The sequence below is a fragment of the Lampropedia puyangensis genome, from assembly GCF_004833285.1.
Taxonomy (GTDB): domain Bacteria; phylum Pseudomonadota; class Gammaproteobacteria; order Burkholderiales; family Burkholderiaceae_C; genus Lampropedia; species Lampropedia puyangensis.
In genome coordinates, this window is record NZ_STFG01000001.1 from 1 (window position 1) to 461,373 (window position 461,373).

Annotated in this window: 381 protein-coding genes, 3 tRNA genes, 3 pseudogenes and 1 riboswitch (1 of these 388 only partly in view); of the genes and pseudogenes, 184 read left to right on the forward strand and 203 right to left on the reverse strand. The window is 54.8% G+C overall.

Annotated features, from left to right (window positions below):
* Positions 1–189 precede the first annotated feature (189 nt).
* From E9531_RS00005 to E9531_RS00015, 3 genes are all read right to left on the reverse strand, one after another.
* A complete protein-coding gene (locus tag E9531_RS00005) occupies positions 190–1,521 on the reverse strand; it encodes an amidase (RefSeq protein WP_136571693.1) in 1,332 nt (443 codons plus the stop codon).
* Positions 1,522–1,662: 141 nt separating this feature from the next.
* The gene (locus E9531_RS00010; RefSeq protein WP_136571694.1) at positions 1,663–2,730 is read right to left on the reverse strand and encodes an extracellular solute-binding protein; all 1,068 of its coding nucleotides are present in this window, start codon (positions 2,728–2,730) and stop codon (positions 1,663–1,665) included.
* 27 nt (positions 2,731–2,757) lie between these two features.
* Entirely contained in the window at positions 2,758–3,750 is a 993-nt protein-coding gene (locus E9531_RS00015) for a polysaccharide deacetylase family protein (protein ID WP_136571695.1), read from the reverse strand.
* A 363-nt stretch (positions 3,751–4,113) separates the two neighbouring features.
* Between E9531_RS00015 and E9531_RS00020 the strand changes: the two genes are divergently transcribed.
* From E9531_RS00020 to E9531_RS00055, 8 genes are all read left to right on the forward strand, one after another.
* The gene (locus tag E9531_RS00020) at positions 4,114–5,199 is read left to right on the forward strand and encodes an ABC transporter ATP-binding protein (RefSeq protein ID WP_158291682.1); all 1,086 of its coding nucleotides are present in this window, start codon (positions 4,114–4,116) and stop codon (positions 5,197–5,199) included.
* Positions 5,200–5,214: 15 nt separating this feature from the next.
* The gene (locus tag E9531_RS00025) at positions 5,215–6,066 is read left to right on the forward strand and encodes an ABC transporter permease (RefSeq protein ID WP_136571697.1); all 852 of its coding nucleotides are present in this window, start codon (positions 5,215–5,217) and stop codon (positions 6,064–6,066) included.
* The gene (locus E9531_RS00030; RefSeq protein ID WP_158291683.1) at positions 6,059–6,904 is read left to right on the forward strand and encodes an ABC transporter permease; all 846 of its coding nucleotides are present in this window, start codon (positions 6,059–6,061) and stop codon (positions 6,902–6,904) included. Before E9531_RS00025 ends, E9531_RS00030 begins: the two co-directional genes overlap by 8 nt.
* On the forward strand, positions 6,894–8,204 hold the full coding sequence (locus E9531_RS00035; protein ID WP_136571699.1) for a Zn-dependent hydrolase: 1,311 nt from the start codon (positions 6,894–6,896) through the stop codon (positions 8,202–8,204). The genes E9531_RS00030 and E9531_RS00035 overlap by 11 nt, the downstream gene beginning before the upstream one ends.
* Entirely contained in the window at positions 8,191–8,979 is a 789-nt protein-coding gene (locus E9531_RS00040) for a GntR family transcriptional regulator (RefSeq protein WP_136571700.1), read from the forward strand. The genes E9531_RS00035 and E9531_RS00040 overlap by 14 nt, the downstream gene beginning before the upstream one ends.
* Positions 8,980–9,062: 83 nt before the next feature.
* The gene (locus tag E9531_RS00045; protein WP_136572218.1) at positions 9,063–9,530 is read left to right on the forward strand and encodes a RidA family protein; all 468 of its coding nucleotides are present in this window, start codon (positions 9,063–9,065) and stop codon (positions 9,528–9,530) included.
* 231 nt (positions 9,531–9,761) lie between these two features.
* Complete coding sequence (hpxZ, locus tag E9531_RS00050; RefSeq protein ID WP_136571701.1) at positions 9,762–10,136, forward strand: oxalurate catabolism protein HpxZ; 375 nt, start codon at positions 9,762–9,764, stop codon at positions 10,134–10,136.
* 172 nt (positions 10,137–10,308) lie between these two features.
* Entirely contained in the window at positions 10,309–11,286 is a 978-nt protein-coding gene (locus E9531_RS00055) for a bile acid:sodium symporter family protein (protein WP_136571702.1), read from the forward strand.
* A gap of 238 nt (positions 11,287–11,524) precedes the next feature.
* Here E9531_RS00055 and E9531_RS00060 read toward each other — a convergent pair.
* Together E9531_RS00060 and E9531_RS00065 are read right to left on the reverse strand one after the other, a co-directional pair.
* Positions 11,525–11,860 (reverse strand): annotated as a pseudogene (locus E9531_RS00060) (transposase); the annotation flags it as partial.
* Positions 11,861–12,276: 416 nt separating this feature from the next.
* On the reverse strand, positions 12,277–13,506 hold the full coding sequence (locus E9531_RS00065; protein ID WP_136571703.1) for a DUF445 domain-containing protein: 1,230 nt from the start codon (positions 13,504–13,506) through the stop codon (positions 12,277–12,279).
* A gap of 178 nt (positions 13,507–13,684) precedes the next feature.
* On the opposite strand from E9531_RS00065, the gene E9531_RS00070 reads away from it, so the two are divergent.
* From E9531_RS00070 to E9531_RS00090, 5 genes are all read left to right on the forward strand, one after another.
* On the forward strand, positions 13,685–14,890 hold the full coding sequence (locus E9531_RS00070; RefSeq protein WP_136571704.1) for a M20 aminoacylase family protein: 1,206 nt from the start codon (positions 13,685–13,687) through the stop codon (positions 14,888–14,890).
* Positions 14,891–15,049: 159 nt separating this feature from the next.
* A complete protein-coding gene (locus E9531_RS00075) occupies positions 15,050–16,966 on the forward strand; it encodes an autotransporter assembly complex protein TamA (RefSeq protein ID WP_136571705.1) in 1,917 nt (638 codons plus the stop codon).
* A 187-nt stretch (positions 16,967–17,153) separates the two neighbouring features.
* Complete coding sequence (locus tag E9531_RS00080) at positions 17,154–17,447, forward strand: hypothetical protein (protein WP_136571706.1); 294 nt, start codon at positions 17,154–17,156, stop codon at positions 17,445–17,447.
* Entirely contained in the window at positions 17,368–21,648 is a 4,281-nt protein-coding gene (locus tag E9531_RS00085) for a translocation/assembly module TamB domain-containing protein (protein ID WP_136571707.1), read from the forward strand. Before E9531_RS00080 ends, E9531_RS00085 begins: the two co-directional genes overlap by 80 nt.
* Before the next feature lie 224 nt (positions 21,649–21,872).
* On the forward strand, positions 21,873–23,681 hold the full coding sequence (locus E9531_RS00090; protein WP_136571708.1) for a cation:proton antiporter: 1,809 nt from the start codon (positions 21,873–21,875) through the stop codon (positions 23,679–23,681).
* Between the two features lie 58 nt (positions 23,682–23,739).
* On the opposite strand, the gene E9531_RS00095 is transcribed toward E9531_RS00090, so the two are convergent.
* From E9531_RS00095 to polA, 3 genes are all read right to left on the reverse strand, one after another.
* On the reverse strand, positions 23,740–24,399 hold the full coding sequence (locus E9531_RS00095) for a nitroreductase (protein WP_136571709.1): 660 nt from the start codon (positions 24,397–24,399) through the stop codon (positions 23,740–23,742).
* A 66-nt stretch (positions 24,400–24,465) separates the two neighbouring features.
* Positions 24,466–25,176 (reverse strand): HAD family hydrolase, encoded by a 711-nt coding sequence (locus E9531_RS00100; RefSeq protein ID WP_136571710.1) that lies wholly within the window; start codon positions 25,174–25,176, stop codon positions 24,466–24,468.
* A gap of 207 nt (positions 25,177–25,383) precedes the next feature.
* The gene (gene polA / locus E9531_RS00105) at positions 25,384–28,215 is read right to left on the reverse strand and encodes a DNA polymerase I (RefSeq protein ID WP_136571711.1); all 2,832 of its coding nucleotides are present in this window, start codon (positions 28,213–28,215) and stop codon (positions 25,384–25,386) included.
* Between the two features lie 147 nt (positions 28,216–28,362).
* Here polA and E9531_RS00110 point away from each other — a divergent pair, with 147 nt between their 5' ends.
* From E9531_RS00110 to E9531_RS00135, 6 genes are all read left to right on the forward strand, one after another.
* Positions 28,363–28,827: a hypothetical protein gene (locus E9531_RS00110; RefSeq protein ID WP_136571712.1), complete on the forward strand. Its 465-nt coding sequence runs from the start codon at positions 28,363–28,365 to the stop codon at positions 28,825–28,827.
* Between the two features lie 233 nt (positions 28,828–29,060).
* Positions 29,061–30,029 (forward strand): tripartite tricarboxylate transporter substrate binding protein, encoded by a 969-nt coding sequence (locus E9531_RS00115; RefSeq protein WP_136571713.1) that lies wholly within the window; start codon positions 29,061–29,063, stop codon positions 30,027–30,029.
* Between the two features lie 71 nt (positions 30,030–30,100).
* Positions 30,101–31,276 carry a Gfo/Idh/MocA family protein gene (locus tag E9531_RS00120; RefSeq protein ID WP_136571714.1) on the forward strand — a complete coding sequence of 392 codons (1,176 nt, stop codon included), beginning with the start codon at positions 30,101–30,103 and terminating at the stop codon, positions 31,274–31,276.
* A 9-nt stretch (positions 31,277–31,285) separates the two neighbouring features.
* Positions 31,286–32,476: a dihydrodipicolinate synthase family protein gene (locus tag E9531_RS00125; protein ID WP_136571715.1), complete on the forward strand. Its 1,191-nt coding sequence runs from the start codon at positions 31,286–31,288 to the stop codon at positions 32,474–32,476.
* A gap of 13 nt (positions 32,477–32,489) precedes the next feature.
* Positions 32,490–33,368 carry a sugar phosphate isomerase/epimerase family protein gene (locus E9531_RS00130; protein ID WP_136571716.1) on the forward strand — a complete coding sequence of 293 codons (879 nt, stop codon included), beginning with the start codon at positions 32,490–32,492 and terminating at the stop codon, positions 33,366–33,368.
* A gap of 62 nt (positions 33,369–33,430) precedes the next feature.
* On the forward strand, positions 33,431–34,078 hold the full coding sequence (locus E9531_RS00135; protein WP_136571717.1) for a TetR/AcrR family transcriptional regulator: 648 nt from the start codon (positions 33,431–33,433) through the stop codon (positions 34,076–34,078).
* A gap of 34 nt (positions 34,079–34,112) precedes the next feature.
* On the opposite strand, the gene E9531_RS00140 is transcribed toward E9531_RS00135, so the two are convergent.
* Positions 34,113–35,948 (reverse strand): ABC transporter ATP-binding protein, encoded by a 1,836-nt coding sequence (locus E9531_RS00140; protein WP_136571718.1) that lies wholly within the window; start codon positions 35,946–35,948, stop codon positions 34,113–34,115.
* 308 nt (positions 35,949–36,256) lie between these two features.
* On the opposite strand from E9531_RS00140, the pseudogene E9531_RS00145 reads away from it, so the two are divergent.
* Positions 36,257–36,702, forward strand: a pseudogene (locus tag E9531_RS00145) (transposase family protein); the annotation flags it as partial.
* A 132-nt stretch (positions 36,703–36,834) separates the two neighbouring features.
* On the opposite strand, the gene E9531_RS00150 reads toward E9531_RS00145, so the two are convergent.
* The 5 genes from E9531_RS00150 to E9531_RS00170 form a co-directional block, all read right to left on the reverse strand.
* Positions 36,835–37,797, reverse strand: a complete 963-nt coding sequence (locus E9531_RS00150; RefSeq protein WP_136571719.1) for a DNA/RNA non-specific endonuclease — start codon at positions 37,795–37,797, stop codon at positions 36,835–36,837.
* Between the two features lie 435 nt (positions 37,798–38,232).
* Complete coding sequence (locus tag E9531_RS00155; protein WP_342210837.1) at positions 38,233–39,042, reverse strand: energy transducer TonB; 810 nt, start codon at positions 39,040–39,042, stop codon at positions 38,233–38,235.
* Positions 39,043–39,103: 61 nt separating this feature from the next.
* Complete coding sequence (locus tag E9531_RS00160; RefSeq protein WP_136571721.1) at positions 39,104–41,191, reverse strand: ribonuclease catalytic domain-containing protein; 2,088 nt, start codon at positions 41,189–41,191, stop codon at positions 39,104–39,106.
* A 123-nt stretch (positions 41,192–41,314) separates the two neighbouring features.
* Complete coding sequence (locus E9531_RS00165; protein WP_136571722.1) at positions 41,315–41,656, reverse strand: BON domain-containing protein; 342 nt, start codon at positions 41,654–41,656, stop codon at positions 41,315–41,317.
* Positions 41,657–41,806: 150 nt separating this feature from the next.
* Entirely contained in the window at positions 41,807–42,277 is a 471-nt protein-coding gene (locus tag E9531_RS00170; protein ID WP_244609913.1) for a hypothetical protein, read from the reverse strand.
* 394 nt (positions 42,278–42,671) lie between these two features.
* On the opposite strand from E9531_RS00170, the gene E9531_RS00175 reads away from it, so the two are divergent.
* Complete coding sequence (locus E9531_RS00175) at positions 42,672–42,992, forward strand: hypothetical protein (RefSeq protein ID WP_244609914.1); 321 nt, start codon at positions 42,672–42,674, stop codon at positions 42,990–42,992.
* Between the two features lie 92 nt (positions 42,993–43,084).
* Positions 43,085–43,588, forward strand: a complete 504-nt coding sequence (locus E9531_RS00180; protein ID WP_136571723.1) for a YqaA family protein — start codon at positions 43,085–43,087, stop codon at positions 43,586–43,588.
* 142 nt (positions 43,589–43,730) lie between these two features.
* Here the strand turns inward: E9531_RS00180 and E9531_RS00185 are convergent, their stop codons facing one another.
* The 3 genes from E9531_RS00185 to E9531_RS00195 all read right to left on the reverse strand — a co-directional run bounded on the left by E9531_RS00185 (position 43,731) and on the right by E9531_RS00195 (position 49,329).
* Complete coding sequence (locus tag E9531_RS00185) at positions 43,731–44,360, reverse strand: superoxide dismutase (RefSeq protein WP_136571724.1); 630 nt, start codon at positions 44,358–44,360, stop codon at positions 43,731–43,733.
* Between the two features lie 226 nt (positions 44,361–44,586).
* Positions 44,587–46,074: an efflux transporter outer membrane subunit gene (locus tag E9531_RS00190; protein ID WP_136571725.1), complete on the reverse strand. Its 1,488-nt coding sequence runs from the start codon at positions 46,072–46,074 to the stop codon at positions 44,587–44,589.
* A 24-nt stretch (positions 46,075–46,098) separates the two neighbouring features.
* On the reverse strand, positions 46,099–49,329 hold the full coding sequence (locus E9531_RS00195) for an efflux RND transporter permease subunit (protein ID WP_136571726.1): 3,231 nt from the start codon (positions 49,327–49,329) through the stop codon (positions 46,099–46,101).
* Between the two features lie 137 nt (positions 49,330–49,466).
* On the opposite strand from E9531_RS00195, the gene E9531_RS00200 reads away from it, so the two are divergent.
* Complete coding sequence (locus tag E9531_RS00200) at positions 49,467–50,360, forward strand: M90 family metallopeptidase (protein ID WP_136571727.1); 894 nt, start codon at positions 49,467–49,469, stop codon at positions 50,358–50,360.
* Positions 50,361–50,371: 11 nt separating this feature from the next.
* Here E9531_RS00200 and E9531_RS00205 read toward each other — a convergent pair whose 3' ends face one another.
* Positions 50,372–52,525, reverse strand: a complete 2,154-nt coding sequence (locus E9531_RS00205) for a putative bifunctional diguanylate cyclase/phosphodiesterase (RefSeq protein ID WP_158291684.1) — start codon at positions 52,523–52,525, stop codon at positions 50,372–50,374.
* 769 nt (positions 52,526–53,294) lie between these two features.
* Positions 53,295–56,162 (reverse strand): isoleucine--tRNA ligase, encoded by a 2,868-nt coding sequence (gene ileS / locus E9531_RS00210; protein WP_136571729.1) that lies wholly within the window; start codon positions 56,160–56,162, stop codon positions 53,295–53,297.
* A 208-nt stretch (positions 56,163–56,370) separates the two neighbouring features.
* Between ileS and E9531_RS00215 the strand changes: the two genes are divergently transcribed.
* From E9531_RS00215 to miaA, 4 genes are all read left to right on the forward strand, one after another.
* A complete protein-coding gene (locus E9531_RS00215; protein WP_136571730.1) occupies positions 56,371–56,556 on the forward strand; it encodes a hypothetical protein in 186 nt (61 codons plus the stop codon).
* Between the two features lie 336 nt (positions 56,557–56,892).
* Positions 56,893–57,447, forward strand: a complete 555-nt coding sequence (efp, locus tag E9531_RS00220) for an elongation factor P (protein WP_136571731.1) — start codon at positions 56,893–56,895, stop codon at positions 57,445–57,447.
* A gap of 242 nt (positions 57,448–57,689) precedes the next feature.
* Complete coding sequence (gene gdhA, locus E9531_RS00225) at positions 57,690–59,033, forward strand: NADP-specific glutamate dehydrogenase (RefSeq protein WP_136571732.1); 1,344 nt, start codon at positions 57,690–57,692, stop codon at positions 59,031–59,033.
* A gap of 23 nt (positions 59,034–59,056) precedes the next feature.
* Positions 59,057–60,061, forward strand: coding sequence for a tRNA (adenosine(37)-N6)-dimethylallyltransferase MiaA (miaA, locus tag E9531_RS00230; RefSeq protein ID WP_136571733.1), 1,005 nt, complete (start codon positions 59,057–59,059; stop codon positions 60,059–60,061).
* A 17-nt stretch (positions 60,062–60,078) separates the two neighbouring features.
* On the opposite strand, the gene E9531_RS00235 is transcribed toward miaA, so the two are convergent.
* Both E9531_RS00235 and E9531_RS00240 read right to left on the reverse strand, forming a co-directional pair.
* Entirely contained in the window at positions 60,079–61,716 is a 1,638-nt protein-coding gene (locus E9531_RS00235; protein ID WP_136571734.1) for a glycerol-3-phosphate dehydrogenase/oxidase, read from the reverse strand.
* Positions 61,717–61,914: 198 nt separating this feature from the next.
* Positions 61,915–62,397, reverse strand: a complete 483-nt coding sequence (locus tag E9531_RS00240; RefSeq protein ID WP_136572221.1) for an acyl-CoA thioesterase — start codon at positions 62,395–62,397, stop codon at positions 61,915–61,917.
* A 91-nt stretch (positions 62,398–62,488) separates the two neighbouring features.
* Here E9531_RS00240 and E9531_RS00245 point away from each other — a divergent pair, with 91 nt between their 5' ends.
* Positions 62,489–64,357: a S9 family peptidase gene (locus tag E9531_RS00245; protein WP_244609915.1), complete on the forward strand. Its 1,869-nt coding sequence runs from the start codon at positions 62,489–62,491 to the stop codon at positions 64,355–64,357.
* Between the two features lie 133 nt (positions 64,358–64,490).
* On the forward strand, positions 64,491–65,810 hold the full coding sequence (locus E9531_RS00250) for a TIGR03862 family flavoprotein (RefSeq protein WP_136571735.1): 1,320 nt from the start codon (positions 64,491–64,493) through the stop codon (positions 65,808–65,810).
* Positions 65,811–65,851: 41 nt separating this feature from the next.
* Here the strand turns inward: E9531_RS00250 and E9531_RS00255 are convergent, their stop codons facing one another.
* Entirely contained in the window at positions 65,852–66,634 is a 783-nt protein-coding gene (locus E9531_RS00255) for an IclR family transcriptional regulator (RefSeq protein ID WP_136571736.1), read from the reverse strand.
* Positions 66,635–66,841: 207 nt separating this feature from the next.
* Here E9531_RS00255 and E9531_RS00260 point away from each other — a divergent pair, with 207 nt between their 5' ends.
* The 4 genes from E9531_RS00260 (at position 66,842) to E9531_RS00275 (ending at position 70,311) form a co-directional block, all read left to right on the forward strand.
* A complete protein-coding gene (locus E9531_RS00260) occupies positions 66,842–67,846 on the forward strand; it encodes a TRAP transporter substrate-binding protein (RefSeq protein ID WP_136571737.1) in 1,005 nt (334 codons plus the stop codon).
* Between the two features lie 20 nt (positions 67,847–67,866).
* Complete coding sequence (locus tag E9531_RS00265; RefSeq protein ID WP_136571738.1) at positions 67,867–68,304, forward strand: type II 3-dehydroquinate dehydratase; 438 nt, start codon at positions 67,867–67,869, stop codon at positions 68,302–68,304.
* A 148-nt stretch (positions 68,305–68,452) separates the two neighbouring features.
* Complete coding sequence (locus E9531_RS00270) at positions 68,453–69,034, forward strand: TRAP transporter small permease (protein ID WP_136571739.1); 582 nt, start codon at positions 68,453–68,455, stop codon at positions 69,032–69,034.
* Positions 69,031–70,311: a TRAP transporter large permease gene (locus E9531_RS00275; RefSeq protein WP_136571740.1), complete on the forward strand. Its 1,281-nt coding sequence runs from the start codon at positions 69,031–69,033 to the stop codon at positions 70,309–70,311. The genes E9531_RS00270 and E9531_RS00275 overlap by 4 nt, the downstream gene beginning before the upstream one ends.
* 131 nt (positions 70,312–70,442) lie before the next feature.
* On the opposite strand, the gene E9531_RS00280 is transcribed toward E9531_RS00275, so the two are convergent.
* On the reverse strand, positions 70,443–71,945 hold the full coding sequence (locus E9531_RS00280; protein ID WP_136571741.1) for a CoA-acylating methylmalonate-semialdehyde dehydrogenase: 1,503 nt from the start codon (positions 71,943–71,945) through the stop codon (positions 70,443–70,445).
* Positions 71,946–72,142: 197 nt separating this feature from the next.
* Between E9531_RS00280 and E9531_RS00285 the strand changes: the two genes are divergently transcribed.
* Entirely contained in the window at positions 72,143–73,087 is a 945-nt protein-coding gene (locus E9531_RS00285; RefSeq protein WP_136571742.1) for a LysR family transcriptional regulator, read from the forward strand.
* Between the two features lie 142 nt (positions 73,088–73,229).
* Here the strand turns inward: E9531_RS00285 and E9531_RS00290 are convergent, their stop codons facing one another.
* From E9531_RS00290 to E9531_RS00310, 5 genes are all read right to left on the reverse strand, one after another.
* Positions 73,230–74,477: an ABC transporter substrate-binding protein gene (locus E9531_RS00290; RefSeq protein ID WP_136571743.1), complete on the reverse strand. Its 1,248-nt coding sequence runs from the start codon at positions 74,475–74,477 to the stop codon at positions 73,230–73,232.
* 542 nt (positions 74,478–75,019) lie between these two features.
* A complete protein-coding gene (argA, locus tag E9531_RS00295) occupies positions 75,020–76,366 on the reverse strand; it encodes an amino-acid N-acetyltransferase (protein ID WP_136571744.1) in 1,347 nt (448 codons plus the stop codon).
* Positions 76,367–76,549: 183 nt separating this feature from the next.
* On the reverse strand, positions 76,550–77,647 hold the full coding sequence (zapE, locus tag E9531_RS00300) for a cell division protein ZapE (protein WP_136571745.1): 1,098 nt from the start codon (positions 77,645–77,647) through the stop codon (positions 76,550–76,552).
* A gap of 100 nt (positions 77,648–77,747) precedes the next feature.
* Positions 77,748–78,164 carry a hypothetical protein gene (locus E9531_RS00305; RefSeq protein WP_136571746.1) on the reverse strand — a complete coding sequence of 139 codons (417 nt, stop codon included), beginning with the start codon at positions 78,162–78,164 and terminating at the stop codon, positions 77,748–77,750.
* 146 nt (positions 78,165–78,310) lie between these two features.
* Positions 78,311–79,219, reverse strand: coding sequence for a LysR family transcriptional regulator (locus E9531_RS00310; protein ID WP_136571747.1), 909 nt, complete (start codon positions 79,217–79,219; stop codon positions 78,311–78,313).
* Positions 79,220–79,393: 174 nt separating this feature from the next.
* Here E9531_RS00310 and E9531_RS00315 point away from each other — a divergent pair, with 174 nt between their 5' ends.
* The 6 genes from E9531_RS00315 (at position 79,394) to E9531_RS00340 (ending at position 86,389) form a co-directional block, all read left to right on the forward strand.
* On the forward strand, positions 79,394–81,097 hold the full coding sequence (locus E9531_RS00315; RefSeq protein WP_136571748.1) for an acyl-CoA dehydrogenase family protein: 1,704 nt from the start codon (positions 79,394–79,396) through the stop codon (positions 81,095–81,097).
* Positions 81,098–81,210: 113 nt separating this feature from the next.
* Positions 81,211–82,227 carry a Bug family tripartite tricarboxylate transporter substrate binding protein gene (locus E9531_RS00320; RefSeq protein ID WP_136571749.1) on the forward strand — a complete coding sequence of 339 codons (1,017 nt, stop codon included), beginning with the start codon at positions 81,211–81,213 and terminating at the stop codon, positions 82,225–82,227.
* A gap of 220 nt (positions 82,228–82,447) precedes the next feature.
* Positions 82,448–83,437, forward strand: coding sequence for a tripartite tricarboxylate transporter substrate binding protein (locus E9531_RS00325; protein WP_136571750.1), 990 nt, complete (start codon positions 82,448–82,450; stop codon positions 83,435–83,437).
* On the forward strand, positions 83,437–84,744 hold the full coding sequence (locus E9531_RS00330; RefSeq protein WP_136571751.1) for a CaiB/BaiF CoA transferase family protein: 1,308 nt from the start codon (positions 83,437–83,439) through the stop codon (positions 84,742–84,744). The genes E9531_RS00325 and E9531_RS00330 overlap by 1 nt, the downstream gene beginning before the upstream one ends.
* A 12-nt stretch (positions 84,745–84,756) precedes the next feature.
* On the forward strand, positions 84,757–85,185 hold the full coding sequence (locus E9531_RS00335) for a PaaI family thioesterase (RefSeq protein ID WP_136571752.1): 429 nt from the start codon (positions 84,757–84,759) through the stop codon (positions 85,183–85,185).
* Positions 85,186–85,234: 49 nt separating this feature from the next.
* Entirely contained in the window at positions 85,235–86,389 is a 1,155-nt protein-coding gene (locus tag E9531_RS00340) for a CaiB/BaiF CoA transferase family protein (RefSeq protein WP_136571753.1), read from the forward strand.
* A 54-nt stretch (positions 86,390–86,443) separates the two neighbouring features.
* Here E9531_RS00340 and E9531_RS00345 read toward each other — a convergent pair whose 3' ends face one another.
* The 6 genes from E9531_RS00345 to E9531_RS00370 all read right to left on the reverse strand — a co-directional run bounded on the left by E9531_RS00345 (position 86,444) and on the right by E9531_RS00370 (position 91,925).
* Positions 86,444–87,892, reverse strand: coding sequence for an aldehyde dehydrogenase family protein (locus E9531_RS00345; RefSeq protein ID WP_136571754.1), 1,449 nt, complete (start codon positions 87,890–87,892; stop codon positions 86,444–86,446).
* Between the two features lie 177 nt (positions 87,893–88,069).
* Entirely contained in the window at positions 88,070–88,885 is an 816-nt protein-coding gene (locus E9531_RS00350; RefSeq protein ID WP_136571755.1) for an aldolase/citrate lyase family protein, read from the reverse strand.
* A gap of 8 nt (positions 88,886–88,893) precedes the next feature.
* Positions 88,894–89,724 carry a 2-oxo-hept-4-ene-1,7-dioate hydratase gene (hpaH, locus tag E9531_RS00355; protein ID WP_136571756.1) on the reverse strand — a complete coding sequence of 277 codons (831 nt, stop codon included), beginning with the start codon at positions 89,722–89,724 and terminating at the stop codon, positions 88,894–88,896.
* Positions 89,721–90,602: a fumarylacetoacetate hydrolase family protein gene (locus E9531_RS00360; RefSeq protein WP_136571757.1), complete on the reverse strand. Its 882-nt coding sequence runs from the start codon at positions 90,600–90,602 to the stop codon at positions 89,721–89,723. The genes hpaH and E9531_RS00360 overlap by 4 nt, the downstream gene beginning before the upstream one ends.
* Positions 90,599–91,498, reverse strand: a complete 900-nt coding sequence (locus E9531_RS00365; protein WP_136571758.1) for an amidohydrolase family protein — start codon at positions 91,496–91,498, stop codon at positions 90,599–90,601. Before E9531_RS00365 ends, E9531_RS00360 begins: the two co-directional genes overlap by 4 nt.
* 58 nt (positions 91,499–91,556) lie before the next feature.
* Positions 91,557–91,925 (reverse strand): RidA family protein, encoded by a 369-nt coding sequence (locus E9531_RS00370; RefSeq protein ID WP_425293550.1) that lies wholly within the window; start codon positions 91,923–91,925, stop codon positions 91,557–91,559.
* Between E9531_RS00370 and E9531_RS17950 the strand changes: the two genes are divergently transcribed.
* Complete coding sequence (locus E9531_RS17950; RefSeq protein ID WP_425293551.1) at positions 91,902–91,961, forward strand: hypothetical protein; 60 nt, start codon at positions 91,902–91,904, stop codon at positions 91,959–91,961. The two genes, E9531_RS00370 and E9531_RS17950, sit on opposite strands and share 24 nt — an antisense overlap.
* A gap of 75 nt (positions 91,962–92,036) precedes the next feature.
* Here the strand turns inward: E9531_RS17950 and E9531_RS00375 are convergent, their stop codons facing one another.
* On the reverse strand, positions 92,037–93,008 hold the full coding sequence (locus E9531_RS00375) for a Bug family tripartite tricarboxylate transporter substrate binding protein (protein ID WP_136571760.1): 972 nt from the start codon (positions 93,006–93,008) through the stop codon (positions 92,037–92,039).
* 157 nt (positions 93,009–93,165) lie between these two features.
* On the opposite strand from E9531_RS00375, the gene E9531_RS00380 reads away from it, so the two are divergent.
* Both E9531_RS00380 and E9531_RS00385 read left to right on the forward strand, forming a co-directional pair.
* Positions 93,166–93,801, forward strand: coding sequence for a flavin reductase family protein (locus tag E9531_RS00380; protein ID WP_136571761.1), 636 nt, complete (start codon positions 93,166–93,168; stop codon positions 93,799–93,801).
* The gene (locus E9531_RS00385; RefSeq protein ID WP_136571762.1) at positions 93,785–94,582 is read left to right on the forward strand and encodes an IclR family transcriptional regulator; all 798 of its coding nucleotides are present in this window, start codon (positions 93,785–93,787) and stop codon (positions 94,580–94,582) included. The genes E9531_RS00380 and E9531_RS00385 overlap by 17 nt, the downstream gene beginning before the upstream one ends.
* Before the next feature lie 53 nt (positions 94,583–94,635).
* Here the strand turns inward: E9531_RS00385 and E9531_RS00390 are convergent, their stop codons facing one another.
* The gene (locus E9531_RS00390; RefSeq protein ID WP_136571763.1) at positions 94,636–96,738 is read right to left on the reverse strand and encodes a peptidase U32 family protein; all 2,103 of its coding nucleotides are present in this window, start codon (positions 96,736–96,738) and stop codon (positions 94,636–94,638) included.
* 155 nt (positions 96,739–96,893) lie between these two features.
* Positions 96,894–97,796, reverse strand: coding sequence for a LysR family transcriptional regulator (locus E9531_RS00395; RefSeq protein WP_136571764.1), 903 nt, complete (start codon positions 97,794–97,796; stop codon positions 96,894–96,896).
* A 148-nt stretch (positions 97,797–97,944) separates the two neighbouring features.
* Between E9531_RS00395 and E9531_RS00400 the strand changes: the two genes are divergently transcribed.
* Positions 97,945–98,643 (forward strand): fumarylacetoacetate hydrolase family protein, encoded by a 699-nt coding sequence (locus E9531_RS00400; RefSeq protein WP_136571765.1) that lies wholly within the window; start codon positions 97,945–97,947, stop codon positions 98,641–98,643.
* A 29-nt stretch (positions 98,644–98,672) separates the two neighbouring features.
* Here E9531_RS00400 and E9531_RS00405 read toward each other — a convergent pair whose 3' ends face one another.
* Positions 98,673–99,560, reverse strand: coding sequence for a LysR family transcriptional regulator (locus E9531_RS00405; RefSeq protein WP_158291685.1), 888 nt, complete (start codon positions 99,558–99,560; stop codon positions 98,673–98,675).
* A gap of 266 nt (positions 99,561–99,826) precedes the next feature.
* Between E9531_RS00405 and E9531_RS00410 the strand changes: the two genes are divergently transcribed.
* The 5 genes from E9531_RS00410 (at position 99,827) to E9531_RS00430 (ending at position 108,600) form a co-directional block, all read left to right on the forward strand.
* Entirely contained in the window at positions 99,827–100,825 is a 999-nt protein-coding gene (locus E9531_RS00410) for a Bug family tripartite tricarboxylate transporter substrate binding protein (protein ID WP_244609916.1), read from the forward strand.
* A 63-nt stretch (positions 100,826–100,888) separates the two neighbouring features.
* On the forward strand, positions 100,889–102,121 hold the full coding sequence (locus tag E9531_RS00415) for an alpha-hydroxy acid oxidase (RefSeq protein WP_136571767.1): 1,233 nt from the start codon (positions 100,889–100,891) through the stop codon (positions 102,119–102,121).
* Between the two features lie 14 nt (positions 102,122–102,135).
* Complete coding sequence (locus tag E9531_RS00420; protein ID WP_136571768.1) at positions 102,136–103,056, forward strand: dihydrodipicolinate synthase family protein; 921 nt, start codon at positions 102,136–102,138, stop codon at positions 103,054–103,056.
* 391 nt (positions 103,057–103,447) lie between these two features.
* Positions 103,448–107,473 carry a beta strand repeat-containing protein gene (locus tag E9531_RS00425; protein ID WP_136571769.1) on the forward strand — a complete coding sequence of 1,342 codons (4,026 nt, stop codon included), beginning with the start codon at positions 103,448–103,450 and terminating at the stop codon, positions 107,471–107,473.
* 113 nt (positions 107,474–107,586) lie between these two features.
* A complete protein-coding gene (locus tag E9531_RS00430; RefSeq protein ID WP_136571770.1) occupies positions 107,587–108,600 on the forward strand; it encodes an LLM class flavin-dependent oxidoreductase in 1,014 nt (337 codons plus the stop codon).
* A 156-nt stretch (positions 108,601–108,756) separates the two neighbouring features.
* On the opposite strand, the gene E9531_RS00435 is transcribed toward E9531_RS00430, so the two are convergent.
* Complete coding sequence (locus tag E9531_RS00435; protein WP_244609917.1) at positions 108,757–109,548, reverse strand: LysR family transcriptional regulator; 792 nt, start codon at positions 109,546–109,548, stop codon at positions 108,757–108,759.
* 97 nt (positions 109,549–109,645) lie between these two features.
* Here E9531_RS00435 and E9531_RS00440 point away from each other — a divergent pair, with 97 nt between their 5' ends.
* Together E9531_RS00440 and E9531_RS00445 are read left to right on the forward strand one after the other, a co-directional pair.
* Positions 109,646–110,629, forward strand: a complete 984-nt coding sequence (locus tag E9531_RS00440) for an aldo/keto reductase (RefSeq protein WP_136571771.1) — start codon at positions 109,646–109,648, stop codon at positions 110,627–110,629.
* The gene (locus E9531_RS00445) at positions 110,626–111,027 is read left to right on the forward strand and encodes a carboxymuconolactone decarboxylase family protein (RefSeq protein ID WP_136571772.1); all 402 of its coding nucleotides are present in this window, start codon (positions 110,626–110,628) and stop codon (positions 111,025–111,027) included. Before E9531_RS00440 ends, E9531_RS00445 begins: the two co-directional genes overlap by 4 nt.
* Positions 111,028–111,057: 30 nt before the next feature.
* Here the strand turns inward: E9531_RS00445 and E9531_RS00450 are convergent, their stop codons facing one another.
* Positions 111,058–111,867, reverse strand: coding sequence for a PaaX family transcriptional regulator (locus E9531_RS00450; RefSeq protein WP_211343338.1), 810 nt, complete (start codon positions 111,865–111,867; stop codon positions 111,058–111,060).
* A 69-nt stretch (positions 111,868–111,936) separates the two neighbouring features.
* Between E9531_RS00450 and E9531_RS00455 the strand changes: the two genes are divergently transcribed.
* Together E9531_RS00455 and E9531_RS00460 are read left to right on the forward strand one after the other, a co-directional pair.
* On the forward strand, positions 111,937–112,722 hold the full coding sequence (locus tag E9531_RS00455; RefSeq protein WP_136571774.1) for a crotonase/enoyl-CoA hydratase family protein: 786 nt from the start codon (positions 111,937–111,939) through the stop codon (positions 112,720–112,722).
* A 94-nt stretch (positions 112,723–112,816) separates the two neighbouring features.
* Positions 112,817–114,370, forward strand: a complete 1,554-nt coding sequence (locus tag E9531_RS00460; RefSeq protein WP_136571775.1) for a class I adenylate-forming enzyme family protein — start codon at positions 112,817–112,819, stop codon at positions 114,368–114,370.
* A 79-nt stretch (positions 114,371–114,449) separates the two neighbouring features.
* Here E9531_RS00460 and E9531_RS00465 read toward each other — a convergent pair whose 3' ends face one another.
* The 17 genes from E9531_RS00465 to E9531_RS00545 all read right to left on the reverse strand — a co-directional run bounded on the left by E9531_RS00465 (position 114,450) and on the right by E9531_RS00545 (position 138,319).
* A complete protein-coding gene (locus E9531_RS00465) occupies positions 114,450–116,801 on the reverse strand; it encodes a heavy metal translocating P-type ATPase (protein ID WP_136571776.1) in 2,352 nt (783 codons plus the stop codon).
* A 132-nt stretch (positions 116,802–116,933) separates the two neighbouring features.
* A complete protein-coding gene (locus tag E9531_RS00470) occupies positions 116,934–118,421 on the reverse strand; it encodes a multicopper oxidase family protein (protein WP_136571777.1) in 1,488 nt (495 codons plus the stop codon).
* Between the two features lie 150 nt (positions 118,422–118,571).
* The gene (locus E9531_RS00475; RefSeq protein WP_158291686.1) at positions 118,572–118,991 is read right to left on the reverse strand and encodes a hypothetical protein; all 420 of its coding nucleotides are present in this window, start codon (positions 118,989–118,991) and stop codon (positions 118,572–118,574) included.
* Between the two features lie 79 nt (positions 118,992–119,070).
* On the reverse strand, positions 119,071–119,532 hold the full coding sequence (locus E9531_RS00480) for a Fur family transcriptional regulator (RefSeq protein ID WP_136571779.1): 462 nt from the start codon (positions 119,530–119,532) through the stop codon (positions 119,071–119,073).
* A 127-nt stretch (positions 119,533–119,659) separates the two neighbouring features.
* Complete coding sequence (locus tag E9531_RS00485; protein WP_136571780.1) at positions 119,660–121,687, reverse strand: ABC transporter permease; 2,028 nt, start codon at positions 121,685–121,687, stop codon at positions 119,660–119,662.
* Between the two features lie 11 nt (positions 121,688–121,698).
* The gene (locus E9531_RS00490; protein WP_136572224.1) at positions 121,699–122,874 is read right to left on the reverse strand and encodes an efflux RND transporter periplasmic adaptor subunit; all 1,176 of its coding nucleotides are present in this window, start codon (positions 122,872–122,874) and stop codon (positions 121,699–121,701) included.
* A 53-nt stretch (positions 122,875–122,927) separates the two neighbouring features.
* Positions 122,928–123,563, reverse strand: a complete 636-nt coding sequence (locus E9531_RS00495) for a DUF4198 domain-containing protein (protein WP_244609919.1) — start codon at positions 123,561–123,563, stop codon at positions 122,928–122,930.
* A 302-nt stretch (positions 123,564–123,865) separates the two neighbouring features.
* Positions 123,866–125,050, reverse strand: a complete 1,185-nt coding sequence (locus tag E9531_RS00500) for a YncE family protein (protein WP_136571781.1) — start codon at positions 125,048–125,050, stop codon at positions 123,866–123,868.
* Positions 125,051–125,475: 425 nt separating this feature from the next.
* Positions 125,476–127,953: a TonB-dependent siderophore receptor gene (locus E9531_RS00505; protein ID WP_136571782.1), complete on the reverse strand. Its 2,478-nt coding sequence runs from the start codon at positions 127,951–127,953 to the stop codon at positions 125,476–125,478.
* A gap of 161 nt (positions 127,954–128,114) precedes the next feature.
* On the reverse strand, positions 128,115–128,933 hold the full coding sequence (locus E9531_RS00510) for an ABC transporter ATP-binding protein (protein ID WP_136571783.1): 819 nt from the start codon (positions 128,931–128,933) through the stop codon (positions 128,115–128,117).
* On the reverse strand, positions 128,927–130,012 hold the full coding sequence (locus E9531_RS00515; protein ID WP_244609920.1) for a FecCD family ABC transporter permease: 1,086 nt from the start codon (positions 130,010–130,012) through the stop codon (positions 128,927–128,929). The genes E9531_RS00510 and E9531_RS00515 overlap by 7 nt, the downstream gene beginning before the upstream one ends.
* Positions 130,009–131,220, reverse strand: coding sequence for an ABC transporter substrate-binding protein (locus E9531_RS00520; protein ID WP_211343339.1), 1,212 nt, complete (start codon positions 131,218–131,220; stop codon positions 130,009–130,011). Before E9531_RS00520 ends, E9531_RS00515 begins: the two co-directional genes overlap by 4 nt.
* A 39-nt stretch (positions 131,221–131,259) precedes the next feature.
* A complete protein-coding gene (locus tag E9531_RS00525; protein WP_136571784.1) occupies positions 131,260–132,465 on the reverse strand; it encodes an MFS transporter in 1,206 nt (401 codons plus the stop codon).
* A 36-nt stretch (positions 132,466–132,501) separates the two neighbouring features.
* Entirely contained in the window at positions 132,502–134,904 is a 2,403-nt protein-coding gene (locus tag E9531_RS00530; protein ID WP_136571785.1) for a TonB-dependent receptor, read from the reverse strand.
* Positions 134,905–135,319: 415 nt separating this feature from the next.
* The gene (locus tag E9531_RS00535; protein ID WP_136571786.1) at positions 135,320–136,654 is read right to left on the reverse strand and encodes a sigma-70 family RNA polymerase sigma factor; all 1,335 of its coding nucleotides are present in this window, start codon (positions 136,652–136,654) and stop codon (positions 135,320–135,322) included.
* Between the two features lie 127 nt (positions 136,655–136,781).
* Positions 136,782–137,810, reverse strand: a complete 1,029-nt coding sequence (locus E9531_RS00540; protein WP_136571787.1) for a FecR domain-containing protein — start codon at positions 137,808–137,810, stop codon at positions 136,782–136,784.
* Positions 137,807–138,319, reverse strand: coding sequence for a sigma-70 family RNA polymerase sigma factor (locus E9531_RS00545; RefSeq protein WP_136571788.1), 513 nt, complete (start codon positions 138,317–138,319; stop codon positions 137,807–137,809). Before E9531_RS00545 ends, E9531_RS00540 begins: the two co-directional genes overlap by 4 nt.
* A 197-nt stretch (positions 138,320–138,516) precedes the next feature.
* Between E9531_RS00545 and E9531_RS00550 the strand changes: the two genes are divergently transcribed.
* Entirely contained in the window at positions 138,517–141,687 is a 3,171-nt protein-coding gene (locus E9531_RS00550) for a glycerophosphodiester phosphodiesterase family protein (protein WP_136571789.1), read from the forward strand.
* A gap of 131 nt (positions 141,688–141,818) precedes the next feature.
* On the opposite strand, the gene E9531_RS00555 is transcribed toward E9531_RS00550, so the two are convergent.
* The 8 genes from E9531_RS00555 to E9531_RS00590 form a co-directional block, all read right to left on the reverse strand.
* Positions 141,819–144,431, reverse strand: a complete 2,613-nt coding sequence (locus tag E9531_RS00555) for a TonB-dependent siderophore receptor (RefSeq protein ID WP_136571790.1) — start codon at positions 144,429–144,431, stop codon at positions 141,819–141,821.
* A 229-nt stretch (positions 144,432–144,660) separates the two neighbouring features.
* Positions 144,661–145,755: a FecR family protein gene (locus E9531_RS00560; RefSeq protein WP_136571791.1), complete on the reverse strand. Its 1,095-nt coding sequence runs from the start codon at positions 145,753–145,755 to the stop codon at positions 144,661–144,663.
* A complete protein-coding gene (locus E9531_RS00565; protein WP_244609921.1) occupies positions 145,756–146,328 on the reverse strand; it encodes a sigma-70 family RNA polymerase sigma factor in 573 nt (190 codons plus the stop codon).
* Between the two features lie 124 nt (positions 146,329–146,452).
* Positions 146,453–147,484, reverse strand: coding sequence for a FecR domain-containing protein (locus E9531_RS00570; protein ID WP_158291687.1), 1,032 nt, complete (start codon positions 147,482–147,484; stop codon positions 146,453–146,455).
* Positions 147,485–147,653: 169 nt separating this feature from the next.
* Positions 147,654–148,154: a sigma-70 family RNA polymerase sigma factor gene (locus E9531_RS00575; RefSeq protein WP_136571794.1), complete on the reverse strand. Its 501-nt coding sequence runs from the start codon at positions 148,152–148,154 to the stop codon at positions 147,654–147,656.
* 94 nt (positions 148,155–148,248) lie between these two features.
* Positions 148,249–150,732, reverse strand: a complete 2,484-nt coding sequence (locus tag E9531_RS00580) for a TonB-dependent siderophore receptor (RefSeq protein WP_244609922.1) — start codon at positions 150,730–150,732, stop codon at positions 148,249–148,251.
* A gap of 543 nt (positions 150,733–151,275) precedes the next feature.
* On the reverse strand, positions 151,276–152,259 hold the full coding sequence (locus E9531_RS00585) for a FecR family protein (RefSeq protein WP_136571795.1): 984 nt from the start codon (positions 152,257–152,259) through the stop codon (positions 151,276–151,278).
* Positions 152,260–152,318: 59 nt separating this feature from the next.
* A complete protein-coding gene (locus tag E9531_RS00590) occupies positions 152,319–152,891 on the reverse strand; it encodes an RNA polymerase sigma factor (RefSeq protein WP_136571796.1) in 573 nt (190 codons plus the stop codon).
* Positions 152,892–153,027: 136 nt separating this feature from the next.
* On the opposite strand from E9531_RS00590, the gene E9531_RS00595 reads away from it, so the two are divergent.
* The 3 genes from E9531_RS00595 (at position 153,028) to E9531_RS00605 (ending at position 157,476) form a co-directional block, all read left to right on the forward strand.
* Positions 153,028–153,525 carry a sigma-70 family RNA polymerase sigma factor gene (locus tag E9531_RS00595; RefSeq protein ID WP_342210838.1) on the forward strand — a complete coding sequence of 166 codons (498 nt, stop codon included), beginning with the start codon at positions 153,028–153,030 and terminating at the stop codon, positions 153,523–153,525.
* Positions 153,525–154,649, forward strand: coding sequence for a FecR domain-containing protein (locus E9531_RS00600; RefSeq protein ID WP_136571798.1), 1,125 nt, complete (start codon positions 153,525–153,527; stop codon positions 154,647–154,649). Before E9531_RS00595 ends, E9531_RS00600 begins: the two co-directional genes overlap by 1 nt.
* Positions 154,650–154,863: 214 nt before the next feature.
* The gene (locus E9531_RS00605) at positions 154,864–157,476 is read left to right on the forward strand and encodes a TonB-dependent siderophore receptor (RefSeq protein ID WP_136571799.1); all 2,613 of its coding nucleotides are present in this window, start codon (positions 154,864–154,866) and stop codon (positions 157,474–157,476) included.
* A gap of 108 nt (positions 157,477–157,584) precedes the next feature.
* Here the strand turns inward: E9531_RS00605 and E9531_RS00610 are convergent, their stop codons facing one another.
* From E9531_RS00610 to E9531_RS00625, 5 genes are all read right to left on the reverse strand, one after another.
* Positions 157,585–160,101 carry a TonB-dependent siderophore receptor gene (locus E9531_RS00610; protein WP_136571800.1) on the reverse strand — a complete coding sequence of 839 codons (2,517 nt, stop codon included), beginning with the start codon at positions 160,099–160,101 and terminating at the stop codon, positions 157,585–157,587.
* 209 nt (positions 160,102–160,310) lie between these two features.
* On the reverse strand, positions 160,311–161,396 hold the full coding sequence (locus E9531_RS00615; protein WP_136571801.1) for a FecR domain-containing protein: 1,086 nt from the start codon (positions 161,394–161,396) through the stop codon (positions 160,311–160,313).
* The gene (locus E9531_RS00620; protein WP_136571802.1) at positions 161,396–161,908 is read right to left on the reverse strand and encodes a sigma-70 family RNA polymerase sigma factor; all 513 of its coding nucleotides are present in this window, start codon (positions 161,906–161,908) and stop codon (positions 161,396–161,398) included. Before E9531_RS00620 ends, E9531_RS00615 begins: the two co-directional genes overlap by 1 nt.
* A gap of 113 nt (positions 161,909–162,021) precedes the next feature.
* Complete coding sequence (locus tag E9531_RS17885) at positions 162,022–162,156, reverse strand: hypothetical protein (RefSeq protein ID WP_280177163.1); 135 nt, start codon at positions 162,154–162,156, stop codon at positions 162,022–162,024.
* 406 nt (positions 162,157–162,562) lie between these two features.
* Positions 162,563–163,723, reverse strand: a complete 1,161-nt coding sequence (locus E9531_RS00625; RefSeq protein ID WP_136571803.1) for a YncE family protein — start codon at positions 163,721–163,723, stop codon at positions 162,563–162,565.
* Between E9531_RS00625 and E9531_RS17425 the strand changes: the two genes are divergently transcribed.
* Positions 163,722–163,877: a hypothetical protein gene (locus tag E9531_RS17425; protein ID WP_158291688.1), complete on the forward strand. Its 156-nt coding sequence runs from the start codon at positions 163,722–163,724 to the stop codon at positions 163,875–163,877. The genes E9531_RS00625 and E9531_RS17425 overlap by 2 nt on opposite strands.
* A 158-nt stretch (positions 163,878–164,035) precedes the next feature.
* Here the strand turns inward: E9531_RS17425 and E9531_RS00630 are convergent, their stop codons facing one another.
* Both E9531_RS00630 and hmpA read right to left on the reverse strand, forming a co-directional pair.
* On the reverse strand, positions 164,036–166,669 hold the full coding sequence (locus E9531_RS00630) for a TonB-dependent siderophore receptor (RefSeq protein WP_136571804.1): 2,634 nt from the start codon (positions 166,667–166,669) through the stop codon (positions 164,036–164,038).
* 370 nt (positions 166,670–167,039) lie between these two features.
* Positions 167,040–168,227: an NO-inducible flavohemoprotein gene (gene hmpA / locus E9531_RS00635; RefSeq protein WP_136571805.1), complete on the reverse strand. Its 1,188-nt coding sequence runs from the start codon at positions 168,225–168,227 to the stop codon at positions 167,040–167,042.
* 151 nt (positions 168,228–168,378) lie between these two features.
* On the opposite strand from hmpA, the gene norR reads away from it, so the two are divergent.
* Complete coding sequence (gene norR / locus E9531_RS00640; protein WP_136571806.1) at positions 168,379–170,028, forward strand: nitric oxide reductase transcriptional regulator NorR; 1,650 nt, start codon at positions 168,379–168,381, stop codon at positions 170,026–170,028.
* Between the two features lie 48 nt (positions 170,029–170,076).
* Here the strand turns inward: norR and E9531_RS00645 are convergent, their stop codons facing one another.
* The 3 genes from E9531_RS00645 to E9531_RS00655 all read right to left on the reverse strand — a co-directional run bounded on the left by E9531_RS00645 (position 170,077) and on the right by E9531_RS00655 (position 172,863).
* Positions 170,077–171,159: a serine hydrolase domain-containing protein gene (locus E9531_RS00645; protein WP_136571807.1), complete on the reverse strand. Its 1,083-nt coding sequence runs from the start codon at positions 171,157–171,159 to the stop codon at positions 170,077–170,079.
* Positions 171,160–171,235: 76 nt separating this feature from the next.
* Positions 171,236–172,390: a winged helix-turn-helix domain-containing protein gene (locus E9531_RS00650; RefSeq protein ID WP_136571808.1), complete on the reverse strand. Its 1,155-nt coding sequence runs from the start codon at positions 172,388–172,390 to the stop codon at positions 171,236–171,238.
* 92 nt (positions 172,391–172,482) lie between these two features.
* Positions 172,483–172,863 (reverse strand): DUF1360 domain-containing protein, encoded by a 381-nt coding sequence (locus E9531_RS00655; RefSeq protein WP_211343340.1) that lies wholly within the window; start codon positions 172,861–172,863, stop codon positions 172,483–172,485.
* 71 nt (positions 172,864–172,934) lie between these two features.
* Between E9531_RS00655 and E9531_RS00660 the strand changes: the two genes are divergently transcribed.
* Entirely contained in the window at positions 172,935–173,678 is a 744-nt protein-coding gene (locus tag E9531_RS00660) for an ArsR/SmtB family transcription factor (RefSeq protein ID WP_136571809.1), read from the forward strand.
* Positions 173,679–173,695: 17 nt separating this feature from the next.
* On the opposite strand, the gene E9531_RS00665 is transcribed toward E9531_RS00660, so the two are convergent.
* On the reverse strand, positions 173,696–174,577 hold the full coding sequence (locus E9531_RS00665; RefSeq protein WP_136571810.1) for a LysR substrate-binding domain-containing protein: 882 nt from the start codon (positions 174,575–174,577) through the stop codon (positions 173,696–173,698).
* A gap of 116 nt (positions 174,578–174,693) precedes the next feature.
* Between E9531_RS00665 and E9531_RS00670 the strand changes: the two genes are divergently transcribed.
* The 4 genes from E9531_RS00670 (at position 174,694) to proX (ending at position 178,392) form a co-directional block, all read left to right on the forward strand.
* The gene (locus E9531_RS00670) at positions 174,694–175,317 is read left to right on the forward strand and encodes a glutathione S-transferase family protein (RefSeq protein WP_136571811.1); all 624 of its coding nucleotides are present in this window, start codon (positions 174,694–174,696) and stop codon (positions 175,315–175,317) included.
* A 123-nt stretch (positions 175,318–175,440) separates the two neighbouring features.
* Positions 175,441–176,400 (forward strand): LLM class oxidoreductase, encoded by a 960-nt coding sequence (locus E9531_RS00675; protein ID WP_136572230.1) that lies wholly within the window; start codon positions 175,441–175,443, stop codon positions 176,398–176,400.
* Positions 176,401–176,444: 44 nt separating this feature from the next.
* Positions 176,445–176,921 carry a GNAT family N-acetyltransferase gene (locus tag E9531_RS00680; RefSeq protein WP_136571812.1) on the forward strand — a complete coding sequence of 159 codons (477 nt, stop codon included), beginning with the start codon at positions 176,445–176,447 and terminating at the stop codon, positions 176,919–176,921.
* Positions 176,922–177,378: 457 nt separating this feature from the next.
* Positions 177,379–178,392 (forward strand): glycine betaine/L-proline ABC transporter substrate-binding protein ProX, encoded by a 1,014-nt coding sequence (gene proX, locus E9531_RS00685; RefSeq protein WP_136571813.1) that lies wholly within the window; start codon positions 177,379–177,381, stop codon positions 178,390–178,392.
* Positions 178,393–178,739: 347 nt separating this feature from the next.
* On the opposite strand, the gene E9531_RS00690 is transcribed toward proX, so the two are convergent.
* Together E9531_RS00690 and E9531_RS00695 are read right to left on the reverse strand one after the other, a co-directional pair.
* Positions 178,740–179,705, reverse strand: coding sequence for an alpha/beta hydrolase (locus tag E9531_RS00690; RefSeq protein ID WP_158291689.1), 966 nt, complete (start codon positions 179,703–179,705; stop codon positions 178,740–178,742).
* Positions 179,706–179,805: 100 nt separating this feature from the next.
* Positions 179,806–182,037 (reverse strand): TonB-dependent siderophore receptor, encoded by a 2,232-nt coding sequence (locus E9531_RS00695; protein ID WP_136571815.1) that lies wholly within the window; start codon positions 182,035–182,037, stop codon positions 179,806–179,808.
* 88 nt (positions 182,038–182,125) lie between these two features.
* Here E9531_RS00695 and E9531_RS00700 point away from each other — a divergent pair, with 88 nt between their 5' ends.
* A complete protein-coding gene (locus E9531_RS00700; protein ID WP_136571816.1) occupies positions 182,126–183,112 on the forward strand; it encodes a helix-turn-helix transcriptional regulator in 987 nt (328 codons plus the stop codon).
* Between the two features lie 504 nt (positions 183,113–183,616).
* Here E9531_RS00700 and E9531_RS00705 read toward each other — a convergent pair.
* The 19 genes from E9531_RS00705 to E9531_RS00795 all read right to left on the reverse strand — a co-directional run bounded on the left by E9531_RS00705 (position 183,617) and on the right by E9531_RS00795 (position 205,352).
* Positions 183,617–184,147 carry a sigma-70 family RNA polymerase sigma factor gene (locus E9531_RS00705; protein ID WP_136571817.1) on the reverse strand — a complete coding sequence of 177 codons (531 nt, stop codon included), beginning with the start codon at positions 184,145–184,147 and terminating at the stop codon, positions 183,617–183,619.
* A 31-nt stretch (positions 184,148–184,178) separates the two neighbouring features.
* The gene (locus E9531_RS00710) at positions 184,179–185,285 is read right to left on the reverse strand and encodes a YncE family protein (protein WP_136571818.1); all 1,107 of its coding nucleotides are present in this window, start codon (positions 185,283–185,285) and stop codon (positions 184,179–184,181) included.
* A gap of 405 nt (positions 185,286–185,690) precedes the next feature.
* Positions 185,691–188,150, reverse strand: a complete 2,460-nt coding sequence (locus E9531_RS00715; RefSeq protein ID WP_244609923.1) for a TonB-dependent siderophore receptor — start codon at positions 188,148–188,150, stop codon at positions 185,691–185,693.
* A gap of 374 nt (positions 188,151–188,524) precedes the next feature.
* A complete protein-coding gene (locus E9531_RS00720; RefSeq protein ID WP_136571819.1) occupies positions 188,525–189,577 on the reverse strand; it encodes a FecR family protein in 1,053 nt (350 codons plus the stop codon).
* Positions 189,574–190,200 (reverse strand): RNA polymerase sigma factor, encoded by a 627-nt coding sequence (locus tag E9531_RS00725; protein WP_136571820.1) that lies wholly within the window; start codon positions 190,198–190,200, stop codon positions 189,574–189,576. Before E9531_RS00725 ends, E9531_RS00720 begins: the two co-directional genes overlap by 4 nt.
* Positions 190,201–190,586: 386 nt before the next feature.
* Positions 190,587–190,910, reverse strand: coding sequence for a helix-turn-helix domain-containing protein (locus E9531_RS00730; RefSeq protein ID WP_136571821.1), 324 nt, complete (start codon positions 190,908–190,910; stop codon positions 190,587–190,589).
* Complete coding sequence (locus E9531_RS00735) at positions 190,900–191,127, reverse strand: type II toxin-antitoxin system RelE/ParE family toxin (protein WP_136571822.1); 228 nt, start codon at positions 191,125–191,127, stop codon at positions 190,900–190,902. The genes E9531_RS00730 and E9531_RS00735 overlap by 11 nt, the downstream gene beginning before the upstream one ends.
* A gap of 87 nt (positions 191,128–191,214) precedes the next feature.
* Positions 191,215–192,228, reverse strand: coding sequence for a FecR domain-containing protein (locus E9531_RS00740; protein WP_136571823.1), 1,014 nt, complete (start codon positions 192,226–192,228; stop codon positions 191,215–191,217).
* On the reverse strand, positions 192,225–192,848 hold the full coding sequence (locus E9531_RS00745; protein WP_136571824.1) for a sigma-70 family RNA polymerase sigma factor: 624 nt from the start codon (positions 192,846–192,848) through the stop codon (positions 192,225–192,227). Before E9531_RS00745 ends, E9531_RS00740 begins: the two co-directional genes overlap by 4 nt.
* A 115-nt stretch (positions 192,849–192,963) precedes the next feature.
* Entirely contained in the window at positions 192,964–193,254 is a 291-nt protein-coding gene (locus E9531_RS00750) for a DUF3325 domain-containing protein (protein WP_136571825.1), read from the reverse strand.
* A complete protein-coding gene (locus tag E9531_RS00755) occupies positions 193,251–194,999 on the reverse strand; it encodes a PepSY-associated TM helix domain-containing protein (protein WP_136571826.1) in 1,749 nt (582 codons plus the stop codon). The genes E9531_RS00750 and E9531_RS00755 overlap by 4 nt, the downstream gene beginning before the upstream one ends.
* A gap of 26 nt (positions 195,000–195,025) precedes the next feature.
* Positions 195,026–195,367 (reverse strand): DUF3649 domain-containing protein, encoded by a 342-nt coding sequence (locus E9531_RS00760; RefSeq protein WP_136571827.1) that lies wholly within the window; start codon positions 195,365–195,367, stop codon positions 195,026–195,028.
* Between the two features lie 27 nt (positions 195,368–195,394).
* Positions 195,395–196,816, reverse strand: coding sequence for a sensor histidine kinase (locus E9531_RS00765; protein WP_136571828.1), 1,422 nt, complete (start codon positions 196,814–196,816; stop codon positions 195,395–195,397).
* A complete protein-coding gene (locus E9531_RS00770) occupies positions 196,813–197,523 on the reverse strand; it encodes a response regulator transcription factor (RefSeq protein ID WP_136571829.1) in 711 nt (236 codons plus the stop codon). Before E9531_RS00770 ends, E9531_RS00765 begins: the two co-directional genes overlap by 4 nt.
* A gap of 19 nt (positions 197,524–197,542) precedes the next feature.
* Positions 197,543–199,540 (reverse strand): TonB-dependent receptor domain-containing protein, encoded by a 1,998-nt coding sequence (locus E9531_RS00775; protein ID WP_136571830.1) that lies wholly within the window; start codon positions 199,538–199,540, stop codon positions 197,543–197,545.
* 269 nt (positions 199,541–199,809) lie between these two features.
* Positions 199,810–202,083: a TonB-dependent receptor gene (locus E9531_RS00780; RefSeq protein ID WP_136571831.1), complete on the reverse strand. Its 2,274-nt coding sequence runs from the start codon at positions 202,081–202,083 to the stop codon at positions 199,810–199,812.
* Positions 202,084–202,264: 181 nt separating this feature from the next.
* Positions 202,265–203,305 (reverse strand): siderophore ABC transporter substrate-binding protein, encoded by a 1,041-nt coding sequence (locus tag E9531_RS00785; RefSeq protein ID WP_136571832.1) that lies wholly within the window; start codon positions 203,303–203,305, stop codon positions 202,265–202,267.
* Between the two features lie 158 nt (positions 203,306–203,463).
* A complete protein-coding gene (locus tag E9531_RS00790; RefSeq protein WP_136571833.1) occupies positions 203,464–204,414 on the reverse strand; it encodes an iron chelate uptake ABC transporter family permease subunit in 951 nt (316 codons plus the stop codon).
* The gene (locus E9531_RS00795; protein ID WP_136571834.1) at positions 204,411–205,352 is read right to left on the reverse strand and encodes an ABC transporter permease; all 942 of its coding nucleotides are present in this window, start codon (positions 205,350–205,352) and stop codon (positions 204,411–204,413) included. The genes E9531_RS00790 and E9531_RS00795 overlap by 4 nt, the downstream gene beginning before the upstream one ends.
* A 407-nt stretch (positions 205,353–205,759) precedes the next feature.
* On the opposite strand from E9531_RS00795, the gene E9531_RS00800 reads away from it, so the two are divergent.
* Positions 205,760–206,404, forward strand: coding sequence for a TetR/AcrR family transcriptional regulator (locus E9531_RS00800; RefSeq protein WP_136571835.1), 645 nt, complete (start codon positions 205,760–205,762; stop codon positions 206,402–206,404).
* On the opposite strand, the gene E9531_RS00805 is transcribed toward E9531_RS00800, so the two are convergent.
* Entirely contained in the window at positions 206,405–207,475 is a 1,071-nt protein-coding gene (locus tag E9531_RS00805; protein WP_136571836.1) for a helix-turn-helix domain-containing protein, read from the reverse strand.
* Between the two features lie 174 nt (positions 207,476–207,649).
* Here E9531_RS00805 and eat point away from each other — a divergent pair, with 174 nt between their 5' ends.
* The 4 genes from eat to E9531_RS00825 all read left to right on the forward strand — a co-directional run bounded on the left by eat (position 207,650) and on the right by E9531_RS00825 (position 212,825).
* Positions 207,650–209,056, forward strand: a complete 1,407-nt coding sequence (gene eat, locus E9531_RS00810; RefSeq protein ID WP_136571837.1) for an ethanolamine permease — start codon at positions 207,650–207,652, stop codon at positions 209,054–209,056.
* A gap of 109 nt (positions 209,057–209,165) precedes the next feature.
* The gene (locus E9531_RS00815) at positions 209,166–210,554 is read left to right on the forward strand and encodes an ethanolamine ammonia-lyase subunit EutB (protein WP_136571838.1); all 1,389 of its coding nucleotides are present in this window, start codon (positions 209,166–209,168) and stop codon (positions 210,552–210,554) included.
* A 47-nt stretch (positions 210,555–210,601) separates the two neighbouring features.
* The gene (gene eutC / locus E9531_RS00820) at positions 210,602–211,462 is read left to right on the forward strand and encodes an ethanolamine ammonia-lyase subunit EutC (RefSeq protein ID WP_136571839.1); all 861 of its coding nucleotides are present in this window, start codon (positions 210,602–210,604) and stop codon (positions 211,460–211,462) included.
* Positions 211,463–211,553: 91 nt separating this feature from the next.
* Entirely contained in the window at positions 211,554–212,825 is a 1,272-nt protein-coding gene (locus E9531_RS00825; RefSeq protein ID WP_136571840.1) for an HAD family hydrolase, read from the forward strand.
* Positions 212,826–212,839: 14 nt separating this feature from the next.
* On the opposite strand, the gene E9531_RS00830 is transcribed toward E9531_RS00825, so the two are convergent.
* Positions 212,840–213,871, reverse strand: a complete 1,032-nt coding sequence (locus E9531_RS00830) for an SDR family oxidoreductase (RefSeq protein WP_136571841.1) — start codon at positions 213,869–213,871, stop codon at positions 212,840–212,842.
* 92 nt (positions 213,872–213,963) lie between these two features.
* Between E9531_RS00830 and E9531_RS00835 the strand changes: the two genes are divergently transcribed.
* The 4 genes from E9531_RS00835 (at position 213,964) to E9531_RS00850 (ending at position 217,126) form a co-directional block, all read left to right on the forward strand.
* The gene (locus tag E9531_RS00835) at positions 213,964–214,629 is read left to right on the forward strand and encodes a TetR/AcrR family transcriptional regulator (RefSeq protein ID WP_136571842.1); all 666 of its coding nucleotides are present in this window, start codon (positions 213,964–213,966) and stop codon (positions 214,627–214,629) included.
* 171 nt (positions 214,630–214,800) lie between these two features.
* Positions 214,801–215,403 carry a YqhA family protein gene (locus E9531_RS00840; RefSeq protein ID WP_136571843.1) on the forward strand — a complete coding sequence of 201 codons (603 nt, stop codon included), beginning with the start codon at positions 214,801–214,803 and terminating at the stop codon, positions 215,401–215,403.
* A gap of 158 nt (positions 215,404–215,561) precedes the next feature.
* Positions 215,562–216,269, forward strand: coding sequence for a glutathione S-transferase N-terminal domain-containing protein (locus E9531_RS00845; RefSeq protein WP_136571844.1), 708 nt, complete (start codon positions 215,562–215,564; stop codon positions 216,267–216,269).
* 167 nt (positions 216,270–216,436) lie between these two features.
* Positions 216,437–217,126 carry a P-loop NTPase family protein gene (locus E9531_RS00850; protein WP_136571845.1) on the forward strand — a complete coding sequence of 230 codons (690 nt, stop codon included), beginning with the start codon at positions 216,437–216,439 and terminating at the stop codon, positions 217,124–217,126.
* 81 nt (positions 217,127–217,207) lie between these two features.
* Here the strand turns inward: E9531_RS00850 and E9531_RS00855 are convergent, their stop codons facing one another.
* Genes E9531_RS00855 through E9531_RS00870 form a run of 4 tightly spaced genes read right to left on the reverse strand, consistent with a single transcriptional unit; the run spans position 217,208 to position 224,158 of the window.
* Complete coding sequence (locus tag E9531_RS00855; RefSeq protein WP_136571846.1) at positions 217,208–218,368, reverse strand: Wadjet anti-phage system protein JetD domain-containing protein; 1,161 nt, start codon at positions 218,366–218,368, stop codon at positions 217,208–217,210.
* Positions 218,365–221,799 carry an ATP-binding protein gene (locus E9531_RS00860; protein ID WP_136571847.1) on the reverse strand — a complete coding sequence of 1,145 codons (3,435 nt, stop codon included), beginning with the start codon at positions 221,797–221,799 and terminating at the stop codon, positions 218,365–218,367. The genes E9531_RS00855 and E9531_RS00860 overlap by 4 nt, the downstream gene beginning before the upstream one ends.
* Positions 221,800–221,810: 11 nt before the next feature.
* Positions 221,811–222,623, reverse strand: coding sequence for a DUF4194 domain-containing protein (locus E9531_RS00865; protein WP_136571848.1), 813 nt, complete (start codon positions 222,621–222,623; stop codon positions 221,811–221,813).
* The gene (locus E9531_RS00870; RefSeq protein ID WP_136571849.1) at positions 222,623–224,158 is read right to left on the reverse strand and encodes a DUF3375 family protein; all 1,536 of its coding nucleotides are present in this window, start codon (positions 224,156–224,158) and stop codon (positions 222,623–222,625) included. The genes E9531_RS00865 and E9531_RS00870 overlap by 1 nt, the downstream gene beginning before the upstream one ends.
* Before the next feature lie 226 nt (positions 224,159–224,384).
* On the opposite strand from E9531_RS00870, the gene E9531_RS00875 reads away from it, so the two are divergent.
* From E9531_RS00875 to E9531_RS00890, 4 genes are all read left to right on the forward strand, one after another.
* The gene (locus E9531_RS00875; RefSeq protein WP_136571850.1) at positions 224,385–227,165 is read left to right on the forward strand and encodes a type I restriction endonuclease subunit R; all 2,781 of its coding nucleotides are present in this window, start codon (positions 224,385–224,387) and stop codon (positions 227,163–227,165) included.
* Entirely contained in the window at positions 227,165–228,751 is a 1,587-nt protein-coding gene (locus E9531_RS00880) for a restriction endonuclease subunit S (RefSeq protein ID WP_136571851.1), read from the forward strand. The genes E9531_RS00875 and E9531_RS00880 overlap by 1 nt, the downstream gene beginning before the upstream one ends.
* Entirely contained in the window at positions 228,748–230,745 is a 1,998-nt protein-coding gene (locus E9531_RS00885; RefSeq protein ID WP_136571852.1) for an RNA-binding domain-containing protein, read from the forward strand. The genes E9531_RS00880 and E9531_RS00885 overlap by 4 nt, the downstream gene beginning before the upstream one ends.
* 110 nt (positions 230,746–230,855) lie before the next feature.
* Positions 230,856–232,340, forward strand: coding sequence for a type I restriction-modification system subunit M (locus tag E9531_RS00890; RefSeq protein ID WP_136571853.1), 1,485 nt, complete (start codon positions 230,856–230,858; stop codon positions 232,338–232,340).
* Between the two features lie 118 nt (positions 232,341–232,458).
* Here E9531_RS00890 and guaA read toward each other — a convergent pair whose 3' ends face one another.
* From guaA to guaB, 3 genes are all read right to left on the reverse strand, one after another.
* Positions 232,459–234,075 (reverse strand): glutamine-hydrolyzing GMP synthase, encoded by a 1,617-nt coding sequence (gene guaA / locus E9531_RS00895; protein WP_136571854.1) that lies wholly within the window; start codon positions 234,073–234,075, stop codon positions 232,459–232,461.
* A gap of 105 nt (positions 234,076–234,180) precedes the next feature.
* Positions 234,181–234,450, reverse strand: coding sequence for a hypothetical protein (locus tag E9531_RS00900; protein ID WP_136571855.1), 270 nt, complete (start codon positions 234,448–234,450; stop codon positions 234,181–234,183).
* Between the two features lie 39 nt (positions 234,451–234,489).
* Positions 234,490–235,959 (reverse strand): IMP dehydrogenase, encoded by a 1,470-nt coding sequence (gene guaB, locus E9531_RS00905; RefSeq protein WP_136571856.1) that lies wholly within the window; start codon positions 235,957–235,959, stop codon positions 234,490–234,492.
* A 202-nt stretch (positions 235,960–236,161) separates the two neighbouring features.
* On the opposite strand from guaB, the gene E9531_RS00910 reads away from it, so the two are divergent.
* The 7 genes from E9531_RS00910 to minE all read left to right on the forward strand — a co-directional run bounded on the left by E9531_RS00910 (position 236,162) and on the right by minE (position 246,315).
* The gene (locus tag E9531_RS00910; protein ID WP_158291690.1) at positions 236,162–236,719 is read left to right on the forward strand and encodes a DUF4124 domain-containing protein; all 558 of its coding nucleotides are present in this window, start codon (positions 236,162–236,164) and stop codon (positions 236,717–236,719) included.
* 236 nt (positions 236,720–236,955) lie between these two features.
* Positions 236,956–241,050: an exodeoxyribonuclease V subunit beta gene (recB, locus tag E9531_RS00915; protein ID WP_136571858.1), complete on the forward strand. Its 4,095-nt coding sequence runs from the start codon at positions 236,956–236,958 to the stop codon at positions 241,048–241,050.
* 11 nt (positions 241,051–241,061) lie between these two features.
* Positions 241,062–243,257: an exodeoxyribonuclease V subunit alpha gene (gene recD / locus E9531_RS00920; protein ID WP_158291691.1), complete on the forward strand. Its 2,196-nt coding sequence runs from the start codon at positions 241,062–241,064 to the stop codon at positions 243,255–243,257.
* A 72-nt stretch (positions 243,258–243,329) separates the two neighbouring features.
* Positions 243,330–244,157 carry an orotidine-5'-phosphate decarboxylase gene (pyrF, locus tag E9531_RS00925; protein WP_136571860.1) on the forward strand — a complete coding sequence of 276 codons (828 nt, stop codon included), beginning with the start codon at positions 243,330–243,332 and terminating at the stop codon, positions 244,155–244,157.
* Positions 244,158–244,210: 53 nt separating this feature from the next.
* Positions 244,211–244,978 (forward strand): septum site-determining protein MinC, encoded by a 768-nt coding sequence (gene minC / locus E9531_RS00930; RefSeq protein WP_136571861.1) that lies wholly within the window; start codon positions 244,211–244,213, stop codon positions 244,976–244,978.
* Positions 244,979–245,217: 239 nt separating this feature from the next.
* The gene (gene minD, locus E9531_RS00935) at positions 245,218–246,033 is read left to right on the forward strand and encodes a septum site-determining protein MinD (RefSeq protein ID WP_136571862.1); all 816 of its coding nucleotides are present in this window, start codon (positions 245,218–245,220) and stop codon (positions 246,031–246,033) included.
* Between the two features lie 6 nt (positions 246,034–246,039).
* Complete coding sequence (gene minE / locus E9531_RS00940) at positions 246,040–246,315, forward strand: cell division topological specificity factor MinE (protein ID WP_136571863.1); 276 nt, start codon at positions 246,040–246,042, stop codon at positions 246,313–246,315.
* Between the two features lie 169 nt (positions 246,316–246,484).
* On the opposite strand, the gene trxA is transcribed toward minE, so the two are convergent.
* A complete protein-coding gene (gene trxA, locus E9531_RS00945) occupies positions 246,485–247,396 on the reverse strand; it encodes a thioredoxin (RefSeq protein WP_136571864.1) in 912 nt (303 codons plus the stop codon).
* 286 nt (positions 247,397–247,682) lie between these two features.
* On the opposite strand from trxA, the gene purE reads away from it, so the two are divergent.
* From purE to E9531_RS00965, 4 genes are all read left to right on the forward strand, one after another.
* Entirely contained in the window at positions 247,683–248,177 is a 495-nt protein-coding gene (purE, locus tag E9531_RS00950) for a 5-(carboxyamino)imidazole ribonucleotide mutase (RefSeq protein ID WP_136571865.1), read from the forward strand.
* A 75-nt stretch (positions 248,178–248,252) separates the two neighbouring features.
* Entirely contained in the window at positions 248,253–249,464 is a 1,212-nt protein-coding gene (locus E9531_RS00955) for a 5-(carboxyamino)imidazole ribonucleotide synthase (protein ID WP_136571866.1), read from the forward strand.
* A 67-nt stretch (positions 249,465–249,531) separates the two neighbouring features.
* Complete coding sequence (locus E9531_RS00960) at positions 249,532–250,542, forward strand: L-threonylcarbamoyladenylate synthase (protein ID WP_136571867.1); 1,011 nt, start codon at positions 249,532–249,534, stop codon at positions 250,540–250,542.
* A gap of 88 nt (positions 250,543–250,630) precedes the next feature.
* Positions 250,631–251,590 (forward strand): SGNH/GDSL hydrolase family protein, encoded by a 960-nt coding sequence (locus E9531_RS00965; RefSeq protein ID WP_136571868.1) that lies wholly within the window; start codon positions 250,631–250,633, stop codon positions 251,588–251,590.
* Between the two features lie 104 nt (positions 251,591–251,694).
* Here the strand turns inward: E9531_RS00965 and E9531_RS00970 are convergent, their stop codons facing one another.
* Positions 251,695–253,743 (reverse strand): ABC transporter permease subunit, encoded by a 2,049-nt coding sequence (locus E9531_RS00970; RefSeq protein WP_136571869.1) that lies wholly within the window; start codon positions 253,741–253,743, stop codon positions 251,695–251,697.
* Positions 253,744–253,852: 109 nt separating this feature from the next.
* A complete protein-coding gene (locus E9531_RS00975) occupies positions 253,853–254,890 on the reverse strand; it encodes an amino acid ABC transporter substrate-binding protein (protein WP_136571870.1) in 1,038 nt (345 codons plus the stop codon).
* Between the two features lie 175 nt (positions 254,891–255,065).
* On the opposite strand from E9531_RS00975, the gene E9531_RS00980 reads away from it, so the two are divergent.
* The 3 genes from E9531_RS00980 to E9531_RS00990 all read left to right on the forward strand — a co-directional run bounded on the left by E9531_RS00980 (position 255,066) and on the right by E9531_RS00990 (position 258,518).
* Positions 255,066–256,274, forward strand: a complete 1,209-nt coding sequence (locus E9531_RS00980) for an aminotransferase class V-fold PLP-dependent enzyme (RefSeq protein ID WP_136571871.1) — start codon at positions 255,066–255,068, stop codon at positions 256,272–256,274.
* On the forward strand, positions 256,271–257,116 hold the full coding sequence (locus E9531_RS00985) for an aspartate dehydrogenase (RefSeq protein ID WP_136571872.1): 846 nt from the start codon (positions 256,271–256,273) through the stop codon (positions 257,114–257,116). Before E9531_RS00980 ends, E9531_RS00985 begins: the two co-directional genes overlap by 4 nt.
* Before the next feature lie 124 nt (positions 257,117–257,240).
* The gene (locus E9531_RS00990) at positions 257,241–258,518 is read left to right on the forward strand and encodes an O-acetylhomoserine aminocarboxypropyltransferase/cysteine synthase family protein (RefSeq protein ID WP_136571873.1); all 1,278 of its coding nucleotides are present in this window, start codon (positions 257,241–257,243) and stop codon (positions 258,516–258,518) included.
* Positions 258,519–258,644: 126 nt separating this feature from the next.
* Here the strand turns inward: E9531_RS00990 and E9531_RS00995 are convergent, their stop codons facing one another.
* The 8 genes from E9531_RS00995 to E9531_RS01030 form a co-directional block, all read right to left on the reverse strand.
* Positions 258,645–258,983, reverse strand: a complete 339-nt coding sequence (locus tag E9531_RS00995; protein ID WP_136571874.1) for a hypothetical protein — start codon at positions 258,981–258,983, stop codon at positions 258,645–258,647.
* Complete coding sequence (locus E9531_RS01000) at positions 258,973–259,524, reverse strand: DUF2867 domain-containing protein (protein WP_136571875.1); 552 nt, start codon at positions 259,522–259,524, stop codon at positions 258,973–258,975. Before E9531_RS01000 ends, E9531_RS00995 begins: the two co-directional genes overlap by 11 nt.
* 6 nt (positions 259,525–259,530) lie before the next feature.
* Complete coding sequence (locus E9531_RS01005) at positions 259,531–260,076, reverse strand: ClbS/DfsB family four-helix bundle protein (RefSeq protein WP_136571876.1); 546 nt, start codon at positions 260,074–260,076, stop codon at positions 259,531–259,533.
* Between the two features lie 127 nt (positions 260,077–260,203).
* Positions 260,204–260,653, reverse strand: a complete 450-nt coding sequence (locus E9531_RS17955) for a DUF2834 domain-containing protein (protein WP_425293543.1) — start codon at positions 260,651–260,653, stop codon at positions 260,204–260,206.
* A 26-nt stretch (positions 260,654–260,679) separates the two neighbouring features.
* Positions 260,680–260,931: a hypothetical protein gene (locus E9531_RS01015; RefSeq protein WP_136571878.1), complete on the reverse strand. Its 252-nt coding sequence runs from the start codon at positions 260,929–260,931 to the stop codon at positions 260,680–260,682.
* A gap of 83 nt (positions 260,932–261,014) precedes the next feature.
* On the reverse strand, positions 261,015–261,278 hold the full coding sequence (locus tag E9531_RS01020) for a hypothetical protein (RefSeq protein ID WP_136571879.1): 264 nt from the start codon (positions 261,276–261,278) through the stop codon (positions 261,015–261,017).
* A gap of 71 nt (positions 261,279–261,349) precedes the next feature.
* Positions 261,350–262,213 (reverse strand): hypothetical protein, encoded by an 864-nt coding sequence (locus E9531_RS01025; protein ID WP_136571880.1) that lies wholly within the window; start codon positions 262,211–262,213, stop codon positions 261,350–261,352.
* 819 nt (positions 262,214–263,032) lie between these two features.
* A complete protein-coding gene (locus E9531_RS01030; protein WP_136571881.1) occupies positions 263,033–263,227 on the reverse strand; it encodes a hypothetical protein in 195 nt (64 codons plus the stop codon).
* 1,257 nt (positions 263,228–264,484) lie between these two features.
* Between E9531_RS01030 and E9531_RS01035 the strand changes: the two genes are divergently transcribed.
* A complete protein-coding gene (locus tag E9531_RS01035) occupies positions 264,485–265,477 on the forward strand; it encodes an integron integrase (protein ID WP_136571882.1) in 993 nt (330 codons plus the stop codon).
* 568 nt (positions 265,478–266,045) lie between these two features.
* Here E9531_RS01035 and fdhE read toward each other — a convergent pair.
* From fdhE to E9531_RS01060, 5 genes are all read right to left on the reverse strand, one after another.
* Positions 266,046–267,011 carry a formate dehydrogenase accessory protein FdhE gene (gene fdhE / locus E9531_RS01040; protein WP_136571883.1) on the reverse strand — a complete coding sequence of 322 codons (966 nt, stop codon included), beginning with the start codon at positions 267,009–267,011 and terminating at the stop codon, positions 266,046–266,048.
* Complete coding sequence (locus E9531_RS01045) at positions 267,008–267,724, reverse strand: formate dehydrogenase subunit gamma (protein WP_136571884.1); 717 nt, start codon at positions 267,722–267,724, stop codon at positions 267,008–267,010. The genes fdhE and E9531_RS01045 overlap by 4 nt, the downstream gene beginning before the upstream one ends.
* Positions 267,721–268,644, reverse strand: a complete 924-nt coding sequence (fdxH, locus tag E9531_RS01050; protein ID WP_136571885.1) for a formate dehydrogenase subunit beta — start codon at positions 268,642–268,644, stop codon at positions 267,721–267,723. Before fdxH ends, E9531_RS01045 begins: the two co-directional genes overlap by 4 nt.
* 11 nt (positions 268,645–268,655) lie before the next feature.
* Positions 268,656–271,706 (reverse strand): formate dehydrogenase-N subunit alpha, encoded by a 3,051-nt coding sequence (gene fdnG / locus E9531_RS01055; protein ID WP_136572232.1) that lies wholly within the window; start codon positions 271,704–271,706, stop codon positions 268,656–268,658.
* A gap of 645 nt (positions 271,707–272,351) precedes the next feature.
* Positions 272,352–272,882 carry a nucleoside 2-deoxyribosyltransferase gene (locus E9531_RS01060; protein ID WP_136571886.1) on the reverse strand — a complete coding sequence of 177 codons (531 nt, stop codon included), beginning with the start codon at positions 272,880–272,882 and terminating at the stop codon, positions 272,352–272,354.
* A gap of 156 nt (positions 272,883–273,038) precedes the next feature.
* On the opposite strand from E9531_RS01060, the gene tal reads away from it, so the two are divergent.
* The 6 genes from tal to E9531_RS01090 all read left to right on the forward strand — a co-directional run bounded on the left by tal (position 273,039) and on the right by E9531_RS01090 (position 279,029).
* On the forward strand, positions 273,039–273,989 hold the full coding sequence (gene tal / locus E9531_RS01065) for a transaldolase (protein WP_136571887.1): 951 nt from the start codon (positions 273,039–273,041) through the stop codon (positions 273,987–273,989).
* A gap of 43 nt (positions 273,990–274,032) precedes the next feature.
* Positions 274,033–275,679 carry a glucose-6-phosphate isomerase gene (pgi, locus tag E9531_RS01070; RefSeq protein WP_244609924.1) on the forward strand — a complete coding sequence of 549 codons (1,647 nt, stop codon included), beginning with the start codon at positions 274,033–274,035 and terminating at the stop codon, positions 275,677–275,679.
* Between the two features lie 185 nt (positions 275,680–275,864).
* On the forward strand, positions 275,865–276,842 hold the full coding sequence (locus tag E9531_RS01075; protein ID WP_136572234.1) for a KpsF/GutQ family sugar-phosphate isomerase: 978 nt from the start codon (positions 275,865–275,867) through the stop codon (positions 276,840–276,842).
* A 40-nt stretch (positions 276,843–276,882) separates the two neighbouring features.
* Positions 276,883–277,494 (forward strand): KdsC family phosphatase, encoded by a 612-nt coding sequence (locus E9531_RS01080; protein ID WP_136571888.1) that lies wholly within the window; start codon positions 276,883–276,885, stop codon positions 277,492–277,494.
* Entirely contained in the window at positions 277,491–278,117 is a 627-nt protein-coding gene (gene lptC, locus E9531_RS01085; RefSeq protein ID WP_136571889.1) for an LPS export ABC transporter periplasmic protein LptC, read from the forward strand. The genes E9531_RS01080 and lptC overlap by 4 nt, the downstream gene beginning before the upstream one ends.
* A 75-nt stretch (positions 278,118–278,192) precedes the next feature.
* Positions 278,193–279,029, forward strand: coding sequence for an SDR family oxidoreductase (locus E9531_RS01090; protein WP_136571890.1), 837 nt, complete (start codon positions 278,193–278,195; stop codon positions 279,027–279,029).
* 54 nt (positions 279,030–279,083) lie between these two features.
* On the opposite strand, the gene E9531_RS01095 is transcribed toward E9531_RS01090, so the two are convergent.
* A complete protein-coding gene (locus E9531_RS01095; protein ID WP_136571891.1) occupies positions 279,084–280,091 on the reverse strand; it encodes a zinc-dependent alcohol dehydrogenase family protein in 1,008 nt (335 codons plus the stop codon).
* A gap of 158 nt (positions 280,092–280,249) precedes the next feature.
* On the opposite strand from E9531_RS01095, the gene E9531_RS01100 reads away from it, so the two are divergent.
* Entirely contained in the window at positions 280,250–280,651 is a 402-nt protein-coding gene (locus E9531_RS01100; protein ID WP_280177168.1) for a winged helix-turn-helix transcriptional regulator, read from the forward strand.
* 177 nt (positions 280,652–280,828) lie between these two features.
* Here E9531_RS01100 and E9531_RS01105 read toward each other — a convergent pair whose 3' ends face one another.
* The 3 genes from E9531_RS01105 to E9531_RS01115 are packed head-to-tail and all read right to left on the reverse strand — an operon-like array spanning position 280,829 to position 283,459.
* Positions 280,829–282,115 (reverse strand): multifunctional CCA addition/repair protein, encoded by a 1,287-nt coding sequence (locus E9531_RS01105; protein WP_136571893.1) that lies wholly within the window; start codon positions 282,113–282,115, stop codon positions 280,829–280,831.
* Positions 282,116–282,136: 21 nt separating this feature from the next.
* Positions 282,137–282,844 carry a glutathione S-transferase family protein gene (locus E9531_RS01110; protein ID WP_136571894.1) on the reverse strand — a complete coding sequence of 236 codons (708 nt, stop codon included), beginning with the start codon at positions 282,842–282,844 and terminating at the stop codon, positions 282,137–282,139.
* Between the two features lie 42 nt (positions 282,845–282,886).
* Positions 282,887–283,459 carry a 5-formyltetrahydrofolate cyclo-ligase gene (locus tag E9531_RS01115; RefSeq protein WP_136571895.1) on the reverse strand — a complete coding sequence of 191 codons (573 nt, stop codon included), beginning with the start codon at positions 283,457–283,459 and terminating at the stop codon, positions 282,887–282,889.
* 15 nt (positions 283,460–283,474) lie between these two features.
* On the opposite strand from E9531_RS01115, the gene E9531_RS01120 reads away from it, so the two are divergent.
* Both E9531_RS01120 and E9531_RS01125 read left to right on the forward strand, forming a co-directional pair.
* A complete protein-coding gene (locus E9531_RS01120; protein WP_136571896.1) occupies positions 283,475–285,469 on the forward strand; it encodes a lytic transglycosylase domain-containing protein in 1,995 nt (664 codons plus the stop codon).
* Positions 285,470–285,525: 56 nt separating this feature from the next.
* Positions 285,526–285,762, forward strand: coding sequence for a hypothetical protein (locus tag E9531_RS01125; protein WP_136571897.1), 237 nt, complete (start codon positions 285,526–285,528; stop codon positions 285,760–285,762).
* Positions 285,763–285,803: 41 nt separating this feature from the next.
* Here E9531_RS01125 and E9531_RS01130 read toward each other — a convergent pair whose 3' ends face one another.
* The 7 genes from E9531_RS01130 to hmgA form a co-directional block, all read right to left on the reverse strand.
* Positions 285,804–286,232 (reverse strand): VOC family protein, encoded by a 429-nt coding sequence (locus E9531_RS01130; protein ID WP_136571898.1) that lies wholly within the window; start codon positions 286,230–286,232, stop codon positions 285,804–285,806.
* Between the two features lie 149 nt (positions 286,233–286,381).
* Entirely contained in the window at positions 286,382–286,987 is a 606-nt protein-coding gene (locus E9531_RS01135) for a DUF3299 domain-containing protein (RefSeq protein WP_136571899.1), read from the reverse strand.
* Positions 286,988–287,079: 92 nt separating this feature from the next.
* The gene (locus tag E9531_RS01140; protein ID WP_136571900.1) at positions 287,080–288,345 is read right to left on the reverse strand and encodes an ABC transporter permease; all 1,266 of its coding nucleotides are present in this window, start codon (positions 288,343–288,345) and stop codon (positions 287,080–287,082) included.
* 69 nt (positions 288,346–288,414) lie between these two features.
* Complete coding sequence (locus E9531_RS01145) at positions 288,415–289,128, reverse strand: ABC transporter ATP-binding protein (protein ID WP_136571901.1); 714 nt, start codon at positions 289,126–289,128, stop codon at positions 288,415–288,417.
* Between the two features lie 19 nt (positions 289,129–289,147).
* Positions 289,148–289,894, reverse strand: a complete 747-nt coding sequence (locus tag E9531_RS01150; protein WP_158291692.1) for a ZrgA family zinc uptake protein — start codon at positions 289,892–289,894, stop codon at positions 289,148–289,150.
* A 288-nt stretch (positions 289,895–290,182) separates the two neighbouring features.
* The gene (gene fahA, locus E9531_RS01155) at positions 290,183–291,478 is read right to left on the reverse strand and encodes a fumarylacetoacetase (protein WP_136571903.1); all 1,296 of its coding nucleotides are present in this window, start codon (positions 291,476–291,478) and stop codon (positions 290,183–290,185) included.
* A gap of 18 nt (positions 291,479–291,496) precedes the next feature.
* The gene (gene hmgA / locus E9531_RS01160; RefSeq protein WP_136571904.1) at positions 291,497–292,816 is read right to left on the reverse strand and encodes a homogentisate 1,2-dioxygenase; all 1,320 of its coding nucleotides are present in this window, start codon (positions 292,814–292,816) and stop codon (positions 291,497–291,499) included.
* 139 nt (positions 292,817–292,955) lie between these two features.
* Here hmgA and E9531_RS01165 point away from each other — a divergent pair, with 139 nt between their 5' ends.
* On the forward strand, positions 292,956–293,960 hold the full coding sequence (locus E9531_RS01165) for a LysR substrate-binding domain-containing protein (RefSeq protein WP_136571905.1): 1,005 nt from the start codon (positions 292,956–292,958) through the stop codon (positions 293,958–293,960).
* A gap of 147 nt (positions 293,961–294,107) precedes the next feature.
* Positions 294,108–295,424, forward strand: coding sequence for a kynureninase (kynU, locus tag E9531_RS01170; protein ID WP_136571906.1), 1,317 nt, complete (start codon positions 294,108–294,110; stop codon positions 295,422–295,424).
* Between the two features lie 95 nt (positions 295,425–295,519).
* Here kynU and E9531_RS01175 read toward each other — a convergent pair whose 3' ends face one another.
* On the reverse strand, positions 295,520–296,137 hold the full coding sequence (locus E9531_RS01175) for a hypothetical protein (protein ID WP_136571907.1): 618 nt from the start codon (positions 296,135–296,137) through the stop codon (positions 295,520–295,522).
* A 104-nt stretch (positions 296,138–296,241) separates the two neighbouring features.
* Between E9531_RS01175 and E9531_RS01180 the strand changes: the two genes are divergently transcribed.
* Entirely contained in the window at positions 296,242–296,973 is a 732-nt protein-coding gene (locus tag E9531_RS01180; protein WP_136571908.1) for a helix-turn-helix transcriptional regulator, read from the forward strand.
* Between the two features lie 9 nt (positions 296,974–296,982).
* Here the strand turns inward: E9531_RS01180 and E9531_RS01185 are convergent, their stop codons facing one another.
* From E9531_RS01185 to E9531_RS01195, 3 genes are all read right to left on the reverse strand, one after another.
* On the reverse strand, positions 296,983–297,546 hold the full coding sequence (locus E9531_RS01185; protein WP_136571909.1) for a DUF6714 family protein: 564 nt from the start codon (positions 297,544–297,546) through the stop codon (positions 296,983–296,985).
* A gap of 142 nt (positions 297,547–297,688) precedes the next feature.
* On the reverse strand, positions 297,689–298,876 hold the full coding sequence (locus tag E9531_RS01190; RefSeq protein ID WP_136571910.1) for an isochorismate synthase: 1,188 nt from the start codon (positions 298,874–298,876) through the stop codon (positions 297,689–297,691).
* Positions 298,877–298,895: 19 nt separating this feature from the next.
* Positions 298,896–299,885: a Bug family tripartite tricarboxylate transporter substrate binding protein gene (locus tag E9531_RS01195; protein ID WP_136571911.1), complete on the reverse strand. Its 990-nt coding sequence runs from the start codon at positions 299,883–299,885 to the stop codon at positions 298,896–298,898.
* 324 nt (positions 299,886–300,209) lie between these two features.
* On the opposite strand from E9531_RS01195, the gene E9531_RS01200 reads away from it, so the two are divergent.
* The 10 genes from E9531_RS01200 (at position 300,210) to E9531_RS01245 (ending at position 308,860) form a co-directional block, all read left to right on the forward strand.
* Positions 300,210–300,716, forward strand: a complete 507-nt coding sequence (locus E9531_RS01200; protein WP_136571912.1) for a hypothetical protein — start codon at positions 300,210–300,212, stop codon at positions 300,714–300,716.
* Positions 300,717–300,737: 21 nt separating this feature from the next.
* Positions 300,738–301,616 (forward strand): F0F1 ATP synthase subunit A, encoded by an 879-nt coding sequence (atpB, locus tag E9531_RS01205; protein ID WP_136571913.1) that lies wholly within the window; start codon positions 300,738–300,740, stop codon positions 301,614–301,616.
* A 98-nt stretch (positions 301,617–301,714) separates the two neighbouring features.
* Positions 301,715–301,966, forward strand: a complete 252-nt coding sequence (gene atpE / locus E9531_RS01210; RefSeq protein WP_136572235.1) for a F0F1 ATP synthase subunit C — start codon at positions 301,715–301,717, stop codon at positions 301,964–301,966.
* A gap of 33 nt (positions 301,967–301,999) precedes the next feature.
* On the forward strand, positions 302,000–302,470 hold the full coding sequence (locus E9531_RS01215; RefSeq protein WP_136571914.1) for a F0F1 ATP synthase subunit B: 471 nt from the start codon (positions 302,000–302,002) through the stop codon (positions 302,468–302,470).
* A gap of 11 nt (positions 302,471–302,481) precedes the next feature.
* Positions 302,482–303,015 carry a F0F1 ATP synthase subunit delta gene (locus tag E9531_RS01220; RefSeq protein WP_136571915.1) on the forward strand — a complete coding sequence of 178 codons (534 nt, stop codon included), beginning with the start codon at positions 302,482–302,484 and terminating at the stop codon, positions 303,013–303,015.
* Positions 303,016–303,061: 46 nt separating this feature from the next.
* Positions 303,062–304,615, forward strand: coding sequence for a F0F1 ATP synthase subunit alpha (gene atpA / locus E9531_RS01225; protein WP_136571916.1), 1,554 nt, complete (start codon positions 303,062–303,064; stop codon positions 304,613–304,615).
* 34 nt (positions 304,616–304,649) lie between these two features.
* The gene (gene atpG, locus E9531_RS01230; RefSeq protein WP_136571917.1) at positions 304,650–305,522 is read left to right on the forward strand and encodes a F0F1 ATP synthase subunit gamma; all 873 of its coding nucleotides are present in this window, start codon (positions 304,650–304,652) and stop codon (positions 305,520–305,522) included.
* Positions 305,523–305,543: 21 nt separating this feature from the next.
* Positions 305,544–306,950, forward strand: coding sequence for a F0F1 ATP synthase subunit beta (gene atpD / locus E9531_RS01235; protein WP_136571918.1), 1,407 nt, complete (start codon positions 305,544–305,546; stop codon positions 306,948–306,950).
* Between the two features lie 82 nt (positions 306,951–307,032).
* On the forward strand, positions 307,033–307,449 hold the full coding sequence (locus E9531_RS01240) for a F0F1 ATP synthase subunit epsilon (protein WP_136571919.1): 417 nt from the start codon (positions 307,033–307,035) through the stop codon (positions 307,447–307,449).
* A 172-nt stretch (positions 307,450–307,621) separates the two neighbouring features.
* On the forward strand, positions 307,622–308,860 hold the full coding sequence (locus E9531_RS01245) for a D-amino acid dehydrogenase (RefSeq protein ID WP_136571920.1): 1,239 nt from the start codon (positions 307,622–307,624) through the stop codon (positions 308,858–308,860).
* Positions 308,861–308,893: 33 nt separating this feature from the next.
* On the opposite strand, the gene E9531_RS01250 is transcribed toward E9531_RS01245, so the two are convergent.
* The 6 genes from E9531_RS01250 to E9531_RS17960 form a co-directional block, all read right to left on the reverse strand.
* A complete protein-coding gene (locus E9531_RS01250; protein WP_136571921.1) occupies positions 308,894–310,450 on the reverse strand; it encodes a multicopper oxidase family protein in 1,557 nt (518 codons plus the stop codon).
* Positions 310,451–310,714: 264 nt separating this feature from the next.
* Positions 310,715–313,138 (reverse strand): YgiQ family radical SAM protein, encoded by a 2,424-nt coding sequence (locus tag E9531_RS01255; protein ID WP_136571922.1) that lies wholly within the window; start codon positions 313,136–313,138, stop codon positions 310,715–310,717.
* Between the two features lie 135 nt (positions 313,139–313,273).
* Positions 313,274–314,374, reverse strand: a complete 1,101-nt coding sequence (locus E9531_RS01260) for a metallophosphoesterase (protein WP_136571923.1) — start codon at positions 314,372–314,374, stop codon at positions 313,274–313,276.
* Positions 314,374–315,717 (reverse strand): tRNA (N6-isopentenyl adenosine(37)-C2)-methylthiotransferase MiaB, encoded by a 1,344-nt coding sequence (miaB, locus tag E9531_RS01265; RefSeq protein WP_136571924.1) that lies wholly within the window; start codon positions 315,715–315,717, stop codon positions 314,374–314,376. The genes E9531_RS01260 and miaB overlap by 1 nt, the downstream gene beginning before the upstream one ends.
* Positions 315,718–315,908: 191 nt before the next feature.
* Positions 315,909–316,436 carry a hypothetical protein gene (locus tag E9531_RS01270; RefSeq protein WP_136571925.1) on the reverse strand — a complete coding sequence of 176 codons (528 nt, stop codon included), beginning with the start codon at positions 316,434–316,436 and terminating at the stop codon, positions 315,909–315,911.
* Between the two features lie 387 nt (positions 316,437–316,823).
* On the reverse strand, positions 316,824–317,417 hold the full coding sequence (locus E9531_RS17960) for an RNA-binding S4 domain-containing protein (protein ID WP_425293544.1): 594 nt from the start codon (positions 317,415–317,417) through the stop codon (positions 316,824–316,826).
* A 221-nt stretch (positions 317,418–317,638) separates the two neighbouring features.
* Here E9531_RS17960 and E9531_RS01280 point away from each other — a divergent pair.
* Positions 317,639–317,714, forward strand: a tRNA-Gly gene (locus E9531_RS01280).
* 194 nt (positions 317,715–317,908) lie between these two features.
* Here the strand turns inward: E9531_RS01280 and E9531_RS01285 are convergent.
* The 5 genes from E9531_RS01285 to hglS form a co-directional block, all read right to left on the reverse strand.
* Complete coding sequence (locus E9531_RS01285; protein ID WP_244609925.1) at positions 317,909–319,210, reverse strand: amino acid permease; 1,302 nt, start codon at positions 319,208–319,210, stop codon at positions 317,909–317,911.
* Between the two features lie 301 nt (positions 319,211–319,511).
* Entirely contained in the window at positions 319,512–321,026 is a 1,515-nt protein-coding gene (gene amaB, locus E9531_RS01290) for an L-piperidine-6-carboxylate dehydrogenase (RefSeq protein WP_136571927.1), read from the reverse strand.
* 255 nt (positions 321,027–321,281) lie between these two features.
* Entirely contained in the window at positions 321,282–322,532 is a 1,251-nt protein-coding gene (locus tag E9531_RS01295; RefSeq protein ID WP_136571928.1) for an aminotransferase-like domain-containing protein, read from the reverse strand.
* Between the two features lie 53 nt (positions 322,533–322,585).
* Positions 322,586–323,872, reverse strand: a complete 1,287-nt coding sequence (locus E9531_RS01300; RefSeq protein WP_136571929.1) for an NAD(P)/FAD-dependent oxidoreductase — start codon at positions 323,870–323,872, stop codon at positions 322,586–322,588.
* Positions 323,869–325,251: a 2-oxoadipate dioxygenase/decarboxylase HglS gene (gene hglS / locus E9531_RS01305; protein ID WP_136571930.1), complete on the reverse strand. Its 1,383-nt coding sequence runs from the start codon at positions 325,249–325,251 to the stop codon at positions 323,869–323,871. The genes E9531_RS01300 and hglS overlap by 4 nt, the downstream gene beginning before the upstream one ends.
* Before the next feature lie 456 nt (positions 325,252–325,707).
* On the opposite strand from hglS, the gene E9531_RS01310 reads away from it, so the two are divergent.
* From E9531_RS01310 to E9531_RS01320, 3 genes are all read left to right on the forward strand, one after another.
* On the forward strand, positions 325,708–326,628 hold the full coding sequence (locus E9531_RS01310) for a LysR family transcriptional regulator (protein WP_136571931.1): 921 nt from the start codon (positions 325,708–325,710) through the stop codon (positions 326,626–326,628).
* A 283-nt stretch (positions 326,629–326,911) separates the two neighbouring features.
* Positions 326,912–329,029, forward strand: coding sequence for a DNA mismatch repair endonuclease MutL (mutL, locus tag E9531_RS01315; protein ID WP_211343342.1), 2,118 nt, complete (start codon positions 326,912–326,914; stop codon positions 329,027–329,029).
* Between the two features lie 54 nt (positions 329,030–329,083).
* The gene (locus E9531_RS01320; RefSeq protein WP_136571933.1) at positions 329,084–329,668 is read left to right on the forward strand and encodes a LysE family translocator; all 585 of its coding nucleotides are present in this window, start codon (positions 329,084–329,086) and stop codon (positions 329,666–329,668) included.
* Positions 329,669–329,727: 59 nt separating this feature from the next.
* Here the strand turns inward: E9531_RS01320 and E9531_RS01325 are convergent, their stop codons facing one another.
* Complete coding sequence (locus E9531_RS01325) at positions 329,728–331,248, reverse strand: glycoside hydrolase family 3 N-terminal domain-containing protein (protein ID WP_158291693.1); 1,521 nt, start codon at positions 331,246–331,248, stop codon at positions 329,728–329,730.
* A 1-nt stretch (position 331,249) separates the two neighbouring features.
* On the reverse strand, positions 331,250–332,614 hold the full coding sequence (creD, locus tag E9531_RS01330) for a cell envelope integrity protein CreD (RefSeq protein WP_136571935.1): 1,365 nt from the start codon (positions 332,612–332,614) through the stop codon (positions 331,250–331,252).
* 279 nt (positions 332,615–332,893) lie between these two features.
* Here creD and E9531_RS01335 point away from each other — a divergent pair, with 279 nt between their 5' ends.
* Positions 332,894–334,237: an MFS transporter gene (locus tag E9531_RS01335; RefSeq protein WP_136571936.1), complete on the forward strand. Its 1,344-nt coding sequence runs from the start codon at positions 332,894–332,896 to the stop codon at positions 334,235–334,237.
* Between the two features lie 112 nt (positions 334,238–334,349).
* Here E9531_RS01335 and E9531_RS01340 read toward each other — a convergent pair whose 3' ends face one another.
* The 5 genes from E9531_RS01340 to E9531_RS01360 all read right to left on the reverse strand — a co-directional run bounded on the left by E9531_RS01340 (position 334,350) and on the right by E9531_RS01360 (position 340,534).
* Complete coding sequence (locus E9531_RS01340) at positions 334,350–335,408, reverse strand: acyltransferase (RefSeq protein ID WP_136571937.1); 1,059 nt, start codon at positions 335,406–335,408, stop codon at positions 334,350–334,352.
* Positions 335,409–335,495: 87 nt separating this feature from the next.
* Positions 335,496–336,914 (reverse strand): dihydrolipoyl dehydrogenase, encoded by a 1,419-nt coding sequence (gene lpdA / locus E9531_RS01345; protein WP_136571938.1) that lies wholly within the window; start codon positions 336,912–336,914, stop codon positions 335,496–335,498.
* Positions 336,915–336,925: 11 nt separating this feature from the next.
* Entirely contained in the window at positions 336,926–338,257 is a 1,332-nt protein-coding gene (locus E9531_RS01350; RefSeq protein ID WP_136571939.1) for a dihydrolipoamide acetyltransferase family protein, read from the reverse strand.
* A 1-nt stretch (position 338,258) separates the two neighbouring features.
* Entirely contained in the window at positions 338,259–339,263 is a 1,005-nt protein-coding gene (locus E9531_RS01355) for an alpha-ketoacid dehydrogenase subunit beta (RefSeq protein ID WP_136572237.1), read from the reverse strand.
* An 11-nt stretch (positions 339,264–339,274) separates the two neighbouring features.
* A complete protein-coding gene (locus E9531_RS01360) occupies positions 339,275–340,534 on the reverse strand; it encodes a thiamine pyrophosphate-dependent enzyme (RefSeq protein ID WP_136571940.1) in 1,260 nt (419 codons plus the stop codon).
* 393 nt (positions 340,535–340,927) lie between these two features.
* Here E9531_RS01360 and E9531_RS01365 point away from each other — a divergent pair, with 393 nt between their 5' ends.
* The 5 genes from E9531_RS01365 (at position 340,928) to E9531_RS01380 (ending at position 345,664) form a co-directional block, all read left to right on the forward strand.
* Complete coding sequence (locus E9531_RS01365; protein WP_211343343.1) at positions 340,928–342,181, forward strand: MFS transporter; 1,254 nt, start codon at positions 340,928–340,930, stop codon at positions 342,179–342,181.
* A 73-nt stretch (positions 342,182–342,254) separates the two neighbouring features.
* A complete protein-coding gene (locus E9531_RS17890; protein WP_280177164.1) occupies positions 342,255–342,389 on the forward strand; it encodes a hypothetical protein in 135 nt (44 codons plus the stop codon).
* Positions 342,390–342,539: 150 nt separating this feature from the next.
* Entirely contained in the window at positions 342,540–343,439 is a 900-nt protein-coding gene (gene dapA, locus E9531_RS01370; protein ID WP_136571941.1) for a 4-hydroxy-tetrahydrodipicolinate synthase, read from the forward strand.
* Between the two features lie 119 nt (positions 343,440–343,558).
* Positions 343,559–344,719, forward strand: coding sequence for an outer membrane protein assembly factor BamC (bamC, locus tag E9531_RS01375; protein ID WP_425293545.1), 1,161 nt, complete (start codon positions 343,559–343,561; stop codon positions 344,717–344,719).
* A gap of 24 nt (positions 344,720–344,743) precedes the next feature.
* Positions 344,744–345,664: an MBL fold metallo-hydrolase gene (locus E9531_RS01380; protein WP_136571942.1), complete on the forward strand. Its 921-nt coding sequence runs from the start codon at positions 344,744–344,746 to the stop codon at positions 345,662–345,664.
* 216 nt (positions 345,665–345,880) lie between these two features.
* Here E9531_RS01380 and E9531_RS17965 read toward each other — a convergent pair.
* The 3 genes and pseudogenes from E9531_RS17965 to E9531_RS01390 all read right to left on the reverse strand — a co-directional run.
* A pseudogene (locus E9531_RS17965) lies at positions 345,881–346,132 on the reverse strand (transposase); the annotation flags it as partial.
* A gap of 99 nt (positions 346,133–346,231) precedes the next feature.
* The gene (locus tag E9531_RS01385; protein WP_136571943.1) at positions 346,232–347,428 is read right to left on the reverse strand and encodes an amino acid aminotransferase; all 1,197 of its coding nucleotides are present in this window, start codon (positions 347,426–347,428) and stop codon (positions 346,232–346,234) included.
* Between the two features lie 209 nt (positions 347,429–347,637).
* A complete protein-coding gene (locus E9531_RS01390; protein ID WP_136571944.1) occupies positions 347,638–348,615 on the reverse strand; it encodes a Bug family tripartite tricarboxylate transporter substrate binding protein in 978 nt (325 codons plus the stop codon).
* A 239-nt stretch (positions 348,616–348,854) separates the two neighbouring features.
* On the opposite strand from E9531_RS01390, the gene uvrB reads away from it, so the two are divergent.
* Entirely contained in the window at positions 348,855–350,933 is a 2,079-nt protein-coding gene (uvrB, locus tag E9531_RS01395; RefSeq protein WP_136572240.1) for an excinuclease ABC subunit UvrB, read from the forward strand.
* 134 nt (positions 350,934–351,067) lie between these two features.
* Here the strand turns inward: uvrB and E9531_RS01400 are convergent, their stop codons facing one another.
* Positions 351,068–351,661 (reverse strand): nitroreductase family protein, encoded by a 594-nt coding sequence (locus E9531_RS01400; RefSeq protein ID WP_136571945.1) that lies wholly within the window; start codon positions 351,659–351,661, stop codon positions 351,068–351,070.
* A gap of 390 nt (positions 351,662–352,051) precedes the next feature.
* Here E9531_RS01400 and ppc point away from each other — a divergent pair, with 390 nt between their 5' ends.
* From ppc to E9531_RS01455, 11 genes are all read left to right on the forward strand, one after another.
* Positions 352,052–354,904, forward strand: a complete 2,853-nt coding sequence (ppc, locus tag E9531_RS01405; protein WP_136571946.1) for a phosphoenolpyruvate carboxylase — start codon at positions 352,052–352,054, stop codon at positions 354,902–354,904.
* A gap of 128 nt (positions 354,905–355,032) precedes the next feature.
* Positions 355,033–355,321: riboswitch (cobalamin riboswitch) on the forward strand.
* A gap of 190 nt (positions 355,322–355,511) precedes the next feature.
* Entirely contained in the window at positions 355,512–357,326 is a 1,815-nt protein-coding gene (locus E9531_RS01410; protein ID WP_244609926.1) for a TonB-dependent receptor domain-containing protein, read from the forward strand.
* A gap of 78 nt (positions 357,327–357,404) precedes the next feature.
* Entirely contained in the window at positions 357,405–358,934 is a 1,530-nt protein-coding gene (locus E9531_RS01415; RefSeq protein ID WP_136571948.1) for a cobyrinic acid a,c-diamide synthase CobB, read from the forward strand.
* A complete protein-coding gene (cobU, locus tag E9531_RS01420) occupies positions 358,931–359,632 on the forward strand; it encodes a bifunctional adenosylcobinamide kinase/adenosylcobinamide-phosphate guanylyltransferase (protein ID WP_136571949.1) in 702 nt (233 codons plus the stop codon). Before E9531_RS01415 ends, cobU begins: the two co-directional genes overlap by 4 nt.
* Positions 359,633–359,706: 74 nt before the next feature.
* Positions 359,707–360,612, forward strand: a complete 906-nt coding sequence (locus E9531_RS01425; protein WP_136572241.1) for an ABC transporter substrate-binding protein — start codon at positions 359,707–359,709, stop codon at positions 360,610–360,612.
* Positions 360,613–360,626: 14 nt separating this feature from the next.
* Positions 360,627–361,652, forward strand: a complete 1,026-nt coding sequence (locus E9531_RS01430) for a FecCD family ABC transporter permease (RefSeq protein WP_136571950.1) — start codon at positions 360,627–360,629, stop codon at positions 361,650–361,652.
* A gap of 7 nt (positions 361,653–361,659) precedes the next feature.
* Positions 361,660–362,466 carry an ABC transporter ATP-binding protein gene (locus E9531_RS01435; protein ID WP_342210839.1) on the forward strand — a complete coding sequence of 269 codons (807 nt, stop codon included), beginning with the start codon at positions 361,660–361,662 and terminating at the stop codon, positions 362,464–362,466.
* Between the two features lie 69 nt (positions 362,467–362,535).
* The gene (gene cobO, locus E9531_RS01440; protein WP_136571951.1) at positions 362,536–363,105 is read left to right on the forward strand and encodes a cob(I)yrinic acid a,c-diamide adenosyltransferase; all 570 of its coding nucleotides are present in this window, start codon (positions 362,536–362,538) and stop codon (positions 363,103–363,105) included.
* Between the two features lie 60 nt (positions 363,106–363,165).
* A complete protein-coding gene (gene cbiB / locus E9531_RS01445; RefSeq protein ID WP_244609927.1) occupies positions 363,166–364,212 on the forward strand; it encodes an adenosylcobinamide-phosphate synthase CbiB in 1,047 nt (348 codons plus the stop codon).
* Positions 364,213–364,229: 17 nt separating this feature from the next.
* Positions 364,230–365,393, forward strand: coding sequence for an aminotransferase class I/II-fold pyridoxal phosphate-dependent enzyme (locus tag E9531_RS01450; RefSeq protein ID WP_136571953.1), 1,164 nt, complete (start codon positions 364,230–364,232; stop codon positions 365,391–365,393).
* A 35-nt stretch (positions 365,394–365,428) separates the two neighbouring features.
* A complete protein-coding gene (locus E9531_RS01455; protein WP_244609928.1) occupies positions 365,429–366,910 on the forward strand; it encodes a cobyric acid synthase in 1,482 nt (493 codons plus the stop codon).
* 182 nt (positions 366,911–367,092) lie between these two features.
* Here E9531_RS01455 and E9531_RS01460 read toward each other — a convergent pair whose 3' ends face one another.
* The 12 genes from E9531_RS01460 to E9531_RS01515 all read right to left on the reverse strand — a co-directional run bounded on the left by E9531_RS01460 (position 367,093) and on the right by E9531_RS01515 (position 382,017).
* Positions 367,093–367,503 carry a type IV pilin protein gene (locus tag E9531_RS01460; protein ID WP_136571954.1) on the reverse strand — a complete coding sequence of 137 codons (411 nt, stop codon included), beginning with the start codon at positions 367,501–367,503 and terminating at the stop codon, positions 367,093–367,095.
* Positions 367,504–367,539: 36 nt separating this feature from the next.
* Positions 367,540–372,570, reverse strand: coding sequence for a PilC/PilY family type IV pilus protein (locus E9531_RS01465; RefSeq protein ID WP_136571955.1), 5,031 nt, complete (start codon positions 372,568–372,570; stop codon positions 367,540–367,542).
* Positions 372,571–372,590: 20 nt separating this feature from the next.
* On the reverse strand, positions 372,591–373,187 hold the full coding sequence (locus tag E9531_RS01470; protein ID WP_136571956.1) for a pilus assembly PilX family protein: 597 nt from the start codon (positions 373,185–373,187) through the stop codon (positions 372,591–372,593).
* Complete coding sequence (locus E9531_RS01475) at positions 373,184–374,050, reverse strand: prepilin-type N-terminal cleavage/methylation domain-containing protein (RefSeq protein ID WP_158291694.1); 867 nt, start codon at positions 374,048–374,050, stop codon at positions 373,184–373,186. Before E9531_RS01475 ends, E9531_RS01470 begins: the two co-directional genes overlap by 4 nt.
* On the reverse strand, positions 374,007–374,540 hold the full coding sequence (gene pilV, locus E9531_RS01480; RefSeq protein ID WP_158291695.1) for a type IV pilus modification protein PilV: 534 nt from the start codon (positions 374,538–374,540) through the stop codon (positions 374,007–374,009). The genes E9531_RS01475 and pilV overlap by 44 nt, the downstream gene beginning before the upstream one ends.
* Entirely contained in the window at positions 374,534–375,016 is a 483-nt protein-coding gene (locus E9531_RS01485) for a GspH/FimT family pseudopilin (protein WP_136571959.1), read from the reverse strand. Before E9531_RS01485 ends, pilV begins: the two co-directional genes overlap by 7 nt.
* A 238-nt stretch (positions 375,017–375,254) precedes the next feature.
* On the reverse strand, positions 375,255–375,956 hold the full coding sequence (locus E9531_RS01490) for an ABC transporter ATP-binding protein (RefSeq protein ID WP_136572244.1): 702 nt from the start codon (positions 375,954–375,956) through the stop codon (positions 375,255–375,257).
* Positions 375,957–376,039: 83 nt separating this feature from the next.
* Entirely contained in the window at positions 376,040–376,828 is a 789-nt protein-coding gene (livG, locus tag E9531_RS01495) for a high-affinity branched-chain amino acid ABC transporter ATP-binding protein LivG (protein WP_136571960.1), read from the reverse strand.
* Positions 376,825–378,051 (reverse strand): high-affinity branched-chain amino acid ABC transporter permease LivM, encoded by a 1,227-nt coding sequence (locus E9531_RS01500; RefSeq protein ID WP_136571961.1) that lies wholly within the window; start codon positions 378,049–378,051, stop codon positions 376,825–376,827. Before E9531_RS01500 ends, livG begins: the two co-directional genes overlap by 4 nt.
* Positions 378,051–378,971: a high-affinity branched-chain amino acid ABC transporter permease LivH gene (gene livH, locus E9531_RS01505; protein ID WP_136571962.1), complete on the reverse strand. Its 921-nt coding sequence runs from the start codon at positions 378,969–378,971 to the stop codon at positions 378,051–378,053. The genes E9531_RS01500 and livH overlap by 1 nt, the downstream gene beginning before the upstream one ends.
* Positions 378,972–379,124: 153 nt before the next feature.
* Positions 379,125–380,237 carry a high-affinity branched-chain amino acid ABC transporter substrate-binding protein gene (locus E9531_RS01510; RefSeq protein ID WP_136571963.1) on the reverse strand — a complete coding sequence of 371 codons (1,113 nt, stop codon included), beginning with the start codon at positions 380,235–380,237 and terminating at the stop codon, positions 379,125–379,127.
* Between the two features lie 658 nt (positions 380,238–380,895).
* Positions 380,896–382,017: a branched-chain amino acid ABC transporter substrate-binding protein gene (locus E9531_RS01515; RefSeq protein WP_136571964.1), complete on the reverse strand. Its 1,122-nt coding sequence runs from the start codon at positions 382,015–382,017 to the stop codon at positions 380,896–380,898.
* Positions 382,018–382,367: 350 nt separating this feature from the next.
* Between E9531_RS01515 and E9531_RS01520 the strand changes: the two genes are divergently transcribed.
* Positions 382,368–383,249 carry an enoyl-CoA hydratase/isomerase family protein gene (locus E9531_RS01520; RefSeq protein WP_136571965.1) on the forward strand — a complete coding sequence of 294 codons (882 nt, stop codon included), beginning with the start codon at positions 382,368–382,370 and terminating at the stop codon, positions 383,247–383,249.
* A gap of 159 nt (positions 383,250–383,408) precedes the next feature.
* Positions 383,409–383,864 carry a low molecular weight protein-tyrosine-phosphatase gene (locus tag E9531_RS01525; RefSeq protein WP_136572245.1) on the forward strand — a complete coding sequence of 152 codons (456 nt, stop codon included), beginning with the start codon at positions 383,409–383,411 and terminating at the stop codon, positions 383,862–383,864.
* 50 nt (positions 383,865–383,914) lie between these two features.
* Here the strand turns inward: E9531_RS01525 and mutS are convergent, their stop codons facing one another.
* A complete protein-coding gene (mutS, locus tag E9531_RS01530) occupies positions 383,915–386,557 on the reverse strand; it encodes a DNA mismatch repair protein MutS (protein WP_136571966.1) in 2,643 nt (880 codons plus the stop codon).
* A gap of 399 nt (positions 386,558–386,956) precedes the next feature.
* On the opposite strand from mutS, the gene E9531_RS01535 reads away from it, so the two are divergent.
* From E9531_RS01535 to queA, 6 genes are all read left to right on the forward strand, one after another.
* On the forward strand, positions 386,957–387,727 hold the full coding sequence (locus tag E9531_RS01535) for an ABC transporter ATP-binding protein (protein ID WP_136571967.1): 771 nt from the start codon (positions 386,957–386,959) through the stop codon (positions 387,725–387,727).
* The gene (locus E9531_RS01540; protein ID WP_136571968.1) at positions 387,728–388,459 is read left to right on the forward strand and encodes an ABC transporter ATP-binding protein; all 732 of its coding nucleotides are present in this window, start codon (positions 387,728–387,730) and stop codon (positions 388,457–388,459) included.
* 79 nt (positions 388,460–388,538) lie between these two features.
* Positions 388,539–389,732, forward strand: a complete 1,194-nt coding sequence (locus tag E9531_RS01545) for an ABC transporter substrate-binding protein (protein ID WP_136571969.1) — start codon at positions 388,539–388,541, stop codon at positions 389,730–389,732.
* Positions 389,733–389,936: 204 nt separating this feature from the next.
* On the forward strand, positions 389,937–390,824 hold the full coding sequence (locus E9531_RS01550) for a branched-chain amino acid ABC transporter permease (protein ID WP_136571970.1): 888 nt from the start codon (positions 389,937–389,939) through the stop codon (positions 390,822–390,824).
* A 20-nt stretch (positions 390,825–390,844) separates the two neighbouring features.
* On the forward strand, positions 390,845–391,822 hold the full coding sequence (locus E9531_RS01555; protein ID WP_136571971.1) for a branched-chain amino acid ABC transporter permease: 978 nt from the start codon (positions 390,845–390,847) through the stop codon (positions 391,820–391,822).
* A 237-nt stretch (positions 391,823–392,059) separates the two neighbouring features.
* Entirely contained in the window at positions 392,060–393,145 is a 1,086-nt protein-coding gene (gene queA / locus E9531_RS01560; protein ID WP_136571972.1) for a tRNA preQ1(34) S-adenosylmethionine ribosyltransferase-isomerase QueA, read from the forward strand.
* On the opposite strand, the gene lpxK is transcribed toward queA, so the two are convergent.
* From lpxK to dacB, 4 genes are all read right to left on the reverse strand, one after another.
* Positions 393,123–394,193, reverse strand: a complete 1,071-nt coding sequence (gene lpxK / locus E9531_RS01565) for a tetraacyldisaccharide 4'-kinase (protein ID WP_136571973.1) — start codon at positions 394,191–394,193, stop codon at positions 393,123–393,125. The genes queA and lpxK overlap by 23 nt on opposite strands.
* A 93-nt stretch (positions 394,194–394,286) precedes the next feature.
* The gene (locus E9531_RS01570; protein WP_136571974.1) at positions 394,287–394,709 is read right to left on the reverse strand and encodes an ExbD/TolR family protein; all 423 of its coding nucleotides are present in this window, start codon (positions 394,707–394,709) and stop codon (positions 394,287–394,289) included.
* Positions 394,706–395,338, reverse strand: coding sequence for a MotA/TolQ/ExbB proton channel family protein (locus tag E9531_RS01575; protein WP_136571975.1), 633 nt, complete (start codon positions 395,336–395,338; stop codon positions 394,706–394,708). The genes E9531_RS01570 and E9531_RS01575 overlap by 4 nt, the downstream gene beginning before the upstream one ends.
* Before the next feature lie 301 nt (positions 395,339–395,639).
* On the reverse strand, positions 395,640–397,190 hold the full coding sequence (dacB, locus tag E9531_RS01580) for a D-alanyl-D-alanine carboxypeptidase/D-alanyl-D-alanine endopeptidase (RefSeq protein ID WP_244609929.1): 1,551 nt from the start codon (positions 397,188–397,190) through the stop codon (positions 395,640–395,642).
* A 282-nt stretch (positions 397,191–397,472) separates the two neighbouring features.
* Here dacB and tsaB point away from each other — a divergent pair, with 282 nt between their 5' ends.
* A complete protein-coding gene (tsaB, locus tag E9531_RS01585; protein ID WP_136572247.1) occupies positions 397,473–398,177 on the forward strand; it encodes a tRNA (adenosine(37)-N6)-threonylcarbamoyltransferase complex dimerization subunit type 1 TsaB in 705 nt (234 codons plus the stop codon).
* A 154-nt stretch (positions 398,178–398,331) separates the two neighbouring features.
* Here tsaB and E9531_RS01590 read toward each other — a convergent pair whose 3' ends face one another.
* On the reverse strand, positions 398,332–398,706 hold the full coding sequence (locus E9531_RS01590; RefSeq protein WP_136571976.1) for a hypothetical protein: 375 nt from the start codon (positions 398,704–398,706) through the stop codon (positions 398,332–398,334).
* 204 nt (positions 398,707–398,910) lie between these two features.
* On the opposite strand from E9531_RS01590, the gene E9531_RS01595 reads away from it, so the two are divergent.
* Entirely contained in the window at positions 398,911–399,855 is a 945-nt protein-coding gene (locus E9531_RS01595) for a LysR family transcriptional regulator (RefSeq protein WP_136571977.1), read from the forward strand.
* Between the two features lie 24 nt (positions 399,856–399,879).
* On the opposite strand, the gene E9531_RS01600 is transcribed toward E9531_RS01595, so the two are convergent.
* The 3 genes from E9531_RS01600 to E9531_RS01610 all read right to left on the reverse strand — a co-directional run bounded on the left by E9531_RS01600 (position 399,880) and on the right by E9531_RS01610 (position 402,804).
* Positions 399,880–401,049, reverse strand: a complete 1,170-nt coding sequence (locus E9531_RS01600; RefSeq protein ID WP_136571978.1) for a serine hydrolase domain-containing protein — start codon at positions 401,047–401,049, stop codon at positions 399,880–399,882.
* An 81-nt stretch (positions 401,050–401,130) separates the two neighbouring features.
* Positions 401,131–402,120 (reverse strand): Hsp33 family molecular chaperone HslO, encoded by a 990-nt coding sequence (gene hslO, locus E9531_RS01605; protein ID WP_136571979.1) that lies wholly within the window; start codon positions 402,118–402,120, stop codon positions 401,131–401,133.
* A gap of 159 nt (positions 402,121–402,279) precedes the next feature.
* Positions 402,280–402,804 carry a gamma carbonic anhydrase family protein gene (locus E9531_RS01610; RefSeq protein ID WP_136571980.1) on the reverse strand — a complete coding sequence of 175 codons (525 nt, stop codon included), beginning with the start codon at positions 402,802–402,804 and terminating at the stop codon, positions 402,280–402,282.
* A 160-nt stretch (positions 402,805–402,964) separates the two neighbouring features.
* On the opposite strand from E9531_RS01610, the gene E9531_RS01615 reads away from it, so the two are divergent.
* Entirely contained in the window at positions 402,965–403,810 is an 846-nt protein-coding gene (locus tag E9531_RS01615; protein ID WP_244609930.1) for a ferritin-like domain-containing protein, read from the forward strand.
* Between the two features lie 33 nt (positions 403,811–403,843).
* Here E9531_RS01615 and E9531_RS01620 read toward each other — a convergent pair whose 3' ends face one another.
* The 5 genes from E9531_RS01620 to E9531_RS01640 all read right to left on the reverse strand — a co-directional run bounded on the left by E9531_RS01620 (position 403,844) and on the right by E9531_RS01640 (position 409,024).
* Positions 403,844–404,779, reverse strand: coding sequence for an NAD(P)-dependent oxidoreductase (locus E9531_RS01620; protein ID WP_136571981.1), 936 nt, complete (start codon positions 404,777–404,779; stop codon positions 403,844–403,846).
* 202 nt (positions 404,780–404,981) lie between these two features.
* Complete coding sequence (gene hydA, locus E9531_RS01625) at positions 404,982–406,457, reverse strand: dihydropyrimidinase (protein ID WP_136571982.1); 1,476 nt, start codon at positions 406,455–406,457, stop codon at positions 404,982–404,984.
* Between the two features lie 66 nt (positions 406,458–406,523).
* Positions 406,524–406,943 (reverse strand): VOC family protein, encoded by a 420-nt coding sequence (locus E9531_RS01630; RefSeq protein WP_136571983.1) that lies wholly within the window; start codon positions 406,941–406,943, stop codon positions 406,524–406,526.
* Between the two features lie 30 nt (positions 406,944–406,973).
* Positions 406,974–408,011 (reverse strand): threonine/serine dehydratase family protein, encoded by a 1,038-nt coding sequence (locus E9531_RS01635; RefSeq protein WP_244609931.1) that lies wholly within the window; start codon positions 408,009–408,011, stop codon positions 406,974–406,976.
* Positions 408,008–409,024, reverse strand: coding sequence for an N-carbamoyl-D-amino-acid hydrolase (locus tag E9531_RS01640; protein ID WP_136571984.1), 1,017 nt, complete (start codon positions 409,022–409,024; stop codon positions 408,008–408,010). Before E9531_RS01640 ends, E9531_RS01635 begins: the two co-directional genes overlap by 4 nt.
* Before the next feature lie 493 nt (positions 409,025–409,517).
* On the opposite strand from E9531_RS01640, the gene E9531_RS01645 reads away from it, so the two are divergent.
* The gene (locus E9531_RS01645; RefSeq protein ID WP_136571985.1) at positions 409,518–410,468 is read left to right on the forward strand and encodes a LysR family transcriptional regulator; all 951 of its coding nucleotides are present in this window, start codon (positions 409,518–409,520) and stop codon (positions 410,466–410,468) included.
* Positions 410,469–410,489: 21 nt separating this feature from the next.
* Here the strand turns inward: E9531_RS01645 and mntR are convergent, their stop codons facing one another.
* The gene (gene mntR / locus E9531_RS01650; protein ID WP_136572250.1) at positions 410,490–410,963 is read right to left on the reverse strand and encodes a manganese-binding transcriptional regulator MntR; all 474 of its coding nucleotides are present in this window, start codon (positions 410,961–410,963) and stop codon (positions 410,490–410,492) included.
* 258 nt (positions 410,964–411,221) lie between these two features.
* Here mntR and E9531_RS01655 point away from each other — a divergent pair, with 258 nt between their 5' ends.
* Genes E9531_RS01655 through E9531_RS01670 form a run of 4 tightly spaced genes read left to right on the forward strand, consistent with a single transcriptional unit; the run spans position 411,222 to position 414,839 of the window.
* The gene (locus tag E9531_RS01655) at positions 411,222–412,151 is read left to right on the forward strand and encodes a metal ABC transporter substrate-binding protein (protein ID WP_280177165.1); all 930 of its coding nucleotides are present in this window, start codon (positions 411,222–411,224) and stop codon (positions 412,149–412,151) included.
* A complete protein-coding gene (locus E9531_RS01660; protein ID WP_280177166.1) occupies positions 412,148–413,104 on the forward strand; it encodes a manganese/iron ABC transporter ATP-binding protein in 957 nt (318 codons plus the stop codon). Before E9531_RS01655 ends, E9531_RS01660 begins: the two co-directional genes overlap by 4 nt.
* Complete coding sequence (locus E9531_RS01665) at positions 413,101–414,009, forward strand: metal ABC transporter permease (RefSeq protein ID WP_136571987.1); 909 nt, start codon at positions 413,101–413,103, stop codon at positions 414,007–414,009. The genes E9531_RS01660 and E9531_RS01665 overlap by 4 nt, the downstream gene beginning before the upstream one ends.
* Complete coding sequence (locus E9531_RS01670; RefSeq protein WP_136571988.1) at positions 414,006–414,839, forward strand: metal ABC transporter permease; 834 nt, start codon at positions 414,006–414,008, stop codon at positions 414,837–414,839. The genes E9531_RS01665 and E9531_RS01670 overlap by 4 nt, the downstream gene beginning before the upstream one ends.
* A gap of 6 nt (positions 414,840–414,845) precedes the next feature.
* Here the strand turns inward: E9531_RS01670 and E9531_RS01675 are convergent, their stop codons facing one another.
* From E9531_RS01675 to E9531_RS01730, 12 genes are all read right to left on the reverse strand, one after another.
* Positions 414,846–415,739, reverse strand: a complete 894-nt coding sequence (locus tag E9531_RS01675) for a M48 family metallopeptidase (RefSeq protein ID WP_136571989.1) — start codon at positions 415,737–415,739, stop codon at positions 414,846–414,848.
* Positions 415,711–416,172 carry a YbjQ family protein gene (locus tag E9531_RS01680; protein ID WP_136571990.1) on the reverse strand — a complete coding sequence of 154 codons (462 nt, stop codon included), beginning with the start codon at positions 416,170–416,172 and terminating at the stop codon, positions 415,711–415,713. Before E9531_RS01680 ends, E9531_RS01675 begins: the two co-directional genes overlap by 29 nt.
* A 13-nt stretch (positions 416,173–416,185) precedes the next feature.
* Positions 416,186–416,515 (reverse strand): YbjQ family protein, encoded by a 330-nt coding sequence (locus E9531_RS01685; RefSeq protein WP_136571991.1) that lies wholly within the window; start codon positions 416,513–416,515, stop codon positions 416,186–416,188.
* A gap of 177 nt (positions 416,516–416,692) precedes the next feature.
* The gene (gene gap / locus E9531_RS01690; protein ID WP_136571992.1) at positions 416,693–417,694 is read right to left on the reverse strand and encodes a type I glyceraldehyde-3-phosphate dehydrogenase; all 1,002 of its coding nucleotides are present in this window, start codon (positions 417,692–417,694) and stop codon (positions 416,693–416,695) included.
* A 170-nt stretch (positions 417,695–417,864) separates the two neighbouring features.
* Positions 417,865–419,082, reverse strand: coding sequence for a serine/threonine transporter SstT (gene sstT, locus E9531_RS01695; protein WP_136571993.1), 1,218 nt, complete (start codon positions 419,080–419,082; stop codon positions 417,865–417,867).
* Between the two features lie 243 nt (positions 419,083–419,325).
* Positions 419,326–420,468: a molecular chaperone DnaJ gene (gene dnaJ / locus E9531_RS01700; RefSeq protein WP_136571994.1), complete on the reverse strand. Its 1,143-nt coding sequence runs from the start codon at positions 420,466–420,468 to the stop codon at positions 419,326–419,328.
* A gap of 182 nt (positions 420,469–420,650) precedes the next feature.
* Positions 420,651–422,573, reverse strand: coding sequence for a molecular chaperone DnaK (gene dnaK / locus E9531_RS01705; protein WP_136571995.1), 1,923 nt, complete (start codon positions 422,571–422,573; stop codon positions 420,651–420,653).
* Positions 422,574–422,743: 170 nt separating this feature from the next.
* Positions 422,744–423,313, reverse strand: a complete 570-nt coding sequence (grpE, locus tag E9531_RS01710; RefSeq protein ID WP_136571996.1) for a nucleotide exchange factor GrpE — start codon at positions 423,311–423,313, stop codon at positions 422,744–422,746.
* A gap of 242 nt (positions 423,314–423,555) precedes the next feature.
* Positions 423,556–424,686 (reverse strand): endonuclease/exonuclease/phosphatase family protein, encoded by a 1,131-nt coding sequence (locus tag E9531_RS01715; protein ID WP_136571997.1) that lies wholly within the window; start codon positions 424,684–424,686, stop codon positions 423,556–423,558.
* 159 nt (positions 424,687–424,845) lie between these two features.
* Positions 424,846–425,370 (reverse strand): carboxymuconolactone decarboxylase family protein, encoded by a 525-nt coding sequence (locus E9531_RS01720; protein ID WP_136571998.1) that lies wholly within the window; start codon positions 425,368–425,370, stop codon positions 424,846–424,848.
* A gap of 21 nt (positions 425,371–425,391) precedes the next feature.
* The gene (locus tag E9531_RS01725) at positions 425,392–426,363 is read right to left on the reverse strand and encodes a Bug family tripartite tricarboxylate transporter substrate binding protein (RefSeq protein WP_136571999.1); all 972 of its coding nucleotides are present in this window, start codon (positions 426,361–426,363) and stop codon (positions 425,392–425,394) included.
* 73 nt (positions 426,364–426,436) lie between these two features.
* Positions 426,437–427,231, reverse strand: coding sequence for an SDR family NAD(P)-dependent oxidoreductase (locus tag E9531_RS01730; protein WP_136572000.1), 795 nt, complete (start codon positions 427,229–427,231; stop codon positions 426,437–426,439).
* A gap of 103 nt (positions 427,232–427,334) precedes the next feature.
* On the opposite strand from E9531_RS01730, the gene E9531_RS01735 reads away from it, so the two are divergent.
* Positions 427,335–428,273: a LysR family transcriptional regulator gene (locus tag E9531_RS01735; RefSeq protein ID WP_136572001.1), complete on the forward strand. Its 939-nt coding sequence runs from the start codon at positions 427,335–427,337 to the stop codon at positions 428,271–428,273.
* Between the two features lie 14 nt (positions 428,274–428,287).
* Here the strand turns inward: E9531_RS01735 and E9531_RS01740 are convergent, their stop codons facing one another.
* Entirely contained in the window at positions 428,288–428,719 is a 432-nt protein-coding gene (locus E9531_RS01740) for a DUF4395 family protein (RefSeq protein ID WP_136572002.1), read from the reverse strand.
* 251 nt (positions 428,720–428,970) lie between these two features.
* On the opposite strand from E9531_RS01740, the gene E9531_RS01745 reads away from it, so the two are divergent.
* Positions 428,971–429,285: an ArsR/SmtB family transcription factor gene (locus E9531_RS01745; RefSeq protein ID WP_136572003.1), complete on the forward strand. Its 315-nt coding sequence runs from the start codon at positions 428,971–428,973 to the stop codon at positions 429,283–429,285.
* A 218-nt stretch (positions 429,286–429,503) separates the two neighbouring features.
* On the opposite strand, the gene E9531_RS01750 is transcribed toward E9531_RS01745, so the two are convergent.
* From E9531_RS01750 to E9531_RS01760, 3 genes are all read right to left on the reverse strand, one after another.
* Entirely contained in the window at positions 429,504–429,842 is a 339-nt protein-coding gene (locus E9531_RS01750) for a TonB family protein (RefSeq protein WP_158291697.1), read from the reverse strand.
* A 112-nt stretch (positions 429,843–429,954) separates the two neighbouring features.
* A tRNA-Met gene (locus E9531_RS01755) sits at positions 429,955–430,031 on the reverse strand.
* A gap of 179 nt (positions 430,032–430,210) precedes the next feature.
* Positions 430,211–431,047 carry a proteasome-type protease gene (locus E9531_RS01760; protein ID WP_136572005.1) on the reverse strand — a complete coding sequence of 279 codons (837 nt, stop codon included), beginning with the start codon at positions 431,045–431,047 and terminating at the stop codon, positions 430,211–430,213.
* Positions 431,048–431,422: 375 nt separating this feature from the next.
* Between E9531_RS01760 and E9531_RS01765 the strand changes: the two genes are divergently transcribed.
* From E9531_RS01765 to E9531_RS01775, 3 genes are all read left to right on the forward strand, one after another.
* Entirely contained in the window at positions 431,423–432,235 is an 813-nt protein-coding gene (locus E9531_RS01765) for a TrmH family RNA methyltransferase (RefSeq protein ID WP_136572006.1), read from the forward strand.
* Between the two features lie 71 nt (positions 432,236–432,306).
* Complete coding sequence (murJ, locus tag E9531_RS01770; protein WP_136572007.1) at positions 432,307–433,887, forward strand: murein biosynthesis integral membrane protein MurJ; 1,581 nt, start codon at positions 432,307–432,309, stop codon at positions 433,885–433,887.
* Between the two features lie 139 nt (positions 433,888–434,026).
* Positions 434,027–434,917 (forward strand): SirB1 family protein, encoded by an 891-nt coding sequence (locus tag E9531_RS01775; protein WP_342210840.1) that lies wholly within the window; start codon positions 434,027–434,029, stop codon positions 434,915–434,917.
* A 28-nt stretch (positions 434,918–434,945) separates the two neighbouring features.
* Here the strand turns inward: E9531_RS01775 and ygfZ are convergent, their stop codons facing one another.
* The gene (gene ygfZ, locus E9531_RS01780; RefSeq protein WP_136572008.1) at positions 434,946–436,019 is read right to left on the reverse strand and encodes a CAF17-like 4Fe-4S cluster assembly/insertion protein YgfZ; all 1,074 of its coding nucleotides are present in this window, start codon (positions 436,017–436,019) and stop codon (positions 434,946–434,948) included.
* Positions 436,020–436,358: 339 nt separating this feature from the next.
* Between ygfZ and mltG the strand changes: the two genes are divergently transcribed.
* The 26 genes from mltG to nuoL all read left to right on the forward strand — a co-directional run.
* Positions 436,359–437,354: an endolytic transglycosylase MltG gene (gene mltG, locus E9531_RS01785; RefSeq protein ID WP_136572253.1), complete on the forward strand. Its 996-nt coding sequence runs from the start codon at positions 436,359–436,361 to the stop codon at positions 437,352–437,354.
* Positions 437,351–438,082, forward strand: coding sequence for a dTMP kinase (gene tmk, locus E9531_RS01790; RefSeq protein WP_136572009.1), 732 nt, complete (start codon positions 437,351–437,353; stop codon positions 438,080–438,082). Before mltG ends, tmk begins: the two co-directional genes overlap by 4 nt.
* A gap of 2 nt (positions 438,083–438,084) precedes the next feature.
* Positions 438,085–439,197: a DNA polymerase III subunit delta' gene (gene holB, locus E9531_RS01795; RefSeq protein ID WP_136572010.1), complete on the forward strand. Its 1,113-nt coding sequence runs from the start codon at positions 438,085–438,087 to the stop codon at positions 439,195–439,197.
* 123 nt (positions 439,198–439,320) lie between these two features.
* Positions 439,321–439,692 carry a PilZ domain-containing protein gene (locus E9531_RS01800; RefSeq protein WP_136572011.1) on the forward strand — a complete coding sequence of 124 codons (372 nt, stop codon included), beginning with the start codon at positions 439,321–439,323 and terminating at the stop codon, positions 439,690–439,692.
* Positions 439,693–439,842: 150 nt separating this feature from the next.
* Entirely contained in the window at positions 439,843–440,649 is an 807-nt protein-coding gene (locus E9531_RS01805; protein ID WP_136572012.1) for a TatD family hydrolase, read from the forward strand.
* 221 nt (positions 440,650–440,870) lie between these two features.
* Positions 440,871–441,593, forward strand: coding sequence for an ankyrin repeat domain-containing protein (locus tag E9531_RS01810; protein WP_244609933.1), 723 nt, complete (start codon positions 440,871–440,873; stop codon positions 441,591–441,593).
* Positions 441,594–441,740: 147 nt separating this feature from the next.
* Positions 441,741–443,735 (forward strand): DNA topoisomerase IV subunit B, encoded by a 1,995-nt coding sequence (locus tag E9531_RS01815; RefSeq protein WP_136572013.1) that lies wholly within the window; start codon positions 441,741–441,743, stop codon positions 443,733–443,735.
* Between the two features lie 58 nt (positions 443,736–443,793).
* The gene (locus E9531_RS01820; RefSeq protein ID WP_136572014.1) at positions 443,794–444,399 is read left to right on the forward strand and encodes a hypothetical protein; all 606 of its coding nucleotides are present in this window, start codon (positions 443,794–443,796) and stop codon (positions 444,397–444,399) included.
* A 154-nt stretch (positions 444,400–444,553) separates the two neighbouring features.
* A complete protein-coding gene (gene rpsO / locus E9531_RS01825; RefSeq protein ID WP_136572015.1) occupies positions 444,554–444,820 on the forward strand; it encodes a 30S ribosomal protein S15 in 267 nt (88 codons plus the stop codon).
* Positions 444,821–445,089: 269 nt separating this feature from the next.
* Positions 445,090–447,222, forward strand: coding sequence for a polyribonucleotide nucleotidyltransferase (pnp, locus tag E9531_RS01830; protein ID WP_136572016.1), 2,133 nt, complete (start codon positions 445,090–445,092; stop codon positions 447,220–447,222).
* 40 nt (positions 447,223–447,262) lie between these two features.
* Positions 447,263–448,249 (forward strand): NAD(P)H-quinone oxidoreductase, encoded by a 987-nt coding sequence (locus E9531_RS01835; protein ID WP_136572017.1) that lies wholly within the window; start codon positions 447,263–447,265, stop codon positions 448,247–448,249.
* 25 nt (positions 448,250–448,274) lie between these two features.
* Complete coding sequence (gene tpiA, locus E9531_RS01840; RefSeq protein ID WP_136572018.1) at positions 448,275–449,051, forward strand: triose-phosphate isomerase; 777 nt, start codon at positions 448,275–448,277, stop codon at positions 449,049–449,051.
* A 62-nt stretch (positions 449,052–449,113) separates the two neighbouring features.
* Positions 449,114–449,602: a preprotein translocase subunit SecG gene (secG, locus tag E9531_RS01845; protein WP_136572019.1), complete on the forward strand. Its 489-nt coding sequence runs from the start codon at positions 449,114–449,116 to the stop codon at positions 449,600–449,602.
* A gap of 325 nt (positions 449,603–449,927) precedes the next feature.
* Positions 449,928–450,013 (forward strand) — tRNA-Leu (locus E9531_RS01850).
* A 72-nt stretch (positions 450,014–450,085) separates the two neighbouring features.
* Positions 450,086–450,445 (forward strand): NADH-quinone oxidoreductase subunit A, encoded by a 360-nt coding sequence (locus E9531_RS01855; protein ID WP_136572020.1) that lies wholly within the window; start codon positions 450,086–450,088, stop codon positions 450,443–450,445.
* Between the two features lie 50 nt (positions 450,446–450,495).
* Positions 450,496–450,975 carry a NuoB/complex I 20 kDa subunit family protein gene (locus E9531_RS01860; RefSeq protein ID WP_136404688.1) on the forward strand — a complete coding sequence of 160 codons (480 nt, stop codon included), beginning with the start codon at positions 450,496–450,498 and terminating at the stop codon, positions 450,973–450,975.
* 10 nt (positions 450,976–450,985) lie between these two features.
* Positions 450,986–451,621, forward strand: coding sequence for an NADH-quinone oxidoreductase subunit C (locus E9531_RS01865; RefSeq protein ID WP_136572021.1), 636 nt, complete (start codon positions 450,986–450,988; stop codon positions 451,619–451,621).
* Positions 451,622–451,655: 34 nt separating this feature from the next.
* Positions 451,656–452,909: an NADH-quinone oxidoreductase subunit D gene (locus E9531_RS01870; RefSeq protein WP_136572022.1), complete on the forward strand. Its 1,254-nt coding sequence runs from the start codon at positions 451,656–451,658 to the stop codon at positions 452,907–452,909.
* A complete protein-coding gene (locus E9531_RS01875) occupies positions 452,906–453,394 on the forward strand; it encodes an NADH-quinone oxidoreductase subunit NuoE family protein (RefSeq protein WP_136572023.1) in 489 nt (162 codons plus the stop codon). Before E9531_RS01870 ends, E9531_RS01875 begins: the two co-directional genes overlap by 4 nt.
* Entirely contained in the window at positions 453,391–454,812 is a 1,422-nt protein-coding gene (nuoF, locus tag E9531_RS01880) for an NADH-quinone oxidoreductase subunit NuoF (RefSeq protein WP_136572024.1), read from the forward strand. Before E9531_RS01875 ends, nuoF begins: the two co-directional genes overlap by 4 nt.
* A 15-nt stretch (positions 454,813–454,827) precedes the next feature.
* Positions 454,828–457,017 carry an NADH-quinone oxidoreductase subunit NuoG gene (gene nuoG / locus E9531_RS01885; protein ID WP_136572025.1) on the forward strand — a complete coding sequence of 730 codons (2,190 nt, stop codon included), beginning with the start codon at positions 454,828–454,830 and terminating at the stop codon, positions 457,015–457,017.
* Complete coding sequence (nuoH, locus tag E9531_RS01890; protein ID WP_136572026.1) at positions 457,014–458,075, forward strand: NADH-quinone oxidoreductase subunit NuoH; 1,062 nt, start codon at positions 457,014–457,016, stop codon at positions 458,073–458,075. Before nuoG ends, nuoH begins: the two co-directional genes overlap by 4 nt.
* Before the next feature lie 12 nt (positions 458,076–458,087).
* Complete coding sequence (gene nuoI, locus E9531_RS01895; RefSeq protein ID WP_136572027.1) at positions 458,088–458,624, forward strand: NADH-quinone oxidoreductase subunit NuoI; 537 nt, start codon at positions 458,088–458,090, stop codon at positions 458,622–458,624.
* A 142-nt stretch (positions 458,625–458,766) separates the two neighbouring features.
* Positions 458,767–459,429 (forward strand): NADH-quinone oxidoreductase subunit J, encoded by a 663-nt coding sequence (locus tag E9531_RS01900; RefSeq protein WP_136572028.1) that lies wholly within the window; start codon positions 458,767–458,769, stop codon positions 459,427–459,429.
* Positions 459,426–459,734 (forward strand): NADH-quinone oxidoreductase subunit NuoK, encoded by a 309-nt coding sequence (gene nuoK / locus E9531_RS01905; protein WP_136572029.1) that lies wholly within the window; start codon positions 459,426–459,428, stop codon positions 459,732–459,734. The genes E9531_RS01900 and nuoK overlap by 4 nt, the downstream gene beginning before the upstream one ends.
* Before the next feature lie 17 nt (positions 459,735–459,751).
* On the forward strand, positions 459,752–461,373 hold the 5' portion of the coding sequence (nuoL, locus tag E9531_RS01910; RefSeq protein WP_136572030.1) for an NADH-quinone oxidoreductase subunit L. It continues 403 nt past the right edge of the window; only the first 1,622 of its 2,025 coding nucleotides appear in the window; its start codon is at positions 459,752–459,754; the stop codon falls past the right edge of the window.

Sequence of the window (461,373 nt, forward strand, 5' to 3'; positions counted from 1 at the left end):
TGCGTCTGGGCTTTGGGCAAGCTCGACCATCGGTTCATTTATGCAACAAAGCCCAGGGGGGGCGTCAGTCACTCTGATACGTCGGCGCCGTTTAAAAAAAGTAGAAAAAAATTTGCGGCAACACAAGGCCAAAAAGATCAACGCAGTGATGCTGGCAGTTTTTCCATTCATACGGAATCACCTCAGGCATCAATATGCCATTGCCGCAATGGGGGCACCCTCCTCACGTTGCGCACATTGCATGAGCAGGCGCGCTGCGCCCGCAAGCGCGATCTCATGGCCAGGGCGAACCACCAACTGCAAACCCAATGGCAAACCTTGTGCATCTTCACCTAAAGGCACATGCACGGCAGGCCAGCCCAGCAACGAAACCATCGAGCAAAAGATGGGGCTCCCAGTGCTGCTCAAACCTTCAGGTGCTGCGCCAGGTGTGCTGGGCATGAGCAGCACATCACATGGTTCTAACAACTGCGCGATGCGTTGCGCCAGCGGCTCACGTGCGCGTAACGCATCCAGATACGCCACGGCGGTGGTGGCTGCACCTGCATCCATCAATTCGCACAGCGCATGGCTCAGTGGCTGGTGATCGCTGGCGATTTCGCGCTCATGCGCCAGCGCCTGCGCCATTTCTGCCTGCATGATGGTGCGGTGGTGTTGATTGGCGAGGCCGTGCAATGTATCTAAAGAGACCGTTGTGACCGCGCGCACGTGCTGGTGCAGTTGTTCCTGCGTGGCCTCCAGCAAGGCCAAAATGGCTGGGCTGGCATGGGCGAGCAGATCGGATTGCAGTACCCCTATCCGCAATGCAGACATCGGCAAAGAGGTGTTCACGGGCAACGCAGGGTTCAAGCAGTGGGCAAGCCACTCCAGATCATCGACTGTGCGCGCAAAAAAGCCCACTTGGTCGAGCGTGTGTGACGTATCCAAAATCCCTTCGCGGGGGATCAAACCAGCAGCAGGCTTGTAGCCCAACACACCACAAAAAGCTGCAGGGCGGATGACCGAGCCATTGGTCTGCGTGCCAAGTGTCAAGGGCACCATCCCTGCTGCCACTGCTGCCGCCGATCCGCTGGAGGATCCGCCGGGCGTGTGACAGATTCGATGCGGATTGCGTGTGGCACCCGGGGTGAAATAGGCAAACTCGGTACACACGGTTTTACCCAGAATGATGGCACCTTCGGCTCGCAGCATGGCCACGACAGTCGCATCGCGTTGCGGCTGGTGGTTGGCATACAGCGCACTGCCATAAGTGGTGGGCATGTCGGCCGTGTCCATATTGTCTTTAATGGCGATGGGCAAGCCATGCAATTTACCGATGGCTTGCCCTGCTGCGCGGGCAGCATCGCTGGCACGTGCGGCACGCAAGGCAGCCTGTGCATCCCAATACTGCCAAGCTTGTATGTGAGGTTCATATTGCTGGATCTGATCGATACAAGCCTGTACCAGCGCCTCACTGGTGATGTGGCGAGCGGTCAGGAGAGAAAGCGCTTCGGTCGCGCTGAGCGTGTGAAGGGGCTTCATACCAAGCAGAACAAAGAAAAAAAGACAGCACCAAAGCTGCGAGACGTGTCAATGACCTATGCACACGAGCAATCGCACAGGCCGGGCCATGCATCTGCCAGCAAGGCTACTGGAGCGCTAGCTGGCAGATGCTGCGAGGCATCAACGGCGACGGAAATCGCGGTTGAAGCGGTCAATCAACTCCTGACGTTGCGCTGCGATGCTGACCCAGTCCAAACCATGACCGGTAAGCAGCTCTGACTGGTCTTTGGCGACTTTGGCCATGGCACCGGTGAAGGCCACTTCGTTATTGCTTGGCACGCTGAAGTACGGCTCCTGCGCGAGTTGCTCTTGCACCTGTGTGTCCAGTAATGCATTCACATACGCAGCGGCATGTTCCATATTGCGCGTGCCTTTGGTGATGTGCACGATGTTGGAGACCACGCCCCACCCAGTTTCTGGCTTGGCAATCGCTACATCAACACCACGCAAACGCAGTGGCTCAACCACACTGAGAAAGCTCAAGGCAATATCGGCCTGGCCTTGCTGGAATAGCGGGCCGACTGCGCCCGGATTGGCTGGGATGGTGGCGAGATTGGGGCGCAGCTTTTCCAGCATCTTCCATGCGGGTTCGAGATTGGTTTCGCTGCCGCCGTGCATTTTGGCCAACTCAACCATCCACGTTAAGCCAATCGTGGTGTCGGGTCCGCTGATCAAAACACGCCCTTTATAGGACGGGCTCCACAACTCATCCCATGTTTTGGGTGGAGTTGTGATGGTTTTCGCGTTATAGGCGATGCCAAACACCTGCATGGCAGACATCACACCCATACCATCGGCACCAATCAGCGATGACGGCACTTTGCTCAAATTTGGGATCAGGTCTTTCGGCAAAGTGGCCAGCAGATCTTGCGCTTTGGCATTGATCTGCGCTGGCTCATCCATCATCACAACATCATACGGTGGGTTGCCTTTAGAGGCACTGAGCTTGGCCAGTGCTTCCACAATCAGCGCAGGGCTGATTGTCACATCAGCGCCTGTGGCTTTCTTAAAGGCGGGCGCCACGACGGAGCGCGCTGAGCGCTCCCACGTACCGGGAATGGCCATTGCCACCAGTCTTTCAGACGATTGCGCTTGCGCCCATTGTGGCATCAGCAAACCCGCGCCAACAGCGCTTGCACCAGCAAGAAAATGGCGGCGAGAAAAAGAAGTGTGATCAGAGGCGGGCATGGCGTTCCTTTTGATGGTGGTAAGAGATTAGAGGGAGGAGTGAAGGAGAGATGGGGGCGTCTCAGCGCGTGCCGCATGGGCATCGTGGGCGTGGTGTGGGTGAGGCATTTGTTGGCGACACAAGCGCGCGATTTCTAAGCGCGACGCCACCCAGACGCTGTCGCCCAAGCGCTCCAGCAGTTGCAACACACGTTCAAATGCCGCAAAGCGCCCGGGTCGACCTGTAATACGCAAGTGGTAGCCGATGTTGAGCAGCTTGGGTGTGCCGCGCTCACCTTCGGCGATCAACACATCCAGTGCATCGCTGACATATGTGACCATTTCGTCGGCGCATGCAAAGCCATTGGGATGAAAAAACTTCATGTCATTCGAATCCAAGGCATAGGGCATGACCAGCATCGGCGCTGGCAAGCTGGTATCGAAATACGGCAAGTCATCGTCCAAACCATTGCTGGCATATTCAAAGTCCAGTTCTTGCAAGAGCGCGCGCGTCCAGCGGCTTTCGCTGCCGCGACAAAAGAAACCCCATGGCCTTTGGCCGGTGGCCTGTTGGGTGACTTCGATGCAGCGTTGCAAATCAGCCCGTTCACGCGCAGGATGGTCGTAATCGGCATGCGGTCGCCAACGCCAGCCGTGGCAGGCCGCTTCATGGCCTTGCGCGACGATCTGTGCGGCAATATGCGGGCTGCGTTCTACCGCTTGACCGCACATATAAAAAGTCGCGGTACGGTTGTGACGGCGCAATGCATCCAGAAAACGCCACACACCCGCGCGCATGCCATAGGCAAACTGCTGCTCCGTGCCCTGATCCCATACACCCGCAGGCACCACACTGTGGACTTCAGCCACGCGTTCTGTGGTGGGGTCGCCATCGGCAATAGACCATTCGGCACCTTCTTCAAAATTAATCACAAGCGAAACCGCCACCTTGGCCTGATGGGGTAGTTGCAAGGTGGGTGGCGTAGCGCCCCAGCCGTGGAGGTTGCGGGAGCTAATCCCTTGAGATGAACTGGTCGTCATGGTGGCAAAAAGTGCATTGATGACAATCATCTGTGCACAATGTGTGCCACATTTTTGGCAAGTTTCTTGTTATAGCCGTTGCGCCTGTTATTGCTCTATAGAGAAGGATCCTTCGGCTCAGAAAAGCCTTCTGCTCTGCGTGAGTCTCATAAAAAAAGTGGCCAATAGCCACAAAAAATTGAACAAATATGGTGCGCAACGCACTACTTTTATGCGCACATGCACCATAAAATGTGCACATTTAATAAATATATGTGCTCATTTAATTAATGGGTGTGCATAAAACTGGCATGGTGATTGCATGAGTGATTGGCGCCGTCGCATTGCGTTGGCGACCGACTCCACTATTCAATGCGATTTTTTATGTCCCACTCACATACGGCTCTCAAGCTTTCACAAATCATGGTGTCCTACGGCGCAATGCGTGCCGTCAATGGGGTGGATCTGGAAACCCACTCGGGCGAGTTGGTGGCTTTGCTGGGTCCCAGCGGTTGCGGCAAAACCACCTTGCTGCGGGTGATTGCAGGCTTTACACGTTGCGACAGTGGCACCGTCTTGCTTGGCAATCAAGACATCACTGCATTGCCGCCAGAGTTGCGCCGCATGGGGATGGTGTTTCAAAACTACGCGCTGTTTCCCCATTTGAGTGTGGAGGCCAATATTGCCTATGGTCTCAAAGCGCATGGCGCTTCACGCGATGAGGCCACCCGCAAAACCCGCGAAATGCTGGAGGTGGTTCGCATGGCTGGCTTTGGCGCACGTTTGCCGCGTGAATTGTCTGGCGGGCAACAGCAGCGGGTGGCGTTGGCGCGGGCACTGGCGATATCGCCACGCTTGTTGCTGCTCGATGAGCCGCTGGGCGCATTGGACAAAAACCTGCGCGAAGAAATGCAAAGCGAGTTGCTGCGCATTCAGCGTGAGTTGGGCATCACCACCTTGATGGTGACGCACGATCAGGAAGAAGCCATGTCGATGGCCGATCGCATTGCCGTGCTGAACAAGGGCTCCATCATGCAACTGGGTACCCCCAGTGAGATTTACGACGCACCACAAAATGAATTTGTCAGCAGTTTCATGGGCAGCTCAACGGTGTTGGATGGGCAGCTCACGCGGCTCGCGCAGGATCGGTGGCGCATGCAAATGCCCAGTGGTGTGCATTTTGAATTCCACTGCATTGGCCCCTGCACGCGCAATGGCCCCGCGCGACTGGCCTTGCGCCCAGAGCAATTAGAGCTCAGCGATGTGGGTGAGGCTGCGCAAGTGGTGTCGGCCAGACCGATGGGGCAAATCACACGCCTGCAAGTGCGCGTGCGCGACGGGACTTTGCTGCACCTGTCTGCCGAACGCAGTGCCCATAGCGATCATCTGGCTGCAGGTACTGCGGTGCAGGTGCGGGTGCGTCCGCAAGCGCATTGCTCGGTGTTTGTGCCGCCCGTTGTGGCGCAATGAAGAGGAGACAGGACGATGCAAAAAACCTCTGCTTCTGGCGCATTGAGTGGCCCTTGGTTGGCGACTCCCTTGCTGGTGTATTTTTTGATTTTTGTACTGGCGCCGCAAATCGTTTTGGTGGTGATGAGTTTTCGTGGTCTGGAAGGCGCGCTCACACTCACGCATTTCGCGCGTGTGCTGACTGACCCGATGACTTACGACGTGCTGATCGGCACCTTGCGACTCGGGCTGCTGACCACGCTGCTGACCTTGGTGATTGGCTACCCCTATGCCTTGGGTATGGTGTACGCGGGTCCGCGTCTGAAATCCTTATTACTGCTATTGGTGGTGCTACCGCTGTTGGTCAGTGGGGTGGTGCGCACATTCGGCTGGATGGTGGCGCTTGGCAACCAAGGCCCCATCAATGAGCTGCTGCTGTGGCTGGGCATCATTGAGCAGCCGTTGAAGCTGCTCTTCACCGAAAAAGCCGTCGTGATCGGCCTCACACAAATTGAAATGCCGATGATGGTGCTGGCGCTCTACACCGTGCTGGGGCGTATGGATGCGAGCTTGCTTTTGGCTTCGCGTTCGCTGGGGGCCGGGCATTGGAAGACCTTGGTGCAAGTCATTCTGCCTTTGAGCATTCCCGGTCTGATTGCAGGTTGTTCCTTGGTGTTTGCCTCTGCCGTGGGCAGCTTTGTCGCGCAAACCGTATTGGGCGGCGGCGGGCTTTTGTATATGCCGATGTACATCTACCAGCAGTCGATTCTTTCGCAAGAGTGGGCGTTTGCCGCGGCTTTGGCGGTGGTTTTGATGGTAGCGGTCAGCAGCATTGTGTTTGCAGGCAATGCCTTGGCACGCAAATCGAAAGGGTACATCTATGGCTGATGGACAAACATCAACAAGCCGGGCTCAGCGCGTGCGTGCACGGCTCAGTGCTGGCAGCTGGTATGCAGCACTGGCTTTGATTGTGGCTTTGGGATGCACTATCTTGATCGTGCCAACTTTCTTTGCCTTGGCCACATCATTCAACGGCGGCGAAACGCTGCGTTTTCCTCCGCAAGATCTGTCGCTTCGTTGGTTTGTTGCCTTGTGGACAGAGTCCGACGATCTCTGGGAGGCTGTCTCCGTCAGTTTCCGCGTCTCAGTGTTGGCCGTGAGTGTTGCTGCCGTATTGGCCACAGGTGCGGCCATGTACCTTGCACGGCAGCAGTCGATGTGGGCGCGTGCATTGGAGACATTTTTCCAGTCCCCCATGATGCTGCCGGGTATCAGTCTGGGATTGGCTACGCTGATTTGGCTGCAAATGCTGGGTATGCAACTGTCGTATTGGTCTTTGGTGATCGGCCATATTGCCATCTCTACCCCATACATCTTGCGCACTGCCTTGATTGGGTTGGGGCAAATTGACCCCAGCATCATCGATGCCTCGCGTAGCCTAGGCGCTAGTCAGTGGCGCACGTTTTTGCGCATCGTCCTGCCACTTGCGGCACCGGCGATTTTTGCAGGCAGTTTCATTGCTTTCATGTTCTCGTTCGACAACGTGCCCGTTTCGATGTTCTTGTCTGATGCGCGCAGTGAAGTGCTGCCCATTCGCCTGCTGCACCTGATCGAGAGCTTGTTGGATGTGCGCGCCGCTGCGGTGGCCAGTGTTCTGATTCTTTTTACCGTCGTTTTTTCGCTGCTCATGGAGCGGCTGCTTGGAGTGTCCCGTTATGTTCGCTGAAACCACCATTGCACCGACTTGTTCTCTCGCACAAGACATCACCCCGGAAATCACGCTGGCCAGCCAATGGTTTGACACATTGCGTGAGCGCTCGCGCAGTGCCTTGGGCGTGACGCGTGCCTCATTTGGCGAGGGCGAGCAAATGGCACATGACTTGATGGCCGAACAAGCCACCCGCTTGGGTTTAGAGCAGCGCGTGGATGCAGCAGGCAATTTGTACTTGACCTTGCCTGGGCGCGATCGCAGCTTACCGGCAATCATGACCGGCTCGCATATGGATACCGTGCCCGATGGCGGTAATTTTGATGGCGCTGCCGGCGTGGTGGCGGGGATGGCGATGCTGGCGCGCTGGGTGCGTGCAGGCCTAGTGCCGCAACGCGACATCACCGTCATGGCGGTGCGTGCGGAGGAGTTGTCTTGGTTTCCCGCGCCTTACGCAGGCAGTCGCGCTGCATTTGGCTTGCTGCAATCGCATGAGCTCGACGACTGCTTGCGCCCCGATACGGGCTTGTCGTTGTTCCATCACATGCAAGCGGCTGGTTTCGCGCCCGAGCGCGTGCGGGCAGGCGAGAAGCAACTGGACCCGGCTCGCATCCACTGTTTTTTAGAGTTGCATATTGAGCAGGGACCATTTCTGGTGCAAGAGGGGTTGCCGGTGGGTATTGTGACGGGCATTCGTGGCAATCTGCGCTATAAGCACAGCCGGATTTTGGGGCAATACGCCCACGCGGGTGCTGAGCCACGCCGCTCACGCCATGATGCGGTGATGGCTGGGGCAGAGTTTGTGCAACGCCTGGAGGCGCTGTGGCTCGAGTTGGAGCAGGAAGGCAAAGATCTGGTGTGCACGGTTGGGCAGTTTTATACCGATGCCAAAGTCCACACCATGACCAAAGTGCCGGGTGAGTTGCGCTTCACGATGGATATTCGCAGCCAAGACAATGCGCTGCTGCTGGAGATCGATCAGCGCCTGCGCGTGATAGCGCAAGACATCAGTGCGCGGCGTGGTGTTGTCATTGACTTGGGCGACTTTACCAACGCACGTCCTGGCCTGATTCATGCTGGTCTGCATGCACAGCTGCTATCTTGCGCAGCGGCGCTGAAAATTCCTCATGTGGCCATGGCCAGCGGTGCGGGGCATGATTCGGCAGTATTCAGCCAACAGGGCATTCCGACCGCCATGGTGTTCGTGCGCAACGAGCATGGCAGTCACAACCCAGACGAAGCAATGGAGATCGCAGACTTTGCAGAAGGTCTGCGGGTGCTGATCGCTGCAGTGGAGCATATTGATGAGCAAGGATGAGCAACTGATAGACGGGGCTGATGCAGACGCCTTGGTGTACCAACGCATTCGGCGGGCGATTTTGTCAGGCCTACTGCGCCCAGGCATGAAGCTGCAGGAGCCGCGTTTGGCCAAATTGCTGGGATGTACGCGTGAGCGCGTGCGCAAAGCTTTGCACCACCTCGCCCATGAAAAGTGGCTGGACATTATCCCCAACAAAGGGGTGTTTATTCCGGTTCCTAGTGTGCAGGAGCTGCATGCCATTTTTGAAGCAAGGCGCCTGATTGAGTTGGGCGTAACGCGCCAGCTGGCTGAGCGCAGCCATATTCTGGATATGCAGCCCTTTTTCGATCATGTACGAAAAGAGCGGGAGGCCGCCGAGGAAAACGACCGCTCAACGGTGGCACGTTTAGCCGCTGAGTTCCACTTCTTATTGGTGGAGAGTTTGCACAACCCGCTGATCACCGACATGCACCGCGGGCTGATGTTGCGCTCATCGCTGCACTTTTCTTTGTACGCCCCGATGAATTTGCAAGCAGGGGCAGGCAATGGTTGCGCCGGTCCGCATGAGCATGAGGCGATTGTGCAAGCCCTGCTCGATGGCAATGGCGCGCGTGTTGAAAAACTCATGCAGCGGCATTTAAGCCAGTTGGAAGTGCTGTTGTCGGCACGTCAGCCCAAAACCGAGTTCTTGCCGTTGGAGGAAGTGTTTGCCTCAATCGGCCAGAACGTAGGTGGTACAGCCACGGCTGGCGATGAAGTGCTATTGGGCACGGATTCATGCTGTGCCGATTAACGCGGCCTGTTGTCGCCGTAACGGTGTGAACCGGGCGTTGGCCTCGTACTTTTTATTCATCTCTCTATTCGTGAAAAATGGCTATGTTTGACTCTATTTCTCAACGCTTATCTGAACTGGGTTTGGTTCTGCCCGAGTTGCCGCGACCGCAAGCCAACTACCTGCCGTATAAGCGGTTTGGCAACCTTGTGTTTCTGGCAGGCCAAACCAGCATTGGCCAAGTGCTCTACCAAGGCACGTTGAGCAAAGCCGAAGATGTTGAGGCCGGTTATGCGGCGGCCCGCCAATGTGGTGTGCACTTGATTGCAGCGCTGAAAATGGCTTGTGATGGCGACCTCAGCCGTGTGCAGGCCTGTCTCAAAGTCAACGGTTATGTGCAAGCCGCTGCTGGGTTTGATTCGGTGCCAGCGGTCATTAACGGCACATCAGACCTATTTGTTGAAGTCTTTGGTGAGGCAGGCACCCATGCGCGTACAGCGATTGGCGTTTCCGTCTTGCCACGCGATGCCAGTGTGGAGGTGGAGGCGGTGTTTGCTGTGCGCGAGCACTGACTCATCAAGATCCATCTGCATCGCCCGGTACCTATGCTGGCGTTAGCGCTTGTTCTAGGGATAGGGCCTGGCGCTGCAGCGTAAAGCGGCTGCTCAGCCCCTGTTTTCTTTTCTTGTTTTCTGCCATTGATTGACACCTCGCATCGCGTCAGAGGTGGGCGTCAGCCTGTGCTTTGTGCAGCAGCAATGGCTTTTCTCTTGTCTTTTTTCTTTCTCATCACGAGGTGCATCATGCAAATCAATAAACCTGAAATCGTTGAAGAAGTCACACATGCTTTTATGCGCTATGAGCGCGCGCTCACCAGCAACGACGTCGAGGTGCTGGACGAATTGTTTTGGAATAGCGAGCACACGGTGCGCTTTGGCGCGACAGAACACCTGTACGGCTTTGCCGAGATTCAGGCATTCCGTGCGGGGCGTCCGTCACAAGGGTTGGATCGCGATATGCTCAAAACCCAAATCACCACTTTTGGCGATGATCTCGCCACCGCGCACTTGGAATTCCAACGCATTGGCTCCGACAAAGTTGGGCGTCAAACGCAAACGTGGGTGCGCCTGCCGCAAGGCTGGCGCGTGGTGTCCGCTCACGTCAGCATGCTGGCCTGATTTCGGCTGCTTCACTACTTCAGGGCAGTGAGTGGCATGGCCATGCACGGAGTCGCGGTACCAACCTAAGTGCGTTGGTTGACCACGAGCCCCTCATTTTTTACTAACAAGCCATGCCCGTTATGCCCCTATATCAGACAGTGGCTGGAGCACCTTTGCCTTGCAATAATTTATGAAAATCATTCGCTGGTTGCCCGATACGTTTGTGCTGTTGATTCTGGCTGCGGTGCTGCTGGCATCGCTGCTGCCAGTTGCTGGCCAAGCTGCACAATGGTTTGGCTATTTCACACAAGCGGCCATTGCGCTGCTGTTTTTTATGCATGGCGCCAAGCTGTCGGCGCAGCAGGTGCGTGCTGGCTTGGGACAGTGGCGTTTACATCTCGCAGTGTTTGCCTGCACGTTTGCGCTTTTTCCACTGCTGGGGTGGCTATTGCGCCCGGTGTTTTCTGCGGTGGTCGGACAAGAGCTGACTCTCGGGCTGTTGTTTCTCTGCGCTTTGCCTTCTACCGTTCAGTCCTCGATCGCTTTTACTGCCATGGCTGGCGGCAATGTGGCCGCGGCGGTGTGCAGTGCCGCCACATCCAGTTTGTTGGGCGTTTTTGTCACCCCTTTGTTGGTCGTGCTCATGTTTGGTGTACATGGCGACTTTGCGTTGGGGCCTGCGGTGTTGCAAGTGGCATTGCAACTGCTGTTGCCTTTTGCGCTGGGGCAATGGGCGCGCCGCTGGATTGGTGCGTGGGTGCAGCGCCATCGCAGTTGGCTCAAGCAGGTGGATAACAGCTCGATTTTGCTGGTGGTCTATGGTTCGTTTTCGGCTGCTGTGGTGGGCGGTATTTGGCAACGTGTCGATGCTTGGCATCTTGCACTCTTGCTGGTGCTGTGTGTGATGTTGCTGGCCTTGGTGTTTGCCATCACGCTGGGGTTGGGGCAACTCTGCGGTTTTGCGTGGGAAGACAGAAAGACACTGTTTTTTTGTGGTTCCAAGAAAAGCCTGACCACGGGCATTCCATTGGCGAATGTGTTGTTCCCAGCAGTCAGCGTTGGCCTGATGATTTTGCCCACCATGTTGTTTCACCAAATCCAATTGCTGGCATGCGCCTATGTGGCGCGGCGCTGGGGGCATGCTGGTAGTCAAAGTCAAGCCCATTAAGACGCATTTTTTTTATGCCCCGCTCATTCTGATAAAGCGGTCGATTGTATGGGCTTTGTTGCATAAATAAACCGATGGTAGAGCTTGCCCAAAGCCCAGACGCAGTTATCCCGCGGCGACCGTTCTGGGGCAGCCCAATTGGGCGAATCGATTCAAGATGGCCGCTCGCACATTGAGCTCCACGACCTGTCTCTCAAAGGTCTTGGCCTTGACTTTTTCTCCGAGCTTTTTAAAGCAATTCATCTTCACCCAAGAACTTCATCCCCGTCGAATCGACGAGCAGATACAGTCCCTCTTTACTGGGTATGTAATGCACCTGTACATCCAAGTCTCTTTGCCTGCGACAGACTGTGCTGAAGTCAGGAGCCTTCCATGGCAGGCCTGACAACTTGATGAGCGATTCGACCAAGCCAATGGTCTGGCGTAGCGCCAAATTGAACAGCCCTTTGAGGGTCAGGCAACACTGAATGGCTGCGTCCGAATAGCTTTGCCTGCGGCCTCGCTTGCCGCTCGCTGGAGGCTGCCACTGCATGTCTGGCTCAAACCACACGGTGAGCGAACCTCGCGCCTTCATTGCCTGGTTGTACTCTTTCTAGTTCTTTGTTCGGTATTTACGCGTTGACCAGCTTGATTCACGCATGCTCAGAGACTACTACTGTTTACGGCTCGGTTTGTGCAACAAAGTCTCGAAAATGCGCAATGCGGCGTTGCCTGCTTTGCGCATACAGACGTATGCGCTGCAACAGTTGCCTTGCATGGCCTTTTTTGTTTTGAGCCTTGCGCGACCGTGTGGAGCTCCTAAGCACGTTCTTAATGCACGAGTTGCGCGTGTACGTTGATTGCCCCAAATGGGCTCCCTAAAAAAGATTAGTGCCAGATAACTGCGTCTCAATTTTAGAGGGCCTGTTTTTTTGTTGAATGCAAAAAACGTGTTGTAGGTGTTGAAACATGCCTGAACGCTGGCGTTTTGTTTCAAGGGGCTTGGTTGGTCTAACTGCCAATCAACCACTGCGTGACGCTGAAAATGGCCAAGCCCACCAAACCACCAACGAGTGTGCCGTTGATGCGGATGTACTGCAGGTCTTTACTCAAATGCGATTCGACTTCGTCAATCAGCTCACGGGTATCCCATTCACCCACGCGATCGCTGATGTGGCGACGGATGGCGGGGCGGTAATAGTCCACCACTTGTGGCCCAAGTTCTTGAATTTGCGTGTTAACCCAGGCTTGCATGTCGGGGTTGTGCGCGAGCTCGCGCCCCATGTGAGTAATGCCTGCTTCCAAGCGCAATGTTAGGGGGGAGTCACTACTGCGCAAATCCTGTGACAGCCAACGCAGTAGGTCTGCCCAGACGTGCTCCAGGTAGGTGTTCAATTGCGGATGCTCGAGAATTTGGTCGCGCAGTTGGTTGGCCTTGGCTTGGAGTTCTGGGTCTGCCTTGAGCCGCATGATCCAGTTTTGCACAGCTTGATCCAGCCGCTGGCGCATGGGATGGTCAGCAGACTCGCCCATGTCTTTAAGGTTACGCGCAATGGCATTGATGATCTTGCGTGTGGTCAGGCGCGCGGCAGCCTGGTCGAGCGCCAAATAGCGTAAAGCACGCAGCTCTTTGGCAATGGCTTGTGTGATGTGTTGTTGTGTGCTTTCACTTTCCACCGCCCTGGCCAGTTGTGCGGTCAGGTCATCGAGCAGTTCTTGGTGGCGCCCTTGCGCGGTTAGGGAGTCGAGCACGGCCGCACTGCTGTTGGAGACATCCATTTGTTGCAAGGCTGAACGCACATTGCGCGTGAAAAAGGCCCGTACTTTGGTGTCGTCCATTGCTTCTAAACCAAAGCGGGTCGTGGCCAGCAAGGGCTGCAGAAGTCGCTGCGCATTGCCGGGCGACTGCAGCCATTGGGCGAGCCAGTGCGCAGCATCCCACTGTGCTAATTTATTGCGGATGTAGTTCAGGCTCAGGAAATTGCGGTCAATGAAGTCGGCCAGACCTTGGCCCAGTCGCTGCTGGTTTTTGGCCAGTACGGCTGTGTGGGGAATGGGGATGCCCATCGGGTGGCGGAACATGGCCACCACGGCGAACCAGTCGGCAAGCGCGCCCACCATGCCTGCTTCAGCGAAGGCGGCGACATAAGGCCAGAGTGGATGCTGGTGGCGTAATGCGGTTGCGACCGCATACAAGGCGGTGACGACAATCAAGAGAAAAAGGGCAAGGGGGTGGCGCATGGTGCAGACATTCCGTGTCGAAGGGCTGATGTGCAAGAGAATGGGCTACTATCAAAACTTTCGGTAAAGTAGGGTGCGCTGGGCCATGGATGCTTGGGCTTTGCTGCCAGACGCTTTATGAAGCATAACGGCGCAAGATGACTTTGAACCGATAAGACGTTGCTGGGTGGGAATATTTATGAAACTGATTGATTCTATTGTGGCCAAGGCGGAGGCGATCGAGGCGATTCGCAAAGACATTCATGCGCACCCTGAGTTGTGTTTTGAAGAACACCGCACTGCCGATGTGGTGGCCAATTTGTTAACGCAGTGGGACATTCCTGCTCATCGTGGCTTGGGCACGACCGGTGTGGTCGGCATCGTGCATGGCCGTGATGGCGGCGCCAGTGGTAAGGCCATTGGTTTGCGTGCAGACATGGATGCCTTGCCAATGCAAGAGCGCAATACCTTTGCCCATGCCAGTACGGTTGAAGGCAAGATGCATGCTTGCGGCCATGATGGCCATACCGCGATGCTTTTGGGGGCTGCGCAGTACTGGGCGCAAGGGAAAAATCGTGATTTTGATGGCACTGTCTATCTGATTTTTCAACCTGCAGAAGAGGGCGGCGGTGGCGCCCGCGAGATGATTCAGGACGGCTTGTTCAAACAGTTTCCGATGGATGCAGTATTTGGCATGCACAACTGGCCGGGCATGCGCGCTGGAACGATGGCGTCAAGCGCAGGGCCCGTCATGGCCTCGTCCAATGAATTTCTCATTACTGTCAAAGGCAAGGGCGGCCATGCTGCTATGCCACATATGGTGGTGGACCCTATGCCGGTGGCATGCCAGATGGTGTTGGGTTTTCAGACCATTGTGAGTCGCAATGTCAAGCCCATTGATACGGCAGTGGTGTCGGTCACCATGATTCACGGAGGAGATGCCACCAACGTGGTGCCACAGAGTTGTGAGTTACAAGGCACGGTGCGTACCTTCAATGTCCAAACGCTGGATTTAGTGGAGGCGCGCATGCGCACCATTGCGAACGACATGGCCAGTGCTTTTGGCTGCGAGGTCGACTTTGAATTTCATCGCAATTACCCTGCGACGGTGAATACTGCTGCTGAAGCCGATTTGGCCTTTCGCGTTATGCAGGAGGTGGTGGGCGTGGAGAATGCTTTGCCACAAGAGCCGTCTATGGGCGCAGAGGACTTTTCTTTCATGCTGCTGGAAAAGCCCGGTGCATATTGTTTTATCGCCAATGGCGATGGCGACCACCGGGCGGCAGGCCATGGTGGAGGCCCCTGCACGCTGCACAACGCCAGTTACGACTTCAATGATGCCTTGCTCCCATTAGGGGCTACCTATTGGGTGAAGTTGGCGCAACGTTGGTTTGCGGAGCATTGAATAGCAGGTAGGCGCACCATCGTGCTGAGCCAAAAGGAGGGTATCCCTCCTTTTTTTATAATTTGTTGACGCTCAAGCGTCACTAATCCTGCTTTTTATCGGTGGTTTGAGGCGTTCGCTTACAGTCAAAATCGTGCAGCAATGTCAGAATATGCCCCCATGATTGAGACCTCTTTATTTGACCGCTACTTGACCAGAAAGTCTCTCGCGTATCGGCGAACAGGCTATGCAGCGCTGTTGCTGCTGACGCTTGGCTTGCAGGGCTGCGGAGTGTTGGGTGGTACTAAAACACAAAGTGAAGAACAGGATGCTGCCCAAGAAGCTGGTGCTGTTGCTGCCACAGAAGGGGATGTGGCTTTTGATGTGCAAGTCCATAGTGATGACCGCAGTATCGCCAGCCATTTGGAGCAGCATCTCGATGTGCAGCGCTACACCCGATTCCCTGATCTGCAAGAGAGTGAATTCAATCGCTTGTTGATTGAGGCAGATGCTAATGCGCGTGATTTGTTGGCGGCTTTGGGCTACTTCAACCCTGAGTTGACCCTGACAGTGCAGAATAATCCAGAAGGTAAGGGTGTGCCGCGCTCGATTGTGGTGCAAGTGCAGCCTGGCGTGCAAACCGTGGTGCAAAGCCACCAGGTCACATTCGCAGAGCCGATGGCCAGTAACCCTGAGGCCCAGGCGCAACGCCGACGGATTGAGCGCCGCTGGAGTTTGCAAGACGGCGATCCGTTTACCGAGACCGATTGGAGTGCAGCCAAAAGTGCAGGCTTGCGTGAGCTGCAAAAATACCGTTACCCCACTGCGCAGATTGCCAATAGCCAGGCACGCGTCGATGCGGATGCCAACAAAGCGGATGTCAGCGTAGAGTACGACGCTGGCCCGGCGTATCGGTTTGGTGAGGTCAAGCTGACCGGGGTGGAGCGCTACGATGCGCAAGGCATTCGCAACATCGCCCGCATTCCTACGGGGGCAGACTACAGCGAAGAAGAACTGTTGGATGCGCAGCAACGATTGGCTGCCAGTGGGTATTTTGATTCTGCATTTTTAATGCTGGATACAGAAAACAGTGCGCCAGACCATGCGACTGTGGTGGCCCAGTTGCGCGAAGCCAAATACCAGAAGGTGGTGTTTGGCGTGGGTGTCTCTACTGATGCAGGGCCTCGGCTGTCGATTGACCATACGCACAACAAGCTGTGGCCTTTGGGGTGGCGCACGGTCAGCCAGTTGGCTCTGGACAGCAAAAACCAGAAGATCTCCAGCCAGGCCACGGCGATGCCCAATGAGAAGGGGTGGGCTTGGTTCATGGGTGGCAAGCTCGAACGTGCTGACGTGGGGGATGTGAAAGCCAACAGTGTGTCCCTGGTCGGTGGCCGCTCCAAATCGGTCGGTCATATTGATCGCCGTTACTTCCTGCAGTACGACATCAGCCGGGTGATGGGCGGCAGTGAACTTAGCGGCAGTGCTTCTTCGATCATGGCCAATTACGATTGGACCGGGCGTTACTTTGACAGCAAAAGCAATCCTTCTTCAGGGTACGGCTTGGGGGCAGAGGTCGGGGTGGGCTATACCTTGACACCGCAGCAAGATCCTTTTTTGCGTACGCACCTGCGTGCTTTGCAGTTCATTCCTTTTGGGGCGCGTAATGAGGTCGGACGCAGAAGCCGTTTGGCTGTGCGCGGCGATCTCGGGGCCGTGGTGGCTGACAGTGGTGTCAAAGTGCCTGCGTCTTTGTTGTTCCTGACTGGTGGCGACACTACTGTGCGCGGCTACGGCTTTGAAAGTATCGGCTCCAGAGCGCAAGGCGATGACCTCTATGGTGGCCGTTACATGGCTGTAGGCAGTGTGGAATGGCAGCGCCCCGTCACGCTGTTTGGCAATGCGACGGATTGGGGGCACGCAATGTTTGTGGATGCAGGTGCCGTGTCTGATGAAACATCCCAAATGCGCGTCTATACCGGTGTGGGGACGGGCATTCGCTGGAACAGCCCGGTTGGCCCTATGCAGGCGGATGTGGCTTACGGCGTGCAAAAGCAGCAAGTGCGCGTGCATTTGCGCATGGGTTTTTCATTCTGATGGGCTCGCATGGCTTTGCATGGTGCAAAGCTGCACGGTGTGTTTGAGCAGCGTTTCTTGAATAGCGCCCCAGATGGTGCCTTGGCCCCGTGTTTTGCCCTGCACGGTAGCGCTGTGCAACCCGGCGATGGCGCTGGGTCGGCTGTGAATCTGGTGTGCGTACCAATAAGAAAAGGTTTTGATTTGTATGGCTGATCGTCATTCGGACTCTGATACGGCTCCTGTTGCAGTCGCTGCTGGCCGGCGTTGGTTGCGGCGCGTGCTGTGGTTGTTACTGGCGCTGGTGCTGTTGGTAGTAGTGGCTTTTGGGGCTTTGCTGGCATGGGCCAGCAGTGCTGATTCTCTACCGCGTACCTTGCAGTTGGCACAAAAATATTTGCCGCAAGAGCAGTCCTTGCTCTATGCAGGGGCCCAAGGTTCTATCACTGGGGGGGGGGGCAGTCGAGCAACTGCAATGGTCAATGCCAGGTGTGGCCGTTGAGGTGGAGCAATTCAAGCTCGATTGGAGCCTGTCGCAGCTGTTCTCCCGCGCACTGGATGTTCGGGCATTGCAGGCTGATCGTATCCACGTCCGGTTAACACCCACGCCGCAGCAACCTGAACCACCTCAAGAACCCTTTGTGATGCCAGAGCGCATTACCTTGCCTATTCATGTGAGCGTGCCATTGCAGGTGGGCCGTCTGGAGGTGGAGTCCGTGGCTGACGATGGCAGTAGTCAAACACAAACGATTGAGCACTTGGCCGCGCAATACCGCTATGACGGCCAGCAGCATGCGCTGCAATTAAATAGTCTGCAGTATGGAGATAGCCGCGTACAAGCCCAACTGAATGTGGGTGCAAATGATCTCTCTGTGCATGGTGTTGTAGGGGCTTGGTTGCACCAATTGGTGCCAGATGTGCCATTGACTATGCATGCCTTATTGACGGCCGATGGCAGTCTCGCTGGTGGTGATGCTGCTTTGCTGCGCATTCAACTGGACGGGCAGGAGCAAGGCCAGAGTTTGCCAGTGAGCGAGGCGACAGATTTGCTAAAACCTATGCGTGCGGCGCAATCAGAAGCACAAACCGCCACGCCGGGCGCTCAAATTGCACTCCATGCTGAAATCGCCCCTTGGCGCAAGCAACCCGTGCAAACTGCGCTGTTGCAATTGCAGCAGTTGAATGCACATGCATTCCATGCGGCGGCACCGCAAACCCAATTGCAAGGCACTGTACGTATAGAGCCCGATGCGTCTGGCACAACTGCAGCTGCTGACTTGGCATCTTCCATGTGGAAAGTCGTGGTGCAACTGGATAACGCCACGCCCGGTGCATGGGATCAGGCGCAGCTACCGGTACGCAGCATTGCTGCGCAGTTGCACTATGCCCCCACACAATTGACGATCGAGCAAGCCCGCGTCGATCTGCAAGGCGAGCAGGCCGCTGGCCATGTGCAGCTCAAAGGCAGCGCAACGCCACAGCAATGGGGCGACGCCCAAGTGATCTTGGAGCTTGATGAAGTCAACCTGCAGCCTTTGATGGCGTCATTGCCACAAACAGCCTTTACAGGCCAAGCCACGATTGCACCATTGGCGGCAAATGGTGGCGGGGCAGCCACTGATATCACCCAGGCGCAATGGGCTATTGCAACCGACATCCGTAATACCAGCGCGGGGTTGGTTGACCAGCAACGTGTGCCCTTAACGCGTTTGGTGGCACAAGCCCAAATGACGCCACAGCGTTGGATTGTGGAGACTGCGCAAGCCCATGTCGGAGATGGGCAAGTGCAGTTGAGCGGTTTTTTTGATCCGGCATCCCAGCAGTTGGATGTGCGTGGCCAAGTTCAGCAATTGCCTTTGGTGCAAATCCATAGTGAATTGGCCGCAGAGCAAGCACCTGCACTCAATGGGCAATTGTCGGTTGTGGGGGCATTGGATTCTCAGGTCGATTTTGATGTGGACATCCACAACGCGCAAGCCGCAGGTACTAAGGCTAGGACGAGCCGCTGGAACGTACGGGCCCTGCAGGCCAAAGGGCAATGGAGCCCCAGCTTGTTAACGGTAGAGCGTGTGCATCTTGATGCATTGGCTGCTAAGGTCGATGCCAATGCCGTTCGTGTGGCTTTGCCCCAAGCCGACCAAATTGAAGCGACCATCAAAGCCGCAGCACCGGGCCTGAGCATGGATGCGGATACGCACATGCAACTCAATACAGGTTCTGGGAAACTTGCGCTGAATGTGGTTTCGGCGCAAGAGCTGGTGCAATGGCTCACAACCTTGCCTGTGGTCGGCAGTCAATTGCCGACGATGAAAGCATCGGGCCAGTTGCGACTGGATGCCGACTGGAAAGGGGGCTGGCAGCAATGGCTCAATGAAATGCAAAAACCGGTGGCAGCATCGCAAGTGCAGCTTCAGGCGAAGGTGCAGAGCCAAGGGCTCAAGCTGGAATTGGCATCTTCAGCGCCTACAGAGCAACAGGACAAAGGACAGTCTCGTGCAGGTGGCAGTAGCGGAGCAGTTGCCGCCAAAGCCACGCAACTCGATGTGCGCCAGTTGGACTTGCAGTTGCAGGGCGACCCCTCTTCTGCCACGTTGGCGTTGACTGGCGATGTATTAGCCAATGGTGCGCAAGCGCAATGGGAAACGCAGGCCAAACTGTCGCAGACCACATCGGCTGGCACCGCTGCCTGGACCGTGCTGGTGGATCAATTGTCTGCAGCCGCGACATTGCCAGAACAAAAGCAGCCCTGGCGCTTGCAATTGGTCGATCCGCTGCAGGTCACGGCCAAGCCGGGTAGCACCTTGCAGGTCAATACATCAGCAGGGCAGATGCGTTTAACACCGCCTGCAGACGTAGCTAAAGAGGGCGAGCAGCTCAGCCTGCAATGGCAACCCGTTGCCTTTACGCAGCGGGCTAATGGTGCCTTCACGCTGCAAACCCAAGGCCAACTCCAAGGGTTGGTGCTGGCATGGGCAGACGGTTTGGTGCCGCAAAACCCACCATTGCAGGGTGCGGGCATTCATTCGAGCTTGGTATTGAGCGGGGGCTGGAATGTGCGCGTGGCCGATACATTGGATATTCAGGCCTTCTTGACACGCGATCGCGGTGACTTGTGGCTGGGTGATCCGGTGGTTGAGGAAATCAAAACCACCAACGAAGCACAAGACAAAATTGTGCAAACCATGCAGAAACCACACAACAAAGGGGTCGCTGCAGGTATCAAAACTTTGGAGGTGCGCGTGCAATCGCAAGGCGATGCCATTGCGACCACTTTGAACTGGGACACTGAGCGGGCCGGTGTGGTGCAAGCCAATGCGCAGACCACATTGCGTAAACAAGCCGGTGCCTGGACACTGGCAAACAATGCGCCCTTGAGTGGGCGGGTACAAGCCAGCATGCAAGATTTGGGTGTGTGGGCTGGTTTGGCTCCATTGGGCTGGCGCATTACAGGGGCGTTCAATGCAGACGTGAACTTGGCTGGCACGCTCAATGCGCCGCAATTGCAGGGGCAAATTCAGGCTGATGGACTGAATTTGCGCTCCGTTCTTGACGGGGTGGATTTACATAATGGCCGTTTACGCGCGGCTTTGGCAGGTGATCAGCTCACCATCAATGAGTTGGTTTTTCAAGGCGGCACTGGCAGCCACGCCTATGTGCGTGGTATGAGCGGCAACCGCACCCAAGCGCCGGTCGAGCGCGGGCAACTGACAGCCAGCGGCACCATTGACTGGGGGCAGGCGGCGACGGCAGACAACTCCGGTATTGCGATGGACATCAAAGCGCGCTTGGAGGCCATGCAGGTTTTGGTGCGCAGTGACCGGCAGATCAGCCTCAGTGGTGACTTGGCTGCAGGATTGAACAATGGGCAAATGCGGGTGCGTGGTGATATCAAGGTTGATCGTGCTTCTATCACCTTGCCTTCTTCTGGTGCGCCGACATTGGGCAGTGATGTGGTGGTTGTGCGTAGCAGCGATGTGCAGGACGACGCACAGATGGTGTCGGGCCAGCTGCAAACGGCCAAGCCAATGGACATGGAAGTGAAGCTGGATCTGGGGCGCGACTTTGCGCTGGAAGGCTATGGCATCACGACCCGCCTTGAAGGCGAACTGGCCATCCGCAGTACCACACGTGGCAACGACCCGGTTGCGATCGTAGGCGAGATTCGGACCGATGAAGGCCGCTATCGCGCCTGGGGGCAAGCGCTTAACGTGCAAACTGGGGTTGTCATGTTCAACGGCCCTTACGCCAATCCATCCATCAACATGCTGGCTGTGCGCCCCAATATTGACGTGACGGCTGGCGTTCGTGTGACAGGAACGGCGCAAGCTCCGCGTGTGCAACTGTATTCGGAGCCGACCTTGCCTGACTCTGAGACTTTGTCTTGGGTGTTGCTGGGGCGCGCACCTAATGCGGGAAGCGGCGATGGCAACGCCATGCAGCAGGCGGCATTGGGGTTGGTTGCCAACAGTGTGGGCAGTGGTTTGGCGCAAGGTCTGGGCTTTGATACGGTGGGCTTGAGCCAGAATGGTGTTGAAATTGGCAAACGCCTGTCTGACCAGTTGTATGTCACCTACCAAGCGGGCTTGGCGGGGGCGTCGAGCATGTTTTATGTGTTTTATGACATCACTCGTCGCATTACCCTGCGTGGCCAGACGGGTGAGGCCAGTGCCGTCGATCTGATCTATACCTTCTCCTATGACTGATGTAGGCAGTGGTTTTTTAGAGCGTGTTTAGAGCAGCTAACACAACCCTTGATACGTCGTAAGCAAAACCTTGTCGTACTACTTGTACTGCCTGCGGTTTTGCGCCTAGTTTCAACCGCAAACCTTCAGTTTACTGGGTTGTGTTAGCCGCTCTTAGCCAGTTATGCTGGACAACGGGGGGCATTTGCCCCCTTTTCTCTTTCTATTTGAATTTTGATTTCTTTATGCAATTTTCTGCCGCGCTGCAATTGGCAGCATTGATCACCGCAGGTTTTCTGGCGCAGTGGCTGGCTTGGCGTGTGCGCTTGCCAGCCATTGTGTTCTTGCTGCTCATCGGACTCATTTTGGGGCCTGCCTTGGGCTGGCTCAATCCTGAGGCTGTTTTGGGCGAATTGTTCTTTCCGGTGATCTCGCTGGGTGTTGCCATCATCTTGTTTGAAGGTGCCGCCACCTTGCGTTTTCGTGAGGTGCGTGGCCTGCAAGGAACCGTGCTGCGCCTGGTAACCGTGGGCGCCGTTGTGACCATGGGGCTGCTGGCAGTGGCAGCGCACTATATAGCGGGGCTATCGTGGGGCTTAGCCGCTTTGTTTGGTGCGCTGACTTGTGTGACGGGCCCCACCGTGATTGCCCCGATTTTGCGTAGCGTGCGACCCAACATACGCATTGCCAATGTGCTGCGCTGGGAGGGGATTGTGATTGACCCTATTGGCGCTTTGTTGGCCGTGTTGGTTTACGAAATTGTGCGCAACGGGCAGGGTGGCCATTCATGGATGGTCTTTGGCGAAACCGTGTTGGTTGGCTCTGTGGTGGGGGCAGTCAGTGCGTTGGTGTTGGCGGTGTTGCTGCGCAGGCATTTGATCCCTGAGTTTTTGCAAACGTATGGCACCTTGGCTTTGGTGTTGCTGACGTTTTCAGGTTCGAACCAAATGGCAGAAGAGTCAGGCTTATTGGCGGTGACTGTGATGGGCATGATTTTGGCCAATATCAAAGGTCTGGCGATTGAAGAAATTGTTTCGTTCAAGGAGCATCTCAGTACGCTGTTGATCAGCGGTTTGTTCATCATGCTGGCCGCGCGCATGCCTTGGCCATTGCCGCCAGGTGCTTGGTGGATGGGCTTGGCCATCTTGCTGATTGCCCAGCTGATTGTGCGCCCAGTGGCGGTGTGGGTCAGTACTGTGGGCGGTGGTTTGAACTGGCGTGAGCGTGCTTTGATTGCCTGGATTGCGCCGCGCGGCATTGTGGCGGCGGCCGTTTCTGCTTTGTTTGCGCTGAAGCTGGACCAGCAAAATCTGGATGGCAGTGATTATTTGGTGCCACTGACCTTCGCATTGATTATTGGCACTGTGGTGCTGCAAAGCTTTACTGCAGGGCCGATTGCGCGCCGCCTGAATGTGTTGGCCCCTAAACCTCGTGGCGTGCTGCTGGTTGGAGCGAATGAGCCCGCGCGAGAAATAGCCAAAGCGCTGATCGCTCAAGGATTTCCTGTGCGACTGGCAGATGATGATTGGTTTGATGTTCGGGCCGCCCGCATGGATAATTTGCCTACTTGGTATGGCGATCCGGTCAGCGAACGGGCTGTGGACTCACTCGACTTGAGTGGTATTGGCCAACTTTTTGCCATGTCGTCGCGGCGAGAGTTGAATAACTTGGCTTGTGTGTATTACCGCAGTGAATTTGGTCGCAATGCCGTGTATGAGCTGGCCATTCGCGAGCCGGGCGAAGGCACTGCTGCTGCGGAGGCCGCTGAAGGCATCAAGGCCCCTTACCTCTTTGGCGCAAGCACTTCGATTGCTTTGCTGCATGAGCGCTTGCAACAGGGCTGGCGTATCAAGGCGACGCGCATGGCGGAGGCTTTTGGAAAGGACGATTTCTTTGCCCTGTATGGCCAGGAGGCCATCGCTTTGTTCTCTGTAGATGAACAGGAGCGCCTGCGGGTGGTTGCCCAAGGCCGGCCTTTGGTGGTTAAAACGGGCTGGACCATTGTGGCGCTGGTGCCGCCAAAAGAGAGAGATATTCTGCCTTTTGTAGGCTGAACATAGCCCGTACGTGAACAGGTGGTGAGATTGGTAAACACATTCTTAGAGTGTGCAATCAAAAGCCTCGCAGTTGCAGCCACTCTTGCGGTGCGGCGCGGTCGGCACGCCACTGATTGATGGGGGCTGACATATCGGCGTATCCAAGCGACACACCAAAGGCCACCATATACGCATCGGGCAAGTTGAGAAAAGGCTTGAGGCCACTTTGGTAGCGGCGCCAAAAGCCTTGTGGGCATGTGGCCAGACCATGCTCGGTAGCCAGCAACATCAACGATTGAAGGTAGATACCCAAGTCAGCCCATTGCGCGTTGCCCATGCGATGGTCGACACAAATGAGCAGCCCCACTGGTGCGCCGAAGAAGCTGAAGTTCTTGGCCAATTGTTCCAGCCGTGCGGGCTTGTTGTCGCGGCCAATCTGGAGACTGGCGTAAAGGTCTTCGCCATTTTTGTAGCGGCGGCTGCGGTATGGATCCCACAGGTTGGCGGGATAGGATTGTGTGTTGTCGTTATCGTCCGCTGGGCTTTGGCGAACCGCAGTGACCAATTCCTCCAGTGCGCTGCCGCGTAAGGCAATGACCTGCCATGGTTGCAAGTTGCCGCCAGAAGCAGCTTGTGCAGCCTGCACCAGGATGCGTTGCACCAACGCTGCATCAGGTTCTTGGGCTGTGAAGGCGCGGGCAGAAAAGCGGGCCTGCAAGGCAGATTCGACGGACATGCGAACAATCCTTTGTAAATGAAGTGGTACAGATTTAGCTGCGCTCTGCTGGTCTATGCGTGCCTGTCAGGTGCTGTGCAGTGCCGCTGAGCGGCCTGTCAATGTGGCTATTTTTGCTGGCAAGTCACCCATATGGGTGATGAAGTGTTGCACACCCAATGCACGCATGCCTGGCACATAGTCGCCCAGCTTGTCATAGCCAATGACGGTGGCGCCCGCTGCCATACCCGCGGTGCTGCCAGGGATGGAGTCTTCAACCACAAAGCAGTGCGCGGGGGCAATCCCCAGTGATTTCGCCGCTGCGAGGTACACATCAGGATGCGGTTTGTTGCGGGGTAGAACCTGACCGCTGAAAATGCGGCCTTCAAAGTAGCTGTACAAGCCCACACGCTTGAGTTGCAATTCCAGCTTCAATGGATCGCCTCCAGAAGCGCAGGCAATGCGGCCACCGAACTGGTGGTGAAGGGCTTTGATGGCATCAATGGCGCCAGGCTCGGCTTCGAGCTCTGTGCTCAGGCGCGCGTTGCGTCTGGCGTAGAAGTCGGCCATCCATGCTTCTGTCAAGGGTTTGCCGGTTTCGGCCTCAATGCGCTGGCGTTGGTCGCGCACTGCAATGCCGTGGAAGATGGCATAGCATTCGTCATAGCGCAAAGCCCAGCCTGCTTCGTTGAACATTTGGCAGAGCACCTGGTTGGTGATGCCTTCGCTGTCGACTAACACGCCGTCGCAATCGAACAAGACAGCTTGGTAGGCGCAATTGGGGGAAATGGCAGTCATGGCAATAGAGATAAAAAGAATGCGGTAGTGAGATTGAGGTGGGTTTTGCGCAGAACTCCCGCTAGGGGTGCTGTGCAAACGCAAGAAGTGCGCCTTATAAACCCCTCATGAGACAGCTTGATGACGCAGCTGAACAGGTGCATCGTCTGCGTGCAGTGCTGTCAGGCGTTTGTGTGAGATCGTGAGCACGTACTAAAGGCCGGGTATTCAATGCGCTTGCTCCCAATTGCTGCCTATACCCAATTCTGCCAATAGCGGCACTTTGAGCTCAGCGACTTGGGCCATGGCCACAGGAATGTGCTGGCGTAGCCAGTCGATCTCGCTCTCTGGCACTTCAAAGACCAATTCATCGTGCACCTGCATGATCATCTGGATGCGTGGGTTGTCCTTGTCGATCAAGGCTTGCACAGCGACCATGGCCTTTTTGATCAAGTCAGCGGCAGTGCCTTGCATTGGGGCGTTGATGGCTGCGCGTTCAGCCCCTGCGCGGCGTGGTCCGTTGGGGGAGTTGATCTCTGGCAGATAGAGCCTGCGCCCGAAAACGGTTTCCACATAGCCTTGCGCCTTGGCCTGGGCTTTGGTTTCGTCCATGTAGCGGCGCACGCCAGGGTAGCGCTCGAAGTAGCGTTCGATGAAGTTGCCTGCGGCGGTGTTGTCTATGCCAAGATTTTTGGCTAAGCCAAAACGTCCCATGCCATAAATCAAGCCGAAGTTGATGACTTTGGCGTAGCGGCGCTGCTCGCTGCTGACGTCCTCGCGGGCAACTCCAAACACTTCTGAGGCCGTGGCGCGGTGGATGTCTTCGCCATGCGAGAAGGCATTGAGCAAAGCCTCGTCACCGCTGAGGTGGGCCATGATACGCAGCTCAATCTGGCTGTAATCGGCACTTGCAATGCGATTGCCAGATGCGGCGACAAAGGCCTCGCGAATGCGCCGCCCTTCAGCCGTGCGCACGGGAATGTTTTGCAGGTTCGGGTCTGTGCTCGATAGGCGCCCGGTGATGGCGACTGCTTGGGCGTAATGGGTGTGCACTCGGCCAGTCGAAGGCAGGGCCATCTGGCCTAGCTTATCGGTATAGGTGCTTTTGAGTTTGATGAGACCGCGGTGCTCCAGAATGCGGGCGGGCAAGGGGTAGTCTTCGGCCAGTTTTTCCAGTACTTCTTCGTTGGTGCTGCGCGCGCCCGTAGCGGTTTTTTTCACCACGGGCATGCCGAGTTTGTCGAAGAAGATTTCGGCCAATTGTTTAGGGCTGCCTAGATTGAAGGGTTGACCGGCCAGTGCGTAGGCTTGCTCTTCCAGTTCTACGATGCGCGTGCCCAAGGCTTGGCTTTGCTGGGCCAGCAGTGGCGCATCGACGAGCACGCCCAGGCGCTCCATGCGAAACAACACTTCACTGGTGGCCACTTCCAGCTCGTAAATGCTGCGTAAATTCGCGTTCGCTTGCAGTTGTGGCCATAGGGCCAAATGCACATCTAAAGTTTGGTCTGCATCTTCGCAGGCATAGTGGCTGGCGGTTTCCACGTCGACTTGGCTGAATGGAATTTGCGAGGCACCTTTGCCGCACAGCGCTTCGTAGCTGGTGCCTTGTCGGCCGGTGTGGCGCAGCGCCAGGCTTTCCAGCCCATGCGGTTTGTGGGCTTCAAGCACATAGCTTTGCAGCATGGTGTCATGCGTGTAGCCGTGGACTTGAATGCCGTGGTTGGCAAACACATGGCGGTCGTATTTGATGTGCTGACCCAATTTGGCGTGTGCGGCATCTTCCAGCCATGGCTTGAGCTTGTTCAATACAGCATCGCGAGGCAGTTGCTCCGGGGCGCCGGGGTAGTCATGGGCCAGAGGAATATAGGCTGCTTGACCCGGTGTGAGCGAGACGCTGATGCCAACAATTTCGGCACGCATTTGGTCGAGAGAGGTGGTCTCTGTATCAATAGCGACTAAATCGGAAGCCATCCATTGGGCGAGCGATGCTTCCAGTTCATCCCAGGTCAGGATGGTGCGGTATTGGACTTCGCCTTGGAATCCGGTGGTGGTGCCACCATCGGGAGCATCTACTGGAGCATATATTGGCGTTTGTGCCTGTGTTCCTACAGATACGGTGGCGGAAAACAGATCCAACGTGTGCGATGCGTTTGCTGCCGCTGCTGCACTGGGGGCCTCACCTTGGGGCGCGGCGGAGTCGCCCAGATTGCGCAACAAGCCTTTGAAGCCATAGTGCTGGTATAGCGTAGCCAAGGTGGCTGTGTCTGCTGAGCGCATGGCCAGATCTGCCAAAGGGGGCAGGTCTGGCACATCGCGCTTCATGGTCACCAGTTGAGTGGCGGTCGGCAGCCAGTCGCGCGCATCGCGCAGGTTCTGGCCTGCTACCCCTTTGATGGCGTCGGCATGGTCGAGCAGGTTGGCCAGACTGCCATATTCCTGCAGCCATTTTGCTGCGGTTTTGGGGCCGACTTTGGTCACCCCCGGCACGTTGTCCACGGTGTCGCCCACCAAAGTTTGGTAGTCCACCATCAAACTCGGCGGTACGCCAAACTCGGCCAGAACACCTGCTTCGTCGCGGCGTTTTCCGCTCATGGTGTCGTAGATCACAATCTGTGGTGTGACCAGTTGGGCCAAATCCTTGTCGCCACTAGAAATCAATACCTGCATGCCTTGCGCAGCCGCTTGGCTGGCCAGTGTGGCAATTACATCATCGGCCTCAACCCCTTCAATAGCCAAGAGGGGCCAACCCATGGCCTGCACGGTTTGATGAATCGGCGCAATCTGTGCGCGCAAGTCGTCGGGCATGGGGGAGCGGTTGGCTTTGTAAGCCGGGTAGATGTCGTCGCGGAAGGTCTTGCCGCTGGCATCGAATACACATACGGCATAGGCCGATGGCACCTCTTTACGTAAAGCCTGCAGCATGTTGATCATGCCGCGCAGAGCGCCGGTGGCGGGGCTGTCGGGGTTGCCTGGATCGGCCCGAAGATCGGGCATGGCATGGTAGGCGCGGTAGAGGTAGCTGGAGCCATCTACCAGGACCAAAGTGTTTTGAGCTGTCATGGCGCGTATTGTGCACGGTGCGCCATACGCTTGTCTGGTACGTGCTGAGAATTGCTGCGTTGTTACAAGGCGACTGCGCCTGTCAGGCCAACGGCAGAGGTCTTGATAAAGTCGCCACGCTGGCGCTGAGCAAATTACAATGCATGCATGACCTCAATTCTTACCTCTTCCAAGCCGCTGAATGTGGCGTTTCGACTGGCATCGCGCCAGGTGGTGATGGCTGTGTTTCTGGCTGCTGCCGTGGGCAGTGCGGCCGCAGAGCAAACGGGGGGTGAGGCTGCAGCTAAAGCAGCCCCGGTTGTGTCTGAGAGGGTGGTATCGGGTCAGGCAACGCAGTCAGAAAAAGCAGCGTCCGTACAAGGGGCAGAGTTATTGCCAAAAGGCCAGCCTGAAGCCGAGCGCAGCCCTGTGCGCAGCTACCAACAAGATGCAGGCTCACGCATTGAAGAGTTGCGTGTGCATGGGCAAACTCGTGAGATCACGGTAACACCAGCCGGTACGATGCCCTCTTACGAGGTCGTTCCGGGGAGCAGCCGACACAATGCCATTAGCACGGGCCGCAGCAATGACGGCACCAATGGCCCTCGGCGCTGGAAAGTGGGTGAATTCTGAGGCTTTTGGCACGGCGTGTGCCATTGCTCCAACGGGGCGACACAGCAAAGCGGCGCAAGCCGCTTTTTTCATGCCTGAATGATTGTGTTGCCAATGTGTATATGGATAAGCGTATTGCTTTAATTAACTGATTGGTGAAAACCCGCTGAATGATTTGAAATGTTTGCGTTGTAATGCATTTAATTCACTGAAAGGTGAATTGAGCGATTGACCAAATACAACAGGAGACATTCATGAAATTCGCATTGATGGCGGCATGGGCTGCGGCGCTATGTGCAGCAACAAGCACTGTTCAGGCGCAAGACAACTACCCCAATAAACCGATTCGGGTGGTGGTGCCATTTGCTGCAGGCAGTACCACGGATCTGATCGCCAGAGCGATTGGGGACAAGGTTGGGCAGAGCCTCGGGCAGACCATGGTGATTGAGAACCGTGGAGGGGCCAGTGGCACGATTGGGCAGATGGCCGTTGCTGGGGCTCAGCCTGATGGCTACACCATCATGATCCACAGCTCATCGCACACGGTAAGCCCTTCAACCTTTGCTAAGCTGCCGTTTGATACGGAAAAAGATTTCATGGGCATCACGCCAATCGTGACATCGCCAAATGTGCTGGTGGTATCGCCGGATAAGGGCATGAAAACTCTTTCGGACTTGGTGGCCTACGGCAAGGCCCACCCGGGTCAATTGAACTTTGCTTCTGCTGGGCAAGGAAGTGCCACACACTTGAATGCAGAAAAATTCAAGCTGGCAGCTGGGTTGGATGCGCTCAACATTCCTTTCAAAGGCTCTGCTGAGGCGGTGGGCGAAGTGATGACCGGGCGTGTGGATTACTACTTCTCACCGATAGCTCCGGTTGTGGGGCATATCAAAGATGGTCGTTTGTTGCCGTTGGCCGTGGGCTCTCCCAAGCGTGCCTCTGTGCTGCCTGATGTGCCTACAACGGCCGAGGCGGGGGTGCCAGGCTCTGAATTTGTCTTCTGGATCGGCATGCTGGCGCCAGCCGGAACACCTGAGCCGATTGTTCAGCGTTTGCACGATGAGGTGGTCAAAGCCGTTAATAACCCAGATGTGCAGATCCGATTCACAGCGCTTGGCGTGGAGCCCTGGACCTTGGAGCCCAAGGCCTTTGACCGCTACATCCACGACGAAATCCAAAGTTACTCAGCATTGGTCAAAGCCGCAGGCATTCCACTCAACTGAAGGGTGGGCTGATTGGCCGCACCTGTTTCTTTTTCCTTCTCTCTCCTACTCAACGTATAGCAAGAACCAATATGAGCACACAAAGACTTGGCCTCATCATGCACGGTGTCACTGGCCGCATGGGCATGAACCAACACCTGATTCGATCCATCGTAGCCATTCGTGCACAAGGTGGGGTGCTGCTGTCCAACGGCGACCGGGTAATGCCGGATCCCATCTTGGTGGGGCGTAATGCCGAGAAAATGGAAAAACTCGCTGCAGCGCACGGCATTGAACGTTGGGGCACGGATTTGGATGCCGCTTTGGCCAACCCTGATGACACCGTGTTTTTTGATGCCGGAACGACGCAAATGCGTCCACAGTTATTGGCCAAAGCCATCCGTGCTGGCAAGCATGTGTATTGCGAAAAGCCGATTGCTACCAACCTCAATGAAGCTGTGGAAATTGCCCGTTTGGCAGAACAAGCGCGCAAAGACAGCGGTTTGAAAAGTGGTGCAGTGCAGGACAAATTGTTTCTGCCAGGCCTGCGCAAACTCGATATGCTGCGCCGCGCTGGTTTTTTTGGACAAATGCTCAGCGTCCGCTTGGAGTTTGGCTATTGGGTGTTTGAAGGCGACTTACAGCCTATCCAACGGCCTAGCTGGAATTACCGCAGTGAAGATGGTGGCGGCATGATCTTGGACATGATGTGCCATTGGCGCTATGTGCTCGATAACCTGTTTGGGCAAGTGCAATCTATCTCGTGCTTGGGTGCGACGCACATTCCCAAGCGCTGGGATGAGGCAGGCAAAGAATATGTGGCAACCGCAGACGATGCTGCATACGCAACAGCAGAACTCAAAGGCCACAACGGCGAGCACGTGATTGCGCAAATGAATATGAGCTGGGCCACACGTGTGCGCCGCGATGACTTGGTGACCTTTCATGTAGATGGCACGCATGGCTCTGCCGTGGCCGGTTTGCAGGAATGCCGTGCACAGTCCCGTGTGGCTACGCCACGCCCGGTCTGGAATCCTGACGTCAAGCAGACCATGAATTTCAATGACCAGTGGCAAGAAATTCCTGACACCGACACCTACGACAACGGTTTCAAAATCCAGTGGGAACACTTCATCCGTCACATTGTGGAAGACGCACCGTATCGCTGGACTTTGCCTGAAGGCGCCAAGGGCGTGCAATTGGTGGAAGCGGCACTGCAATCTTGGAAAGAACGCCGCTGGATTGATGTTCCTGAGCTCAAAGTCTAAGAGGCCGATATGACCCACAGCATTGTTTTACCTACGGCTGATCGCAGCCTGCAAACCTACACCGTCAGCGGCACGCCCTTGAACGCCAAGCCTGCGGCAGGTGCATTTAATCGCATCGCATACTCGGCTGCCCATGTGGTGGCTGATCCGCTGGCCTTGAACGATCCATGGTTGAGCAGTGCTGTGGATTGGGACAAAACCATTGCCTACCGCCAATACCTGTGGTCATTGGGGCTGGGGGTGGCCGAAGCAATGGACACGGCTCAGCGTGGCATGGGGCTGGATTGGCCTACCTCACTGGAACTGATCAGGCGCAGCCTTGATGCGGCCAAGGACGTTCCCGGTGCCATGGTGGCCTCGGGTTGTGGCACAGACCATTTGGATCTGGACCGCGTCACCAGCGTTGACGAGGTCATTGCGGCCTACGACTTGCAAATGGAGGCGATAGAAGCCTTGGGGGGCAAACTGATCGTCATGGCCAGTCGTGCTTTGGCGCGTGTTGCCAAAGGGCCCCGAGACTATGTACGCGTGTATGACCATATTCTGAGCCAGGCTGCTCAGCCTGTGGTGCTGCATTGGTTGGGCGATATGTTCGACCCGGCCTTGGCGGGGTACTGGGGGCGTGCGCAAGTTGATGAGGCCATGGATGTGGCATTGGATGTGATTGCTGCACACGTAGACAAGGTTGATGGCATCAAAATTTCTTTGCTTGATAAAGACAAAGAAATTGCCATGCGCAGACGCCTGCCCGCGGGCGTACGCATGTATACGGGTGATGACTTCAACTATGCCGAGTTGATTGCAGGAGATGGTTTTGGCGATGAAGCCAACCACGGCAAAAGCGATGCCCTGCTTGGTATTTTTGACGCTATTGCGCCCGCTGCCAGCCAAGCCTTGCAAGCCTTAGCGCAAGGCGATCAGGCGCGATTCCATGCCATCTTGGCACCCACTGTGCCGCTGTCCCGCCATATCTTTCAAGCGCCTACGCGTTTTTACAAAACTGGGGTGGTGTTTATGGCTTGGCTCAACGGGCACCAAGACCACTTTGCCATGGTCGGCGGGCAACAAAGTGCGCGCTCGTTGCAGCACTTTGCTGAGTTGTTCCGCCTGGCAGACCAGGCTCAGGTCTTGGTCAAGCCTGATCTTGCGGTTCAGCGCATGCGAACTTTGATGGCCATGCACGGCATCACTTCCGTATAAAGGTGGGGCAGCGATGCGTGATTTTTCTCAAGACATTGACTGGCTGTCGATCAACACCGCCACCATACGCAAACAGCATGGGCAAGAGGTTGCGCTGAACACTTTGCTGGATCAATGCGCCAGCGCAGGTATTCGCGCTGTCAGCCCGTGGCGAGACCAAGTGGCTGCTGTCGGATTGAACTCCATTGCTGCACAAATTCGTGCGCATGGCATGGCCTTGTCTGGCTATTGCCGTGGCGGGTTCTTCCCTGCTGCTGATGCCGCTGGACTGCGTGCGGCGCTAGACGATAACCGCCGCGCGATTGATGAAGCCAAGATTTTGGATGCGCCTTGCCTGGTTATGGTGGTTGGAGCGTTACCTGGAGCATTGGATGGGCAGGCCCATTACCACGACATTGCCAGAGCCCGACAAGAGGTATTGGATGGGCTGGCCGCTTCGCTTGAGTATGCGCGCGAGGTAGGCATGCCACTGGCGATTGAGCCTTTGCACCCCATGCAAGCTGCAGATCGTGCCTGCATCAACACCTTGGAGCATGCGCTGGATATGTGCGATGCCTTGGATCCTGATGCTACCGGTGCATTGGGGGTGGCATTGGATGTTTATCATGTTTGGTGGGATCCCAAACTGCAACAGCAAATCGTACGTGCAGGTGCCAAGCGCTTGCTCGCCTACCATGTGTGCGACTGGCTTACGCCCACCCGCGACCTCCTGTTGGACAGAGGTATGATGGGCGACGGAGTGGTGGAGCTCAAGAAAATACGCCAATGGGTTGAGGCCGCAGGGTTTAGAGGCTACAGCGAAGTAGAGATTTTTTCTGAGCGCAATTGGTGGCAATGCAGTGGTGAGCAGACCTTGCAGGTATGTAAGCAGCGCCACCAAACCGTGGTCTAGCTGTGCAGCAACAAGGGGTTGTGCGCAGGCGGCCTATACATACCTAGAAAAGAGAGAAATTGGTGAGCAAGCTGCGCAAATCCAGTATTGAGGACAAACAACGTGACGCCGAACGTTCGCGCAACACCATCTTGGTGGCAGCCAAGCAAGAATTTGCACTGGCCGGATTCGATGGTGCGCGAATCGACCGGATTGCCGAGCGGGCAGCGCTGAACAAGCGTTTGATTTACTACTATTTCACCGACAAAGAAGCGTTGTTCCAAGCCGTGCTGGAGGAAGCTTATGCCGACATTCGCCAGGCAGAACAAGCCCTGGAGTTGGCCAGCATGCAGCCCCCGCAGGCCATTGCCAAGCTGGTCGAATTCACTTGGCATTACTACTTAGCCAACCCTGAGTTTCTCAGCATTCTCAACAGTGCCAACCTGCACAAAGGCCGCCATCTTGAAGAAGAGGGGCGCGTCAAACGCTTGAACTCCCCCTTAATGCAACTGCTGCGCGAGGTGTTGCACAAAGGGCAGCAGCAAGGCGCTTTCCGTGCCGATGCCGATCCCATTCAGCTCTACATCACCATTGCAGGCATGGCCTATTTTTATTTAGCCAACAACTACACGCTCTCTGCAGTGTTCGGCGCAGACCTCAGTACCACCCATGCGCAGGATGAGCGCTTGGTACATATGTGCGATGTGGTATTGGGTTACTTAAAGGTCTGAATGGTGCAGCGCAGAGGCACTGCGCCCCGCTTGCTCAAACGTGTTCTTGGCCCAAGAATCCTCCGCTTTGGTGTTGCCACAAGCGTGCGTACACGCCGTTTTGTGCCAGCAGCTCTTGGTGGCTGCCTTGTTCGATGATCTGGCCTTTGTCCATCACGATGAGGCGATCCATCGCCGCAATGGTGGAGAGGCGGTGTGCAATCGCAATCACGGTTTTGCCTTCCATCATGGTGTTGAGGCTGTCTTGAATCGCCACTTCCACTTCTGAATCCAAGGCGCTGGTGGCTTCATCGAGCAGCAAAATCGGGGCGTTTTTCAGCATCACGCGGGCAATGGCAATGCGCTGGCGCTGCCCGCCGGAGAGCTTTACGCCGCGCTCGCCCACCATGGTGTCTAAACCGCTGCGGCCTTCAGGGTCCGTCAGTTCTTCGATAAAGGGCAGGGCTTGCGCGCGCTCTGCTGCTTGGCGAATCTCCGCCTCTGTCGCATCGGGTTTGCCGTAGGCAATGTTGTCGCGGATGGAGCGGTGCAGCAAAGACGTATCTTGCGTCACCATGCCAATGGCTTGGCGCACGCTGTCTTGCGTGACGGTGCGAATATCCTGCCCATCAATGCGAATGGTGCCGCTGTCCACATCGTAAAAACGCAGCAGCAGGTTAACCAAGGTCGACTTGCCCGCACCGGAGCGGCCGACAAGGCCAATTTTTTCGCCCGGTTTGACGTTCAAGTTCAAGCCATCCAGCACGGTTTTCTCGTGGTTGTAGGTAAAGCCCACTTGCTCAAACGCAATCGCCCCTTGTGTGACTTGCAGGGCAGGGGCGCCTGCTGCATCTTGCACTTGCGCGCGCTTGGTTAGTGTTGCAATGCCATCTTGCACCGTGCCAATGTTTTCAAACAGCATGGCCATTTGCCACATAATCCAGTGCGACATGCCGTTGACCCGCAATGCCATCGCAATCACCGCTGCGACCGCGCCTGTGCCAATTTCTTGGCCGTGCCACAGCGCCAAACTCCAGCCACCGGCGGCCATAATCAAAGCCACCACCAGTATTTGGTTGACGACCTCAAACTGGCTGATGAGCCGCATCTGGCGGTAGCCGGTTTCCATGAAATCGGCCATCGCCGCGCGGGCAAAATGTGCCTCGCGTTTGGTGTGGGCAAACAGCTTTACGGTAGTGATGTTGGTATAGGCATCGGTCACGCGGCCCGTCATCGAAGAACGTGCATGCGCCTGCTCTTTGCCCACCCGCCCCAAGCGCGGTACAAAGTACGCCATGGCTGCGCTATACAACACAATCCAGCCAATAAAGGGCAGCATCAAGCGCCAATCAAAACTCGCCGCCAGCGCCATGATGGTGATGAAATACACCCCAATGCCCAGCACAATCTCGGCAAACGTCATCAGCACTTCGCGCACCGCCAAGGCCGTTTGCATCACCTTGGTGGTAACGCGGCCCGCAAACTCATCGGCAAAAAAGGCCATGCTTTGGCGCAGCATCAAGCGGTGGAAATTCCAGCGCAGGCGCAGCGGCAGGTTGATCGCCAGCGTTTGGTGCTGCACCAAAGTGCGCAGCGCCACCAGCACAATGCTTAGCAGCATCACGGTGGCAATGCCCCAAAGCACGCGGCGTTCATGGGCTGTGGCCTCACCGCCCACTTGCCAGGCGCTGAGCAAATCCACCACTTGGCCTAAAAAGGCAAACAGCCACGCCTCGTAAATGGACACGCTGGCGCTGAGCACGGCCAGCAAAGCCACATAGCCGCGCGCACCGCGTGTACTCGCCCAAATAAATGAAAACAGCCTCGTCGGCGGGAGCTGTGGTTCTTGCGTGGGGAAGGGGGGAAGTCGTCGTTCAAACCAGCGAAGCACAAAGCCTCCAAATCAATAACCAATAGCGTACAAAACGCAAAATCCACTAATAAAGCACAAACAGCGCAGCCATCATGCGGCAGTCGCACCAGAGTCGCGATGTCGTCACGCACCAAAGCACAGAGCAGGCATACGTACTCTCCCATGCGTAGTGGGGGCGCCTATTTCAGCGCAGGCGTTTAAGCGCGCAAAAGTACCATTATCGTCGGATGTGCTGTTACAGGTTGGTGCATGCATTGGCATGCCCACAGTTGTATGGGTCCAAATTTTGATGGTGCATTATTCACTCCTGAATAGAGGGTGGCGCTATGGGACAAGTTCTACACGCAAGCGCCATGACGACAGAGGCAGTTCGCCGAGCGATACAAAATAGTCAAGAGAGCCTAAGAGCGCTTGCCAAGCGCTACAGCATCTATCCAAAGACCGTTGCCAAGTGGAAGAGGCCGCTATCGTGGCCTTTCGCAAACATACGTTGCTACCCCTTGATGATTGTCTTTATGCGCTGCAGCCAACGGTTCCAAGCTTGACTCGTTCATCCCTGCACCGCTGCCTGCAGCGTCACTCGATTTCAAGATTGCCTGAAGTTGAGGGCAGCAAGCCGATCAAGAAGAAGTTCAAAAGTTATCCGATTGGCTACTTTCACATCGACATTGCAGAGGTACAAACGGCTCAAGGCAGGCTTTACCTCTTTGTGGCAATCGATAGAACCTCCAAGTTTGCATTCACTGAACTGCACCCCAAAGCCGGCAAACTGATATTACGACGATCACGCTCAGCTGCGACAACACCTGGCGAGCCAGATCGATTCAAGATAGGCCTGACCCATCAAATACCGGGACTAAACACTCTAATGCCAGTCCCGCCCTATTCGCCATCGCAGAAAGCTTTAACCTGGCGTTGGCAAGAAAGCAATACGCGTTTTATCAACCAATTCTTGGTATGTGATGGGCTTGAGCGGTTGCCCCCCTGCTTGGTTCTGCTGCCAGTGTGCCCACGCGCGACCGGTTGATGCGTCATAGACCAGTTTGAAAACATGGCTTGGTACTGCTACCCGCGATGACCCTATATACGCAGGTACTGCGTTTTTATAGGCAGGGCCGGTGAATACGAACACATCTGCGCGTGCACGCATGGCGTACTTGCGCGTGTCTTGTTCAATTTTGTTCCAGGCCCCGCTGTTGTGACTTTGGTTTTGCGGCACCATATTGGCCAAGCTGAAGCTCTGCGCCATCGCCTGTGGACTGGGCATATCGCCTGCAGGGGCCATGTGCCCGCGCGAATAGCCAGAGCCTCGGTAATCGTCCAATTGTGCTCGGGCATGGCTGGGGAGTCTGGCCTCTGCATAAAACCGATCGGTTCGGTTAATTGCCTGTGCTGCTTGTAAGCTGTCGCGATTAAGCCGTTCGACCACGTAAGCTGGGGTCTTGGTGTCGGCGTTATACAAAATGGCGAATGCATCAAAGCACAGTGCATAGCTTTGCCTTGGCGCTTGCAACAATACGGGCACCTGCTGGGCAGGGAACAATCCTCGGCACTCCGCAAAATCTGTTGTATTGTGGGAATGCATGGCTGTGCCATCTGCACTTGGGCGCAGTCCTTGCGGTAGCGGCTCTTGCCAGATCGCATGCAGCCAGGCGCTGATCCATTGTGCGGGTTCCTGCAGAGCTTGTGCTTCGTGCTCAATGCGTTGCAGCCAAGGCAACTTCAATGCACAGCTTGCTGCGGAGAAAGAAGCAAATGTCGAGAGCAACAAGCTCTTCCAGAATCGCGTTCCTAGCTGGTGAACGGAACGGTTTTTAGCTGCGCCCTTGCGGCGAATTGACTGACTTTTTTTTCGACTTGCTGACATGCCCTGACTAACGACTCCAACCCCATTTTTGGCCGATGCGGTATGGCCAAAGGGCTGGGAGTATGCCAGTAATCAAGCCGAGAAATGGGTATCAGGGTAACAAATAATTGACTTCCTGTGATCGCGTTGTAAGGACTCAGCAACCGCTTGCGCAGGTGTTGTCGCGAAAGAAAAGAAGCGATGAGCACCCCAATGAAGGGGGTAATTAAATGCTGAACAATCAAGTTCAAGCGGATACTGAACGTGGCCAAACCTTTCTTGCTGAGATGATGGGTTTGTATTCACCTGCAGCACCTATATTGCACAGGGCAAAAGCTTTGGCTTGCAGCAGGCATTCAGTCCCCTGGAGCCCGGAGAAAGCGGCATGCACGAGCGCGTGAACTGCACGTTCTGCGACCCTACAATTGGCGTAGCTAAAGAGATTCCTGAAAATTTTTAGAATTCCGTCACCAGGGTGGCATCACGCTTGAAGTCAAAGGTGGACGTGAAGCCTATTTGGTCTGCTGTGCGGCGAATTTCAGGGGTGAAATAGCCGAAAGGACCTGCGGCATACACAATCGCTTCTGCAATGCGATCTAACGAGAGATTGCCGGAGCTGCGCTGTATGTCTACTTCCAGAATGCTACCGTCAAAGTTGATCAGAACGGTTACGACCAATTGGCCATAGAGCTTTTTGCCATTTTGCTCGGGGAAGCGGGTTGTGCCGCGTTCCTCAATGGCGCGGCGCACATTGTCGAGGTACAGCGCGGATGGGGAGTCTTGTGTGGCTGGGCTAACATAGCGTTTCTTCGGCCGTTCGTTTTCGAGCTTGACTAATTTTTCCATCTCGGCCAACTGCTGCACCAAAAGCAGACGCTTTTCTTCTTGGGCGATTTCGTCTGGGCTGAGATTTTCTTTGCGCGGGTCCGGCAATGGGTACTCCGCTACCACTTTGCGCAGTTCAGCCAGCGTACGGTTTTGCTTCTCGCGAGGGGTTTCCTCACGCTGCTGCGCATCTTCTGAATCACTGCCAATGCGTGTGAGTGCTGAGTATGGCGTGGGGCTGGTGGCGCGCCCACTGTCGGCATCGCCACCACCGGCCATTGCGACCTGGGCCAGGGCTTTGCTTTCTTCTGGTTTTTCGTCAGTTTGTGCATTCACCAAGATAATCTCAAGGGGCTGCGCATTGAGCAAACGATCAAACGTTTGCGGACTGACAAAGCGAATGGTCAGCAAAACGGCGTGCACAGTCAGAGAGACGATCAAGGCGATGGCAAAGACCGAAGGTTTTTTTTTGAAGAAAGAATGGGCGTTTCACGGGTGCAGATTATCCAGTGGATGTGCTTGTGGTCGCATCAGCTTCAGGGGTCAGATCAACAGCAATCGTTAACGATTCTGAGAGTGGCGTATCGTCGTCTTCATCCATGTCATTGGTGCTGTGGTCGGCAGCGCTATCGAGGCGGGCAATGACGGTGGCATTGACATCCAGAGCCAGCAGATCAATTTGACCGAGCTTGATCCGTACACGCGCGCCGCGAGCGAGGTCGTTTGCCCCCATAACGCGCACTACCAGCGGTAGGCTATCGGCACGGACTACGGCGGCTTCGCCACCTTGGGCATCTTTAATGATGGCCGCATCCAATTCGTGGATGTCGTTTTGCTCCAGATAGCGCAACGTCCAGTACCGCTCCATATCGTTTTGATAGCGGTTGTAGGCCGTGTAAGCGGCATCAAAGCCACTGATGATGGAAAACAGCTCTGCATCCTTAGGTTTGAATGGGGCAACCAAAGCGGCGGTTTGGCTATGTTGGACCGCTGCAATGATTTGCCACTGGTTGACCAAGTCCACATACCGGCGCAGTGGTGACGTGGCCCAGGTGTAGCTGGCCACACCCATACCTGCATGGGGTAGCGCTTTGGTGCCCATGCGCACTTTCATGCCGGGCGCCAAACTGTGCTGGCTGCGGTAGATGGCTGGCACACCAAAACCAGCTAACCAGCCACCCCAGTGGCTGTTGGCCACGATCATGGCTTCAGCCACCATCAAATCCAGTGGCGCACCCCGTTTGCGGGTGGTGATTTCCACGATTTCTGAACCTGTAGGGAAGTCGCTTTCTTGTTCCCGCAGGCGGAAGGTGTAGTCGGGACGGTTGAAGGTTTCTGGCTTGCCTCGAATCACTTCGCGGCGGCTCTTGAGCACTTGTGCCAAGCGGAACAAAAACGCCAATTGAGGCTGCAGTGCGATTAATTCTTCCGGCACAGGCACTTGCTCGCCTGCGGGGGCTTCGGTGGCGGGGGCGCCGGTCAGCCATTCTTGCGTGACGATATGGTCAATTTTGTCGTGACGGAGATTGTGGGCCGTATTGACTTGCTCAAGCTTGGTTTCGTAGTGCAGTGGCTCCAGCGTAGTTTCATCAAAGCGCACATACAGTGAGACCGCTGGATTGGCGCGACCTGCATCCAATGTATAGGTTTGGACCACTTCGTTGGGAAGCATGGTCAGCTTGGCACCAGGCATGTAGACAGTGGAGAAACGAGCGCGGGCAATGTGGTCTAGTTCGCCATCCTTTTGAATGGCCAGGGCGGGGGCGGCGATATGGATACCCAAAGTCACTTCACCACTGCCCAAGCCCTGCACCGACAAAGCATCGTCAATTTCTGAGGTGCTGGAATCGTCAATAGAGAAGGCCTGTACGGGCGCCAAGGGCAAGTCAGCAGGGGGTGGGGGTGCTTGCACCGCCCCAAAGCGAAAGCCTTTGGGAAATTGGTCGAACAAAAAGCGCTGCCAATGGAATTCGTAATCGGAGCGAATGGCGCCAGCATTTTGCAGCAAAGTCAGCGGTGGCAATTGGGTGTTGCGAGCAGCTTCCACCACCGCTTTGTATTCTGCAGCGTTCTTATCTGGTTTGAAGAGGATTTTGTAGAGTTGCTGTGCAATCGGTTCTGGTGTGCGGCCTTGTGCCAATTCAGTCGCCCAACTTTCGATTTGCAGTTGAAGCTGGCGTTTCTTTTCAATGGCAGCGAGCGCTTGCTGCAGCACCTCTTGTGGGGCTTTTTTGAAGCGGCCTTTGCCTGCGCGGCGGAAGTAGTGTGGGGCTTCATAAAGACGAAACAATGCCGCAACTTGATGAGCCGTGTCGGCATCAGCACTGAAATAGTCTTTGGCGAATTCGGCAAAGCCAAATTCGTCCTCGGGTGCAAATTCCCATGCCAACTCCAGTTCGATTTCCGGCGCTATTGCTTGAGCGCTTGCGATCAGGGTTTGGGGTGTGGGTTTATCAAAAGCCAACAAGGCGTTGGCTTTTTTGACCTTGACGCGTTTACCGCTGTCGAGTTCAACCTGGGTGGAGGCATCGGCCTCGGCGAGGATACGGCCAGCGAGAAATTTGCCAGCCTCTTCAAACAATAAGTACATCAGCCTATTTTCGCATGGGTGCGCACAATTGCATGCAAGACGGAGGGCTTGACCAGATAGTTATTGTTTGAGCTTGGTTGTTGTTATGCAAAAGGCACTGAAAGTGCAGGGCTACTCGCAGCCTTATGGCCGCACAACAATATGGTTTTTGACGGTGCGCACATTTAGCGTGTCTGCGGCGACTTTGGCGGCACTTTCTTTTTCCAGTTCTGACTTAGCAAAACCAGACAGCTGCACTTCACCATTGAGGGTTTCCACGCTGATGGCAATCGCCGATGTCAGCGGGTTGTCGGCAAGCCGCGCTTTGACAGCGATAGTGATACCTGCGTCGTCAATGTATTCGCCAACAGATTGCTGATCGCGTGCAACGGCACATCCTGTGACGCTGGCGATGGCCGCGCCAAGGGAAATGGTCAGCACCAAGGCTTGTGCCAGACGGGACGCGACAAACACACTGGTGTTCATGGAGTTTCCTTTTGAGGTGTCCATTGATACTGAATCTGAAAAAATAGAAGGAAGAAGCATTGACGGTAGGCATGGACGCTTTGCTTACTTCAGCTTCTAACAGATCGGTGTTGGGGGGAGCCACAAAAATCGTAGCTCTCACTTTTAGGTTTAACGGCCACGACGACCCAGCAACAACGCTGAGAGAGTGGCGCCAACGGCAGCAGCGATCAACAAGGATTTTCCTGGTTTTTCAACCACATAGCGGTTAGTTGTTTGACACAGATCTGTCATGCGCTGGCGTGTGCGTTCGCTGGTGTCTGCAACCAAGTTGATGCACTGTGTGGCCACATCCAACGCTTTGTGCGCAACGTCGTCAATTTTTGGGTCTGCGTGTGCATTGAGGTCTCTGACTGTGCGTTCCGCTTTTGATAGGCCTTTATCGACCACTTTGCGCGTGCTTTCAATGGCATCTTCTGCACCATCTAAGGCTTTGCCTGCAGCTTTGTGTGCAACTTCAGCCGCTTTATCGACCCCTTTTTCTACCTTTTCGATGCTTTTGTCAGCAGCTTTGCGAATTGTCTCGTCCACTGCCTCAGCAGCATCGGCTACAGTTTTTTCCGCATTGTTTTTGGTGCTCATGTGTTGACTCCAATCAGTTGGTTGAATGGTGACTCACCCATGCCAAGGGCTAGGTGAAACGGCTGGTAAGCGTTCTGGACGCTCGCGGCTCCTGCTGTGAGGAACCCAATTCCATTATGACCCTGCTAACCATGGTGAGTTCCTGAAACACCGATAGCAAGCCTGTGATTTGCATCATGACCCATTGTGCAGGTCTACGCAAAGAAAAGCCCTACTGGCTAGTTGAGATGGGGTTTCTGTAGAGTGTTATGCAATGCGGCGCACCGTCAATTGGTTTATGCAGGTGTTTTTTTATGGGGCGTAGCCTTGAATTAAGCAAAAAAAACGCTATCTGCGAAGAACGCATGTGCGTCTTAGGGGACGCAAGCACTTAATTAATGAAAAGGATGTGGACTTGAACAACTTCTTGGCAACTTTGCTGAGCGCCATCTTGCTGATCATGGGCTTAATGGCAGGGGCGGCGTTGTTTTTTGTGTTGATGTTTGTTTTGGTTGTTGTTTGGGCAACTTTCAAATTGCGGCAAATGTGGGCGCGTTTGACAGGCAAGCCGCTGGTACAACCATTTTCTGCCGGGCGATTTGATCCGCGTTATGGGTTTCAACAGGCTTACAGCACGGTGCGCAAAGGCCGGGGGCAACCAGCTTCTACTACAGCACGCGCTCAGCTTGATGATGTGACCGATGTGGTGCCTCGCACACCATCGCAGCCAGACTGAATGCGCGCATCGCCTGTGAATGACACTTCGAGAATGCCTTTGGCCTTAGTGGTAGCTGCAGCACGCCTCGGTATCCGCCTGGATTGAGATGTATGTGGCAGGCATGGCTTGATGCGCTTTTGACCGCTTTGGCATTGCCTGAGTTTGGTCTCTCTACGGTGTTTGTCGTGGCGTTTTTGTCTGCCACGTTGCTTCCTTTGGGCTCTGAGCCGGCTGTGTTTGGCTTAATTCAGCTGAACCCTAGCTTATTTTGGCCGACCATTGGCGTGGCTACATTGGGGAATACTTTGGGCGGCATGGTCAGTTGGTGGATGGGCGCTGCTGCACACCGCGCTGTCGATGCTCGTAGCCACAAAAAGCCTACCACTAACCCGCGTGCCTTGCTATGGCTGGAACGATTTGGCGCTAAGGCCTGTTTTTTAAGTTTTCTGCCCGTGGTCGGAGACCCTTTGTGCGCCGTTGCCGGTTGGCTGCGTTTGCCTTTAGCGCAATGCGCTGCGTATATGGCATTGGGCAAGTTCTTGCGGTATGTGGTGATGACGTGGCTGCTGATGCAGGCAGCGGAAACGGGACAGCATTGGTTGCATGGCGGTTGATGCAATTTTCTATAACGCTGCGTATCTCCCATAAACGCAAAAGACCGCAATCAACTTAGAGTCAATTGCGGTCTTTTAGGGTGGCCATCTTATCTATTATCTCTAAAGATAAGATGGCCACGCAATGGCCATGACGTGGCGTTTATGCTGCTTTGGCTGCTTGGTAGCGTCGTTCCACTTCCGCCCAGTTCACCACGTTAAAGAATGCGGCAATGTAGTCAGGGCGGCGGTTTTGGTACTTCAGGTAGTAGGCGTGTTCCCACACGTCCAGACCCAGAACTGGGGTGTTGCCTGAACCGATGCCTGTCATTAATGGATTGTCTTGGTTCGCGCTGCTTTCTACCAACAGTTTTCCGCTTTTGTCAGTAGACAACCAAGCCCAGCCGCTGCCAAAGCGTGTCAGGGCAGCTTTGGTGAAGGCTTCTTTGAATGCGTCAAAACCACCTAGGTCGCGCTCAATAGCGGCGGCGACATCACCTGTTGGCTTGTTATCGGCTTTGGCTGGAGTCATCACGGTCCAGAACAGGCTGTGGTTGGCGTGACCGCCGGCGTTGTTGCGCACAGCGCCACGAATGCCTTCTGGTAGCTTGCTCAGATCCACGATCAACTCTTCAGCCGATTTGCCATCAAACTCAGTGCCCTTGACGGCAGTGATGAGGTTGTTGATGTAGGTTTGGTGGTGCTTGGTGTGATGGATTTCCATGGTTTGCGCATCAATATGCGGCTCCAGGGCATCGTAAGCGTAGGGAAGCGATGGAAGGGTATAGCTCATGGGAATCCTCTCGAAAATGGAGTGGTAAATGGGCGAGGCAAAACCGTTGCCCCGCATGTGGCGCCAAACCTTAGAACATGTTCTTGAAAGCTTGATCAGCACACGAGTGTCTCGCGCAGCATTTTAGCGAGCATCTGGAACTGACGATGCGAGTAGGGCAATAGTGCTGGCGATGCCGATCAAGCCTAGGTTAGGACATGTCTTGCGCGTTGCTGTGCCGGGTAGGTTATGGCGCAAGGAGTGTGGTTGCATCTGGGGCATTCCAGTTGCCTCCCAAAGCAGCAAACAGTTGCATGTTGGCTTGCAGGCGTTGGGCTTGCACATCGAGCAGGTTGCGCCTGTTGGTGAGTTCTTGGTTTTGCACCAGTGCGACATCCAGGTAGCTCACCAGACCTGATTGGTATTGGTTTTGCATGACGCGTAAATTTTCTTGCGCGAGCTTGACCATTTCGGTTTGTTGCTCGTGTTGTTGCAGCAACCATGCAGAGGTGGCCAGCGCGTCTTCGACTTCTTTGATGGCCTGGAGCACTTGTCCACGCCAAGCGGCAGCCTGACCGTCGATTTGTGCTTGTACCTGTGCTTGCTCGGCCTGCCTTGCTCCGCCATCAAGCACACTGGCTGCCAGTGCCGGACCAAGGGACCAGATCCTGAGTGGTGCGTTGATGAATTCACTCCAGCTTGCCGCTTGCAAAGCGGCTGATGCGTTGAGATTTAAGTCTGGCAGCCATGCCTTCTGTGCGACCCCCATTCGGGCATGTGCAGCCGTGAGAAGATGCTGCGCTGCAGCCACGTCTGGGCGCTGCAGCAACAATGCAGAGGGCAATTGCGCGGGCTGTGCCGGAGGCTCAGGCAGGGCTTGCCAGTGCGAGGCAGGTAAATTCAGCGTGGCAGGTACCTGGCCAGTTAATGCTGCAATGGCATTGCGTGTGAGGGCATATTGGCGTTCATTGCTGGTTAGCTGGGTGCGCACCGATTGCAATTGGCTCTGGGCTTGAATGACGTCAGCGCGTGCGACGAAGCCTGATTCATATTGGTTGGTGGTTAATTCGAGTGCGCGTTGGTAGGCTTGTTGGGTTTCTTGTAGCAACGTGCGTTGTAGTTCCAGTGTTCGCAGTTGCACGTAGTTCTCTGCTGTGCTCAGTTGCAGCGCCAAACGGGCGGCGGCAACGTCAGCGTGTGCAGCTTGGGCGGAGGCTTGGGCCGCTTGCACACGCAACGCATTGCGCCCCCACAGATCAGGTAGCCAGTTGATGGTCAGACCTGTTCTGAGTTGGTTGCTAGTGGCGCTGGTGGATGTGCCTGCACGGGTTGCTGCGGCGTTGGCTGCAATCTGAGGACTGTCAATAGCACGCATATTGGCTATATTGGCTTGGGCTTCCCGCCAGCGCGCTTGGGCTTGCTCGAGTGTGGGGTTGTTTTTGTTGATGGCATGCATTAACTGGTTTAACGCCTCGTCGCCATAGAGCTCCCACCAATGCATGCGATTGGTATCCGTTGGTATAGCCTGGTTTGCAGTAGCCAGCCAGCCATCTTGATGCAGAAATGGTGTTGAGACAGCGGCCTCCAGGTTGGCAGGCAGAACTGGCGGCTCAACGGTGCTGCATGCTGACAACAGCAGAGCTGCTCCCAAGATGCCTAAGCCGCGAACAGCGAGTGCATAGGGTGGGGAAATAGGACGGGAGGAGGCGCGTGACAAAAAAGAGAGTGCAGGCATGAGGAGCAAGGCGGTAGGCCATTGTCAATGGGAAGCAGAAGACGGAGCCGATGGCATGGAAGGGGCGACGTTGCTATGGGGTGCAGAGGTCTGGGCTGCAAGCTTGCGGCTTGCACCTGGCGACCACCATTGCCGCAGGCGTTCCAAATACAAATACAGCACAGGGGTGGTGTACAGCGTGAGCAATTGACTGATGGCCAGTCCGCCGATGATGGCAATCCCCTGTGGGCGACGCAGTTCTGCCCCCTCGCCAAAGCCCAAGACAAGTGGCATGGCGCCAAGCAAAGCAGCGAAGTTGGTCATCAGGATGGGGCGTAAGCGTTGCTGCGCGGCTTGTGCGATGGCCGTTTGTGCAGGTAAGCCCAGTCTGCGCTGCGCATCAAGCGCAAAGTCAATCATCAAGATGGCATTTTTCATCACCACCCCAATCAGTAAAAACAGGCCCAGCAAGGCAATCAAACTAAATGGTGTGCCTGAGAGTTGTAGTGCAAGCAACGCGCCAATGCTAGCGCAGGGCAGGGTAGAGAGGATGGTCAGTGGGTGCAATGTGCTTTCGTAGAGCATGCCCAGCACCAGATACACCGCAATCAGAACCCCGAGAATCAACCATGGTTGGCGCTTGACCGTGGCCTCAATGCTGATGGTGTCTGCTGTGCGCTCGCCAGTGTATATATTGGCTGGCAGCATCAGGCTGGTTAAGGCCTGTTCAATGGCCGCTTTGGCTTGCAGTTCTGTAGTGCCGGTGGCGAGTCCATATTCAATCCCTAGAGCGGCAAATTGGCTGTCATGAAAGACTCGGTCTTGCGAGAGTCCATAGCGCCAGGTTGAGAAGGCTGACATGGGCACCCTAAGCCCTTGCGTGTTGATGATGTAGACCTGCTCCAGTGCTGCGGGTTCGCTGCCAAACAGCGGGTCTAATTCCATCACAACTTTGTATTGGTTGAGGTTGTCATACAGCGTGGCAACTTGGCGCTGCGAGAACGCATTATTCAGGGCAGACGCGATGGCGTTCATGCCCACGCCAAGCCGCTGAGCCGCTTCGCGGTCGATCGTCAGCTCGACCTGTTGTGCATCTTCTGAGCCGGGCACATTGACGTTGACCAGCTCTGGCAAGGCTTCCAGTGCATCGCCAATAGGGCGGGCCCACTGGCGCAGGGTACTGGTGGAATCTGAACGCAGTGCCAGAAAATATTCGCCTTCTCCACCGTGCTGGCCCGTTTGCAAACGGATGTCTTGCTCCACATTCACAATCAACATGGCGCCTGGCAATGAAGGTGCGGAAGCGCGCAGGCGGGCGGCCACTTCAGCTGCGCTTACACGCCGCTCAGCCAATGGTTTGAGGCGAATGCGAAACCATGAATTGCTGATACCACCTCGCCCGCCACTGGTACCAGTGACATCCGCCACAGCCGGGTCCGCCAGAATATGCTGGCGGAATGCTTCGACTTTGGGTTGCATGACCTGAAAGGAAAAACCATCGTCACCACGGACAAAACCGCTGAGTTGCCCTGTGTCTTGCGTGGGTAGCATGCTTTTGGGCAGATGTGTGTACAGCCAGGCGTTGGCCGCAATCAGTCCCGCCATCAGCAGCACAATCAGCCAGCTGTGGCGTAGAACCCATGCCAAGGTCAGGGCGTACATGGCTTTGAAATCTGCGAAGAGTGCCTGGCCATGCAGCACGAAAGGATGGCTGCTTGCGTGATTACGAGGCGATAAGGTGTGCGCGCACAGTGCTGGTGTGAGGCTAATTGAAACCAAAAGCGATAGAACAATGGCAGCCACCAATGTGATGGAGAACTCCCGGAACAGCTTCTCGACCACGCCACCCATGAACAGAATGGCGATGAAGACCACTACCAAAGCCGCATTCATCGCGATCAATGTTGGGCCTACTTCCGAGGCGCCCCGCAAGGCGGCGCGCCATACGCCAAAACGGCTTCTACTTTTATTGTGGGGTAGGTTGGCGTGCGAGTATGGCGGTGTGTGCGGCAATACAGGCCGGTACTTGTGCAAATGCCGTTGCACATTTTCCAGCACAACCACAGCGTCATCGACCACCAAACCAGCGGCGACAATCAATGCCATGAGTGAGAGGTTGTTGAGGGAAAAGCCTTGCCACCACATGATGATGAATGCACCTATCAGTGAAATTGGCAGGGCAACCGCAGGGATTAAGGCGCTGCGCAAGCTGCCTAAAAATGCCCACACGACAGCTACCACCAGCAAGCAGGTTAAGACCAGTGTCCATTGCGCTTCGCTCAAAGTTGCGCGAATGCCGGGTGAGCGGTCCATGACGACCGATAAGTTGGTATCAGCAGGCAGGAGTGCCTGCAACTGCGGCATGGCGGCATGAATAGCATCAATCGTTTGGACGATGTTGGCATCTTGCCGGCGACTGATCAGCAAGATCACTGCTGCATTGCGGTTGTGGTAGCCAGCGGTATAGCGGTTTTCTACGGAGTCGCTCACCACCGCCACATCGCGTAGGCGCACAACTGCCCCTGCGTTTTGGTGCACGATCAATTGCTCGAAATCTTCTGCCGTACGCATGCCTGATGACAGTGCCAGTTGCCAGCGTTGACTGCCAGTTTCTACTTGCCCCAGTGGGCGCCATGCATTGGCGCCATTGATGGCGCGGCGCACATCCTCCATCGACAATCCCTTGTGGATTAAGGCTGCTGCGTCTAGCTGCACGCGCACTGCAGGCAAGGAAGATCCATCGACCGTGACCTCCCCTACGCCGGTGATTTGTGCGATTTTTTGCGCCAAAATGGTCGATGCATTGTCATAGAGCGCAGCTGCTGGCAGCGATGTCGAACTCAAGGCCAGCGCCATGATCGGCGCCTGTGAGGGATTGACCTTGGTGTAGGTGGGGTTGCCTGACATGCCTGCAGGGAGTTGACTGCGCGAAGCATTGATGGCCGCTTGTACTTCGCGTGCGGCCTCGTTGATGTTGCGATCGAAGGCAAATTCCAAAGTCACGCGGGCCGAGCCTTGATTGCTGTTGGATTGAATTTTGGTTACGCCCGCAATGGCGCCAAGGGCTCGCTCAAGTGGCGCCGCAACGGTGCTGGCCATGCTTTCCGGGCTGGCTCCAGGCAGGTTGGCTCGGACCTCAATGACAGGGAAGTCGACCTGCGGCAAAGGGGCCACGGCAAGCATGCGCCAAGCCAGTAAGCCTGCGAGGACCATGGCAATGGCCAGCATGACGCAGGCAATGGGGCGACGGATAAAGAAACGGGCGATGGAGTGCATGGAGCGAATGCCAGAGATGCAGTCCGATCAGAAGTGAAGGCTGCGCAGCAGCGGCATCTTAAAACAGAATGAGTTGCATTTGTATGGCTGAGAGGTAAAGCCGTACGTGTGCAACCCATGCAAGTGAAGGAGGCGGTATGTGGAAATGGTTAATGGGGCAAGGTGCAAGTGAAAAGCAAGTGCGGCGTGTGCAATCGCAGATCGACGATTCGCTTTGGAATGATTTGTGGCGCAGTATGCCTTTCTTGCATGGTTTGACGTCTCAAGAGCAAGCTGCGCTTAAACGCAAAAGCGCTTGGTTTTTAGCCAGTAAAACGTGGGATGGTGTTGGTGGTCTACAAGTGACCGATGCCATGGCGTTGTGCATTTCGATGCAGGCTTCATTGCCCATTTTGTACTTGGGAGAGCAGTGGTATGAAGGCTGGAGCGGGGTGCTTGTTTACCCGCACGCCTTTATTACTGCACATAGCCATGTTGATGGCAGTGGGGTGGTGCATCGACAGCGAGCGGTGACTTATGGAGAAACTTGGGAGGGCGGGCCGATCATTTTGTCTTGGGAGGCTGTGCAGCCCGTTCCTGAGCCTGAACAGGCTCAGGAACGGGCGTTACACAGTAATGTCGTGATTCATGAATTTGCCCACAAGCTGGATATGGCCCACGGGGCTGCGGATGGTATGCCCTATTTGAGGGGAACAGGAATTGATCCTGAACAATGGCTCCATACGTTGGAGGCTGCTTGGCAGCGCTTTGCAAGAACCGTGGAGTTGCTCGATGCCGCTATAGGGCTGGACGTCGATCCTGACTCAGCGCAAGGGCAGGCGGTCTACCAGGGGCTACCACTTGATGCCTACGCAGCAGAAGACACGGTGGAATTTTTTGCGGTCAGTTCTGAGGCGTTTTTCATCGATCCGCTACCTTTGCAGCAATGGCATCCTGCATGGTATTCGCTGTTGTCGCGCTTTTACCGTCAGGATCCCGCTGCGCGTATCACTATTAACGCGAGACGCGGTTTTCAGGCTACCCTTGATTAAGCTTGACCACCCTAACGGATGCGATGCAGCTTATTGTGGCTGTCTATTGGCGGGGCTTGGGGCGGCAGCAATTGAAAGCGCTGCTTCCAATCAGCAAGCATTTTCTCCACAGCTTCGGCAGGCATGGCTGGACTGAACAGGAAGCCTTGGCCAACTTCGCAACCTACAGTCAGCAGCGCGTTGCATTGCTGGCGCGTTTCAACGCCTTCGGCAATGATTTGTAAATTCAATGCGGGGCCGAGTTGGCATACGGCTTTCACAATGGCGGCAATCACCGTTTCGTCTTGCATACGGTGAATGAAATCGCGGTCGATCTTGATGCAGTCGACCGGATAATCGCGCAAGTTGGCAAAAGAGGAGTGGCCTGTGCCAAAGTCATCCAGCGCAATGCGAACCCCAGCTTTTTTCAATACGTTCAAGGATCTGCCGACGTACTCGGCATTGCGTTCAGTCAGGCTGTGTTCGGTGACTTCGATCTCCACCAGCGTTGGCGGTAAGCCAAATTGCTGAATGCTATGGAGCAAACGTTCGGCGTAATCATCACGTAAAAATTCTACCGGTGCTGCATTGAGCGAGATAGGCAGTAAGGGCAATCCTTGTTGGTACCAGCGGGCCATATCAGAGAAGACTTTTTGGCGCATTTGTTCGCTGATTTTTGTGGCTGCGTCGTAGTTTTTGAACGCCTCCTCTACACCGCGTGGGTAGTGCAGGCCGGATGCGTCGCGCCATCGCAACAATGCTTCAAAGCCAATGACGCGGTCATCGGCCAGCGTGACTTTGGGCTGGTAATGCGGCTCAATGGCTTTGTCTCTCACAATTTGGCGAGAACGTTCAAGTTGATCAGCCGCTCGGATGGCCGATTGCATCATCTTGATGCTGTACATCTGCACACCGCCGCGCCCACCGGCCTTGATGTCGTTGAGTGCGGTATCTGCAGCTTTTAATAAGCCAGAAAGGTCTTGCGCATCGCGTGGATATAGTGCGCAACCAATACTCATGCCGCCGTTGATTAGTTTTCCTGCATAGGTGACAGGGGCGTCAATCTGATGATGAACATGGCGCGCCAACTCCAGGAACTCACGGATATGGGTAAATCCTGAGTACACGATGGCGAATTCATCCCCCCCTAATCGGGCGATAAAGGCACTATCCGGAAGGCATGCCTGCAGGCGTTTGGAGAGTGCACGTAGCAAATGGTCTCCAGCTACATGCCCTAACGTATCGTTAACGTGCTTGAAATGGTCCAGATCCAGCAGCATCAAGCCTACGAACTGGCGGCTGTCGTTGTGTTTGCGCAGGCTCCGCGTCAGCTGTGCCTGTAACACTCGGCGATTGGGCAAGCCTGTTAAAGCGTCGACTTCGCTGGCAATACGCAGCCGCTTTTCGGCTTGTCGCTGCAACGTGACATCCCGAGACAGGCAAAAGATGGCCGTGATTTCTCCTTGTGCATTGACAACCGGAGACAGTGCGTTGTCCCAATATTGGGTTTTCCCACCCGAGACGCTCATGCCAGCGAATTGCGTCTTTTTGCCTTGGCGAGCGGCACGGTTCAACGCGCGAAGGCCCGCTGCACGGACTTCCTGAGGTAAAAGATCCAGCCATCGCTGACCAAACCCTTCTGATTCGCTTACCCCTAACGCGCGGCAACCGGCCGCATTCATGTGCAGTACCCGCCCTTCGGGGCTGAGCATTTTGATGCAGTCGACGCTGGCATCGAGCATGTTTCGGTAATTTTGCAGCTCTTGCGTCAAGGACTGTACGTCGTCGTTCCTGGCTTGTACTGGGGTTGCCGTTATTTGCCAGGCGTTTTGGGCAATTTGGGCTGGCAAGGCAATGCTGCACATCCAATGCCATTGCCAACCCGCAGGTGTCGAGAGTCTGCATTTGATATGCAGGGGGGCGTTCTTTTGTGTTGCTGCAATCCAGGCGGCTTGAGCCTGGTCGATGTCTTCAGGATGCAGGATTGTTAGCCAGTGGGTATTTTGCTTTGCTCCAGCTATTTCGGGAGCCTCGAAACTTTGCCATGTCTGATTGATAAAGATGACAGTGCCGTCGGCATAGCCCATCCATGTGCCCGGTTCAACGGCAAACGCATGATCGTGCTTATCGGTTCTCGATAAGTCAGGAGGATCAAGTAAATCGTGTTTGCTGAGTTTGGCACTCATGTAGGACATCCTTTGCCACGAGGCAGTCGCCAACTCCGGCGTTGCATCATATGAAACGAGATTAACACAAAATTGACAAACATAAGTGACTATTGGTCTGATTCGTTATGTTCCAGCGCATCTTGTTCGCAAGAGGCGCCAAACAGGTTTTGATGAAAACAACAGTTGGCATTGGCATGGTATTGCGTTTAGTGCGTTCGTGGTTGTAGGCACTTGAATGCCATTAAGGCCAATTCGTAAACACTAGATTCACAGTTAGCGTCTTGATTAAAGGAAAAAACAGTCTCTGCGTTTGTTTTTCTAGTCAATCTCAATACCTCAGCGTTATTGCCGTGTTCTTGCTGCTGAGGCGTTTTTAGCATTGACCAGAGGAATTGGCTATCCCTGAAATTGGTGAATTTCACGTGTTTTTATCCATGTGATATTCCACGCAACAAGCGTTTGCTAGCCTCTTGTGGGCATGGTCACAGGCGATAGGGAATACGACGCAAGGCGTGCGTGAATACGAAAAGAGCCAATCAACATTCGCAATGCGGGGTATGCGCTGCGAATGTTGATTGGCTCTGGATTCGGTGTGCGAAGAGTGGCCCACCCGTGGCCCTTGACACGCCCACCCATGAAATTAAGCAGGGGCGCGCTGCAAGCGCTACAAAGCGAGCAGGTGTTGTTGTGCCACTGAGCAAATACGCACGGGCAAGCAAAATGTTAAGGCATGCGTTCAATTGGCTGCTTTGAATGCAGTCCAATCAAACACATGTCAGGAGGGGTATTAGGCAATATGCCGCACTTCACCTGAACCGTACAGGTTGCTGATGGCGCGGGCTGATAGCTCAGGATGCTCGGTATCTTGCCCAACTGTTTCGCTGTAGTGCCATGTCATTGCGCATTTTTTGCCAGGCGCAAGGGCAACTGCCACGGACAGGGCTTGGCCAGGTACGACTTGGGCTTGCGAGGTGATGAACACGTATTTGAGGTCTTCGCCCAAGCTGGTCAGTAGTTCATAGTCCGTAGGCGTAGCCGTGATGGTGATGGCTGCTTGCAGTGATGAGCCTAGATGGCCCTCTGTGCGCACCGCTTCAATTTCCTTGTTGGCCACATCACGGATGGCGCGGATGCGCTCCCATTTCTCGCACAGCCCGTCTGCGTTCGCTGTGGTTGGGATGTGGTAAAAAGTTTCGATGAAAATACTCTCGCTTTGGCCTGGCGCAAAGATGGGCCAAGCCTCTTCAGCGGTGAAGGACAGGAATGGTGCCATCCAGCGCAGCATGGCGTGGGTGATGTGCCAAAGCGCTGTTTGGGCACTGCGTCGCGCAAGGCTGTTTTCCTGCGTCACGTAGAGACGGTCTTTGAGCGCATCCAGATAGAACGCGCCCAAGTCTTCTGAGCAATACACCTGTAATTTGGCTACGACTGGGTGAAATTCATAGACTTTGTAGTGCGCCAAAATGTCTTCTTGCAAGGCGGCGGCACGTGCCAGTGCATACTGGTCGATTTCAAGCAACTGCTCTAGTGGCACGGCGTCTGTGGCTGGGTTGAAGTCGCTGGTGTTGGCCAGCAAAAAGCGCAAGGTGTTGCGAATGCGGCGGTATGAATCCACGACGCGGGCCAGCACTTTGTCATCGCCTGCGATGTCGCCTGAGTAGTCACTTGAAGCGATCCACAAGCGAATGATTTCTGCGCCGAGCTTTTTACTGACGGCATCAGGCTCAATGCCGTTACCCAGCGATTTGCTCATTTTTCGGCCTTGGCTGTCTACGGTGAACCCGTGTGTCAATAAGCCTTTATAGGGTGCGCGACCATTCAATGCAGACGATAGCAGCAAAGAACTGTGGAACCAGCCACGGTGCTGGTCATGGCCTTCTAAATAGAGATCGGCCTCTTGGCCATGTGGGTGGCCATACGCAGCGTGTGTGCCATGCAGTACGTGTGAGAAGGTTGAGCCTGAGTCAAACCACACATCCAGAATGTCATTGACTTTGTTGTATTGCGCCGCTTCTTCGGCGCCCAGAATGTCTTCAGGCGTGGTGCGGCTCCAAGCCTCAACGCCGCCTTCTTCCACAATGGCAATGGCTTTGTCAAAAAGCTCTAAGGTACGTGGGTGCAGTTGTTCTGTTTCTTTGTGCAGAAAGAACGGCAGGGGCACCCCCCAGTTGCGCTGGCGTGAAATGCCCCAGTCTGGCCGGTTGGCGATCATGTCGTGCAAACGCGCTTTGCCGTTGGCCGGGTAGAAGTTGGTTTGCTCAATGGCCGCTAAGGCTGTAGCGCGCAACGATATGGCAGGCTTTTCCTTGGCGAACAGGCCTTCGCCTTCGTCCATGCGGACAAACCATTGCGCTGTTGCACGGTAGATCACGGGTGTTTTATGGCGCCAGCAATGTGGGTAGCTGTGCGAGATGGTTTGGGTTGCCATCAAGCGACCAGCCAGTTTGAGCGCATCAAGAATGACGGGAACGGCTTTCCAGATGTACTGGCCGCCAAATAGCGGGAGATCGGCTGCATAGACACCGTTCGATTGCACGGGTGTCAAGATCTCAGTGTGTTTGAAGCCATAGCCCATGCAGGAGTTGAAGTCATCGACCCCATAGGCTGGCGCAGAGTGCACGATACCGGTACCGTCGTCTGCAGTGGCGTAGTCGGCCAAGATTACTGGCGCTAAGCGGCGGTAGCCTGCATCTACCTCGTAGAGGGGGTGCTGAAATTGCAAGTTGGCCAGTTGCTTGCCTGCTACGGTTGCCACGATGCTGCCTTCAAGGGCGAAACGCTCAAGGCACTTTTCTACGAGGGGCAGTGCCAGCAGTAAATAGCCCTTGGCTGTATCGACCAGTGCATAGTCGATTTCAGGGTTTAAGTTCAGGGCCTGATTGGCTGGAATGGTCCACGCTGTTGTTGTCCAGATCACGACAAAGGCATCTTTAGCGGCGTCTGGCAAGGTCGGTAAGCCAAAGGCACTTGCCAAGGCTTGTGGATCGTTGGCTTTGAAGGCCACGTCCAACGTATCGGATTTCTTGTCTGCGTATTCAATCTCGAACTCAGCCAAGGATGACTGGCAGTCAAAGCACCAGTAGACGGGCTTGAGGCCACGGTACAGAAACCCTTTTTCCATGACCTTTTTCAGCACGCGCAACTCGCCAGCTTCGTTGGCAAAGTTCATCGTTTTGTAGGGGTTGTCCCAATCGCCCAAAACACCAAGGCGTTTGAAGCCAGCCATTTGCTGGTCAATTTGCTCCTGCGCGAATGCGCGCGCTTTGGCTTGCATGTCATCGCGGCTGAGGTTGCGTCCATGCAGCTTTTCGATGGCATTTTCAATGGGCAGCCCATGGCAGTCCCAGCCAGGAATGTAGGCCGCGTCAAAACCATCGAGCTGGCGGGATTTGACGATCATGTCCTTGAGGATTTTGTTGACAGCATGGCCCATATGGATTTGTCCATTCGCATAGGGGGGGCCGTCGTGCAGCACAAACAAGGGCTGGCCTTTGCGCGCTGCGCGTAACTTCTGGTACAGCCCTTGTTCTTCCCACTTGGCAATCCATGCTGGTTCGCGCTTGGGCAGGTCACCACGCATGGGAAATGGGGTGTCGGGCAGATTCAGTTTGCTGCGGTAATCGTTAGCTGTAGCAGGGCTTTTTTCGTTAGACATGGCGGTTCAATCAGGCTCAAGCATGGCACGCTGGTGCTGGTGTTCAGCACACGAGGCGCAAAAGGTGTTCATTGGTGTGGCAGTGCAGGGCTGCCGCAGTGAGTGTCGGCGCTGACGCTGCGTGCAAGGAATCAGATCGGCTGGCTGGAGGATTGACTGAGGGGAATCTCAGCTTTTGGTTACCAGTGCCAAAAAGGGGAGCAGCGTTATGGCGCCATCAAATTCGATCGCGCGTAGTCTGCCGCCGGGTTTGGGCGAATTGTGTTTCTGCATCAAGCCGCTGAGCCTGCACCCACGCAGTGGCCTGCGGCAAATCCACCGGACAGGCCAGAGCGAAGGAAACAAAGAAGGTGCAGCGCATGAAAAACGGAGCAGGCGTAAAAAAGAAGTGTGATAACGGGGCAACTGGCGTGGCGGTTGCCTAGCGAGTGCCCACTGGGCACGATAGAGCCAAACGTGCATTCTACCCGCTGTTACTCAAGGCTGAGTGAGGTGGAGCAGCCGTGCGCGATAGGATGTTTTTGTCTTTTATCGCGATGAACGGCTAAAATAGCGCGTTTTGCATCGTTTGTTCGGGCGCAGATGAAAGGCTTTTTGCCTTGGCTTGCGGCTAGATGGGGTGCATCGACCGTGTTTGCGCGCCAGAGAAGGCGTTGCATCTTTTAGAAGCTTTGGGGACGCGCAATGGCTGCGTTTGCTGGCTTCTTTCCTCTCAAAACTGACACTTTTTATGAAAATCGCACAAGAAATCCGTGCGGGTAATGTCATCATGCATGGCAAGGACCCAATGATCGTATTGAAGACTGAGTACGCACGTGGCGGCCGTGGCGCAGCAACTGTGCGTATGAAGCTCAAGGCGTTGCTGTCCAATATGGGCACCGAAGTTGTGTTCAAAGCGGATGACAAAATTGACAACGTGATCTTGGAAAAGAAAGAGTGCACCTACTCTTACTTTGCTGATCCGATGTATGTTTGGATGGACGCTGAGTACAACCAGTACGAAGTGGAAGCAGGCAACATGGAAGATGCGTTGAACTACTTGGAAGAAGGCATGACAGCCGAAGTGGTTTTCTATGATGGAAAAGCCATTTCTGTGGAATTGCCAACCGGTGTTGAGCGTGAAATCACTTGGACTGAGCCCGCTGTTAAAGGCGACACATCAGGCAAGGTGCTCAAACCAGCCAAAATCGCGACAGGTTTTGAAGTGGCCGTGCCTTTGTTCGTGAACCAAGGCGATCGCATCGAAATCGATACGCGCACTGGCGAATACCGCAAACGCGTCTAAGTGCCGCGTTTGTGCCAAGCCAGTTATACGGGCTTGGCAAACCACCTTGAGTAGCCGGTTCCATGACGGCGAGTGCTACCGCATTTGCCACCGCAGCCAGCCCAAAAAGCTCCGCACAAAGGGGCTTTTTTATCGGCGTCAATCAGCCAGAGACAGGTGAAACCTATAGGGCGTGCCGCGCCAGTTTGAATGAGACAAGGCACGTATTGCAACTGAAAAAACAACCAACAAAGGAAATTCCTATGTCCGATCTGTCCATGCAGCAGTTTCTTGACCATGTTGCCGCGCGCAACCCGCTCCAACCTGAATTCCATCAAGCGGTCACGGAGGTGTTTGAAAGCCTGTGGCCTTTCATTGCCAGCAATCAGAAATATGCGGGTCAGGGGTTGCTTGAGCGTTTGGTTGAACCAGAGCGCATCATCATTTTCCGAGTCAGCTGGGTGGATGACAAAGGCCAGGTACAGGTCAATCGCGGCTTCCGCATCCAACACAGCATGGCCATTGGCCCGTACAAAGGCGGTTTGCGTTTCCACCCTTCGGTGAATTTGTCGGTGTTGAAATTCCTGGCATTTGAGCAAACGTTCAAAAATGCGCTGACTACTTTGCCCATGGGCGGCGCAAAGGGCGGTTCTGACTTCGATCCTAAAGGCAAAAGCCAAGGCGAGATCATGCGTTTTTGCCAGGCATTTGCGTCTGAACTGGTACGCCATGTCGGCGCTGATACGGACGTACCTGCAGGCGATATTGGTGTGGGCGCACGCGAAATTGGCTTCATGACCGGTTACATCAAAAAACTCACCAATCGGGCCGATTGCGTGTTCACTGGTAAACCATTGCATTTGGGCGGTTCGTTGATTCGCCCAGAAGCTACAGGCTATGGCACAGTGTATTTCGCAGAGGAAATGCTCAACGAGTCCAAAAAATCGTTCCAGGGCATGAAAGTGTCGGTGTCTGGCTCAGGCAATGTGGCGCAGTACGCCATCGAAAAAGCCATGGCCTTGGGTGCAGATGTTGTGACATGCTCAGACTCTGCAGGGACTGTGTATGACCCTGAAGGCTTTACACCTGAGAAGCTGGCGATCTTGATGGAAATCAAGAATGAGCAGTATGGCCGGGTGAAGGACTATGCCGAAAAAGTCGGCGCGCAGTATCTGGAGGGCAAACGCCCTTGGCATGTGCCGGTCGAAGTGGCACTGCCATGTGCAACGCAAAACGAGCTTGATGAAAATGACGCCAAGACATTGATCGCCAACGGCGTGGTGTGTGTGGCGGAAGGCGCGAATATGCCTTCGACCATTGAAGCGGCCAAAGCATTCGAAGCGGCACGTGTGTTGTTTGCGCCAGGCAAGGCCAGCAACGCGGGTGGGGTGGCAACATCGGGTCTGGAAATGAGCCAGAATGCAGCCCGCCTAGCTTGGCCACGCCAGGAGGTGGATCAACGCTTGTTTGAAATCATGCGTGGCATTCATCAGGCTTGCCTGGAGTATGGCCGTCGTGACGATGGCACCGTAAGCTACATTCAAGGGGCAAATATTGCGGGCTTTGTGAAAGTGGCTGACGCCATGTTGGCGCAAGGCGTGGTGTAAATCGGCGCAAGCGAAAAAGCAGGATGTCTAACTCTTTGACTTCCCCAGAAAACGGCTTGCTCAGCAAGCCGTTTTTTGTCTTGACAGGCCCTACCGCGTGCGGCAAATCGGCTCTGGCACTGGAGCTGGCCAAGGCATTGCAAGCCGACTCTGCGGTGGAACTGATCAGTGTGGACTCTGCACTGGTGTACAAAGGGATGGACATCGGCACGGCCAAGCCCACAGCGCAAGAGCTGGCACAAGTTCCGCACCATTTGATTGATATCCGCGAGCCTGATCAACCGTATAGCGCTGCAAATTTTGTGCGCGATTGCGAGCTCGCGGTGGATGGTATTTTGGCCCGTGGTGCTTTCCCGATTCTGGTGGGCGGCACGATGCTGTATTTGCATGCCATGCTCAACGGGCTTGATCCGTTGCCGCAAGCCGATGCGCCAGTGCGTGCGCAGCTGGAGGCGCGTGCGCAGCAACAAGGCTGGCCGGCTATGCATGCTTGGTTGGCTGAGGTGGATCCTGAAACGGCACAGCGTCTGGCACCGCGTGATGCGCAGCGTATCCAGCGAGCGCTGGAAGTGTGGCTGGTCAGTGGTGAGCCTTTGTCGCAATTACAGCAGCGCTCGCAACGCGACTTGTCATGGCAAAACGAATGGATTGCCCAACGCCTGCTCTCGCTGGAGCCAAACGAACGCAGCTGGCTGCATGCGCGTACCGACCAGCGTTTTGATGCGATGGTGCGAGACGGTTTTTTGGCCGAGGTGGACCGGTTGCGCGCCAACCCAAAACTGCATGCGCAGTTGCCCGCGATTCGCGCAGTAGGCTACCGCCAAGCATGGCAAATGCGTGACGGCGTTGTGCCTGAACATGAATGGATTGCGCAAGCGCAGGCGGCTACGCGGCAACTGGCCAAGCGTCAGATCACGTGGCTGCGCAGTATGCCCACACGCCAGGTGCTCGCTTGTGACTGCTTGACCTTGCCTCAATTAGTCGATCGGGCGTTACCAATGGTGCGGCAGATCATGGCAACGGGCTGACTTTTTCCAGTCTCTCATCAGACCAGTTGGTATTGCGCTGCTAGCGTGAGAAATGCCGTGGTGTCGACGGGATGGTCCAGTTCTTCTGCGAGGATTTCGGCGACACGTGGTGCGGCCTGTATGGCTTGTGCCGCATCCAGAAACAACAGCCGCGAGCGGCGTCCCAGCACGTCTTCAACCGTGCGGGCATATTCATGGCGTGCTGCAAAACGCACCATCGCTTCAGTCAACGTGGTTTTGCAATGTACGCGTTGGTCAGCGCCAGGCAATGCCTGCACGATGGCGGCTTCTTGCCCATATTGCGCCAAACCCGGAGGTTGTTGGAGAGTGTGCGTCCGATCAGCACTTACGGAGGCTCCTGGGCTGCCGACAAGCGGCAAACGGGTTGTTTGGCAAGAAGGCAATTTCACCGGGATCAGGTTGGCCATCTGGCATTGGCGTATCACATCTTCGGCCATGGCGCGGTAGGTCGTCCACTTTCCACCGGTCACACTGACTAGGCCATGTGCCGAAATGTGTACAGTGTGTTCGCGACTCAGGCTTTTCGTATTGCCTTGAGATGTGGCTTGCACAGGGCGCACTAAAGGGCGCAAACCTGCCCACTGGCTACGCACATCCGCTTTGGTTGGCGGGTGCGCCAGATAGCGTGCGGCTTCTTGCAGAATAAAACCAGCGTCTGCTGGCGTAGGCATTGGATCGATTGGACTATCTGTGCGGGGATGGTCAGTGGTGCCCAAAATCACATGGCCTAGCCATGGCACAGCAAACAGCACACGGCCATCACTTGTTTTTGGCACCAGCAACGCATTGTTACCAGGCCAGAAATGGCGCTCAACCACCAGGTGTGAACCTTGGCTTGGAGAGACCATGGGGGTGACCGCAGCCTCCGCATCTCTTTCGTCAAATTGGCGAATGTGGTCAACCCACACACCGGTGGCATTGATGGTACAGCGCGCTTGTAGCGTGAACTGCTGGCCGGTTTCGGCGTCTCTCACGTGGGCGCCAGCCACTAGCCCTTGGCTGTTGTGCAACAGGTCGGTGACGGCCATGTAATTGATGGCCAATGCCCCGTGTTGCGCGGCTGTGCGGGCCAGAGCAATTGCCAAGCGTGCGTCATCAAACTGCGCATCCCAGTAGCGGATGCCGCCGCGTAGCCCGGCACGGTTCACGTTGGGCAAAAGGTCTTCTGTCTGTGCTTTGCTTAACGATTCGGTTGGCGGCAGGCGGTCGCTTGCCGCCAGTGCGTCGTACATGCGCAAACCAGTGCCATACATGGCCGACTCCCAGAAATGGTAGGTCGGCATTACAAAGGGAACTGGTTGAACCAAATGAGGCGCATTGGCGAGCAGCACAGCACGTTCGTGCAGGGCTTCTTTGACCAAAGCGATATGGCCTTGCGCTAAGTAGCGCACGCCGCCGTGCACGAGTTTAGTCGCCTTCGATGAGGTTCCTTTGGCAAAGTCATGTGCTTCGACCAACGCTACTTTCAGGCCTCGACTGGCTGCATCCAGGGCAATACCCAAGCCAGTTGCGCCGCCGCCAATAACCAGTACATCCCATGTTGTGTCTTGGGCCAGCGCTGCCAAGTTGCGGGCACGGTCTGATATCGCCGGTGTACCATTGGTGCGGCCTGATGAGGGAGGTAAATCAAGCATGGCTGGACGCGGCTCCTAAAAGGTTTAAGAACGTGTTTACGATCTCCACGCAGACCGCGTTGGAGTACAAAAGCATGCGATGCTGGGAAAATCCTGAGTCGGGCCATCTGCCCGGCGAGGATTTTTAACACAACAGCACGTCTTTTGGGCTCCAGACCGATCGGCAAGGCCCCAAAAAACGCATTGCGGTGGTAGGGATTAGCTTGACTGGCTGATGGATTGGTAACGCTCTTGAAGCTCTTGACGCAGTTGACGCCGTTGCTGCGCCTGGTGATAACGGCGCACTTCGTCCGGGGTCTGTGGCGAGAGTGTGGGCACTGGTGTGGGTTTGCCGTCATCGCCCATGGCCACCATCGTGAAGAAGCAACTGTTGGTGTGGCGCACGCTGCGTTCGCGCACGTTTTCGGTCACAACCTTGATGCCGATTTCCATGGATGTCCGTCCTGCGTAGTTGACTGACGCCAGGAATGTCACCAATTCCCCTACGTGAATAGGCTGGCGAAAGACCACTTGATCAACCGACATGGTCACTGCATAGGTGCCTGCGTATCGGCTGGCGCAGGCGTAGGCGACTTCGTCAAGCAGCTTCAGAATCTGGCCGCCGTGAACATTGCCTGAAAAATTGGCCATATCGGGCATCATCAACACGGTCATGGTGAGCTGATGATTACCGGGCTCCATTGTGGGCATGGATTTTCCTTTATCGTGGTGCGCAAAAGGCGCTATTGTCTGTGCTTTGCATGGTGTGTGCCGTTAACCTCAGGAGAAACCCGTGACCATTGACAGTGTTGTTCAAGTTGCCCCCCAGTTCCCTTTACGTGATTTTTTTCGCAACCCTGAACAAGCGGCCTTTCGTCTTTCAGACGATGGCAAAACTCTTGGCTTCATGAAGCCTGCCAGCGTGGATGGACAGCCTCCACGAATGAACATTTTTGTGCAGGCTTTGGAGGGCAGCGCCGTGGTGGGGCAACCCCGCCAACTGACACAGGAAAGCGCGCGTGATATTGCGGGTTACTTTTTTAAAGGCAGTGATGTGGTGCTCTACCAAAAAGATTTTGGTGGCGATGAGAATTTTCATGTCCTGGCGGTGAATGTGCACACTGGAAAAGTGACCGATCTGACGCCGTTTGCACAAGTGCGTGCAGGTATTGAGGATGACTTGGAAGATGACCCCGATCATGTGCTCATTGGCCACAACCACCGCAATCCTGAAGTGTTTGATGTGTACCGTATCAACATCCATACGGGTGACGCGGTGCGCGTGGCCGAGAATCCCGGCAATATTGTGGGCTGGGCAACAGACCATGCAGGGCGCGTGCGCGCTGCGACAACCACCGATGGTTTAAGCACCAGTTTGCTTTACCGTGATCGGGAGGATGAGGATTTCCGCCCGCTGATTACGACCGATTACCGCACGAGTGTGAGCCCTGCTTTTTTCAGCTTTGACAACCAGCAGTTGTATTTGATGAGCAACCGCGGTCGCGACAAGGTCGCTTTTGTGTGCATTGATCCTGCCCGACCTGATGCTGAGGAATATGTGTTTGGCGTTGATGCCGTGGATTTGGCCAGCGTAGGCTACTCCAGCAAACGCAAAGTCATGACTGTGGCGGCCTATGAAACCGACAAGGTCCAATTGCATTTCTTTGACGAGGCCAGCCGCACTCTCTACGAAAAACTCAAAGCCCAATTGCCAGGCTACGAGGTGAGTCTGCAATCGCACAACAAAGACGAGACCTTGTTTGTGGTGGCTGCCCACAATGACCGCACGGCTGGTGCTCGCTATCTGTACGATGCAGCCGCAGACGTGCTGACCAAGCTGGCAGAAATCAATCCGTTGATTCCTGAGACGGAGATGGCGCACATGCAGTCCATCCAATTCACCAGTCGCGATGGCTTGACGATTCACGGCTACCTCACCTTGCCTAAAGGTGCAGAAGGCAAGAATCTGCCCATCATCGTCAATCCGCATGGTGGCCCCTGGGCGCGCGACAGTTGGGGTTACAACCCTGAAGTGCAGTTTCTGGCCAACCGTGGTTATGGCGTATTGCAGATCAACTTCCGCAGCTCCACTGGTTACGGTCGTGCATTTTGGGAGGCTGGGTTTGGCCAATGGGGCTTGGCCATGCAAGACGACATCACGGATGGCGTGCAGTGGTTGATCGCCCAAGGCATTGCAGACCCTCAACGCATTGCCATTTATGGCGCCAGCTATGGTGGGTATGCGACTTTGGCTGGCATTACCTTCACGCCAGACTTGTATGCTGCAGCCGTCGATTACGTGGGCGTGTCGAATTTGTTCACCTTCATGGGCACCATTCCACCTTATTGGAAGCCGATGCTGACCATGATGCAAGACATGGTCGGTGACCCCGTGAAAGACAAAGACCGCTTGACTGCAACATCGCCTGCGCTGCATGTTGACAAGATCAAGACGCCATTGTTCATCGCGCAAGGCGCGCAAGACCCGCGTGTCAACAAAGCTGAAAGCGATCAGGTAGTGCAAGCACTGCGCGAACGCGGCGTGGAGGTCGAGTACATGGTTAAAGACAACGAAGGCCATGGTTTTCATAACGATGAAAACAAGTTCGAGTTCTATGAAGCCATGGAGCACTTTTTGGCGCAGCATCTCACTGCCCGTTGATGTTGCCAGGTGCGTGGCCAGATAGTCAGGTTATCGGGGGGGCACTGGCGTGGTATTCTGCGCACCCTTTGGCCACGCACGGCTTGGGCTGTGCTGGCAATCCGTAACGGATTTTTGAGCGGACGTTTCTACCATGTGCCCATTGCCAACGCCGACCACCTCTTGCGATTCAGTGCCCAGTGCCACTTTGCCGACTTTGGCATGTGATGTGGCCATCATGGGCGGCGGCCCTGCCGGTTTGATGGTGGCTGAGCAGTTGGCGCAATCGGGTTTGTCGGTGCATGTGTTCGAGAGCAAACCATCGGTGGCACGCAAGTTCTTGATGGCAGGTAAAGGCGGCTTGAATCTGACACACTCGGAAGATTTTGAGCATTTTGTCAGCCGTTATGCCGCCCGTAGCAAGCAATTGCAGCCGTGGTTGCAGCAATGGGGCGCTCCGGAATTGATGGCATGGGTCAAGGGGTTAGGGTTCGATACCTTTGTCGGTTCGTCAGGGCGCGTGTTCCCTACCGACATGAAGGCGGCCCCCTTGCTGCGGGCTTGGTTGGCGCGACTGAAAGCGCAGTCTGTCGTTTTCCATATGCGCCACCGCTGGGGTGGCTGGGATGCTGACGGACGCCCTCTCATTGACAATGAGCAAGGTCGACAGGTTGTGCATTGCCAGGCGCTGGTATTGGCCACTGGCGGTGGCAGTTGGGCCAAACTGGGTTCTGATGGCGCTTGGGTGCCATGGTTGCAAGCACGTGGTGTGGAGGTGGCGCCTTTGCAGCCAGCCAATTGCGGCTTTGATCTTGGTTGGCTCGATGGTCGTCAACAGGGCTGGAGTCCTGTGTTTGCCGAGCGCTTTGCAGGCGGCGCATTCAAGTCGATTGCGCTGACGTATGCGAATGAGCAAGGTGTGTTGTTTTCCCGTCAAGGTGAATTTGTGGCCACGCAAACAGGCGTTGAAGGTAGCTTGATTTATGCCGTTTCGGCATTGCTGCGCGAACGCATCAACACGCATGGGCATGCACAGTTTTACCTTGATTTGCTGCCACAGTGGAGTGCCGAGCGTGTGCAGCAGGAATTGTTCAAGCCACGCGGCTCACGCAGTTTGAGTAGCCACCTCAAAGGGCGGCTGGGTCTTGATGGCATCAAAGCCAGTTTGCTGTATGAGGTGCTGGGCAAGGATGGGGTGAGTGATATGCATGTGCTGGCGAAAACCATCAAAGCTACGCCGCTGAATGTGGTGGCACCCCGGCCGATAGATGAGGCCATCAGCACGGCAGGTGGGGTCCGTTTTGAAGCGTTGGATGCACAAGGCATGTGCAACGCCATACCGGGTGTATTTTTTGCCGGCGAGATGCTCGATTGGGAAGCCCCAACCGGCGGTTATTTGTTGACCGCCTGCCTCTCATCTGGTGTGCAGGCTGCGCGTGGCGTGCTGAGCTATCTAAGGCGCGTGCAGCATTAAAAGCTGGAGCGCTGCGTTGTTTACATGAGCGTACCGATGTTTTAGGTCTGGCGTTTGAATAGGGCTGATGCACCGCTGGCGCGGGAAACCTGCTGCGCAGTCGCTTGAATGACGGGCCCTAAGGTGCGCATGCGCTCAGGTGTCAGTCGTACAGCGGGGCCTGCAATGGTGATGACTCCAAGGGTATGGCCATCGGTGCCCACAACCGGGGCGGCCATGGCTGTCATGCCGGGGGCAAACACCTCGTCAATCATACTGAACCCCTGCAGGCGTGCTGCTGCGACATAGTCCATGACTTCTTTGATGCTGGTGGGCGCTCGTGGGCCAAAGCGCTCAGGCGCTCCAAGCCCTTGTTTGGCGATTAGTGACAGAGCTTGGTCTTCCGACAAGGTTGACAGCCATGCATGGCCTGCAGCACTGCACGAAAGGGTGACCGACAACCCCATGTCGGGGTCGTATCGCAGGCCATGCGTGGCTCCCTGAGATTTGGCCACGAAGGTCAGGTCATCCCCATCCACGACGGCCAAACGCACCAATTCTCCAGAGGTTTGTGCCAATTCGTCCAGCAGCGGTTGCGCAACATCCACGATGCCTGAATTGCTCAGGAAAGTCAGTCCAAGCGATACCAGTTTGATTGTGAGCAGGTAATGCCCGTCACGTTCGTTTTGCCGGACATAGCCGCAGCGCACCAATTCGCTGAGCAAACGGTGTGAGGCGGATAAAGGTATACCAAGGTCTGCGGCCAAGGCAGACAGGGGGCGCCCATGTGGGTGCGAAACCAGGTGTTCCAACACCTGCAAGCTGCGCTCTATAACAGCACTCATAACTTCTCCAACATCTGCAGCGGTGAGCCGTTGTACGGTTTTGTGTGCTGCACGACCATCACTGTATCAAACAATAAAATAAATTCCATTTTGAATTAAATTTCCATTTTGGAAAATCTTTCCATTTGTGTATGATGCGGCTGTGTCGATGCGCATGCAACCCGGTGCGAAGGCATCGACCCATTATCAATAACTTGGAGACACCCCATGAATATCTTGCGCACACTCGCAACTGCTGGTATTTGCTTGGCTCTGGCCGTTCCGGCATGGGCACAAAAAGAACGCACTATCCGGTTTGGCCATTTGAACAACACCGATCACCCGGTCAGTTTTGGCGTCAAACGTTTTGCTGAAATCCTGTCTGCCAAGAGCGACGGGAAAATGAAAGTGCAGGAATTCCCTTCCAACCAGTTGGGCAACGAGCAACAGCAGCAATCGGCATTGCAAGGTGGGGTGCAGCAAATGTATGCGCCAGCTACCACGTCGCTGGCTGGGATTGTGAAGGAATTCGGTCTGGTTGATTTCCCTTTTGCTGTCAGTAGTTTCGAGCAGGCCGATGCCCTGCTCGATGGCCCGCTTGGCCAAACGCTGATCAGCAAATTGCCGGAAAAGGGATTGGTCGCTTTGGGGTACTGGGATTTGGGCTTTCGCAACGTGACCAATAGCCGTCACCCCATCACCAAACCGGAAGATTTGGCCGGCCTGAAAATCCGCGTGATTCCCAACCCTGTTTTCTTGGAGACGTTCCAGTCCTTCAAAGCCAACCCTGTGCCATTGCCCTTTGCAGAGTTGTACGGCGCTTTGGAGAGCAAAGCTGTGGACGGTCAGGAAAATCCGTTTGCAGTGATCTTGTCTAACAAGTTCTATGAAGTGCAAAAGTACGTCAGTGCAACCAACCACGTGTATGCAGCCAATATTGTGTTGGTCAGTAAAAAATTCTGGGATCAGTTGACACCGCAAGAGCAGCAATGGATGCATGAGGCAGCCGATGAAGCGCGTGCTTACCAGCGCCAAGTCAGCCGTGAGGCCGCGAGTACAGCAGTGCAAGAGCTCAAAAAACGTGGCGCTGAATTCAATGAAATCAGCGCGCAGGAAGTCTCGCGCATGCGTGAAATCGTCAAGCCGGTGGTGGATAAGTTTGCCAGCCAGTACGACCCAGCTATCGTGAAGCTATACAACGATGAGTTGCAACGCATTCGCGGCCAACAATAACAAAACCAGTGAATCACAACATGAAAATACTTGTTCTGCATGGCCCCAATTTGAATCTGTTTGGGCGTCGGGAGCCGCATATCTACGGCACCACTACGCTCGCAGAAATAGACGCGCGCATTGCCAAGCTGGCCGCTGAATTGAATGTGGAAGTGGCCAGTATCCAGTCTAACCACGAGGGTGCGTTGATTGATTTTCTGCACCAGAATATTGATTCTGCGCAGGGGGCATTGGTCAACCCTGCTGGTTTGACCCAGCATGGCGTTCCACTGCATGACGCGATCAAGGCCATGCCTTTTCCGGTGATTGAAGTGCATATGTCCAATATCGCCGCACGCGAGACTTGGCGCGCGCATTCCATCATTTCCCCAGCCGTGCGCGGCACTATTCAGGGCTTGGGGCCACAGTCGTACTTAGCCGCATTGCGTGCGGTTACTGAAATGGTGCGGGCTGTATAAGGCAAGGCTGACGCATCGCGAGAGCTATTTGGGTTTTAAGGAGGCATTGTTTTTCAAAGCAGTGCCTCCTGAGTTGTGCATGGCCTATGCAAAGGAAAAACCGCGTGGCTGTTTGGCGCCGCAGAGCGCTTGGTAAGGAGACAAACAGATGAATAAATGGATCGACGGGGTCTGTCGAATCATTGATGGACTGATCGCCCTCATGCTGGCGATTATGGTGGTGTTGGTATTCGGCAATGTGGTGCTGCGCTATGGTTTCAATTCCGGGATCATGATTTCAGAGGAAGTCTCGCGCTGGCTTTTCATCTGGATTACTTTTTTAGGTGCTGTGGTCGCCTTGCGCGAGAGGGCGCATTTGGGGGTGGACATGCTGGTCGTGCGTTTGCCCTTGGCCGCGCGAAAACTGTGCCTGCTGCTTAGCTATTCGCTGATGCTCTACATCGTGTGGCTGGTGTTTGAGGGCAGTGTGGTGCAAACACGGATCAACTGGGATGTTCAGGCCCCTGTGACTGGTGCCTCTTTGGCTATCGTCTATGCGGCAGGTATTGCCTTTGCCGTTGGCGCAGCACTGCTTCTGACGGTTGACTTGCTGCGCTTGCTGTGTGGAAACATGACAGAAGGCGAGTTGGTCGCGATCCAGGAAACGGAGGATGCCGCCGCGCTTTCGCATGCATTGCATGCACAAGAGCACCCACCAATCTCAACACAATCTGGGAGCGAGACCAAATGATCATCGCTGTATTTCTGGGCACATTGTTGTTGGCGATGGCCATCGGTATGCCCATTTCATTTGCTTTGCTGTTAAGTGGCGTGGCGCTGATGTGGCAACTGGACTTGTTTGACGCGCAAATCCTGACTCAAAACTTGATTGGTGGTGCGGACAGTTTCCCATTACTGGCCATTCCATTTTTCATGCTTGCTGGCGAGATCATGAATGCGGGTGGATTGTCGCGCCGGATAGTCAATTTGGCGCTGACTTTGGTAGGGCATGTGCGTGGTGGATTGGGTTATGTGACCATTATGGCGGGCTGTCTGCTGGCCGCATTGTCGGGCTCTGCCGTAGCTGATGCGGCTGCGTTATCGGCATTGTTGTTGCCCATGATGGTTTCGGCGGGGCATGACAAAGCGCGCTCTGGCGGTTTGATTGCAGCAGCAGGCATTATTGCGCCTGTGCTCCCTCCCAGTATTGGCTTGGTAATCTTTGGGGTTGCTGCGAATGTCTCCATCTCTAAGCTCTTTATGGCTGCCATCGTTCCGGGCATGTTGATTGGTGGCGCACTGTGGGTGACTTGGGCTTGGTTGGTTCGCCGGGAGACGATTCAGCCACCGCCGCGTAAGTCGAAACGCGAAATCTGGTTGGCTGCGCGTGAAGCGGTTTGGGCCCTGATGTTGCCGGTCATCATTTTGGTTGGACTGCGCATGGGTGTTTTTACACCGACGGAAGCTGCAGTGGCGGCAGCGGTTTATGCCTTTTGCATTTCGGCATTCGTCTATAAAGAGCTGAGTGTGCGCCAACTCTATGCAGTGTTTGTTAGCGCAGCCAAGATCAGTGCTGTAGTGATGTTTTTGATTGCAGCAGCGATGGTCAGCGCGTGGCTCATTACAGTAGCGGGCTTGCCTTCTATGGTCGTGGCCTTGGTGGAGCCATTCATGGGCAACAAGATATTGCTGATGATTGCGCTGATGATGTTGGTAATGGCTGTGGGCACCGTGATGGATATGACGCCGACTATTTTGATCCTGACGCCTGTATTGATGCCCGTGGTGTATGCCGCAGGAATTGACCCAGTGTATTTTGGTGTGATGTTCATCATCAACAACTCCATCGGCCTGATCACTCCGCCAGTTGGCGTGGTACTTAATGTGGTTGCTGGGGTTGGCAAGATGAAGATGGATGAAGTCACTCGAGGGGTATTACCCTTCATGCTCGCAGAGTTTGGGGTGATGTTCCTGATGGTGCTGTTTCCGCAATTGGTTACAGTGCCAGCCAAGTGGTTTGGAGGTTAATGACCGCTGGAGATAACCAGAGAGAAGAACGTATAGCGGCTGCACCTAATTGGGTGCAGCCGCTATATTTTTACTTCACAAATACTGGCGCTTCAAACGCAAAGACATGGGGTGTAGCGCCAGTAGTCGCACTATTTGGAGTCAAATGCCAGTGACAGGCCGGCTGCTGCTTCATCGGCATCAGGCCAGCGTTGCGAAACCGTTTTGATTTTGGTGTAAAAACGCGCAGCATCTGGGCCGAACATATGCCCATCGCCAAATTTTGAGCGGCGAAGCCCCCCAAAATTGAAATAACCAACTGGCAACGGCACAGGAACGTTGATGCCGATCATGCCCGCTTCCACTTGGTTTGAAAAACTGTGCGCGGATTTTCCATCGCGAGTGAACAGAACTGCGCCATTGCCGTAGTCGTTGGCATTGGTGATGGCAATGGCCTCTTGCAAGCTGCTGGTGCGAATGATGCCCCGCACCGGGCCAAAAATTTCTTCTTTGTACAACTGCATGTTGGTGGTGACATGGTCAAACAAGGTGGGGCCTAAGTAGAAGCCGTTTTCGTAACCCGCTACCTTGAGGCCGCGACCATCAAGCACAAGTTGGCCGCCCTCATCAACGCATCTGGCAATGGCTTGCTCGACAGCTACTTTGGATTGTGCAGACACCACCGGACCAAAATCCACTTGCGCATCGCTATAGGGGCCCACTTTCAATGATTGCAGCTTGGGGACGATCAATGCCAGCAATTTCTCAGCAGTCTGTTGCCCCACTGGCAGCAGCAGTGAAACGGCCATGCAGCGCTGGCTGGCAGAGCCATACCCTGCGGAGACAAACGCTGTGGCTGCGGCTTCCAGATCGGCATCAGGCATGACAACCATGTGGTTTTTGCCGCCCGTGAAACTGGCTACGCGCTTATTGTGCGCGGTGCCCTTGTGGTAGATGTACTCCCCTACGGCGGTGGAACCCACAAAGTTAATGCCAGCGATACCCGGGTGTTCGAGCATGTGGTCAACCAGTGCCTTGTCACCATGCAGCACATTGAATACCCCGTCGGGCAGGCCTGCTTGTTTCCATAACTGTGCCAGCATCACCTCAGCACTTGGCACTTTCTCTGACGGTTTCAGAATCACCGCATTGCCTACCGCAACGGCCATGGTGGTCATCACAACGGGCACCATCACGGGGAAGTTGAAGGGCGTAATGCAGCCCACAACCCCAATCGGAACGCGCTGCGAATACACATCAATGCCGCCTCCCACATTCGTGGCAAATTCGCCTTTGGTGACATGAGGGGCATTGCAGGCGAATTCCACACCTTCAATCGCACGTCCGATCTCACCTTTGGCATCCGGTGCATTTTTGCCATGCTCTTTGCCAATCAGCTCCAGCAAAGCATCGGTATGCTGAATCAGGAGTTCACGAAATTTGAACACCACGGCTTGTCGTGCCGCATGTGAGCTTTGGCCCCATGCGTGCCCCGCTTGCGTTGCAATGGCCACGGTTTTGTTGAGTGTCGCTGCGTCCGCGAATGTCAGGCGTGCGCTTTCTTGCCCGGTGGAGGGGTTCACAATGGGGTGGGTTTGCGCGTGGACGTCGATTTCAATCTGGCCGTTGATGAAGTGGCCAATCAGGTTGTTCATAAATACATGTCTCCATGGATGGTGCAAGAGCCTCCGCATCCGTAGATGGGGTGCCTTGTGTTGTAATTTGCATAGCCAATGCAATCCTACAAGGCATAACAAGCCAGCGGTTAGCCTAAAATTGCATTCTTTTCATGTAATTTTGCATAGCCGATGCAAGGCTGGCAGCTTGCTTGGTTGTGCGACCAAAGGTTCGCATGGCGCAATTTGATTGGGATAGTTTGCGATTTTTTTTGGCCGTGGCACGCGAGAAATCAGCGCTCAAGGCGTCGCATCGCTTGGACGTGAACCAATCGACGGTGTCGCGCCATGTGCATCGACTGGAGCAAGACATGGGGGCGCAGTTGTTTCAGCGCCATTCGCAAGGGCATATCCTGACCAGCGTTGGTCAGCGCTTACTGGAGCAAGTAGAAAAAGTCGAGGCCATTCTTAATACCACCCAGCAGGATGTGCGCGGCGGTATCTCTTCATTGACCGGGGAAATTCGCTTAGGCGCTACTGAAGGGTTTGGCAGCTTCTTTCTGGCACCGCATTTGGCACGGTTTTCTCGCTTGCATCCGGGGTTGACAGTAGAGCTGTTGCCTATGCCGCGGCATATCAACCTCTCCAAACGCGAAGCTGATTTTTCCATTAGTTTGGAGCGGCCCTCGATAGAGAGTCTGATCGTCAGTAAATTGACAGATTACCGATTGATGCCCTATGCCAGCCAAGCCTATTTGGATGAAGTTGGGCCCATCCAGGGGCCTGAAGATCTTCGGCATTTGCGCTGGATCGATTACGTCGACGACTTGCTGTTTACCAAGGAGCAGTTTTCACTCAAGCAGTGGATGCCATCGCTCACCCCTTTTTTTAAAAGCACCAGCATCATTGCGCAATACCAAGCCGTATGCTCAGGCTTGGGTATTGCCATCCTTCCTTGTTTTATGGGGCAACTGCATCCCCAGTTGGTTCCCGTTTTGGCTGAGCAAGTGGACATTCGCCGCAGTTTTTGGCTCACCAGCACCCCCGACCAACGTGACTTGTCCAGAGTCCGTGCGCTGTGGGATTATCTTCGCCACGTCATGGCGCTGAATGCCGATGTTCTGATGGGCAAGGCCCACCAGATGCAATGGTTGGATGAATGGGGGCCGAATGATCAGTAGGCAAGGGAGCAATGCGGCCCTTCCACAGACAGGCCATGGTGCATCGAGGCACCATACATTCCACGCTCTCTGATCGCCGCTGTGAGAATGGCGTTGCATCCAAACAGCGGCATCGCTGCGCAGCGCCTTTAATCCTTAGGCATTATTTCTTGAGCAATGGGCAAGTCGATGTTTCAAGTGGCTGGAAAGCATCTTGAGCGGCAATAGTGCTGACAAGTTTGTAGTAATCCCATGGCCCTTTGGACTCTTGCGGCGTTTTTACCTCAAACATATACATGTCGTGGATAACGCGCCCGTCATCACGGATGGATGCATTGCGCATGATGGGGTCCTCAATCGGCAATTCGCGCATTTTCTCTGCGACGACTTTCCAGTCATCGGTCCCTGCAGCAGCGACTGATTTGAGGTAATGCAGCGTGCTGGAATACACCCCTGCTTGCACCATAGTGGGTTTGTTGCCGCGGTGCAATTTGGCAAAGCGCTCAGAGAATGCCCGCGTCTGTTCGTCCATGTCCCAGTAAAAACCTTCCGAGAATTTCAACCCTTTGGCAGTCTCCAGCCCCATGGAGTGCACGTCGGTGAGGAAGACCAGCATCGCCAGAATTTGTTGCTTGCCGCCACCAATCCCGAATTCTTGCACTGCTTTCATCGCGTTGACGGTGTCTTGTGCGCCGTTGGCCAATGCAATGGCATCAGCGCCAGAGGATTGTGCTTGCAGCAAGAAGGAAGAGAAGTCACTGGCATTGAGCGGGTGCTTGACTGAACCCACCACTTCACCATGGTTGGCTTTGACCACGGCAGTAGCGTCTTTTTCGAAAGAGTGGCCAAAAGCGTAATCCACTGTCACAAAAAACCACTTTTTCGCACCCTGTTGTGTCATCGCGGCCACCGGCGAAGCGGCAAGCGAATAGGTGTCAAACATCCAGTGGAAACCATTGCGTGCGCAATCGTCATTGGTCAAGCGCGTGGTGGCAGGGCCTGAATACATGGCAATACCGCCACGCTCTTTGATGATTTGCTGAATCGCCAATGCTCCTGCTGAATTGGTCAGATCCACCAAGGCATCTACTTTCTGCACATCCAACCACTCGCGCGCACGTGAGGCAGCAATATCGGCTTTGTTTTGGTTGTCAGCACTGACCAGTTCAATGTTCATGCCTTTGCATTCAGCCTTCAAGCAGTCATCAATTGCCATACGCGCCGCAACGACAGAGCCTGGCCCACCCATGCCGGAATAGGGGCCCGCCATATCGGTTAACACACCGATTTTGACCAGATCATCAGTCAGGGTGAGGGCTTGTGCAGAAGGCACAAGCAAAGTTGATAGCGCCCATGCGCTCGCACAGGCGAGCAGCGAACGCGCTGCAAATGTTCGGTTTGGTGTATTCATGATTGTCTCCTGCTGTTATAGGCCGCACCTTATTGTCGGTGTCCGATTTTTACTATGCGAGGGCATGAAGGCAAAGCATCGGGTTGATGCTTGAGCAGACTGCAGGCCACTGTATGTGAACGCAAACGATGGTCATGTGTTCTGGTTCGGCCAGTGCAGTTGCTACTGCTTGCTTTGTACTCATGCCACAACAAGCCCATCTGCCTCATCGCTTATAGAGCATAGCGGCTAACAGAGGGGCGAGACAATGGTGAAAAATGCATAGCCCCTATGCAGGAGCACAGGCGGCATGGGGTGAATGCGGCTGCCTCAGTCGAGAACCATGTCTGGTGGAGATGACGATCTGTGCGCTTGCACAGCGTGCCAAGTAAACGGGGCTCTTTGAGAGACGAACACAAACCTTGATACGTCGAAAGCAAAACCTTGTCGTACTACTCGTACTGCCTGCGGTTTTGCGCCTAGTCTCAATCGCAAACCTTCGGTTTGCTGGGGTGTTTTTGCCGCTCTTAATGGTGGCGCTTGAGACGGTCGTGAGTGGTCACTCACAGGTGCTTGACCAGCACTTTACTCTTGCGGCTCCAGTTGTATTTGTCTTTGCGCGCTTGAGGGAGCCACTCTGGGTCGACCACTTCAAAGCCGCGCTTGATGAACCAGTGCATGGTGCGGGTGGTGAGCACGAAGATGCTGGTCATGCCCATGGCACGAGCGCGTTGTTCGATGCGTTTGAGCAGCTTTTCGCCATCGCCCTGGCCTTGCGAGTGCGGCGAGACGGTGACTGCGGCCATTTCGCCGGTGCTTTTCTCCAGGTATGGGTACAGCGCGGCGCAGCCAAAAATAACACCATCATGTTCAACGATGGTGTAGTTGTTGATGTCGCGCTCAATCTCAGTGCGGCTGCGCTTGACCAGTGTGCCGTCATTCTCGAACGGTTCAATCAACTGCAGGATGCCGCCCACATCATCGGCTGTGGCTTGGCGCACTTCTTCCAGGCGCTCGTCAACCACCATGGTGCCAATGCCATCGTGAACATAGATTTCTAATAGCAATGAGCCATCAACGGCAAAGGGGATGATGTGGCTGCGTTCAACACCGCCTTCACACGCTTTGATGCAGTACTTGAGGTAAAAGCCTGTGTCGGTGGGCTCCTCGGCTTCAGGCGCGTTCTTGAAGATGGTCTTGGCGTCGGCCAAGTTCATTTCAGTGATGATCGGGTTGTCTTCGCTGGCTGGCGCTTCCGAGTTCTTGCGGATGCCGGGGACCTCTCCGACATAGATGAGCTTGTCAGCTTTCAGGGAGATGGCAATGGAGCTGGCGACTTCTTCCATAGAGAGGTTAAAGGCTTCTCCCGTTGGCGAGGAACCAAATGGTGAGAGCAAGACGACCGAATCCATCTCTAGGGCATGGCGAATACCATCGGCATCGACTTTGCGCACTTTGCCGGTGTGCTGAAAGTCCACGCCATCCAAGATGCCCATAGGCCGTGCTGTGATGAAGTTGCCGGAAATAACGCGAATTTTCGAGCCAGCCATTGGCGTGTTGGGCAAGCCTTGGCTAAAGCAGGCTTCTATTTCAAAGCGCAGTTGGCCTGCCGCTTCCTGCGCAGCATCCAAAGCGGCAGGGTCGGTGATGCGATTGCCTTTGTAGTACTGGGGCTGGTGGCCTTTGGCCAGTAGCTGCTCATTGACCTGAGGGCGAAAGCCATGCACCAGAACAATCTTGACGCCCATGCTGTGCACCAGAGCCAAGTCTTGCACTAAGTTTTCGAGTTTGCCCGCGGCAATGGCTTCGCCACAAATACCCACCACAAAGGTTTGATGCCTGAATTTGTGGATGTAAGGCGCAACCGAACGAAACCACGGAACAAAGGTGAAGTTGAAAACGGCAGACATGGCGGTGAGGTAGGTGTGCAATGCAATCGACTGCGCAGGCATGCAATGGCGCGCGCAGGTTCGATGCGGATTGTCAGGGATTTAGGGCGCTTTCAACAAGTGCCCATGCAGGGACTCTTTTGAAAACGTTTGTGTCTTTGTCTGGTTGGGAGCGCCTTAGAGCGTCAACACGTTCTAAGGCATTCAGGTCAGACTGGTATCCACTACGCGTTTTTCCAGTGCGAGGTATTCCTGCGACTGCATTTCATTCAGGCGCGAGACCGTACGCGGAAACTCATGCGCCAATGGGCCTTGCAGATAGAGCTGTTCAGGTGGCACTTGCGCGGAGATGATGAGCTTGACGCAGCGGTCATACAGCACGTCCACCAACCAGGTAAAGCGTCGCGCTTCTGAGGCGAGATTGACCGACATTTGTGGCACATCAGAAAGCATGACGGTGTGAAACTGGTTGGCAATTTCCAGATAGTCGTTCTGTGAGCGAGGACCGCGGCACAGGTCATCGAAACTGAACCAGATCACCCCTCCTGCACGGCGTTGGGCAGGAATGCGGCGTGATTCGATACGCATCACGGCTTCTTCATCGGCCGCTTCTGCCAAGCTGTTGAAGGCTTCGGTCATGGCCGCATCTGCTTGGGGGCCGTTGGGGCAATGGTAGAGCTCAACATGGTGCAGGGTGCGGCGGCGGTAGTCAGTGCCATTGTCTACATTGATGACTTCCATGCGCTCGTTGAGCAGGGCGATGGCTGGCAAGATCCGGTCGCGGTGCAGGCCATTGGGGTAGAGTTCGTCGGGCTTGAAGTTGGAAGTGGTAATAAAACCTACACCGTTATCGAACAGTGCCACCAACAAGCGGTAGAGAATCATTGCATCGGTGATGTCGGCCACATGAAACTCATCAAAACAGATGAGCTTGTAGCGTTTAGCAATTTGTGCGCCCAATTTATCAAGGGGGTCGCGTGTGCCTTGCAAAGCATGCAGTTCGCGGTGCACCTCACGCATGAATTCGTGAAAATGCAGGCGCACTTTTCGCTCAATGGGGACTTCTTTGTAGAAGCACTGCATCAAGAAACTCTTACCGCGTCCCACGCCCCCATACATATACACGCCTTTAGGGATGTCGGGGTGGTTGACCAGTTTTTTCAGGCGGCTGGAGCGTTTGCTTTTGTACACGCTCCATTCGTCAGCACAGCGCTGCAATGCGCTCACAGCACGCAATTGCGCAGGGTCTGCGGTGTAGCCTTTTTCTGCTAAGACTGCCTGATAGGCGGTTTCCACGCTCATGCCAAATCTCATTTCTGCCTGGTGGCGTTGATGGTGCGCTGTGCGCATCTTGTGGGGAAAAGTTGCTGCTCGGGGCAGACGCTGTGTTCGTGAAGGGGGATCAAAAGTCCCAGGCGAAGTGCCAGTGCAAGCGCGCGGCTTGGGCTTTTTCCAAGACATGAAGAAAGTCGCCCATGTCGCTCAATACGCCTTCAGCGTCGTCCAGTGCGTCTGGATTTTCTTCGATCAGTTCCATCACGCCTTGCAACCAGGCTACGCCTTCTGCTGCATCCCACCACTGACCACCTGTTGGTGTTTCGTCATCCCAACGGTTGTCGTCCTCCGGATCATCGCTCTCGTGCGCGAAGCCGTCGAGCTCTTCTTCACTTTGGCCTACGAACGAATCGAGAAGCGGCAAACCAGCCTCTTCACAGAGTGCGTCCACTTCATCGGTAGCACTGGCCAGAGCCTTACCATCGACAAAAGTATCAAATCCGGGCTCCGGATCGTTCAGCACGATATACAAAGCCAATGACATGCGCGGTGCTCCTGATGAAATAGATAAAGGCAATGGGCCAAGAAAGGCTTGGTTTCTGTATGCGGTAAGGGCGCTATTGTCCCATAGCTGCCTAGCCAGTCATGCGGTCAGAAAAGTTGGATGTGTTGAGGCTTAGGTGTTCAAAATTATTGTCCATCAGCGGACTCTGAGAGATGGCCCAGCTCGGCTTGCAGCGCATGTGTAAAGCTGGCGATCAAGGCATTAGGCGGCCCTTTGCGCCAAATGGCAAGACTGGTCGAGAGTGGGTGACGCCCCACCAAAGGCCGAAATACGGTGCCAGGCAGGCGGGTGCGGCTCATCGCATGGGGCACCAGCGCCACTCCAATCCCGCGAGAGACTAGCGCCACCACGGTGAGCCAATGGCGCACCTCATGCACGTGGGCGGGCTCCACGCCGCTGCCGCGCAACAGGCCCAGTACTTGCTCATGGTACGCCGGGGACGCCTGGCGCGAAAACAAAATCAGCTGCTCACCTGCCAAGTTGGCCAGGTCAATCGATGGATGCTGGCTCAAGGAATGGGTGACGGGCAGGCAGCAGACAAAGGATTCTTTTTCCAGCACGCAACTTTGCAAGTTGCTAGGCAGGGGGCTGGCATGGATCAACCCCATGTCCAGGCGGCCGGCAGACACCGCTGTGACTTGTTCGCTGGTATTGAGCTCGGTGATGTCGAGCTGGACTTTGGGTAAGGATGCTTGAAACCGCAAAATTGCTTGGGGTAAGCCCCTGTATATGGACGAAGCCACGAACCCTACGCGTAAATGCCCGCCTTGGCCAATGGCCACGTTGTGGACTTGCGCAGCCAATTGGCGCGAATCTTCAAGCAGTTGACGGGCGCGGGGCAGCAAATGTTCGCCCGCAGGCGTTAAGCGCACTTCCTTGCTGCTGCGCATAAAGAGTTGGGCGTTGAGCGCTTGCTCAAGTTGGCGAATGGCCACGGACAGCGGTGGTTGCGAAATAGCCAGACGCTGCGCTGCCCGGCCAAAGTGCACCTCTTCTGCCAATGCAATGAAGTAGCGTAACAGTCTTAAATCCATGGTCGTGGCTTGGGCGTACGAGGTGGAGATAGGGCTAACCCGGGAAATCAATACTTATTAAGTATTGATGAAGATATAAACGATATTGGACATGAATTGCGCGGTGCGCACAATGCCCGTGTAGTGAGGCCACACAGTCGTGGCCACTGCACAAGGACAAGAGGAGTTGCTTGCATGTTGGATTCCACCACCCACCCGGTTCCTGATCGCCACGGGCGCAGCCTTTACGCTGACGACTTGCAACTGCAGCGATTGCTGCAGTTGTATTTGCCCAAAACCGTTTTTGAGCACCTCCAACCGTATTTCCAACGCATGGGCGAACTGGCCGGTGGTCGGTTGGATGAACTGGCAGGCATTGCCGATAAAAACCCGCCAGAGCTCCAATACCGCAGCCGAGTGGGAGTGGACGAACAGCGCGTGCTCAAGCACCCAGCGTATGTGGAGATGGAGCACATTGCTTGGAATCAGTTTGGTTTGTCGGTGATTTCACACCGAGACGATGTGCTGGGCTGGCAAGGGCGATTGCCCCCGCTGGTCAAATACGCTTTGACCTATTTGTTCGTGCAGGCGGAATTTGGTTTGTGCTGCCCCCTGTCGATGACCGACTCGCTTACCCGCACGTTAAAGAAATTTGGTGATGCTGCGTTGATTGAACGCTATTTGCCACGCTTGATTGAAACCGACGTGGCCGAGATGGCGCAAGGGGCTATGTTCATGACGGAGCAGGCCGCAGGCTCTGACATTGCCAATACCCTCACGTTGGCCAAGCCGGATGCAGAGGGGGCCTGGCGTTTGTACGGTGATAAGTGGTTTTGCTCGAACCCAGACGCAGAATTTGCCATGGTTCTCGCCCGTATGGATGGTGCTGCGCCTGGTATGAAAGGGGTTTCGTTGTTTTTGTTGCCGCGCGATCTGGATGATGGCAGCCACAACCATTACCGCATTATTAGGTTGAAAGACAAGTTGGGCACACGCTCCATGGCTAGCGGGGAAATTCGTCTCGAAGGCGCCGTGGCGTATTTGGTTGGGGAGCCTGGCCGTGGCTTTGTGCAAATGGCAGACATGGTCAACAACTCGCGCTTATCGAATGGTGTGCGCTCATCGGGCATGATGCGCCGCGCTGTGGCTGAGGCCGAATACATTGCACGTGAGCGCCGCGCTTTTGGCAAAGCCTTGCAAGATATGCCCTTGATGCAGCGCCAGCTTGACAAGTTGCGCGTGCCTGCGGAACAGGCGCGCACGATGGTGTTCCAGACGGCGCGGGCTTTGCAACGCTCTGATGCAGGGGAAGAGGGCGCTTATGCCTTGCTGCGCATTTTGACGCCGATGATCAAGTTTCGCGCCTGTCGTGATGCGCGCAAAGTCACTGGTGATGCGATGGAGGTTCGTGGAGGGTGTGGTTACATCGAAGAGTGGAGCGATCCGCGTTTGGTTCGGGATGCGCACCTGGGCTCCATCTGGGAAGGCACCAGCAATATCGTTGCTTTGGATGTCATGCGGGCGATCAAGCGTGAAAACTCGCTTCCAGTCTTGCTGCAGCACTGTACTGCGTTATTGGACGATACGCCTGCTGCAGCGGCATTGAAAGCAGCACTGCAGCAGGCATTGCAAAAAGCAGCCGTTTTTGCAGAAAAAGCAGCACATGACGCCGATGAAAAGCTGGCGCGTCAAGCGGCTTCAGCCCTCTACCACTGCACCAGCGCGATTGCTATGGCGTGGGAGGGCAGTCAGATGGGCGGGTCCGCCGGACATGAGCGCTTGCGTCTGGCGCAATTGGTGTTGCTCCATCGGGTGCTGCCGCGAGATCCGCTGTCAGACCCTCTCACTCCGCAAGACTGGTCTATGCCTGTGCCATCCGAAAAGGCTGCAGCGCTGTAAGCGCTGGCCTGTGCGGATAGAGGAATTTTTCAGGTCTGCGTTTGCATTCCAAAAGTAAGAGTTCATAAGCAAGAGGCTGCTGCAACCAAGCCGCCCATTACAGGAGACAAAACATGTTTATTTCTATTTTTAAGACACAGTTTTTAGTGCAGCGCATTGTGGCCTTGGCTTGTGCAGTGGGGGCGGCGACTTGTGTGCCGGTGGGGACTGCATGGGCTCAAACAGATTCCTTTCCAGACAAAACAATCACTTTTGTCGTGCCGTTTCCGCCCGGAGGCCCGACAGATGCCATGGCCCGTTTGTTGGCCAGTGAGGTGGGGACTGTGTTGGGGCAAACCGTGGTGGTGGACAACAAGACAGGTGCTGGTGGCAATATTGGCGCTTCGGCCGTGGCACGTTCCGCCCCGGATGGCTACACCATCATGTTCGGTACATCAGGGCCGCTGGCTATTAACCACAGTTTGTATTCCAAGATCGACTACGACCCTCGCACCAGTTTTGCACCTATTTTGTACGTGGGCTACCTGCCTAATGTATTGGTGGTGCGCAAGGATTTGCCAGTTAGCAATGTACAAGAGCTGATTGCGCTGGACAAGAAAGACCCAGGCAAGCTGAGCTACGCATCTTCAGGCAATGGCGCTTCATCACATCTGGCAGGCGTGTTGTTCAATGGGATGGCAGGAACGAATTTGCTGCATGTGCCCTACCGTGGCACTGGGCCTGCATTGGCCGATTTATTGGGCAGTCAGGTTGATATGACCTTCACTGATATTTTGACTGCCCTGCCATATATCCAGTCAGACAAGGTCAAAGCCTTGGGTGTGGCGACAAAAAACAAGTCGCAAGCAGCACCGACCATCCCGACGATTGCTGAGCAAGGTTTACCAGCCTATGACGTGAGTGTTTTCTTTGGCGTAGTGGCCCCCAAAGGTGTACCACAAGCGCGCCTTGACAAACTCAATGCGGCTTTCAGTCAAGTGCTCTTCAGCCCCAAGGTGCAGCAAAGTCTGAGTGCGCAAGGCCTGGAGATTGCGCAAAACCACAGTCCGCAGTACTTGGCAAGCTTCATCGCTTCTGAGCTGGAGAAGTGGCGCGTAGTGGTAGAGCAAGCCGGTGCCAAGCTCGATTGAGTTTGGTGTGGCACGGGTGGGAGAGACAACAACAAGCGCCATGAACCTTAAGAGCGACTAACACAACCCTTGATACGTCGAAAGCAAAACCTTGTCGTACTACTCGTACTGCTTGCGGTTTTGCGCCTAGTCTGAACCGCAAACCTTTGGTTTGCTGGGTTGTGTTAGCCGCTCTAAGTGGTTCTTGAAGGCGCAGGCATGATCAACAACAGGAGACAACATGAACAATGCATTTGAACGTCTTGGCAAGGCCAAACTGGTAGCTTGGGGCATAGGATTGACGCTGGTCGCCATGGGCAGCACTGCGGCATGGGGGCAGAGTTTCCCGAATAAACCCATTCAATTGATCGTGCCTTATGGCGCGGGAGGCCCCACCGATACGCATATGCGGGTGGTTGCCGAACGTGCCAGTCAACTGCTGGGCCAGAACATCGTGATTGAAAACAAGCCAGGCGCCAATGGTACTTTTGGTGCAGCCATGCTTGCGCGCGCTCAACCTGATGGCTATACCTTGTCGATGATTCCTGCCAGCGTATACCGGGAGCCGTTTCTTAATAAGGTGCAGTTCGACCCGGCCAAATTTTCCTACATCATCAACCTGACTGACTACACCTTCGGACTGGCTGTTCCCGCCAATGCTCCTTGGCAGAATTGGGGCGATTACCTCAAGGATGTGAAGGCGCATCCCGGAAAAATTTCGTTGGGTGCAGCCGGGCCATTGGCAACACCTGCGATCGTGGCTTCGGAGATGGCCGATGCACAGGGCATTTCACTCAACGTTGTTCCGTACAAAGGGGACGCTGACCAGGCCAATGATCTGCTGGGCGGACACGTGGATTCAGGGGTGCTTTCAGGCGTGGCGTCTCAGCACATCAAATCAGGCCGATTACGCTATTTGGCAATGTTCACGGCCGAGCGTGTAGCGCAGTTTCCTGATGTGCCCACCTTGCGTGAGTTGGGGGTGGATGCAGTGGTTGAATCACCCTATGGTATTGCAGGGCCTGAAGGCATGGACCCCAAAGTGATGGCTGTATTGCATGATGCATTCAAGGCTGCCAATGCCTCAGACGCGTCGGTCAAGGTGTTGGGTAACTTGAATCAACCGGTCAATTACCGAGACTCCCAAGCATTCAGACAGTACGCTTTGGATGCCTTGCAACGCGAAGAAAAACGTGTTGCGCAATTGCGTGCCAAAGGCTTGGTCAAATGATGGCGGCTATTGAAAAAGAGACTCTGGGCACTACGGTTTCTGCTCCTTTGCAGGGTATTAAGGTGCTCGATCTCAGTCGAGTACTGGCCGGCCCATTTTGTGCACAGCTATTGGGAGATTTAGGGGCTGATGTTGTCAAAGTTGAGGTGCCTGGCACGGGCGATGATGCACGGCAACTAGGCTCAGCGGTGGTGTCACCCTCAACGCCTGAAGGGGCAGGGCGGCAATCCAATTTTTTCCTTGCATGTAACCGCAATAAGCGCTCCGTTGCCGTTGACCTAGCGACGCCAGAAGGCCGTGAACTGGTGATGGCGTTGTTGCAGAAGGCTGATGTCGTGGTTGAGAATTTCAAGGCCGGTGGAATGCTGCGCTTGGGCTTGGATCCTCAGGCCATTCATGCGGCCAATCCGCGTTTGATTCATTGCTCTATCACGGGTTTTGGCCATACTGGGCCTTATGCAGCACGACCTGCCTATGACTTCATCATGCAGGCGATGACTGGCATGATGAGCACCTGTGGAGTCCCAGAGCAGAGCCCCGGCGCAGGCCCCATGCGAACGGCTATTCCAACTACCGATTTGGTCGCGGGCTACCAAGCTTGCGTGGCTATTTTAGGGGCGTTGATTCAACGCAGTATCAGCGGCAAAGGACAGTTCATTGATGCCGCAATGCTTGATGCTAGCGTGGCGTTCAATGTGCATTTGGCGCAAGGTTTTCTGATGGGGATGGGGGTGCCACAGCGACAAGGCAACAACAACCCGATAGCGGCGCCTTCCGGTGTTTATGCCAGTGCTGATGGTTGGCTGGTGGTGGCCGCTGGCAATGACCGGCAATTCGAGCATTTGTGCAGTGCGTTGCAGTTAGGTCCCTTGCGTGAACAGGAACGCTTTGCCAGCAATGCTGCGCGGGTGGCTAATCGGCAGGCGTTGCATACAGTGATGGAGCCAGTGTTACGCAGCCGCACTTCCGCGCAATGGCTGGCGCAGCTTGAAGCTGCCGGTGTGCCGTGCGCTGCCATCCATGACATGCAAGCGGTGTTTGATGACCCCCAAGTGCAGCACCGCCAAATGGTGGTGCATAGCCAGCGAGCAGATGGAAGCACGGTGCCTTTGCTGCGCAGTGCGCTCAATATGCAAGACCATGCTGTGCGCTATAGCGCACCACCTCTGTTGGGTGAGCACACCGAAGAGGTGCTGGTGCAGTGGCTGCAGATGCCTTCTGAGGCCATTGCGCACTTGGCCCACTGCAAAGCGATTGCTACGCTGGCTGATGCAGGTGCAAGGCCTCTTTCCTGCGGGCAGGACTAAAAGGATTTTTTCATGGCTACGGATGTAGACGAGCCTCAAGGGGTGTTGTTTGGTTTATCCATGCCGATGGCGGCCACACTGGCTCTGCAGGGGGTAGAGATTGGCCATTTGCATGCCAAAGTGGCTATGCCATACAACGCCGCGTTCACCAACAGCCGAGGCGATGTGCACGGGGGCGTTTTATCGACGTTGCTCGATTGCACCTTAGCCAGTGCGTGTCGTGCACATGATCCTGCCCGTTATGGCGTCGTGACTCTGGATTTGACCGTGCACTTTTTAGCCCCGGCTCAAGGAGCTGTGCTCGCATCTGCGGTGTGCGAGCGGCAAGGCCGTGCGATGTGTTTTTCCAGAGGACAGGTGCATGACGCAAAAGGTCAACTCCTGGCGTTGGCAACAGGCACTTTCAAATTAGTTGAGCGGCTTCAAGAGAGCCATTTTTAGTTGGCCACTCCGGCTATTGTTTCGTTTTTTAAAAGTGCAACTGACATCTATGAGCCAAACCATTCCCAATCCTTCAGCCCTTGCGGGCATTCGTGTGCTGGATGTTTCTCGTATTCTTGGTGGCCCATTTTGTGGTCAGGTGTTGGGCGACCACGGCGCAGATGTGCTCAAAATTGAGCCGCCTCAAGGAGATGACACACGCACTTGGGGGCCTCCCTTTCGCGATGCAGTGGCGTCGTACTACTACGGATTAAATCGCAATAAAAGAATTCAGCATCTGGACTTTGCTACGGAAGCTGGGCGAGAGAAGTTGTTGCAGTTGCTTGAGCAAGCCGATGTACTGATCGAAAATTTCAAAACTGGAACTATGGAGAAGTGGGGCATTGGGTATGCCCAGTTGCAGCAGCGTTTTCCGCGCTTGATTTGGTGCCGTGTCAGTGGTTTCGGCAGTGATGGCCCTCTAGGTGCGCAACCTGGGTATGACGCAGCGGTTCAGGCCTTGTCTGGTCTGATGAGTATTAATGGCGAGGCCGATGGTGAGCCTTTGCGCGTAGGTCTGCCAGTGGTGGACATGGTGACCGGGCTCAATGCGGTGATTGGCGTGTTGGTTGCCTTGCAGGCACGCCAACGTACAGGTCAGGGGCAGTTGGTAGAGGCGGCACTGTATGACAGTGGCTTGTCCCTGTTGCACCCACATGCAGCCAATTGGTTTATGAGCGGGAAAACACCCCAGCGCACGGGCAATGCCCATCCGAATATTTACCCGTATGACACGGTGGACACGGCCACAGGTCCTGTCTTTCTGGCGATTGGCAACGACCGGCAGTTCGCTACGTTTTGCTGTTTGGTGGGGTTGCCTGATTTGCCAGAAGACGCCCGTTTCTCCAGCAACCAAGGGCGCTCCATCCACCGGCAAGCACTCAAGGCATTGCTGCAATCGCATTTGGCATCGTCAAACGCCCGAGAACTGGCAGATGCCCTGATGGCTGCAGGTGTACCCGCTGCGCCTGTGCTGGATGTTGCTCAGGCACTCAACCATGCACATACACAGCACCGCGAGATGGTTGTGCGCATAGGCGACTACCAAGGGCTTGGTGCGCCAGTCAAACTCAGCCAGACCCCTGCAAGCTACCGGTATGCACCGTTGACGCAAGGGGGGCAATTTTTGCCCAGCGAAACGGACGTGTACTCAACGGACGTCTAGTCTATTGAAGAGGCATGGGGTGTCTGTTCTTAACGGTTCCTGATGGGCGCTCTGTCAAGCCAATAGGTAAGCGGTTTTGACGGTGGTATAGAACTCTTGTGCGTAGCGACCTTGCTCGCGAGGGCCGTAGCTGGAGCCCTTGCGGCCACCAAATGGCACGTGGTAATCCACACCAGCGGTAGGCAAGTTCACCATCACCATACCCGCCTGACTGTGGCGTTTGAAGTGCGTGGCGTATTTGAGGCTGGTGGTTGCAATACCAGCAGACAAGCCAAACTCCGTGTCATTGGCAATGGCCAGCGCCTCTTCGTAGTCTTTTGCGCGAATCACACTGGCAACAGGCCCAAAGACCTCCTCACGGTTGATGCGCATAGCGGGCGTGGTGTCGGCAATCAAGGCAGGGGCCATGAAGAAACCTTCATCACCACTACCTGTATGGCAGGCCACACGTGAGCCACCGGCCAGTACCGCGCCCCCCTGGTCCTTGGCAATAGCCACATAGGCCAGATCCTGCTCCAGTTGCGATTGACTGACCACAGGACCAATGTCGGTGCCCGATGCCAAGGCTGCCCCTACTTTGATTTTTGCCATGCGCTCTTGCATGGCTTGGATGAACGCAGGATAGATTTTGTCGGTCACGATGATGCGACTCGAAGCCGTGCAGCGCTGGCCGGTCGAGTAAAACGCGCTTTGCGTGCACAGCTCTACGGCCTGGTTCAGATCGGCATCATCGAGCACGACTTGCGGATTTTTCCCACCCATTTCCAGCTGCACTTTTTTGCCTTGTTCAACAGCTTTTTGCGCAATGCCACGACCTACACCGACCGAGCCCGTGAAGCTGATGGCGGCGATATCAGGGTGATTCACCAAAGCCTCGCCAATGACACGGCCACGGCCCATCACCAGATTGAATACGCCAGCAGGAATACCGCTGCGGTGGATGATTTCGGCCAAAGCCCAGGCAGAGCCGGGCACCAGATCGGCGGGTTTGAGTACAACGCAATTGCCATATGCCAGCGCAGGCGCAATCTTCCAGGCAGGAATCGCAATTGGGAAGTTCCATGGAGTGATCAAACCGACAATGCCAATGGGCTCGCGGGTAATCTCCACCCCAATACCAGGGCGCACAGAAGGCAGGACCTCTCCAGCCAAGCGCAGGCATTCACCGGCAAAGAATTTAAAGATTTGACCAGCGCGGGCCACTTCGCTAATCGCTTCGGGGCGGGTCTTTCCCTCTTCGCGGGCCAGTAACTCCCCCAGTTCTTCTTTGCGGGCGAGAATTTCATTGCCGATTTTGTCCAGCGCGTCATGGCGCACTTGAATGCTGCTGATCGACCAATCACCGAAAGCGGCTTTGGCGGCCGCGACGGCGGCCTCCACATCGCTGGCATCGCCTTGGGCATAGCTGCCGATGGTGTCGTCGAGCTTGCTCGGATTGATATTGTTCGTGCTGGTTTGGCCGGTAACCCATTGGCCGTTGATCAGGTTGTGGTGGTGCGTCATGTGTTGGTGATGGGCGAGTAGAGGCAATGGGCGGCATGAATGCCAGCGTGCTTAGAGCAACTAACACAACCCTTGATACGTCGAAAGCAAAACCGTGTAGGACTACTCGTACTGCCTGCGGTTTTGCGCCTAGTTTCAACCGCAAACCTTCGACATGCTGGGTTGTGTTAACCGCTCTTAATAGCTTGAGCGTTCTGCGGCGGTGTTCGTTCCCGAGAATTTGGCCGCAATTTGGTCGAGATGTTCGCGCAGAACCACCAAGTCAGCGGCCACTGCAACGAATTGAGCTCCCAATGTAATGCACTCTTGCGCGCGTTCGTGGTTGACCATCAAAATGCCAGGGGCCTTGCCTTTGGCACGGATGCGCACGATGGCATCGTTGATGGCTTTATCCACTTCAGGGTGGCGAGGGTTGCCTGCGTAACCCAAGCTGGCGGAGAGGTCGGCGGGGCCAATGAAGATGCCATCGACGCCATCGACATCGGCAATTTCATCGAGATTGGCAAGCGCTTGAGCCGTTTCGATTTGTACCAGCACACACAACTGCTCATGTGCAGTTTGGATGTAGTTGGAGATACGGCCAAAGTTGCTGGCGCGAACCGAGCCACCCATGCCACGCATGCCTTGTGTGGGATACCGAACAGCGGCCACCGCAGCGTGTGCTTCTGTGGCATTTTGAACAAAAGGCAACAGCAAGCTTTGTGCGCCAATATCCAGATAGCGTTTGATCAGCACCGGGTCATTCCAGGCGGGACGGACTACGGCAGCGCTGGGCGGGCGGTTAGCCATCGGAATGGCGCCTGCAACGGCTTGCAACTGAGCCATCATTTGCGTCACATCGGTGGGAGTGTGCTCGGTATCCAGCAACAACCAGTCAAACCCGCAGCCTGCAATCAGTTCAGAAATGTACGGTGATGGCAGCGTGGACCACAAGCCAATTTGTGTCTTGCCCGCTAGCAGGGATTGCTTAAAGTGGTTGATTGGAAGTGTCATGGGGCATTTCACGAAAAGTAGCAGGACACCGTACCGAAGTCGCCGTAATCGGCCACGATGGTGTCACCAGCTTTGACATCAATAGGGCGGATGAAGGAGCCTGCCAGTACGATCTCTCCAGCTTGGAGCGTAATGCCATGCTGGTGTAAGCGATTGGCTAGCCACGCAATGCCATTGGCTGGATGGTTCAGAACACCTGCTGCCAAGCCGGTTTCTTCAACGTCGCCATTCTTGCTCACGATGGCACCGATGCGGCGCATATCAATTTGCAATTGTGCTGGTGTGAAAGGCCGACCACCCAATACCAGCGCGGCATTGGCGGCATTGTCTGAAATGGTGTCGAGCACGGTGCGGGGGCGTCCGGTCTCGCTGTCAACGCGTTCGCAGCGGGCATCCAGAATTTCCAGTGCCGGGGTGATATAGGCCGTGGCATCAAGTACGTCAAAAATCGTGCAGTCTGGCCCTGCCAACGGTTTGGCCAGTACAAAGGCCAATTCTGCTTCCACCCGCAATTGCAGAAAATCAGCAGTTGCAATGCTGCCACCATCACGGTAGAACATGCTGTCCAACAAAACGCCAAAGTCAGGCTCGCCGATCTGGACTGCGCGCTGCATGGCTTTGGACGTCAAACCAATTTTGTGACCTTTGATGCGATGGCCATTTTGCGTCTTCAGTGCCATCCATGCTGCTTGAATCGCATAGGCATCGCCCAACGTCATGCCTGGGTAGGTTTTTGAAATCTGACGTGCAGGTCGCTTGGTTTTTTCGGCTTGTTCGAGGCTATGTGCAGCATCGGTGCATTGCTGCGCGCTCAGTGTGGTGGTGTGCACGCTGCTCATGATTCTTGCTCCACGCGATTGCTCAAAACCCCAACACCGGTCACCTCAACTTCAACCACATCGCCCGGCTGGAGAAATTTGGGTGGATCGAACCGAATGCCAGCCCCAATTGGGGTGCCTGTCACGATGATATCGCCCGGCTCCAGCTCGGTGAATGTGGAGAGGTAATGGATCAAGTATGCGAAATCGAACATCAAATTAGTGGTGCTGTCGTCTTGGCGCAGTTCACCATTGACGCGGGTTTGAACGCGCAAATCGTCCAAGCCTTTGGTGTATTCGTCCACTGTGGTCATCCAGGGGCCGATGGAGCCAGAGGCCGCCCAGTTCTTGCCCTGGGTAACGTTGAATTTGGCATGGTGTACCCAATCGCGGATAGTGCCTTCGTTCACGCAGGTAATGGCCGCCACATGTGATAGTGCATGGGCTTGTGGGATACGTCGACCACCTTGGCCAATGACCAGCGCAATCTCACCTTCATAGTCCAGCTGCTGCGACTCTGGTGGTTGCAGCAACGCTTGACCATGCCCGACAAAAGAGGATGGGAAACGCACAAAAATGCTGGGGTACTTGGGCAGGTTACTGCCATCTTTGTACTCCGCGTTGCGATGGGCGTAGTTGACGCCAATACAAAAAATCTTGCGTGGCTGTGTGACTGGGATATCAAGCGTCACTTCATTCAACTGCCGCACAACAACGGTGCCCGCAGGTTGTAACAGCGCATCTAGGGCGGCTTGGTGCGCTTTCGCGCCGGCTTCTAGCCAAGCCAGCGCAGTCGGGTACTGCGGCAGCATGGCAGAGAGGTCGGTTACGGATTGACCGTCGGCATTCAAAGCGCCCCAGGCAGGCGTGCCTTGGTATTGGAAACTGAGAATTTTCATGGGGAGACCTTTTGTGTGTCGAAGCCAAAAAAGCGAGCAGGGTTATCAACCAGAATGCGGTGCAAGGTCGCATCATCAGGGGCAAAGCGACGCAGTAAATCCAGCAAATCCCCTTCATTGGGGGGCTGTTTGATAGAAATAGGATGGGGCCAATCGCTGCCCCACACGACGCGTTCTGGTGCTTTGGCGATCAGGCTTTGTGCCAACGGGACCACGTCATCCCAAGGCTGTCCAGTTTTGGAGAGTTTTTCTGACAAGGACAGCATGACCCAGAGGTTGTCCTTCTCCAGCAATTGATGCACGGCTTGCCATGTGGCGTCTGAGGGACCTTTGGAGGGATCAATGCGGCCCATGTGGTCCATCAAGATCGGGCCGTCAAAGCTGGAGAAGGTCTGCATTTGCTCGGCAATACCAGTGGGTTCAGGCTGCACTTTGATGTACCAACCCAATGCTTTCACTTTGGCAAGGGCTTCGTTCATTTCGGTGGCACTGAAGCTGATGCCCAAGCCGCCACGTGTAAAGCGCGCTCCCCGAACACCCGCATCATGCAGGCGTTGCAGGTAGGCATCGTCACGCTCTTTCAGCACCAGTGCGTTCGCGCAGCCTCGGTATGACGGTGTTGCGCCGGTGTTGAGTGCTTGCAGCGCATCAAGCACCACTTGATGGTCCGCACCATACGTGGTGGCTTGCACGATCACGCCGCGCGAAATGCCTAGCGTTTGGTGCAACTTCTGGGCCACTTGCCAGGTTGCCGTTGGCATTTCGTAGGCTGCGCCTTGGCGCACAGGGTATTGTGCAGGTGAACCAAAGACGTGGAATTGGCTGTCGCAAGCGCCCGCTGGCAGGGCGTAGCTAGGGGCGTGAGGATTGGGGTCGAAAGGGAGGTAGTCAGGCATGGTGCAGGAGGCAATAAATCAACAGGCAGAAAACGCGCAATGGCTGCAACTGAGGGCGTTATGGGATGTAGGCAGTAAAGACGCATTCGATGAGTTTGCCCATGTCCAGCTCGGGCGCATGGATGGCGTGGCGTGCTGGGCGAGACTGTGTGTCAGGGAACATTTCCAGCCATGGCACGTTCAGCGCAGGGCGTTGGCTGCGGTCTTTCATCCATACGGTGACTTTGACGATATGCGCCACATCACCGCCCGCAGCCTGGACGATTTTTCGCATGTTTTCCAGCATGAAGCGGCACTGCGCTTCAATGGTTTCGGCCACTTGGCCTGTGGCCGGGTCTACGCCAAGAACGCTGCCACTTTCAAGCAGCGGCCCTAATTTGCAAGCTGCGGGAATGGGGTTTTTGTGGTTGAAGCCGTCGATATAAATAGATTGGCGTGCGGTCGATGTGGACATAGGTATTGATGGGCAAGAGCGGCGGCGACCTGGGGTGCCGCCGGGAATGGTCAGAATCGCCATCACGAGGCATGCACTGCCGCGTTAATTGGCATTGATATTGGCTTCTTTGATCACGGGAATCCAGCGCTGGTCTTCCTTGTTCAAGAAGGTGTTGAAGTCTTCTGGGGTCATACCTTTGGCTTGAACGCCCAATTCTTCAAAGCGTTTTTGGATGGCCGGTTCGGCCAGGATGGACTGCATTTCGCTTGAGAGCTTGTGCACAATGTCCGTGGGGGTTTGTTTTGGGGCCATCACACCGGTGAATGTTTCTGCTGTGAAGTCGGTAAAGCCTGCTTCCACCAGGGTTGGCACGTTGGGCAGTTGCGGCAGCCGTGTGGCTGATGTCACGGCGATAGGACGTGTGCGCCCATCTTTGATGAAGGGTTGCGCCACGGACATTTGGTCAAAGTTGAAGTCCACTTGCCCGCCAATCAAATCAGTAGTCGCAGGTGCATTGCCGCGGTAATGCACCGTAATCCACTGGCTGCCAGTGCTGCGTTGCAGGTATTCGCTAGCCAGGTGGTTTTGCGTACCAGCACCGGGTGATGCCATGGTCAAGGTGTTGCCTGGTTTCTTCGCCTCTGTCAGCAAGTCCTGTACGGTTTGGTAGGGCGTGGAGGGGTGCACTTGCAGTACCAGTGGCGCAAACGTAATGGTGCTGACTGGAGCAAAGTCGGTTTTCCAGTTGTAAGAGTCTTTTTTGAAGATAGTCGGGGAGAACAAAATCGGGCCATTGGCGCCTACGAACAAGGTGTAGCCATCAGGATCGGCCTTTTTCACGAACTCTGCGGCGATCATTCCACCTGCGCCGGGGCGGTTGTCCACAATAAAGGGCTGTTTGAGGCGCTCTTGCAGTTTGTCCCCAATGATGCGGGCCGCAACGTCCACATTGCCACCCGGTGGGTAGGGCACTACCAGCTTGATGGGTTTATTGGGCCAGCTCTCTTGCGCTAGTGCGGGGCTGAGCAGGGCCATTGAGAAGAGTGAGGCTGCAATCAAAGACAGCTTGCGCATGGTGAAGTCTCCTTACTGTTGTAGTGTTGGTGCGCTTGGGTGTACACGCTGAAATTTAGTGTTTGTGCGATGGATGGACAATCTTTAATTGAAGAAAAAGTCCATAATATGAACTTCAATCTTTCGCGGGAAATGACCCTGACGACACAATCGTCGTATGCAAATCGAACCTAAAGACCTCAATCCAGAAGTAACCTACCGCTTGCTCAGCGGACTGGTTGTGCCACGTCCCATTGCATGGATCACGTCCCTGTCAGCTGATGGGGTTGTGAATTTGGCCCCTTTTTCTTGTTTCACTTTTGTCTCGAATAAGCCTCCGATGTTGGGCATCAACATTGGTCGTAAAGCCGGTCGATACAAAGACACAGGGGCCAACATCCATGCCAACGGCGAATTTGTGGTGCATATTGGTAATGCAGACCAACTCCATGCGATCCATGAGAGCAGTGCGGAATACCCTCCCCACGTCAGTGAGGTGGAGGATTTGGGCCTCACTACAGCACCATCCTCCACTATTGCGGTGCCGCGCTTAGAGCAGGCGCCGGTGGCCATGGAGTGCAAGCTGCACCAAGTGATCCCATTTGGTGAAACGGGGGCGGAGTTTTTCGTAGGTGAAATCACACGCTTTCACTTTCGTGATGGATTGGTGCGTGACAACAAGGTTGAGACCATGGAACTCGATCCCGTTTGCCGCATTGGCGGCCCCAATTACGCAACGCTTGGGCGTATCGTGACGCTGCGCCGTATGCAGCAAACCGACAAGAGTGTGATAGCCGATGGAGCTACTTCCTAAAAAACAAGAGGGTGCGCAATCGGTGCGCCGCGCGCTGGCTGTTTTGCGCGTGCTGGCCGCAGGCCAAGAGCATGGTGTGCGCTTGCTGGATGTGGCCAAGGCCACTGGATTCAACCGCGCAACGGTGCACCGCTTGCTTCAGGTCATGATGGAAGAAGGTGCCGTTGAACAAGACCCTTCTTCGCGAAAATATTTGATAGGCAGTGAAGTTTCCTTGATGGGGATGGCTCGCACGGCGCGCTTTCCCATCCGTTCAGTAGCGGTGCCGCAGATGCGCACACTCAGCGAAAAAGAGGGGGAGACCAGTTTTCTGACGATTCGCAGTGGCGATGATTCCGTGTGTATCGCCCGTGAACTTGGCAGCTTCATGGTCAAAGTGCTTTCGATTGAGGTGGGCGCGCGCCGACCTTTGGGCGTGGGGGTCAGTGGCTTGGTGTTGTTAGCTGCTTTGGATGATGAGCATGTTGACGACATCATTGAGCGCAATGCCAGCAAACTCAGCAATATGGGCATCACTGCAGATGCGTTGCGCGAGCGTGTCGTGCAGACAAGGCAAAAAGGTTATGCTTTTGCCCCGATAGGGGTGGTGCCATATACAAGGGCGCTAGCGGTGCCGGTTTACAGCCCTGCTGCAGAAGTGGTGGCCGGGTTGGCCGTGACCGCTGTGTCTAACCGCCTGCCTGAGCGTCGACTGCCGTCATTGGTCAATGCCATGGCCATGCGCGCCCAAGCCATTGGCGAGGCTTGGGCCAGACAAGAAGGCTCGCGTCGCCACGAGTGACGGTGGCTGCATCGTGGTATTGGGCACTACGTGCCAGCGAACTTCTTGGCCAGTCAGGAGTGGGCAGGGCGCTTGCGGTAGAACTGCATGGGCACGCCTTGTGCGATCGATTGACTGACCGCTTGGCGTTGTTGCTGCAGTATGCCGGGTTTGATTTTTCCGACCACATGCATCTCGCAAGGTTTGCAATCGAAACGCAAGGTGAGTTTCTCCTTGCCATTGATCAGGTGCAGTGGCTCGGCCTTGATGGTGCCTTTGACCCCAATGACTCCTTTGGCTTGCTTGGGGCAAAGGCTCATTGAAAAACGCACGCAATGCTTTGTGATCATCAGGCTGACTTCGCCCAACTCCTGATCGGCCTCATACGCTGCATCAACCACTTTGACGCCATGCTTGACGTAAAAGTCGTGGGCTTTGTGGTTCAGTACATTGGCCAAATAGGTCAAGGTTTCCTCGGGGAAGGGCACAGGAGGTTCTACGCGAGGCGCCCGCGCAGGGCGTTCGTAGCTGGCTGCGCGGTTGGCCTCCAGGTCTGCCAACGCATCACGGCGCAAATGGTTGAGCAAAGAGGCCGGTAAGAACCAAGGCTGCAGGCATTGCACCTGCACATTCAGCGCATGGAATAGGGTCGTGCCAAAGCGGTTGAGCTGTGCGCTGATGGTGGCGATTGCTTGTGCCGGTTCGTTGGCCATCTGCTGTGCATGGTCGGCCGCTGCTGAGCCTGTGAAGCCATCTTCATCGGTGAGTAAGAGCTGCAGCTGGCCTGGTCTGGTTTCGTGCAACTGTGCCCATAAACCGATGCGCCTCTCGCTCGATTGGCGCTCCATCATGCGCACCCAGTTCATGTCTCGGTTGCGGTTGATCTCCAAATCTTTGCGCAAGTCCTTGAGTGAACTCAGCGGGTCTTTGGGCCAAACACGCCACAAGCCAGGCTGACCGCTAGGGGCTGGCTCCGCGCGGTTAATGGCCATGCCCACCAGCTCTTTGTGCAGGTCGTAGTAGCACAGGCCATCGCCATTGGAGAGCATTGCTTGCGGATCTTGCAGTTGAATCTCAACCCAGCTGTCGTTCACGCTTGGCGCGTTGGCTACTACGGCTTTATGGGCACTTCGGTGTTTGTGATTTGGTGGGCTTGCTGAGGCTGCCTTGGCGGCTTTACCCACAGTAGTGACCCAACCGATGGCCGTGCCAGGGTTTTTCGGCGTATCAAAGGCACCAATGTCTTGCTTGCGGCCACCAACAAAGTAGTCCGTGAATTCGCGGTTGAAATTTTGGTTTGGGTCAGGCGTAAAGCGGAACGTGGTGGTGCCACTTGATGCACGCGCCAGGGGGGCATCGCTGTGTTCACGTTCTTGCAAAATCTCATCAAGCAACTTGCGGTAATGGGCGGTGATGTTTTTCACATAACCCATGTCTTTGTAGCGCCCTTCGATCTTGAAACTGCGCACACCAGCGTCGACCAACGCACGCATGTTGTCAGATTGGTTGTTGTCTTTCATGGACAAGACGTGCTTGTCATACGCAATGAAACGGCCTTGGTGATCTTGCACTTGGTAGGGCAGGCGGCACGCTTGCGAGCAGTCACCTCGGTTGGCACTGCGCCCTGTATGGGCATGGCTGATAAAACATTGTCCGCTGTAAGCCACGCACAGTGCGCCGTGAACAAAAAATTCAATGGTGGTGCGACTGGTGTCTATCGCATCGCGAATCGCCGCAATTTGTTTCAGCGTCAACTCGCGTGCAGGCACGATTTGAGAAAAGCCTACGTCTTGCAGAAAACGGGCTTTTTCTGGGGTACGGATGTCGGTTTGTGTGCTGGCGTGTAATTGAATTGGTGGCAAGTCCAACTCTAGCAATCCCATGTCTTGCACGATCAATGCATCAGCACCAGCCTCATAAATTTGCCAGGCCATGCGCCGCGCACCTTCGAGTTCATCGTCGCGCAAGATGGTGTTGAGCGTGATGAAAATGCGGGCGTTGTAGCGGTGGGCATGCTTGATCAGTCGCTCAATATCCGCCAGGTCATTGCCTGCAGTTGCCCGTGCCCCAAAGGCTGGCCCGCCAATATAGACGGCATCGGCGCCGTGGTTAATGGCTTCAATGCCAATGTCAGCTGTGCGTGCAGGCGCAAGCAGCTCCAGTTCGTGGGCAAGCATGGGACAACTCGTGGGGTTTTATCAATAAGCCCGGCATTATCCCGTAAAGCGTTCTCTGACGCAGCCTGTAAATGCTTCCTCTGATAACAGCGATCTTGAATACGTATTGAATGCTTGCGGCTGTCGGGGTCTTATATTCAAAAAAATTGAGTGAATTAGAAATTGGTATCGCTATTACTCAATGCATGCTGTCGCCCCCATTGGGACCATACGTCAAGCATAGTTTGCATGGCCGCTGAGGTGGGTTGCGCCGCGTGGTAGACCAAGCCGACTTCACGATGAAACACTTGGTCTCCCAAGTCAACGGTGACAATGCTGCTGGGCCAGCGTTTGATGGAGAGAGTTTTGGGCACAAGCGCGGCACCCACACGGCGTTTGACCAGCTCTGTAATGGCATCGAGTTCGTCGAGTTCACAAACCTCTTTGGGGTGAATTTTGTGTTTTCGCAAGAAGCGGTCAACCTGTCTGCCACCAAATGAAACACGGTCGTAGCGGATAAATGGTTGCGTGCGCAGTAACGTTTCCCAGTCCTGCTCGGCTATAGATCGCGGTGCAATGAGCTCGAATGGTTCGTTTGCAAGAGTGATCCAGCGTAATTCAGACGGTAACGAAAAAGGCGGCTTGATGATGGCCGCCATGTCCAATTCACCTGAGTCCACCATGTTGTATAAGTCCAGCGAAACACCCGGAACAATGCGACTTTTGCAACCAGGGTGCAGGCGATGGACGTGTGCGAGTATCGCAGGCAAAGTGGTGCGCTGCAGCGATGCAATAGCGCCCAAGTGAATGGTTTGCTGGGGCACATTCAATGGCGTTTTTTCTGTTCCTAGTTCATGGCACAGGCCAATGATTTCCTTGGCCTGCATTACAACGGTGTGGCCTGCGGGCGTGAGTTGTGCAGCTCTGCCATGGCGCTCGAACAAGACCAGATTGAGCTCTTGCTCAAGGCGTTTCATCTGGGCACTGATCGCCGCTTGGGTCAAGCCGATTTTTTGTCCGGCTGCGGCAAAGGTCCCTTCCTGGGTTACTGCGATCAGGGATTTGAGTTCGTGAATCATTGATCAATCATTTTGATGGATTCAAAAAATAATAATTGATTTTCTTTTTGGCGTAATCATTTCAAAATACGCACCTTGCGCATGGTCAGACAACATGCGTGCGGGCGCGTGGCGCCGATTCCATCAACTTCTCACTTCTTCAAGAACGATGACCAATTACGTGATCCCGCCAGCCGCACAAGCGGCAGTAGCCGTGGCCGACTCTTCTGCTCAGTTCCCGATTCGTCGCGTATTTTGTGTGGGCCGCAACTATGCCGCACATGCGCGTGAGATGGGTAACGACCCCAATCGTGAGCCACCGTTCTTTTTCTCCAAACCAGCCGATGCAGTGGTGCCTGCCAGTGGCACAGTGCCTTACCCACCATTGACAGATAACTTGCACCATGAAATTGAAATGGTGGTTGCTATTGGGGGCGCAGGCCGTAACGTGGCTGCGGCTGATGCATTGGGTTTGGTGTGGGGCTATGGCGTGGGCGTTGACTTGACCCGCCGTGATGTGCAAGACGTGGCCAAGAAAATGAGTCGCCCATGGGATTGGGCCAAAGGATTTGACGCGTCAGCACCGTGCGGTCCGTTGCTGCCGGTTGATAAGGTAGGCCATCCCAGTGAAGGACGTGTTTGGCTCGAAGTCAACGGGCAAGTGCGCCAAGAAGGCGATCTGAATGAAATGATTTGGCCTGTCGCTGACGTGATTGCCTACATTTCTCAATCGGTTGAGTTGCGCCCTGGTGATTTGATTTACACCGGTACTCCCGCAGGCGTGGGGGCTTTGCAGCCGGGCGATGTGGTCACCGGTGGGGTTGAGGGTGTTGGTCATTTTGAATTTGTGGTTGACCCTAAACCCTGATTGTTAATGGGGGGAGGCCGTGCAACCCTTCATCGATTAGGCATTGCACCAAGGCGGCTACTTTCTCTTTCTAATAGGTAGTCAGCCAAGCGGTGACCGCCTGCATAGCCCTGTCGGAACTGCAACCCGACAGGGCGCTCAAATCCATGGCAGGCAATGGGCAGCACTTCTACCCCTTGGGGCATACCGCCGACTCGCGCCCAGTTGGGTACTAATGAGACACCCAGCCCTTCGCTGACCAGCAAGGCAATGCCTTCGAGCGAGTCGAGCTCATAGCGCGCATCGGGCTCAATCCCTTCACTTTGCAAGAATGCGTTGGCGTACGCGCCGCCCCAATTTTGTCGCTCGTAGCGCACCAAGGGTTTCGTGCGCAGCAAATGCATGGGAGATTCATGGGCCCATGGCGTGGGGGCCAAAACAACCAACGGCTCCAGTCGCAGTTGCCGCCACTCCACCGATTTCGGCAACGCAAAAGGGGGTTTGACGATGAGGGCCACATCCAGCTCGTCGCGTAGAACTTGGTGGTAGAGGTTTTGCGAGATACCCAGCACCACATTGGTTTCCAGCTCAGGATGGCGTGCGCGCAGCTCGGTCAGCATACGAGGAACCAAGCCACTCAAACCGGTGAAGATGGTGCCTAGGCGCAAGGTTTTTCCAATGCCATCTGCGGCGGTGGCGGCATACAGATCACGCACCGCACCTTGAAATCGGTACGCTTGTTCAAGCAAACGACGCCCCGATTCAGTCAGGGCGACTGTGCGGCCTGAGCGGACAAACAGCGTCACACCAAACTCCAACTCCAGCGCACGGATGCGCTGGGCTAGCGCAGGGGCGGTCAGGCCGCTGCGCCGGGATGCCTCGGCCAACGAACCGCACTCGGCAATCATGACAAAACTATTGATAAAACTGGTGTCCATAGGTGTTTTGGCATTTTTATCAACGCATGCGGGTGCAAATGAGGCGCTATTTTGAAGACACCAGCATGCATTGCAATGCAAACAAAAACTTTGCTTCAAAGAAAGAATTGCACCATTGTAGATATTTGTTGACGCAGACAGAATCGCCCTGTCCTGTGCAAGAAAAGAACCGACCAAGACACCGCGGCGGGGCAGACAAACTGGCTTTGAGTGGTGTGGCAGAGCGCAGTGGCAATCCATTATTTGAATGAAGAGGAAGACAAACCATGGCATCACCAATGCATTTCCGTTTCTTGCGCACGGTATTGTGCAGCGCTTTGGCAGGCGCCTGCGTAGCGCTGGCCGCTCCTGTGCATGCCGCCGCCGATTACCCCAAACAGGCCGTCCGTGTGATGGTGGGTTTTTCTGCTGGTGGAGCCGTCGACAATGTGGCGCGCCAAATTGGAGAGGCACTATCCAAGCGTTTGGGGCAAGCATTTGTGATTGAGAACCAAGCGGGCGCAACGGGGACCATCGCAGCGGAAACCGCCGCGCGTGCGCGCCCTGATGGTTATACCTTGCTGGTGGCAACGCAGTCCACGATGGTGGTCGCACCACGGATGTACCCCAACCTCAAATTGAAGCCCATGCAAGACCTCAAGCCTATTGCCTTGATCGGTTCTGTGCCTTTGGCTTTGGTGGCGCATCCGTCGCTGCCGGTCAAAACGGTGGGCGATGTGATTGAACTGGCCAAAAAAGAAAACGGCGAGCTGATCTACGCTTCTTCAGGTGCAGGTGGCCCTCAGCATCTGGCTGCGGAACTGTTTGCCTCCATGGCTGGCGTGAAGATGGTGCATGTGCCCTACAAAGGGGAGGCCAATGCCATTGCCGACTTGATTGGCAACCATGTTCCGTTGATGTTCAGCAATCTGCCAACGTTGCTGCCCTATATCCAAAGCGGCCAGTTGCGTGGTATTGCCGTAAGCGGGCACAGCCGTGCGGCCTCTGCGCCTGAGCTGCCAACTGTTGCTGAGGCAGGGCTGCCTGGCTTTGATGCACAGACTTGGTTTGCTTTGTTTGCACCAGCCCAAACCCCTGACGACGTGATCGAGAAACTCGGCGCGGCTGTGGACGATGCTTTGCAAGACCGCATTTTGCAAGGCACTCTTGCCTCACAAGGTTTGACCATCAATGCGCTGCGCGGCCCTGCATTGGTGACTTATATGAAAGACCAGGAAACCCAGTTGGGCAAGGTTGTTGAGGCGGCCGGCATCAAGGCGGATTAAAGGCTGTTGTCCTGCTGGTGCCGACAAGCACGTTTACCGAACAGAGCTTTACATGGTGAGCCTATGAGCAACCCTCAAACCTTGCTTTCAGCGCCATGCCGGCGCTGGCAAGACATTCTTTCCTTGCAGGACTTGGAGCCATTGGCACGCCAGCATTTGCCTGCACCAGTGTTTGGCTACATAGCCTCAGCGGCTGACTCAGGCCAGGCCATGCGCAGCAATGCTTTGGCATTTGAGCAGTTTGATTTGCTCACCCGTGTGCTTCGCGATGTCAGTCAAGTCAGTACAGAAACCCAACTTCTTGGGCAGACCTTCAGGGCCCCAATTGGCATTGCCCCTGTTGGGTTGAGTGCGCTGTCTGCCTATCGGGGTGATTTGGTGTTGGCACAAGCTGCCAGTGCACACGGATTGCCCATGATCATGAGTGGTTCCTCATTGATTGCGATGGAAGAGGTGGCCAGGCAGTCTCCGCAAACATGGTTTCAGGCATATTTGCCTGGCCAGATGGAGCAAGTGCAGGCTTTGATTGAGCGGGTCAAGCATGCGGGCTTTTCCACGCTGGTCATCACGGTGGATACCCAAGCGCAACCCAAGTTGGAATTTGCCCGCCGCAGCGGTTTCAGTGCGCCCTTGCGTCCCAGCGTTGGGCTGGCCATGCAGGGGCTGCTGCACCCGCGTTGGTTGCTCGGCACGTTTTTGCGCACCATTGTCAAGCATGGCATGCCGCATTTTGAAAACAACTATGCCCACCGTGGCGCTGCGATTGTGGCGAAAAACGTCACGCGGGATTTTTCTGAACGCGGGCGCAATGACTGGAAGCGTTTGCAAGCTATCCGTGACATGTGGCCGGGGCGTTTGGTGATTAAAGGCATCCTGCATCCTGACGATGCGCAACTGGCCTGCGCACATGGAGCCGATGGGCTCATCGTGTCCAACCATGGCGGACGGCAGCTCGACAGTGCCCCTTCACCGCTGCGCATGTTGCCGCATGTGGTCAAGCAAGCAGGCAAGGTGCCAGTCATGCTTGACGGTGGCATTCGCCGGGGAACCGATGTGGTCAAGGCATTGGCGCTGGGGGCGCAACTGGTTTTTGTGGGGCGCCCTTGTATTTATGCCGCAGCACTGGGTGGCGCCCCCGCAGTAGCGCTGGCGTTGCAGCTGCTGCGCGATGAAATGACCCGCGCCATGGCCATGATGGGCACCAACCATGTTCATGAGATTTCACCCGACTGCCTCTTGCACCCGCACGCAGCGTGGGCGCCCGGTGCTCGCCATCCCTTAGCTGCAAATGAATGATTCAAGGAGACACTATGACTACACCACGCATTAAAGGCGTTCTCACGCCCGTTGTGACACCTTTTCACTCAAACGGTGCCATCAACGTGCCGCTGTTTATTCGCCAGTGCCAATGGCTGCAAGACAACCATATTGGTCTGGCGGTATTTGGCACTAACTCGGAAGCCAATTCTCTTAGCCCACAAGAGCGCATGGAGATGCTGGATGCATTGATTGAAGCAGGCCTGGCTCCCGCACGCATGATGCCAGGCACAGGGGCCTGCGATTTGCCAACGGCCGTGCAACTCACCCGCAAAGCTGTGGCGCACCAATGTGGCGGCGTGTTGGCATTGCCACCGTTTTATTACAAAGGGGTCTCAGATGATGGCCTTTTCCGTTTTTTTGCAGAACTGATTGAACAAGTCGGCGACGATGCGTTGCGCGTCTACCTCTACCATATTCCGCCAGTGGCACAAGTGGGCTTCAGTGTGGAACTGGTGGAGCGCTTGCTCAAAGCCTATCCCAAAAATATCGCTGGCATGAAAGATTCCACCGGGGACATTGCCCATACCCAAACCATGCTGAAGCATTTTGCGGCAGACGGATTTGATGTGTTTGCAGGAACCGAAACCATCTTGCTCGATACCTTGCGTGCTGGCGGCGCAGGCTGCATCAGCGCCACCGCCAACGTGAATGCGCCTGCCATTCATGACCTATGCCAAACCTGGCAGCAAGACGATGCCCCAGCCAAGCAGCAAGCTATGAACGACTTGCGTGCAATATTTCAGAAGTACCCGATGATTCCTGCCCTCAAGGCCGCTGTTGCCCACTGGAGTGGGGAGGATAGTTGGCGCCATGTCCGTGCCCCGCTGGTCGCTTTGGATGACGCTCAGGCACATGCCTTGATACAGACGCTGGAGGAGGCAGGCTTTTCAATTGAGGGCCTCAAAAGCTAATACAGCGTATTGATTGGTGCTGCTTGCTCCACAAGGCAAGTGATCTTCATTGAACCAAAGGCCGCAATTGCGGCCTTTGGTGTTGGTTTTTGCGCTGTCTCGTAGTGGGTGCATTACATCCTTTTTGGGGTAATCCATGTAATGGGGTTGCGCCCTTTTCAAGCTCTTGAACTGAGGGGCTTGGTGGCGTGGAGGTTTGCCACCGGCAGGGACGATGCTATTTGTTGTAATTGTTATGAAAATGTTTCTTTTAATTTAGAATGCTACTTTTTGTTGATCACCTTTTCTAGTTAACGCAGCCGTTGGCACTGAATATCTTGCCGGTCAACGGCTCTAGGATTTGCATTGGTATTGTGCCGATACCTGTTCATCGATTTCATTCACTCCTGCTTTGAAAGTACCGTTAATGCACGTGCATGCACTGCCCTATTTCTTTGTTTTGATTCATCGGTTTGGTTTGCGCGCAGTAGGCGTTTTTTGCGTGTGCCTTGGTTTTTTGGGAGTGACCAACATCCAGGCTCAAGGATTGTCAGCGGGCATTAGTTCTCAGAGTGGTGTTTCTCTTTCGACTTCGGATGATGGCGATGTTCTGACCATCACCGTGGATCCTGTTGCGCAGGCTCTGATTCGCTGGGACACATTTGATATTGGCAACAGCAGCGAGGTTCATGTCGTTTTTTCTCAGGCCGATACCGTACTGAGAAATGAGGTCACGGGCACTACTGGCGGTTTGATTGCAGGGACGCTGACCTCTGTTGGCGGTGGCACCGTGCACATTGAACATGCGGCAGGGGTGCAGTTTGGTTCAAGCGCACGGCTGACGCTGACGGGGGGCGATTTCTCGGTCAGTAGCCAGGGCGACATCGTGCTTGGTGGGAACTGGGATGGCCGCAACTTGACTGTGCAGGCCGGTGGCTCCTTGACTCAGAGCGGTGCGATCTCCGTCAACGGTACCAGCAGCTTCACCGCCACCAGCGACATCGCCCTCGACCAGTCCGGCAACGTGTTCGAGGATGTCGTCTCGCTCAACGGTAACGCGTCCCAGGTCACGGCCAGCGGCGGCCTGCGCTTTGGCATCCTCAACGTGATTTCGCTGATGGCCAGCGCCGATACGCTCTATCTGCCCCGGTCCCTGACCACGCTGGGGGGGCAGTCCTACCGCGGCAGGCTGGTGCTGGAAGGCGACACCTCGCTCACCAGCACCCTGGGAGCACTCGCCTTCACCAGTACGCTGGAAGGCCCGCACGCACTGTCGCTGCATGCCAGCGGCACGGTCTACCTGGATGCCATGGCGAACATCGCCTCGCTGGACGCCACGGCCACCGAAACCCAGCTTGTCTCGGACATCACCACCCTGGGCGACATCGCGCTGACCAACACCCGCGTGATCGGCGACGTAGCACTGACCAGCACGGGCGGCTCGGTGCAGATCAACGGCTCGCTCAACGGGCTGCAGGATGATACGGATGTGCTGTCCATCACCGCCGATGGACAGATCGCTCTGCAGAACGCGGTCGGCAATGACGTGCGGCTGCACGATCTTTCACTGTCCGCCGGCACGGTGTCGACCTTCGTGGTGGACGTAGGCAACCGCCTTGCCATCGACAGCATCGCCAGCATCACCCAGAACGGCGCCTACAACGTCGGCGGCACGTCACGGTTCGCATCGGACGGAAGCATCACGCTGCTCAATATCGGCAATATCTTCGGTGGCGATGTCGAGCTCAACGGCAGCAATGTACAGATCGCAGCGCAGGGGCCGCTGACGCTGTCGGGTGTCGATGCGAACCTGCTGCACGCCACGGCCACCGACCTGCTGACCGTACGCAATGCCGACGTCGCCACGTCGAGCACGTTGACCGGCGATGCGGTGGCACTGGACGGCGTTGCACTGGGCCAGACGGCCGAGGTCACTGCGCTGGACGGGAACATCACCCAGCAGGGCAGCGTCCGCGTGGATGGGCCGAGCCGCTGGACGGCTGCAGGCGATGTGCTGCTGGACAACGACAGCAACCAGCTTAATGGGCCCGTCACCGCCGTCGGCGGGGCGATCACACTGGCCACCGCTGGCGCACTGGACGTCGCCAATGTACAGGCGTCGGGACAGGCCACGCTGCGCGGCAATGGCGTGTACCTGGGCTCCGCGCAGGCCACGGGCCTGCAGGTGGACAGCAGCGCCGGCATCACCCAGGGCAGCGCATTGAACCTGGCCTCCGGATCGCGGTTCACTGCCGTCGACGACGTGCTGCTGGACAACGCCGGCAATACGTTCGGCGGCGGCATACAGGTGATGGGCCGCAACATCGACATCCACAGTGCCGGTGGGCTGCTGCTGAACGGCGTGGAGGCCACCGGCAACCTGCGCGCCGCTGCAGCAGGCGGCAGCCTGCTGCAGAGCGGCGATGTACGCGTGCAGGGCCGCAGCGATCTGCTGGCCGGCGGCAGCGTGCAGCTCGACCGTGCGGGCAACCAGTTCGGCGGGCCCGTGGTTGTGGAAGGCCGGTCCATCCTGCTGCGGGCAGGCAGTGGTCTGGATATGGAGAGCGTCCGCAACGGCAGCAACAGCGCCGTGCAGCTGCTGGCGACGGGCGACATTGATGTGGCTGGCGATGCCATCGATACCGGCAACAGCCTGCTGAGCCTGTTGTCCTCCGCCGGTCAGGTCCGCACCGCCACCACCCTGCGCGGCAGTCAGGTCAGCATCGGCGGCGTGGAAGGCATCCGCATCGGTGGAGAAATCACGGCTTCCAGGCTGTCCCTGACCGCGACCCGCGGCGATGTGCTGCAGCAGTCGGGTCGCATCCAGTCCGGCGATGCCTTGCTGAGCGCGGGGCAGGGCGATCTGCGGCTGACCAGTGCCGACAACCGCTTCAACGGCGTGACCACCCTCTACGGCCGCGACGTAGACATGGCCGCGGGTGGACTTCTGCTGGGCGACGTCGCCGTCAGCCGCAACCTGAAGCTGGACAGCAGCGGCAGCATCACCCAGCAGGCGCAGATGCGTGTCACGGGGGACGCCGAGCTGCGGGCCGCCGGGGACATCACCCTGCTGCATGCCGGTAACCGCTTCGGCTCATCGCTCAGCCTTAGCGGTGTGAATATGCAATTGCATAGTGACGAAAACGTCACTCTCTTGAGGGCAGATGGGCAACATCTGAGCTTGAATGGGGATGGGGTGTTTCTGATCCCCGATGGAACAACGATCAGCACCGGGTCTGTTGATTTGAGAGGCGGCAACTTGCAGGTGCGTGGTGCGCTTACAAATGCGTTGACGGTGGAGTCCGGGGCCACGATCAGTGGCGATGGGACGGTGGGGACGTTGGTGGTTAAGCCGCAGGCGCAAGTGCAACCTGGTGTCGACGCAAGCAGCGCTGCGGTGTTGACGGTTCGGTCGTTCCAAGCGGAGCCGGGTGCGATGCTGCGCATTCATGTGCAAGACGCAGGAGTGGCGAGCAGACTGCAAGTCAATGGCCTTGCGCAGTTGAATGGGCATGTGCAGTTGGTATCGCTAGGTACTATGCCTAGCGGGCGCTTTCATATTCTTGATAGTACGCAACCCATTCAAGGGGCATTTGCAGACATGGTTTTTGTGCCCGCACTGGCTGCAGAGACCATTTCGCAGTTCAGCCATGAAGAGCAAGCCGTTGTAGCTTGGGTAGTTGCAACGCCTGCTTTGGAAACTGAAGGCACAGATCAAACGGCGGTTATTCATAAAGCGTTTGCTGATCCATTGCTTGTGCGGTTGCTCGATGACGATGGTGCACCGGTAGAGGGGATTTCTGTTGAGTTCTCCACTCCTGCCACGGGGGCTGGCGCTGTGTTGAGTCAGACATTGGTGCTCACCAATGCAAATGGAGAGGCCAGCGTGACGGCAACAGCTAATGCTGAAGCGGGACAGTACTTAGTGACCGCTCGTGTTCAGGGGCTGGCTGAGAGTGTTAATTTCGCGCTGGAAAATACCTTGCACGAAGTGGCATTTACGCTGACGACCACACCCGCACAGCCGCTGGAGGGGGAGGAATTCACCATTGAGGTGCAAATGCAGTCCGATGCAGATACAGCGCCAACGGGAACATTGAATGTGCTGGTTGCAGGGCAAGTTGTCTGCCCTGACGTTGCGTTGGCGCAGTCCACTGCGCAGTGTGTGTTGCCCAAGGGCGTGTCTTTGGCGAAATCAACGCACGCCCAAGATGGAGCAAAGGCTGCGACGGTGGTGGTTGCAGGGCAGACATTGGATATTGAGGTGCAGTATTCAGGCGATGCCTTGCACCAGTCTGCCACGTGGACAACGCAATTGGCGCTGATGCGCCAGATTGTTTCCACGCCGGTGCCATGGAATGCCCCTTGGGCTTTGTTGTGCATGGGTCTGATGCTGGCCTTGAGCGCACGCCTGGTGTGGCGCCGTCGAGCAGGCTAACTGCCTACAACAAAAACAAAAAGGCCGTGACAGCGGTCTTTTTGTTTTTCTGCTCCAATCAAGCGCATCGCCAGAGGGCTTTCCCACCAGATGTTCAGGAGCTTTGACGCCGTATGCCACAACCTACCGTAAAACCCCAACTCTCAATGCTCGACTTGGTCACCGTACGCCAAGGGCAGTCGGTTGCGGGGGCTATTGAAACGGCCGTGCGCACGGCGCAGCATGTAGAGCAGTTGGGCTTTACCCGCTATTGGATGGCAGAGCACCACAATATGCCGGGCATTGCCAGCTCTTCTACCGCGGTGTTGATAGGCCATGTGGCCGGGCAAACCCAACGTATTCGCGTGGGCGCTGGGGGCATCATGCTCCCCAACCATGCCCCCCTTGTGGTGGCAGAAGCATTTGGCACATTAGAGGCGATTTACCCCGGCCGCATTGATTTGGGTTTGGGGCGTGCGCCGGGCACAGACCAGCCGACTATGCGTGCATTGCGGCGTGGCCGCATGGAGACTGAAGACGACTTTCCCCGTGAAGTGCAGCAACTGCAGTTGCTGCTCGGTGATGCCAAGCCAGGCCAGCCGTTGGTTGCCACACCCGGTGCAGGCAGCCATGTTCCGATTTGGCTTTTGGGTTCAAGCCTGTTTTCAGCGCAATTGGCGGCGCATTTGGGCTTGCCGTATGCCTTTGCGTCGCACTTCGCCCCGCGTTTTTTGCAGCAAGCCATTCACATGTACCGCGACTTGTTCCAACCATCCAAAGTGCTGGATAAGCCACACGTCATGGTAGGCGTGCCGATTGTGGCTGCGGCAACTGATGAAGAGGCGGAGTTTTTAGCCAGTAGCACTTACCAGCGCATACTGGGCATTTTGACCAACCAGCGCGGTTTGATGCAGCCGCCAGTAGAGGGCTTTATGCAATCGTTGGATGCGTCTTCGCATCGGGCTATTTTGGACTTTCTGGCCGCAGGTGTGATTGGCGGGCCTGACACCTTGCAGCAGGGCATACAGCGCGTGATCGAAACCACCCAAGCCGATGAATTCATGGTGGTGACGGACTTGTTCGATGTGGATGCCCGTCTGCAGTCGCTGACGTTGACCGCGCAGGCATTGGCTGCATTGAACGCATAACGCGGCCTTGCTGCGGGGCGATTCAACGTCGATGGCGTGCCTTGGGCGCGGTTGCTTGCGTGAAAGACAAATCAGCTCGGTGTTCTTCGAACAATTGGATCAGGTGATCAGCAACTGCGCGAACGCGCCTGGAGTGCGCTAAGTTGGAATGGATGGCTAGCCAGATGGGCTGATCTGCCCCCAGTTCGGGGAGTAGGCAAACAAGCCCCGCCTGCCGGGCCAGAAAGTGCGGGAGCACCGCCAATCCAATGCAGCTGTTGCGGCTGCCATCTGTGCTGACAGCGTATTGGCTTCGAGTTGGCATGGCCGTCCTCGCAACATGCGAGCGATCCATTTGGCTGCCGGCAGATGGTGATGGGACTCTGGCCAGCCAATGAAGGTATCGCCATCGAAGGTGGCGGCATTAGCTCCGGCGCGGCGCGCATCGACGTATCCACGCGCACCGTACAGGCCAAATCCCAAAGTGCCCAGACGCTTGATTGTGACGTTACCAGCTTCTGGTTTGACCATCCGCACCGCCAGATCGGCATCACGCCGGTGCAGGTTTACGGTCTGTACACCGCTGACGATCTCCACGCGCAGCTCAGGATGGATGGCAAACAGTGTCGGCAGCGAGGGGACGATCAACGCGTTGGCCAAATTCTCTGCGGTTGCAAGGCGCACGCATCCCGCCACTTGCCCTTGCTGCTGTGCGGCTTCTCCGAAAGCCTGCCCGGCATGTTCCAGTGCTTCAGCCTGCTCCAGCAGGGCTTCACCATCATCCGTGAGGCTGTAGCCACTTTGATGTCGGCTGAACAATGCTATGCCGAGTGCCGCTTCCAGGCGATCCAGTCGCCGTGACACGGTCGCGATGCCCATCTCAAGCGCGGTGGCTGCACCGCTCAAGGTGCCAGCGCGCGCAATGGCCAAAAAAATACGGGCGTCATCCCATTGGATTTGAGTATTCATTTTGTTTTCCAAATATGGAAAATTGGATTTTAATTTTATCTATTTGATAATCATTTTTGAAAGGCCATACTTTCCCTATCTTGTAAGGGGAAGTGCAATGCAAAGACGAAAGCTTGGACACGATCTGGAGGTTTCTGCCCTCGGCCTTGGCTGCATGGGCATGAGCGAGTTCTATGGCCCGCGCGACGATGCGCAGGCGCACCATCTGCTGGATCAGGCGATTGGCATGGGGGTGGACTTTCTCGATACCGCCGACATGTATGGCCCACATCACAATGAGGAGTTGATAGGCCGCTTCCTCGCGACACGCAAACCGAAGGTGCAGATTGCAACCAAGTTCGGCATTGTGCGCAGGCCTGGCGAATACCGGCGCAGCATCAACAACAGCCCGGATTACGCACGGGCATGTTGCGAAGCCTCGTTGCGGCGGCTTGGTGTTGAGCAGATCGACCTGTACTACGTCCATCGCATAGATCCAACGCATCCTATTGAAGCAACGATGGAGGGCCTGAGCCGACTGGTAGAGCAGGGTAAGGTCGCGCGTATCGGCCTGTGTGAAGTCAGTGCGGCCACCCTGCGGCGTGCGCATGCCGTGCATCCGGTGGCTGCCGTCCAGACCGAATATTCGTTGTGGACACGGGATGTGGAAACCGAGGTACTCCCGACTTGCCGCGAACTGGGGGTCGGTTTGGTGGCTTATTCACCATTGGGGCGTGGCTTTCTGACCGGGCGGTTTCAGCACGATGCGACCTTCGAGGACGGTGACTTCCGCGCCAGCCTGCCGCGTTTTCAGCCAGAGAACATCGCCACCAACCGTTCCCTGGTCGATGTTATTTCATCTATCGCCGTGCGCAAGACGTGCACGACGGCACAAATCGCTTTGGCATGGCTATTGGCGCAAGGCGATGACATCGTGCCCATTCCTGGTACGCGGCGCCTCTCGCATCTGCAAGACAACCTGGGCGCGTTATCGGTGCACCTGGAGCCAGAAGATATGGCTGAACTGGGGCGTGCGCTTGACGCAGTGCCAGTCGCAGGAGAGCGCTACACCGAAGAAGGGATGAAAGGGGTCAACGCATGAGCAGCCCTAGTTCTGAACGGCGTGAGCGGGCTTTTGCGCTGCTGGCCCAACTGGATCCACAGGCACCCGAGAAGGTCGCCAAAAATCTCGACGAACTGTCTGACGATTTTGCCGAATTGGTGCTGGGGTTTGCCTTTGCTTATGTGGTGTCGCACCCAGGCATCGATTTGCGCACCCGCGAAATGCTCAGGGTCGCTGCACTGATGGCGATGGGCAACGCACCGGGGCAACTCGAATTCCATATCCGGGCCGCACTGCAGGTCGGTGTCAGCAGGAGTGAAATCGTGGAAATCCTGCTGCAGATGGCCGTCTACGCAGGTGTGCCTGCATGCATGAATGGCATCAGTGCAGCAAGAAAAGCATTTGCCTCACATGGTCGGGGCGATCAGGGTTCATGATCGCGGGCATTAGTAGTTGCTCTTAAAGCGCTATTCATGAGGGATGCAGAGCCATGCAAACCACAGCTTTTGCGCTTGTTCTTGGTAGGCCGAGGTCAGTTGAAAGAGTCGTTCACGCGCTTGGACGGGCATCAATTGGGCTGGCAAGACGGGGTCTCGAACCAGATGGGCAATGGCCGCGCGGCCAAGCAGCATGGTCTCTCTGACTGCGAGATCCAAGGGCATGTTAAAGAGCTGTGCCTGACTTTGCTCCAGCGCGTCCAGATACTGCTGGTCGACGGTCGCCATGGCATCCACATTCCAAAGCCGCCGTGCTTGTTCTTCAAATGCGGTTTCCAATTGCGTGAGCCGGAAGGGTACAGCGTCAGGTGCCATACCCAATTGCCTGAGTCGACGTACCTGAGCGCTTATTCCGCCGCGCAAATTATTGGGGCGAATGAATAAATGAGGACGCAGCTCTGCAAATCCACATAGGGAAAGCGCCAGAAGGTGGTGCCGCCACTGGGTGCGGTCTTCTTTGGTGACGAGACCGTTGTGAACAGCCAGCCAATCCCCGTTGCGCCATGGTCGAGCATTCAGGTGCTTGTGCTTCCATTGGTCTACGGTTTGCGGCAGTGGCCGGTTCTTGCGAACGAGGCTGTATTGGCCCCGCTCGCCACGGTGGATTTTTCCTTGGCTGCTCAGTCGTGTCAGGCTCACGCGCATGGCTGTCTCAGAGATGTCCATAAGCGTGCCTGCGCGGCAGATGTCGTAGGAGCTCAAGGGCTTGTCGATTGCGCTGAGCATGTCCAGGATCAACACAGGGGCTCGCGGAGTGCGCAGCGGAATATTACATGCCATTGTGATGTTTGCGAAATATTGAAATGTTTCCTAGTATGGGCGAAACAAGCTACAGGAGCAATATTCGGTATGACGCAAGAACACTTTATTCGTTACGAGAAGCTGGACGACATTTGCGTGATCACGCTGGACAAGCCGGCAAAGCGCAACGCGGTCGATGGTCCGATGGCTATGGCGTTACGCCATGCATTTGAGCGCTTTTATCGTGATCCGGAGATTCGGGTTGGTGTTTTGACTGGCGCGAACGGCACATTCTGCGCTGGCGCTGACCTGTCCTCGGTGGGCGATCCAGAACGACAGACTGAGGTTGACCCTGAAGGCGGTGGAACAGGCCCGATGGGGCCCACACGGATGCCAACCCAGAAACCCTTGATTGCGGCAGTGAGTGGATACGCGGTGGCTGGAGGGCTTGAGCTTGCGCTGATGGCTGACATGCGTGTGGCCCAGGAAGATGCGGTTTTTGGTGTGTTTTGCCGGCGCTGGGGTGTTCCATTGATTGACGGGGGAACGGTGCGTTTGCCCAGAGTGATAGGCATGGGCCGTGCGATGGACATGATTTTGACGGGGCGCCCTGTTGGTGCTGCCGAAGCCATGGCTATGGGGCTAGTCAATCGTGTCACGCCAGTGGGCAAAGCGCTCGAAGAGGCCATGAAGCTGGCCCGCGAGATCGCCTCATTTCCGCAGCAATGCATGCTTGCTGACCGCCAATCTGCGTATGAGCAGTGGGATATGAGCTATGTCGATGCAATCCGCAACGAAGGGCGCTGCGGTGCACCTATTGTGGCTGCTGAAGGCGTGCGGGGCGCATCGCGTTTTGTGCAGGGCGCTGGACGCCACGGTGCATTCAAGTCATGAACTTTTGGCGCTTGAAGCGCTTTGCCAAGTGCCTTGATTCAAACCATTAGAAAAACCAACCTTTGCATTTTTTGCTATCTAGGAGACAACAGACATGACCTCAACATCCAGTCCTATGACCAATCGACGCGGCCCAACCTATAGAGAGCTGATTCGTCGCGGTGCGAGGCAGCATGGCTCGCGCATTGCCATTGAGTTTGGCCGTGAATCGATGACATTCACACAAGTTGATCAGCTCAGCGCCCAATTGGCCAGCGCCATGTTGGCCAATGGGATGGTGCCGCACCAGCGCGTCGGAATTTTGCTGAACAACGGCCTCTATAGCGTGCCTCTGGATTTTGCATGCGTGAAGGCGGGTGTAAACCGTGTCCCTTTGAATGCTCGCCTCTCTGTTCAAGAGCATGCGCGCATGCTGACCAGTACAGGCTGCCAATTTCTGTTGTTTGGTGATGGCTTGAGCCAGCGCGCCCAAGAACTGGCGCAAGCCGTTCCAGGCATCGTGTGCTTTGGCGTTGGCGCAAGCCTTTCTGGGGTCAAGGACTTGGTGACTGAGGCACACCACCAACCGCTCACTGACCCTGACGTCACGGTTGATCCCGACGATGTGGTGTTGACGCTGTTTACCTCGGGCACAACGGGAACGCTGAAAGCAGCGCAGCATACCCAGTCCTCCTATGCAGCTATTTGCCGCAATATTCTTCTCAATTTGATTGCAGTGCAGCGCGACGATGCCATGTTGCATGCCGCATCGCTGATTCACGCCAGTGGCACGTTTGTGCTGCCGTTTTGGATACGTGGCGCGCGCACCGTCATTCTTTCCGGGTTTGAACCACAGGGCTTTCTGGATGCGATTGCGCACCATCGTGTTACGGCGATCAATCTGGTTCCAACCATGCTGCAGATGCTGCTGGAGTGTGAAGGATTTGAGCGTACAGATATTGCATGCTTGAAGTCGGTGGTTTATGGCGCTTCGCCTATGCCAAGAAGCACCATACAGAGGGCGATGGCAGCATGGGGGCGCCACAGGTTTTGGCAATACTATGGACAGACAGAGGTTCCGCTGTGCATCGCAGTGCTACGCCCGGAAGACCACGAAGAAAACCTGCTTGCCTCCTGCGGTCAACCTGCATTGGATGTTGAGATCCGTTTGGTGGATGCTGATGGTGGTGATGTGGCCGTGGGTGAACCCGGAGAGATTCTGGTTCGCTCTGCCTCAGCCATTGCACAGTACCACGACGCACCAGACTTGAACCAGCAAACGTTTGATAGCGAAGGTTGGGTGCATACACGCGATATCGGACAGTTTGATGCGCAGGGCTTTTTGCACCTTAAAGATCGCACCTCTGACATGATCATCACAGGTGGCTATAACGTCTACCCGCGCGAAGTGGAAGATGTGCTGCTGTCACACCCTGAAGTGCTTGAGTGTGGTGTTTTTGGCAAGCCCGATGCCAAATGGGTTGAAGCTGTATGCGCTGCTGTTGTGTTGCGAAGCGGTGCCAGCGTGACTGAAAGCGATTTGATTCAATGGGTGTCCAAACAGCTGGCTTCTTACAAGAAGCCAACCTCTATCGTATTTGCGTCAGCGATCCCTAAAACGGCCGTTGGAAAACTCAATCGACGTGAGCTGAAAAGGCTGTTTGCCTGATTTTTTGGGAAGTGGCCTATACAAAGCGGCTTTCAGCTTTTGTTTAGGCCGCCAGTTGTGTGTCAATCGATGTAGTCAGTCAGATGGATGTGCCTCTTAACCGCAAGGCATTGCCAATGACACTGATGGATGAGAGCGCCATGGCCGCTGCTGCGATGATGGGCGAGAGCAATAAACCGAAAAACGGATAAAGCAAGCCTGCGGCAACGGGTACACCAGCGGCGTTGTACATGAAGGCAAAAGCCAGGTTTTGGCGAATGTTGGACATGGTCGCTTGCGACAGTTGGCGGGCACGCACAATGCCGGTGAGATCGCCTTTGAGCAGGGTGACTGCGGCGCTTTCAATGGCCACATCGGTGCCTGAACCCATGGCAATGCCCACATCTGCTGCCGCGAGGGCCGGGGCGTCGTTGACCCCATCGCCCGCCATGGCGACCACTTTGCCTTGAGATTTGAGCTTGTGTACCACGGCCGCTTTTTGGTCAGGTAGTACGTCTGCTTCAACCTCATCAATCCCCAGTTTGCGGGCAACGGCCAGTGCGGTGGTGCGGTTGTCTCCCGTCAGCATGACGATGCGGATGCCTTCGGCATGCAGTGCATGGAGGGCCGCTTGCGTTGTGGGTTTGATCGGGTCTGCAATGGCAAAAATGCCTGCTGCTTGCGCATCTACGCCGATGTAGATGGCGGTGGCACCATCTTCGCGCAGTGCGTCTGCCTGCTTTGCAAGCGCAGCAGTATTGATGCCGTATTCAGCCAGGAAGGCGGCATTGCCCAGCACAATACGCCGCTCTTGCACTATGCCGAGTGCGCCTTTTCCTGTTGGAGAATCAAAGTGCGATACCGTAGGAATTTCCAGTCCTTGGGCTTGCGCAGCCGCCACGATGGCTAAGGCCAGTGGGTGTTCTGAGGCTTTTTCGACTGCAGCGGCCCAGCGCAGGATAGCGTCTTGCGTAAAACCTTCTGCCGCATCAATGTGGGTGACCGCAGGTTTGCCTTCGGTCAGGGTGCCTGTCTTGTCGACCACCAGCGTATCGACCTTTTCCATGCGCTCAAGCGCTTCAGCATTCTTGATCAGCACGCCTGCGCTGGCGCCTTTGCCAACACCGACCATGATGGACATGGGCGTGGCCAGACCCAAGGCGCAGGGGCAGGCAATGATGAGCACGGAAACCGCAGCAATCAAGCCATGTGCAAGCCGTGGCTCAGGCCCCCAAATGCCCCAGATGGCAAAGGCGAGCAGGGCGATGCCTATGACCACGGGAACAAACCAGGCGGCAACCTGGTCTGCTGTGCGTTGAATGGGCGCGCGTGAGCGCTGCGCGTCGGCCACCATGTGCACAATCCGGGCGAGCATCGTGTCACGGCCAATTTTTTCAGCTTCAATCACCAAGGCACCCGTCTGGTTGAGTGTGCCGCCAACTACGCGTTCGCCACTGCTGCGGGTGACAGGCATGGATTCGCCTGTGATCATCGATTCATCCAACGAGGAGCGGCCTTCTCGTACCACTCCATCCACGGGTACTGTTTCGCCAGGGCGTACACGCAAGCGGTCGCCCAAGGTTACCTCTTCAACAGGAATGTCGTGCTCAGTGCCATCTGCGTTGATGCGCCGTGCGGTTTTGGGCGCCAGGTTCAGCAGTGCCTTGATGGCCCCCGAGGTTTGCTCGCGGGCGCGCAACTCCAACACTTGACCGAGTAGCACCAGCACTGTGATGACGGCAGCTGCTTCGAAATACACGGCCACGGTACCGTCTTCAGCGCGAAACGCGGCGGGGAAAATGCCTGGCAGCAGTGCCGCGACCATGCTATAGCCCCAGGCCACGCCAGTGCCCATGGCAATCAATGTGAACATGTTCAGGTTGCGGTTGACCAGTGATGCCCAGCCACGCTGGAAGAAGGGCCAACCTGCCCACAGCACCACTGGTGTGGCTAGCAGCATTTGTATCCATACGGAGATATGCATGGGCACCCAATGGTGCAGGCTGGGGAAAATGTGTGCGCCCATTTCCAACACGAACACGGGGGCAGCCAGCACCAAGGCGACCCAGAAACGGCGTGTCATATCCGTGAGTTCTTCGCTGGGGCCACTGTCTACGGTAGCGACCAAGGGTTCGAGCGCCATGCCGCAAATGGGGCAACTGCCTGGTTTGTCTTGGCGTATTTGCGGGTGCATCGGACAGGTCCAGATGGAGCCAGCAGAAGTGGGCGCAGCGGGTGTTTGCGAGGTTATGTGCTGGTGGGACGGTTGCGATGCATAACGCTCTGGCTCTTGTATGAAGCGGCTCTGGCACTTGTCTGAACAGAACCAGAATGTCTGCCCATGCCAGTCTTGATGGCGGTTTTCTGGCTTTTGCGCGACGTGCATGCCGCAAACCGGGTCGGTAGCCGTTGTTTCGTTTGCTGGCGCGTGGTGGTGGTGGGTGTGGTCCATAAACGGCCTTGAAGGAATGTCGATGAAAGGCTTTTTGGGGAGCAAAAGCGGTGTTGATGAAACGGTTTGAACGGTTTGAACAAGGGCCGGAGGTCACAATCGAAGCCTCCGGCTTGTTTCAAGAGAGCATGCTTATGAAACAGCAAACTCCGTCATCATTCCGGTTTCCAGATGAGGCATGTGGTGGCAGTGCAGCATCCAGCGAGCGGCTTCTCCAGCATCCAATGCAATGGTGACGGTAGCCATCGGGGGCACATGCACGGTGTCGCGACGCGCGCCACGCATGCGTTTGCCATTGATTTCTACAACCTGAAAAGAGTGGCCGTGTAAGTGCATTGGATGCGCCATCATCGACATATTGTGGAACATGATCTCTACCCGTTCGCCGGAACGGGCCGTGACGGGTGCGTGCTCGCCCCAAATGCGGTTGTTGATGGTCCAGCGGTAGGGTTGCATGGTGCCGCCCAGCATCAGCATGGGGCTGCGATCGGCCGTGCGTTGCGGCAAAGGATTGAGCGCAACGAGACGTGATTCCTGTGCGAGGTCGGTGTCAAATGCTGGCGCTTTGTGTTCACTGAGTGGGGACAGTTTCGGTATCTTTGCGCCTTGTGTGGCCAGGATCAGACCTGTGCGTTCTTGCGCACCTTCGCGCAAGGCCAGAATAGGCCAGGCTCCGCTGCCTGACAGCTGCAGTTCCACATCCAGTCGCTGACCCATGCTGATGCCAAAACGTGTGCCAGCGAGTGGTTGCACGGCTTCGCCATCCACCGCAACCAGGCGTGCGCTTGCCGTGCCCGTATCAATCCAGAATACGGTGGCTGAGGCCGCATTGATGATGCGCAGGCGAATGCGCGTATTGCGCTCAATGCGTACCACTTCTGGGTCGGTCAAGGTGCGGTCATTGGTCAGATAGGCATCCCAGTCGTAGTCGTTGAGGTCCATCTCCATACCGCCCATGCCGCTCATGCCGCTCATCATGGTGCTGTGGTTCATGCCTGCCATGGAGTGGACGGGCTCGGAGTTTTCTTTGGGCATGGCGCCATGGTTCATACCTGAATGGCCAGCGGACGTGTGGCCACCGGCAATGCGTTGTATGACTTCCTGTGGTGGATCAAAGGCAAAGTCGTGCAGCATCATCACCACTTCTTGCTGATCTGCTTTCACATCGGCCTGCGTGCGCACAATCAACGGGGCGGCCAATAAGCGCATTTCCTGCATGGGAATATGGGCGTGCATCCAGTGGGTGCCCGCGCGTGCGGCAAAGTCATACTGGCGCGTTTCGCCCGGTTTGAGCATGGGCATCGGCAAGTCTGGCACACCATCTTGTGCGTTGGGTGGAATCTGCCCGTGCCAGTGGATCAAGGTGGGCTCAGGCATCGCATTGGCCAGCTCCACGCGAAAACGCTGCTCAGGCTCTAACACCAAGCCTTGCTGTGTTGCGCTTTGCAGACTCCATACGGTGGCTGCGCGGCCGTTCACATCCAAAGTGCGGCTGGAGGCTGTCAAACGCATGGTCGAAGCAGGCGTCTGCCCGCTGGCATGGGCCAAGCGAGGAAATTGTGTAGCTACCGATGCGGCCATGCTTGCGGCCAAAAAATCGCGACGAGAAAAAGAAACCATAAGAATCTCCATTGGAATGCAAGGCATTCCATGGGCAGCACCGTGTGGCGACAGACTGCATGCAATAGGCATGGGTGTCCCTGTGTCCACAAGCTGGTGTGGCCCTTGATTGGTGAGACTGCGCCAGCCATAGGCGCAATACGAACTCAGTCAGAGGAGGGCGGTGTTAGGTGGGCGATCATGCGGTTGCTGCGTAATGCCCTTACGCAGCAGCTGGGCAACAGGTGAAGGGTGTGCCACTACAGAAGGCACCCATTGCGCGGGGGCTGCCCACAACGCTACGGTGCTAATACCAGCACAAATCCAGCTGCAGGTGGTCATGTCCATACCGCAGGAGGGGGGCGTTGTGCATGCGCTGCTTGTCGCTCCCATGTGGTGGTGTTGTGCACTGGCTTGGTCCGTCTGTGCGGAGTCAAGGGAATGGAGCTTTGAGTGTCCACTAGCGATGGCAGACACGATTGCTGTTGTGGGCGCCATAGTCGCAGACATGGTTGCGCTGTGCAGTGAAGCCAGCAATGGCCCGAAGCACAACGAAACAGCAGCAAGCAATAGCCAAACAGCGCGAAACATACCAACGTGGCAATCAAAACATCAAAGACAGTACAAACATTGTACGTCTGTGCAGACAGGCCTGACGGGCCAATGCGCTTTACGATGGCAAGTGGCCGGGGGCGCAGGTTTGGCAGTTGGCCTCCAGCGTGACGCCGTAGCCTTGCAGTGCATAGCCTTTGTCTTGGCAGACTTGTTCCAGCAGTAGGGCGATGCGTGGGTCGTTCACCCAAAGCAGCTGGCCACATTGCTTGCACACCAGGCGCACTGGACTGGCATCTGTGGAGACGCAATACAAGCTTTTGCTGTCGTTATCAAGCCGAATGCGGTGGATGATGCCTGTGTCTTCCAGTCGCTTGAGGTTGACGTAGATGGTAGACAGCGGCACGTCGTGTCCGGCATCGAGATGGCAGCGGTAGATTTGGTGCGCGGTCAGTGCTTTACCTGCTTCTTGCAATACACGCAGTAGTTCCAGGCGCGGCAGCGTAATGGAAATACCTGCTTGGCGCAGCAGGTGCATATTGGCCTCTTGGGCATGGGGGGGGTGGGTAGTGGTGCTCACTGTGGATGTCGTTGTAGGGGCAGGGTGCACTGCTTGCAGCGGCTAGGCTTTGGAGCAGTGCGTCGTGGGATTCGTTCCATGGTTGGAGCTGAGATGGGACTATTTTTATAGTGATAGTGGGTGCTGACTATGGCGTGGCGCCGGTCAGTGCCTCCACAGGGTTCAGGCGTGCAGCGGTGCGCGCGGGCATCCAGCCAAAGAGCAAGCCAGTCACCACCGCGCAGGCAAATGAGCCCACAATCGCACGAACGGAAAAAACGATAGGCACTTGCATAGCCAGCAGCACACCACCCATGGCCAAGCCCAGCGCAACGCCCGTGATCCCTCCGGTGACGGTGACCAGGACGGACTCGGTCACAAACTGGCGCTGAATATCGCGCTGGCGTGCACCGGTGGCCATGCGAATGCCAATCTCGCGTGTGCGCTCCTTCACGGTCATCAGCATCACGTTCATGACCCCAATCCCGCCCACCAGCAAGGAAACGGCGGCAATCAGGCTCAGGAGCATGGTCATGGTGTTGCGGGTGGCCGCTTCCGCTTGTAGGCGGGCCGCTGCGTTGGATATGCCGTAGTCCTCGCGGCCATGGCGCTGTTGCATCAATTGCTCCACTGCGGCCTGTGTTTGCTGCACGCGGGCACTGTCGGCCACTTCAATGACACCGTAGCTTTCATTGCGTTGGGCAGGAAAGACCCGCACCATGCCTGTGCGGTGCGGCAGCAGTACTTGTTTGTCGGGAAAGTTGCCGCCCGCTTCTGAGCCTTTGATACTCATCACGCCCACGACCTCGAACGGGTTGTTATTGACCAGAACACGTTGGCCTAGCGGGTTGCCACCATCGGGAAACAAGCTGGTATAGACCTCATGGCCCAGCACAACCACAGGGGCAATTTGTAGGTTTTCTCGCTCAGTGAAATAACGCCCTTGCGCTACAGGCCAGCGGTGGATTTGTGGCAGTAAGGCCCCTGTCCCTAGTGCTTCGGTCGCCATGCTGTGGGCTCCAAAGCGCATGAGCACAGGATCGCGCAACACGGGCATGACGTGTGTGATGCCGTCCACGGCTTCCAAGGCTTCAAAGTCCTCGGGTGTCAACACCCCTACTGGGCCACCGCCTGGTGGTGTGCGGCTGCCGATGTACATCATGTTGGTGCCCATCACGCCCATTTCCTGCACCACTTTTTGCTTGGCCCCTTCGCCAATGCCCAGCATCACAATGACGGAGGCCACTCCAATCACAATCCCCAGCAAGGTGAGCATGGTGCGTGAGCGATTGAGCTTCATTCCGCGCCAAGCGGTACGGGCTGCTTCATGCAAACTGGTGAGCCATGAGGCGTTATGCCCCTGTAGCGCTTGCCTTGCAATCGTGTTGCCCATCGCATGGGCAAGGGGTTGGTGCTGCGCTGCTGGTTCTGGTGCGTGCAGATAGTCCGAGGCGTTAGCTGCACTGTCTGATGTGATTTGCCCATCGTGAATTTCAATCACTCGTCTGGCTTGTGCGGCCACGCCTTTGTCGTGTGTGATCAAGATGATGGTGTGCCCCGCATCGGCTAACTCATGGAGCAAGGCCATGACTTCTTTGCCGCTTTGGCTATCCAGTGCGCCGGTGGGTTCATCGGCCAGGACGATGCGCCCGCCATTCATCAATGCACGGGCGATTGAGACCCGTTGCTGTTGCCCACCTGAGAGTTGGTTGGGGCGGTTGTGTTGCTTGCCCAGCAAGCCCAAGCGCAAAAGAAGCGCATCGGCTTTGGCTTGCCGCTGGGTTTCCGGCAGGCCTGCGTACATGGCCGGGATTTGGACGTTCTCACTGGCCGTTTCTGTGGGAATGAGGTGGTAGCCTTGGAACACGAAACCAAAGGCCTCACGGCGCAGCCAAGCCAAGCTGTCCGCGTTCAGGTGGGCCACATTTTCACCTTGGAAGAGGTATTGGCCAGAACTGGGCTGGTCCAGGCACCCCAGAATATTCATCAGCGTGGACTTGCCTGATCCCGATGCTCCCACAATGGCGACAAATTCGCCCGAATAGATGTGCAGGTCAATACCGTGCAGCACCTCCACGGTCGGACTGCCATTCAGGCCCCCGTACTGTTTGCGAATGCTGCGCAGCTCAATCAGTGGCAAGGTTTTGCGCTCGGGCGATGTGTTGGATTGCTGCATGGTGGTCGTCCCTACCATTGCAGCCAGCCTGTTGGCGGTGGTGCAGGTACCTCACCAGTGATGAGGTTTTCCCCCTCGCGCAAGCCGTCGAGCACTTCAGCGGCCAGACGGTCTTGTTTTCCGATGCGTACTGTGCGCGTTTGCACTTGTTGGTTGGAATCGAGCACACGGGCCTCATACCGCTGGGACTGGCCTGCCGCGGTCTGCAAACCGCCAAGTGGTGCCAACAAAACGTCTTGCGCTGATGCTGTCACAAACACCACTTGCGCCGTCATTTGCGGCATGAGTGCGCCGTCGTCGTTAGCGACATCGAACAACACGGTGTATTGCACCGCCTGGGTGTTGGCTGCCGCCGCTGCATCTTCTTGGCCTGCTTTGACGGGGGGCGCAGGCAACACTTGCTTGACGCGGCCATGCCATTGGCGCGGTGCTGCTTCGCCCATGCTGCCAAGGGTGGTGAACCAGGCGGTTTGGCCTGATCGCACTCGGCCAATATCGGCTTCTGAGACTTGTGTCCACACCTGCATACGCGAGAGGTCTGCCAAACGCAGCACGGTAGGCGTTTGGTAAGTGGCATTCAAGGTTTGGCCTAACTTGGCATCGACGCTGGTTACCGTTCCGGCGATGGGGGCGACGATGCGGGTGTAGCCCAGTTGGGCTTCATCGGCACGCAAACGTGCCTTGAGCTGCTGAATCTGTGCTTGCAACTGGTCGATTTTTGCTACCGCAGAAGCGTGGTTGGCTGTGGCTTCTTCCATAGCTTCGCGTGGCGTAGCCTGGCTGTTATGGAGCAGTTGCTGGCGTTCGAGTTTGCTCTGTGTAAGCAGGCGCTGCGCTCTGGCATCGGCCAGTTGTGCCTGCAGTGCTTTGATTTCGGCGCGCCCGGCCTCTACTGTGGCTTCAATCACGCTGGCGTCAATTTCAGCCAGCAGTTGTCCTTGCTCCACGGTATCGCCTGCAGATACCAGTAAACGCATGATCTGGCCTGAAACCTGAGCGCCCACTTCCACTGACTGCAAAGGCTGCAGGGTTCCCACGGCAGCAACAGTGGCTTCGATATTGCCGCGAACAACGGGGGCACTCAACCAAGTTGGGCTGGGCGGATTTTTCTGTTGCCATAAAAAGCTTGCAGCGCCCACAGCCAACCCGATTGCAGGAGCCAGCCACCATAAGGATAGACCGCCCATGCTGGCATTGGCAGGATATTGGGGCGCAGCCTGTTGCTTGCGAAAGCCGCATCTCATGGTGCGGGCACCTCAAAGGCCAATGTCGCGTTGTGACGCACATCGGTGTATTTTTTCCCGTCGATGGTGACGCTGCCATCGTCAATGCGAACCGTCACTTCTAATACATACAACCCTGCAAATGGAGTGGGCAGCGTGATGCTGCCATCGGCATTGGCTTTCAACTGCCTGCGCCAACCCTCGCTGGTATCGACGTTGACCAAACTGGCCGCGACCGGGCGCCCTTTCCAGACCAGTTTGAAGGTGTTGCCTTGTGCTGCAGTGGGAACCAACTCCAGATCGTTGATAGCTTCTGTCTCGCTGCGGCCCCATTTGCTGTGGTGGTAGTACACCACCCCATCGGCCAAAGGTTCGATGGCGCTAAAACGCACATCGCCTTGTGCAGGAATGTCGTTGATGGTGAATGCATCGCTGCCTTTACTCAGGGCCAACGCTTGCTTGGCGGCACCAAAGGCTTTGGTTTCCTGCAATGTGGGCATTGTGGTCAGCGGCTTATGCAGCTCGCCAGCCTTCACAGTGGCGCTGTGCGCGCTGCCAGGCTCTAGCCACAGATACTGTGCCTGCAATGCGCTTGCGCTGAAGATGAAGGCCAGTGAAAACAAGACGCGACGCGTCATCAACGAAAGTGGCATGGACTGAAAATTCCTAATCAAGTGGTGGCGTTGCCCAAAGGTTTATGGCCAGTCGGGTCGATAAACGGGCTGTCCGATCGTAAAAAAGGCCCTTTGCAGCCCCGCTGCATCGGGCCCAGTTGCTTTGCGAGAACAACGAAATCGGTCTGTCGGGGTGAAGGCACCTGCGCGGGCAATAAAGCGATCGCGAAGGCACTCTTACTGTTATGACGAACGAGTGAGATAAAACCTCAGTTTTTTCGCCATGTGTTTTGTAATGGATTGTGTTGCGCTGCCTTAGCGCATGTTCTTAGAACACATGCTCAGGGCTGCAAATCAATGCGAACAACGCTTTCTTTGCTGTCTTTGCGCCATGCGGTGTGTTTGTCACCGTGCGGATTTTTGACTGTCACATACAAGGTTTTCCCATTGGTTGAGACGGACAAGGTGTTGGGATGGACTGGCAGATCGATGGTGCGCTTGATGGCAAAGCTGGTGCCATCAATCACGCTGACCGAGCCGGTGCCGTTGGGCGCCTCGCGTGAAACCCCGCGTGTGCTGGCATAAATTTCGTTGCGTGCAGGGTTGTACGCGACGTCGAGCAGCCCCAGTCCAGGCACTTTGATCTGTTGGGTGAATTGCCCGCTAGCGATATCGGCCACGTAGATTTGGTTGGTGTTGCCATCGGCGCCAAACAGGCGCTGGCCTTTGGTGTCAATGGCCAGGTTCACGAAGAAGTGTTTGGAGTCATCAGCCTGGTTGCTGACGCTGTCGCCAGTGCTGAAGCGGCGTAGTACTTGACCTGCCTCAGGGTCAATGGCCAGAATTTCATCTTTGCCGCCTTGGCTGACGTACAACACATTGGCAGCTTCATCGAAAGCGGCGCCAGCAGTCCAGATGCCTTCACTGGTGATGGTGTGTGCCACGGTATTCGTTGTGCCGTCAACAATCCACACTTTGCCTGGCTGGCCTGGGCTGGTGACGAATACGCGGTTGCGCGTGGAATCCACCACCACTTTGCGCGTGTGGTCGTAGTAGGGCTCGCCCTTGTCGTTTTTCTTCTCTTCGCCCAGTTGAATCAGACCTTTGACCATGCCGCTGTTGGCATCCACTACGCTGAGCGAGCCATCCAAAGTGTTGCCGGCATACAGGGTGTTGGTGGCATTGTTCAATCCGAGTGCAAATGCACGGCGTGGGATTTGGATGGCTTGAACCACCTCCAGCGTGCGCGCATCTAGTCGGTAGATAAAGCCTGCACTCTTGGGAGAGAAATCGCCTGCACTGGCAACGAAAACGGAATCGCCTTGGCGTGTAGTGGTGATTTCGTAGATGCCATCAAGACTGTCTTGGCGCAGAACGGGGGCTGCGGCCAGGCTCTGCGATGCTGTCGCAGGAGCAACTGCTGAGGAGGAAGTTGGGGTGGATTGACAGGCTACCATCAGCAGCGCGGTGCAAGCTAAGGCGCTGATTTTGAATGTGGCGGAAGAGCGTGTGGACAAGTGTTTCATAAGTGAATAAGCAAAGTGGCAAGAAGAAAATCGACTCAAAGGCAATGCAAAGCAAGCGCTGCGGCCATGCATTTTTTGCCATTGGCCTTCGGCGTGGCATCCGAGAGGGTGTGTTGCGTTGTCCTGGAACTTTGCCTGGCAGATAGCCAGGTAGTTGTTTGGGGTGCACAGCACATTCATCCTGTCGGCGCCAATGGGGTGGCGAGAAGATCGGCAACGGCTCTTTGATGGCCCTTTCTATGTAAGACGAATGAGCCATGGGAAAACACCGTTTTGTTTCAAATGATTACATATCCGTGGCTCTGCATATCGTCAGAACCGACCGCAGATGCGGCACCTGAGCGAACGCCAGCCGATGAAACAAGTGCTGTGATTGACCTGTCTCATCGTGCATGTGCCGTTGCGCTACCAAAGCCGGGCCGCTCTTAATCAGGCAATTGGTACTTGATGGTCAGCATCACACTTCTGGGTTTGCCGTAGGTGATGTAGCCGCCAGCAAAGCTGGTATAGGTTTTATCGAATAGGTTGTCGATATTGAGCTGTGCATTCCAGTCACGCGCGATCTGATAGGACAGCATCAAGTCGGCGACGACGAATGAGCCTTGGTCACGTCTTGCCCATCCTGATGGCAATTGTGCGCCGTGGTAGATGGCGCTTTGCCAGCGTGCGCCTGCACCGACTTTGAGTTGTCGCAGCGCCCCCGGTAATTGGTAAGCGCTGAACAAATGCAGTTGGTTGACAGGGCGTGCCCCATTCAAGCGAGCTCCGTCGGCACTGTGGGCCAATGTGCGTGAGAAGCCGGTCATCCAATTCCAGGAGGGATGCAGTTGACCCGAGAGTTCTGCCTCAAACCCTTTGCTGGAAACGCCTCGCTCGCCCCGGTAGGCGTTGTCCGTGGTTCCTGGAATGAGTGCGTCACCATCGAGTACGGCGACGTTGTCTTGGTTGATTTTGAACACGGCCAAGGCGGCATTGAGCTGCCCATCCATATAGGCAGCCTTGACCCCAGCCTCGTAGCTTTTGCCAATGACGGGGTCCAGGTAGGAACCGTTGGCATTGCGGTAGTTCTGTGGCTGGAAAATATCTGCATAGCTGGCGTAGAGTGAGTAGGTGGGACTCACCTCCCACACCAGCCCTGCGTATGGCGTCAGTTCATTGTGTTTGCGTTGCGCAGACAGCGTGTCGGCTTTCCATCGTGTGTAGCGTGCACCAGCAATCAGCTTGAGGGAATCAGTCAGCGCCAGTCGCGTGACGCCATACAAACCTGTTTGCCTGATCACATCGTGGCTGACGGGGCGATAGGCACCCCAAACAGGTTCTGGGTAGGAACCATCCCATGCGTAGAAATTACCAATGGCCGCGGTGGTGTTGGCATGGTTGCCCGCATCCAGTACAGATTTGTTGTCGGTCAGGCCCACTGCCACTTCATGGCGTTTGCCCAGCAGTTCAAAAGGTCCGCGCAGTTGCACCGCAGCGTTGGTTTGTTTGAAGTCTTGGATGGAGTAATTCACAAATGGCGAGATGCCCAGACCGGTGACTGGATCGGCGCGACCAAGCAGGTACAGCAGCTTGGATTCGAAATTGCTTTTGAGCCGACTGGCATCGGCTTTGAACTCCCAGCCGTTACTCAATTGGTGCTCCAAACCCGCATAGACCGTGGTGTTGGTCGTGTTCCAGTAGGTCCACTGCGCACCTGCATTGAACGTGCGCGGCCAATGGCTGGCTTGGCCATCGCTGGTGAACATCGGCAATCCGCCCCAATCCACATCCTTGGGTCTTTTGGCCTGACGGTCGACACCAATGCGCACTGTGGTCACTGGTGTGATGTCGGCTTCAACTGTGGCCAGTATTGCGTTGTTCTTGGTGTGGTAGCGATCCATGAAAGCGTCGTGCTGGTCCAGACTGGCTGCAACACGCCCGCGCACAGATCCCGTTTCATTCAGTGCTGTACTCAAGTCAATACTGCCCCTGCGATGCTGCCAAGAGCCTAGGCCCAGAGCAAGATCACCGGCCAGTGTTTTGCTGGTAGCGCGTTTTCTGATTAAGTTCACCGCAGCGCCGGGGTTGCCTGCACCGGTCATCAGGCCTGTAGCCCCGCGCACGAATTCGATGCGATCGTAAACCGTTGAGTCAAAAGTGGAGGCACCAAAAAAATCGTTGCCGTGGTTGGTGGGAACGCCGTCGTATTGGTAGTTGTCTACGTGGAATCCGCGCGCATGGATGTCTGTGCGTTCAATGTCAGAGACTGCCGTTGCAATCCCCGTGACGTGTTTGGCCGCTTGCCCTAAGCTGAGGAGATTCTGGTCCTCCAACTGCTGGCGTGTGACCACGCTGATGGATTGCGGTGTTTCTCGCACGGTCAATCCAAGCCCTGTGGCGGTGCTGGTAGGGCCCGTCTGGGCGTAACTCCCCGTTCCCTCTGTGGTGCCATTTGATGCTTTTGCGGTAACAACGACTTCAGGCAGAACACCATCGGTGCTGCGCGCCGTGCTGACAGGCTCTGACGCTTTCCTGAGGCTGAAACCTCCCGCTTGCGCAGTGGCCTCCAATGCGCTTGCAGCCAAAAGTTGTTGCAATGCCGATGCGGTGCTTGAAGAGCCGGAGAAGCCTTGGCTGTGCTTGCCTGCAACCAAAGCTGCGTCATAAGAGATATTCACCCCCGCCGTGCGCGCCAACTGTTCCAATGCGGTGGCCAGCGGCCCTGCTGCAATATTGAAGTGGTGCACGTCAAGACGGGAGGACGTACCAGAAGGCGTTTGTGCTTGCAAAGGCGAGGCAGTGATGGCCCCAGCCGACAATGCGCATTGCACGGCAAGTGTCAGCAAGCTCGGGCGCAGGAAAGAGTAGGGCCTTGCAGCGTGCAAATGGTTGCCGGCGCTGCCGGAGACGAGGCGGAAAAACATGGCTGGTAATACTCCAATAGGTTTTTAAAAGAGGTTCCTATTGGGTAGGCCGTATGAAATGTGCAATCCCCTCATGGTGTTGAATATTTTTTTCAGTCCACACTGTGGAGTGCGCGTGGCAGGCCACTGTCTACACAAGCTGTTCAGGACAACGTCCAAGTTCAAGTGCCGCCGTCACTTGAACTTGGCCTTGGTGCAACAGCATCAATGAAAACATGGGGCTGGCCATGGCTGCAGCGCTCCACTCGGGCGTGCACGCCATAGGTGTCGCGCAGCAGCGCGGGGGTGATGACCTCTGCGGTAGTGCCGTGCGCGATGAGTTCGCCTGCATGCAAGACCAGCGCATAGTCGGTGTAAGCCAATACATGGTTCAGGTCGTGTAAGGCAGCAATGCACAGCGCACCGCTAGTCTGAACATAACGGCGAATGAATTGGAAGAACCCGAGCTGGCGCCGCAGGTCCAACGCGCTGGTGGGTTCGTCCAGCAGCAGGACATCAGGTTGGCGCACCAGTACCTGAGCAAGGCTGACCAGTTGGCGCTGACCTCCGCTGAGTTGGGATATGTTGCTGAAGGCCAAATGCGCAATCTCCAGTGCGTGCAGAGTGTCTTGAATGTGGGTGTGTTCAGTTTGGTCGACACGCCAATGCAAGGGTTGCGCTTGCTTGAGTGTGAGGATCATGGATTCGTACACATTCAGGCGGGCTTGCACCTGGCTGTCTTGCGGCATGTAGCAAATGCTAGCTAGTGCGTGCGCATTCGCGCTACCACTGCTGTCCTTGCGCAAGGCCTGAACGTTTCCTTGCCCAGGAACCAATTGCGCAATACGTTGCAGCAGACTGGATTTGCCTGCTCCGTTGGGGCCAAGCAGCCCCACAATTTGTCCGCCGGTTAAAGCTGGCGTGCTGACCGACTGAATGATTTGTTCCTGGCCATAGCGCACGCCCAATTGGCTCAGTTCTAACGTAACGGTGTTCACCATGCGGCCCTCTTTCGGTCCATGACCAAGGCGATGAAAAATGGAATACCAATCAGCGTAGTGAGTATGCCAATGGGGAAAATGGCACCGGGCAAGATCGCTCTACTGAGCAGCGACGCCAGCGAAAGTACCAGCGCGCCGCACAGCATGGACGCGGGCATGAAAAAGCGCTGGTCTTCACCGACGAGCATGCGTGCAATGTGCGGCGCCACTAGTCCGATGAAACCAATAGTGCCTACGGATGCGACTGAACATGCAGCCAGAAAACTCACCATCATCAGGACCTGAAACCGCAACCTTGCCACGGGCACGCCCATGCTTTTGGCCTTTGTTTCTCCCAAGCGCAACGCGGTCAGGCGCCAGGCACTCCAGATAAAAAATGGCAAAGTCATGGCGATGGAGCCAGCGACCAAGGCCAGTTTGGGCCAAGTGCTTTTGGTCAGACTGCCAAGCGACCAGAATACGACCGAGGCGACTGCTTGGTCTGAAGAGAAAAATTGCACTACCGCCAAAAGCGCCTGAAACACAAACGACAAGGCCAGGCCAAACAACACAATCGTCTCTTTGTTGACGCCACGCCGGTTGCTGAGCAAATGGATTAAAAATGCCGAAAGCATGGCCATGACAAATGCATTGACAGGCACCAGATAGGCGGCAAGCCAGGGGATCACCCCCACGCCCAAGGCAATGGCCAGTGCGGCGCCAAAACTGGCTGCTGCAGACAAACCCAGCGTGAAAGGGCTTGCTAACGGGTTGTCCAGAATGGTCTGCATTTGTGCGCCAGCCAGTGCCAGCGCCGCCCCGCAGAACACAGCCATGAAGGCGGTGGGCAGGCGCAGTTGCCATACGACGGTGCGCAACTGTTCACTGACTTCGCTGGGGGTGAGTAAGGCTTGCAGCACTTGCTGCGGCGTGAGACGGAGGGGGCCGTACCCTAGGTCGCAGACCACACTCACAACCAATACCAGTAGCATGGCGGCCAACCAGAGCAGCTTGCGTGAAGTGTGTCGATAGTAGGCTAGAGGCGTATCTGCTTGCATGGCGTGCAGTAGCGGTGTTGATGGAGTCAGGTGCGATTTCATGGACGCGGCGCTTCAATGGCGGCGAAATAGCCCGGTGCATAAACCACTGGCAAGAAATCTCGGTGTAACTGTGCAAAGTTCGCTTGCGCATCGAAGTCGGCAAACAATTGAGGATGCAGCCATTGGGCCAATTGCTCGACCACAATGAAGTCATACGGGCTGTTGTAGAACTGGTGCCAAACAGCGTAGATGCGATTGTTGCGTGCTGCGCGAGAACTTTGGTAAGCCAGTTTGTTGGGGTATTTCTTCAGGGCCGCTTGCACCTTGCTTGCGCTGGCATTTGGGCCAACCGGAATCCAATCGCCTGCTGGGTTGTAGGCGGCCCAGTCTCCGCTGGTCAGCAGCACAACTTCAGGATCAAACGCCAGTACCTGTTCGGTGCTGATTTGCCCGAAAGTGCCGTGAATGTGCTCGCGCGCGAGGTTGCGCCCACCTGCCAGTTCCACATAACGGCCGAAATTTTCATTGCCAAAGCTAAAGCAGCAGTCTTGTGTCAATCCGGCAATGCGTTCAATAAAGACGGTGGGCGTTGTGTGGGGCTGCGCGTTCAGGCGCTCTTGTACGCGGGCCAGTGTGGTGTTGCGCAGAGCAATAAAGGCATTGGCGCGTTCGGTTTGTTGCAGTATCTGGCCAAACAGGCCAATGCTGAGGTTGGTATTGCGCGCAGGGTTGTGACGAAAGTCCACATACACCACAGCAATGCCTAAGCGCTCCAGAGCTTGTACTTGGGCAGAGTCTTTGGCAAGACGTTCTGTTTCCAGGTTCAAAAACACCACATCGGGTTGCAGTGCAATGGCTTTTTCGATATTGAACGTTGCTGCTGAGAAACTGCCCAATACAGGAATGTCGGCAATTTGTGGAAATTGCGCAAGGTACTGGCGGTAGGTATCGGGGTCAGCTTGTTGCAGGTCAGCGCCCCAACCCACAATGTGCGCAGCAGGCTCTGGCGTCAGCAAGGCCACTGTATAGAGCTGGCGTGATTCCTCCAGAATCATGCGTCGCACGGGCAAAGGGATGCGCACTTGCCGACCTAAAACATCCGTTACGGTGATGGTATTTGCTTGCCCATGCGGGGGCGAAACCTTGCTTTCCTCGCTGACTGCGCTAGTGGATGCCCAGACGTGGGGAATCCATGCAGCCATGAAAAGGCACAGCACAAGAGCCAGGCGGGGTATGCAGCCAGTCAGAGAGGATGCGGTTGGTTTCATGGTGGTTTTTTGAGTGAAATAGAGTGAAGGTCGGGGCAGTCAGCCTCGACGTATTTGTGTATAGGCCACTGTCAAGGGCAAAGCAGCCAGCGCAAACGCACCACCCATCCAGAGGTAAATGCTGCTGAGCCATCCGCCATGCACTAACGCGCCGCCGGCACAAACCCCAACGGCCGAACACCATTGGGAGATGCTCTGACTGCAGCCAAGCACCTGCCCACGTTGGTCATCGCTGCATTGGCGTGAGATCCATGCGGTTAGCACAGGGGTCGTGCCTGCCAGTAGGGCGCCCATTGCCAATTGCGTGGCCCAGAATAGCCATACGCTGCGCACGCTTGCTATAGCGCAAGCTAGGCAGGCTAGGCCCACGATGAGTGCGATTTGTAGGCCCAGTGTGTTGGCGGGCGATAAGCGCTGGGCCCAGTGAGCCCACCCTAGCGCTGCACAGCAAAAGCCTGCAGCCATCAAGCTGTATGCCATGCCAATTTGCGGTGAGGTCATCTGCAATATCCCATGGGTATACAGACTCCATGGCATTTGCATCAGCAAGCGCGCCAGCACCAGCAAGCCCAATGCAGCCATCACGCAGGGCAAGACGTGGTGTGCGCTTTTAGATTGATCTGGGTTGCCCGGTATTGATTCATGCGTCTGCAAAGCAGGGGACCGTGCAGGGTGTGGTGTTTGACGCGGTAGGAGATGAATGACCGCCCATGCACAAAATGCACACAGGACTGCAGCCAAGGCGTTGAGACTGGCAAAAGGGAGCCATTGCCACAGCAAGCCACCCAATAAGGCGCCGGCGACGGAGCCTAAATTGGTGGCCATTTGCAAAGCCGCAAACAGCAGGTGTGGGCGTTGCCCTTGCAGCAGTTGTGCGCCATAAGCCTGCGCAGGAGCAATGAAGCCAGCCAAAAGTCCTTGTACAAAGCGCCAAACCAGAACTTCACTGGGGCTGGCAGCCATGGCCAGCCCCAGTTGACTCAGACCCAGGCCGAGCAAGGCTCTGACCATCATCCAGCGGTGGCCACACCGATCCCCCAGGCGGCCCCACCAAACGCTGCTCATTGCCATGCCCAGCATGGGCAGCACATACACCCCGGTGCTGGCCAGTGCAGACCAAGAGGCGGGAAAGCGCCCGGCTGGATCGCTGCTGACATCACCCATCATTTCTTGCAGTACCAGCGGCCAGAATGGATTGCTGAGTTCCATTGCGCCCATGCTGATCCATTGAATGGCGATCAGCATTCGAACATGCCGATCGCGCCAGAGGGTCAGCACAACTTAGAAGTCAACACTGGCCGATAGCATCAAGGTACGCGGCATTTGCTGTGAGACGGCTCCCCAAGAAGTCACCCCTACCCAGGCATTGCGGTTGGTGACGTTTTGTACACTGGCTCGCAATGTGGTCGGCTTGCCCATCACTTCTGTGCGCAGACGCATACCCAGATCAAAACGGTTCCATGCTGCAATATGCAAGGTATTCGTTTGGTTGACGTACTGCTTTCCGGTGTAAGTCCAGTCACCAACTAAAGTCAAATTGGGGAGTGCAGGAAGATCCCACTCCAGCCCCAGGTTGGCCAACTGCCTAGGAGCGCCGATTGGTTGCCTTCCAACCAATGCGGCTGTGGCTGATTTCGTGAATTCTGAGCGCATCCATGTGACGCCGCCGAGCACGCGCAGACCGTTCCATGGTTCGCCATAGGCGTACAGCTCTAGACCGCGGTTGCGTTGCTCGCCATTGGTGATGTAACGGCCTTCTTGCAGGCCTGCACTGGGCTTGTCGATTTGGAACAGGGCGGCAGTTGCCACCATGTTGCCAAAGTCGTACTTGGTGCCGATTTCATATTGTTTGCTGGTGTAGGGGGCCAGCACTTCGCCGTAATTGCTGGCTGATGGAGGCGCAATATCCCCTTTGCTCAAGCCTTCAATATGGTTGGCATAAATCGACCATTGCGGTTGTGGCCAGAAGACGACCCCAATGGCAGGTGTCGTGACGGTCTGGTCGTACACGTTTGATGGAGCCCCACTGAGCAGGTTGAAGTTGGTGGACTTCACGCGTTGGCGGCGCAAGCCCAGTGAGACCTGCAAACGATCATCGAGCATGGTCATGGTGTCGACCAAGGCCACGCCAGTGTTGCGGTTTTCATGAATGCGAGGCACTTGGCCTGGTCGTGCCAGATTTTGCTCTGGGTACGAAATAGGGGCGTAGATGTTGGAACTCACAGGGGAGCCTGCAGCCAGCACACGTTTGAAGTTTTCTTCGTACACGGCCGTTTGCAAGGTCACGGAGTGGCGAATTGGGCCTGTCTCAAAGCGTGAGCGCAAACCAGCATCAATGGTTTTGCGGTCGACATCGAAAATGGCATAGGTTGGGGTGATGTTGGTGGCGCCACTTTCGCTGACCAGACGTGGGGCCGAGTCATACACGCGTGAGACATCTGCGGTGGAGGTTCCCACATTGGCAAAAACCGCCAACTGCTGCGTCACATCCCATTCGGTGCGCAGCAAGGCTGCACGCTCTTTGTTTTCAGACCACTCCCAAGGCTGGGTCACGTTGTTGCGGCCATCGGGCGCGCTGGGCATGGCATCCAACCCTGAGGGCATGATAGGGCGGCCCACGCCTTTGATTTTTTCGTTTTGCGAGAGTAAGTCGAGTGTGGCGCGAAATCGCTCGGTTTCGTAGTCCAGCGCCATCGCCAGAACGTTGCCGGTCATGGATTGGTGGTCCATGGCCGTATCGCCACTGTAGGTGCTGCCATTGACGCGAATACCCCATTGCGCTTGCTCTCCAAAGCGGCGGCCCACATCGGCGTGCGCGCGCAGCAAGCTGTCGGAGGTGTAGCTGGTGGTCAGCCGTGCAGTATCGCCACTGGCGCGTTTGGGGGCGATATTGATTACCCCGCCGACAGAGCCATTGGGCGACATGCCAAAGAGCAAGGCACCCGGGCCTTTGACCACTTCGATGCGGTCCACATATTCCGAGCGCACACGGTAATTAGGGGCAACACCATAGATACCGTCCAACGCAATTTCTCCGGAGTTGCCTTCCCAGATTGGAAAGCCACGGATGAACAAATTGTCGACGTTGCCGCCTGGCAGAACGGTGTAACGTACCGATGGGTCCCGGTTAATCGCATCTGCAATCGATGGTGCTTGTTGGTTGGCAACGGCCTCTGCGGTGTAGCTGGTGGTACTGAATGGCGCATTGAAATGGCTGGTATTGCCGAGAACGCCCAAGCGCACGCCTTCGGCAACTTGCCCGCCGACCGCAGGGGCAGGTAGCGCATGAACGGATTGGTCTCCTGCGCTAACAACCACTTCAGCCAAGTCAGTGTCATGACTGGAGGCTTTGGTTGAGGGCAATGTCACTGTGACGGTATCTCCCACCACGCGCCCTTGTAGGCCTGAGCCTTTGAGCAGCAGTTGCAAGCCTTCTTCAATGGTGTGCTGGCCTTTGATGGCCGGAGCACTGCGCCCTTGAACGGCATCAGGGGGATAGACCAATTGCAAGCCACTTTGCTGCGCCAATTGGTCCAACGCATGTGCCAAGGGTTGTTCGGCGATATCCAGGTTGACATTTTGTGCTGCTGCCCATTGCAGTTGCATGGCCAATCCCAGAGCAAGACACGCACGGGCGGCAATGTTGAGCGAATGGCGCTGAAGGGGCTTAGGAGAGAGAGACATATTCAAACATGCGAAGTAAGCGGAGCGGTTGCGCAGCAGAGGACTGTGCTGCGTGCGTTCCAAGCCAAAAGAAAGCCTAAAACCGTTGGTGTAGTTGCAGGGATGCAGGCGATGCTGCCTTCGGGGCGCAAGGGTTGAGTGACCCATTTGCGCTGGCCTTACCTACTAAAACGCAGGACACGTAAAAATCCTGAAAAATAATTCAAAGAAAAACGATTTGCAGTTACTTTTGACTCTAAATATGGACTCTAAGAATGTGTTTAGGATCTCCACACAGTCGCGCAAGACACAAAAAAGGTGCGCTGCTGTGTTAAAAATTTTCGTTGGGCAGATTGCCCGACTGCGGTTTTGCCACGCATCGCATCCTTTGGGTCCCAGCGCGGTCTGCGTGGAGAGCCCAAACGTGTTCTAAAGCTTATTGGTGGCGGGCATGCACACGAATGCTGCCATCTGCCTGATCGCTGACTTGTACAGGCAAGACTTGGCTTAACCCTGTGAGCCAGTTGCGTGCATCCCGCACGCGCATGCGCCCGCTCACTTGCAGGGCTTGTACCTGAGAATCGATGTCGATGCGATGGGTGCTATAGCGTTGCAACCGTGCGGCAACGTTGGCCAGGCGCTCACGGTCAAAAATCAAATCTCCGTGGCGCCATGTGGCTGTCGCGGTGTTTTTTTCTACTTGCCACGTTTGGGCGATGGATGCGTTACGCGGCACTCGCAGGCGCTCGCCAGCCTGCAGCGTTACCGCTGTTTGCTTTACCTCACCAGACGAGTCACCAGTGGGCACCACTTGCACCACACCTTCTTCCACCTCCACCACAATGGCTTGCGGCTCCAGTCCCACGCTAAACTGCGTGCCCACCACGCGCACTTGCAGGCTGTCTGCCTCCACAACGAAGGGGCGCTCGCTATCGGTTTGAACAGAGAAAAATGCCGCGCCTTGCTGCAGCAAAGCGTGTCGCATGTGGGCGCGATACGTGATTGCTACGCGGCTGTCGGCATCCAGTTGAATCTGGCTGCCATCGGGCAAGGTGCGATTGAGCATGTTCCCAATCTGGCTGGTGATGGTGTCTTGCCATTGCACGCGCTGGCGCCATAAATACCAACTTGGAATCCCCGTTCCTGCGAAGACAACCAGCCCCAGCAAGGCCGACAGGCTACGTCTGCGTCGCGAGCCTTTTGCTGAAAGTGCTGCGCTGCCATTAGCGGCGGCATAAACAGAGGCCGCTGGTGTCGTCCCGCGCCAGCGGTGCAACGCGTCTTCGAGCAAGCTATCAACTTGCATGATGTCACGCTCAACGGTGTTGATGGACACACCTAAAGTCGCGGCGATGCCGTCTTGGCGTTCACCGTGCAGGCGATGCCGAATGAATGCATCACGCTTGCGTTCGGGCAGCGTATGCAAGACATCATCGACTGCGTGAAGGGCTTGCCGGTAGCTCAGTCCTTCGGCGACATCGGTATCGTTTTTCCCTTGGCTGCGAATGCCCATATCGCGCATGGCATTGCTTTCAACACCACGCCGGCGTGCCATGTCGATCAGTAGGTGGTCGGCCACCGTAAACACATAAGCGCGGGCTTGCTCATCACTACTCCACGAGGAGGTGGCCTGTTCCGTGATGCGCAGCCAGGTTTCTTGGCATAAGTCGCGCGCTTCTTCAGCATTGCCGACTCGACGCAAGAAAAACCGCAGCAGTTGTGGCTGTAAATGCTCGAAAAAGTCCGAAAAAGCAGGGCTACCGACACGCAAGAGACGACCTTTGAGGCTGTCGCGAAAGCAAAGTGCAGACTTGCAAGCGCGATAAAAGAAGGAATAGGATGTAAATGGGAATAATTATCGTCTTTATTGTATCAGCGGGTATTCACATGACTCGGGCTCATGGATTTTTCGCAGGTGCGACGGTCACCCACCAGCGCGTGCGGTAGTGCAACTCAACCGGCAGCGTATGCGCAAGAAATTGCAGCGTGCGGTCTGTGTCATGCAAATGGAAGAGGCCGGAGACACGCATGTGGCCAATGCGTGGGTCGCAAACGATGCGGCCATGGCGGTAGCGTTCGAGTTCAGCAAGCAAAACCTGCAATTCGATGTTCTGTCCTGCAACCACACCGTCAACCCAAGCATTGGCCGCAAAGCCTGGCGAATCGGCCAGATAACTTTCCTGTGCAGTCAGCCAGTGGCTTTCACCTGCCAAGACTGTGGCCACAGCCGTGTTGTGCGAATTGGCTGGGTGCAAGGCAACAGCGCCTTCTTGCACATCAATGCGCGCGCGCGCATCGTAGAGTCGCACTGTGAAGCGGGTGCCCAGTGCCTGCATGCGCCCCATTGGGGTGTGCACCCACAACGGCCGTTTGCTGCCTTGCTGTGCTCGTGCTTTGGCATCTGGGCCGGTGGTTATTTCTATTTCACCGCGTAGCAAGGTGATGACGCGTTCAGTGCCAGTGAGCGCGATGCGTACAGCACTGTCGGTATTCAGGATCAGGGTGCTGCCATCTTCGAGGTGTAAGGTTTTCTGTTCACCCACTGTGGTTGATGCGTCGGCCAGCATGCGTTGCCATGGCGCTTGCTCACGCACGAGCCACACGCAGGGAATAGCCATTGCCGTGAGCGAAAGCAACTTAAGAGCTTGTCGGCGCGTTGTGGTGTGTTGTTTGCTGCGAAGCTGCAAGGCGCTTTGCAGTGCGTCGTGTGCAACAGCATTGGGCAGGGGGCCAAGTTCGGCCTCAAAGCCTTTGAAGCTGCTTACCCGCTGCCACGCGATGGCATGCAGGGGCTCCGCTTGCAACCATTGGTTAAAAGCCTTCAGGTCTTGTGCGCTGGGCTGGTTGTAATTGACGCGTACCGCCCATGCAATGGCCGCTTGTACCAGCGCTTCTGGCAGTGCTTGGTGAGTTGCAAGGGGCTTCATGCTTCAAAGCGGGATGCATAGCAGGCGCGCAGACCCTGGGCGACATAGCGCTCAGCAGTGGCCAGGGATACCCCTAAGTGTTTGGCAATTTGCGGGCAAGTCAGGCCATCAAGTTGTGCAAGTAAAAAGGCGCTGCGCACTTTGGGCTTGAGGGTATGCAGCAAGCGGTCAATTTCCATCAAGGCTTGCAGTGCTTGTAGGCGGACTTCAGGTGCAGGCATGGCTTCTTCAGGCAAGGCTGCCAGCGTTTGCAACCAGGCTTGCTCCAATTCGCGCCTGCGCCAATGGTCAATCACTAAACCCCGAGCGATGGTGCTGAGGTAGGCGCGCGGCTCGTGCAGGGGCTGTGCCAGCATGCCACTTTGGCGTTTGCTCAGGATGCGTACAAACGTGTCGTGGGCCATGTCTGCGGCATCGGCTGCATTTCCCAAGCGGCGGCGCAACCATTGTTGAAGCCACTGGTGGTGGTCGGTGTACAGGTCGGCCAAGTTGGTTGCGGCAGCTGGCATGATTGAAATGAATCTATATGAAAATTATTCGTATTTTATTGTTTTTTGCACCACACAGAAGTATCCACTTTGAGATTGGCGAGTTCCTGTGGCGCTAAAAAATTTGCGTGAGAGTGCCTTGAATTGGTCATTTAACTATCAATAAATTGACAAATCATGCGGGAATACTGCGGCCTTTTCCAACGAGGTAATCCTGTATGACTTTGCTCAGAACCCCATTGGCCGTGGCCGCAACTTTGGCTATCGGCTTGGCGACACCTGTTTTTTCTTATGCGTTTGGTCAGGCGCAAGCCGATGCTGTGCCTTCGTCTAGTCTCTTCAATAAAGCGGATGTCACATCCGAAGTCATCCTGGATCAAAGCTTTGAGGGCTTGACAGAGTTGCCAGAAGGATGGCTTAGACATGCCAGTAACAAAGGCACCGTCTCTGTGAAAGATGGCGCTTTACTGATTAACGGCAAGGCTGACTCCTACAACATGACAGGCGTTGCCTTGCCGCCTGAGTATTTGGAAATGGAGAACTACCGAGTCGATGTCGATTTCACTTTTTTGGAGGCCAACGACGGAGGCCGCTGGGGCAGTGTGATGTACAGAACGGCTGCATCTGCAGAGCCCTACTACCAATTTGCAATTCGGCGTGATGCTACTGCTGCAAATGGTACCGAATTCGCGTTCCGCAACAACAACGGTTGGAATGTCCAAAATAAGGTGAAGTACAGCGAGAACATTGACCCGGCCAAAACGTACCGTGCCACGGTGATTGTGCATGGTGAGCGTGTGCAACAGTACCTCAATGGTAAATTGCTGCATGAAATGGTGATGAAGCCCAATACTGGTAAAGGAGGCATTGGCCTGCAAACGGCTGGCGTGTTGATGCGTGTGGACCACATCACTGTGACTAAACAAACCAAAGCACTGCCTGAGCCTGTGATACCTGTAATTGATGCCCAAGAACCAGCGACTTCCGTTTCCATGGCGCCTACGTTGGTCGACTTGGGCGGTTTTTCCGGCGTTCAGCAAAGCCGGGCCAGTAATGCATACTTTAAGCTGTCGCAAGACATGCAACTGACGGATGGTTTGGGGCGGCCTGCTGGCGCGCTGATTGATTATTTGCGCGATGCCAGCCGCAACACCATTCCCGCTCTGTATGTGAGCGATACGGCTACAGTGGCGGCCTTGAAAGCTATGGCCGAAAGCGAACTGATGACGCTCAAGGATTTGACGCTTATTTCCAGCAGTGTTGAGGTGCTGGCTGGCGCGCGCACCAGCTTGCCTGAGTTGCGCGCAGCACTTGACCTCTCCAGCCTCAGCCGCCTGGATAGCGATGCCGACATTGTGCATGTGGTCGACCAGACCAACCGCGCGGGTGCCAAGATTGCCATCTTGCCTGCGAGCCTGCTGAGCAAAGCCAAGGTCGCTCACTTACAGCGTTTGCTGGTAACGGTTTGGGGCCAAAGTGATGCTAATACGCCAGTGGAGGTCGCGAATGTGTTGCTGACCGGGGTCAATGGGGTCGTGACGGCTCATTCCAGCGAATTCGCACGCGTTTTAGGGCAGTTGCCCAAGAACACGCTGCTGCGTAAACCGATTGTGGTTGGCCACCGCGGGATGCCAGGCACCACCGATGAAAACACCCTTGAAAGTGCCCATGCGGCTGTGCAGGCCGGTGCCGATGCGGTGGAAAACGACATCTACATCACCACCGACGGTGTGCTGGTCATCATGCATGACGACACGGTGAACCGTACCACCGATGGTCAAGGCAAGATTGAAGAAATGACTCTGGCGCAAGTCAAAGCGCTCAGAACCAAAGGCGGCAATTACCAAGTACCCACGCTGCAAGAGTATTTCGATGCCTTTAAAGACAAGCCCATCACCCATTTCATTGAGCTTAAGAGCGGGAATGCCAAGATCGTTCCTGCCTTGAAAAAACTCATTGAACAAAACGACATGCACAACCAGTCGGCGATGATTTCTTTTATTGGCGATCAGCTCAACCGTGCTCGTGTCGACTTACCTGGCGTTTCTGGGGGGTTGCTGACTGATCCACCGAATACGGGCAATTCTACGCAGGATGTCAACCAGATTCTGCGTGATACCCAGCAGTACGCCTCCACATTCAACCCCAGCTATGGCAACTTGAAGCAAGCCACGATTGAAGCGGCCAAACACCGCGGCACTACGTTCTGGCCCTGGACTGTGCGGGATCAAAGCGATTTTTATAAGCTCTACAGCTGGGGGATGCACGGCATCACGGTCGATGACGCGTATTGGGCGAAGGACTTTCCTGTTGCAGTGCTCGCTGCAAATGCGGTTCAGGACGTTGAGTTTGCTACGGATGTGACCGTGCCTGTCACGTTAACCAGCCAAGTGGGGGAGCAAAGCACGGCTGATGCCAATACGTGGGTATATCTGGAAGGCAATGCCGAGCCTATCATGGGGAGCAATGGCCGCTTGCGCTTTGAGGGGGCAGGCACCGCCACGTTGTTGCCAGGTTACCGATACAACATGGACAGCACCAACAGTTATGTGATTTTTGGCGCTCCGGTGACCTTCCGTGCTGGCAAGCCTGTTGTAGGGGTGGATGTTTCTATCACTACGCCAAGTGGTGGTGATGTCTCTTGCTCCGCAGGGCAAGGCAACAGCGCCGTGTGTGGCGTGCAGCCGCAGCCAGGTTACCGGGTTGTGCAAGCGCTACCTGATGGCACGTGTAGTGCTGGTCAGTGGAATGCCGACTACACCGAATACACGCTGAACAATGTGCCTGCCAATCCAGGCACACATTGCACGGTGCAGTTTGCATTTGAGGCCCAGCCCGTGCAACTGCCGCTCAGCAGCATAGGCCAGACGGGCACGTTGGAGTTGGCCGTCAGTGGTGGTGGCAATGGGTTGTGGCGTTTTGATGATGCCGCTGCACCTAGCCTGCAGGAGGCTGGAGAGTTGCCTGAAGGCGTGAGCTTGCCGTATGGCGCAGTCAGTTTCCAGTTGGATGCAGGCACTGCGGGGGCAACTGCTGAGGTGGTGTTGACTTACCCAGAATCCTTGCCGAGTGGCGCCACGTATTACAAGTTTGGCCCTACACCTGAACAGGCTGAGCCGCATTGGTATGAATACCCCAATGCGACCATCAGCGGCAATACCGTGCGCTTGCGCTTGCAAGACGGTCAAGTGGGTGACAACGACCTGGATGCCAACGGTGTGATTCGTGATCCGGGTGGAGTCGCTGTAGTGGCTGGGGCGCCATCACCGGCCAACGCAACCCCTGTGCCCACAACGGGGGTGCTGGGCTTGCTGGGTTTGTCGGCCCTGTTGTCAGCCTTCGGTTTGCGCAGCCAGCGTCAGGCGCAGCGCCAGCGCGTGCAGCGTTAAGTTGACGCTTATCTTCCTTGTGTACACCGCCAGCACTCGGTTGCCAGTGCGGTGATTGCTGACACCATGGAAAAGGGCTTGCGGCGTAATGCCTAGCAAGCCCTTTTTTATTGGGTGATGGTGTGAATGGTTTAGAACGTATAACGTACGTTCAAACGCCAGTCGCGTGGTGATCCATACATCACGCCGCTGTAAAAGCCCACACGTTGGTAGTAAGACTTATCAAACAGGTTGTTGACGTTCATGCTGACGGAGAGCTGTTTATTGACTTGGTAATTGGCAGAAAGATTGACCAAGTAATAAGCTGCTTGCGTGATACGACGTTTTTCTGTGATGGCTTTGCCGCTGGCGTCGGTTTGTCCCGTCGGTACCCCGCTCACGTCCGCCCAAGTTTGGCTTTGCCATGTCACACCGCCGCCAACACGCAAGTTACTCCATGCGCCTGGCAAGCGATAGCTGGTGCGTAAACGGAATGTATTTTTGGGCAAATAAGCATTGATCGTATCGCCTGCGTTGTTTTTAGCAACAGCACGAGTCCAACCTGCAGAGAGGTTCCAGTTAGGGGTGATCGCGCCTTGAGCCTCAAATTCAAAACCATTGACTTTGTTGCCTTTGCCCGTGCTGCGATAGGCTAACTCTTCCGTGCCGGGGATGTACATATAACCGCTACCGTTGTAGCCCTCTGGCGGTTTGCTGGGGTCGTAAGCTCCATCAGGCAGCTGACCACTGTCATCGATCTCTGCTTCATTGTCTTTACGGCTTCGGAAAATAGCTGCGCTGGTATTTAGCGCTCCATCAAAGAATTCGCCTTTGAGCCCCAATTCATAATGCTTGCCGTTGACAGGATCAATGTATTTACCTTCAAAGTTTCGGCGGTTTTGTGGCTTGAAAATATCGGTGTAGCTGCCGTATGCAGTGAGGTTTTTGGTAAGGTCCACCATCACAGCAGCGTAAGGCGTCCATACGTTGTCGATGGAATAGCCCGTGCGACTGTAACCGCCACTATTTGCCAGATAGCTGTAGCTGTCTTCTGACCAATCGCTGTAGCGTCCGCCTACCAATGCGCTGATACGGTTCGTCAAACTCAGTTTGGCAGACACGTAGAAGGCGGACTGGCGCCCGATTTTGTAAGAGCTGTCGTACCCAAGGTATTCACGTGAATATTCAGGGACGATGCCGTCCCAGTTGCGCCAATCTGGCACTTCCCATGTGTAGTCATCAGGGCGGTGGTCGATACCGGCTGGTGAGCTGTTGCGATAGCGTTCACGGTGATAGCCGACATTGACCAGATGTTCGCGGCCCAGCAGCTGGAAACGGCCATTCACATCCAAATCCCAAGATTTGGCTTTGCCGTAGTTGTTTCCACCACCATCCCACGCTGTTTTGCCTGTCCCATCGGGATTCGGGAAGTAGCCGGCACCACCAAACCAGCGGTGACCGTAGACTTTCTGATCGTCATCGGTATAGGTGACTTTGGCGCGCCAGTCGTCATTGAACTGGTGTTCTAGGCGTAAGAAGGTTTGCTTTTGCTGCACGTTCCATTGGCTCCAGCGCGCGGCCGGGTTGAACGAACGCGGCATATTGGCCAGCGATCCATCAGATAACCAGTAAGGAATCGTGCCCCAGGTCACGCCGGAATTTTCTGGTCGCTGGTAGTCATAACCCAACGAAACGATAGTGCTATCTCCAAGATCGGCTTCCAAGACACCGTAAAACACCTCTTTATCGCTGGTGTACCAATCGCGGAACGAATCTGATTTCTGCTTCACTGCCACCATGCGGCCACGCACATGGCCATTCAATGCCAATGGGCCACCCAGATCAATCTCTCCACGGCGGCTATTCCAGCTCCCCAGCGTAGCACTTGCATATCCAGCAAATTCGGCGGTTGGGCGTTTGCGCACTTGGTTCACAGTCCCACCTGGATCGCCCGCACCAAGTGTTTGCCCTGCTGCCCCGCGCAGCACTTCCATACGGTCGTATACCGCAGGATCGCTCGACAATCGAACATAACCGTTGTTGTAGCTGGTATTGACGCCATCAATCTGGAATGTGTTGATGGCGTAGCCTCGTGACATGTAGCTTACCCGCTCGGTGTCATTGGCGGTGACCACCACGCCGGTGACTTGTCCCATTACATCCGTAAGCGTTTGGGCGCCCATGTCATCGAGTTGCTGGCGTGTGACGACGGTAACCGATTGCGGGGTCTCGCGCAGCGACAAGTCCAGTTTGGTGGCAGTCGCAGCTGCGCGAACGCCGTAGCTGCCTGTACCTTCAGAGGTGGAGTCTGCCTTTACATTCCCAGTCACCACCACTTCTTGCAGCGCCTGGCCTGTGGCGGCAGCGCTGCTGGCTGGGGTGGGGTAGTCGTTCACGCGGCGCATGCCGTAGCTGCCACTGCTGTTGCGTACTGCTTGCAGATTGTGCGGCAGCAGCAAGGCCTCAAAGCCACGCTGCACGGTGTAGTCCCCGCTCAAACCGTTGCTGTTCAGACCTTGGGTCAAGGCCGGGTCAAAGGTCAATATGGCGCCGCTGGCCTGTGCAAACTGGTTCAGTACCTCAGTCAGGCTGCCTTGCCCAATTTGGTATTGGCGGCTGGCACTGGCCGCATCAGTTGCTGCAGTAGAGGTTTGCGCCAAGGCTGGAGAGCTGGCACATGCCCACGTGACTGCTGCCAGTACGGCAACAGCGACTGCGCGGTGGCGCATGGGAGGACGGGACGTGCGGTCAGAAAATGGATGCATGGATGGTCTCGCTCAAGCTGAGAGTGCTGTGGTGGAGGCTTGGCTGGTGGGGTGCGTTGGTGCTGGCACCCGTAAAAGGTGCTGGTGCATCAAGGCGTGGCTTGGCCTTTGGGTTTCCATCGGTATGACGAGCCAGATCAACACAGGGACAGTGCCTTGTGTGTTTTTTTCTTGATTTATTGCAACTTCAATACGGCAACATCAACTCTCTGTGCATGGTGGCATGCCGTTATGGTTGCCTGCGCATCACTTGTGTGGTCCATGGCGTGCTGTGCTGCACATAGACATCAGTGCTTTCCTGCAGTGCGCGCAGGCTGCGCTCGGTATCAATCAAGTCGAACACACCTGAGACGCGAATGCCAGCGAGCGATTTTTCGTCAAACCACAAGTAACCTGGGCGGTTGCGTTCCAGCTCATGCAAAACCTGTACAAGACTGAGGTTGTCGGCCAGCAGCTGCCCTCTGGCCCATGCCGGTGTGCTGGCTGCGTCAGGGGTTGCTGTGTGGAGCACGGGGTGCACGCCTTGTGCATCAATGTGTGTGCTTTGCCCTGCCTGCACCACTGCGCATGGCGCAGGGTTTGTTGGCGAGGATACATGGGGCAGGCAGGCCTTGACGGTTGATTCGAGCACCGAGACTTGGGTGCTGGCGCCTTGTGCTGGCCACAAGGCACTGTCGCTTTGGGCTCGGTAGCGTACGGCATAGATGGTGCCCATGGCTTGCGCGGTGGCGTTGGGCGTTTGCACGATGAAGGGCCGCGTTGTAGTGGCACCAGCGTTGGTTAGGGTAGGTGCTACATGCACCAACACATCACCGCGCACCAGCTCAATGCGGCGCTGGTTTGTGTCAAAGCGCACATTGAAGGCACTGTTACTGCCGAGTGTGATTTGGCTGTGGTCTGGCAGCTCGACGGTGGTGATTTGGCCAATGCCGCTGCGGTAATCGGCTAAACGGTATTGCGCTGCTTCGGTGTGCCAAGTCCACCATGTCAGCACACTCAGCAGGGCAGCAGCAGTCGTTCCCCCCAAAGCCCGCTTGCTGCGTTGCAGCGTTTGGCGGCGGTGGTCTGCGGCATGCAGGCCTGCTTGCAGTGCGGTGCGAGCAGCTGGCGTGTTGGCGTTGTCAAACCCAACCCAAAGTTGTTGCATGCGTGCATAGGCGTGGGCATGCTCTGTTTTACTTTGGAGCCACTGGTCGAATGCGGTTTGTTGTGCAGCAGTCCATGCCTCGCCAGATTGCTGTTGGGTGAGCCACCAAGCGGCTTGCTCAACGCAGGAATGGGGAGCTGGTGCGCTTTGCTGCTCGATTGTGGTGTCGCTGGCCATCTAGTTGGCAGTGCCATGCACCAAGGTGTAGCAATGCACCATGACTTTGGCAATGTATTGTTTGACCATGCTTTTTGAAACGTCCAGTTCCTCTGCAATTTGCGCGTAGTCCATGCCATCGAAGCGGCACAGCAAAAATGCCCGGCGCGGTTTATCAGGCAAGCCATCGAGCATGCGGGCGAGCAACCCCAGCAATTCCAACGTCTGCACACGTGCCTCTGTGGAAGGGGCATGGGCGTGGCTGCTCAGCGCTTCTAGCTCAGCCAGATAGGCGGTTTCGAGTGCTTTGCGGCGGCTATGGTCAATCAACAGGCGCGAAGCGGTGGTGACCAGCAATGCACGGGGCTGGCGCAGGTTACGCAGTTCTTGTGGGCTGATGGACAGCAGGCGGCAAAACGTGTCTTGCGTCAGGTCTTGCGCATGGTGCACATTGCGTGTTTTGCGGCGCAACCAGTCCAGCAACCACGCTTGGTGGTCGAGATACAGACTGGTCAACGGATCAGCCGCAAGAGTAGGGGGCGTGACAGCCTTCATGGCAAAAGCAGGTACGTTGAAAGGGTGCAGCAACGGCAACCGTGCAATTTTAAAAAACAGTATTCTAAATGTGAATTATTTTTATTTAAGTTTAATGTTGTGTAGTTACCGCTTTGACTGAACACAAAGCACGATTTGTGTTGTGTATAGGCCGCAAGCGGGTTTAGCGCGGCACCAGTGTGACCCAGTAGCGGGTGAGGTATTGCAGCCGAACGGGCAGGCCCAAGGTCAGGTTGTGCAGCGCACGCTCGGAGTCCCGCAGGGGAAATACCCCGGTGACGCGTAAATCTGCGATGGCGGGGTCGCAACGCAAGATGCCGTTGCGGTAACGTGCCAGTCGTCGCACAACATCGGCCAAGCGCATATCAGAGACCGACAACTGACCTTGGGTCCAGCTCTGGGCGCTAGTCTCAACGGGGCGGGGTGAGCCAATCTGTTTGGTGCCAAAGCGTGCACCTTGGCCTGCATCAATCTGCATGGTGGTGAACGGGGCTTCACTGGGTTTAACCAGTACAGCGCCTTCAAAAACTTCCAAGCATGTATTGTCTTTTCGCAAAGCCACGGAAAAACGCGTGCCCATAGCGGTTGCGCTGCCGTGCAGGGTCTGGACAAGTAGCGGCCTTGCGGGCAGTTGTGCATCGGGCGCAGACGTGACCATCACCTGCCCTGTGCGCAGCACAATACGCCGCTCAGTGCCGCTGTAGGCCACATCGACTGCGGAGGCACTATCAAGCACGAGCTGGGTGCCATCGCTGAGCACTTCCGTGCGGATTTCTCCAGTGCTGGTGCGCAAGTCCGCCCAAGCGGTTTGCCATGTTTGGCTGCGTTGTCCAACGTACGCTATGCCCATCACGCTGGGGGCCAGAATGACAAAACCGAGCAGTTGTCTGCGTGTTCGTGCTTCCAGCCGCTTGGGGTTGGAGTGTGGGAGGGAGGTGCGTTGCGCTTCGCTGAGAACCTGCTGGGCGATACCGGCGGGGACGATCTCTGGAAGCCGCATGAATCGACTGTCCAGCACTTGTAGTGCTTGCCATGCGCGCTCATGGTCAGGGTGTTCTGCACGCCAAGCTGCACAGGCCTCGGTATCTGCGGGAGATGCATCATCGGCCATGGTGCGCGCCCACCATTGCCCTGCGCGCTCAATGACCCGATCTTCAAGAGGGGCTGCTTGTGTGGGCGGCGCAGAGGAAAACATAAATAGTGCTGTGGGTTGAGAAAAACGCGACAAAAACGCGACAAAAGAGGGCTGTCGCAATGGCATTCATCATACAGTCAGCACCTGTGTGCTAACCATGGACAGGGGCTGCATGCAGATTGCGGCAATGGGGGCCGTGCAAGAGAGTTTTGGCGGCGCGCCGCGGCGCTCAGCCTATGTGCGCCGCACGCAAGCAAGCGGCCATGCCTTGGGCAATGTATTTTTCAACCGATGACACACTCACCTGTAAGGTTTTCGCAATATCGCGGTAGCTTTTGCCATCTAGCCTGAACATCAATAAAGCGCTGCGTGCCTTGGGCGAGAGTTTGTTCAAAATCATGTCCACCTCCAGCAGCGCCTGGATGGCGATGGCTCTTTCCTCTTCAGATGGGGCAAACGCTGCTGGGCGTGCGGCCAAAGCGTCAAGGTAGGCCGATTCAATCTGGCGCCTGCGCACCAAGTCGATCGCTAGCCCATTGGCAATCCGGCACAAATAACGACGTGGTTCCTGAATCGGGGGCGTGGTTTCAGCCACCATCAAACGCAGGTAGGTGTCGTGGGCAATATCTGCGGCATCAAATGCATTGCCCAAACGGCGTCGCAGCCACTGTTGCAACCAGTGGTGGTGGTCGACGTACAGACTCGCAATATCGGTAGCTACAGCAGACATGGCAAGAGAGGAAAATGAGGGTGAAAACAATTCGCATTATAGATTTTCAATTGACCCTTTTTTACTCTCTTGCAACAACAGCGATGGCAGAGATTTAGAACTTGCCTCGTAAAGTCAACAAGGCGTTGCGGGGTGTGCCGTAGTTGTTGCGGTTTTCAATATAGCTGGCGTATTCGTAATAGGTTTTATCAAAGATGTTGTTGATAGAAAGTGCCAGCGACCATTGGCGGTTGAAGTCGTATGCAATGCGACTGTTCCATATGCTGTATGCAGGTCTGCGTACGCCGGAGATGCTGTTGGCCATGGCACTTTGTGCACTCACTCCTGCTCCAAAACTCACACCATTCCACTCACCGGGCAGCCGGTAATCACTCCATACGCGTAGCAAATGACGAGGTGTATCTTCGTTGAAGGTTTGGCCTGCGTTGGCAGGGTCTCGCACATACTTGTTGCGGTTGTAGGTGTAACCGGCCGAGATTTGCCAATGGGGTGTCAGCGCGCCATGCAGTTCGGCTTCTACCCCTTGGCTGCGTACTTTGCCAGCGGCACGGTAGCAATAGCCGCCATCGCAAACGCGCCCGGCATCCCGGTCTTCAATGGCGCGGTTGGTTTGATCAATGCGGTACAAGGCCAGGGATGCGTTCAGGCGCCCATCCAGCAGTTCACCCTTGATACCGGCTTCGTAGTTGGCCCCCACAATGGGTTTGAGCACGCTGCCGTCTTGCGCTGTGGTGGTTTGCGGTTGAAAGACATCGGCATAACTGGCATAGGTTGACCACTGGGGGGTTAGCGCGTATACCACCCCTAAAAATGGGGTGAACTCCCCACTCTTCTTGGCATTGCTTGCGCTGTACCACGTAGTGGCTTGGGTTGTGAACAGGCTTTCAAACCAGCTGATGCGCCCACCGCTGACCAATGTCAGGCGAGGGGTAATTTCGCTGCGCAGTTGAGCGTAAACCCCTTTCTGGGTATGCGGCGCATAACGCGATTGGCGTTGTGTATCAGGGAATTCGGATGGCAATGCCACATCAGGATTGGGATTGAACACATCAATGTCGCCCAAGCCATAGGCGTAGGCAATGCGGTCGTTGCTGCGCAAGCGCGACAGGCTCACGCCTGCCGTCAATTGCTGATTCATTCCCAATAGGTCAAAACGGCCATTGATGTGGGCATCCAAGCCCATGTGGCGTGAAGACTTGTCGTAGTTCCATGCGTTTCCAACAGCTCCGTTTAACGTGATTGGATCCACAGCGCCAGTGCTGTCCATCACGGTAGTCAGGCTGGTTTCTCGTACATAGGCTGCTGCGACTTTGAGCTGCCAATCGGCATTGATGCGCTGGGCCACATCGGCAAAAAACTGTGTTTCATCACGGTCCCAGCGGTTCCAGTTAGCCCCTAGAAAAGTCGAGCGCGGTAAATCCAGCGAACGGCCATCGCTATAGCGTGGCAAACCACCAAAAAACGGGGTCGAACGTACGCGTGCAATCAGCACTCCGGCACCCAGCGTGGTGTCACTCGTGAGGTCATAGTCCACCGCCAGGTAGGCGTTGGTGTTTTTCTCATCGACAACATCGATAAAGGAATCCTTGGCGTCATAGTCCAGCACTGCGCGGGCCCGCAAGCTGCCATCGGTGTTCAGTGCGCTACCGGCATCGAGCATGCCCCCATAGTGGCCCCAAGATCTTGCGCGCGCCTCCAACAGAACCTGCTTTTCAACGGTTGGGCGCTTGCGTACCAGATTGATCGAGCCTGAGGGCGACCCCGCACCTTCAAACAGGCCTTGCGCACCGCGCAATACTTCAACACGGTCCAAATGCGCGGTACTGCCGCTAAAGCTATTGCCCACACCGTAGTAACCGCGTGAGAGTGGCAAACCGTCGTATTGCACGTTCGCGATTTTGAAGCCACGTGCAGAATAATTGCGTCCACCATCAGCCACTTCGCTAATCATGATGCCTGTAGTGTTCTCCATCACCTCACTGATGGAGTTCAGGTTCTGATCGTCAAGCCGCTGGCGTGTGACGACTGTGACGGATTGAGGAATCTCTTTAAGCGCTTGTTCAGACTTGCCGATCGTTGCGGCGCGGCTGCCATAACTTCCAGTTCCTTCAGTAGTGCCACTGGAGTGGGCTGATGCGGTTACCGTCACTTCTGGTAATGACGCTTCGTTGGCCCCAGTCTGCTTTCCTGAGGGTTGGATTTGCCAAGCATTGCCGCTGCGCTTGGCTACCAAACCGCTGCCTTCGAGCAGGCGACTCAAGGCCTGTTCTAACGAAAAATTGCCTTGCAATGCAGGCGCAAACTTGCCTTCAGTCAAATGTGCTGCAAACAGCACTTGCGCCCCCGCTTGTTGTGCCAACGTATTCAACGCTGGCCCCAACGCTTGAGCAGGAACATGCAGTGTGATGTTGGCCGCCGCCGTTGCCTTAGCGCTGGTTTGCGCCAAAACGTTCGGGCAGAGCATGCACGCACCGCAAGCGGCAACAGCGACAGCTAGCCGTGTGAAAGCGCTGCGCCCAAGTGGTGGCGTTGTGCAAGTGGTTTGAGGGGGGGATTCAGATGAAAAATGCAGTGGCATCAAAGGCTCCTTGAACAGCATGGCCATTCACAACGATCAATAAACGAAAGTGGTCAGAACCTATGTCGAACCCCGTGCAAGGAATCCCCTAGAGATATTTTCTAAAATTGAAACGAAATGAAACTGGAGTGCAAAGATGCCTATGCGGCAGAGCACATCATCGAGCGCTGCAACACCCCACAGCACACTTTCTGAGCTGCCTATGCGGCAGAGCACCAATCCGTGCTGGCCGGCAAAAGATCCTCGCTTTTCTGAGCTGCCTATGCGGCAGAGCACCGTCTGCCAGTCATCGCCCCCAGCAACAAGCTTTTCTGAGCTGCCTATGCGGCAGAGCACTAGGCCAATAGTGTGAAAATACTTTGATTTTTAAAGAACTTTTTTGATGAGGGCCTGCACTACCCTTATTGTAGTGGCTGCGCTAAGTGTTTGTTTTTCAATTTCTTTTTTGGATTCGCAAAAAAAGGGGCGCAAGCGGCCAGCGTGCATGGTTGTGGGGGAGGGAGATGTGTTTCCCCGCATGGCGCAGAAGTGGCTTGCGTGTGGTTACGGTCTAGGGTGTTGTGTGGGGGCGGTGTGAATGTCTACGCTGCCATCTGGTTGACGCAGCACTTGTAGGGGAAGAATTTGCCCAAGTTGAGTGAGCAGTTCGTCTGTATTGCTGCTATTGAAGACGCCTGATACCCGCAGGCTTGAGGCTTGCCCAGTCAGCGGTGCGTTGAGTAGGCGAATGGGGCTAGCATGGTAGCGCTGGATCTCGGCAATGGCTTGCTGTAAAGGGGTGTTGTCAAACACAAGCTGGCTGTGCTGCCAAGCGCTGGCGTTGCTTTGGTTGTGTTGGATTTGGGGCTGCAGTGTTGGCCAAACATACGCAGGCAAATCAACTGCAATGCTGACTGTTTGGCCTGCAGTCAGGCGGATCGCAGGCATGCCTTGCTGAGTGGCGTTGGCGTTGCTCACATCAACGATGCCTTCTTGCACATTGACCACGGTTTGGGCCGTTTGGCGCCATACGTCAAACTGCGTACCCACAACCCTCACTTGCACTGTGCCAGAGGTTACGGTAAGGGGGCGCCATGTGGCGTGGGCCGCCTCAATGTGGGCACGTCCTTTTTCAAGGGTGGCTTGGCGCGAACGCAGGCGCCATTGCATGCGCATGCTGCTGGCGGTATCGAGTGTGAGTTGGCTGCCATCGGCCAGAGGGACGTGCATGACTTGACCGACTGTGGTGGACCATTGTTCGGTGCGGTAGGTGGGGTTGAGCCACCATACTCCTGCCACAAGCAGAGCGACCAGCGCACTACTGGCACCGATGCTGCGTGCTGATGGAGACTTACGGCGCGCAGCTGGGATGGGAAAGAGTTCCTGCAACTGTGCCTGATGTGTAGCCAAGACAGTTTCTACCTGTGCAGAGTTCAATGCGGACGCCGATTCGGTTGGTGGTGCGCTATTGCTTTGAATAGGTTCGTTGGCGCTTTGGCCATGCTCTGCGGGCTGGTGCGCAGCGGGGTCAGGATGTTGGGTGCGCATGGCCAGTTTGAGAAGCGATGGTCGCAATGGTCAGTGGTTGCAATGAAGCGCTCGTGCTTTTAAACGGTGCCCCAAACGTCGGCCATGGCGATGCGGCAGCACGCCAGGGCCACCCGAACGTGTCGCTCAACAGTGCGCACAGACATTGCCAGATGGTCTGCTGCGGCTTGTTGACTCCAGCCGTGGATACGGCAGAGCTCGAAGGCGTCACGGCAGCGCGGAGGCAGCGCTTCAATTGCGCAGGCCAATTGCTGCAGTTGTTGTGTGGCTTGCAGACGGGCTTCAGGTTGCGCGGACGCAGCAGCTGCAATGGTGAGGTATTGCTCGGTATCGTCTGCAGGAACTAATGGCTTGCGCCAAGTGTGTTCGCGGCGCAGCACATCAATTGCACGGCGTTGAGTCAGGGTGCGTAAAAATGCCAAGGGAATACGCACATCACTCAAACCGGGTTCTTCGCGCAACAATTGAAGGCAGACTTCATGCACTGCTTCGCGAGCGATGTCCTCCGCCGACAGGCCGCAACTGTGCGGGCTTCGCCAGTATTGGCGACGTAGTGATTCCACCAAACCATCATAGTGGCGCACGAGGGCATGAATCAGTGACGTGGTATTGAGTTGACTGGCGGCTTGCATAGAGAGGCAACCTGCAAGATCGCTAATGGCAATACGTTGAAGGCGAATAGGAAGTGAGCAAACGGGTCGCAGTATATCGGTAATTTTGTTAATGAGAATGGTTTGTATCTATAATTGCCGATTTTCTGTTCATCCCGTGCAAGCCAACGTTGATCTCCTTTATGCAAGCCACCACCGATGGTTGCGCACTTGGTTGCACCATCGCATTGGGGATGCATTTCTCGCTGCAGATTTGACGCAGGATACATTTTTGCGGTTGTTTTTGGCGCGACGCGATTACTCAGGCCACGAACCAAAGGCTTTGCTAACGACGATTGCCAAAGGCTTGGTTGTAGACCATTGGCGACGACAAGAAGTCGAGCGCGCCTACCTGGAGGCTTTGGCTCACCAGCCTGCAGCGCTGGCGCCATCACCCGAGGAGCGTTTGATCGTGATTGAGGCGCTGGCGCGTATTGATGCCTTGCTGGCTGCAATGCCGCAGCGTACACGTGAGGTCTTTTTACTGGCCCAGCTGGATGGTCTGACGCTGGCGCAAATTGCTCAACGCACCGGCATGGCTGCTGTTACTGTGCGGCGGCATATTCACAAAGCCTTGGTTGCGTGCATGCTGGCCGTTGATGAAAGCGGTGAGTGATGGCCTCACATTCAGACGCTGCTGCACAACAAGCCAATGTATTGCACGAAGCTGCGCAGTGGTTGCTGCGCTTGCATTACGACACGCCTGCGGCGTCAGATCAATTGGCGTTTGAGCAATGGTTGGCACAAAGCGATACGCATGCCAACGCCTGGCAAAAAGCATTGAAAGTGCGCCAAATTTTTGAGGTGCTGCAAGAAGATTCTGCTGTTGGATGTGATGCCGCTGGCACTACTGCGAACAGTGACAATGGTGTGCGAGCGCATGCAGAGCCCGGGTGTCCACCGATGACTGGGCAGGCTCCTTCTGTCGCACAGCAGGCACTGAAAACGCTGGTGGCAGAAACACAAAGAAAGTCGCAGCAAGCACGCAGGCGAAACCTGCAATTGCTTGGTGCCTTGATGCTGGCTGCCCCGGCTTCATGGGTGGCATGGCGGAGTTCATCTTGGCAACAGTGGCGTGCCGATGTGGCCACTTCAACAGGGCAACGCCACACGCAAATGCTGCCCGATGGATCACTATTGGTGCTCAATACGGGCTCGGCCGTTAATGTAGCGTTCAGCCCGAAAGAGCGAAGATTGCAGTTGCTTGCAGGTGAAATCTTGGTTACCACGCATGCAGATGCGGCAGCCCTTGCACCACACAGACAAGCGCCCATGCCACAGTCGCGCCCTTTTTTAATTGAAACAGCACAAGGCACCATACAGGCTTTGGGCACGCGCTTTAGCGTGCGCATTCTGGATGATGAGACCACACGCGTTGCGGTTTGGGAGCATGCTGTTCAGGTGACTGTACGCCAAGGCACCACCCAACTGCTGCATGCACAACAGCAACTCGACTTTACACAGGCCAGTGCACAGGCGCCAGTGTTGGCCGATGTGCAAAGCACGTTGTGGCAAAACGGCATGTTGATGGCAAAAGACATGCGGCTTGACGCAGTAGTTGCGGAGTTGGCGCGCTACCGCCCAGGCTTTTTGCAGTGCGATCGGGCTGTTGGTGGTTTGCGTGTTTCCGGAGCCCTTTCACTGGATGACACTGATGCTGCACTGGCGTTGATTGCACAGAACCTGCCTGTGCGCATCGCCCAAAGAACGCGCTATTGGGTTACTGTTCTGGCCAGATAGGCGGGGGCCGGATACAGCAGGCATGGCAATGGGGGCCGTGCAGGCACATTATTTGAAGCCTAGGTGATCACTTTTTGTATCTCGTTCGGTAATGCATGGATGCAGTATGAAACACGCTTGTGCAATACGGTTTTCCTATACAAGGGGCGATGGCGGGATGTTTCATCTGCAGTAAGTTGATCCTCACCACGCAGCTTCAAGGAGCCTCAGCACCATGCGTCGCTTTTCCCGCCAACTTGGCAAAACCTCACTGCCCACGTTACCCCCGCGATGGCCGTTGGCCTTTGCCACCTCTTTTTCACCATCACTCAAACCGTCAACTTTGGCCGTACGTGCTGCCATACTCGGCTTGGTATTCGGGTTGGGGGTTCTGCCTGTGGCACAAGCGCAGCAAGGTAGCCCTGAAGGCACTCGCGCAGCACAGTGGCACTTTGATGTTGGAGCGGGTGGTTTAGGCGATGTGCTGGCCCAGTTCGCTGCTGCCGCTGGTGTGCAGTTGGTGTTTGATCCAGCCAGTGTGGCGGGCCAATGGAGCCGTGGCTTGCAAGGGCGCTACACGGTACAGCAAGCGTTTGAGTTGCTCTTGCAGGGAACCGGCTGGCAGGTCCAGGGGCAGGGAGAGAAAGCCTATGCCTTGCGAAAAATCGCGTCGGCAGAGAACGCCAATGGCACAGCCTTGCCTGAAGTAGTGGTGACGGCCACAGGATGGGATGGATTGACTGAAGGAACGGGTTCCTATGCGGCCAAGACGGTTTCGCTTGGTAAGTCCAATCAGGCCTTACGCGAGGTGCCGCGCTCGGTCTCGGTCATCACCCGCAGTCAGCTCAATGACCAGCGCATCGCCAGCTTTGATGATGTGGTTGAACAACTGCCTGGTGTGACGCTATTGGCTACCGATGGTTGGGGCTCTGGCGGGTATTACTCACGCGGACACACCATCAGCAATTTTTTGATTGATGGGGCACCTGCCAGGGCGAAAACCGAAGGAGACTTCACATTCAATACATCGATGGCCAAGTACGATAGCGTACAGTTTTTGCACGGGCCTGATGGGCTGTTCTCTGGGAATGGACAGCCTTCAGGCACGATGAATCTGATCCGCAAAAAACCGACTGCGCAGCAACAGTTCAAAACGGCGGCATCAATCGGTTCGTGGCAGAACTATTTGGGGGAAGTAGATTTCAGCACACCGGTTACGCAGGACGGGCGCATCCGCACGCGTGTGGTGGCTTCCTACAATGATAGGCACAAGTTCTATGACAACGCACACCGCAAAGACGGGGTTTTTTACGGCGTTGCCAGCGTGGATCTGACTGCCTTCTCCACGGTCAATTTGGGCTTTAGCCAAGACAGAAAACGTGGCAGTGGCCATGATTCGGCGACTGCCTTTCCACGCTACGTTACTGGCGAGTTACTGGATCTGCCGCGCAGTATTGGCTTGCCTGCATTTGCATTTTTGAATAGCGACTCGCGTAACTATTTTGTGGAATGGAATCACCATTTCAATGACGCATGGTCGCTGGCTGTGAATGCTTCCACAACGCGAAGCTCCACGGATGTGCTTATCCCCTTCTATAACGGCGCAGTGGACCCGGTGACCGGAGCCGGGTCAACGATTTTCCAATGGACAGACCAGTACAGCGGGGATGTTCGTTCACGCGCCATGGATGCCCGCTTGAGTGGCCATGTGGATGCATTCAACCGCAAACATCGTGTTCTTTTGGGGGCAGATTATGTGCGCACCCACAATACAGGAGCGATCTCCAGTGTGCGCGATGTGGGAGGAATGCCTATTGACTGGAATACATTCAACCCCGGCGCGATGACCCAATACAGTACAGATGCGCCGGCCTCGTTTCGCAACAACTTGAACCTGCAAAAAGGCCTGTATGGTTTTGCCGAGTTGGCACTGACAGACAACCTGAAATGGGTGTTAGGGGGGCGTTATGCACGTTACGACAATACTGATGCACGTGGTCGCCTGAATCGCCCAGTGGTTCCAACGATTTCTCGCAATGACGGGTACTTTTTACCCTACTACGCACTGGTCTACGACATTGCATCGGACTGGACGGTTTTTGTCTCTCGGGCGGAGAGTTTTGAAGACCAAAGTCGTTATTACAGCGCTCAACACCGTGCGCTGGACCCCACCAAAGGCGTGAGCTATGAAGTTGGCATCAAAGGGGAGCACCTCTCTGGCCAGTTGCAATCGAGCTTGACGCTGTACCGTACCAAGCGCAACAACTATGCCGTTAAAGTCTCCGACGACCCCTCATTCGATACGTATGGCGCAAGCTGTTGCTATAGCGGTGATGGCCGTTTTGAATCGCGCGGCATTGAAGTGCAGGTCAGTGGTGAGTTGACCCCAGCCTGGCAAGTCAACGCAGGCTATGCCTACGACGACAACTCCACACAGTATGGAGAAGATACGGGCCAGCGTTACGCATCGTTCACGCCACGCCATACATTGCGTGTGTGGAGCAGCTACCGCTTAAGTCAGGCACTGCCTGGGTTGCGATTGGGGGGCGGGGTGCGTATGCAGTCAGAGCATTTCCGTGAAGGCTCTGTCAAAGGATGGAACCCGCAAGGCGGCCCAGATGGATTAGGTGCTTTTGATGGGCCTACACAATCGTACCGGTTTACTGACCCGGGGCGTGCAGTGTGGAACGTGTTTGCCGAGTATCCTTTCAGCAAGCATTGGACTGCAGGCATTAACGTGAATAACGTGTTCGACAAGAAATACCTGCAAAGCGTGGGGACCATCTCAGGCGCCAATATGTATGGCGAGCCTCGCAGCGTGTATTTCACGCTACGCGGTAGCTTTTAAATTGAACAGACGATTGTTTAAAAGGCCATGCAAAGCAAAAACCACTGCAATTGAATGCAGTGGTTTTTGCTTTTTCTTTTGCTTCAGTTGCACCAGATTGCGAATCTCTCAGAACTGGTAGCGTGCAGTGATCAAGGCATTGCGTGGCGCACCAAAGTGGTTGTTGTCTTGGGTGCTGCCAATGTTTTGGTAGTAGGTTTTGTCGAAAATGTTGTTCAGGTTCAGGCGAATATCCAGATTTCGGCTGACTTGCCATGCGGCCATCACATCCATGATGGTGTAGCCGCCTTGGTATACGTTGTATTGCGCAAGGCGGGTGTTGCTGCGGGTGCGCAGCGATGCGCCAATCGACCAGTCATTCCATGCGCCGGGCAAGCGCCAGCGGGTCGCAAGTTTGAACAGGTGGCGAGGCGTTTGTGTGTCAAACGGTGTGCCCGCTGCCGCTTCTGAGGAAGCCTTGATGTGGCGTGCGGTGTAGTAGGTGTAGCCTGTGGCTATGCTCCAGCCGGGTACAGGTTCTCCGGCAAGTTCAAATTCAGCACCCCGTGCACGTACTTCGCCAGCAGGTGCGTAGCATTCGGTCGCACCCGGCGCGCAGTTGGCAAGCGCCAAGGCCATCGGCAGGTTGTCTTGGTTTACCTGAAATACAGCAGCACTACCAGTCAAGCGGCCACCAAAGTATTCTCCTTTTAGCCCCAACTCCAGGTTGGTGCCTTGAACCGGGTCGAGCAAACTGCCGTTGGCGCTTTCGTAGTTTTGTGGTTGGAAAATGCTGGCCCAGCTGGCATAGACCGAATGCTGGTCATTGAGGGTATAAACCAACCCTAGGTAAGGCGTGAATTCACTGCTGACGCGGTAGGCGCTGTGGCCTCTGAAAGTGGGGCCCGAGACGATTTCCTGTTGGTACTGGTAAGAATCCAGTCGGGCGCCAACCAATACATGCAGTGGGTCAGCGACATGCAGGCGCACGGTGCCGTAGATGCCATACTGGCGCTGCATGGCGGTTCTGCCCCACTGGTAATTGAAGCTGGGCATGGCTTGGGATCCCGGGTCCCAACTGAGGGGATCAATCGTTGGAGCGTAGTCTGAAGGCCAGCCTCCGGGGCCATCGTCATTGCTGGAGCGACGCAGGCTGGCACCGACGACTACGTCGTGCGTACGCCCTCCTACGGTCCAGGGGCCTTTGGCCATCGCATCAAGGCTGTACTGTGTTTTCTCGTAGATGTAGGCGCCCGCCCCTTGGCCAAAGAGGGTGTCGGAGTCCTCTAGCGGGTACAGGTAGGTTCCTTTCATGTCCATCTTGCTGCGCAAGGCTCGTGCCGTGGTCTGGGCTGTCCAGCCGTTGTCGAGGTTATGCTCAAGCTCAGCAAAGACACTGGTGTTTTCCTTATTCCAATAGGCCCAGTCGGGTGTCAGGCGGGTAGAGCGGTCAAAGGGTAAAAAGCTGCCGTCGCGTGCAGTAGGCAAACCATTCCAGTCTGCGCCAGGGTTGTCTTCACGGTTGTAATAACCTCCAATACTCAGTACGGTGTTGGCGTTAAGGTCGGCCTCTACAGTGCCATAGACGAGGCGCCGCTGGTGCTCGTAGGCGCGTTTGAATGTGTTGGAGTCTTGCAGCGCCACAACGGTACGCCCGCGCAGTGTGGCTGCCGCGTTCAATGGGCCTGCCACATCGAGCTCGCCACGGCGGTTGGCCCATGAACCGTAGCTGCCGGTGATGGACGCCTGTGGTGTTGCGGTGGGCCGCTTGCGTACCAGACTGATGGTGCCTGAAGGATTGCCTGTGCCAGTCATCAGGCCTGAGGCACCACGCAGTACTTCTACGCGGTCGTACATGGCCAGTGTGGCGACCCCTTCGGTGTCATAGTCGAAGTCGAGTGGAACCCCGTCAGCAAGGAAGGTGTTGATGGCAAAGCCTCTGGCAAAAAACTGGGTGCGTTCACCACCGCCGAGCTGCCTGGTTGTGATGCCCGTGGCGTCCAGGGCGACCTCGTCCAGCGATTGAAAGCCACGGTCATCCATGTGCTCGCGGGTGATGACACTGACCGATTGGGGTGTTTCACGTTGCGACAGATTCAACCGCGTGGCTGTGCTGCTTGGCCCTGTTGCGGCGTAGCTGTCAGCACCTTCTGTGCGGCCAGGGGGAAGTGATGGTGCGGTGACCACTACTTCGGGCAAGCTGCCTGCAGATGCCGCGTTGCCGGTAGCCACTGTGGCGCGCAGAACAAAATTGCCATTTTGGCCAGAAGCTACTTCTAAGCCTGTTCCGGCCAAAAGTCGTTGCAGTGCTTCAGCCGCACTGAAACTGCCTTGCAGGCCAGCAGTGTTTTTTCCGCTTACCAGTTCAGGCGGTGCGCTGACATTAGCGCCTGCTTGTGCTGCAAAACTGGCCAATGCGGCAACCAGACTACCTGGTGCAATTTGAAAACGGTGCTGTTGCTGTTGCGCTGTAGGTTCAGTTTGCGCCTGAGTCGAAGGGATGCAGGTGAGGCTTAGGAGTGCCGCAAACGCCAGCGTGGTTGCCCTAATAGGGCTGCTGATGAATTGGCGGGAAATGCTGCCTTGGACCGGTTGGGCGTGAAGGGGAAGGCGGCGCAGTGGCGCTGTATGCAATGGCTGGCTCATGTCGGAGTTTCCTTTGGTGGTGTGCTGCGCAGGGTGTGTCGACCAATACGCGCTTTCAAGGACAGGACGAACCAGAAAAGCAAAAAGGGCCAGATATTGAAAAATAAATGTGCAGGAATAAAGCCTCTGAAGTTTGCGCTGTGCAGCTCCTCTTGTAAACCGAAGGCTGCTTGGCACAGTAGGCTATCGCATCGGCATGGTGCTGGTCTTTATTCACTATCGCGTGTTTGGGGCACCAGCGTCACCCAATAGCGTGTGCGTTGGCGTACAGAAATGGGCAGCAGTTGTGTGAGGTTATGGAGCACGGCATCAGTGTCGGCCACTCGGAAGGCCCCTGTGATACGCAGCGATGCAATGGCAGGGTCGCATTGCAGCAGGCCACTGCGGTAGCGCGCCAGTTCGGCCACGAAGCTGCCCAAGGGCATGTTTTCTACGGCCAGAATGCCGTTTGCCCATTGCTGTGCTTGTGTCGATAAGGGCTCCACGTCGGAGACTGCGTTGGACGTGAATTGGCTTTGCTGGCCTGCATGCAAGGTGTGCGTGGCGTGGCCATTGCGCGGACTGAGTGCGACGGCGCCTTCAAGGACGGCAACTTGGCTGCGGTTGCCCTCTAGGCGAATGCTGAACTGTGTGCCAATGGCACGTGCTTGGCCTTGCTCTGTTAACACCAGAAAAGGGCGAGCCAGACCATGTGGGGCATTGCGGACGATTGGGTCAGGCGCCGTGGTGACCATGATGGCGCCTGCGCGCAAATGGATGGCGCGTTGCGTGGCATCAAAAGCCACATCAATGGCGCTGGCCGTATCGAGCAGAACCTGCGTTCCATCGGGCAATGTAACGGTGCGCAATTGCCCAGTGGCGCTTGCCCAATCGCTATGCCATGGTGCAGGCGCATGGCGCCACGCCCACCAGCCAGCAGGTGCCGTTACCAGCAAGGCGGCCAGCGCACGTATCGCTGCGCGTCGGTTCGTGGAATGGCGACTTGGGCGCTGCAGCACCGGGCTGGCGACATTGGCTGGCAATTGCTGCATGTGCCCGCTGATGTGCATGGCACGTTCCCATGCGGCGGTGTGCGCTGGGTCGGCAGCCAGCCAAGTGTCAAAAGCCTGCTGTGCTTGTGGTGTGAGTTTTCCTTCGCTGCAGCGTACGAACCATTGCGCCGCTTGTTGGGCGACTTGGCGTGAGACTGGGGGGGGATGAGGTGCCTGTGTTGAAGATTCAGGCAGGGCAGGGATTGCGACAGTGGCTGCGGCTGCGGCTGCTGGCAAGCAGCTTGTACGTGTGGTGGCGGACATCAGTTAGCCAGCACAATACATTCGGCCATGGCCCGGGCCATGTGGCGCTTAACGGTGCGCAAGCTCAATCCCAGTTCGCAGGCGATGGCGGTATAGCTCAGCCCTTCCACTTGCGAGAGGATGAACACTGCGCGTACTTTATCTGGCAGCGCATGGAGCATGGCATCTACCTCCTGCAAGGCCTGCAAGATGGCCACTTGTTGTTCGGCAGAGGGTGCCAGCGGCTCTGGTTGTAGCGTCAAGGCTTGCAAATAAGCCTGCTCCAGCGATTGACGGCGTAGATGGTCGAGCATCAAACGCTTGGCCACGGTGGCCAGATAAGGCCGCGCTTCACGTACCGACTCAACAGGCGAGGCCGTTGAAGTCATGAGCCGCACAAACGTATCTTGGGCCAGATCGGCAGCTTCATGGGCATTGCCCAAACGCTTGCGCAGCCAGCCCTGTAGCCAGCCGTGGTGAGCTTGGTAGAGGCCGGTAATGTGTGTAAAGGATGGGCTGGGCGTAGCTGTCATGTGTTGAAATTAAACACGAATTATTCGCAGTTAATTGTAGTGCAGCGTTGCGCCGAAAAAAAACGCAATCAGAAGTTGTAGCGCCAGCTCAGCTGGCAGCTGCGTGGTTCACCCTAGAAGACTGGGTGATAGCGGCGGATGTCGCCGTAGCCATGTTTGTCAAAGAGGAGGTGGATCTTGACATTGCCCTCAGCGACTTGGCTCCAAACGGCATGCGCATTGCGTTCATAGAGGTATTGCTTTGCCACGGTAGGTTACCTCCAATATGAGGGGCTGCGGTATGTTGGGTACTTGCTCCACGGTGGCTCGCTTGAAGGCGTGTTCTGGCTGTACGGTGGTCACGCGTTTACCAGATGACTGGCGTGGGCGAATGCTGGTCCAATGCGTGCAGACTTGCCAGACAGTGTGCGAGCCATCGACATCGAAGGTGCGCCAACATAGGGAGTCAATTGACCATTCATTTAAGCGTTGGCACTGCTGTGCAAGCCGTTGGTAATGATGCTGTCCAAATTTCAAGCGTAGTCCATCACCCTGGCGCTTGCAATCAATGACAAGCGATCGCCGGCGTTGAATATGGTGGCAGTGGCCGTTGCAACTGCGCTGCGATGAAGCAAAGCGCAGCCGTGCTGTGGCCAGCACCACTGGCGCAATGGTTTAAAGGTCAATACGAACAACGCCGTCTTTTGCATCTTTGCGAAATGCCGGGTGTTTATCACCATGCGGTGCTTTAACCGTCACATACAAGGTTTGGCCATTGGGTGAAAGCGCCAAGCTGTTGGGATGCACAGGCAGATCAATCGTGCGTTTGATGGCAAAGGTGGTGCCATCCAAGATGGAGACAAAGCCGGTGCCCGTCTTATCATCGCCGCGGTGGCTGGTCACCACTTCATTGCGTGCGCTGTTGTAGAGGATATCCAATGTGCTGGTCGAGAAGGGGATACGCTGGATCACTTGGCCAGATGCCAAATCCCATACGTACACCTGATTTTTCTGACCACCTGCTGCAAACAAGCGTTGGCCTTGCGCATCCAGTGCGATGTTGATGAAGAAGTTCGCAGAGCGGCCTTTATGCGCTTCGGTCATTTCACCGGTGCTCAGTTGCTGCACCACCGTGCCACGATCAGGGTTGATCACCAACACTTCATTCTCACCGCCTTGACCAATGTACAAACGATTGCGCTCGGCATCGTATGCAGCCCCGGCTGACCAAATACCATCACTGGTGATGGTGTGCGTCAAGGTGTTGGTCGCGCCGTCAACAATCCAGATCAAACCAGGGCGGCCCGGACTGGTGACAAACACACGGTTGTGCACTTCGTCTACGATGACCTTGCGCGTGTGCGCATAAACGGTTTGGCCTTTGTCATTTTGTTTGGGCTCAGCCAATTGAATCAGGCCTTTGAAGGTACCGCTGCGCGCATCCACCACAGAGAGAGAACCTTCCATCGTATTGCCCACATACAAGGTGTTGGTCGCATTGTTTAAACCCAATGCAAAGGCACGGCGCGGCACTTGCACGGTTTGAACTGTTTGCAAAGTGCGCGCATCCAGGCGGTGCACAAAGCCGCCGTTTTGTGGGTCAAATCCGGTGACGCTGGCCACGAAAAGAGAGCCACCATCGGCCGTTGCGGTGATTTCATACACCCCGTCGAATGTGTCTTGCCGCAAGACCGGTGCATTCGCCAATGTGGCAGAAGTATTAGATGTAGTAGATGCGTTAGACGACTGTGGTGTTTGCGTTGGGGTGCTTTGGCAGCCTGCCAACAGCACAGCACAAGCCACTGCACTGAGGGTGTGCGAAATAGAGAATGTCATGGAAAAGCCTTTCGGAATGAAGAAATCAACCTCCTTGACTGGGCCGCAACATGCAGCAGCCAATCATGAGGAGGCGGTGGGCCATGGTGGTGTCTGTCATGAACAAACTTCAAATGCCCGGCGCGAAAGCGCTGCACAACGCTTCGTCTATTGAGTAAAGCCCTTCGACAGGCTCAGGGCGAGCGGTGTGATGCAGAGCTGTTTGAGGTGCAATGGCTCAACGCCGCTTTTCAGCAGTGACTTGCCAGCATGGGCATTGAGCAATTTCTGCCCCACCACCCAGCTCTCATCCATCGCTGTGCAAGCTCTGCCTTAGAACGTACCGCGAATAGTGAAACGCACATTGCGCGGCTCACCATAGAAGCTGCCGTCGTTGTACCAGTTACGCGTATCGCCCACCGATTGGAAATACGTTTTGTCAAACAGGTTGTCGATGTTCAAGGCAGCCGTCCAGTTGCGATTGAAGCGGTACTCCACAAAGGTGCTCCAGATAGCGCGCCCAGGCTCAGTGAAGGCATAGGTTTCGGATGGGCCATCAAACGCACCCGTGCCATCAGTGCCGCCAGTGGGGTTCCATGTGCTGACCGTGCCATTGCGGAAGAAGTTGGTCTGTGCTCGCACGCCGCCGCCGATTTTCCAGCCTGAGAGCTGCTCGCGCAGTTGGTAGCTGGTCCACAAACGCAGAATGTGTTTGGGCGTGTAGCTGGCAAAGCGTTGGCCATCAGCACTGCCGTATTCGGTTTTGTTGTCATCAAACGTGTAGCCACCACTGACTTGCCAACCGGGCGCGACTTCGCCGCCAATGTCCAGCTCAATCCCTTGCGCTAAGAATTTTCCATCGCCACGCCAGCAGCAGCTGCGGCCCGGCACATCAAAATCAGTGGCGGTGGATTCGCGCACAGCGTAGTTGTCACGGGTGCTGCGGTACACAGCCGCACTGGCGTTGAGCCTGCCGTCCAGCAACTCCCCTTTGATACCCAACTCGTAGCTGCGTGAGGTGGAGGGCGATAGCGGCTCCAAATCAGCCGTGTAGTAATTGCTTTGATCTTGGTAACCGCGCGAGGTGCTGAAGTACGTCGTCCATGTGTCAGACAAATCCAGCGTCAAGGCGTAATACGGCGTGAAGATGCTGTTGCTCTTGTTGGTCGTTTTTGGGTTGAACGCTTCTGTTGCCTGGCGGTTGAAAGAGACATATTCATACGAAGCATAGCGCCCGCCAATCACGGCGTGCAACGGGCCATAAATTTGCGATTTCAGGTTGGCATACAGGCCGATTTGCTTGGTCTTGCCCGACGCAATCGTACCCGGGTTGCCTTGCGAGTTGTGGGGCAGCAACGCGTTCGGGTCAACGTATGACCAATCGGTAATGGGTTGCTGCGTCGCGGTGGAACTAAAGAGCCAGTATTTGCCATTGGAGTGGCGGTAATCGCCGCCAACCAAGACTTGGTGCTGGCGTCCCAATGCATTGAAGCGCCCGCTCACATAAGCATCGCCCGTGGTGGTGGTGAAGTCGCTCTCTGCCCATGAGCCAGGGAACATCTGTGCGCCCAAACCGGTAATCGGGTTGACTGAGCCAACGTAGGAGCTGGAGTTGGTGTTCACCTCGCTGACAGTGTGTGAGGCATTCACACGGGCTTTCCAGTCCGCATTGAAGCTGTGCTCCAGAGTCGCAAACGCGTTTTTGCTTTCACTGTCTGCAAACGACCAGCTGGTATAGCCTTGGCTTCTGGGAACTGGCAGCGGCACACCATTGGAGTAACGCGGAAAGCCCGGTGGCGTGCTGCGGCCAGAGCCGCCTTCACGGTCAAAACTGGCACCGAATGACAGCACCGTATCGGGTGTGATGTCCGCCTCCACAATACCGTAGAGCGTGCTGATTTGGCGGTGCGCGCCATCGTAGAAATACTCACGATCATTGTGTGCCGCCACAAAACGCCCACGCAGAGTACCGGCCTCATTCAGAGGGCCGCCCACGTCAATGTCGCCGTAGTAATTGCTCCATCTTCCAATCGAGCCTGTACCTGTCAAACGGAACTGATCGGTCGGGCGCTTGCGCACCATATTGATGGTGCCAGATGGCCCACCGCTGCCAGAGAATAAACCGTCTGGCCCGCGCATCAATTGAATGTTGTCGTACTTGGCCATGCCTGCGTTCACCGTCGTGTCGTTGGCGTGGTAGCTGGCACCGGGTGAGCCATCGACGGAAAAATTGGTGATTTGGTGGCCGCGTGCGTAGTATTGCGATGACTTCAAACCGCTACCAGGAATGACCGTCACGCCGGACATTTGCTCCAACGCAGAGTCGACGTTTTGAATTTGCTGGTCATTCAATTGCTGGCGCGTTAACACCGAGATCGAGCGCGGTGTTTCGCGCAGCGATTGCGCTGTTTTGTTGCCCACGGCCACGGCTTGCGCCACGTAAGAGTTCGAGCCCTCCGTAGCTTCCCCCAAGTTGGCTGCAGTCACCACCACTTCTGGCAATGCGGTACCTGAACCGTGAGATGCATTGCTGGTGTTGGTCAGCAAGCGCAAGGCGTAGCCGCCATTAGCATCAGGCACTGCTTGTAGCCCAGTACCGTTGAGCAATGAGGCTAAGGCCGTGCGAACGTCATAGCTGCCTTGCAGGCCGGGGCTTTGTACGCCCTGCGTCAGTTGAGGGTCCGCGGCCAGCAACACGCCGCTTTGGCTTAAAAATTGTGTTAACACACTTTCGAGTGAGCCTGCCGCGATGGCATAGCGCTGCGTAGCGGCAGGGGTTGCAGTTTGCGCAGCGACAGGGCTTGCGGCAACACTGCCCAATACCAGCGTCCCTGCCAAGCCTAAATACATAGCGACAGCGATTGCGCTTGGTGTCAACGCAAGTGCAGATGCATGCTGTGGGGATGGGCGTTTTGCTGAGGCGGATAACCGTGGTTGCAAAGAAGAGGATGAGTGCGGCAATGGCATGGCGTAGTTCCTGATGCATGAGACAAAGCAAGTGGAATCACACACCCACTTTGGCTATCAACATCGGCCATGCTGTGGTCATTGAATAACTACAGTGCTAGCGCTAGAGCAGGGCTGCAGAGCAACCCGGCACGTTGAAATGGCTGCTGGAGGCGATGCCAAGCAAGTTGGCTCAAAGCCCCATCAAAAGTGGTTTTGAATTCCTATCATCCTCTATACGAACGAGCACCATACAAGCGGAACCGTTTTTAAAAAATTCTCCGCATCGCACAACCTGGCACCCACTGTCGGGTGCCATTTTGACTGCCAAATTGGGGCTGCCTCTTGCCTCCCGCGTTCGCAAAAGCGGAGACGGGAGCCGCACCGCCAATCAGGCCAATGCTTCAGCAGGCCCAAAGAACTCCCAGTGGATTTGGCCCGCTGGCACGCCCAAGTTTTCCAGGTGCTGTTTGATGCAGCCCATGAAGGCTTTGGGGCCTAAAAAATACGCGTCCACGTCCAGGCTCTCGGGCAACCAGGCGGCCAATTGCTCTGCACTCGCATAACCGATGGCATCAGGTTGCCGGTCAGCGTCTGCATTTTCTGTGTCATACACCAGATAGGCCTTGAATTGCGGGAACTGCTTGGCCCAACCGTCCAGCACATGGCCAAAAGCACGCACTTGCGCATTGCGGGCGTAATGGATAAAGGTGATGGGGCGCTCGCCTGCGTAAAGCGTGGCTTCTGCCATTGCCAATGTGGGGGTGATGCCGACGCCGCCGCTGATCAACACTAGAGGACGCTCAGCTGCGCTCAGTGTGAATTCACCTGCGGGCGGAAAGACTGTCAGCGTATCGCCGGCATGCACGTGGTCATGCAAATGGTTAGAGGCAACGCCACCGGCCTCGCGCTTGACGCTGATGCGCAAGTTGCGCCCATTTGGTGCGGCAGAGAGCGAGTAATTGCGGCGAATTTCTTGCCCCTCAACCATCAGCTGCAAGCCAATGTATTGGCCTGGCAAGAAGTCAACCACAGCGGCACCGTCCACAGGCTCGAGCAAGAAAGAAGTGATCTCGCTGCTTTCCGGTGTTTTGCGGGCAACGCGGAATGCACGCCCACCCCGCCAACCGCCTTTCGCTGCAGCCAGATCGTCATAGACTTTGCTTTCAGCGCCGATCAAGATATCGGCCAATTGCTGGTAGGCAGCGGCCCACGCATCGATCACGGCATCGGTGGCCACTTCGGCGCCCAGCACTTCACGGATGGCGCGCAACAGGCAACTTCCCACAATCGGGTAGTGCTCGGGCAATACTTGCAATGCCACATGTTTGTTGATGATTTGGGCCGCCACAGGCCCCAATGCACCAAGGTTGTCGATATGACGCGCATACATCAACACACTATTGGCCAATGCGCGCGGTTGCTTGCCACTGGCCTGATTGGCTTGGTTGAACAATGGGCGAACTTCTGGGTGTTCGCTCAACATGATCTTGTAGAAATGCGTGGTCAATGCCTCGCCACCCGTCTCCAACAGGGGAACCGTGGCTTTGATGATGGCGGTTTGGGCTTCAGTCAACATGAGTCTGTCCTTTCTTGTGGATCAACATGCATGCCGCGCTACGGCGGCCTTCGCTATCTCCATTGCAAAAGGTGTTCCAGATTGATTGTTGTGATAGATCAATGGCTTGGAAAAATTCATCTGGATATTCATGTCAATACGACATAATGAAATGACTTATTCCAACGCAAAAGAAGTCATTTTGACCAAGGCCCACGAAATCCTTTCCGGCATCACGCCACTGATTGCCGATCTCGCGCACGATCTCCCGGCACCACTGCGTTACCAACGCCTTCTCGATACGGTGCGCAGTTTGCTGCCTTGCGATGCGGTTGCGTTGCTGCGCTTAGAGGGCGACAGCTTGGTGCCTCTGGCCATTCACGGGCTGAGTGCCGACACTTTGGGGCGCCGCTTTAAGTTGGCCGATCAGCCGCGGTTGCGCGCCATTTTGGCGGCACCGCAGGGGCTGCGATTCCCGCCCGACTGCGATTTGCCTGACCCTTATGATGGTTTGGTGCAGGCTGATAGCCCGCACCTTGAAGTGCACGACTGCATGGGGTGCACGTTGCGCTTAGGCGATGAGGTTTGGGGGCTGCTCACGCTTGACGCTTTGCAGGCGGGCAGCTTCACCTCAGCCGATTTGGAGACCTTGCAAACCTTTGCCAGTTTGGCCTCCGCCACCGTTGCGGCTGACGCACGGCTGCGGCAGTTGGCACGCCGCGTGGAAGACGAAAGCCGTAAAGTCGAGGCCTACCGCCAAACGCAAGCACCAACTCCTGCGTTCATAGGCCAGAGCGAGGCCAGCCGACAATTGTTGGATGAGATTGCACTGGTCGCCCCCAGTGATCTCACCGTCCTCATCTCCGGTGAAACGGGCGTAGGCAAAGAGCTGGTGGCGCGCCAGTTGCACGCCCAATCCACACGAGCATTGCAGGCGATGGTCAGCGTCAACTGCGCAGCCTTGCCTGAGCATTTGGTAGAAAGCGAATTGTTTGGCCATGTGCGCGGGGCGTTCTCGGGTGCTATCGGCAATCGAAGCGGCAAATTTGAAATGGCCAATGGGGGGAGCTTGTTTCTGGATGAGGTGGGCGAGCTGCCTTTGGCCGCACAGGCCAAATTGTTGCGCGTGCTCCAAGACGGGCAACTGCAGCGCATCGGCTCTGACCGCGAGCACCACGCCAACGTGCGTTTGATTGCTGCGACCAATCGTGACTTGGCCGAGGAGGTCCGCGCAGGCCGCTTTCGTGCCGATTTGTACCATCGTTTGAGCATCTTTCCACTGCGTGTGCCACCGCTACGCGCGCGCGGTGATGACGTATTGCTTCTGGCCGGTTACTTCATTGAAGTGAATCGCCGTCGCATGGGCTTGCGTGGATTGCGCCTTGCCAAAGCTGCGGAGCAAGCCCTGCAAGAGCACTATTGGCCCGGCAATGTGCGTGAACTGGAATACCTGATTGCACGTGCCGCACTCAAAGCGCTGGGGCGCCAAACCACCAGCCAGCAACAGGGTCTTGATGCCGCCCGCTCCCATTCCATCGTTACGCTGGAACCTGAGGATTTGGGGATGCCTGCCCAGCAGGCGCCAATCGACACAAATGCCCAAAGTGCAGCGGCGGTGCCAGCCTTGCCTTTAAATTCATCTGCGTTGGGTTTGAGGCAACAAGTCGACGCTTTGCAGCGGCAATTGCTCACACAAGCATGGCATGCCGCAAAAGGCAACACCGCCGCAGCGGCCAGACGACTGGATTTAGACCGCGCCAATTTTGTGCGCTTGGCGCAGAGGCTTGGCGTGATTACCCACTTGAAAAAAACAGAGAAATAAAGCGCATAACCGCAAAGCAGTTTTCACCCCCTGCCTGTCGTTCAAGCATCACGCCACCCACGGAAACTGAAACACCTTGTGCTCTGCAGGCAAGAATTTTTGCGCCAAAGCTGCCGCCAGCGGCATGCCCGCATCGTGATTGGTGAGCAGGACAAAGCCATCTTTCGATGTGACGGACGCCATGGCAAATGCCCGGAACCCCGGGTTATTGCCCCATTGCCACAGATAAGGGCCACCTGCGGCTTCTTCCACCCCCCAGCCCAATCCCCATTGCAAACCCAGCGCAGCATCCACCTCGATCGGCTTGGCGATGGTGAGGGCCAGAAGTGCATCGTTTTGCAGCAGCGCGGCCATGAAACGCGCATAGTCTCCGGCCGTGGTGTAGAGCGACGCCGCTGCCACTGCATGCTCAAACTGCACCATGGGGCGCAAACCCAAACGCGTGGTGCCGCGCACCGCGCGGGCTTGCAAACCCTCGTGCCAAATCAAGCTGGAATTGGCCATACCCAGCGGGGCAAACACCCGCTGCTCAACGAACACTGAAAGCTTGGTGTTCGTCACCGCCTCTAGTACAGCTTGCAGCAGCATAAAGCCTTCGCCCGAGTAGCCCCAGCGCGACCCCGGTTCAGTCTCTAGCTTCAATGCTCCCGATGACCAATTGGGAAAGCCGGATGCGTGTTGCAGCAACTGCGCCACCGTAAGGCGTGCCAGCACGTCTGGCGGAACCACATCGTGTGCATCGCCCGCAGCGCGCTTGAGCACGCTGTGGAAGTGCACGTAGCCTTGCGGCAAATAGCGACTGATTGGCGTGTGCAGATCCAAGGTGCCATCCAGCACCAGCAACAAAGCAGCATACGCCACCAAAGGCTTGGTCAAGGAAGCGGCCTGAAAAATCACCTCGCCTGACGGCTGCGTGCCAGAGCAACCCGAAACCGGCACCGAATCGACCAACTTCCCGCCGCGCAATACCGCGTAAGCGGCAGAGCAAACTCCTAAGGTTTGTGCCACTTCATCCACCGGTTGCGTTGCCAGCTGGGCAATACGCGCAGGGTTTGACAAAGGGCTGGCGCAAGAAGCCAAAAGCGGCAAACTGGCACCTGCCAGCAGCACATTGCGACGATTAAGAGGCATTAGGAGCAATGAGGAGTGAAGGGTGAAATTGAATGGCGATCTGAGAACGTGTTTACGCTCTCAAGCCAAGGTCGCATCATAGGTTTGAAACCACATGGGAACACCCACAGAATGCAGCCAACTGAGCAATCGCTGCTTTTAATGCTTGCGAAAATGGGGGTGGCAGCTCTGCGGAGCCTTCCATATGAAGACTGATCACTTCAAACCATTGCGTTGCGCGATTGGCTTTGCAATCAATGCGGCCAACAAAATGGCCTTGCCAGAGAATAGGCAAGCAAAAATAGCCATACAAACGCTTGGCCGCAGGAGTGTAGCTTTCTAGGCGATAGTTGAAATCAAACAGTTGTTGAAGGCGCTCGCGGTGGATAACGGCATTGTCAAAAGGCGACAGCAACTGCACTTCTGGGCAATGGCCAATTTGGGCAAGATCGTTCAAACTTTTGACCGAGACGTAGGTGTCTGGCCACTCTGCCGACGCTATAGCCGCCAATTCACCTTGTTCCGTCCGTTGCTGCAGCAGCTCTCGCATAGCCTCTCGCAAGGGGCGCCCCGATCGCAAGTGCATGAGTTGCTTCCAAGTCACAATGCCGTGCGCTTGAATCGTTTTGTCCAGTAGATAAGAAGCCATTTCTGTTGCCGATGGTTCTTGCATATTGACACCATCCGGCAGTACCTGCTCAGGCAGAGCATAGAGTTTTTCCATGCCTTGGCGCTCGCAAATCATCAAGTCTCCTTGCATGAAGAGCTTATCAAGGGCTCGCCTGCCTGGACCATGGTCCCACCACGCTCCTTTGCCTTTGCCACTCTCTTTGAGATCACGGGTGCGCAGCACACCTTCGCCACGAACTTGGGCCAGAATCTCTTGCATCAGCTTGGCATCCACGCTTTTGAAATATGGGCTTTCGCCGCGACGGAATGACATCATGCGCGGCAATGCAAACCGATAGTCCTGTATTGGCAGGTACGCGGCGGCATGAAACCAATATTCGAAGATCTGCCCGCTACGCACCAATTGATTCAGGTGGTTGTTTGAGTAGTCGGGGACACGACTCCACAAGATGTGGTGGTGTGCACGCTCAACCACAGAGAGTGTGTCTATCTGCACATAACCAAGATGCTCAATGGCACGCATAGTGCCTTCAAGCCCGCTGCCAAATGCTTTATGTGCGCCTAAGCCTTGGTGATGGAGCGCAAAACGCCTCCAGTAGGCAGGCTCGGTAGGAAGTCTCATTCCTTATAACGTGTTGATAGGCAGAACTTTACGCTGCGGGTGTTTGGTGGGTGGTTGAGCATTGTCACCAATATCGCCAACATGCTTTCGCTTTATTTGGATAAAGCTTCGGTCACTTCTTTTTTCTTGAGCTTCATGGTCATGGCGGTCAAAAAGACTTTGAATAGTACGCCGCATACCATCGCACTAAGGGTGATGGTGAAGAAGGTGGAGACGATCAGGTCGACCACCAAAAATTCGCTTTGAATCAAGCGCGGTTGGTAGATCAACACCGCGGCGATCACGACCCAGTGGCTCATGCAATAAAAGCAGGTGAACAGGTAGCCGATCATGTGGCCGAGCTTTTGGCTCCATGCGCGCAGCGGTGCGAACAACTCGGTCATCGTGATCGTGTAGGAAATGCTCGCGGCTGCCACGGCAATGACCAAACAAACCCACAAGGCGGCGCCACTGTTGCTCCATGCCATACCCATATCTGTACCTCTTTGATGGTTATACATTCAATTAATAAATTGAATGATAGTTCAAATGCTATCGTCTCGCAATGGATCATCCAAACACTACTCTAGGCCTGAGTGTTTTAGCGCAGTTCGCAGACATCGCCAAAACGCTGGGCAACCCGCAGCGCTTGGTGCTGCTTGAAAAACTGTCGTACGGTGAGATTGCGGTCGAGCCATTGGCGGAACATGCACAGCTGAGCATTGCCAACGCCTCCCAGCATTTGCAGACGCTCAAACGCGGTGGCTTTGTGACGGCGCGCAGGCATGGCAAGCAGATGCTCTACCAGTTGGGCCAAGGCCCGCTGACCGAGGTGCTGGCAGCTTTGCGCAACTATGCGGAGTTTCAGCGCAGAGAGTTGCACAAAACGATTGCGCAAGATTTTCACCTGCAGCAGCTCGAAGCGATCAGCGTGACGGAGCTGCAACGTCGCATGGGCGAGCAAACCACCATGCTCATTGATGTGCGCTCGGAGGTGGAGTTCGCGCAAGCGCACATTCCGGGCTCGGTGAACATTCCCATTGCGCAACTGCAATCGCAATTGCAGCAATTGCCACAGGCCAACATCGTGGCCTATTGCCGCGACCCTTACTGCATCTCATCGACGCAGGCTGTGGAGCTGCTGCTGCGCCACGGCTACCAAGCGCAGCGCTTGATTGGCGGCGTGCCGGAGTGGGCTCAGGCGGGGATGGCTATAGCTACTAATGCAGCGACTAGTTCTGCGGCAAGCGCTCCGAAAAGCTCTGAGGCAAAGTCAGCAAACCGTATGAAGAAAAATCCAAAACGCTAGGCTTGGCCCGAACGCCACTATGCCGCTGCTTCCTGCACGATCCAGTCGATGAAAGCACGCACCTCTGCGCGGGCACTGGCACCGGGCTGGGTGACGGTGTAATAGGCAAACCGCGCAGGCCACGGCTTGTCCAGCACTTGCACCAGCCTGCCCGCAGCAATTTCCTCCAGCGCGTAGGCTTGGGGCACCAGCGCCAAACCTTGTCCCGCCTCGGCGGCGCGAATCAGCAAAAAATCGTCCTCAAAAGCGCTGCCGCGCTGGGCGCGCACATCCTCTGGAACGCCATGCGCTTGCAGCCAAAGTGCCCAATCAGCACGATCCCCATCGTGCAGCAAAGGGTAGTCAAGGCAATCGGCCGCCTCCTGAATCGTGGCTTGATGCTCCGCCAAAAACGCTGGCGATGCCACAGGCGTTAAGACCGGCGCCATCAATGGCATCACCTCCAGTCCGGGGTAATCGCCCAGCCCGTGCCGCAGCGCCACATCCACCCGATCGCGGCGCAAATCGACCAGCTCCGACGTTGCCTCCACCCGAATTTCAATGTCCGGGTGCAGCAGCTTAAAGCGCCCCAGTCGAGGCACCAGCCACGACGCCGCAAACGTCGCCACGGTGCTCACCGTCAGGCTCTTTTGGGCTTTTGCGGCTTCTAAGTTGCGCACGGCTTGGTCGATTTGCAGAAAGGCCTGCAGCAACTGCGGATGGATGCTGACACCCGCTGGCGTGAGGCGCATGCCGGAGCGCTCACGCTCCAACAGCACAACCCCTAAGCGATCTTCCAGCAAGCGAATTTGCTGGCTGACCGCCCCCGGCGTGACGTGCAGGGCCTGCGCTGCGGCTTTGACGCTGCCGCGCTGCCCCACCTCGACAAAGGTGCGCAAAGCTTGCAAAGGATGGTTCATATTTAATTTAGTAAATCTAAATTTATTGAGCAGAAATTATCGCTTTATAAGCAGATTCATTAGAAAGAAAATCGAATTTCTTTACAAATAATCAATTTAGTTTAACTGCATATTCAATGCTGCATCTCTATTCCGACAGTTCCCCTAACGGCTTCAAAGCCAGCATTGCGCTGGAGGAGCTTGCCATCCCGTACCAGCTTCACCATGTGCGCATCGATGCGGGCGAGCACCGCCACCCCGCGTTCCTCGCGCTCAACCCGCATGGCCGCATTCCGGTGCTGCAGGACAGCGAAACCGGCGTGGTGCTTTTTGAGTCTTCCGCCATCCTTTTGTACTTGGCCGAGAAAACGGGCCGACTGCTCCCCACCGAGCCACCTGCCCGATGGGAGGCGATCAAGTGGCTGCAATTCCAAGCTGCCAGCGTGGAGCCGCTGCTGGGGCAGCGCGTGCACTTTGAGTTGTTCGCCACAGAAGCTATGCCTGCGGCCGTTGCGCGTTACCGCCGCCTCACAGAAGAAGCCTTTGGTGTGCTGGATGACGCCCTTGCCAACCGCCCGTATTTTGCGGGCGAGGATTACTCCATCGCCGACATTGCCCATTTCGGCTGGCTGCACATCGCGCAAATCATCGCTTTTGACTTCCAGCAATACCGCCATTTGAGCGCATGGTTTGCGCGCGTGGCGGCTCGCCCCGCCGTCCGCAAAGGCATTACGTTGCCAGAGCCTGCAACAGGCGCATAAACCGTCAAGTCCTCCTCAAATCGTCCCCCATTTTCACCTTCGTTTATGACCGGCTCCCATTCAGCTTCTTCCACCAAAGGCTCCTCCTACGCGGCGTTTTACGCGCATCCCGGTTACCGCCGCATGTTCGCTCCGGATCGCCTAACCCTTGGCATCTTCTTGCCGCTGCGCAGCTATCAGGGCGACATGAGCGTGCTGGAAAGCCAAGCCAACTTGGTCTCCGCCATCGATCGGCAAGGTTTTGCCGCCATCTGGGTGCGCGACGTGCCGCTGTTCGATCCCACTTTTGACGATGCAGGGCAGGTGTTCGCCCCCTTCACGTATCTGGCATTTCTGGCCGCCCGAACCCAAAACGTGGCACTGGCCACGGGCAGCGCTGTGATTACCTTGCGCCATCCGATTGATTTGACCAAAGCCGCTGCGAGCATCGACCAACTCTCCGGTGGGCGACTCGTCATGGGCATCGCCTCGGGCGACCGACCGATTGAGTTCCCCGCCTATGGCTTGCAGCACGCAGAGCGGGCAGAACGCTTTGCCCACGCGCTGGCAGACATGCGCCAGCTGATGCGTGCCGAACTGCAATCCTTGCATTCGCCGCTGGGGCATTTTGACGGGGCGGAGCTGTTGCCCAAACCCGCTTTTGGCAGCATCCCCATGATGGTCACGGGCGCCTCCGGCCAATCCTTGGAGTGGATTGCCGAGCATGCGGACGGTTGGCTGACTTACCCCGGTGCCACCCACACGCCCAGAGGGCCGCAGCACCTGGCCGAGAAAATCCGCGCTTTGCGCGATCTTATTCCGGGCGGGGCATTTCGCCCGCACATGACCAATGAATGGATTGATTTGGTCGATGACCCGGACCATCCGCGCACGCCGTTGCAAGGCGGCTATGTTTTGCGCACAGGTCGTAAAGCATTGATGGCGCTGCTGGAAGCTTGGCAAGCAGCTGGGGTCAACCATGCGGCACTCGGCATTCAATTCTCGCAACGGCCAGCCGCTGAGGTTTTGGAAGAACTCGCCAACGACGTGCTGCCACACTTCCCATCCCATCACGGGCCGTCGCCATCGCCCATCTTGTGGTGAAACCTCGTACTGAGTAAGCACATCCCAAGCAATAAAGACAAGTCATGCAAGAAAGAACACCACCACACCCACCGATCCATACCCGCTCGTTGCAGCCGCAAGACTGGCCGCAATGGGGGCTGCTCTACCAACAATATGCGCACTTCTACGAAGTACCGATGACGGCGACCATTGCCGAAAAAACGTGGGCTTGGCTCATGAATCCTCAGCATCCAGTAGAAGGCATCGTCGCCTTATCGGAAACCCAGCAACTGATGGGCTTGGCCCACTTCCGCGCTTGCCCAGACCCGCTGATCGCAAGCGATGTTGGTTTTCTGGACGACTTGTACGTCCTGCCAGAGCGGCGCGGCGCAGGTATTGGCCGCGCCTTGATTCAGGCGGTTGCCGCAGTCGCGCGTGAGCGGCATTGGCCGGTGGTGCGATGGGTGACCGCGAAAAACAACGCGCAAGCGCGCCGCCTTTACGACCAAATCGCAGAGGAAACCCAATGGGTGACCTACGATTTGGAAGTCACCCGGTAAAGAGCAAAGAGAGGGCTTGCTTATATGGTGCGGCGGCAGAAGAACTGGCGATGTTGTGCTCTCACTTTTGTTTGCTTAGTGCAGCCCTTTTGCACCTGTTCTATCGTGCGATTGTTAAACACACTTTTGCATATAAGCGCCTCTTTTCTGCGCCTCTTGGCGTGTATTCATTCGGCTGGCACAGCCTTTGCCATATTCGGGTATAAACCTTAGCGGCGCATCCGGGCGATGCGCCCAAACTATCCCTCAACCCTGAGCTGCGCACGCTTGGCGTCGCACACATGCATGGCATGAAGCTTGGGGGCTTTGTTGCTTGTCTCTTTTCGCTACGGCTTGTGCTGTGGTTGATGCCTTGCTTTGCCTCCACCCTTTTGCTGCGTGTGCGCTGTCTAGGCTGCTGCATGACCTGCGGTTGATGGGTGTTTGCTCATTTCACCTTTGAAAGGATTTTGACCGCATGAAGAAGCACTACCACTTTGCACGCACTCTACTGATCTCCACTCTGATGGCCGCTGGCACACTCGCCCACGCTACAGACTTACCGGGCAAAGGCGTCAAAGTGTTACCGCTGCAAAGCTCCCTCGCAGAAGAAACATTCCAAACCTTGCTGGTCACCCGTGCGCTCACGCAACTGGGCTATGACGTACAGCCAATCGAAGAAATCGAGTACCCGTTGGCGCACATCACCGTAGCCAATGGCGACGCCACTTTCATCGCCAACCACTGGAACCCGCACCACGCAGAGTTCTACAAAAGTGCAGGCGCTGATACCAAACTCTCACGCAAAGGCACCTACGTCACGGGTGCAGCGCAAGGCTACATGATCGATAAGAAAACGGCTGACGCCCACAACATCACGCACCTGAGTCAACTGAGCGACCCCAAACTGGCCAAACTCTTTGACACCGATGGTGATGGCAAAGCCGACTTGGTGGGGCCCAGTGCAGGCTGGGGTGGTGAAGCCGTCGTTAACCACCAAATCGCCACATTCAAGCTGCAAGATACGGTGACCTATGTGCAAGGCAATTACCCCGCACTCATTTCTGACACCCTCGCGCGTTATCGCCAAGACAAACCCGTGCTGTTTTACGCGTGGACGCCCTACTGGCTCAGCAACGTGCTGCGCCCAGGGCAAGATGTGGTATGGCTGGAAGTGCCTTTTTCTTCCATGCCCGGCGTACAAGCTGGAACCGATACATCCCAAGCCAATGGCAAAAATTACGGCTTTCCTATCAACAACCAGTACATCGTGGCCAACAAAGCCTTTGTGGAGCAACATCCTGCAGCTGCCAAGCTGTTTGAAATCATGGTACTGCCCATTGACGACATCAACCGCCAAAACCGTTTGATGCAAGAAGGCGAAAACCGCCAGCAAGATGTGGTGCGCCACACCGATACGTGGATTCAAACACACCAAGCCACATTCGATGGTTGGGTGAAAACCGCACTGGAAGCTGCGCGCACGCAATAAGCCTGTTGATCCTGAAGTGTAAAGAGCGCCGCCCACGCACGTGGGTCCGTGGGCGGCGTAGGCAAGTTTAACTTGCGAGCTATTCAGGTTTGTTCAGATTGATCGAAGTCGTTAAATGAAGAAATTGGGGCGGGTGTCTGTACCTGTTGTATATATTTAGATTGCAAACAGTCGACCTTCTCATATTGACCCAAAGGATAGTTCGATAGAAACAACTCACTAGCTATTTTTTAGCGACAAATGCCCATCTAGTTCTGCCCTTGATGGGCATTTTTGGCTAAAAGTAGATGGATGTAAAGCCAACTGAAAACCATCTGCAAAATCTTGTTCGATTCATCCTGAGAAGTTTAATCAGAGGCGAAACGCAAGCCATCGACGATGGCGTACAGCGCAGCGGTGGCGTGGGTCTGTGCCGGATATTCTTCAAGCACCACAGACAAGCCGGGCAACTCGGTTTGCAAGCTTTGTGCAAAGGCCCGCGCTTGGTCTACTTGAGCGCGCTCACGCATCATTACTGCGCGCTGGCTATCATCTGCAATTGTTGGCGCAGGGGTTTGTTCGTATTCGCCAATGGTTAGGCGTAGGCGTTGTTGCAAGTCTGCACTTGAATCTGCGTACCGTTTGGAAAAGTCTTCTCTGAGTTGGTTGATGTAGCCCTTGTTCCACCAAATGGAGGGGCTTGAGGCGATGTAATGACGAAAGGCCTCGGGACGACTAAAGAGTGCGTACAGCGTGAACAGCCCACCGTAGGAATGACCGAGTAGGGTCTGTTCATTGCGGTCCACCGGGTAGGCTTTGGCGATGGCTGGCTGGAGCTCTTCGGTGAGAAACTGCAGAAAGCGTTGACCACCGCCTTGACGCTGGGCGCGGGTATCGCCGGTCTCGGAAAGATCGGGCGCTGGCGGTGTGTAGTCCTCCGCACGGGCTTGCTCATCCAGCATGTGTGCACCCGCGTAGCCCACGCCGACGATCAGCATAGGACGCACACGGTTTTCTTCTGCACTCATCCACATGCCTTGCGCAGCGGCGGCGACGACAGGGAACATGGCATCACCGTCGAGCACGTAGACCACGGGATAACCGTTTGCTGGCGGCTTACCAATGGTGCTGACTTGGATTCGATAGTGTCGCCCGGTGGCAGTTGAATGCAACAGATGCTCTCGCGCAAAGGGCAGCGCGGCTGGTGCAGCGCTGGTCAGCTCGCTGGTGTTTGCGTGCGTGCCAGTGGTAGGTTTGGCAGGCGTGGCAGGGGCCTCGGCGCTGGCCCCCAATGGCGGTGTCAGCATGGCGAATCCCAACGTGATGCTGCTCATGAAAGAGGCAGTGTGTGCACGTGCCTGCACTATGCAAGCGTTGAAAACGGAGTATTTACAAGCAAACATTGGGAATCCATTTCATCAGAGTCAGCCCAAATCACCAGAGGTAGCGCAGCGTTGCCGTCCATTGGCGCTGCGTCCCAACAAAGCAACCGGTGCCGACACCGGCGGGCGCGCATGCGGCCAGATACTGCTTGTTGGTTGCGTTGCTGACGTTGAGCGCCAATTGCATCCCGGACAAGGCCGGCTGCAGATGGCCTAGCTCATAGCGCACCCCCAAGTCCAGTAGCGTATAGCCAGGCACGCGCAAGGTGTTTTGCACATCGGCTCTGGAGGATGACACATGACGCGCGCCGATAGACAGGCCAAGCTGGCCCGGCAGCACCCGCCAGTCGAGCCATGCCGATGCGGTGCGTTGTGGTACACCGACTGGGCTGTTGCCCTGTTCGCCATCCACATGGCTGCGTGTGACTTTTGCATCGAGCCAAGTCAGGCTGCCGATCGCATCGAGACGCGGTGTTAGTTCAGCGCGGCCTTCGAACTCTGCGCCGCGCACACGGATTTCACCCGTTTGAATTTGCTGGGTGGCGGGTACGCCAGGTGTGGGATCTTTGGTCAAGACGTTACGGCGCTCCAGTTCAAAAACAGCAGCGCTGAGCAATAGGCCTTGCTGGGCTGGTTGGAACTTGGCACCAAGCTCCAGCTGCCGAGCTGTGCTGGGTTTGAATGGATCGCCATTGAGATTGATGGCGGTAGTGGGCTCGAAGGAGGTGGAATAGCTAAAGTACGGCGACAGGCCATTGCTGAAGCGGTACATCAAGCTTGCAGAGCCACTGAGTTTGCTATCGCGCTGGCGCAATTGGGTGTGTACGCCGCTGGTTAATACGGTGACGTCGTCGGTGTTGCGTGCGCGATCTTGTCGCAAGCCTACTTGTGCAAGCCAAGCGCCGAGCTCAAGCTGGTCTTGCAAGTACACGCCTAGCTGGGTTTGGCGGCGCTGTGCGTCGGAGGTGAAAGCCGGTATTGCGACATCAATACCGTAGGTGGGATTGAGAAAATCCAACGGCATGCCGGGCGCGCCACTGCCGAGTTGGCGCGTGGCCTTGCTGCGCTGCCAATCGAGGCCTGCCAGCAGCGTGTGTTGCACCTGCCCGGTTCGTACACGCCAACGCAGCTGGGTGTCAGTGTTGAGGCCATCCAAGTCCTCATCTGCAGCGCTTGCCTGGCGCAACAAGATGCTGTTGGCGGGGTTGAGCAGTGCCGCTGAAATGTTGCGGTACTGAGAGTCAGCGCTCAGCCAGCGACCTTGATGCCGCAGGTGCAAGGTATCGCTGAATGCATGGTCTAGACGCCAACTCAGGCTGTTTTGCGTGCGATCGAAACGCTCGAAAGCGGGCTCGGTGGTGACCAAATCGTAAGGAATGCGCCCAAGTGGATGTGGCAACAAGGTGCCATGCGCAGGCAGGCCGTTGTAGTCGCCCGCGTGCGGATCGCGTTGTAAATAAGCCTGAATGTTCAATTCGGTCTCGGCTTGCGGTTTCCAGGTCAGCGCAGGTGCCAGCAGATGGCGCCGTTCAGTTAGGCCACTGGTGCTTTTGGCATCGCGCGTTAAGGCCACCAAGCGCCAAGCAAGAGTGCCGTCGGCGTTGACTGCGTCACCCAAGTCAATCGATGCCTGCCGTAGGTTGTGATTGCCTGCACTGAGTTGCAGCTCACGCACGTGTTCGAATACGGGGCGACGTGTGACTTGATTGACCAGCCCGCCAGGAGACGCTTGGCCGTAGAGCACAGAGTTCGGCCCGCGGACCAAGTCAATGCGTTCGAGTGCCCATGGATCAATGCTGGGCACCAGGTAAGACAGCCCACGCGGCAAACGCAATCCGTCGAGGTAGTTGACGTAGTTGGCACTCTGACCGAAACCACCAAAGCCGCGCAAAAACACCGTGTCATAGCGCGCCGAAGCGCGCGCTTCGGCCACCACGCCGGGGCTATAGCGCAGCGCTTGCGCGGTGCTGGTCACCGCTTGGTCACGCATTTGATCGCGTGTGACCACAGAAATAGAGGCCGCCGTATCGCCCAAGCGGGTGTCGGTTTTGGTTGCGGTGGCGCTGCGCTCGGCGATGTGACCGGGCGGCGACTCCCAATCTTGACCCGTTGGCTTGACCGTTACGGCAGGCAACTGCGGTACGCTGTCTTGGGGCAGTTGGGCCCACACAGTGTTGTGTTGCGCAGCCATGCCATACACACAAAAAACCAAAGTGAGGACGCCGCGCTGCGGCAGAGGTGCCAGATTTATTGCCTGCATAGTAAATGGACGATACGCCTTCATAGGTGATAATGAAACTCATTAATTTTATGCCAGCGCACGGAGTCATTCTCTTTGCGGCCGATGCAGTTTTATTTGCAGAAAGAGCAATATGCGTCAACACCAGCCGTTGATTACCACGCACCAATTGAGCGAACAAGGACGCCATGCAGGCGCGGCCTACACGCTGCACAGCAGGGAATCCAGCGGCTTCACGATTAAAGGTCAAGTGCAGACACACCTAGCACAAGCAGGCGCCACATTGCATCTGGTTGATGTGCAAGACATGGCCTCGCAGGAGGTTGAACTGGTGCTCAAACCTGGTCTGCGTGCAGCATGGGTATTAGCGGGGCAGGCCGACGTCAGCTATGGCCCGCTGCGTTTTCGTATGGCCCCGAGTCGCGGCAACTGGCATGCACAGATTGTGGCGTTAGAGGAGCCAGAGCGCTTCGTGCGCCGCGCCAGATCTGGTGGACAAGAGCGCGCCATCAGCCTGTGTTTGACGCCGCAGTGGTTACTGGAGATGGAGGAGATGATCCCAAAACCGGTCGAGCGCCGAGCGTTGCAACACTTGCAGAATCGCAACTTGCCTACGAACGCTGCGCTACAACCACTGCTGCTGAACCTGTTGCGTGAGCCGGTCATGCAACCGAGCCTGCACGCATTGCAACTCGATGGTGCTTTGCAATTGCTCGCCAGTCATGTGTTGCATCAGTTAAGCCAAGAAGACGTGAGCACGAGCCGTAGCAGCAGGCCTGTGGTATCGGCGTGGCGTCGCCGCCAGATTCAGAGCGTGCGTGAACTGCTCGATAGTGGTGAGGCCGATGACTGGAGTTTGGAGCAAATTGCTGTGCACTGCGCCATGAGTGCAGCAACGCTGCAGCGCCAATTTCAGAGCGCTTTTGGATTTAGCCTATTTGGCTACCAACGCCATCGCCGTTTGCATCTGGCTTGGCGAGCACTGGCGCGTAACGAGGTCGACATTGCCACCGCCGCCAGCATCGCCGGCTACAAGCACCCGGCGAATTTCTCGACCGCGTTTTCTCAATTATTCGGTGTGTCACCACGGCAGGTTCAGCGCGGAGATGCTGCTAGATAACACGCGCTCTCGTCGATAACGAATCCGCAGTCAACAATCGATGGGGAACCTCTCATAACTCCTGAAAATCAAATCCTGCGCTTGCAAGTCATTGATTTCATTTATTCGATTGTTCCAGAATTGAGGTTTTGAGAGGTTCCCGATAGTGAGGATTTATCACGGCGGCTTTATCGAGGCCAGCTAAAGTAAGTGAATGTCGGGATTCATGCGACCGTGCCGTTGAATGGTATCGGAACGCTAACTCCCGTACCAAATCTTGATCAATGGGCACTGATTATCCTTGGCTGGTCGATCGCAATTTTTGCGAGTTTCAATCAATCGAAAAGGTTATGAAGACGGCTAGCAAATCGCATGTAGATGCGGCTTTGCTACTATTTCAGGCGCGGTCAGTTCTGAAGTGTGCCGCAACGTAGCAGCTAAAACGGGCGGACTACTCTCCACAGCCTTAGATGTATGCCCTCCACAACACTGCAGTGATCTTCTCAGTGGCACGTCCAACACCTGTTATGTCGAGCACAAGCGGCCTGCCTGCCGCACATAGCGCCTGGCTGTTGCCGGTGATACGCCTAAATGGCGGGCTACCTCGACTAGCCTAAGTCCATCAATGTGGTGGTAGAAAAATGCCTGCCTCATAGGCTGAGGCATAGATTGAAGTAAATCATCGACCCTGGTCAGTGTCTGCTGCAGGCAGCACTGCTGCTCTGCCGACGGCGCAAAATCCTGCGAATCACACGACAGAGTGCATAGGAAAGCCTCTTCGTAGCATTGGCGTCGATAGCGGCTGACCATCAAATTTTTCACCACAGTCACCAGCAAGGCTTTAGGCACTCTGACAGAGGCAAGATTGACATGCATGAGCAATTGCAAGAACGCTTCTTGCACAATATCTTCGCAAAGCACGCGGTCATGAAGGCGACGTTTCAGCCATGACAGCAGCCAGCGGCGGTGGTCCAGGTAGAGCTGATGGATGACCTCGTGCTGCATTTCCTGGTCCTGCATAAGGCACATTTTTCCAGCCGCGTAGACTGTTTGCATGGCAAAGGTGGACGGAATCACTATCAACGCATTAAAGCGTTTGCAAATCGATGCGAACCACCGTGTCCAAAGGCTGCTCTAGGCTGGCGTGCTTGGCGGTAACATACAGCGTTTGCCCATCTGGCGTGAGCCACAGGCTATTAGCACCAGGTACCTCAAAGCGGTGTTTGATAGAATAGGTCGTCGCATCAATCACACTGACAAAGCCGCCTCCCAGAGATGCCACCACCACCTCGTTGCGCGCGACGTTAAAGCGGATACCTACAGGCGTCTCACCTGTTTGGATAGTGTGCAACAGCTCGCCGGTTGTGAGGTCAAACACCAAAGTGCCCTCGCTGTTGTTAAGCTGGTTGGCGAATAAGCGCCCCCCTTTGACATCCAGTGCCACATTCACCAAAAAACGGCGGCGTGCATCGGTCGGATCAAGCTTTTCAGCGATGCGCTGTACCCCAAGTGCCTGCCAACTACGTGTATCGAACGCGGCATATGCGGCCGTGCCGCTGACATACAAACGCTGATTGGCCGCATCCAGGGCCATGCCTGTGGTCGGTGCATTTGTATGGCGAAGAAGCTGTTCGGTTGTGAACGTTTTTGCGTCAATCACCCAAAGTAGTCCACCGTCGGTGATGCCCGTCACGTACAGTTTCTCGGCATCTGCATCCCATAACACTTGGCGGGTGTGTACGGGCTTGCCGTTTTCTTCTTGAAGTCCATGGTAGAGCGTGCTTTTGACAGCGCCCGTCAACATGTCAATGGCTGAGACTGCCCCATCCAATGTATGACCGACGTAGAGCGTGTGACTGCGCTCATCAGCAGCTAAGGCAAAAGGCTTCAACGGGAGGTCGATCTTTTGCTTAATTTCCAGTGTTTGCGGATCAAGGCGGTAAATAGAGCCGCTTTGACCATCGCGCACTGCATCTCCAGCGCTGGCTACGAACAGAGATTGAGCGGCTGGGCTGAAGACGATCTCATACAGGCTAGGCGCAATGGCTCGCTCCAATACAGCGTGCTGAGAAAGCGCAGTCAGAGAGGGCGTCACAGATGGAGTCGAGGCTTGTGGCGAAGTGGCACACGTACAGACGAATAAAAGGCTTGTAGCGACGATGGCCACACGAGTGAGTTGGTAATGGAATGGCATGTTTGCTTCGAGTGAACTAATAGAAATTTGAAGTCGTTTGACCGTTTGAGGACTGGCATTCACAGTCGTACTGTGCCGATCAGAAATGACTACTGCGGCTGAATAGCACTTCGTGCATAGCTGACGATTTATAAATGCTCTGTGTGAGTAACACTGAGCGCCTCTAAGTCTCTAAAGTAGCGCGGCAGGCCTCTGCGTTCGCCCCCATGAGAGAGTCGTCAACAGAGACCTTAAGTCTGCGCGTGATTACCGATTGCTGCGAACGTGTTTGCGATCTCCACAGGGTCGCACAATGCTCAAAATGGGTATAGATACAGACATGCGGCATGTCACAAGGACATAAACGTACAGCCTTGATGACAAGACCGTACGTATTTGCTGCTGAATAGGCTGACGTGTCCCCAGTTACCATCGGTAGGCAGCAGTCAAGATGACCGTGCGCGGTTCGCCGAGGAAGCAGGTGTTGTACGAGCATGTTGTGACGTAGCGTTTGTCAGCAAGGTTCTTCATGTTGAGAGCCAGCTTCCATGGCCCGGTGCTGTAGCTGACCATGGCATCCATGAGTACATAGGCTGGCAGCGACTGCGTGCTGCCCTGCTCCCGCGTAGTTCCTGTGTAGCGCGCGCCAGCGCCGACGCGCAAGCCCGGCAGATCGAAGGCGCCGAAGCCATAGTCGGCCCACGCCGACAACTGGTGCGGTGGTGTGTAGGCAAAACGCTTGCCTTCTTCGCTGGGGGTGAGCGGACTGCTTTTGATCGTGCGCGCATCGGTGTAAGCGTAAGCGCCAATCAAGTTAGCATGGCGTCCTAGCCTGGTGCGCGCTTCCAATTCGAAGCCGCGTGAGCGTACCTTACCCATCTGCACACTGAAGCTGCTGTCAAATGGATCAGACACTGTGACATTTGTCTGGGTAAGTTGGTAGACCGCCGCTGTGATCAGGGTGTCCGAACCTGTAGGCTGGTAACGCACGCCTGCCTCGTATTGCTCACCCTCAGTCGGTTTGAAACGTGCACCTGTGCGATCCGAGCCGGTCTGAGGCTGGAACGATTGGCTAAAACCCACGAATGGCGCTAGGCCATTTGGAGCCAAATACACGACGCCTAGGCGACCACTGAATTTACTAGACTTCTCGTTGTCCGCCTCTATAGCGCCAGTGAGCGGGTTGTAATTGTCAAAGCGCACATAGTCTTGTCGGCCGCCGACCATAACGACCCAGCGGTCACCCATTTTCATCTGGTCCTGGACATACAAGCCTGTCTGCTTGGTATTGCGTTGGCCCCAATTGTCATCCGAGCGTCGTTGCGCGCCAATGGGACTACCGTATACAGGGGAGAAGATATCCAGGTCCGGTAAATCGTAGTGGTAATACTGGTCGTTCCAAGTGATACGTGAATAATCCAATCCTGCAATTGCCGTGTGTTGCACGGCACCAGTTTGCAGCGTGTATTGCAAAGACGTGTCCATGGTCACGCCTTTGGATGTCTGGAAGCGTTCATGTCCACGGCGCGTAATAGTGCGCTGATCACTGGTGAAACCATAATAGTTTCTTGCCCAAGCCTCACGCCGATGAATATTGCCCTGGTAATAGCGCAGACCATGGCGCAGCTTAAGGTCGTCACTAAAATCATGCTCGAGCAGATAGCCGGCCACTTTGCGGTTTACTTTGAACGTATCAAAGCCAGGCTCGCCGATGAAGCGGCGCGTCGGAATCTCACCATGCGAGCTGGGCAGCAGAGTGCCGTAAAGCGGGGTTCCTGCCGTATAGATGGTGGCATCGTGCTGGAATTCAGCGCGCAGAGTGAGTGAGGTGACCGCGCTGGGCCGCCAACGCAGCGCCCCAGCTAGGTACTTCCGGTCATCGTTGATGTAGTCCTGCGCTGTATCGCTTTTGCGCAGCACAGTAGTCAAACGGTACGACCAGGCTTCGTCCTCGGTCAGGGCGCCGCCAAAGTCGGCCGACAGTTGCCTGCGCTTAAAGCTGCCCACGTCCAGGCCGATTTCGTGCAGCGGCTCGGTGGTGGGTTGTTTGCTAACGGCATTGATCAGCCCGCCAGGAGGCAAAGATCCATACAGCGTAGAGGCCGCCCCCTTGAGCACTTCAACACGCTCTAGTCCGTAAGGCTCCATCTGTCCGTCGTAGATTCCTACCTGGTAACGCATGCCGTCCAGATACGGTTGAGTGCTGGTAAAGCCTCGCACCACGAATTCGTCTACGACGCGATCCACCCAGGCTGACCGACTGATGCCGGCTGTGTAGGCCAGCGTCTCCGCGATATCACGTGGCTTGAGCAGTTCGATCTGCTCAGCCGGAATCACCGAAATCGATTGCGGAGTTTCAATGATTGGCGTATCGGTCTTTGATCCAGTCGCACTGCGCTTGGCGACAAGGCCACCGACTGGACCGGTGGCGGTCTCTTGGTTGGGTTGGACGGTTACGGTCACCATCTCAAGAGTGGCAGGTGCAGCCTGTGGATTAGCCACAGGTGCTGCTTTCAGTGTGAATGCATCCGGCTGCGACTGAACGAGCACGATGCCCGTGCCCGCAAGCAACTGGTCAAGCGCCTGCCGGGGTGTCAAGGAGCCCCGCACGGCTGGCGCAGAACGGCCGGCCACCGTTGCTTGATCAAATAAAACCTGCTGCCTAGCTTGCTGTGAGAATAAGCGCAACGCGCCAGCCAACGGCTGGGCGGGAATGTCAAAGGCCACCGCTTGTTGGGCATGCGTTGGCGCAGCCATCGTGGCGACAGCCACCGCTACCCACCATGCAGCCGCAGTCGGCATCCAACCACGCGCACTGCGCCGGTGAATGTTTCCTGCCAATGCGCCACCGGCGATGGCACCCTTCAGTTGTATCTTTCCTCGCATGTCCAAATCCTACGTTTCCGTCTTTGATACCCGCTTGTGCGGAAAGCGCTGCGCTGCGGTTCGTCAGAATGGGATGAGAGGATCAGGCAGGCGTAGCGCCACGGCTTGCGCGGCTAAGCCGCTAAGAAAGCTCAGACCACAACAGTGGAGTGCTGTAGAGCCTGCTTCAAGCAAGAAGCCAGAAACATCAGCGTTTGACAAACCGCACGCGCTTAGCGCGCTCGGTGTGGTTGTTGGCTGATCTGCTTCGGGCAGGAATTGGCTGGCAACCTGAGAGCAAGAAAAAACTAGCCCCTAGATACATCAACCGTTGCCGCAGTAAAAGTGAGAACGTCGAATATTTCTTTTTTTTGATTTATTTGAATTTAGTTGAATCAACCACGTGGGGAGATACGCCATCCGCCCCTCGCAGACTTATTCACCCGAACGGGCAGCAAGTCTGGCAGCGCACGCAGAAAGGCCGCAGGAGAGCTGGTGATGACCATGCCGGAGACGGGGAGCTTGCCCAGTTTTTCACCTTCGACGACGACGGGCTCGCCCAAGTAACGTGCAAGATCGGCCGCCACGTCAGCGAGTGGCGTCTGCTCGTACACCAGTTGGCCGTTGCGCCAGTCACCCACGGTACCGGCCGGAGCGGCAACGGCGGTGTGCTGGCCTGTGGCAGGATCGATGCTGACGCCTGCACCTGCGGAAAGCAGTAATGTACGCGCGGTCTCGCGTGTCCGGTCAGGACGTACTTCGACCTTGCCCTCCAACACCTTGACGACGAGTCGAGGCGGTGCGGCGCGCACGTTGAAGGCGGTCCCCACTACGCGTACTTGGCTGGAGCCACTGTCTACGGTAAAGGGGCGGCGCGCATCTGGGGCAACGCGAAAGAATGCCTCTCCGGCTGTGAGTGTGGTCTCACGGTGCCGGGGGTAGTAGCGAATCCTTAGACTGGTGCTGAAGTTGAGCGCAATACGGCTGCCATCGGGCAGATCGACTTCACGCGTCTCAGCGGGACCGGTGGCAATGTTCAGCTCATAGGAAGCGTGGTTATCCCACCAGTACCAACTGCTGCTAGTTACCAGCAAAACACTGAGCAACGCCGGCACTAGCGCACGGCGCCCGAAGCGCCATGACGCGGTGCTTGGCTTGGCAAGCGAAGTTGCCACTGCGCTTTTGTCGGCGCTTTTCTGTCTGTCAGGCGCAACGCGATCGGCCGTTGCTTGAGGTGGTACATCTGAGGCCAGCCGCGGACGTGTAATTTGTCGCAGCTCAATTGACATGCGTCCCAGATCCTCAAAGATGCCGCGGTTGACGTAGTTGTTCAGCCAAATGTTGAGTTCGTGCTCGTCTGTACCGGTCCAGCCAGGCTCGCGTCGTCGCACAAAGTAATCTGCAGCCCTTTGGTGCCGCTGTGCCAGTTCAGGGGTCAGTTTCGTCATGGGGTCTCATTCCCCTGAAGTGCTTGCAACGCTTGGGCGATCTTCATTTCTTCGGGGGTGCGGTATTGCACGCGCATCTGGCAATAAGCATAGGCCAGCGTGACATGGTTGTATACCATGCGGCGTGTGATGCCCATGCGCTCGGCCACCTCGGTCTGCGTCAATCCGTCGATGGCGTGCAGCACAAAAGCCTCGCGGCGTCGTTCGGGCAGTTCTGCCAGTGCTTCTTCCATGCGGCTCAGTCGCTGGCGATGTTCAGCGCGGTACAGCGGCTCGGTAGACTCGTCAGCCGCCAGTTCTTCGGCGATTTCTGTATGCTGGTCTAGCGAGACAGCTTCCACGCTTTCGCGCCGTGCGCTTTGCTGCCAAGCGGTGTGAGACACGTTGCGCGCGGCCACATGCAGGTAAGCAGCCTCTTCGTCGTGAGGAAGTTGCTTTCCTGATGCCGCATAACGCAGAAACACTTCTTGCACGCCGTCTTCGGCATCTTCCTTGCGCTGCATGCTGCGCCCTAAAAAACGCTTTAACGGCGCACGCAGCCGAAGGTAGGTACGTGCCAGCACACTTGGCGCTGGGAGCTCATTGTCTGGTGGAGCACTGCTATTTGAAACGCGTGCATTCATGGAGCACAGCTCCGGCTTCCATACCAAGGCGTATCTAAAGTGATGCGCAGACACGCAGAGGAAATCAATGAAAATAGCACGGCTTGAAGCGATCTGCTTACGCTCCGGATTGGCGAGCCCTGAGCGCTGCTGGGTGGCGAAGGGAGGAACCGTGCTACTTGCGGAGTTTGGGCGGCATGTTGTAATTGGCGCGCATTATATCGAGCTTAAGTCCGATATGGTTGACAGTCGCACTACACATGAGGCTCATGTATAGCTAAGCAACTGATAGTCTAAGAACTGAATCGGTCTGTATTTCCTAGGCACTGTTCGCTATCCTGATTCGACGTTTCTTTTGACATTGATCAGTGCACGCGCTTTTCTGTTACTTGCCGTAGTTTTCCCAATCAAAGAACGGCCTCCAGACCTTTTCGATCCAGAAGACTCAGCAGTTTGAGTGAAGGGCCGCTGGGCTGTTTATCCCCTTGCTCCCACTTCCGGATAGTCGAAACGCTGGTATTAAGCACTGAGGCCAGCACGGTCTGGCTGAGCTTGAGCTTCTCGCGCATGGCTCGAATCTCGTTGCTGTTGTATGGTGGGATCGGCTCCAGGCAGAGTGCGTCGTACTGATTCATCTGACGTTTGGTGATGAGACCTTGGCGGTGCAGATCACCTGCCGTCTCGTGTACAGCAGACAGAATGGAGCTTTTCACCTTGGTCTTACTGGTCATGGCAGATTTCCTGTAATGATCCGTCCTCGACGGCCTTGTTCAATTGTGGTGATGTCAGTTGTAGCAAATCGGCAGCCAAGGCTTGCAGGGCATCCAACTCAGTTTCGTTGATATTGGCCCTGACATTCTTTGCGAAACCAAATACAAAGAACCAGAGATCCCCTTTGAATCGCCCCGGATTTCGAGGAGGCTCAACACTCTGAGAGGATTGAGTCATGAAGAAATCAAATAAGTTCTCACCCGTGGTGCGTGAGCGCGCACTCTAAGCGGTTGCTTGCTACACCTAGGACTAAATCGAAGAGTCTCACAGCGCCCCCACACTCCACCACCAAGGCAGGGTCTTCGTTACCCGAATGGGTAGTACACGTTCTAGCATTTGCAAGGTTTTTTGCGTGTCGACCAAAGGGTAGCTGCCGAGTACGGGCAGGTCTGCGACTTCAGGGGCCAAGCTGATGTGTCCGGATTGATGACGGCGCAGTTCAGTGATGAGTTCGTGTAGCGGGGTGCGTTGGGCGATGAAGATTTGGCGCGACCATGCTTGGCGGTTAGGGTCTGCAGCTTGCGGGGGGGCGATGTGTGTGGCGTTGAAATGCGTTTGCGTGCCTGCCGATACGATGCTGCGCTCAGCGTTGCTGCTTGTGGTGATTTGCACGGCGTGCTCAAACACCGCGAGTTGGCTTTGCGATTCGCCCAAGCGTACGCTAAAGCGGGTGCCCATGGCTTGCATTTGGCCATGTGGGGTTTGCACGATGAATGGGTGAATGGTTTTATCTTCGACAGCGCTTGTGCCGTGGCCTTTTTCTTTCGCGTGGCCGGTTTGCACCAGTATTTCCCCGCGCAGCAGGTGGATGAGGCGCTGCTGTGCATCGAATGTCACTTCAATGGCGCTGGAACTGCTGAGCCAGAGGTGGGTTCCGTCTTCCAAGGCGATTTCGCGCACTTCGCCGGTGGTGGTGTAATGGTCTGCATTCCATGCCAGAACAGCATCGCCGATGCCAGTAAAGTGCCAAGTGGCCCAACCCAGGACACTGCTGCCTCCTGCCATGAGCAATGCGCCAAGGAGTTGGCGGCGTTGCAGGCGTGCACTGGTGCGGTTGACGCTGTCGATAGCTTGTGCACTGGTGTGGGCATGGGGGCCATGAAGACTGCTAAAGCGCTGGCTGACTTGCAGCGCATAGTTCCAGGCGAGCTGGTGTTCCTCTGAGGCATTCAACCAGTTCTGCCAGCGTTGCTGGTCGTTTGCGCTTGCGCATCCCGATTGCAGCAAAACATACCAGTCTGCGGCCTGTTCCAAGGCCTGATCGCTGGGTGCGTTCATGGCTGCACCAGTTCAATTGCAGGGTCGGTGCACAGGCTATGTGGTGTTGCAATGAGGGGGGAGGGTGTGCACTGGGAATGGGGGTGCTGCGTCAGGCTGAGTTCCAGTTTCATGCAGTGCAGCATGGCTTGTGCTTGGTACTTGCGCACCATGCGGGTGCTGATGCCCATGTCGGAAGCGATATCCGCTTCGTTCATTTCGCAGACCATTTTGAGCATGAAAACACGGCTGACTTTGGCGGGCAGGCTGCGCAGCATGGCATCCAATTCGCACAGAGTCTGCATGACTTCGACTTGGTGCTGTGCAGATGGGGCGTAGGATTCTGGCGCGTTGGCCAAGGCCTCCAACCACGCCTGCTCGAGCTGGCGGCGGCGCCATAAATCGGTGGCAAGATTTTGCGCTACGGCTTTGAGATAGGCCCGCGCTTTGGCGGCATTGTCCAATTGCAGTAACGGTTTGTTGATCAGGCGCACAAACACATCTTGCGCTAAATCGGCGGCATCCGCCGCATCACCTAAGCGGCGTCGCAGCCAAGCATTGAGCCACGGATGGTGGGCGCAATAAAGCAGCGCCAGTGGTTCGCTGGCTGCGGTGGGGCGAAGTGGGGCTGGCGCATTCACGGGCCTGCATTGTACTGACTTCAAACATGATTGAAAATAATTCTCACTCAGTTGTGTGCCAGAGGGCTGAGGGTTCGACAGCCGTTGGTTGAGCGCAATTCAGTGTTCACCACGCTTATTGGAAAATTTTCAGCATGTGCTTGGGCAGGTAGGTTAGGCTCAAACCTAAAGTGATGGCACTGAGTGTGAGCAGCCCGAGCCAAGCGGCAATGGCCACGGAAGGGCTCCAATGCAACCAACAAGGCACTGCAGAGGCTATCAACAGCAGCCAGCCAGCTATGCGCCATGCACGGAGTTTGGTGGCTGGCCATTCCGTGGCGACAAAGTCTGCATGGTGGCGCTGCATAGACAAAGCGATGACCGTCCATGCGGCCAAGCTGAGAATAAAGCTGCAAATGGGTGTCATACAACAGGCTTGTTTGAAATGGCAGGAAGTAGTGGTTCGCTGGTAAGGGCCAACGCTTGCGGTGTTGGGGTGGGACCTGTTGGTTCAGGCGCGGTTGCTAAGGCGGTTTTTTTTGAGGTGGCGCGTGGTTTGGCTTTGCTGGGTTGCTTTGCGATTTGCGGTCGCATCAGCCACCACAGGGCACAGGCATGGATAGCAGCCAATGCAAGCATCATCAAGTCAAAGCCTGCAATACTCCATTGGCGTTGTGGCAGGCTATGCCATAACGCGGCGCCGCCTGTGAGGGCATTCACTATGGGCAGCAAGGCAAACAGGCCGGTAGCCAGTGCCAGTTGTTCTTGCCAGGCGCGGCGATGGGGGCGCAGCAAAGGGTGCAGCAGGCAGGTTAACCAGACGATGAGAAAACCATGCACTTCCCAATTGGCACGTTCAGTCCATGTGGCTGGTAGCAAGCGATTGAGCCAGAAGTAGCTTGCTGTGGCGATTGACAACCCAGCGATGGCGCCGATGTTGAGCACCTCAACCAAACGATGGCCTCGTGGTGTATGGCCGAGTTTTTTACGCTCGGGCAGGCGTTTAACGACCCACAGAACCAATCCTGTGGCCACCATGACAGTGCCTGCAACCCCGGAGAGAAATAGCAACCAACGCAAGGTAGGGGCTGCAAAGCGCCCCAGGTGTGGGGCTACCAAGGAGTTGTGGGTGGCCCTAAGCCACGATGGTTCAGTGGGCGTGTTGGTTGGCAAGGCTGTGCCCGTGGCGGCATCGAAGCGCAGGCTGCGGGTGGTGCCCCGGTCGCTCAAACGCGTGCCGCCGCCTTCACGCAGTTCAATGGCGGCATGTGATTGGCCGGGATTTTGAATAGTGATACGGCCTACGCCATGCTCAGGCCACTGCGCTGAAGCCATTGCCAGCAGTGGCTGCAATACCGAGATCGACGTAGCCGATGTAGTGACAGTAGCTGGAGATGTTGATGATGGATTGATGGCACTGCCATTACCGCCGCCATTGGCTCCGCCGCGCAACTCGCTGAAATACGCCGTGCGATCGCCACGGTAGGCCGCATCGGTGGGCCATGGCATCAGCATATTGGCAAACAGCAGCAAGCCGCTGAATGTGATCATGATGTGAAAGGGCAAGGCCAGTACGGCCGTTGCGTTGTGCGCATCGAGCCAGGAGCGTTGGCCTTTGCGGGGGCGAAAGGTGAAAAAATCAGAGAAGATTTTTTTGTGCGTGATGACGCCACTGATGATGGCAACAAACATGGCCATGGTGGCAATCCCAACCAGCCAGCGCGCCCAGATGCGAGGCATGCCATAAAGCTCAAAATGAAAGCGGTAGAGGAAACTGGCGCCTCGGGTGTTGCGGCTGTCGATCACGTCGCCAGTGCTGGCGTCTAACTGTGCTGATTGAATGCCCGCACGGCCAGCAGCTGCACCTTGCTGGCGCCACGTGACATCGGTGGTGATTTGGCGTGCGTTGGGCAGGCTGATGGTCCAGCTCTCGGCGTTGGGGGCCAGCAGTTGCATAGTTTGTAAGGCAACTGCCGCTGTGTGCGTGGCATCTGCGGGTGCGATGGATTGGTGCAGCTCTGGGCGCATCCAGTCGTCAATTTCATTGCGAAAGTAGCTCAGCGTGCCCGTAAAGAAAATGGCATACAGCAGCCATCCCAGCAGCAAGCTGCTCCAGGTATGTAGCCAGGACATGGATTGCCGCAGGCCTTCAGGTTTATTGTCCACGCGCATGGTTGTTGCTTTCTTTTCTGGGCGTATTAGTTGTACAAAGCGCTCAGCAGCATGGCCAGTACCAGCGCAGGTAAGGCTATGCCCAACCAGGCACGCCGGGCGTTGCGGCAGGCGAATACCCAGAGGATGGCGATGGCATACAAAATGAAGGAGAGCATGGTCGAGGCCATGACCGATTCGGTGCGGCTCATGCCCATATAGGGCAAGCACAGCGCCAAACACGCAGCAGCCAGCGCTGATAACACGTAGCCACCACCAATAGCGGCCAATGCGCGTGAGGCCACAGCCCAGCGGTAGCGCACAAGTGGGCTGAGTGTTTGTTGGGTTGATGAAAGAGGCGCAGACGTTGCTGCGGAAGGGCTGGCCATGGTGGGTTCCTGGGAATGCTTAAAGGGTTAGCTTGCGCGTGCGTTTGTGGTGTTTGTGGCGCTTTTGCCTGTGGTGTTTGCTTGGCAAAACTGCAAGCGCAACACACAAGGGCTTTGCTGTATGAAGGCAATGCTGCCGCCGTGGTTATCCATCACGCGGCGAGCAATGGCTAGGCCTAAACCACTGCCGCTGCTGTTTTGCTGGCCTTTGTGAAAACGTGAGAAATAAGGTTCTTGCTGATCAAGGGAAATGCCTTGTCCTTGGTCCATGACATCCAGGACAACACTAGGGTTGTGGTTGAAATGGGCACAGCTGGCCGAGTTGTCTGTACTGCTGTTCAGGTCTGCATCTATTGCGTACAGGCGCAGTTCAATGGCGCCTTGGCCGTGCACTATGGCGTTCTCGAGTGCGCACAGCACGGCTTCTTGAAGGACATGGTCTTGACCGTATACGGCTGGCAGAGTTTCAGGCGCTTCCAGTGCCATTTCTCTGTCTTGCGATTGCGCAAGCGGGTACATCAATGCCACGGCATCACGCACGACGTGAACCAGATTGCAACTGGCTTGAGGCGTGTGCGTGGGCTGCGCTTGACGCGAAAGAAGCAGCAATTGGTCGACCAGTTTGCGCATATTGCGCATGGCCGTGTTGACACCGCGCCAGTCGTTGTCTAAACCGCTTTGTAGCCGCTGCAAGCGCAGGTCGAGCACCGTCAGAGGGGTACGCATTTCGTGGGCGCCATCTGCTAACACGCGATGTTCGCGCGCTAATGCTTCTTGCAGGCGATCCATCGCGGCATTGGCCGATTGCGCCAGTGGCAGTATTTCGCTTGGCAAGTTGGCCGTGGGAATGCGCTGCGGTGTTTGGGGGGTGATGGCTGCTGCAATCTCTGCGGCACGGCGTGCGGGGCGCAAAGCCCAGTGCACCACCACCATCAAAAGCGCGGCCATGAGAGCAGCCAGTGGCAATAGCACCAATTGGCTGTGCAGCACCCGCGCTTGGAGCACTGCGTGAATAGCTGCGCGCTCAGCGGTATCGGTTTTGGAGACCATCAGAATGCGGCCATCTGCAAGATACACCGGCGTGTTGATGGTGTGCCCGACATCGCGCAGATGCCAACGCCAGAGGTGCTGCTCGTTCTCGATGCGAGTCAAGCGCAGACGGCGAGGGCGCTCGTCACTGGGATATACCCACTGCAATTGTCCATTTGCTGCATAAAGGGTGTACACCAATCGCCCGCCCATGAACTGCGCAGGTAAATCAGCTGGGTTGAGGCTTTGCTCGAATTTTTGTGTGATCTCAGGCAGTTGCAGAAACAACATGGAGCGGCGAATGGCATCGCGTGGCTGCTGTAAATACCATGCGACCCCAAGGCTAATTCCTAGGAGCAATGGCACCAACACCAGCAACATCCGGCTCTGGATGCTGCGCGGTACCCTGAGTCGGGTCATGAGCGTTCCTCACCGATGGTAATGCTGCTGCACACTTGCCCGGCTGTGATGCGGTAGCCTACCCCACGCACGGTATCGATGTGTGCAATGCCGGGGGTACTGGCCAAGCGTTTGCGCAGCCGCGAGACCAATGCGTCAATAGCATTGGGCGATGCCGATTCGTGTGCGGCGTACAGGCTTTCTTCCAGCCGGTTGCGTACTACCAAGCCCGGGCTGGCGCGCAGCAGGGCTTCGAGCAGCATGGCTTCTTTGCGTGAGAGTTCCATGGGCTGATCATCGATGTGCAGCTGCAGGTTGAGCGGTGAAAAGCGCATGCGACCAAGTCGCAACTCACCCGCGGTGTGGCCTTTGGCGCGGCGAAGGATGGCGCGCAGCCGTGCCTGCAATTCATCCATGTCAAAGGGTTTGGTCAGGTAGTCATCGGCACCTGCGTTGAGCGCTTGCACCCGGCTTGGCAGCGCATCGCGGGCAGTCAGGATCAAGCAGGCGGGGCGGTGCACTTGCCGGCCCAGGCCTTGCAGCACTTTCAAACCATCCATATCAGGTAAACCGAGATCGAGAATGACGGCGTCGTAGGGGGTGAGCTGTATTTTGTGCAGCGCAACGCGGCCATCGCTGGCGATATCCGCAGCAAAGCCCCAGTGCTGCAATTGGCTGCGCACCAGGGCTTGCAGTTCGGCATGGTCTTCGACTAGAAGAACGCGCATGACGATGAGATGCGCTGCATCAGAATTGCGCTGTCACACCCACGTAGAAGCGTCGGCCATCCAGTGATTTGCCGAAGTCTTCGCTGGTGATTTTTTTGTCCAGCAGGTTGTAAATACCGCCAAACATTTGCCAGTTGCGATTGAGGTCAAAGGCCACCCCTGCATCCACAATGGTGTAGGCAGGGTATTGGCGCGTGGAGTCTTCCAGTGTTTTGCCTTTGTATTTGGCTCGACTCCACACATTCCATTGCTGGTTGATTTCCCAGTCAGCACCAATGTTGAACATGTGGCGCGGCAGGTTGTTGAGCGGGCGGCCTGCAGTGGCGCCGCTGGTGACTTCACTGTCTGAAAAGGTGTAGTTCGTTTTGAACATCACCGGCCCCAATGGCGCGCTGAAGGCCAGTTCTACGCCTTGCAGTTTGGCGCGGTCCACGTTGATGTATTGGTTGATGCGCTGGCGCACTTCTCCGTTGTAATGGCAGTTGGGGGCGCTGGCGGGGCTGGTGCAGATGGTTTCGGTGGTGATCTTGTCTTTGAAGCGGGTGTTGTAGTAAGTGGCACTGAAGCTGGTGCGGTTGGCCGCAGTCCATACGGCGCCCAGTTCGTAGTTCGTGCTGCGTTCGGGTTTGAGGTTGCTGTTGCCCTTGTCCCAAGCGGCGCCGCGCGCAGCAATTTCGACGATGTTGTCGTCCGCTTGTTTGAGTGACGGTGTTTTGTACCCGCCGCTGATGCCGCCTTTAAGCGACCATTGCGGCGCAAGGTGGTAGACCGCGTACAGGCGTGGTGTTACCTCATTGCCATAGTGTTGGTTGCGGTCCCAGCGCAAGCCGCCAGTCAATGAGAGTTGTTCGTTGATGTAGAACTCGTCTTCAGCAAACAAAGCCGCTTGCCAGCGCGTTAAATTGGTTTTGATTGAGCCGGGAAAGCGCGACGCCATGTGGTCGGTCTTCTCGTCTTTGTAGTCTACGCCCACGGTAATCATGTGCTTGTCCAACGGAATCACGGTTTTGCTGTTGGCAACCAGTGCGGAGTACGACGATTCATTGCCGCCGTTTTCCACGGTGACTTTTTCGTGCGTGACGAAGGAGCGCGTTTGCAAACCTTCGCCCCAGCGCATGTTGTGTGTGAGACCAAATGCCGGGCGGCGGTTGGACATGTCTGCCGCACTGCCGCTGCGTTCTGCCGTGCGGATGTTTTTATTGCGCGTGATGCCTGCTTCGAATTCCAGACTTTGAGCCTCTGTCAACGCCCAATGCAATTTTGCGGTCGTGTCTGTGCGGTCTTTTTTGGGGTAACCACCGGTGATGTTGTCCTCGGTGCGGTGGTACTTAGAGCCATACAAAGTCAGCGCCAGTTTGTTGGCCACCAACGGTCCGCTGAGATAGTAGCGCCCTTGGTAGGTGCTGCCGGCATCGGATTCTTCTTGGATCATGGTGTCCAGAGTGACGCTGCCACTCCATTGGTCAGATACTTTTTTGGTGATGATATTGATTACGCCCCCAAGGGCGCTGGAGCCATAGAGTGAGGACATTGGGCCACGGATGACCTCAATGCGTTCAATGGCAGAAACGGGCGGCAGTAAATTGATTTTTGCTGCCCCACCAAAACCGTTGTAATAGGCCTCAGACGAATCACCCAGTGGTTTGCCATCGACCAGAAACAGGACATAGCTTTCACTCATGCCGCGAATCGTGATGGAAGTTGATTCCATTTTTCCACCCGCGCCGCCTTCAATACTGATGCCTGGAATATCCTGTAAAGCATCAGTCACATCACGGTAATGCTTGCCTTCCAAGTCTTTGGCTGTGATGACAGAAATGGTTGCAGGCGCATCGGCTAACGCTTGCTCGTACCCTGCTGCACTGATGACTACCTCAGGCAAGGCGTCTGTTTGTGCGCTTGCTGTATGGCCTTGCGTGCTCTGCGCAGCAAGGGGTGCGCAAAGCAAGCTGGCGACTGCGCCTGTAATCCATTTCGATTGCAGGAGGGTGGAAACAGGTAAACGAGCTGGATTCATGAAAACTAAGTCCTATGATAATCATTATTATTTATTTTATTTTTTAGTCTGACATGAAACTGACGGTGAGAAGGCCAGAAAAAATGAATTCCAGTACGCACACCTTATGCATTGGCCGTTTTTCTTGTTTTGCCTTGGCACTTTGGGCTAGAACAGGATGAAAAAAGCTGCCTTGTGGTGGCAAGGCAGCCTTGATGAGAGGGTATTAGCTGGGGCTGGATACACCACCCCGGCTTTGCAAGGACGCAGGGGCGACTTTACAAGCGCATTTAAAAGTCCATCGTGGCAGACACGTTGATGGTGCGTGGTGCACCTAGCGCGACGCCGCCATAGTTGGCGCGGGCCCAATAGGCTTTGTTGGTGATGTTGGCCACGCTCAAACGCAAGGTCAATGGACGGCCGGATACTTGCGTTGCGTAGCGTGTGCCTAGATCGTAGACCACGCGACCAGCCATCCAGACGCTGTTGTCTGCGGTGAAATACTGTTTAGATGCGGCCGATACATTGGCAGTCAAGGTCAAGCCTGGAACGGCGGTTGTATCCCACTCAGCCCCCAGCTTGCCTTGCCATTTGGGCATGCCGGTGGCTTGCTTGCCTTGGTTGACTCCGCCAGCAGTACGGGTCATTTTCGGGTCTGAATAAGCGATGCCACCGAGCAAACGAACATGCTCAATGGGTTTCCCAAAGAAGCCCCATTCAACCCCGCGGTTGCGTTGTTCCCCATCGAAAGAGAAGATGTTCGTGTACGGATCCGTGTAGCTGCTTGGACGCTTGATCTCGTATAGGCTGACAGTGTGTGCAAAGTCGCCCAGATCGAATTTAACGCCCAGTTCCTTCTGTTTCGTTTTATAGGGGGCAAACACTTCACCCGCGTTTTCCGTTGTGCTCGGTGCGATGGCGCCTTGGCTCAAGCCTTCAATGGTATTGGCGTACACGGAAACCTTGTCGTTGAGCTTGACCAACAAAGCTGCAGCAGGAGTTGTTGCACTTTCGCTGTAGGGGGTGCCTGTTACTGCGCCGGTAGCCCCGTTGAAGCTGGTGGTTTCAACACGTTGGTGACGCAGACCCAGAGTCAACTGCACCCGGTTTTGTGCGAATGACAAGGTATCTGCAAAGCCGAAGCTGCTCAGCTTGTTGTTTGTGCTGGACAAACGCGGCAGATCGCTTGGGCGGTATGCAGCAGGGCCCCATTCTGGGTTGTAGATATTGGTGAGCCAATCTTGGGGCAGCACGTTACGAAAGCCATAGAAATCGCGGTCTTCGTCGTAGTAGGTCGCGTTGATGGCCAGTTGGTGCCCAATGTCGCCAGTGTGGAATTTCCCGCGCAGGCCGACTTCAGCCGATTTACGGGTGTTGCGATCACCAACACCACTGAAGTTGACGCGCAAATCCCCTGCGTTGCTCGTGATTTGGCCAGGCGCCATGATGGTGTCGATGCCGTTTTTGTTGATGCCTGCGCTTGCGTAGGCAGTGAATTGGTCGGTGACGTCGAATTCACCACGCACGATGGCGCCCTTGTCGTTGTTATCGTAAAACGCCCAAGGCGGATTCCAGGAAACATCTGGATTGGGTAATGCAGGCAGGCTAACGCCTGGAGCCAGGCTTAAACCGCGGGTCATGGCATCAGCATGGTCTTTGCTGCGATACAGGTCTGCGGACAAGCGCGCACGCGTGCCGCGCCAGTCCAGCCCTAACGAGGCCAGCGAGACTTTTTTGTCTTGTGTGCGTACTGCTGTTTCACCATTGCGATAGACGCCGTTGATGCGCACACCAATGGATTTGTCTTCGCCAAACCGACGGCCTACGTCCAAGTGCCCACCAAAGTATGAGCGTGACATATAAGAGGCTGTCAAACGTGTGAGCGGATCATTGCCTGCGCGTTTGGACACCAGGTTCACCGCTCCGCCAGCAGAGCCGCGCGGCGGCATGCCGTTGAGTAAGGCTGAGGGCCCTTTGAGCACCTCAACACGTTCATACATTTCGGGAGCGCTGCGGTAAAACGCAGCCATGCCTGCTAAACCATTGACGGTGACATCCCCGACCGAGGAACTGAAGCCACGAATGGAGTACCCCTCTTCGCTGTCACCTGGAATACCACTGGTAAAGACCGTGGGGTCGGTTTTGGTGATGACCTCTGAAATGTCTTGCGCATGCTGGTCTTCAATAAAACTTTCGGTGTAGCTGATAGTAGAGAAGGGCGTCTCCATGAAGTCTTTTTCACCCAACAAACCCACGCGGCCGCCTGTATTGATTTGCCCACCGGCGTAAGGCAGTGGTGCAGCACTGTCTTGGCCCTGCACAGTCACTTCGGGCAGTGCTTTTGCATGCTCTTTGGCTTGCTCTTGGGTTTGTGCGGCAGATGCAGAGGTTGTCGTCGCAGTCGATTGCGCCATCGCTGGTGTGGTCATGGCTGCCGCCCCGCTGAGCCCCAGCACAAGTGCAGTGCGCGCTGCCATGGCCGTGTGTGTGAGTATGGCAGTGGTTTTTACTGAGAATGGCCGTAGGCGTTTAGCGTGGCGCTGGACGAGGCTTTTTGCTGTCATAGAGATGCTTTCGATTGCAAGTTTGAGCTGCGCAGTGACGGAGACCACGCCGCATGGGGGAATGGAGTGAAAGAAGTGCGAACCTGATGCAGAACCGATTGAGGTTGGGTGGGCGAGTGATTGGCACCACGCCAGTCATGCAATGGCGCGATGTGCATCCATGCGCGTGTCTTTCTCGGGGTTATGGTTGAGTCGGGCGTTGGTAGGCCTGCATCACGTCGTCAATAATCAATTGCAAGGACGTTGGGCTGGCAGCTGTGACGTACCAGGCTTGCGCGTCGGCGAATACGACTCGCCCACTCTTCCACGCCTTGGTTTGGCGAAGCAGTGGGTTGGCCAGGCTGTCTGCGTTGAGTGCGGGCCGTTTTTCCATGACGGCCGTGCGGTCCACGATATACAGAATGTCAGGATCGGCTTGGCTGATGAATTCACTGGAAATAGGTTGCCCATGCAGCCCAGTTTCAACAGCAGGGCTGGCTGACTGCACGCCTAAGGCATTGAAGATAAAGCCATAGCGTGATTGCAGACCAAAAGAGCTGAATGCGCCGTTGTTGTGCAGCACGATGAGGGCTTTTTCTGGACGATCTTGGATGAGGTTTCGAGCTTGTGCGACTTTCGCGTCTAGCTGCTCGGCTTTTTGCTGTGCCAAGGCCTGTTTGTTGAAGATGCGACCTAGGGTAAGCAAATGCTCCCTCACCACCGCAATATGGTTAGTCTGGCTGTCGCGGTAGTTCACATCGAAGTGGATGGTGGGGGCAATGCGGCTGAGCTCCTGGTAATGGTTGGCTTGAAGCGAGGTGATCAGGATCAAGTCTGGTTTGGCTGCGTAGACTTGCTCAAGATTGGGTTGCACGATGGCGCCGGTGTCCTGCACTTCATTCATGGTTTGGTACTGGCGCAGAAAGTGCGGCACAAAGTCTTTGGGCATACCTGCAACCGGCACACCCAGTTGATCGAGAAAGTCCACCTCGTTCATGTCCAGTGCCACCACGCGTTGAGGCAATTTATCGATGACGGTCGTGCCCAGTTGGTGCTCAACCGTAATGGGGCTGTAGGCCGCAGTGACTTGGACAGGGGCAGGTGTTTGCTGCGGTTCCTGCGCAGCTGCCGGCGCCTGTTGGTCACACCCCAACAACAGCATGCAGGCAGATAGACCGCTGGCCAGCAGACGATGGCGGTATCGGGTTGATAAATGCGAAAGGAAAGTGAAGTGAGTAGTCATGCCTGCTTTCAATGGACGTAAAAGGAATTGCGCATAGAGTCACGCGGGGTGCGTGTGGTCTCTCGGTATCCAGGGGCCATACAACTGCCCATGCTGCCAAGGTCTGTCTGCGGGCATTGGCTTGGCGCCGCAGGCTTTTCGCGCTTGTTGCACTTTGATCATGTGGCAGTCCGTGTGCGCAGCATCAGTGCAAGGAACCAAGAACCACATACCAGGTTCACCAAAATGCCCACACTGGTGCGGTAGTTGAAGAGGTGCTCGACCGCCAGTTGCGCCAATAAAAACGCGCCAATGGCAATGGCGCAGCCCAGCGGTAAGGTGATGCGGTGGTGAAACGTGCCGGCCAGTGCATAGGCGGTATTGGCGACGAAGATGCCCATGAATGCTGTAGGACCCAAAAGACTGGTTGAGATGGCAACCAGACAAGCCATCAAGGCCAGTTGCAGTCGTACTGCATGGTGGTAGTTCAAGCCCAGGCTGGTGGCGTGTTCTCGACCTAAGCTCAGAACGTCAAGTTGCGGCAAGGTCAGAGCAAGCAAGGCGCAGACAATGGCCACCAATGCAGCAGCCACTGCGAGTTGCTCAGGCTGGATTTTTTGAAATGAAGCTTGGCTATGGCCCAACAGGATGGAGAATTCCCCCGGGCTGATAGCCAATTGCACAAACTGTGTGAAGGTACTGATCACCATCGTGAGGACCAGACCAATCAAGAGCAAGGTGTAGACGTTGCTGCTTCCTGCTTTAAACAGCCAGCGGTGCATAGCCCATGCATACGTCAGCATGGCAGCAATGGACAATAATGCATTGCCATGCATGCCCAACAATGCGATGCTGCTGGCGCCCATGCACAGCACCAGTAGCGATTGGAGTAGCAGGTAAATGGCTTCGTAGCCCATGATGGCGGGCGTAAGAATCCGGTTGTTGGTGATGGTTTGGAACGTGATGCTGGAGCAGGCCACGCACACGCCACCCAGTGTGATGGCGCCTAAGCGGATGAGACGATTGGGGATCACGTAGTGCCAGTCCCAGTTTGCGCGGATGAATACAAAGGCAACAGCCAGCACAATGACCGTGGTGCATGCGATGACCATGACAGGCAGGCGCTTCATCGAAGCCTCCTGACGATCAGAAGCAGGAACAAGGCGCCACTGATCCCGCCTGCTGTCAGCCCAATGGGCACTTCAAATGGATAGATGACCAAGCGCCCAACGAGGTCACACGCCAACAGCAAGCTTGCCCCCGATACGGCGACGATGGGCAAAGTATTGCGTAAATGGTCGCCATAGCGCAGTGCTACCAAGTTTGGGATCACCAAGCCTACAAATGGAATGGCACCAACGGTGATGACAGTGGCAGCCACGGTCACCGCAACCAACAATAAGCCCAACGCTGCGATGGCATGGTAGTTCACGCCCAGATTGCGGGCCATGTCCTGGCCCATACCAAGAACCGTGAAACGGTGGGCATACCAGTAGGTAATGACCACAATGGGCAAGATCAGGTAAATGATTTCGTAGTGCCCTTGTACTACTTTTGAGAAGTCCCCCAGCAGCCAGCCTTGCATGCTTTGCAGGATGTTGTTGCGGTAGGCATAGAACTCGGCCACGGCACTGAGTACGCCGCCATACATCAATCCAAGCACTGGAATGAGCACGCTGTTTGGTGTGCGCATGCGCTGCACGAGAGCCACAAAGAGCCAACTGGCACCAAAGCAAAAGAGCAATGCGAACAGCATGCGCATGAGGGCGCTGGATGAGGGAATGAGACTTAGCGCCACGAGAATGCCGAGTTTTGCTGCATCCAGGCCGCCACAGGTTGCAGGCTCTACGAATTTGTTGCGCACGATGTGCTGCAAGATCACGCCGCAGACTGATAGGCCCACGCCTGTAAGAACCAGTGCAACCAGCCTAGGGAAACGGCTGGCAGTCAACGTCAACCATGCGTCGTCAGAAAAAGTCAGCAGTTGCGTCCAGCTGATCTCGCGCGCACCGACCAACAACGATGCACCACATAAAACTGCAAAAAGTCCCCAAGATTTGGCTTGCATCAGATGCTCTCGGAGGCAGAAAACAATGCACCGATCGGTTGTTCAAAACGCAGGACAGCAGCCTTGCGTGGTGTGGGAGATGAACGTAATAAAACCATGATCAGTGCAGGTTAGGTTGGCTTTAAAACCAAATCGAATGGGATCCGCTAATGAAGGGGGGAGTGCAATGTGTTGGGCGACTACAAGCGCACCGGCAAACTGCAATGGCTTTGAGACCGTCGCTTGCCGCCGCCGCTGCTTGTTGTTTTCGCGCTATGGATGAGCAGGTGTTGAAGTGAGTCGAGTGAACGCAATCAATAATTAATTGCATTACTATAAACTAAAAAATTAATTAGTTTCTATGAATAAACTAATTGTGCGTTGAAATGCCGTTAAAGTGACTCGTTTGGTCAGCACAGGAGTCAGCAATGCAATCGCCAGAGCGCCCCGCCAAACGCGGACGCCCCCGCACCATCACACGTGAAAAAATTTGTGAAGCTGGGATGCAATTGGGCTTGCCCAACATCACCTTTGTGGGCGTAGCCGCAGCGCTGGGGGTGAGCCACATGGCGCTGTACAAGCATGTGGCCAATTTGCAAGAGCTCAAGCTTTTGGTCGCGCAAGAAATGTTCAATCAATGGCAGCTACCGCAAGCCAGTCAAGCGCACCACATGCCGCTGAAGGACTATTTGGTGGCATTCACCCAGGCTGTACGTGAATTCATCAAAGCGCATCCGGGGCTGACGCCTTATGTGATTCGCCGCGCAGCGGCGACAGAGTCCATGATCGAGAAAATCCTCAGCCACCAGCGCCATATCGCCCAAGCCTATGGGTTAGGGCAGGAGCAGTCGCGCTGGCTCGTGGCGACGGTGGCTTTTCATTGCATGGCCGTGGCAGATACCGTGTATACGGTGGCCAGTCGCGAGCCCATGACGGGCGCAGACCGTGCGGTCGAGGAAAAGGAAATGGAAGAGGAACTTAACCAAGGTATGCAGGCCTTGATCGTGGGCGCACTGGCAATGCTCGATGCTGGCTATTTGCCGAGCGCTGCAGCACTTGGCGCGCAGAGTTGATCAATGAAAACGCTTGAATGTTTGTGAGGGCAGTTCGCCAAACAGTGCCTTGTAGTCTTGCGAGAAACGACCAAAGTGCCAAAAGCCCCACGCCGTGGCAGCATCGGCCACGCTGGTGCTGTGCTTAATCGCTCGGCGTGCACCATTGAGGCGCATGGCACGCAGATAGGCCAGAGGGGAAATGCCAAGCACCTGCGTGAAAGAATATTGCAGTGCGCGGCGGCTGATGCCTAGTTCTTGGCAGAGTTGTTCCACGGTCACGGTCTCTTCTGCAGGACTGCTCATGACCCGTTCACGTGTTTGTCGCACGATCTCTGCGCGGCGTTGGTAGCTGATGGAGTCGTCTGGCATATTGGCCAGTACGCCGTCGAGCAGCAGCGTAGCGACGGCTTGGCCCATATCGCGTTCCATGGCTTGGTGTTGTTGTGCGTAAAGTGGGCTGTGCGACTGCAACGGGGCATTGCTGTTTGGCGTCTGTTCTGGCGCAGATTCGACTGACGGAGCAAGCCATTGCTGAACGTCTGCGCATACGCCTAAAAACTGCTCTCGTGCTAAGGGTGAAATAGCCAAAGGGTGGGGTTTTTGTAGGCCAGTGTGCAAAGCTTGCATTTCATCGTGGGTGACGTAGTGCTGTAAATCCTGCTCTTGAATGACTACATCCAGCATCCGAGTGGTGCCTGGAGAGACAAATTCAAATGGCGCGTCACCAGAAAAAATCAAGGCTTGTTTGTCGTGGCAAGTTTGGCCGCAAAACATGGCTGTTCCTGGCAAGTCGTTGGGTAGTCCAATGGCGATGGCGCCCGCAGAGAGTGCTCCTGTTTGGTGCAATGCTTGGTTTGTGAACTCGTGAATGAGTTGGATAGGACCAATCTGCATGGTCGAAACAGACCCCTTGAACGCCCCGCAAGAGAGTTGTTCATATTGTTGATTCCAACCGTTCAATAGGGCCGCTTGCTCATCGACATCGTTGCAGTGCGCGCTCTGTTGCGCATGCATGGTGCGCGCAGCTTGCGGGAGTGAGGCGGCCTGGCGAGGGGAAGGGGTTGTAGTGGCAGATGGGCTAGTAGTCATGCGCAAGAGTCCGTTGTGTGGGGTCTCTGAGAGCAATATTTATGCCGCGCCACTGCACTTTCGTAAATAAAGGTTTCTGCTTACGGGTTTGCCAAAACCGGATAGATCAGGCTCAGCTTGCTGGGCAATATGAGGCCACCTCAACCAACGCATGAGCGGTAAAAGGATGCCTTTATGACAGAGCCTTCAACAAAAGACGCAGTGCGCGTCAATCCGCAGTCCGCGGAGTATTTTTCTAGTCGACAACTTAAACGCGGCGCAGCAGGTTGGATGCTGCTGGTCGGGTTGGGCGTAGCGTATGTGATCTCAGGTGATTACGCTGGTTGGAACTTTGGCTTGAAAACAGGTGGCTGGGGTGGGCTGATGATTGCCTCGGTGTTGATGGCCACTATGTACACCTGTATGTCATTTGCTTTGGCTGAGTTGGCCACGATTGCACCAACAGCTGGCGGCGGTTATGGCTTTGCACGGCGAGCGTTTGGGCCGTGGGGTGGCTTCTTATGCGGCGTGGCTATCTTGATGGAGTACGCCATTGCTCCTGCGGCGATTGCAACCTTTATTGGTGCGTATTGCCAGTCACTTTTTGGGATTGATGGCTGGATGGTGTATCTGGCTTTCTATGTGGTGTTTTTAGGCATTCATATTTGGGGGGCGGGGGAAGCTTTGCGGCTGATCTTTGTCATCACAGCTCTTGCTGTAGTGGCGTTGGTGGTGTTTGTGTTCGCCATGATTCCACACTTCAATGTCAATAACCTGTTTGATATTCCGCCCACCGAGGCTGTAGGTGCCAGTAGCTTTTTACCGTTTGGCTATATCGGTATTTGGGCCAGTATTCCTTATGGCATTTGGTTCTTTCTGGCGGTTGAGGGCGTGCCGCTGGCCGCTGAAGAGGCCAAAGATCCGCAGCGCGATTTACCGCGCGGCTTGATCGGTGCGATTTTCGTTCTGGTGCTGTTTTGTGTATTGATTTTGGTGCTTGGCCCCGGTGGCGCGGGCTCCAAAGCATTGATGGAGTCGGGCAACCCATTGGTTGAGGCACTGGAGTCCCCCCTCGTGTACGGAGGCCCCAACATGGTCAGTCGTTTCATCAACTTCGTGGGCTTGGCGGGCTTGATTGCAAGCTTCTTCTCCATCATTTACGGCTACTCCAGACTCGTGTTTGCCATGTCTCGCGCAGGTTATTTGCCGCGCTCGCTGTCGCTGACCAGTTATCGCAAAACACCGTATTGGGCTTTGATTGTTCCCGGTGTGATCGGCTTCTTGCTGTCCTTGACAGGGCAAGGTGATTTGCTGATTTTGGTTGCTGTTTTTGGTGCCACGATCTCGTACGTGATGATGATGGCATCGCACATTTGGCTGCGCGTGAAAGAGCCGAACTTGTCGCGTGGCTACCGCACCCCAGGCGGCACTTTCACTTCCGGTGTTGCTTTAGTGCTGGCATGCATTGCTGTGGTTGCAGGGTTCTTGGTTGACCCGCGCGTGCTCATTGGTGCGGCAGTGGTGTATGCCATTTTTGTGGCGTATTTTGCGCTGTACAGCCGCCACCATTTGGTTGCAGGGGCGCCCGGTGAAGAGGCATAAAACTTTGAAACCGGCGCATGGGTGATGCCTGCGTGCTGCATGGGCTTTGCTCTACATAGGTGGTGGAGCAAAGCCATGGATTGTTGGATCGAAATGAGTGGAGTTTGACATGCCATATACCTATACCGCAGGGGGCGAGCGTTATGTTTTTGACTCTCTGCGCGAACTCATGGCCAAGGCCACGCCTGCACGCTCAGGTGACTACCTTGCTGGAGTCGCCGCCAGCAATGATGAACAGCGTGCGGCAGCCCAGCTGGCGCTGTCAGAGGTGCCGTTGGTGCAGTTTCTCAACGAGGCGCTGATTCCCTATGAAAGCGATGAAGTGACGCGGCTGATCATCGATTCGCATGATGCGCAGGCATTTGCACCTGTGCGCCACCTTACTGTAGGGGGGCTGCGTGACTGGTTGTTGTCGGACTTGGCCTCTGAGTCAACGTTAGCGGATCTTGCCCCCGGCTTGACGCCCGAGATGGTGGCTGCCGTTTCAAAAATCTGCCGCAACCAAGATTTGATTTTGATTGCCAGCAAGTGCCGTGTTGTTACGCGCTTTCGCAATACCCTTGGCTTGCGAGGGCGCATGTCAACCCGCCTGCAGCCCAATCACCCCACTGATGACCCAGTGGGCATTGCAGCCAGCATTGTTGATGGCTTGATGTATGGCAATGGTGATGCGGTGATTGGCATCAACCCCGCCACTGACAGCATTGCGGCCGTCAGCACCTTGATTCATATGCTGGACGGCATCATTGAGCAATACCAAATTCCGACCCAGTCTTGTGTGCTTACGCACGTGACCACCAGCATTGAAGCCATCAACCGTGGCGCACCGCTGGATCTGGTGTTTCAGTCGATTGCAGGCACAGAGGCGGCGAACAACAGTTTTGGCATCAACCTCAACGTGTTGAAGGAAGGTTACGAGGCAGGACAAAGTTTGCGTCGTGGCACCGTGGGCGACAACGTGATGTATTTTGAGACCGGCCAGGGCAGTGCACTTTCGGCTGGTGCTCACCACGGGGTTGACCAGCAAACACTAGAGGCACGTGCCTACGCTGTGGCGCGGCCGTTCCGTCCATTGTTGGTGAATACGGTGGTGGGATTTATTGGGCCGGAGTATCTGTATGACGGCAAACAGATCATTCGTGCGGGGTTAGAGGACCACTTCTGCGGCAAGCTGCTTGGACTGCCGATGGGCTGTGATGTGTGCTACACCAACCATGCCGAGGCGGACCAGAACGACATGGATACGCTGCTGACGCTTTTTGGTGTAGCGGGCATCAATTTCATTATGGGTATTCCGGGCTCTGATGACATCATGCTCAACTACCAAACGACATCTTTTCATGACGCGCTGTACTTGCGCAAGGTGTTGGGCAGCCAGCCTGCGCCTGAGTTTGAAGCTTGGCTCAAAACCATTGGCATCTTTGAAGCGGGCAAACACTTGTCGCTTGGTAAGCAACTGCCTGCGCCGTTCCAAAAAGCCTTGGCAAGTCTGGGTTGACTGCAGCCAAAGACCCCTTTAGACCAACAAATACACAGGGCCTTTTTATGACGGATGACATCGACCAATCTCCTGCGCATGCGGCATTGCCTGAGTCTGCTTTGGTTTCCAATCCTTGGGAGGCCTTGCGGCAATTCACCGCAGCGCGGATTGCTTTAGGCCGTGTCGGCACGAGTTTGCCAACAGCGCCGCATTTGCAATTTCAGTTGGCACATGCGCGCGCGCGCAATGCCGTGCACAGGCCGGCAGATTTGACTGGCATTCAAGAGCAATTGCAGCAGTGCGGTTTGGACACTACGGTAGTGCACAGTGCCGCGAGTACCCGTGCGATTTACCTGCAACGCCCTGACCAAGGGCGCCGCTTGGACGAAGCCGCACGCCAACAACTGGGGCAGATGGCCATGAAGGCAGCACCTGATGTGGTCTTTGTCATTGGCGACGGTTTGTCGTCCTTGGCGATTGAAAAAAATGCGGTGCCTTTTGTCAAAGAGATGCTGCCGCGCTTGCGTGAGGCAGGCTGGCAGGTGGGGCCGACCACACTTGTGCGTCATGCACGGGTCGCTGTGGGCGACGAAGTGGCGGAGTTGCTCAGGGCGAAGCTGGTCGTCATGCTCATTGGTGAACGCCCTGGGTTGAGCTCACCAGACAGCATGGGCATTTACATGACCTGGGCACCACACGTGGGGCTGACAGACGCGGCACGCAACTGTATTTCCAACGTTCGGCAAGAAGGGCTTTCTTATGCCGGCGCTGCACACAAGTTGCTGTATTTGATGGAGCAGGCACGCCAACGTGAACGCTCAGGGGTGAGTCTGAAAGACGAGTCGGATGCGCCGCAACTGCAAGAGCAAGCGCCTGTGAAACCACTTTTTCTGTTGCAAACACCATCTCGGATTGAACGCCCTTGACGGGGGCTGGTTCGTTATTCCCTCGCCAACTTTGTTGGCGGTTCTGCAGCCCGCGCCTTATCGCATAAGGCCTACCTTGAGGACCCATCCTATGGATCGACGTTTTTTTCTCTCCGCCACTGCAGCTTCACTGCTCGTTGCCGGTTGTGCCTCTGGACGTTTGCGCACTGGTGCAGCAGTGGCGTTGCCTACTGGGAACTGGGATGCGTTTAACCATGCCCAGCTGAGCCAGATGATTCAGGCGATGGGCAACACGTCGCGCGATTACCGCGCTGACCGCCCGCCTTATGCGGTATTTGATTGGGACAACACCAGTATTTTTCTGGATATTCAGGAAGCCCTGTTGGTGTACCAGTTACAGCAATTGGCCTTTGGAATGACGCCTGCACAAATGGACACCGCAGTGCGCATGAATATTCCGCAGACGCCGTTTGCAGCTGAATTCAAGAATGCGCAAGGCCAACCGCTTGGCATTGATGCCATTGCCAAGGACATCGTAGCCAGCTATACATGGCTGCACAGCCACTACGCAGGACTGGCTGGCAACCAATCGTTGGAGCAAGTGCAGCGCAGCCCCCATTACGGTGCGTTCATTGCGAAAGTGCGTTATTTGTATGAGGCCATTGGTGGCACTTTCGACCATGCCACTTCCTACCCTTGGGTGACATACCTGCTCACAGGCCTTACGCAACAGCAAGTGCGCCAGCTCACTGCCGATACCGTGCGTTGGCAATTAACGCAGCCTATTGAGAAGGTGACATGGAATTCGCCACAAGCCTTGCCTGGTGAGGCGGGGGTGGTGTCGGTCAGTTGGAAGAATGGCTTGAGGTTGGCGCCAGAGATGCAGTCGCTCTACCAAACTCTGCGCGGTGCAGGATGGGATGTGTGGGTTTGCTCTGCTTCGTTTGTTGATGTGATCAAGGAAATTTCTTCCAATCCGGAGTTTGGCTACAACAACCCCGCAGAGCGGGTATTGGCCATGGAGCTTGAGCGCGACGCAGATGGGCGCATTCAAACCCAGTTCCGTCAAGGCTACGACCAAACCCAAGGTCCAGGAAAAACGGCCACGATCCGCCGTTTTTTGGTTAGCCATTATGGATATGGCCCCGCTTTGATTGCGGGCGACAGCGAAGGCGACCAGAACATGCTGGTTGATTTTCCTGAACTCAAACACGGGCTGATCGTGAACCGCTTGCGCGACCCTTCCACGATGATCGGCCAACTCTCAGCCAAAGCTGCAAGCCAATATGGACACGCAGATGCTGTTTATTTGTTGCAGGGCAGAGATGACAACCGTGGTGAGTTGATCCCTTCTCAGCAAGCGATACAGCTAGGCAAGCGCCAAGCGCAAACGCTCAAATAAAGCCCGTTTGGCGTTCAGCCCCGTGGCAGCCAGCCGTGCGTTTGGTACCAATGAAGGGTATCAGCAAGCGTCTCTTCAAGGGGCCTGAATCGCAGTTTCAGCTCTGCCTCGCTCTTGGTGTGGTTGAAGTGCGTTCGATTGGCTTCTTTGCGCATGAGCCGCACGGTGGCCAGGCTGAGCAAAATGGGTTTTCCTGTTATACGTGCATACATTTCCTGCATGCCTGCCAGCACCATCAGCAGTGGGCCGGGAATGGTTTTGCGCGGTGTTTTAACGTTGCATAGTTGACCTAATAATGGAACCAGCTCCGACATCGTCATGTGCTGGCCCGCTGCCAAATACCGCTCGCCTCTTCTGCCTGTAATAGCTGCAGCTATTTGTGCCTGTGCCACATCTCGTGCATCCACAATGGAGAAACTACCCGGCACTAAACCTGGCAACTTGCCTTTGGCAACATCCAGTAGCAGTTGACCTGATGATGTCGGGCCAATGTCTGCAGGGCCCCACATCCAACCCGGCAATACAAAGTTCGCGAACAGGTCCGGATGCGCTTCCATACAATCCAGAACCGTTTGGTCAGCCAGAATTTTGCTGCGGTAGTAGTCATCTGCATCTTCCACTGCACGGGTGTGGCTTTCATCGATCAAGCTGCCAGGCTTTCCGTTTAACACTGCAATCGATGAGGTTTGAACCCAGCGACGCACGCCCGCTTCATAGGCATGTGCGAGTGCTGTACGCGTGCCATCGACGTTGATGCGTTGAAGTGCATTCCAATGCGATCCCCCTTTGTAATTGTCTCGAAAGTAGGCGGCCGTGTGAAACACCACATCACAACCTCGCAATGCTGGAGCCCAAGCGGAAACGTCGTTTAGATCGCCTTGCACCAGTTCAACATTTGCCAGTCCTGCGCATTGTTGTTGTCCTTTAGCAATTGAACGTACCAATGCTTTAACACGCACCCCTTGGCTGTGCAAGGCTTTGACCAAGTTGTTGCCGAGCAAGCCAGTAGCGCCGGTTACGAACGCGGTCTCAAAATTTATATTCATATGATGGATTTTCAAAGTTCAGTTGATATTTGAAATGTATGGTTGTCTATTTCGAATGTCAACTGAAATCTGAAAGTGCTACTATTGCATGTATGGACAAAAACAAATCGATCCAATCTGCTCCACGTATAAGCAGACAAGAGCGTCAGGCGCAAACACGAGAAGAACTGATCGCTGCGGCGATGCAATTATTTGTGGCGCGAGGATATGGCGGCACGTCTATTCGTGATATTGCTGATGTGGCTGGTTATTCGCAGGGCGCGTTCTATTCGAATTTTGAAAGCAAGGAAGCTTTGCTGCTAGAGATGTTGCGTGCGCATATGCAGAACGAAGCGGCACAGCTGATGCAACTGATTGAGCAACCTGCTCGTAGCGCTTCTGCTATTTTGCAAACCTTGGAGCAGTGGGCAGAAGCTATTGATGGCGATGTGAATTGGTCAATGTTGTCCATTGAGTTGCAACTGCATGCCCAGCGCAGTAGCCCGTTTGCCGTTCAATACCGGGCCATCTGGTTACAGCATCAAGCTGACTTGGCGCAACTGATAGGACAGGTGTTTACGAAAAGCCGCTGTACCCTGCCTTTGGGGAGTCAAGAGATTGCCTCTGTCTTAATGGCGCTTGCGCATGGTTTATCGCTACAACGTGCAGTTGTGGGAGAGGGGGTCGCAACTGGGCGTGCCCTTATAGTGGTGTTGCGCGGCCTTCTGGCTCTTGGCAGTTCACCGCGAAAGCGCCTCCAACCTGCCAACGCGAATTGATTCACGACTTGGAGTGGGTCATGGTCGTATCAAAGCCATGGGTGATTGCCCATTTTTTGCGTTGAATGCATACGCTGCATGGTTGTAAATTGGACGTGTTTGGGGTGATTGGGAAGTCTGTATGATCGCGTTCCTTTTTTGGTTCTGCAGTTTTCTTAAGAGCACATTCCCATGCCCAAACACCCCGCCACTACCCCGCAAACAGGTATTGTTCCTACACTGATTTTTGCCAGCCGTTGGCTGCAATTACCGCTTTATGTCGGCTTGATTCTTGCGCAAGTCATTTATGTCTACCACTTCTGGGTAGAGCTGGTGCATTTGGTGCAGGCTGCTTTGGGCAGTCAGCCCGCATTGGCTGCATTGGTGGAGAACATTGGCTACAAGCCCGATGAAGTACCCACCAAGCTCTCTGAGACGGTAATCATGCTGGTGGTGCTGGCATTGATTGACGTCGTGATGATTTCGAACTTGCTGATCATGGTGATTGTGGGGGGGTATGAAACCTTCGTCAGTCGCATGAATTTGGAAGGGCACCCTGACCAGCCAGAGTGGCTGAGCCACGTCAATGCGTCGGTGCTGAAAGTGAAGCTGGGCTTGTCTATTATCGGAATCAGCTCAATCCATTTGCTCAAAACCTTCATCAGTGCGGACAATTACACGGATCGTGTTCTGATTGCACAAACGGCCATCCATATCACTTTCTTGCTTTCGGCCATGGCCATTGCCTACACCGAGCGTTTGATGCACGGAACATCTGAAAGCAAAGGGCATTAAGGCCACAATAAACCAGTTGAAAGGAAGCGTGTGGGGGGAAAGCCCTGTTGCCTGACGACAAGGGTCACATCTACGACAATGGCTTTCGGTGCCTTTGGCGCTTGTCGAAATGGCCACTGCAGTGGCATCCCATCACCTCTTTCTTATCCGGACTGCCCATGACCGCACTTGCAGATTACCTCGTTACCCATAAATGGCCTGCCCAGCATCCTGAGCGCATTCAGTTGTATTCGCTGGCAACACCCAATGGAGTCAAAGTTTCCATCGCACTGGAAGAACTGGGGGTGCCGTATGAAGCCCATAAAGTGGACTTTTCCACGGATGACCAGTTCACACCCGAGTTCTTGTCCATTGCCCCTAACAATAAAATTCCCGCCATCTTGGACCCCAATGGACCGGATGGTAGCCCCTTAGCCTTGTTTGAAACCGGCGCTATCTTGGTGTACTTGGCAGACAAAGCTGGTGCGCTGCTACCCGCAGCTGGCGCTGCGCGTTACACCGCCATTCAATGGTTGATGTGGCAAATGGGTGGGGTGGGGCCGATGTTTGGGCAACTGGGTTTTTTCCATAAATTTGCAGGCAAAGAATTTGAGGATAAACGCCCCCGTGATCGTTATGTAGCTGAAAGCCGCCGCCTGCTGACAGTGCTCAACACGCACTTGGATGGCAAAGACTGGATGCTGGGGCAAGGCAGCGCCGCCTACTCCATTGCAGATATCGCGATCTTTCCATGGGTGCGCAATTTGATTGGTTTTTATGGCGCTGGCGATTTGGTCGGTTTTAGCGACTTTGCCAATGTTCAGCGTGTGCTTGATGTTTTTGTCAATCGCCCCGCCGTGCAAAAAGGCCTGACTGTCCCTGCATGATGCATTGAAATCTGGAACAGAGATTGCTTGGTGTTGGTTCAGCAGACTTTCTGCGCTGCGAGCGTTGACTTGGCTGCACCGTAAAGCAACCGCCGGGCATTTCTGCAACGATGCTTGGACGATTGTTGAGCGTTATCTGTTATTCACTAGCTTACAAGGACGAAACCATGAGCGGTATCCATTTCATTGGCGGAGAAAAAGGCGGTGTTGGAAAATCAGTGGTTGCACGCATCTTGGCGCAATACATGATCGACAAAGCAATCCCTTTCCGGGCTTTTGACTCCGATAAATCCCATGGCGCGCTGCTGCGCTACTACGCCGATTACGCATCGCCCGTTGTACTGGATGTCTACGAAAACGTGGATGCTGTGCTGGAAACCGTTGCTCAAGAGCCTGAGCAACGCGTCTTAGTCGATCTGGCTGCCCAAACCTACGACCAGCTGTGGAAGTGGTTTGCCGATTCTGCTGTGGTGGACGTGGCGCAAGAACTGGGCATTGACCTGCATTACTGGCATGTCATGGATGCGGGCGCCGATTCCGTGCGCTTGCTGGAGCAATTGCTCAACGAGAACGAAAGTGGGATCAAGCTGGTGGTCGTGCTCAATGACATCCGTGGAGATAAATTTGAGCTGTTCGAGAAAAGCGGCCTGCGCGAGCGGGCTATTGGGCGCGGCGCGCAATTTGTGCACCTGCGCCGTTTGCCCGATGTGACCATGCGCAAGATTGATGACAACGGCTCCAGCTTCTGGAGCGCCATTAACAACACCGAAGGCCACGCGCTGGGCCTGCTAGAGCGCCAACGCGTCAAAGTCTGGATCAACCGGATGTATTGTGAGTTGGATCAGATTGAGGTTTGAATCTGTTTCTCAATGTTCAAGCTCCCTCACCCCTTGGGGCAGGTTCATATTGCAGGCCCACGCTGTGATTCGCTGATGGCGCTATGGCTGTTTTTTTAGCCACATTGCAATGGCTTTGGCAACACAATCGGCTGGCAAAAATTCCTGCTCCAAGCGCCCCTTGTCACTGGTTTTGAGGCGTTTTAACAGCGCCACTTCTGCTTCTAAAAGTCCTGCGCTTGTGTCTGGCGCATGGTGACTTTCAAACACTGCATGCGCTTGATGTGCGTGGAAGGTGTCGGCATCCATCAGCAAGGCTGTGAGGTGAGGGGCGTGGCTTCTGGCGTGTCCCAGCATGGTCAAACCCCATGTATCCATATCGCCCCAATATCCAACGTGGCGACTTTTCAACCAGTCGGCAGCCATCCAGCCCAAATCCATGCCAGCGCCCAAAATGGCAATGGTGTCAGGCACGGGGTAGGGGAGCTGGTGCAAGCAACGCTCGTTTTCGATCACCAAGATGTGTGAGGCAGGCAAAGCGGCACTCAACAGAGATTCTGCAGTCAAGCGCAAGCGTTTAAAAGGCAGCAAGCCATCGGCCAACGGTGCAATCAACAACCAGTGCTCGCGCTCATCCATCGCGCCTATGAAGGTGCGCAAGCCTTGTGCGCTGGCTTCGCCATCAAAACGGGCATCAAGCAGCAGCGTGATCAAGGATTCATGGCGCTCAAAGAACTTGGTGTCATTGCCCGCGATGGGCAGCATGCGCAGTGGCCTGCCTTGCGCACAGCCCGGCTCCAGTTGCATGGCCACTTGAGCGGCGAGTATGACTTGATCGGCAGGCAACGCTTGCCACAGGGTCATGCGGTGCAGCAGCACGCGTCTTAAACAGTCATCGACCTGTGCAAGCACCTTTTGCAACTGGCCGAACGCTTGCTTCACGGCGCTACTGCCAATGGCGGCTACCCATTCGGAGGGTTTGTCTAATTGCCATTGGGTAGGTAGCCTTACTTCCGCTGCGCCTGCGCGGTATTTTTTGCTTTGCCACAGCACGCGCCCAGGGCCGTTTTGATCGATAGCGCGCCAGAGCGCCAGATGTTCTTGCAGCGCACTGCTGCAGCCACTGAAGGTGGCGCTGTCAGGCAGGCCGATGTGCATGGTGATGGGCCATGCATCGCTTCCGGGCAGCAGCCGCCGTGCCCGCCAACTGGCTTTGTGCCATTGGCGTTCCAATTCACTGGTCAATTGGGTGGGCGACTTCATTGCGGCTGGGGGGTGATCGGTGCTGGCTGGGTATGGCCGCTAGCCACTCGTGCAGCCGCATTGTGTGCGATGGCTTCCAGTTGCTCCCAAGCGATGGAGGTCAGCGTGGCTGCACTGCCTTTGCGGTGAACGATGATGGCCGAGCGCGTGTGTGTGCGCAGCAGTCGCATCTCTTTATTGGGTGTGACAAACAGCGCATGCAGGCCAAATTCACGCAGCGCTTGGATGATGCGGCCAGCCACTGCTTGCGAACTTTTAGAGAACGCCTCATCCAGCACGATGGTGCCAAACAAGGGTGCGGTGCGCCCTTGTGGGCACAGCGCGTAGCTGAGCGAGGCGGTCAACACGTAGCTGGCGATGATCTCTTTCTCGCCACCGCTGCCGCCTTGGCTGCCTGTGCGGCGCTCCAAAATTTCACCACTGGCTCTGTCATGCACGTACACAAAGAATTGCAGCCGGTAGCGCGGATCAAGCAGCGCTTGTGCGGCTTTGGTGCGGCGATTGTTGGCATGTTCACGCAGCAAATCCACAATGCCACGCAAGACGAGGTAGAGGCTTTGGCCCCCGTCATCTAGGGTGCGGGCGCTGCGCCATTGCGCCAGCAAACCGTTGATTTCCTTGAGTACAGGGAAGGTAACGTCTATCGCGTTGAGCTGCAAGTAACGACCGGGTTGAAAATCGACTTTGGCCATGGTGCGGTTGAGCGCATCGAGCCGGTCTTTGATCTCGGTGACTTGCGCATCAATGCCGCTGAGCAGGCCGTTAACGCCTTTGCCCGATGATTCATTGAGGTAGGCTTGAAAGAGCTTTTGTTTCTCTGGCAGCGCCTCTTCTTCAATGACGCGCAAGCGTTCCAAATACGCGGGCACGGCACTCACCTCGCTGAGCTCCTCTTGTAAGGCGCCACGGTCTTCTCGCTTGGCTTTGCCCATTTGGTTGACGATGGTTTTCTCTAGTCCGTGCAGTTGCTCACGGGCTTTTTGGAGCTGCTCTAGCTGTGTTTTCAGGGCGGTGCGCTCTTGCTCGTCGAGCGTCTCCAGCTTCAATGGAAGGAACTGGACAAAATCGGCGTCATCCATGGGGTTGGATGCGGGCTGTTGCGCAGCATGATCGGACGCATCTTGCTCCAAGCGCAAGCGGTATTTGCGGCGACTTTTCTGCGCTTGCTCAAGCTTGACATCCAGGGCACTTTGATTTTTGCTGAAAGCCAGCAGGTTCTTGGATAGCGCCTTGGCTTTATTTTCTGCATCCTCCCAGCGCTGTTTGGCTTGCCCTGCGTGCGATTGCGGATCTTGCAGCTGGGCCAGTTGCAGCTCCAATGTTTCCAACTGGGTTTGTTGAGGTGTGATGTCCAGATCTTCAAACTGAAGCTTCTGCAGGCTCTGCCACAGGATGCTGGTGCTTGCGAGCTGGCTTTGCTGCTGTTTGCAATGTGCTTTGGTTTGCTCAAAATCCTTCCAGCTGGCTTGCGCTTGCTCAATGCTGGCTTCCAGTCGGGCGAGCCGGTCGCGGTTGTCAAACCCGGTCATCCAATCGTCTTCTAGGCGCTTTTGATCTTGCTTGTCAAAGTGGCGCGCCTTGCCAGACATCAGGCCTTGCGCTGTCATGCCATGAGATGTGTGCTGCAAGGCTTCGGCACTGGCGACGCAATGGCGATCGAGCTCGCCCAACAAGCGGCGCAGCGCAGGCTCAAACGCATGCGGTTTGATGTTGAGCTTGGTGCAAAAACCATCTTCCCAAAACGGGGCGTTAGCAACCGCTTGTTCAGGCACTTCCAGCAGTCGAACATGCACGCGGTTGTGGCGTTGGTTGACCCATTGCAGTGCGTCGCGCATAGCATGCGAAGGCACCATAATGCGCAGGCGCTGGCTGCCTAATGCGCGTTCAATCGCGCCGCGCCAGAGTTGCTGGTTTTTTTGCACTTCCAGCAACTCGGCGACAAAAGGCAGCTCATCCACAGCGAGCTGCAGGTGCTGCGCCAAATCATGGCGGAACTGCTGGTCGCGCATGGGAATGTTGGAGCCGGGACGCTGGCGCACGGCATCTCGCTCGGCTTTTAATTCGGTCAGCCGTTGATGTGCATTGCGCTCTTGCGTAATGGCCATCTCCAGCGCTGCTTGCTGTGCTTTGCGCTGTTCTTCCAGTGCTTGCAATGTGCTGCTGGCTTGGCGTTGGTGCTGGGCCAAGGTAGTGGCGGTATGAACAGGGGGAGTGCTCAGGGCCAGCTTGCTGCAGAGTGTTTGGTATTGCGCAATGTGCTGCTTGAGACGGCCAATGATGGATTGCTTATCGCGGATATTGCTTTGCAATTGTTGAATACTTCCGCCGCCAGCTTGCAAGTAGAGTTGCAGCAACGTGTTAGCGTGATCTTGCGCATCTGTTTGCGCTTGCTGTGTGGCCTTGACTTGTTCATCCAAGCTGGCCCATTGCTGCTCCAACACTGTAATGTGTGTGCTCCACAAAGCTTGGCCCTGCATGGCAAACCACAGCGGCAGTTGCTCTGCACGGTGCTTGAGTGCGTGCAGCGATTCGCTTTGCTCACGGTGGCGCAAGGCCAAATCGCGCAATGGTAAGAGTGATAGCAGCTGGCTTTGTGCTAACTCCAGCTCGGCATGGATGTCGGTGAGTTTGTCAAAACCGCTGGCTACCTTCAGCGCTTCATCAAACGCAGCATGCTCTTCCAAAACCAACTCTCGGAAAATATCGTCAATGCTGTTGAGTTGCTTCAACCCAGCAGCGCGGTTGAGCAAGGTGAAGGCGTTCGAGCCTACCTCAAAATAGCTCTGCAGCTTGGCCAAATAAGCAGATTTGCTGGTCCATATGTGCAGGCCTTCAGTGTCTTTGGCGAGTTTGCTCAGCGCCCTAGCGCCGCCGCTCTGCAGCTCTTCTAACCATGCCTCTAATGCTGGTGCAGGTTGGCCTGGGGCCATTTTGCTGCCCTCAATAAAGAACCAGCGCTTGCTCATGTCGCTGGCCGAGGAGGAACTGCCATCAAACCACAGCAAGGCACCCAGCAAGACGTATTCGCCCTCGCTCTTGGCAATGCGTGCGCTGATGGCTGTGGCGGTTTTGCCCGATCGTGCAATGTGGGCACTGCTGCCATCGGTACCTTGGCCACTGACTCCGCGCACATAGGAGGCTAAATCGCGGTCACTCTCATGCCCGCCAGTTGATGCCAGGTTGTAGCGTGGTTTGTCGCACAGCAATGTCATCAATGCATCGACTACGGTGGTTTTGCCACTGCCAGTCGCACCAATGATGGCCGTGTTGGCGGCATCCATGGTGGCGGTGTGCAAGCCTTGAAAAGCACCCCAGTTGTAGAGTGTTAACGACTCCAGAATATAGCTCTGAGACGGCGCAGGCGCTTGTGCTTCAGTCCCTAGTTTGGCCGGCTGAGTCGCTGAATCATTCAGCGAGAAGGTCGTTGGCATAGCAGCACCTTTCATGGCAGAGAGAGCCCTTCGAGCTCGTTGTGGCCTGCTGCGTCATGATCACTGTTGTCGCCTTCTTGCTGGCGCTGCTGCTGAATCAGACTTTGCAATTGCTGCAACAAGGCCTGCAGATTTTCAGGGCTGGCCACATGCACAATCATTGGACGGATGGTGACATAGTCTTGCGCATCCACTTCAGAGACCACACCATGCTTGCGCAAAGCATCCAAGTTGGTCTGTAAGCGTTTTTTGTCTTGCATGTCGCTGCCGCTGCGGTCGATGAAGGTATCGAGCTGCAGCAGCAAATCCTCCAGCGCTATGCGCACCACGGTGCCGACGCCACTGTGCTGCTCTTGCTGGATGAATTCGCGCCGCAGTAATGCCAGCATCAGCGAATGCTCCAGCGTTAAGCGTTGGCGGAACACCAGGGGATGGGACCAATCATCGTCTTGACCATCCTCATGGGCGAATCCCGCCAATACACTGATGAACGCCAAGCCGCGCGATTCATCGACTTTGGCCTCTAAATCAAAAGGCTCCAGCAAGGCGTTGATGTGCGCAGTCTCATTGCGAATGGTCTTGAAAATGCGCGGTTTTATCGCTTCTTCAAGCCAGCCGTTTTTCAGCAAGTCTTGCATTGCGCGACGCAGATCCAGTGGCGTGCGCGCAAGTTCGGTGGTCCCTGCGTTGGCGTCATGGCTGGATTTATCGGGCAGCGCCAATCCCTTTGGGCTTGGCGCTGTTGCCTGAGGCGGTTGGACTGCACTGACCCAGCGGTCAAAAAAACCATCGGTATCATCCGTTTGCTTGATCGTCTCAGTCATTACAACTCCCAATTCATGCTGCTGATGTGCGCAACGTTCAACTCGGCAACTGGAATGCGAAAACGCCAGTGGTGCTCACCATCGAATGTTTCCACTTGCTCAAAATTCTGCGTGTGCGTGTTCTTTACTGGGGCGGTGCAGGCGGCATCATCCAGTGCAATGCCGGCTTCTCGTGCCATGGCCAGCCAAAGTGCGAGTGTCTCTAAATCATGCTCCCCAGGGGGCAATTGCCGTGCCAGTTGGCCAATGCTGAGTGGGCCATCGGCTTGCTCTAGGGCCTGTAATGTACGCTCCATCAACGCAAAACGGTCCAGGCCCTCCAGCGACATCCAGAACTCATCTTCCACTTGGTCGAGCCCCGCATGCGTGGGGTTGAGCAGGAGTTCCATCGGGGCGCCATCGTCTACCGACTTGATGCGCAAGCGTTCAATCAAAGGTAATGTGCCCACGCCAATGCCAGTGGGGGCCATTTGCGCATTGGTGCGGCGCAAAGCGGATTGATTCCAATCCAAACCCATGGCTTCTTGCAAGATGTCATTGATCATTTGGCCTACGCGGTGATTCTCTGCCGCTTGGCCACTCTTCATGAAATGGCTGACCTCGCGCTCGCTGCGTGCGCGCACGCTTTGCACCACCTTCGCTTCTTTGAGCAGCAACTGCACCAACAAACGCAGGTTGATTTGTTGCAAGTCATTCAAGGCAGTTTGGGCAGCCGGGTGTGCCAGCAAGAGCTGGATCTGCTGGCGCATGGCCTCAATCTCGCCTTGATTTTGCAACTGCTCGTGAAAGCTCTCAAACACGCGACCTTCTTGCGTGCTGAGCAGCTGCGCATGGCCCTCAAGCAGTTGGTCTATCGCTTGGCCGCGGTGCACTTGTTCAGAAATGATGGCTTGGCGCAACGTGCGATCGGCTTCGCGCCAAGAATCTTCCACGCGACGAAAGTCGTTGCGCAAACCCATCGCCAAGTTAAACACTTCGCGAATGCCTTCTTCTGCTTGCTCGGCTGTCAGCACCTGCACTTGGCCATCGCGCAGCTGCTGCATTTGCAATTCCAACTCACTGAGCTTGCGTTGGATGTATTGCTCACGGCGTTTGGGGTCAGGGTCGAGCTGTGCGGCCAAGCTATCAATCTCACGCTGCACGATGGCCAAGCGTGAGGCTGTGGACGTCATCATCCTGCTTTCAAGTTGAGAGACAAAGCCCAACGAGGTTTTTAACGCATCGGTCTCAAACACCAAGCCCTCACGCTCGACAATCAAGCCGCGCCGAATCCATTCGCGCATCTCTGTACGCGCCTGTCGCGTGACATCATCGCCGTCAATTTCAAAATCCGGTTGATTGGCGTGTGCTGCCAAGATATCCGCAAGCGCTTGTACCGCCACATCGAAGGGCACGCCATCGCGCTGGTGCTCAAACAGCGCCTCCAAAGCACTGAGCATCAATGGCGCACGGCGCGAAGCTAGCAACAGCCAAGCCGGATGCGTGCGCCGTTCATGCACATAGCTTTGGGTACGTTGCAGGCTGAGGGAGGACATGGCGGTGTTGGGGTTTTAAAGAGTGGAATACCGGTTCAAAGCGACGCGGAGTGTGCTCTAGAAGAAATGAGCGATGAAGCATGCTGTATGAGCATTGCTTTCGCTTTTTAGGACGTGTTTAGGATCATAGCCACCAAACCATGCTCGAAAGCGGCTTTGATGGAAATTTGTGTGTTGTGAGGTGGTTACACTTGGAGCACTTTTCACGCGCAGCCCTTGTTTTTTTATGACCCCAGAAACCAAAGCCCGCCTGCTCATTGATCAAAAACTAGAACAAGCCGGCTGGATCATCCAAGATTACCGCCAGATCAATTTAGGCGCAGCGCTGGGTGTGGTGGTGCGTGAATACCCCACCGATACTGGCCCTGCAGACTATGTGCTTTTTGTTGATCGCCAAGCGGTTGGCGTGATTGAGGCAAAAAAAGACAATGCTGGCGAGAACCTCACCGTCACTGAAACACAAACCGGGCGCTACGCCAGTGCCCAACTCAAATGGCGCAAAGACAGCACGCCGCTGCGCTTTTTGTATGAGGCCACGGGCCAAATCATCCGCTTTACCGATAACGCCGACCCTGCGCCGCGATCGCGTGAGATCTTCCACTTCTACACCCCGCAGATACTGGCCGAATGGTTGACCCAGCCGCAAACCTTGCGTGCACGGCTGGCTACGCACATGCCACCGTTGCCCGAGCAAAATCTGCGCGATTGCCAAGTGGATGCCGTTACCGGCCTAGAAGCCTCACTGGCGCTCAACAAGCCCCGCGCCTTGGTGCACATGGCCACCGGCGCGGGCAAAACCTTTACTGCCATCACCTCGGTCTACCGCCTGTTGAAGTTTGGCGGCGCCAAGCGCATTTTGTTTTTGGTCGATACGCGCAATTTGGGCAAGCAAGCCCAGCAAGAGTTCATGGCCTACACGCCGCCCGATGATGGCCGCAAATTCACCGAGCTGTACAACGTACAGCGGCTGGCTTCTCCGCATATCGACCCGCATGCGCAGGTCTGCATCAGCACCATCCAGCGCATGTATTCGATCTTGAGTGGTGAGCCGATTGACGAATCGGCCGAAGATCTCTCGCCCAATGAAATCGCGCAAACGCCATCGCAAGCCAAGCTGGTGCGCTACAACGCCGCCGTGCCCGTTGAGCTGTTTGACTTCATCATCATCGACGAATGCCACCGCAGCATTTACAACTTGTGGAAACAGGTACTCGATTATTTTGATGCGTATTTGATTGGCCTGACTGCCACGCCCGATAAGCGCACCTATGGTTTCTTCAACCAAAACATCGTGGCCGAATACAGCTATGAAGATTCGGTAGCCGATGGTGTCAACGTCGGCTATGACGTGTTTGAAATTGAAACCGAAGTCACCCAAAAAGGCGCCGAAGTCAAAGCCAAAGAATGGGTCGATCACCGCGACCGCGCCACCCGCGCCAAGCGCTGGGCCGAAACCGAGGATGACACCGCCTACACCAGCAAAGAGCTGGATAAATCGGTGGTCAACCCCAGCCAAATCCGCACCGTCATTACCGCAATGAAGCGCGCGGTGGAAACGCAAATCTTCCCCAACCGCAAAGAAACACCCAAGACCCTGATCTTTGCCAAAACCGATAGCCACGCCGATGACATCATCAACACCGTGCGCGAGGTCTACGGCCAAGGCAATGCCTTTTGCAAAAAGGTCACCTACAAGGCCGAGGAAGACCCAGACAGCGTGCTGGCCGCCTTTCGCAATGATTTCAACCCACGCATCGCCGTCACCGTGGACATGATTGCCACCGGCACCGACGTCAAACCGCTGGAAGTGCTGCTGTTCATGCGCGATGTGCGCTCACGCGGCTATTACGAACAAATGAAAGGCCGTGGCGTGCGCAGCTTGGATGCCGATGGCTTGCAACGCGTCAGCGGCAGTGCAGAAGGCGCCAAAACCCACTTTGTGTTGATCGATGCGGTGGGGGTAGAGAAATCCCTCAAAACCGAAAGCCGCCCGCTGGAGCGCAAGCCGAATCTGGCACTCAAAGATTTGCTGCAAGGCGTGGCCATGGGCCACCGCGATGACGACACCGTGCTCTCACTGGCCAATCGCCTGATTCGCTTGGCCAAATTGCTCGATGCCAAAGCCCAAGCGCGCATTGAAAAAGCCAGCGGCGGCATCAGCACCCGCGAGCTCGGTAAAAATTTGATCACCGCGCTAGACCCCGATGGCATCATCCGAACCGCGCTGAATACCGCCGAGGCCCAAGGCATCACCCGCAGCGAAGAAACACTGACCGAAGAAGAACTCACCGCCGCTCGCAACCAGCGCGTCGCCCAAGCCGCAGCACCGTTTGACAACCCCGCCTTGCGCGACGAAATCGACAACGCCCGCCGTGAGCGCGAGCAAATCATTGACCACATCAACCTCGATCAAGTCAGCTTTGCCGGTTTCAGCGCACAGGCCCAAGCACAAGCGGAAAAGACCATTCAAACCTTTACCGATTACCTGCAGCAACACCAAGACGAAATTGCCGCGCTGGGCTTTTTCTACAACCAGCCCTACCAGCGCCGCACCATCACCTTTGACATGATTGACACCCTGCACCAGCACCTTGGCCAACCGCCGATGATGCTGACCACCGAAAAACTCTGGGCTGCTTACGCCCGCGTCAAAGAAGGTGCGGTTAAAGGGGTTAACCGCCAACGCCAGCTCACCGATTTGGTCAGCCTGCTGCGTTTTGCGCTGGGGCTGGATGCCGAGCTGCACCCCTTTGCCGATGAAGTGGACAAGCGCTTTCAAGCTTGGGCCTTCCGCCACAACGCCCAACGCGCCACCGCATTCAGCCCTGAGCAAATGCAATGGCTGCGCCTGATGAAAGACCATATCGCCAGCAGTTGTAGCATTGCTCGTGATGATTTTGATTACGCCGAATTGGCAGGCGCTGGTGGCCTGCAAAAGGCTTGGCAGCTGTTTGGCCACGAGCTGGATGGCGTGATGGATGAGATGAATCGGGAGTTGGTGGCGTGATGGATTTACCGAAGGGCTGGGTGGCTGTCGATTTGGGGGATGTTTGCGAGTTCCAAGCGGGCTATGGGTTTCCAATTGACCTTCAAGGCAAGAGTGGGCAAGCGATCCCTTTCTACAAAGTCAAAGACATATCTGCTGCTTGGCTTAGTGACTCGAGATTCTTTCTTGAGACTGAGAACACACTTTCCGAACATGAAGCAGCGTCGATTCGAGCTAAGCCGGTACCGGTTAATTCGGTCGTGTTTGCAAAAATCGGCGAAGCGTTGCGCCTTAATAGACGAGCGATTACCAAGGTCGCCTCTTTAATAGATAACAACACGATGGCGATGTTTGCTCCTGCTAATGCAGTCGATGTGAGTTATCTATATTGGTTCTCTTTAATCACTAGGTTTGACGTTGAGGCAAGAGCATCAGTTGTCCCGTCGATTAGAAAATCTGACGTGGAAACCATCAGCTTTCCATTAGCCCCCCGCGCCGAACAAACCCGCATCGTCGAAAAGCTTGAAGCCTTGCTCAGCGAGCTGGATGCTGGTGTGGCCGAGCTCAAAGTCGCGCAGAAGAAGCTCAAGGCCTATCGCCAATCCCTTTTGAAAGCGGCAGTGGAAGGTACCCTCACCGTCGATTGGCGTGCCGCCCAACACGCCGCCCGCAAAGCGCCAACCGACAAAGCCACAGGCAACACCTCTGTGGACGCCGCCGAAGCCAGCAGCGAAACCGGCCAGCAACTGCTCGCCCGAATCCTCACCGAACGCCGCACCCGCTGGGAGGCCAAGCAACTGGCCAAATTCCAAGCCCAAAATAAAACCCCGCCCAAAGGCTGGCAAAGCAAATACCCCGAACCCACCGCCCCCGACACCGCCGATCTCCCCCAACTCCCCGAAGGCTGGGTGTGGGCGACTCTGTCTCAAGTCGGCTGGTTAGATCGGGGGAAATCAAAGCACCGGCCCAGAAATGCACCTCATCTTTATGGTGGCCCATACCCTTTTGTACAGACTGGCGATATTCGTCATGCTGATACTTTTTTGGGGGATATAGAAGCGACCTACAGCGAAGCGGGTTTGGCACAGAGTCGACTTTGGCCGGCTGGCACGATGTGCATAACCATCGCGGCAAACATTGGGAAAACAGCAATTCTTTCGGTGAAAGCATGCTTCCCTGACAGTGTCGTCGGCTTCCTGCCGGCCGTAGAAGATGTCTCAATTCGGTATGTCGAATACTTTATGCGTAGTGCGCAGCAGAAGTTGGAAAGTGAAGCCCCAGCGACAGCACAAAAAAATATCAACCTTGAAATTCTAGAGAAGCTTGTAATTCCTGTTCCGCCCACTTTGGAGCAAAACAAAATTGCAAGCGAATTAGAGAATTTGCTGGCAGCAGCAAGGAATAACGACCTAGCAATTGAGTATTCCCTCAAACAAGCCACCGCCCAACGCCAAAACATCCTGCGCGCCGCCTTTGCCGGTCAACTGGTGCCACAAGACCCCAATGACGAACCAGCCAGCACCTTGCTAGAGCGCTTGCGCAGCGAACGCGCCGCGCAAGCGCCCAGCAAAAAACCACGCGGGCGCAAAGCCAAGGAGGCATCATGAGTGATGACTTAAGCCCTCTCGATCTGGCACTGCTGGCAGAGTCGGTCGAGTTGGAATGCAAAGCCGCACAAGGCCGCGACGGCCGAGGCGAATTGCCTGAAGATTTTTGGAAAAGCTACAGCGCGATGGCAAATGGCGAAGGCGGCGTGATCTTGCTGGGTGTGCAGGAAAAGCCGCGCGGCACGTTCAAGGCCATCGGCATGGCTGAGCCAGACCGTGTGTGCAAAGCGCTGTGGGACAACGCGAACAACCGTAAGCAAATCTCCACCAATTTGCTGGTTGAGCATAGTGTTGAGCGGCTGTCGGTTGCAGAGAATCGCTGGGTGTTACGCATTACCGTGCCGCGCGCGGGGCGGCATCAAAAACCGGTGTATGTGGGCAGCAACCCGCTTGGCGGCACCTATTTGCGCCGCTATGAGGGCGATTACCAGGCCGATGAGGAGACAGTGCGCCGGATGCTGGCTGAGCAGGTGGAAGATTCCCGCGATGAACGCGTATTGCGCCACTTTGGTTTGGATGATTTGGATAGGGAAACGGTGGCGGCCTATCGCAACCGGTTTGCAGCGGTCAAACCCGGGCATGTGTGGGCCGATTTGCCTGTGCCTGAATTTTTAGAGCGCATTGGCGCTTACGGTAAAAACCGCGAAGAAGGCTTTAGTGGCCTGCGCATTGCCGGTTTGCTGATGTTTGGCCGCGCTGAGGTGATTCGTGATGTGTTGCCGCATTACATGGTGGATTACCAAGAACGCCCGGAAGCCAAGACCGAAAACCGCTGGGTAGACCGCTTGGTGCCCGATGGCAGTTGGTCAGGCAATTTGTACGATTTTTTCCGGCGTGTGTATCAAAAACTCACCGTTGATTTGAAGGTGCCGTTTCAACTCAAGGAAGGCCAGCGGGTGGACGATTCACCGGTGCATGAGGCACTGCGTGAGGCGTTGGCCAACACCTTGATTCATGCCGATTTTTCCGGCCGTGTCTCGGTGATGGTGGTCAAGCGTCCGGATATGTTTGGCTTCCGCAACCCCGGGCGCATGCGGATTCCACCTGAAATAGCCATTCACGGCGGTAATAGTGATTGTCGTAACCGGCGTTTGCAGACGATGTTCCAGCTGGTGGGTTATGGCGACCATGCAGGTTCCGGTCTGCCAAAAATCTACACCAATTGGGCTGGCCAACATTGGAGAAAGCCGGTGTTGTATGAGCTGCCCGAACCCGAGCAAACGCGCATGGAACTGCGCATGAGCAGTTTGGTGCCCGATGAGGCGGTGGTGATGCTTGACCAGCATTTGGGGGCGCGATTCAGAGCCTTACCCGAAAGCGCTAGGCTGGCGCTGATCACCGCGCACGTGGAGGGCATGGTCAGTCATGACCGACTCAAACAAATCTGTACCGACCACCCGGCCGATTTGACCAAGATGCTGGGTGCGTTGGTACGCGATGGTTTGTTTCACTCAAACGGCAGCGGGCGAGGCACGATTTACTATCTACCTTGGCAATCGCCCATCTCGCTTGGTTTTGATCTTGCTGCAGGGCAAGTGCAGACCCTTGATTCGCCGACCGTATCACCAGAGTTAGCGGGCTTACCACCGGAGTTAGCGGGCTTACCACCGGAGTTAGCAGGTGCTCCTTCATCTCCCGCCGCTCCCGCACCGGCGATTTATTTGGATTGGGATGCGGTGCCTGAGGCCTTACAGACTGAACTGATGACACTAGGCCAGCCTGTTTCGCAAACCAAGCGCGTGTTGCCAGACGTGCTGGCGCAGGTGGTGTTGGCGCTTTGCGATGGCCGTTACCTTGGTGCCCGCGTATTGGCGCATATTCTCCACCGTGATCCGGATGACCTGCGTAAACGCACGCTCTCGCAGATGGTGAAAGAAGGCCATTTGAAGACAGCGTATCCGGCCACGAATGCCCCAAGGCAGGCTTACACCGCCATCAAAAGCGGGAGTCGGGCCACCGCAGGTGTCGATACAGATGCCCCTTTGCGTGCTTGATCGTTGCTGCAATTTGCTTTCTTTCTCTTTGGAAAGCAAATTGAAATAGGCAATAAATCTTATATAAAACAATCGCTTATTAAGATGTTTGTTTTCTGAATTGGTTTTTTATGAACACCGCATCCCTGATCCAGAAAGTCTGGAATTTCTGCAACACCTTGCGCGATGACGGCGTGGGCTATGGCGACTATCTCGAGCAGCTGACCTACTTGCTGTTTTTGAAGATGGCCGATGAATACAGCGCCGCGCCGTACAACCGCGACACCCATATCCCGCACGGTTACGGCTGGGCCAACCTCAAGGCCAAAACCGGCGAGCCGCTGGAGGCGCATTACCTCAAAACTTTGGAGCGCTTGGGCAAAGAGCCGGGCATGTTGGGGGCGATCTTCTTCAAGGCACAAAACAAGATTCAAGACCCGGCCAAGCTCTCGCGCTTGGTGCAGATGATTGATGAAGAAAGCTGGGTGGGCATGGATGCCGACACCAAGGGCGATTTGTACGAAGGCTTGCTGCAAAAGAACGCCGAAGACACCAAGAGCGGTGCTGGCCAGTACTTCACCCCGCGCGCGCTGATTCAGGCGATGGTGGCCTGCGTGCAGCCGCAGCCCGGCAAAACCATTGCCGACCCGGCCTGCGGCACCGGCGGTTTTTTTCTAGGTGCTTACGACTGGCTGACCCGCCCAGAGGCCAAGCTCAACAAGGCGCAAAAAGCGTTTTTGCGCGACGAAACATTTTTTGGCAATGAGATTGTGGCCAGCACCCGTCGCCTGTGCCTGATGAACTTGTTTTTGCACAACATCGGCCAACTCGAAGGGGAGCCTGCGGTGGCGCGCTCCGATGCGCTGATCAGCGAGCCCAGCCAGCGGGTGGACTACGTGCTGGCAAACCCGCCATTCGGCAAAAAAAGCGCGATGACCATCACCAACGAAGATGGCGAGGAAGACCGCGAGGCGCTGACCTATGAGCGCCAAGACTTTTGGGAAACCACCTCCAACAAACAGTTGAACTTTTTGCAGCACATCGTCAGTCTGCTCAAAGTCACCGGCCAAGCGGCAGTGGTGCTGCCCGATAACGTGCTGTTTGAAGGCGGCGCGGGCGAAAAAATTCGCCGCAAGCTGCTGGAAACTTGCGATGTGCACACCATCTTGCGCCTGCCCACCGGCATTTTTTACGCCAACGGGGTCAAGGCCAATGTGGTGTTCTTCAACAACGCGCCTAAAGATGGCCGCGTGCATACCCAAGGCGTGTGGTTTTACGACCTGCGCACCAACCAGCACTTCACCCTGAAAACGCGTCCGCTAAAGCCGGAGCATTTGCAGGATTTCATTAGCTGTTACAACCCAGAAAATCGCCACGAGCGTAAAGAAAGTGAGCGCTTTAAATACTTCAGCTACGCCGAGCTGATCGCCCGTGATAAAGCTAGTTTGGACATCTTCTGGCTTAAAGGCGAAGGGCTGGACAACTTGGATGACTTGCCCGCGCCCGATGTGCTGCAGCAAGAAATCATTGAGCATTTGGAGGCGGCGCTGTCTGCCTTCCGCAAAGTAGCGGCAGAGCTCCCCGCTTTTGATCAAGATCAAGAAGCCAAGACCTGATTACGGCGCATGGGCGCCAAGGTCAAGGCGCTGATGTTTTGCCTTAAAAAAAGCGAGCACTCTTTGCTGAACGCTCGCTTTTCATTGGGTTTCGGCGTGAACGAGGTGCGTTAGCGCATCACTCCCACTCAATCGTCGCAGGCGGCTTGGTGCTCACGTCATAGGTCACGCGGTTGATGCCGCGCACTTCGTTGATGATGCGGCCAGAGACTTTCTTGAGCAGCGCGTAGGGCAGTTCGGCCCAGTCGGCGGTCATGAAGTCGGAGGTTTGTACTGCGCGCAGGGCGACGACGTAGTCGTAGGTGCGGCCATCGCCCATCACGCCAACGCTTTTCACGGGCAGGAAGACGGTGAAGGCTTGGCTGGTGAGGTCGTACCAAGTTTTGCCGGTTGCATCGTCTTTGAAGTTGCGCAGCTCTTCGATGAAGATGGCGTCGGCTTCGCGCAGCAGGTCTGCGTATTCTTTTTTGACTTCGCCCAAAATGCGCACGCCCAAGCCGGGGCCGGGGAAGGGGTGGCGGTAGACCATCTCAGGTGGCAGGCCCAAGGCCACGCCTAGTTCGCGCACTTCGTCTTTGAACAAATCGCGTAGGGGTTCGAGTAGCTTCAAACCAAGTTGCTCAGGCAAGCCGCCGACGTTGTGGTGGCTTTTGATGGTGACGGCTTTTTTGCTTTTGGCTCCGCCGGATTCGATGACGTCTGGGTAAATGGTGCCTTGTGCCAAAAAGGTCGCGCCTTTGTGGCCTGCGCCGCCAGCCTTCAATTTCGCGGCTTCGGCTTTGAATACTTCAACGAATTCACCACCGATGATTTTGCGTTTTTTCTCAGGGTCGGCTACGCCAGCCAGCTTGCCGAGGAATTGTGCGCTGGCGTCCACGGCGATGATGTTGGCCTTGAGCTTGCCCGCAAACATCTCCATGACCATCTTGCCTTCGTCTTTGCGCAGCAGGCCGTGGTCTACGAACACGCAGGTGAGCTGGTCGCCAATGGCGCGGTGGATCAGGGCTGCGGCAACCGACGAATCCACGCCGCCGGAGAGGCCCAAGATGACTTCTTCATCGCCTACTTGTGCGCGGATTTTTTCTACAGCTTCGGCAATGTAGTCGCCCATGATCCAGTCCGGCTTTGTGCCGCAAATATCCAACACAAAGCGGTTGAGCAGGGCTTGGCCTTGCACGGTGTGGGTCACTTCGGGGTGGAACTGCACGCCGTAGTAATGGCGCGTTTCATCGGCCATACCGGCAATCGGGCAGCTAGGGGTGCTGGCCATGAGCTTGAAGCCCGGTGGCAGTTCGGTGACTTTGTCGCCGTGGCTCATCCACACTTTGAGCATGCCGTGGCCTTCGGGTGTGGCGAAGTCTTCAATGCCTTTGAGTAAATCGGTGTGGCCGTGGGCACGCACTTCGGCGTAGCCAAACTCGCGGTGGCTGGAGCCTTCGACCTTACCGCCCAATTGGTTGGCCATGGTTTGCATACCGTAGCAAATGCCCAGCACGGGGATTCCCAGCTCAAACACGGCGTCCGGGGCTTTGTCGTCCACCTCGTATACGCTGGCGTGGCTGCCAGAGAGGATCACGCCTTTGAGGTTACCGTCCGCAGCGAATTCGCGCACCCAGTCGCTGCTCACATCGCAAGGGTGCACTTCGCAATACACATGGGCTTCGCGTACGCGGCGAGCGATCAATTGGGTGACTTGGGAGCCGAAGTCGAGAATGAGGATTTTTTGGTGGGACATAGAGGACTTCTTAAACAAGTACAGCGCTTGGTTAAGCGCTGTGCAATGTTGGTATAGAAAGACAGGTCAAATGCATGGGACCGATGTGCAGATGGCGCTTGGGGATTAATCCCACTGGTTTTCTTCTTCGAGGCCGTTGCGCACCTTCCATCTGCGGTGTTTTTGCGATTGCCACATGCCAAATGCAAATGCGATGATGGCCAGCATTTGGCAGATTTGCCACATCACGGCAGGCCAGTGCGGAGCGTCAGGCCCGGTGATGGTGAAGGCATATGCCAAAGAGGCAATAGACGCGACCACCATGAGAGCCGCAGTCACCAAGCCAGCAATTGCCAGTTTGCGATGGATGGAGGTGACTGGGGTCGAGTGACTCATGGAAGGCAGTGCTTGTGTGCAATCAGAATGCGGTGTAGATCAACCTGCGCGGTAGTTTGGCGCTTCTTTAGTGATTTGCACGTCATGCACATGGCTTTCACGGAAGCCGGCAGAAGTGATTTGCACAAATTCTGCCTTGTCGCGCATGTCGTCAATGGTGGCGCAGCCGCAGTAACCCATGGATGCACGCAAACCGCCAGCCATTTGGTAAATGATGGAGACTAAAGAGCCTTTGTACGGTACGCGGCCTTCAATGCCTTCTGGCACGAGTTTGTCGGCATTGGCGTTGCCAGTGCTCGATTCCTGGAAGTAACGATCAGCGCTGCCTTGCTGCATGGCGCCGATGGAGCCCATGCCGCGGTAGCTCTTGTAGCTACGCCCTTGGAACAGCACGATTTCGCCTGGGGCTTCTTCAGTGCCAGCAAAGATGCTTCCCATCATCACCGTGTTAGCACCTGCAGCAATGGCTTTGGCCACATCGCCACTGTAGCGCAGGCCACCGTCGCCAATCAATGGCACGCCTGTTCCTGCCAGGGCTTGTGCCACGTTATCAATGGCAGTAATTTGGGGAACACCAACACCGGCGACGACACGGGTGGTACAGATGGAGCCAGGGCCAATACCGACTTTGACTGCGTCAGCACCAGCTTCGACCAGTGCCAGTGCAGCCGCGCCAGTGGCGATATTGCCACCCACCACGTCCACATGGGGGTAGTTTTTCTTGACCCAACGCACGCGGTCGATTACGCCTTTGCTGTGGCCGTGTGCAGTGTCTACGATGATGGCGTCCACGCCAGCTTTGACCAGCGCTTCAACGCGTTCTTCAGTGCCAGCACCCACGCCTACTGCGGCACCAACGCGCAACTGACCATCGGCGTCGCGAGCGGCATTGGGGAAGGTGGTTTGTTTGGTGATGTCTTTGACGGTGATCAGACCGCGGATTTCAAAGGCGTCGTTGACCACAATCAGGCGTTCGATTTTGTGTTTGTTCAGCAAAATCTTGGCGTCTTGCAAAGACGTGCCTTCTGGTACGGTGATCAAACGCTCTTTAGGCGTCATGATCTCACGCACAGGCAAATCGAAACGGTTTTCAAAGCGCAGGTCGCGGCTGGTCACGATGCCAACCACCTTGCGGCCCTCTACTACCGGGAAACCAGAGATGCCCAACTCTTCAGACAGATCAATGACATGGCGCACAGTGTGGTCAGGTGCAATCACTACTGGATCGCGCACTACACCAGATTCATGGCGTTTGACTTTGAGCACTTGAGCGGCTTGCTCTTGCGCCGTCATGTTCTTGTGCACAATACCCATGCCGCCTTCTTGCGCAATGGCAATGGCCAAACGTGCTTCGGTCACGGTGTCCATCGCGGCAGAAACCAGAGGCAGGTTCAGCTGAATATTGCGAGAGAATTGGGTTGCCAAAGAGGTGTCTTTGGGGAGGATTTGCGAGTACGCTGGGACGAGCAGGACGTCGTCAAAAGTGAGCGCTTTGCCAAGAAGACGCATGGGGTTTTCTCCAAAAGACGGATTGTATCCGCTCTGCTAAGAGTTTGCATTGGTTTTCATTGAGTGGCCATAGAATGCGAACTGAATTTTGGCTGTGCAGAGCAGACAATGCTACAAAGCCTGGCCCGGACAAAACACGATGAAGGTCGAGTAAGACAAGGTCGTTTCTAAATTGATGCATCTTGATGAAATAGGTTTTTTTATGTTCAAAAAAATAATGCAAGGCGCCGTTATGGCGCTGTCGTTGATGGCAGCAGGCGCTGCTCTGGCGCAATGGCAATGGGTTGATGAGAGTGGCAAAAAAGTCTATAGCGATAGGCCGCCACCAATTACCGTGCCTGAGTCCAATATTTTGAAAAGTCCTAAAGGGGCACCTTCTGCTCCAACACCACGAGTGGTAGAGCCGGCCGCGCAAGCGGGCTCAGAATCGCCTGAACAGGCGCTTGCGCCGAAGCAAGCCGAGTCAGTGCAAGAAGACGCAGAGCTTAAAGTTAAGGCTGAGCAGTTGAAAAATAAAGAGGCTGAAGCCTCCAGCAAGGAAAGCGCGGAGGTAGCGCAGAAAAATGCGCAAATAGAAAAGGACAACGCCGCAGCGCGGCAGCGCAATTGCACTAATGCACGTAACCGGTTGGCGCAATTGGAGCCGGGCAAGCGCGTGATGACCACTGGTGCGGATGGTGCTGTGGGCTTTATGGACGACAAAACCCGAGCAGCAGAGCACAAGACTGCGCAAGAGATGATGCAAGCCAATTGCCGCTGAGGGAGGCCTGCTGAGGCTTTTCAGTTATACGAATGTACGAACAAAGGCCCCATGCGTGGGGCTTTTTGCTGAGTGCCTTTTTTGCATGGGGGTGTGTTTGTCTCCGCCATGGTTTGGCATGCGTGTTTGCCGATATTTGGCACAATGCATGCAGTTATTTTGGCTGCGGTGCCGTTGCTGTACAGATGTGTTGAAAACGCGCGCTTTTATATTTTTTTATAAGTACTTTTTCTACTTTGTCACACTCATCCACCACGTCTTTCGTTGAGCAGCCGCTAGCGTTGCGTTTGCCGTTGTTTGGCAGTCGTTTGATTGAAGCCAGTGCGGGTACCGGAAAAACCTGGACGATTGCGGCCCTGTATTTGCGTTTGGTGTTAGGGCACGGGGCCACGCCAGCGCTGGGAGCAGACTTGCTGGATGCGCGCTCTTCGCGCGAGCCATTGGTGCCGTCACAGATTCTGGTCATGACATTCACGCGTGCGGCCACGCAAGAGCTCAATGCCCGTATTCGTGATCGCTTGAGTGAGGCTGCACGGTTTTTTCGTGGCGAGCTTGACGAGTCGCAGGCTGACGCGCTGCTGCACGGCTTACGCGAATGCTATCCACCTGGCCCTTTGCGTGAATTGGCCGCTTGGCGTTTGGCGAATGCGGCCGATACGATGGATGAGGCTGCCATCTACACGATTGACGCATGGTGCAATAAGGTGCTGCAAAGCTACGCTAGCCTGACGGGATCGCTCAATGGTGATGCTTTGGGGGGAGACACCCAAACGTTGTGGCAATGGGCGGCACTCGATTTTTGGCGCAACCAAGTCTACCCGTTGGAAGGCGATGCATTGGATGCGGTGCTGCGCTTGTGGCCAGATGCTGAATATTGGCTTGCCCAAAGTGGGGCTTGGCAAGGAAAAGCACAGCCATCTTCAATGGTGCAAAACGAGCGGGAGGATGCGCCAAACCAGACCTTTATTGTTCCCACCTTGAAACAGTGGTTACCGCAGCAGTTGAAAGAGCAGGGGCAAGTGCTCAGCGCTCTTGCCGCTGGCTGGCCTGAGAAATTGGTGCAATTGCGTCAGTGGCTGGACGTGCAGACCGACAAAGAAGGGCCCACCGGCAAGCATTGGAGCGGTGTCAAACTCAAACCGCAGTCTTACCACCAGTGGTTAGATGCGTTGGCGCAGTGGGCAAACAACCCCAGCGCGGCCGTGGGCGGTGTGCATGACAAGCAATTGTGGCGCCTTACGCCAGAAGGTTTGGCTGATGCGCGCACCAGCAAAGCGCCGGCACTGCATGTGTCTGAGATTCCTGCCGCTTCTGCCGATTTGGAGGTGTTGCTGCAAGCCTTACAGGCTTTACCGTCGGTTGAACAAGGTATTGCCCGCATCGCAATGCAGTACACGCATCTGCGTTGGCAAGAGCTCAAGAAGCAGCAGCAAGCCATGGATTTTTCTGATCTGCTGGTGCGTGTGCAGCAGGCGCTGACCAGTGATCAAGGCGCCGTGCTGCGCCAGCGTTTGCTGGCAGAGTATCCGGTGGCGATGATTGATGAGTTTCAGGATACTTCGCCGGGCCAGTACCAAGTCTTCCATGATTTGTACCGTCCGCAAGACAACGATGCTGCACAGGCATTGTTGCTGATTGGAGACCCTAAACAATCCATTTACCGCTTTCGTGGTGCAGATATTTACAGTTACTTGGCGGCTAAGCAGGAGACGCAAGGGCGCCATTACGCGCTGGACACCAATTTCCGCTCTACCCAAGCCGTGGTGGATGCAGTCAACCACGTATTTCAGCAGGCGGAAGAGCGCGCAGGGCCGGGCGCATTCTTCTTTCGCGCCAGTGCCTCAGACCATGCCGCAGAAAATCGATCTGAAGCGCCTGAGACAACCAAAGCCTTGCAAGCCAACCCCTTACCGTTCGTGCCTGTTATGGCCAATGGTTTGCGTGAGACTTTGCAGGACTGGCTTGGCAAGCGTGTTCCGGCTTTGACCATTGCCACGCAGCAAGAAGGCCAATCCACTGAATTGGGCTGCGACTGGTTTGCACAATGCTGCGCAGAACAAGTTGTGCGCTGGTTGCAAGAAGAACGTTTGCAGTTTGGCCAGCCGTCTCAGGATCAAGCCAACACATCCAACAGGGCATTGCAGCCTGGTGATATTGCGATTTTGGTGCACCGCAGGCGCGATGCTGTGCGCGTACAGCAGGCCTTGCGCCAGCGTGGCCTGAGCTCGGTCTATTTGTCTGACCGTGAATCTGTTTATGCCAGTGCGCAAGCACAGGATGTGGTTGCGTGGTTGCAGGCCGTGGCAGAGCCGGCAGACGTGGCTTTGGCCAGAGCCGCATTGGCCACGCCTTTGCTGGGGCTGTCGCAGGTAGAGTTGCTGGCGTATGCGGACCAGGAAGAATTGCTCGATGACTGGTTACAGCTCTTACAGCACTTGCATGGGGTGTGGCGCAAGCAAGGTGTTTTGCCCATGTTGCGTCAACTGGTTCACCAACGTGCGTTGGCCAGCCAGTGGCTGGCAGCTGATGACGGTTTGGGCGAGCGTAAGCTTACCAATGTGCTGCATTTGGCGGAGCTGTTGCAGCACGCTAGTCAGGCGCACGAGGGTGAGCAAGGCTTGATCCGCTTTTTGGTGCAGCAAATACATTTGGCAGGGCAGGTTAGTGGGGCGCTCGAGGCAGAAGAGCAAACCGTGCGCTTGGAAAGCGATGCACGCTTGATTCAGATCGTCACGATTCACAAAAGCAAAGGCTTGGAATACCCGGTCGTGATGCTGCCTTTTGGCTCTTACATGAAGCCTGTTAAGAAAACGGCTTCCGATGGACTTTGGAGCGACGTTGCCAGTGAAGAGTCAGATACCCAGGACAGTGGGCCGCAACCAGACAGCGATGACGAGCGCTTGCGCGAAGACTTGCGTTTGCTTTACGTGGCACTCACGCGCGCGCGCCATGCCTTGTGGGTGGGGTTTCCCGTCAACCGCCGCACAAACAGTAAAAAAGGCAGTGAACTGCACCGCAGTGCGCTGGGGTATTTGTTGTGCGGCCAAGCCGAGCAGGCTGTAGACGATGCCGCATGGTGGCCTATGGTGCAGGCGTGGCAGGCGCAGTGTGTTGATATTGCTGGCCAGTTGCTGCCAATGCCGCAGGCATCTGAAGATGCTGCGCAGGTGATTTGGCCGCTGCACAAATACCAAGCCCCTCAAGAGGTGGTGCACTGGAGGCCCAGACACATCTACCCGCAAGGGCTGGATCAGCAGTTCGCCATTGCCAGTTTCAGCATGTTGGCGCGAGGTGCGCAGCAGCAGCTAGCCCCTTTGCATGCAGGTGAGGCTGATACATGGGCGCCTGAGGAGTTGCAGCCGCAACCTGATACAGAGACCGCCTTCTTATGGCAACCAGCCGCACGCTTGGCCGACGATGAGGCGCAGGGTGCGACTGTGGCATCAACGCCTTATGCGGAGCAGGGGGCACCAACCCTGACTGCAACAGAGGATGTGGCGCGCGCACCTTGGCATGCCTTGGCGGGCAGCTCACGTTTGGGCGATTGGATGCACCAGGCACTCGAGTTATTGCAAAGCGAAGGCTTTCCCGTTGTGCCTACGGATGGGCTATGGCAGCGTTTGCTGCGTCGTGCGCAGCAAGCCGGGTTTGAGGCCCAATGGCCATCATTGCAGCAGTGGCTGCAGGGCATTGTGCAAACGGCGCTGCCATTGCAGTCTTCGGTTTGGCAGGGTGAGGCAGTGGAGGTGGTGCCGCATTTGCCCGTACGACCACCAATGCGGTTAGGTGATTTCAGCCAGACGCTTTCAGAGTTGGAGTTTTGGTTGCCTGTCACCAATGCCCATGCCACGCAGTTGGATGCGCTGTGTCGCCAGTATTGTTGGCCTGGCCATGCCCGGCCAACGCTCACGCGCCGAGAATGGCATGGCATGCTGATGGGGTTTGCCGATTTGGTCGTTGAGTCTGAGGGCAGATATTGGGTGCTTGACTACAAGACCAACCGGTTGGGTGACAGTGCGGCCAGTTATACCCCGCAGGCTTTGCGCGATGCGGTTTTACACCACCGCTACGATTTGCAAGCGATGCTGTATTTGCAGGCATTGCACCGGTTGCTGCAAACGCGTTTGCCCGGTTATGTGCCTGAGCAGCATTTGGGGGGCGCGATGTATTGGTTTTTGCGAGGCATTGAGCATGAAAGCGCTGGAGTAATCCATTTTGAAACACCAACGGCGCTGTTAATGGCCATGGATGCCGCATTGGGCCATACGCACACGGCAGCACCAGCAACACAAACAGATGGCGGGCATGACCAAGCCGCGCAGACAGCATGAGGAGCGGTGTGATGGAGCAAATGCTTGACACCGGTATGCCCGACCGGACAGATGCATTGGTGCAGCAATTATGGCAATGGGCCGATGCGGGTTGGTTGCGCCGCGTGGATGTGGCATTTGCGCAATGGGTGCAGCAGCAAGATGCGCAGTGCCATCGCGCCTTGCCTGTGGCCGTTAGCGTGCTCTGCGCCTTGGAAGGGCGTGGGCACAGCTGCCTTGAATTGGCGGATGTACATGGCCGTTTGGCGCAATGGTTGGACTGGCCGCGTGATATGGCCGCACAAACGGCACTGCGGCAGTTGTTGGCGCTGTTGCCAACGCAGAAACAGCCATGGTTGACTGTACTCCAAAGCCCATTGATTGCCATCACTGCGGCGGGGGGGGGTGTCATGCACAAAGACCCCACTGGCCAAGAATCGCAAAGCGATACCCCCATGCTGCTGGCGGTGAATGCCCGAGGCGAGCCCCAGCGTTTGTATTTGCGGCGTTATTTTCAATTTGAGCAAGCTGCGGCACATGGGCTGCTGGCGCGTGTTCAACCCATTGCGTCACAGGTGCAAACTGGCTTTGCGCGGGAAGAGCAAATTGCTGAGGTATTAGGGCAGTTGTTCCCCTCTGCAGGAGGGGGGCAGACACCACCACAATGGCAGAAAATGGCTTGTGCGTTGGCATTGCGGCAGCGTTTAGGTGTCATCACCGGAGGTCCTGGAACAGGCAAGACCTATACCGCCGCACGCTTGATGGCTGCCGCGCTCGCGCTGGCAGATGATCCGGCCCAATTGCGCATTCGCTTGGCTGCGCCCACAGGCAAGGCGGCTGCGCGGTTGAGTGAATCCTTGCAGCAGGCACTGCAGGATTTGCCGCCTGCCGTGCGTAGCAATACTGCGTTGTTTGACGCGCTCAACCGCATTCCTGCTGCGCGCACCTTGCATTCTTTATTGGGAGTCAGGCCCGGAACACGCCAGTTGCGCCACGATGGTGCCCATCCATTGGCACTGGATTGGCTGATCGTGGACGAGGCCTCCATGGTGGATTTGGAAATGATGGCCGCGTTGTTGCAGGCGATGCCACCACATGCGCATTTGGTGCTTCTTGGCGATAAGGATCAGCTCGATTCTGTAGAGGCTGGCGCAGTGCTTGGCGATGTGTGTGAAGGCGCGCAGCAAGGCCACTACAGTGCAGAGACTGCGGCTTACTTGCAGCGAACGTGCGCAGAATCAGTGCCAGAGGCCATGCTGCAGCCTGAAGCCGACGCCCAGCCCGCTCCTGCGTTGTCGCAAGCCATTGCCATGCTGCGTGAGAGCCGCCGTTTTGGCGGCATGATTGGCCAATTGGCATTGGCCGTACAACGCAACGACGGCGCCCATATGCAGGCGCTAATGACCCAATTGCAAAGCCTGCAGCCTGATGCACGCACTGTGTTCTGGAAAGAACAGGCCACAGAGCAGGATGCACGTCAGGTTTTCTGGGGGCAAGGCCACAACAGTGGCATGTCTGCAGAGGGCTATGGTGCGTTGGCTGCGCTGTTGAAAGCGATGCCTCGCTGGCCTTCTGCCAAAGTTCCTGCTGCTGGCCCTGATGATGAGTCGTGGCTGGCATGGCAGGGCGCCCATGCCCAATGGGCGCGCCAGTTGCTTGATACTTTGGCGCGGTTTCGCATTCTGTGCGCGACCCGCCAGGGCACATGGGGTGTCGACGGAATGAATGCCTTGGTCATTCAGGCTTTGCGTGCGGCAGGTTTGCCGGTTAAAAACCAGGGCTGGTTTGTGGGGCGGGTGGTGATGGTGACACGCAATGACGCCAGTTTAGGCATATTCAATGGGGATGTGGGAATCGCACTGCCTGCGGCAAACAATCGCCAGCAATTGCGGGTGTACTTTCCGCAAACCGGGCTGGATGCCCAAGGCCTGCCAGTGCAGTCGATCCGCTCTATTGCGGTGAGTCGTATGCAGCACGTGGAGACTGCTTTTGCCATGACGGTCCACAAAAGCCAGGGGTCAGAATTTGCCCATGTACTGCTGTGCTTGCCTGGCTATAGCAGCCCATTGTTGACGCGGGAGTTGCTCTACACCGGGCTCACCCGTGCAAAAAAATATTTTAGCTATTTGTCTGCGCAAACCGGTGCCTGGCAGCAAGCCATGGCACAAAGCACCTTGCGCACCAGTGGTTTGGTGGCATTGCTCTATGGGGATGGATGGGGCAGTTGAAACTGCAGATGTGGGCGTTTGGTTACGACATCTTGTGATGCCGCTGACAGATTCAATGCCACAATTGTGGGCATGAACTTCGTTGACATGCTCAAAGATGCCGCTACCCGCAACCAATCGATGTTGTGCGTGGGGCTGGACCCCGAACCTGCGCGTTTTCCTGCTCCGTGGCAAGGCAGCGCAGCCCATATTTATGAATTTTGTGCGGCCATTGTGGATGCGACTGCAGATCTGGCATGCGCGTTCAAGCCGCAAATTGCCTATTTTGCAGCCCACCGTGCAGAAGAGCAGCTTGAGCGCTTGATCGCGCATATCCGCACTGTGGCGCAACATGTTCCTGTCATTCTTGATGCCAAGCGTGGAGATATTGGCTCAACAGCGCAGCAATACGCCAAAGAGGCGTTTGAGCGCTATGGTGCCGATGCGGTCACGTTGTCTCCTTTTATGGGGTTTGATTCGGTCGAACCTTATCTGCAGTACCCCGGCAAAGGGGCTTACTTGTTGTGCCGCACCTCCAACCCTGGGGGCGATGACTTTCAACCTCAGCGCTTGGCTGATGTGGCGGGCCAACCGCGCTTGTATGAGCATTTGGCGCGGCTGGTTCAGGGATCATGGAATACCAACGGCCAATTAGGGTTGGTAGTTGGCGCAACTTATCCGCAAGAGATTGCGGCAGTGCGCCAATGTGCCCCTTCAGCACCATTGCTCATTCCCGGTGTGGGGGCGCAAGGGGGGGATGCGGTCGCTACCGTGAAAGCGGGCTATGCCGGGCCAGGCAGCGTGGCCATCAATTCATCGCGTGCTATTTTGTATGCGAGCGCAGGCCCTGACTTTGCGCAAGCAGCGCGCGCCGAAGCCTTGCGTACACGTGATGTGCTCAATGCAGCGGCGCAGGCTTAGAGGCTAGCTACGCAGGTACACTTCGTCCATTCTTTTCTTCATTTTTAACGCGCATGGCCGCTCCATCCTCTTCTGGTTCATTGCAACAAGGCAAGGCGCCTTTTGAACTCAAAAGCGCCAGTTTGCCGGTGGTTGCACTGCTACTGAAAACCACCGATACCTATGCGATTCGGCAGGCCTTGGCAGAGCGATTTGCCGATGAGCCTGATTTTTTTGACAACGATCCGGTTATTTTGGACCTTTCTGCCATTCAGGATGAAGCGCAAACGCTGGATTTTGATGGCTTGATTGGGACTTTGCGTGGTCTCAAAACCATTCCTGTTGCCGTGCGCAATGGCAGTGTCCAGCAAGTGGCCGATGCGCGCGAAGCAGGACTGGCTGTGGCCCCCGATGCGGCACCTACGCGGCAGGCTGATACTTCCCCCAAAGTGGAGATTCGCGAAGTCATTCGTGAAGTGGAGGTGGTGCGCGAGGCTCCGGCGAGCGAGACCGTGCTGGTAGAAAAGCCTCTGCGTTCAGGTCAACAGGTGTATGCACGTGGTGCAGATTTGATTGTTTTGGCGGCAGTGAATTTTGGTGCTGAAGTGATTGCCGATGGCCATGTGCATGTCTATGCGCCATTGCGTGGGCGTGCCATTGCGGGTGCGCGCGGCAATACCCAGGCGCGTATTTTTACGCAATGCATGGAGGCGCAACTGGTTTCTGTGGCGGGTATTTACCGCACCGCAGAGAACGATCTGCCTGCCGAAGTGGCCAGTCGCCCAGCTCAGGTGCGTTTGGATGGGGAGCGGCTGGTGATTGAGCCGCTCAACAAAAGTTAAAGAGTTTGGTGCACCAAGGCGATGCTTGTGGCGTTTGAGGCCGGTGTGCAAAAGTGAAAAGCGTTAACAAAGTGCCGATCGCAGCCCAATGTAAGGTTATGCCATTGAATCAAGGGGCTAGAGTCGGCAAAATAACAGGTTTACTAACGATTTGCGCTTACGATGGATGAAAGCGCGTACCGTTTAAGCGCAATCAAGGCGCATTGTCAGCATTGTCTATTTCTCACAGGATCAATTCCATGGCCAAAATCATCGTCGTGACCTCCGGTAAGGGCGGGGTCGGTAAAACCACCACAAGTGCCAGTTTCTCCTCGGGCTTGGCCTTGCGCGGGCACAAGACGGCTGTCATTGATTTCGATGTGGGTTTGCGCAATTTGGATTTGATCATGGGCGCCGAGCGTCGCGTTGTGTATGACTTGATCAATGTGATTCAAGGTGAAGCCAATCTCAATCAGGCGCTCATCAAAGACAAGCAACTTGAAAACCTTTTTATCCTCGCTGCATCGCAAACACGCGATAAAGATGCGTTGACAGAAGAGGGCGTGGAGAAAGTACTCACAGATTTGGCAGACATGGGCTTTGAGTACATCATTTGCGATTCGCCCGCCGGGATTGAAAGTGGTGCTTTACTGGCCATGAAGTTTGCTGATGAAGCTATCGTTGTGACCAATCCAGAGGTTTCCTCGGTACGCGATTCAGACCGTATTTTGGGCATGCTGTCGTCCAAAACCAAACGTGCCATTGATGGCAAAGATCCTGTCAAAGAGCATCTGCTGATTACGCGCTACAACCCCAATCGTGTTGAAGGCGGGCAAATGCTGTCGCTGGAAGACATTCAGGACATTTTGCGCATTCAGTTGATTGGCGTGATTCCCGAGTCGGAAACTGTATTGCAGGCATCTAACCAAGGGTTGCCCGCTGTACACATGAAAGGCTCAGATGTATCGGAAGCCTATATGGATGTGGTGGCCCGTTTCTTGGGTGAGGAAAAGCCTCTGCGTTTTATTGAAGCGCAAAAAGGTGGTTTCTTCAAACGCATCTTCGGCGGGAGGTAAGTGGCTATGTCTTTGATCGAAATGTTGTTTGGCGGCAAGAAAAAGACCGCCTCGGTTGCCAAGGAACGTTTGCAAATCATCCTGGCACACGAACGCAGTGACCGCACGACCAGCAAGCCTGACTTCCTGACAGATCTTCAAAAAGATTTAGTGCAGGTGATCTCCAAGTACATCCAGATCGATCCAGGTGATATTAAAGTCAGTTTGGACAAACAAGACAACCTGGAAGTGTTGGAGGTAAAAATTGAAATGCCGGAGTCGGAATTGCGCCCCAAAGCCTGAGTGCGTGGTTTCAATCCTGTGTAAGTCACTGCGTACTATTGCAGTTGCTGCAAAAAAGCCTGCCGTTGGAGCAGGCTTTTTTTTATGCAGGACTCTTCGTTCGATGGCGTGCAGATCCTCAGCGCGTTTTAAGCTATTTGCACTGTGTATCCACACGATCTGGGCATGTTTAGCTCAGCACGACTGAGGACAAGCGGCGGCGATAACTGGCCACAGTGGGGTCTTCTGGTGGTATTTGGCCTTCTGCCACAGGGGGCTTTGCGGGCTCAATGATATCCAGAATGGCGACATAGGCTTTGCGTGCCAGGTCGTCATTCCAACAGCGATCGCGCATCAGGATTTCCAACAACTCATCCATCGCAGCAGTCCACTGGTTGTGCGCAAGCAGGATTTGGGCGCGCTCAAAACGGGCAGCGAAATCGCGCTTGTTACTCGCGATGGCGGCATCCAGTGCTTGTATACGCGCATTGGCGTCACCAGCCAGCTGCACGAGATCAAGCGCATCCATCCATACTTTCAAGGCATTGAGCCGCTGTGAGGTGCCAGCTAAGGCAATGACCGGGGCGAACGCTACTTTGGCATCGTCCTCCAGCCCCATTTCAAGCAGCAGCTTGATGTAGTCAAAACGGGCTTTTTCATCCTCGGGCTTGTCTGTAACGGCTTGCTGGAGTTTTTCCAAGCGTGCCTGCAAATCGTTGTCATCGACCTGTGTCAAAACTTCTTGTTCCAACTCTTGCGGCACATCGTCTGGACCGGCTTCAGGCAAATGCTTGTCAAGGAATTCGCGTATTTGCCCTTCGGGTAATGCCCCCATAAAACCATCAACGGGTTGACCTTGTGACATCAACACGCAAGTCGGGATGCTGCGAACCCCAAACATGCCAGCGAGTTGCTGCTCTTGGTCGGAGTCGATCTTGACCAGCTTAAAGCGACCGTTGTAGGCCACTTCGAGCTTCTCCAAAATCGGGCCGAGTGTGCGGCAAGGGCCACACCATGGCGCCCAGAAGTCCACCAGGATGGGGGTGTGCATGGAGGCTTCAATCACTTCGCTTTCGAAGTTTTCAATGCTGACATCAATCATCTCAATCGTATTCCTTTTCGAGTGGCGGGGCTTACCGCATAGCTATGCGGCGCCGTATGTGCGAAGCCCATACTTGGGGGCCATGTGCCGAGTTTAAAGCGTGGCAAAGGCCTTGGTGGGTTGAAGGGGCATGTGCCTGCGCAGGTGTCGTTGTGTTTGATGCCTGTTCATGCTTTTGAGGGGTGAGTGCGATTGAATGCGCCCTGAATGCAATTCTCACTGGCTCGAGGGCCTTTTACTGCACGAAGCACGTAAAATAGCGCGTTTTACTCGATTGGCCCAAGTCATGTCACACATTCAGGTAGGGGTGGTGATGGGTTCCAGCAGCGACTGGGACACCATGCAGCACGCCGTTTCGATTTTGGAAGAGTTCTCCATTGCGCATGAGGCACGGGTGGTTTCCGCGCACCGCATGCCTGATGACATGTTCGCTTATGCTGAGGCGGCCGCTGACCGTGGTCTGCAAGCCATTATTGCGGGTGCGGGTGGGGCCGCGCATTTGCCGGGCATGATTGCCGCCAAAACGATCGTGCCGGTGCTGGGCGTGCCCGTAGCCAGCCGGCATTTGCAAGGGGTTGATTCCTTGCACAGCATTGTGCAAATGCCCAAAGGGGTTCCGGTCGCGACCTTCGCTATCGGTACTGCAGGCGCGGCCAATGCTGCGCTGTTTGCTGTGGCCTTGCTGGCAAGGCAAAACCCAGCACTTGCTGCGCAATTGCAAGCTTGGCGTGCCAAGCAAACCGAAGTGGCACGCCAAATGGCTTTGCCGCCGGTAGTCTGAATTCAAGTTTCAAGTGGGGATGAAGGTTGGCTTAATGCGTACCTTCTGTGATGCGAATGCGATGTGAGGTGTGTGATGAATGAAGCGCTGTTGGTTCAAACGCAGGGCTATGACCCTATTCTTCCTGGGGCCAGTCTGGGGGTGATGGGGGGTGGTCAGCTCGGGCGTATGTTTGTCCATGCGGCGCAGGCCATGGGCTACCACACCGTGGTGCTGGACCCTGACACACAAGGTCCTGCAGGGCAGGCCAGTGACCAGCAGATTGTTGCCGCCTATGACGATGCGCAAGGTCTTGCGCAGTTGGCGCAAGCGGTGGCAGCGATCACAACGGAATTCGAGAATGTGCCCGCGCAAGCCTTTACTGCTTTAGGCAAACTTAACCGTGTGGCGCCGCCTGCAGTGGCCATTGCTATTGCGCAGGACCGGGTGGCTGAGAAGGTGCATTTTCAGCATCATGGTGTGCCGGTCGCCCCTTTTGCTGTGGTGGACTCCCCTGAGTCTTTGCAAGCGGTTGCGCCCACATTGTTTCCTGGTATTTTAAAAACCAGCCGCTTAGGGTATGACGGCAAAGGGCAGGTACAGGTAGCCAACCTGCAGGAATTGCAGCGAGCCTGGGAATCCTTGAAGCAAGTGCCCTGTGTGCTGGAAAAACGCATGGAACTGGACTTTGAAGTCTCAGTCGTGCTGGCGCGTGGCTTTGATGGCTCAATCGTGACGCTGCCGGTGCAGCGCAATATTCACCACAACGGTATTCTGGCCAGCACCCTTGTGCTTCCAGGCAGCATCCATCCTGATGTGGAAGAGCAGGCAGTACACGTAGCCAAGAGCATCGCAGTGGCCACAGAGTATGTGGGCGTGTTGTGCGTTGAATTCTTTGTGCTCAAAGATGGGCGTGTGATTGCCAATGAGATGGCGCCACGGCCGCACAACAGTGGCCACTACAGTATTGATGCCTGCGATGTGTCGCAGTTCGAACTGCAGGTGCGCACTTTGGCCAGCTTGCCTTTGCTGCAACCGCGTTTGCACAGCCCTGCGATCATGCTCAATATTCTGGGCGATCTCTGGTTTGATGAAGACAGCGACGAACCTCGCCACCCGGATTGGGCCACCGTGCTGAGCTATCCGGGCGTGCACCTGCATTTGTATGGCAAAAGCCAAGCGCGCAAAGGCCGCAAAATGGGCCACATCACCATCACCGCTAAAACAGTAGAAGTGGTGCTGAACAATGCCGCCAAGGTCGCCGCGCATTTGGGCTTGCCACAAGACTTTGCGCAGGCGAATGTGTAACGCATTTCTTGTAGCCTGATTGGCACGGCGCACGTGCGCACAACAGCTTTACACAAAAGAGATAGACATGATTGCAGCTCCTTCGGATGAATCCATTGCGCAGGCGGTAAGCGCCTTGCAGCAGGGACAGTTGTTGGGTTTACCTACGGAGACCGTGTATGGCTTGGCGGCAGACGCCTTGCAGCCGCAGGCAGTGGCGCAGATTTACCAGCGCAAAGGCCGTCCGGCAGACCACCCGCTGATTGTGCATGTGGCTGATGCGGCGGGTGTGGCTCATTTTGCTTCTGAAGTGCCTGCTTTTGCGCAGGCTTTGATGGATACCTTCTGGCCAGGGCCATTGACGCTGATTCTGCCGCGCCGTCCGGGTGTAGGCGAAGCCGCTGCTGCGGGGCAGGACACGATTGGCCTGCGTTGCCCATCGCACCCTGTTGCACTCCGTGTGTTGCAAGCCGGGTTGCAGGCAACTCCGGCTATTTTTGGACTAGCTGGTCCTAGTGCCAACCGGTTTGGGCGTGTCAGCCCAACCACGGCGCAGCATGTGGCGGAGGAATTCGGTGATGATCTTCTGGTGCTTGATGGCGGCGCATGCGATGTGGGCATTGAATCCACTATCGTGGATTGCAGCCGCGGCCAGCCGGTTATTCTGAGACCAGGCCATGTGCGTGCGCAGCAGATTGCACAGGCGACAGGCATGCTCGTTTTGAACAAAGATGAAGCGCTGGACCAGTTGCCAAGCACAGAAGAGCCCAAGGCTCCAGGAACATTAACGGCGCATTACGCCCCCAATGCGACGGTGCGTTTGATGGATGCCCAAGCGATGGTTGCAGCACTGGGTGTTTTGGGGGCGCAAGCTAAGCATTTGGCCATTTACAGCCGCACTGCCATGCGCAGCGCCTCAGCCGATGTGGTGATGCGTACCATGCCTGCGCAGCCTGAAGCGGTTGCGCATGAATTATTCAGCGTACTGCGTGATTTGGATGCGCAGGCGGTCAAACTGATCTGGATTGAAGACGTTCCCGCAGATGCCGCTTGGGATGGTGTCAGAGACCGTTTGCAGCGTGCCGCTGCCAGCGCGTAAGCGTTTTGTAGCAATCTCAAGTGGTGAGAATCATTCTGCCTTTGCACGAAGGCAGCTAAACTAGCACCAAATCAACCGGAGTACATACATGGCATTTCAATGGAGTCGCTGCGCAGGTTACTTGGCTGCAGCAATTACCGCAGCAAGCTTGGCTGCCTGCGGATCAAGTTCTGTCGAATCAGCGTTCAATGCATCGCGCGTGATCGCTTTTGGAGATGGACAAAGTGATGTGGGGCAATCTGGCTCGCGCTTTACTGTCAATGGCGTGACTGAGCGCTCAAACTGGACAGAGGAGGTCGCATCGAACTATGGGTTGACTGTGACGCCAGCCTCCCAAGGCGGGACATCGTACGCATGGGGCAATACCCGTGTTTTGGCTACGCCCGATGCAGCAGGCAATGCCAATACCCCTACGCTGCGCGATCAGATCGGCAGTTTCTTGGCGAGCAATTCTTTCAATGGTGGGGATTTGGTGCTCGTCAGTGGCGGCACCAGTGATGTGATTGCTGTGGCACAACAAGCTTTGAGTGGCGCCATCACGCGTGAGCAAGCCTATACCGATGTGCGTCGCATCAGTGGTGAGTTGACCAGTCAAGTGCAGCGTTTGCGTGAAAACGGCGCGCAGTACATTGTGGTCATTGGCACATACAACCTCAGCAAGTCGATTTGGGCCCGCAATATTGGTGAGCAGGCCTTCCTCGAAGGCTTGTCTAAAACCTTCAATGAAGGCTTCAAGATTTCTATGGAAGAAACCACCTACAAGCCCAATGTGCTGTATGTGGATTTGGAGCAATACGTCAACGTGGTCTCCAACGGCCCCAACTATTACGCTATTAACAATATGGACCAGCCGGTGTGCAATTCGGTGGACAGCGCCGCGGGTATTGGTATCGGGGCAGGGCACGTCAGCTCCGCCTTGTGCAATTTGTCCACGGTGGTCTCTTCCAGCGTCGACCAATACGGTTTTGCCGATGAAGTCTATCTGACACCCACTGTGCAGCGCCAGTTCGGGAGCTGGGCTGCGGGCTTGATTCGCGACCGTTGGTAAACACGCGGCATTGTCAGGCACCCAAAAAGCCACTGCTCGCAGTGGCTTTTTTTCGTCTGAACAGGCGCTTGGAGAGCCCTGTTGTTATGTGTTTTGTAGATGGCTCAGGTGCGTTTAGCCATATGTGCCAGTGGTATGCAGAGCAACAAGTAAAATGCGGCTGCAAACAAATACACCTCAGCAAAGTAGGGGCGCCAGCCGGTGTCAGCAATAACGGTTTTTGCAGCAGCCAGCGTATCGAATACGCCAATGATGGCCACGAGCGATGTGTCTTTGATCGCCCCAACAAACACTCCCAGTGCGGCAGGAGTAGCCAGACGCTTGGCTTGTGGCAACACAATATACAGCAGGGTGGCGGATACACGCATGCCCATGGCTTTGGCCGCTAGCGTTTGGCCTATCGGGACTGCTTGCAGTGCGCCGCGCAACACTTCGGCCAACATACAACTGGTGTGTAAGATCAGCGCGATCAGGGCTAGGAACCATTTGGAAGCGCTCCAGTCCCCTTTGAAGAAAAGCGGAATCCAGAACGAACATACCAACAGCAAGACCACTAAAGGAATGCTGCGAATCGCATCAATCAGTCCTGCGCTACTGGTTCGCAGCCACCATGGCCCTTGTTTGCGCAGCAAGGCCAAGGCCACAGCAAGTGGAATGGAGAGCATGATGGCCAACAGAGCCAGCGTTAAGGTGGAGAGCACGCCGCCCCAAGCTACGGTGGGTAAGGCGGGCCAGGGCCCTATGCCTTGCAAAATGGCCACGATCAATGCGCTCAACAAGCCCACGATGGCGATGCGCCAACGCATATGCAGACGTGCTTTAAACAGCACCAAAGCAACAACAGCAAGCAACGCACAGCACATGGCAGCCTGGCTGCGCTGGCCGCTGGCAATGGTGCCAAACATCAACAGTTGGATATTGGAGGTGATCAACGCCCAGCATGCCCCTGCTGCGACTGCCGCATTGGCTCGGCAGGCTTGAGCATCTCCTACCCAAGTGGCATTGAGTACTCCCCACTGCAAGGACTGCCAGGCCAGCCAAGCCAATATGACGCTTAGGCTCAAGGTCAGTGCAGTGCTGCCGGTATTGGCGAACAGCGTGGCGCGCTGAAATCGTGGTGTCGCAAGCATTTGTCCAAGCCGCAGGCCTGAGGAAGACAGCAGACTGGCTTTGTTGATGCGATGGTTGTAGTGCGATAGCAATGCGGCAACCACCATGCCTGCCAGCAGGTAAAAGGCCATCGCCATCGTCATGCCTTCGATGGCTTTGCCGGTTTGGGTAATGGTGGTGTTGATGATGGCCATCAAATCCTGAAAACCAATGGCGATAGCCAATGTGCTGTTCTTCAGTAGCATCAGGCATTGATTGGCGTAGGGAGGAATGCCTACACGGGCTGCATAAGGGTAAATGACGGTTTGCGCTAAGGTTGGCCACCGCATGCCCAGAGCCAATCCGGCTTGTACCTGCCCGGCAGGGACGGCGAGCACCGCACCGCGCACCACGTCTGAAATGTAGCTGGCATGAAAAACCGATAGCCCAACCAGTAAGGTGGTGAGTTCAGGGCTGAGCGTCCAGCCGCCGCGCACGCCCAAACCAACCAGTTGCGGCACGCTCCACTCCAAAGGTGCGTGGTACTGTCCTGCTGCAGCAATAAGGGCTGCCAAGGTGATGCTCAGCCAGAGGGGGTGGCGTGTCCATCGTGCCATCTGGTTGCGCAGCCAAGGATGCAGCACCAGGATGCTCAGGGCTACTAGAAGCGGCCAAAGGTTCAGCCCCATCAGAGCAGGGATGCTCAGTCCCCGGTTCGACAGGCTGATTCCTGGCAGTGGTTGCCAGGCTTCACGAATAGGCGGCAGAGCCAGTAGCAAGGCATACCACATGAACAGTTGCAACAAGACTGGCGTGTTGCGAATCGGCTCGATCAAGAGCGTCAAGGTGCGGTCGAGCAATGCATGGCGACTCAGACGCAGCAAGCCTAATGCCGTGCCCAATAACGTGGCCAGTGGAATGGCTACTGCGGCAATGGCCAGCGTATTGGCGGCACCGGCCAGTAACAGGTGTGCATAGCTGTCGTCGGGGCTGGCATGCAGCAAGCTTTCAGAGATTTGAAAGCCTGCCCTCTGGCTCAGCCAGCTCAGGTCCAAAGCATCCATGCGTCAAGTTCCTTGGGGCGTAGATCAATCGTGGAGAGGAAAACGAAAAGAGCCCCTTGGCTATATCTACCAAGAGGCTTGTTTGCTGTAAAAACGAGTTTGGCTGTGCTTATTGGAACGGAGGAGCGTAGAGCAAGCCGCCTTGACTCCATTGTGCGTTCAGACCACGCTCAAGTTTGATGGGGGTTTTCAGGCCCACATTGCGCTCCCAAATCTCACCGTAATGGCCTACGTTTTTGATGATGTTGTAAATCCATTTTTCATCCAAGCCAAAGCTTTTGCCAATGCCTGCATCCAAGCCTAGTAGGCGGCGCACCTGTGGATCTTTGGATTGCGCGAAACTGTCCACATTGCTGCTGCTGATACCCAACTCTTCAGCAGCAACCAATGCATTGACAGTCCATTTCACAATGGCAATCCAGTTGCTATCGTTGTCACGCACCCAAGGGCCTAGAGGCGATTTGTTGATGTTTTCCGGCAAGATCACAAAATCATCAGGATTGTCGGCGCGCGCAGAACGGCTGGCGGCCAAGGTGGATTTGTCTGACAAGTACACATCGCAGCGGCCCGCGTAGAAGGCTTTTTCAAGCTCCACCAGATTTTCAATCACCACGGGTTTGTATTCGAGCTTGTGTGCAGTAAACCAGTCGACCAGATTTTGCTCATTGTTTGTGCCCGGCTGAACGCAGACTTGGGCGCCATTGAGGTCTTTGGCACTGGTGATACCGAGTTTTTTCGGAACCATGAAGCCTTGACCGTCATAGAACACGATTGCAGGTGCGGTGATTTTGATGCCTGAGTCGCGTCCGGAGGTGATGGTCGTGTTGCGGCTGAGCACGTCAATTTCGCCGTTTTGCAATGCCGGGAAACGTTGCTGCGAGCTCAAAGGCACATAGCGCACCTTGTCTGGTGAGCCCAAAGTGGCAGTCGCCAAGGCTTTGCAGACATCCACATCCAAGCCATGCCACTGTCCGTTTTTATCGGCCAGTGACAAGCCTGCTGAGCCTTGGCTCACACCGCACACCAATTCACCTCGTTTTTTGATGGCAGCGACTGTGGCGCCTGCTTCCTGTGCGACTGCACCTGTGGATAGCAAGCTGGCAGTGGCCAATACCACTGCAGAGAGAGAAAGAGAGGTCAATTTCATGAAGTGGTATCCGTAGGCCCTGATGAGCAAAAGTGACGAAATCCATTGAAATGTTAAAAATATTTCAATTTAGGCGCATTCTATGCGCAACTTCATGCTAATTTCTTATAAGCAAATACCCGCTTTGTGTGGGTAAAAAATCCATAATGCACAGCGTTCAATAGGCTAATTTCCCATGTCAACCACAGAGACTTCTGCAGCGCCTGCTTGGCAGCAAGCGTTCCGCGCGCACTTCCCTATCGTGAAAGAGCGTGTGTACGCATGCCAAGCGTATTGCAGCCCGATTGCTCCACGGGTCAGCAACGCTGTGCAGCAGTTTTTTGCCAATCTGAGTATGGCCAGAGCCGATAAACCAGAGTGGCTAGCTGCAGCCGAAGGCGTGCGCGCACAGGTGGCCAAGCTGATCAATGGGCAGGCGCGGCACGTCGCTTTCACCAAGAACACGACTGAGGGCCTGAATATTGTGGCGCAAGGCTTTCCTTGGCAGCCTGGTGATAACATGGTTCTTGACGACCAAGAGCATCCTGTCAATGCTGTGCCATGGTTGAATTTGCGCCATCGGCAAGTGCAAGTGCGCGTAGCTCCCACGCAGGATCGGCGCGTCACGGTCGATTCGCTGTGGTCGCAGGTTGATGATCGCACCCGTATCGTCGCTGTCTCGTACGTTCAGTACAGCACGGGCGTGCGCGCTGATATCGAAACCCTGGCCAGGAAATGCAAAGAAAAGGGCATCTTCTTGGTGGTCGATGGAATTCAGGCCGTCGGCTTGTTGCCAACTGATGTGCAATGGGGCATTGGTGCATTGTCTTGCGGCGCCTATAAGGCACTACACGGGCCTTTGGGTTTAGGGTTTCTCTACGTCAATCCCGAATTGTTGGCGCTGTTGCAGCCCGCCCATTTAGGGCCGTCGTATGCCAACAGCATAGACCGCAAGCAACCGGGCTGGGCCATGCGGCACAAACCTGGTGACGCCCGTATTTTGGAAGGCGGCAACATCAACTACCCAGCAATTGCGGGTTTTGCGCAAGCGCTGTTGATGATTGATGAAGCTCAAGTAGAGCGGATGGCCCCTTGGACACTGGCATTGGGCGCTCGCCTTGATGCTGGTATGCGCGCGGAGGGGGTTGAAGTGCTCTCTTCCCCGGTTGAGGGGGAGCAAAGTTCCATTGTGTGTATTCGGCATCCACAGGCGTTCGCCTTGCGCAAGCACATGTACGCCCATGGCGTTGTCTGCAATTTGCTGGATACAGGCTCGATTCGTTTTTCGTTTGGCGCATATAACAATGCGCAGGAAGTGGACCATATTTTGGCGCTGACGGCGCAGTTCATGCGCGATCCCTCGCTGCGTTCACAAATGGCATTGCCCACGGGGATTCGCCGATGACCGCACAGGCCACTTTGCCCCCGCGTATTGCCGTATTGGGCTATGGCGCAATGGGCCAGCGTGTGGCGCACGCCATTGTCACTGAGTTGGCCCCAACAGCACCGCTGAGCGTGGTGCGCCGCAGTGATGCCTCTTTGGACGGCTTGAGCGCGCCTGTGCTAACAACACTGCCCGCACTGCTTGCGTGGCAGCCCGATGTGGTCATTGAATGCGCAGGGCATGGTGCTGTGGTTGATTGGGTGGTGCCCTTGCTGGCGCATGGCGTTGATGTGATTGTGGCGTCTGTCGGGGCTTTGGCTGATGCCGCCTTGCATGCGCAGCTCAAGCAGAATGCCGCTGTGTCAAGGGCTACCCTTCGTACGGTGACAGGGGCTGTGGGGGCTTTGGATGCCTTGTCTGCAGCGGCGCAAGCTGGCCTTGATACCGTGCGCTACACCGGGCGTAAACCCCCTTTGGCTTGGCGTGGCACCCCTGCGGAACAGGCGTTTGACTTGGCCAATATTCGCACAGCTACCCCAATTTATACGGGCACGGCACGGCAAGCGGCGTTGGCCTTTCCTAAAAATGCGAATGTGGCTGCAGCCGTTGCACTTGCTGGCGTGGGATTTGAAAACACCCAGGTACAGTTGATTGCAGACCCGGATGTGCAGAGCAATGTGCACGAGCTGCATGCGCACGGTGCTTTTGGTTCTTTCGCGTTCAGCATTGCCAATGCGCCTTTGCCAGACAATCCGAAAACATCCTGGTTGGCGGCCTTGAGTGTGCAACAGGAGTTGAAACTTTACCTTCAAACACATCGCCTGCATATCCGCACAGACAGGCAAACGAAGCGATGTTGTTGACTTCCACACCAGTTTGCGCTGCCCTTAAAGCCAGCTGATAGAGATGACGTACTGATGGTGTTGCATTGTGCAGTACCGCTAAGAGATTGACTTCCCCCTCCAAACCCAAGAAAGTGAGACATTCATGCGCCTAGAAACTCTGGCCGTTCATGCTGGCTATAGTCCAGATCCCACCACCAAAGCGGTGGCCGTTCCCCTGTACCAAACTGTGGCCTATGCGTTTGATAGCGCCCAGCATGGCGCAGATCTGTTCGATCTGAAGGTGCAGGGCAACATCTATTCGCGCATCATGAACCCAACCAACGATGTGCTGGAAAAACGCATTGCAGCACTCGAAGGCGGTATTGCTGCCTTGGCGGTGGCCTCTGGCATGACAGCGATCACCTACGCCATTCAAACCATTGCAGAAGCGGGCGATAACATTGTTTCTGCAGGCACTTTGTATGGAGGTACCTATAACCTTTTTGCGCACACTTTGCCGCAATCGGGCATTGAAACCCGCTTTGCCGATGCGCGTGATCCGCAAAGCTTTGCCAAGCACATTGACGACAAAACCAAAGCGATTTTCATTGAATCCATTGGCAATCCGTTGGGCAACGTGACTGACATTCGGGCTTTGGCTGATATCGCACATGCGCACGGTGTGCCACTGATTGTGGACAACACCGTCCCATCGCCTTATTTGCTGCGTCCCTTTGAACATGGTGCAGACATCGTCGTTCACTCACTCACGAAATACCTTGGCGGGCATGGCAACAGCATTGGTGGCGCGATTGTCGATAGCGGCCAATTCCCATGGGCAGAGCACCGCGAACGCTTTGCTCGTCTGAATGAACCTGATGTGAGCTACCACGGCGTTACCTACACCGAAGCCCTGGGCCCTGCTGCCTATATTGGCCGCGCCCGTGTTGTGCCGCTGCGCAATACTGGTGGCGCGCTCTCACCCTTCAACGCTTTCATGATCTTGCAAGGCATTGAAACCTTGCCGCTGCGCATGGACCGCATCTGCAGTAATGCCCAGCGTATTGCCGAAGAGCTGAAAAACCATCCTAAGGTCGAATGGGTGCGGTATGCCGGTTTGTCTGATCACCCGGATTACGCACTGGTTCAAAGCCAGCTGGGTGGCAAAGCTTCGGGCATCCTGTCTTTCAGCTTGAAGAGCGACAATGCCCGCGATGCCGGTGCACGCTTTCTTGATGCGTTGCAGCTCTTTACCCGCTTGGTCAACATTGGCGATGCCAAATCCTTGGCCACCCATCCAGCATCCACCACACACCGCCAATTGGATGCAGCGGAACTCGCCAGCGCAGGGGTGACCGAAGGCATGGTGCGCCTGTCGATTGGGATTGAACACATCGACGATTTGTTGGCTGATTTGAACCAAGCTTTGGATCAAGTGTAATAAGCCAGAGGCCAGCCATGCTTGTGCTTGGTTGGCCTCTAACTTGAAAACGAAGAAGGCGCTGGCGCGATTGTGCGCATGCTCTTTTTCTGACGCGCGTGTATGACTGGCTTTAGCCTTCTTTGCTCAATGGCAAACGACACCGCCGTTGAAGTTCCAGCGCGTGCAATCGCTGTAATGCAGTGCACCAACGGCCAAGCCTGTGCCAAGCAGCACGCCACCTACGGCCATCAACCAAGGCAAAGCTTTGTAGGTATCCTCCAAAAACATACGCAGCCGACTCTGTTTGGGAAGGGTGAGCACGACAATGCCCAGCACCCCAACCGATTGCAATACAAGAGAGAAAAATAGCCGCGACCAGCCCACTGGTGCCATGGCTGCTGTTCGATCCCACCAGAGATAAACGTCTATACCCACGAGCATGAGCGCGCTGAGAAATGCGGTAAATAGGGCGCTACGTTTCATGTCTGCCGCGCCCCATATTGGCCAGCATCGCAGGCGTGATGAGCCGGTGCATGGGCTTGACTGGCAGCATATACAGGTGACCAAGCCAGTTTTTGACGTGCACAACGGTTGTGACTGTGATTGCGACAAGCCTGCTGTTGGGCAACTGCTGACGATGGATGCTCAGCACCACGTTCAGGTGCTTGTCCTCGTCACCAATCAACGCTTCGTCAAATGTGTTGTCGATGACGGTGAAAATACCAATCCTGTCACCGGCTTGGTAGGCGGATGCCGATTTGTCGTTGGGCACAGCAGACAAAGTGCCAAGATCTTTTAGCCCCACCAGTTGGCCTGCACGATTGCGTGCCCGCATACATAGATCGACCCAGCGAGGCGTTTGCCTAGCGATGGCGATAAAGTGGCCTAAGGCGCAAAGATTCTCGTCGGGGATAGATGTTTGCCAGGCATCATAAAAATTGGCATCACTTAACTGAGCCGCAATGCGGCTGCGGGTGGGCACGGAGGTTTCAGAGACCTGTGCTGCAGAGGAGTCGTTTTTCATCATGCGTCACCTTGGGAGCAAAGCACAGTTGCCTGTCTGTTTTTCGCCATGCTGCGTTTTTCTCCATTTTCTGAGTCGCCCACAGGCATTGGCATAGGGCGACGCCGTGTTCAATTGAATCATTCGTCCCATGGTCCATTTCCCGTACCAGGGGCATCCATACAGTTCGGCATCACTATGGCGTTCAATCAATCCAACGAGGTGGCCTTTGGCCGTGTGGAGCTGCGCCACCAAGTCTGTAAACGCAAGGTGCTCATAATCTTGATAAAACTTGGTCGCAAGTCTCCCGAGTTGGCTCCACTTGAATCCAGTCTCTGGAAAATCAACGCTTTCATTGGATGCCATTTTTGCATGCCATTTCAGTACCAATTCGTTCCAGCCAACCAAGTAAGCCACTAAATCGTGCGGGCTTATGCTACTGCCCTTAGCGTGCCCAGGCATTGACTTGGTCAACGTGTACTCAGCAGGAACTAATGCAATTTCACGGCTCAGTTTGTCGAACTCTTTCTCAATGGCGCAGAGAAGTTCACTCTTGTTTTGTGGCACAGCCATTGGATGGTCCTCTGGTTTCGTTCTCAAGCTTGTTTGGCATGGTCTAAACAATCACTGACTGCTATGGTGCAATAGCGCGGAAGCTGTGAACTTTTTGCGCTACCGTATTTTGCAAAGCTTCGTGTTATCAATTGTTTGGCGCTGCCGCAGCAAAATGCCGCTCCCGCAGCAATAGAAAAAGTGGCAATGCCAATGATGGGCCAACCACGAGACAAGACAGGGGCACCCACAGCCGACGCATTGCAAGCCTGCTGCCCTCAGCAAGCACGAATGCAGCAACCACGATGCCAGAAATAAGGACGTCAGCCCAAGCAAAGGCCGCAATATGGCTTGAGGTGGCCTGCTGCAACAAGATAGGTACGTTGAGGCCGTGCCCACTAAGCCATGGAATAAATTGAGAGAGAGGTAAAGCCGTGCCTGCAATACAGAGAAGGATGTAGACGATCTGCACATTGTCTCCTGAAGAGCCAGACGCTCGTGGTAAGCCGCGCCGGAGTGCGCAGCCACAAACGGAACTTGTGGGGGGGGTGAGCCTAACTGGTAAGGCTGCAAGCAAATGCTTTAGCGGTTGTACCACGCATAGTGTTGCACTTCACGATTGACTTATCTTCCTGGTAGTCGGAGGTGCTTTGCCACGCGCTCGGTCAATTGTTTCATTAACTCACTGCGCAAGGCTTCTTGTGCTTTTTGAAGCGATGCCTTGGTTTGATGAACTTGCGGAACCTCACCAAATGCGTCCTGTCCCGTTGGACGATGAACGAGGCGAATGGTTGAACCTTTTAGCCTTGCGTAGTGACCATTCCAATACTCGTCAATATCAGAGCCCTGAAGCTCAAATGGCACAACCTTTTTCATTGTTCGTTTATGTCAAGGATTGGCTGTTAAAAGGCCAAACGTTTGAGCTAAGCGGCTGCGAAGCAGTCCGCTTGACTGCAAGGTTAGGCCGCCGGATCGAAGATTTCATCGAAGGCGGCCACATAGTTAAAGCCAAGGTTCTCGGCGTGCTTGTTTTGATAGTGCTGAAGCCGAGCGCGCGTGCCTTCAATGCTCCAATTACCCTGACCGTACATCTCTTTGGGTAAATTGTGAAATGCATAGGCTAAATCATGAGCTTGCTCGCCACCGAGGTAGCGAAGCTCAATGAACGCGGACGCCATTAAGTCGCATCGGTCTCGGCGTTGGTTTTCCGTGGGTAGAGACATAGCTGGTCGGATTTGAAGCTTAACGCCTGAGTTAAGCCGAGCCGCGAAGCGGCTTCGGCTTGAACGAATTGTTAGCCCTTGGCCTGCATCAGGCGCGAGATGGCCTTATTGAGTTCCGCCTCATCCTTCAGTGCTTGCGCCAAGCGCTCTGAAAGCTCCGCCAGGACGACGCGGACGCTTGTCGCAAGCTCCAGGCAGACCTCATCCGATTGTTGGTGCAGGCCTTCACTGAGGGCGGAATGCAGAAGCGTGAGCGGATTATGACCGTTGACGAGAAGTGTTTGTGGAACCGCAGGCTTGATGGTGTCGATGGCTTTACTGAACTGTGTTTCGGCCTTCGCGGCTTCGAGAGCCGCCAGCACCTCAGGAGGAGCCCCGATTTTTTGCGAAACCTTCAAAATCTCATCAATGATCCTATTCTTTTGTCCTTCAATCACGCGCCGATAGTAGACAAATGCTCCAATGCCGAGCCCTTGATTCTCACAGCGACGACCTCGCAAGAAAAGCTCGCGGTCAGGCCCGATCAGTTTTAGAAGGCGGGCAGGCGTGGGAGGTCCGAAATTTGGAAGCTCACCGAACTTATATGCATTTCCGGGCGGGCCGTCGCCGTCTCGTTTGACGGCCAACGAGAATGTCTTCGTCGTTGCAGCACAATTGGAGCAACAGTAGTCAACGAAAAGAAACTGGTAGTCGCTCGTTGGCACATCCGCGGATCGCGGTGGTTTAACTGCCCGGAACACGCGCATTCCGTTGCACCGTTCATTTCCGCAGTGCAGATGTAACTCCGGAGCTGCAAAGAAGTACCAGTGCGCGCCGTTCCGCCACTCTTTGGAGATCAGATCACTAATGAGGGCCAGCGTTGCCGGGGGTGAAGACTCTAGAAACTCAGCTAGAGTCTTTGGGGTGCGTTGTTCTTCAATCTTCTGCTCGGACAAAATGATCTCTCGATAAAAGGGCTAACGTTTGAGCTAAGCGGCTGCGAAGCAGTCCGCTTGAGTGAAGGGTTAGGACGGTGAAATAACCGACCCAACGTGAAAAATAAAGCCACATATTAGCGGCAAGCGCAACGCTGAAACCGAAACCACGCGAAGCGAAAAGAACAAGCGCTTTGCCAACTATGCCAACCGTGCGTTGCATTGCCAAAACTGGCGCAATGCTTGCTGCGCAAAACCTAACGTTGCAAGGAACCCGAAGCAAACACCTAACGTTTGAGCTAAGCGGCTGCGAAGCAGTCCGCTTGAGTGAAGGGTTAGGAGGTGAAGTAACCGACCCAACGTGAAAAATAAAGCTACATGGTAGCGGCAAGCGCAACGCTAAAAACCGAAACCACGCGCAGCGAAAAGAACAAGCGCTTTGGCAACTATGCCAACTGCGCGTTGCATGCCAAAACCGGCGCATTGCTTGCAACAGAAAACTGACTTTGCAAGGAATGCGAAGTGCACGTCTAACGTTTGAGCTAAGCGGCTGCGAAGCAGTCCGCTTGAGTGAAGGGTTAGGAAGGTGAAATAACCGACCCAACGTGAAAAATAAAGCTACATGGTAGCGGTAAGCGCAACGCTAGAACCGAAACTACGCGAAGCGAAAAGAACAGGCGCTTTGGCAACTATGCCAACTGCACGTTGCATTGCCAAAACCGGAGCAATGCTTGTAACTGAAAACCCAACGTTGCAAGGAATGCAAAGCACACGCCTAACGCCAAAATTAACCGGCTGCCGCGAAGCGGCAGTCCGGGTTGAATGCAATGTTAGGCCGAACTATTTGGAAGATGGCGCATTACTGCGCCCGCCGCCAGAAGGATTGCCGGTGCCGCTGGGCCAGCCGCCCCCATTGCCCTGACCACGCCCGCCACCTGAGTTGCTGCCGCCTGAACCACCGCCAGAGCGACCGCCCCCACCACTTGAGCTGCCGCCAGATTTACCGCCGCCACCGCTACTACCACCTTTAGCCATGATGAAACTCCTTTTGGAAAGCGCCAGATTGGAAAATGGCTAGATAACGAGCGCCGGACGTTCTAGCCTAACGTAATAGGTAAGCCGCCCGCTTTAGCGGGTCGGCTTGAGCGACGGGTTAGGTGCAACCTTCGTCCAGCAGACGATTGCAACACACCCTAAAAATATGAACAACGACAGATCTGTAAAAATGCGCACAACCGGATAACCCCAAGGGAAGTCAATAAAAAAACCTGAAACTCTGGAACCGTAGATTACGTACTGCATTCCGATGGAATGGACAATGCAAGCGGAGGCCATGATTAAGCCAAGCATCTTGTTCCCTCGCACATAAACGCCAATGGCGGAGAGCAAGCTAACTGACACCAATGCAAAGAAGTGAAGGTGCTGGAGCATATGACACCTAACGTTTGAGCTAAGCGGCTGCGAAGCAGTCCGCTTGAGCGATGGGTTAGGACGGTGAAATAACCGACCCAACGTGAAAAATAAAGCTGCATGGTAGCGCCAAGCGCAACGCTAAAACAGAAACTACGCGAAGCGAAAAGAATAAGCGCTTTGATAGCTATGCCAACTGCGCGCTGCATTGCCAAAACCGGAGCAATGCTTGTAACTGAAAACCCAACGTTGCAAGGAATGCAAAGCACACGCCTAACGTTTGAGCTAAGCGGCTGCGAAGCAGTCCGCTTGAGTGAAGGGTTAGGAGGTGAAGTAACCGACCCAACGTGAAAAATAAAGCTACATGGTAGCGGCAAGCGCAACGCTAAAAACCGAAACCACGCGCAGCGAAAAGAACAAGCGCTTTGGCAACTATGCCAACTGCGCGTTGCATGCCAAAACCGGCGCATTGCTTGCAACAGAAAACTGACTTTGCAAGGAATGCGAAGTGCACGTCTAACGTTTGAGCTAAGCGGCTGCGAAGCAGTCCGCTTGAGTGAAGGGTTAGGAAGGTGAAGTAACCGACCCAACGTGAAAAATAAAGCTACATGGTAGCGGCAAGCGCAACGCTAAAACCTGCAACCACGCGAAGCGAAAAGAATAAGCGCTTTGGCAACCATGCCAACGACACGTTGCATTGCCAAAACCGGCGGAATGCCTGCAATTGAAAACCCAACTTTGCAAGGAAAGCGAAGCAAACGCCTAACTAGAATTAGAAAGCCTGCATTTTGCTGAGTTACACCGCCTAATGCAACCTGAGGTTCTTACCTACATAGGGAAAACAAGCTTGCAGGCCTATTAGGCAGGCCTAAAAATTTGCGGATGGATACACCGCAGCAGCCCCCTAAATTACTGACTCGCATGCGTGAGCATTTGCGTGTTCGCCGCTATAGCTTGCGTACCGAGCAGGCGTATTTGGACTGGGTAAAGCGCTTTATTTTGTTTCATGGCAAGCGACACCCCAGCGACATGGGCGCTGGTGAAGTTCAGGCGTTTTTAACGCATTTGGCAGTGGAGCGGCATGTTTCTGCTTCAACGCAGAATCAAGCGAAATCGGCCATTTTGTATTTGTACCAACAGGTGTTGCAGATTGATCTGCCTTGGCTTGATGAGGTGGTGCAGGCCAAAACACCGAAACGTTTGCCGGTGGTGCTGACGCCTGTTGAGGTTCGCGAGTTGCTGCTGCACATGGAAGGTACGCCTGCGCTGGTGGCTCATTTGTTGTACGGCACGGGGATGCGCTTGCTGGAAGGTTTGCGCTTACGCGTCAAAGACATCGAATTCACGCGGTGCGAAATTGTGGTGCGCGAAGGCAAGGGCAACAAAGACCGCGTGACAGTATTGCCTGAAAATTTGTTGTTGCCGTTAAAGGCGCAGCTGCAAAAGGTACGTGTTTTGCATGAGAAGGATGTGTTGGCCGGGTTCGGGAGAGTGTATTTGCCGCATGCGCTGGCGGTAAAGTACCCAGAGGCAGATCGCAGTTGGGCTTGGCAATGGGTGTTTCCGTCGCCGGTTCGCTCGATTGACCCTAGGCCAGATCCGCGCACGGGGGAGTTGATGGAGCGCAGGCACCACGTGCTGGAGACTTCTATTCAACGAGGTGTGCGCGATGCGGCACGTAAGGCCAAGATTGATAAGCCTGTATCACCCCATGTATTGCGCCATTCGTTCGCCACGCATTTACTGCAAGCGGGCTATGACATTCGCACGGTGCAAGAGTTGCTGGGGCATGCGGATGTGAGTACAACGATGATTTATACGCATGTGCTCAACAAAGGCGGGCGAGGTATTTTGAGCCCGTTGGATGCGCTGTAGTGACGGCTGTCAACACTGTTTGGTTTGTATGGTGGTTGGGTTTTGCTTTGGTATTTTTACTGAAGCAAGTTTTTTTGCAGTAAAGGCTTTGACAAGTTCAACCTGAACGGTGAAGAGGCGGCATAACAATTTTTCGACTGCGTGTATCTATGGTTGTTGATGGCTAGCTGAAATTCGGCTGGTTTGCCGAGATTTGTCGTAATGCCTATCGCCACCTCCACCTATCACCCTTGATTGGTTTGCAAAGTGTTTTTTTCAGAGAGGGCTTGACTTGGGGGCATCAAGGCTTCGACAGACTCAGCCCGAACGGTGGGGAAGTGCAGCTGCCGCGATCCAGGGCTGTATTGAGCTTCTGTTGGTTGCAAGGCAACGGTTTTGCTCAGTGTTGATGAATGAGATGGGTGGCATTCGGTTGTATTGGATTCCGTGCCATTTCATCCTATGTCATGCAATAGCAAGTCTTTGGTAAACGCCTACCCTGAGTCTATAGTTGGCTAGACGGGTAGGGCAGCCATGAACATGAAAAGCACAGCTGCCCGTATGGTGCTGCGCTTTGCTATAGATCGGGCTAATTCAACTCCGGCAGCATGAGCGGGTTGACGCCGCTGCGGGCGATGCCTTTGGCGTCCATTTCAGCATCTAAGGCAAGGGTGGCGAGATCGTCGGCCACCACGTCGATTTGGTTGTCGACTTGTTGGTAAAACGCTTTGAGGTAGCTGCCACAGTCGCCACAGGTTTCGGCTTTGACGGCAGCTTTCTCTGTTTCCAAGCACCAGTAATCGAGTTTGCCACCACTGTCGCAGCTGGTGCAACGTACGCGCACGATGTGCCAGAGGCTTTCGCATAAGCTGCATTGCACGTAGCGCACGCCCGCTTCTGCGCCGCCCAGCACAAGGCTGCCGGTGGGGGCATGGCTGCAAATTGGGCATACATGGCGATCTTGTCCTTTTGCAACGCCGGTTGCTGGCAGGCGGCTGGCCAGTTGTCGCCAGTAAAGGCTCAACGCACTCCACAGAATTTGCGCTACGCCAGCATCTGGCATCGCGATTTTTGGATGGGCGATAGCGGCCTGCTCTTCATCAACGTCACCGCGCAAGGCTGTCAGCACGGCGTTCGCCCAAGCTTGGCGCTGTGGCACATCGCTGTGCTGCAGGGTGGCGATAGCCTGTGCCACAGCGTCGCTGCGCATACTGGGGCGGGAGTTGAGCTGTGCAAGCAGGGCATCCAGCAGCTGGAGCCAATGGCCCGTACGCGCGAAGTGCGCGCTGTGCAAAGGGGCGTAGGCTTGCTCTAAGGCACTGGCCAGTAGCGCGATCTCGGCATCAGGTAATGGCCTGGCTTGGGCGACGGCTTGTTGCGCGTCGCTCAGATCTGCTGCCCAGCCAAGGTAATCGGCCATGGCGTGGTTTGTCGCGAGCTGGCGCAGTCGCTCTGCGCGCTTGGCATAGGGCAACTCCAGCGGGGGCAGCTTAATAGGGGCAATGTGCCCCACGCCAGCACTGCGTTCAGACTCGGGGACGATGCGGATGCTCATGCTGCGCCTTTGGCTTTTTTGCGGTTGGGTGCTGGCTGATGGGGCTTACCTTTGGCCTTTGGGCTTGCAGTGGCTGCAGCGGTTGAGCCCGCTTGTTTGGCAAGCAATTGTTCATGCCAACGGTCGTGGTGGGTACGCGCCCACTTGTGGGTGACGTAGCCGGTGACCATGCCGCGAATAGAGCCTTTGACCCAGAAGGCAAGGTAGATATGGCCCACGATCAGTAGCATCAAGCTGACGCCTGCAACGGCATGCGCCAGAATAGCCCAGCGCAATACCGGGATGGGGAAGAGGTGCGCAAAGTAGGCACGCCACATCATCAAGCCACTGATAAGCAAGATGGTGATGAGACTCATGATGCCCCAGAACAGCACTTTTTGACCGGCGTTGTACTTCCCAATGCGCAGGGGCTTGTGGTCGCCCGCCAAAACAGCAGGGGCGTTTTTCACCCAAATGGCATCTTCTTTTTCAAAGAGGTTGTATTTGACAAAGCGCACAAACAAAAAGCACAGCGCCAAAAACACCACAATGCCAAAAATGGGGTGCAGCAGTCTTGCCATTTGTGGCGTGCCAAACACGCGGTTGAGCCAGTTCAAGCTGGGAAAAACCCACGACAGCCCTGACATCGCCACAAGGAAAAAACACACGACCATGGACCAGTGGCACAAACGGTCAATCAGTGGGGTGCGTTTGATCATCAGGTCTTTTCTCATGCTTTGTCTCCTGCTGTGCTGTGGGGTGCATGGCCATCGTCGCCATGCGCGTCGTCACCGTCATCCACCTCGTTCGGCCCTGCGGCCATATAGTGCGCGGCAGCGCCAGCCAGCGCGGCAACAAAGCCTACTGCAGCCAGTGGCTTGAAGGCGCCTTTCCAGCCTTCAACAACGCCGCTGATTTTGGGATCGTTGGGCAGCTTGTGGTAAAGCTCAGGCTGCTCTGCATGTTGCAACACATACATGACGTGGGTGCCACCCACGCCTTGCGGGTTGTAGACGCCTGCGTTTTCAACACCGCGCTCTTTCATCTCTGCCACGCGGCCTTCGGCCTTGATGAGCATGTCTTCTTTCGTGCCGAAAGAAATCGCGCCGGTGGGGCAGGTTTTCACACATGCGGGCTCTTGGCCAACGGCTACGCGGTCAGAGCACAGTGTGCATTTGTAGGCTTTGTTGTCCTTCTTGCTGATGCGTGGCACATCGAACGGACAGCCTGCCACGCAGTAACCGCAGCCAATGCATTCTTCAGACTGGAAGTCCACAATGCCGTTGGCGTACTGGATGATGGCGCCGGGCTGTGGGCAGGCTTTGAGACAGCCCGGGTCTTCGCAGTGCATACAGCCGTCCTTGCGGATCAGCCATTCCAGTTTGCCTTTTTCATTGACGTGCTCGTCAAAGCGCATCAGCGTCCAAGTCTCAGGAGAGAGGTCGCGCGGGTTGTCATACACGCCGAAGTTCTCCCCCACGTCTTCGCGCAGGTCATTCCATTCGGAACAAGCCACCTGGCAGGCTTTGCAGCCAATGCAGGTGCTGACGTCGATGAGTTTGGCTACTTCGGGCTTGTGGTCCCGTGCGCGGGCGGCTGGCGTGAGGCTGTTCGTAGCGGAGCGCCGAATAATGTCTTGTGATTGCATGCTCATGGTGGGGCTCCTTACGCTTTCTCTACGTCAACCAAGAAGGCTTTGAACTCAGGGGTTTGGGCATTGGCATCGCCAATACCGGGGCTGAGCGTATTGGCCAAAAAACCCTTGCGGGTCGTGCCTTCATACCCCCAGTGGCATGGAATACCGATTTGCTCCAGTTCCTGCCCATCGACTTGCAATGTCATCACGCGCTTGGTCACGACTGCCTTGCCACGAATAAAGCCGCGCTGGCTGGAGACTTTGATCACATCGCCAGCTTTGATGCCTTTTTTGGCCGCAAGCTTTTCGCTCAATTCGACAAACTGTTCAGGCTGCACAATGGCATTCAGACGCGAGTGTTTGGTCCAGTGGCGGAACATCTCTGTAATCGAATAGGTGGTGGCCACATACGGGAAGTTTTCACGTGTGCCAATGCGGGCGGCATCGTCAGCAAAAATACGGGCCACAGGGCTCTTGCTGACTTTAGGGTGCAGCGGGTTGGCCGCCAGCGGACTTTCGGTGGGCTCGTAGTGTTCGGGGAAGGGGCCATCGACCATGCCTTTGGCTGAGAACAAACGCCCCAAGCCTTCTGGCAGCATGATGAAAGGGCTGACGCCACTGTTAGGCGGTGAGCCTGCTGGGTAGTCGGCCACATCTGCGCCAGCCCATTTTTTACCATCCCAGTGCAGCAATTGGCGTTTGGGGTCCCAAGGTTTTCCTGCAGGGTCGAGCGAAGCACGGTTGTACAAAATGCGGCGGTTCGCTGGCCATGCCCAAGCCCAGCCGGGCGTGTTGCCCAAGCCCGTGTCGGTGTTATCGCGGCGCGCCATTTGGTTGCCCGCTTCAGTCCAGGATCCAGCAAAAATCCAGCAGTAGCTGGCGGTGGTGCCGTCATCACGCAGTTGCCCAAAGTCAGACAGCAACTGCCCTTTCTTCAAGATCAACTGGCCTTTGTCGTCATAGAGGTCAGCCAATGCGTAGCCGTTGGCTTCTTTGGCCACTTCCTCAGGGTGCGGGTCAAACGGGTTGTGGTAGTCCCAACGCATGTTGAGCACTTGCTCAGGGCAGGCGCCGCCTTCGGTTTGGTAGAGCTCGCGCAGGCGCATGAAGATGCCGCCCAAAATGCGGCCATCGTGGCGTGCCTCGTATGGGGGCTCTTGCCCGGCCCAGTGCCATTGCAGCCAGCGGCCTGAGTTGACGATGGCGCCGTTCTCTTCCGCAAAACAAGAGGATGGCAGACGGAAAACGGTGGTCTGAATGTCGGCAGGATTGACGTCGTTGAATTCGCCGTGGTTTTGCCAGAAAGTCGAGGTTTCGGTTTGCAGCGGGTCAATGATGACCAGAAATTTCAGCTTCGAGAGCGCATCGCGCACTTTGCGCGAGTCCGGCATGGCTGCAACGGGGTTAAAACCTTGTGCGATATAGCCGTTGACCTTGCCGCGGTACATCAGGTCAAAATAAGCAAGCATGTCGTAGCTGCGATCCCATTTGGGCAGCCAGTCGTAACCCCAGTTGTTCTCGCGCGTGGCGTGTTCGCCCCACAGGTCTTTCATCAAACTGACAAAGAAGGCTGGGGTGTTTTTCCAGAAGTTGACCTGACCGGGCAGTTCAGCCTTGGGAGTGGTGGCCGCCAAGAAGCCATCGAGCGTTTGCTGGTGGTCTTGTGGCAAATTCATATAGCCTGGCAAGCGCGTGGAAAGCAGCCCCAAGTCTGTATAGCCTTGAATGTTGGAGTGCCCGCGCAGCGCATTCACGCCGCCGCCAGGCATGCCCACGTTGCCCAGCAACAATTGAATCATGGCTGCGCCGCGAATGATTTGTGCACCCGCGGTGTGGTGTGTCCAGCCCAGCGCATATAGGAAGGTGGCGGTGCGGTTGGGCACGCAGGTGGTGGCCAGTTGCTCGCACACATGCAAGAAGTCTTCAACCGGCGTGCCGCAAATGGTGTGCACCATCTCTGGTGTGTAGCGCGCTACGTGCTGTTTGAGCTGGTTGATGACGCAGCGCGGGTGCTGCAGCGTTTCGTCTTTCAGGGCATAGCCATCGGCGCCGGTTTCATAGGTCCAGGAGCTGCGGTCGTAGACTTTTTTGTCTGCGTCGTAGCCGCTAAACAGACCTTCGTCAAAAGCGTAGTCTTCGCGCACTATCAGGCTGGCGTTGGTGTAAGCCTTGACGTATTCGTGCTGAATTTTGTCGTTTGACAGCAGGTAGTTGACCACACCCATCAGGAATGCAGCGTCAGAGCCTGCCCGAATGGGCGAGTAGAAGTCGGCTACGGCAGCGGTGCGGTTAAAGCGGGGGTCCACCACCATCAAGTGGGCTTTGTTATGTATTTTGGCTTCCACTGCCCATTTAAAACCTACCGGGTGGGCTTCAGCCGGGTTGCCTCCCATGACCAAAATCACGTTGGCGTGCTGAATGTCGACCCAGTGGTTGGTCATTGCGCCGCGGCCAAAGGATGGAGCTAGAGCTGCCACGGTCGGGCCGTGGCATAGGCGGGCTTGGCAGTCAAAACCCATCATGCCCAATGCACGGGCGAAGCGGAAATCGAGTACGCCCGTTTCATTCGATGCAGCAGATGAGGCCAGCATGCCGGAGCTGAGCCAGCGGTTGACCAGCTCACCTTTGTCATTGCGCTCAATGAAGTTGGCGTCGCGGTCATCTTTGAGCAAGCGCGCAATGCGCTCATTCGCTTCATCCCAAGTGATGCGCTTCCACTCGTTGGTGCCGGCCTCGCGCACTTCTGGGTACTTCAGGCGCTGATCGGAATGGATGTAATCCAAAACGCCAGCCCCTTTCGGGCATAGCGAGCCACGGCTGACGGGGTGATCTGGATCACCCTCCACGTGGAAGATGCGCTTCTTGGCGTTTTTGGCGCCATCGCCCAAGCTGTATAGCAGCATGCCGCAACCGACCGAACAATAGGTGCAGTTGTTGCGTGTTTCAGTGGCGCGCAGCAATTTGTATTGGCGCACTTGCGCCGCTTGCGCAACCGATGGGGCAAAACCCAATGAGATGGCTGTTGCACCAGCGGCGCCCGCGCCGCAGAGCTTGAAAAAGCGTCTTCTACTGTGATTGATGGTCATGGTCAAATGAGAAAAAGCACCGAACGGGCCACTGGGGTGCCGTGGCCTTATGCAGCGCAATGCTTCGCCTGAGGATGCAAGGCGATCAGCGTTGAGATGGAGTTGTTGTGTTTAGGCTGCCACTGCGCAGGGCCTAGGTGCAGACGCTCAGGCGTTGCAGGCGCGCAGCCAAATGGCGTGAGAGAGGGACCATAACGGCGCTGGCCAATAGCAAATGGGGCGACCGAGAGGTCACCCTAGGCTTCATGGTTTTCATACAGCAGTGGGGCAGATCGTGTGGGAATTCGTGAAGCCCTGTTGACAGTCAGAGGCACGAATACACGAAGGGCGCGAGCCAATGCGTACAGCGCCTGTGAAGAGGCGGGGCATTGACTCCATTGACGACCCTACGCACGCATCCACAGCACAGACCTGCAACAGTGATTCACGGCGAATTATGGTTGCCACCTTATGGTGGTGGCTTGGCGGGCGCATTATGACCCATTGACAATGTTGTTGCAGTTTGAAGGATTAAGCACAGACCACGATTTGTGTAAATCGGCATGAAAAGGCTTCTTGCGGCCCCACTCTTTTTGCTTAAAAGCAACGGATAGGGACCAATTCGCTGTAGCGCATTATTGCAATGGACGTCGGACGAATTTATTCCAGCAGGTGTGTTGCCATGGCCTGTGCGGCCACAGCAAAGGTTTCTTCAATGCTGATGCAGGAGCACGCCAGCATCAGATTCAAGGGCAGACCAAAGTCTTCGATTTCTGCTTCGCTCGCATCGTGATGCGCGTGTGGAGGCAGTTCCAGTCGTTCCAGTACGCGTTGTTTATACGCTTGCGTTAAGCCCCGGCCCCATACCACAACGGGTTTGCCTAAGGCAATGGCGTAACCCATCTCGAACACTGTTCCAGAGTCAGGCTCGCAGCCGCGAAAGTCGCTCAAATGCGCCATTACGCCGTCGCATGCCGCAATCAGTGCGATGTTGGCTTGGTAAATGGTTTGGGCTTTGGCCGCTAGGTTGGCTGTGAGGGGCAGCGTGTTGTCCAGAGGGCTCAGTCCTTGCATTCCATACTGCAGGCAGGTGGCTTTGTATTGGGAATAGCGCCTGGCGTGGTCCTGATAGAACACATCAGGGCCTGCAAGGTACAGGCGGGGCCGTGGGGTGGTGTTGGAAGCAGGCATGGTTCGTGTTTGGTATGACGAGAAACATTGGCGCGCATGGCCAGTGCGACGTAAGGGGACTTTTGACTATTGCCGAGCAGCAAGATTGCGCCCGGCGTTTGCGGATAAACTCTGCGTTTTGCCAAAATAAACCGCTTTGCGGCTTTCTTGTCAGCTATGTCCACACAACTTCAGGCACTCAAGCAGTCGACCACCGTCGTGGCCGATACCGGCGATTTTCACCAACTGCAGGCATACCAGCCGCAAGACGCCACAACCAACCCATCACTGATTCTCAAGGCGGTTCAAAAGCCTGAGTATGCAGGTTTGGTTGATGAGGTACTGGCCAAAACGCAGGGCTTGGCTATTGATGAGCGCATGGATCAACTGATTGTGCGGTTTGGCACAGAGATTTTGAAGATCATTCCCGGTCGAGTCTCTACGGAAGTGGATGCGCGATTGAGTTTTGACACCAATGCGACGTTGACAAGGGCAGAGCGAATCATCGACTTGTATCGCGCAGCAGGCGTGGATACGTCACGTGTGCTGATCAAGATCGCATCGACTTGGGAAGGCATTCAAGCGGCCCGTGTTTTGGAGCAGCGTGGCATCCCAACGAATTTGACCCTGCTGTTTTCGTTCGCACAAGCCGTTGCTTGCGCGGATGCCAAAGTGCAATTGATCTCACCTTTTGTCGGACGTATTTACGATTGGTACAAAAAGCAATCTGGTAGCGAGTGGGATGAGGCCGCACGTGCTGGTGTCAACGATCCTGGTGTGCAGTCTGTTAGCCGGATTTTTGACTATTACAAGCATTTCGGAATTACCACTGAAATCATGGGAGCGAGCTTTCGCAATGTTGGGCAAATCGTGGCCTTGGCTGGCTGCGACTTGCTCACCATTAGCCCGGATTTGCTGCAACAGTTGGCTGACAGCCAAGCGCCTGCACCGCGTTTGCTGGATGCAGCAGCTGCCAAGGCCAAGCCCCAGACTTTTGTGCAATACGATGAGGCCCAATTCCGCTTTGCATTGAATGAGGATGCGATGGCTACAGAAAAACTGGCTGAAGGTATTCGTGCATTTGCCGCCGACGCCATCAAGCTCGAGACGATTTTGCAAGCACGTTGAGTTAGTGCACTTGCTGTGCGAGCATGAATGTAAGGATTTTTCGATGACAGCCCACCAGCCTGCGCTGGCCGATGGTGCCGCCACCATGCCTGTAACTCCGAGATGCGATCAAACGGCGCCATGGGGTCAATTGACTGAACATTTCAAGGCCCGTGGGCGCCATGTCGATGTGCGACAAGCGCTCGCGCAGGAGTCTGCACGTTTTGAACGTATGGGAGTGCACGCGCCTTATGTTCGGGCTGATTTTTCGCGTAATTTGCTCGATGAGACTACGCAGCAATTGCTGGTGCAGTTGGCCAGGGCCTGTGAACTTCAAACCTCTATCGAAGCCTTATTTACCGGTGCGCAACTGAATACGACTGAGCAGCGGGCTGCGTGGCATGTGCTGCTTCGTTGCCCTGCCGACTATCGTGCTGAGAATGCCGCCATGGCACAAGCGCTGCAGGAAATGCGCGCATCGCAAGAGGCTTTTTTGGCGTTTGCTGAACAGGTGCGCCATGACCCTAGCGTGACCGATGTGGTGAATATTGGCATCGGCGGCTCAGACCTTGGACCTGCAGTGGTTGTGCAGGCTTTGGAGGCCTATCGCTCGCAAGGAAAACGGGTGCATTTCGTCTCGAACATGGATGGCGATGATTTGGGATTGAAGTTGCGCCAATTGGATCCGAATCGCACGGTTTTTTTGTTGGCATCCAAATCATTTGGGACTGCCGAGACTATCGTCAATGCACAGGTGGCCAGAGCTTGGATGCTGGCTGCACATGGCTTCACGATGGACCCGCAGGTGCATGCCTTGCCTGCACAATTGCCTGCTGATTTGCGCGATTTAATTGCCCGCCGATTTGTGGCCATGACCAGCAACGCCGAGGCCGCTCGTGCGTTTGGTGTGGAAGCGATCTTCCCCTTTGCTGACTGGGTGGGAGGGCGTTTCTCATTGTGGTCCAGCATTGGCTTGTCGATTGCGATTGCGATTGGACGTGAGCAGTTTCAGGCATTGCTGGCCGGCGCCCATGCCATGGACGGGCACTTTCGCAGTGCACCTATTGAGCGTAATTTGCCCGTGCAACTGGCGCTGCTGGATGTGTGGTATCGCAATTTCTTTGGCTTTACCTCGCGCTGCATTGCTCCATACAGCCACGGCTTGCGCCGCTTGCCAGCGTATTTGCAACAGCTAGAAATGGAAAGCAATGGCAAAGGCTGCGATTGGGATGGACGCCCTTTGGCATTGCCCACTGCACCGGTGGTGTGGGGTGAGCCTGGTACGAATTGCCAGCATGCTTTTTTCCAATTGATTCACCAAGGTCAGCAAATTATTCCTGTTGAATTTATTGTGCTGCGTGAACAGGGGATGGGTACGCTAGAGCAGCACCGTGCATTGCAGGCCAATGCGGTAGCGCAGGCACGCGCCTTGACGCAAGGCAAGCACACAGGCCCCGCTCACACGCATTGCCCCGGCAACCGGCCGAGCACGATGCTGGTGCTGGACCGACTGGACCCTGCTTCTGTGGGGGCCCTGATTGCGCTGTACGAGCACCGCACGTTTGTGGCAGGTCGTTTATGGGGTATCAACAGTTTTGACCAGTGGGGCGTGGAGTTGGGCAAGAATTTGGCCAAAGAAATTCTGAATACGCCAGCACAAACTGCAACCAATGCGGCTGCGCCGCAGGATGTGATGGCTTGGTTAGGTTAAGCGGTACTGCACGTTGCCATTTCATTCATACTGGCAGTGGAGGTGAGGTGCCCGGTAAGTTAGCAGGGGAAATCGCTGCTTTATGTTGTGCTGTCGTGCGGCTGCTATGCCAAGCCTTACTGGCGATGTCGCAGGCGTCACATTAAAATCCGTTTATGAGCCATTCTCTGCCACACGCTTCTCACATGCTTTTCGACCCTTCTCGTGCACTCACCATGGGGCGCGCTGCCGTGCAGATCGAAATTGAACAACTTCAGGCTTTGCATCAACGGCTCGACGCCTCTTTCACAAAGGCGGTCGACGTTATTTTGAAAAGCCATGCGCGCGTGGTCGTGACGGGGATGGGCAAGAGCGGGCATATTGGACGCAAAATCGCTGCAACTTTGGCTTCTACGGGCACACCTGCATTTTTTCTGCATCCTGCAGAAGCAAGCCATGGTGATTTGGGCATGGTCACCAGCGAGGACGTCGTCTTGGCGATTTCCAATAGTGGTGAGAGTGAGGAGTTGGTCAACATCTTGCCCGTGATTAAACGTTTGGGCGCGCCGATTATTGCCATGACCGGCAAGGCGCAATCTGCCTTGGCACGGCATGCCGACATTGTGTTGGATACGCAGGTGAGCCAAGAAGCGGATCCGCTCAACCTTGCCCCGACCGCCAGTACCACGGTGCAATTGGCGCTGGGTGATGCTTTGGCGGTAGCCGTGTTAGATGCGCGCGGTTTTCGTGCCGAGGATTTTGCGCGCTCGCATCCTGGCGGCTCCTTAGGGCGACGTTTGCTGACCCATGTGCGCGATGTGATGCGTAGCGGAGCCGATGTGCCCACGGTTTTGGCCTCAGCCCCATTTGGGGAACTGATGCGTGAAATCTCCTCCAAAGGCGTTGGGGCCACGGCCATCCTTGATGCTAATCAGCAGTTGATTGGCATTTATACCGACGGTGATTTGCGCAGGCACATTGAGGCCGGTTTGGACTTGAGAGAGAAAACCGCAGCAGAGGTGATGCATGCCAAACCGCGCACGATTGCGGCTGATGCATTGGCTACGCAAGCGGCTGAAATGATGGAGCGTTACCGCGTGACGTGTTTGTTGGTGACAGATGCGCAGGGCACATTGGTCGGAGTGCTGCACGTGGGCGATTTGATGCGTGCCAAAGTCATTTGAGCAGACTGTTTTGCTAGAAATACCAGGAATTTAGATAGCCATGGCAGCGATTGCAATCACCCCCCGATTTGAAGAAGCCTTGCTCAACCGCGCACTGCCTGTTCGCGTGGTTTTTTTTGATGTTGATGGTGTTCTGACCGATGGGGGGTTGTATTTCGGGCCAGAAGGCGAGCAACTCAAACGTTTCCATACTCTGGATGGACACGGCATCAAACTACTGCGCCAAGCTGGAATTGAACCGGCGGTTATCACTGGTCGCGATAGCGCGGCACTGCGGATGCGCCTAAAAGCGTTGGGCGTTGTGCACGCTGTTTTTGGTACTGAAGATAAGTTGCCCGCTGCAGAGCAGTTGTTGACGCAATTGGGGCTGACGTGGGCGCAAGCGGCCAGTATGGGGGATGACTGGCCTGATCTGCCTGTGTTGGCCCGCAGTGCACTGGCTTGTGTGCCACCGCACGCCCATGCTGAAGTAGTGGCTGTTGCCCACTATGTCACCCGTGCCGCGGGGGGGCAGGGGGCGGTGCGCGAGTGCTGTGATTTACTGCTGATGGCCAGTGGTCAGTACGGCGCGCTCCTGCAGCAAGCCATGTGCGGGCGGCATGCGCCTGAGCACACTGCAACGCCAGCAGCGGCTGAACAAGGGGCGCTATGACCCAAAACCACAAACGCACACTACGGTATCGGCTCGATAAGCTCTCTGTCTATGGCCCGGTGCTGGTGATGGCGTTGCTGGCGCTGGGCACGTACTGGCTGGCACGCAGTGTTCCACAAATGTCGCAACCCGCAGCAGAGGTCATGGCTCCTGATGAACCTGACTACACCATTACCCAATTTGCGGCGCGCAGTTACAACCCTGATGGCCGATTGAGTGTGGAGTTGTTTGGTACCAAGGCCAAGCACTATCCGGCCACAGACCAACTGGTGGTTGATCAATTGCGCATGCGTGCTGTCACTGAGGATGGACGCATCTTGACGGCAACGGCCAATTCCGGAACCTCCAATGGGGCAGGCACCGAGGTGCATTTGCAAGGTAATGCAGTGGTGGTGCAACTGCCAACTGCCACTTCTCCACGTTTGGAGTTCAGGGGAGAGGAGCTGCGCGTGTGGCCTGATGAGGAGCGTGTAAGCAGCGACTTGCCTGTTGAGTTGCTGCGGGGATCAGATCGGATGACCGGAGAAAGTCTGGCTTACGATAAGAAAACCCAAACTACTGAAATCGACGGACGCGTGCGCAGTACTATCCAGCCTGCAACACGACCTCCTGCCAAGAACTGATCGTTGTGCGTTTGCGTCTTTTGGATTTTTCTTGGCGCATTGTTTTCAAACCGCTATACCAGTGAGTTGTGATTGATGAATACCTCTGCTACTTCTGCGAATGCGGCCACTGCAATCCAAGCGACCAAGCACGACCGTCCTTTGGTATTTATTACTGGTGCGTCCAGTGGGTTGGGGCAAGCCTTGGCAGAGGAGTACGCTAAGCAGGGATGGCGTTTAGCTTTGGTGGCCAGGCGTCTGGATGTGATGCAACAGTGGCGTGAGCAGCACGGTTTGAGCACACAGCAATGCCATTTATACGCGGCTGATGTCGCGCAACCTTCCAGCATTCGTGCGGTTGCAGAGCAATGCATACAGGAGCAGGGCTTGCCTGATGTGGTGATTGCCAGCGCAGGTATCAGCCATGGGATTGATACGGCAGATTGGGAAGACTTGGCACCTTTTGAACAAATTTGGGCTACCAATAACCGGGGTTTAGCAGCGACATTCATTCCCTTTATGGCTGGGATGCGTGCGCGCAAAAGTGGCGTTTTGGTCGGTATCGCTAGTGTGGCCGGTGTGCGAGGTTTGCCTGGCCATGCAGGTTATTGTTCCAGCAAAGCGGGTGTGATTGCATACTGCGAAAGTTTGCGCGGCGACTTGCGTGGCACTGGCGTGGATGTGGTGACCATCAGCCCTGGTTTTGTGCGCACGGCCATGACAGCCAAAAATCCGTTCTCCATGCCTTTTTTGATTGATGCACAGGTGTTTGCGGCCAAAGCGTTTGCTGCCATTGCACGCCGCACAAGTTATGTGGTGATCCCTTGGCAAATGGCATGGGTAGAGCGCTTATTGCGCATCTTGCCCAATGCTGTGTTTGATTGGGCACTTGCTGGGCGAGGTAGAAAACCTCGTCACAAACCTGATGTGTGAACCGGCAAGGCGCGGTTTTGCAGGTGCCTAGCCGTACTGCTTGTGTTGGCAGCCTTAAAACTCTAAGCACACTTTGCCGAAATGCTGCCCTGCTGCTTGGTGTGCAAAAGCGGCGGCTAAGTGGTCCAACGGATAACGGCTGTCAATCACAGGCTTCCAATCGAACAACTCTAAGGCCCGCACCATGTCTTGCTGGTGTTCACGGCTTCCCACAATCAGGCCCTTGAGGGTCTGTTGCTTGCGCATCAATTCCACGGTAGGGATTGTGCCTGCAAAGCCTGTGAGTACCCCAATCAGAGCGATGTGCGCTCCAACTGCGCCAGCGCGAATCGATTGGGCCAAAGTGTCAGGGCCTCCCACTTCAACCACAATGTCTGCTCCGCGCCCTGCGGTGGCAGCCAACACCGCATTGCCCCATTCAGGGGTGTCCTTATAGTTAATCACCACATCGGCCCCCAATGCGCGCAACTTCTCTGCTTTGATGTGGCTGGATGTGGTTGCAATGACGCGAGCCCCCATGCTTTTAGCCATTTGCAATGCGAAAATGGAAACACCGCCCGTACCCAGAACCAACACGGTTTGGCCTGCCTGAAGGTTGCCATCGACTACCAGTGCGCGCCATGCAGTCAAGCCTGCGGTGGTCAGGGTGGCCGCTTCTGCATGGCTCCATCCTTTGGGGGCATTGGTGAAGGCTGTTGCCGGCATGGTGACGCTTTCGCGGGCGAACCCGTCAACCCCATCACCAGGCACCATTGCGAAATCAGAAGGCACATGACGACCCGATAGCCATTGTGGGAAGAATGTGGAAACAACCGCATCACCCACTGCGAATTCGTGCACACCTGCGCCAATGGCCGTGATGGTGCCAGCACCGTCGGCCATAAGGATGCGAGCATCTGCTGTCGCATTGGGTTGCGATGCCACCAGCAGGTCATGGTAGTTGAGCGAACTGGCGTGAATGCGTACCTGTATTTCGCCAGCAGCGGGAGCTGCTGGGGATGGCAGCTCAACCAGTTGAATATGTTCCAGGCCGCCTGGGGCTGCAAGTTGAATGGCTTTCATGACTGTATCCTTCAAAAAACGATGATGTTGTGCATCGTGCCGCTTAAGTCGAAACTGCGCTAGAACCAACATATTTGTGGGGTAGTATTAAAAATGTAAGTAATGCGCAGCGTCTGTATTTAGCTAAGATGTTTGGTTATAGGGATTGCACTTGGGAGATTGGCATGAAGCGACTCAATAGCAAAAGTGGTTGTGCGGTAGAGGTCACCTTGTCCGTCATGGGGGGAACCTGGAAACCTATCATTTTGTTTCACTTGCTGCATGGTAAAAAGCGTTTTAGCGAGTTGAGTAAAAGCATAGGCAGCATTACCCAGCGGATGCTGACGCTACAGTTGCGCGAGTTGGAGGATGCAGGCATTGTGCTGCGCACGGTGTATGCTGAAGTGCCCCCGCGCGTAGACTATGAACTGACCGCTTTAGGGCAAAGTCTCAAGCCTGTGCTGATTGCCATGCGCACATGGGGAACAGCCTACGCTAAAGACCGTTTGTATGATGCGCAGCCACCAAGCTGGGCTCAGTTGTGTGCGTCTGACACCCCACACAGCATTCCGCTTCAGTAATCTGGTTGTTGGGGCTGCCCAGCAGCTCGCCAAGTGTGCAGGGCGTAAACACGTTTTGAGAACTTTTGACGCAACCCAGCAGACCTAAGGATTTCGGTTGAGGTCAGGCGGTAGGCCGAATGCAGTACGAGTAGTACGGCAAGTTCTGCGACTTTATATCAAGATGAGCTGCGGCTTTTAAGAGGCCGAGGCCGCTTGCACGGCCTGTACGCGGGCCATGTGAATGTGCTGCCCAATCTGGTCGCCACGCAGGCCTTTTTGCGCAGCTTGTTGGGCAATACTGGCAGTGTCCACTTGCTGGGCTGCGTGCAGGGCAGCCAATAGAAAAGAGCGCTGTGGGTAGGGCGATTGTTCAAAGCTTTGGCGGCCTCGCGCGTCACATTCACAGGCCCAAAGTGCCAACGCGAAGCGTTCAGGTCTGCGCAATGCGTCGCAACGCTCGAGGAGCCGCACCAGGGCGGCGGCTGTCATGGTCAAGCTGCGGTGAATATTCGTGTGTTCTTGTGCAACAAGGGCTGCCAATTCGCGTATCTCGGCAGGAATTTTGAGGCGTTGGGCCATGGCCTCTATCAGGTCCTTACCGCGAATTTCATGACCAATGTGGCGTGGCCATTGCTCGGGGTCGCTTGTGCCTTTGCCCAAATCGTGCATGAGTGCGGCAAAGCGTACTGCTAAGGGAGCCTGGCTTTGTGCGGCTTGTTCTAGCACCATCATGGTGTGCAGCCCCGTGTCGATTTCAGGATGGTGTTCTGCTGGTTGTGGTACGCCCCAAAGGGCATCAAGCTCGGGCAGCACGATGGCCAATGCACCGCAATCGCGTAACACTTCAAACATGCGCGTGGGGGCGTTTTCCATCAAGCCACGGGCCAATTCTTGCCATACACGCTCGGCGACCAAATGCGCAACCTCGCCGGCGCTAACCATTTCCTGCATCAGGGTCTGGGTTTCAGGGGCTACATGAAAATCACCAAATCGTGCGGCAAAACGCGCTAGTCGCAAAATGCGCAAAGGGTCTTCGGTGAAGGCAAGTGTGACGTGGCGAAGCACTTTTCCGGCAATGTCTTGCTGACCATGAAAAGGGTCTACCCATTCTTCGTACCCGTCGGCATGCGTGCGAACTGCCATCGCATTGATGGTCAGGTCACGGCGGGCCAAATCTTCTTCCAGCGACACGTCGGTATCGGCATATACCGTAAAACCTTTATACCCATGGCCACTTTTGCGTTCGGTGCGGGCCAGTGCATATTCCTCGTGTGTTTGTGGGTGCAAGAAAACGGGAAAGTCTTTGCCTACTGGGGTGAAACCATGCGCCTCCATTAAGGCAGGCGTGGCACCAATGACGACCCAATCGTGGTCTTGTACCGCTCTACCCAGCAACCGGTCGCGCACAGCGCCGCCGACCATGTAAACCGCGACTGTGTCTGGCAAGGTGGTGTGGGGACAGGCGTTTGTTGCTTGAGGCATAAGTGAGCAGGGTCGGGCCTTTTATGGATTGACCGTGTGTTCTAAACGGTAGGGTTCTTCAAAGGCTCTGAAGTCATGTTCTTGCAGTGCGTCAACGATCCAGCCCTGCACGCTGGGCAGGTTTGTGATGTGCTTCATATAGGCCAGAAGAGTTGCCGAAACTGGCAGGGCATAGGTTTGCAGGCGCATCACCACGGGGGCGTAAAACGCATCGGCAATGCTGAATTGCTCTCCAAATAGAAAGGGGCCACTGTTGCGCTGTAGTGACTCTCCCAGTAGCGTCTCCAAACGGGCGACATCGGCGCGCAATGCCGCATTGTCGCGCCACGCTAAAGCACCAACTTCAGGCAGCTTGGCTTCGATGTTCATGGGGCATGCGTTGCGCAAGGCCGTAAAGCCCCCGTGCATGGCTGCGCATAGGCTGCGTGCCCGTGCACGCTGCGCGACCCCATCTGGCCACAGCTGGCGTTCCAGAAATTTTTCCGCCAAATACTCGGCAATGGCCAACGAGTCCCAAATCACCAGGTTGTTGTCCACTAAGACAGGAACCGTACCTGTGGGGTTGATGGCCAGAATGGTTTTTTTGAACTCCGACTGTGGTGAGAAGCTGTCAAAACGGACTTTGATTTCTCGAAATTCGATGTCCTTTTCTTTCAGCAGTACTCCAATGCGCATGGACCACGAAGAGTAGTTCTTGTTGCCAATATAAAGCGTCAGAGGTTGAGACATAGCGATTTCCTCGAAGTGAAGTGTAGGCTCAGTGCACAAGGCCTACACAGGCCAGACAACGCCATTGTTGTTCAGAATCGCATCCAATGGAATGTCATGTGGCTCCGGTTCAAAGTCGTCCACGTACCCTTCGCCATAGCCCAGACCCACAGTGAATGGCCGTGGCGAAAGCTCAGCCAGCGTGCGGTCGTAAAAACCTCCGCCGTAACCCAGGCGGTAGCCTCCTGCGCTGTAACCGACACAAGGCACAAACAGCAAAGTGGGTTCGAGGATTTCAGTGTCTTTGGGCTTGGGAATGCCGTAAGCATCTTCTTCCATCGGGCAGCCAGGATGCCAAGCATGAAAGCGCAAAGTTTTATTGACTTTATCGACCACGGGTAAGGCAATCCGGCGCATGATAGGCTCGTCTTGTAACTCGCCATCCTCTTTCCAGCGGTGCAAGGCCGGCAGAGGGTCGAATTCGCCTTTGATGGGCCAATAGGCACCGATGACCGTTTCAGGCCTGCTGACAAGCCAGATTCGCATCACTTGTTGCAGTTGTGCATTTTTTTCGACGCGGTTGGCCATATTAACCCGTCGTTCTACCAATGTTTTTCTCAGCGTGGCTTTGTTCATTTGATAATTCCCGACATGCGACTGACCACCATTCTGACACCACTTTGCGCCGCTTTTGTGGCACTGACCCACAATGCCTATGCGCAGCAAGCTGCCTTGCCTAAAGCCTTGGGCGATCAGGCAATTCTGGACATGCGCCAGGCCTATGGCACTAAGAACCAGGCTCGACTCACACAGCTGTTGCCGAATGTACAGGGCCACGCCCTTGAAGGCTGGGGCGCGTACTGGGAATTGAACAACCGTTTGCAAACTGCCACACGGCAAGAGGTCGATGTTTTTCTGGCCCGCTACCGAGGGACATATTTTGAAGACAGACTGCGCAATGATTGGATGCTGCTGTTGGGCCAGCGCCGCTTATGGGAGGAGTTTTCCCACTATGCAGCAGGCTTTCGCATGCAAGACGACCCGCAGGTACAGTGCTATGAGCTGCTGATTGAAGATATTCAAGGCAAGGCAGCGCCTTCAGCGCCACACCAAGTGCTGTCACTTTGGTATGGGCAACGCAATGCGGATGATGGCTGCACCCACGCTGTGCAAGAGTTTTACAGCGATGGTCGCGTTAAAGCTGAAGAGGTGTGGCAGCGTGCACGCATGGGGGCCCACGCCAATCGTCCTGGAGTGGTGCGCGCAGCGGTTGCGATTGTGTCACCGCAGTCCTTAGTGCATGTCGGTAACGCAATGGGTAAACCTGCGGCATTTCTAGATCACAAGGCAACAACCACAGACCCAGCACGTCTGGCCTTGGTGCCATTGGCGTTGGCGCGGTTAGCCAGTTCTGATGCAGTTGCCGCAGCCGCACAAATGCAAGGTAAATGGGCAGCGCGTATTGCCGCAAAGGATCGGGACTATGTGTGGGGCAGCATTGGCCGTTGGGCAGGTATCCGCCTTGCGCCAGAAGCCAATAGCTACTTTGCCAACGTCAAAGACGACCGCAACCTGATTGACGAGCAGCAGCATTGGAAAGTGCGCGCTGCCTTGCGCGCAGGCCAATGGGATACCGTAGCAAAAACCATTGATGCCATGAGTGCGGACGATCAACAGTCACCTACATGGGCCTATTGGCGTGCCAGGGCGTTGCTGGCTTCAGGAAAGCCTGAGAGTCAGGCTTTGGCCCAACGCATGCTGCAAGGCATTGCAGGCACCGTTGGTTTTTATGAGCAGCTGGCCAAGGCAGAGTTGGGAGGGAAAATTTCTGTTGTGCCAGAACCTGCCGCTTTGACGGCAGATGAAAAGGCGCGGGCGCGCACCAATCCCAGTTTGCTGCGCAGTATATACGCCATCAATATTGGTTTGCGTAGTGAAGGCGTGCGCGAGTGGAACTACGCAACCAATTTGCATGACAACGGAGGCTTGACTGACCGTGATCTGCTTGCTGCGGCTGATCTGGCCTGTGAGTACAAAGTATGGGATCGTTGCATCAACACCAGTGAGCGCACCCAGTCATTCATGAGTTTTAGCCAACGTTACCCCATGCCTTTTCATGATGCCGTGGTCAAGCGGACGGCGGAGATCGAACTGGATCCCGCTTATGTTTATGGGCTGATTAGGCAAGAAAGCCGCTTCATCATGGATGCGCGTTCGACTGTGGGCGCCTCGGGCTTGATGCAGGTCATGCCAGCAACAGCGCGCTGGACGGCTAAAAAAATTGGTTTGACCGATTTCAAAGCCAGCGACATCAACGACAAAGAAACCAATATTGCAATTGGCACGGCATATTTGAAGTTAGCGTTGGATGAGTTTGCAGGCTCGATGCCCTTGGCTGCAGCCGGCTATAACGCAGGGCCCGGGCGGCCGCGCAACTGGCGCAACGGTCCAACCTTGGAAGCGGCCATCTGGGCAGAGAATGTGCCGTTCAATGAAACGCGCGATTATGTTCAGAAGGTGCTGGCCAATGCCACCGTGTATGGCGCTATCTTGAGTGGGCAACCACAGTCTTTGAGCCAGCGATTGGGCCGCACCATTGGCCCGCGCGAAGAGGGTGATCCGGTTGCCATTGCGGATTTGCCGTAAGAGGCTAAGGAGCAGTCGTTGCTGTGCGTTTTAGCCGTGTTTTATAAAGGAATTCCATGCGCATGATTTTCAGCTTGATGGGGGTGATTTTGACGTTAGCCATCATCGCGGTGTTGATGAAGCAACAGCTCCAGCCAACGGTTGCGCCAGAGCCCATTGCTGGTGCCTCGCTATCGTCTGAGGGGGGCGTGGTGCCGCAGGTCAACGCAGGCAATGCCCAGCAAGTGCAAAATCAGATCAAACGCGATCTGGAGCAGGCATTGCAAAACACTCAACGCGAGATACCCGAATAATTGCGCTGGCCCGTGCAGGTTTCTGTGTTTTGAATACGTTCTTAGAACGTGATGGACACTGAGGCCGCACTTCTCGTTGCTTCACCGTGAAAGACGGCCTCTATATTATTGCCATCAGGGTCCAGTACGAAAGCTGCGTAGTACCCTGGATGGTAGGCACGCACACTTGGCGCTCCGTGGTCTTTTCCTCCGTGGGCCAATGCTGTTTGGTAGAAGCGATCCACCATTGCTCGGTCTTGGGCCTGAAACGCAAGATGGTGGCGCCCAGTCAGTACCCCGAGTGCAGCAGGACTGCCAATGGCAGTGACAAACAATTCGTCAGCCCAGAAGTAGCCTTCCCCTGTGCCACCCATGGGCACTCCAAGAGAGGCCAGAACGGCTTCATAAAACGTGAAGCTGGATGGTAAATCCCGAACCACCAGTTGAATGTGGTCAATTAACCGACCACGATGCAGTTGTTGGGTTTCCATCTTTTCTCCATTGAATCTTTGTTGTCTGTGTTGTGCATGCGCCATGTTTGCGTTGTGCAAGAGACTGCTAGTTATTCAATCAGTCGGGCAGCTGCGATTGAGGGGCTTGTGTGGTCCTGCATTTCGAATGCGGAGAAAAGAAGCGCCTGTTATTTTTCCCCTTTGTAAGCCTGCAGGCTGGCATTTTTAAGGCTGTAGCCGCTTACGCCCATATCTGAATCGGTGCGGTTGACTTCCAATTCGCCAGTCACCCATACCGCATCAAGTGAGACAAAACCTTTGACAGGTTTGTCCAGTTTGATGTGGATGATTTGATTGGCCGGTGGTGGTGGTGTGTGGATGCAGGCGCCAAAGTTCGGCACCAGCAGCAGCTCTGTCAAACCTTGCTTGCCTTCTTCCAGCGCCACTACGTAGCCGGGCAGACGAATTTTTTTGCCATTGTAGGTATTGACAGTGGGGGCACTGTCCCAGATTTTTCGCATCCGCTCGTATAACTGGGCGGCACGTGGATCGCTGTCTTCCCAGTCGGCTGCGCCTTGCTCCATCAGGTCCAGAAATTCATTGCTGGGATCCCAATTAGCAGGTACCAGATCGTCCCAGCTCACGGTTTGGATTTTTTCGCTGCTGCTGGCCACTGCTGGCGTTTGTGCCAGCAGGCACACGCCGCAGCCCAAAGATAAGGCCATGATGAAGTGGATCGTATGGCGTTTGAAGGTGCTGCCAAGGCGAATGGAGCTAAGGTTTTTTAGAGTCATGGTGCAGGTACCAGTGGATAAGGTGTATGGGCAAGTTTAGCGTTTGGGCAACGTGCTTCAACGAGGTAGGTGTAGAGAGAAGTGGTGGTATTTCAAGCCGGTGGCGACAAACCATCGACCAGCGACAGGCGATAAGCGCGCCAACCGGGAATAAGGCTGGCTAGGAAACCCGTGCCCAACAACCCCGCCAGAATCCACCATTGCAAACTGGTGATCGAGGAAAAGTGCAGGGCCAGTCCGAACTGGCTCAGCAACCAAGGTGCCAAGGCCAAGCCCGCAGCCCACAGCGTGACACAGCCGATCAGCACGCCAGCAAGGGTTGCCAGCGCGCCTTCCAAACCCAAGAGGCCAATGATGTGCAGCGGCTTAGCCCCCACAGCACGCAACACTGCCAGCTCGCGGCGGCGCTCATTGAGGCCAGCCAACACCACAGCGACCATGCCCAACAGGCTGACAAAGGCGACCATGCCTGACATCAGCAGCAGGGATTTTTCGCCGGTGCCAATCAAGCGCCACAACTCATCCATCGCTACGCCGGGCATGATGGCCATCAAAGGCTCGGTGCGGAAGTTGTTGATCTGGCGCTGCACTGAAAATACTTGTGCGCGTGATTGCAAGCCCACCATCACGGCGGTGACGTTCTTGGGTTTCAAATTCAGCTCGCGCACGGCTTGTGCATCCACATTCTGGCCGGGCAGGCGTACGCCAGCGCGCCAGTCGATGTGCAAGGCTTCCATGGCTTCCAGGCTGATGTGCACGGTGCGGTCCACCGGCGTGCCGGTGGCAGCCAGAATACCGATCACGACAAAAGGCTTGTCGTCATGCTCAATCGCGTTGATGGGCCCACCTGCACCATGCGTCAAAGTGATGCGGTCGCCCAGTTTGTAGCCGAGCTGGCGGGCCACATCGGCACCCAGCACGGTGTCAAACAAGTCCTCAAATGGCTTGCCTTGCTGCAGCTCCAAAGCTTGCTGGTCGCCATAGCGGAAATGGTCAAAATACGCGCTGGATGTGCCCAGCACCGAAAAGCCCCGGTGCGAGTCGCCCAGCGACATCGGGATCACCCATTTGACGCCGCGCATGTTCTCAATGTCTTCCACGCTGCTCCAGCGGATGTTGTTGGTGGCAGCGCCAATGCGAAACACCGAATACAGCAGCAATTGCACCGGGCCGGTGCGCGCGCCCACAATCAAGTCGGTGCCAGAGACGGCCGAGGTAAAGCCCTCACGCACATCGGTGCGAATGCGCTCGACTCCCATCAGCATGAAGGCCGACAAGGCAATCGAGAAAACGGTTAAAGACAAAGTGAAGCGGCGGTTCCAGGCACTTTGCCAGGCAAGGCGAATCAAGGCGGTCATAACACAGTCGGGGATTTTTTAGCGCACAGCGCAAGAGGGCGAATAACGCAGCACAAAGCTTTGCGTGCTTTACGCCGTGGCGGGCGCAGTCATGGCGCGGTTGATGTCGGTCAGGCTCACTTGGCGCATAAAGCGCGACGCCAACCGCTGGTCGTGGCTGACAAAAATGACCGAGCTGTGGGCTTGCTGGCAGGCCGAAAGCAGCAAGTCCATGAACGCGTCGCGGCGGTTTTCATCCAGGGCCGAGGTGGGCTCATCGGCAATGATCAAGGCTGGCGAGCCAATCAGTGCGCGGGCTGCAGCCACGCGCTGCTGCTGGCCAACCGACAGCGCACGCGCTGGCTGCTGCCAAGCGTTTTGCGGAATGTCCATGGCCGCGAGCCAGTGTTGGGCGGAGGCATCTAGGCTGGCGTGTTGCTGCAGCGCGGCTTGTGCTCTTGGCGCAGACAGGCGACAGGGTAGCAAGACATTGTCTTGTACGCTCAAATACGGCAGCAGGTTGAACTGCTGAAAGATATAGCCTAGCTTTTGGGCGCGGTAGCCATCGCGGGCCGAGGCACGCCAATCAGACCAGGCATGGCCGTCCACACGGACCTGACCTTGCTGTGGCAAGAAGACGCCAGCCATCAGCGACAACAAAGTGCTTTTGCCACTGCCACTGGGGCCATGCAGAAACACGGTGTCTCCTTTGACAACGCTGAAATCATCGATCAGCAAACACGGTGTGGATTGAGTGGGCCAGCGAAACGAGAGCTGTTGAATCTGCAAAATGGCTGAAGTCATCGAAGCGGCTAGGTGAGATTTATTTCCAGGTCAGACGGGTTTCGCCTGTTTTGAGCGTGCGGCTGAATTGGCCTTGTGGCATGGCCATTTGCACGTTGATGGTGTGGATGCTGCTGAACTGCTTGGCCAGCTGCACATCAATCGATTCGAGCTGCTGGGCATGGTCGCAATGCCACTGCCAGCTGACGCTGACGTCGTTGTGAGCGTGGCTGTGTTCGCCCTCTTTGTGGTCGTGATCGTGGTCGTGCTCATCGGCATGGTCATGCTCGTCTTTGGCGGCCTTTTTATCTTGGGCTGCGTGTTCAGGGTGGCCATGATCCTTTGCTTTTGTGTCAGTTTCATGACTGTGGTCATGCGCCTTGCCATGGTCTTTATCGTGCGCATCGTGGCTATCTGCGCCCAGGCCGTCAATATCGGTGTCGACTAGCTTGCAAGCCGCACTGGCATTGAGTGCGATGAGGCTTGGGAGTTTCAATTTTTCAATCGCCTGGGCCACGGTTTGTTTTTCTGCCTCGGTTTGCGCAGCGCGCTCAAAGCCGGTGATATCGGCTTGCGGCGCAGTCAATTGCAGCACCAGGTCAGAGCCATCAACGGCCACATCCAGTTGCACCACGCCGTGCACATGGGCTGCCTGGGTCTGGTTTTGTTCGCTAGTATGTTCGTGGGCTTGCGCGTTATGGCCGTAGCTGATCAACGCTGAAGATGCGGCGACACCTATGAGGTAGAAGCGTCGGCGGGGATGTGCAGTAGAAATCAAAGTTGTCATGGTTTCAATACAAAAGTGAAGAACAGGGGGCATTCGTGCCATGGGCGCTTGCCTCGCTGCAGCGCAAGGCTGCAGCATGCATCGTGCTTTACGGCATTTCATGGCAGTGAATGGTCGGTATTTTCCTTAAATGATAACAATAGATCATTAGTATTTGTGTGAACTCAGGTATCTTTTGATTTCATCAAGGCGTAATAAATGTCGTGTGCGCTGTTTAGTGGGGGCTTGCAGTTGGCCATGAAAAAACCCAGCACAAAGGCTGGGTTTGATTGCAATGGCGCAGTGCGTTTAAGCAGGCAAAATAGTGGCTTGTACCTGGCCTAAACCAATTCTGGCAGCACCTTCGCGCTCGCACCAGCCGCGCAAGATCAAGGTGTCGCCGTCTTGCAAGAAAGTGCGTAGCTCGCCATTGAGCAGGGTGATTGGCTGTTTGCCGCCTTGGGTCAATTCAAGTAGCGAGCCTGCCTCGTGGGGGGTTGCGCCAGAAAGGGTGCCGGAACCTAGTAAATCACCAGGCTGCAGATTGCAGCCATTGATGGTGTGATGGGCAATCAATTGCGCAGCGGTCCAATAGGCTGCTTGGTCGGCACGACCAATGCTCAGGCGTGCTGGTGGTTCATTGTTTTGTGCCATTTGGGCTGTTTGCAGAAGCACTTCTAACGTGATGCCCAGTTGGCCTTTTTCTCGGTTTTGTTGGCCATCCAAATAAGGCAGTGGCTGCGGGTCATTGGGCGCACGTGTGAAGGCGCTGCGAAATGGGGCTAGCGCCTCGTTGGTGATGACCCATGGCGAAATCGTCGAGGCAAAGTTCTTCGCGAGAAACGGCCCCAGCGGTTGGTACTCCCATGCCTGAATATCGCGTGCAGACCAGTCGTTGAGCAGTACGACTCCAAACAGATGTTCTTCCGCTTGCTCCAGTGCAATGCAGGAACCTTGTGCATTGCCTTGTGCCACCAAAAAGCCCAGTTCTAGCTCATAGTCCAAGCGCTTGCTGGGGCCAAAGCTGGGGGTTGGCGCATCAGGTGTTTTGGTTTGGCCTTGCGGGCGTTTGAAGTTGTTACCGCTGACGCCAATGGAGGAGCTGCGGCCGTGGTAACCGATAGGCACCCATTGGTAGTTGGGCATTAAAGGCTGATCTGGGCGAAACAGCTTACCTACAGATGTGGCGTGGTGGATGCCCGTGTAGAAATCGGTGTAATCACCAATATGGCAGGGAAGGCCCATTTGTGCTTGGGATTGCGCAGTCAGCAGCTTGCTCCAGGCTTTTTCCTGAGCGCTTCCTGTTTTTAATCCATCTGAGAGTTGCTGCCGGATTTGCAGACGCTGCTGCACAGGCAACGCCATGATGGTATTCAAGTCGTCTGTATCAATCACGCCGGCGGCGCGGGCATCGAGAATGTAGTCCCCAATGGCAACGCCCAGCCGCCAAGATGGCGCATCATCACCAGTGCGATCACCTAGCGGGCGGTAGCGTCCCCAAGGCAAATTTTGAATAGGAAAGTCAGCATGGGGGACGTTGGCCGAGGCCACCCAACTGGTGAGGTTGGTGTCATGTGTGGCGTTGGGTGTCAGCAATGAATGCATGAGGGCTCCGTAGTTGTTTTACTTTTTCGCTGGGTTGAAGTGCTTTTTCACATCCAGCCAGCATTGGTGGTAATTGGCTTGCAGTTGTGCTGAAGAGAGCGCGGCTTGTGTAGGACGAATGACGTGGCGCGTTTCGAACATGAAGGCCATGGTCGCATCGACTTTGTGTGGTGTGGAGGTATCGATCTGGCTGGCTTTCTCGAACGTGGCTGCGTCAGGACCATGGCCACTCATGCAGTTGTGCAAGCTGGCGCCGCCTGGACGGAATCCATCGGCTTTGGCATCGTACTCGCCCACAATCAAACCCATGAATTCGCTGGCAATATTGCGGTGAAACCATGGTGGACGGAAAGTGTTTTCTGCAGCCAACCAGCGAGGGGGGAAAATCACGAAATCGATTGTGTCCACACCCGCCGTGTCTGAAGGCGATTGCAGCACCAAAAAAATTGAAGGGTCTGGATGGTCGTAACTGATGGAGCCAATCGTGTTAAAGCGCCGCAGATCGTACTTGTAGGGGGCGAAGTTGCCATGCCACGCGACGACATCGAGTGGGGAGTGGTCGAGCTGTGCCTTCCAGAGATTGCCGCCAAACTTGGTAATCAATTCGAATTGGCCATCCACATCTTCGTACCACGCCACAGGGGTCTGGAAGTCTCGTGGGTTGGCAAGTCCGTTGGAGCCAATGACGCCAAGGTCAGGTAACTGAAAAGGCGCACCATAGTTCTCACAGATATAGCCGCGTGCCTCTGTATCGAGCAGTTCGACGCGAAACCGAATGCCTCGTGGAATGACGACAATTTCTTGCGGTTCAGCCTCGATCAGGCCGCATTCTGTTGCAAAGCGCAGGCGCCCTTGCTGCAGAACAATCAGCATTTCCCCGTCAGCGTTGTAGAAAAAACGCCCTTGCATAGAACGATTGATGGCGTAGAGATGAATGGCTGTACCACTTTGTCCATGAGGATCGCCATTGCCTGCCATGGTATGCAGGCCATCAATGAAGTCGACGGACTCTTGCGCGGGGGGCAGTGGCAGAGGGTCCCAGCGCAATTGATTCGGTGTTGTTGGGATGTCTTGGAAGTCGAGGCTGAGATGGCCATTGCCAATCGCTTCAAAGGGCGTGTGTGCTGCGCCAGGGCGAATGCGGTAGAACCAGGTGCGGCGGTTGGCATGGCGTGGCGCAGTAAAGGCAGAGCCCGAAAGCTGCTCGGCATACAGGCCATAGGGACAAATTTGTGGGGAATTCTGTCCAACAGGCAAGGCGCCGGGCAAGGCTTCGGTCGCCCATTCGTTGGCAAAACCACTCATGTACTGCAAGTCTGTAGTGTCGGAATGGGGCATGGTTTGTCTCCTGAATAATGGTCAATGGAGGCATTGTCGTGCTTGAAGAATTATTTTCAATAAAGATATTGTTATATTAATTATTTGTATTTCTGATAGTTTTTGATTGGCACCATGCACACCATGATCGTGAAACACCATGCCTATTGCCTCCCATTTAAAGCACTTTGATTTGAACTTGCTGCTGGTTTTTCAATGCCTGATGCAAGAGTGCAGTGTGACACGCGCCGCCCAATCCTTGGGCATGTCGCAACCTGCTGTGAGTGGTGCATTGGCACGGCTACGCCAAGCTACCGGAGATGCATTGTTTGTGCGTTCTGGTCGCAGTGGCATGCAGCCCACACCGTTTGCTGAGCAGTTGGCAGAGCCTGTGGCGCAAGCATTGAGCTCGATAGCGCACCATTTGCGCTCACCAGTCGCGTTTGATCCTAAAACCAGCTCACGGCAATTCACTGTCGCAATGCTGGATGTGGCAGAAGTGCATTTCATGCCGCAATGGATTGCCTATTGCGACACCCATGCGCCCAATGTTCGGCTTGCTGTGCATACGCCTCAGTTGGCATCCAATGGCGTTGCCAGTGTGCAGGAGGCTTTGCGCGCGGGCAGTGTGGATTTGGCCATCGGCGCTTTTGAAGACATGCCACAAGGTGCGATGCAGCAATTGCTGTTTGAGCAGTCATTTGTGGTGATTGCAAGAGCAGACCATCCTCATTTCAAACGCGCAGGCTTTACCAATAAACGCCAAGGGAAAGCGGATAAGCACCAGCAGCCAGGGGCTAGAGGCAGTCTGCCGCTGTTGCAGCCCACAATGCTGGCGCATTCGCGTTGTGTGCTGGTGCATCAACCTCAGGGCGGTTATGCGCAAGCACAGCGCCTGTTGCTGAGCGCAGCCGGCGCATCGGGCGCTCACCACTATTGTGCAAGCCAAGTTACGGTGCCACTGGTGGTGGCGCAAACCGATGCGATGGCTATTGTTCCTGAACGATTAGCGCAGGAGTTTGCGACAACGTTGGGATTGTCTGTGGCCCGGTTGGATGGGGCTGATTTAACGCTGAAGACCTATTGCTTTTGGCATCCGAAGTTTCATCAAGACCAAGCCAATCGTTGGCTGCGCGCTTGTTTGCTGAAATTGTTTGGCGGCTAAAACCGTTTTTTTCTCGCCGCTAAATAAGCTTGGTTTGTAACGCTGATTTGCGCAGGATCGCTCTGTTTGCCGTGCAGAATAGACGCTTAGATCAAGGCTATACAGAACATGTCGTGTGGCATGCTGCTTGACATGGAGACGATGTTCATGACTGAAAAAATCACCGCCGACCTTTGCCGACAGTGGGATGCGCAAGACTTGTTGGCACCACTGCGTTCGCAGTTTCAATTGCCAGACGGCATTATTTATTTAGATGGTAATTCACTGGGTGTTCAACCCAAAGCCGCATTGCAGCGTGCCCAAGAAGTGGTTGCGCAGGAGTGGGGTACGCAACTCATTCGTGCATGGAATAGTGCGGATTGGGTGCATTTGCCGCAACGCATGGGCAATCTGATCGCGCCATGGATTGGAGCGAAGCAGGAGGAGGTGGTCGTGACAGACACCACTTCCATCAACCTCTACAAGGTGCTGCATGCCGCCTTGCGTATTGCTCAAGCTGAGCAGCCTCAGCGTCGCAAAGTGGTTTCCGAGCGTGCTAATTTCCCAACCGATTTGTATATTGCGCAGTCGCTGTGCCAACAGTTTGACTTGGATTTGGTGTTGATTGAGCCAGAGGAGTTGGCTGATTCCTTGAAGGAGGATGTTGCTGTTTTGCTGCTCACGCACGTGAACTACCGTACCGGCGCAATGCACGATATGGAGGCTGTGACCCGTACGGCCCATGGTGTGGGTATTGTGACCGTCTGGGATTTGTGCCATAGCGCAGGCGCAGTTCCGGTTGATTTGAATGCAGCACAAGCCGACTTTGCGATTGGTTGCACTTATAAATACCTCAACGGTGGCCCCGGCGCTCCAGCGTTCGTATGGGCGCACCCGCGGCACGTTAACCGTTTTGAGCAGCCGTTGTCAGGTTGGCATGGTCATGCCTTGCCATTCTCTTTTGACCCTCAGTACCAGCCTGCGATTGGCGTTGAACGGTATTTGTGTGGCACCCAGCCCATCATCAGTATGTCGGTGTTGGAGTGCGGCCTCCAGGTGTTTGCGCAAGCCCAAGCTTTGGGTGGGATGGCTGCGTTGCGTAAAAAATCCTTGGCACTGACAGACACCTTCATGCGCCTGGTTGAGCAGGAGTGTGGTGCGTACGGCTTTGGCGTGGCAACACCCCAGATGCATGCGCAACGCGGCTCACAAGTGAGTTTGACGCGCACCTACGGCAGCGGTATTGATGCAAAAGACAGCGGAGCCTATGCGATTGTGCAAGCACTGATAGCGCGTGGTGTGATTGGGGACTTTCGTGCAGGAGGTGGCCCAGGCAGCCCACATCTGGATATTTTGCGTTTTGGCTTCACGCCGCTTTACACCAGCTTTGGTGATGTATGGCAAGCCGTGCAGCATTTGCGCGAGGTAATGCAATCGCAGGAGTGGAAGCAGCCACGGTTTCACCAGCGCAACGCAGTCACCTGAACATCAGCTTGATGTGCCGCTCGGTCTGGGGCATGAGAGGCGCATGGTGTTTTGTGCAAGGGCTTGCCAGCCGCGTCTATATCGTAAATACGTCTTTATTCCACACGACTCCAAAATGCTAACTGCACAGTGGTTGGGTCGATCATGTCCAAATAGTCTTGGCAATCGGGATGAAATGGCCCTTGCCCCCAGCGCCCACACAAGGCGCGGGCGTGTTGTGCGCTGTCTGCCAGCACTACATCAGCCAATAGCGTGGGGTCGGTCTCGTTGCGCATGATCATGTGTGCCTCAAACCCCGGTTGGCCTTGGTAGAGTGAAGCTGCCATGTGTTGGGCCGCATGCATTAGGGAGGTTTCTGAGATCCCCGGGCGCAATCGGAACAAGGAAAATTCAAGACCTTGAATGCTCTTCGCAGTGTGTGCGTGCGTGAACAGGGGCTCGATCCATATGGGCGCTGCATCGGTCTGCATCAATGCGAAATAATGTCTAAATGCATCGGTATCCAGCAACGCAGCAAGGGTCTCTTGCGCTTCGTGCTGCGAGCGCCAATGCAGCATGTCTGCGTAGCGTCCGGCTCCCAGCTTTAGAAGCTGGCGTGACTGGTAGGCGGGTTGTGCTTGCAGTAAAGGTTGAATGGCTGCGGATGCGGCTAGCAGTTGTGCTTCAGTGGCGTTAGGAGCGAGGCTGAATGGTGCCCATTCAATGGTATGCATACGGTGTTTCTCTATAGGTTGAACGAGTGTGCGATGATCCAGGTATTGCTGCCATTCAATGGCAGTAAAAGATAATGACTTGACTGCGGCCCCAACCACACACCATGCAAGAACGTACATTGCACGCTCGTTTGAATCGTCTGGAAGCATTAGCTGATCGCTTGTCGGATGGCGAAGTGCATGCTGTGGCGGCTTTGGCGCAAGAGCTGCAAGTTAGCGAGCGCACTTTGGCGCGAGATTTGGATGTGTTGCGTGAGCAGGGCTGGGCATTGCAGAGTGCATCGGGCAAAGGCGGGGGCATTCAGATTGCGCAGCGCTGGGCCTCCGGGCGCATGACACTGCGCAGTGCAGACGCCATTGAGCTCTTGATGGCACTGGCACTGTCTGAGGCCTTGGGCTTGTCGCAGGCCAGTCGCCACGCCGATTTGCGCCGCCAACTGGGGCGTAGTTTTTCCCCTGCAGACCGCAATGCCATCGCCCGCTTGCGCAAAAGAATACGGGTCGCATCACCGGTTTCTGTTGATGTGCAGCAGAGTGTGCGCAGACGTGACCCGACTATTTTGGAGGTGGTGTATAGCGCGTTTGTCCATCAGACAGTGCTAGCAATTCGTTACATCGATGGGAAGCAAACGCACAGCGAACGAATGATCGAGGCGCAGTATTTATTACTGGCATGGCCATTTTGGTATGTGCTGGCCTGGGACCTGCAACGCCAAGCTGTACGCACGTTCAGGCTGGATCGCATCACCTCTGCGAGTGCCTTGGCGCAGCGGTTCCAATTGCGCAGTGCCCAGCCGTTTTGGGCGTCATGCAATGAGGTGGGGATTGTGCTGTGATGGCTGCGCTTACAAAGTGGATATGAGTGCTTGCTCCGCCATGCATAGGTCGACTTGGTGGCTGCTGCCACTCATTGTTGTGACCCAGTCAGGGGATGACTGCAGAAAATGCACTACCGCAAGCAAGGCTTGTTTTTGCTGCGGGTTGAAGTGCCGCACTGTGTTGCTATCATTTCCTAGGAAGTAGAGTAACTGCTCACCATACCATTCGCGGTCGTCGAAGTGACTGGGCGCTAAAGCGTAGCGAACTAATGCGGGCATGTAGTACGCCACTCCGTCGGGGGAGCAGAAAGTGATGGGGTCATACCCCGGGCAACCAAGTGCGTCTCTTGGGATCGATTCGCGTTGATGGCTGCGAAGGTTCTGATCGTGATCAGCGCACTCTGGGCAATGGGTGTGGTCTGTGAAATGTGCCGGTTTTGGTATATCACCAAAGGCAAGGTCGATGGCAGCAACAATACTTAAGGCGTCTTGGGTTAGCCAAACTTGTGGACATTTTTGGATGTGTTTGAACCATTGACGTGCCTCTTGTTTTGAGCAGTTCGTTACTTGCTGAAATATCTCCTCTGCCATAGTGGGGCCGCACTGCGATCGTGCCAGCAAGGCATCACGACACGATGTCAGCGCATCGGCCAATGGGGAAATGGCGAGAGTCCTTTGTCCGCAGCGTTGGCAAGTGGTCGTGCGTGCCATGAGGTTGTAGTGATTGCTTGGATTAGCTCTTCGTGATGGCCCGTAAGAACGTCGCCATTTTTGTTTCTGTTTCGCGAATCTCGCTTACAGGATCTGAGCCAGCTACAGTGCCTGCTCCTGCATAGAGACGGAAGCTGCGCTGACCGTCGTAGCGACCGCAGCGGATTGTTAAAGCCCATTCACCATCGCCATTTTCTTTTTGCCAGCCCACAAGGCCTGCAAAATATTCGCGCGCAAAAGGTTCGAGCGCTTGAATACTTGCGAACGCTTGTGCGGTCGGGTAACCGCACATGGCAGGAGTGGGGTGCAGGGCAAGGCCCAGATCAAGAGCGCTCATCTGGGGTGATTTGAGTCGAGCGGTGATGAATGTCGACAAGTGCCAAAGCGCGTCGGTTCCAATCACGCTGGGAGTTTCAGGAACATCCAACTCTGTGCAATGCTCGGCCAGAATGCGCGCAATGTCGCTGACCACGTAACCATGCTCACGCAGGTCTTTTTCCGATGCGGCTAAGCCTTCATGCCGCTGTTGGTCGATCACAGGGTCAGAGTGGCGCGGGATGGAGCCTGCCAAGGGATTGATGTAGACCATTTCCCCCTCGCGACGCACAAGAAGCTCTGGGCTGGCACCCATCATGGAGGCTTGGGATTGTGCGTCTTCAGCCCAGATAGGCAGGTTGAAGGTATAGCCATGGCGGTTGCGTGTCAGCAGGTCACGCATGATGTGTTCGGGATCGATGGCACCATCCAATGCAATGTCCATGGCTCGCGCGAGGACGATTTTTTTAACATCGCCTTGTGCGAACAATTCCAGTGCGCGCTCCACCATCTGACCGTAAACCTCAGGCGCTGGCACGGGTGTTTTGCTTAGTACTGACGGACTCACTTGCGCTGAGTTGGCTCCAATGGTCAAAGCGTCGTTGGGGCTGAGTGTATGTTGCACATGCAGCGGCAAGGTCAGGCTCGCCGGCAACTGTGTGTCGAAAGGGATGAGCCCGAACAGGGTAGGCGTTGTTTGTCCGCGTGACCGGGCCTGTGCAAAAAGAGCATTCACACTCGCAGAGGTGATGGGCGCGTATGCATGCAGATCCTCTGCATGGTTGTGGCTGCGCAGCTGGTGCTGGGCTGATGCAAAGAAAATGTCGCGATGGCTTAACTGATTGAGCAGCCAGTCGGGACTGCTCTGTGAGGGGGAAGTAGCAGAGATTGTCATGGGGTGCGCGTATTGTGGGTTACTTTTTTTCTGCTAAGTCAAGGCGTTGGATGATTGGCGTCCAGCGAGCAGCTTCTTCTTGCATGTAGCTTGCAAAGGCCTGTGGGGTGGTGGGGGCCGCTTCCATGGACATGCTGCTTAAGCGAGTCTGGACAGCTTCGTTATTGAGGGCGTCGGTCAATGCTCTGTTGAGTTTCTCGAGAGTGGTTGGAGAGATGCCAGCAGGAGCAATAAACCCAATCCAGCCTGAGCCTTCAATACCGGGATAGCCTAGTTCTGCGACTGTAGGAACCTCTGGCAGGAAGCTCAGCCTTTTGGTTGAAACGACAGCCAATGGTTTGATACGCCCGTCTTTGATTAATGGCATTACAGCGACAGGCGGCAGTGCAGCAAAATTTGTTTCACCCGTGAGCAGGGAAGTGACAGCCGCAGGCGAGGATGGGTAGGGCACATGCAGGGCTTGTCCGCCAGTGCGATCTAGCAACAGTTCTACGGCAAGATGTGAAACGGTTCCCGCGCCTGTCGATGGGAAATTCAGTTTTGCATCTTTGACTTTGGCTGCATCAATCAATTCCTGCAGAGATTGAAAAGGTGAATTCTTTGGTACAACCAGCACGTTGTACTGGTGCACAGCCAAAGTGATGGGCTGTAGGTCTTTTGAAGGATTGAAGGGGAGCGACTTTTCAATCAGAGGGTTGTTGACTAGCGGCCCTGTGATAGAGACACCAAATGTGTAGCCGTCTGGCTTGGCCTTGGCAATGTCGTTCGTACCAATGTTGCCACTTGCGCCAGGCTTGTTCAGAATGACGATGGGTTTGCCCAGAGTTTTGCTGGCCTCATCTGCGACAACACGCGACATTGTGTCAGGGCTTGAACCTGGACCAAACGGCACGATGAGGGATAGACTTTTGCTCGGCCAAAGTGGCGCTGCATCTGTTGCGTTGGCCAAGCCGGCATTGAGTAAACAGGCTGCGATGCCAGCGAACTGTAGAAAGCGTATGGGTTTCATGCTGTCTCCTTGTGGGGCTGCAAATAGTGGGCTGTACTTGAAATTACCGGTGCAGGGAAAATCGGCTGCCATGATAGCTATAGAAATGAATTGCCGTGCACCACTCTCCTAATGAGATGGCTGATTTCTTCAGGTGTGATAGCGCCTAGTCAGCTATAGCTGAAAGTCAAGATGGGGATGTACTGGCAGTGTCTGTGCTGATTGGATGCCTGGCATGTTGGTATTTGGCGTGTTGACAATAAGCCTACAAGCTGGCTGAGAAATGTACTGCGCTGAAAGCATTGCTTTTTATAATCGCGCGCTTGTATCAAACAGTGAGCAGTCATGGTGGCGAATTCAGAGTTCTTGCAAGATCGCCCGAAGCGTGAAGAAGTGCGGATGCCTGCATATCCAGACGAAGACGAAGGTCTTGACGATGGCGGTGACCATGTTGAACCGCTGACTGCTGCGCAAGCGCAGGCATGGCGGCAAACGCATTGGCAGCCTTCACCTTGGCGTGTTCTACAGTGGCAAGCTGCTGCAGCAATCGGCGTAGGCTTGTTGATTTGGGGTTTTAGCAGGGATTCTGTGGCTATAATCTCGTGGTTTTACGGGGCCTTGGCGGTGTGGCTTCCCGCCCTTATGTTTGCCAAGGTCGTTGTCAGCCAGCCTGCGTTAGGCATCTTGGTTATGTTTGAGATGTTTAAGTTGTTGCTGAATGTGATGCTGCTTGCGTTGGCGCCACTGCTGCTGGATCAGGTCGCCTGGGTGTATTTACTGGGTGCCGTCGTATTGACTGTGAATATGTACTGGGTCGCGCCTATTTTGATGGCGCGATGCAGACGTGTGTAGAACGATTGAAAGAATTGACTTATGGCTGCAAATGCTGGAGCACCGACCGCAAGTGAGTACATTGTTCACCACTTGGGGCATTGGACGAACCTCAAGCAGGGGTTTATTGTTGATTTTTCTGTTGTCAATTTTGACTCCATTGTGATCGCCTTGGTGTTGGGTTTGCTTGCTGTTTTTGTGCTTCGTTCTGCAGCGGTAAAGGCTACATCGGGTGTTCCTGGTCGATTTCAAGCGGCTGTTGAACTTTTAGTTGAAATGGTTGATAGCCAAGCTAAGGCCAATATCCATAACGCTGAGAGTCGCAAATTTATCGCTCCTTTGGCGCTAACTGTGTTTGTTTGGATTTTCTTGATGAACGCAATGGATTTGCTGCCGGTTGATTTGTTGCCCTATTTGTGGGGGCAAGGCTATGCGGCGGCTGGAGGTGATCCTTCTCATGCTTACTTGCGTGTGGTTCCGACTGCTGATTTGTCTACAACATTTGGTCTTTCGATTGCGGTTTTGGCTTTGTGTCTCTACTACTCAGTCAAGATCAAAGGCTGGGGCGGTTGGGCGCATGAATTGGTAACGGCACCTTTTGGTACGTCTAAGAATCCTGTGTTTGCGGTCATTTTGGGTGTCGTGAATTTCTTGATGCAGATTATTGAGTACGTTTCCAAGACGGTTTCTCATGGCATGCGATTGTTTGGCAATATGTATGCTGGTGAATTGGTCTTTATGCTGATTGCGCTGATGGGTGGCTACGCGGCACTTTCATTTGGCGGTGCGATGATGGGTGTTGGCCATGTCATTGCAGGTACGATTTGGGCGATTTTCCACATTTTGGTGATTACGCTTCAGGCGTTCATCTTCATGATGTTGGCGCTCATTTATCTGGGTCAGGCGCACAGCGCACACTAAGACTTGGTTTTTTAACGGGTGTTCTTTTTCATGTTGGATGCCCTCTCTTGTTTTTTTCTTTTTCATCTCCACTAACTGAAGGATAAATCATGGAAATCATCGGCAACATCAACGGTCTGGTTGCTCTGGCTTGTGGCTTGATCGTGGGCTTGGGTGCTATTGGTGCTTCGATCGGTATCGCATTGATGGGCGGCAAGTTCCTGGAGTCTTCTGCACGTCAACCTGAATTGATCAACGATCTGCAAACCAAAATGTTCATTTTGGCTGGTCTGATTGATGCGGCGTTCTTGATTGGTGTGGCTATCGCTCTGCTGTTCGCATTCGCAAACCCATTCATCCCAGCTGTCTAATTTCATTCAACGCCACGAAAGAGAGGTGTTGTAATGAATATTAATTCGACACTGTTCTTTCAAGCCATTGTCTTTCTGATTTTGGTGTGGTTCACGATGAAGTTCGTGTGGCCCCCAATTGCGAAGGCTTTGGATGAAAGAGCGCAAAAAATTGCTGATGGGCTGGCTGCAGCGGATAAAGCAAAAACTGAGTTGGCAACTGCCAATACCAAGGTTGAGCAGCAGTTGGCTGCATCTCGTAATGAGACTGCATCTTTGCTGGCTGATGCTGAGCGTCGTGCTCAAGCTATCGTCGATGAGGCGAGAGCGCGCGCATCAGTAGAAGCTGAAAAAATCTTGGCGCAGGCCAAGGCTGATGCGGATCAACAAGTGGTGCAAGCTCGTGAATTGCTGCGCGATCAAGTCGCTGGTTTGGCGGTCAAAGGTGCGGAGCAGATTTTGCGTAAAGAAGTCAATGCCACTGTGCATGCTGATTTACTCAATCGCCTCAAGGCAGAACTGTAAAAGGGGGCTCTATGGCAGAATTGGCCACTATTGCCCGCCCATACGCTGAGGCGCTGTTCAAGGCGGCAGCTGGAGTAGGGGTTGAGCAAATCCAGCAATGGTTGGACGCATTTGCTGCTGTTGCTTCCAATGAAGATGTGCTGCGCGTAGCGCAAAGCCCAAAAGTGAATCGCGAGCAAGTGATTTCGCTGTTCGCAGGTTTGGCCAATGGCGATGTGCCAAATTTGGTCAGTAATTTTTTGGGCGCCGTGGTTGATAACGATCGTCTGGCTGCATTGCCTTTGGTGGCTGCGCAGTTTCGTGCGTTGGTTAACGACAAAGATGGCGCTGCCGATGCGGATGTGTTTAGCGCATTCCCGATTTCCGATGCGGAGCTACAAGCTTTGCGCCCAACGCTTGAGAAGCGTTTTGGCCGCAAACTCAATCTGTCTGTAAAGATGGATGAGGCCCTGATCGGTGGTGTTCGGGTAATCGTGGGTGACGAGGAGTTTGATACCTCCGTCAAAGCCCGTTTGGAACAAATGAAAGCAGCACTGACGGCTTGATAGCCGCTTTAGTGTTTGTAATCAATCAAGCAACAAGGAACGAGTCATGCAACTCAATCCAGCAGAAATTTCTGAGCTGATTAAAAGCCGTATCGAAGGCCTGGAATCCAGTGCTGACGTCAGAAACCAAGGAACTGTGGTTTCTGTGACCGACGGTATCGTCCGTGTTCATGGCCTGTCTGAGGTAATGCAGGGCGAAATGCTGGAATTTCCAGCAGACAAAAATGGCAATGCCACTTACGGCCTCGCATTGAACTTGGAGCGAGACTCCGTTGGTGCCGTGATTTTGGGTGAGTACGAGCACATCTCCGAAGGCGACGTTGTTAAAACAACTGGCCGTATTTTGGAAGTGCCTGTCGGTCCAGAATTGGTTGGTCGTGTGGTGAATGCTTTGGGTCAGCCAATTGATGGCAAAGGCCCAATCAATGCCAAGCAAACTGACGTGATTGAAAAGGTGGCCCCAGGCGTGATTGCACGTCAATCTGTGGATCAGCCTTTGCAAACCGGTTTGAAAGCGATTGATGCGATGGTCCCAGTGGGCCGCGGTCAGCGCGAACTGATCATTGGTGATCGTCAGACTGGTAAAACAGCTGTGGCGATCGACGCGATCATCAACCAAAAAGGTCAAGGCGTTACCTGTATCTACGTGGCGATTGGTCAAAAGGCCTCTTCCGTCAAGAACGTGGTGCGCGCTTTGGAACAAGCCGGCGCGATGGAATTCACTATCGTCGTAGCTGCTACAGCTTCTGAGTCTGCTGCGATGCAATACGTGTCCGCCTACTCTGGTTGCACCATGGGCGAATACTTCCGTGACCGTGGCCAAGATGCGCTGATCGTGTATGACGACTTGTCTAAACAAGCCGTGGCCTACCGTCAAGTGTCTTTGTTGCTGCGCCGTCCACCAGGCCGTGAAGCTTACCCTGGCGATGTGTTCTATCTGCACAGCCGTTTGCTCGAACGCGCTGCTCGCGTGAATGCCGACTACGTGGCTGAATTCACCAAAGGTGAAGTGACTGGCAAAACTGGTTCTTTGACTGCGTTGCCAATCATCGAAACCCAAGCTGGTGACGTGTCGGCATTCGTGCCAACCAACGTGATCTCGATTACTGACGGTCAGATTTTCCTGGAATCGAACCTGTTCAATGCCGGTATCCGTCCTGCGATTAACGCTGGTATTTCGGTGTCTCGCGTTGGTGGCGCAGCCCAAACCAAGCTGGTGAAAAATCTGTCTGGTGGTATCCGTACCGACTTGGCCCAGTATCGTGAATTGGCCGCGTTTGCGCAGTTCGCTTCTGACTTGGATGAAGCTACTCGTAAACAGCTTGACCGTGGTGCACGCGTGACTGAATTGCTCAAGCAAGCCCAGTACTCACCGTTGAACATCGCGTTGATGGGTGCATCGCTGTTTGCTGCCAATAAAGGCTACCTGGACGATATCGAAGTCAAGCGCGTGCTGGACTTCGAAAAAGGCCTGCATCAGTATCTGCAAACATCGCAAGGCGCACTGTTGGACAAGCTGCTCGACAAGAAAGCTTTGGACAAAGACGCAGAAGCGGAACTGGCCTCTGCCATTGAATCCTTCAAGAGATCGTTCGCCTAAGTTGGCGTGTCAACCTCATTGAAAGGAGTTTTCTATGGCAAGTGGTAAGGAAATACGCGGCAAGATCAAATCGGTGGAAAACACCAAAAAGATCACCAAAGCCATGGAAATGGTGGCCGCGTCCAAAATGCGCAAAGCACAAGAGCGCATGCAAGCTGCACGCCCTTATAGCGAGAAAATCCGTACGATTGCTGCCCACTTGGCAGCAGCCAATCCTGAGTATCGTCACTCCTTTATGGTGAGCAACGATGCCAAGGCTGCTGGCGTAATCGTCGTGACGACCGACAAAGGGCTGTGCGGTGGCATGAACACCAACGTGCTGCGCGCAGTGACAAACAAAATCGGTGAGCTGCAAAAGCAAGGGCAATCTGTCCGTGCTGTAGCCATTGGCGGCAAGGGTTTGGGGTTTCTCAACCGTATTGGCGCACCGGTAGTGGCGGAAGTCACTGGCTTGGGCGATACGCCGCGTCTGGAGGCCTTGATTGGCCCCGTGAAGGCGTTGCTGGATGCTTATGTGGCTGGTGAAATCAATGCCGTGTATTTGAGCTATACCAAGTTCATCAACACCATGCGCCAAGAGTCTGTGATTGAGCAGCTGTTGCCGCTTCAACCTGAGCATCTGGATAAAAAAGACGCTCAAAAAGGTGGTGATTGGGACTACATCTACGAACCAGATGCACAGACCGTCATTGACGAGCTGCTGGTGCGTTATGTGGAATCCTTGATCTATGCAGCAGTGGCCGACAACATGGCTTCTGAGCAATCTGCCCGGATGGTGGCCATGAAGGCTGCGACCGACAACGCAGGTACTGTGATCAAAGATCTCAAGCTCGTCTACAACAAAACACGCCAAGCAGCGATTACGACCGAGTTGTCCGAAATCGTGGCTGGTGCGGCAGCCGTCTAAACATTTTGATTGGGAATAGTAATGGCTCAAGCTCAAGGAAAAATTGTTCAATGTATTGGCGCCGTGGTGGACGTGGAGTTCGCACAAGGTTCCGTACCGAACGTGTATGACGCACTCAAGCTCGAGGGCTCTGCCCTGACGCTGGAAGTGCAACAACAGCTCGGCGATGGCGTGGTTCGTACCATTGCGCTGGGTTCTTCTGACGGTCTGCGTCGCGGTTTGATCGTTGTCAACACAGGCAACCCTATCACCGTTCCTGTTGGCACAGCTACGCTGGGCCGTATCATGGATGTGTTGGGTAACCCCATTGACGAACGCGGTCCTGTGGACAGCACGCACACTGCCGTGATTCACCGTAAAGCCCCGGCTTACGACGAGTTGTCACCATCGCAAGAGCTGCTGGAAACCGGCATCAAAGTGATTGACTTGGTGTGCCCGTTCGCCAAAGGCGGTAAGGTCGGTCTCTTCGGTGGTGCCGGTGTGGGCAAGACCGTGAACATGATGGAGCTGATCAACAACATCGCCAAGGCACACAGCGGTTTGTCCGTGTTTGCTGGTGTGGGTGAGCGTACTCGTGAGGGTAACGACTTCTACCACGAGATGTCGGACGCCAAAGTGGTGAACCAGGAAAACCTGGCCGAATCCAAAGTGGCGATGGTGTATGGCCAGATGAATGAGCCACCAGGCAACCGTTTGCGCGTTGCTTTGACTGGTTTGACCATGGCTGAAGCCTTCCGTGACGAAGGCCGTGACGTGTTGTTCTTCGTGGATAACATCTACCGTTACACCTTGGCCGGTACTGAAGTGTCCGCTTTGCTGGGTCGTATGCCTTCTGCCGTGGGTTACCAACCTACATTGGCTGAAGAAATGGGCCGTCTGCAAGAGCGTATTACGTCCACTAAGGTCGGTTCGATTACATCGATTCAAGCTGTGTACGTGCCAGCCGATGACTTGACTGACCCATCGCCTGCGACGACTTTTGCTCACTTGGACTCCACCGTGGTTCTGTCGCGTGACATCGCTGCCTTGGGTATTTACCCTGCGGTTGATCCACTGGACTCGACCAGCCGTCAGCTGGATCCCCAAGTGGTGGGTGAAGAGCACTACCAAGTCGCTCGCGCCGTGCAAGGTACACTGCAGCGCTACAAAGAATTGCGTGACATCATCGCGATTTTGGGTATGGACGAATTGGCTCCTGAAGACAAGCTGCTGGTCGCACGTGCACGTAAGATTCAGCGTTTCCTGTCACAGCCTTTCCACGTTGCTGAAGTGTTTACCGGCGCGCCTGGTAAATACGTGCCTCTGGCTGAAACCATCCGTGGTTTCAAGATGATCACCAACGGTGAAGTGGACCACTTGCCAGAGCAAGCGTTCTACATGGTCGGCACGATTGACGAAGCGATTGAGAAGGCCAAGAAGGTCGCTTGATCTCCAAAGCCTTAGGCGGCCAAGTGATTCATATAGTGAATTACTTGGTCAGTTTCAATCCTAACCGTTGCAAGGAACGCCAATGAGCACCATTCATGTCGACGTGGTCAGCGCCGAAGAATCTATTTTTTCGGGCGAAGCCAAGTTTGTCGCGCTGCCGGGCGAATCCGGTGAATTGGGTATTCTGCCGCGCCACGTCCCTTTGATCACACGTATCAAACCGGGTTCTGTGCGTATCGAATTGCCTGATGGCAAAGAAGAGTTTGTGTTTGTGGCTGGTGGCATCTTGGAAGTGCAGCCCGATCGCGTTACTGTGTTGTCTGACACGGCTGTGCGTGGTGCGGATCTGGACGAAGAGAAACTCAACAAGGCCAAACAAGCAGCAGAAGATTCTATGCGCAACGCCAAAAGCGATATTGACTTGGCAAGTGCCCAGTCTGAATTGGCTGTTTTGGCCGCCGAACTGGCAGCTTTGCGCAGATTCCGCCAAAAGCGTTAACCTTAGCAATGCATTCGTTTGAGTGCGCTGTGTATTGCTTTCGTTCAATGTATGAAAACCGTTGCCTTGGCAACGGTTTTTTTATGCATGCTATTTCAGTAAGGTCTGTCTGATGCTTGTCTTGCCAAACTCAAGCAAGTACCTTTATTCATGACCGTTTTGATAGTTTGTTATGACACATGTTGCTGTGATTGGTGCTGGTATCACTGGCGTAACGACTGCCTATAGCTTGGTTCAGGCGGGATTTGAAGTATCTGTGCTGGATCGCCACCGCTATCCAGCAATGGAAACATCTTTTGCCAATGGCGGCCAACTCTCGGCGAGCCATACTGAAGTTTGGAACAGTATGGAGACCCTGAAGAAGGCTTTTTCTTGGATGCGAACCAAAGAGGCCCCGCTGCTTTTTAACCCTCGTTTTTCCTGGCATAAATACAGTTGGTTGGCTGAATTTATGTATCAAATCCGCCATCACCGTGTTAACAGTGTTGCTTGTACGCGTTTGGCGATTGAGGCGCGCCGCCACTTATTTGCAATGGCAACAGCCGAAGGCATTGATTTTGATTTGGAGCAGCGGGGCATCTTGCATCTTTATCATGATCGTGTGTCTTTTGAGCAAGCGTCGCACGCCACGCAATTGCTCAAAGAAGGGGGCCTAGAGCGCTCTCCAGTCACCAATGAAGAAATCCATCAGTTGGAACCAAGCCTACGCGGGCGTTACTTTGGCGGTTTTTACACCCCAAGTGATTCGACGGGAGACATTCATAAGTTCACGCGTGGACTTGCCAGAGCTTGCGCGCGCAAAGGTGTGGCTTTTATTCAAGACGCAGTAGTCCAGTACATCAAAACGCACTCTAGTGGTGTTGAGGTGCAATGGAAAAATGGCTGTGGTAAGGACGGGCTGCAACCAATAGCGTCCCTGCACTGCGACGCGGTGGTAGTTTGCGCTGGCGTTGGAAGCCGACACTTGGCCAACATGCTGGGTGACCGTATCAATGTCTACCCGGTGAAAGGTTACTCTGTTACGGTGGACTTGTCTGATGCCGACAGCGTAGCCAATGCCCCGTGGGTTAGTCTGTTAGATGAACAGGCGAAAATTGTGACCAGCCGGCTTGGTGAGAACCGGCTGCGCGTTGCAGGTACAGCAGAGTTCAGTGGGGAAAATTGGGATATTCGAGCCGACCGTATCCGACCGTTAGTGCAATGGGTGCGCGATAACCTGCAAGTAGAAACTGAAAAGGTCACCCCATGGGCAGGTTTGCGCCCGATGACGCCCTCCATGCTGCCAGTCGTCGCACGCGGTAAACGGCCACGGGTGTACTACAACACTGGCCATGGGCATTTGGGTTGGACGCTTTCAGGCGCAACGGCTGCTATGGTTACGAGTTTGGTTCACAACGATCTTCCGAGCTGATTCCTTGATGTGTATTGATGAAACTGCGAGTTTTTATTTCACAAGCAGATTCCCCATCATGCCCAAGTCTTCATGCTCAAGAATGTGGCAATGGAACATGCGCAATCCCGGCTCAGTGATGCGCATGCGCAGCTTGGCACTTTCTCCTGCCTTCAGGTTGATGGTGTCGCGCCAAGCTAAGAAGGGTTCAGGCGTCGTGATGCCATCTAGGTTGCGCTCGAGCACTTGAAAGTGTCCGCCATGGATGTGGAAGGGGTGCTCCATGCCCATGGCCGTTGCGTTAATGACCGTCCATTCTTCGACTTCACCCAGACGGCCTTCAATGTCGATGCGTTCCATGTCGTAAGCCTGCCCGTTGACGAGAAAGAGCATGTCTTGCGGGCGCTCATAAGGATTGCTTGGTGCAGGGGCTTCTAGGTCTACAAAATCGGAGAATGCGACCATATGCTCCGCTGTTGGATTCTCCAGCGCTGCAATGGGACGCAAGGTGTCAGGAACGGGTAACGTGGTTTTAGATGTAGGCACTATATCCACATCGGCAAGCACTCTGCGCGGCGATGGCCCAGCCAACCGTCCCATGGCGCCACGGTCATAAGGTTCTGCTACCAATTGCACGCGTGAGCCGCCTTGGCTTGGGGCTGTGACGATGATTTCGGCCCGTTCTGCTGGGGCGAGCAATAGCTCCGTTAACCCATGCACTGGTGCTGTCAACAGGCCTCCATCTGTTGCGACTTGGCTGAAAACCAAACCGTCCAGGCTCAAACGCAGGTAGCGGGCGCTACACGCATTCCAAATGCGCCAGCGTTGTGTACCGACGAGGGTAATCAATGGCAAATGCAAACCATTGATCAGTACAAATTGACCCTCTCGGCCATTCATCCAATCTTCCCGATCATTGGGGGCAACCGTGCCATCTGCAGCCAGTTTCAAATCGGAGATAAATAGTTCTTGTTCTGGAATGTGGCGCAATGGATCGTTGCGATCGCGCACGATGAATGCACCAGCCAAGCCTCGGTAGACCTGCTCTGCGGTCATCATGTGGGGGTGGGGGTGATACCAGTGTGAACCAGCACTGCCTGCAGGCAGTGTGAAGTGGTAGCGGCGTTTTCCGCCTGCAGGAATGAAGTCTTGGGGGGCACCATCTTGGTCTGCAGGCACTGCGAGGCCATGCCAATGGACGGTCGAGGCTTGCGGCAGTAGATTGAAGAAATCAATCTCGATTTGGTCGCCTTCATAGGCCTCAATCAGCGGCCCTGGGGTGCTGTGGTTGTAGCAATAAAAGGGGGTAGGTGGTAGCGATTGCCCCAGCTTCAGACGTGCTGGCGCAGCAACCAAACGGCTGCGAAACAAATTGCCTCGTCTGGCTCTGTTGACCAGGCGTGGCAGCGGTTGTAGCGGTCGGTGTTGCGGCAGACTCGACAATGGGGCCAAAGCTATTGGGCCCGTATAGACAGGTGCATCCATTGCTCCATGCGAAGCCATGCCCGGCATATTGCTGGCCAAGGCTGAACGCAAAGGATGGGACAGGAGTGAGCCTGCACCCAAGCCTAAAAGGAGAATGCGGCGCTTGCGGGAGGGTGTGGAGGACATAGAGCAACAGCAACAGCAAAAGGAAATTCAATTGCACAGCCCCGTGGCACTAACCCTATTGAGTTGACCCAGTGTGCAGTGCACAAGGGGTTGAGCATACCTTGAATCATTTGCTTTGCCTCAATACTCCAATGGAGGAGTCAAGGTTTGGCCTGCGAGTGAATCCGTCCTTGGCATAGCAATTTTCGTATCCATGGCGCTGAATGCAGCGCTTTTAAGGCCGTGCTTGTGACGGCTCAAAAGCGTTGCTTTGGCAGGCATGCATCAGGGGCGTCGCTTGCTTTTGCCTGATGTGACGCCGGGGCGGGGGGGCAGACCTGTATGCTGGGTCAGTAGTTTGCCGCGGGCGGGTGTTGCTGTTGAACGTGTGGCTGTTTTCGCTCCTGCTCTTGTTGCGGTAGGCGCGCCTGCACGGGAGAAGGTTTTGGTTTCTCCTGTTGTGGAGTTGCTACGCCGCGCACTTTTGTAGCTGCCATCGGTCAATGGCTGGTAGGTGGGAATCAGGTGCTGCTTGCCATTGCCAATTAAATCGCTGCGCCCCATGTCTTTGAGTGCTTGGCGCAAAAGTGGCCAGTTGTTGGGGTCATGGTAGCGCAAGAAAGCTTTGTGCAGTCGGCGGCGCTTTTCTCCGCGCACGATGTCGACCTGTTCTTCTTCTTTGTCGCGCATCCAGCGGCGCACGCGTGTCAGTGGATTGCGGCCGCTGTGGTACATCGCCGTGGCTGTGGCCATGGGGCTGGGGTAAAAGGTTTGCACCTGATCGGCACGGAAGCCGTTTTTCTTGAGCCAGATGGCCAGGTTCATCATGTCCTCATCGCTGGTGCCGGGGTGGGCTGCAATGAAGTAAGGGATGAGGTACTGTTTCTTACCCGCTTCGGCGGAGTACTGCTCAAACATCTGCTTGAAGCGGTCGTAACTGCCAATGCCGGGCTTCATCATTTTGCCCAGTGGGCCGGCTTCAGTATGCTCGGGCGCAATTTTCAGATAGCCGCCTACGTGGTGCTGCACGAGTTCTTTGACGTATTCGGGGGATTCAACGGCCAAGTCGTAACGCAAACCCGAACCAATCAAAATCTTTTTGATGCCTTTGAGCTGGCGTGCGCGGCGGTAGATTTTGATGAGCGGGTCGTGGTTGGTATGCAAGTTGGGGCAAATGCCGGGAAACACACAAGAAGGTTTGCGGCACGCCGCTTCGACCTCCGGTGACTTGCAGCCTAATCGGTACATGTTGGCAGTAGGCCCACCCAGGTCAGAAATGACACCCGTGAAACCTTTGACTTTATCGCGAATGTCCTCGACCTCACCAATGATGGAGTCTTCCGAGCGGCTTTGAATGATGCGACCTTCGTGTTCGGTGATGGAGCAGAAGGTGCAGCCTCCAAAACAGCCGCGCATGATGTTGACGGAGGTGCGGATCATCTCCCAAGCAGGTATTTTGGTCTCGCCCTCATGGCTGCCACTTTTATCGGCATAACGTGGGTGAGGATTGCGTGCGTAGGGCAGGCCAAAGACGTAGTCCATTTCCGCTGTGGTCAGTGGAATAGGGGGCGGGTTTAGCCAGACATCGCGTGCAGTGGCACCGCTGCCGTGGCGCTGCACTAAAGCCCGGGCATTGCCTGGATTGGTTTCCAGGTGCAGTACGCGGTTGGCGTGTGCATACAAAATGGGGTCTGCCTTGACTTGCTCGAACGAAGGCAGGCGAATCACCGTTTCGTCACGCGGGGGCAAGGCGCGTTTGTTTTTTCCTTGTAGGTTGGGGTTGAGGTGGAACTGAATGGGCGCAGTCCCATCTGCACTCAAGCCCGTTGCGTTGCTGGTTGTGCTGTCAGCCGTCGCTGCACTGTTGCCTTGCTCATCGCGAGTGCAATTGCTGCCTGCGGCTTCAGCTTGCTCGCTCACGGTCATGTAGGGATTGATGTGCGGCTCAACAGGGCCGGGTGTGTCAATGTCAGTGGAGTCAAGCTCCCACCAAGTCTTCCCATCGTCTTGTAGGCGCCTGACAAAGGCGGTGCCGCGCACATCTGTGATGTCCGCGACTGGTTCGCGTTTGGCCAGCCGATGCGCCACCTCAACCAACGCGCGTTCAGCATTGCCGTAAAGCAGCAAGTCGCACTTGCTGTCCACCACGACAGAACGCCGCACGGTATCGCTCCAGTAGTCGTAGTGGGCAATGCGGCGCAGGCTTCCTTCAATGCCGCCCAGTACGATTGGCACGTCTTTGTATGCTTCGCGACAGCGTTGGCAGTACACAATGGCCGCGCGATCAGGGCGTTTGCCACCTACATCGCCGGGAGTGTAGGCATCGTCACTGCGGATTTTGCGATCAGCCGTGTAGCGGTTGATCATGGAGTCCATATTGCCGGCCGTCACGCCCCAAAACAGGTTGGGCTTGCCCAGCGTTTTGAAAGGTTCTGCACTTTGCCAGTCGGGCTGCGCGATGATGCCAACGCGAAAGCCCTGCGCTTCCAAAACACGCCCGATGACCGACATCCCAAAACTGGGGTGGTCCACATATGCATCACCTGTGACGATGATGATGTCGCAACTATCCCAACCGAGCTGTTCCATCTCTGCACGGGATGTGGGGAGAAATGGGGCGATGCCAAAACGCTTGGCCCAATAGGGCCGATAGCTGCTCAACAGCTTGGCGTTGCGCGGAAAGAAGGAGACGTCGACGGGGGCATTCATGGGGCTTTTTAGCGCGTTGGACAAGGGATGCGCGCGCATTGTGAAGTTGGGGCGTTATTGTAGGGAGCGAGCAGGAACAAGGTGTGACTAGGCGGAGATGGCCCCGCTTGCTATCAGTTCATTGTCAGCGCATGGTCATGCAATGGTTTCAAAGGTGTCGCCACAATCCAGAACCAAGGTTTTTTCGGGCCAACGCAAGGCTGCCAGATGAAAGCGGCTTTGTGCTGGCCGGGTGATGCCCTGCAGGCGCTCACTCCAGCGTGCTCCCACCGAGAAGTCAATACAAAACACATTGCGCAGCTTGCCATGCCAATGGTTACCGGGAATGCCAGCAAAGAGGGCTGCCTCGATCGGGGCATTTGACGGTGTGGATGATGCACTCTGTGGCGTTGTAAAGAGTCGCCAATAATGGCCAACCACGACTGGTGTGGTTTCTTCGTAGCCATTCCACCAGGCTTGGCGATCAGTGAAGCGCCATTTGCCGCCTGCATAAAAGGGCGCTTGCGCGGCGGCTTCAACACCAGTGGTGAGAACTTTGAGCGGATTGGTCATTTGCTTGAGCAACTCACGCTCACCGTGGGCGACAAGCAAGGGAGGTGTTTGGGTGCCGTCTTCCACATCATGTGGCCATTGGGTTTTCTCCTGCAGGATGCGGCGCTGCAATGTGCCACTGTGCGCCTCTTGCTCTGCTTGCGCTTCAAAACAGTCATAAGCGCGCCGTGCACTGCCTAAGGGCAATTGGCGCGCCGCTTCAATCGCTGCAGCCTGCCAAGCGGCATGGACAATCCGCAGATCAGCGCGCTCAAGCGCAACAGGCAGATCGTTGCAAAGCCGCGCGTAGCGCTCGCGCTGGGGAGGTGATGCGACAACGAAGGGGGCGTATTTGGTGCGGTCTCTCTCTGTGCGTGAATCAAAATACCAGCCGGCACCGTCTTTGGCATCGTCTCGTATCAGATTGACTTCATGGTTGCCCAGAACGGCCAGGCAATGCCCCGCTGCATACGCGTTGCAAAACCAATCCATCACGGCAGGCGTGTTTGGCCCGCGGTCGCATAAGTCCCCAACGAAGACCAATTTTCGCCCTTGCGGGTGGGCGCCTTCGGTGTCATAACCGAGGTGGCCGAGCAATTGCTGCAGTGCATCCCATTCCCCATGCACGTCACCGATGATGTCCAACGGGCCTGCGGGCAGTGGCTGGACCAAGCTGGCAGGAGGGATGCAGGCATTCTCTGGCATCACACGGTTTCCTTGACCAGTACTTCACCACGCAAGGTGTAGGTCATGGCATCGGTGATGCGCACGTCCACCATCTGACCAATGAGTCTGGCGGCCTCTGCTGGGGCAGGGAAGTTGACGACGCGATTGCATTCGGTGCGCCCCATCAACTCACCGGCATCACGCTTGGATGTGCCTTCCACCAGTAGGCGCTGCACTGTGCCTACGCGTTCTTCGCTGATGCGTTTGAGGTTGGCATTGATCGCGGCTTGCACTTGCTGCAGGCGTTTGAGTTTGACTTCGTGCGGTGTGTCATCGTGCAAGTTGGCTGCTGGCGTGCCTGGGCGCGGGCTGTAGATGAAAGAGAAGCTGTTGTCAAAGCCAATGTCGTCAATCAACTTCATCAGTTTGCTGAAGTCGTCATCGGTCTCGCCGGGGAAACCTACGATGAAATCACTGCTCATGGCCAAGTCAGGGCGGATAGCGCGCAGCTTGCGCACCGTGCTCTTGTATTCCATGGCGGTATAGCCGCGTTTCATGGCCATCAGAATGCGGTCGCTGCCGTGTTGCACTGGCAAGTGCAGATGGTTGACCAGTTTGTCGATTTTTTCGTAGGCGGCAATCAAACGTGGCGTGAATTCGTTCGGGTGGCTGGTGGTGTAGCGAATACGCTCAATTCCAGGAATGTCGGCCACGTATTCGAGCAGCAAAGCGAAGTCTGCAATCTCTGTGCTGTCGCCCATTTTTCCCAAGTAGGCATTGACGTTTTGCCCCAGCAGATTGATTTCTTTAACGCCCTGACTGGCTAAGTCTGCGACTTCAATCAATACGTCTTCAAACGGACGACTGACTTCTTCTCCGCGGGTATAGGGCACCACGCAGTAACTGCAGTATTTGCTGCAGCCTTCCATGATGGAGACAAAGGCTGAAGCACCTTCAACGCGGGCAGGTGGCAGGTTGTCGAATTTTTCAATTTCAGGAAACGAGATATCGACCTGCGGGCGCGCTTGTACTTCTCGTTCAGCCAGCAGTTGTGGCAGACGGTGCAAGGTTTGTGGACCAAAAACCACATCTACAAAAGGGGCTCGTTTAATGATTTCATCGCCCTCTTGGCTGGCGACGCAGCCGCCCACGCCAATTTTGACGCCCTTGGCTTTGAGGTGTTTGATGCGGCCTAAGTCGCTAAATACCTTTTCCTGGGCTTTTTCACGTACTGAGCAGGTGTTGAACAGAATCAAGTCTGCTTCTTCCACGTTGTCGGTTTTTTCATAGCCGTCAGTGGCGTGCATCAGATCTGCCATTTTGTCCGAGTCGTACTCGTTCATTTGGCAGCCAAAGGTTTTGATAAAGACTTTTTTGGTCATAGCAGTGGGGCGGTGCTCTTTGGTCGAGCTCAAACAGTGATTGCAATGGTGCAAGAGGCCACGCCGTTGGGCGACTTGCACATCTAACCTTGGTTTGCCTTTAACCTGAAGGGCAAAGGCATGTGTAGCAAAGGACTGGGGGCAAAAAGAAGGTCCTGCAAGAGAAGGACTTGCAGCACAAGCGTTGCTTGTTAATGGCCCTTGATGGTGCCGAATCCGAGTGTAGGCGTGGAGGCAGATGCTGCCGTCCCCGCTTTGGGTGCTGCCGCATTTGTGGTTGTGCCAACACCCAGTGGGCCCGTTTGCACTTCCTGTGGATCTTGCGTGGCAGGGCCAAACAAGCCAAACAGTCTGCGTGGGGGCATTTCCGCTTCACGCAAGACCCATGCAGTTTGCAGCATGCCAGTGGAGGTCTCCATCAGGTAACGGACCTTCAGAGATTGGCCTGCAACTTGGGCACTGGGCAGCATCAGATTGTCTTGGTTGAAAATTCGCATGCCGGGCGCCATGCGAAATGCTTGGCCATTGATGCGCGCTGTGTTTGCGTCCAGTACCAGCAAAGTTCCGAACAAGGATTTCTCAGGGAAAACGCGCACCGTATTTGTACTGCTGATACCACTATGCAACGGGGCAATCTGTGCCCAAGCAGTCCCTATGCTCCCCCATCCTGTTGCCGTAGCAATGCTAGCGGCGACCAGCCAAGTTCTTAAAACACGCATTGTGCTTATGGCGTGGGTGAGCTGAAGAGGTGTGTGTCGTGGAGTGTGCTTGCAGCGGATCATGGTGTGTATCCAGAGGCTGTCTGGCAAAAATAATGGTGTGTTGCAGGCCTTGCATGGATTAGGAGCTATATCCAAATGAAAGCGCAAAGTAGATGTGCATTGTAATGGCCGGGCTCTCGAATGAGATCAGTGGCTTAATCTGATTGGCAGGTGTGGTGGTTGGAATGCGACAAATCCTTAAAACACCCAGTTGGTGCAATTTAAAGGGAACTCGGTAAGAAGTGCGAACCCGTTAGCATTGGAAGGGTCGGATTTTTAATGACAAAACCCTTTTCAAAGGCAGCGGCTGATACTGCCTTGATGGGTGGGCTTTGGGGGGAGTTCCTATCTATCTGATGGATGAGAGGACGACCAGCGTTTATCCAATGCGCTACGTGTGCGCAGCGACTGAGGTTGAGGTTTTGGGGCGACTTCATGGCGCATCCAATCGCTTGGCGAAGCTGTCTGCAGCTCTGCTTCATTCCATTGGCCTGTGAACTGCTGCATGTCTCTGCGGTCTTTTTTAGTAGGGCGGCCATGGCGTAGCATGTCGGCAGGTTCTGGTGCCAGCTTGCGCATCGTAGCCTGTTGATCTCGCAACGCTATGCTGGCGGCTGTCTCTTCATACAACAGCTGGGCAGCTGTAGCGGGACCGCGTATGCTACTTAGTGCTTTGACGGTGATCGTCCGCTTCAACGGGCCGTTGGAGATGCAGAGTGTGTCGCCCACTTTAACTTCGCGGCTGGCTTTGGTCGGGGACTCATTGAGTTGGACACGACCCTTGCTGATTTCCTCGGTAGCCAGGGTGCGGGTTTTGTAAAACCGGGCGCACCATAACCATTTATCTAGGCGCATTGCTTCTGTTGGAGCGTGCGCAGCGGCCTTGTCGTTTGGACGTTTACTTAATTTGGAGGTGTTGGCGTTTTTTTGTTGGGCCATGAATTAATGAAAGAGAGAATAGATTTCTGGTGTCAGATGCAACCCTGGTTGGCTGTTGAGGCCAGCCTCAATATGGTACGGAGAAGATCACGCAATCGTGAAAAATGAATAGTGTCCGGCAAAACAAAAAATGGTTTTTTTAAAAAGCAGGGCGAAAAACTTATGCTACACTTACGTTTTTGGCAATTAGGCAATGATTTGATTGTCTGACTTGCAAAAATGCGGGAATAGCTCAGTTGGTAGAGCGCAACCTTGCCAAGGTTGAGGTCGACGGTTCGAGACCGTTTTCCCGCTCCAAATTGTTTACAGACGTACTTCATGTGTCTGTTGCTAGATAAAAAAGGGCCTTTAGGCCCTTTTTTATTGCTGTAGTGTCATCCCTGAGAACCATTGTGGTCAATTCATGGTGAAGGGAAAAGTCATCGCTATCTGTTTGGGTGCAACAGTTGGATATTGCATTGGGTGTTAGCCTCACTAAGCACGCTGCGGCTTTAGTTGTGTTGACGACCACGCAGCGCGGCCATGAATAGGATTACGCCAATGACGCTGCAGGTTAGTGCCAACTGGTAGCGGTAGCCGTCTGCAATGGCCATGTATCCTAAGACTACCAAAATCAGGGCAATAACCAGCCAAGTCAGCCAAGGAAACAGCCACATCTTAAATGACAGTTCAATTCCAGCGCGTTCGGCCAAATAGCGTGAACGGAGTTGCGAGACTGCGATTACCAAATACACCACCAGTGCAATGGCGCCCGTGGTCGAGAGCAGGAAGGCAAAAACTTGGCCTGGCATCAAGTAGTTGACCAGGCAGCCTGCAAACCCTGCCAGCGTTGAGGCTAGTACTGCGGCATAGGGTACACCCTTGCTAGAAACGCGTCGTATGGCGGCTGGTGCATCGCCCCGCGTTGACAAAGAATAGATCATGCGCGACGCTGTATATAGCCCAGAGTTCATGCACGATGTTACCGCTACCAAAACGACGATATCGACAATCAGTTTGGCTTCTGGTAGTTGAAGAATTTCCAGCGTGCGCTGAAAAGAACCTACCTCGAGCAAGCGCGGATCGTTGTAACCCACGATTGAAACAATAAGAGAGATGGACAGGATGTAAAACAACGAGATGCGATATACGACAAGATTGGTCGCTTTGCGGATTTTGTCTCGTGGGTTGTCGGTCTCACCTGCTGCTATCGTCACGACTTCCGCTCCAAAAAAGGAGAACATGGTGATGAGTATTCCACCCAGAACTGCGCTTATACCGTTGGGCATAAAGTTAGAGAAAATAGGCACCGGATCAACTTTGCTGCCCTCAGCGAAGGGCCAGAAGCCAGATAGTGCCATCATGCAGGCGACGATAAAAGCGATGATGGCAAGTACTTTGATGAGAGCGAACCAGAACTCAAACTCGCCAAAATTCTTGACGCTTAACAAGTTGGTGGAAGCCAATGCGATCATGATGACGAAAGCCAGCACCCAAGAGGGGATGCTGGGGAGCCACTGATGCAGAATGTCTGCACCAGCGATGGCTTCGACGGGAATAATCAATACCCAGAACCACCAATAGAGCCAGCCGATGGAGAAGCCTGCCCAAGGTCCAATGGCACGCGCAGCGTAGGTAGAAAACGAACCACTGTCCGGGCTGGCAACTGCCATCTCACCAAGCATGCGCATGACCAGTAATACCAATGCGCCCGTCAGAATGTAGGACAGCACTGCCGCAGGGCCAGTTGCTGCAATGGCGTTGGCTGAGCCTATAAACAGCCCTGCGCCAATAATGCCAGCAATTGAAATCATGGACATTTGTCGTGAAGTCAATCCGTGCGCCAGCGGTCGCTGTATTGTTTGAGTTGCTTTTGACATGCATGTTTCCTCCATCTTGCTGTGATTAATTCTGTGCTGGTGCCGTGCGTGATTTGGCTAGCGCAACCTGTCTACTGAGTTGGTCTGCGGTGGTGCCCCCCTTGTGCTGGAGGGCTACCTTTATGATCTCCAGCACAGCATTTATGCGGGCGAGTTCCTTCCTGGGGTGACACCCCACGTCTGCACTAGCAGTGAAAGGACAAGCCCGGAGGATGCCCTTTTCCCTTGCCCCGGTTTACACGTCGAACTTCACACCTTGAGCGAGCGGCAGCTCACGCGAGTAGTTGATGGTATTCGTGGCGCGGCGCATATAGGCTTTCCATGCATCGGAGCCGGATTCGCGCCCGCCGCCGGTTTCCTTGTCTCCGCCGAAAGCGCCTCCAATTTCGGCTCCCGACGTACCGATATTGACGTTGGCAATACCGCAGTCTGAGCCGCTGGCAGACAGAAATACTTCGGTTTCACGCACATCGTTGCTGAAGATTGCCGATGACAGTCCCTGTGGTACATCGTTTTGCAGTGCAACAGCTTCTTCGAGCTGTTCATAGGTCAGTACATACAAAATCGGTGCAAAAGTCTCGTGCCGCACAGTGTTGGTTTGGCGATCCATCTCAACGATGGCAGGCTTGACGTAGTAGGCATTCGGATACGTATCTTGAAGCACACGTTCGCCGCCAAATACCTTGCCGCCGTCGGCCTGTGCGGATTGCAGAGCAGACTGCATGCCATTGAAGGAGTCCTTGTCCACCAGTGGGCCTAGCAGCGTGCCTTGGTTTAGTGGGTTTCCGATGGGCAAGCCGCTGTAGGCTTTTTTCAACCGTGCTACTAGCGCTTCACGCACGCTGCTGTGTACGATTAGGCGGCGCGTGCTGGTGCAGCGCTGGCCAGCCGTTCCCACTGCTGCAAAAGCAATGCCGCGCACAGCCAGATCGAGATCTGCGCTGGGGGTAACGATGACTGCATTATTGCCCCCCAGCTCCAGCAACGAGCGGCCAAAACGGCGTGCCACACGGGGGCCAACTTCGCGACCCATGCGCGTACTGCCGGTCGCGGACAGTAATGCCACACGTGAATCATCAACCAACTGTTCGCCCACATCATGACCGCCAATCAGCACTTGATTCAGATGGGCTGGTGCGTCAGCAAAGCGCGCGATAGCACGTTCAAATACTGCTTGACAGGCCAGTGCTGTAAGCGGTGTTTTTTCCGACGGTTTCCACACCACTGAGTCGCCTGCAACTAAGGCCAGTGCGGTATTCCAGGACCATACGGCCATTGGAAAATTGAACGCAGTAATAACGCCCACAACACCTAATGGATGCCACGTTTCTAGCATGCGGTGGCCGGGACGCTCAGAGGCGATTGTCAGGCCGTAAAGCTGGCGCGACAGACCAACTGCAAAATCGCAGATATCGATCATTTCCTGCACTTCGCCCAATCCTTCACTGATGATTTTTCCAGCTTCCAGAGAGATCAGTTGACCCAGCGCTTGTTTCTCCGCGCGCAGTTCTTCGCCCAATAAACGTACCAGTTCTCCACGTCGAGGTGAAGGCACATTACGCCACTCCAGCCAGGCAGAATGTGCGCGCTGAATAATCTGGTCGGTTTGCTCAGTTGTGTGTGGCACGAGGCGTCCCAATTCAGCGCCATCAATGGGCGAACGCACTCGCATAGTGCCAGCTTCCTGTAATGCGTCAGCTGCGCCTAGGCGTTCGAGAATTTCGCGAGTAAGTTGTACGGTTTGAGTCATTGGTTGAAATCCAGTGAAGAGATTCTGATGTTGGCGCAACATTGGTGCCGCCATTCGAAAGAGCACCAGGCTCCTGAGTTGAAACAGCCCGAGACGGCTTCATTCATGAAAACCTTGGTCTGAGCACAAGTCCGAATCCATCGTGGTGGACTCAGTGAAACCTCTGGCGCTATTGCCACGGAGCTTCTGATGCGAAACGTTTTTATTGGTAGCTCTCCTCCTTATCGTGAGTTGGCTCAGGATTGGCTAATGGCTTCAGTGTTGATGGTGAGCCGGCACGGATTTGGTTTGTATACCGGCGGTTTCTGCTTCGGCAAATGCTTGCCCAAGGCGCACAACGGCCTCTTGAATTTGTGGCATGTCGGGACCTGCGAAAGACAGGCGCATAGCTTGCAATCCCTTGCCTTCGGGGTCGAAGGCTGTGCCAGGTACATAGAGCACATTAGCGCGCACGGCAGCTTGGAAAAGCACTGCGGAATCGATGGGGCTGACGATATCTACCCACAGGAACATTCCACCCTCAGGAGTGACAAAGCGCACTCTGTCGGTTAACGTCTCCGAGAGAGCTTCCGTTAGTGTTTGCATGCGACGCGAATACTCAGCAGCAGCAAGCGATACGCGCTCCTCGTAACGCCCCAGGCGCAGATATTCGGCTGCAATTGCTTGCGTAAGCGCAGATGTGCACAGGTCGACGGTTTGCTTGGCAATTGCACAGCGGCGCAGCACATCTGGCCTAGCCACTAACCATCCTGTGCGCAATGCAGGAGCTACTGTTTTGGATAGGCTGGAAAGATAAACCACCGGGTTGTCGCTTGCTTGCCATTCGGCGCCATATTGATATAGGGTCGTCGCCTTGTGACCTGTAAAGGTCAGTTCGCCATACGGATCGTCTTCAACTATCAGTACGCCATACTCAACAGCAAGGGCCACAAGCTCACGGCGGCGGCCATCCGCGAGGAGAGTGCCGCCTGGGTTTGAGAAATTTGGCACTGTGTAAAGCAGTTTGGGGCGCTGGTGGATCGGACTCTCAGCGAGAATGACGCGCAATCGGTCTATATCGAGGCCATTGGCGTCTGTTGGAACCGTTATTAATCGGGCATTGGCCAGCCGCAATGCCTGGATTGCCGCAGGGTAAGCAGGGCTTTCGATCAACACCGTATCGCCCGGATCTAGGAAAACCCGCAGTAGCAAGTCGAATGCCTGCTGTGAACCAGTCGTGACGAGTACATCCCCCGCTCCTGCAACTCCCCCTCGACCAGCCATCAGGGCACCTAAAGCCTCGCGCAATTCAGGTTGACCCTCGGTGGGACCGTACTGCAGCACTGCACCTCCACGCACCATCGTACGTTGGCAGGCCTCGTCAAGACCTTCGACGTCAAACAATGAGGGCGAAGGGTAACCTCCGGCCAGAGAAATAATCCCGGGCTGACTCAGATAAGGAAATAGCTCGCGAATCGGTGATCCGGTTGGTTGAGCAAAAAGAGAAGAAAAGGCAGGGAGTGTCATGTCATTTCACATAAAGCATCGTGGTTGCAATTCAGCGTTTGCAGCGGCCAAATTCAGAAGCGCACACCAGTCGCGCTTGCAACTTGGGCGCCGGCTTCGTAAAAAGCCTCGCGCACCGCCTTGCAGGAGACAGTGGCAATAGGAGTTACAGGCAACGGCATTTCCTCCATGCTGATTTCACCCAAAATCAGGCGTGCTATTTCGCGGCCGAAAACGGTGCCCGGTGCAATGCCCCGGCCGTTGTAGCCGCTGAAAGACAGAGTCTGGCGACCAAGTTCATGAAAGCGTGGCAACGCGTTTGAAGTCATGCCGATCTGTCCATACCACTCGTGTTCAAAGTCAACATCGCGCAGTTCAGGAAACAAATCCACCAAAGCTTTCCGAGCCCAGCGCCTGTGCACCGTCAAGCCTGGTCCTCGTAGCGCTCCGACGCTGCCCAAGATCAATCGACCAGCCATATCAAGACGAAACGAGGTAAGAATGGAGCGGGTGTCCCAAGCGCCATGCAAGCCAGGCAGAATGCGGCTGCGCACTTCGCGGCTAAGCGGCTCGGTCGCTAGGTTGAAGAATGGAAGTCGCACAATTTCGCTATGCAACTGCGGCCAAACACCTTTGGTGTATGCATTGGTTGCCACAACCACCCAGTCGGCTTCGACGGAACCGCTGGCTGTATTGAGCTGCCAATGGGTGCCATGGTCTTGGGTGGATACTACGGCACTGTGTTCATACAGGCGAACACCTGCTGCCCTTGCTGCATGCGCCAAACCACGTGCATAGCCCAATGGTTGAATGGTGCCTGCACGTTTATCTAGTAGTCCGCCGGAGAAAGCTGAGGTTCCGGTGGCGCGTGCAATTGCATCCGCATCCAATAGTTCCACAGGAGCGCCTAACTCGCGCCACTGTTGCCAGCGATCCGTTACGTCCTTCAGGCCCGACTGTCCTACTGCACAATGCAGCGTGCCATTGTTAATTGCCTCGCATTCCATGCCGTGCTGCTTTACCAGCCCATAGACCACGGAGGGGGCGTCAGTCAGCAGATGTAGTAGGCGAGAGCCATACACTTGCCCTAATTCATCAGGTAGTGCGCGGGGCTTGACCCACATGCCCGCATTCACCAGGCCGCAATTGCGGCCTGAGCCACCAAAACCAATCTGCTCGCCTTCTAATAGCACCACTGATGCGCCACCAATTGCCAGATGCAGAGCTGTCGACAGACCTGTATAGCCGCCACCGACTACAACAACATCGGCCTTGATAGGGTTTTCGGTTAGGACTGTGCATTCAGGCGCAGGGGGGGCGGAGGCTTCCCACAATCCATGGCTACGTGTATCGCCCTTCATGCTTGCACCTCCGCCATGTAACGCAACCTCAATACTTCTTCAGAATGGCTTTGTGCTGCTTCGTAAAGCTCGATTTCATCGAGCACGTATGTGCCCGGTTGAGCTTCGAAAGTAGCCTTGGCTGAGTAACTCTTCTGCTTCGCCCCACCAAAATTGGATTGAGAGATGCCAGTCGCACTAACTGGGAGGAAGTTTTCGTAAATAATCGGTGTAATCGCCACACTGCTGGATTGCACCAATGTGCGGATATTCCAAGGGCTTCCATCCTTGGCCGCTGCCGCGAAGGGTTTTTGGTCGCGCTGTTCGTAGCGAAAAAATGCAAGGCCACGCTCGTAAAGTTCGGTAAGATCATCTGGGAAATCAGCAGAGACAGTTTTTACTCGTTCCGAATAGTCGCTGCTGATATTGCCTTCTCCATCAATTTCGCGTACCTGTGACGGTAGCTCGTCATACAGTTGACGGCTCGGTCGTGTTAAGGCAATTCCAAGTTGTTCGATTTCACCAAAGTGAGCGGTATGTGAACCTGCATGGTCGTTACTGCCAACAAAGGTGATGTGCTCCTCCATCTCCTTGAAGCTAGTCTGACGCAACAATATCTGATGGATTCTTTTTGCCGGCCCTTCGATCACATCTTTAGTGCGAATTCCCTGTTGTGGCATTTCCATCTGGACGGCATCAATATCCAGCGTACGTGGCGTGAGATGATTAATGTGAGGTCCCTTGAAGCAGACGACATCCGTGATCAAGCGATGGACGCTACGCAGCTGGTGGTAGATTTTTTCATCCACAGTGACCTTGTTATACCAACGGAGGGTTTCGGTGACGCCATGCATAAATGCGTCTGCATCGGCTTCGGGCAGCCCGCCTTGCCGCTCAGTGCGAGCTACCACGCTCAGCACTTGAGTCGGAAAAATATCACTGAGCTCCAGAATAGCTGCGGCATTTCCGTGTAACGCTTCGTCCTCAATCAGTTCAGGCCGCAGCAAAGATGTGAAGATGCGGAAGGGTTTGATGTGCAAGATGTCGTCGTCGACTGGTCTGAAAGCGGTAGAGTGGCCTGGAACGCTAGCAGCCGCTAAGTCGTAATAACCGACAGGGTGCATGCCCATGACGCGGAATACTCGTCGAATATTGGATAACTCGTCAGCAGTGCCTACGCGGATTGCACTATGGCGCTCGATATTCAAACGTGCCAGCTCACCGTGACACTCCAGTGCCTCATGTTGATCAGAATCAGCCAGCAAAACAGCGGCATTGATATCGTGCACCAGCTCCAGCAATACGCCGTATTGATGAACCTCTTGGCGACACATTTCCGACATGGCCCGAGAAAAACGGGAGTGAATTTCATCAGAGGAGGCAAAACTACTGGTAGTCATAGCGCAGCACCGGAAAGTTATGAAATGCACGAAGTTGGTGTAGTTCAGTCTTATATGGAACTATCTAACGATGGCCAACTGCGCAGCGAACTAGCTTTTGAAAAAATTGGCATTTTTATTAAATGCCTTCATTTTTATGGAAAACCCTTATAACTAGTTCTTGTCTCTAGTTATTTTTGCTTTTTTTGCCTTTTGATGTTTGTGATTTTGCGTGCCGATTGATGACTGGGTCAAACGATCATTTAGACTCATGTTGTTCTGATTTGTAATGATTGGGGTTAGTGGATCGTGTGTTTACAAGATTCCTACTACCCATTGCGTTTTCTCGAGGCGTGTGCTAACTGCTGGTGTATATCAATACGGCTCAACGTTCTAGAAACAGATCGGCAACTTGCTGCTTTGCATTCATCCATAGTTGGACTCTGGATACTTGTTCCTCACAAAGACAACTTTGCCATGGCCTTACCTCGTCGCTTTCTGCCTCCGATGCATGTTCTCTGCGCCTTCGAAGCAGCTGCTCGGCTTGGCAGTTTTACTGCCGCTGCTGCTGAGCTAAATCTGACTCAAAGTGCTGTCAGTCGCCAGATAAGAATGCTTGAAGAAATGCTGGATGCTGGCCTGTTCATTAGAGAACGACAGACCGTCAAACTGACCCAGGCAGGAAGTGCGTACGCACAGGAAGTACGCGAGTCTCTCAAGCGCATCGCCAATGCCACGCTGGGGTTCAAGGCGAACCCGCATGGTGGTACGCTCAATCTTGCCATCCTGCCCACTTTCGGTATGCGCTGGCTGGCGCCGCGTCTGCCGCGTTTCATCGCCAGTAATCCCGGTGTCACAATCAATCTCGTAACACGGCTTCAGCCATTTGACTTCCAGTTGGAGAACAGCGTCGATGCCGCTATCCACTACGGTCAACCAGACTGGCCTGGCGCCAAACTAGACTTTCTACTACCTGAGACCGTGGTGCCTGCATGCAGTCGGGCGATGCGAGACCGCTATCACTTCAAGGAGATATCGGATCTGCTGCAAGCACCGCTGCTTCACTTGGTGTCTCGGCCAGATGCTTGGGAGCGCTGGTTTGCGGCGCAGGGGCTCGATGACGTAGTGATTCATGGCATGCTGCTTGATCAGTTTGCATTAGTCACTCAGGCCGCTATTGCTGACTTAGGGGTGGCGCTGCTGCCGCAATTCTTGTTCAAGGATGAATTCGCACGTGGTGATTTAGTCTTCGCCATTGATGCTCCTAGCCAGAATACCGAGGCCTACTATCTCGCTTGTCCTATAGGCAAGCATGACCATCCCCCTTTGCAGGCATTCCGTCGCTGGCTGCAGACTGAAGTTCACGCGCATGAGGTGGCACTGGATCAGGCCTCCTAATTTGTAGAGCGCGCAATCCGGTGGGTTCAGCCGGATGGTTGAAGATGGAGAGTTTCTGGGGTGGTATGTGCTCTTCTCGCGAAGCCGCATGTCCCCCGATAGCATATGGAATGCAAGGGCTTTACTGCAATAGGCCGTGTGCTTTCTAACGCTGCAACAAGGCCTGCCTGCGTCCAGTAAGCTGGCGTTTGCTTTTGTAGCGTGCCTGAAGGATGCTTTATGCCATCCTGCAGAGTGTGCGTCCTAAAATAGGCATTTGCTTTTTGGGAAAATGATTAAAGCCATGCGTATTCCGACCACTGCATACCGACCTATTCAAGCCCTGCCTGATACGTTGATCAGTCAGATCGCGGCGGGGGAGGTGGTGGAGCGACCCGCGTCTGTTGTGCGAGAGTTGCTGGATAACGCCTTGGATGCTGGGGCAAGCCAGCTGCAATTGAGGTTGCTGGCGGGCGGTATTCGCCATATCGTGATCGAGGACGATGGGCGCGGGATGCCTGCTGAGGATTTGGCTCTGTCCATTCATCGCCATGCCACCAGCAAAATTCGTTCGCTGGATGATTTGGAGTCGGTCATGACGATGGGCTTTCGCGGTGAAGCGTTGGCAGCCATCGGTTCGGTTTCGGAGCTGCGTATCACCTCTCGCACCGCCGACAGTGCCAATGCCATGATGCTGGATGCTTCCAGCGGTGAAATGGAGCCCGCTGCGCGCAGCGTGGGGACCACGGTGGAAGTGAAAGAGTTGTTTTTCTCAACCCCTGCGCGCCGCAAGTTTCTCAAATCTGAAACCACTGAATTAGGGCACTGCATTGAAGCGGTGCGCAGGCATGCACTGGCCCGGCCCGATGTGGACTTTGCAGTCTGGCATGGTGGCAAGTTGCAGTACCAATGGCGAGGTCCTGAATTGTCTCGTGCTCAAGAGCCAGACCATGGTGTTGATGCCGCAGGTTTTTTTGAAGGTTTGACAGAAACCTTTAAAGAGGTCGAGCGTGCACAGTGGGACAGGCGCATTGCTGATGTGATGGGCGCTGAGTTTATGGAGTATTCAGTTCCGGTAGACCACCAAGAAGCGGGCGTGCATGTGTATGGCCGTGCAGGCATGCCAACCCACTCGCGAAACCGGGCAGATCAGCAATATTGCTTTGTCAATGGCCGATATGTGCGTGAGAAAACCATAGCCCATGCAGCACGTTCTGCGTATGAAGATGTGCTGCATGGCCATCGTCAGCCGGTGTACGTGTTGTATGTGGAGATTGACCCGCATCAGGTGGACGTGAATGTCCATCCGACAAAGATTGAAGTGCGCTTTCGCGATGGGCGGCTTGTGCATTCAGCCGTGCGCCACGCGTTGGAAAAAGCCATTGCCCCTTCGCGTGCAACGACAGCCAGTGCTGCAGATGTGCAGGCGAACAACCCCAGTGCTGCTGCGCAGGAGTCTAAATACCCTTCCGGCTATGCGTGGCAGTCCAGTGCATCGCAGCAAGGTTTGGGTTTTGCTTCGGATATTGAGAAAACGCGGCAAACCTTGCATGCCTTGTGGGGGGAAAATGCCATAGCGGCTAAAGGGGCCGATGGGTTGGGGCGACCAGAAGTCGAGGGGCTTTATGCTTTGAATGAGTTCAGTGGCCCTGTCGCAAACGTGCAAGAGAGCGCAGTCTCTTGGGGCTATGAAGCCACACATGTAGGGGCTGTTGTTGAGGGCAGTGCTCACGTGCCGCAGACGCAAGCATGGGAGGCAGGGCTTGGTGAATATGCCTACGGCAGTACCAGCGCTCAGGAGATAGGCCACGTTGGCCAGTCAGCGAATACGGCACAAGAGTGGCCTTTGGGCAAAGCGTTGGCTCAGTTGCATGGTGTATATATTTTGGCGCAAAACCGCCAGGGTTTGGTGGTGGTGGATATGCATGCAGCCCATGAGCGCATTGTGTATGAGCGACTCAAAACTTTGCTGCATGATGCAGACATTCCAAGCCAGCCCTTGTTGATTCCTGCTACCTTTGTCGCAACACCCGTTGAAATGGCGACGGCAGAAAAACATGCGCAGACCTTGGTGCAACTCGGGTTGGAAGTGACCGTTTTGACTGCGGAAAAATTGGCCGTGCGGTCCGTGCCTTCGGAGCTGCGTATGGCTGATCCGGCCGAACTGGCACGCAGCGTTTTGGCTGAGTTGGCGCAGCATGAGCACAGCACCGTTTTGCAGCGCGCACGCGATGAAGTGCTAGCTACCATGGCATGCCACGGCTCCGTGCGTGCCAACCGGCAGTTGACGCTGGAAGAAATGAACGCCTTATTGCGTCAAATGGAGGCCACTGAACGCTCAGACCAGTGCAACCACGGTCGGCCGACGTGGCGGCAGCTGTCCATGTCTGTATTGGATCAGCTGTTTTTGCGTGGGCGTTGAGGGTGTGAGCAATGCCAGAGAAAACGCTATACACCGCTGTGTAAAATCGCCGGCATGAGTGATTATTCGTATTTGTTTTCTGTTGCGTTGCTGTTGTTAACACCGGGTCCCACGAACACCTTATTGTTTGTTGTAGGCACTGAAATACCGTGGTACCAAGGTATTCGCTTTATTGGTGTTGAGGTCGCAGGGTATTTGACTGCACTGATTTTGTGGCGTTACTTGGTGGTTTTTTTAAACAATACAGCGCCATCGATTTTGTTGGTGATCAAGATCGTTTCTGCGCTTTTCATTTTTTATTTAGCAACCAAGGTGTGGAGAAGTGCTAAAAAAATCAAGCAGAATCAGCCTTCAATACGGTTGGGAGCAATGTATTTCGCCACGCTTTTGAATCCGAAGGCTTTGATTTTTATTAGTGCAATTTTTCCTTTTTCGCATATTGTCGAACCAGAGACTTTTTCGATAGTGCTGTTTCAGTTCGTGGCTGTTTTGATTCCAATAGGTGCTTTGTGGATGGCGCTTGGGGCCAAATTCGCGGTTTTAATGGAAACAGAGGCCAGAGTAGTGGCATACCGTGTCACTTCGATTGTTCTGGGTGGTTTTTCCCTTTATGCGATTAAATCCGTGTTGATACAGTGACGTGCACAATTCAAAATTGTGGACGGTGCTTCGTTTTTTGGGGATGGCCGGGGCATTGTTTAAGCATCTTGTGATGCCAGTTGCTGGTTTGGTGTGCTTTCTTCTATCGTCACAGACCCTTTGAACCAACGCGCAATGCGTTGGTGCGTTTTTGGGCTTTGTCTTAGTTGCAGCTCTCCGCGGTCCAAGGCGTCCAATGCGCAGGCCATGGCAGGGTAAAACTGCTCTGAGTCGTAGGCAATCAAGACCAGATCCACGCCTGCATTCAATGCCCGTTTGGTGCTTTCGCAAATACCAAAGTGGTGGTAGAGCGCGCCCATGTTGATGTCGTCCGTGATAAATAGACCTTGGTAGTGCCATTCATGGCGCAGCATGCTGACCACTCTGGCTGAGAGCGATGCCGGGGTAGAAGGATCTAGATCAGTGAGTGTGACATGGCCCAACATGATGGCTGCTGCCTGTGGCATGGTTTGGCGAAAAGGAATCCAATCGGTTTGGTTCAGTACGCTAGTGGGGGCCTCTACTGTGGCGCTGAAATGGTGTGTATCACTTCTTGTTCGTGAAAGTCCTGGAAAATGTTTCAACGTCGCTTGAACGCCGCTGTGCTGTAGCCCATGGATATAAGCGCTTGTGGCTTCGGCCACCACATAGGGCGAAGCGCTTAAGGTGCGGCGATCGAGCTGAGTGTGCGTGTCGAATGTGATGGGATGGTTGTTGGTCGGGGTGAGATCTGTGACAGGGCCGAAGTTGAGGTTGACGCCTAAACTGCGAAGCTCTTGACCTTGTTCTGCGCCATACGCGTATACGGCGAGCAGCGCATCTGCAGAGGCCTTTGGAGAGTGGGGGCTTTCAACCTCCTCTTGCAAAGTGTTGGGAAAGTCGACTAACAGTTGTGCCAGGGCAGGTCTCGATGGCAGAGGTGGACTCATGTGCTGAACGGCGCCACCCTCCTGATCTGCCGCAATGATTAGCGGTGGTAAGCCGTTGCGTTGGCGCAGGCGCTGCAGGGCCATGATTTCTGTGCGAATTTGAAAAGGTGTTTTGCCCTGCACATTGGCGCTGCGTAAATAAATGCCCGCAATGGCGCCGCGCGCAGTGAGCGTTGCGGCTTCGTCAAAGTCGCGATAGCTGATGATGAAATGCCGGCCTAGAGTGGTCAGTGCTGGGCTGGAGCTGGAATGCGTGAGTACCAGCTTACGTGCATTGGAAAATGTCCATGCTTGCCAGCCAATGGCAACTGCACTACAGGTGAACAGGCCAGTCAAAACTACGCACTCCACGAGTTGGGCTGTGGTGCTGAGACTGCGTGCGTGCGCAGGTATTGCGGCACTTCTTTCATCTGAATGTGTTGGCTTTTGCCGTGCACGCCACTGCGCAGCAAGGCTCCAGGTGCAGAGCACACCGACAGCCAAGAGTGCGCCTGCGATGGGCAAAATCCAAGGGCGAATAACCAGCAGATAGGGCGTGAAAGGATCATATGCGAGTAGTGCTGCACCCAGCGCAGCCAGCCACACTAACGTTTGGCAGAATGCTTTGCTGAGGCGATAGTGCAAAAGCGTTTGTAAGGTGCTTGCTCGCATTTCAGCCTCCCTGCACTTCATGCTGGCTAGGTGCTGGTGGTGCGCTGCGTTTTGCCGGAGACTGTATCAAGCCGTACCAATCCATGTGCCGGGTGCCCAGCATGACGGCAGCCAGAGCGATAAAGAGCAGTAAGCTGCCCATCAACAGAGCGTTGTCCTCAGAAAGCAATATGCCGTAAACAATCCCATACAGTGCGGTGATGCCTGCACCCGCTGCAAACCCCTTGCGGGTACTGTGCAGGACAGCGCTGGTATAGGCCGTAAGCAGGAGAACGCAAGCTGTTGCTGCGATCAGGTAGGCGATGGCAAATGGCAAGTGCTCTGAAAGAGAGACCAGCAGCAGGAAAAATATAGCCAGAGCCAAGCCGACCAAGCCATATTGAATTGGATGGATTGCAGCGCGTTGGCTGGCCTCAAGCACGAACAGTGCGGAAAAAGTCAGCACTATGAATAGCAAGCCGTATTTGATCGCACGTTCTGATTGTTGGTACGTGTTGGCAGGCTCGACAAAGCTGACCTGCAGGCGCTCTTGGTTGTCGGTCATGCCCGCATCGAGTGCTTTGTCAAAATTGCGCGCCAGATGTGACACTTGCCATTGGGCGTTGTAGCCCCCATCACTGATGGCATGTGTGGTGGGGAGGAAGCGCCCTTGAAAACTGGGATGGGGCCAGTTTGATTGCATCGCCACGTCGGTTTGCGCTGCGGTTGGGGCTATTGCGATAGAGCTGGTGCCCATCACGTCCAGATTCATTTCAAAAGCGAGGTGATGAGTCTGACTCAAATCTATCGGGCCAAGGTCGGCGTAAATCGCTGCGGAGTCGAATGCCCCTTTATTGCCCGCTTGGAATGCGATTTCGCGATTGGATATGCGCAGTGCCGGGCTATTGGTAATGCCGCGTTGGTCACTGATGCCCAGCACCACATAGGCTTGGGCATCAACTACTTCGCCTAATGGCGTACCGCTCAAATACGGTTGAAGCGAGATGGTGCCCTGCAATGTCCATTGCGAACGAAACAAGTTGGCATGGTAAATGCCGCGTTTGCGTGCCTCTACAGCGGCATTACCTTGCCAAAGCGTGGTGCGGGGCGCAAGCAATTGCTTGTGGTGCACATAACGCGTTTTTGGAGGTAATGCCAAGCCGTCTTTGTCCCTGTCGGTTTCTGTGATTTTTTCGCGCCATTCAACCAAAACGACAGGGCCTGTGAGCACTTGTGCGCTTGCGGCTGCGTTGGCAATGTCTTGCTCCACGCTGGTTTGTAGCCACGCTCTCTCACGGATTTGTCCCAGAATCATCGACAAGGCCACTTGCAGGCCAATCACGATCACACCAATGATGGCCGCTTTCATCGCCAAACGGTATTGCATATGTGCTCCCCTTATTCGTTAGATGCAGTGCGGGGAGTGTGCAAATCTGTTTAGAAATCGGCGTGAATCGTCTGTGAAGCCTGCATGCGTGCAATGTGAAATGGTCTCGCTATTTGGTGGCTGCGGCCATATGTGCACCATTGATGTGCAGGCTGCGCCACCCTGAATGAGTTGCAAAAAGTTGCATTGTTGTGGGAAATAACTGTTTCAAATGGCTCGGCTGTAACAGGTTTGTGATTATTCTGTGGTCTGGTACTAACCCTTATAAGAAGGTATCCCATGAATACAACACAAGCCCCTGCGGCGCAGTACAACCTGCGTCGTTCGGTTTCCAATACGCTCAAGGGCTCAGCAGGTAACTTGGTGGAGTGGTATGACGTTTATGTCTATTCCGTTTTCGCCGTGTATTTTGAGTCGCAGTTTTTTGCTGCAGACGATAAAAATGCCACGCTGTATGTCTGGGCTATTTTTGCCATGACATTTTTAATGCGCCCGTTAGGAGCGTGGTATTTCGGTCGTTTTGCCGATCGCTATGGCCGCCGTTTGGCGCTCACGGTTTCTGTGACGATGATGGCTGCTTGCTCTTTCGTGATTGCAATTACGCCTTCTGCGGCCAGTATTGGCGCTGCTGCAGCGGTAATTTTGCTGCTGGCGCGATTAGTGCAAGGTTTCGCCACTGGCGGCGAATACGGCACCAGCGCGACCTATATGTCTGAGGCCGCGATCCCTGGCCGGCGAGGTTTTCTGTCCTCCTTTCACTACGTCACTTTGGTTGGCGGGCATGTTTTGGCGCAAGCCGTGTTGCTGTTGATGCTGACGTTTTTCGATAAGAGCGCTATCTCTGACTGGGGCTGGCGTGTTGCATTCGGCTTGGGTGGTATTGGCGCGATCGTAGTGTTTTGGTTGCGTCAAACCATGGACGAGTCCCTCTCTGCAGAACAAATCTCCAAAGCGCGTGAAGGCAAAGCCAAGAACACTGGTTCTTTACGGGAATTGTTCGTCAACCAATGGAGACCACTGCTGCTGTGTTTCTTGGTGACTGCGGGTGGAACCATTGCGTTTTATACCTATTCCGTTACCGGCCCCAAAATGATCCAAAGCGCTTTCTCGGGCGGCAGTGTGATGACTGGAACGCTGATCAACCTCGCGGCGTTGGTGTTGCTGATGGTGATGCAGCCTGTTGGAGGGTGGCTGTCAGATATCGTTGGTCGCAAAGCACTATTGGTATTTTTCGGTTTGGGAGGCGTGCTCTACACATGGTATTTGGTGCAGTATTTGCCGCAGCAAACGGATTGGCGCGTTGCATTTCTGGTACTGGCTGTGGGCTTTATCATTTTGACGGGCTATACCTCTATCAATGCTGTGGTGAAGGCTGAGTTGTTCCCAACCCATGTTCGCGCTTTGGGTGTTGGCCTGGGCTATGCGCTGGCCAATTCTGCATTCGGTGGAACTGCTCCTTTGTTCTACCAAGCTGCACTCAAAAGTGATCAAGTCACCACGTTTGTGGTGTATGCCACCGTGATGATGTTTATTTCATTGATCGTGTACGCCTTTTTCTTGCCCAAACAAGGTGACAACTGGCTTGATAATGAGCATGCCATGCAGAAAAAACACGGGCATTGAGGTTTGATGGATGCACCGTAAGGTGTGTTAATCGATCGAAAGAAACGACGGTGTAGAAACCGTCGTTTTTTTATTTTGAGATGCGTGATGTTTGTTTTTCTTTCCAGTCAATTCAGAGTGTGCGGCGAAGCCAGGGGACTGAATGCAGTAACCCCGCCACTGCGAAGGAAGATAGGAGCACTGCCGAGGAGACCAGCGGGATGAACAACCATGTTCCGAGTGTCTGCAAGGATTGCAGGTATGGGCTCAGCACCTCGATCAGCAAAGGATGGATCAGATAGACCCCAAAGCTCAGGCGTGCAGCCTGTGGCGTCCAGCGTCCCAGTATGGGGCGTGTCCATGATTGCAAAAGAACAAAGACCAGTAAAGACATGGGCAGCACGGTGATGCTCACATATTCATAAAAATACAAGCCTTTGGCCAAGCCTGACATTTGGCTGAGAACGTACAGCCCCAGCATGGTGGCGAGGATGCTCAGCAGCAGTAATCCAATTTGCACTGCCTTTGTACGGCTGGACTGAGCCGTCACGCTAGCACACCGTGGTGTCGCAGCCCAAACGTAATAGCCTAAGTAGGGCAAAAATAAAGTGAAAAATTGAGGTGCCGTGGCATGCTCCAACAATGCGAATGCAGCGTTGTGTAGCGCCCCTAGTGCCAATAGTGTCCATGCCAGGTGGCGCTGCTGCGCAATGGAGAGGTGTGCCATTAATCTTGCAAGCCAAGGGGTCACGAGAGACAAGCCAGTGAGCATGAATAAGAACCACAGATGAAAGTGTGGGGCTCCTCTGAGCCATTGCTCAGGCAAGGCTGCCCAAAGTGCGGTTCTGACTTGTGGAGTGGCTTGCCAAAGTTGCCATGCTTGGTAGAACAGTCCCCAAAACAGCAGGGGAATCAGCAAACGGCTGGCACGTTTTTTCAAGAAACCCAATGTGTCAGAGGTTACCGCAGTGGGTAGTAAAAGATAGCCGCTGAGCATGACAAACACCGGCACACACCAGCGTGTCGCACTGTCATAAGTATTGCCTGCCCACCAACTGTTGGAGCCTATAGGCGCAAAGACGACGGGGCTTGCTGAGATATGAAGCACCACCACCGCTACCGCAGCCACTAACCGGGCGTTGTCAATCCATGTATTGGCTATTGTGTGCGGTGTTTGGGGTGCGTTTGACATGCGCTTCTCTACATGATGGGGCGCATGCCATGGGCGTGTTTTCCCTGTGCGATGGGCTCATCAAGTAGTTGCCAGTATTGCTGGACTTTAGACATGCAATGCATGGCCTAAAGCGCGCAACGCAGCTTCCTGGATCGCTTCACCCAAAGTCGGGTGCGCGTGGATGGTGTGCGCCACATCTTCCAGGTAAGCGCCCATTTCCATCGATTGCGAGAAGGCAGCCACCAACTCAGCCACATGGCCGCCGACGGCTTGCCAGCCGAGAATGCGGTGGTTGTCTTTCCGAGCGACAACGCGGATGAAGCCTTCTGTATCTTCCAAGCTCATGGCGCGGCCGTTGGCAGAAAAGGGGAACTGTGCAGTCAACACCTCATGCCCTGCGGCCTTGGCTTCATCGGGCGACAAGCCTACGGAGACGACTTCAGGGTCCGTAAAACACACGGCTGGTATTTGCTGCGGCTGGAAGTGGCGGGTTTTTCCGCTGATGATTTCAGCCACCATTTCACCCTGTGCCATCGCGCGGTGCGCCAGCATGGGCTCACCGGTGACGTCACCAATCGCCCAAACATTTTTCATGCTGGTTTTGCATTGGTCGTCCACCAACACTGCGCGGCCTTTCATGGTCAGTTGCAGGCTTTCCAGGTTGTAGCCTTCGGTACGCGGTTTTCGGCCGACAGCCACCAACACTTGATCGGCCTTCAACGTGACGACCTTGGCGCTTTCATCGCCTGCAGGGCGAATCTCCACACCGGCGCCTTTGCCTTTGACGGCACCAATGACTTGGTGTTTCAAATACAGCTTGATACCGAGCTTTTCCAGACGCGTTTGCACGGGCTTGGTCAGCTCTGCATCGTAGGCGGGCAAGATGCGTTCTGCCGCTTCAATCACGGTGACTGCCACACCCAGTTTGCGGTAGGTGATGCCCAATTCCAAGCCGATATAACCGCCGCCCACCACAATCAATTGTTTGGGCAATTGCGCGGGGGAGAGGGCCTCGGTGCTGGAGATGACTTTGTCACCATCAAACGGCAGGATAGGCAGTTCCACCGGCACCGAGCCATTGGCGAGCAACAAATGCTCACACTGAATGCGGTGGGTGATCGTGCCATCTGCGCCACGCACGTCAACGGATTTGCCATCAACAATGTGCGCCCAGCCGTTGACCACTTGCACTTTTTGGCGTTTGAGTAATGCGCCTACGCCACCGGTGAGGCGTTTGACGATGTCGTCCTTCCACGCAATGGTTTTGACCACATCCAGCGCTGGTTTTTGCAGACTAATCCCAAGAGGGGAGGATTGGCTGGCAAAGTCTTGCACTTTGGCAAATTCACCCGCAGCATGGATCAAAGCTTTGGATGGAATGCAGCCAATGTTCAGGCAGGTGCCGCCCAAAGAGGCGCTTTCGACCAAAGTGGTTTGAATACCCAATTGGCCAGCACGGATGGCCGCGATATAGCCGCCGGGTCCGCCGCCCAAGACCAGCAGTTTGGTTTGTATGGTTTGCATGGTCAATCTCCTCAATCAATAAACAGGGTGGCAGGCGTTTCAAGCAGGCTGCGCACAGCCTGAATGAAGCGCGCAGCATCCATGCCATCGACCACACGGTGGTCGAACGAGGATGAGAGATTCATGGTTTTGCGTACCACGATCTGGCCATTCAAGACCACAGGCTTTTCGACCATGCGGTTCACGGCCACGATGCCCACTTCTGGGTAGTTGATCACTGGTGTGCTGACGATGCCGCCCAAAGGGCCAAGGCTGGAGAGGGTGATGGTGGAGCCACTCAGCTCATCGCGTGTGGCCTTGCCTGCCCGAGCTGCATCCGCCAAGCGTGACACTTCTGCGGCATTGCCCCACAAATCACGCGATTCGGCATGGCGCAGCACGGCAACAACCAAACCGTTGTCCGTTTGTGCGGCAATGCCCAAGTGCACTCCGTCGTAACGGGTGACCACGCCAGCATCGTCATCAAAGCGGGCGTTGATTTGGGGGAAGTCACGCAACGCCACCACCATCGCCCGCGCAATCAACGGAATCATGGTGAGCTTGCCGCGCTCTTTGCCGTATTGCGTATTGAGCTTGACGCGCAGGGCTTCCACTTCCGTCACATCCACTTCTTCCACATAGGTGAAGTGGGGGATGCGGCGTTTGGATTCCTGCATCTTCTCGGCAATTTTGCGGCGCAGGCCAATCACAGGCACTGCTTGTGCGCCGGTGCGTGGTGCATATTGCGCGCCGCTGGCACCGGCGCTGGCTGGGCCTTGTTGCCCTTGGATATAGGTATCCAAGTCTTCATGCAGGATGCGGCCTTGCGGGCCGCTGCCATTGACGAATTGCAGTTCAATACCTAAGTCCCAAGCGCGGCGGCGCACGGCAGGTGATGCCAGTGGCGCTTCGCCAAAGCTGCGTGGGGCAGCGGGTGCGCGAACCGTGCTGGTCGTTGAGGCGGGTGCCGTTTTAGTTGTCTGTGTTGGTGTTGTTGGTGCAGCAACGGGCGCAGGCGTGGCTGCCTTTGTTTCTACAGCCGCAGCAGATGCCGCTGCTTTCTCTGGTGCCACTGCTGCAGCAGGCGATGCCGCAGCCGCTTCAGCGCTGATATTGCCTTCGCCTTCGACTTCAATGCGAATCAGCTCAGAGCCGACCGCCATCATCTCGCCCAGTTTTCCGCCCAATGCCAGCACTTTGCCCGCCACGGGTGAGGGGATTTCGACGGCGGCCTTGTCGGTCATCACGTCTGCGAGGTTTTGATCTTCCTTGATGGTATCGCCCACTTGCACGTGCCACGCCACCAGTTCCACTTCTGCGATGCCTTCACCAATGTCCGGCATTTTGATGATATGAATACCCATGTTATGCCTCCATCACTTTTTTGAGAGCCTCGCCCACACGTGCGGGACCAGGGAAATACGACCATTCTTGTGCGTGTGGGTAGGGGATGTCCCAGCCCGCTACGCGCTCAATGGGCGCCTCAAGGTGGTAGAAGCAGTTTTCTTGCACAAGCGATAGCAGCTCTGCGCCGAAGCCGCTGGTTTTGGTGGCTTCATGTACCACCACGCAACGGCCCGTTTTCTGAACGGATTTGACGATGGTGGGCAAGTCCAGTGGCCAGATGCTACGCAGGTCAATGATCTCGGCATCCACGCCGGTTTCTTGCGCGGCAGCTTCAGCGACAAAGACCATCGTGCCATAGGCAATGACAGTGACGTCTTTGCCTTCACGCACCACTTTGGCGGAATCGAGTGGTACGGTGTAATGGCCATCGGGCACTTCGCCTAGCTCGTGTTTGGACCAAGGCACAACGGGTTTATCGTGATGCCCATCGAATGGACCGTTGTAGAGGCGCTTGGGCTCTAGGAAAACGACAGGGTCATTGTTTTCAATCGACGCAATCAGCATGCCTTTGGCGTCATACGGATTGCTTGGCATCACGGTGCGGATGCCACAGGTGTGGGTGAACAAGGCCTCCGGGCTTTGGCTGTGCGTTTGCCCGCCGTAAATACCGCCACCACAGGGCATGCGGATCACCATCGGGGCTGAAAAATCACCCGCTGAGCGGTAACGCAGGCGCGCCGCCTCGGACATGATTTGGTCTAAAGCAGGGTACACATAATCGGCAAACTGCACTTCGACTACTGGGCGCAAGCCGTACGCGGCCATTCCAACACCGGCACCGACAATGCCACTTTCTGTAATGGGGGCATCGAATACACGGTTCTTGCCGTATTTGGCTTGCAGGCCTTCTGTGCAGCGAAATACACCGCCGAAATAGCCCACATCTTCGCCATACACCACCACATTGCTATCGCGCGCGAGCATCACATCCATGGCCGAGCGCAAGGCCTGGATCATTGTCATTTTGGCCATGCTCAGACTCCTAGCTGTTGGCGCTGCGCAATCAGGTGCGCAGGCATGTGTTCGAACACATCGTCGAACATGTCGGCGGCGGTGCGTTGTTGACCACTGATCAAGGTGCCGTTTTGTTCGGCTTCTTTTTGTGCAGCAAGAACTTGGGCCTCTAGTTCGGCTTGCACTGCTGCGTGCTCCTGCTCGCCCCAGGCACCCAGACCGGTCAAATGTTTGGACAGGCGCAGGATGGGGTCGCCCAACGGAAAGCGTTGCCAATCATCTGCCGGGCGGTACTTACTTGGGTCATCTGAGGTGGAGTGCGGACCTGCGCGGTAGCTGACCCACTCGATCAAGGTGGGGCCAAAATTGTTGCGGGCGCGTTCAGCGGCCCAGCGTGAAGCGGCCAGCACGGCCAAGTAGTCGTTACCATCCACGCGCAGCGATGCAATGCCCATGCCCACGCCGCGTGCGGCAAAGGTGGCAGTGGTGCCGCCGGCAATCGCCTGGAAGGTGGAGATCGCCCATTGGTTGTTCACCACGTTAAGAATCACCGGTGCGTTGTAGACCTGTGCGAATACCAGTGCAGTGTAGAAATCTGCTTCGGCGGTGGCGCCATCGCCGATCCATGCGGTGGCAATGCGCGTGTCATGCTTGATGGCAGATGCCATGGCCCAGCCCACGGCCTGCACATATTGCGTGCCGAGATTGCCTGAGATGGAGAAGAAACCGTATTCTTTGGACGAATACATGATGGGCAGTTGGCGACCTTTGAGCGGATCGGCCGTATTCGAATAGATCTGGTTCATCATCTGAACCATAGGCATCCCGCGGGTGAGCAAAATGTTCTGTTGGCGGTACGAGGTAAAGCACATATCGTCCTGATTGAGCGACAGCGCTTGCCCTACGCCAATGGCTTCTTCACCTAGGCTTTGCATGTAGAACGAGGTCTTTTTTTGCCGCTGCGCAATCACCATACGCGAGTCAAACGCGCGGGTGAGCATCATCAGACGAAGGCCGTTGCGCAGCTCTTCTGTACTGGCTTGAGGATTCCATGGTCCAACTGCTTCGTGGTTCTCGTCCAGCACGCGAATGAGGCTGTTTTTCAGCGTGATGGTTTCTTCGTAGGCGCAGTCAGGACTGGGTCTTGCCACTTCGTCTGCGCGAGAGAGTTTGAGAAAAGAGAAATCGGTTTTTTCCCCAGGCCTGGCGGATGGTTCAGGGACTGTAAGGCGCAAAGGCCCCTTGCCCGGGCCTTTGGCGAGCCCTTTGGTTCTAGTCATGTTTGTCGTCTCCAGGTGGATTGTGTCCACCAACCTAATATTCAGGAAAGATGGGTGGCACCTTTCACGGATCTATGCCAATGGCGGGGTGTCGCAATTGGCGCTAGCAGCACAGCAATGTAGCAAGCCATTTGCCCAACGTGAGGTGGTGTAAACCCGCATTGCCATCGCTTGCGTTCGCAAGGGCATTGGCTTTCAGGTTTTTTGCAACTGTATTGGCTGGAAAGGTGTCTGCACGGGGCGCTGTTTATCCGTAAGATGCCGCCTGATTCAAGGTGATGCCCAAGCTTCTTATGTCTGACGCAAATAACCGCAACTTCAAGCAGATGCATTCGATGTGATCCTGCTTATTGTGTTTGCATTGCCGCAACCTGTCCTGATTTGGATGCATTCATGTCCTCTGTTATCGAACCATCGCCGAAAACGCTTTCCATGACGCAAGTACTGCTTTGCGGAGCCATGGTTGTCACGCTCTCTATGGGGGTTCGGCATGGCTTTGGTTTATGGTTGCAGCCGATTACTTCTCAGATGGGTTGGACGCGGCAGGATTTCTCATTGGCATTGGCCATTCAGAATCTGGCATGGGGTTTTTTTGGCGTTTTTGTTGGCATGGTGGCCGACCGATTGGGGGCGTTCAAGGTCTTGATTGCAGGGGCGTTGTGCTACTGCGCAGGCTTATTGGGGATGGCTTATGCGCCAACGCCCCTGTGGTTTGCCCTGTTTACAGGTGTGTTGCTGGGTTTGGCACAGGCTGGCACTACGTATGCCGTTGTGTATGGTGTCGTAGGTCGGCAGATTCCGATGGAAAAGCGCTCGTGGGCAATGGGGGTGACTGCTGCTGCTGGCTCTTTTGGACAATTTTTGATGCTGCCTGTTGAAGGCGGCTTGATTGGAACTCTGGGTTGGCAGGCCGCGTTAGTGGTGCTGTCAGTGCTGGTGCTCACCATCATTCCGTTGGCGTTTGGTTTGCGGGAGCCCGGTTTTGAACGCCGCCAAGCCAACCAGCCTGCAGTTGCGCATGCTGCTGACCAGACAATTGTGCAAGCCCTGCGTGAGGCGTTGGCGCAACCGAGTTTCTTATTGCTCACGGCAGGTTATTTTGTTTGCGGTTTCCAGGTGGTATTTATTGGTGTGCACATGCCAAGCTACCTGAGAGATTACCAACTGCCTGCCCATGTGGCGACTTATGCATTGGCTTTGATTGGTTTGTTCAACGTCTTTGGCACTTATGTGGCGGGGTGGCTGGGGCAAACCATGCCTAGGCGCAAGATCCTGTCCTTCATCTATTTTGCAAGGGCCATCGTTATCAGTGTATTTTTGGTCGTTCCCCTCAGCCCTATGAGCGTATATGTTTTTTCGGCCGTGATGGGGACTTTGTGGCTATCCACTGTGCCACCTACTAATGCGACGGTGGCCCAAATTTTTGGTGTGCGGCATTTATCCATGCTTGGAGGTGTGGTTTTCCTCAGTCACCAAGTGGGCAGTTTTATGGGCGTGTGGTTGGGAGGCTACCTGTATGACCGCACGGGCAGCTATGACATCGTTTGGTATATTGCCATCGGGTTGGGGATTTTTGCTGGCCTGGTGAATTTGCCTGTCAATGAGCAGCCCTTGGTCCGCAAAAGTCCCGCACAAGCTATAGCGTAAGGCGCAGTGAGTTTTGTTGGCGAAACGTGGTTTTTAAAGCGCTGTTGTCAGCGTCTGATGGAGGCAATTCGTTGTGAATAAGAACTTGGTCTTGCAGGCGCTGGCTTTGTCGTTTGCGCTTGGCGTACTGGGGGCAGTTTTTTTCCTCTACACCAGTCCAGAGCTGATGGTGCGGTTGGCTGAGCAGTTGTGGTCTTGTTTCGGGTAGATCGTGCTGAATAGTGCCGCTGCTACTTAATGACTGCCTGTGCGGTCAACTCTTGCTGCGGTTTTTAATGACGTGCAGCCCAAAGCGCATTAGATGCAGTTTGGGCTGCACTAGAATGGCATTCTTTTTGGCAGGTAATTCATTTTTCTTATGGCATCCTCTGCAATCGCTTTAACGGGCAGCATTGTCGCCCTAGTCACTCCCATGTTTGAAGACGGTCGTGTCGATTACCAGGGGTTGCGAAAACTGGTGGACTGGCATATCGAACAGGGCACTGACTGCATCAGCGTCGTAGGCACTACAGGTGAGTCCCCCACATTGACGCATGACGAACACCACGAAGTCATCCGTGTGACCGTTGAACATGCAGCGGGGCGTGTGCCAATCATGGCGGGCTGCGGTGCCAACTCCACCGCAGAAGCGATTTCCTTGGCGCAATACGCCAAAAAAGTGGGGGCGCAAAGCCAGTTGCAAGTGGTTCCGTACTACAACAAGCCAACGCAAGAGGGGCAATATCTGCACTTCAAGGCGATCGCTGAGGCAACCCCTGATTTGCCTATGTACCTCTATAACGTGCCGGGTCGTTCCGTTGCTGATCTGCACCACGACACTGTGCTGCGTTTGGCGCAAATTCCCAGCATCATTGGTATCAAAGAAGCCACAGGCGATATTGCCCGAGCACAGTGGTTGATTCGTGATGTGCCAGAAGATTTTGCCGTCTATTCTGGGGACGACCCAACTGCCATTGCATTGATGCTATGCGGTGGGCACGGTAATATCAGCGTAACAGCCAACGTTGCGCCTGCATTGATGAGTCAGTTGTGCAAAGCTGCTATTGCTGGCAATGCCAGTGAAGCCAATGCCATTCAACGCCAATTGCTGCCATTGCATAAAGCTTTGTTTAATGAGGCCAACCCGATTCCAGTGAAATGGGCGATGCATCGCCTTGGTTTGATTGGCCCCACTTTGCGCCAACCCATGACGCAACTGGCAGCACAATACCAGCCGCCACTTGAAAATGCCTTGCGCTCATTAGGGCTGTTGGCTTGATGGGAACTTGCGGGGCCAGAATGGCTCTGATGCCCTGTTGCGTTAGAGTCTATGTTTTTCTGTACTCGCGTTGGGTTTCATAGGCTGTTCTCCGGGCCAGCTCTTCAACATAATTTCGCATGACACGTTTGATTCCTATGTCCTCCAAATCTGCTGCTTTCACCCTCAGTCTGGCTGCAACAGCAGCGGTCTTGTCGGGCTGTTCGGTTCTGCAAAACGACAAAATTGATTACAAAAGTGCTTCTCGTGGCACATCGCTGGAGGTTCCTCCAGACTTGACGCAGCTGAGTACCGATGCCCGTTACAACGTGCCTGGCGGCGCTGTTTCGGCCAATGCTTTGCTGGCTACGCAAATCCGGCAAGGTGAAGGTGATCGTGTTGCCAGCGACCAAGTTGCAGACGTGCAAATTCATCGTGAAGGCAATGTACGTTGGCTCAGCGTGCCGCGTGCGCCTGATGTGCTGTGGGAACCCGTGCGACAGTTCTGGGCGGATAACGGTTTCGTCTTGGTGATGGATCAAGCGGCAATCGGAATCATGGAGACCGATTGGGCAGAAAACCGCGCCAAACTGCCACAAGACTTTATTCGTAACAGTTTGGGGCGTGTGCTCGACTCTTTGTATTCAACAGGGGAGCGTGACAAATTCCGTACGCGTCTTGAACGCCGCAGCGATGGTGGAACAGACATCTACATCACCCATCGTGGCATGGTGGAGGAATACTCCAACCGTGCACAAGACTCCACTATTTGGGTGCCGCGCGATGCCGATCCTGAGTTGGAAACAGAATTCTTGCGTCGTCTGATGGTGCAGTTGGGTGTGAGCGAAGAGCAATCCAATGCCATTGTGCAAGCTGGTTTAGCCAGTGGCAGCGTTACAGCTGGCGCAGCGCCATCATCTGCGGCAAGCACTTTTGCTGCTGCGCGAATGGTTACGTTGGACGCCGTTCCTGCATTGGAGTTACAGGACGACTTTGATCGGGCATGGCGCCGCGTTGGCACGGCCTTGGACCGCACTGGATTTACCGTAGAAGACCGTGACCGCTCGCAAGGGCTGTACTTTGTCCGCTATATTGCGCCAGATGCTGAGCGCGAGAAGCCAGGCTTCTTTGGCCGCGTCTTTGGTCAGGGCTCCTCTGCTCCTGCGCCAGTGCGTTACCGTTTGGTGGTGAAAAACCAAGGCCAACTTACGCATGTACAGGTGCAAGATGAGGCAGGAAACCTGGTGCCCGCAGGTCAAGCACAAGGCATCATCAAGTTGCTTTACGAAGATATGCGTTGATACCGCGATGCAGGTTGATGGTGCGTGAGAAGTTTTCGTTTCCGCAGCCTAGCCAGTGGAAGTGCTGGCAATGCCACTTTGATTGAAGCACCATGCGCAGCACAAAATGAGCCTTTTCGCGTACTGGTTGACTGTGGCTTGAATCTGCGCCAGTTGCGCGCACATCTTCATCATGATGGCTTGGATGTCAACGATATCCAGGCTATTTTTGTGACCCATGAACATTCAGACCATGTGGGTGCTTGCTTTGACCTAGCCGCACGCCTGCAGATTCCTGTGTGGAGTAGTTATGGGACTTGGCACGGTGCAGGGCAGCCCGATTGTGCAGGGATGTGGCAACCTGCATACGATGGCCAAGCCATTTTGTGGGGCGATATGAGTGCCACACCATTCACCGTGCCACATGATTCCCGCGAGCCGCTGCAACTGGTTATTACACACAACCAGCAACGGCTGGCATTGCTAACAGATTTGGGGCATGTGACAGAACATGTCTTGGCCCACGTGCGTGGTTGCCATGCCATCCTTCTGGAGTTCAATCATGACCCTGATTTACTGCAGAACTCTCGTTACCCTGCATTCTTAAAGCGCCGCATCAGTGGGCGTTTAGGCCATTTGTCGAACGCAGCAGCGGCTGCGTTGCTGCGCGAAGTCATTCACCCGGGCTTACATGCCGTTGTTGCTGGGCACCTGAGCAAGCAAAACAACCAGGTAGCTCATGTGCAGCAGTGGATGCAGCAGGCCACGCAGGGTTATCAGGTTGTGTTGTCGATTGCAAGCCAAGAACTGGGTTCCCCTTGGGTGGAGCTACCTTCTTCTTCGGTATGCAATAGCACGCAGGTATTGATTGAACAAACAATTGCAGGGATCTTAGAATCTCCGCTTGAGGCCATTGTGGTAACAAGCGCAGTGGCTGACACGGAAGGCAGCCCTTATGCGACATAGTTAACAGGGCATTGAAAAATCCTGCGCATGCATGACTTTAGACTGCTGGTGGGCCTCACGTTTTGACTTGGGGTTTATTCTTGTATGTTTGCCAGTCAAAGCGATGCAGTAGAGCACGCGATTCGTCGTTTTGCACTCAACCAAACATCAAAGCGGACAAGAAAGCCTTTTGAAGGGTGATTTCGAGCCTGCAGGGCCAAAATTAGCGTAAAAATTTTGCACTACGCGTACCAACTGCCGCTCACTAGGGATGCCAACAGGTAGTCCTGCAATAGCAATTTGAATAACAGTACTGGACCGAGTGCTGGGCTACCCGTTGTGTGCGCAGTACAAGTGGGTTAATCGTTTGCGTATGAACGCCAGATTGATCGTCACTGAATCTTGCGCACTAGGTGATCGGCTGGAACTCAAGAATTCCAGTGTCACCATCTCCAGCTCTTGGAGGTAAGCCCTTTGGGTTTTGAGCATGGACCCTATTACGAAGAAACCCTCCGTTTTACGGGAGGGTTTTCTAGAAGTCTCAGCGCCTGCATGCAGGCGCTTGGGAGTTTGTGAAGGCGCTGGACGTTATAGTACTTTTGCGATTGACGAGGCCACGTGGGCCAGGTTTTTCTCATTCAATGCAGCTACGCAGATGCGGCCACTGTCGGTGCCGTACACACCAAACTCACTGCGCAAGCGCACCATCTGTTCTTTGCTCAAGCCGGAGTAGCTGAACATACCCACTTGGGTGGTGATGTAGGACAAGTCTTGTGTGACGCCTGCTGCTTTGAGTCCGTCAACCAGCTTTTGGCGCATGGCTTTGATGCGCACACGCATTTCGCCCAACTCTTTTTCCCACAAAGCGCGCAATTCATCGTTGCCCAGCACGTAGGCCACAACAGCTGCGCCGTGTGTTGGTGGGTTGGAGTAGTTAGTGCGGATAGTTACTTTCAACTGGCTCAACACGCGGCCAGCTTCTTCTTTGTCTTGGGTGACGACAGACAAAGCGCCAACGCGCTCTCCGTAGAGGCTGAAGCTCTTGGAGAAAGACGTGGAGACCAAGAAAGTCAGGCCAGCTGCAACGAACTTGCCAACGACGGCCCCATCTTCAGCCAAGCCTTGCGAGAAGCCTTGGTAAGCCATATCGAGGAATGGAGTCAGATTTTTAGCTTTAACCACTGCAATGATCTGGTCCCATTGGGCGTCAGTCAGATCGTAGCCTGTAGGGTTGTGGCAACAAGCGTGCAATACCACGACGGTGCCTGCTGCGGCTGCATTCAGGTCGGCTAACAAGCCATCGAAGTTGATGCTGCGGCTGGCGGCATCGTAGTAGGCATAGGTGTCGACTTCAAAGCCTGCGTTCTGGAAAATGGCGCGGTGGTTTTCCCAGCTTGGGTTGGAGATCAATACTTTGACGTTGGGGTTGAGCTTGTGCAAAAAGTCTGCACCGACTTTCAGGCCGCCTGTGCCGCCAATGGCCTGAATAGTCGCGACGCGGCCTGAGGTGACGGGCTCAGAGCCTTTGCCAAACACCAATTCTTTGACCGCTTGGTCGTATGGTGCCAGACCATCGATAGGCAAATAGCCACGGGCTTTTGGGGTGGCTTGCAGTGCCGCTTCCGCCTTTTGCACCGCTTGCAGCAAAGGGAGTTTGCCGTTTTCGTCGAAGTACACGCCCACGCCCAAGTTCACTTTGTTGGGATTGGTGTCGGCGGCAAATTGTTCGTTCAGGCCCAAAATGGGGTCGCGCGGGGCCAGTTCGACGGCGGAAAACAATGACATGAAACGTCCTAGATGGGTTAAAAAAGACAAAAAGCCAAGGAGAAACCCTAGCCGTGCAAGATTGTAGAACTTTCACGCCAGTGTGGGGAACTGGTGTTGCACTTGCCATGCACCCATCAGGTGCAATTCCAACAGTTTGTGTATTGCGCACACTGTACAAAGTATGCGGGCTTTGGAGTGTTCAGGCGTCTAAGTCGCCTGGGCGCTTTTCAGTCCAGAGTGATATTGGCCGCCTTAATCACCGCACTCCATTTGATTCGTTCGGCTTGGATGTAGGCATCCATTTCTGCGGGGGTACTGGGAGTTGACTCCAAACCCAAACTGCTGAGTTTTTCTTGCAACTCAGGCGTTTGCATGACTGCTGCCATGGCTCGGTTCAACTGCATGGCTATGTCGGCTGGGGTGTTGGCTGGCACGACGATTCCTTGCCATGCATAAGCCTCAAAACCATCAAGCCCTTGTTCTTGCAAGGTGGCAATGTTGTCGAAATTTTTCACGCGTGAGGCACTGGCTACGCCAATGGCACGCAGACGACCTGAATGGATGAATTGTTGCCCAGCGGCGGTATCTACGAACATGAAGGGTACTTGCCCGCTAATGACATCTTGCACGGCAGGGGCCGCACCACGGTAAGGGATGTGCGTGAACGTTAGTCCTGATTTTTCACGCAGCAGCTCGGAAGCCAGATGGTGCGGACTGCCTGCGCCTGGGCTGGCGTAATCGGCGCCTTGGTGGGCTTGGGCCCATTTCAGGAATTCTTGCCAATTGCGAGCTGGAACATCAGGGTGCACGACCAAAATCAAAGGGAAGCGCACCGTTAATCCAACCGAGGCCAAATCTTTTTGCGCGTCATATGACAGTTTGCTGTACAGGTAGGGGTTGGCCGCCAAGGTGCCTGTGTCGGCCGAAAGGAGCGTGTAGCCATCAGGTTTGGCGCGTGCGGTGTAGTCTGCCCCAATGTTGGTGGCTGCTCCGGGTTTGTTGCTTACAACCATGGGTTGTTTTAGCACTTTGCCCATGGCTTCGGCCAAGGTGCGCGCGACCACATCGGTACCCCCTCCTGCGGGATAAGGCACGACCCATTCAATTGGTTTGCTGGGATAATTTTGGCCAAAAACAGCTGGGGTGGCCAAAGCCAATAAAACCGTTGCGCTGGCCAAGGCCAGGCGTCGTGTCCATCGTTGCATGCGCGTGTCTCCTGAATAAACAAGGTGTGCATGGCCCGCTCAATCAGGTGCAGGCAGGTGCACGTTTTTTTGATAAGGCCATTCTAAAAGTCTCCTCTTGGTTCGTGCGTCTTTGGAATCAGAGGGATTTCCCGCACATCACGCGAAGGCATATGTTGCTGCGCACTTGCGGTTCGCACGAAAGAAGGAGCCTTCGGGTACAGTGACAGGTTGCTTGTTGAATGCTGAACGATTTGCGCATGTTGAACGATAGCCAGACTTCTGTGGATACGCCCGATGCCTCTGGGCAATTTGTCTCGTTTGAGAATTCTCCCTTCCAGCTGTTTCAGCCCTATCCGCCTGCCGGGGACCAGCCCACGGCCATCGCAGGCTTGGTCGAAGGGGTTGAGAGCGGTGAGGTGTTTCAGACTTTGTTGGGGGTGACCGGCTCAGGCAAAACTTTCACCATGGCCAATACCATTGCCCGTTTGGGGCGGCCTGCGATTGTGTTTGCGCCTAATAAAACACTGGCGGCGCAGCTCTATAGTGAGTTTCGTGAGTTCTTTCCAAAAAACGCGGTGGAGTATTTCGTCAGTTACTACGACTACTACCAGCCTGAAGCGTATGTGCCGCAGCGCGACCTTTTTATTGAAAAGGACAGCGCCATCAATGAGCAGATTGAGCAAATGCGTTTGTCTGCCACCAAAAGCGTGCTGGAGCGGCGCGATGTGGTGATTGTGGCCACTGTCTCGGCCATCTACGGTATCGGTGCGCCAGAAGACTACATGCAAATGCGCTTGATTTTGCGTAATGGTGGTCTGGCCAATCAGCGCGACTTGATCGCCCAGTTGGTGCGCATGCAGTACACCCGAAATGACATGGACTTTGCGCGTGGTACTTTTCGCGTGCGGGGCGACACCATTGATGTGTTTCCTTCAGAGAACTCCGAGTTGGCGCTGCGCATCGAGTTGTTTGATGATGAAGTAGAAACCCTGCAATTGTTTGATCCCCTGACAGGCAAAATTGTGCAGAAAGTGCCACGTTTTGTGGTTTACCCAAGCAGCCACTACGCGACCCCGCGTGAAAAGGTGCTGCAAGCAGTTGAGACTATCAAGCAAGAACTGCGTGAACGCTTGGGTGAGCTCAACGGCATGGGCAAGTTGGTTGAGGCCCAGCGGCTCGAACAACGCACCCGCTTTGATCTGGAAATGCTCAGCGAAGTAGGGCATTGCAAAGGGATTGAGAACTACAGTCGCCATCTTTCTGGTGCCAAACCGGGTGATCCGCCCGCTACCCTGACCGACTATTTGCCGCCTGATGCGTTGATGTTTCTGGACGAGAGCCATCAAATGATCGGCCAGCTCAACGCCATGTACAACGGCGACCGGGCTCGCAAAATGACATTGGTGGAGTATGGCTTTCGCTTGCCATCGGCCCTTGATAACCGTCCTTTGAAGTTTGCTGAATTTGAGCAGCGCATGCGTCAAGTGGTCTTCGTGTCGGCTACGCCCGCAGCATACGAGCAGGAACACGCCAGCAATGTGGTTGAGCAAATTGTGCGCCCCACCGGCTTGCTAGACCCTGAAGTGGAGGTGCGCCCAGCCACCAATCAGGTGGACGATGTGTTGCAGGAAATTCGTGACCGCACTGAGCAGGGCGACCGTGTGCTGATCACTACGCTGACCAAACGCATGTCAGAGCAACTGACCGAATACCTGACCGAGAACGGTGTCAAGGTGCGTTACCTGCACAGCGATGTTGATACCGTCGAGCGTGTTGAAATCATCCGTGATTTGCGCCTAGGCACATTCGACGTGCTGGTGGGGATTAACCTGTTGCGTGAGGGTTTGGATATTCCAGAAGTCTCGCTGGTCGCTATTTTGGATGCCGATAAGGAAGGTTTTTTGCGGGCTGAGCGTAGCTTGATCCAAACCATTGGCCGGGCCGCCCGCAATGCCAAGGGCAAGGCTATCTTGTACGCCGACCGAATCACCGAATCCATGCGCAAGGCCATGGGTGAAACCCAGCGTCGTCGCGATAAACAAATGGCCCACAACACCGAGTACGGCATCACGCCGCGCACCATCGAAAAGCAGGTGCGTGATCTGATTGATGGTGTCTATAGTGAAAAAGCGACCCGCGAAAAAGAAGCGCAGGTGCAGCACGAAGCCTATGAGGTTGAGTTGCTTGAGATGAGTGAGAAGGAAGCTTCGCGGGAAATCAAACGCATCGAGAAGCAAATGCTGGAGCATGCCCGCAATTTGGAGTTTGAGCAGGCCGCCGCTTTGCGTGACAAGCTCAACCAACTCAAGGCCCGTTTGTTTGGCGCAGCAGGTTAGCGCAAGCGTGATTTCACGTCGCAGGATTGTCTGGTTGGCCAATAGCATTGCAGCCCAAGTGCCCGCTGATTGCAAACGGACAGTTGGACTGCTGTGTTCAGTGGGTGCGTAGCGCACCCATGGCCTGGTAATGCTTAGGCGCCGAATGTTTTGAAACGGTTGGCGTCGTCAATGAATGTCTTTTCAGGGAATGCCGCTTCGTTGGAACCGAAAGGCATTTGTGCACGCAGTTTCCAGCTTGCGGGAATGTTCCATGTGGCACGAACTTGCTCGTCCACCACAGGGTTGTAGTGTTGCAGGCTGGCGCCGACGTTGGCTTCGGCCAGTGCAGTCCATACGGCCAACTGGGTCATGCCTGCAGAATGCTCGGAGAACAGGTTGAAGTCGTATGGATACTTTTCGTTCAATGCCTGCACAGTGTCCTGGTCTTCAAAGAACAAAACGGTGCCAACACCAGCGGCAAAAGCGGTCATTTTGCCGTCAGTGGCGGCAAAGGCTTCGGCCGGAACCAAGCCACGCAGTACTTCGCGGGTCAAATCCCAGAATTGTTTGCTGGCATCGCCAAACAAGATGACTGCGCGCGAGCTTTGCGAATTGAAAGAAGAAGGGGTTTGGCGAACCGCCTCTTTGATGATGCTTTCAATCTCGGCATTGGAGATGGAAACGTTTTTGCCCAGTGCGTATTGGGTGCGGCGTTTTGTCAGGGCTTGAATAACTTGGTTGCTCATGATGGTCGTTCCGTTGTGTGGCGCAAAAATACAGATCAGCGTAGAACGCAAGCGCTAGTGCGGTTCTGCCGTTTTGAATTGGGCTCAAGCATACTGCGATGCTTATTTTTTTGCAGCGCAACAGAGTGTTCCATAAACTGCACCAGTATTGAAGTGGGCACTATGCGCTGTTGGCGCGTTGATGTTCTGAATGATTATGCGGGGGATTGCCTTGCCATATTGCTGTCTGCATGCACGATTTTGCAATGTGGACTGCGTAGAGTATTTCTGCGCTCTTCGGTTTGGAAGAAAGTCAAAAAACCGTCTTGCGCCCGGCATAATGCCAAGCGCTTGACGTGCCCTGCCGCCGTCATGGGCGAGGTGATTATTTTCTATCGATGAAGGATTTTCATGAGCGAAACTGTCTTTGCGACGGGACTGGCCAGTTCTGACAAGGAACGGCCTTTGTTGGACGATATTCGTCTGCTGGGTCGCATTTTGGGTGATGTCATTCGAGAACAGGAAGGCGTAGCCGCCTTTGAGTTGATTGAACGTATTCGCCAGTTGGCGGTGGCAGATCGCAAAGCCAATGAGGAGGCCGCTCTTGGCCACAATAAAAATGGTTTGCAGGATTTGCTGCATGGCCTCTCCAGTGACGAGACAGTGACAGTGGCGCGTGCATTCACGTATTTCAGCCACTTGGCCAATCTGGCTGAAGACAGGCACTTTCTGCGCCGGCGTGAAATCCATGAACGGCAAGGCGAGCATTCACGCGGCAGCATTGAAGGGGCTTTGCAGGAACTGGAGCAAGCTGGTGTGCAGGCTGCACAAGTGGCCCAGGCTTTGGCCCATGCGTATGTGTCGCCTGTTTTGACTGCGCACCCAACTGAAGTGCAGCGCAAAAGCATTCTTGATGCAGAAAAAAACATTGCCCAGTTATTGGCTGTGCGCAGCCAATGGCAGCAAGCAGCCTTGCAAGATGAGGCTTTGGGTACGCCCGATGCGCGCCTGCCACAGCGCCTGGCACAGAACGAAGCAGCCTTACGTGCCCGCGTTACGCAGCTATGGCAAACCCGTTTGATTCGCTATTCGCGCTTGACGGTTGAAGATGAAATTGAAAATGCCCTGAGTTATTACGAAGCAACGTTCTTAGAGGAAATTCCCAAGCTCTATGACACGCTGGAAGAAGAATTGGGGCATGCGCACCTGCCAAGTTTTTTTCGGATGGGGCAATGGATTGGTGGCGACCGCGATGGCAATCCCAATGTGACAGCGCAAACACTGCAGCATGCACTCAAACGCCAGTCAGAAGTGGCGCTGCGCCACTATTTGCAAGAGGTGCATGCGTTGGGGGGTGAGTTGTCGATGTCAGAACGCCGTGCGGGCATGAGTGATGCGTTGCGCACGCTGGCCGACGCATCGGGAGATGACAGTGAACACCGCGCTGACGAGCCTTACCGCCGTGTGTTGACGGGGGTGTATGCACGTTTGGCTGCAACGCTGCAAAACCTCAGTGGCGGCAAAGCACCATTGACAGTGCGCCATGAGCTGCCTGCCTATAGCGATGCGCAGGAATTGTTGGTCGATCTGCAAACCATTACCGATTCTTTATGCGCACACCACGGCGCAGCCTTGTTGCCTGCGCGGTTAAAGCCTTTGGTGCGCAAAGTGCAAGTGTTTGGTTTTCACTTGACTACTCTGGATTTGCGTCAAAGTTCAGACCAGCATGAAGCCGTGTTGGCGGAGTTGCTGAAGGTGGCCTTGGTCACGCCTGACTACAGTGTGCTGGATGAAGCCCAGCGCCAGGCGTTGTTGCTGCAATTGCTCAACGAAGTGCGACCATTGCGTGTGCCGCAATACGCATACAGCACCTGGACGAGCAGCGAAATGGCGATTTTTGACAGCGCCCGCCAAGTACTGCAACGCTATGGGCAAGGGGCAATTCGCCACTACATCATCAGCCACACAGAAACGGTCAGTGATCTGCTGGAAGTGCTGGTGCTGATGAAAGAGGCCGGGCTGGTGCAAGGCACCTTGGACGGGGAGCAAGGCGCGCGCTCGGATATCATTGTGGTGCCGTTGTTTGAGACGATTGCAGACTTGCAGAACGCCCCCGGCATCATGCGCGATTACTATGCCTGCCCGGGGATTGCGCGTATGGTGCTGCAGTCAGGCGCTGAGCAAGACATCATGCTGGGCTATTCTGATAGCAATAAAGACGGCGGCATTCTGACCAGCAACTGGGAACTGTACGTTGCAGAAACTGCGCTGGTGCAGTGCTTTACTGAGATCGGACGCATTCATGGTGCAGAGGTGCGCTTGCGCATGTTCCATGGCCGCGGTGGCGCTGTAGGACGTGGCGGTGGCCCAAGTTATGACGCGATTTTGGCGCAACCGCCTGGTACCGTGCGAGGGCAAATTCGCTTGACTGAGCAAGGCGAAGTCATCGCCTCAAAATACGCCAACCCTGAAATTGGCAGGCGCAATCTGCAAACGCTGGTGGCAGCCACGCTGACGGCAACCTTGCTGCCACAAAGCAGCCCCGTGCCGCAAAGCTATCTGGATGCCGCAAAGGCATTGTCTGCAGCCAGTATGCAAGCTTATCGTGCATTGGTATTTGAGACCCCTGACTTTGCCAGTTACTTTTTCAATGCCACGCCGGTACGTGAAATTGCTGAGCTCAATATTGGGTCGCGTCCTGCATCGCGCAAACCTGGCCAAAAATTGGAGGACTTGCGCGCCATTCCTTGGGGCTTTGGTTGGGGGCAAAGCCGTTTGACTTTGCCGGGCTGGTTTGGCTTTGGCAGCGCAGTACAAAGCTTTTTGGATGGCGCCCAAGCAGATACAGAACGATCTGTGCGTCTGCAACTGCTCAAAGACATGGCGAGCCAATGGCCCTTTTTCCAGACCTTACTCTCCAATATGGACATGGTGATTGCCAAGAGCGATTTGGCCTTGGCTAAGCGCTATTGCGCACTGGTGCCCGATGTTGCATTGGGCCAGCAGGTGTTCGACGCGATTGCACAGGAATGGCACCGTACGGCAGAGGCCTTGACGCAGCTGACCGGTAACACCGATCGGCTGGCAGGTAACCCCGGTCTGGCGCGTTCCATTCGGCACCGCTTCCCGTACATTGACCCGCTGCACCACATTCAGGTGGAGTTGCTGGCCCGCTGGCGTGCGGGGGAAAACGATGAGCGCGTGCAAACGGCCATCCATATTTCCATCAATGGGATTGCCGCAGCCTTGCGTAATACAGGGTGATGTGTTGGCCGCAGCAGCAACGGTAGACACAACTGCAGTGGCGTTTTAATGGGGATGGCTGCGCATAGTCACGTGGTTGACGCGATTGAATAAGCCATCGTCCTGCAAGCGCTGTTACAACAGCTCTTACAATAAGCGCCGCTGCAGGTGCTCGCCATGGTCGCTCAGGCCATGGCAGTTCAACGGGAAGCAGGGTGAGTGTGTTCTTTACAGAATGGACTCTAGCCTGCGCTGCCCCCGCAACGGTGAGCGAATCAGGCGCACAAGGCGCCTGCCCCCTCGATACCATGCCACTGGCTTTTGAAAAATGAAAAAGCTGGGAAGGCTGAGTAAGGGTTAGAGCTTGGTCAAGCGCTTCTGTGTTCGACTGGGTTTTAAGTCGCCAGCCCGGATACCGGCCTGCAAAGTGGTGTGTGCCCAACAGGTGTGATGCATGATTTCTGGAAACGGAACGTGCATGCACTGGTGGACTGCATTTTTGCCAATACCGACGGGGAGGTTGGTGTGGCGCTTCATGCTGGGTTGAAACTCGATGTTCTTGTCCTCGATGCCTTTTTCGCGCGTTGGCGCGCGTTCTTTTATTCGCTCGTCTTCGCGCTTTTCTTTTATGGCGCGTGCCACCTGTGTTCCTTTTGCCGCTGTTGCTGCCATGGGAGCAGCCCATGCTCAAAATCCCTATCTGGATGAAGTGGTCGTTACCGCCAATCGCACCGAGCAGCGCATGCAAGATGCACTGGCCGATATTTCGGTGATTGACCGCACCACTATTGAGCAAAGCGGCGTAACGGGCGTGGCTGATTTGTTGGCACGTTTACCAGGGGTTGAGATCTCCCGCAACGGTGGGCCTGGCACCACTACCAGCGTTTTCATTCGCGGAACGGAAACACGCTATACCGCAGTCTTCATTGATGGGGTGCGTGTGGATTCGCAGTCAACCGGTGGCGCACCGTGGGAAGCTATTCCTTTAGGCATGATTGATCGTATTGAAGTATTGCGTGGCCCTGCTGCAGCGGTGTACGGCTCTGATGCGATTGGCGGTGTGGTGCAGATTTTTACGCGTAAGGGTCAAGCAGGTTCGCACCCTTTTGTGGCTGTGGGGCTGGGTAACCAAGGCACGCAGGATGCGTCTGCAGGCTTGAGTGGGGCGGCCAATGGCTGGGATTACGCCCTCAGTGGTGGCTACGAGCGCAGCGATGGATTCAATGCCCGCAGCGATGCCTCAGTTTATGGCTACAACCCCGATAAAGATGGCTTTCGTCGATCCTCAGGCCAGGCCAAGTTGGGCTACCAACTCAACCAACAGCACCGCATTCAAGGCTCCTGGATGGGCAGTTACCTCAATTCTGGTTATGACGCCAGTGCCAACCAGGACGACCGCAACAAACACCAAATGCATGCCGCGAGTTTGAGCTGGGATGCGGATTGGAGCGACCAATACCGCAGCACCTTCAGCATCAGTGATTCAAGCGCTGTGTATGAAACCTCGCCCAGCGTTTACCGTACTGATACCGGCATTCGCAGCTATTTGCTGCACAACGAATTCTCGTTGGGAGACCACCGCTTTACCGCTGCACTGGAGCGGCGTGAAGACCGCCTTGAAAACGGCGCCATCAACCGCAAGCGAGCACAAAATGCGCTGGCATTGGGCTATGGTTTGACTTTGGGGGCACATACGGTGCAAGCCAACGCGCGTTATGACGACGACAGCGAATTTGGCGGTGTAACCACAGGTTCCTTGGCCTATGGCGTGGCGCTGTCACCCCAATGGAAGCTGCATGCCTCAGCCGGCAAAGCCTTTCGTGCGCCAACGTTGTACCAACGTTTTAGTGACTACGGCGTGGCTACGCTGGAGCCTGAAAAAGGCCGCAATGTGGAGGCCGGCGTGACTTTCTCGCAGGATGCACATTGGTTGTCGCTTACGGTGTTTCGCAACACGGTGAAAAACCAGATCACCTACTCAGCACCAGGTCCTTGTGTATCGACTTTTGGTTGTTATGAGAACACCTCCAAGGCCCGTTATGAAGGGGTGACGCTGGCGGGGCAGACGCGCCTGGCAGGTGTGCGACTCAATGGCTCTATCGACTGGCAAGACCCCAAAGACGTGGGCACCGGCAATATGTTGGCGCGCCGTGCCAAGCGCCACGCCCAACTGGGGGGCGAATACAATCTGGCGGGTTTTTTGCTGGGGGCAGAAATGCAAACCTCTTCTTTCCGTTGGGATCGTGCGGGCAGCACTGCCGCCAACAACCGATTGGGCGGCTATACCTTGTGGAACCTGACGGCCAGCCGAGCATTGGGGGATGATTGGCTGCTGACGGCGCGGGTCAACAACGTGGGCGACAAGAACTATGAAGTTGCCCGAACCTACGCGACTGCAGGCCGAACCTTGTATGTTGGGCTGAAGTGGACGCCTAGTAAGTAAGCGGGCGTGTTTGCATCAAGGGCGCGACTGGCGCCTTGATGTGGGCCATCAACTCACCAATGACATGAAATGTTTGACATGACCGAATTGGCATCACCTCCGCCCTTAAGCCCACCTGCTGGTGTGAAGGCTGAGGCGCAGTGTGTGGCATTGTTGGTCACCGCTACTGCTTCTGGGCAGGGGAAAACCTTGGTCACAGCGGCATTGGCGCGCTGGCATGTGCGGCAAGGTCGGCGTGTGCGTATTTTCAAATGTGGGCCGGATTTTCTCGATCCGCAGTGGCATGAATTGGCCAGCGGTGCACCTGTGCATAACGTGGATTTGTGGATGACTGGCGAGGCCGATATCCATGCCCGCTTTCAGCAAGCTGCGCAAGAGGCCGATGTCGTCATCGTAGAAGGTGTGATGGGGCTCTTCGATGGCACCCCCAGTGCGGCTGATTTAGCGCAGCGCTGGAATATTGCCGTGATGCCTGTGCTGCAAGTGGGTTCCATGGCGCAAACATGCGCAGCCCTAGTGCACGGTTTGAAGCACTATCGGCCTGATTTGCGCTGGGCTGGTGTGCTGTGTAATGGTGTGGCGAGTGAACACCATGCGAATTTGCTGGAGCAAAGCCTCGAGGAAGCGGGTGATTGGCTAGGCGCCATGCCTAAACTGCAGGCGCCTGTTTCTTTTTCGGCTCAAGCGCATGATAAGACAACAGGGGCTCGCGCATTCATGCCTGAGCGGCATTTGGGTTTAGTTTCAGCAAGCGAAATGCCTGATTCCATGCAGCGCTTAGATAGCGCCGCCGATGCTTTGGCGCAGACGGTGTTGGGGCACATGCCCTGGCATGAATGGCAAGCGCGCTGGTCGGTGGATTGGAGTGCCACAGTGCCTTCAATTGGCGCATCGCCAGCAGGACCGCAGTTGTGTGCTGCTGAAGCTGACGTACCGCCTTTGTTGCAGGGTAAAACCATTGCAGTGGCGCGTGATGCGGCCTTTGCCTTTGTTTATGCTGCCAATGTGCAGTTGCTGCACGCCTTGGGCGCGCAAGTGGTCTTTTTCGCACCATTGGCCGGAGATGATTTGCCTGCATGCGATGCGGTTTGGTTGCCCGGTGGCTACCCCGAATTGCATGCACCGGCCTTGCGCGCCAATACACGCGTGCAGCAATCGCTGCGCCAGCACTGGTTGTGCGGTAAACCCATGTGGGCAGAGTGCGGTGGCATGGTGGCATTGTGCGAGGCGGTGCGCCTACGGGATGGAACAGAACATCCTTTGTGGGGGCTGCTGCCCGGGCTGGCGAGTATGCAGCCGCGATTAGCTGGTTTAGGGCCCCAGCAACTGGCTTGGCCTGGCGGTACAGAGGATAAAGGGCGTGGCATTGTGCCTTCGCCATTGCGTGGGCATACGTTCCATTACTCCACCCTGCAGACACCTGTTGCGCCGTGGGGGCGCACAGTACGCCCTGTGCTGCCTGGTGCGCGAGCGCCAGGTAAGCCGGGGGCTGCGCAAGCAGGGGAAGCGGTGTACCGGCATGGCAGTCTGGTGGCCAGCTATTTCCATGCGTGGTTTGCGTCTAGCCCGCGGTGGGTAGCGCGTTTGTTCTTGGGGGATCTTGAATGAATAGCTACTGCCGCATTGCGGGCCAAGCCAGCCCGGAAGCCGCTTCACCAGCTGTCACGCTGGTGCTTGGTGGACAGAAAAGTGGCAAATCGCGCCATGCTGAAATGGTGGCGGCCTCTTGGTTGGCCCACCCTGAGCATGAGGCTGTCTTGGTAGCTACCGCGCAAGCATGGGACGATGAAATGCACGAACGCATTACGCGCCACCAAGCGGACCGTTTCCACCGCGCACCCCGCATGAGAACCGTGGAAGAGCCCTTGCAATTGGCCGATACCATTACACAGTGCAGTACGCCGCAAACACTGGTGGTGGTTGATTGCCTGACCTTATGGCTTACCAATTGGCTAATGCCTATGGAGGTGCATGGTGCTGATGAGCCGATGGGTTTGCGCATGCGTCGTCAGCAGTTTCAGTCTGCCAGACAGGCATTGCTTAATGCTTTGCAGCAAGCCGCTGGCCCAGTGCTATTGGTGAGCAATGAAATGGGCTGGGGGGTGATGCCTATGGGCCGTGCTGTACGCGTTTTTGCCGATGAGCTTGGTATGTTGAATCAGGCGGTGGCTGTTGTGAGTCAGCAGGTGGTTTTGGTGGTAGCAGGGCAAGCCGTGGATGTGAAAGCACTTGCCGCGGCAAGTACAGTGCAGTCCGTGGTGGACCCGTTGCGAAGTGAACCATGTGACCAAGGGGGGCAACCATGAGAACCAAGATGCAACACCTCGCTTTGCGATCAGCGGCAGGTTGGTGTACTCGGCTTGGCTTTGCGCTGTTGGCAATGGCAACAGGTGGGGTGTGGAGTTCAGCAGCAGCGGCAGATGCCGTTGTTGTGGAGGACGATCGCGGCCAGCGCGTGGCGTTTGCGACGACTCCACAGCGCATTGTCAGTCTACTGCCTTCATTGACGGAGAGCGTGTGCGCACTAAAAGCCTGTGATCGTCTGGTGGGGGTGGATCGCTATTCACGCTACCCAGAATCGGTTCAGGCCTTGCCTGTGCTTGGTGGCGGACTGGACCCGAATATTGAAGCGGTTGTGGCACGCAAACCGGATGTGGTGCTGATCTCGGTGTCATCACGGGCATCGCAACGTTTAGAGGCATTGGGCCTGAAGGTGGTGGCCTTGGAGCCTAAAACCCACGCAGACGTCAAACGTGTTCTCGAAGTGCTCGATTCATTGTTGTATGGCGCAGATGCCGCAGCGGCGCAACGCGCTTTTGCAGTCTGGCAAACCATTGAACAAGGCCTGCAAAATGCGGCAGCCCGTTTGCCGCGCCAAGCCGGAGGTTTGCGGGTGTATTTTGAAGTCAGTCGTGGCCCCTATGGTGCAGGGCCCCAATCGTTTATTGGAGAAACTCTGACCGTTTTGGGTTTAGGCAATGTGTTGCCAGCTGATTTGGGGCCTTTTCCTCGTGTGACACCAGAGTTCATTTTGCGTACCGATCCAGATATTCTGATGGTGAGTAGCCGCTCCATGGTGCCGGAGTTCCAGTACCCTGGCTGGAAGAATATGCGTGCCATGCAGCAAGGGCATGTGTGCCAGTTTGATGCAGATGAAGCCAATGTATTGGTGCGTCCGGGGCCGCGCATGAATGAAGCGGCCGAGTTGATGGCGCAATGCGTGGCCCGTTGGTATGGGGCGGCCCAAGCCAATGGCGCAGCAGTGGTAGCGGCCCCAGCACAGTGAGCGACTCCCTTCTTATGCCTGTTTTAACTTCCCAAGTAACTGCGCGGCAGCATCGCCCGGCCTACCGTTTGCTAGTGGGCTTATTGCTGCTGTGTAGCGGCTTGGTGCTTCTGGGGATTGGTGTGGGCAGCGAAGGGTTGGAAGCGGTATGGACCATGCGAGAAGACCCTGTGACATGGCAAATCGTGTGGGATATTCGTTTGCCAAGAACTGTGGGCGCTTTGCTGGCTGGGGGATTATTGGGCTTGGCCGGTTGTGTGGCCCAGGGATTGTTCAGGAACCCATTAGCCGATCCGTACCTGCTGGGCAGCTCATCAGGGGCTTCGCTCGGTGTTGCTTTGGCATTATTTATGAGTGGCTCTTCAACAGCTGCATTGTCTGTGATTGGTTATTTGGGCCTGACGGGAGCCGCTTTTGTCGGCTCGGTGCTGGCCGTTGTCCTGACATTGACTCTGGCACAAGGCGTCAGTGGCGGCTTGCGCCTGTTATTGGCCGGGGTCATTGTGGGCGTGGTGTTGGGCGCTTGTAAAGACATGATTGAATTGCTGCGGCCTGACATCATGCAAAGCATGCAGTCCTATACCTTAGGTACGACATCAGCCATTGGTTGGCAATCGTGCCTGATTATGGCGATTGCTCTGGTACTGGCATTGGTGGCTGCCTGGAGTTTGAGTCGTGTGCTTGATGGCTTGGCGCTGGGGGAGTCCACAGCCCGCTCCTTAGGGTTGCCGTTGGGGGCGATGCAAGCGGCATTGATTGCAGTGTTGGCGCTGGCAACAGCGGCTGCAGTCGCGCAAACAGGGTTGCTGGCTTTTATTGGTTTGGCTGCTCCGCATTTGGTCAGGGCCAATGTAAAAGTACGGCATAACTGGCTGTTGTTGCTGTCAACCTTGATGGGGGCAGTTCTATTGGCTTCGGCTGATTTATTGGCGCGTTGGGTAGTGGCCCCACAAGAGTTGCCTGTAGGGGTGCTGACGGCGCTTTTAGGTGGCGGTTATTTGTTGCGTTTGATGCACCGCCAACGCCGTTTGGGGGCTTGAGGGGGCGATGGACGTTAAACAACACATTACCCAGACCATTGCGCCAACGATGCCCTATGCGCTTCAGGTTGCTAATTTGCATGTGATGTTGGGGGGGCAGGCAGTACTGCAGGGCATTGACTTGCAGGTACGTGCGGCACGTTGGACCAGCATCATTGGCCCTAACGGGGCAGGCAAGTCGACCTTACTCAAAGCCATGGCTGGGTTGCAGCCTGCCCAGGGGCAGGTGCAATTGTTTGGGCAAGCGTTTGAGGCGATGGCACCACGCGCCAGAGCGCAGTTGTTGGCGTGGCTGGGGCAGAGCGAGCGCGCTATGGACGATCTGACCGCATTTGATACCGTCATGCTCGGGCGCATGCCACACCAGAACTGGTTGGCTACGCCCAGCGCTAAAGACACCGCCATCGTGGCCGATGCGATGCGCAGCACCCACACTTGGGATTTGAGAGAGCGCAGCTTGGCCGAGCTCTCAGGTGGTGAACGCCAGCGGGTGATGCTGGCGCGCGTGCTGGCAGTGCAGGCCTCTGTGGTGCTGATGGATGAGCCGCTTGCCAATCTGGATCCTCCCCACCAAACCCAATGGCTGTTGGATATGCGTGCGTTGGTGCGATCAGGGGTGACCCTTGTGAGTGTGCTGCACGAAGTGGCCGTGGCGTTGCAGGCTGATGATCTGGTGATCGTCCATGGCGGGCGCATCGTGCATGCAGGTGCGTGCGACGATCCCGCCACCCGTGCAGCTGTTGAGGCTGTATTTGAGCACCGGATTGTGGTGCGACAAGTGGATGGAATGTGGACCGCCGTGCCGCGCCTCTAGCGGTGCGTTAATGGGGCGGCTGCTTGCAGCTGTCTGCGGCAACGATGCAATGAATGAAAGGATAAGAATATGCAAGTCGAACAACCCCCGGTGGACCGTGTGCGGCAAATTCAGGAAGGCCCTCGGCGTGGGTTGCTGTTGATCAATACCGGTAATGGCAAAGGCAAAAGTACCTCAGCTTTTGGTTTGGCATTGCGTGCACATGGGCGTGGTAAGGCAGTCAAAATTTTTCAGTTTGTGAAAGTGCCGACAGCGCGTTTTGGTGAACACCGCACTTTTGAGGCATTAGGTGTTCCGGTGGAGGGGCTGGGTGATGGCTTTACTTGGAAGAGCAAGGACATCGACCAATCGGCTGAACTGGCACGCCAGGGTTGGGCCAAGGCTCGTGAGGCTATCTTGAGTGGCGCCTATTTTCTGGTGGTGCTTGATGAACTGACCTACCCGTTGATTTATGGATGGTTGCCATTGCAAGAAGTGATTGAGGATTTGAAGGCCCGGCCCAGCCATGTGCATGTGATGGTGACAGGGCGCCGCTGCCCGCAAGAGTTGATCGACATAGCCGATACCGTCACAGAAATGCAGTTGATCAAGCACGCCTACAAAGCGGGCATTCCTGCTCAGCGTGGAATTGAAGACTGACCTATAGGCAATGACTGGTGATGCAAAACGTTAATAGGCTGGTCTCGACAAAGGGGCATGATGCTTGAATGGTTTGCCCCGCAGGCACTGCCTTGGCCACTGCAAATGGTTTTGGCGATGGTTGCAGCCATGGCGCTGGATGCCTACTTTGGTGAGCCGCCATTGCGTTGGCACCCTGTGGTGTGGATGGGGCGCAGTTTGCAGTGGGCTGAAGCATGGGTTTTTGCACGTGCCAATTCTGAGGACAACGCACTGGCTAATACCTTGCGGCTTGGCGGTGCACCCGCCACTTTTTGGCGTGGGGCTCTTGTATGGTGTGCCATTGCGTTGTTGTGCGTGGGATTAGGGTGGGGAGTGCAATGCATTGCAAAGCAATTGCCTTGGCCCTTTGCCGTGGCGTTGCTGGCGTTGGCATTCAAACCTATGCTGGCTTGGCGCATGTTGCGCCAAGAGGTGCAAGGAGTGCAAACGGCGCTGGAACACTCTCTGCCGCAAGGACAACAGCAGCTGGCACGCTTGGTCAGTCGCGATACAAAGGTACTCGATGCCACGCAGGTGCGTGAAAGCGCGTTGGAGTCATTGTCTGAAAACCTCAACGATTCGGTGCTGGCGCCGCTGTTTTGGTTTGCCGTGTTGGGGTTGCCCGGCGCGGTGCTCTACCGTTTTGCGAATACGGCCGATGCCATGTGGGGCTACCCCGGCCAACGTGGGACACGCCATTGGTTTTGGGCCGGGAAGTGGGCTGCACGCGCCGATGATGTGCTCTCAGCCATTCCTGCGCGATTGACGGCAGTGCTGCTGCTGCTGATCAGCGCGAAGCTAGCGCATGTTTGTTTCAGCGCCACCTCGGCGGTGGCGCTGGCCATACCAGCTTGGCGCACACTTTGCCAAGAAGCCGCTCGAACCCCATCACCCAACAGCGGTTGGCCGATGGCGACCATGGCATTGCTGTTGCATGTGCGTTTGGGCAAGCCAGGGGTGTATGTGCTCAATCCGGCCGGGCGTGCAGCCGCCGCAGAAGATATCCCTCTGGCTATTACGCTGGCTCAGCATGCGGTGCTGGCTGGCGTCGTGGCGATGGGCCTGCTTGCACTGGGTGTGGCTTGATGCCATGGGGAATCAACATGAATGAACCAATGATGGTCTCAGAACAACTCACGTGGAGCCACGGTGGGGTAGATGCACAAGGAGTCGCACGTTTCGATTTTTCAACCAATAGCAATGCGTGTGGCCCATGCCCCTTTGCTTTGGAGCAAGTGCAACAGGCAGATCCAAGCCGTTACCCAGATCCGCATTACACACAGTTGCAAGCGGCACTGGCCCAATGGCATGGCGTTGCTGCCGAACAGGTGGTGTTGGGGGGCAGCGCCAGTGAATTGATCCATCGGCTGCAGTTGGCCGCCTTGTTGCGGGGGGCAACGGCCACTTGTGTGCCGCAACCTGCTTATGGCGATTACGCGCGGCATGCGCAAGCATTGGGCATAGCTGTACAGCGGCGGCCCGTGTTGATGGGGGCATCGTTGCCGCTTGCAAAAGATACTGAGCAAACGCCCGTTATGCATGGGCTGGAATGGGTGTGCAGCCCCAGCAGCCCTCATGGGGTACACGATACGCGCCTATGTGAGTGGCAAGACACGCAAGCACTTGGTGCTGAGCGTGCATGGTGGCGTGTATTGGACGCGGCATATGCACCGCTGGAACTGCTTGACGACGGCATGGCGTGGCATGCAGCGGCGCAAGCGCGGCAGTCACTGTGCTGGCAATTGTTTTCACCAAATAAAGCCTTGGGGTTAACGGGCGTGCGCGCTGCTTATGCGATTGCGCCTTGCAAACCCAGCCATGCCAATGGCGCGCAGGCATGGCAGAAGGGCATGTGGCAATTGAAGGCACTTGCCCCCTCTTGGCCAGTGGGGGCGCATGGGGTTGCTCTATTGGAGGCTTGGATGGCCGTGCCTGTGCAAGAGTGGTTGCACAATGCACGGGCGCAATTGCGGGTTTGGAAACAGTCGCAAATGGCCATGCTGCAAACCATGGGCTGGCATGTGCAAGAAGCTAGTGTGGCTAATTACTGTGTGGCTGAACCCGCCTGGCCCCGCGCCGTGCGTGAAGCGCAAGACCCGCTTCACGCACGGCACGCCTTGCTGGCGCACATGCGTGCACAAGGCGTTAAGTTGCGCGAGACTGATTCCATGGGCTTGCCCGGCCACGTTCGTTTGAGTGTGCAGTCACCTGTTGCTCAAAGTGCGCTGGCTCAGGCTTGGCGGCAGGCGCTTGCATCGTTTGCCTAGTGCGTTGCGCCTTTTTTTCGTTGATCTGAATCTGTATGCCTTCTCATTTGCCCCTTCCTGCCACGAACCAAACAGCTGCCTTGTGTGTGATGGTGCTTGGCACCACCAGTGGTGCTGGTAAAAGCTGGCTGGCGACGGCCTTATGTGCGTGGTACCGCGCACAAGGCTACCGCGTGGCCCCTTTCAAAGCGCAAAACATGAGCAACAACGCCAGAGTGGTGGCCACTGCGGATGGCGGCTACGGTGAAATAGGCAGTGCGCAATACTTTCAGGCGCTGGCAGCAGGGGCCGTGCCTGATGTGCGCATGAATCCTTTGCTGCTTAAGCCAGAGGCTGATACCCATAGCCAGGTCGTATTGCTGGGGCAGGTGGATGCCGCGTTGACGCAGATGCCCTGGCGCGCGCGCAGCCAGCATGTCTGGCCTGTAATCGCTGGCGCGCTTGATGCCTTGCGCCAAGAGGTAGATGTCGTGGTGATTGAAGGCGCAGGCTCCCCAGCTGAGATCAATCTCAGTGGCAGTGATGTAGTGAACATGCGCGTGGCGCGGCACTGCGGCGCACATGCTTTGTTGGTGAGCGACATTGACCGTGGTGGCGCCTTTGCCCACTTGTATGGCACGTGGGCCTTGCTGGCGCCTGAAGACCAGCGCCTCATCAAAGGCTTTGTCCTCAACAAATTCCGTGGTGACGCCAGCTTGCTGGCCCCAGCGCCAGAGATGTTGCAGAAAATGACGGGCGTGCCGGTGGTGGCCACTATTCCGATGGTGCGTAATCATGGCCTGCCTGAAGAGGATGGTGTGTTCGATGACCGCAGTGTTGTCGGTGCGCCGGTGGCTGGACAGGCATTGCGCACAATCGCCATTGTCGCGTACCCACGGATCAGCAATCTCGATGAGTTTCAAACCCTCAAAAATGTGCCTGGTGTGCGTTTGGTGTGGGCACGCGATTGCCGCGATGTGGACGACGTGGATTGGATTGTGTTGCCAGGATCTAAAGCCACAGGCTCAGACCTGCGCTGGCTCAGGTCCCAAGGCTTGGACCGCGCCATTTGTGCGCATGCCCAAGCGGGTAAGCCCGTTCTCGGGATTTGTGGTGGTTTACAAATGCTGGGGGAAAGCCTGATTGACCCAGCGGATGTGCAAGGCAATCAACCAGGTCTGGGCCTGTTGCCGCTGGTTACGGTGTTTGAGGAACACAAAACTGTGCGCTATGGTGAGCATCAATTTGCCCCATTGAAAGGGGCATGGAATGCGTTATCAGATGTCGCATTCCATGCTTACGAAATCCACCAAGGACAGACCCGCACCTATGTGGCGATGGCAGAAGCTGAAGGTGGTGTGCAAACTGCTATAGCCAACTTAGCTTGGGCGAATGCCAAGGGCAATGTATTGGGGTGCTATTTGCATGGGATGTTTGAGAGTGATGCGGTCATGTACGCCCTCTGGGGAGGGCGATCGACGAGCTTGCATTCCGTGTTTGCGCATATGCGTGATGGGGTCAGTCAGTGGTTTGAGTAAGGGCGTAGTGTTCGCCGGTCAATGCCACAATGCCCTCTTTGTGTCTTGCCTCTCTGATTGGGCCTAAAAGACGCTTTGTTTTGTGAAAAATCCCGGCCAGGCAGATTGCCTGACTGCATTTTTTGCCGCGTAGCGTACGCTTTGGGACTTCAACGCGGTTTGCGTGTCGGTCGTAAACATGTTTAGCGCCAGCAAGAAGCGACTGTGCCGCCTGTGTTGTTGGTCAGCCCTTTTTGTCCTGCAGCGTTTAAAGTCAGGTTACCACATTTTTTATCTGCTACTTGGGCGCCTTGACGGGTAGCTGTCAAAGTGTAGCTGTCTGTATTTGTAATACTGAGTTGGTAATAGCCATTTTCAGACTTGTTGCCGTTGGGCATGTTCAGCTTGCTGGTATCAACGGTATAGATGCCGTTTTGCGCTCTGTAGCGTTCCATGCGCGCAGCGGCTTCGTTCAAAAAAGCCTGCCCTTCTGCACGTCGAGAGCGCAGAACATACTCGAGGTAGGAGGGGTAGGCAATGGCAGCAAGAATGCCTACTACTGCGACCACAATCATCAATTCGATCAGCGTAAAGCCTTGTTCATCGTTGCGCACTGGAACTTCCTTTTGTAGATGAAGAGGGGCATACCATTATTCTTCGCTGTTGGGGGGTTGCTCGCGCCAGCTTTGACGGCCGTACTCAATTCCTGAGCTAATGAGGCGGCGTGAGGCACTTGGGTCATAGATGTATTCGCCACTGACTTGCTGTCGTCCAGCAGAGGCGTCAATACCACTGACAAAAATGTCGTTAATCAAGTCATCTTGATCAATTTTTCCATCTCCGTTGACATCAAATACGCTGAACTGGGTAGAGCCGCCAGAGTCTGGCGCGATGGCGTACAGCGCGCCACTTAGACCGGCTGAGCAAGGGTCTTCGCTGATTCGGATGGTCGTAAATAGTAACGCTTGTCCGTAGAGGGTCATATCGTAGACCAGTTGCTCCTCAGTGCGAGGCAGGTCAATATACCAGCCCCATTTTTGTACGTCTGCATCGGAGCCTTCTGTCTTGTTGTCAGCAAACCACTCAATGGCGTTGCTGGTAAGTTGGAATGCGCCGTCTTGACCTTGAAATTCAGTGAAGGTCTGTTGTTGCAAATTCGCTCGCACTTTATTTGCTGAAGGCAATGCCCCTGTGGTCACAAGGCTGCCATCACTGTAACGGTCCCAAATTCCGAAAATAGTTTGCTGGCCGCGATCCTGATCGCTCGGGGTGACGTAGCGACCAGTACCAACTACCACAATGCTGCCTTTGCCTAATGGGTGGTCGACCACATAAGGCGCCGCAGTGATCGGCAACCGTTTGCTATTGGCATCTTGTGCTACAAAGAATTTTTGGGCTTGCCAGTTTGTCGCTGTAGCGCTGCGCACATCAAAGCGCCAAACATTTCCTAATAAGTCGCCGCCATAAACCAAATCGATTTGTCCATCTTTATTCTCATCAATGGCGCTAATGCTGGAGAGACCATTCCCGAGAGGCATATAACCGTCAGGGCGCTGCGCATCCGTGACGCCTTGAATGCCATCGACAGCAAACTCTTTAATAACATCGCCATTGGCAATATCTAATACAAATAAATGGGCTTGTCCTGTACTACTACTACCGCTTTGGTAGCCGTTTGGAATCAGGGCAACCCAGCGGCCTTTTTCTATGACTTCACCTTCTTCTGAGACGACATCATTCAGGCGTGCAATCGTAGGCTTGGCTAAGGAATACCCCATATCGGAGTCTTGATCTGATCCGAATTCCCACAGCAGGTTTGGTGATTCAGGATTTGTAATATCCAGCGCGAAAACTTGCCTTCCGCCGGCCCCCAAACTACCAATTAGTACCTTATGCCATACATTGTCAAAATAGACGTCAGTGGCAATGGATGGTCCATCAACAAAGTAGCGGTGGGGAGTGCCTTCTGGCTGCCCATAATCTGATGCAGTTAATACACTGAGGTAGTTGCGCGTGGAGGTGGGGACAAAAGCAAATACTTCTGCGCCAGTGCTGCCATTAAATGCATGAAACATGCCATCGTTACTCCCCACGTACACCATTTCAGGCAGCTCAGCTTGGTTTGCTGCATAGGTGGCATAGTCAGAGCCTTCCCCTTCTAGCTTATTGGCTGGCGCTATGAGGTAAGCAGGGCCTTTCACCCGCAAAGCAGATGAGTTAACGATGTCACCCAACAGGTTAATCGCACCGTTGGAGAGTTTCTTGCGCTCACGCAGAGAGTTGTTCTCGCCTCGCAAAAAGGCCACGCGATCTTCGCCTGAATTGTCTGTCGCACCATCAACATTGCGGTTAAGCGCCGTGACCCATGCAGCATAGGGGTTGTTATTAGCTGCTTGGTTAATTGTGGTCCACGTAAAGGGTTTGAGTTCAGCAGCCCCACTAATAGATTGACCTGCAAACAGGATGTTCCTGTCTGTCCGGCCAGCCAGTTGCTCGGCTGCACTCCAGATTTTGCTGCGCGAGAGCGAGCCATCTGCCACAGTCAATTCTTCTTTGAGTAAATCACCACTCCAGCCTTCAGCCTCGAAAGTAGTGCGGTACACCTCGGAATCCCCACTTAAAGGGCCTTCTGGAAGATTGACTTCGACTGACGTGACGGAGCTGGTGTTTTGCAGAATGTCATTGAATGCCTTGGTCATTTGGCTTTTCAGCGTTGTGGCATTGGTGACCAAGAAGTAGTTGTCGGGATCACCTACAACAGATGCAGGGTCACGGTCTGGCATTCCGTATTTTGCGGCATACCACAGCGGGTCTTTCAGGAAACTTCCTGATTCACTGCTCGTGCTAGGCGTAAAGACACGACTGGCGGTCAAAGGCAGCGTAATACATGCTGAATCGCTATTGCGACCTTTGCAATAACCGGGATCGCGCCCTTGTGGCGTGTTGTATTCGTAAAAGACTGAATTAGTGTCTTTATCGCGCACTTCCAAGTACATGCCGTCTTTTGTTGTGCCTGAGATCACATACCCCATGTGTTGACCAATACCGCCTGCCGCATATTCAGAGACGATATCTACTTTAACTGTGCCATTGGCTTGCAGTGCAACTACATAACGAGAAATGGCATCCATGTCATGGTCAGCACCTTGCTCAACGTCTTCGTAATTGATCCGAAATTCCGCATAGGGGCGCCCCTGGTTGATTGTCGGATCTTTGTCGGTCTCTCCTGTGTTGGCAATACGATCTACGTAGTAATCCACGATTTGATCGGTCGGTGCAAATTTCACCGGGTTAATTGAGTTACCGGTCACAGACTTTGCAAAAGGCGCAATGGTGACGTAGCGTCCGTCTCCTACAGGAAAGCGAATTTCAGGTAGTGGTGATGCGATGGCTACGGAGTAGGTCATCACCTTGTTCATGCCTTGGTTGTTGCCTGCGATACGGTTGTTCGCACCATAGCGTGCAACGCCTGCAGAGTAGTAGGTTCCCTGTTTACTAGGTTCTTGAGGCGAGAGGCCACGAACCCAAGACAAATCGTTAATTTGCTTGACTGACGGAGCTGCATCCGCATTGTCTTCTGTTGACTGACCAATGAAAAAATATTTCCCATTGATGCTTTCAGCAGCCCCTATTGCCCGTGTTTCTGTGGAAACGTTAAAGCCGCTTAGATTGGTAGCGTTGGCATCAATGTTGGAGAATCGGCTACCAGGAAGCTTGTAGTCATACGATGGGTTGATATCGCTGAGCACAGTCATCACCGGGCGAGCGCAATGAGGAAAGCCCCCTCCACCTTGGTTTTCATTTTTATATGGCGATGCCCAAGCTGGTTTGGAAAGGTCTAGATTCTTTTTATCTTTTGAGTTGTTGTTTTGGTAATCAAAAGTGTCAGATGCAGTTGTTGCTCCACTGAAATATCGGAGCGTTTCAAACATCATTTCAGCAATGGGATTGCCCCACATGGCGCAGTCAGATGGGTTGGATTTTTCACTTAACGGGCCAGCTGTATACCAACCGCATTCATTGTATTGACTGCCATTGAAGCCAATAATGCGTTGGCGGTTGATGTTGTCAACAATGCCATTGATTGAAGTTTTGAATTCGCCTGTGAGCAAATTGACTTCATCTGTGAAGCTGCCCATGTTGCGGCGCAAAACACCGCCTGCCAGGTTCTTTTGGTAGGAGCCTGTTAGTAGGCCAAAGTACATTTTTTCGTTTTCACCAAAGTCGTGCAGCAAGCCGGTAGGCTTGTAGATGGTGTTGTGACCATCGTTTGGATACGCTTTGCAACTGTCTTCGCGCAGCGACGCATTTGATTTTGGGCAGACTTGTACTTTGATGTTATGACCAACAATTTTGCTGGCTGGTCTCTCAATTTTTTGAGCAAAACCCCAGTTGTCCCCACCTGATCCTTCAACGTGACGGAAGCGAATGTCTTTCCAGCCCGCAGAGGTGAAATTAATTTCTCTGTTGCGGCTATTGTTTTCCCAGTTATTGCGGTCATTGCCATGTCCGTTGTACCAGCCCCATGTCGTTCCGTCTAATCGGGCTTCAACGGCGTCATCCCCATCAATTGAGAAGGTGTATTTTCCTGGTTCTGGGATATATATTTGACCGGTGATTTCAGTCATGTAGTTGTCATGTCCACAGCCGTTTGCACTTGCTCCTGTGAATGGATTGTTGTCAGAGCCTGAGGTATCAATCAGACTAATATTTCCTGTGCCACATTGGTTTGCGCTATTGCGCCTTCCCGTGCTACTGAACAGAGTATCCATGGCCGTTGAGCTCGATGGCATGTTTGCTTGGCTCGGGCTACTCGTTTTCCAGGTCGTTATCGATAGATTGCGATAGGCGCTAGCTGGAACAATGGTGTACTGGCTTCCTGCATCCTTTTCGCAGTTAACGCCCCCCATACACTGCCCTTGGCCCGCCGTACCTTCTTTGGATACCCAATCCCATACTTGAAATGTACTGTCGTTGAGTACGCGCAACTGAGGCACGAGTGAGTCACCACTTTCTCCTAGTGTGGTCACGGCAAACAAATGCCGTGTTCCTTTAGCGGGTTGCTTTAGGGGGGCGTAGTTGCGAATATCGTAGATGGCCCCATCGCGCAGCGGGTCATACGATTTTCCCCAGGAGTGGGCATCACGTGGAACATAGGCCCCTTGCAGAACGGTTGAGTCAACGGTGTCGACAGACCGCATGCCCCCATACAGTACCTTGCGCAGCGCATCCATGCGAGATGTCGTGAGGTAGTTGAGAAAGTCGCCACTCCATGCGTTAGAGCATTGTTTCTGGTTGGAGCCTGTGGCTGCACTGGCAGGAATGAACAGTCCTGTGGTCGGCGGCAAATTCCATGCGTCCCCCTTATTACCACTATAGGTATAGCAAACGTTGTTATTGAAATAGCCGTAATAATCAATTTGGTCCGGTTTGTAGCCGACGTCAATCACCCCATCCCCATTGAGATCTGATGCATCGTTATAGGCTTCGTAATAAAGCTTGTGATCGCGCCCCATGACAAGCATGTTCAGCGGGGGGAAGCTCTCACTCACAAACAGCGGTGTTTGAGATAAAGCCGTGTCGCCACTATTTTGGGCGTGTGCCAACAGCGGACTGATCAGTGCTGCCGTAATGGCTAAATATTGGGTGACTTGTTTCATGGAGCTAGAGCTGGTTTGCATAACAGCCTCCTGCAGGATCATTATTTAATGAACTGATTGACGGTCGAGCGTAGACAAACGGCGTTCGCTCCACAGTCCGTGTGAGCGTTTTGACGCGTTGCTTGTGCATTGACCTCGTAATATTCAGTGCAACCAGTCGTGGCTATATTCAGGGCGGAGGTTGCGGACATACCTTTTGGGCATACTGTGTCGATATAGCGGGGATACCAGAATCCATTGGGAGCTGGTGATGTAAAGCCTGCCACTTCAACGCCTTGTGCAAAGTCAGTGTGAAGCCCAAGGGTGTCAGCTTTCGCTTCTGATACGTAACACGGAACACCCTCTGTCACTGCCGAGGGGGCGGCGCTGTCGCATTGGGCCAGTCTTACACCTTGATAAGAGCCAACGATCGTTCGCTCTCCATCACGCAGAGCCCCGTCAGCGACCTCAACCAGTTGTTGTTGGTCTAATAAATTGGCTGCAATCCTAGATTCGAGCGTGATGGCGCGCATGCCGGTAATGGCCAGCATTAGCAGCATCAGCAACATGATGAGTGCCACCACCAGAGTGGCACCTTGTTGCTTAGGCAACGGATGTTTATGGTTTGGATTGAGCGATGCTGGCATAAAAAAAGTCATGGCATCAGATTTCTGAGAGTGACCGCGCCACTGGCAACTTGGTATAGCGCGCCTGAATCGGCACTGCAGCTGGCGTTATCTGCGCCTGCAACGGTTTTCCAGCGGTCACACACGGTAGATTCCATTCCCCCAGTAAGGCGACTCGATGATGCTGCAAGCAAAATCGAATATTTGAGTGCTCGAATGACTTGGTTGCTACTCGGTGTGTCTGTGGTGAATGCGCTGATTTTTCGTATTGCCATAGAAGAGACTTTAGGACCAGTGCCATATTGAAAGTGGATGTCTTGCACTCCTGCAGCCAAGGCGGTTTCTGTGCTTTGCGCAGCGCAAACCAAAGTATGGTTGCTGATGCTGAAGCGTTCTACAAAAACACCATTTCCTACGGTTGAAGTGGTAGGGGCTTCATATGGCATCAAACTTGAAACGGAGGGGTCTGTATTGCCTGAGCAGTCAGTCTCGATAGCATCTCTGGGCTGGAAACGAATACAAAGTGCACCATCAGTTTTGATATTTATGGCTTCTCCGCGCGCAAAAGCACAGTCTGTCGTGTCGTCAATCAATGCTGGAAAGGCCTTTTCCATACTTAGAGTTGGATCACGCCGGTACCCTGCTTTCGAGAAGTGTTGTTCCAGACTACCGAGGGTGTAACGGCTGTTGGCTAAGTTTTCGCTTTGACCTTGGCGAAAGCTCAGATTGCGGGCCCCTTCGATATAGACCAAGCTGACCAGCAAAACAATGAATAGACCAATTGCCATGGCAACCATGACCTCAACCAAACTGAGGCCTTTCTGGCTGCGGCTTGCAGGACTAGACTGACCTTTAAAGCTTGGAGTGGATTGTGTAGGTGCAATATGTGTTGTCATTAACGGTCTCATCATCTGCTAGGCATTGCTTGCTTTTAGAGGGCCATGCGACTTGAACAGAAATAACGCCAGAGTTTTGCGTGACGGAAAAGTGGGTCTTGATGAAGGCGTCGTCCAACTCAGGCATTAATTCAATAGACCGGGCCGCCCAGCAATTGAGTTGTTTGGCAGCTTCGACTGAGGTTGGATCGCATGATTCACTATCAACATCAGTGCTGGAATTTTTAGCGTACCCACCCAAGTCCTCTTTTGGGGTGCCGTTGGCGTTGAGAATGGTCGCGGTATTGCCGCGCATGGTTTCCATCCACTCATTGGCCACCATTGCTGCCATTTGTCGCCGCTCTGTATCGACTGTGAAGTCAATACCTCTTGTAAACATGCCTGCAGCCCCTAGTAGTCCAATGCTCAACACCAAAATCGATACCAATACTTCGATCAAGGCAAAGCCTGACTGCGGGGTTCTGGGCGAGGGGGAGTGGAGTTTCAGCATGCTTGGCCCGCCGCTTTCCGTTGTTGTTGAACCAAGCCTGCTTTCGAAATACGAATGCATTCGGTACGCGATGCCCCTGAGTTACTTACTGCGATAGAGAAGTCGTTGGATGCATTACCACTTACAGCAAAACCAATGTCTTCATTTGGGCTAACTGATACAGAGACTGCATCAGAGACGTTTGTCGTGCGCAGAAGGTTCGATCCTGATTTGACATTCCATGTCGAGCTAGCAATTTCAACACTGGTTGCCGTGCGTTTGTATACTGCTTCAGACCGGGCAAAGAGCAGTAGAACTTGCAGTTCAGATGCCGAGGATGAGACTCGATTGTTCGCAATCATTGTTTGAAATGAAGGAACCGCGATTGTTGATAAGAGAGCCAACAACGCTACTACGACCATTGCCTCAAGTAATGTGAATCCCTTGGAATGAGGGGGGGGAGTGCGCCTTGCTTTGCAAATGGAAAGAACGTGCATGGCTTATAGGTCTTGACTCGACTAAAAATGAGAAATGGCGCAAAATGTCATTTGTTTGCTAAATATTTTATATTGTTAAAAATTATGCAAATTTCTTAAAAGAATCAAATCTGATAAGCGGAATGATTTAACTGACAATCGGCAATCCTATTGCATAGCTTTTGTCGAAAAAAAGCCCTTGGCATGTGCCAAGGGCTTGTGACTTTCAGGAAATGTGATATGTAAAGATTCAAAATGTCTACGCACCCAAATACGCCTTGCGAATATCAGGGTTGCCAAGCAGGTTGGTACCGGTATCTTCCAGAACCACGTTTCCTGTTTCAAGAACGTAGCCACGGTCTGCAATTTGCAGTGCCTTGTTGGCGTTTTGTTCAACCAAAAATACCGTGACACCTTCAGCCCGAATTGTTTGAATGATTTCGAAAATCTGGGCAATGATCAGTGGCGCCAGGCCCAATGTGGGTTCATCAAGCAACAATAAGCGGGGTTTGCTCATCAGGGCGCGGCCAATGGCCAGCATTTGTTGCTCACCACCAGACATGGTGCCTGCACGTTGGTTGGCGCGCTCTTTCAGGCGTGGGAAGAGGCTAAAGACGTGCTCAATGCCTTCTTCAATAGCCTGTGTATTTTGGAAGAAACCGCCCATTTTGAGGTTTTCGACCACCGTCAGATCAGGAAAAACGCGGCGACCCTCAGGCGAAATGGCTATGCCGTTTTGCATGATTTTGTGGGTTTGCATTTGCGTGATGTCCTGCCCTTCAAACAGCACGCGACCACTGCTGGCACGTGGATTGCCGCAAATGGTCATGAGCATGGTGGTTTTTCCTGCACCATTGCTGCCGATGAGGGTGACGATCTCTCCCTTATTGACGTGGATAGACACACCGTTCAAGGCCTGGATAGCCCCGTAGTAGGTGTGAATGCCTTCGAGTTGGAGCATAGGTTGCTGTGCAGCAGATGTTCCGGGCTCCATGGATAGGGTTGTGGACACGCTGGTGATGGTTTCGGTGATGATCAGGCTCATCATTCTTCTCCCAAGTAAGCTTTGATGACGCGAGGATCATTGCGCACCACGTCTGGGGTGCCAGTCACAATGGGTTTGCCATGTTCCATGACCAGAATGCGTTCGGAGACGTTCATCACCAGACTCATATCGTGTTCAATCAACAAAACAGCCACTTTGAAGTCGTTGCGAAGCTTTTCGATCAGATGTTGTAGTTCGACTTTCTCTTGCGGGTTCAGGCCTGCTGCAGGTTCGTCGAGCATTAGCAAGCTGGGCTTGGTAATCATGCAGCGTGCTATTTCCAGGCGCCGTTGGTGGCCGTAGGCTAGGTTGCCCGCTTCGCGGTTTGCATATTGGCGAATGCCCATGAAGTCCAGCCACCATACTGCGCGATCCAGTGCTTCTTTCTCTGCCTTGCGGTAAGAGGGCAACTTCAATAGCCCTTTGAGCATATTGCTTTCAACTTGCGTGTGTTGCGCCACGAGCAGGTTTTCCAGTGCGGTGAGCTCTTTGAATAGACGTACGTTTTGGAACGTGCGTACTAAACCATGGCGAGCAACCTTATGGCTGGGCAGGCCAGCAATATTCTTGCCCGCCATGTGCACCTGGCCTGATGTGGGTTTGTAAAAACCACCAATGCAGTTGAAGACCGTGGTTTTACCGGCGCCGTTAGGGCCGATGATTGCAAAAATTTCAGTTTGTCCGACATCAAAGGCTACGTTGTCGACGGCCAGCAGGCCGCCAAAACGCATGGTCAGATCGCGCACCTGCAGCAGGGGCGTAGTGTTGGCTTGAGTTGGTGCGGTCATCGCGGAATCTCCACATGGGGGCGTTGGGTGGGCAGCAGACCTTGCGGACGCCACATCATCATCAACACCATGACCAATCCGAACAGCAGCATGCGGTATTCCGCAAATTCGCGGGCAATTTCAGGCAAAACGGTCAAAACAATGGCTGCCAAAATGACCCCGAGTTGCGAGCCCATGCCGCCTAGTACCACCACTGCCAAAATCAGCGCTGACTCAATGAAAGTGAATGACTCGGGATTGACCAAACCTTGGCGTGCGGCAAAAAAAGCACCGCCAAAACCAGCGAACATGGCACCTAAGGTGAACGCCGAGAGTTTGATGTTGGTTGGGTTCAAGCCCAGTGATCGACATGCAATCTCGTCTTCACGCAATGCTTCCCATGCCCGACCAATCGGCATGCGAATCAGTCGGTTGGATACGTACAGCGTAATCAAGGCGAAAATCAAAGCCAGCAAGTACAGGTAGATCACCATATGCTGGTTATTGAAGGTCAAGCCCATCATTTGGTGGAAGGTTTGTGTGCCTTCTTCGCTTGCGCGGCGCGTCATTTCGTAGCCCAACAGAGTGGGCTTAGGTACGCCTGAAATGCCGTCTGGGCCACCAGTCCATTGCGTCAGGTTAATGAGTAGCAAGCGAATGATTTCACCAAAACCTAGCGTCACAATGGCCAGATAGTCCCCCCGTAAACGCAGCACAGGAAAGCCAAGGATATAGCCAAACAACGCTGCGGCCATACCTGAGAAAGGCAAGGCTTGCCAGAATGACCAGCCAGCCCAGTGGTAGAGCAGCGCATAGGTATAGGCGCCTACGGCATAAAAGCCGACAAAACCCAGATCCAGCAAGCCTGCGAAACCAACCACAATATTCAGGCCAAGGCCGAGCATGACGTAAATCAGCACCAGCGTGGCAATGTCTACTTGGCTGCGTGAGCCAAAGAAAGGCCAGGCCAAAGCCAAGACAATCAATAAAACGCCAAAGATCTTTTGGCCTTTGGGCGCAATCGATGGGGCTTTGGGCAGGCTGACTTGGCCAAACAGTTTGCCTAATGCAGGCTTGATAAGCTGCAAAACAAACACGATGGCGCAGCCCAGTGCCACCATGCCCCAGTGGGATTCGAGGTGGGTTTGAGCCCCTTGGCGAAAGAGTTGAAGGCCAAAAACAGGGGTAATGATGACTGCGGTCATGGCCGCAGCGATGAAGGCATTGTTGATTGTTGTGCGCATCAGACCTTCTCCACTTCAGGTTTGCCCAGCAAGCCGGTCGGACGGAACAGCAAAATCAGCACCAACAGGCCAAATGCCACGATGTCTTTGTATTGCGAAGAAATGTAGGCTGCGGCAAATGTTTCGGCCAAACCCAGCAAAACGCCACCGAGCATGGCGCCAGGGATGCTGCCAATTCCACCTAACACGGCTGCGGTAAAGGCCTTGATGCCGGCAATAAAACCAATGAACGGGTTGAGTTTTCCTATGGTGATGGCAATGAGTACGCCACCTACAGCCGCGAGCATTGCGCCCAGAATAAACGTGAAGGAGATTACGCGGTTGGTGTCAATGCCCAGCAAGCTGGCCATCTTCATGTCTTGCGAGCAAGCCCGAGAGGCGCGGCCCATGCGTGAATTTTTGATGAACAAGGTCAAGGCAACCATCAACACGACGGTAACGGCAATGATCAAGATACGTGAGTAGGGGAGGGTGATATCAAAGTCACCAATATCAATGGTGATGGCTCCAGGAATGAGCGATGGAACGGCTTGGTCGCGCGCGCCTTGGCCCAGTGCGACCCAGTTCTGCAGAAAGATCGACATACCAATCGCAGAAATCAAGGCCACCAAGCGCGGGCCACCGCGTACGGGGCGGTAAGCAACACGCTCCACTGTATAGCCGTACACGCCAGTGACGGCCATTGCAATCACCAGCATGGCGGCAATGACTAAAGGAATGGGAAGACCACTTTGCGTGCCAATGGCTGTCAAGGTGACAAGTCCAACATAGGCACCGATCATGTAGATCTCGCCATGGGCAAAGTTGATCATGCCAATAATCCCGTAGACCATCGTGTAACCGATGGCGATGAGGGCATAAATGGCACCCAAGGACAGACCGTTGAAAATCTGTTGGATGATTTGAGGAAGTTCAGACATAGAAGAGGCTCCGTACGAAAATCGGCAGCGATGTTGGTCACTGCCGTTTTCGGTTGCATCGTTTGGCGGCTGCTGGTTGTGCAGCAGCCGTTGCCGATGGGGGTACTAATATAGTGCAGCCGGATGGGCTGCCATCCCGATCAGAGCATTTTTTTACAATTGCTTTTTGCCGCCGGCCTTGTCCCATTGGTAGACCGCAAACTCAAAGTCTTTCAAGTCACCTTTGGCATCGAACTCTACTTTACCAATAGAGGTGTCAAAGCTGTTGGCGTGCAGGTAGTCGGCCACTTTGACTGGATCATCACCCACAGCCTTAATACCCGCAGTGATCAACTCCACGGCCGCGTATGCAGGCATTTGGAAGGCGCCGTCTGGGTCGCGTTTGGCGTCGTGGAAAGCTTTAACGATGGCAGCATTTTCTGGGCGCTTGGTGAAATCGGCTGGCAGCGTGACCAACAGGCCTTCAATGGCTGGGCCTGCAATGGCCACCAGATCTTGGTTGGCCGTGCCTTCTGGGCCCATGAATTGCACGCTCAGACCCTGCTCGCGCGCTTGGCGCAGCAGCAAACCCAGTTCCGGGTGGTAACCACCGAAGTAGACCAAGTCTGTGTTGAGCGTTTTGAGTTTGGTGATGATGGCCGAGTAGTCGCTATCGCCCACATTGATACTCTCGAACAACGAGACATTCACGCCTTCTTTCACTAGTGCATCACGCACCTGGGTTGCAACGCCTGCGCCATAAGTTTGCTTGTCGTGCAGCACGACCACGCTCTTGGGTTTGAGCGTGTTGGCAATGTATTTTGCGGCGAATGGCCCTTGCTGGTCATCACGGCCAATGGTGCGGAAGAAGAAATGGGGTTTGGTTGTATCGGTCACGGCAGGATTGGTGGCGCCTGGTGTGATAGCGACAATTTGCTCTTCTTCATAAATCGGAACTGCAGGCACAGTCGTGCCCGAGCATGCATGTGCAACAGCAAACTTGGCGCCCGAACGCACCACTTGGTTAGCCGCTGGCACGGATTGCTTGGGTTCGCAGCCATCATCAATCAGGACGGGCTCCAACTTGCGACCATTGATACCACCAGCCGCATTGACCATATCGATCGCAGTCAAGGCGCCTGCTTGAATTTGGTCACCATACTGTTTGTTTGGCCCGGTCATAGGCTGGGGAATACCAATTTTGATGGCGTCCGCGGCAAAGGCTGCACCAGCCACAGTGAGGGCTGCAACAGAGATCAGGGTTGGAACAAAACGGGTCAGCTTCATATGAGAAGGCTCCTAGTAAACAATGAAATGCACATTGGACTGATGGACTGGTTTGAGCAGTCAGCGAAGGTACAAATGCACAAGGCTGGGGCATATTGTGCGAGTTTGGTGCATAGGTGTCACCGGGAGGATTCCCTAGTCGAGGTGCACGGCTGCAGCCATTCTTGCTGTGTGTTGATCGTTGCAGATCAACACACGATGCCACGAAGTTGCTTTTCGCAATATCTGTGCCACAGGCGGGAATAGCTTTGTCTTACTGGTGCTTCTCTTGAGTGGAAACCCAAAATTTAGCAAGCGAATGCATTTCGATGAAGTTGAGGCTATTGCTTGGATGGAGGCGTTCATGATGCCGTAGGAGGGAAGGTTGATACGGCATGTATTGCTAATGGTCTATTGTTTTTTGTTGTTTGTGAATTAATGTTAAATTTATCTTGAGATTTGTGACTGCAAGAGTCGCTGCACGCAGATGGTGCGCTTGGCATACCGATGTGAATGGTATTGGTGCAGTATGTATTCGTGAACGATAAATCTAAGCCCATCTTATGGGCGTGTTTTATTTTTTTGCTTGAAGCAATGCTTGAAGTAATAAAAAAGCAGGGCCACAGCCCCGCTTGATTGAAGCGCCTGGAGTAAGCGCTCCTTGCATGTCAGAAAAGTATTACTTGGTCACGGTTTTGCTGCCGTCTTTGTGCCAGGTGAATACGTCAAACTCAAAGTTGTTCAGGTCGCCTGCTTTGTTCCATGACAGTTCGCCAATAGGGCTGGCGATTTTTGCTGTATGCAGGTATTGCGCTACTTTTTCTGGATCGGCAGAGCCCGCAGCTTTAATGCCTTCTGCAATCGTTTGGGTTGCAGCGTAAGCGGTCAATTGGAAGGCGCCGCCAGGATTGCGATTTTTGTCTTTGAATGCTTTAACAATCGCAGCATTGGTTGGGTTCTGCGTGAAGTCAGCGGGCAAAGTCAGCAACATGCCTTCCACCGCATCGCCAGCAATGGCGTTGATATCTGGGTTACCCACACCTTCTGGGCCCATGAACTTAGCAGTGATGCCTTGTTCTTTGGCTTGGCGCAACAGTAAGCCCATTTCAGGGTGATAGCCGCCGAAGTAGACGAAATCCACACCGCTGGATTTGAGCTTGGTGATCACTGCTGAGTAGTCGGTATCGCCAGCGTTGATGCCTTCAAAAATGGCCACTGGAATGTTGGCTTTTTGCAGGTCATCGCGCACAGCTGTGGCAATGCCTTGACCGTACGATGCTTTGTCGTGCAGAACAGCGACTTTGCTCGGCTTGATGCTGCTGATGATGAATTTAGCTGCCGCTGGGCCTTGCTGGTCATCGCGACCAATGGTGCGGAAAATAAAGTGGTAGTCCTTGCCATCTGTCAATGCAGGTGCTGTGGCCGATGGGGTAACCATCACCACGCCTTCTTCGTCATAAATAGGCGCTGCGGCAATGGTGGCGCCGGAGCAAACACCGCCAATCACAAAACCGATTTTGTCGTTCACGACGCGATTGGCTGCCACAGGGCCTTGCTTGGGCTCGCATGCATCATCAATGCTTACGGTCTCGAGTTTCTGACCCAATACGCCGCCTGCGGCATTGATTTGTTCAACTGCCGTGTCCACGCCTTCCTTGACCATGTCACCATATTGGGTCAAGGCGCCTGTTGTGGGGCCGACTACGGCAATTTTGATTTGCGCAAATGCACCAGCTGAGAGGGTCAATGCACCAGCAGCAACCAGTGCTGTGGCCACGGATTTCAAATGGAATGTTGTCATGTGAATACTCCTTGAATCAATGATGGATAGGCGTTGGAGCTGAGTGCTGCTTGGCGCGTCTGCCTATGGCAACGCAATGGATGCTTGCGTTGTTGACTGGCAGGCGAGCAAAACAAGGGAAAATACCCAGCGCCATGGCGATGCTGCCATGCCCAAGCGATTGGAAGCATACACGCTAAAAAGCTTCGGCAGTGGCTTGCACATGGCGTTTGCTGGGGGATTAAGGCATTTCTCTTGTGCAGCGCTTGTGCATAGTGGCAATTGTCGGGATTAACCCTTGCTTGTTCCAAACGAATGCTTAACCCAAAGCGATGGTGAAACCTTTGATTCATCGCTTGCTGGAGACTTCAATGCACCATACGCACGAAAAAGCCACAGCGATAGCGGCACCAGCCGCTCAGGCACGCAATCATCCAGCCGATTGTGCTGGCGCTGTAACGCAAGCCGTTTCGGCAGGCGTGTTATTGAATTGGCACTCTTCTGCAGAAGGCCCGTGGGCGGAGGTCTTGCTGCAACACGAAGGCAAACTCAATGCCATGTCGGTGGCGATGTGGCAACAGCTGCGTGCCGTGTTTCTGTCCATTCAGGATAGCCAGGCCAGGTGCGTGCTGATCAAGGGCACTGGGGGCGCTTTTTGTGCTGGAGGGGATATTTCTGAATACCAAAGCTTTCGCTTTAAAGAAGAGAGCTTGCAGCACTTTCATGAAACGCTTGTGTGGGGGGGCTTGCAAGCCATGCTCGATTGCGATGTGCCCATCATCGCGCAGATTGAGGGCGCGTGCATGGGCGCAGGAGTGGAAATTGCATGCTGCTGCGATATCCGCTTGGCTTCTGACAATGCCCTGTTTGGTGCGCCGATTGCCAAGTTGGGATTTCCCATGGCTCCGCGGGAATTGCAATTGGTGCAGCGCACCGCTGGAGATGCGCTGGTGCGGCGCATGTTGCTAGGCGCTGAAGTGATTGGAAGTGGGGCGATGGTAGCCAGTGGCTTTCTCGCAGAAATCGCAGCGCAAGCGCAGTTAGAGGCATTGGTGATGAAGCGGCTGGAGCGGCTATTGCCTTTGGCGCCACAGGCCGCCCGCATGCACAAACAGGCTTTGCGCGTGTTGTTGCAAGACGGTTCAGCAGGATTGGCTGCCTTGCTGCCGTCGGCGTATCGCTATGCCGAGAGCGCAGAGCACCGCGAAGGCATTAGTGCGTTTCTGGAAAAGCGCAAACCCCAATTCAAATAGAACTGTGTCGAATCCTTTGTGCTGTGTGGCCTTGCCTACACTGCCTGTTGTTCACGTTGCTTTCGCCTGACCATGCCATCGTTTTCTTCCGCTCCCCATACAAGTCCTGATTTACGCTACCTTCAAACCCGCAACCGACAGGCGCCGCTGCGTGTGCTGATGGTGTGTATGGGCAATATTTGCCGCAGTCCCACTGCGCATGGCGTCATGCAATGCAAGCTCGAACAAGCAGGTTTGCATAAGCAAATTGCGGTGGATTCTGCAGGTACGCACGCCTATCACGTTGGAGAGCCGCCGGATGCACGATCGCAGCACCATGCTGTGCGGCGCGGCTATGATTTGAGCGCCCAGCGTGCCAGGCAGTTCTCGGCAGTGGGTTTTGCTGCGTTTGATGTGGTGCTGGTGATGGACGATGCCAACGAACGTGCAGTTCGCCAGTTGGCAGGCCCTGCGCACAATCAGCAGGTGATGCGTTTGGCGGCATTTGCTCTGCACCACCAAACCCAAGAGGTTCCTGACCCGTACTACGGGGGCGATCAAGGTTTTGAGTACGTGTTGGATTTGGTCGAGGACGCTTGCGATGGTTTGCTCAAGCAACTCATCGCTTACGTATAGAGAGGAAGACCAAGGCGTCTGGTGGTATGAGTTGGTCTGCTGTCAATTTTTCAACGTTGCGCCAACGTTTCTTTGAGTTGGTAGAGCTGCTCTAAGGCTTCGCGGGGCGAGAGCGCATCCACATCCAGCTCTGCAAGTCGTTGTTCTACGGCGCTAGGCTGCATCGGCGCCTCTGTCAATGGCATGTCTGTGGCCAGTGGGGCGCTAAACAGATCACTCTGCCTATCGACTTGGCCCTGGCTTTGCAGCCGCTCCAGTGTGGCTTTGGCGTGGTGCAGCAGGGCAGCGGGCATACCCGCTAATTTAGCGACATGGATGCCGTAGCTGCGGCTGGCTGGTCCTGCTTGCAGCTCATGTAAAAACACAATGCGGTTGCCTGTTTCTGCCGCTGCCACATGCATGTTCACGGCATGTGAATGTTTGGCGGGCAGTTCAGTCAACTCGAAATAATGGGTTGCAAAGAGGGTGAAGGCCTGGGTTTTATCGTGCAGGTAGCTGGCAATACTTCCGGCCAGGGCCAGGCCGTCGTAGGTCGAGGTGCCTCGTCCAATTTCATCCATCAGTACCAAAGAATGGGCCGTGGCATTGTGCAAAATTTGCGCCGCTTCAGTCATCTCCAGCATAAAGGTTGATTGCGCATTGGCCAGATCATCGGCCGCACCAATGCGGGTGTGGATCCCATCAATCGGGCCTAATCGGCATGCAGCTGCGGGCACATAGCTGCCTATGCTGGCCAGCAGGGTAATGAGTGCGACTTGGCGCATGTAGGTCGATTTACCGCCCATATTCGGCCCGGTGATGATCTGCATGCGTGTTCGCCCGCCCATGCGCGTGTCATTGGCAATAAAGGGTGTTTGTGAGGTTTCGGCCAAGCGCGCCTCAACGACTGGATGGCGCCCTTTTTCGATGTCGATACAAGGCTCAATCGTGAATTGAGGCGCACACCAGTTCAGTGTCAACGAACGCTCAGTCAAGGCGCACAGTGCATCTACCTCAGCCAATGCTCCGGCCAGTTGCATCAATGCATGCACATGTGGCTGTAATTGGGCCAAAATCTGTTCGTAGAGATACTTCTCACGGGCCAAGGCACGCTCTTGTGCAGAAAGTGCCTTGTCTTCGAATGCTTTGAGCTCTGGGGTGATAAAACGCTCAGCATTTTTCAGTGTCTGGCGACGGCGGTAGTCTTCTGGGACTTTGCTTGCTTGACCTTGCGAAACCTCAATATAAAAACCGTGCACTTTGTTGAATTGCACGCGCAAGTTAGCAATGCCTGTGCGTTCGCGTTCGCGCCCTTCAAGGGCGAGTAAGAAGTCATCGCAGTTGTCGCGAATGCCGCGCAGCTCGTCGAGCTCCTGGTCAAAGCCTGTTGCAATCACCCCGCCATCGCGCACAAGGGTTGAGGGGTCTTCTTGTAGTGCGCTGCCAAGCCATTGTGCAATGCCTGCTGGTGGCTGCAGGCGCGTCAACAAAGGGTGCAGTGGCGAGTCTGCAGGCACTGGCGTGTTGGCCAGTTGCGCTGCATGGTGCAAGGTTTGTGTGAGCGCTGCCAGTTCGCGCGGACGCACTTGTTCCAAAGAGATGCGTGCACTGATGCGCTCCACATCGGCTATTTGACGCAACTCACTTTGGAGTTTTTGCCAGAGCGGGACAGGGGCTTTCTCATCGCGCAACTGGCTGATGCATGTAAGGCGTTGGCGTGCCTCTTGCCGGTCGCGCCGCGGCATGAGTAACCAATGCTTGAGTTTGCGGCTACCCATGCTGGTTGCGCAGGTGTCGAGTAAAGAAAATACGGTGGGGCTGCTTTCTCCGCGCAAGGTTTGCACCAACTCTAAATTGCGTTGGGTGCTGGCAGGCAAATACAGCAGTTCATCGTCACGCTGAACGGCAATGCTTTGCATGTGCTGCAGTTTGCGGCCTTGCGTGTGCTCTGCGTAATACAGCAAAGCCGCGCTGGCAGCATGGGCCGCAGGCAGTGCATCGGCTGACCAGGCTTGTAAGCTGGCCGCTTGCAGATGGTTTTTGAGTGTTGTTTCGCCCAAGTCTGCATCGAAATGCCAAGCGGCAAGTGTTGGCAGTGCTGCTTGGCTGATGCCGGCGCTTTTGCGTTGCTGCAGTAATTGTTCCAGCGTTTGGCTGGCGCCGGCGCTGGTGACAATCTCGCTCGGGTTGATGCGGTCAAGCCAATGTAGCAAAGCGGTTTTATCGCATTGGGCTAGGCAAATCTGGCTTTGCGTTACGCTCATCCAAGCCAGTCCAATGCTGGTGTGCTTGCCTTTACCCCACTCACTAATAGCTAGCAAAACGGCTTCGTTTTTATCAGACAGCAGTGCGCTGTCGGTCAAGGTGCCAGGGGTGATGACGCGCACCACTTTTCGTTCAACGGGCCCTTTGCTCGTGGCAGGGTCACCAATTTGCTCGCAAATGGCTACTGATTCGCCTAGCTTGATCAAGCGCGCCAAATAGGTTTCGACCGAGTGAAAGGGAATGCCAGCCATGGGGATGGGCTGTCCTGCAGATTGTCCGCGCGTAGTGAGGGTGATGTTGAGCAAGCGCGCTGCCTTCTGGGCATCTTCGTAAAACATCTCATAAAAGTCACCCATGCGGTAGAACAGCAAGATGTTGGGGTGGTCTTTTTTGAGCGAAAAATACTGCGCCATCATTGGCGTATGCCCAGAGGGGTCGGTCTTACTCATAGCGAAAGCAAAGGGGGATGTTTGTTGACGTGCTGCATCTGCGTAGCATCCATCATGTCAGCCTTGGGGGTGGCATTGGTTGCAGCCTGGTGCGTAGTTCTGTGTAAACACCAAAGCGATGGAATGTGTGCGGCCAACAGGTTCCATGTCAGCGTTTAAAGCCTGCATTGTAGAGGGATTGCCCTGGTGTTCCACGATGCGGCTGTGTGGGGTTCTGGCATATGTGAGCGCAGGCAGTAGTGCTTCATTGAGGTTAACCCGATTGTCGATTCCCCTCATTGTCGTTGCAGTGCAGCATCTCTACGATTCGTGCGTGTTTGGCGTTTTGTCAGGCTTGAAAAACAGCTTTTGAATACGGCGCCAGTGTGAATGATTTAACGCTAAGGCATGGATTGAAGAATGAGTGACACCATCTTGGCAACGCAGGATCTGACCAAAGAGTTCAAAGGCTTCACAGCGGTTGACAAGGTTAACTTGCAGGTGCAACGCGGGCATATCCACGCCTTGATTGGCCCCAACGGCGCAGGCAAAACTACTTGCTTTAATTTGCTGACCAAATTTTTGGTGCCGACCCGCGGAACCATTACTTTCAATGGTGTGGACATTACGCATGAGAAGTCGGCGCAGATTGCCCGCAAAGGCGTGATTCGGTCTTTTCAGATTTCCGCCGTATTCCCCCACTTGACCCTGCTGGAGAATGTGCGCATTGCATTACAGCGGCAGCTTGGCACGCAGTACCACTTCTGGAAGAGTGACAAGAGCTTGAGCCAGCTCAATGACCGGGCCTTGCAGTTGCTCGGCGAGGTGGGGTTGCGTGACTTGGCTGATGAAGTGACCGTGAATTTGCCTTATGGCCGCAAGCGCGCCCTGGAGATTGCGACTACGCTGGCCATGGAGCCAGAGCTGATGCTGCTTGATGAGCCCACGCAGGGCATGGGGCACGAGGATGTAGACCGCGTGACCGAACTCATTAAAGAGGTATCCAAAGGGCGCACTATCTTGATGGTAGAACACAACATGAAGGTCATTTCCACGATTGCAGACCGTATTTCAGTGCTGCAACGCGGCGCCATTCTGGCGGAAGGCAATTACGAAGAGGTTTCACAAGACCCGCGCGTTATGGAAGCTTATATGGGAACTACCGACGGCCAATTGCAAGGAGCGCATTGAATGACAGTCCAAGCTATCGCGTCATCGGCCCCTGCCTTGCACATCAGTGATTTGCATGGTTGGTATGGAGAGTCGCATGTTTTGCATGGGGTGAACTTGACCGTGCAACAAGGGGAGGTGGTGACGTTGTTGGGGCGCAATGGGGCAGGGCGCACTTCAATTCTGCGAGCCATTACCGGATTGATTGGCAAGCGTACGGGTTCTATCCAAATCGCAGGGGTTGAAACCATCGGTATGCCAACCCACAAAATAACGCGTTTGGGTTTGGGGTATTGCCCTGAAGAACGCGGTATTTTCGCCAGTCTAACGACGGAGGAAAATCTGTTGCTCCCACCCGCGCTCAAACGGGTTGGCAATGGCATGAGTGTGGAGGACATCTATGCGATGTTCCCTAATCTCCAGGAGCGAAAGAATAGCCCAGGCACGCGTTTGTCAGGGGGAGAGCAGCAAATGCTGGCGGTTGGGCGCATTTTGCGCACAGGTGCTAATTTGCTGTTGCTCGATGAAATCTCTGAGGGGTTGGCGCCCGTCATCGTGCAGGCGCTGGCTCGCATGATCACGACGCTGCGCCAAAAAGGCTACACGGTAGTTATGGTGGAACAGAATTTCCGTTTTGCCGCACCTCTGGCAGATCGTTTTTATGTGATTGAACACGGCCAAGTGGTCGAGCATTTTCTGGCAGATCAACTGCAAGAGAAGATGCCCGTGCTCAATGAGCTGTTGGGTGTGTAGTAATTTCGTAGGCCGATTGCTGGTCATGTTCACAGCCGGTTGAATGCCGCGCTATTTTCCCTTTCAAAGGAGACTTCGTATGAAAACCAAATTGACCGTGCTGGCCGCTATGTTGGGCGTTGCTGGATTCACAGGCGCTGCACATGCACAGGAGAAAGTAGTGATCGGTTTTGTGACCGATATGTCTAGCCTGTATTCGGATGTGGATGGCAAAAACGGGGCTATCGCGGCACAAATGGCTATTGATGATTTTGGCGGAAAAGTGCTGGGTAAACCTGTGGAACTGGTGACGGCAGATCACCAGAACAAAGCCGACATTGCTGCGGCGAAGGTGCGTGAATGGATCGATACACAAAAAGCATCCATGATTTTGGGGGGTACAAACTCAGGCACGGCGTTGGCATCGAGCACAGTGGCTAACGAAAAAGGCGTTCTCTATATCAACAATGGTGCAGGGACTTCTGCATTGACCAATGAGCAGTGTGCGCCGCTGACCATCCACTATGCCTATGACACGGTCGCATTGGCGCGAGGCACAGGTAAGGCGATTGTGGATGGCGGCGGTAAGAGCTGGTTTTTCTTGACGGCTGATTACGCCTTTGGCCATGCACTGGAGGCCGATACTTCTGCAACCGTAAAGGCTGCTGGCGGTGAAGTCAAAGGTTCTGTGCGTCACCCTCTGAATGCCTCGGACTTCTCATCATTTTTGTTGCAGGCGCAATCGTCTAAAGCACAAATTTTAGGCATGGCCAATGCCGGTGGTGACACCATCAACACCATTAAGGCAGCTAATGAATTTGGCATTACTAGTACCATGAAACTCGCTGGTTTGTTGCTGTTTCTGACAGACATCCACAGTATGGGTTTGCAAACTACCCAAGGCTTGCAGTTCACTTCCAGTTGGTACTGGGACATGAATGACGAGTCGCGTGCTTGGGCACAAAAGTTTTATGCGAAAACCAAGCGCATGCCGACCTCGATTCAAGCGGCAGATTACTCCGTGGTGATGAATTACCTTAAAGCCGTTGAAGCGGCAGGCACGACCGATTCGGTCAAGGTTAATGAAGTGCTGCGCTCTAAAGAGTTGAAAGATTTTTATGCCAGTGGCTCCATTCGTCCAGATGGTCGCTATGCACATGACATGTATTTGATGGAAGTCAAGAAACCTGCCGACTCCAAGAGAGAGTGGGATTACCTGAATGTCGTCAAGACATTGCCCGCAGACGAAGTCTGGACTCGTAAAGAAGAAACCAAGTGCGCTTTGTGGAAGTAACAAGAGGCGGCAACACTGAGCTCAGTAAACAGTAGTGTTGTAGCGTAGGCGCGCTTGCAGCTTGTGCATGTGTTGCCGCTATGCACTATTGAACTTGCAGTTCATGGCAGTTCATCAGTGTTGTTTTTGTCAGTGTGCTGCGGTGGTGAGGTTAAAGCACCACCGTATGCATGAAGTTTTGCATCATCAGTTTGGCGCATTTTCATGGATACCATTTTCGGCGTACCTCTCTCAGCCTTGCTGAGTCAGCTGCTTTTGGGGCTAGTCAATGGCTCGTTTTATGCCATCCTCAGTTTGGGGTTGGCGGTCATTTTTGGCCTGCTCAATGTGATTAACTTTGCCCATGGCGCCTTGTTCATGATGGGCGCGGTGGTGACCTGGATGGCGATGAACTATCTGGGCATTAATTACTGGGTCATGCTGCTGTTAGCACCTTTGGTAGTGGGAGCATTTGGCATGGTCATTGAGCGGCTGTTTCTGCGGTGGATTTATAAACTCGACCACATCTACGGTCTGCTGCTGACCTTGGGTTTGACATTGTTGATTGAAGGCGCATTCCGCTCGGCATATGGTGTGTCTGGCTTGAGCTACAGCACACCTACCGCTTTGCAAGGCGGTATCAATTTGGGCTTCATGTTCATGCCTAAGTACCGAGCTTGGGTGGTTGTGGCATCGCTCGTTGTGTGTTTGGCCACTTGGTTTGTGATTGAGAAGACCCGCTTGGGAGCCTATTTGCGTGCAGGTACGGAAAATCCGCGACTGGTGGAGGCCTTTGGTATCAATGTGCCTTTGATGATCACATTGACGTATGGCGCGGGTGTCGCCTTGGCTGCATTTGCTGGTGTACTGGCTGCGCCGATTTACCAAGTTTCGCCGCTAATGGGGCAAAACCTCATCATCACAGTTTTTGCCGTGGTGGTGATTGGTGGCATGGGCTCCATCATGGGCTCGATTGTGACTGGCTTGCTATTGGGGGTGATTGAGGGGCTCACGCGTGTGTTCTATCCCGAGGCATCTTCCACTGTGGTGTTTGTGGTGATGGCCATTGTGCTGTTGATTCGTCCTGCCGGCTTGTTCGGTAAAGAGCATTGATTGAGCGAGGATTAAAAACGATGACTAAGAAACTCGCTACCTTTGGCTACGCTGCATTGCTGTTGGTGTTAATCGCTGCGCCATTCATGGGGGCATATCCGATCTTCATGATGAAGCTGTTTTGCTTCGCGTTGTTTGCGTGTGCGTTCAATTTGCTGTTTGGCTATACCGGCATGCTGTCATTTGGGCATGCCGCCTTTTTCGGTGGCTCTGCTTATATCGCAGGGCATGTACTGAAAGTATGGGGGGTGACCCCCGAGCTTGGGTTGCTGTTGGGCACCGCATTTGGTGCGTTGCTGGGGCTGATTGTTGGGTTTTTAGCCATTAAACGCCAAGGCATTTATTTCACGATGATTACCTTGGCTATGGCGCAAATGCTTTACTTTGTCTGGCTGCAGGCACCATTCACAGGTGGTGAAGATGGCTTGCAGGCAGTGCCACGTGGCAAGCTGTTTGGTGTGTTGGATTTGAGCAGCGATATGACTATGTACTACGTCTGTTTGGCTGTGGTGGCATTGGCTTTTCTGTTCATCATGCGGGTGGTGCATTCGCCATTTGGACACATCTTGCACAGCATTAAGGAAAATGAACCAAGAGCAACGTCGCTGGGCTATGACACCAACCGTTTCAAATTGCTGGTTTTCGTGCTTTCAGCTGCATTGTCAGGTTTGGCGGGGGCACTTAAAACCCTGGTGCTGGGGTTTGCCACGTTGAGCGATGTGCACTGGGCCATGTCTGGACATGCCGTTTTGATGACACTGGTGGGAGGTATGGGCACGATGTCGGGGCCTCTGGTGGGGGCTGTCGTTGTCGTGGCTATCGAGAACAAGGTTGGCGACTGGGGGACCTGGATTGCTTCGATTACACATATTGATTGGTTCCGCTCCTTGGGCGAGTCGGTCACCATCGTCACGGGCTTTATCTTTGTCGTGTGTGTCCTACTTTTCAGACGAGGGATCGTGGGCGAGGTGCTGCACCTGTTACGCAAAAAGGAATAACAAGCGCGGTGGCAATGCCCATTGACTCCCAAGCAGCGCAATCGCGCTGCTTTTCTTTTGGATGGCATACAAGCCTATGTGAAGTGGAATACGCCAATATGTAAACCTTGCGAGCAAGGCCTGAATACAATGTCTGCCTTTCAACATTCCTGCTGTTCATAGCGCCGTAACAGGTGTTTTGCGGCAGGTTCCAGGCGGCATGGTTTGCGCTTTGCAGCTTGGTTCAGCACTCTAAGTATGTCTCTTCCCGTTTATTCTCTGGCCGATTTTGATTACGACCTGCCCGAAGCCTTGATTGCACACCACCCAGCGCAAGAGCGCAGTGCGTCGCGTTTGCTTGATGGACGCAGTTGGCCGCCTGTTGACCGTATTTTTCGCGACTTGCCCGGCTTGCTGCGAAAAGGTGATTTACTGGTTTTTAACGATACGCAGGTGGTGAAAGCGCGTATTTTTGGTGAGAAAGCCTCAGGGGGGAAACTGGAGATTCTGATTGAACGGGTGTTGGATGAGCGGCACATTGCGGTGCATTTAAGGGTGAGTAAGAAACCGCTGCCTGGCTCGTTGATGCATTTTGCCGGGGGTTTGCGACAAGGTGGTTTTGATGCCGTGATGCAAGGGCGTTACCCCGATGCGGATGGACCTTTATTTTTGTTGCAGGTGAACGCGCCAGAGGGACAAACGCCTTGGACTTTGATGGAGCGTTTCGGGCATTTGCCGCTGCCTCCGTACATTGAGCGGCACCAGCAAGGCAACGACCCCGATGCCAAAGAAGATGCTGAGCGTTACCAAACTGTGTTTGCGCGCGAGCCCGGTGCCGTGGCGGCGCCGACGGCCGCACTGCATTTCGACGAGCCGACTTTGCAGGCCTTACAGGCACAGGGTGTTGAGCGCGCGAATATCACGTTGCATGTGGGGGCTGGAACGTTTCAACCGGTCAAGACCGAAGACCTCAGCCAGCATCGCATGCATAGCGAGTACTACCATATTCCGCAAAGTACAGTTGACGCGATCAACGCATGCAAGGCCCGCGGTGGGCGCGTGATAGCAGTGGGTACAACATCTGTGCGTACCTTGGAGTCATGGGCCAAAACAGGTCAAACACAGGGCGATACGCAAATTTTCATCACCCCGGGTTTTCGTTTTGAAGTCGTGGATGTGTTGGTTACTAATTTCCATTTGCCTAAGAGCACGTTGATGATGCTGGTCAGTGCTTTTGCCGGTTACGAGCACATCAGGCAAATCTACCAGCACGCTATTGCCCAGCAGTACCGTTTTTTCAGCTATGGCGACAGTATGCTGCTCAGCCGTTTGCAGCCAGCTTAAGGGCTGACCGGTAGCGTGCTGTAGCCACTTGCACAATCGTATCTACCCACTCGGGCTGCAACTGCACGTCTAAGCCCACGGCCCATGCTTGTGGCAACAGCGTCCAGAGTTTGACGGCGTCTTTCTCGGTACACAGCACCAAGGTGTTGGGGGCAAGCTTTTCAAGCGCAGGGGGCAACTGCTCAAATGCATAGTGATCGGGTAAGGCTACGCACGTACTTGGCGTGATGCCAGCCTGACGCAGCATCGAAAAAAATGCATTCGGCTTGGCAATGCCCGCGACTGCAATGATTGGGCCTTGGTGCTCAGACGCCGACTGCAAGGGCTTTTGCTGCTGCAAGCCGTTGCGCATTGACGGCGCGAGGCTTCTGGACAATGGCCAATATGGAGGGGGTGGTTCAGGCATGGGCAGTGCGGCCGCTGCGCTATTTGCATGGAGCGTTTGCAGGATGGCGTCGACAGGCCGCGGCCACGTTTCACGTAATGGGCCTGCGGGTAGCAATTTGCCATTACCCATGCCCCAGTGTGGAAAAACGCACAGTTCAAAGTCGCGTTCTAAGGCCCAGTGTTGCAGCCCATCGTCACACACAATGAGGTCTGTTTGTGGATAGGCGGCCAAGAGGGCTTGACCCGCTTCGGCGCGTGATGTGGCAACAAAAACGGCTGCACCTGTTGCTTGTTTGATCAATAAAGGTTCATCGCCAACGTCAGCGGCATGACTGCTTGTGGTCACTTCCAGGCACTGCGAGTTGCTGCGGCCATAGCCGCGCGAGATGATGCCTACTTGGAGCTGGCGCTGTTGCAAAGCCAAGGTCAGTGCCATCGTTACAGGCGTTTTTCCAGCGCCTCCAGCCACCACGTTGCCTACTACTACCGTTGGGGCTTGCAAACGCACGCGCGTGCGTTGACCACTCAAGTAGGCGGAGCGGCGTTGTGTACTGAGGTAGCTGTAGAGTGCGGAAAGAGGGCGCAGAAATACGTCGGCAACATGGGCTTTGGCGCAGGGGGTTTGCCAACGCTCTTCGAGTTGCTTAAGCCAATAAGGCATAGACCAATGCGCATGCGGGAGTGCACCGACGGCCCGTCTGCAGGCGGGCGCATTGAGGTGTAAAGGCAGGTATGGCAAGCATGTAAATGTGCATCACGAGCCAGAAATGGTTTGGGTTGCAAACGTCACCCGGGCTAAACCGACGTTGCGCGCTGCCTCCATGATCGACACTACGGATTGGTGGGAAGCCATGCCATCTGCACTGATGACTAGGACAGCTTCTGGCTTGCCTGTTGCGGCCTGGCGTAAATGCGTAGCCAGTTGTGATGGGGTTGACGCACCAATGACTTGGCCGTCAATCGCATAGTGCCCAGCCGAGTCTAGAGAGACGGTGATCTCTTGGGGTCTTTCTTTGAGTTGCTCGGCATTGGCTAACGGCAGGTTCAACTGCAATTCATTGAAGCGGCTATAGGTTGTGGTGAGCATCAGAAAAATCAGAATCACCAGCAGCACATCAATGAACGGAATCAGGTTGATTTCCGGCTCGGTGCCTGACTGTGAATTTTGGAATTTCATTGTTGCAGGCCTTTGAGGTGCTTGAGAAAGCTTTCACTGGCCACTTCCATTTCCAGTACGTACTGGTCTACGCGGCTGCGGAAGTAACGCCAGAAAATCAACGCAGGGATGGCCACAATCAAACCAAAAGCAGTGTTGTAGAGAGCAATCGAAATACCATGCGCTAACTTGCCTGGGTCGCCTTGGATGACGCCTGCGTCAATGCTGCCTTGCGAAGCAAAAATGGCGATCATGCCGATGACCGTACCAAGCAAACCCAATAGGGGGGCGGCAGAGGCAATGGTGGCCAGTGGTTGCAAAAATGTATTGAGTTTGGCCACCACCAAGCGTCCGCGGTTTTGCATGGCTTGGCGCAAGTCTTCCTCAGAAGCATTGGGCTTGTTTTTCAACGTGCGCAGCCCGCTGGCCAGTACCTCTCCGAGCGCAGAGTTTTGCTCCAGCTTATCAATCACATCGGTGGATGGAATGGATTTGGAGGAGGCCGTTTGGGCATCGTCAAGCAACCCCGCTGGCACGACTGCTGCACGTTTGAGGCTGTAAAAGCGCTCGGCAACGATAGCAAGGGCAATGATGGAGCAGAGAATCAGTGGCCAGATGGGCCAGCCTGCAGCTTGAATAATGGAAAACAAGGAAGACTCCTGAATCAAAAAAGTTGCCAAAATGAACGGGCCAATTATGGCCCAGCAGGTTCTCTTGCCCAATCAAAAGCAGTGCAATGCAGAGCAGTAAACACAAACAATGCTTGCCTTTGTCGGGACCGCAATCTATCGGTGCAACAAAGAACGTGTTTAGGATCACCGCACAGTCGCGCAAGACTCCAAAAAAGAGGCCGTGCAAGGCGCTTGTTGCTGCGCATCGTATCTTTTTGGACTCCAACGTGGTCTGCGTGGAGACCGTGATCACGTTCTTACCGCATAGATCTGTCACTCATCATTCGTCGTTTGCGACCCAATCGATCAGCTTGTCAAATGCCGGGCTGCGTGCAGATGCGGCATTGGCATCGTTGACGATTGCCACCAGCACATAGCGTTTGCCGCTGTTGGCGTGTACGTAGCCAGCAATTGCATTCACATTTTGCAGTGAACCGGTTTTGATGTGTGCAGAACCTGTGGCCCGACTGCGACGCATCGTGCCATCGACACCCACAGCAGGCAGTGAGGCCAGTAATTCGGGCATGACTGCTGAGTGCCATGCCTGTGTGAGCATCGTCCCCATAGCGTGGGCTGTGACGCGTGCCGTGCGGCTCAAGCCTGAGCCGTTGTCAATGATCAGGCTACCGGCTGGATTGCCCACTTTGCGGACCCACCACTGTTCAATGGCTGCCTGTGCGGCCTCATACGTCATGGCCTGGCCGCGCCCACCAACACTGCCTTGGGCCAGAAAGACATGGTCTGCCATCACATTGTTGCTGTACTTATTGACGTCGCGTACGATCTCTGTGAGCGACAGAGACGGCTCTGTGAGCAGGGGCGCCAGCCCTGCAGGCGTGACACCAGCATGTACCGAACCTGTGAGACTGCCACCCATTTCACGCCACATGCCTTCGACTGCCTTATTCGCGAAAACTACAGGATCGGGATAGGCCACAGCCCAATTCAATTCTCCACATGCGGCCGGGTAACTTCCCGCCATTGACCATTGGCCGCTCTGGCTGGCATCAAGTTGGAGTTGGTTGCGCCAATTGGTTGGGCAGTTCTTACTCTTGGTATTCAATGGCACACTAGTGGGTACAGACAGGTGGGCCATGGGGGGCGAAAGCTGCACATGGGCCAGGCCTTGGGAGGTATCGGGCACAAACCGCATCACGACTGATTTGAAATTCAGCAACAGGGCGTCAGGTGCGGCGTTGTAGGGGCGAAGTGGCTCATCGTCAAAGGCGGCTGGATTGTGTGCGGGAAGCACGAAAGCACTTCGATCAAGCACGATGTCGCCCACAATCACCTTGATGCCTCTCTGTTGCAATTGGCGCAGCAATGCCCAGAGTCGCTCCATTACCAATTTTGGATCTCCTCCGCCTTGGATGTAGAGGTTGCCCCTGAGGCTGCCTTCGCTGATCGGCCCATCCGTGTAGATGCGGGTGTGCCACGTATAGGCTGGGCCCAGACGATCGAGGGCCGCATAAGTGGTCACCAGTTTCATGGTGGAAGCGGGACTGACCAGCGCGTCTGCTTGGTAGTTCACGCGCGGGGGGCGGTTGTCATCCACGCTTTGCACCCATACGGACGCGGAGGTCAGCGGGATTTTTGCCTTGGTCAGTGCTGTACTGAAGACTTCTGGGAGGGCCGTTGCTGTACTGGGCGCATTGATGGAGTGACTCGTCGCTGTTGCTGTCGCTTGTGCCCATGCTGACGTAGGTACGCAGGTCAACACGACCGCCTGCATGATGGCATTGGCTGCAACGATGGCGAGTGCCTTGCGAGGCGCGCAAGGACCCTGAGAAGAAAGGGCGGGCAAGAACAATGGCATGGAGGATCGGTTCATAATGGCGCTACGCAGGCTAAGTGGTCTTACTGCAATAGCGAGCACAACAGGGCAAAAGTACACAACACAGCTGCGATTGCGATAATGGACATTTTTCCTTGCATGTAGGGCCGTCAGGGCGCGCAAGAGGCTAAAGCACAAGAGCATATTGTGCAGCGACTTTTCGCACTTGTGCGCATCTGCGAATGGGCGCGTTGTTTGTGCATCCAGTTGCGTCGCCCATTGAATGCTGTATTGCTTTTTCCTGTGCTCCTCGCTCCTTTTCTTTATGTTGATACTTTGATGCGATTGCTAGCGTTTGATACCAGTACCGATGTGCTTTCCATGGCGGTGCAAAACGACGATTGGACTCGACACCTTGAGTTGGCTGGGGGCGCCAAGTCCTCCAAAGTGCTGCTGCCGCAGTGTATGGAGCTGCTGGCGCAAGCGCAGCTTGGGCTCGCCCAGTTGGACGCTGTGGTATATGGTTGTGGCCCGGGGGCTTTTACAGGTTTGCGCACCAGTTGCGCTGCTGCGCAAGGGCTGGCGTGGGGCAGTGGCATTCAGGCGGTGGCGGTCGATTCTTTGCTGGCCATTGCTGAAGGTGCGCGTCTGGCACAGGGGGTTGAGCGCGTAGTTGCAGTATTGGATGCCCGGATGCAGGAGGTGTATGCAGCGCCTTTTCGTTGGCTTGGCGCGCAGGCTGGCTGGATTCGGGAGGCTGACATCACCGCCATGGCGCCAGCCGCGGTTCAAGTGCCTGAAGGCTATGTGTTGGCAGGCAATGCGTTTTCTGTCTACCCAGCGGCGTTTGAGCGTTTTGCTTCGGCAGGCTTATTGCACCCGCAATGGCCACAGGCTTTGGCCATGTTATCCCTTGCACCAGCCTTGATTGCGGCAGGCCATTTGCACAATCCGCAGGAAATTGCTCCGTTGTATATTCGCGACAAAGTGGCTCAAACGACGCAGGAAAGAATGGCGGCTAAGTTAAGCGAGAGCAAGCGATAAAACATAGGTTGCGAGAACCCAGCGCGTTCATCGATGCGGCTAATGATGGCCTATGGATGGTATGCCAGACGCAAAAAAAGCAGGGCTTGCCCTGCTTTAATGGTCTGAATGGAGAGGCACCAGTAATTGACTGGTGCCAAACCCTCATGAAAACTTAACGGTAAGCGCTTTGGGCATTGACCAAATCGCTCATGACGCGGTGGTCATTCAAGGCCAGTTGCCAGAGCTGTTCATTGGCACGGGCATCGCGTTGTGACTGCAGCCATTGCTCAAGCAAGCCAGCGCCACGGCGTTGGGCATTGGGGGCCATCAAGGCAGCCACAGCAAATACGATGGCCCACAGAACCAGCCATGCAACCAAGCCTGTTGGTGAAATCAATGCGTTCGCCAATACGACGGCTGCAGCCAAAATCCCGGCGTAGGCCAAGCGAGAGTTGTGAATGTGGTTAGCAATAAAGCCCAAACCTTTGGAGACGCGATTCAAACCCTCGTGCTCTGCGGCTGGATGGGAAGAAACGATTGCGGTCATGATGTGATCCTGTATTCCAAGTTTTTGCTCCTTGTGGGAGCGAGTCATTAAATGTGCGATGGCCGAATATTAGGGTTTGCCCTATATCTATTCAAATTTATTTATTGAATTAATAATATTCATGTTGTGAATGTTTGATGGCGGCTGTACATCATTGCAGTCTGCCTTTGACGTTTTTTCTCGGTTAAAGAAGGGAAAAATGGCATGGCCAGTTTTGAGCATTTGGATCTGAACTTGCTGCGGGTATTCGATGTGGTGATGCAAGAGCGTTCTCTGACAAAAGCGGCTGAGCGTTTGCATGTCACGCAACCCGCGGTGAGCAATGCCATTCGTCGCCTGAAAGAGGCGCTGCATGATGAGTTGTTTTTCCGTTCAGGACACGGCATTGAACCCACTGCTCGGGCCATTGAGTTGTGGGCCACAGTACACCAGGCTTTGGTGGATTTGGGGGATGCCATTGAGCCAGAGAGTTTTAATCCGGCCCATTCTGAGCATGTGTTTCATCTCGGCATGATTGATGCAACCGCGGCGCGTTTGCTGCCCCCTTTGGCGCAAATACAAATGCGCGAGGCGCCCGATATTCAGGTGCACGTAACCGCATTGCTCAGCCGCGATCCGCGGGTGCTGCTGGATGAAGGTGAGATTGATGTGGCTGTGGGCTATTTTCCAGCGGTGCAGGCGGATCTGACGGCCAGGGCGCAAAGTGATGCCACTGTGCAGTATGAGTCACGTTTGCTTTACCAGCGCGAGTATGTGTGCGCGATGCGCAATGAGCACCCTTTGGCGCATGATGAGATCAGCCTAGAAGACTTTTGCGCAGCGCGACATTTGGTGGTGAGCTTGTCCGGGCGGCCTTATGGCTTTATTGACGAGGCACTCTCAGGTTTGGGACTGACGCGCAAGGTAGCCATGACGGTCAACCAGTACTACACGGCGGCAAGGATCGTTGCCAAAACAGATCTGCTGACAGCGCTGCCGCGTAAATTTGTGACCACCGCAGAAATGGCCCAGGCATTGGAGATAAGAGAGCTGCCATTGCCTGTTACCCCTGTCAGTGTGCATGTACTGTGGCTGCGCGGTAACCGCCATCCGGCAGCGATTGCATGGCTGCTCGATGCCCTGCAGCGCAGTGTGCAGGCATCGCTGTAGCTTGGTTTTTTTGGGGGGATTGATTCAACCCAGTTGCTGGTAGACAGCGGTTTCAAAATCGGCAAAATGGTTTGCAACAGCAGGATCTAGAAAAGGCAGAACCTGGCTGATATAAACGCCCGCGAGGCCTTTGTGCAGATCAATCCAGAAATAACTATTGGCCAATCCCGCCCAGTTCAGGCTGCCTGCCGAGCGACCGGTTGGCAGTGCTTGCGTGTTGGTTTCAAAAGCCAATGTCCATTTGCGTGGGATGTTCGGATAGAGGTCTACATCGAGGGTCAGGGCGGGCACAGAAGACTGCATGGGCAGGACATTCAAATTGCCCATCGCATTGTGTGTCAGCCAATCGAATGCGCGTGGGCTGAGCAAGGCTTGTCCATCTACTTTTCCTGCGTTGAGGAATAAACGCAGGAATTGGGCGTAGTCTGCAGCAGTGCCATACAGGCCACCCCCACCCATCTCGAATTCTGGGTCTTGTTCGATTTGCAAATCCAAAGGCGTCAGATGGCCGTCGGTTTCACGTTGGTGAATGCTGACCAATCGCGATTGCATGTCAGGGCGCATGCGAAAAGCGGTATCTGCCATTGCGAGTGGGCCAAGCAGGCTGGACTGCAAGTGTTCGCCCAAGCGTTTTCCTGTGACTGTTTCAATGATTTTGCCTACTGGCTCAATGTTGATGCCGTAGTTCCAACGCGTGCCGGGATCAAACAGCAGTGGATTACTGAAGACGGCGTTGCTGCAGCTGATCACTCCAGGCGTTCCTGTGGCCTGTTGGAAGCGCAGGTTATCGCTACTCAAAAATTCATACCCGTAGCCTGCTGTATGCGTGAGCAAGTGCCGTAATGTGATGTCGGTGCGTGGTGCACGCAAAATGGGCTGGCCCTCAGCATCAAAGCCTTCGAGCACTTGCGCCTGACCAAGGGGCTCAAACCATTGTTTTGCAGGGGTGTCTAGGCTCAACAACCCTGCATCAATCAATTGCACGGCTGCGGTGCTAGTCAAGGCCTTGGTCATGGAGGCAATCCATGCGACCGAGTCGACTTGCATCGGACTGTTCTGGTCGCCTATACGGCGCGTGCCAAAAGCATTGGCATAGCGGTCGCCATGGGCGTCTGTTACAACGGCTGCAACACCGGGAATACGTCCTTGTTCAATGGGGCCGCGCAGAATGGCGTCTAAGCTGGCAGAAGGCATGTTGTCTCCGATTTTTTTAATGAAATGTCATCGTAAACAATGCTTCTACCTTATGCAAGCAGCGCGAAAGGCGCAATTTTTTTACTGAATGCGCTCGGACGCCGGAGCAGCATGCGGCGCGAATATCTGCGCGACATCGATGGCATCAAAGTGGTATTGCGCACCACAAAATTCACAACCGACTTCGATGGGCTTTTCCTCTTCAAGCATATCGGTCACTTCTGCTTGCCCTAGGCCACGCAGCATGTTTGTCACACGCTCGCGATCACATTGGCAACCAAAGTGTGGCATGAGTCCCTGAGTGTCCACGCCCGAGACGGTTTCTTCCCAAAATAAGCGCCGCAGGATGGTGTTGGTGTCCAACTCCAGCAGTTCTTTCTCGGTCAGGCTGCTTGCCAGGGTGGCGATGCGGTTGAAGTCTTCGTTGTGGCCCAATTGGTCCTGCTCTTCCGTATTGTGCTGGGCACCAGCCAGGTTGCCTTCGCCTTTGACGGGAATGCGTTGGATCATCAGGCCTGCGGCGACTTGGTCGTTGGCTGCCAGTACCAGAACCGTGTCGAGCTGCTCGGATTGCTGCATGTATTGCTGCAAAATGGCTGCCAGTGACGGCAGGGTTTGGCCATTTTCGTCCATCAGGGAGACGATACCTTGGTACGGTTGGTAGCCAGGCCGTTTTTCATCGGCATCGAGGGTGATGGCGCAGCGCCCTTGGCCATGCACATTGAAGAGGCTTTCGATGCTGGCATCGGTTGCGATGTTGTCTTTCTGACTTGGCGCGAGTTGTGCGGTAGCACGCAAACGCAAATCCGATTTGATTTCTGCCACCGCCAATCGTACCGGCCCGTCGCCTTGAATTTGCAGCACCAAAGCGCCTTCAAAATGGATGTTCGATTGCATCAGCAGGCCAGCCGCAGTCATTTGCCCCAAGATGCGACTGATGCATTCTGGGTAGGGGCCTGTTTCTGAGTTCTTGCCACGGCGTTGCAGTACTTCCTGCCATGGCGTATCAACGCGGACAATCGCACCGCGCACAGGCAGGCCATCAAACAGGAACTTCTGGATTTCAGACATGAGATGCTTTCATGGAGAGGCGCGCGCGTGGGCGTTATGCCCAGTATGCGCTGCGATCTTGTGGAGTGACCTACCGATATAAAGGCGCATCAACGAATTTCAAGGCAGGTCGCAGAACCGATATTGCGGCGTTGGCTGTGGCGCCTGACTATCGTTGACTTACGCAATAGGTTTGAGGCCTTTTTGAAAACGCTTGGCGTTGGCCACGTAATTTTTGGCACTTTGGCGCAAACCCTCTATTTCTTCTGCTGTCAGTGCGCGCACGACTTTTGCGGGGCTACCCATGATCATGCTGCCATCAGGAAACTCTTTGTTTTCCGTGATCAGGCTGCGTGCGCCCACTAAGCAGTTTTTGCCAATTTTTGCGCCATTGAGAATAACTGCGCCAATACCTACGAGGCTTTCGTCCCCAATGGTGCAGCCATGCAGCATGACTTGGTGCCCTACGGTGACATGCCGACCGATGTGCAAAGGTTTGCCAAAGTCTGCGTGCAAGACGCTGGCATCTTGAATGTTGCTGCCTTCGCCGACAGTGATTTGGTCGGTGTCACCACGGATCACACTGCCAAACCAGATTGATGCATCGGCTTCCAAAGTTACTTGGCCTAACACTGTGGCAGAGTCAGCAACCCATGCAGAGTCACTGATGGTGGGGCAGATACCGTCTAATTCAAAGATCGCCATAAAGTCTCCTAGTGTGGTGGGGTGTTGGATATGCGAAGAACAGCGGCAGCAGTGGGGCTGCTTGAAGGCAGATGCAGACCTTTTCTTCTTGCAAGTGCCAAGCATTATCGGCCAAGCGATGGCCACAATGCCCGCAGCAAGCGGCCTACAATGCGACCCCATGACCGACACTGCGACGCTCAATCCAATGCCTTTGCCTTCTTCCGAGTGGCGCACTTGCGCCTTGGCAGTGATGCAGATGGCCGATCCACTAGCCAAGGCACAAACCGCAGAGCGGTTGTACCAGCAGCGCTCCAGTCTTCAATTGGACGTTGATGCGACTCTTGCCATTCCGGTGCCTGATGCACCCACCATGCCTAGTCAATTGGCGCTGGCCGCGCATACAGATGTGGCGAGACGATCGCCAGCAACGTTGCAGGGCCGTGCGGTATTGGTGCATGCCATCGTGCACATTGAGTACAACGCCATCCATCTTGCACTCGATGCGGTGTGGCGCTTTGCGGGCATGCCTGCTTCTTATTACGAAGACTGGCTCAAAGTGGCGGCTGAAGAAGCCAAGCATTTTCAAATGCTACGCACGCAGTTGCAGTCCATGGGGTTTGACTACGGGGATTTCCCCGCCCACCAAGGTTTGTGGAGCATGTGTGAGAAAACCCGTCACGATATTTTGCCGCGCATGGCCTTGGTGCCGCGCACACTGGAGGCGCGCGGCTTGGATGCCACTCCGTTAATTCAGGAGAAGTTGCGTCAAGTCAATACCGATGATGCAAAGGCCACGGCCACCATTTTGGACACCATCTTGCGTGAAGAGGTCGGGCATGTGGCGATTGGCAATTACTGGTACCGATGGTTGTGCCACCAGCGCGGTTTGGAGCCCGTTGGGCTCTACCCTAAACTGGTCGAGCAATATGAAGCGCCGCGCCCCAAAGCACCGCTTAACCTGGATGCCCGCCGTGCGGCAGGTTTCACTGAAGAAGAATTGCAGTATCTGGAGTGGGGCAGTTAAGGCGAACCTTGTGGTATTAAACCGGCCATAACGTTACAGACTGAAGGCATGCTGCAAGCGTTGCAGTGTTAAGACCAAGACTTCTGTGTGTGCCTCTACCGTAAATCCACCCCGATGCGATTGCAGCAACGTCTGGTTGCTGGCAATCAAGCCACTTGGCACGTGAGGCTCGTGCTCAAACACATCCAGTGCCGCCCCGGCAATATGGTTGTGGTTGAGGGCCTCTTTTAAGGCGGCTTCATCGACAACACTGCCGCGGCCCACATTGATCAAGAAGCCGTCTTTGCCAAGGGCCTGAAGCACGTCAGCGCCCACCAAGTGGTGTGTGGCTGTGCCTCCGGGCAATGCAAGAAAGAGAATGTCCACCTCTGCGGCCAGCGACAACAGGTTGGTGTGATGCTGCCAGGGCAACTCCATGTGCGCGGTGCGACTGAAGTAATGCACTTGCATGTCCATGGCGTCAAGGCGCTTGGCAAGCGCCTGGCCAATGGCGCCTATCCCCGCAATGCCCGCGCGTCTGCCAGCCAGGCGCCGTACGGGTTGGCGATCTCTGCCCCATTGCATTTGGCGCACTTCCTGATCTATCAAGTGAATGCGGCGTGCCAATGCAATCATCATCCCAATGGCCAGTTCGGCCACATCTACGGCATTGATACCTGCACCAGTCAGCACTTGAATGTTGCGTCGCGCTGCTTCTGCCATGTCCACCGATTCAGCGCCTGCGCCGAGATTCAAAATCAGCGCCAAATGCGGCAGTTGATCCATCAGCTGTGCATTCACGGAGATACCTCCTGTGCTGCAGATGACGACACGGATTGTGTCTGCATGTGTGGCGAGTACGCCCGCATAGTCTGGGTTGGCATGAACATCCAGTGGCTTGAACGGTGCGGGGAGCATGGAACATAACTCTTGTGCAAGCCAGGGGCCAAGAATAGGGATATACAGAGGGGCTGATGTGTCCTGTGTCATGAAAGGGATGTGTCCGGGTTATGAGGAACGCTGGGTGGATGGAGTATGGCAACGCCGGCCATGTGTTTGGCTGGCTGCTGATTCAGAAGATGGGAAGGGCGTTGCACGGCTTATGCGGCAGTCTGGCTCGTCTTGTTTGGGTGCCCAAGCCCCATGCACATGAGTGCATGACAACTGCTGTGGTGTATTTCGCACTTCGCACTCAGTACGCAGCCCAAGCCTTTCCTTTGAGACCAAGCCAATCGCTCGCGTGTGATGGCTTTGGGTGGGCAGCACTTTCGAGAATTGGTTTTGGTATTTGGCGAGGAAGGAATATTCCGCGCCCCCGCGCCGCTTGCAGTTTTCCTGCATCAACAATGACTTCGCCACGACTGATCACGGTGCTGGGCCAGCCACGCAGCTCGCGGCCTTCATAGGGGGTGTAACCGACGTTGTCGTGCAGGTCATTCCACGTTACGGTGCGGCATTCCTGTGGGTCCCACAGTACAACGTCGGCGTCCATACCTATAGCGATGTCCCCTTTGCGGTGCTCCAGTCCGTACATTTGGGCATGGTTGGTAGCAGTCAGGCGCACAAACTGTTCGGGGCTGAGGCGGCCTGTCAGCAGCCCTTCGGAGAACAGCAGAGGCAAACGTAGCTCTAGGCCGGGTACACCATTGGCCATCTCTTTAAAGGTCGTTGCATCTCCTTTGGGAAGTTTGCCTGTAGTGTCAAACTTAAAAGGGGCATGGTCGGAGCTGTAAACACCCAATGTTCCATCGAGCAGGCCGCGCCAGACTTGCGCTTGCGCGGCTTTGTCGCGTGCGGGAGGGCTGCAGCAGAACTTGGCGCCTTCAAGTCCTTCTTGATCCATATCCTCTTGCGTCAAGAAAAGGTATTGTGGGCATGTTTCTGCATGGACTTTGCTCCCCAGTGTTCTGGCGCTGCGGATCACTTCAATCGCCTCTGGGCCAGAGATGTGCACTAACAAAATGGGAACATCAAGCAGTTTGGCCAGAGCGATAGCGCGTGCGCTTGCCTCGGTTTCGGCAATCGCATCATGGGCTACGCCGTGAAACTTGGGCGCTTTCAAACCTTTGGCCAGCAACCGCTTGGCCAGCCAACGAATGACGTCATGGTTTTCGGCGTGGATCATCACCATTGCGCCTTCGCGCCCGGCTACTTCCATGATTTCCAGTAAATGGTAGTCGTCTATTTTCAGTGCGTCATAGGTCATGTAGACTTTCAACGAGGTAATGCCTTGCGCAATCGCCCGTGGCAAATCTTCGTTGAGCATTTCCGGGGTGACTTCTGACAAAATCAAATGAAAGCCATAGTCGATGACTGCTTTTTCCGCTGCACGTTTGGCATATTCCTCAATCACGCGAGGAACATGCTGGCCCTTATGTTGTGCCGCAAACGGAATCACCGTGGTCGTACCCCCAAAGGCGGCTGAGACGGTGGCACTGTAGAAGTCATCTGCGCACATCACCCCTGTGCTGGATGCCTGTTCAATATGGGCATGGCTGTCAATGCCGCCAGGCATTACCCATTTTCCTGTCGCATCCAGGTCTTGTTTGCCAGCGGGAAGATGTTGGCTGATCGCGACGATTTTTCCGTCCGAGATACCCAGGTCAGCCATGAAGGTGGCGTGCGAGGTACTTACGCGGCCATTGCGGATGGTTAGGTCAAACGTCATGGCGTTATTTCGTGGGGAGGATTGGCAGGCTGCATTGCTTAGGCGGCGCAGCCGCAACGCAAAGGGTTAGTGGGCGTAGATTTGCGCTTCAGTGCGAAAACCTTTGACTTCGATGGGGTTGCCAAACGGGTCCAGGAAGAACATGGTCCATTGCTCACCTGGCTCGCCCTCAAAGCGCACTTGTGGTTCGAGGACGAAGGCAATGCCAGCGGCTTTGAGTCGGTCGGCCATCGCTTGCCAATCGGGGTAGAGCAAGATGATGCCGAAATGCGGCATGGGCACCATGTGTTTGCCAACCTTGCCTGTTGGCGCTGTGGCAAAAGGTTGGCCCAAGTGCAAGGAGATTTGATGACCGAAGAAATCAAAGTCCACCCAGGTGTCGGTGCTGCGCCCCTCGGTGCAGCCTAGCACTTGCCCGTAGAACTGGCGGGCAACATCCAGATCCGTGATATTGAAAGCGAAATGGAATGCGGAGGGGAGATTCATGGTTTGTCTTTCTTCGTCGTAGTGTTGGGGTTATGCCAATGCCTGAACAAGCAGCGGCATATCGACATTAGCACCGGAGAGCACGATCACTGCGCTGGCGCCATGAAGCGGCAGTTTGCCTGCAAGCAATGCCGCTAAAGCCACTGCGCCGCCCGGCTCAACCACCAATCGCAAGTCTTCCAGTGCAAAGCGCATCGCTGCCAGTACTTCATTGTCATTGACCGAAATGGCTTGGCCGAGCAGAGGCTGGTTGATCGTGAATGGCAATTGCGCAGGGGTCACGGCTTGCAAGGCATCACAAATCGATTGTGCTGACTTGGCGTTGTGCTCACGCGTTCCTGATGCAAGGGAACGCACTGTATCGTCAAATGCGGCTGGCTCGACCGCCACACGGCGAGTTCCGGGGCTAAGGGCCTGCAAAGTCAGGTTGCAGCCTGCCATCATTCCGCCACCGCCGCACGGCGCGGCAAACAAGGCAAGTTGGTTGCGCGTTGCAGCAGGCAAGTCTTGTAGTGCTTCCAAGGCCACCGTGCCTTGTGCAGCCAGTACAGCAGGCGAGTCCCCAGGAGGAATCAATGTGGCGCCTGTTTCAGCCAGCAACTGCATACCAATGGCTTCTCGGCTTTGGGTCATGCGGTCGTACTGCACAACCTTAGCCCCTTTGGCCAAAGCTTTTTGCACTTTGTTTTTTGGGGCGTCAGCTGGCATCACGATGGTGGCATTCACGTTCAGTACATCTGCGGCCCAAGCGATGGCTTGACCGTGGTTACCAGTTGAATAGGCAATGACGCCTTGCTCGCGTTGCTCTGGTGTGAGCGACAAGATCGCATTGAAGGCGCCGCGCAATTTGAATGAGCCGGTGATTTGCAAGCATTCTGGCTTTAGCCAGACTTCGCCACCGGCCATGTCGCTGAGTGATCGTGAAAACAGCAGCGGTGTGCGCCGTATATAAGGTGCAATACGGTCAGCAGCTTCTTGCACCTCGGCAAACGTAGGTACTGCCATAGGGCCAAAAAGTTCATGCTCAATACTTGTTGGTAGCAGATGGAGGGAGAGCGGGGCATTCATGATGAGTGCGCCTCGGTTTCTTCTTGTGTGGACGGCATCCATACCGCAGGCGGGGTACTGCCTGTTTGGCTGGTGATATGGGTATAGGCTTCCAGGCGGCGATGTTGCGCGAAATTGAAAATCGTGGTGCGTCCCAGTTCGCACATCGCCAGGTTGCAGTCAGCTACGACCAATTCATCATCCCAACTGGTGGCCATGGCCATGATTTCACCTTGCGGATTGACGATGATGGAGTGCCCCATCAGCTCAAAGCCATCTTCGTTGCCAGCTTTGGCCACACCGACCCCAAAGGTTGCATTTTGGTAGCAACCGGCTTGGATGGACAGTTGCGAGTGGAAGTTGCGCAGGTGGTTGGCTTCGAAGCCTCGATTTTCTTGGTTAACCGCAGGCGTGTTGTAGCCCAACATCACCAGCTCCACTTGTTGCAAACCTAACTCTCGCCATGATTCAGGCCAGCGGCGGTCGTTGCAGATCAGCATGCCCATATTGACGCCATCGACCTGGCCCACTGGTGCACGAGTGACAGGAAAGCCTAAGTTGCCTACTTCAAAGTAGCGTTTCTCAAGATGCTGCACTTTGCGAATACTGGAGAACTCTTTGTGCCCGGGCAAGTGTATTTTGCGGTACTTCAAAATGATTTCTCCGCTGGGCGCAATGACCACCGAGGTATTGAAGCGGCGTTTGCGTACTTGGCCTGTTTCGTCAGGCTCATGCGCAATCTCGGCATACCCTAAATAGCAGGTGATACCGTAGCGCTTGATCGCATCAAACAGCGGTTGCGTGGCAGCCGAAGGAAGGCTTTCTTCGTACCAGTTGTCGGCTTGGTCAAGGTCTTCGACATACCAGCGTGGGAAAAAGGTTGTGAATGCCAGTTCAGGAAAGACCACCACATTGGCGCCACGCTGGTGCGCACGTTCAACCAATCGGACCATTCGGGCGACTACTGAATCGCGACCTTCGGCTTTTTGAATTGGGCCAAGTTGGGCTGCTGCCACTGTAATAAGACGCGTCATATCCATTCATCCAAAGAGAAAACAAACAACAGGTGCAATCGGCTTGTCGCTTGCGCTCAGGACCAAGCGCATGCAGTCCAAACGAACGTCTGCACCTATGAACTCAACAAGGCTCGGCTCTGCGCCACGGGTGCTGTCCCCTGCGCGAGTTCAATGACTGGCTCGGCCAATGCCTTTCACGTCCTGCAGGGGCTGCATGTCGACTGGGGCTTTGCTCTAAAACCTGACAAGCAAATGCGCAGTAGGCTTAATGCCGCATCAATGCCGTTGATGACGGCATGGATGCGCCTGTGGGTGATGGCATCAGTCACAGAAGACATAGCCGCATGGGACGAGAAATATTCAATGGAGGAAATTTTGCGAGATATCGCGTGGCATGGAAATTGCTGAAATGTCGGTCTTGATTAACACGGCGTTAAGGATTTTTGCGTTGGCGTTTTGGAGAGTTCTACAAAACGCTAGGCCAACATCTCGCCTCTTGCTTTTTGTTGTTATGGCTGCACTCAACCTGCGTCAAATTGAAGTTTTCCGTGCCGTGATGACCACCGGATCGATTGCTGGTGCGTCGCAGATGCTGTTCGTTTCTCAGCCAGCGGTCAGTCGTTTGCTTTCCTACACAGAGCAGCGGATAGGTTTTGCGCTTTTTGAGCGCATCAAAGGGCGCTTGTTTGCGACGCCTGAGGCAAGGCGTTTGATTGGTGAAGTCGAGCAGGTTTATCAGGCTGTCAAGCGTGTCAACGATTTGGCCGATGATCTATCTCGCCACCGTACCGGTATGTTGAATCTGGTTTCCAGCCCCTCCATTGGCCAGAGTTTTATTCCGCAAGCGATGGCGAGTTTTCGCCAACACTTTCCGGACTGCAAGATGACTTTCTCTTGCCACAGCTATGAGCATATTCGCGATCGGATACTGAACCATCAGGCTGACTTGGGCATCATCAGTTCACCGATTGACCATCCTAATTTAGAGATCACGCCACTGTGCAATAACCGGCTGGTTTGCATCATGCCGAGCAACCATCCGCTATGCGAAAAGGAAAGCATTACGCGCGATGATTTATGCCAGTGGCCCATGGTCGGTTATGGCCATGACACCCCGATGGGGCGCAAGGTGGCCAGTTTCTGTACAGACATGGAGATGCAGTTGCAAGAGGTGATGGAGGTGGGCTCGCCTCAAAATGCGGGCTCAATGGTTGAGATGGGGGTGGGTATTGCGCTGGTTGATGAGTTTTCCGTGCGCAGCTGGCATGCAGCACGGCCCATCATGGTGCGCCCGTTGGAGCAAGGGCCTGTGCTCCAGACCAATTTAGTGCATCACAAGCTCGAGCCTCTATCCCAACTGGCGCAACGCTTCATTGCCGATTTGCAGGTGTTGGTTGAGCAGAATGGATTTCCTGCGATCAAGGTAGAGAAAAGCACATTTCTGGAAATGGCTGCTAACTAAAACGTTTGCGTAGGGGATGGATTAGTTTGCAGGCGCTTTGCCCGAGAGAAATCGGGCGAATGCCTTAAGGGTAGCTTCGCTGACATGGTGCTCCATGCCTTCGGCGTCACGCCTGGCACTGTCGGCATCTACCCCTAGCGCCAAGAGGAAAGACTCCACCAGTTGATGGCGTTTGCGACTGTACAGAGCCATAGCTTCGCCTTGTGGTGTCAACTGCACACCTTGGTATGGACGCAGGCATACATAACCTTCGATCTCTAGGCGTTTGAGCATTTTGGCCACCGTGGGTTGGGCTACGCCCATGCGCTCTGCAATTTGTACCTGCCTTGCTTCGCCGGTGCCCAGCAGCAAGTCAGAGATTAATTCCACGTAATCCTCAATGATTTCCAGCCGATGCGCTTCGCGTACCTGCTGGAATCCTTCAACCTGCAGCACGGGATCTGGCAGCTCGGTAAGGTCTGGGATTGGTGGCGGGGCGTGTGGGGGGGTAGGCATTGTGGTCGTGGTCACAGAGGTATTCGATTGATACCCCGATTATCCTGAAAACCAGCGCAGTGAGGCCATGTGTGCTGTAGACGGGAAGGTCAATGGCATATTGAAAGTAGGGCCATCGCATGTCTTGCGATAAATATAGCCATTGCTATAAAATAAATATAGCAACGGCTATATCTCACTGAGTGGGTTGCAGCGTATAGCGATTTCCATCAACGTTCACATTGAGGGTTCAGGTACATGCAAGGCTATTGGAGTGGGGTGAAGGCATTTTCTGTTGTGCAGCGTTGGGCTGCTATTGTGTTGTTGGGGGCGACTGTGGGTAGTACAGCCGCATTTGCGCAAGAGGCGCAAGCACCAGCAGCGAAAATCAAAGTGGTGACGACGTTTACGGTGATTGCGGATATGGCCCGCAATGTTGCTGGTGATGCCGCTATTGTCGAATCCATCACAAAACCAGGTGCAGAAATCCATGAGTACCAGCCAACTCCGGGCGATTTGGTTCGGGCGCAAGGGGCGCAATTGGTGCTCTGGAACGGAATGAACCTGGAGTTGTGGTTTGAGCGATTCTTTCAACGGGTCAAGAATGTCCCCAGTGTGGTTGTCACCAAGGGTATTGAGCCCATGGGGATTGCAGAGGGGCCGTACCAAAATAAACCCAATCCACATGCCTGGATGTCGCCAGATGCCGCGTTGATCTACGTCGCCAACATCCGTGATGCCTTGGTGCAATACGATCCGGGCAATGCGGCTGTTTACGAGCGCAATGCCAAGGCCTATCAAGATCAAATTAAGGCGGCGATGGAGCCCATTCGCCAGCAACTCGCTGCGTTGCCAGATCACCAGCGCTGGCTGGTCACCAGTGAAGGTGCTTTCAGTTATCTGGCTCGTGATTTTGGTTTGCGTGAACTGTATTTGTGGCCCATCAATGCCGATCAGCAAGGTACGCCTAAGCAAGTGCGCAAAGTGATTGATGCCGTGCGCGCGAATGGTATTGGCGTGGTTTTCAGTGAAAGCACCATCTCGCCCGCACCTGCGCAGCAAGTAGCCCGCGAAACGGGAGCACGCTATGGCGGGGTGTTGTATGTGGATTCGCTCACGGAGCAGGGCGGGGCGGTGCCCACTTATTTAGACTTGCTGCGGGTGACCGCTTCCACCATTGCCAATGGCTTGCATGGGGTCGCGCCATGAATGCGCAGGGACAGATGGCTGCTGATGCGTGCGATGCCATGTCCGCCCAACTCAATGGTGTGGCAGGTATCGTGGTGCAGGGCGTGACGATTACTTACCGCAACGGGCATACCGCATTGCGCGATGCCAGCTTCTCGACCCCGGCAGGCAGTATCACGGCGTTGGTGGGGGTGAATGGGGCCGGTAAGTCAACCATGTTCAAGGCCATCATGGGTTTTTTGCATGTGTCGCATGGGCGCATTGAAGTGTTGGGGCAGCCAGTGCGTGAGGCGCTCAGGCATAAACGCATCGCCTATGTCCCGCAAAGTGAAGAGGTTGACTGGAACTTTCCTGTGTTGGTCGAGGACGTCGTCATGATGGGGCGATTCGGGCATATGGGGTTTTTCCGCATTCCCCGTCAGCAAGACCATGAAGCTGTCACACGCGCCTTAACGCGTGTGGGGTTGCTGGAGTTGCGTCAGCGCCAGATCGGCGAGCTTTCTGGAGGCCAGAAAAAACGTGTTTTTCTGGCGCGTGCCTTGGCGCAAGATGCCACGGTGATTTTGCTGGATGAGCCGTTTACCGGTGTGGATGTGAAAACGGAGGACGCCATCATTGGGTTGTTGCGCGCGTTGAAAGACGAGGGCAGGGTGATGCTGGTGTCCACCCATAACCTGGGCAGCGTGCCGGAGTTTTGCGACCATACGGTGCTGATCAAGCACACGGTGCTGGCGTATGGCCCGACAACCGACGTGTTTACCCATGACAATCTGGAGTTGGCTTTTGGTGGCGTGTTGCGCCACTTCGATTTGCCACAGGCGCATGGCGCCGCGCCTGGTGCTACCGTGGGCATCATGACTGATGATGAAAGACCGTTGGTCTTGCTGGATGGGCGCTCTTCTGTTCGTGGGCAGCACCGCTTACCGGCGGTGAGTGAAGTGGATGAACAAACCGAACACCAGGGACGCTCATGAACGAATGGTGGATGTTGTTGGCAGAGCCATTTACCTATGGCTATATGCGCAATGCAATTTGGGTATGCGCCTTGATAGGGGGCGTTTGTGCTTTCCTATCGTGCTTTTTAATGCTCAAAGGTTGGTCGTTGATTGGTGATGCACTGTCGCACTCGATCGTGCCGGGTGTGGCTGGGGCTTATATGTTGGGTTTGCCCTTTTCTATCGGCGCATTCTTCAGCGGAGGGCTAGCTGCTGCGGCCATGGTGTTTCTCAATCACCGCACCAAGTTGAAGGAAGACGCCATCATTGGCTTGATCTTTACGTCATTCTTTGGTCTGGGCTTGTTCATGGTGTCACTCTCTCCCACGAGTGTGAATATCCAATCCATTGTGTTGGGCAATGTGCTGGCCATCACCCCTGCCGATACGGTGCAATTGCTTCTTATAGGCTCCGTCACCACGCTGGTGTTATTGCTCAAGTGGAAAGACCTGATGCTGGTTTTTTTTGATGAGGCGCACGCACGCAGCTTGGGTTTGCCTATCACAGCATTGAAAGTGGTGTTTTTTGCCTTGCTTTCAGCCAGCACAGTAGCGGCCATGCAGACGGTGGGCGCATTTTTGGTGATTGCGTTGATTGTCACGCCCGGCGCGACTGCGTATTTGCTGTGTGACCGTTTCGGGCGAATGATTGTGTTGGCCGTCAGTATTGGCGTGCTCACCAGTGCCGTTGGAGCTTATGCCAGCTACTTTCTCGATGGTGCTACTGGTGCCATCATCGTCTTGTTACAAACGATGGTGTTTGCATTGGCCTTTGTGCTGGCGCCAAAACACGGTCTTTTGGTGGCCCGCCGCAAGGCACAGCACGCTTTGTTCGCAGGCAAGCATGGGATGGATGTTCAGGCTGAATTGGAGGGGGCTCGATGATGAGTTGGCTGACGACTCCTTTTCAGTACGACTTCATGCAAATGGCTTTGGCCATCGCTGTGCTGGTGGCCATTCCCACGGCACTGCTGTCGTGCTTGTTGGTGCTCAAAGGTTGGGCCTTGCTGGGTGATGCCATTGCGCATGGTGTCTTTCCGGGCGTGGTGCTGGCGTATTGGGCTGGCTGGCCGCTGGCGCTGGGTGCATTCATAGCGGGCATGGGCTGCGCATTGGCAACAGGCTACTTGCACAGTAATAGCCGAATCAAGCAGGACACGGCCATGGGCGTGGTGTTTTCAGGTTTGTTTGCGCTTGGTCTTTTGATTTATGTGTGGGTGCCAAGCGACGTGCATTTAGACCATATCCTCTTTGGCGACATGTTAGGGGTGCAATGGCGAGATGTGTTGGAAAGTGCCGCGATTGCTGCTGTGGTGGCAGGATGGATAGCTTTGAAATGGCGTGATTTACTGCTGTATGCCTTTGACCCGGTGCAGGCCCATACGGCGGGTTTGCCCGTGCGTTGGTTGCATTACGGTTTGTTGGCCGCTGTTTCACTGGCAGTCGTGGGCGCTTTGAAGGCCGTCGGATTGGTCTTGTCTATTGCCTTGTTGATAGCGCCAGGAGCCATCGCTTTTTTGATCGTGCGCAGCTTTGGCAAGATGCTGTTGTGGGCAACGGCCATCTCTGTCTTGGCCTCAGTCTCAGGGGTGCTACTGAGCTTTCACCTTGACAGTGCACCTGGCCCCACGATTGTGCTGTTACTCAGCGTGCTGTTCATTGTGGTTTTTGCCTGCACGGTCTACAGACAGCAAAGCGCCTTGCAGCAGACGTAGGTGCCTCTATTTCGCTGTTGGTGTACGTAAGAAATCCGGCAATGGCGTCAACTGAACTTCGTCTTTGACTGCGGTAGCAGCTACAAAGGCACGAATGTCTGCAATGCGTTGTTCTGTACCTGGGTGGGTTTGCAAGAAGGTTGCGGCGTTGTGGGCTGCCCAGGTTTTTCCTGCTTGCTGCATGGTGCTGAAAAATTCATCAGCACCTGAGGCGTGGCCGTAATAGGCGTGTAGAGCACGCAAGGCCACAGCATCGGCAGCACGCTCTTGCTGTCTGGAAAACTGCAACTGCATCAAAGCAGCTGACGTTTTTCCCACGATGGATTCAGCCCCACTGCCTAATACTGCCCCTAGGCTGGAGGCCAGTATCAACCCGCTGCCAGCAGAGACCAGCGGATCGCGGTGGCGCACATGAGCGAGCTCGTGAGCCAAGACCATGGCGAGCCCATTTTCTGTTTGCACGCTGTGAATCAAGCCTTGGTAGATCGTGATGTGACCACCCAAGGTGGCAAACGCATTGGGAACAGTACTGTCGCTCCAGTGCACTTGCACAGACATTCCTTTGGGGAAGTCCATGTGTGCCGCCAACTGCTCGGCCAAATGCTGCAGGTAGGACTGCGCAGGCGACGTTCCACGGTCTTTGGTGAGTTGCTCTACTATCGGCGCTGCTATGCGTTGCTCATAGCTAAATGGAATCCAGGGGGCCAGCCAACGAAATCCCCAGGTCAATGCCACTACCAGCAGTACGACGGACGCTGCCAGCGCAATGCTGAGCTTGGCGAACTCACCAACGGCAGAATGGGGTGCGACATTCACGTCATCGCGAACGCTGGGATTTTCGTAACTGGCCATGGTTTTTAAATTGGCTGACTCAGGGCTGCGCAGACCATGCTGTGCCATAGGCTAAAAACTCGGCACTGCCAATGCCCCCCCTGCCGCCGATGCTGTTGAGTGTGGAGGTCTCCAGTCGAACGGCAAAAATAGCAGTGGCCCCAACGGCTGCGGCTTGTTCTTTCATGCGCAGAATCGCTTCGCGCCTGCCGCGGTCCATCAGGGTTTCGTAGCTGGTTAAGCGACCACCAAAAAAACTTTTCAGACTGGCCGCAATATTTTTGAAATAGTCGCTTGACACCACCACTGAGCCTTGCACTAAATGAAAGTGCTGACCCGTGAAGCTCAACGGAGGGCGTTTTTCATTGAACACCATGATGTGGCGTAAAGCCTCTTCCCGTGCACGAATGGAGCGGTAGTGTTTGCGCTCGAGCAAGGTTCCAACTAATAGCCCAGTAAGTCCCAGAAGGATGGGAACAATCAACTCGATGAGTAAGCCCATAGGATGCTCCTACTCATGCATGTTCACGTTTTTCAAGTACCACGGCAGTGCCATAGGCAAGCAGTTCAGAGGCTCCAGCCGCAATATTAGAGGTACTGAAACGCACGTTAATGACGGCATTGGCCCCTACACTGCGGGCTTGCTCCTGCATGCGATCAAGCGCTTCTTGGCGTGATTCATTGAGCAGTTCGGTATAGCCCTTGAGCTCTCCTCCCACAATATTCTTGAGACTGGCCATGATGTCGCGTCCGGCATGTTTGGCGCGTACGGTGCTGCCTTGCACCAGACCAAGATGGCGCGTGATGGTATAGCCGGGGATGTATTCGGTGTTGCTCAATAACATGTGGTTCTCACTCGGTTGTTGCGGATGTTCTTGGCTGAGGTGGGCGGGGACAATACCGCTGCCAACACCTTCTTGCTGGGTAGGGTAAAGAAAAGGTCGCTTGCAGCGTGGCTACAAGCGACCTCAGGATTGTATCGGTGGCCTAAAACCTGAACAGGCCAACCATTTGGGAGTGGCTTATTTGCCGCTGACCACGCGCACCATTTCCAGGCATTTGTTGGAGTAGCCCCACTCGTTGTCATACCAAGATACCAGCTTCACAAAGGTGGAGTCCAGCTGGATACCCGCGTTGGCATCAAAGATTGAGGTACGTGCATCACCGCGGAAATCGGTCGCGACCACGGCGTCTTCCGTGTAGCCCAAAATACCCTTGAGTGCGCCTTCGGATTGGGCCTTCATTTCGGCCTTGATTTCCTCATAGGTCGCTGGTTTTTCCAATTCGGCCGTCAAGTCCACCACTGACACGTCAGAGGTAGGCACACGGAAAGACATGCCAGTGAGTTTTTTGTTCAGAGAAGGAATCACCACGCCAACAGCTTTGGCAGCACCTGTGCTCGATGGGATGATGTTTTCCAAAATGCCACGGCCGCCGCGCCAGTCTTTGGAGGAGGGGCCGTCAACGGTTTTCTGGGTTGCTGTTGCTGCGTGCACAGTGGTCATCAAACCGCGCTTGATGCCCCACTTGTCGTGCAGCACCTTGGCCAATGGAGCCAAGCAGTTGGTTGTGCACGATGCGTTGGAGATGATGGCTTCGCCGTTGTAGTTGACACAGTTCACGCCGCGCACAAACATGGGGGTGTCATCCTTGGAGGGCGCTGACATGATGACTTTTTTCGCGCCAGCATCGATGTGCTTTTGTGCGGTTTCTTTTGTCAGAAACAGGCCAGTTGATTCAAGCACAACGTCTGCGCCCACTTCATTCCACTTCAAGTTAGCTGGATCGCGCTCTTGTGTCAGGCGGATTTTTTTACCGTTGACAATCAGCGTGTTGCCTTCAACTGCCACGTCGCCTTTGAAGCGACCATGCACGCTGTCGTATTGCAGCATGTAGGCCAGGTAATCAGGCTCGAGCAAGTCGTTGATGGCAACCACTTCAATGTCGCTGAAATTTTGAACGGCTGCGCGCAATACATTGCGGCCAATACGCCCAAATCCATTGATACCTAACTTGATGGTCATGTCTGTCCTTTGAGATAGAAAAAAAGATCGCAAACTGACTCAAACCAGTTGTCTCCCAGGCTCAATGGCCTGACCGGTTTGTGATTAACCCAGCATTCTAAAGCGTGTCACCACTTTGTCACTCAATGCCCTCAACGTAAAAATATGCGATGAAGGCCGTTCGCATGGGCTCAGGCTTTGTTGACGGCTCTTGAGGCTGCAGCGGTAAACAGAACATCAGTATGTGAGTTCAATGCTGTCTCGAATGAGTCTTGTACTACGCCGATAACAAAACCAATCGCAACCACTTGCATCGCGATATCTGGTGAAACGCCAAACAGACTTGTTGCCATCGGGATAAGCAGCAGTGAACCACCAGCCACACCTGAAACACCTGCTGCAGCCAGGGAAGACACAACGCACAACAGCAATGCTGTAGGGATATCTACTGGAATATCCAGCGTATAGGTAGTGGCCAATGCCATGACTGAAATAGTGATGGCTGCTCCCGCCATATTGATAGTTGCACCAAGCGGAATGGTGATGCTGTAAGTATCTTTGTCGAGATTGAGTTTTTCACACAAGCGCAGGTTCACCGGGATATTGGCTGCTGAGCTGCGAGTGAAGAATGCTGTGACTGCACTTTCACGCAGAATAACCATAAGCAGTGGGTAAGGGTTGCGGCGCATTTTGACAAAAGCCAGTAACGGGTTGATCACCAGTGTCACGATCAGCATGCAGCCTACCATCACTGCAAGTAAGCGTGCGTAATCCTTCAATGCATCAAATCCTGAGGATGCTAGCGTGCTTGCAACTAAGCCAAAAATACCAATCGGGGCCAGGGCAATAACGCCGCGAACAATGGCTGTGAATGAGGTTGCGAAGTCTTGCAGCATGCCACGTGTGGCTGAGGAGGCATGCCGTAACGTCAATCCAAGTGCGATCGCCCATACCAAAATGGCAATGTAGTTGGATTCATAAAGCGCTTGCACAGGGCCCGTGAAGATGCTCATCAGCAGGTCGTGCAATACCTCCAAAATGCTACCGGGAGGATTGCCCTGTGCGGCGTCCAGCTTCAACACCAACTTCGTGGGGAAAAGAAAACTCGCAGCGACCGCCAATGCGGCAGCGCTGAACGTGCTGATCAAGTACATGATCAGCACAGGTCGAATATGTGTGGGTTGGCCTTTTTGGTGCATGGACAGCGCGGCAGTTACCAAAACGAGCACCAAAATGGGGGCGGCAGCTTTCAGTGCTGAAACAAACAATTGGCCTAATAATTCAACTTTGAGCGCCGTTTCCGGTGATAGCCACGCCAATGCAATGCCGAGCAGCAAGCCAATGATGATGCGCGTCACTAGGGTAGTTCGTTGGAATAGCGCGACGAATGGGTTGGTGGGATGGGACATGAAACAGCAGCTTTCTAAAAGCAGGCAGAGCCGCCTTAGGATTGGTGACTGCTCTGCAGTGAACAGCAAAGCACACTTTGTGAGCATGCCGTGCCCTATAAAAGGGCGTGAGTATAGGGGATCGTATGGATTGCATGCGCCTCAAAGTGCACGTATAGCGTCAGGCATGCATGCTGCTGCACCATCAAAAAAGCCCCAAACCGTTAGAGCGGCTGGGGCTTAAATGCGAAATAAGGCTGACAATCAGCTAAAGAATCGCTTGAATTTATCTGCAAAGGATTGGCTGCTTGGTGAATGCTTGCCGCCACCTTTTTGCAGCGACTCATCGAATTCCTTGAGCGTTTTGCGCTGGAACTCGGTGAGCTTGACGGGGATTTCCACCTCGATATGGCAATACAGATCGCCAGCTACGCTGGAACGCAGACCCTTGATGCCTTTACCGCGCAGACGGAATTGTTTACCAGGCTGCGTGCCTTCAGGAATATCAATGGCTGCTTTGCCACTGAGCGTCGGCACTTCAATTTCACCGCCCAACGCTGCTTTTGTCATGCTAATGGGCACTGTGCAGTGCAGGTCATCGCCATCGCGCTCAAAAATCTCGTGCGCCTTGACGCGAATTTCAATGTACAGATCGCCTGGTGGCCCCCCGTTGGTGCCAGGTTCCCCATTGCCAGAGGAGCGAATGCGCATGCCATCGTCAATCCCCGCAGGAATTTTGATTTCGAGCGTTTTCTGACTCTTGATTTTGCCTTGGCCATGGCAAGCTGAGCAGGGTTCAGGAATGATCTTCCCACTGCCGTGGCAAGTAGGGCAGGTTTGCTGTACGCTGAAAAAGCCTTGGCGCATCTGCACGGCGCCGTTGCCGTTACAGGTGGTGCAGGTTTTCACATCTGTGCCGGGCTTTGCTCCTGTGCCATGGCATGTGTCGCAGTCGTTCCAGGCTGGAATTTTGATTTGCGCATCTTTGCCTTGGGCGGCTTCTTCCAGGCTGATTTCCATTGCATAGGATAAATCATTGCCTTTATAAACTTGGCGTCCGCCGCCGCCACGGCGTTGCTGGCCGAACATGTCGCCAAAGATGTCGCCAAACGCCTCAGCGAAACCTCCGCCACCAAAACCCTCTTGCCCACCAAAGCCGCCGCGCATATTGGGGTCCACTCCGGCATGGCCATATTGGTCGTATGCTGCGCGCTTTTGCGGGTCAGAGAGCATCTCGTAGGCTTCTTTGCCTTCCTTGAATTTCTCTTCTGCTGTTGCTTTGGCCTCGTCGCCTTGATGGCGATCAGGATGGTATTTGGAGGAGATCTTGCGGTACGCTTTTTTGATCTCGTCATCGCTGGCGTTTTTGGGCACGCCCAGCACTTCGTAGTAATCTCTTTTTGCCATGGTGTTCATCATCCCCAGTACAACGGGAGGGGCAGCCGGTTCATGAAAGCAGCAACGCCGCACGCGGCTTGTAAAGGCCAGGTGCGGCGGCAGCTGAGGGCTGGAGTGGGGTGGGTTGTTTCAAACTTGCGTCTTGAAAAGCCCGCCAGCGGTGTGGCACCACTCCTGCGAAGGTCGCAGACTTAGTCTTTCTTGACTTCTTTAACTTCAGCATCCACCACATCATCTTCAGGAGCTTGGGCTTGTTGGCCTGCTGCACCTTCTGCGTTGCGTGCGGCTGCCTGAGCTTCTGCGTAGACCTTCTCGCCCAATTTTTGGCTAGCAGTCAGCAACTCGGCAGTTTTGGCTGCAATTGCATCCTTGTCCTCGCCTTTGAGGGCCTCTTCCAAATCAGTAGCTGCCTTTTCAATCGACTCTTTCTCAGCAGCTTCGAGCTTGTCGCCATGCTCGCCCAGCGATTTGCGGATGTTGTGCAACGTGGCCTCGCCTTCGTTCTTGGCTTGCACCAGTTCCAGCTTTTTCTTGTCTTCAGCCGCATTCAGTTCGGCATCCTTGACCATTTGCTGAATTTCGTCTTCTGACAGACCGGAGTTGGCTTTAATGGTGATCTTGTTCTCTTTGCCTGTGCCTTTGTCCTTGGCGCTGACGTGCAAGATGCCGTTGGCGTCAATGTCAAAGCTCACTTCAATTTGCGGTGTGCCGCGTGGTGCTGGAGCAATGCCTTCCAAGTTGAACTCACCCAGCAATTTATTGCCCGATGCCACTTCGCGCTCACCCTGGAACACTTTGATCGTCACCGCAGGCTGGTTGTCGTCCGCAGTGGAGAACGTTTGAGCGTGCTTGGTGGGGATGGTCGTGTTTTTGGTGATCATCTTCGTCATCACACCGCCCAGGGTTTCAATACCCAGAGACAGGGGCGTCACGTCCAGCAGCAACACGTCGGTGCGGTCACCCGAGAGCACCTGGCCTTGTACGGCAGCACCCACAGCAACAGCTTCATCAGGGTTTACGTCACGGCGTGGTTCTTTGCCAAAGAAGTCCTTCACGGCTTCTTGCACTTTTGGCATGCGGGTTTGTCCGCCCACCAGAATCACGTCATCAATGTCGCTGATTTTCACGCCAGCATCTTTGATGGCAGTGCGGCATGGCTCGATCGAGCGGGCAATCAAGTCTTCCACCAGCGATTCGAGTTTGGCGCGTGTCAACTTGATGTTCAAGTGTTTCGGACCAGATGCATCGGCTGTGATGTAAGGCAGATTGATATCGGTTTGTGTGCTGTTGGAGAGTTCGATTTTGGCTTTTTCAGCAGCTTCTTTCAGGCGTTGCAGTGCCAGTACATCTTTGGACAGGTCAACGGCTTGCTCTTTCTTGAACTCGTCGATGATGTAGTTGATGATGCGTTGGTCAAAGTCTTCACCGCCCAAGAATGTGTCACCGTTGGTAGAGAGGACTTCAAACTGTTTTTCGCCGTCGACGTCAGCGATTTCGATGATGGATACGTCAAACGTACCGCCACCCAAGTCGTACACCGCAATCTTGCGGTCACCTTTGCCGGCTTTATCCAGGCCAAAGGCCAGTGCAGCAGCAGTTGGTTCGTTGATGATGCGTTTGACCTCCAAGCCTGCGATACGACCAGCGTCTTTAGTTGCTTGGCGTTGTGCATCGTTGAAATAAGCAGGAACCGTGATCACGGCTTCAGTCACTGGCTCGCCCAAGAAGTCTTCTGCGGTTTTCTTCATCTTGCGCAGAATTTCGGCGCTGACCTGTTGAGGGGCCAGTTTGTCGCCACGGGCTTCAACCCATGCGTCACCGTTGTCTGCCTTGACGATTTTGTAAGGCATCTTTTCGATGTCTTTTTGTACTTCTTTATCTTCAAAGCGGCGGCCAACCAAGCGCTTGACGGCGTAGATGGTGTTGGCTGCGTTGGTGACGGCTTGGCGCTTTGCTGATGCGCCAACCAGAATTTCGCCGTCTTGTTGATACGCGACGATGGACGGAGTGGTGCGTGCGCCTTCGCTGTTTTCGATCACTCGGGTGGAGTTGCCTTCCATCACGGAAACGCAACTGTTGGTTGTGCCGAGGTCAATACCGATGATTTTTCCCATTGTTCTTACTCCAAAATGTTTGATTTCGAATGAATTCGATGTGACTGTCCCTTAATTAGGGGCCTTGGAAAGGGCTTCAAGAGGGGAGAGTCAAAAAAACTTGCCTGCCTTAAGGTCTTTCCCGCGCATTGCAAAAATCAAATGATTCTGCGCGGGTAAGCAGTGCACCCTTAAGCAGCCACTACAACGAGAGCGGGGCGCAGGATGCGGTCGGCAATGGCATACCCTTTTTGCAGCACGCTGACTACGGTGCCAGATTCTTGCTCAGCCGGTACTGCGCTGATGGCTTGGTGCTGATTGGGGTCGAATTTGCTGCCAACCTCTGGTGCGATGGATTGCAGCTTGTTGCGCTCGAACACCGATTGAAGCTGACTCAGTGTGGCTTTGGTGCCTTCGAGCAGTTGTTCAGATGTTGCTGACTCGATAGCCAGCGCGGCATCGAGACTGTCGGCTACGGCCAACAAGTCTTGGGCAAAGCCCTCGATGCCGAATTTGCGGGCTTTGGCCACGTCGTCTTCTGCGCGGCGGCGGGCGTTTTCTGCGTCAGCCTTGGCACGCAGGAATTGCTCGGACAACTCCTGGTTTTTCGCTTGCAAGGCTTCTGCTTCAGCCGCTTGTGCTTTCAAACTCTCTATTTCAGCGTACAGACCTGCCAATTCTTCATTGACATCAAGGCCGTCTGCTTGGGGAGCTTGGTCGGCGTTGTGGTTGGAAACGGGGTCTTTTTCTTCTGCTGTCATGAAAAGTCCTTGGTGTTCGTTGTTTCAGTCTTTAAAAATGTTTGTTCAGGCGCCATCTTCGCGCTGCGGTATGGCCAGTCCTGAATCAAGCAAAAGGACGTGGAGTGCGACCAAACGCTTGCTTGCCCACAAGGAATGGGGGGTGATTGGAGAATTTCAAGAGTCCAGACGTTTTTTTCTGCTTCTCTGGGGGCAGTCAAGCGCATGCTGGCTGTTGTGGAACAGTGCTTTTAATGCGTTTTTTATACGTTCTTTTGTTCTTGGGCCGTTGGCTCAGGGACGTCGCTGGCTTGGGCACCATGCTCTTGCAGGGTCTCTTTGGCCTCTTGTTTGTCTTCAGGAGTTGCCTGCAAGCCCTCTTGTTGCGCCGCATTGTGGGGGTGGTACTGCAGCTCTACCATGACGGGGAAATGGTCGGAGCCGATGCTGGGCAGGCGTGCAATATGTACCAACTCAAAATGGTCTGAGTGGAAAAAGTGATCCAACGGCCAGCGTGCGAACCAGTGCTCTGCATGGAATGTATTCACCAGTGAGCGGCCAACCCGGGGATCCAACAATCCACTGAGCTTGCGAAACAGCCGTGTGGTGGGTGACCAGGCTACATCGTTGAGGTCTCCAGCCACGATGGCTGGCCCTTCTTCCTTTTCCAAACTTTTGGCCAGCATCAGCAGTTCAATGTCTCGCTCAGTTGATTCTGCATTTTCTGTTGGACTGGGGGGCGCTGGGTGCAAGAAATGCACGCGCACCTGCAAATCCTTGACCAAAGTCAGGCTGGCATGCATGGAGGGCACATCGTCTTCCACGAGAAATTGCGTTTGCATCTCACTGAGCGGCAAGCGCGAATACACGTGCATGCCATACAAATTGTCGAGCGGGCAGGCCATTCGGAACGGGTAATCAGCCTCGAGTGGTTGCAGTTGCTGTTGCCACCATGCATCGGTTTCCAAGGTGACGAGGATATCGGGGCGGTGCTGTTGAACCAGTGCAATCAGTGCTTGTGTGTTACGGTTGGGTGTGAGCACATTGGCGCTCATCAATTTCAGGCGGGGGCCGTGTTCATGCGCATCTGCCCAGCGCACTTCTTTGCGCCACAAAGGGGTGTACGGCATGATCCACCACAGTTGGTACAGTAAGCTGGCAAATGTGGTAATTCCAAGCCATAACGGCCAATAAGGGAAAGCGTTGGCGCCAGGCTGGAGGGGGGGTAACCATGTCAGTTGCATCAGCAATGCAATACCGAGCAATGTGGCCAGTTGTGAGCGCGGGAAGTCCCATATCCGCACCCACCATACCCGTGACTTGAAGCATGGCAGTATGGTCAATACTACCAGCAGGCTGGAGAAAACAACAATCGCAATGGACAGGGCGTTCATGCCGCACATTCTGAAGGATTGTCAGAGCCCCCATGGCCCAATACCGTATACGCCATCTAAGCGCGCTATTTCCTTATTTTGCAATGTGGCAGGTGGCCCCATCTATCCAAGTCCGGCCCTGTCTGGGCGTTTGCCGTGTTTGCGCAAATACACAGCTTTTTACCGTGCGTCGCTGGAGTGCACTTGCAAAGCCTCGAGAAAGCGTGAAACCATGTTGTAGGCCGCAATGGTTGCGGTCAGTTCAATTATTTCTTTCTCGGAAAAGTGCTGCGCCACTGCCTGAAATACGCTGTCAGGGACTTGGACTTTTTGGGTCATGACATCGGTATAGGTCAGGACGTCTCGTTGCTGTTGGCTAAACACTGTGCTGCTTTCCCAATCGGCCAGCGCATCAAGTTGCGGCTGGCTGATGCCTTCAGCCAAGGCAATAGGGGCATGTTGGTCTGCCTCATAAGGTGCGCCGTTGAGTACTGCCACACGCATGATGACAAGCTCCCGCAAGCTACCAGTGAGGCTGCTTTTCTGGCGAATCGCCGTGAGGTAACTCAGCCAGCCCTCTGCAATATTGGGACTGTGCAGCAGCATTTGGTAAAGATGCAGCACGCTGCCACGCTCTTGGGTGATGCGCTGTGCTAGTGGTGCAATTGTCGGGGAGTCTAAATTAGCATAGGCAATTCGGGCCATGGTATTTCCTTTAAGAGGGGGTCATTCAGGTGCCAGCACTTTTCGTGCGATCAAGTCGGCCATCACATCCGAGTCTTTGCGCACGCGGGCACTGAATGCGTCGGGCGCGTTGTTCACGATGTCAAATGCACTGTCGCGCAATTTTTGGGCGACTTTGGGGTCTTGCATCGTTGCTTTTGTCGCAGAGAGGATTTTCTGGCGCACGTCTTCTGGCAAGCCAGCAGGGGCGACTAAGCCAATCCATGTTGGAATTTCAAAGCCTGGAATGATCTCAGACATGGTGGGGATATTGGGCAGAGCTGTGGCACGCTGCGGGCTGCTGACCGCTAACGCACGAATGCGCCCTGACTGGATGTGAGGCAGCATGACGGACAAACCTGCAAAAGCGAAGTCCACATGCTCTCCCATCAAATCAGCAAGCAAGGGGCCTGCGCCGCGATAAGGAACATGCGTAGTCTGGAGTTTGTAGTGGTCTGATAGCGTTGCACTGTTGACATGACCCGCAGAGGCTGCGCCAGCCGAGCCGTAGGCCAACCCTGGCTTACTTTTGATGTAATCAACCAGCTCTTGCACAGATTGCACCGGCAAATTTTCACGCACTACTAATACTTGTGGTGTGGTGACAAGCAGGCTTAAATAATCAAACGAGGTGAACGTATCAAAACGCAGGTTGGCAATGGTGTGGTGGTTGACCGCTTGGGAGTCGAGTGCCAGCATCAAGGTGTAGCCATCTGGCTTCGCTCTGGCCAAGTCTGCGGCAGCCAGAGAGCCGCTTGCCCCAGGCTTGTTTTCAACCACAACCGTTTGACCTAGGTGTTTGCCCAGCGTTTCGTTGATGGTGCGCGCAGTTTGGTCCACAGCGCCGCCAGGGGCAAAGGGCACAAGAAGCCGAATGGGCTGCGTGGGCCAACCATTGGAAAAGGCCGTTTGTGTGGCCAAAAGCAAGGCCGCTCCTAGGGTACCGGTCAACCAGGTTCTTCTTTGAATGCGCATATTAATGTCTCCTTTTGTTGTATTGAAATCGTGTGCCGTACAGATCTTTTGATGCTCTACCTCAGGGCTCTCTTTAGCGTGTAGCTGCCACAAGGCCGCCATCCACCACAATTTCTGTTCCTGTGATGTAGCGGCTTTCATCTGCCACCAGAAACAGCACGGCATGTGCGGTATCCCACCCGCTGCCCATGTGGCCAATGGGGACTTGGTTGTGGCGTTGTGCAATAAAGCCTTCTGTATCGCCGGCAGCGTATTTACTGGCCAGGCCTTCAATCAAAGGGGTATTCATCAGGCCAGGCACCACGCAATTGAGGCGAATCCCATCTTTTCCATGAATGACTGCGCTGGTTCGGGTGAATTGCATCAATCCTGCCTTGGCTGCGGCATAAGCAACCTGCGGCTTGCCGATGTAACGCAGCCCGGCAACAGATGACACGTTCACAATGGCTCCGCCGCCTTGCTGGCGCATGTGTGGGATTACGTATTTGCAGCCTAGAAATGCGCTGGTCATGTTGACTTGAAGTTGGGCGTTCCAGATGTCTTCATCCATATCCTCGGGCCCTCCGCGCATGGAAAGCCCAACGTTGTTGACAAGAATGTCGATGCGGCCATGTTTTTGCAGGCATTGGTTGACCGCCTCCTGTACTTGATTCGAATCGGTTGCATCGCATGCCATTACGCAAGCATTGAGTCCCTCTTGTCGCAGACACTCCAAAGTGTTTTGCGCATGGTCTAACACCAAGTCTGTACCAAATACCTGTGCCCCTTGTCGCGCCAATAGCACAGAGGTTGCCCGGCCATTCCCCCACCCGTCAGCCACTGCGCCACAGCCGAAGACCAGTGCCACTTTCCCATTTAAGTCCAGCATGTGTGTTTTTCCTTGTTCTCAATCGTTGATTTCTTTATTGATTCTAGGAATGCTGCTTTAATTGATGAAATACTTTTTTTCTTTCAATTAATAGATTCATTGCATGAATATTCAGCCGAGGCATTTGCGCATTTTTGTGGCATTGGCGCACAGCCTGAATTTTAGTCGCACCGCCGACCAGTTCTTCATTACGCAGCCTTCTTTGAGCAAGGCGGTGAAGGATTTTGAGGACATACTTGGTGTTGCGCTGTTCGAGCGCTCCACCCGCACTGTTCGCTTGACGCACAGTGGAGCAGAGCTTTTGCCATTGGCAACCCAACTACTGGGTGAACTCGATGGCGGGTTACAGCAGTTGCAGCAGCTGGCAGGCAGTGTTTCGCGAAAGCTTTCCATAGCCGCTTTGCCTTCGTTGGCCAGTACTTTGTTGCCAGTGCCGGTGTTGCACTTACAACGCCAGCCTCAGAATCCTGTAGCTATTCGCATTTATGACGGTTCGGACAGCGCATCGGTGCAGCGATTGTTGCGCTACCAAGTGGACTTTGCACTTGCCAGCTCGCATGCCATCGGTCAAGAGCTCCGTTATGAGGAGTTACTTCGTGACCGGTTTGTGGTGGTAGGCGCCAAATCGTGGCATGCTGCTTTGGCACGCCCACTCTCGTTGGATGCATTAGCCAAACTGCCGGTCATCACCATGACGGATCAGAGTTCAAGCGCTAAGTATTTGATGGCCGCCTACCTGCAGAAAGGTAAAGTGTTTCAGCCTTTGTTGCAGCTTGACCAAGTAGGGACAATTTGTTCTTTTGTCGAGCAGGGCGTAGGCGTTGCAGTTTTGCCTTACCTAGGCGCTATTCCGTTGCTTGCTGTGAAAGGCTTGCGATGCCAGGATATTGTGGATGGCCCGGTTCGCTCCATTGGCATTGTCACGCGTGACTCAGCCAAGCTATCGGTATTGGCTGAGCAAGCCTTGAATTTAGTGACCGATGCTGCGCAAAAATTGGCAAATCAGAGGCCTGAATGGCTGGTTACCTCACGCAGCAAGTAGTTCAATAGCCATGCTTATCGGTTTTGCTGAGGTGGAAACACACGATACCAAAAACCATAGACAGAGCATGCAGCACAAAATGAAAAAGCCCACTCCAAGGTAGTAAACAGCATCAACGCAAAGCAAGGTGCAATCCATAGCGGGCTCCCCAAGGAATAGGCCAATAGCGAAACACTGCTGGCGATAAATAGGACTTTGTTGGCAAACATTTTGGCGCCTGCGTTTTCCTTTTTGCCAGCCCAGCCGTTGATCTCAAACGACTTGGCCAATACGCGGTGCAAGGGGCAAAAGTAGTGCCCCAGAAAACCACGAACGAATCCCTGCACCACGAGAATTCCCATGCACCATGGCGTGATTTTCCATGCAGCCAAGCAGACAAGAAAGCTGACAAAGGCTTCCCATCGGGTAACGTTAGACCAAACGGGTGGCAAATCGAATCTAAGCATGGTCGTTCCTTTTGTATTAGAGATTGGGCAACATTGATGTGATTGTATTTCTTGATATTAGTATATTAGAAATTAATAATATTTATTGTCTGTGTCCTACTAAATTTGAAAGCATGCAGCAATGCTGGCATAGCGCATCTGGCAGGGCATGAACCAGATGCGTGCATAGTTTGTTCGGGCGCGAGAGGGTAGCAGTCAATACACCCACATGCCTTGGCGATAATGCATGGGTTATTGCCTAACTTGCAGCCATGAACGTTCCTTCCAATAACCATTTTCAATTTATGCGTGATAACGTGGCACAAGCTGCTGACATGCTGCGTTTGTTGAGCAACGAACATCGGTTGCTAGTGCTTTGCTTACTGTTGGAACAGGGTGAAATGTCGGTTACCGCCTTATTGGAGCACTTGGAGATTGGGCAGTCGGCACTGTCGCAACATCTGGCTAAATTGCGCGCTGCCCGTTTGGTGACCTATCGACGAGATGCGCAAGTGCTGTATTACCGTATCCAAAGCAACGATGTGAGCCAATTGATCGCCACGCTCAAGCAGATTTACTGCCCTTGAGGACTTGTTTGTATTGAGACCTTTGACTACACGTCTGCTTATGTCGCGCATGCGAGCTGGCACGTAAAGAAGAGATGTAGTGGCTTAGAACGTGCTTGCTATCGCCAAGTAGACCGCATTGGAATTCAAAAGGATGAGATGCGCGGCAAAAAGCGCAGTCGGGCTATCTGCCCGGCTTTAGAGTCTTACGCGACTGCGTGGAGAGCGTAAATACGTTCTTAGTTTCTGAATTCGATCTCAACGGTTTGATCCAGTTCTTGGCTGCTGCGGTAGGGCCAAGGGTTTGCGCGCCAAATGGCGGCAAGGACTGCACGATCGTATTGACTGTTGCCACTTGATTGGTTGATCGCGGCAGTTCGTACGGTGCCATCGTGTGAGATGGTGGCCTTGACTTTGGCAGTGATACCGAGCGGTGTTTCTGCTGGCGTATTCAGATAACTGCGAATATGCAGAGCTAGGCGCGCGCTGTCTGTCTGGGCTGTTTGGCCGAGTGCTAAGAATGGCGTCAAGAGGACGGAAAGTAAAAATGCAAAGTGCATCTGAATTCTTTTGGTCATAGAAACGTACCGCATTGCAGATCAGATGTGCCAACGTTCCCTTTTGCCATAAAGCGGCGAGAAGTGGTCAAAAGAAAAGGGGTTACGCCTTTAAGCGTAACCCCTTTGAATTTGGTGGCGCATCAGGGATTCGAACCCCGGACCTGCGGATTATGATTCCGTCGCTCTAACCAGCTGAGCTAATGCGCCAAAGACCGAGATTGTAGCGTGTATTTTTAGATTAAAAGATAAAAAGAAGAAAAAATTCAAAAAGGCAGTTGATGTGCGTGCAGCGTGAAGTTCTTTTTGATGGGGCCTTATCTGGATGTCATCAATCCCATCAATAAGTGGTTGGTTTATTGTGTGGAGGCGGGGCTCAGTCTGTTCTATCAGATCAATTTGTCGCGCGGGGTCATGATTTTGCGCAAGGGTTTGACATTGGTGTGAGGTGAGTTGATGGTTTGCAGGCTTTCGCAGGCAGCACCTTCATTCCAGTCAGGCTCTTCAATTTCATCAAATATTTGGCGTAACTTTTCTCCCCAGCTTTTGCGTAGGTTACGAAAGTAGGCGTTGTCTTCTCCAATGCTGGCAACACGGCTTGCTGTAAACGCATCGCGTTCGTACACGACTAAATCCAGGGGCATACCGACAGACAGGTTGGATTTGAGCGTACTGTCCATGGAGACTAGGGCGCATTTGGCAGCCTCGCCCAAGGGTAATTCTGGTGCAATCACCCGATCAAGCACAGGTTTGCCATATTTGAATTCACCGATTTGGAAAAATGGCGTTTCATTGGTGGCTTCAATGAAATTACCTGCCGCGTATACCTGAAATAAGCGCGGCGCTTCGCCATGGATCTGTCCGCCAAAGAGAAATGAGACGTTGAAGTCAATGCCTGCTTTGCGAAGCTCATCGCCATCTCGCTCATGTAAATGGCGAACTGCAGCTCCCAGGATGCGTGCAGCCTCAAACATGCTCGTCGCATTCCAGATGGTGATGGGCGCGCCAGTGCTGGAGTCTTCAATTTGCTGTGTTTGGAGCAATTCACGAATCGTTTGCGTGATGCTGAGGTTGCCCGCTGAGAGTAGTGCCATGAAGCGACTACCTGTTTCTTCATAAAGCACCATCTTGCGAAAGGAGCTAATGTTGTCGAGTCCTGCATTGGTGCGTGAGTCGGACAAAAACACAAGTCCGGCGTTTGTTTTGATGGCGACGCAGTAAGTCATGGTGTCAACAAATAAAAGCCATGGCCGCGTTGGTTGCTGGTATAGGCTGTTGTTGGGGGGCGTTGGTATTTGAAGCAGATCACAGAAAAGCGCTCGGGGCTAGGGCTGCGCGCTGCATGTGCAATGCTAAGTGTAGCGCCTATGCTTTTTCAGCGGCTACGGTCTTGAAGACGCGGTCAGGGAAAGGCGATGAGCGGTAGTAATGTGTGTTTGTACACAGAATCGAACAATCGAGCGTGTTGACTGCCTGTGGCGGCAGCATGCAAGCCAAAGGTGGCGTGCCACAATACAGACCTCTGTCGCGCTAAGGCCCGTTGAATTGATGGGTGGGGGCGGGCAGAAGATGTCTTTGTATTGTTGTCTGCGTTGTCTGCTATGTCTGTCCCCTTCAAGATGATCACTATTTCCTCTCGCGAGAATGCCCAGGTAAAGGCTTGGCGCAGGCTTGCACAAGAGCCGCATGCTTACCGCAAAACGGGGCAGGTTTGGCTGGAAGGGGAGCATTTGTGCAGTGTGGCGAAGCAAGCGTGTGTGCCTGTGCAGGCATTGGTGTTGTCGCAGTCACGCTGGGATGCCGGTGAGCTGGAGCAATGGCTTCCTGCTGCCCTGCCCAATGGCGCGGCTGGGCAGCGTTTATCTGTTGTTGTGCTCGATGATGCTTTGTTTGCGCATGTCAGCGGGCTGGAGAGTGCGGCAGGCCTCGCTTATGTCATGCCCTGTGGAGATGAGGTTCTGACTGCACAGCCAGGGCAACCAACGGTGGTGCTTGATCGCTTGCAGGATGCAGGCAATGTGGGGGCGATTTTGCGGTGTGCGGCTGCATTTGGTTTCAAACAGATTGTGGCCGTTCAAGGCACTGCAGCACTGTGGTCCCCTAAGGTGTTGCGTGCAGGTATGGGCGCCCATTTTGGCCTGCGATTAGTTGAGCAAGCACAACCTCAGGATGTGCTTGCATTGCAGGTGCCTTTGCTGATTACCAGCTCACATGAAGGGGCGTATTTGCATCAGGCGGATTTGCCATGGCCTTGCGCTTGGGTAATGGGGCATGAGGGGCAGGGCGTTGGGGCTGCGTTAAGTGCGCTGGCGCATACGCCTGTACGCATTGCGCAGCCAGGCGGGCAAGAATCGTTGAATGTGGCAACTGCTGCGGCCATATGCTTGCATGCGAGCGCAGCTGCGTGGGCGTGATTGCCACTGCCCTATGAAAGGGGCTTCGTACTTCTTTTGGTTTTTGAGGGCGCCCCATCGAGGCGATGCCTGTGTCACTTTTTAAAGCAGCTTCTACCGTTTCTGTTCTGACCTTGTTTTCTCGCGTGACAGGACTGGCACGTGACTTGTTGATGGCAACCCTGTTTGGTGCCAACGCCTTAACCGACGCCTTCAATGTGGCGTTTCGCATTCCCAATTTGTTTCGGCGTTTGTTTGCTGAGGGCGCATTCAGTCAAGCCTTTGTGCCTGTCTTGGCGGGTACGCGTGCGCAAGAGGGCGATGCGGCAACCAAGCAATTGATCGACCGTGTCGCTACTGTATTGGCGTGGGTATTGTTGTTGTTTAGCGTTTTGGGGGTATTGGCCGCGCCATTGCTGGTGTGGTTGTTGGCCAGTGGCTTGCGTCAAGAAGGGGATTCGTTTGATGCTGCGGTGATGATGACGCGTTGGATGTTTCCTTATATCGCATGCATGTCCTTGGTGGCTTTGTCTGCTGGTGTGCTCAATACGTGGTGTCGCTACGCGGTGCCTGCGGCTACCCCGGTGTTGCTCAATATCAGCATGATTGTTGCTGCGATCATCTTGGCGCCTTGGTTTGTGCGTCACGGCATTGAGCCTATTTATGCCATGGCTGTGGGTGTAATGGCGGGGGGCATATTGCAATTGGCGGTGCAAATTCCGGCACTCAAAAAAATGGGGCTGTTGCCACGCCTTGCCTGGCGGCCGAGCCAGATACGAATAGCTTGGCACGATGGTGGTGTGCGGCGCATTTTGGGCTTGATGGCACCCGCTTTGCTGGGTGTGGGGGTGGCGCAAATTTCTTTGATGATCAACACACAAATTGCTTCGTATTTGCAACCGGGTAGCGTGACTTGGTTGTTTTATGCCGATCGGTTGATGGAATTCCCTACTGCCTTATTGGGCGTGGCTTTAGGTGTTGTATTGACGCCGCATTTGGCTGCGGCCAAAGCGGCGCAAGACAGCAGCAATTACTCCGCCATGCTGGATTGGGGCTTGCGTATGGTTTTTACCTTGGCCTTGCCTTGTGCTGTGGGGCTGCTCTTTTTTGCCAAACCATTGGTGGCCAGCCTGTTTCATTACGGGGCATTGCATGATTCCGATGTGACGAACATTGCCACGGCCTTGATGGGTTATGGCGTGGGCCTGTTGGGGTTAGTAGCAATCAAGGTGCTGGCGCCAGGCTATTACGCCAGCCAGGATATGCGTACACCCGTCAAGGTGGCAGTGTTTGTATTGGTACTAACGCAGGCATTTAACGCGGCCTTGGTGCCTGTTTTGGGGCATGCAGGGCTGGCGCTATCCATTGGTTTGGGGGCGCTGGTCAATGCGCTGTGGTTGCTGATAGGTTTGGTGCGGCGCGGCGCCTATATGCCTACGCCAGGTTGGGGGCGGTTTGGTTTTCAGGTGCTGGCCGGTTTGATTGCCTTGGCCATGTTCTTGTGGTGGGCATCGCAGTGGCTTGATTGGGTGGCTCTGCGTCAAACCCCGTGGTTGCGTATTGCACATTTGAGTTGGATGTTGGCTGCATCTGCTGTGGTGTACTTCGGCGTGCTATGGGCCGCGCGCTGTGACTTGCGCGGTTTGCTGCGTATTTCGCGTCGCTTGGGTTAATACGCAGGCCAAGCGATAGAGCTGGGATAGAGCTGCGACAGGGCTGTGTTTTGTTTGCCCGGCTCTGTCGGGTTTTGCATGCGCTGCTACACTGTTTTTGAGTGCTGCGGTGGCTTGCTGCCATCTGCATGCAGTGAATGTGCATGAGCCCCAGGCCCCACAACGTGATGTGACCGACCCGATGCGTTTGAACTTGCTTCCTCCTTCTCCCCTTGAGTATTTCACTAGCCTAGTGCAAAGCGATGCTGAGCTGCCGCTGTTGGAAGCGGTGGTTAGTTTGGCTCAGGACGAATACCCTGATCTGGATTTGGAGCATAGCCTCTCGGTGGTAGACAAGATGCAGTCGCGCCTGCGCAAGCGCAATGCGCAAAACGGCTCTGTGCTGGAGCGAATTCACCAATTGAACCAGTTTTTCTATGGTGAGCTGGGCTTTGCACTCAACACCAACGATTACTACGATCCTGATAACAGCTACCTGCACCATGTGTTGGAGACAAGGCGTGGCATTCCTATCTCGATTGGGGTGCTGTGGTTGGAGCTGGCCCGCAGTATCGGCTTAGATGTCTATGGAGTTTCATTTCCGGGACACTTCATGCTCAAGGTATTGTTGGCACAAGGGCAGGTCATTCTTGACCCTTTAACGGGTAAGTCGTTTTCCAGTCAAGAGCTCACCCATCAGTTGCAAGCGCAAATTCCACGCTTATCGCTGTACAACGAAGAAACCATGCCGCTGGGGCTTTTCTTGCAAAGCGCCTCGCCGCGTGAGATCCTCACGCGTATGCTGCGTAACCTCAAAGAAATATTCCGCGTGCAGCAAGATGGGGCAAGGCAACTGGCCGTGATGGAGCGTCTAGTGATCTTGCTGCCCAAAGATTGGATCGAGCGCCGCGACCGTGGTCTGGCTTATGAAGCCGTTGGCCGCACGCAAGAGGCCATGGTTGATTTTCAGTCTTATCTGGATTTTTCCAGGGAAGCTTTGGATGCAACCGAGATTGCGCAAAAGCTGCAGGCGCTGAAAAATCAAGCTTGAGTTCGGCTGCTGTTGGTGGTGTTTCTTCTCAAATATCCTCTAGCAATGCGTAGGGAACTGCTTTGATGGAAATAGGGGTTTCCATTGGAGCTTCTCCTTGCGCTTGTGCTTCGGTGTGCCGAATGACCAGGTGCTGGGCTGCAGTGTCGGTTTTGATGGAAATGAGTGCATCGAATGATCCGTTTGCGCTGGCCGGATCCTGTGCGACTTGCACAACAGTGCCGCAAGGTTGCTCGAGATCTTCTGTGCTGTAAATTTCTGCCCCGGTCGCTGGTACTGGCAGCTTTTGGCCGTGGGCTAGATAGGTTCGGCGTTTGATGGCTCCTCTGAATTGGCTGCGTGCGACCACTTCTTGGCCTGGATAGCAGCCTTTTTTGAAATTGATACCGCCGACGGACTCGTAGTTGAGCATTTGGGGGACAAACAAATCGACCACTGGGGCGCTGATGGTGGCTATGCCAGATAGCACTTCAGACCATGCCCATGTTTTTGCCAAGATATCTTGCTTGTCTGGCGCTGCGAGGTCTGCAATGCAGGCTGGAAGTTGTGCTTGGCTTGGTTGAATGTAGAGTGCCCGAGGTTGCTGTGCTGCAGGGTAAAGGGTGATCGACCATGCTGGCACGTGGGTGGATTCAGGTTCAACGCCGCCGGCGTCAACAGCTTTCGGTTGTGGGCCTGTTTGCGCATCGGTGTTGCTAAAACATTGCCATGGCATGAATTCTTCTACGGTATTGCCATGCATAGACTGCACGACGGTGCTGACTGCTTGGCCTAAAGCGCCGAGGAGCTGCCATTGCCCACTGGCATCGATGATTTTGACTTTTGCACGCAGGATGAACATGGAGAGGCGCTTTTGCACCGCAGCCAAAATGCTGTGGTGCACGAACAGGAGCACATCGTGCGGTCCATAGCGCACAGCAATAAAACTCGCTTGCATGCGGCCTTTGGCGCTGAGAAATGCGGCCAAGCGTGCTTGGTTGTGCTTGAGCAGGGCAAAGTCGTTGCTCAGCTGTCCTTGTAGGAAACTCAAGGTGTCTGGGCCCGTGCAATGGAGTACGCCGATATCGGGCACGGGGGTGATGGCGTTGGAGGGCAGTGTCATAGTCAAAAATGTACCTTTGCACCTGTGCTTGAATGGAGTAACAAGCTTGGTGTGATCAAGAAAAGATAGCGCGTTTGGGGGAATTGGTGTTGTGCCCCTTTGGGGTTGCGGTTCAACGGCCAGAATAGGCCGGGCAAGATGCATTGAAATCGGTTCGAGTGACTTTTAAATCATGCTATTGTCCCAAGCTTTCGTGCGAGACGTTATTTGCCTGGTTGGAGTCGTTGCCCTACATAGGCGGCTGCTTGACTAACCGGGAAATGGTTCAAGGTAGATACGATCTTTGTGCAACGCAATGGTTTTGAAAGTGCAATTTTTAACAGAGGAATGTGAGTTTTGCTGCGCCGTTTGTTTTTTCTCTTGATTCTTGTGCTGGCATTGTTAGGGGCTGCGTTGGCCTCTGTCGTGTGGTGGCGCGACCAGCCTTTGCAGATCGCATCAACACCTGCTGAATTGACGATTGCGCGAGGCACATCTGCGCGTGGGGTTGCTGAGCAGTTGGTGTCCTCAGGAGTGATGACCGTCCCTTCCGATCTGTTGTATGCATGGTTGCGTATAACGGGTGAAGGTACGCGCATCAAGGCGGGCTATTACGAGTTTGAGTCTGGCATGACCCCTCAGCAAGTGATTGATCGCCTGGTCAAGGGGGAGCAAAGTTTGCACCCTCTGACGATTGTGGAAGGATGGACATTCAAGCAAATCCGAGCGTTACTGGCGCAGCAGCCGTTGCAGCACGATACCGCCGACTTGAGTGATGTACAAATCATGGAAAAACTAGGCCGCAAAGGGCTGGCGCCAGAGGGACGCTTCTTTCCCGATACCTACCTGTTTGCCAAAGGCAGTAGTGAGTTGGCCGTACTCAAGCAATCCATGGAGGCGATGGACCGCATGCTGGAGGCTGCATGGCAGCAGCGGGATCGAGCGACTCCGTTGAAAACGCCTGAAGAGGCATTGGTACTGGCCAGCATTGTGGAAAAAGAAACTGGTATGCATACCGATCGAGGTCGCATTGCCGGTGTTTTTGTGAACCGTTTGCGTGCAGGCATGCTGCTGCAGACAGACCCTACCGTGATTTATGGCTTGGGCGATGAATATGATGGCCGTTTACGCCGCCGCCACTTGGAGGCCGATACGCCATGGAATACATATACGCGTGTCGGGCTGCCGCCTACTCCTATTGCGATGCCTGGCAAAGAGTCATTGCTTGCGGCTGTGCAGCCTGAGAAAACCACGTCCTACTACTTTGTAGCGCGTGGTGACGGCACCAGTGAATTCAGCGACAACTTGCAGCAACATAATCGAGCTGTTAATCGTTTTATCAGGGGGCGGCCATGACCGAGCCTGTACCAGTGCATCAGGTACCGCTTACGCGCAAAGGGTGGTTTATCAGTGTCGAGGGGATTGATGGCGCAGGTAAGTCCTCGCACATCCAGGCGATGGCGACAGCCCTAGAGCGGCAAGGACATGAAGTCGTCCTCACGCGCGAACCAGGAGGAACCCCGCTGGGTGAAAAATTGCGTGCTCTGTTGTTGCACGATGCAATGGACGCCTTGACGGAGACGTTGCTGGCATTTGCTGCACGACGCCAGCACATGCGTGAAGTGATTGTTCCTGCTCTTGCTCGTGGTGCCAGTGTGGTTTGTGACCGGTTTACGGATGCAACGTTTGCCTACCAAGGCTATGGGCGTGGCGTGGCATTGCAGCAGCTCATGCAGTTGGAGCAATGGGTGCAAGGGGATTGGCTTCTGCAGGATATTCGGCAAAGCGAGCAGGGACAAACGTATGTCACGCCTTCGCCTGGAGTATTGCAGCCTGATTGGACGTTATGGTTTGACGTTCCACCTGAGGTGGCTGCAGCCAGACTACAAAACGCCCGCGAGCCTGATCGTTTTGAGGCTGAAGCCCGTGTGTTTTTTGAGCGTGTGGCAGCTGGCTATGCCCAGCGTGCGGCAGCGGAACCACAGCGGTGGATTCGTGTGGTCTCGGATGCGCCACGCGAAGCTGTGCAGGCAGCGGTTTTGAGTGCATTGACCGAGCGCGGTGTGCTGCGTAAGGAGGGCTGATAATGGCAACGCGAGGTTCTTCTTCTACTCCCGCAGTCGTTGCGCCGCCCCCAATGCCTTGGCTGCAGGGGCAATTGCAGGCTTTGTTAGAGCAGCAAGGCCACGCATTGCTTTTGGAGGGCCCTTCCGGATTGGGGCAGTTTGGTTTAGCCATGGCGTGGGCGCAGGCCTTGCTGTGTGAGGCAAGGTCCCTTGAGGCTGCATTAGCCCCCGCTTGCGGCCATTGTGAGAGTTGTCATGCCGTGCATGTGCGTACCCACCCAGATTTGTTGGTGTTGCTGCCAGAAACCATGCAGTTGGCGCTCGGCTGGGCAAATACAGAGGGTGAGACGGTAAGCGACGCAAAGCGCAAACCGAGCAAAGAAATTCGGGTCGAGGCGATGCGGCAGATGATTACTTTTTGCCAGCGCACCGATGCACGTGGGCGCGGCAAGGTCGTGGTGGTTTATCCCGCAGAAAACATGAATACAGTGACTGCCAATGCACTGCTCAAAACCTTGGAGGAGCCTCCGGGAAATTCCCGATTTGTGTTGGCAACGGAGGCTGCGCACCGTTTGTTGCCTACTATTCGCAGCCGCTGCCATAGCTGGAAGATGAAATGGCCTGATGAAGTGCAGATACAGACTTGGCTTGCCCAAGCGGGCCGTAGTGCCGAGCAGATTGCGGGAGCCATGCAGGCCAGTGGTGGTCGGCCTTTGAATGCGTGGGAGTTGTTGCAAACGGGTTTTGACTTGAATAGCTGGAACCAGTTGCCGGGACAATTGGTTCGTGGTCAGGCTGGATTGCTGGCTGATGCAAGTGCAAGCCAAGCTATAGGTGTATTGCTGCAACTGTGCCATGACGCTATGGCTGTCGTTGCAGGGGCTGCGCCAAGGTATTTTGCGCAAGCTTCGCTTGCGCCTTTGTTTGTGGGCCTCGCTGGTGCTGATCAGTCATCGCTTGAGCAGCAGTTTCAACAAGGCGGCAGCTCTCCAAGGCAGCGAACATTGGAACGGTTGGGGCAGTGGTCCGCAGAATTGATGCAAGCATCGCGCAGTAGTGAACATCCGTTTTCGCCAGATTTGATGTTGACCGCATTGGTAGACCAGGCCAGCCAAGCCTTGCGTGTGCGTTAAACACGATCCACAGGTATGCAAAGGGGCAGCGGGTACACTTGTGACCTTTAGTCATCGAGGTGGTCGTCTTTGCGGCTATGCTCCTCCCACTGATTCAGTTGGCAAAAAATGCCCTCAAATGCTATGAATGCACCAGTAGAAGAGACCAGTAAAACGGCCCGCCCCAGCGTAATTCAGCTCAATATCAAAGAGCGCGCTGCGTTGTATGCCTCATACATTCCCTTGTTCAAGGAGGGCGGAATTTTTGTCCCCACCGAGCGTGACTATGCCATGGGCGACAGCATCTTTGTCATGTTGTCTTTGCCTGATGATCCTCGTAAATATGCCATTGCAGGTACGGTTGCATGGATTACGCCAGCAGGGTCAGCGGGGGGCCGTGCACGTGGCGTTGGGGTGCGCTTTCCTGCTGATGAGAAGTCGGCAGAGCTACGTCAAACCATTGAAAATCGCTTGGGGTCTGCATTGAGTTCCGACAAGCCCACACATACGGTGTAAGCGCAGAAGAAGTTGCGGCGCTAATACCGCGTTCTTAGCCATTTTTATCGCATCGAGGTGCGATTGAATAGGGTGGCTTATGGGTTGGTAATTCGCGCTGGCTATGTGCCTTAATGCTCTGCTTGCTCAGGGCTTTCAATCTTTTTATTCATGTTGACCGATTCACATTGCCATTTGAGTCATGTGCTGTTGCGCGATCAAGTGCCCGATATTCTTGAGCGTATGCGACTGGCCGGGGTAAGCCGCGCACTGTGTATCGCCACCACTTTCGAAGAATTTGATGCAGTGCATGCGTTGGCTTTGGCGCACCAAGCGCTGTGGTGTACGGTAGGCGTTCACCCGGACAACGAAGGGGTCCAAGAGCCTGATGTGGCCACACTGGTGCGCTTGTCTCGCCTTGAGCGGGTGTTGGCGATTGGCGAAACTGGTTTGGATTACTTTGATATGCAGGGGCGAAAAGCCGGGCGCAGCATTGCCGATATGGAGTGGCAGCGCGAGCGATTTCGTGTGCATATTCGCGCAGCTCGTGAGGTGCGTAAACCGTTGGTGATTCACACCCGTTCATCAGCCCAAGATACGCTGGATATTTTGGCGCAAGAAGGAGAGGATGGCGCAGGCAATCTGGCTGGGGGCGTCTTTCATTGTTTTGCAGAAAACATGCAGGTAGCGCGCCAAGTGCTCGATAGGGGGTACTACATTTCTTTTGCTGGCATTGTGACTTTCAAGAATGCTGCGGCTTTGCAAGACGTGGCCCGATTTGTCCCTCTTGAGCGCATGCTGGTGGAAACCGATAGTCCTTACTTGGCGCCAGTGCCGTACCGGGGTAAAACCAATACGCCAGTCCACGTGGTGCATGTGGCACAGTGCATTGCACAATTGCGTTCGATACCATTTGAGCAGGTGGCGCAGGCCACTAGTCGTAATTTTGATACGCTCTTTAGTCCTAATCACGAATAAGACATTGGCGCCTGCACAGGCAATGTGCGCAATGCCAAAATGGCATCTTTGATGCAAAGTGGGGCGTGCAACGAAGTGGTTCGGCGTATACCAGCTCGCCAGCATGAGCGGGGCATGCGCTCCAATAACAATCTGAGGTGTTTTTGATGAAATGTTTTGCGAAGCAAAGTGCACGCAACACTATGGCAAATGGGTGTACTGCTGCGCGGTCTTTATTGGCTTTGACTCTATCTGTTGTGCTGAGTTTGGGGGCTGCGGCTGTTGTTGCGCAAACACCTTCTGCTGGTGCCAAGCAGAATCAGTTGAGGCCTTTGACGCAACAACAAAATGATTTGTTCACATATGTGACGCGTGACAATGAAGGTGCCGTTCGTCGTTTGCTCGAGGATGGCGTAGAGCCGAATGTCCTTAACGACAAAGGCCAAAGTCCCTTAACATTGGCACTGCAGTTGGGCAGCCTGAATGCGTTCAATGGGTTGATGTCATCAGAAAAAACCAATGTGGAGTTCCGCAATGCACGCGATGAGAGCCCTTTGATGTTGGCCGCTATTCGCGGCAATGCCGATGCGGTGACGCGACTGATGCGGCAGGGCGCGCATGTGAATAAAACACACTGGACCCCGCTGCATTACGCTGCGTCAGGGGAGGGGGACACGCAAGTGGTTATTGCGCGCTTACTGCTTGAGCACAATGCGTACATTGATGCGCAATCACCCAATAACACCACGCCGTTGATGATGGCTGCGCAATATGGCACCAATGATGTGGTGAAGCTGTTGATGCAAGAAGGGGCTGATCCGACCATGAAAAACCAATTGGGTTTGACAGCTGTCGATTTTGCCCAGCGCGCTGGGCGCGACACATTGGCTCAGCAGATAGCGCAATACGCACAGAAGATTCAGCAGCAGCGCAGTCAGCCCAAGCCTAGTAAAGCGGCGCAATAAAGAGTTTGAGGCTATAGCTGGCGCTCGGCGTCAAGGGCTGCTGATTCGGATTGACTGGTCAACAATGGTCGCTCACATCTAAGCAGGTCTGACGCAGATGATTGTCTTGCTGTGGTATGGCGTCTTGCACTACTACAATCTCCGCCCATGGCTACACAGACTAAAAGCACCGCCACAGGCGGCAACAACGGGTATTCCGAAGGCTCCATCAAGGTTCTCAAAGGCTTAGAGCCAGTTAAGCAGCGCCCGGGGATGTACACCCGAACAGACAATCCGCTACATATTATTCAAGAAGTGCTGGACAACGCCGCTGATGAGGCGTTGGCAGGGTTTGGCAAAAAAATTCGTTTTACCTTGCATGACGATGGCTCGATCAGCGTCGAGGATGAGGGGCGCGGCATTCCTTTTGGCTTGCATCCTGAAGAAAAAGCGCCTGTGGTGGAGTTGGTCTTTACCCGGCTGCACGCTGGAGGCAAGTTTGATAAGGAGTCGGGCGGTGCCTACAGTTTCTCTGGTGGCTTGCATGGTGTCGGCGTCTCGGTTACGAATGCGCTGGCTACACGGTTAGAGGTCACGATTTACCGTGATGGCCAGGTTGCGCATTTGGTTTTTGGCAATGGCGGTGATGTGGTGGAGCCGTTGACTGTGCGTAAAGCGCAAAGCGGCGATCGCAAGCAAGGCACATCCGTGCGTGTATGGCCTGATGCCAAGTATTTCGAGTCCAAAGCCTTGCCAATGCCTGAGTTGATGCACTTGTTGCGTAGCAAGGCGGTGCTGATGCCCGGCGTCGCGGTGGCATTGACTAATGAAAAAACCAAGCAGACTCAGACTTGGCAATACAAGGGCGGCCTGAGTGATTATTTGGCACAAACTTTAACGACGGATCCGGTGATCCCGATGTTTGAAGGTGAAGGCTATGCCGATAAGCACAATGATAGTTTCGCGGTGGGCGAGGGGGCTGCTTGGTGTGTGGCGTTCACGGAAGATGGCCATCCGATGCGTGAGAGTTATGTGAACCTGATTCCGACCACCGCAGGCGGAACGCACGATAGTGGCTTGCGCGATGGCCTGTTCCAGGCCGTCAAGAGTTTTATCGACATGCATGCGTTGTTGCCAAAAGGTGTCAAGCTCATGCCTGAGGATGTGTTCTCGCGGGCCAGTTATGTCTTGTCGGCCAAGATTCTTGATCCGCAGTTTCAAGGTCAGATCAAGGAAAAGCTCAATTCGCGTGATGCCGTTCGTTTGGTGTCCAGTTTTGTCAAACCCACGATGGAGCTGTGGCTCAACCAGCACGTGGAGTACGGACGCAAGATCGCTGAGTTGGCGATCAAGGCGGCGCAAACCCGTCAGCGTGCCGGCCAGAAAGTGGAAAAACGCAAAGGTTCAGGCGTAGCCGTTTTGCCAGGTAAGTTGACTGATTGCGAAAGCCGCGACTTGGCGTATAACGAGGTGTTTCTGGTCGAAGGCGATTCGGCTGGTGGCAGTGCCAAAATGGGGCGCGACAAGGAAAGTCAAGCGGTTTTACCTTTGCGTGGCAAGGTGCTCAATACGTGGGAGGTTGAGCGCGATCGCTTGTTTGCCAATACCGAGGTGCACGATATCTCTGTTGCGATTGGTGTGGATCCACACGGCCCTAATGATGACGTAGACCTCTCAGGTTTGCGATACGGGAAAATTTGTATTCTCAGTGATGCGGATGTGGATGGTGCGCATATTCAAGTGCTCTTGCTGACGCTATTTTTCCGCCACTTCCCTAAGCTGATCGAGACTGGGCACGTGTATGTTGCGCAGCCGCCGCTCTACAGTATCAGCGTGCCTGCGCGGGGCAAGAAGCCAGCCACTAAGCTGTATGTGCTCAGTGAGCAGGAGCTCAATACAGCACTGGAAAAATTGCGCAAGGATGGTGTGCGTGAAGGGGCTTGGACTATTGGCCGCTTCAAGGGCTTGGGAGAAATGAATGCGGAGCAATTGTGGGATACAACCTTGAACCCGGATACGCGACATTTGTTGCCCGTGCAATTGGGGGTGTTTAATTTTGCGCAGACGGAAGGCTTTTTTACGCAACTGATGGGCAAAGGAGAAGCCAGTGCCCGTAGGGAGTTGATGGAGCTGCATGGGGATGATGTGCAAGTGGATGTTTGATATGCATGCGTGGCAAAGCACTTGAAATGCAAAACTAAGGTGTGGGTGAATTGAGAAAATGGATATTGCTTTTTTATTGCTGGTTTTGACTGGCTTGTGGTTGGTGTTGCGCGCTCGTTATCAGGCGCAGCGGGTGGCGTTTTTGGGGCGGCATTTGGCGGGTTTGCAGGTGGAAAAGCACATGGAGACGCTCACGCAAGGCTATCTGCGGGCCATTCGGGAGCAGGATGTGGTGCGACAGTCCCAGATTTGGGAGACTTTTGAGGGGAGCGAGCGTGGCGTAGCGGGACAGGTTGAGCGTTTGGCCGAGGCTATTGCAAAAGAGTCAGATGCGATGACTCGGATGGGGCGCTGGGCCTTGTGCGTGCCATACATCGAGCGATTTGCAGCGCCGTTGACTTTGGACTTCAAGCGGCTATTGCAATTGCATGCGCTCGGTATTCGGCAGGTGGTGGACAATCAGCAGGGATTGGGCGCCAAGGAGCGTGCCTACCAACTGTCAGCGGAGTTGTTTTTGTTGCAGCACAGTTGCCACTGGTATTGCAAGTCGCGCACGATTGCCGATGCGCGATTGGTTGCACGCCATCAAGTCAATCATGCCAAGGTGTTGGCTTCGGTGTTTGCGCAAACACGGGCTCAATACCAGCAATGGTTCAAGGCGTGAGGTACGCACTGGGCAGGCACTTGTATGCAAAAAGCCCTGTGTATTTTTAATATCGGCTACAATCTCTCGTTTTTCACGTCGTGGCCATTTTCCAGTCGCGACGCATGTGGCAACAGGGCGCCAAGGAATGCGCCTTATATCAAGGAAGTAAATCATGATTTCTTCGACCGCTAAAGCAGAGGTCATCAAAGACAATGCACGTGCTGCTAACGATACAGGTAGCCCAGAAGTGCAAGTGGCTTTGTTGACAGCACGCATCAATGAGTTGACTCCTCACTTCAAGCAGCACGCTAAAGACCACCACGGTCGCCGCGGTTTGCTGCGTATGGTGAGCCGTCGTCGTAAGCTGTTGGATTACCTCAAGGCTAAAGACGCCGATCGTTACACTGCGCTGATCGCTAAGCTGGGTCTGCGTAAGTAATTTGCACATGGTGCATGGAACGCCTGGGTTTGCTGTGGAGCGCTCAGGCGTTTTGTATTTGTAGGTTTTCGTTTTTCAGAGTGCTGGCAGAGCGAAGCTGTGTCATTCCATGGGTGTCGTGTAGTAGACGGTATCGATGGAATGGCATCGTGTTCTGTATGCGGTAAGCAAATAGGCTCTGAAATATTCTTGGGTGGGTGTCTCTATGGATTGGGGCGCTTATTGCCAGGATTTTTTAAGATGACTCTCGTTGCATTGAAGGAGCAAAGATGTCTATTTTTAATAAAGTAGTGAAAGAGTTTCAGTGGGGCGACCACAAAGTTGTGATGGAAACTGGCGAAGTTGCTCGCCAAGCAACAGGCGCAGTGTTGGTTAATATCGAAGATACCGTGGTGCTGGCAACAGTGGTGGCAAGCAAAAATGCCAAACCAGGGCAAGACTTCTTCCCCTTGACAGTGGATTACATTGAGAAAACTTACGCTGCAGGCAAGATTCCTGGTAGTTTTTTCAAGCGTGAAGCCAAGCCAAGCGAATTGGAAACATTGACCAGCCGCTTGATTGATCGTCCAATTCGCCCGCTGTTCCCTGAAGGCTTTTACAACGAAGTGCATGTGGTTGTGCACACCATTTCTCTGAATCCAGAGGTGGATGCTGATATTGCGGCGATGATTGCAGTGAGTGCTGCTTTGGGCGTTTCTGGTATCCCATTCAATGGCCCTATTGGCGCGGCGCGCGTGGGGTATGTGAATGGTCAGTATGTGCTCAATCCAGGCAAAACAGCGCGTAAAAACAGCCGCTTGGACTTGGTGGTCGCAGGTACTGAGTCTGCAGTGCTGATGGTTGAGTCAGAGGCTGACCAATTGACGGAAGATGTAATGCTTGGAGCAGTTGTGTTTGGGCACGACCAAGGTAAAGTGGCAATCAACGCTATTCATGAATTGGTGCGTGATGCTGGCAAGCCTGTGTGGGCATGGCAAGCGCCTGAAAAAGACCATGCATTTATCGCCAAGGTCAATGGTTTGGCGGAAGAGGGTTTGCGAGCTGCTTACCAAATTCGCTCCAAGCAAGACCGTACTCAAGCTACGCGCGAGGTTTACGCCAAAGCCAAGGCTGCTTTGGCAGAGCAGGGTCTGGAGTTTGACCCTATCAATGTAGATAACATTCTGTTTGATACTGAAGCTGCAATTGTTCGTGGTCAGATTTTGGCGGGTGAGCCGCGTATTGATGGTCGCGACACACGCACTGTTCGTCCGATTGAGATTCGCAATAGTGTGCTGCCTCGCACACACGGTTCAAGCCTGTTCACCCGTGGTGAGACGCAGGCTTTGGTGGTGACTACTTTGGGCACCGAGCGTGATGCGCAGCGTATTGATGCCCTTGCTGGCGAGTATGAAGAGCGTTTCATGCTGCACTACAACATGCCTCCATTTGCTACAGGTGAGGTGGGGCGTATGGGATCGACAAAGCGCCGTGAAATTGGCCATGGCCGCTTGGCTAAGCGCGCTTTGGAGGCAGTTTTGCCTGCCAAGGATGAGTTTCCTTACGTGATGCGTGTGGTCTCTGAAATCACGGAGTCCAATGGCTCTTCTTCCATGGCGTCGGTGTGTGGTGGCTGTCTGTCACTGATGGATGCTGGTGTGCCTTTGAAAGCGCATGTGGCTGGTATCGCAATGGGCTTGATCAAAGATGACAGCCGCTTTGCTGTACTCACCGACATCTTGGGTGATGAGGATCACTTGGGTGATATGGACTTTAAAGTGGCTGGCACCACAACAGGGATTACCGCGCTGCAGATGGATATCAAGATCCAAGGTATTACGCGCGAAATCATGCAAGTGGCCTTGGCGCAAGCGCAAGAAGCGCGTTTGCATATCTTGGGCAAGATGCGTGAATCTATGGGTGAGGCTAAGACCGAGGTGTCTAACTTTGCGCCTAAGCTGTACACGCTGAAAATCAATCCTGAGAAAATCCGCGACGTGATTGGCAAGGGTGGCGCAACCATTCGTCAATTGACCGAGGAAACAGGCACTCAAATCGATATCGCTGAAGATGGCACGATTACGATTGCTGCGGTTGATGGCGCTAAAGCTGATGAAGCCAAGCGGCGCATCGAGGAAATTACTGCTGAAGCAGAAATTGGCCGTGTGTATGAAGGTGCTGTGACCAAGTTACTCGACTTTGGTGCTTTGGTGAATATTTTGCCGGGCAAAGATGGTTTGCTGCATATCAGTCAGATCGCGCACGAGCGTGTGGAAAAAGTCTCTGACTACTTGAAAGAAGGCCAAATCGTCAAAGTTAAAGTGTTGGAGACCGATGACAAGGGACGTATCAAGCTGTCGATGAAAGCCCTGTTGGATCGTCCAGTGCGCCAAGAAGCTCCTCAAGAGTCTGGCCAAGAGTAAAGGTTGTACTGCAATGCCATTGGCCGAAACATCCACGACGATGCAAGCAGTTCTGCTGCGTGAATATGGCGCGCCTGATGTTTTGCATTTAGGGGAGGCTCTTCGTCCTGTTGCAGGGGGTGGGGAGCTGTTGATTCGCGTGGCCGCTAGCGGGGTGAATCGGCCAGATGTCTTGCAGCGAAAGGGCCATTACGCTCCGCCTCCGGGGGTGAGTGTGTTACCCGGTCTTGAAGTTGCGGGTGTTGTGGTAGATGGTGATGCTTCTGCTATTGCGGCTGCGGGGTTTAAGCTGGGTGATCGGGTATGTGCTCTGGTCGCTGGAGGTGGCTACGCGCAGTACTGTGTGGCCCCTGTGGAGCAATGCTTGCCTGTGCCTGATGGGTATACCGATGTGCAAGCTGCAAGCTTGCCTGAGACTTTTTTTACCGTCTGGAGTAATGTGTTCGAGCGTGGTGCTTTGCAGGCTGGTGAGACTGTGCTTGTTCAAGGTGGCAGCAGCGGTATTGGTGTTACTGCGATTCAATTGGCTAAAGCCAAGGGGGCGCGTGTTGTGGTGACGGCAGGTACAAAAGAAAAGTGTGATGCGTGCTTGGCATTGGGTGCTGATCATGCAATCAATTACCGTGTGGAAGACTTTGTGGCCAAGGTTGCTGAGTTGACTGCTGGACGTGGTGTGGATGTGATCTTGGATATGGTCACCGGGGACTATGTGCAGCGTGAAGTGCAATGCTTGGCTGAAGATGGTCGTTTGGTCATCATCGCCGTCCAAGGTGGTTTACAGGCCGCATTTGATGCGGGGTTGGTGCTGCGTCGCCGCTTGACGATTACGGGGTCAACTTTGCGTCCACGCTCGGTGCAGTTCAAGGCGCAAGTCGCGCAGGCCTTGCATCGGCATGTTTGGCCGCTTTTGCAGCAGGGCGTCATCAAGCCTGTGGTGTACCAAACTTTTCCTGCTGCGCAAGCTGCTCAGGCGCATGAGTTGATGGAGTCCAGTCGGCATGTTGGAAAAATTGTGCTGACTTGGTGATGATGAGAGAAATAGAGGACAAACAATGCCCCGAAAATTGGTTGTAGGTAATTGGAAGATGAATGGCAGTTTGGCTGTCAATGCAGATTTGGTTTCTGCTGTGGCTGCTGGGTTGCCTTGTGCTGGTGAGTTGCCTGGACAAGTTGATGTTGCGATTGCACCGCCCATTGTTTATGTGGCGCAGCTTAGGCAGTTGATTGACAAGAAGAATTCTTCCTTGGCTCTGGCGGTCCAGGATGTGTCGGCCGCTGCTTCTGGGGCTTTCACTGGAGATGTGGCTGCTTCAATGGTTGCGGAATTTGGTGTTCGCTACGCTATTGTTGGTCATTCTGAGCGTCGTAAATATCAAGGTGAAAGTGATTCATTGGTTGCGCAGAAGGCTGTGGCAGCGCAGCAGGCAGGCTTGACGCCTATTGTGTGCGTTGGAGAAACATTGGAAGAGCGTGATGCAGGTCGCGCTCTTGCGGTGGTTGCCGCGCAGGTGCATGCGGTATTGATGCAGTCTGAGTTGGATGTGTCACGTTTGGTGATTGCATATGAGCCTGTTTGGGCTATCGGTACGGGGCGAACAGCTTCGCCTGAGCAGGCGCAGGAAATCCATGCGGCTATTCGTCATCAGTTGAAGCAACTATCGGAGGCTGCTGCCAATACCGCCATTTTGTATGGGGGAAGTATGAATGCTGCTAATGCGAAGCAGCTTCTCGCTCAGGCTGATATAGATGGTGGCTTGATTGGTGGTGCCGCGTTGAAGGCGCAAGACTTTTTGGCGATCGTGCAAGCAGCGCAATTGTGTGGCGAGTGATGCGCATGCGCGTGCTCTGTTGGTAATTACAATTAGGTTGAATTGATAAAAGGTGGTTGAGTATGAGTATGTCGATGACGGTTGTCTTGGTGGTTCAGATTCTGGCTGCGCTGACCATGGCGGGTTTGATTTTGGTTCAGCATGGTAAAGGTGCCGATATGGGAGCCTCGTTGGGGGCAGGGAGTTCTGGTAGTCTTTTTGGGGCCTCTGGTAGTGCTAATTTCCTCTCGAGAATGACGGCTGTAAGTGCCACAGTTTTTTTTGCGGCTACTCTGGTGCTGACGTTCATGGCCAGTTCTGGTATGCAGCGTACTAACAACTCTGATGGTGGGACTAGTGTGCTGGAAAATGCGACTCTGCCAGTGCCTGCTGAGACTGGTGCTGCATCAGAAATTCCGGGGGCAGGTTCCACGGTAATTCCTTCCTCGGTTGCTCCTGCTTCTACTGGCAGTGCTACGGTCGATTCGATTCCTGCAGCCAGTGCGCCCGCAGCGTCCAGCGAGGCTGCTTCGCAGCAGGAGTCTGCAAGTAGCGGCACAAGCGCGAATTGATGTAGGGTAGATTCATACATATCACATGGCTGTGACAGCATGCGGTTTTTTAAAAAAGCAGCCTATGTCGGCTGCTTTTTTTGTGTGCATATAGGGATGTCCAATCTGTCCCCAAGGTGTGAAGAGGTTTGAGTGCATGCAGTTAGATGGCTGTTGCTATGGATCAATCTATAAAAATATAAAAATATTCACAGGGAATGCAGTGTGCTGACCATCGGGCTGTGTTTTTAAGGTTAGAATTCTGGCTGTTTCGCAAGGTGATAACCCCTCAATAAGCTGCCCACGATGCAGCGCCTTGTAAAACAATGGAAATTCTAAAAAAGAAGCCGTCGTGGTGGAATTGGTAGACACGCTATCTTGAGGGGGTAGTGGCCCATGGCTGTGCGAGTTCGAGTCTCGCCGACGGCACCATAACCAGATAAAAAAGAGTCCTGCTGCAATCCTGTGTTGCGGTGGTAAGGCTTTGCACGATGGCGACGATCCATGAATCTCGAACAATATCTACCGGTTTTGCTGTTTATCCTGGTTGGTAGTGCGGTAGGGGTATTGCCTCTCGTTTTGGGTTGGATTTTGGGGCCAACAAAGCCAGATGCAGCCAAGAACTCTGCTTACGAGTGCGGGTTTGAGGTTTTTGATGATGCGCGCATGAAATTTGATGTGCGTTACTACCTCGTTGCGATCCTTTTCATTTTGTTTGATTTGGAGATCGCTTTTCTTTTCCCTTGGGCGGTGGCGTTGCGCGATGTTGGTTTGACCGGCTTCGTTGCGGTGTTGATATTCCTGACTATTTTGGTCGTGGGTTTCGCTTATGAGTGGGCCAAGGGTGCCCTGACTTGGGAATAATCGGGTCTATCTGATCTTGATTGCGGGCGTGCTCGCCAAGGAGTGCAAGGATGATTGAAGGTGTCCTCAAGCAAGGGTTTGTGACTACGACTTACGATTCGGTCGCAAACTGGGCTAAGGCGGGATCGCTGTGGCCGATGACTTTTGGTTTGGCTTGTTGTGCGGTGGAGATGATGCATACCGCAGCTGCTCGTTATGACTTGTCACGTTTTGGTGCGGAGGTGTTTCGCGCCAGTCCGCGTCAGGCAGATGTGATGATTGTGGCGGGTACTTTGTGCAATAAGATGGCGCCGGCTTTGCGTAAGGTTTACGATCAGATGGCAGAGCCTCGTTGGGTGATTTCCATGGGTTCATGCGCTAATGGTGGTGGTTATTACCATTACAGTTATTCCGTTGTGCGCGGATGTGATCGCGTGGTACCTGTTGATATATATGTTCCTGGGTGTCCTCCGACGGCAGAGGCGCTTATGTATGGGATTATTCAGCTTCAGGAAAAAGTTCGGCGGACAAATACGATTGCGCGTGTTTGAGGGGTGAATAATGACGATAACGAATACCACGAGTGTGACCCCTTTGGTGCAGCAAGATGCACAGGCTTCGAGAGCGGTTTTTGAGCGTGTGCTTGGCGATTTGGTGAAATCGGTTGCTGTTTCATTGGATCAGGTGGTTGTTGATGTCTCTGCAGCTAATTATTTGGCTGTGATGCAACTCTTGCAAAAAAATTCTGAGTGCCGCTTTGAGATTCTTGTTGATCTTTGCGGTGTTGATTTTTCTGAGTATGGCGACGGTGTTTGGGATGGTTTGCGTTTTGCAGCTGTTGTTCAATTGTTGTCAGTGAGTTTGAATCAGCGCGTTCGGGTGCGTGTTTTTGCGCAGGATGATGATTTTCCTGTCTTGCCTTCACTGATTGGCATTTGGCGCTCTGCTAATTGGTTTGAACGTGAGGCATTTGATCTTTATGGCATTCTGTTTGAAGGTCACGATGATTTGCGTCGCATCTTGACCGACTATGGCTTTATTGGTCATCCATTCCGTAAGGATTTTCCTCTCTCTGGCCATGTTGAAATGCGTTATGACGAGGAGCAAAAGCGCGTTCTTTATCAGCCTGTAAGCATTGAGCCGCGTGAGATTACTCCGCGGATCATTCGCGAAGATAAGTACGGAGGCCTGCACTGATCGGCTTTTGTGGCAGGTCAGGTGAGATAAAACTATGGCTGAAATTAAGAATTACTCGTTGAACTTTGGACCTCAGCACCCTGCTGCGCACGGTGTGCTGCGCCTCGTATTGGAGCTCGATGGTGAGGTGGTGCAGCGCGCTGACCCCCATATTGGTCTGTTGCATCGTGCAACAGAAAAATTAGCGGAGCATAAGACATTTATTCAATCGCTGCCCTACATGGATCGCTTGGATTATGTCTCCATGATGTGCAATGAACATGCCTATTGCATGGCCATTGAGAAGCTCTTGGGGATTGAGGTTCCGCTGCGTGCTCAATACATACGCGTAATGTTTTCGGAAATTACGCGTATTCTCAATCACTTGATGTGGTTGGGAGGGAATGCCAATGATGCGGGTAGTTCTACTGTGCTGATTTATGCATTCCGTGAGCGTGAAGATCTGTTTGATATGTATGAGGCTGTATCTGGTGCGCGTATGCATGCGGCTTACTTCCGTCCGGGCGGCGTTTATCGTGATCTGCCCGATAGCATGCCTCAGTACAAAGCTTCCAAGGTTCGAAATAAGCGTAGTTTGGATGCCTTGAATGCGAAACGCGCGGGTTCTTTGCTGGATTTTATTGATGATTTCACGCAACGTTTTCCAGGCTGTGTGGATGAGTATGAAACGCTGCTGACTGAGAACCGCATTTGGAAACAACGCACTGTTGGTATTGGCGTTGTCAGTGCCGATGATGCTATGAACCTGGGAATGACGGGGCCTATGCTTCGCGGATCTGGCGTGGCGTGGGATTTGCGTAAAACTCAGCCCTACGAAGTCTACGATCGACTGGATTTTGATATTCCAGTAGGGGTTACGGGCGATTGCTATGACCGTTACCTAGTCCGTATGCGTGAAATGCGGGAGTCCAATCGGATCATCAAGCAATGCGTCGACTGGCTCAGAGCTAATCCAGGACCTGTGATTACTGATGACCGCAAAGTAGCTCCGCCCCATCGTGCCAATATGAAATCTGGCATGGAGGACTTGATTCACCATTTCAAGTTGTTTACTGAAGGTTTTAAAGTCCCAGCTGGTGAGACTTATGCGGCAGTGGAGCATCCAAAAGGTGAATTTGGTATTTACATGATCAGTGATGGGGCAAATAAGCCTTATCGTTTGAAAATTCGTGCGCCTGGTTTTGCGCACCTCTCTGCGATGGATGCAGTGACGCGTGGTTACATGCTTTCTGATGCGGTGCTGATTCTTGGTACGTTGGATATTGTGTTCGGGGAGGTTGATCGATGATTACCGAAGCCACCAAGGCGCGTTTTGCGCGTGAGGTCGCCAAATACCCTTCTGAGCGCAAGCAGTCAGCAGTTATGGCTTGTTTGTCGATCGTGCAGCAAGAGTTGGGTTATGTTTCGCAGGAAAGCGAAGCTGTGATTGCAGAAGTCCTGGAGATGCCAGAGATTGCCGTGCATGAGGTGACGACTTTCTACAACATGTACAACCAGCAGGCGTTAGGGCAGTTTAAGTTGGCTGTTTGCACCAATTTGCCTTGCCAATTGCGTGGTGGTAAAGAGGCTTTGCTGCACCTTGAGCAACGACTCAAAGTTCACATGGGTGATACCACCGTAGATGGTATGTTCACGTTGCAACAATGCGAGTGTTTGGGCGCGTGCGCTGATGCTCCTGTCATGCTCGTGAATGATCGTGATATGTGCAGCTTCATGAGTAATGATCGCTTGGATCAGCTGGTAGACGCTTTGCGTGCGGAGGCTAAAAAATGAGTCTGCGTGATGTATTGCAATCGTTCAAATCGACAGGTAACGAAACTTGTTTCCATGATCGCCATATTGAGCCTCAAATTTATGCGGGCTTGAATGGTCAGAATTGGTCTATTCAAGACTATGAAGCGCGAGGTGGTTACCAAGCACTCAAGAAAATTCTGGCTAAAGATGGCGGCGAAGGTTTGTCGCAGGATCAGATGATCGCGATTCTTAAAGAGTCGGGATTACGTGGCCGTGGAGGCGCTGGCTTCCCAACTGGCTTGAAGTGGAGTTTCATGCCACGCACTTTTCCTGGGCAAAAATACGTTGTCTGCAATTCTGATGAAGGTGAGCCTGGTACTTGCAAAGACCGTGATATTTTGATGTTCAACCCGCACATCGTGATTGAAGGCATGATCATTGCTGGCTACACGATGGGGGCGAGTGCGGGATATAACTACATCCATGGTGAAATTTTCGAGGCTTACGAGCGGTTTGAGGCTGCGCTAGATGAAGCGCGCGCGGCAGGATATTTAGGCGCGAATATTCTGGGGACCTCGTTTAGTTTTCAACTCCACGCGCACCATGGTTTCGGTGCTTATATTTGTGGAGAGGAAACCGCACTTCTGGAGTCTTTAGAAGGCAAGAAAGGTCAGCCGCGGTTTAAACCGCCATTTCCTGCTAGCTTTGGTTTATTCGGTAAACCGACGACGATCAACAATACAGAGACTTTTGCGGCAGTACCTTGGATTGTGCGTAATGGTGGGCAAGCCTATTTGGAGTGTGGCAAGCCCAATAATGGTGGCACAAAGATTTTCTCTGTCAGTGGAGATGTGATGCTGCCCGGGAATTACGAGGTTCCCATGGGGACACCTTTCTCCAAACTGTTGGAGCTTGCTGGCGGTATGCGGCCAGGCCGCCAACTCAAAGCAGTCATTCCAGGCGGCTCTTCGTCTCCAGTGATTCCTGCGGACATGATGATGGAATGCACGATGGATTACGACTCCATCGCTAAGGCTGGGTCCATGCTGGGCTCTGGCGCAGTAATCGTGATGGATGACTCACGCTGTATGGTTGAATCCTTGGCGCGCCTGTCCTATTTCTATGCACATGAGTCTTGTGGACAATGCACGCCTTGCCGCGAAGGAACCGGTTGGCTCTCGCGTGTGGTGAACCGAATTCTGGAAGGCCAAGGTCGTCCGGGAGATTTGGACTTGCTCGATAACGTGGCAGGTAATATCCAAGGACGTACGATTTGCGCTCTGGGTGATGCTGCGGCAATGCCTGTTCGCGCTATGCTCAAACACTTCCGTCACGAGTTTGAGGCCATGATTGTGAAGGCGCAGCCTCCTGCACCGACCGATCCAGTCCTGCCGGGTATGGCAGGAGCCATTGCAGCAGCTGCTGCCGCCAATGCCGCGCAACGTGCGGCTGCCTGATGGGGAGAACGATTGATGGTTGAAATCGAACTGGATGGCAAAAAAGTTGAAGTGCTTGAAGGTAGCATGATCATGCATGCTGCTGAAAAAGCAGGCACCTATATTCCTCATTTTTGCTACCACAAAAAGTTGTCTATTGCGGCCAATTGCCGCATGTGTTTGGTTGATGTAGAAAAAGCCCCTAAAGCACTGCCTGCATGCGCCACGCCTGTGACGCAGGGCATGATCGTCCACACCAATAGCGCCAAGGCTGTTCAAGCGCAGCAATCGGTGATGGAGTTTTTGCTCATCAATCACCCATTGGATTGCCCGATTTGTGACCAAGGCGGTGAATGCCAGTTGCAAGATTTGGCTGTCGGATATGGTCAAGGCACTTCGCGCTACCAAGAAGAGAAGCGTGTTGTACTGCACAAAAATGTGGGCCCATTGATTTCAATGGAAGAGATGAGCCGCTGCATTCAGTGCACCCGCTGCGTACGCTTTGGCCAAGAAGTGGCCGGTGTGATGGAGCTGGGAATGATTAATCGTGGTGAGCACTCAGAGATCACTACGGTTAAAGGCGATACCGTTGATTCCGAGCTTTCGGGCAATATGATCGATATCTGCCCGGTCGGCGCCTTGACCAGCAAACCGTTCCGCTACAGCGCCCGTACATGGGAATTGTCGCGTCGCAAATCTATTGCTGCACACGATTCTTCTGGTGCGAATTTGATTGTGCAGGTCAAAAATCACAAAGTAATGCGCGTTCTGCCTTTCGAGAATGATGCCGTTAATGAATGCTGGATTGCCGACCGTGATCGTTTTTCCTATGAGTCATTGAATGGGCCTGACCGTTTGACCGCTCCCATGGTCAAGCAAGGTGGCCAATGGCACGAAGTGTCCTGGCAGCAAGCCTTGGAGTACGTTGCCAACGGGTTCAAACAAATCAAAAATGACCACGGTGCAGACAGTATTGGTGCATTGGTGAGTCCACACAGCACTCTGGAAGAGCTGTTTTTGGCTAAGCAGCTGATCAAAGGCTTGGGCAGTGACAGTATTGATTACCGTCTGCGTCATGCCGATTTTGAGGCACCACAAGGCGTGCGTTGGTTAGGCACCTCAATTGCCTCGCTGTCGACTCTGGGGCAGGCGTTTGTGGTTGGCTCTAACATCCGCAAAGAGCACCCATTGTTTGCTTCTCGTCTACGCCAAGCCACTAAGGGTGGTGCACAGGTGTATGCGTTTGCAGAAAATGAATACGACTGGGCAATGCCACTGGCCAAGTCTTGGGCGGTGCCGGCGACACAGTGGCTGACACGTTTGTCTCAATTGGTCGCGGCTGTGGCAGCTGAAAAAGGCATAGCTTCTCCGGTCGAAGTGGCCGTACAAAGTGACGATGCCGCCGTGGCCAAACAATTGTTGGCTGGTTCCGGTAGCAAAGCAATTTTGTTGGGGAATGCGGTGGCTCACCATGCCCGCGCTACAGCGATTTTGCGTTTAGCTAACTGGTTGGGCGAACAAATTGGAGCATCGGTCGGTTTCCTGACCGAAGCGGCCAACACGGTTGGCGCCCAATGGGTTGGTGCCACACCGAAAAACCGTGGCCTGAATGCCAAGCAAATGCTCGAAGGCGGTCTCAAAGCTGTTGTGCTGCTCAATACTGAGCCGCAATTTGACAGTACTTCAGGCCAAGCCGCTGTTGCAGGTTTGCAAAAGTCCGAGATGGTGGTGACGCTGAGTCCGTTCAAGACCAATCTGGAATTCTCTGACGTGCTGCTGCCAATCTCTCCATTCACGGAAACATCAGGCAGCTTTGTCAATGCAGAAGGCCGTCTGCAAAGTTTCCATGCGGTTGTGAAGCCTTTGGCTGAAACACGTCCGGCATGGAAAGTACTGCGCGTCCTGGGCAATTTGCTGGGTGTGCCGCAGTTCGATTACGAAGATTCTCAGCAAGTGCTGGCTCAATGCATTGGTGCAGACAAGCCAACTTTCGTGCCCGAAACGCTGCTAAGCAATGCTGCTGGCGCAGTGGAGGCTCAAATTCAAGAAGCCACTGCGGCCCCTGTTGTGGCCAGCATGTACCAATTAGACGGACTAGTGCGCCGAGCCCCTGCATTACAGGCCACTAAAGATGCGCAGTTGGGTTCGCGAGCAGGTTTTGCTGCGGATTTAGACGGACTACAAGTATCTGCACGCCAAACCAAGGTTGAAGAGGTGAATGCATGATCGACTCCTTTTACAACTGGGGTTCATCCACACTCGGTGGAATTGCTTGGCCAGTCATTTGGAATTTGTTGAAAATCATTTTGATTGTCGCGCCGTTGATGATTGCGGTAGCCTATCTGACTTTGTGGGAACGCAAGTTATTAGGTTGGATGCAGGTGCGCTATGGTCCTAACCGTTTGGGGCCATGGGGTTTGTTGCAGCCTTTGGCTGACGGCTTGAAGCTGTTAACCAAAGAAGTGATTCGCCCAAGTGCGGCTAGTTTCAAGCTCTACTTGTTGGGGCCTGTTATGGCCATCATGCCCGCTTTGGCTGCTTGGGTGGCTATTCCATTCGGTCCGGATTTGGCGTTGGCCAATGTGCATGCAGGTGTATTGCTGATTATGGCCATCACCTCTATTGAGGTCTATGGTGTGATCATTGCGGGTTGGGCTTCTAACTCTAAATATCCATTTCTGGGTGCTATTCGTGCGTCGGCCCAGATGATCAGTTACGAAATCGCTTTGGGTTTTTGCTTCCTGGCCGTTGTGATGGTGACAGGCAGCATGAATCTTTCTGAGATTGTGCGTGTGCAGGAAGTAGGGCGTTTTGCTGATATTGGTTTGAATTTTCTGTCTTGGAACTGGTTGCCATTGCTGCCACTGTTTGTGGTGTACATGATTTCCGTGGTTGCTGAAACCAACCGCCACCCATTCGACATGGTTGAGAGCGAGGGCGAGATTGTGGCCGGTCACATGGTTGAGTACTCCGGTATGGGGTTCGCAATCTTTTTCTTGGCTGAATACGCCAGCATGTGGCTAGTGTCTTTCTTGGCTGCCATTCTGTTCTTGGGCGGTTGGGATGCGCCGGTTGGATTTTTGGAATTCATCCCAGGCTGGATTTGGTTGGGCCTGAAGGCTGCATTGATCGTGAGTTGGTTTATTTGGATTCGTGCGACATTCCCACGTTTCCGCTATGACCAGGTGATGCGTTTGGGTTGGAAAATCTTTATTCCTCTGACTTTGGTATGGGTGGTATTGGTTGGCGCTTGGCTGTTCTCGCCACTGAACATCTGGCATTAATGGAGCAAATCGATGGCAGTTACCACTGATGAAAAAATTGCGCCGGTTGCCCCGCAGAGCGCATTCTCTCTTAAGGACTTTTTCAAGAGTTTCATGCTCTGGGAATTGTTCAAGGGGATGGCACTGACAGGCCGTTATGCCATGCGTCCGCATGTGACGGTGCAGTTTCCGGAAGAAAAAACACCGCTTTCGCCGCGTTTTCGTGGTTTGCATGCATTGCGCAGATATGAAAATGGTGAAGAGCGTTGTATTGCCTGCAAATTGTGTGAAGCAGTTTGCCCAGCGATGGCGATCACGATTGAGTCGGATGTACGTGATGACGGTTCACGCCGTACAACACGCTACGACATCGATTTGACCAAGTGCATTTTCTGTGGCTTCTGTGAAGAGAGCTGCCCGGTTGACTCCATTGTGGAGACACAGGTTTTTGAATATCACGGTGAAAAGCGTGGTGACTTGTACTTCACTAAGGAAATGCTGTTGGCAGTTGGTGATCGGTATGAAAAGGATATTGCAGCAGCGAAAGCCGCTGATGCCCCTTACCGTTGATGGTGTTGGGTGGATTGGGTTTGCGAGTTGCAATTGATCTACCCTATACATTGAGGTCGCAAATGTCGGGGAGTGTGCATGCAGGCTTTGTTGTGCATATTCAGAACGCATCGCCTTGAAAAGGGCTGAAAAGAAGACAGAGATGGACGTCAGAACCGTATTTTTTTATTTGTTTGCCGCCGTGCTGTTGTTTGCAGCTGTGCGTGTTGTGACTGCGCGCAACCCTGTGCATGCGGTGTTGTACCTGATTTTTGCTTTCTCTCAGGCCGCTGGGATTTGGTTGCTGATGCGTGCAGAGTTCTTGGCTATTTTGTTGGTCATGGTTTATCTCGGCGCGGTCATGGTGCTTTTTCTCTTTGTGGTCATGATGTTGGATATTCGCATTGAGCGTATTCAAGGTTCCATGAAGAAGAACTTGCCTTTGGCATTGATCATTTTTGCCATCGTTGTGGGGCAAATGGTTGCGGTACTTTGGATCGGTTTTCCCACTACAGATGCAGCAGGCGAGTTGATTGCTGCCCATGCCGATTACAACAATACACGTGAACTCGGCAAACTCATGTACACCGAATACGTATTGCCTGTGCAGGTTGCAGGGGTGATTTTGTTGGTTGGCATGATCGCCGCTATCGCTTTGACCTTGCGCAAGCGTCAGGACAATAAGGTCATTGATCCTTCTTTGCAGATTGCAGTGAAATCCAAAGATCGCGTGCGAGTTGTTCAAATGCCTGCCGCGCAAAAAGTGCAGCGTGCTGAACCTGAAGAAAATCAAGCGGGTAACGCACAAGCAGAGGTGAAGCCATGAATCTGTCTTTAGGGCACTTCCTTTCTTTAGGTGCCATCTTGTTTGCGATTTCAGTGATTGGGATTTTTCTCAATCGCAAGAATTTAATTGTTCTGCTGATGGCTATTGAGCTGATGCTCTTGGCCGTGAACATGAATTTCGTAGCCTTTTCGTACTTCCTGGGCGATCTGCATGGTCAGGTATTCGTTTTCTTCATCATGACAGTGGCTGCTGCTGAAGCAGCGATTGGTCTGGCGATTTTGGTTCAGCTCTTCCGTGCACGAACCAGCATTAGCGCTGATGACCTGACGACACTCAAAGGCTAAGCAGAGGGATAACAACAATGACTCCAACACTCTCCGCTTCCACTTTGCTTTGGGTGCCTTTGGCCCCGTTAATTGGCTCTGCCATCGTGGGTATCTTTGGCACCAAAATGGGGGGCAATTTGCTTGGCCGCAAAGCCAGCCACAGCATCACGATTGCTGGTGTTTTTATTGCGCTGGCGATTTCTTTGATGACTTTGTGGAAAGTCCTCAATGGTGCTCCTGTGCTCAACGAGACACTCTATCAATGGGCTGTCTTGGGCAATCTTGCCATGGAGGTTGGCTTTCAGATTGATAGCCTGTCAGCCATGATGATGGTGGTGGTGACCTTCGTTTCTTTGATGGTTCACCTCTATACCATTGGCTACATGCAAGAGGATGAGGGCTACAACCGTTTCTTTTCCTACATCTCTTTGTTCACCTTCTCCATGCTGATGCTCGTGATGAGCAACAATATGCTACAGCTGTTTTTTGGCTGGGAAGCTGTTGGTTTGGTGTCATATTTGCTGATTGGTTTTTGGTATCAAAAGTCCACTGCTGTATTTGCTAATTTGAAGGCGTTTTTGATTAACCGTGTGGGCGACTTTGGTTTCATCCTCGGAATTGGTCTTTTGGTAGCCAGTGTTAATACCTTCAGCTATGCGGAAGTTTTTGCCCAAAAAGATCTGTTGGCTAGTTTGACTATGCCTGGCACTGACCGCAGTTTGCTGACAGTCGCATTGATTTGCCTTTTTATTGGTGCAATGGGTAAATCCGCACAGTTCCCTTTGCATGTGTGGCTGCCTGATTCGATGGAAGGTCCAACCCCTATCTCTGCTCTGATTCACGCTGCAACCATGGTGACGGCAGGTATTTTCATGGTGGCCCGTTTTTCACCGCTGTATGAACTGTCAGACACTGCACTGAACTTCATTTTGATCATTGGTGCTATTACTGCTTTCTTCATGGGCTTACTGGGCTTGATTCAGAACGATATCAAGCGTGTGGTGGCTTACTCGACCTTATCTCAGTTGGGGTACATGACAGTGGCTCTGGGCGCATCTGCTTATAACGTGGCGGTGTTCCACTTGATGACCCATGCGTTCTTCAAAGCCTTGCTGTTCTTGGGCGCTGGCTCTGTCATTATGGGCGTGCACCACAACCAGGATATGCGTTATATGGGCGGTTTGCGTAAATACATGCCCGTTACGCACTGGACATCTTTGATTGGTTCTTTGGCCTTGATTGGCACGCCATTTTTTGCTGGTTTCTATTCAAAAGACGCCATCATTGTGGCCGTACATGCTAGCAATTTGTGGGCTGCAGATATCGCCTATTGGGCAGTGCTTTCTGGTGTGTTCATTACGGCGTTCTATTCGTTCCGTATGTACTTCCTGGTGTTCTGGGGTAAGGAGCGTTACGACCAAGATCCCCATGCCCATGAGCATCACCACGACGACCATGGTCACGGTCATGGCCATGACAGCAAACCGCATGAATCGCCTTGGGTGGTTACCGTACCGTTGGTCTTGCTGGCTATTCCATCGATTGTTGTGGGGTATCTGGTGATTGATTTCCTCTTTGGTGATTTCTTCAAAGGGGTCACGTATGTGAATGAGCATGCTCACCCAGCAATGGAAGTGCTTCGTGAGGACTTCACTTC

Bases quoted from the DNA above. Each gene is read 5' to 3' on its own strand.
- E9531_RS01175 (WP_136571907.1), bottom strand. From the start codon at position 296,137: ATGCATACCATTGAATGGGCACCATTCAGCCTCGCTCCTAACGCCACT.
- E9531_RS00735 (WP_136571822.1), bottom strand. From the start codon at position 191,127: ATGACTCAATCCTCTCAGAGTGTTGAGCCTCCTCGAAATCCGGGGCGA.
- E9531_RS00850 (WP_136571845.1), top strand. From the start codon at position 216,437: ATGAGCGGTATCCATTTCATTGGCGGAGAAAAAGGCGGTGTTGGAAAA.
- sstT (WP_136571993.1), bottom strand. From the start codon at position 419,082: ATGTCCCATCCCACCAACCCATTCGTCGCGCTATTCCAACGAACTACC.
- E9531_RS01080 (WP_136571888.1), top strand. From the start codon at position 276,883: ATGGCAGCGATTGCAATCACCCCCCGATTTGAAGAAGCCTTGCTCAAC.
- E9531_RS00575 (WP_136571794.1), bottom strand. From the start codon at position 148,154: ATGTCTGCTGTAGCTACCGATATTGCGAGTCTGTACGTCGACCACCAC.
- E9531_RS00255 (WP_136571736.1), bottom strand. From the start codon at position 66,634: ATGAGTGCTGTTATAGAGCGCAGCTTGCAGGTGTTGGAACACCTGGTT.
- nuoF (WP_136572024.1), top strand. From the start codon at position 453,391: ATGAGTCTGCGTGATGTATTGCAATCGTTCAAATCGACAGGTAACGAA.
- E9531_RS00525 (WP_136571784.1), bottom strand. From the start codon at position 132,465: ATGCTGATCGCCATTCAATGGATCAGCATGGGCGCAATGGAACTCAGC.
- E9531_RS00590 (WP_136571796.1), bottom strand. From the start codon at position 152,891: ATGCAAGCCGCCAGTCAACTCAATACCACGTCACTGATTCATGCCCTC.
- E9531_RS01525 (WP_136572245.1), top strand. From the start codon at position 383,409: ATGGTGTGTATGGGCAATATTTGCCGCAGTCCCACTGCGCATGGCGTC.
- E9531_RS00510 (WP_136571783.1), bottom strand. From the start codon at position 128,933: ATGGTGAACACCGTTACGTTAGAACTGAGCCAATTGGGCGTGCGCTAT.
- E9531_RS00985 (WP_136571872.1), top strand. From the start codon at position 256,271: ATGACCGCACAGGCCACTTTGCCCCCGCGTATTGCCGTATTGGGCTAT.
- E9531_RS00620 (WP_136571802.1), bottom strand. From the start codon at position 161,908: ATGACAGCTACGCCCAGCCCATCCTTTACACACATTACCGGCCTCTAC.
- E9531_RS00910 (WP_158291690.1), top strand. From the start codon at position 236,162: ATGTTCAAAAAAATAATGCAAGGCGCCGTTATGGCGCTGTCGTTGATG.
- hmpA (WP_136571805.1), bottom strand. From the start codon at position 168,227: ATGTTGACTGAAGCCCAAACCGCCATCATCAAAGCCACGGTTCCCCTG.
- dapA (WP_136571941.1), top strand. From the start codon at position 342,540: ATGGCATCCTCTGCAATCGCTTTAACGGGCAGCATTGTCGCCCTAGTC.
- E9531_RS00700 (WP_136571816.1), top strand. From the start codon at position 182,126: ATGCGTCAACACCAGCCGTTGATTACCACGCACCAATTGAGCGAACAA.
- E9531_RS00375 (WP_136571760.1), bottom strand. From the start codon at position 93,008: ATGCGCAAGCTGTCTTTGATTGCAGCCTCACTCTTCTCAATGGCCCTG.
- E9531_RS17425 (WP_158291688.1), top strand. From the start codon at position 163,722: ATGGAAAAGCCTTTCGGAATGAAGAAATCAACCTCCTTGACTGGGCCG.
- recD (WP_158291691.1), top strand. From the start codon at position 241,062: ATGGAGCAAATGCTTGACACCGGTATGCCCGACCGGACAGATGCATTG.
- E9531_RS01125 (WP_136571897.1), top strand. From the start codon at position 285,526: ATGCGCATGATTTTCAGCTTGATGGGGGTGATTTTGACGTTAGCCATC.
- E9531_RS01485 (WP_136571959.1), bottom strand. From the start codon at position 375,016: ATGCACGTTCTTTCCATTTGCAAAGCAAGGCGCACTCCCCCCCCTCAT.
- E9531_RS00675 (WP_136572230.1), top strand. From the start codon at position 175,441: ATGTTCGCTCCGGATCGCCTAACCCTTGGCATCTTCTTGCCGCTGCGC.
- miaA (WP_136571733.1), top strand. From the start codon at position 59,057: ATGTCTAACTCTTTGACTTCCCCAGAAAACGGCTTGCTCAGCAAGCCG.
- guaB (WP_136571856.1), bottom strand. From the start codon at position 235,959: ATGCGTCTTCTTGGCAAAGCGCTCACTTTTGACGACGTCCTGCTCGTC.
- E9531_RS01515 (WP_136571964.1), bottom strand. From the start codon at position 382,017: ATGACAACATTCCATTTGAAATCCGTGGCCACAGCACTGGTTGCTGCT.
- E9531_RS01545 (WP_136571969.1), top strand. From the start codon at position 388,539: ATGAAAACCAAATTGACCGTGCTGGCCGCTATGTTGGGCGTTGCTGGA.
- nuoH (WP_136572026.1), top strand. From the start codon at position 457,014: ATGATCGACTCCTTTTACAACTGGGGTTCATCCACACTCGGTGGAATT.
- E9531_RS00270 (WP_136571739.1), top strand. From the start codon at position 68,453: ATGAATAAATGGATCGACGGGGTCTGTCGAATCATTGATGGACTGATC.
- E9531_RS01255 (WP_136571922.1), bottom strand. From the start codon at position 313,138: ATGAATGCCCCCGTCGACGTCTCCTTCTTTCCGCGCAACGCCAAGCTG.
- E9531_RS01735 (WP_136572001.1), top strand. From the start codon at position 427,335: ATGAATATTCAGCCGAGGCATTTGCGCATTTTTGTGGCATTGGCGCAC.
- E9531_RS00345 (WP_136571754.1), bottom strand. From the start codon at position 87,892: ATGACGCACCACCACAACCTGATCAACGGCCAATGGGTTACCGGCCAA.
- E9531_RS00740 (WP_136571823.1), bottom strand. From the start codon at position 192,228: ATGAACGCACCCAGCGATCAGGCCTTGGAACAGGCCGCAGACTGGTAT.
- dnaK (WP_136571995.1), bottom strand. From the start codon at position 422,573: ATGGGAAAAATCATCGGTATTGACCTCGGCACAACCAACAGTTGCGTT.
- E9531_RS00545 (WP_136571788.1), bottom strand. From the start codon at position 138,319: ATGCCAGCTGCCGCAACCAACTTGGCCGACCTGTACACCGACCACCAC.
- secG (WP_136572019.1), top strand. From the start codon at position 449,114: ATGAGTATGTCGATGACGGTTGTCTTGGTGGTTCAGATTCTGGCTGCG.
- E9531_RS01260 (WP_136571923.1), bottom strand. From the start codon at position 314,374: ATGCCAGAGAATGCCTGCATCCCTCCTGCCAGCTTGGTCCAGCCACTG.
- E9531_RS00680 (WP_136571812.1), top strand. From the start codon at position 176,445: ATGCAAGAAAGAACACCACCACACCCACCGATCCATACCCGCTCGTTG.
- E9531_RS00725 (WP_136571820.1), bottom strand. From the start codon at position 190,200: ATGAATGCACGCGTTTCAAATAGCAGTGCTCCACCAGACAATGAGCTC.
- mntR (WP_136572250.1), bottom strand. From the start codon at position 410,963: ATGCCTACCCCCCCACACGCCCCGCCACCAATCCCAGACCTTACCGAG.
- atpG (WP_136571917.1), top strand. From the start codon at position 304,650: ATGGCAAGTGGTAAGGAAATACGCGGCAAGATCAAATCGGTGGAAAAC.
- E9531_RS00415 (WP_136571767.1), top strand. From the start codon at position 100,889: ATGAGCAACCCTCAAACCTTGCTTTCAGCGCCATGCCGGCGCTGGCAA.
- E9531_RS00690 (WP_158291689.1), bottom strand. From the start codon at position 179,705: ATGAGCAGCATCACGTTGGGATTCGCCATGCTGACACCGCCATTGGGG.
- E9531_RS00275 (WP_136571740.1), top strand. From the start codon at position 69,031: ATGATCATCGCTGTATTTCTGGGCACATTGTTGTTGGCGATGGCCATC.
- nuoK (WP_136572029.1), top strand. From the start codon at position 459,426: ATGAATCTGTCTTTAGGGCACTTCCTTTCTTTAGGTGCCATCTTGTTT.
- E9531_RS00455 (WP_136571774.1), top strand. From the start codon at position 111,937: ATGACGCAAGAACACTTTATTCGTTACGAGAAGCTGGACGACATTTGC.
- E9531_RS01465 (WP_136571955.1), bottom strand. From the start codon at position 372,570: ATGCAAACCAGCTCTAGCTCCATGAAACAAGTCACCCAATATTTAGCC.
- hpaH (WP_136571756.1), bottom strand. From the start codon at position 89,724: ATGAGCAGCGTGCACACCACCACACTGAGCGCGCAGCAATGCACCGAT.
- E9531_RS01200 (WP_136571912.1), top strand. From the start codon at position 300,210: ATGGTGGCGAATTCAGAGTTCTTGCAAGATCGCCCGAAGCGTGAAGAA.
- E9531_RS01860 (WP_136404688.1), top strand. From the start codon at position 450,496: ATGATTGAAGGTGTCCTCAAGCAAGGGTTTGTGACTACGACTTACGAT.
- E9531_RS00830 (WP_136571841.1), bottom strand. From the start codon at position 213,871: ATGAATATAAATTTTGAGACCGCGTTCGTAACCGGCGCTACTGGCTTG.
- nuoI (WP_136572027.1), top strand. From the start codon at position 458,088: ATGGCAGTTACCACTGATGAAAAAATTGCGCCGGTTGCCCCGCAGAGC.
- purE (WP_136571865.1), top strand. From the start codon at position 247,683: ATGTCACACATTCAGGTAGGGGTGGTGATGGGTTCCAGCAGCGACTGG.
- E9531_RS01005 (WP_136571876.1), bottom strand. From the start codon at position 260,076: ATGGCTGTGCCACAAAACAAGAGTGAACTTCTCTGCGCCATTGAGAAA.
- E9531_RS01215 (WP_136571914.1), top strand. From the start codon at position 302,000: ATGAATATTAATTCGACACTGTTCTTTCAAGCCATTGTCTTTCTGATT.
- E9531_RS00980 (WP_136571871.1), top strand. From the start codon at position 255,066: ATGTCAACCACAGAGACTTCTGCAGCGCCTGCTTGGCAGCAAGCGTTC.
- E9531_RS00190 (WP_136571725.1), bottom strand. From the start codon at position 46,074: ATGCCTGCACTCTCTTTTTTGTCACGCGCCTCCTCCCGTCCTATTTCC.
- E9531_RS01470 (WP_136571956.1), bottom strand. From the start codon at position 373,187: ATGACTTTTTTTATGCCAGCATCGCTCAATCCAAACCATAAACATCCG.
- E9531_RS00580 (WP_244609922.1), bottom strand. From the start codon at position 150,732: ATGCCACTGCATTTTTCATCTGAATCCCCCCCTCAAACCACTTGCACA.
- E9531_RS17960 (WP_425293544.1), bottom strand. From the start codon at position 317,417: ATGGCCCAACAAAAAAACGCCAACACCTCCAAATTAAGTAAACGTCCA.
- E9531_RS00610 (WP_136571800.1), bottom strand. From the start codon at position 160,101: ATGAGCCAGCCATTGCATACAGCGCCACTGCGCCGCCTTCCCCTTCAC.
- E9531_RS00625 (WP_136571803.1), bottom strand. From the start codon at position 163,723: ATGACATTCTCTATTTCGCACACCCTCAGTGCAGTGGCTTGTGCTGTG.
- gdhA (WP_136571732.1), top strand. From the start codon at position 57,690: ATGTCCGATCTGTCCATGCAGCAGTTTCTTGACCATGTTGCCGCGCGC.
- ileS (WP_136571729.1), bottom strand. From the start codon at position 56,162: ATGTCTAACGAAAAAAGCCCTGCTACAGCTAACGATTACCGCAGCAAA.
- trxA (WP_136571864.1), bottom strand. From the start codon at position 247,396: ATGATTGATGTCAGCATTGAAAACTTCGAAAGCGAAGTGATTGAAGCC.
- E9531_RS01320 (WP_136571933.1), top strand. From the start codon at position 329,084: ATGAGTGATTATTCGTATTTGTTTTCTGTTGCGTTGCTGTTGTTAACA.
- E9531_RS01570 (WP_136571974.1), bottom strand. From the start codon at position 394,709: ATGAAATTCCAAAATTCACAGTCAGGCACCGAGCCGGAAATCAACCTG.
- ppc (WP_136571946.1), top strand. From the start codon at position 352,052: ATGAGCGAAACTGTCTTTGCGACGGGACTGGCCAGTTCTGACAAGGAA.
- E9531_RS01425 (WP_136572241.1), top strand. From the start codon at position 359,707: ATGGCAACAGGTGGGGTGTGGAGTTCAGCAGCAGCGGCAGATGCCGTT.
- E9531_RS00320 (WP_136571749.1), top strand. From the start codon at position 81,211: ATGTTTATTTCTATTTTTAAGACACAGTTTTTAGTGCAGCGCATTGTG.
- E9531_RS01430 (WP_136571950.1), top strand. From the start codon at position 360,627: ATGCCTGTTTTAACTTCCCAAGTAACTGCGCGGCAGCATCGCCCGGCC.
- E9531_RS00045 (WP_136572218.1), top strand. From the start codon at position 9,063: ATGTTTGACTCTATTTCTCAACGCTTATCTGAACTGGGTTTGGTTCTG.
- E9531_RS00335 (WP_136571752.1), top strand. From the start codon at position 84,757: ATGGCTACGGATGTAGACGAGCCTCAAGGGGTGTTGTTTGGTTTATCC.
- E9531_RS00520 (WP_211343339.1), bottom strand. From the start codon at position 131,220: ATGAAACCAACCGCATCCTCTCTGACTGGCTGCATACCCCGCCTGGCT.
- hydA (WP_136571982.1), bottom strand. From the start codon at position 406,457: ATGACGTTTGACCTAACCATCCGCAATGGCCGCGTAAGTACCTCGCAC.
- zapE (WP_136571745.1), bottom strand. From the start codon at position 77,647: ATGAGCGTGGAAACCGCCTATCAGGCAGTCTTAGCAGAAAAAGGCTAC.
- E9531_RS01385 (WP_136571943.1), bottom strand. From the start codon at position 347,428: ATGTCATTGTTTTCCGCCGTCGAACTGGCCCCGCGCGACCCCATTTTG.
- E9531_RS01855 (WP_136572020.1), top strand. From the start codon at position 450,086: ATGAATCTCGAACAATATCTACCGGTTTTGCTGTTTATCCTGGTTGGT.
- E9531_RS00410 (WP_244609916.1), top strand. From the start codon at position 99,827: ATGGCATCACCAATGCATTTCCGTTTCTTGCGCACGGTATTGTGCAGC.
- E9531_RS00030 (WP_158291683.1), top strand. From the start codon at position 6,059: ATGGCTGATGGACAAACATCAACAAGCCGGGCTCAGCGCGTGCGTGCA.
- E9531_RS00470 (WP_136571777.1), bottom strand. From the start codon at position 118,421: ATGGTTTCTTTTTCTCGTCGCGATTTTTTGGCCGCAAGCATGGCCGCA.
- E9531_RS01220 (WP_136571915.1), top strand. From the start codon at position 302,482: ATGGCAGAATTGGCCACTATTGCCCGCCCATACGCTGAGGCGCTGTTC.
- E9531_RS00010 (WP_136571694.1), bottom strand. From the start codon at position 2,730: ATGCCCGCCTCTGATCACACTTCTTTTTCTCGCCGCCATTTTCTTGCT.
- atpA (WP_136571916.1), top strand. From the start codon at position 303,062: ATGCAACTCAATCCAGCAGAAATTTCTGAGCTGATTAAAAGCCGTATC.
- E9531_RS00015 (WP_136571695.1), bottom strand. From the start codon at position 3,750: ATGACGACCAGTTCATCTCAAGGGATTAGCTCCCGCAACCTCCACGGC.
- E9531_RS00785 (WP_136571832.1), bottom strand. From the start codon at position 203,305: ATGACTACTCACTTCACTTTCCTTTCGCATTTATCAACCCGATACCGC.
- E9531_RS01745 (WP_136572003.1), top strand. From the start codon at position 428,971: ATGAACGTTCCTTCCAATAACCATTTTCAATTTATGCGTGATAACGTG.
- E9531_RS01475 (WP_158291694.1), bottom strand. From the start codon at position 374,050: ATGACAACACATATTGCACCTACACAATCCACTCCAAGCTTTAAAGGT.
- E9531_RS00235 (WP_136571734.1), bottom strand. From the start codon at position 61,716: ATGCTTGATTTACCTCCCTCATCAGGCCGCACCAATGGTACACCGGCG.
- E9531_RS00465 (WP_136571776.1), bottom strand. From the start codon at position 116,801: ATGGACCACACCCACCACCACCACGCGCCAGCAAACGAAACAACGGCT.
- E9531_RS00110 (WP_136571712.1), top strand. From the start codon at position 28,363: ATGACCTCAATTCTTACCTCTTCCAAGCCGCTGAATGTGGCGTTTCGA.
- E9531_RS00330 (WP_136571751.1), top strand. From the start codon at position 83,437: ATGGCGGCTATTGAAAAAGAGACTCTGGGCACTACGGTTTCTGCTCCT.
- bamC (WP_425293545.1), top strand. From the start codon at position 343,559: ATGACACGTTTGATTCCTATGTCCTCCAAATCTGCTGCTTTCACCCTC.
- E9531_RS00250 (WP_136571735.1), top strand. From the start codon at position 64,491: ATGTGCCCATTGCCAACGCCGACCACCTCTTGCGATTCAGTGCCCAGT.
- E9531_RS01015 (WP_136571878.1), bottom strand. From the start codon at position 260,931: ATGAAAAAGGTTGTGCCATTTGAGCTTCAGGGCTCTGATATTGACGAG.
- E9531_RS00665 (WP_136571810.1), bottom strand. From the start codon at position 174,577: ATGAACCATCCTTTGCAAGCTTTGCGCACCTTTGTCGAGGTGGGGCAG.
- E9531_RS00020 (WP_158291682.1), top strand. From the start codon at position 4,114: ATGTCCCACTCACATACGGCTCTCAAGCTTTCACAAATCATGGTGTCC.
- minE (WP_136571863.1), top strand. From the start codon at position 246,040: ATGTCTTTGATCGAAATGTTGTTTGGCGGCAAGAAAAAGACCGCCTCG.
- E9531_RS00100 (WP_136571710.1), bottom strand. From the start codon at position 25,176: ATGACTGCCATTTCCCCCAATTGCGCCTACCAAGCTGTCTTGTTCGAT.
- E9531_RS01590 (WP_136571976.1), bottom strand. From the start codon at position 398,706: ATGACCGCAATCGTTTCTTCCCATCCAGCCGCAGAGCACGAGGGTTTG.
- E9531_RS00180 (WP_136571723.1), top strand. From the start codon at position 43,085: ATGTGGCAGGCATGGCTTGATGCGCTTTTGACCGCTTTGGCATTGCCT.
- E9531_RS00005 (WP_136571693.1), bottom strand. From the start codon at position 1,521: ATGAAGCCCCTTCACACGCTCAGCGCGACCGAAGCGCTTTCTCTCCTG.
- E9531_RS01325 (WP_158291693.1), bottom strand. From the start codon at position 331,248: ATGCGAGCAAGCACCTTACAAACGCTTTTGCACTATCGCCTCAGCAAA.
- E9531_RS00615 (WP_136571801.1), bottom strand. From the start codon at position 161,396: ATGTCCGCCACCACACGTACAAGCTGCTTGCCAGCAGCCGCAGCCGCA.
- E9531_RS00720 (WP_136571819.1), bottom strand. From the start codon at position 189,577: ATGACGAAACTGACCCCTGAACTGGCACAGCGGCACCAAAGGGCTGCA.
- E9531_RS00800 (WP_136571835.1), top strand. From the start codon at position 205,760: ATGCAATCGCCAGAGCGCCCCGCCAAACGCGGACGCCCCCGCACCATC.
- E9531_RS01640 (WP_136571984.1), bottom strand. From the start codon at position 409,024: ATGACGCGTCTTATTACAGTGGCAGCAGCCCAACTTGGCCCAATTCAA.
- E9531_RS00325 (WP_136571750.1), top strand. From the start codon at position 82,448: ATGAACAATGCATTTGAACGTCTTGGCAAGGCCAAACTGGTAGCTTGG.
- E9531_RS00400 (WP_136571765.1), top strand. From the start codon at position 97,945: ATGACCAATTACGTGATCCCGCCAGCCGCACAAGCGGCAGTAGCCGTG.
- E9531_RS00340 (WP_136571753.1), top strand. From the start codon at position 85,235: ATGAGCCAAACCATTCCCAATCCTTCAGCCCTTGCGGGCATTCGTGTG.
- E9531_RS00495 (WP_244609919.1), bottom strand. From the start codon at position 123,563: ATGCCACTTTCGTTGATGACGCGTCGCGTCTTGTTTTCACTGGCCTTC.
- pnp (WP_136572016.1), top strand. From the start codon at position 445,090: ATGTCTATTTTTAATAAAGTAGTGAAAGAGTTTCAGTGGGGCGACCAC.
- efp (WP_136571731.1), top strand. From the start codon at position 56,893: ATGAAAATCGCACAAGAAATCCGTGCGGGTAATGTCATCATGCATGGC.
- E9531_RS01660 (WP_280177166.1), top strand. From the start codon at position 412,148: ATGAATGCGCAGGGACAGATGGCTGCTGATGCGTGCGATGCCATGTCC.
- E9531_RS01140 (WP_136571900.1), bottom strand. From the start codon at position 288,345: ATGACCGCCTTGATTCGCCTTGCCTGGCAAAGTGCCTGGAACCGCCGC.
- E9531_RS00670 (WP_136571811.1), top strand. From the start codon at position 174,694: ATGCTGCATCTCTATTCCGACAGTTCCCCTAACGGCTTCAAAGCCAGC.
- lpxK (WP_136571973.1), bottom strand. From the start codon at position 394,193: ATGCCTTATTGGCTTAAGCAACTCGAAGAGCGTTGGCAAACCCCCTGC.
- E9531_RS01030 (WP_136571881.1), bottom strand. From the start codon at position 263,227: ATGGCTAAAGGTGGTAGTAGCGGTGGCGGCGGTAAATCTGGCGGCAGC.
- E9531_RS00770 (WP_136571829.1), bottom strand. From the start codon at position 197,523: ATGCGCGTTCTTCTAGTCGAAGACCATGCCGAACTGCAAGCCCTGGTG.
- hglS (WP_136571930.1), bottom strand. From the start codon at position 325,251: ATGACTACCAGTAGTTTTGCCTCCTCTGATGAAATTCACTCCCGTTTT.
- E9531_RS01720 (WP_136571998.1), bottom strand. From the start codon at position 425,370: ATGGCCCGAATTGCCTATGCTAATTTAGACTCCCCGACAATTGCACCA.
- E9531_RS00445 (WP_136571772.1), top strand. From the start codon at position 110,626: ATGAGCAGCCCTAGTTCTGAACGGCGTGAGCGGGCTTTTGCGCTGCTG.
- E9531_RS01675 (WP_136571989.1), bottom strand. From the start codon at position 415,739: ATGGCACAGCATGGTCTGCGCAGCCCTGAGTCAGCCAATTTAAAAACC.
- fahA (WP_136571903.1), bottom strand. From the start codon at position 291,478: ATGCATTCATTGCTGACACCCAACGCCACACATGACACCAACCTCACC.
- E9531_RS01095 (WP_136571891.1), bottom strand. From the start codon at position 280,091: ATGAAAGCCATTCAACTTGCAGCCCCAGGCGGCCTGGAACATATTCAA.
- E9531_RS00790 (WP_136571833.1), bottom strand. From the start codon at position 204,414: ATGAAGCGCCTGCCTGTCATGGTCATCGCATGCACCACGGTCATTGTG.
- E9531_RS00390 (WP_136571763.1), bottom strand. From the start codon at position 96,738: ATGCTTGCCCACGAACTGGAGCTGCTTGCGCCTGCACGCACAGCTGAC.
- E9531_RS00550 (WP_136571789.1), top strand. From the start codon at position 138,517: ATGACTTTGCTCAGAACCCCATTGGCCGTGGCCGCAACTTTGGCTATC.
- E9531_RS01510 (WP_136571963.1), bottom strand. From the start codon at position 380,237: ATGAAGCTGACCCGTTTTGTTCCAACCCTGATCTCTGTTGCAGCCCTC.
- E9531_RS01245 (WP_136571920.1), top strand. From the start codon at position 307,622: ATGACACATGTTGCTGTGATTGGTGCTGGTATCACTGGCGTAACGACT.
- E9531_RS00420 (WP_136571768.1), top strand. From the start codon at position 102,136: ATGACTACACCACGCATTAAAGGCGTTCTCACGCCCGTTGTGACACCT.
- hpxZ (WP_136571701.1), top strand. From the start codon at position 9,762: ATGCAAATCAATAAACCTGAAATCGTTGAAGAAGTCACACATGCTTTT.
- fdhE (WP_136571883.1), bottom strand. From the start codon at position 267,011: ATGAGCATCCGCATCGTCCCCGAGTCTGAACGCAGTGCTGGCGTGGGG.
- pgi (WP_244609924.1), top strand. From the start codon at position 274,033: ATGACAGCCCACCAGCCTGCGCTGGCCGATGGTGCCGCCACCATGCCT.
- creD (WP_136571935.1), bottom strand. From the start codon at position 332,614: ATGCAATACCGTTTGGCGATGAAAGCGGCCATCATTGGTGTGATCGTG.
- E9531_RS01415 (WP_136571948.1), top strand. From the start codon at position 357,405: ATGACCGAATTGGCATCACCTCCGCCCTTAAGCCCACCTGCTGGTGTG.
- livG (WP_136571960.1), bottom strand. From the start codon at position 376,828: ATGACCGCACCAACTCAAGCCAACACTACGCCCCTGCTGCAGGTGCGC.
- E9531_RS00430 (WP_136571770.1), top strand. From the start codon at position 107,587: ATGCCACAACCTACCGTAAAACCCCAACTCTCAATGCTCGACTTGGTC.
- nuoG (WP_136572025.1), top strand. From the start codon at position 454,828: ATGGTTGAAATCGAACTGGATGGCAAAAAAGTTGAAGTGCTTGAAGGT.
- E9531_RS00835 (WP_136571842.1), top strand. From the start codon at position 213,964: ATGGACAAAAACAAATCGATCCAATCTGCTCCACGTATAAGCAGACAA.
- E9531_RS00205 (WP_158291684.1), bottom strand. From the start codon at position 52,525: ATGAGTGCCAAACTCAGCAAACACGATTTACTTGATCCTCCTGACTTA.
- mutL (WP_211343342.1), top strand. From the start codon at position 326,912: ATGCGTATTCCGACCACTGCATACCGACCTATTCAAGCCCTGCCTGAT.
- E9531_RS01310 (WP_136571931.1), top strand. From the start codon at position 325,708: ATGGCCTTACCTCGTCGCTTTCTGCCTCCGATGCATGTTCTCTGCGCC.
- E9531_RS01630 (WP_136571983.1), bottom strand. From the start codon at position 406,943: ATGAATCTCCCCTCCGCATTCCATTTCGCTTTCAATATCACGGATCTG.
- E9531_RS00730 (WP_136571821.1), bottom strand. From the start codon at position 190,910: ATGACCAGTAAGACCAAGGTGAAAAGCTCCATTCTGTCTGCTGTACAC.
- E9531_RS01760 (WP_136572005.1), bottom strand. From the start codon at position 431,047: ATGACTTACTGCGTCGCCATCAAAACAAACGCCGGACTTGTGTTTTTG.
- E9531_RS00965 (WP_136571868.1), top strand. From the start codon at position 250,631: ATGGCATTTCAATGGAGTCGCTGCGCAGGTTACTTGGCTGCAGCAATT.
- E9531_RS00165 (WP_136571722.1), bottom strand. From the start codon at position 41,656: ATGAACACCAGTGTGTTTGTCGCGTCCCGTCTGGCACAAGCCTTGGTG.
- E9531_RS00240 (WP_136572221.1), bottom strand. From the start codon at position 62,397: ATGGAGCCCGGTAATCATCAGCTCACCATGACCGTGTTGATGATGCCC.
- E9531_RS00970 (WP_136571869.1), bottom strand. From the start codon at position 253,743: ATGGATGCTTTGGACCTGAGCTGGCTGAGCCAGAGGGCAGGCTTTCAA.
- E9531_RS00845 (WP_136571844.1), top strand. From the start codon at position 215,562: ATGACCGCACTTGCAGATTACCTCGTTACCCATAAATGGCCTGCCCAG.
- E9531_RS01645 (WP_136571985.1), top strand. From the start codon at position 409,518: ATGGCTGCACTCAACCTGCGTCAAATTGAAGTTTTCCGTGCCGTGATG.
- E9531_RS00170 (WP_244609913.1), bottom strand. From the start codon at position 42,277: ATGAGCACCAAAAACAATGCGGAAAAAACTGTAGCCGATGCTGCTGAG.
- E9531_RS00085 (WP_136571707.1), top strand. From the start codon at position 17,368: ATGCAGGGGCCCAAGGTTCTATCACTGGGGGGGGGGGCAGTCGAGCAA.
- E9531_RS01400 (WP_136571945.1), bottom strand. From the start codon at position 351,661: ATGAGCAACCAAGTTATTCAAGCCCTGACAAAACGCCGCACCCAATAC.
- rpsO (WP_136572015.1), top strand. From the start codon at position 444,554: ATGATTTCTTCGACCGCTAAAGCAGAGGTCATCAAAGACAATGCACGT.
- E9531_RS00975 (WP_136571870.1), bottom strand. From the start codon at position 254,890: ATGAAATTGACCTCTCTTTCTCTCTCTGCAGTGGTATTGGCCACTGCC.
- E9531_RS01090 (WP_136571890.1), top strand. From the start codon at position 278,193: ATGAATACCTCTGCTACTTCTGCGAATGCGGCCACTGCAATCCAAGCG.
- E9531_RS00600 (WP_136571798.1), top strand. From the start codon at position 153,525: ATGGCCTCACATTCAGACGCTGCTGCACAACAAGCCAATGTATTGCAC.
- E9531_RS01875 (WP_136572023.1), top strand. From the start codon at position 452,906: ATGATTACCGAAGCCACCAAGGCGCGTTTTGCGCGTGAGGTCGCCAAA.
- guaA (WP_136571854.1), bottom strand. From the start codon at position 234,075: ATGTCCCACCAAAAAATCCTCATTCTCGACTTCGGCTCCCAAGTCACC.
- E9531_RS00645 (WP_136571807.1), bottom strand. From the start codon at position 171,159: ATGCCTCTTAATCGTCGCAATGTGCTGCTGGCAGGTGCCAGTTTGCCG.
- E9531_RS00765 (WP_136571828.1), bottom strand. From the start codon at position 196,816: ATGACCCGACTCAGGGTACCGCGCAGCATCCAGAGCCGGATGTTGCTG.
- E9531_RS01240 (WP_136571919.1), top strand. From the start codon at position 307,033: ATGAGCACCATTCATGTCGACGTGGTCAGCGCCGAAGAATCTATTTTT.
- E9531_RS00440 (WP_136571771.1), top strand. From the start codon at position 109,646: ATGCAAAGACGAAAGCTTGGACACGATCTGGAGGTTTCTGCCCTCGGC.
- E9531_RS00285 (WP_136571742.1), top strand. From the start codon at position 72,143: ATGGCGCAATTTGATTGGGATAGTTTGCGATTTTTTTTGGCCGTGGCA.
- E9531_RS01870 (WP_136572022.1), top strand. From the start codon at position 451,656: ATGGCTGAAATTAAGAATTACTCGTTGAACTTTGGACCTCAGCACCCT.
- E9531_RS01615 (WP_244609930.1), top strand. From the start codon at position 402,965: ATGACCGACACTGCGACGCTCAATCCAATGCCTTTGCCTTCTTCCGAG.
- E9531_RS00460 (WP_136571775.1), top strand. From the start codon at position 112,817: ATGACCTCAACATCCAGTCCTATGACCAATCGACGCGGCCCAACCTAT.
- E9531_RS01350 (WP_136571939.1), bottom strand. From the start codon at position 338,257: ATGGGTATTCATATCATCAAAATGCCGGACATTGGTGAAGGCATCGCA.
- E9531_RS01000 (WP_136571875.1), bottom strand. From the start codon at position 259,524: ATGAAAAACGACTCCTCTGCAGCACAGGTCTCTGAAACCTCCGTGCCC.
- eutC (WP_136571839.1), top strand. From the start codon at position 210,602: ATGACGGATGACATCGACCAATCTCCTGCGCATGCGGCATTGCCTGAG.
- E9531_RS00650 (WP_136571808.1), bottom strand. From the start codon at position 172,390: ATGAGACTTCCTACCGAGCCTGCCTACTGGAGGCGTTTTGCGCTCCAT.
- E9531_RS01800 (WP_136572011.1), top strand. From the start codon at position 439,321: ATGAATGCACCAGTAGAAGAGACCAGTAAAACGGCCCGCCCCAGCGTA.
- E9531_RS00710 (WP_136571818.1), bottom strand. From the start codon at position 185,285: ATGCCATTCCATTACCAACTCACTCGTGTGGCCATCGTCGCTACAAGC.
- argA (WP_136571744.1), bottom strand. From the start codon at position 76,366: ATGTCTGCCGTTTTCAACTTCACCTTTGTTCCGTGGTTTCGTTCGGTT.
- E9531_RS00990 (WP_136571873.1), top strand. From the start codon at position 257,241: ATGCGCCTAGAAACTCTGGCCGTTCATGCTGGCTATAGTCCAGATCCC.
- E9531_RS00380 (WP_136571761.1), top strand. From the start codon at position 93,166: ATGCAAATCGAACCTAAAGACCTCAATCCAGAAGTAACCTACCGCTTG.
- E9531_RS00025 (WP_136571697.1), top strand. From the start codon at position 5,215: ATGCAAAAAACCTCTGCTTCTGGCGCATTGAGTGGCCCTTGGTTGGCG.
- E9531_RS01435 (WP_342210839.1), top strand. From the start codon at position 361,660: ATGGACGTTAAACAACACATTACCCAGACCATTGCGCCAACGATGCCC.
- E9531_RS01360 (WP_136571940.1), bottom strand. From the start codon at position 340,534: ATGACTAGAACCAAAGGGCTCGCCAAAGGCCCGGGCAAGGGGCCTTTG.
- E9531_RS00260 (WP_136571737.1), top strand. From the start codon at position 66,842: ATGAATATCTTGCGCACACTCGCAACTGCTGGTATTTGCTTGGCTCTG.
- ygfZ (WP_136572008.1), bottom strand. From the start codon at position 436,019: ATGACACTGCCCTCCAACGCCATCACCCCCGTGCCCGATATCGGCGTA.
- E9531_RS01250 (WP_136571921.1), bottom strand. From the start codon at position 310,450: ATGTCCTCCACACCCTCCCGCAAGCGCCGCATTCTCCTTTTAGGCTTG.
- E9531_RS00120 (WP_136571714.1), top strand. From the start codon at position 30,101: ATGAGCACACAAAGACTTGGCCTCATCATGCACGGTGTCACTGGCCGC.
- E9531_RS00350 (WP_136571755.1), bottom strand. From the start codon at position 88,885: ATGACACTTCCAATCAACCACTTTAAGCAATCCCTGCTAGCGGGCAAG.
- E9531_RS00630 (WP_136571804.1), bottom strand. From the start codon at position 166,669: ATGCCATTGCCGCACTCATCCTCTTCTTTGCAACCACGGTTATCCGCC.
- atpB (WP_136571913.1), top strand. From the start codon at position 300,738: ATGGCTGCAAATGCTGGAGCACCGACCGCAAGTGAGTACATTGTTCAC.
- E9531_RS00540 (WP_136571787.1), bottom strand. From the start codon at position 137,810: ATGAAGCCCCTTGCAACTCACCAAGCACTGCCAGAAGCGCTGGTACAA.
- E9531_RS01715 (WP_136571997.1), bottom strand. From the start codon at position 424,686: ATGAACGCCCTGTCCATTGCGATTGTTGTTTTCTCCAGCCTGCTGGTA.
- E9531_RS00780 (WP_136571831.1), bottom strand. From the start codon at position 202,083: ATGACAGCAAAAAGCCTCGTCCAGCGCCACGCTAAACGCCTACGGCCA.
- queA (WP_136571972.1), top strand. From the start codon at position 392,060: ATGTCTCTTCCCGTTTATTCTCTGGCCGATTTTGATTACGACCTGCCC.
- E9531_RS01835 (WP_136572017.1), top strand. From the start codon at position 447,263: ATGCAAGCAGTTCTGCTGCGTGAATATGGCGCGCCTGATGTTTTGCAT.
- E9531_RS00130 (WP_136571716.1), top strand. From the start codon at position 32,490: ATGCGTGATTTTTCTCAAGACATTGACTGGCTGTCGATCAACACCGCC.
- fdxH (WP_136571885.1), bottom strand. From the start codon at position 268,644: ATGAGCATGCAATCACAAGACATTATTCGGCGCTCCGCTACGAACAGC.
- pyrF (WP_136571860.1), top strand. From the start codon at position 243,330: ATGAACTTCGTTGACATGCTCAAAGATGCCGCTACCCGCAACCAATCG.
- E9531_RS01550 (WP_136571970.1), top strand. From the start codon at position 389,937: ATGGATACCATTTTCGGCGTACCTCTCTCAGCCTTGCTGAGTCAGCTG.
- E9531_RS01335 (WP_136571936.1), top strand. From the start codon at position 332,894: ATGAATACAACACAAGCCCCTGCGGCGCAGTACAACCTGCGTCGTTCG.
- polA (WP_136571711.1), bottom strand. From the start codon at position 28,215: ATGACAGCTCAAAACACTTTGGTCCTGGTAGATGGCTCCAGCTACCTC.
- E9531_RS01270 (WP_136571925.1), bottom strand. From the start codon at position 316,436: ATGCGTGTTTTAAGAACTTGGCTGGTCGCCGCTAGCATTGCTACGGCA.
- E9531_RS01450 (WP_136571953.1), top strand. From the start codon at position 364,230: ATGAATGAACCAATGATGGTCTCAGAACAACTCACGTGGAGCCACGGT.
- E9531_RS00365 (WP_136571758.1), bottom strand. From the start codon at position 91,498: ATGCCTGACTACCTCCCTTTCGACCCCAATCCTCACGCCCCTAGCTAC.
- E9531_RS00080 (WP_136571706.1), top strand. From the start codon at position 17,154: ATGGCTGATCGTCATTCGGACTCTGATACGGCTCCTGTTGCAGTCGCT.
- E9531_RS00885 (WP_136571852.1), top strand. From the start codon at position 228,748: ATGAGTGATGACTTAAGCCCTCTCGATCTGGCACTGCTGGCAGAGTCG.
- miaB (WP_136571924.1), bottom strand. From the start codon at position 315,717: ATGACCAAAAAAGTCTTTATCAAAACCTTTGGCTGCCAAATGAACGAG.
- E9531_RS01820 (WP_136572014.1), top strand. From the start codon at position 443,794: ATGGATATTGCTTTTTTATTGCTGGTTTTGACTGGCTTGTGGTTGGTG.
- E9531_RS00825 (WP_136571840.1), top strand. From the start codon at position 211,554: ATGGATCGACGTTTTTTTCTCTCCGCCACTGCAGCTTCACTGCTCGTT.
- mutS (WP_136571966.1), bottom strand. From the start codon at position 386,557: ATGAGTAAGACCGACCCCTCTGGGCATACGCCAATGATGGCGCAGTAT.
- E9531_RS01365 (WP_211343343.1), top strand. From the start codon at position 340,928: ATGTCCTCTGTTATCGAACCATCGCCGAAAACGCTTTCCATGACGCAA.
- E9531_RS01765 (WP_136572006.1), top strand. From the start codon at position 431,423: ATGTCTGTCCCCTTCAAGATGATCACTATTTCCTCTCGCGAGAATGCC.
- E9531_RS01685 (WP_136571991.1), bottom strand. From the start codon at position 416,515: ATGTTATTGAGCAACACCGAATACATCCCCGGCTATACCATCACGCGC.
- dnaJ (WP_136571994.1), bottom strand. From the start codon at position 420,468: ATGGCAAAAAGAGATTACTACGAAGTGCTGGGCGTGCCCAAAAACGCC.
- E9531_RS00195 (WP_136571726.1), bottom strand. From the start codon at position 49,329: ATGCACTCCATCGCCCGTTTCTTTATCCGTCGCCCCATTGCCTGCGTC.
- E9531_RS00775 (WP_136571830.1), bottom strand. From the start codon at position 199,540: ATGAATCCAGCTCGTTTACCTGTTTCCACCCTCCTGCAATCGAAATGG.
- tsaB (WP_136572247.1), top strand. From the start codon at position 397,473: ATGCGATTGCTAGCGTTTGATACCAGTACCGATGTGCTTTCCATGGCG.
- E9531_RS01595 (WP_136571977.1), top strand. From the start codon at position 398,911: ATGGCCAGTTTTGAGCATTTGGATCTGAACTTGCTGCGGGTATTCGAT.
- lptC (WP_136571889.1), top strand. From the start codon at position 277,491: ATGACCCAAAACCACAAACGCACACTACGGTATCGGCTCGATAAGCTC.
- E9531_RS00870 (WP_136571849.1), bottom strand. From the start codon at position 224,158: ATGTCCTCCCTCAGCCTGCAACGTACCCAAAGCTATGTGCATGAACGG.
- E9531_RS01500 (WP_136571961.1), bottom strand. From the start codon at position 378,051: ATGCGCACAACAATCAACAATGCCTTCATCGCTGCGGCCATGACCGCA.
- E9531_RS01075 (WP_136572234.1), top strand. From the start codon at position 275,865: ATGCTTTTCGACCCTTCTCGTGCACTCACCATGGGGCGCGCTGCCGTG.
- tpiA (WP_136572018.1), top strand. From the start codon at position 448,275: ATGCCCCGAAAATTGGTTGTAGGTAATTGGAAGATGAATGGCAGTTTG.
- norR (WP_136571806.1), top strand. From the start codon at position 168,379: ATGACTTATTCCAACGCAAAAGAAGTCATTTTGACCAAGGCCCACGAA.
- E9531_RS00570 (WP_158291687.1), bottom strand. From the start codon at position 147,484: ATGTTTTCCTCTGCGCCGCCCACACAAGCAGCCCCTCTTGAAGATCGG.
- E9531_RS00280 (WP_136571741.1), bottom strand. From the start codon at position 71,945: ATGAACAACCTGATTGGCCACTTCATCAACGGCCAGATTGAAATCGAC.
- E9531_RS00485 (WP_136571780.1), bottom strand. From the start codon at position 121,687: ATGCAGCAATCCAACACATCGCCCGAGCGCAAAACCTTGCCACTGATT.
- E9531_RS01300 (WP_136571929.1), bottom strand. From the start codon at position 323,872: ATGAAGGGCGATACACGTAGCCATGGATTGTGGGAAGCCTCCGCCCCC.
- E9531_RS01285 (WP_244609925.1), bottom strand. From the start codon at position 319,210: ATGATTTCAATTGCTGGCATTATTGGCGCAGGGCTGTTTATAGGCTCA.
- eat (WP_136571837.1), top strand. From the start codon at position 207,650: ATGACAGAGCCTTCAACAAAAGACGCAGTGCGCGTCAATCCGCAGTCC.
- E9531_RS00385 (WP_136571762.1), top strand. From the start codon at position 93,785: ATGGAGCTACTTCCTAAAAAACAAGAGGGTGCGCAATCGGTGCGCCGC.
- E9531_RS00555 (WP_136571790.1), bottom strand. From the start codon at position 144,431: ATGCATCCATTTTCTGACCGCACGTCCCGTCCTCCCATGCGCCACCGC.
- E9531_RS00040 (WP_136571700.1), top strand. From the start codon at position 8,191: ATGAGCAAGGATGAGCAACTGATAGACGGGGCTGATGCAGACGCCTTG.
- E9531_RS01135 (WP_136571899.1), bottom strand. From the start codon at position 286,987: ATGACTCTAAAAAACCTTAGCTCCATTCGCCTTGGCAGCACCTTCAAA.
- E9531_RS01180 (WP_136571908.1), top strand. From the start codon at position 296,242: ATGCAAGAACGTACATTGCACGCTCGTTTGAATCGTCTGGAAGCATTA.
- E9531_RS01900 (WP_136572028.1), top strand. From the start codon at position 458,767: ATGGACGTCAGAACCGTATTTTTTTATTTGTTTGCCGCCGTGCTGTTG.
- E9531_RS00435 (WP_244609917.1), bottom strand. From the start codon at position 109,548: ATGAATACTCAAATCCAATGGGATGACGCCCGTATTTTTTTGGCCATT.
- E9531_RS00490 (WP_136572224.1), bottom strand. From the start codon at position 122,874: ATGGGCGGTCTATCCTTATGGTGGCTGGCTCCTGCAATCGGGTTGGCT.
- E9531_RS01600 (WP_136571978.1), bottom strand. From the start codon at position 401,049: ATGCCTTCTGCCAGCTTAGACGCCATTCTGCGCGGCCCCATTGAACAA.
- E9531_RS00560 (WP_136571791.1), bottom strand. From the start codon at position 145,755: ATGGCCAGCGACACCACAATCGAGCAGCAAAGCGCACCAGCTCCCCAT.
- dacB (WP_244609929.1), bottom strand. From the start codon at position 397,190: ATGAACCGATCCTCCATGCCATTGTTCTTGCCCGCCCTTTCTTCTCAG.
- holB (WP_136572010.1), top strand. From the start codon at position 438,085: ATGGCAACGCGAGGTTCTTCTTCTACTCCCGCAGTCGTTGCGCCGCCC.
- pilV (WP_158291695.1), bottom strand. From the start codon at position 374,540: ATGCTGAAACTCCACTCCCCCTCGCCCAGAACCCCGCAGTCAGGCTTT.
- E9531_RS01620 (WP_136571981.1), bottom strand. From the start codon at position 404,779: ATGACACAGGACACATCAGCCCCTCTGTATATCCCTATTCTTGGCCCC.
- E9531_RS00360 (WP_136571757.1), bottom strand. From the start codon at position 90,602: ATGAAAATTCTCAGTTTCCAATACCAAGGCACGCCTGCCTGGGGCGCT.
- E9531_RS00760 (WP_136571827.1), bottom strand. From the start codon at position 195,367: ATGGCCAGCCCTTCCGCAGCAACGTCTGCGCCTCTTTCATCAACCCAA.
- E9531_RS00660 (WP_136571809.1), top strand. From the start codon at position 172,935: ATGGATCATCCAAACACTACTCTAGGCCTGAGTGTTTTAGCGCAGTTC.
- E9531_RS00955 (WP_136571866.1), top strand. From the start codon at position 248,253: ATGAATGAAGCGCTGTTGGTTCAAACGCAGGGCTATGACCCTATTCTT.
- E9531_RS01105 (WP_136571893.1), bottom strand. From the start codon at position 282,115: ATGCCTCAAGCAACAAACGCCTGTCCCCACACCACCTTGCCAGACACA.
- amaB (WP_136571927.1), bottom strand. From the start codon at position 321,026: ATGACTCAAACCGTACAACTTACTCGCGAAATTCTCGAACGCCTAGGC.
- E9531_RS01045 (WP_136571884.1), bottom strand. From the start codon at position 267,724: ATGAGAAAAGACCTGATGATCAAACGCACCCCACTGATTGACCGTTTG.
- E9531_RS00815 (WP_136571838.1), top strand. From the start codon at position 209,166: ATGCCATATACCTATACCGCAGGGGGCGAGCGTTATGTTTTTGACTCT.
- E9531_RS00125 (WP_136571715.1), top strand. From the start codon at position 31,286: ATGACCCACAGCATTGTTTTACCTACGGCTGATCGCAGCCTGCAAACC.
- E9531_RS01805 (WP_136572012.1), top strand. From the start codon at position 439,843: ATGTTGACCGATTCACATTGCCATTTGAGTCATGTGCTGTTGCGCGAT.
- minD (WP_136571862.1), top strand. From the start codon at position 245,218: ATGGCCAAAATCATCGTCGTGACCTCCGGTAAGGGCGGGGTCGGTAAA.
- E9531_RS00070 (WP_136571704.1), top strand. From the start codon at position 13,685: ATGAAACTGATTGATTCTATTGTGGCCAAGGCGGAGGCGATCGAGGCG.
- E9531_RS01195 (WP_136571911.1), bottom strand. From the start codon at position 299,885: ATGAAACCCATACGCTTTCTACAGTTCGCTGGCATCGCAGCCTGTTTA.
- E9531_RS00065 (WP_136571703.1), bottom strand. From the start codon at position 13,506: ATGCGCCACCCCCTTGCCCTTTTTCTCTTGATTGTCGTCACCGCCTTG.
- E9531_RS00305 (WP_136571746.1), bottom strand. From the start codon at position 78,164: ATGTCATTGGCTTTGTATATCGTGCTGAACGATCCGGAGCCCGGATTT.
- E9531_RS00185 (WP_136571724.1), bottom strand. From the start codon at position 44,360: ATGAGCTATACCCTTCCATCGCTTCCCTACGCTTACGATGCCCTGGAG.
- E9531_RS01035 (WP_136571882.1), top strand. From the start codon at position 264,485: ATGGATACACCGCAGCAGCCCCCTAAATTACTGACTCGCATGCGTGAG.
- E9531_RS01060 (WP_136571886.1), bottom strand. From the start codon at position 272,882: ATGCCTGCTTCCAACACCACCCCACGGCCCCGCCTGTACCTTGCAGGC.
- E9531_RS01680 (WP_136571990.1), bottom strand. From the start codon at position 416,172: ATGGGCTTACTCATCGAGTTGATTGTTCCCATCCTTCTGGGACTTACT.
- E9531_RS00095 (WP_136571709.1), bottom strand. From the start codon at position 24,399: ATGTCCGTCGAATCTGCCTTGCAGGCCCGCTTTTCTGCCCGCGCCTTC.
- minC (WP_136571861.1), top strand. From the start codon at position 244,211: ATGGCCGCTCCATCCTCTTCTGGTTCATTGCAACAAGGCAAGGCGCCT.
- E9531_RS01410 (WP_244609926.1), top strand. From the start codon at position 355,512: ATGGCGCGTGCCACCTGTGTTCCTTTTGCCGCTGTTGCTGCCATGGGA.
- atpD (WP_136571918.1), top strand. From the start codon at position 305,544: ATGGCTCAAGCTCAAGGAAAAATTGTTCAATGTATTGGCGCCGTGGTG.
- lpdA (WP_136571938.1), bottom strand. From the start codon at position 336,914: ATGCAAACCATACAAACCAAACTGCTGGTCTTGGGCGGCGGACCCGGC.
- E9531_RS01295 (WP_136571928.1), bottom strand. From the start codon at position 322,532: ATGACACTCCCTGCCTTTTCTTCTCTTTTTGCTCAACCAACCGGATCA.
- E9531_RS01020 (WP_136571879.1), bottom strand. From the start codon at position 261,278: ATGTCTCTACCCACGGAAAACCAACGCCGAGACCGATGCGACTTAATG.
- E9531_RS00055 (WP_136571702.1), top strand. From the start codon at position 10,309: ATGAAAATCATTCGCTGGTTGCCCGATACGTTTGTGCTGTTGATTCTG.
- E9531_RS00475 (WP_158291686.1), bottom strand. From the start codon at position 118,991: ATGTTTCGCGCTGTTTGGCTATTGCTTGCTGCTGTTTCGTTGTGCTTC.
- E9531_RS01540 (WP_136571968.1), top strand. From the start codon at position 387,728: ATGACAGTCCAAGCTATCGCGTCATCGGCCCCTGCCTTGCACATCAGT.
- E9531_RS00150 (WP_136571719.1), bottom strand. From the start codon at position 37,797: ATGTCAGCAAGTCGAAAAAAAAGTCAGTCAATTCGCCGCAAGGGCGCA.
- E9531_RS01865 (WP_136572021.1), top strand. From the start codon at position 450,986: ATGACGATAACGAATACCACGAGTGTGACCCCTTTGGTGCAGCAAGAT.
- E9531_RS00500 (WP_136571781.1), bottom strand. From the start codon at position 125,050: ATGAAACACTTGTCCACACGCTCTTCCGCCACATTCAAAATCAGCGCC.
- hmgA (WP_136571904.1), bottom strand. From the start codon at position 292,816: ATGCCCCATTCCGACACTACAGACTTGCAGTACATGAGTGGTTTTGCC.
- tal (WP_136571887.1), top strand. From the start codon at position 273,039: ATGTCCACACAACTTCAGGCACTCAAGCAGTCGACCACCGTCGTGGCC.
- uvrB (WP_136572240.1), top strand. From the start codon at position 348,855: ATGTTGAACGATAGCCAGACTTCTGTGGATACGCCCGATGCCTCTGGG.
- gap (WP_136571992.1), bottom strand. From the start codon at position 417,694: ATGACCATCAAGTTAGGTATCAATGGATTTGGGCGTATTGGCCGCAAT.
- E9531_RS01120 (WP_136571896.1), top strand. From the start codon at position 283,475: ATGCGACTGACCACCATTCTGACACCACTTTGCGCCGCTTTTGTGGCA.
- E9531_RS00865 (WP_136571848.1), bottom strand. From the start codon at position 222,623: ATGACTGAGACGATCAAGCAAACGGATGATACCGATGGTTTTTTTGAC.
- E9531_RS01520 (WP_136571965.1), top strand. From the start codon at position 382,368: ATGCACCATACGCACGAAAAAGCCACAGCGATAGCGGCACCAGCCGCT.
- E9531_RS00750 (WP_136571825.1), bottom strand. From the start codon at position 193,254: ATGACACCCATTTGCAGCTTTATTCTCAGCTTGGCCGCATGGACGGTC.
- E9531_RS01185 (WP_136571909.1), bottom strand. From the start codon at position 297,546: ATGGCAGAGGAGATATTTCAGCAAGTAACGAACTGCTCAAAACAAGAG.
- E9531_RS00200 (WP_136571727.1), top strand. From the start codon at position 49,467: ATGTGGAAATGGTTAATGGGGCAAGGTGCAAGTGAAAAGCAAGTGCGG.
- E9531_RS01610 (WP_136571980.1), bottom strand. From the start codon at position 402,804: ATGGCGATCTTTGAATTAGACGGTATCTGCCCCACCATCAGTGACTCT.
- E9531_RS00450 (WP_211343338.1), bottom strand. From the start codon at position 111,867: ATGGCATGTAATATTCCGCTGCGCACTCCGCGAGCCCCTGTGTTGATC.
- E9531_RS00875 (WP_136571850.1), top strand. From the start codon at position 224,385: ATGACCCCAGAAACCAAAGCCCGCCTGCTCATTGATCAAAAACTAGAA.
- E9531_RS00655 (WP_211343340.1), bottom strand. From the start codon at position 172,863: ATGGGTATGGCATGGAGCAACAGTGGCGCCGCCTTGTGGGTTTGTTTG.
- E9531_RS00695 (WP_136571815.1), bottom strand. From the start codon at position 182,037: ATGAAGGCGTATCGTCCATTTACTATGCAGGCAATAAATCTGGCACCT.
- E9531_RS00215 (WP_136571730.1), top strand. From the start codon at position 56,371: ATGGCGCCATCAAATTCGATCGCGCGTAGTCTGCCGCCGGGTTTGGGC.
- E9531_RS01555 (WP_136571971.1), top strand. From the start codon at position 390,845: ATGACTAAGAAACTCGCTACCTTTGGCTACGCTGCATTGCTGTTGGTG.
- E9531_RS01535 (WP_136571967.1), top strand. From the start codon at position 386,957: ATGAGTGACACCATCTTGGCAACGCAGGATCTGACCAAAGAGTTCAAA.
- E9531_RS00900 (WP_136571855.1), bottom strand. From the start codon at position 234,450: ATGAGTCACTCGACCCCAGTCACCTCCATCCATCGCAAACTGGCAATT.
- E9531_RS01390 (WP_136571944.1), bottom strand. From the start codon at position 348,615: ATGCAACGATGGACACGACGCCTGGCCTTGGCCAGCGCAACGGTTTTA.
- E9531_RS00395 (WP_136571764.1), bottom strand. From the start codon at position 97,796: ATGATTCACGAACTCAAATCCCTGATCGCAGTAACCCAGGAAGGGACC.
- E9531_RS01130 (WP_136571898.1), bottom strand. From the start codon at position 286,232: ATGGAAACCCAACAACTGCATCGTGGTCGGTTAATTGACCACATTCAA.
- grpE (WP_136571996.1), bottom strand. From the start codon at position 423,313: ATGACAGCAGAAGAAAAAGACCCCGTTTCCAACCACAACGCCGACCAA.
- E9531_RS00995 (WP_136571874.1), bottom strand. From the start codon at position 258,983: ATGAAACGTAGCGCCCTATTTACCGCATTTCTCAGCGCGCTCATGCTC.
- E9531_RS00265 (WP_136571738.1), top strand. From the start codon at position 67,867: ATGAAAATACTTGTTCTGCATGGCCCCAATTTGAATCTGTTTGGGCGT.
- cobO (WP_136571951.1), top strand. From the start codon at position 362,536: ATGCAAGTCGAACAACCCCCGGTGGACCGTGTGCGGCAAATTCAGGAA.
- E9531_RS00075 (WP_136571705.1), top strand. From the start codon at position 15,050: ATGATTGAGACCTCTTTATTTGACCGCTACTTGACCAGAAAGTCTCTC.
- E9531_RS00160 (WP_136571721.1), bottom strand. From the start codon at position 41,191: ATGTACTTATTGTTTGAAGAGGCTGGCAAATTTCTCGCTGGCCGTATC.
- E9531_RS01145 (WP_136571901.1), bottom strand. From the start codon at position 289,128: ATGACTTCAGCCATTTTGCAGATTCAACAGCTCTCGTTTCGCTGGCCC.
- E9531_RS00855 (WP_136571846.1), bottom strand. From the start codon at position 218,368: ATGAAGTCGCCCACCCAATTGACCAGTGAATTGGAACGCCAATGGCAC.
- E9531_RS00715 (WP_244609923.1), bottom strand. From the start codon at position 188,150: ATGCGAGGAAAGATACAACTGAAGGGTGCCATCGCCGGTGGCGCATTG.
- E9531_RS00840 (WP_136571843.1), top strand. From the start codon at position 214,801: ATGCCCAAACACCCCGCCACTACCCCGCAAACAGGTATTGTTCCTACA.
- kynU (WP_136571906.1), top strand. From the start codon at position 294,108: ATGACTGAAAAAATCACCGCCGACCTTTGCCGACAGTGGGATGCGCAA.
- E9531_RS00035 (WP_136571699.1), top strand. From the start codon at position 6,894: ATGTTCGCTGAAACCACCATTGCACCGACTTGTTCTCTCGCACAAGAC.
- E9531_RS00705 (WP_136571817.1), bottom strand. From the start codon at position 184,147: ATGCAAACAGTCTACGCGGCTGGAAAAATGTGCCTTATGCAGGACCAG.
- proX (WP_136571813.1), top strand. From the start codon at position 177,379: ATGAAGAAGCACTACCACTTTGCACGCACTCTACTGATCTCCACTCTG.
- E9531_RS00585 (WP_136571795.1), bottom strand. From the start codon at position 152,259: ATGCGCACCCAACATCCTGACCCCGCTGCGCACCAGCCCGCAGAGCAT.
- E9531_RS00090 (WP_136571708.1), top strand. From the start codon at position 21,873: ATGCAATTTTCTGCCGCGCTGCAATTGGCAGCATTGATCACCGCAGGT.
- E9531_RS01670 (WP_136571988.1), top strand. From the start codon at position 414,006: ATGATGAGTTGGCTGACGACTCCTTTTCAGTACGACTTCATGCAAATG.
- E9531_RS01635 (WP_244609931.1), bottom strand. From the start codon at position 408,011: ATGAATGCCCCGCTCTCCCTCCATCTGCTACCAACAAGTATTGAGCAT.
- cobU (WP_136571949.1), top strand. From the start codon at position 358,931: ATGAATAGCTACTGCCGCATTGCGGGCCAAGCCAGCCCGGAAGCCGCT.
- E9531_RS01340 (WP_136571937.1), bottom strand. From the start codon at position 335,408: ATGTCAAACGCACCCCAAACACCGCACACAATAGCCAATACATGGATT.
- E9531_RS01740 (WP_136572002.1), bottom strand. From the start codon at position 428,719: ATGCTTAGATTCGATTTGCCACCCGTTTGGTCTAACGTTACCCGATGG.
- hslO (WP_136571979.1), bottom strand. From the start codon at position 402,120: ATGTCTGAAATCCAGAAGTTCCTGTTTGATGGCCTGCCTGTGCGCGGT.
- E9531_RS00405 (WP_158291685.1), bottom strand. From the start codon at position 99,560: ATGGACACCAGTTTTATCAATAGTTTTGTCATGATTGCCGAGTGCGGT.
- E9531_RS01190 (WP_136571910.1), bottom strand. From the start codon at position 298,876: ATGACAATCTCTGCTACTTCCCCCTCACAGAGCAGTCCCGACTGGCTG.
- cbiB (WP_244609927.1), top strand. From the start codon at position 363,166: ATGCTTGAATGGTTTGCCCCGCAGGCACTGCCTTGGCCACTGCAAATG.
- E9531_RS01665 (WP_136571987.1), top strand. From the start codon at position 413,101: ATGAACGAATGGTGGATGTTGTTGGCAGAGCCATTTACCTATGGCTAT.
- E9531_RS00960 (WP_136571867.1), top strand. From the start codon at position 249,532: ATGATTGCAGCTCCTTCGGATGAATCCATTGCGCAGGCGGTAAGCGCC.
- E9531_RS00805 (WP_136571836.1), bottom strand. From the start codon at position 207,475: ATGACTACTAGCCCATCTGCCACTACAACCCCTTCCCCTCGCCAGGCC.
- E9531_RS01730 (WP_136572000.1), bottom strand. From the start codon at position 427,231: ATGCTGGACTTAAATGGGAAAGTGGCACTGGTCTTCGGCTGTGGCGCA.
- E9531_RS01355 (WP_136572237.1), bottom strand. From the start codon at position 339,263: ATGACAATGATCCAGGCCTTGCGCTCGGCCATGGATGTGATGCTCGCG.
- E9531_RS00505 (WP_136571782.1), bottom strand. From the start codon at position 127,953: ATGTTTTTCCGCCTCGTCTCCGGCAGCGCCGGCAACCATTTGCACGCT.
- E9531_RS01815 (WP_136572013.1), top strand. From the start codon at position 441,741: ATGGCTACACAGACTAAAAGCACCGCCACAGGCGGCAACAACGGGTAT.
- E9531_RS01150 (WP_158291692.1), bottom strand. From the start codon at position 289,894: ATGACAACTTTGATTTCTACTGCACATCCCCGCCGACGCTTCTACCTC.
- E9531_RS00795 (WP_136571834.1), bottom strand. From the start codon at position 205,352: ATGCAAGCCAAATCTTGGGGACTTTTTGCAGTTTTATGTGGTGCATCG.
- E9531_RS00880 (WP_136571851.1), top strand. From the start codon at position 227,165: ATGGATTTACCGAAGGGCTGGGTGGCTGTCGATTTGGGGGATGTTTGC.
- E9531_RS00310 (WP_136571747.1), bottom strand. From the start codon at position 79,219: ATGGATTTAAGACTGTTACGCTACTTCATTGCATTGGCAGAAGAGGTG.
- E9531_RS00605 (WP_136571799.1), top strand. From the start codon at position 154,864: ATGCGTCGCTTTTCCCGCCAACTTGGCAAAACCTCACTGCCCACGTTA.
- E9531_RS01455 (WP_244609928.1), top strand. From the start codon at position 365,429: ATGCCTTCTCATTTGCCCCTTCCTGCCACGAACCAAACAGCTGCCTTG.
- E9531_RS01725 (WP_136571999.1), bottom strand. From the start codon at position 426,363: ATGCGCATTCAAAGAAGAACCTGGTTGACCGGTACCCTAGGAGCGGCC.
- E9531_RS00315 (WP_136571748.1), top strand. From the start codon at position 79,394: ATGTTGGATTCCACCACCCACCCGGTTCCTGATCGCCACGGGCGCAGC.
- E9531_RS00290 (WP_136571743.1), bottom strand. From the start codon at position 74,477: ATGAATACACCAAACCGAACATTTGCAGCGCGTTCGCTGCTCGCCTGT.
- E9531_RS01115 (WP_136571895.1), bottom strand. From the start codon at position 283,459: ATGAACAAAGCCACGCTGAGAAAAACATTGGTAGAACGACGGGTTAAT.
- E9531_RS01750 (WP_158291697.1), bottom strand. From the start codon at position 429,842: ATGACCAAAAGAATTCAGATGCACTTTGCATTTTTACTTTCCGTCCTC.
- E9531_RS00115 (WP_136571713.1), top strand. From the start codon at position 29,061: ATGAAATTCGCATTGATGGCGGCATGGGCTGCGGCGCTATGTGCAGCA.
- E9531_RS00860 (WP_136571847.1), bottom strand. From the start codon at position 221,799: ATGCCAACGACCTTCTCGCTGAATGATTCAGCGACTCAGCCGGCCAAA.
- E9531_RS00530 (WP_136571785.1), bottom strand. From the start codon at position 134,904: ATGTCTCTCTCTCCTAAGCCCCTTCAGCGCCATTCGCTCAACATTGCC.
- E9531_RS01490 (WP_136572244.1), bottom strand. From the start codon at position 375,956: ATGCTCCAACTCGAAGGCATTCACACCTACTACGGGGCTATCCAGGCC.
- E9531_RS00890 (WP_136571853.1), top strand. From the start codon at position 230,856: ATGAACACCGCATCCCTGATCCAGAAAGTCTGGAATTTCTGCAACACC.
- E9531_RS01165 (WP_136571905.1), top strand. From the start codon at position 292,956: ATGCCTATTGCCTCCCATTTAAAGCACTTTGATTTGAACTTGCTGCTG.
- E9531_RS00515 (WP_244609920.1), bottom strand. From the start codon at position 130,012: ATGAAATCGCACCTGACTCCATCAACACCGCTACTGCACGCCATGCAA.
- E9531_RS00755 (WP_136571826.1), bottom strand. From the start codon at position 194,999: ATGCGCGTGGACAATAAACCTGAAGGCCTGCGGCAATCCATGTCCTGG.
- E9531_RS01110 (WP_136571894.1), bottom strand. From the start codon at position 282,844: ATGTCTCAACCTCTGACGCTTTATATTGGCAACAAGAACTACTCTTCG.
- tmk (WP_136572009.1), top strand. From the start codon at position 437,351: ATGACCGAGCCTGTACCAGTGCATCAGGTACCGCTTACGCGCAAAGGG.
- livH (WP_136571962.1), bottom strand. From the start codon at position 378,971: ATGTCTGAACTTCCTCAAATCATCCAACAGATTTTCAACGGTCTGTCC.